This is a genomic window from Xanthomonas sp. SI, assembly GCF_014236855.1.
Taxonomy (GTDB): domain Bacteria; phylum Pseudomonadota; class Gammaproteobacteria; order Xanthomonadales; family Xanthomonadaceae; genus Xanthomonas_A.
The window spans coordinates 396,152-857,524 of the sequence record NZ_CP051261.1 but is presented as its reverse complement, the minus strand read 5'-3'; the positions used below and the strand labels follow the sequence as shown (position 1 = coordinate 857,524).

Genomic DNA, 461,373 nt, shown 5'->3' with positions numbered 1-461,373 from the left:
CGCCCGCCAAGGACACGCCGATGAAACGCCCGCTGCTGGCCGCCCTGCTCTGCACGATCGCCGTCGCCGCGAGCGCGGCGCAGCGCCACGACGCCCTGCAACCCAGCGGCCGTTTCAGCGTGTACGGGCACGGCGCGGCCGCTACTCCGCCGATGGGCTGGAATCCGTGGAACGCCTTCCGCACCGACGTCGACCAGGCGCGGATCTTGTCGGTGGTCGATGCCATCCAGCGCCGCGGCCTGCAGCAGGCTGGCTACCGCTATATCAACATCGACGACGGCTGGTGGTTGCAGCGCCGCGCCAGCGGCGAGATCGCCATCCGCACCTCCATGTTTCCCATCGCCAGCACCGGCGACGGCGGCACCAGCTTCCGTGCCTGGACCGATGGATTGCATGCCCGCGGCTTCAAGGCCGGCCTGTACACCGACGCCGGACGCAACGCCTGCTCGCAGGCGTTCGACCGCACCAGCCCCAACCTGCCGGTGGGCAGCGTGGCCGAGCGCGAGATCGGCTTGCAGGGCTTCGAAGCCTCGGACCTGAAGACCATGTTCCAGAACTGGGGCTTCGACTACCTGAAGGTGGACGCCTGCGGCCTGGCCGACTTCGCCGCCGACAGCGTGCCGGTGCGCGAATCCGGCCAGCGCGCGTTGCGCCCGCTGATCGTGCGCGGCGACGCCGTGCGCAGCGACCGCGATGCGGTGGAAACGCACTACGCGCGCATCGGCCGGCTGCTGGCCGCGTTGAATCCCGACAACGACTACGTGCTGTCGATCTGCCCCTGGGGCGAGGCCGGCGTGCGCGACTGGGGCGGCAGCTACGGCCACCTGTGGCGCACCAGCCCGGACATCGAGCCGACCTGGGACAGCATGCTGCACAACTTCGATTCGGCCTCGCGGCGCGAACTGTACGCCGGCCCGGGCCGCTGGAACGATCCGGACATGCTGGCGGTCGGCCTGGGCGCGTTCGACGCCGCGCACCTGACCGAAGCGCGCACCCATTTCTCGCTGTGGGCGATGCTGTCCGCACCGCTGCTGCTGGGGTTCGACCTGACCCGCGCACCGGATCCGCTGATCGAACTGCTGCGCAACCCCGAGGTGATCGCGATCAACCAGGATGCGGCCGGCAACCAGGCCACGCTGGTAGTCGACGCTGCGCCGGTGCAGGTGCTGGTCAAGCCGCTGTCGGCGCGCGGCGAACGCGCCGTGCTGCTGTTCAATCGCGGCGACACCGCGGCCGTGGCGCAGGTCGATGCGCGACAGATGAAGCTGGCCGCCGGCACGCCATTGGCGGTCCGCGATCTATGGCGCCGCCGCGACCTGCCGTCGCGCCAGGGCCCGCTGCGCTATGCCCTGGCGCCGCATGCCGCGATGCTGCTCAAGGTCAAGGGCGCGCCGGTGGAAGCGGACGCGACGCTGCTGAGCGAAATGACCGGGCGCATCCATGTCGCCGCCGACGGCCTGCCGACCTACGCCACCGCGCTGGACGCCGCCTCCGGCACGCCGCGCGCCGATGTCACGCCGTACGGCCAGCCGCTGAGGATCGCCGGCAACGCATACGCATACGGCATCGGCGCCCATGCCGATTCGCGGCTGGAGATCCTCACGCGCGGCGAGTTCTCCAAGTTCAGCACGTCGCTCGGGCTGCAGGAGAGCGACGCGCGCGGCACCGGCATCACCGTGTTCCGCGTCTACGGCGACGCCAGGCTCCTGTACGAAAGCGCGCCGATGCGCAGCGGCGATGCGGCAGTCGCCGTCGAACTGCCGATCGGCAAGGTCGGCGTGCTCGAGTTGGTCGCCACTACCGACGCAGTGCCGGCCGGCGCGTTGCCGCCGCTGGTGGTCTGGGCGAATCCCTTGCTGCACTGAATCCGCAGCCGGCGAACTCGCCTCTGTCGACGGCGGGTCGCTGACAATCGTGCACCGCCCGCTACTGCAATGCGGGCGCGGCTACGGCCGCCAGTTCGCGTTGCGCTCCCAGAACGCCACGCTGCGCCGGTACGCCTCGCGGTCCAGCGCCACGCCCGAGCCGCCCTCCCCCACTCCCAGCGCATTGCGCAGCATGGTGATCGGCGCCATCGGGATCTCCTGCGGCTCGGCGGTATAGAGGCAACCGACCACGCCCCACTCGGCCTCGATCGGTGCGCCCTCGCGCGCCAATTGCTCGCGGCTGTAGAGGATCGGCAGCAGGTACGCGGCGACCGCCGGCTCGACGCCTTCGAACCAGCGCACCAGCACCGGCAGTTCCTCCCTGCTGCGCGCTTCGTAGCCGGAACGCAGCAGGTGGCGATTGGCCTCGGTGATCGGCACCGTCAGGCAGCGGGTGGACGTCCAGTTGGGATGCACGTGCAACTTGCAGAACGGCGCGTAGCCGTCCAGCACCCGCAGTGGCGTGGCGTCGTTGAGCTGGCGCTCGAACTGTTCCGGCGTGCAGTCCTGGATCGCGTTGCGGCGCGCGTCGCGCGGGAACAGGCGGGTGCGGGCGAAGGGGGTGAGGACGATGGACATGGCGGCTGCGGGTTCAAGGAGCGAGCTAGCGTAGCGTGCTCGGTAGGCGATGGACACCGTGGGCAACTGCATGGCCATGCGGCGGTCGGTATGGCATCGATTCCGATCGCCACCGCCTTTTGCCCGTGCTTCTGCAGGAGGAGTTTCAACTGCGACGCTTTATCGGCAAGACGTCGGGGTCGAAACCCCTGCTACGAAGAACAGAAGACCGTCATGGCGCGGTGTCGGACTTGGCATCGACGCGGGTCAGTACTGCACTGCGCGGCGCGCATCCCGCACGAACAAACACCGCGCATTCCATCACGCAGGCGGCACCGGCTACGGATGCGCCAACGCGTAGTCGATCGCCGCACGAACCGCCGCCACCTGTGCGGCATTGCACTGCTCGGGCGTGGCGCTGGGACTGTCGGGGTAGACCTCGGTGGTCGTGGTGTAGCGCGCGTCGCTGATGCCCGCGCACAACCCCAGCTTCTTCATCGGATAGCGGATGACGCCATGCGCCACCACCGGCGAGCCGATGATCTTGCCCTCGGCATCGGCCGGCGCGATATGCGTCACCTGCTCCACTGCCGCGATCACCGCCTGCTGGAACGCCGGCTGCGGGTTCTCGCTGTCGTCGACCAGGTAGAAACCGTCCGGAATGCCATCGGGCTCGTAGGCGACACCGTCGCGCGCGGCCAGCGCCGGCCGGAATTCGGACTCGTCGCTGTCGGTGGTCTCGTGCAGGTCGATGTGCATCGCAATCCGCCCACGCAGCGGCGCGACCAGCCGCAGCAGCGCCGCCGATTCCTGCGCCGGGCTGCCGTCGCGGAACGACCGGTTCGGATCGATCGCGTCCGCGTTCCAGCGATGGATCCGTTCGTAGGCCCATGCACTCACGCACGGCGCCACCAGCAGGTTGGCACGCCCGGCGTACTCGTCCGCGTGGCCTTCGGCGAACTGCAGCGCGCCATGCACGCCGCTGGTTTCGTAGCCATGCACGCCACCAGTCACCAGCATGCACGGCAGCGTGTCGTCCCATCCGCGGCTACGCAGCGCCAGCAGCGGATAACGGTCTTCGGCATACGCCAGCACGCCGTATTCGACGACATCCCAACGCTCACTCAGGCGCTCGATCGCCGCCACGACGTCCGCCTGGTAGCTGCGCTGCCGGCGCTGCCGCGAGAGCCAGGCCGCTTTTTCCGCCGGCCCCCATGGCGTGCCGGGCGTACCGATGGGATAGAAGGCATCGAGTGTCATGGTGCAGTCCACGTGTAAAGGTGATGCGAGTGACTTTAGCATCGGAAAAACCTGGTTGCCTTGCGCAGCGCAGCGTGGATCGGCGCGGGAGACAACGCACGTCTGCGTTGACGTGCGTGGCCGCCGGCGCCGCATCGATCGCAACATGCCGCGCGACCGCCAAGGACCACGCGTGCGACCGAATGCATGCAGCCAATTGCATCTCCAAGCTTGCCGCGATGTGCAGCGCGCCGCATCGGGAACAGCGCACTGCACTCGCCGGACAGCACGCAAACCTATCCGCCTGCCTACGCGGCCGCGCAGGGACGCAGCGCCATCACGCGCAGCCTGGACTACAGAACCGGATACCGATCCCGCTTTCGACCGGCACTGCAATGAATACGTATGTAGCGCACCCATGTTGCGCCGCGATGCGCGCTTAGCATCGCTCACCGCTGCCTTCCCTGCGCCACTGCCGCCGCGGGATGCAGCCCACACGCGCAGACGCTTCGCCTGCGCACTTCCACCAAGGAGACCCGTGTGATGCGCGACCTGCCCGCCGCTCCGATCGTCCCACCGCGCCCGCACCGCTGGCGCCTGTTCCTCGTCGGCCTGCTGCTGGCCCTGGTCACCGCCAGCGCTCAGGCCGATGTCATCCTGCACGCGTTCAACTGGCCCTACGCCACCGTGGAAGCGCGCGCGGCGCAGATCGCCGCCGCCGGCTATCGCAAGGTGATGGTGGCGCCGGCGTATCGCTCGCAGGGCAGCGCCTGGTGGGCGCGCTACCAGCCGCAGGACATGCGCGTGATCGACAATCCGCTCGGCGACACCGAGGACTTCGCCAGCATGGTGCAGGCGCTGGCCGATGTCGGCGTGGAAACCTATGCCGACGTGGTGCTCAACCACATGGCCAACGAAGCGGCGACGCGTTCTGACCTGAACTATCCGGGCAGCGCAGTGCTATCGCAGTACGCCGCCGATCCGTCGCGTTACGCAGCGCTGCGGCTGTTCGGCGACCTGTCGGTGAATGTCCTCAGTGGCGGCGATTTCAGCCCGGCGCAATGCATCACCGACTACAGCGACGCCTACCAGGTCCGCACCTATCGCATCTGCGGCGGCGGCAGCGATCCGGGCCTGCCCGACCTGGTCGGCAACGACTGGGTGGTGCAGCAGGAACGCAACTATCTGCAGGCATTGAAGGCGCTGGGCGTCACCGGCTTCCGCATCGACGCGGCCAAGCACATGACCTTCGACCACCTCAACCGCGTGCTGGATTCGGGCATCCGTTCCGGCGTGCACGTGTTCGGCGAGGTCATCACCGGCGGCGGCGCCGGCAATGCCGACTACGACCAGTTCCTGGCGCCCTACCTGCAGGCGACGCCGCATGCGGCCTACGACTTCCCGCTGTTCAACTCGATCCGCAACGCCTTCGCCTACGGCGGCAGCATGGACCTGCTGGTCGATCCGGGCGCCTACGGCCAGGCCTTGCCGGGCGAGCGCGCGGTGACCTTCGCGATTACCCACGACATCCCGAACAACGCCGGCTTCCGCTACGCGATCCTCGACCCGGTCGACGAGACCCTGGCCTACGCCTATCTGCTCGGCCGCAACGGCGGCGTGCCGATGGTGTATTCGGACAACAACGAGAGCGGCGACAACCGCTGGGTGGACGCCTATCAGCGCGACGACCTCAAGCGCATGATCGGTTTCCACAACGCCGCGCAGGGCAGCGACATGCAGGTGCTGTCGCACGACGCTTGCCACCTGCTGTTCCGCCGCGGCGACCTGGGCATCGTCGGCATCAACAAGTGCGGCACCGCGGTCAGCGCCACGGTGGCGATGAGCGGCAGCGTGCTGCGCTGGAACGTGGACTACAGCGACGCGCTCGGCTCGGGCAGCGTGGTGCGCATTTCCAGCAGCAGCTACACCTTCAGCCTGCCGCCGCGGCAGGCGCGGATGTGGAAGCGCTGATCCTGGCGCGCCTTGCGCATCCGTGCGGTGGCGACCGCTGCCGCACGGTTGTGCCGCAGCCGGTGCCATCCGCGCGATCCCGGTTGGCGTTTGCAGGCCGGCACTCACGAACAGCGGCGATTCGCGCGTACGCCATGCACGTCGGTCGCAGCCGACCGCGTTCCGCGCTGCCACGGCGCTCGTTGGCCGCGCGATGACGCAGATGCGCGGCATTTCGACCATCCTCCATGCAGCAAGGCCGGCTGGTGCGCCGGCCGGCCAGCGGACAGCCGGAATCGGGCTTGACCGCACATCCATCCGGATGAAGAGATATACTCCGCCAATCACCTGACGCGCCGCGCCCATGACCGCCATCAGTTTCGAGTTCTACCCGCCCAAGACCGACGAACAGCGTGCGCAGCTGGACCGCACCGCCGCGCGCCTGAAGACCTACGCACCGGAGTACGTGTCGTGCACCTTCGGCGCTGGCGGCTCGACGCTGAGCTACACCTCCGAGACGGTGCGCCACCTGAAGCAGCACCACGGCTTCGAGGCGGCGCCGCACCTGTCCTGCGTCGGCGGCAGCCGCGAAGAGATCCGCGAGCTACTCAAGCTGTACCGTGCGATCGGCTGCCGGCGCCTGGTCGCGCTGCGCGGCGATCTGCCATCGGGCATGGGCCATCCCGGCGACCTGCGCTACGCCGCGGACCTGATCGCCTTCATCCGCGCCGAGCATGGCGACGCCTTCCATCTGGAGGTCGGCGCGTATCCGGAGACGCATCCGCAGGCCAGCGACGCGCTGAGCGACCTGCGCCATTTCAAGACCAAGGTCGACGCCGGCGCCGATGGCGCGATCACCCAGTACTTCTACAACGCCGACGCGTATTTCCATTTCGTCGATGCGGTGCGCAAGCTCGGCGTGCAGATCCCGATCGTGCCGGGGATCATGCCGATCTCCAATTTCAGCCAGCTACGGCGTTTCTCCGAGCAATGCGGCGCGGAGATCCCGCGCTGGATCGGCAAGCGCATGCAGGCCCTGGGCGACGATGCCGACGCGATCCGCGAGTTCGGCGCCGACCTGGTCGCAGCACTGTGCGAACGCCTGCTCGCCGGCGGCGCGCCGTCGCTGCACTTCTACACGCTCAATCTGGCCAAGCCCACCGTCGGCGTGCTGTCGCGCCTGGCGTGATCGGCGCCGGCGTGCGTGCCCGCGGCTTCGGCGGTAATCGGCGAAGCCACAGGCATCGCGATAGTGGATAGCGTCGGGACTGAAGTCGCTCCCACAACTTTACCGACCGCAAGCAAATATTTGCGCGCACTGCGGCGCAGGCTCGCCTGCGCCCAGTCGGCACGCGGGAGTTACAAGATGTAACGACTCAAATCCGGATCCTGCACCAGTTCGCCCAGGTGCGTGTTGACGTAGGCGGCGTCGACGACGACGCTCTGCCCGTCGCGATCCGGCGCCTCGAAACTCAACGTATCGAGCAGGCGCTCGAGCACCGTGTGCAGGCGTCGCGCGCCGATGTTTTCCTGGCGCTCGTTGACCAGGAACGCGATCTCGGCGAGGCGGTCGATCGCATCCTCGGTGAAGCTCAGGGTCACGCCTTCGGTCAGCAGCAGCGCTTCGTACTGTTTGCTCAGCGCCGCCTTCGGCTCGGTGAGGATGCGGATGAAATCGTCTTTGGACAGCGCCGATAGTTCTACACGGATCGGGAAGCGGCCCTGCAGCTCCGGGATCAGGTCGCTGGGTTTGGCCAGGTGGAACGCGCCGGAGGCGATGAACAGAATATGGTCGGTCTTGACCGTGCCGTATTTGGTGCTGACGTTGGAGCCTTCGACCAGCGGCAGCAGGTCGCGCTGCACGCCTTCGCGCGACACGTCGCCGCCGGACGATCCCGCCTCGCCGCGCTTGGCGACCTTGTCGATCTCGTCGATGAACACGATGCCGTGCTGCTCGCAGGCCTCGATCGCCGCGGCGCGCACGTCTTCCTCGTTGACCAGCTTGCCGGCCTCTTCCTCGATCAGCAGCGGCCGCGCCGCCTTGATCGTCAGCTTGCGCGACTGCGACTTGCTGCCGCCCAGGTTGGAGAACATCTGCCGCAGCTGCTGGCCCATTTCCTCCATGCCCGGCGGGGTCATGATGTCCATGCTGACGTTGACCGCCACGTCCAGCTCGATCTCGCGCTCGTCCAGCTCGCCGGCGCGCAGCATGCGCCGGAACTTGCTGCGGGTGTCGTTGTCCTGCGCCGAGGGTTCGTTGCGCGCAGCTTCCGGATCGAAGCCGATGCCGGCGCTGCGCCGCGGCAGCAGCGCGTCGAGGATGCGGTCTTCGGCGCGTTCCTCGGCCTGGGTGCGCACGCGCACCTTGGCCTGCTCGCGATACAGCTTGACCGCGGTGTCGGCCAGGTCGCGCACGATCTGCTCCACATCCTTGCCGACGTAGCCGACCTCGGTGAAGCGCGTGGCCTCGACCTTGACGAACGGCGCGTTGGCCAGCGTCGCCAGGCGCCGTGCGATCTCGGTCTTGCCGACACCGGTGGGGCCGATCATCAGGATGTTCTTGGGCATCACTTCGTTGCGCAGCGCATCGGGCAGCTGCATGCGCCGCCAGCGGTTGCGCAGCGCGATCGCCACCGCGCGCTTGGCGCCGTGCTGGCCGACGATGTGGCGGTCCAGCTCCTGCACGATTTCGCGCGGGGTCATGGTTGAGGTGTCGGGATTGGGCATTGGGGATTCGGGATTGGTAGAAGCGGAATGGGAACGATCGATGCGTGTCCGGGCACAGGGAAAGGAGCGCTTTTGCGAATCCCCAATCCCGAATGCCGAATCACAGCTCTTCGACCACCACGTTGCGATTGGTATAGATGCAGATGTCGCCGGCGATGTGCAGCGCTTCGACCGCGATGGTCTTGGCGTCCAGTTCGGTGTGGCCGAGCAGCGCGCGCGCCGCCGACAGCGCGTAGGAACCGCCGGAGCCGATGGCGATGATGCCGTCCTCCGGTTCGATCACGTCGCCGGTGCCGCTGATGATCAGCGAGGTTTCCTTGTCGGCCACCGCCAGCAATGCCTCGAGCTTGCCCAGGCGGCGTTCGGTGCGCCAGTCCTTGGCCAGTTCCACCGCCGCGCGGGTCAGCTGGCCGTGCTTCTCGAGCTTGGCCTCGAACAGTTCGAACAGGGTGAACGCATCGGCAGCGGCGCCGGCGAAACCGGCCAGCACCTGGCCGTCGCGGCCGAGCCGGCGCACCTTGCGCGCATTGCCCTTCATCACGGTATGGCCCAGCGTCACCTGACCATCGCCGGCCACGGCGACATGGCCGTTGCGGCGCACCGACAGGATCGTGGTGGCGTGGAAAACATTGGGATTCTGACTGGGGTCCATGCGGCCTCCTGAGCGGTTCTTCAGGTGTGGGGGCATGCCGCCGCCCGTTCAAGCGTCGGCCGGTCGGCCGTTGTCCATTCTGGCGTGGCTCGGGCGCTGCGGCTCCGGTTCGATGCCCCACAGCAGGGACCAGTCCTCGCCCTGCATCTCGATCGGATGCATGACCCGTCCCGAGCCGTTGCCGCAGGCCAGATCGTCCGCCGCGCAGTAGCGGTCGCAGCCCCAGCAGATCCGCTCGGGATGCGCGGGTTTCAACGGAAAGGGTTTCGCCATCGGCCTGCCTCGCTGCACGTTCGGCGGACAGTGTCCGCGCCCGCAGCGACGCGCGCCTTGATCCAGAACAAGCGCGCGCGAACCTACCGCCGCACCGTCTGCGTTCGGCCGGTCAGGACTTGCGCTTGGCGCGCGGATGCGCGGCGTCGTAGACCTTGGCCAGATGCTGGAAATCCAGGTGGGTGTAGATCTGCGTGGTGGCGATGTCGGCGTGGCCGAGCAACTCCTGCACACCGCGCAGATCGCCGGAGGATTCGAGGATGTGGCTGGCGAAGCTGTGCCGCAGCATGTGCGGGTGCACGTGTTTGAACAGGCCCTGGCGCCCGGCCAGCTGCTTGATCCGGATCTGCACCGCGCGCGCGCCGATCGGCGCGCCGCCGCGGCCCGGGAACACCGGCGCCTCGGCCGCCGCCTTGGTCTCCGCCTGCCATTCCAGCAGCGCCTTGCGCGCATGCGAGCCGACCGGCACCAGCCGCTGCTTGTTGCCCTTGCCGAGCACGCGGACCAGGCCGCTGGCGAAATCCAGATCGCGCCAGCGCAGCGCGCACAGCTCGCTCAGGCGCAGCCCGGAGGAATAGAACAGTTCCAGCAGGGCGCGGTCGCGCAGGCCCAGCGGCACGTCGGTCGGCACTTCGACCAGGCGCACCGCCTCGTCCGCGTCCAGCACCTGCGGCAGCTTGCGCGGCGCCTTCGGCGCACGCAGCGCAGCCGCCGGGCTGGCGGCGATCTGGCCGTGCTTGAGCAACCACGCATAGAAACTGCGGCACGCCGACAGGCGCCGCTGCAGGCTCTTAGGCGACAGCCCGCGGCGGTGCTCGGCGGCGATGAAATGGCGCAGCTGCTCGGCGCCGAGCGCGGCGATGTCGGCGCCGGCATTGTCCGCCGTCCACGCCGCCAGCGCGGCGAGGTCGCGGCGGTAGGCGTCCAGCGTGTGCGCGGACATGCGCCGTTCGACTTGCAGGTGGGCGAGGAACCGGGATTGGGGATTCGGGATTGGGGATTCGGCATCGACCGCCGACGCCTCGGCGCGCTTTTTCCGAGTCCCGAGTCCCGAGTCCCGAGTCCCGACGCTCATGCGAAGCGCTGCAACGCCACCGTCAGCGACTCGCCCATCATGCGCAGGAACAAGGTGCCCATGCCGGGATAGAAGCGGTTCGGATCGCGGCTGCCGACCGCGAGCAGGCCCACGCCCGGCAGCGGCAGCAGCGCGGTGGACTGCACTTCCTCGATGCGCTCGGCGTACAGCAGCGCCTGCTTTTCCGGCTGCAGGCGGCCGCAGATCGGCTCGCCGTCCTTCAGACAGTCGCGGAACGGCGCCAGCCGCGGATCGTCCTGCGCCAGGATCTGCAGCCACGGCGCCTGTTCCAGCCCGGGCAGCGGCCGCAGCAGCACGATGCTGACCAGGTCGCCCTGGAAATCCTCCTGCAGCGAAGCGGCCATCGCGCGCACGCTGTCGGCAGCGCTGGTCTGGCGCATCAGCGCCAGGGTCAGTTGGTGGGTCCGCACCGCCAGGCGCTCGTTGACCTGGGCATTGCCGGCCAGCTCGGACAGGCGCCGCGACAGCTCGCGGTTCTTGTCGCGCAGCACTTCCAGCTGGTAGCTCGCCAGCGACGCGGTCGGGCCGTCGTCGCGCGGCACCACCAGGGTCAGCGCCAGGTCGGGGAACTGTTTCAGGAACGCCGGATGACGGCGCAGCCATGCGGCGATTTCGTGCGCGCCGATCTTGTCCTGGGTCTCGCTCATCGGATCCACTCCCCATCGAAAACGAATGCGGCCGGCCCGGACATCACCACCGGCGCGTCGTCGTGCGGCCAGCGGATGCGCAGCTCGCCGCCGGGCAGCACCACGCGCACGTCGCGGTCCACGCGGCCGCGCTGGATCAGCACCGCAGCGGCCGCGCAGGCGCCGCTGCCGCAGGCCAGGGTCTCGCCGACGCCGCGCTCGTACACGCGCAGGCGCACATGGCCGCGGTCGATCACCTGGGCGAAGCCGACATTGACCGAATCGGGAAACGACGCGTGCTGCTGCAGCAACGGCCCCAGCCGCTCAAGCGGCGCCGCATCGACCAGGCCCACTTCCAGCACCGCATGCGGATTGCCCATCGACACCGCGCCGAAGCGCACGCTACCGCCTTGCAGCGGCAGCACATATTCCTCGCGCATGCGCGGGAAGCCGATCAGCGGCACGTCCTCCGGGGCGAAGCGCGGCACGCCCATCGCCACCGCGAATTGGCCGTCGGCGCCGCGTTCGATGCGATGCGAGGCGGACGGACTGTCGATGACGAAGGGATCGCTGCCGGCGGCGCCGTCGCGCACCAGCCAGGCGGCGACGCAGCGCGCGCCGTTGCCGCACTGTCCGGCCAGGCTGCCGTCGGTATTCCAGATGCGGTAGCTGGCCACCGCGTCCGCGCTGCGCGGCGCCTCGATGGTCAGCAGCTGGTCGCAGCCGACGCCGAAATGGCGGTCGGCCAGGCGCACCGCCAGCGCGGCGTCCGGCGGCGGGGTGCCGTCGCGCAGGTCGAGCACCACGAAATCGTTGCCCGCGCCCTGCATCTTGGAAAAGCGCAGGCGCGCCGCGACGCTGGCCTCACTCATTCCCATCGGTGGGCGTGGTGCTGGTGGCGTCGATCGGCTTCTGCTGGCCATCGACCGGCTGCGCCTGGCCGGCCGGATCGGTGGTCGCGGGCGGCGTCGCGTCGGGCGCGGCGGCCGGTGCGGCTTCCACCGGAACCGGCTTCTGCGGCATCACCAGCGGGCCCTTGTTGCCGCACCCGGACAGCGCCAGCAGGGCGGCGCCGAACAGGGCGATACGGATCGGATGACGGAACGATGTGCTCATGCGCCGAGTATAGCCAGAAGGGCATGAACCGGCTGTGCCGCCTGCCACGCTGCGGCCAGCGCAGCGATGCCTGGGCCGATGCAGACGCGCGATCCCGCTTCACTCGCGCGGCGGCGGCTCCGGGCGCAGCCACAGCCACAGCGCCACGCAGCTCATGCAGCCGATCGCCACCACCTGCACCCACGGCTTGTGCACGAACAACAGCAGCACCAGCGCGCACACCGCCATGGTCAGCGTGGCCATCCACTTGCCGCGGCGGCTGACCGCGCCGTGCGCTTCCCAGTCGCGGATGCTGGCGCCGAAGCGCGGATCCTCCAGCAACCGCCGGCGCAGGCGCTCGGAGCCGCGCGAGGCGGCATAGGCCGAGATCAGCACGAACACGGTGGTCGGCAAGCCCGGCACGAAGATGCCGACGATGCCCGTGGCCAGGCTGACATAGGCCAGCAGCCACCAGGCCCAGCGGAAACGGGAAGGGGGTTCCATCGGCGCATGATAAAGCCGCGACCGGACGGCGACGCGGGATATGCATCCTCGGCGCCCGCCGCTTGTGCGGGCGAGTTCATTCGTGAGCAGCGGAGCGACGTGCTTGCCGGGCTTCATGCAGTCGGGACTGAAGCCGCTCCTACAGTGCACCCGGCCTGCTTCCTGTAGGAGCGGCTTCAGCCGCGACAGAACACCACGCCAATCCGCTTACTTCGCCGCCTGCTCCACGCCCAGTTGGTCGAGCATGAACGCGTACGACTCGGCCTGCTCGCGGTAGCGGCGAAAACGCCCGGACTTGCCGCCGTGGCCGGCTTCCATGTTGACCCGGAACACGATCGGGCGGGTGCCGGTGTTGTCCTCGCGCAGCTTGGCCACCCACTTGGCCGGCTCCCAGTACTGCACCTGCGAATCCCACAGGCCGGTGCCGACGAACAGCGCCGGATACGCCTGGCGCGTGACGTTGTCGTACGGCGAATAGCCGAGCATGTAGTCGTAGTACTGCTTCTGCTCCGGATTGCCCCACTCGTCGTATTCGTTGGTGGTCAGCGGAATGCTCGGGTCGAGCATGGTGGTGACCACGTCGACGAACGGCACCTGCGCCACCAGTACCCGGTAATCCTGCGGCGCCATGTTCGCCACCGCGCCCATCAGCAGGCCGCCGGCACTGCCGCCGGCCGCAGCGACCCGGTCCGGCGCCGCATAGCCCAGCTTGACCAGGCCGCGGGTGACGTCGATGAAGTCGGTGAAGGTGTTCTTCTTGTGGAGCAGCTTGCCCTGGTCGTACCAGTCGCGGCCCATTTCCTGGCCGCCGCGGATATGCGCGATGGCGTAGACCACGCCGCGGTCGAGCAGGCTGACAACCGGCAGGTTGAAGTTGGGATCGGTGGACATGCCGTAGCTGCCGTAGGCGTACTGGTACAGCGCGGCCGTGCCGTCCTTCTTGAAGCCCTTCTTGTACACCAGCGACACCGGCACCTTGACCCCGTCGCGCGCAGTCACCCACACGCGCTCGGTCTGGTACTTGTCCGCGTCGTAGCCGATCACCGGCTGCTGCTTGAGCAGCTTGCGCTCGCCGGTGCGGGTGTTGAGTTCGTAGGTGGTTGCCGGCGTGGTCAGCGAGGTGTAGCTGTAGCGCAGCCACGGCGTGTCCGGCTCGGGATTGACCGACAGGCCCATCGAATACGCCGGCTCGTCGGCCTTGACGTAGTCCTCCTTGCCGTCGGCGAAGTGCAGGCGGATCCGCTCCAGGCCATCGGAACGCTCGGCGATGGCGGTGTAGCCGTCGAACAGTTCGAAGCCGTCGATGAACACCTTCTCGTCGTACGGCAGCCAGGCCTGCCACTGCGAACGCTTGGTGGCGCCGTCGGGCGCGGTCATCAGCGCGTAGTTCTTGGCCTTCCAGTTGGTGCGGATCACCCAGCGCCCGTCGAAATGGTCGGCGCTGTACTCGACGTCGCGCTCGCGCGGCGCCAGCACGGCGAAGTGCTGCGGATCGGCGGCCGGCGCGTAGCGCTGCTCGGAGGACACCGTGCTCTCCACGCCGATGAGGATGTACTTGTCGTCGCGGGTGCGGCCCAGGCCCATGTAGAAGCTGTCGTCCTTCTCCTCGTAGACCAGCGCGTCCTGCGCCGCCGGCGTGCCCAGCACATGCTTCTTGACGCGCACGGTGAGCAGGGTTTCCGGGTCGTTCTCGACGTAGAACAGGGTCTTGTTGTCGTCGGCCCAGACCACGTCCGGCGACACGCCCGGCACGCGGTCGGCGTAGAGTTCGCCGGTGTCGAGGTTCTTGAAGCGCACCACGTACTGGCGGCGGCCGACGTCATCCTCGGTCCAGGCCAGGATGCGGTTGTCCTGGCTGACCACCGCATCGCCCAGGCTGAAATAGCCCTTGTCGGCGGCCATCGCGTTGACGTCGAGCAGAATTTCCTCCACCGCCTGCATGCTGCCCTTGCGCCGCGCATGCACCGGGTAGTCCTTGCCCCTCTCGAAGCGGGTGTAGTACCAGTAGCCGCGCTCGCGGTACGGCACGCTGCTGTCGTCCTGCTTGATGCGGCCGACGATCTCCTTGTACAGCGTGTCTTCCAGCGGCTTGAGCGGCTTCAGCACCTGGTCGGCGTAGGCGTTCTCGGCGTTGAGATACGCCAGCATCTGCGGGTTTTCGCGCTTGTCGTCGCGCAACCAGTAATAGTCGTCCTGGCGGGTGGCGCCGAACGGCGCTTTGACCGTGTGCGGCTGCTTGGCCGGATGCGGCGGGGTGGCGTCGGTGGCGAGGGCGGAAGCGAAGGGCGCGGTCATGAGCAGCAGAAAGCTCGCTAGCAGGGAACGGTGATGCATCTAATGGGGCTCCGGCGACGGTAACGCAACTGAGGACGCGCCGCCCGGGCCGGGAGACGGCAGGCATGCGGCATGGCCCCGCACGATGCCGGCCGAGTCTCCGCGCAACGCCGCATCCTGGCAAGCGCGCACAACGATTTCGTGCGCCGCGCTCCTCTATCATCGGGCCATGAACCCGTTTCCGACCGACCCCCGTCCCACGCCGCAGGCGCTGCCCGCCTACAGCCAGCGCAGCCGCGACATCGAACCGTTCCACGTGATGGCGCTGCTGGCCCGCGCCAACGAACTGGAACACGCCGGCCACGACGTGATCCACCTGGAGATCGGCGAACCGGATTTCACCACCGCCGCGCCGATCGTCGCCGCCGGCCAGGCCGCGCTCGCGGCCGGCCACACCCGCTACACCGCCGCACGCGGGCTGCCGGCGCTGCGCGAGGCGCTGGCCGGGTTCTACCGGCAACGCCACGACGTGGACCTGGACCCGGCGCGGATCATGATCACCCCCGGCGGTTCCGGCGCGTTGCTGCTGGCCAGCGCGCTGCTGGTCGACCCGGGCAAGCGCTGGCTGATGGCCGACCCCGGCTATCCGTGCAACCGGCATTTCCTGCGCCTGGTCGAAGGCGCGGCGCAACTGGTGCCGGTCGGCCCGGACAGCCGCTACCAATTGACCCCCGCCTTGCTGGACGCGCACTGGAACGCCGACAGCGTCGGCGCACTGGTCGCCTCGCCGGCCAACCCGACCGGCACCCTGCTGGACCGCGCCGAACTGGCGGCGCTGGCGCAGGCGCTGCAGACGCGCGGCGGCCACCTGGTGGTCGACGAGATCTACCACGGCCTCAGCTACGGCATCGACGCGCCCAGCGTGCTCGAGGTCGACGACGGCGCCTATGTGCTCAACAGCTTCTCCAAGTACTTCGGCATGACCGGCTGGCGCCTGGGCTGGCTGGTGGCGCCGCGCGCGGCGGTACCGTCGCTGGAGAAGCTGGCGCAGAACCTGTACATCAGCGCCTCAAGCATCGCCCAGCATGCGGCGCTGGCCTGTTTCCTGCCGGAAACCCTGCAGATCCTGGAAGCGCGACGCGCCGAATTCGGCCAGCGCCGCGACTACCTGCTGCCAGCGCTGCGCGCGCTAGGCTTCCGCATCGAAGTGGAACCGCAGGGCGCGTTCTACCTCTACGCCGACGTCAGCGCCTTCACCGACGACGCGCAGGCGTTCTGCGCACATTTCCTGGAGACCGAGCACGTGGCATTCACCCCCGGCGTGGACTTCGGCCATCACCGCGCGCGCCAGCACGTCCGCATCGCCTACACGCAGAGCCTGCCGCGACTGCAGGAAGCGGTGGCACGCATCGCCCGCGGGCTTGCGCGTTGGGATCGCCACGCCGAGCCGTAAGCGCCCTCAGGTGCTGCCGATCGCAATGACCTTGCAGACCGAAACCAGGCGAAAGATCACCAGCTGCCACATCGCGTAGCCAACGCCGTCATGGCTTTGGCTTTGGCTTTGGTTTTTGCTGTGGCTGTGGCTGTGGCCTTGGCTGTAGCTCTGGCTTTTGATTGTCTTCGCCTTAAAGCGAGCCGAGCACCGCAGGCGCAAGCGGCCGAAGAGGCGCCCTTGTTTGAGCGAAGCGAGTTTGGGCGCCGTGCCGCTTGTGCCGAGGAGCGCAGGGAACCGATGTGGCTTTATCGCATCGGCTCGTGTCGGCGACAGCGGTTTTGGTTACTTTTGCCAAGACAAAAGTGACTCGCGCCGAGGGCGCGAAAGCCTTTGCTGTTGCTCAAGCCTTTGCCGTTGCTCAGGCCCTGGAGTTACCCCCACCTTGCCAGAACTGCAAACGCTCGCAGCGGGGCGGCCGCATCGCTGCGGCCGTCCGCTACCGAACCTTCAATCCTTCAGCCGCTCCCACAGGAACCCATACGCCAGCGCCTGCATATGCGCAGCCTGCGCATTGTTGGCCGCGCCACCGTGGCCGCCCTCGGTGTTCTCGTAATAGCTCACGTCCTTGCCGGCGTCGATCATCTTCGCCGCCATCTTGCGCGCATGGCCCGGATGCACCCGGTCGTCGCGGGTGGAAGTCAGGAAGATCACCGGCGGATAGGTCTTCTTCGGATCGAACAGGTGGTACGGCGAGAAGGTCTGGATGTACTTCCAGTCATCGGTGTCCGGATTGCCGTACTCGGCCATCCACGAAGCGCCAGCCAGTAGATGGCTGTAGCGCTTCATGTCCAGCAGCGGCACCTGCACCACCACCGCACCGAACAACTGCGGGTACTGCACCAGCATGTTGCCGGCCATCAGCCCGCCGTTGCTGCCGCCCTGCACGCCCAGATGCTTGGCCGAGGTGATCTTGCGCGCGGCCAGGTCCTGCGCCACCGCCGCCATGTCCTCGTAGGCCTTGTGCCGGTTCTGCTTCAGCGCCGCCTGGTGCCAGCGCGGGCCATACTCGCCACCGCCGCGGATGTTGGCCAGCGCGTACACGCCACCCTGGTCGAGCCAGGCACGGCCGAGGCCGCCTGAGTAGAACGGAGTCATCGAGACCTCGAAGCCGCCGTAGGCGTACAACAGGGTCGGATGGCTGCCGTCCAGCTTCAGTTGCTTGGGCCGGACCAGGAAGTACGGGACCTTGGTGCCGTCCTTGGACACCGCGAAGTGCTGCTCGATCGCGTCCTTGGACGCATCGAAGAAGCTCGGCATCGCCTTCAGCGTCTCGATGCTCTGCGGGCCGCGCTGCACGTCGGCCAGCATCAGCGTGGTCGGGGTCAGGAAATCGGTGGAGGTCAGCCACACCTGATCGTTCTCGTCGGCATCGACCGCATCGACGCTGATGCTGCCGAAGGCCAGGTCGCCGACCGGGAACGGCGCGCGCGCCCACTCGCCGTCGCCCGGAGTCAGCACCCATAGCCGGCTCTTGACGTCGTCCAGCACGTTCAGCACCAGCGTCGACTTGGTCCACGCGAATCCCTCCAGCGAGGTGCTGTCGGTCGGCGTGAACAACACCCGGAACGCACGCTTGCCGGCCATGAAGTCGTCGAACTTGGCGGCCAGCAGCGCACCGGCGGGATAGGTGGTGCCGTCCACGGTCCACGGATCGCGCAACTGCAGGGTCAGCCATTCGCGGTGCACGCGCTTGCTGGCCGAGTTGGGCACGTCGATCTTGCGCAGGCGACCGTCGGCGCCGCGCAGGTACATCTCGTCGTTATAGAAGGCCAGCGTGCGGCTGACGAAATCGCGCTCGTAGCCGGGCGTGTCGTCGTGCATCGCGGCGATGTACATGTCTTCCGGCTTGCCTTCGTAGACCAGGCTCGCGCTCTGCAGCGGGGTGCCGCGCTTCCACTGCTTGACCACCCGCGGATAGCCGGAGCTGGTCAGCGAACCGGCGCCGAAATCGGTGTAGAGGTAGACGGTATCGGCATCGATCCAACCCAGGCCGCCCTTGGCCTCGGGACGGAAGAAGCCGTCCTTTACCCACTGCTTGGAACCCAGGTCGAACTCGCGGGTGACGTCGGCATCGGCGCCGCCGCGCGACAGCGCGATCAGGCAGCGGCGGTAGTCCGGGCGCAGGCAGTCGGCGCCATGCCACACCCAGTTCTCGCCCTCGGCCTTGTTCAGCGCATCCAGGTCCAGCACCGTCTCCCACTTCGGCTCGGGCTTGCGGTATTCGTCCAGGGTGGTGCGCCGCCACAGGCCGCGCTCGTGCTCGCGGTCCTTCCACAGGTTGTAGTAGTACGGGCCGATCTTCTGCACCGCCGGGATCTTCGCGTCGGAATCCAGCACTTCGCGGATGCCGGCCTCGCGCGCCTGGAAACCCGGTTGCGCGGTCAGCCGCGCCTCGGTCTTGGCGTTCTGCGCCTTGACCCAGTCCAGCGGCTTGGCGCCGGTGACGTCTTCTAGCCAGGCATAGGAATCTTGGGGCATCGCGGTTTCCTTCGCCGCGGCGGTGCCGGAGACGATCAGTCCGGCGAGCAGGCAGGCATGGGCAAGAGAGGGCATGGGTCACGTCCAGGAGAACAGCCCGGAACCGTAGCATGCAGGGCCGCAGCCCTCCCCTGCCGAAGGTCAGGCTGCGCGGCTGACCCGCCAGGCCGGCACACGCCGGCGCCGCGCCTGCACCCGTGGCCGCACCCGCGCCAGGACCCGCCGCAACGGCCGCAGCGGCAGCGGGAAGCGGTGCAGCGCCCACCACGCGCTCAGCGGCATGCCCAGCAGCCACAGCGGCCGCCAGCCCAGCCATTCGCTGCAGCCGCGCGCCGCCGGCCACACCAGCACCAGGGCCAGGCCGGCGAGCAGCGCCTGCCGCACCAGGCGACGCAGGGCGGGGTGCGGGGCGTGAGCGGGGCGGGACGAACGGGCGATCGGCATGGCGGCGACTCCGGAGCAGGGCTGAGACGTGCAGCCTGCCGCGCGGCCATCTCAACGGCTGCGACCCACTATTGACATCACTTTCGCCCGATACTGGGTAGCGTGTCTCTTCAAGCCCCGGATCCTTGCCCTATGCGCCTGCTTTCCCTGTTCGCCTCCGTGCTGCTGCTCGGCATGGCCGTTCCCCTGCCGGCGGCGCGGGCGAAATCCCCGGAGCAAGAACCCTCGCAGCCGCCGATCGACCTGCAGCGCTTCATGGGCCGCTGGTACGTGATCGCGCACGTGCCCTATTTCGCCGAGCGCGGCCATGTCGCCAGCAGCGACGAGTACACGCTCAAAGAAGACGGCAAGATCGGCGTGCGCTACCAGTACCGCGAAGGCTTCGACGAGCCGGTCAAGGAAGTCACCTCGCGCGCCACGGTCAAGGAAGGCAGCGGCGACCGCCGCTGGACCACCTGGTTCTTCGCGGTTGTCCCGACCAAATACCGCATTCTCGAAGTGGCGCCGGACTATTCCTGGGCGCTGATCGACTATCCCGGCCGCGACCTGGCCTGGGTGTTCTCGCGCACGCCGGACATGGACTACAAGCAGTATCGCGAACTGGTCGGCAAGCTGGACCACGATTACGGGATCAAGGTGGACAAGCTCAAGCGCGTGGCGCAGCGCCGCGACCAGGTCGGCAAGCTCGGCTTCGAAGTGCCGAGCAAGCCCTGAGCCGTACCGCCGATTCCCGAATAGGTTGCACCGCCATCGCCTGCCGCTCAGCGGGGCGCCAGCCGGCCCCCGTATGATCGGGCCGGTCCGTCCCCCAGACAGGTGCACCGATTGGCCAGCGTTCCTTCCGACATCCCCTGCACTGCGCCGCGTGTCCCCGCCACGGATCCCAACCGCGGCCAGGTGTTCGCGCAACACTGTCCCTCGCGCGCCGTCCTCAGCCATGTGACCAGCCGCTGGGGCGTGCTGGTGCTGGTGGCGCTGCGCAAGGGCACGCATCGTTTCGGCGACCTGCGCCGCAAGCTCGAAGGGGTCAGCGAGAAGATGCTGTCGCAGACCCTGCAGGCGCTGGAAGCCGATGGCCTGGTGCAACGCACCGCCTATCCGGTGGTCCCGCCGCATGTGGAATATGCGCTGACCCCGCTGGGCGAAGACGCGGCGACGCATGTGCAGGCGCTGGTGGACTGGATCGAGAGCAACATCGGCGCCATCCTGAGCGGCGGCAACCCGCCGGACACACTGTAGGAGCGGCTTCAGCCGCGACAGGCGGTATCAGCTATCGATAATGCCTGTCGCGGCTGAAGCCGCTCCTACAAAAAAACGACGGCAGCGGCGGCGCGAACGCCTCAGTCGTCGCTGTAGTTGCTCAGCGCCAGCGACAGCAGCGACTTGGCCTGTTCGCGCAGCGAGCGCGGCTCGACGATTTCCGCGTCCGAGCCGTAGTGCAGCACGTCCATCAGCAACTCGCGCGAGACGCTGTACGGCACCTTCAGTTCGTAGCGGCCGTCGGCCAGGAAGCGCCCCTGCTGCTTGGAATGCCAGTGCTCGTCGGCGACCCAGCGCGCCGCCTTGGGACTGAACACGATCGTCGCCCAGCCCTTGGGCGCGCCGGAGAAGATCCCGTAGCTGGCCGCCAGCTGCGAGTCCAGCTCCTCGTCGGCCACGTCCTGCGCCACCTGGTCGAGCAGCCGCGCATGGTTGATACGGTCCACCGCGAAGCTGCGCACCGCGTCGCGGCCGTGGTCCCAGGCGTCCAGGTACCAGTTGTCGCGGTAGTGGGTGATGCGCTGCGGCGACACCGTGCGCTTGGTCGATTCGTCGGTGGAACGCGCGCGATAGTCGAACGACAGCCGCTTGCGCTCCAGCACCGCCGAGGCGACGGTGCGGAAACTGGCCTCGTCGAGTTTGCGCCCGCGGTGCGGGATCACCCGCACCCGCTCCACCGGCCAGTGGGTGGCCCCGGCCTGCGCCGCCAGCAGGCTCTCGATGCGCTGCTGCAGCGGCGCCAGCACCGAGGAAAGCACCCCGCCGCCGGTCCGCGCCAGCAACTGCTGCGAGGCCAGCAGCGCGTGCAGTTCCTCGGAACTGAGCCACAGCCCGGGCAGTTCGAAGCGGTCGCTCTCGCCGGACTCGTAGCGGAACCCGGCCTCGCCGTCGCCCTCGACCGGGGCCATCAGCGCATCGCGCAGGAACGCCAGGTCGCGGTAGACGGTGGCGCGGGAGCAGCTCAATTCGTCCTGCAGCCGCGCCACCGTCACCGGATAGCGGGCGGACTTGAGCAGCCGGTGCAGAGCATTGATGCGTTCGTAGCGGTCCATGGCCCCGATTATGTCCGAAGTCCGTGGCGGAAAAACGCGCCGCGGCCGCTCGCGCGCCCGAACTGCGGCGGCGCGGCCGAACCGGCGATGAAGCCGGGGCCGGGCCGCGGCCGGGGCGTCATGTAGATCCGGTATGATGAAATCGTTTCCATTTCGTTAGCCGAAGGCTGCGTCCTCAACCGGAGAGTAAAGCCATGCCCCGCTGCGCCACCGTAGTATCCGCCATCACCTTGTTGCTGCTGTGCACCTCCACGGCCCTGGCCGCCGATGTGCCCGCCCCGCCGGCGGAACCGGGCAGTTCACCGTGGAGCGGCTCCGGCGAGCTGGGACTCTCCTCCTCGCGCGGCAACAGTTCCAACGAAAGCTTCAACGGCAGGCTCAAGGGCCAGTACCTGGACGGCGACTGGATCCACAGCATCGACCTGTTCGCCTTGCGCGCCAGCGCCGAGTACACCAATACCAACGACGACGGCAGCACCGAACGCGTGCGCCAGACTACCTCCAACCGCTACACCGGCAGCGCCGGCAGCGCGCTGCAGTTGGGCGAGCACCGCCAGCTGACCGCCTCGCTGCGCTACGAGCGCGACGATTTCGCCACCTACGACCGCCTGGCCACGATCGGCATCGGCTACGGCACGCGGATCATGGACGGCGACCACCGCAGCCTGGACGTGCAGATCGGCCCCGGCGTGCGCCGCGCCCACGACGTGGAAGAGGACCGCACCGAAACCGGGCTGATCGGCCGCGGCCTGGTCGACTTCAAGTACGGCCTGACCGAGAACACCGAGCTGGCCAATACCCTGCTGGTCGAGTCGGGTTCCTACAACACCTTCGCGCAGAACGACCTGGGCATCTCGGTCAGCATGAACTCGCGGCTGGCGCTGAAGGCCGGCTGGCAGGCGCGTCACAACAGCGATGTCAGCGACGACAAGAAGAAGACCGATACGCTGGCTACGATGAATGTGGTCTACAAGTTCAAGTGAGTGAGGCCGGGATTCGGGATTGGGGAGTCGGGATTCGTAACGGCAGGCGCCGCTTGGGCCTCGGCGTTCAGCTGACGGCGGTTCTGTAGGAGCGGCTTCAGCCGCGACAGGCACCATCGGCAAAACCTGTCGCGGCTGAAGCCGGTCCTACAGGTTGGCTGCCGGATGTGTGCCGGCCTGCGCTCAAGCCGGCAGTGCGGCGTCCAGCAGTTCGCGGGCGCCGGCGCCGAGCAGCGCTTCGGCCACCGCCTCGCCCAGCGCCTGCGGGTCCTGCGCGCTGCGCTGCAGGTCGGCGCGCACCAGGCGCCCGTCGGCGACGCCGCCGACCATGCCCTGCAGCAGCAGGTCTTCGCCCTGCCACTGCGCGAACGCGGCCACCGGCACGTGGCAACTGCCGTGCAGCGCCCGGTTCATCGCCCGCTCGGCCTCCACGCAGCTGCGGGTGGCGGCGTCGTCGAGCGCGGCGAACAGGCCCAGCGCGGCCGCGTCGTCGCCGCGGCATTCCACCGCGATGGCGCCCTGCGCCGGCGCCGGCAACCAGTCCGGCGCCTGCAGGCGCTGGGTGATGCGCGCCTCCAGGCCCAGCCGCTGCAAGCCGGCGCAGGCCAGCACGATGCCGTCGTAGCCGCCGTTGTCGAGCTTGGCCAGGCGCGTGTTGACGTTGCCGCGCAGGTCCAGCAACTGCAGGTCCGGGCGCCGCGCGCGCAGTTGCGCCTGCCGGCGCAGCGACGAGGTGCCCACCCGCGCGCCCAGCGGCAGCGCCTCCAGCGACGCATAGAGATTGGAGATCAGCGCGTCGGCCGGATCGGCGCGGGCCAGGATCGCCGGCAGCACGAACGGCGGGTCCAGCTCCATCGGCACGTCCTTCAGCGAATGCACCGCGCAGTCGGCTTCGCCGCGCAGCATCGCCAGCTCCAGCTCCTTCAGGAACAGGCCCTTGCCGCCGATCGCCGCCAGCGAACGGTCCAGCACCTCGTCGCCGCGGGTGCTCATCGGCACCAGCACCACGTCCAGCTGCGGGTGCGCCTGGCGCAGGCGGTCGGCGACATGTTCGCTCTGCCACAGGGCGAGCGGACTCTTGCGGGTAGCGATGCGCAGGATCTTCATGCACCCATTATCGCGGAAAGCGCCGCCACCGGCCGCTGCCGCGAAGGCCCACGGGCGCGGCCGATCGCCGCGCTTGCACAGGTGCACGCGCGTTCATCCCACATCCCAAAGCCGACCGGCCACTCATCCCGAATCCCCAATCCCCAATCCCGGCCTTCAGAGATGCCGGATCTCCTGCCGCAGCTGCGCCACGCAGCGCCGGCTCACCTCCAGCGGCTGCTTGCCATGGCGCAGCACCGCATGCACCTGGCCCTCGCCGAGACGCCGCAGCTCGACCAGTTCGTGGCGCGCGACCAGGCAGTTGCGATGGATGCGCACGAAGCGCTCGGCGAATTCCTCTTCCAGCGACTTCAGCGACTCCTCGATCAGGTCCTCGCCGCGCGCGTGATGCACCACCACGTACTTTTCCTCGGCCTGCAGGTAATGGATGTCGTCGACCGCGATCAGCCGCAGGCTGCCGCGCAGGCGCGCGCACAGGTGGCTGCGGCGCTGCGCCGACGACACCGCCGCAGCGCTGCCGCGGCCGGCCATGAAGGTGCGCGCGCGCTCCAGCGCCGCCGCCAGCCGCTCGGCGCGCACCGGCTTCATCAGGTAGTCGATCGCCGCGGCCTCGAATGCGGACAGCGCGTGCGCGTCGTAGGCGGTGCAGAACACCACCGCCGGGCGCGGCTCGAAGCTGGCCAGGTGGCGCGCGGTCTCCAGACCGTCGACGCCGGGCATGGCGATGTCCAGCAGTACCAGATCCGGACGCAATTCGGCGCAGGCGTGCAGCGTTTCCAGGCCATTGCCGGCCTCGGCCACCACCTCGACGCCGGCATGCTCGGCCAGCAGCGCGCGCAAGCGCTCGCGTGCCAGGGGTTCGTCGTCGGCGATCACCACCTTCACGTACGTCACCTCAATGGGCTGGAGCGCGGTCTCGCCGCATAGTAGCCCCGCCGCTGGCGGGCCGTCATCCGCGCCGCAGCGCCCGTGGCCGCGGGGCCGGCGCACGGCCCGGCGCCGCGGTCGCGCCTCAGCCAGCGGCGAAGCGCGCGCTCATCCAGTCTTGCAGATCGGCGATCTCTTCGGCGCAGACCTGGTGCGCCATCGGATAGCGCTGCCACTGCACCGGCATGCCCAGCGCCTGCAGCGCCTGTGCGGTCTGTTCGGCATAGGGTTGCGGGATCACCGGATCGCCCTGGCCGTGGGCCATGAACAGCGGCTGCGACAGCGCCGCCGGCGCATGCCAGCGGGCCACGTCGGCCACCTCCGGCAGGTAGGTGGACAGGGCGATCAACCCGGCCAGCGGCCGTTCGCGGCGCAGCCCCGTCGCCAGCGTGATCGCCCCGCCCTGCGAGAAACCGGCCAGCAGCAGGCGCTCGGCGGGCACGCCGCGCACATGTTCGCGCGCGATCAATTCCTCGACCTGGGCGACCGATGCGGCGACGCCGGCGCTGTCGGCGCGGTTGGAGAAATCCGGGCTGACGATGTCGTACCAGGCGCGCATGCGCACGCCGTTGTTGATCGTCACCGCGCGCACCGGCGCATGCGGGAACACGAAGCGCAACGCCGGCCAGCCCGGCCGCAGCAGTTCCGGCACCAGCGGCGCGAAGTCGTGGCCGTCGGCGCCGAGTCCGTGCAACCACAGCACGGTCCATGCCGGCGAAGCGGCGGTTTCGTGTTCCACTGTTTCCAGCATGCGCGCAGTCCCCATCGAGATGGGGCGCATTATGCCTGCCGCGTCAGCTGCCAGCGCGGCGGGCGGCGGCGGCGCGGCGCAATTCGCCCGCGCGCAGCAGCACCGCTGGCGGCTTCTGCTCTTCGGGAATGGCCAGGATGCGCAGCTGGCGCAGCCACAGCCCGGCCGCGCGCGAGGAACTCACCGCGACCACTGGAATCGCCAGCGCCATGCCGATCACCACCGGCGCCATCCACGCCGCCAGCGACGGCGACACCACGTAGGCCATCCCGCCCATCAGCAGCCCGAACGCGCTGAGCCCGCCGTAGCTGCGCGCCAACGCCAGCCACGACAGGCGGCCGTCGTCGCGCTGCTGCGCGTCCCAGCCCGAGTCCTTGCCAGCCAGCACCTCGGCCACGCCGCGCGACTGCACGTACATCACCACCGGCGCCATCAGCGCCGCCAGTACGGTTTCCAGCAGCATGCTCAGCAGCGCGCGCAGCGCCCCGCCGCAGCCGCGCCGCTCCTCGGGTTTGAGCAGCATGGCGAAGTAGCCCAGCACCTTCGGTGCCAGCAGCACGAACATGGTCACCGCGAACACCCAGAACACCCTGGTCGAGTCCTGCTGGTGCCAGTAGCGCGCCGGCGAGAACGGCGACACCACCGTGGCGACCAGGTCGAAGCCGCCGCTCTGCAGCGGGATCGCGATGCCGATCAGCATCAGCAAACCCCACATCGGCGCGGTGAAGTAATGGCCGATGCCGATCATCATGTGCATGCGGCTGATCCAGTGCAGGCCGCGCGCGAACACCACCTTGGAGTGCTGCAGGTTGCCCTGGCACCAGCGGCGGTCGCGCACCAGCAGGTCGGTCAGCGTCGGCGGGCCCTCTTCGTAGCTGCCCTGCAGGTACGGCACCATGTGCGTGGCCCAGCCGCCGCGGCGCATCAGTGCCGCCTCGACGAAATCGTGGCTGAGCACGTGGCCGCCGAACGGCTTGCGCCCGGGCAATGCCGGCAGGCCGGCCTGTTCGGCGAAGGCCTGGGTGCGCATCACCGCGTTGTGGCCCCAGTAGTTGCTCTCCGAACCGTGCCACCAGGCTACGCCGTAGGCGATCACCGGGCCGTAGACGCGGCCGCCGAACTGCTGCATGCGCGCGAACAGGCTGTTGCCGTTGACCACTTCCGGCAGGGTCTGGATCAGGCCGACGTCGGGATGGTCTTCCATGCCCGCGACCAGGCGCACGATGGTCTCGCCGGTCATCAGGCTGTCGGCGTCCAGGATCAGCATCTGCGGGTAGGCGCCGCCGAAGCGGCGCACCCAGTCGGCGATGTTGCCGGCCTTGCGCTCGGCGTTGTCGGCGCGGCGCCGGTAGTAGATGCGGCCCTGGCCACCGGTGCGTTCGACCAGTTCGGCGTAGACCTGCTCTTCCTCGGCGCCGACCGCGGCGCGCGTGGTGTCGCTGAGGATGAAGAAATCGAAGTGCGCGATCTGGCCGGTGGCCTCGACCGATTCGTAGATCGCCTGCAGCCCGGCCATCAACCGGTGCGGATCTTCGTTGTAGGTAGGCATCAGCAAGGCGGTGCGGCTGCGCACCAGCGGCAGCGGCGCGTCCGGATCGATGCCGAGCTTGCGCCCGCCGCCGAACACCAGGGTCACGAATCCGGCCAGCGCACTGACGAACGAAAACGCGATCCACGCGAACAGCGGAATGAACAGCGCCATCAGGCACGCTTCGAGCACGCTGACCCCGCCGATCAGCAGCACCTTGCCGATCAGCACGCTGGCGTAGGCGGTCATCAGCGCGGTGCTGCCGAACACGTACAGCCGCCGCCAGAACATACCGGGCGGGGTGCTGGGCAGGCGCTTGTTGCGCAATTTGCCCTGGCGCAGCGATTGCACCGGCATCGGCAACGGCGCCTCGGGCGGCAGCACCGCATGGCCGGCATCGAGCACAACGGAATCGGGCAGGGTCGGTGTGGGGGCGACCATGCTCATGCGTTCCGCCAGCCTCGTCGGGCAGCGCCACGACGCGGCGATGCGTCCGCGCAAGCGCGCGACGCGGCGGATCCTGGCGCCACTAGCGGCGCCGTCTTGCTGTGATTGCCACTCGTACCCACGTTCTCTCCTGTCGGCGGGCAAAATACGGCCGCCACTGTAAACCTTAAATAGTAAGCTTTCGCGAAGATGGCCAAGCGCGCGGCGACGCTGCCGCCGGCAGGTTCGTTCAGCCATTCCGGCGCCGATCCGCGTTTCACCGCATGCACAAATACCGCTCACCGGCGTTTCACCGCGCCCGGAGAACATGGGAAGCGGTCCGCAGGAGGCAGTGCAGATGCGTCCCTCATTTCAGACAGCGGTACCGGCCATCGGCCGGGCCGCCTGGCCGCGCAGCGGTCGCGGCGCTATGCCGGTGCAGTCGCGATCGCTGCGGCGGGGCGCAGCGACACGCCCGCGCAGGAGGCCTGCATGAACCCGATGGACCTGATCGGCTGGGCAGCGACACTGCTGCTGGTGGCGACCCTGCTGCGGCAGATCCACACGCAGTGGCGTGCGCCCGACCTGCAGGCGGTGTCGGCCTGGCTGTTCGCCGGCCAGATCGGCGCTTCGTTGCTGTTCGTCGTCTACAGCCTGGCGCTGCGCAATTACGTGTTCGTGACCACCAATACGCTGGTGCTGCTGACCGCCGTGGCCGGACAGCTGCTGCAGACGCTGAAGCGGCGGCGCCTGCAGCGCGGGCGGGCGCCATGAACCGGCCGGCGCTGCTGATCGTGGACATGATCAGCCGCTTCGATTTCCCCGACGGCGCGCGCCTGGCCAGGGCGGCGCTGCCGGTGGCCGGGCGCATTGCGGCGCTGCGCGCGCGGTTCCACCGCCGCGGCTGGCCGGTGCTGTTCGCCAACGACAACTTCGCCGACTGGCAGACCGATTTCGAAGGCCTGTGGCGGCTGTGCGCCGATCCGGCGCAGCGCGGCGCGAAGATCGCCGAACTGCTGGCGCCGCAACCGCAGGACTATTACGTGCTCAAGCCCAAGCACTCGGCGTTCCTGGACTCGGCGCTGCAGATCCTGTTGGCGCAGTTGCGCGTGACCCGCATTGTGGTCACCGGCGTGGCCACCGACGCCTGCCTGCTGGCGACGGCGGTCGATGCGCGGATGCGCGAGTTCCAGGTGCAGATGCCGCCGTCGTGTTGCGCCACGTTCGGCGCGGCGCGGCAGCAGCGCGCATTGCGGCTGCTGCACGAGGCATTCGCGGTCAGCCTGAGCGAGCGCCTGCCGGCGCGCTGAGGCGGCGGCTCAGGCCGGTGCCGGCAGCGCGGCGCTGTCGCCGCCCTCGCCCGGCGGCGCTTCGGCGACGTACGGGAACGCCAGGGTGATGGTGGTGCCACGTCCCAGTTCGGAGTCCACGTCGACGAAGCCGCCGGCCTGGCGCACCAGGCCGTAGACCTGGGCCAGGCCCAGGCCGGTGCCCTTGCCCTCGGGCTTGGTGGTGAAATAGGCCTCGAACAGCCGCGACTTGGTGTCCTCGGACATGCCCTCGCCCTGATCGCTGACCGACAGGGTCACGTAGCGGCCCGGCTGGCGCATCGCCGCCGCCTGCCCAGGCGGTACCTGCAGGCTGCCGCAGCGGATCGACACCACGTCGCCGGATTGGCAGGCGTCGCGTGCGTTCAAGGCCAGGTTCAGCACCGCCTGCTCGACCGAGCTGCGGTCGGCATAGGTGGTGGCGCCGCCGGCCAGGCTGGTCAGTTGCAGCTTCATTTCGCCGCCCAAGGCCTGCGCCAGCAGCGGCTGCATGTGCGCGACCACCTCGCACAGATCCAGCCACTGCGGCTTGACCGGGTGCGCACGCGCGAAGCCGAGCAGGCGCCGGGTCATCCGCGCGCCGTGTTGCAGCGCCTCGCCGGCGATGCCGAGCAGCTTGCGCTGGTCCGGCTGCAGGCGCTGCGGATGCTCGGCGACCATGCTCACCGAGGTCATCGCGGTCTGCAGCATGTTGTTGAAGTCGTGGACGATGCCGGCCAGCATCTGCCCGATCGCCTCGCCCTTCTGCGCCTGGGTCATGGCCCGCTCGGCGACGCGCTGCGCGGCCAGGGCGATGTCCAGCTGCCCGCGCAGCTCGATGTGCTCGGCCTGCAACTGCTGTCCCAGCATCTCGCCGACGACCTGCGCCGGTGCGCCGGCGCCGGCCTGCGGCAGATCGCCCAGGGTGCGCAGGGCCTCCTCGATCTGGCGATGCTGGGTGACGTCGCGGCTGATCACCAGCACGCTTTCCACTTCGGCATCGACGTTGGTCAGCGGGCTGGCCTGCACGTGCCACCAGCGTGGCCGGCCGTCGAAGGTTTCGCGCTGCGCCCAGAATTCGTACTGCTCGTTGCGCAAGGCCGCGGCGAACGCCGCTTCCGCGAGCGGCCGCATCTCCTCCGGCCACAGATCCTGCCAGACGCGGCCGACGACATGCTTGGGCTCGGCCGCACCGAGCAGGCGCAGGCCGCGCGTGTTGATCGAACGCACGACACCGTCGCGGCCGATCTCCTTGATGCAGTCGTGCGAGAGTTCGACGATCTGTCGATAGCGGGCGTGAGTGGACAAGCGGGGTCTCGCGATGAGTGGGTCGAGCATATCGGCATCACCGCAGCGTCACCAGCGCTTCACTGCTGAATCGTGAAGCTGCCGGTATTGAAAACGCGGCGGTATCAGCATTATGCGTGGCACTTGCGCCCTCACCACCATTCTTTTGGTTGAGGATGACCAGACGATTCGCGAACTGGCTCGGATGATGCTCGACGCCGACGGCTATCGGGTCTTGTCCGCCGGCACCGCCCGCGAGGCGCTCGCCTTGCTCGAACAGGATCCCGATGTCGACCTGATCTTCAGCGACGTGCAGATGCCCGGCTGCGACGGCGTGACCATGGTGCGCGAGCTGCGCCGGCGCGCGGTCACGATCCCGGCCCTGCTCACCTCCGGCATGAAACATCCCGATACCGCCGCGCTGCCGACGCATACCGGCTTCTTGCCCAAACCCTACAGCCATGCCGGCTTGCTGGCGGCACTGCAGCGCCTACAGCCAGCGCACTGACGGAAGGCCGATGCACCGCCTGAGCCGGTGCTGCGGACAGCACGCCGCAGCTCAGCCGAACACCAATTTCCCATACTGCGCCGAACGGATCGCCGCCAGACGTTCGGCGACGAAGTGCTCCCCTGCGCGAACATCGCCGAAGTACACGCCATCGAACGCATGCCGGCTCAACACCGCGCCCTGCGCGTCCGAGATGCGGATCTGTGGCAGCAGCACGCCGTCCGGCGCCGCGGCGAGGACGGCATCCAGTACGAAGCCGTCCAGCTCGCGTCGCATCCTTGGGTCCGGTTGGTTCATGCCGGCATTGCAGCACAGGCCCGATGAAGACAGCGCAACCTGCGCATTCATGCCGGGCGGCGTGGCGGACGGCGGCACCGAAAAGGAAACTAAACGGTTCATCGGCTGTGCGGGTCTAACCCACTGTATTGCGGCGAAATCACTATGCGGTAACGCGGCGGGCGCAGCGTAGACAAGCCACGCGCTTCACGCCCCTTTTATCGCTGCGTTCGTACATTACTGAAGAGGAGCTGACCCGCTGGGTTGTGCCGCCCCTCTTTTTTCCGGTTTCACGTCGCGCGCCCGCTGCGGACACGCGACGGCAGTCGTTTTCCGTGTGCCCGTCCCCCCCTCCCCGACGGAATCGCCAATGTCGCCTCCCCCGCCCGCCGATCTGCCCGATAGACAACGCGACACCCACCCGGTCCTGCGCGCGCCCCGGCGCCGCCACCGCGATGCGCGCGGACGCTTCATCCGCACCGCCGAAGTCACCGTCAAGCTGCAGCCGGCGCCGCGCCGCGCCAGCCTGTTCGTGACCTCGGAAATGGCCGACTTCATCAAGGCCGGCGGCCTGGGCGACGTCGCCGCGGCGCTGCCGCGCGCGCTGCGCGGCAGCTGCGACATCCGCGTGCTGATCCCCGGCTACCCGGCGGTGCTGCGCAAGACCGGTCCGCTGGAGATCGTCGGCCACATCGCCGCGCACGCCGGGCTGCCGGCCTGCGCGCTGGGCCGCGCGGACCGCCCCGACGGACTGTGCGTGTACGTGCTGCTGTGCCCGCAGCTGTTCGAGCGCCAGGGTTCGCCCTACGTGTCCAGCGAAGGCCGCGACTGGGAAGACAACGCGCTGCGCTTCGCCACGCTGTCGCACGCCGCCGCGCAGATCGCCGGCGGCCGCGCCGGGCTGGACTGGAATCCGGACCTGCTGCACCTCAACGACTGGCCGTGCGCGCTGGCCGCCGCCTACGTGCGCTGGTCCGGCGGGCGCACGCCGTGCCTGCTGACCATCCACAACCTGGCCTACCAGGGCCTGTTCCCGTACGCGATGGCCAGCACGCTGGGCATCCCCGACAACGGCCTGCAGGATCTGGAGTTCTACGGGCAGATGTCGTTCCTGCGCGCCGGCATCGTCCACGCCGACCACGTCAACACGGTCAGCGTCAGCTACGCCGCGCAGATCACCGGCCCGGCGCAGGGCTGCGGCCTGGACACGCTGCTGGCCCGGCATGCCGCCAGCGGCCGCCTCAGCGGCATCGTCAACGGCATCGACGCCAGCTGGGACCCGCGGACCGACGATCACCTGCATACCCATTTCGGCATCGACCAGGTCCAGGGCAAGCGCGAGAACGCGGCCCAGGTGCGTCGCGCGTTCGGCCTGATCGACAGCGACGGCCCGTTGTTCGCGGTGGTGTCGCGGCTGGTGCACCAGAAAGGCCTGGACATGATCTGCGAGGTGGCGCCGCAGATCGTCGCCGCCGGCGGCCAGATCGTGGTGATCGGTGGCGGCGAGCCGCAGATCGAGCAGGCGGTGGCGGCGCTGGCGCGGCGCTTCCCCGGCCATGTCGGCGCCCATATCGGCTTCGAAGAGCGCCTGGCACGGCGCATGTTCGCCGGTTCGGACTTCCTGCTGATGCCGTCGCGCTTCGAACCGTGCGGGCTGAGCCAGATGTATGCGCAGCGTTTCGGAAGCCTGCCGATCGCGCACGCCACCGGCGGCCTGATCGATACCGTGGACGATGGCGTGACCGGCTTCCTGTTCGAGGAGCCGTCCGCCGATGGCCTGCGCCGCTGCCTGCAGCGGGTGTTCCGCACCTTCCGCCTGCCCGGTCTGCTGCAGGCGATGCGCCGCGCGGCGATGCTGCGGCCCAGCGGTTGGGATCTGGCCGGGCGCAAGTACATGGCCCTGTACGACCGCACTGCTCCGCTGTCGCCGGCGGTGGCATGAGCGAACGGGAACAGGCGCCGGACGCGATCCCGGTGTGGGACGCGCCGCTGGAAGCGGCGAACGACGAGCGCGAACGCCTCGCCCTGCAGGCGCTGGCGCGCGGCGACGCGGTGGACGCGTTCGCCTGGCTGGGCCCGCACGCCGGCGACGACGGCGTGCTCCGGGTGCGCGCGCTGGTGCCAGGCGCCGACGCGCTGGGCCTGCTCGACGGCAACGGCAAACTGGTGGCACGGATGCGCGCGCACCCGGAGGCCGAGAGCGTATTCGAAGGCGAACTGAAGACCACGACAGCCTATCGGCTGCGCATCGTGTGGCCGGACGCGGTGCAGGAAATCGACGATCCGTACGCGTTCGGCCCGGTGCTGGACGAGGCCTGGCTGCAAGGCATGGCCGAGGGCGATGGCGCCGCGCTGCGCACCGCGCTGGGCGCGCACCACACCCGTATCGGCACGGTCGACGGGGTGCGCTTCGCGGTGTGGGCGCCGCATGCGCGGCGGGTCGCGCTGGTCGGCGACTTCAACGGCTGGGACGGCCGCCGCCATCCGCTGCGTCTGCATCGCCAGGCCGGCGTCTGGGAACTGTTCGTGCCGGGGCTGCGCGGCGGCGAGCACTACCAATACGAGATCCTGGACGCCGACGGCACGCCGCTGCCGCGCAAGGCCGACCCGGTCGCCCGCCACAGCACGCGCGCACCGGATACCGCCTCGGTGGTGCCCAGCGCCGCCGACTTCGCCTGGCACGATTCGGCCTGGCTGGCGCAGCGCGAAACGCGCGCCGGCGCCGCGCAGCCGATGAGCATCTACGAGCTGCACGCCGGCTCCTGGCGCCACGACGCGCACGGCCAGCCGCTGCAGTGGGACGCGCTGGCCGCGCAGCTGATCCCGTACGTGCAGGAACTGGGCTTCACCCATATCGAACTGCTGCCGATCACCGAATATCCGTTCGGCGGCTCCTGGGGCTACCAGCCGCTGGGCCTGTTCGCGCCGACCGCGCGGCATGGCGACGCGGACGGTTTCGCGCGCTTCGTCGATGCCTGCCACCAGGCCGGGATCGGGGTGATCCTGGACTGGGTCGGCGCGCACTTTCCCGACGACGCGCATGGCCTGCAGCGCTTCGACGGCACCGCACTGTACGAACACGCCGATCCGCGCGAAGGCGTGCATCGCGAGTGGAACACGCTGATCTACAACTACGGCCGCGCCGAAGTGGTCGCCTACCTGATCGGCAGCGCGCTGGAATGGATCGAGCGCTTCCACGTCGACGGCCTGCGCGTGGATGCGGTGGCGGCGATGCTGTACCGCGACTACGGCCGCAACGAGGGCGAATGGGTACCCAACGCCCAGGGCGGGCGCGAGAACCTGGAGGCGATCGCGTTCCTGCGCCGGCTCAACGCCGAGATCGCGCAACGCTTCCCCGGGGTGCGGGTGATCGCCGAGGAATCCACCGCCTGGCCGGGCGTGACCGCGCCGCCGGAACAGGGCGGGCTGGGTTTCAGCCACAAGTGGAACATGGGCTGGATGCACGACACGCTGAGCTACATGCGGCGCGACCCGATCCACCGCCAGCACCACCACAGCGAGATGAGCTTCGGCCTGGTGTACGCGTTCTCCGAGCACTTCGTGCTGCCGCTGTCGCACGACGAAGTGGTGCACGGCAAGGGCTCGCTGCTGGCGAAGATGCCCGGCGACACCTGGCAACGCTTCGCCAACCTGCGCGCCTATCTGGCCTTCATGTGGGCGCATCCGGGACGCAAGCTGCTGTTCATGGGCGGCGAGTTCGGGCAGTGGCAGGAATGGGACCACGACCGCGCGCTGGACTGGGCGCAGGCGCAGCGCCCGGAGCATCGCGGCGTGGCGCGGCTGGTCGGCGACCTCAACCGGCAGCTGCGCGCATTGCCGGCGCTGTACCGCAGCGATCGCGCGGCGGAAGGCTTCGAATGGAGCGTGGCCGACGATCATCGCAACAGCGTGTTCGCCTTCGTGCGCCACGATCGCGCCGGCGGCGCGCCGCCGCTGCTGGCGGTGAGCAACTTCACCCCGAACGTGCACCACGACTACCGCCTCGGCGTGCCGCGCGGCGGGTTGTGGCGCGAAATCCTCAACACCGACAGCGGCCATTACGGCGGCTCCAACCAGGGCAACGGCGGCGCCTTGCGCAGCGTCGCGCAGCCGATGCACGGGCATGCGCAATCGCTGGCGCTGACCTTGCCGCCGCTGTCCACCCTCTGGTTGCAAGCGGAGCATTGACGTGAATATCGCAACGAGCGCAACGCCGACCGGCGACGCCGCCACCGCTTCGCCCACGGCGCTGCGCCAGGGCGCCTGGCCCACCGCCGACGGCAAGGTCGGCTTCGTGTTGTGGGCACCGGACGCGAGCAGCGTCGACATCGTGTTCGACGACGGCAGCCGGCAGCCGCTGGCCGCGGCCGCGGACGGCTATTTCACCGCGACAGTGGCCTGCGCCGCCGGCACCCGCTACCGCTACGCGATCGACGGCGGCGAACCGGTGCCGGACCCGGCCTCGCGCTGGCAGCCCGACGGCGTGCACGGCGCCAGCGCGGTGCTGGCCAGCGACGGCTATCGCTGGCAGCACGACGCCTGGCGCGGCCGGCCGTGGGCGGAAACGGTGTTCTACGAACTGCACGTCGGCGCCTGCGGCGGCTACGTCGGGCTGCGCGCGCAGTTGCGCACGCTGGCGGCGCTGGGCGTCACTGCGATCGAACTGATGCCGCTGGCCGCCTTCCCCGGCCGCCACAACTGGGGCTACGACGGCGTGCTGCCGTACGCGCCGGCCGCGGCCTACGGTCATCCGGACGAACTGAAGGCGCTGATCGACGAGGCCCACGGCCTGGGCCTGAGCGTGTTCCTGGACGTGGTCTACAACCACTTCGGCCCGGACGGCAACTACCTCGGCCAGTACGCCTCGGCGTTCTTCCGCGAAGACGCGCCGACCCCGTGGGGCGCGGCGATCGACTTCCGGCTCGCGCCGGTGCAGCGCTACTTCATCGACAACGCGCTGATGTGGCTGCACGAATACCGCTTCGACGGCCTGCGCCTGGACGCGGTGCACGCGATCGTGCCGAACGCATTCCTGGACACGCTGCGCGAGGCGATCGCGGCCAGCGTGCCGGCCGGGCGCCACGTGCACCTGGTGCTGGAAAACGAGGCCAACCAGGCCGGCGTGCTGGAGCGCGGCTACAGCGCGCAGTGGGACGACGATTTCCACAACAGCCTGCACGTGCTGCTGACCGGCGAAGACGAGGGCTACTACGCCGGCTTCGCCGATGCGCCGGCGCAGCACCTGGCGCGGGTGCTGGGCGAAGGCTTCGCCTACCAGGGCCAGGCCGACCACCGCGGGCATGCGCGCGGCGAGCCGAGCGCGCAGCTGCCGCCGCACAAGTTCGTGATCTTCGCGCAGAACCACGACCAGATCGGCAACCGCGCGCGCGGCGACCGGCTGATCACCCAGGTGTCCGAGCCGGCGCTGCGCGCGGCGCTGGCGCTGACCGCGCTGACCCCGATGATCCCGCTGTTCTTCATGGGCGAGCCGTGGGGCAGCCGTACCCCGTTCCTGTTCTTCACCGACTTCGCGCCGCCGCTGGACGAGGCGGTGCGCGAAGGCCGGCGCCGCGAATTCGCGCATTTCGCCGCGTTCGCCGATCCCGCGCAGCGCGCGACCATTCCCGACCCGAACGCGCCGAGCACGTTCGAAGCCTCCATCGCCGACATCAGCGATGCCACCCATGGCGACGGCGCGCGCTGGCGCGACTGGTTCGTGGCGCTGATGGCGTTGCGCCGCCAGCACCTGGTGCCGGCGTTGCCCCAGGCACGCGCCGTGGGAGCACGCACGCTGGGGCCGAAGGCGGTGGCCGCGGGCTGGAACCTGGGCAACGGCGAGTGGCACGTGGCCGCGAACTTCGGCGACACGCCGGTGGCGCTGGACCTGCCCGGCGTGACGGTGCATGCCGAGAACGCCGGCGACGATCCGGCGCAGCTGCCGCCGAACGCCTTCGTCGCCCGCTACCGAGCCGGTTCCGCAACGTGAGCGCGGGCTGTCGCGACGCCATCGCGACAGCGCTTCCGGCAAGCTGCCCATTCCGTTCGTCGCCCGCGAGCGTGCGCCTGCCTGACAGGTGCGCCGCGCGCGCGACGACGGCTGTGCGTCCTTCTTTCCCCATTGCCGCGGCCCCGACTCGCCCATGACCGATAGCCCCCTGCACACCCTGGCGTCCGCCGCCGGCCTGCTGGTCGATTGGATCGACGCATCCGACACGCCGCGGACGGTCGGCCCTGACACGCTGCGCAGCGTGCTCGGCGCGCTCGGCCTGGACGCGCACGACGACGCCGCCTGCCGCGACAGCCTGCGCCGGCTGCAAGCCGGCGGCGGCAGCGCCGCACCGTTGCTGACCGCCGACGTCGGCACGCCGATCGACGCCGGCGGCACGCCGGGCGCGGCATACCGGCTCGAGCACGAGGACGGCAGCAGTCGCGACGGCCGCTTCGATGCGCAGGGCCGCGTCGCCGCATTGGATGCCCACGGCTACTGGACCCTGCAGCACGGCGACCGCCACACCACGCTGGCGGTGGCGCCGGCGCGTTGCTACGGCGTGGCCGACGCGGTCGGCGAGGATGCGCCGCGGCGCTGGGGCCTGTCGCTGCAGGTGTATTCGGCGCAAGCCCCAGGCGACGCCGGCATCGGCGATGCGGACGGCGTCGCCGCCTGGGCCGAGCGCATCGCGCGTGCCGGCGGCGATGCGATCGCGCTGAGTCCGGTGCATGCGGCGCGGCCGATCGGCACGCACTACAGCCCGTATTCGCCAGGCGACCGCCGTTTCCTGGATCCGCTGCAGGCCGCCCCGGCACGCGTGCTTGGCGCCGCGGCAGCGCAGCGCGCCATGCAGGCGGCCGGGCTGGAACAGGCCTTCGCCGACGCGCAGACGCGCGCGCTGATCGACTGGCCGGCCTCGGCCGCGGCGAAGTGGCAGTGGCTGCGCCAGCTGCATGCCGATTTCGCCCAGGCCGACGCCGCGCTGCACGCGGATTTCGCGGCGTTTCAGCACGAGCGCGGCGCCGCGCTACGCGACTACGCCGCGTTCGCCGCGCGCGATTTCGGCGATGCCGATCCAGCCTTGCACAGCTTCGCGCAGTGGCTGGCCGCGCGCAGCTGGGCCGGCGTGCAGCGGCAGGCGCGCGCTGCCGGCATGGGCATCGGCCTGATCGCCGACCTGGCGGTGGGCTTCGATCCCGGCGGCGCCGAGGCCGCGGCCTGGCCGCAGGCGGTGCTGGCCGGGCTGGAACTGGGCGCACCACCGGATGCGTTCAACGGCGACGGCCAGGCCTGGGGCATCGGCGGTTATTCGCCGACCGGGCTGCGCGCCAGCGGCTTCGCGCCCTTCATCGAACTGCTGCGTGCGGTGATGCGCGACCGCGGCGGCGTGCGCATCGACCACATCCTCGGCCTGCTGCGGCTGTGGACGATCCCGCGCGGCGCCAGCTCGGCCGACGGCGTGTACCTGCGCTATCCGCTGCACGACCTGCTGCGCCTGCTGGCGCTGGAATCGTGGCGGCACCGCGCGATCGTGATCGGCGAAGACCTGGGCGTGGTGCCGGACGGCATCCGCGCCGAGCTGTCGCAGCGCGGAGTGATGGGCATCGATGTGCTGCTGTTCACCCGCGACGCCAAGGGCGCGTTCCTGGCGCCGGCGCAATGGCGCGGCGATGCCATCGCCACCACCACCACCCACGACCTGCCGACGCTGCGCGGCTGGCGCCGCGGCGAGGACATCGACTGGCGCCGCCGCCTGCAGCTGTCCGACGCCGCGCAGCAACGCGCCGACCACCTGACCCGCAGCGCCGACGTGGCGCGCATGGACGCCGCGGTCGCCGCGGCGCTGCCGCAGGCGCAGAACCCGGAACTGGACGCGCTGCGCTTCGTCGCCGCCACGCCCTCGCCGCTGGCGCTGCTGCCGGCCGAGGACGCGCTGGGCCTGGACCAGCAACCCAATCTGCCCGGCACTGTCGATGGCCACCCGAACTGGCGCCGGCGCTTGCCGGCGGCGGACACCGCGGCCGCCGGCGCACCGCTCGACACCCGCCTGGAGGCGTTCGCGCACGCGCGCCGCAACGCCTCCCCCGCGCAAGGAACCGACGCATGAGCTTCACCCCGCTGCGCGCCACCGCGCGCCTGCAATTGCACGCCGGCTTCACCCTGCTCGACGCCGCCGCGCAGGTGCCCTACTACGCCGGCCTGAGCATCAGCCATCTGTACCTGTCGCCGATCGGCTGCGCGGTGCCCGGCTCCACCCACGGCTACGACGTCACCGATCCGCGCCAGGTCAATCCCGAACTCGGCGGCGAACCGGCGCTGCTGCACCTGTCCGAGCGCGTGCGCGCGCACGGCATGGGTCTGATCCTGGACATCGTGCCCAACCACATGGCCGCGCACGCGGCCAATCCGTGGTGGTGGGACGTGCTCAAGCATGGCCGGCGCAGCCGCCACGCCGGCTGGTTCGACATCGACTGGCGCGCGCCCGGACGCGACGGCAAGCTGTGGCTGCCGGTGCTGGACCGCAGCTATGCGCAGGCGCTGAGCGAAGGCGCGCTGCAACTGCGCGTGGCCGAGGACGGCGAGGTGCAGCTGGAGCACCACGAGCAGCGCTTCCCGATCCGCCTGGAAGGCGCCGTCGCCCACGATTCGCCGGCCGTGCGCCAGGCCTGGGCGGCACGGCTCAACGACGCGGCGCGGCTGGGCGACGACGCGCTGCATCGGCTGATCGAACGCCAGTGCTACCGGCTGGCCTGGTGGCGGGTCGGCAACGACATGCTCAACTACCGCCGCTTCTTCGACATCACCTCGCTGGCGGCGCTGCGCGTGGAGCAGAACGAGGTGTTCGCCGCGGTGCACGAACTGCCGCTGCGGCTGGTCGCCGAAGGCCACCTGGACGGCGTGCGCGTGGACCACGTCGATGGCCTGGCCGATCCCACCGGCTACGTGCAGCGGTTGCGCGCGCAGCTGGACCGTGCCGGGCGCCGCCGCGGCATCGCCGCTGGCGGCATCGCGCTGTACATCGAGAAGATCCTGGCGCCGCAGGAAACCCTGCGCAGCGACTGGCCGTGCGACGGCAGCACCGGCTACGACTTCATGGACCAGGTCGCCGGCGTGCTGCACGACCCGGCCGGCGCCGCGCCGCTGACCGCGCTGTGGCGCCGCGAGACCGGCCGCAGCGGCGACTTCGGCCAGGAGCAGCGCGCCGCGCGCGACGAGATCCTGCAAGGTTCGCTGCAGACCGAGTTCGTGCGCACCGTGCAGGCGCTGGCCGCCGCCGCGCACCTGGACCCGGCCACCCGCGAGTTCAGCCCGCAGATGCTGGCGCGCGGGCTGATGGCGCTATTGCGGCACTTCGAGGTGTACCGCACCTACGCCGGCCCCGATGGCCTGGACGAAGCCGATGCGGCGCGCCTGGCCCAGGCCGCGCAGCGTGCGCGCAATGGAGCCGAGCCGCGGGTGTGCGCGGCGATCGACGCGATCGAGCGCTGGAGCCGCGACGGCCGCGGCACCGGCAAGGCGCAGATCGCGCTGCGGCGCATCGTGCGCCGGCGCATCGAGCAGCTGTCGGCGCCGCTCAACGCCAAGTCGGTCGAGGACACCGCGTTCTACCGCCATGGCGTGCTGCTGTCGCGCAACGAGGTCGGCAGCGACCCGGACGTGTTCGCGTGGGCGCCGGAAGATTTCCACGCCGCCAACGCCGCACGCGCGCAACACCATCCGCGCGCGCTGCTGGCCACCGCCACCCACGACCACAAGCGCGGCGAAGATGTGCGCATGCGCCTGGCCGTGCTCAGTGCGCAGGCGCCGTGGTGGGCCGAACAGGTGGCGCGCTTGCAGGCCTTGTCCGCCGACCTGTTGCCCGCCGGTAGCGCCGCGCCGCTGCCCGGCGACGTGCTGATGCTGTGGCAGATGCTGGTCGCCGCCTGGCCGCTGGAACTGGCCAGCGACGATGCCGCCGGCCTGGCCGACTACGCCGAGCGCATCGGCGCCTGGCAGCTGAAGGCCGCACGCGAAGCCAAGCTGCGCACTTACTGGACTTGGCCGGACGAAGCCTACGAACGCGGCGCGCGCGCGCTGCTGGACGCGGCGCTGCTGGCGCCGGCCGGCGCGCCGCTGCGCGAGGCGCTGGCGCAGGCCGCGGCCGCGCTGGCCCCGGCCGGCGCGCTCAACAGCCTGGTGCAGACCACGCTGCGGCTGAGCGTGCCCGGCGTGCCCGACCTGTACCAGGGCAGCGAAGGTTGGGACCTGTCGCTGGTCGATCCGGACAACCGCCGCCCGGTGGATTACGCGCTGCGCCAGGCCTGGCTGCACGACGACACCGAAGCGTCGGCGCTGCTGCGCGACTGGCACAGCGGCCACATCAAGGCATGGTTGACCGCGCAGCTGCTGCACCTGCGCGGCGCGCATCCGGCGCTGTTCGCGCATGGCGGCTATCGCCCGCTGCAGGCGCAGGGCCCGCACGCGCAACACGTGCTCGGCTTCGCGCGCGAACACGCCGGCAAGACCCTGCTGGTGGTGGTGCCGCGCCTCACCGCAGCTACGCAAGCGCTGGATGCGGCGGCGCCGTTACGCGCGCAGTTGGATTGGCATAACACCTTTCTGACGTTGCCCGCGGCACAGTACAAGAACGTGCTGAGCGGGCGCGACCTCACGGCATCGGCCTCGATGCCGGTGGCGGACCTGTTCGCCGAGTTCCCGGTGGCCGTGCTGGTCGCCGTTCCCTGACATGCGGGTGGCCGTGCTGGCCACCTTCCCCTGACAAGACCGCCATGGACGCAGACACACGCCAGCGCCGCATCGAACAACTCGCACACGAAATCTGGGAAGCCGAAGGCCGGCCCGACGGCCGCGCCGCCCGCCACTGGGCCATGGCCGAACGCCTGGTCGACGCCGAAGCCCGCGCCGATCCGCAAGACCACTCGCTTTCCCCGGCCGGCAACGGCCCCGCCACGTCGTAAGGATTTCGCATGCCGCTTCGCAAGCTCGCCCGCCGCTCCCGCATTCGCGAAGGCCGCTCCTATCCGCTCGGCGCCACCTGGGACGGCCTGGGCGTCAATTTCGCGCTGTACTCGAGCAACGCCACCAAGGTCGAGCTGTGCCTGTTCGACGAACGCGGCCGCGAGGTCGAGCGCATCGTGCTGCCCGAGTACACCGACGAGATCTGGCACGGCTACCTGCCCGACGCGCGCCCCGGCCAGTTGTATGGCTATCGCGTGTATGGTCCTTACGCGCCCGACGCCGGGCACCGCTTCAATCCCAACAAGCTGCTGCTCGATCCCTACGCCAAGCAACTGGTCGGCGAGCTGAAATGGGCGCCCGCGCTATTCGGCTACACCATCGGCCACAAGGACGCGGACCTGAGCTTCGACCGCCGCGACAGCGCCGCCTACGTGCCCAAGTGCGCGGTGATCGATCCGGCCTTCACCTGGGGCAAGGACCAGCGTCTGCAGACGCCGTGGGACCGCACGGTGATCTACGAGACCCACGTGCGCGGCACCACCATGCGCCACCCGTCGGTGCCCGAGGCCTGGCGCGGCACCTTCTCCGGGCTCAAGGTGGACGAGGTGGTGGAGCACATCAAGCGGCTCGGCATGACCGCGGTGGAGCTGCTGCCGGTGCACGCCTTCGTCGACGACGAATACCTGCTCAAGCAGGGCCTGCGCAACTACTGGGGCTACAACACCATCGGCTTCTTCGCGCCGCAGCCGCGCTACATGGCCACGCGCACCGTGGCCGAGTTCAAGCAGATGGTGGCGCGGCTGCACCACGCCGGGCTGGAAGTGATCCTGGACGTGGTCTACAACCACACCGCCGAAGGCAACGAACTGGGGCCGACGCTGTCGTTCAAGGGCATCGACAACGCCAGCTACTACCGTCTGGCCGAGAACCGCCGCTTCTATATCAACGACACCGGCACCGGCAACACCTTCGACCTGACCAATGCCGGCGCGCTGCGCATGGTCAACGACTCGCTGCGCTACTGGGTGTCGGAGATGCACGTGGACGGATTCCGCTTCGACCTGGCCACCATCCTCGGCCGCGAGCATCACGGCTTCGACCCGAAGGGCGGCTTCCTCGACGCCTGCCGCCAGGATCCGCTGCTGAGCCAGGTCAAGCTGATCGCCGAACCGTGGGACGTGGGTCCCGGCGGTTACCAGGTCGGCGGCTTCCCACCCGGCTGGTCGGAATGGAACGACAAGTTCCGCGACAACGTGCGCGCGTTCTGGCGCGGCGACGAAGGCCAGCTGGCGGAACTGGCCACGCGCCTGACCGGCTCGGCCGACCTGTTCAACCACCGCGGCCGCCGCCCCACCGCCTCGGTCAACTTCGTCACCGCCCACGACGGCTTCACCCTGCACGACCTGGTCAGCTACGAGCACAAGCACAACGAAGCCAACGGCGAAGACAACCGCGACGGTTCGGACAACAACATCTCGGCCAACTACGGCGTGGAAGGCGAGAGCGACGACGAGCAGGTCAACGCGCTGCGCCTGCGGCAGATGCGCAACATGCTGGCCACGCTGCTGCTGTCGCAGGGCACGCCGATGCTGCTGGCCGGCGACGAGTTCGGGCGCAGCAAGGGCGGCAACAACAACACCTACTGCCAGGACAACGAACTGACCTGGCTGAACTGGGAAAGCGGCGAGCGCGCGCAACGGCTGACCGCGTTCGTGACGCGCCTGACCCATCTGCGCGCGCACTACCCGCTGCTGCACCGCGCGCGCTTCTTCGACGGCGTCTACGACGAAGAGCTGGGCATCAAGGACGTGAGCTGGCTGGCGCCGGACGGCGAGGAAATGAACGAGGCATCCTGGCACGACCCGCACGCCCGCGCGCTGATGATGCGCCTGGACGGCAGGGCGCCATCCAGCGGCCTGCGCCAGGCGGCGTCGAACGTGACCTTGCTGATGATCGTCAACGGCGCCACCGAGGACGTGACCTTCACCTTGCCGATGGTCGAAGGCGAGCACTGGCGCGTGTTGATCGACACCGCCGAACGCGATCACGAACACGGCCTGCCCGGAGGCTCGCAATGGCATGGCATCTGCCGCTCGCTGACCCTGCTGGCCGCGGAACGCGACGGCAAGGTCGCCGCGTCCCAACACCAGAATGCGGCGCCGCCGCCGGCACCAGCGGCGTAACCCGAAGCGGTAGCACACAGCGGCCCAGATCGATTGCTGGGCCGCTCTCCGCACAGACAAACCCGCCTATGTAGGAGCGGCTTCAGCCGCGACCGTATCCGCAGCCGGCAGCCCATCCGGGTTCAAGATGTCGCGATGGCTCAAGGTCATCGACTTCGGAGCGTTCTGCGATGCCGAGACATTTCGACTCCGCTCGTCGCGGCTGAAGCCGCTCCTACAGGACCGCGGCACATTGCATGCGGTGCACTGTAGGAGCGGCTTCAGCCGCGACTGTATCCGTAGCCGGCAGCCCATTCGTGTTCAAGATGCCGCGATGGCTCGAGGTCGTCGGCTTCGGGGCGTTGTGCGATGTGGACGCACTGCGACTGCGTTCGTCGCGGCTGAAGCCGCTCCTACAGGGAGCGCTGGCGAATTTTCGATGCCGATGCTGTCATTTGTGGGAGCGACTCTGGGTGGCCTCGAGCCATGAGTCGCGACGGGCTTTACCGGTGAAGCCGGTCGCGACTGAAGTCGCTCCCACAAGGAATCATGCTATCGCCTGCAGTGCGTGCAACTGCGCGAACTGCACCTGCGCTTCGCCCACCGCGCCGCCGATCAGGATCACGCCGGGTGCGCCGACGCGCAGGCCTTCCACATCGGCCGCCAGGCGCTCGAGCGTCGTCAGCAACTGCGTCTGCTGCGGCAGGCTCGCCGACTGCACCACCGCCGCCGGCGTAGCGCCGGGCAGGTGGCGCAGCAAGGCCGCCGTCAGCGCCGCGATGCGGCCCATGCCCATGTAGATCGCCAGCGTGGTGCGGGTGGCGCACAGCGCCGCCCAATCCGGCTCGCCATGGTCCTGGGTGTGCGCGGTGACGAAGGTGATGCCGTGGCAGTGATCGCGATGGGTCAGCGACATGCCCAGCCCGGCCGCCGCCGCGAACCCGGCACTGACGCCATTGACGATACGCACCTCCACGCCCGACGCGCGCAGGAACGCGATCTCCTCGCCGGCGCGGCCGAACAGCAGCGCTTCACCGCCCTTGGCGCGCACCACGTTGGAGCCCTGCAGCGCATAGCGCCGCATCAGCCGGCAGATGAAATTCTGCGGTGTGGACCGGCAGCCGCCGCGCTTGCCGACGCGGATCACCCGCGCCTGCGGCGCGAACTGCACGATGTCGGGATTGACAAGATCGTCGAGCAACAGCACCTGCGCCGCGGCCAGCGCCTTGACCGCCTTCAGCGTCAGCAGTTCCAGGTCGCCAGGACCCGCCGACAGCAGCACCACGCCACCGCCACCACGCACACCCGACACGCTTGCATCGTTCATTGCAGACTCCACCCAGAAAGAAGGAACAACACTCGAGACCTCGCAACCGCCGGTGCACAGTTGCGCGCATCCGCAACGGCACCTACCCGCGGCCGCCACGCGCGCTTTCGCCGCATTTCGTCATTCGCGTGGCAAGGAGGACGGGCACCCACAGCACTTTCTGCGCACTCGACAGCCGGCACACAGGCGATCTGGAAGTTGCGACCGTTCATGCGCGCACCGCCGTGGCGCAAAGCCGCAGCACCTGCGGCATGCACGAACCACATACGCTGCCGCAGCCCAGCCGCGTGCGGATCTCGGCGGGTGCCGCGCCACGCGCGGCTTCGACGCGGATCGCCGATTCGCGCACCTGGGTGCACTGGCACACCACCGGATCGCGCGCCGCGCCGCCGGCCTGGGCGAATGCCGCCAGCCGCGCGCCGTGCCAGGCTTCGCCGCTCAATGCGCGCTCGAGCAACGCTTCACCGCCGGTATCGCGCTGCGCGCCGGCCAACAGCAGGCCATCGAGATGACTGACCGGCGCGGCGCCGCGCCAGGCCACGCGCTTGAGCAGGCCGCGGCGTGCGTCGCGGTATTCGAGGGTGTCGGCATCGCCACCGGCCAGCACCAGCGCTGCGGCCAGTTCCTCCAACTGCGCGGGGACCGGTGCCTGCTCGGCGGCGGCACGCAGCACCAGCCACGCCTGCTCCTGTTCGCCGGCCTCGGCCTGCAGGCTCAACGCGGCATAGCCGAAGTCGCGCAACCACGGTTGCGCCGCGGCCTGCAGCGCGAGCGCATCGCCGCGCCGCGCCAGCAGCAGGTGCCAGCCGAATTCGGCCTTCTCCACGCGCACCGCGGCGTGCTTGAGCTCTGGCTGCTGCGAACGCGCGTCCACCGTGCCCAGGCTGAGTTCGTTGATGCCGCCGCTGTCCAGGAACTGCGCGTTCCAGTGCATCGCCGCGAACACGTCGCCCGAGCGCATTTCCTCGCACGCTTGCAGCGGCAACACCAGGCTGCCGCGCTTGCTGACGATGCGCACCAAGTCGCCGTCGCGCAGCCCGCGCCGTGCGGCGTCCTGCGGATGCATGCGCAGGCCCGGCTGCGGACTGTGCGCGAACAGCGACGGCACCCGCCCGCTGCGCGACATGCCGTGCCACTGGTCGCGCAGGCGCCCGGTCAAAAGTCTCAACGGGAAACGCGCCGAGGTCGGCTCGGCCACCGGCTTGTACGGCGTGGGATGGAAGCGCGCACGGCCGTCGGCGGTGGCGAACACGCCATCGGCGTAACGCCGCGCCTGGCCGTGCGCGGCGCCGGCCGGCAGCGGCCATTGCTGCGGGCCTTGCGCGTCCAGCCGCGCGTAGTCGAGTCCGCCGATGTCCAGGTCGCGGCCAACCGTCAATGCACGGTGCTCGTCGAACACCGCCGCGGTATCGGCGAAGCCGAAGCGCGAGCCGGCTGCCGGCGCATCCAGCCGCGCTTCCAGCCGCCGCGCCACCTCGCTGGCGATCCACCAGTCGGGCCTGGCCGCGCCCGCTGCCGGCAGCGCCTTGCGCACGCGCGAGACGCGGCGCTCGGAGTTGGTCACCGTGCCATCCTTCTCGCCCCAGCTCGCCGCCGGCAGCAGCACGTCGGCGTAGGGCACGGTGTCGGTGTGCACGAAGGCTTCCTGCACGATCACCAGCTCGGCCTGGCGCAGCGCATCGCGCACCTGTGCGATGTCCGGCATCGAGTGCACGGGATTGGTGCAGGCGATCCACACCGCCTTGACCTCGCCGCGGCGCAGCGCATCGAACAGCGCCACCGCCGGCAGGCCCGGGCGCGCCGATAGGCGCTCGGCCGGCAGTTGCCACAGCGCTTCCAGCTCGGCGCGATCGCTGGCGCTGGCGATCTCGCGGTGCGCGGCCAGCATCGTCGCCATGCCGCCGACCTCGCGCCCGCCCATCGCGTTCGGCTGCCCGGTCAGCGAGAACGGGCCGGCGCCGGGCTTGCCGATCTGCGCGGTGGCCAGGTGCAGGTGGATCAGCGCCAGGTTCTTGTCGGTGCCGTGCGCGGACTGGTTCAGGCCCATGCAGTACAGCGACAGTGCAGGCGCATCGCGGCCGAACCATTCCGCCGCCTGCACCAGGTCGGCGACCGGCACGCCGCAGATATCGGCGGCCATTGCCGGGGTGTATTCGCGCAGCGTCTGCCGCAGCTCGGCGAAGCCCTGCGTATGCGCGGCGATGAACGCGCGGTCGATGCGGTCTTCCCAGATCAGGTGGTGCAGCATGCCGTTGAACAGCGCCACGTCGGTGCCGGGCTGGATCGGCAGGTGCAGGTCGGCCATCGCCGCGGTGTCGGTGCGGCGCGGATCGACCACGATCCAGCGCACGTCCGGATCGCGCGCGCGCGCGTCCTCGAGCCGGCGGAACAGCACAGGATGCGCATAGGCCATGTTGCTGCCGGCCAGCAGCACGGTCCTGGCCAGCTCCAGGTCTTCGTAGCAGGTCGGCGGGCCGTCCGCGCCCAGTGCCAGCTTGTAGCCGCTGACCGCGCTGGACATGCACAGCCGCGAATTGGTGTCGATGTTGTTGGTGCCGATTAGGCCCTTGGCCAGCTTGTTGAAGACGTAGTAGTCCTCGGTCAGCAGCTGCCCCGACAGGTAGAACGCCACCGCGTCCGGCCCGTGCCGCTCGACGATGCCGGCCAGGCGCTCGGCCACGCTGTCCAGCGCCACCGCCCAATCCACCGCACGCCGCGGCGCGTCGCGGTGCGTGCGCAGTTCCGGCTGCAGCGCGCGGCCATGCAGGCTGCGCACGCTCTCCGGCAAGGTGCGGCCCTTGCTGCACAGCCGGCCGTAGTTGGCCGGGTGTTCCGGGTCGCCTTCGATGCCGACGATGCGCGCCGCGCCATCGGCGCCATGCTCGGTCTCGATCAGCACGCCACAGCCGACGCCGCAGTAGCAGCAGGTGGAACGGGTCAGCGTGCGCCGCGCCGCGTTGTCCGCGGCCGCGCTCGCTGCGGGCACGTGCGCGCCGTCCATCAACCGGCGCCCTGCAACGACAGCCACACGTCGCCGTCGTCCACCCGCACCGGATAGCGGCGCGCGCAGCCCACGTCCGGCGCGCAGGCCTGGCCGCTGTCCAGGGCGATGTTCCAGTTGTGCAGCGGGCAGGTGACGCTGTCGCCGGCGACGATGCCCTGCGACAGCGGCCCGCCCTTGTGCGGGCAACGATCGACCAGTGCGAACACGCGGTCGCCGGCGGTGCGGAACAGCGCGATCGGATCGACGCCGGCGATCTCCAGCACCCGCGCGCCGAGCGCAGGGATGTCGTCGAGCCGGCAGATGCGGATCCAGTGGCGGGTGCCGGCGTCGACGGCGCTGCTGCTGTCGGACGCGACGAGGTCGGAAGCGGCTGCATTCATCGCTCAGTCCTCCACCAGCGCCAACGGCGCGGCCACGCGCAGCGGCTGGAATTCGCGCTGCCTGGCCCCGGCGATGCGCTCCGCCCACGGATCGGGCAGGCCTTCCAGCGCGTACAGCAGCCGCTCGTACAGCGCGCGCCGGTTGGCCGCGTCCTCGATTACGCGCTGGCGGACGTAGTCCATGCCCACGCGCTCGATGTAGTGCACGGTGCGGTCCAGGTAGTAGGCCTCCTCGCGGTACAGCTGCAGGAATGCGCCGGTGTATTCCTTCACCTCCTCGGCGGTCCTGACCTTGACCAGGAACTTGGCGACCTCGGTCTTCATGCCGCCGTTGCCGCCGATGTGCAGCTCCCAGCCCGACTCCACCGCGATGATGCCCACGTCCTTGATCCCGGATTCGGCGCAGTTGCGCGGGCAGCCGGACACCGCCAGCTTCACCTTGTGCGGGCTCCACATGTTGGCCAGCATCGTTTCCAGGTCGATGCCCATCTGCGTGCTGTTCTGCGTGCCGAAGCGGCAGAACTCGCTGCCCACGCAGGTCTTCACCGTGCGGATCGACTTGCCGTAGGCGTGCCCGGAATTCATCCCCAGGTCCTTCCACACGCCCACCAGGTCTTCCTTGCGGATGCCGAGCAGGTCGATGCGCTGGCCGCCGGTGACCTTGACCATCGGCACCGCGTACTTGTCGGCCACGTCGGCGATGCGGCGCAGTTCCGAGGCGTTGGTCACCCCGCCCTTCATCTGCGGGATCACCGAGAAGGTGCCGTCCTTTTGGATGTTGGCGTGGGCGCGCTCGTTGATGAAGCGCGACTGCGGATCGTCCACCGCCTCGCGCGGCCAGGTCGACAGCAGGTAGTAGTTGATCGCCGGGCGGCAGGTGGCGCAGCCGTTGGGACTGCGCCACTGCAACTGCGCGTACACCGCGCCATGGGTGAGCAGCCTGCCCTCGCGGATCGCCTGGCGCACCTCGCCGTGGCTGAGGTCGGTGCAGCCGCACACCGCCTTGGTCTTTGGCGTCTGCTGGAAATTGGAGCCCAGGCAGTTCATCAGGATCTGCTCGACCAGGCCGGTGCACGAGCCGCAGGAACTGGCCGCCTTGGTCTGCTTCTTGACCTCGTCGACGGTGAACAGGCCTTGCGCGTTGATCGCCTTGACGATGGTGCCCTTGCACACGCCGTTGCAGCCGCAGACCTCGTCGCTGTCGCGCATCGCGCTGGCACGGTCCTGGCCGGCGGTGCCGGCGTCGCCGAGCGCGCTTTCGCCGAACATCAGCCGCTCGCGGCGCTCGCCGATCGGGCTGGCGTCCTTGAGCAACTGGAAATACCAGGCGCCGTCGTTGGTATCGCCGTACAGACAGGCGCCGACCAGCTTGTCGTCCTTCAGCACCAGCTTCTTGTAGACGCCGCCGGCCGGATCGGACAGCACGATCTCCTCGCTGCCCTCCCCGCCCATGAAATCGCCGGCGGAGAACAGGTCGATGCTGGTGACCTTGAGCTTGGTCGAGGCCACCGAGCCGCGGTAGATGCCGATGCCGAACCCGGCCAGGTGGTTGGCGCAGATCTTGGCCTGCTCGAACAGCGGCGCGACCAGGCCGTAGGCGATGCCGCGGTGGCTGGCGCATTCGCCGACCGCGTACACCCGCGGGTCGAAGGTCTGCAGCGTGTCGTTGACCACGATGCCACGCGTGCAGTGGATCCCGGCGGCCTGCGCCAGCGCGATGTTGGGGCGGATGCCGGCGGCCATCACCACCAGGTCGGCCGGCACCTCGCTGCCGTCGGAGAACTTCACCGCCACCACTTCGCCGTCTGCATTGCCGACCAGTTCGGTGGTGGAGGTGCCGAGGCGAAACTCCAGGCCGCGTTCGCTGAGCGAGCGCTGCAGCAACTGCCCGGCGACCGGGTCGAGCTGGCGCTCCAGCAGCCAGTCGGCCAGGTGCACCACGGTCACCTGCATGCCGCGCTGCTTGAGTCCATTCGCCGCCTCCAGGCCGAGCAGCCCGCCGCCAATCACCACCGCGTGGCGCTTGCGCGTGGCGGTGTCGATCATGGTCTGCGTGTCGTGCATGTCGCGGTAGCCGATCACGCCCTTCAGCTCCTTGCCCGGCACCGGCAGCACGATCGGCAGCGAGCCGGTGGCCAGCAGCAGGCGGTCGTACGGCGCCTCGGTGCCGTCGGCGGCGATCACCTTGCGCTTGATCCGGTCGATGCGGGTGACTTCCTTGCCCACGTGCAGGCGGATGCCGTGCTCCGCGTACCAGGCCAGCGGATTGAGCACGATCTCCTCGAACCGCTGTTCGCCGGCCAGCACCGGCGACAGCAGGATGCGGTTGTAGTTGGGATGCGGCTCGGCGCCGAACACGGTGATGTCGTACATCCCCGGCATCAGCTTGAGCAGTTCTTCCACGGTGCGGATGCCGGCCATGCCGTTGCCCACCACCACCAGTCTTGGCTTGTTCATGCGAGTCTCGCTTCGGTGGAGAGGATCAGACGCGCGCCGCGCCGGCCGCGGCCCATTGGCTGCGCCAGTGCTGCTTGACGTTGGACAGCAGGCCCCAGGCCAGCAGCGCGCAGCCGGCGAACAGCCACAGCCCCAGCGCATAGCTGCCGGTGTGCTGCTTGACGATGCCCAGCCCCGCGGCGAGCAGGAAGCCGCCGATGCCGCCGGCCATGCCGATCAACCCGGTCATCAGCCCGATGTCGCGGCCGAAACGCTGCGGCACCAGTTGGAACACCGCGCCGTTGCCGGTGCCCATGCACAGCAGGGTCAGCACGAACAGCGCCACCGTCGCCGCAGGACCGCCGACCCCGACCGCCGCGGCGGCCACCAGCAACGCCACCAGCAGATAGATCGACAGCAGCGTGCGCGTGCCGCCGATGCGATCGGCCAGCGCACCGCCGAGCGGACGCATCACCGAGCCGGCCAGCACGCACGCCGCGGTGGCCCAGCCGGCGAGCTTCGGCGAGAAGTCGAACTGATCGTGGAAGTAGCCGGGCAAGGCGCTGGCGAACCCGGCGAAACCGCCGAAGGTGATCGCGTAGAACAGCATGAACCACCACGAATCGCGGTTGCCGACCAGCACCCGCGCGTAGTCGCCCAGATGCTTGCGCGGCACCTCCACCGGCGCGTCCTTGGCGAACGCCGCGAACACCAGCAAGGTCAACAGCAGCGGGATGCAGGCCAGCCCGAACACCGCCTGGTAGCCGAACGCCGTGGCCAGCACCGGCGCGAACAGCGCCGCGAACACTGTGCCGGAATTGCCGGCGCCGGCGATGCCCATCGCCGTGCCCTGGTGCTGCGGCGGATACCAGCGCGAGGCCAGCGGCAGCGCCACCGCGAACGAGGCCCCGGCCACGCCCAGCATCAGCCCCAGCAGCAGCACCTGCGCGAAACTGTGCACGCCCAATTGCCACGCCACCGCCAGCGCCACGATCACCAGCACCTGCGCCAGCATCCCCGCGCGCTTGGCGCCGATCACATCGGCGAGCATGCCCAGGAACAGCCGCAGCACCGCCCCGCACAGGATCGGCACCGCCACCATCAGCGCGCGCTGCTGCGTATCCAGTTGCAGCGCCGCGGCGATCTGCACCTGCAGCGGACCGAGCAGGTACCAGACCATGAAGCTCAGGTCGAAGTACAGGAACGCCGACAACAACGTGGGCGTATGCCCGGCTTGCCAGAAGGATCGATTCATCCGCGCCATCTCCGAGAAACGTTGGGCCGCAGCGCTGCACACCACCCGCAGCGCGCGGTAGTCGAGGGGAGGGAAAACGAAAACGGCGCCGTCCGGTTCGCACCGGAAGACGCCGTTGTCTGGGCAGGCGGGCCGCCGTTGGCCCACCTGCCGAATCGAGTTGGTGCGGACACCCCGTTGCATCCGCGCTGGGACTATCGCAATTGGTGTGCCAAGTGTTTGGGGGGTCGGTGCAGCCGAAGAATTGCCATAAAATTCAAGGCGCTGGGGGATTTTTCCAGCAACCTGTCACCTGATCGTGCGGCCACCGCTACGAGCCTCAACGAACACAAGTGGTGCGCGGCGCACCTTTATTGTGCGTCGCGGCAACCATCGCGTACTGACGCCTTACGTCACTTCGACGCAAGCGCTGTTTGAGTAGGCAGCGTACGGTGACTCCCGCTTGCCGGAACGCACAGGAAGCCGCACGCTGGCTCTTCCCATCGCAATCCCTTCGCCCATCAGATGAAACGCGCCGTGCTCGCCCTATGCCTGCTCAGTAACGCCGCATTGGCGTGCGACAACCACCTGCCGCTCTCGGGCTCGGTCAGCGTGAAAACCTGTTCGCCTAGCAAGGGAGCCGCCGGCTGCGTCTATTCCGGGAAAGCGCTTTACGACTACATGGAAGCCGTGCCGGACAGCGCTGCGGTTTTCATCATTGGCCTGCAGGCCAGTCCGTGGCGCATGTACGACGGAGAGTGGCGCATTCTTACCCCGGAAGACGTCGCCGCGGCCGTCCGTGCGCAACGCGACGAAAAAGTGCAGCGCGTCGAACTGCTGGCCTCGTGGACCGGCGTGTCGCCGGGGCCGGGCGTGCTTTCGCTGGCCGATCGCGTATCCAAGGCATTGGATGACTTTCCAGTGGTGGGCGAAGACGGTTTCCTGTGGCTTTCCAAGGACGGCTCACGCCGCACCACGCACCAGGCCTATACCGTGCGCGAAGGCGCCGGCTCGTATTTCCTGCCTACTGGCGCAGACCTGTTCGTTCCCTTGGTAGCCGGCTGGCCCGCGTTCGTGGAGGGCGATATTGCCGACACCGATCCGGCACTGTTGACGCAGGCTGCGGCCGGTTGGGACGTTCTGTTCCTATGCCCGGACAAGGCCCTCGCTGGCTTCGAACACGCGGCCGCCAAGGGCAGCGCCATTGCCGCCTACAACGCCGCGCTCATGCGCTTGGAACGCGGCGGCGATGCCGACCGCACCACCGCGCTGGCGCTGCTGGAACGCGCGGCGGCGCTGGGGGACGACAAGTCGCAGGCACGGCTGAAGATAGAACGCGCGCAGCGGTAAAGCGTGCTGTATAGCTAAGTAAGCGCGCGCGCATCGTGCCAATCCGGCAACCCATCCTCGCGCTCGTCGCCCGCCGGCACCTCAATCCCCAACTGCGCAGCGGCCGCACGATACGTCTCCAACCGATGCACCCGCGCCACGATCTGCGCATCGTACGCCGCATCCTGCCCGGTCCCCGCCTCGCTCGCCGGCAACCACCCCCAACGCCGAAACTGCTGCAGGAACCAGCGTCCATCCGACAGCCACGGCATGTTCGCCAAACCGCCCGCATGGAAGCGCAGCCCTTGCGGATCGGCACCGTCATCGGCGTCGCCGCCCGGCAGCAGACACGCTGCGATGCGCTCGGCCGGCAAACCGATCACGTCCGGATCGGCCAGCCACGCTACTGCCTCGCGGCGGTGCGCGGCATCGTCGAGCCAGCGGCAGGCGTCGAGCAGCGTGGCGGTTAGCGCGGTTGCCAGTTCCGGCTGCAGCGCGGCGAAGGCGCGGCGGCAGGCCAGCACTTTCTCCGGATGGCCGGGCCATAGTTCGCCGCTGCGGATCGCGCGCCGGCCCACGCCCATCGCTTCGGCCTGCGCCGCCCACGGTTCGCCGGCGCAGTAGCCGTCCAGTTCGCCGCGCGCCAGCGCGTCGGGCATCTGCGGCGGCGGCAGGGTCACCGCCTGGATGTCGCCGATCGGATCCACGCCCTGCGCCGCTAGCCAGTAGTACAGCCACATCGCGTGGGTGCCGGTGGGGAAAGTCTGCGCGAACACCGGCGGGCGACCTAGCGCAGCCAGTGCGCTGCGCAGCGGCGTGCCTTGCGTCAGCGCGTCGGCCAACGCCGGCGCCAGGGTGATCGCCTGGCCGTTCTGGTTGAGCGTGAGCAGGATCGCCATGTCCGCCTGCGGTCCACCGATGCCGCATTCCACGCCGTAGACCAGGCCGGCCAACGCATGCGCCGCGTCCAGTTCGCCGGACAGCAGCTTGTCGCGCACCGCCGCCCACGAGGCCTGCCGCTGCAGGTCCAGGCGCAGGCCGTGGTGGCGGTCCAGGCCCAGCCGCACCGCGGCGACCAGCGGCGCGCAATCGATCAGCGGCAGGTAGCCCAGGCGCAGGGTGCGCGGTTCGGGGTGCAGTGGTGCGCTCATCGCTTCCTCATCCCAGCAAGTCGGCCATCGCGAGGATGCGCTGGGCGACCTCGGCCAGCTTCAGTCCCTGCTTCATCGCCTGCTGCCGCAACGCGGCATAGGCCTCGTTCTCGCTCATGCCGCGCTTGTCCATCAGCAGGCGCTTGGCGCGGTCGATCTGTTCGCGGTCGCGCAGCTTGCCCTGCACTTCGTCCAGTTGCCGGCGCATGTCCGCTTCCTGCTCGAAGCGCGCCAGCGCCACCTGCACGATCGGCGCCAGCCGCGCCGGCGCAAGGCCGTCGACCACGTAGGTGGTGACGCCGGCGCTCACCGCGGCGCGGATCAGTTGGTCGTCGCCGTCGGCGGAGAACATCACCACCGGACGCGGCGCCTGGCGGTGGATCAGCGCCAGTTGCTCGAGGGTATCGCGCGAGGGCGAATCGACGTCGATGATGACCACGTCCGGCTGCTGGGTGGACACCGCCTTGAGCAGCGCCGGCGCCGCCGCCACTTCGTCCAACACCTCGTAGCCGGCGTCGAGCAGCGCCTGGCGCAGCTGCCCGATCGGCTTTTCGGTATCGTTGACCAGCAGGACGCGCAGCATTCGGGCCTGGCTAACGGAAGTTGGCTGAGCCGCATGGTGCCATGCAACACGCGTCCGCCGCGAGCCGTCCCCACCCCGCAGGAGTCCGCATGCCGTTGTATCCCTTGTTCGCCGATCTGGGCGGGCGCCGCGTGCTGGTGGTGGGCGGCGGCGAGGTGGCGATGCGCAAGATCGAGGCGCTGCTGCACGCCGGCGCGCAGGTGCTGGTGTACGCGCACGCGCTCAACGCCACGGTGGCGCAGTGGCTGGCGCAGGGCCGGCTGCAGCGGGTCGATGGTCAGTTCGATGCGCAATGGCTGGACGACGCCTGGCTGGTGGTCGCGGCCACCGACGACAACGCCTTCAATCGCGAACTCGCGGCGCAGGCCGGGCAGCGCCGCAAGCTGGTCAACGTGGTCGACGACGCCGAGCTGTCCACGTTCCAGGTGCCGGCGATCATCGACCGCGATCCATTGCTGGTTGCGATCTCCTCCAGCGGCGCGGCGCCGATGCTGGCGCGGCGCCTGCGCGAGCGCTGGGAAACCGAACTGGACCATTCCTACGCGCAGCTGGCGCAGTTGTTCGCGCGCCACCGCGAGGCGATCCGCGCGCGCCTGCCGCAGCTGGCGCAGCGCCGGCGCTGGTTCGAGCAGGTGCTGGAAGGCCCGGTGCAGGTGCTGCTGCAGAGCGGGCAGACACAGGCCGCCGAGCAGGCGTTCCATGACGCCCTGCAGCGCAGCGAGCAGGACGTGCCGCGCCGCGGCAGCGTGTGGCTGGTCGGCACCGGCAACGGCGATCCCGGCGCGCTGACGCTCAAGGCGCTGCGCGCGTTGAACCAGGCCGATCTGTTGCTGTGCGATCCGGCAGTGGACGCAGCGGTGCTGGGCCTGGCGCGCCGCGACGCGACGCGGCAGCCACTGCCGTCCGATCCCGACGCGCATCTGGCGCTGCTGATCGAGCAGGTGCAGGCCGGGCAGCGCGTGGTCAGCCTGAAACCCGGCGACGCATTCCGGCAGCCGCCCCATGCGCAGCTGGCCGCGCAACTGGCCGCTGCCGGCATCGCCTGCGATGTGGTCGCGGGCGTGGCATTGGACTGATCAGCGCAGCGCGGTCGCGACAGCGAATCAAGCCGGCGCTGGCGCCACCGCGACTTCCGCCGTCGGCACCCCGGCCACCTGCAGCAACTGCTTGCGAAAACCCACCCACAGCGCCAGCGACAGCAGCGAAATGCCGCCGAGCAGCAGGAACGCGGTGCGGTAGCCGAAGTCCTGCGCGATCCAGCCGCCCAGCGCGGGGCTCAGCGCCGCACCGATGCCCTGCACCGTCATCACCGCGCCCTGGCCGACGTTGACCCGGCCGGTGCCCTGCAGCAGCCGCGCCACCAGCGCCGGCACCACCACGCTCTGCAGGCCGGCGCCGACGCCGTCGAGAATCTGCACCGGGAACACGCCCCAGGCATGGATCAGGCTGGCCGCGATCAGGCCGCGCAACGGCAGCGCCAGGAAGGTCAGCAGCATCACCCACCAATGCCCGCGCACGCGGATCAGGCGCATCGCCAGCAGCGAGGCCACCACCATCGTCGCCTGCGCGACGATGATCGTGGTCGCGGTCAGCGCACTGGGATCGCCCTGGTGCGCGGCGACCACGGCCATGCCGTACAGCGGCAGCATCGCCGCATTGCCCAGGTGGAACAGCGCGAGCGCCAACGCCAAGACCAGCAGCGGCTTGCAGGTCAGCAACACCAACCAGCCGCTGGCATGCGCGGCACCCTGCGCGTCGGCGTCGGCCAGGCCGCGCGCGGCGCGATGGTCGATCGCATCGCGCGGGATCAGCAGCACCGAGGCGATCGCCAGCACGCCGAAGCAGCCGGTCAGCGCGAACACCGCGCCAAAGCCGAACTTCCAGCCGAGCAGGCCGGCCAGCGCCGCCGCGACCACGTTGCCGGCATGGCTGCCGACCTGGTTGCGCGCGATCTGGTGATCGAAACCGGCCTGCCGCACCAGCCCCAGGGTGATGCCTGACAGCGCCGGACCCAGCGCCGCGGCAGCGAGCGCGGTCATCACCTGCGCGGTCACCACGCCGGCGAAGCTCGGCGACCACCACAGCAGCGCCGACGCCAGCAGGATCAACGTGCAGCCGACCACCACGATGCTGCGCTTGCGCCGGGTCGCATCGACCAGCGCGCCGCCCGGCGTGGTCGCGAGCATGCCGGCGATGCCGCCGATGCTCATCACCGAGCCGATCGCCGCCAGCGACCAGCCCTTGGATTGCAGGAATACACTCAGGAACGGACCGAGCCCGTCCTGCACGTCGGCCAGGGTGAAGTTCAGCGCTTCCAGCGCGCGCGTGCCGCGCGGGCGGGCGCCAGACGCGGCGGCCGGCCGCGCGCTCATCGCCGCACCGCCATGCGGGTGGAAGCAAGCGGGAAGCCGTAGCGAGGCGCACAGCGAATAAGCGACATGGCGAAATCCTGAAAGCGCCGCCGCGGACACCGCGACAGACGCGAAACGATACGCAACGCAGGGGCCGCCGCGTCACCGCGACCGCCCCGCCCTACCCGGTTCAGTGCTTGGGCTTGGGCTTGTCGGCGTCGTGCGGTTTGGGCGGATGCGGCTTGGGCGCGATCGGCTGCAACGCCGACGCTTTCGCGCCCAAGGCCTGCGCGTGGATCACCGTGCCGTGCGGCGAGGCCAGCGCGTGGCCTTCCACCGCCAGCGGCTTGCCCACCGCCAACCACTTGGCCATGGGCGCGGCAGCGTGCGGCGGGAAGCGCACGGTGCTGTCGTCTTCGAGCAGCGCGCCGTGCACCTGCCCGTGCGGGCCGTGCAACAGTCGCGCGACCACACCGCTGTGCTGGGTCTTGGCGGGCTTTTCGTGCTTCTCGGGTTTTGCGGCTTTCTCCGGCTTCTTGCCCGGCTTGTGCTCGGCGTGCGGCCCATGTGGCCCGCGATCGGCGATGCGCTTGCCACCGTCGGGATCGATCGCCAGCGCCACCAGCATGTCCACACCGTAGGGCTTGAGCCCGCGCACGCCGAGCGCGATGCCCGGCTTGAGCGTTTTCAGCAACTGCGCCGACAGGTGTGGCGCGGTATGCACCTCGGTGCCGTCGTCGAGCAGCAGGCCATCGACCTCGGCCTTGGGATTGAGCAGGAAGCGGGCGAGCGTGCCGCGGGTTTCCGGCAGGTAATCGGGATCGACCCAATGCATAGCGTTACTCCAATGAAAGTGGGGAGCCGGCGTCGCGCCGGTAGCGGCGCCCGCCGCGGCAAGCGGCGGGCGCCGGGTCACACGGGCAGGCGGATCAGCGCGGCGCGGGCGGCGGCACCGGCGGTGCAGCCGGCGCAGCGGGACCGCCCGGCGGCGGCGGTGCAGCCCGCGGGACCGGCGGTGCGGGCGGCGCGAACAGGGTGCGCTGCGAGGCGCGGTCGCGGCCGAGCTGGGTCGCCTCCAGCGAGCGGCCGGCCGCGGTGGCCACGCCGAACCCGCTGACGCTCAGCGGCGCGCCGACGCGCAACAGCGTGCCGTACTGCACGGCCACGTGCGGCGGCATCCGCACCACGGTGCCGTCGCTGAGCAGCACGCCGGCGGTGTCGCCACCCGGGCCGTAGACCAGGCGTTCGATGCGGCCTTCGGCCTGCATCGGATTCAACGCCGGCGGGGTCGGCGGCACGGGCAGACCGGCCAGCGGGTTCGGCGGGCGGTCCACCACCTGCTTGCCGCTGCGGCGCGCGCTGATCGCGCTGGCCTGCAGCAGCGGCAGCGTGCCCAGGCGATAGCCCTGCACGGTCACCGCATCGCCGCGGCGCACCGCGGCCTGCAGTTCGGCCGACAGGTGCGGCGGGAAACCCACCTGGGTGCCGTCGCGCAGCCACAGCCCATCGACGTCGCCGTTGGGATTGAGCATGAAGCGGTCGACCGTGCCTTCGACGCTGACCGGCGCGGCGGCGATCGGCGCGGGAGGTACAGGAGGTGCCGGCGGCGCGGGCGGCGGCGCGATGCCGGCCGCGGCGGCGGCAGGCGGTGCGGGGGGAGCCGGCACCTGCGCGACGGCAGTGGCGGTGGCGATGGCCAGCGAAAAAGCGAGTGCGCTACGACGGATCATCGGAAGTTCTCCAGGGCAGCGAGGGAGCCGCCTGTAGGAATGTCATCGCAGTATCCGTGCCAGGTTCCAAATCGTTGATTTTGAAAGGAACGGCACTTGTGAGTGGCCATGGTGGGTGTCTGCGCTTCATCCACTGTCGTCCGCTTTGCGGACAGCTGCGGTGTCTGAAATGAGACACCTGGCGTTTGCTGTTTCGTTCGCTTGCTGGTCGCGGATTCGGTGGAGACGCGCTTGTGTGCTCGGCCGTTTGGCTTGGTAGGCGTACGGGTAGTGCCTGTCGCGGCTGAAGCCGCTCCTACAGGGAGGTGTGGCGAGGCAACCGGGTGCACTGTGGGAGGGACTTCAGTCCCGACGCGTTGCGCCACCAGAAAGCACGCCGCTTCGCTCGTCGCGGCTGAAGCCGCTCCTACAAAAAGCGCTGCTGGGGGCGAGTCGTTCGTGTGGGCGGGCCGCGCTGTGCCTGGCGGCGCGCGGGTGCGCAGGCGCGTCTTCGCTGCGATTGGTAGCTCAGCGCTTGCACCAGCGCGGCGCAATCTGGCCGGTGGCGGCACGCCCTAGCCCAGCCCGTAATCGTCGAGCTTGCGATACAGCAGCTGGCGGTGGATACCGAGCCGGCGCGCGGCCTCTGCGCGATTGCCCTGCGCTTGCGTCAGTGCCGCCTGGATCATCTGTTTCTCCAGTTGCGCGATCGCGTCGGGCAGGGTCAGCGCCGGCGTATCGGCGGACGTCGCCGCGGCATCGCCGGCCAACACCTCGTCCAGGTCGTGCGCCTCGATCGTCGGCGTGCGCACCAGCACCTGGCAGCGCTGCATCGCATTGCGCAGCTCGCGCACGTTGCCCGGCCACGGATAGGCGCGCAGCCGCGCCTGCGCCGCCGCCGACAGCGTGCGTGCCGCATTGGCGCCATCCTCGAGGAAATGCTGGGCCAGCAGCACGATGTCGTCGCCGCGCTCGCGCAGCGGCGGCAATTCGATCGGCACCACGTTGAGCCGATAGCGCAGGTCGCTGCGGAAACGGCCGTCGGCGACCAGTTGCGCCAGTTCGCGATGGGTGGCGGCGACCACGCGCACGTCCACCTTCTGCGCGCCGCGCCCGCCCAGCGGCGAGACCTCGCCTTCCTGCAGGAAGCGCAGCAGCTTGGCCTGCATCGGCAGCGGCATGTCGCCGATCTCGTCCAGGAACAGGGTGCCACCGTCGGCTTCGCGGATCAGCCCGGGACGATCGGCAGTGGCGCCGGAGAAGGCGCCCTTGCGGTAGCCGAACAATTCGCTTTCGATCAGCTCGGCCGGGATCGCCGCGCAGTTGACCGCCACGAACGCCGCGTCCGCGCGGGCGCTGGCGCGATGCAGCGCGCGCGCCACCAGTTCCTTGCCGGTGCCGGTTTCGCCGCTGACCAGCACCGGCAGGTCAGAGGCCGCGGCCAGGCCGATGCGCTTGTGCACGGTGCGCATCGCCGCGCTGTGGCCGAGCAGCGCGCCGGCTTCCTCGGCCGGCGCCGGTGGCGGCGCCACGCTGTCGTCGCCGGCATGCGCCTGCAGCGCACGCTCCACCACCGCGACGATGTCGGCGCGGCCGACCGGCTTGACCAGGTGATCGAACGCACCGAGCTTCATCGCCTCGATGGTGTTGCTGCTGGACGCGTAGGCGGTGAGCATCACCAGCGGCACCGCGGCGGCCTGCGCATCGTCCTGGCGCGCGCGCATCAGCGCGATGCCGTCCATGCCGGGCATGCGGAAATCGACGAAGGCCAGGTCGATGCCGCCTGCGCGCAACCGTGCCAGTCCCGCCTGCCCATCGGCGGCGGCGATCACCTCGTGGCCGAACGAGCGCAGCGTGGCCTGCAGCGTGCTCAGGAAGGCGGTGTCGTCGTCGACGATCAGGATGCGCGCCATGGCAATTCCAGAATGAAGGAGGTGAGGCCGTCGTGGTGGACGTAGCGCACCTCGCCGCCGTGCGCGCGCGCGATCTCGCGCACCAGAGCCAGACCCAGGCCGTTGCCGTCGCTGCGGCCGCTGGCAAAGGGCTCGAACAGGTGCGCGGCCACCGGCGCGGGCACCGGAGGGCCTTGATTGGCCACGGTCAGCCGCAGCAGGTCGGCGTCGGCTGCGACCGTCAGCGTCACCGCGGTGCCGGGCGTGGCGTGCTGCAGCGCGTTGCGCAGCAGGTTGTGCAAGGCCCGCGCCGCCTGCTGCGAATCCAGCATCCACGCGCTCGGCGCCTCCATCAGTTGCAGTGCGATCGGCGGCGCCAACGGATTCCAGTCGGCCGGATCGAGCAGCGCCTGCAGCCACGGCTGCAACGCCACCGTGTCGCGCTGCAGGCGGATCGGCTGGACCATGCCCAGCAGGCTTTCGACCACGCCATCCAGGCGCTGGATCTGTGCCAGCATCAGCTGCGCCTGCGCCTCGTCGAAGCCGCCTTCGCCGGCGGCGATCTGGTTTTCCAGGGCCAGGCGCAAGGTCGCGATCGGGTTGCGGATCTCGTGGGCCACGGTCGCGGTCATGCGCCCGAGCGCGGCCAAACGCTCGTGCCGCGACAGTTCCTCGCCGAGCCGGCGCGCCTCGGCCAGGGCGTGCACGCTGCGTTGCGCATAGTCGGTGACCGCCGCGCCGAGGCGGTCCAGTTCCGGCGCGCCGGTCGTCGGGATCGTCGGCACCTCCGCCGGCGTCGCCAAGGCCTGCTGGATGCCGTGCAAGCGCTGGCTCCAGCGCCGCACCACCCAGCCCAGCGCCACCGCCGACACTACCACCAGCGCCAGGATCAGCGCCACGCCCACCGCCAGCGGGCGACTGGCCGAGGCCTCGCCGGTGGCGGCGACCCGGGCCATCGTCCACGCCGCGGTGCTGCGATCCAGCGGGCAGGCCGCGATCAACAGCGTCTCGCGCTGACCATCGCGGCGGTAATGCACCGCCTGCTGGTTGGCGACGCCGCGTTGCGCAGTGGCGACGATGGCACTGCGTTCGGCGGTCGGCACATCGGTCTTGTGGTCGCTGCCGTCGTAGGTGGGATAGGCATAGGCGACGAAGCCGCGCTGCCGCTCCCACACCCCGCCCTCCACGCCCGCGGCGTCGGCCAGCACCAGTTGCAGCACCACCGCGGCCAGGCCGGCGCCGTCGCTGCCGCGCGCGGCGGCGCTGGCGCCGTTGTAGCGCTGCACGATGCGCGTGCATTCGCCCTGCAGCCGCGCCTGCGCCTCGCCGACGCGCACGCCCTCGCTATGCCGGTACAGGCCGAACAGCACCACCGCCATGCCCACGCACGCGGCGAGGATGACGATCCAGATCAGCAGCAGTTGCCGCAACAGCGAACGGGGCATGGTCCACCGGAGACGCGAAAGATGAAAATGTAGCAGCGCGCCGCGCCGCAACGGCGATGCGCGCTGTTGCCGTTCATCGCTCAGCGCAGGTTGGTCTTGACCAGTTCGATCACCTCGTCGCCGCGCCCGCTCATCACCGCGCGCAGCAGGTACAGGCCCATGCCCTTGGCCTGCTCCAGCTTGATCGCCGGCGGAATCACCAGTTCCTGGGTGGCCACGCGCACATCGACCAGCACCGGCCCCGGATGCGCGAAGGCCTGGCGCAACGCCGGCTCCAGTTGCTCCGATTCGTCCACGCGCAGGCCGAGGATGCCCATCGCATTGCTCATCGCCGCGAAGTCCGGGTTGCTCAGGTCGGTGCCGGTGTCCAGATAGCCGGCCGACTTCATTTCCATCGCCACGAAGCCCAGCGAGGCGTTGTTGTAGACCACCACCTTCACCGGCAGGCCCAACTGCGCCAGGGAAATGAAGTCGCCCATCAGCATGGTGAAGCCGCCGTCGCCGGACAGCGAGATCACCTGCCGCCGCGGGAACTGCGCCTGCGCACCCAGCGCTTGCGGCATCGCGTTGGCCATCGAGCCGTGGTTGAACGAGCCGAGCAAGCGGCGCTTGCCGTTCATGGTGAGGTAGCGCGCCGCCCACACCGTAGGCGTGCCGACATCGCAGCTGAAGATCGCATCCTCGTCGGCCAGCGCATCGATCATCCGGGTCACGAACTGCGGGTGCAGCGGCTCGCCGGGCGCGGCCGCCACCGCCAGTTCGTCGAGGCCTTCGCGCGCCTTGCGGTAGTGCGCCAGCGACTTGTCCAGGAAGCCGCGCTGCTCGCGCCGCTGCAGCTTCGGTAGCAATGCGGCGATGGTCTCGCGCACGTCGGCGGCGATGCCCAGTTGCAGCGGCGTGCGCCGGCCCAGCGCGGCTGGGTCGCGATCGACCTGCACGATCGCCGCGTCCTTCGGATAGAACTGGCGGTACGGGAAATCGGTACCGAGCATCAGCAGCGTGTCGCAGTTGAGCATGGCCTGGTAGCCGGAACTGAAACCGATCAGGCCGGTCATGCCGACGTCGAACGGGTTTTCCCATTCCACGTGTTCCTTGCCGCGCAGCGCGTGCACGATCGGCGCGCCGAGCAGGTCGGCCAGCGCCACCAGTTCGTCGTGCGCGCCGGCGCAGCCGCTGCCGCACAGCAGCGTGGTGGCCTCGCTCGCCTGCAGCAGCTCAGCCAGGCGCTCCACGTCGGCGTCGGCCGGCAGGATCCGCGGCGGCGTCAGCGCCGGCCAGGCGGTCGGCGTGCCCTTGGGTAGTTCCTGCAACGCCACGTCGCCGGGAATCACCACCACCGCCACGCCCTGTTTCAGGATCGCGGTGCGCATCGCCCGGTGCAGTACTTCCGGCATCTGCGCCGGATTGGTGACCAGCTCGACGTAGTGGCTGCACTCGCGGAACAGTTCCTGCGGATGGGTTTCCTGGAAGTAGCCCAGGCCGATCTCGGAAGAAGGGATATGCGCAGCGATCGCCAGCACCGGCTGGTGGCTGCGGTGGCAGTCGAACAGGCCGTTGATCAGGTGCAGGTTGCCCGGCCCGCAGCTGCCGGCACAGACCGCGAGCTTGCCGGTCAGCGCGGCCTCGGCGCCGGCGGCGAACGCGGCCACTTCCTCGTGGCGCACGTGCATCCACTCGATGCTGTCCATCTGCCGCAGCGCATCGGTCAGCCCGTTGAGGCTGTCGCCGGTGACGCCCCAGATACGTTCGACCCCCGCGCTGTGCAAGGTCTCGGCGAGCAGGCGGGCAATGGTCGGCTTGGACATGAGCGGCTCCGCAAAAGGAAGCGCTGATGCTGGCACGCGATCCGTTACACGGGCGTGCTGCCGCCATGTCCGGTTGCCGCTGCAGACCGGCTCCGGACCGGCCGCGGTGGCACTCAGTCCGTGCCGCGATCTGCGGCGCGCTCGTCGCGGCCGCCGTCCTCGCCGCTGGCATCCTCGTGGTAGCCGCCGGTCGCGGCCTTGCCGTGCGCGCCGCCGGCGTGTTCGCCGGTAGCGGCATAGGTGCCTGCCTGGCCGAAGTTGGGCTGGGTCCGGCCGCTGCGGTCGGCGCCCGGATCGTCGGCAACGTTGTCCGGCAAACCCGGCGCATCCTGCCGCGGCGTGGTCCGCGACGGCACGTCGCGTCCGCGGCCGCGAGGCACGCCCGTGTCCTGCGCAACATCCGCGGTATCGCCGCGGTAACCCGCCTGGCGAACGTCGTGATCGCCCAGCGGAACGGAAGGTCGGTGGGAATCGTGATTGCGCATGAAAGTCTCTTCGATGATCGCTCGATGATCGGATGCCGTGCCGTGCCGCGACACGGCGTGCGATGCAGCCTAGGCAGGCGTGCGTTAGCGCGGTTACAAGGGGCGATGAAGGCGACGCGAGCGGCGCGTCGTCGGTGTCTGCGGGGCCAAGCGCATGCGGGATCGGTGCCTCTTGCATACAGACCAGCTAGCGCATCGCCTGCTTCGACAGCGTAGATCGGGTGCACGCTGCGCTCGCCTGGCATCCACGCAACGCTAACCGGCGGTTGCCGACGATCCACGTTCCTATCGCACGGGAGCCGAACATGAGCGGATTACTCTGGAAGTTGGCGGTCGCCGGAACCGCGGTCGCGGTCGTCAGGGCCTATCGTCGCCGCACACCGCAGCAGCAGCGCACTGCGGTGTTTTCGCAGGATCGCGCCTTCCGCGCCGAACCGGACGATGGCGCGTTCACGCCACCGCACGGCGACGTGGTGTCGGCCACCGACGCGCCGCGCGGCGAGAACGTTGCCGGGTTGCGCACCGGGCCGGCAATCACCTGAGGCGTGGGGCTGCCTCGTCTTTAGCGGAGCCCCGTCTGTTCCGCGCTGGCCCGCGCACTGCGGGCCGCGCCTAATGCGCGTGCCTCACCTGCCAGTGGCCGCGGCCACTGCGTCGCCGGTCATGCGCCGAAGGCGACCGGCGGTTGCGTCAGTGGCGCTCGTCGTCGCCACCGCCGATCTCGGGCGCGTCGTCCTGGGCATCCTGGCCGTCGCGCTGCGCACTGCGCGCGCGCAGCGTTTCGCCAGCCTTGCTCGCCAGTGCTTCGTACTGCTTGCGGATCTGCTCCAGCCGCTTCTCGTCCATTTCCTCGAGATCGAGCAGCTCGTCGTTGGCCTTGGCGGTCACCCGGATCAGCTCGTCAAGCTTGATCTGCATCGCCGCGGTGTCCGCGTTCTGGGTGTGCTGGATCAGGAACACCATCAGGAAGGTGATGATGGTGGTGCCGGTGTTGATCACCAGCTGCCAGGTGTCGTTGAAACCGAACACCGGGCCGCTGGCGCCCCACAGCACCACGATGCCGAGCGCAATGCAGAACGTCCACGGCGTGCCGGCCGCGTACGACGCCTTCTTGGCGACGGCATTGAACAGGTTTGCAGCTTTCATCGCACACCTCGCGCAGTCGAATGGACCGGCGCACCAGGCGTGATGCGCGGGCAGCGCGGATGATCGGCTGCGCCGCGTGAGCGATGCGTGGAAAGTCAGGCACAAAAACCAGCAGGTTCTCGCGCCAGTCCGTGTGCATGTCCGCCGCCGCGCCTGGCCGTGCGCCAACGCTTAGCCACCTGCACCGCCTGCTGCAGCACTACGCCGGAAACGCATGGCACGCGTTACAGGATCGCCTGAAGCCCCTTGTCGGCGATCACGTTGAGCAGCTTGAGCGCTGGCCCGGCAGGACGGGTTTCGCCCTGCTCCCACTTGCGCACCGTCGATGCCGTGGTATGCAGGTGATGCGCGAATACTGGCTGGCTGAACTTCAGGGCTTCGCGTAGACGCTTGATGTCGGCCGCGCCGAACTCTCGCACCGGCGGCGGACAGATCGCGTCGAATTCGCGCATCGTCACCTTGCCGATCGCTCCCACTTCGTGAAGCGCGCCCAGATCACCACGCAGCGATTCAATGATTTTGCTCACACCGCACCTCCACTAATACGCCCGACTGCAAGGCTTTCAGCAAGGCTTCCCCGGACAGTTCCAGAAACACCTTGCCGGCGAATTGCAGCGCTTTCTTCTCTTCCTGCGCGATGTTCGCCTTGCCGCTCTTGGGGAACCCATGCAGGAACACGTAGCGGCTGCCGATGCGAGCGGCCAACAACGTGCGGTAGCCACCGCTCTTGCCGCCGCCAGAACGGGCCACCCGCTTCTTGTAGAGCTGGCCGCCCAAATCCACGTCGATCAGTCCGGCTTCCATTTCCTGGACCGCTTTGCACAGAACGGTGTCGGACAGCTTTTCGCCGGCCTGCCACCGCGCAAAATCCTTTCGCTTGAACGTGCGGGTCATCCTTACCTCCAAAACATACCCGAAACGGGTACATATTTCCATATCCTGATAGCGCCTGCACTCCGCCATTTCCTCCCGTCTGCGCAAGACTACGGCCGCGAGGCCAAAGGAGTCGGCATAAAAAAAGCAGGCCAGACTGGCCTGCTCTCGTTGGCATCGCGCGTTGTCCGGCACGATCAACCCGTCTGCTGCATCGCCTCGTGCTGGCGTACCTGGCGCACCGGCCGCGGCCGGCTCGGGAAGGCGTGGCGCACGATCCGCCACATCACCTGGCCGAACTGGCGCGGCAGCGAACCGGTGTTGTAGTGCTGGCCGTAGCGCGCGCAGATCGCCTTCACGTCCACCGCCAGCGCCGCGTAGCGGTTGGCCGGGATGTCCGGGTAGAAGTGGTGCTCGATCTGGTGGCTCAGGTTGCCCGACAGCACGTTCAGCAGCTTGCCGCCAGCCAGGTTGGAAGAACCGCGCAGCTGGCGCAGGTACCAGTGGCCGCGCGACTCGCCCTTGATCGACTCCTTCGGGAACGTCTCCGCATCGGCGGTGAAGTGGCCGCAGAAGATGATCACGAAGGTCCAGATGCTGCGCAGCACGTTGGCGGCGAGGTTGCCCAGCAGCACGGTCAGGAAGAACGGGCCGGCCAGCGCCGGGAAGATCACGTAGTCCTTGAGGATCTGCCGGCCCATCTTGCGCCCGACCGGCAGGAAGGTGCGGCGCAGCTCGCCACGCTTCATCTTGCCGGCGAACCAGCGGCCCAGGCGCAGGTCCTGGATCGCCACACCCCATTCGAACAGCAGCGCGAACACCACCGCGATGAACGGCTGTGCGAGATAGAACGGACGCCAGCGCTGCTCGGGGAAGATGCGCAGCAGGCCGTAGCCGATGTCGTCGTCCATGCCGCGCACGTTGGTGTAGGTGTGGTGCTTGAAGTTGTGCGTCTTGCGCCAGTTGTCGCCGGTGGCGACGATGTCCCACTCGTAGGTGTTGCCGTTGAGCTGCGCATCGCCCATCCAGTCGTACTGGCCGTGCATGACGTTGTGGCCCAGCTCCATGTTCTCCAGGATCTTGGACAGGGTCAGCAGCGCCACGCCGGCGATCCACGCCGGCCACAGCACGCTGTGCACGAACGCGCCCAGGAACAGCAGCGCGCGCCCGGCCAGGCCGGTGTAGCGCACTGCGGCGACGATGCGGCGGATGTAGCGCGCGTCGGCCTCGCCCAGGGTGGCGACGGTGCGCACGCGCAGCGCGTCGAGTTCGTCGCCGAAGGCCTGCAGTTCGGCCGGGGTCAGTGCGCGGTTGCGGGGAGCAGCCATGGGGAAGTCCTTCAAAGGTCCAGGATCAGGTCGCTGCTGGCGCTGTTGATGCACAGCTTCAGCATCGAACCCGGTTCGGTGGCGTGCGCGCCGGTGAGCAGGTCGCGGGTCGCGCCGGATTGCTTGCCGCAGGCGCAGCTGTTGCAGATGCCCATGCGGCAGCCGTGCTTCGGGCGCAGGCCTTCGGCTTCCAGCGCGCTGAGCAGCGATTGCCCGCGCGGCAGCTGCAGAACGCGGCCGCTGCGCGCCAGCGTCACCGCGACCGTGCCGTGTTCGGCATCGGCCAGCAGCGGCGTGCTGAACGCCTCGGCCTGGAAGCGGGCGACGCTACCTTCCAGCCGCGTACGCGCGGCCTGCACGAAACCGCCGGGGCCGCAGGCCAGCACCTGCGCCTGTTCCAGCCCGGCCAGGTGCGCCAGCGGCAGCGTGTCCACACGCGGCGCCGGCATCGCGCCTTCGCCGGTGACCGCCAGCTGCAGGCGGAAACGCGGATGCGCGGCGGCCAGCGCCTGCAGTTCCTCGACGAAGCACAACTGGTCGCTGCGCCGCGCCCAGTAGATCAGGTCCACATCGGCCGGCATGCCGGCGTCGGCGAGCTGGCGCAGCAGCGCGCGCATCGGGGTGATGCCGCTGCCGGCGGCCAACAGCAGCCAGCGTCCCTGCGGCGCGGCGGGCAGCACCATGTCGCCGAACGCCTGGCCCAGTTCGAAGGTCTCGCCGATGCGTGCGGCGTCGGCCAGGTACTGGCTGACGCGGCCGCCGTCGATCGTCTTGACCGTGATCGCCAGGCGCCCGCCCGGCAGCGGCGTGGGGCTGTAGCTGCGGGTCAGGCGGCGCCCGTCGATCTCCACGCCCAGCTGCACGTGCTGGCCGGCGCGCAGGCCGCGCCAGTGGCGGTTGGCCTTGAGGATCAGGGTCACCGCGTCGCTGCTGGCGCGTTCGCGCTGCAGCAGCCGCGCGCGCGGACGCTGCCAGGTCCACAGCGGATGGATCCGCGTGGACCAGAAATCGAACACCTCCGGCTGCACCCAGGCGCGCAGGGCGCGGGTGGCGGAGCGGGTGGAGGCAGGACGGCGGGCAGCGTTCATGGCGACCACTATACAGGCGCAGATACAGATGTCTATACAGTTGTATATTCACGAAGAAGGGTATGATCGCGGCCTTGTCTCGCCCAGTCCGCCCATGACGTCCATCGTTCCCCTGCCGCTGCCCGAGGACGCGCTGCCCGCGCGCAAGAGCGCGATCTCGCGCGAAGACCTGCTGGCGGCGGCGCTGAAGCTGATCGGGCCGCACCGCAGCGTGTCCACGCTGAGCCTGCGCGAAGTGACCCGCGAAGCCGGCATCGCCCCGAACAGCTTCTATCGCCAGTTCCGCGACATGGACGAACTGGCGGTGGCGCTGATCGACCTGGCCGGCAGTTCGCTGCGCACCATCATCGGCCAGGCGCGGCAGCGCGCGGCCGGCAGCAACCGCAGCGTGATCCTCAGTTCGGTGGAAACCTTCATGGAGCAGCTGCGCGCCGACGACAAACTGCTGCACGTGCTGCTGCGCGAGGGCACGGTCGGCTCGGACGCGTTCAAGCACGCGGTGGACCGCGAGCTGAACTACTTCGAGGAAGAACTGCGCGTGGATCTGATCCGCCTGGCCGCGATCGACAACGCGCCGCTGCACGAGCCGGCGCTGGTGTCCAAGGCGATCACCCGGCTGGTGTTTGCGATGGGCGCCACCGCGATGGACCTGCCGCCGGAAAAAGACCCGGAACTGATCCGCCAGATCAGCGCGATGCTGCGCATGATCATCCTCGGCTCGCGCACGATCGCCGCCAGCTGAGCGGCACGGCCCGGTTGCCGGCGCGCCTGCAGGCCGCCGCACGGGTAGATCCAGGACCGAATCTGCGTAATCCGTGAACAGCGCATTTGTGCGTCGCCGCGCGCGCATGCACCCATGGATCCGGATCGCGCCTGCATCTCACATGCCGCCGACAGGATCTTGGCCGCACCTTTACCCATGTTTGCGCACCCTCGCAGGGACACCCCACGACGAGGCATGCCCATGGCCGTTCCGAACTATCCCTCTCCTCCCTTCAAGCCGCAGCAGCAGTCGTTTCCCGGGCTGACCGACAAGATGGATCCGAAGCCGGACCATGGCGAGGACAGCTACGTCGGCCACGGCCTGTTGCAGGGCAAACGCACGCTGATCACCGGCGGCGACAGCGGCATCGGCGCCGCGGTGGCGATCGCCTATGCGCGCGAAGGCGCCGACGTGGCCATCGCCTACCTGCCCAGCGAACAGCACGACGCCGAACGCATCGGCCAGCTGCTCGAGACGGCCGGGGTACGCGTGCTGCTGCAGCCCTGCGACATCAGCGATCGCGCGCAGGCGCAGGCCTTGATCGAGACCGTGACCGGCGCCTTCGGCGGACTCGACGTGCTGGTCAACAACGCCGCCTACCAGCGCTATTTCCACAGCTTCGACGAGATCACCCTGGACGAGTGGGAAAAGACCTTCGCCACCAACGTGCACGCGGCCTTCAACCTGGTGCGCCTGGCCGTGCCGCACATGCCCGAGGGCGGTTCGATCATCAACACCGCCTCGGTCAATTCGAAGAAGCCGACGCCCAACATCCTGCCCTACTCCACCACCAAGGGCGCGGTGGCGAACATGACCATCGGCCTGGCCGGGCTGCTCGCGGACAAGAAGATCCGGGTCAACGCGGTGCTGCCCGGCCCGATCTGGACGCCGTTCATCCCCGCCGGCATGGATGCGGAGGAGGTTAAGGAATTCGGGTCGCAGACCGCGTTCGGCCGCCCCGGGCAGCCGGTGGAGCTGGCATCGACCTATGTGCTGCTCGCCAGCGATACGTCCAGCTATACGTCTGGTGCGTTGATCACGATCGCGGGCGGGGCGGCGACGCTTTAGGCTGGGATTCGGGATTCGGGATTGGAGAGTCGTAGAAGCCGGCGCCCACTGCGGCGCCGGCTTCAACCTGCAGCGAGCAGCCCCGGGATCTGCGCCGCGATCTCGCGCGCCAGCGGCCCCAGCGGGCCGATCTGCCGCGCCAGCAGCGCGCCGGCGCGCGCGTGCAGGTGCACGCCCCACACCGCCGCCTGCGTGCTGCTGGCGCCGCGCGCCTGCAAGCCGCAGATGATGCCGGCCAGCACGTCGCCGGAACCGGAGGTGCCCAGGCACGGGCTGCCGCCGCGATGCACCCAGTGCGCGCCGTCGGGCGCGGCGATCACCGTGGTCGCCGACTTCAGCACCACCACCGCGCCGCTGTGCCGCGCGTGACGCAGCGCGATCGCCGCCGGATCCGCCGCGATGCGTTCGATCGGCACGCCGTTCAATGCCGCCATCTCGCCATGGTGCGGGGTCAGCACGACGCGCTCCGGATCGGCCATGCCGTGGGTATCGACCAGCGCACCGGCATCGAGCACCACGCCACAGCGCGTGTCCTGCAGCAGCCGCGCGATCTGCTTGCGCAGCGCTGGGCGGGCGCGCATGCCGGGGCCGATCAGCACCGCGTCGGCGCGCGCCGCATCGCGCTGCAGCGGTTGTCCGCCGATGCGCAGTTCACCGTCGGCGCTAACCGGCAACGCCACCACGCGCGCCTCGGGCAAGGCGATCGCCATCGCCGTGGCCACCGGGCGCGCGGTGGCCACCTGCAGCTTGCCGGCGCCTGCGCGCAATGCCGCCTCCGCCGCCAGCAACGCCGCGCCGGGAATTTCGCAGCTGCCGCCGATCACCAGCACGCGCCCGCGCTGCTCCTTGTCGGCGACGCCCGCCGCGCTGGGCAACGGCCAGCGCCGCAGCAGCGTCGCGTTCACCGGGATCGCTCTCACCGGGGTAGCGCGCGCCTGGGTCACCGCGGCCCACCCGGCTGGTCGGCCGCGGTGGTCACCGGCACCTCGAACGGCACCGCGTTGGCCTGGACCAGGCCGAAGCGCGGCCCGCCCTCGGCATCGCCGAAACCGTATTCGGTGACGCTGCAGTTGGGCACGTCGCCGCGCCGGTCGATCTCCAGGATCGCCGCCTCGTCGAAGCGCTCGAGCAGGTAGCGCATGCAGTTGACGATGACCTGGTGGGCGACGATCAACACGCGCTCGCCGGCGTGGTCGCGACGCAGTTCCTCGACCACGCTGCGCAGGCGCAGGATCACGTCGCACCAGCTTTCGCCGCCGGGCGGGCGGAAATAGAACTTGCCGACCGAAGCGCGCTGCTCGGCCAGTTCCGGGAAACGGCTGGCGATGCCGTGCCGGGTATAGCGGTCCAGAATGCCGAACTCCTTCTCGCGCAGGCGCTCGTCCAGCACCAGCGCGTGCGACTGCACGCCCAGTTCCTCGCCGATCGCCGCGCAGGTCTGTTGCGCACGCAGGAACGGCGACGTCAGCAGCACCTTCGGCCGCGCCGCCGCCGGCAACGCCGCAAACCAGCGGCCGAGTCGCTGCGACTGCTCAAGGCCCAGCTCCGACAGCGGCGTGTCGGCATCGCGGGTGGCGACGTCGATCAGTTCCTGCCCCGAGGCTTCGGCGATATCGCGGGCGACATTGCCCGCGCTCTGTCCATGTCGCACCAGCCACAAGCGCTGCGGCCAGTCGGCGTGATCGAGTTTCGGCACAAGGATCTCCTGCGATTGGGTACGCACCGAGCCTCGCGTGGCGGCCGTGAACGCACGGTCGCCGTGCCTGCAGGCAGTGCGGCGAAGGCAGCGCATTCAGTGTGTTCACTGCGGCGTGGATGCTTCTCTCGCGCTGCGTTCACCCTGCATTGAATCGTCACTAACGCGCGGCGGTCTAGCTTGGTTCGTACGGGGGAAGGCGCCGCACCGCGGCACGACGAAGACTTCCCGCACACGCAATCGACCGATACCTTGGAGCGACGTTCATGACCCGAAGCAATACCGAGCGCCTGTTGAAGTGGCTGCAGGACGCCTACGCGATGGAGCAGGAAGCGAACACCATGCTGACCGCCACCGCCGGACGCCTGGAGCACTATCCACAGCTGAAGGCACGCATCGAGCAGCACATCACCGAAACCAAGGGCCAGTCCGAGCAGGTCAAGCGCTGCATCGAACTGCTCGGCGGCTCCACGCCCGCCATCAAGGGTGCGGTGGCCAGCGTGATGGCGACGGTGCATGCGGCCGGCAATTCGATGATGAGCGACGAAGTGGCCAAGAGCCTCGGCATCAGCTACGCATTCGAACACCTGGAGGTCGCCAGCTACCGCGCGCTGGTAATCGCTGCAAAGCAAGCCGACCAGCCGCAGATCGCCGACATCTGCGCCGCCATCCTCGACCAGGAAATCGCCATGGCCGAGTGGCTGATCGAACACCAGGAGGCGACGGTTCTCGCCTTCCTGGAACGCGAACGCACCGAAGGCCAGACGGCCAAGCGTTGAGTCCGCGCACCTCCCGCACCATCCATCCCAACCACGGAGATCCATCGACATGGCTATCAAGACCATCGACGACCTGTTCCTGCACGAACTTTCCGACATCTACAGCGCGGAGAAGCAGTTGACCAAGGCGCTGCCGAAACTGGCCCGCGCCTCCACCAATCCGGCGCTGCGTGCGGCCTTCGAAGCGCACCTGGAAGAAACCCAGGGCCAGATCGAGCGTATCGACCAGATCGTGGAAAAACTCGAGCTGCGCCTGAAGCGCATCAAGTGCGCGGCCATGGAAGGGCTGGTCGAAGAAGGCAAGGAAGTGATCGAATCGATCGAGGCCGGCCCGGTGCGCGATGCGGCGCTGATCGGCGGCGCGCAGAAAGTGGAGCACTACGAGATCGCGTCCTACGGCACGCTCGCCGCGATGGCCAAGCAGTTGGGCAAGACCGACGCGCTCAAGCTGCTGCTGGAAACGCTGGAAGAGGAAAAGTCCACCGACGAGAAGCTGACCATGCTCGCCGAACAGGGCGGCAACCAGGACGCGGCGCAGAAGCGCAAGGCGGCCTGACCGCACGACCGCGGCGCCGCTTCCCGGTGCCGCGGCTTTTTATACCCAGACGCCCCCACTGGCCACGACGCCCGATCGTCGGTCGTCGTGGCTTTGCCGTGGGCGGCACTCCAGGAGATATTCGATGTTCATGCACAACAAACGGCTGATGTACACGGTGCGCGTGGCGCAACCGGACCCGGCGCTGGCCTCGCTGATGCTCGAGCAGTTCGGCGGCCCGCAAGGCGAACTGGCTGCGGCCATGCGCTATTTCACCCAGGCCATCGGCGAAGTCGATCCCGGCCGCAAAGACCTGCTGTACGACATCGCCACCGAAGAGTTGAGCCATCTGGAAATCATCGGGTCGATCATCGCCATGCTCAATCAGGGCCCCAAGGCGGTGCTGTCCGAAGGCATGGTCGAGGCCGAGGAGATGCGCAACCTGACCAGGAACAACAACACCAGCCAGACCCAGCAGATCCTGTACGGCGGCGGGCCGGCCCTGGTGAATTCCAGCGGCGTGCCGTGGAGCGGGGCCTATGTGGATTCCATCGGCGAACCCACCGCCGACCTGCGCTCCAATATCGCCGCTGAGGCGCGCGCCAAGATCGTCTACGAGCGCCTGATCAACGTCACCGACGATCCGGGCATCGTCGATGCTTTGAAGTTTCTGATGACCCGCGAGGTGGCGCACCAGAAGTCGTTCGAGAAGGCGCTGTACGCGATCGAGCCGAACTTCCCGCCGGGCAAGCTGCCGGGCGAGCCGATGTTCACCGACACGTTCTACGACATGTCGCAGGGCGACGGCGACATCAACGGTCCGTGGAACAGCGGCAGCCAGTGGCAGAAGGTGTCCGATCGCAACCGCCAGGCGGCCGTGGACGGCGGCAGCGGCGTGCCGAGCGTCGGCCTGAGTCCGGCAGAGGAAAGCGCGCTGCAGGCGCTGGCGGCACGCACCATGTCGCAGCAGGACAGCGATCCGACCACCGGCGCCGACCTGGGCGCCGGCCCGGGCGCGGGTTCGACCAAGGGCGATATCAAGCTGTGATCGCGCGGTCCGCGGCAATGTGTTCTTCGCGGCGGTAGATTCGCCAGGACGCGCCAGGCCACGCCTGCGGTGTGCGCATTTGTAGGAGCGACTTCAGTCGCGACAGGCACTGTCGATAGCATCCTGTCGCGACTGAAGTCGCTCCTACAATATTCAACATCATCGGAGTCGAAGCTGTTTCCGAGTCGATACGCCAGCTCGCTCGAGTCGGCCATGCGCGCGTGGCGCACTCCAGCAGCACAAAAATACGCCGTCGCCTCGGAACGCAGCAGGCCCGGCAGCGACGTCCGATCAATCGCCGGTCTGCGCGTGCGGCGCAGGCACCGGCTTGGATTGCGGCGAATCCTTCTGCCGCAGCCAGATGGTCAGCACCACCAGGGAAAACACCGCGAGGAATTCGCTCTGCCAGTTCTGCATCGATTCGAACCAGAACTGCGCGCCGGTCACGTGCTCGAACAGCGAAATCGCCGGCAACCGCTGCATCGCCCGCTCGGCCAGTTCGTGCCGCCAGCTGCCGAGCGCATGCAGCACGAAACTGGTCAGGAACAGCAGGCCGAATGCCAGCGCCAGCGAGCGCTCGTAGAGCTTCAGCCAGAGCCCGCCGGCACGCACCGGCCACGGCGTGGTACCCGGCGCGATGGTCTCGTGCTCCTCGTCCGGCGGCAGCGGCCGCGATTCGGCAGAACCCCACTGGCGCAGCTTCACCGTGAGCAGCACATACATGCCCATCTGCAGGAATTCGCTTTCCCAGTTCTCGAACAAGGCACCGATGAAATGACCGCTGTGCAGGTACTCCCAGAACATCAGCGGCGCCAGGCCCTGCTGGCGCAGTTCGTCGTTGTAGGCGAGATGGCCGCTGAGCGCCTGGCCGCCGATGAACAGCAGGGTCAGGCCCAACAACACCAGCGACAAGCCGTTGCGTTTAAAGAACATGCGTGGACGTCTCCTCCTGCACCGCCCCAGTGGCGGTCGCCTTGGTCGGCGGCGACTATGCCCAGGGCCAACGAAAGGCCGGATGAAGAAGAAGCTGTTGCGTCGCGCGCACCGGATGCGCCGGATGCCGCAGCGTCGCGGCGACACTACCGGCCGTGCACTGTGCCGGCGCGCCGCGGGTCTTCACTTCGGCTTGTCCACCCCACGCACTAAGGTGCGGGCGTGCGCACTGCGAGAAACCGATGAGACGCTTCGTGCAGGCTTTCAGCATCGAGGACGACCTGCCCGCGCGGCTGGAGCCGCCGCTGCGCCAGGCCCTTGCGGCTTACCCGGACCACTACAACCTGGGCAAGGGCGACGTCGCGTCCGCGATCCTGTGCCACGACGGCACGGCGCAAGTGCAGCGCCTGCAATGGGGCATCGTGCCGCGCTGGTCGAAGACACCGGATACGCCGTACACCACCGTCACCGCGCGGCTGGAACGCGCCGCGCGCAGCCGTATCTTCGCCGCGCCGTGGAAGAGCCAGCACTGCGTGATTCCGCTGTCCGGGTACTACAAGTGGGACCGCAGCCGCAAGCCGGCGCAGCCCTATTACATTCACCATGCGCAAGGCGAGGTGCTGCTGGCGGCGGGGCTGTGGGAACGCTGGGACCGCGGCGAACCGGCGCTGCTCAGCTTCAGCGTGCTGACCCATGCCAACGCCGCGATTCCGGCGCCGCTGACCGCGGACGGACCGATCTTCCTGAGCGGCGAGCGCTGGCGCAGCTGGCTGCGCGGGCCACGACTGTTTCCCACCGCGTTCCTGGTACGCGCGCCGCAACCGCCGCTGCTGGCCTATCCGGTGTCGTCGGCCTACCAGCGCCGCGAGCGCAACGACTACACCTTGCTGGAGCCGGTGGATGCCGATGCACCAGGGTTTGGCGATGATGCCGAAGTGGACGAGGAAGCAAACGACGAAGGCGAGTGACACCTGCACCGGCGCGGTCGCGCCACGCGCGCGACCGTCACCAGTCGAAACCGGCGACGAACATCTTCTGGTCGGTCGGGCCGCGATCGCAGCCGGCCGAGGCGATCACATGGCCGGCTTCCAGCTTGCCGCCGATCGCGCGCACGGCCTGCGCCTCGCGGACGCAATCCGGCCCCACGCTGCCACACCGCGATGCCGCGGCCGCCAACCGCGGCCGGCACAAAAACAAAGACGCCGATGCACTGAGGCATCGGCGTCGTCATCGGCAATGGCGTCCGGCACGGATGCCGTGGCGCTGGCTCAGAACTCTTCCCACTCCGAGCTTTCCACCAATGCGCCGCCGAGCTTGCTCCGCACCAGCGGACGTGCGGCCGCTGCCGGCGCTTTCTTGACCGGCGCGCGTGCGGCGGCGACCGGACGGACCGCGGCCTGGACCGGCACCGGCCTGGGCGCGACCGCCGCCACCGGCCTGGCGGCGCCGGCAAGGCGGAACACCGCCACCGCGCGGGTCAGGTCCGAGGCCTGGTCTTCCATGCTCTTCGCCGCCGCGGTGGCTTCCTCCACCAGCGCCGCGTTCTGCTGCGTGGTCTCGTCCAGCTGCATCACCGTCTTGCTGACCTGCTCGATGCCCGAACTCTGCTCGGCGCTGGCCGCGGAGATCTCGGCCATGATGTCGGTGACCCGCTTCACCGAGGTCACCACCTCGGCCATGGTGGTGCCGGCGCGCGCGACCAGGGTCGAGCCCTGCTCCACTTCCTGCACCGAGTCGGAGATCAGGGTCTTGATCTCCTTGGCCGCCGCCGCCGAACGCTGCGCCAGCGAGCGCACTTCCGAGGCGACCACGGCGAAGCCGCGGCCCTGCTCGCCGGCACGCGCGGCTTCCACCGCGGCGTTCAACGCCAGGATGTTGGTCTGGAAGGCGATGCCGTCGATGACGCCGATGATGTCGGCGATGCGCGCGGAAGCCGCACTGATCGAAGCCATCGTGGTGACCACATCCTCGACCACGCGACCGCCGCTCTCGGCCACTTCGCCGGCGCCCAGCACCAGCTGGTTGGCCTGGCGCGCGCTGTCGGCGTTCTGCTTGACCGTGGAGGTCAGCTCTTCCATCGACGCGGCGGTTTCTTCCAGGCTCGCCGCCTGCTGCTCGGTGCGCACCGACAGGTCGCTGTTGCCGCTGGCGATCTCGCCGGCCGCGGTGTTGATCGACTCGGCCGAACGCTGGATGCCCTGCACGATCGTGGTCAGCTGCTCGGCGGTGCGGTTGGCGGCATCGGCCAGCTGCCCGAACGCGCCCTCGTAGCGCACGTCCACGCGCTGCGACAGATCGCCGTCGGCGATCGCGCCCATGATCCGGCCCACGTCGGCCAAGCCGCTTTCGGCCTGCCGCATCAGCCGGTTCAGCGCTTCCACCATTTCCTTGAACGCGAACTGGTAGCGCGCTTCGTCGCCGCGTGCGGAGAAGTCGCCGCGCGCCGCCGCATCGGCCATGCGCGCGATGTCGCCGTTGATCGCCGACAGGTTGCTCTTCACCGCATCCAGCGCTTCGTGCAGCGCGGCGCGCTGGCCCGGCAGACGGCGCATGTCGCGGCGCAGGTCGCCGCGGCCGTACTCGCCCATGATCGCCATCGCCTCGATGATCGCGTCCAGGTGTTCGAACAGCGCGGTGTTCATGCCGCGCGCCAGGGTGCCGTAATCGCCGGGGAAATCCTCCGGCATGCGGTGGCTGATGTCGTCGCCCTGCTGCAACTGCACCAGGGTCTGCATCTCGCCGTTGAAGCGCTGCAGCTGGGTCTGCATCTGCTGCATGCTGGTCATCAGCTGCCCGGTCTCGTCGCGCGACTCCACCTTGATGGTGTTGTCGAAACGGCCAGAGGCGATGGCCTCGGCGGTGCGCGTGGCCGCGCGCAGCGGGGTGACGATGGCGCTGGCGATCAGCCAGCACAGCCCGACCACCAGGCCGACCAGGGCGGCGCCGATGATGGTCAGGATCTTGGTGAAGCCCAGCGCCTCGACCTGGATGTCCTCGGCGTACACGCCCATCACCAGCACCCAGTTCCACTGCGGGTACAGCTTGGCGTAACTGATCTTCGGCAGCTGCTCTTTCTTGCCCGGCTTGGGCGCGCTGTAGTAGCTGAAGCCGTCGCCGCTGGTCACCGCGGTGCGGATGTCGCGGTATACGTATTCGCCGGCATCGCTCTTGTAGTCGCTCATGTCGGTGCCGACCTTGCGCTTGGGATGCATCAGGATGCGCATCTGCGGGTCGAGCATGAAGAAATAGTCCACGCCGCCGTTGGTCTTCATGTCGGCCAGCGCCGACTTGGCTGCGTCCTGGGCCTGCGCCTCGGTGAGTTCGCCGCGCTTGGCCTTTTCGGCATAGTGCTCGATGACGCTCATGCCCATGTCGATCTGGGTCTTCACGGTCTGCTTGCGCGCATCCACCAGGTCCAGGTATTGCAGCCGCGCGGCGGCGACCGCGAGCAGGATCACGCCGATGGCGAGCAGGGTGCACAGCACGACGAACTTGCGCGTCATCGGCAGATTGGCGATGCGACGACGCAGGAAATGGACGGGATTCATGGCGATCCTGAGCGATATCGATGATGTATGTCTGCTGATATCGGCCGCAGTCGTTTCAAACTTGACGCTTGCCCGCACCGCAAGCTGAAGGTGTTGTGATCGGATACGCGGTTTGCGTTGCGGCAACGGTGAAGATCTGCCTTTCGGGCCGAGGCGACGCCGGGCTGCAATCCCGTTTTCAGGCAACCGACGCGACGCGCTGACGCTGCGCCACGTCTTCGCCGGCATCGCCCTGCCAGATCAGGCGATGGAAATCGAAACCGGACTGCAGGCGCGGCTTCACCACGTTGAAGTAGGGCGAGACGTCGAAGTCGCGCGGCAGATACAGACTGTGATGACGGTTGTGCAGGATCTCCGCATCCTGCGCATCGGGCACCGGCACGCTGCCGATCTCCGGCAGGATCGGATAGCGGATCGCGCCGAAGGCCTGCGCCAGCAGCGTCGAGCAGATCGCCTTGGTCGGCTCGCCGCTGCCCAGTTCCAGGAAGCGGCGCTTCACCGACGACGGCAGTGGCGGGGTGCGGATCAGATAGCGCGCCAGATCGAGGATGTTCTTCAGGTCGTAGCTGTTGCCGACGCGGCTGACCATGTAGTCGACCACCGCGTCGATCTCCTCGGCGCCCAGCCCCACCGGACGGCAGATGCGTGTGTGCAGCCCGGCGAATTCGCTCAGCCCGATCAGGCGCACGCCGACGTTGATGTCCACGTCGCAGAACGTCGGCGCGTCCGCGTCGGACGCCGTTCCCAGGTGATCGCCGATGTACAGCGCGGCGTGCGACCAGGTGGACTGGCTCAGGTACTTGATCGCGGTGGAGAAGCGGCTGTTGCCCTCGACCAGCAGCACGTCGCCCTTGCGCAAGGTCGCCTGCAGCAGCTGCGGCGGACTGGTCGGCAGTTCCGAGCGGTGCCGGCGCGGCTTGGACAGGAACTTGGCCAGGTGACGACCCAGCAGGCGTGGCAAGGACAGCATGCGCGTTCCCTCATGGACAGCCCGATCCGGGCGGCGAAAGCGACTTCGCTTCTCCATGATGGCGGCGCTGCTGGGGAATTCTTGAGTGCTGGGCGGCCGACAGCGCGTCCTTCCTGCGGATAAGGGTACGGCTGCCGCCTCGTGCACCAACTCCGCGAGTCGCTTTCGCGCCGTACCCTCACCCCAACCCCTCTCCCGGTGGGAGAGGGGCTACGGCTGTTCCCTTCTCCCACCGGGAGAAGGTGCCCCGCAGGGGCGGATGAGGGTACGGGCGAAGCATCGCGCCCCCCAAACTCCGCGAGACGCTTCGCGTCGCACCCTCACCCCAACCCCTCTCCCAATGGGAGAGGGGCTACGGCTGTTCCCTTCTCCCACCGGGAGAAGGTGCCCCGCAGGGGCGGATGAGGGTACGGGCGAAGCATCGCGCCCCCCCAAACTCCGCGAGACGCTTCGCGCCGTACCCTCTCCCCAACCCCTCTCCTTGAGGTAGAGGGGCTACGGCTGCTCCCCTTCTCCCACCGGGAGAAGGTGCCCCGCAGGGGCGGATGAGGGTACGGGCGAAGCATCGCGCCCCCCAAACTCCGCGAGACGCTTCGCGCCGTACCCTCTCCCCAACCCCTCTCCCGGGGGGAGAGGGACTTGAACGCGGCGTCAGTCGCCGCGGCCGACCACCAGTCGCACTTCGACGCGGCGGTTCGGCAGCAGGCACTCCAGCAAGGCCGCACGCGGGGTCACGCCGGCGCACTGCTGCACCTGCTGGCTGTCGCCACGGTATTCATAGCGGATGCGGTCGGCGGCGACGCCGCGGCCGATCAGCAGTTCGCGCACGGTGCGCGCGCGGCGCTCGGACAGGCCCTGGTTGTAGTCGTGGCCGCGGCCGTCCATGCGGTCGGCATGGCCCACCAGCTCCACCTTCTGCAAGGTCAGCTTCTCTTCGGCGATGCGCGCCAGCGCGCGATCCAGGCTTTCCAGCGAATGGGTGCGGATGTCCTTGTAGCCGTCGCGGTCGAACTCGAACAGCACGTTGGCCACCAGCGGGATCGGCGCCGCCGCTGGCGTGTCCGGCCGCTCCGGCCCGCCGCACTGCCGTGCCAGCGCCTCGGCATCGTTGACCAGGTCTTCGGCGATCTGGATGTACGGCTTGGAATGGCGCCATTGCTGCTGGTTGAACTCGTTGCCGGCGTGCACCAGCTCGACCTCGCCGCAGGCCGCGGCCTGCTGCGCGCAGCTGAAACCGGCAGTGCCGTGCAGCGCGCGCAGGCGCTGCCACAAATCGTCGCGCAAGTACTTGGCGTCGTTGACCAGAGGCGTCTCGGTCGGGATCGTCGTGGCGCCCTGCTCCATCAGCTGCACCAGTTTCTCCGACTCGCTCAGCGCGCCTTGCGGGAACGCGCTGCGGTCGTTGCGGGTGTATTCGTGGAAGGACACGTCGAGCCAGCATTGCGCCTTGGACAAGGCGTAGTCGCGCACCGGGCGGCCGCCGTCGTTGAGCGCCTGGATGCGGTCCTGCACGGATTGGTAGCCGTGCAGGTCGGCGGCGATGGCCTCGTCGCTGATGCGTTGCTGCTGCGGCAGCAACTGGGTCTGCGCGTTGCCGGCGGCACAGGCGCCGAGCAGCAGCGCGGCGGCGACGGTGCGGGACAGGACGAAGCGGGAGTGGGTCGTGGTCATCATAGATTCCTCAGCGCGCCGGGTCGCGGTAACGGACCGGATCCCGGCGGAACAGGTCTTCGTCGAATTTGAAGCGCAGGCGCAGGAACACGCCCTGCTGGGTGTACTCGTAACCGGACAGGTCGCGGTCGGCGGTGTAGCCGGACCAGTTGTAGCCGGCCGACAGCCACAGGTTCTGGCGCAGCAGCCGGCCCACTTCCATGCCGTAGGCGTATTGGTTGGAACCGCTCTGGCCACGGAAGGTGGAGCCGAGCACGCCGATGTCCCAGTTTTCGGTGATGTCGTAGACCACCCGCCCGGACACCAGCACCGCATGGAAGCGGCTGTCCACGCGGCCGCCGTCGGCATAGGCGAAACGGTCCTGCTGCCACTTGCCGGCCACATGCGCGGTCAGCCACCACGGCCGCGACGGATGCCAGTCGGCATGGGTCGAGACGATGTGCGCACGGCTGCTGATGTCCTGGCTGCTGCCGTCCACCACCTGCCCGTCGAGCAGGGTCAAGCCGCTCTCGTCGCGCTCCAGCTTGTACTCGTAGCGGGCCAGCGCGTTGATCCGGTTGGTGTCGGTATCGCGGTAGGCCACGCCCAGCTGAAAGCGGTTCTGCAGCACGTCGCCGCGCGCGGCGTAGTCGGTCTGCAGCAGGTAGTTGCGGCCAAGCAGGGTCCAGTCGCGGCTGAGCTTGCGCGCCAGCATGAACTGCACCAGCGTGGTGTCGAACGCCTCGTCGGTCGCGGTCTGGGCGACGTCGCCGCTGATGCGGTATTCCACCCGCACCGAGCCGCGCCACAGCGGATTGACGCCGTAGTCCAGCGCCAGCGCCAGGCCGGTGGCATCGCCGGTGTTGCCGTCGTACACCTTGACGTGTTCGGCCGAGCTGCTCAGGCGCACGCCCTCGCGCACGTCCCAGGTGTTGCGGATGCCGGAGGCGGCCTGCACGTCGCGGCCGCTGATCGCATCGCGCATGCGGTACTCGGAGAACGCCTGGGTGTCGCGCACATAGCTGCTGTCGATACCGAACACCAGCGCATCGGCCTCGCGGTCGGTGGTGGTGATGCCGTAGGCGCTGGTCAGGCCGGTCTGCTTTTCGTAGCGGCCGTACAGGCGGCTGCGTTCCAGCACCTGGTAATCGACGCCGGCGGCGATGCGGTTGCGGCCTTCGCCGGACACGCTCTGCTCGTACTCCGCGCCCAGCGACAGTTTCGCGCCGACGCGGTAGCCGGCGCCGATGCGGGCGCTGTCCGATTCCAGGCGGGTGCCGATCGGCAGGTCGCTGGCGGTGCCGGTGACGGCGCTGCTGGAACCGATCACCGGCAGGCCGGTCAGCGGATCCAGCGGCTGCTGGCCGTAGCCGAGCGCGCCGCCGCCGGAGCCGGTGGCGAAGCCGCCGGTCAGGCCGCCGGTGTTGCCGTAGCCCAGGCCCGAGGACCACGGCGAGTACGCGCCGACGGTCTCGCGGATCGAACGCACACCGAAGTCCAGGGTGAGCTTTTCGGTGGCGCCGACGCGCACGCCGGCACCGCCGGCATCGCGCTTGCCGCCGTCCGGGTTGCGGTCCTCGCTGCGCAGGCCTTCGGCGTACAGGTCCACGCGCTCGGTCAGGTGATAGTCGATCTTGGCGTTGTACTCGCCGCGCCCGCCGAACAGCGGCGAGGCCGGGTTGTTGAACGCCGGATCGGTGCGCGCGGCGAACAGGTTAGCGTCGAGCTTTTCGCCGTCGTGGCCGAACTCCACGCGCCACGCATCGCCTTCGACGCGGCCGCTGAGATCCTGCAGGCCCGGGGTGGCGACCTGGTTGATCGAGTTGGTGTTGATCTCGCTCTGGGTGCGCGCGAACTCCACCGCCATCGCGGTATTCGGGCCGAAACGGTAGCCGGCGTTGACGCTGCCCATGCGGAATTCGGCGAACGGATTGCGGTCGTCCACCACCGCGCCGCCGACTTCCAGCGCATCGGTCAGCCGCAGCTGGCCGTCGGCGCCATAGACCCAGAAGCGCTCGGTGCCCTGGTCGAGTTCGTAGGTGATGCGCAGCGACACCGGATTGAGGTCGCTGTCGAACGTGGCCAGGAACTGGTTGAGCAGGATGCGCCCCGAGAACGGCTCGAAGCTATAATCCACCAACCGCGCCAGCGGCTGCACCGAGACGATCCGCGAGGGCTGGTTGCGGTCGCGCACGACCACTTCCACCCGCTCGCTGCCTTCCAGCACCGCGTTGTTGCGCAGTGCGTACGGGCCGCTGCCCTGGCTGGCGAATTCTTCGATCACCTGGCGCAGCGAGTCCTGGATGGCGAACACGTTGGAGCGCACGCGTGCGTTCTCGTAGTGCCAGCCCAGGCCGGTCGCGGTGCGGTTGTAGGTGCCGAGGCTGCGCTGCGGCATGCTGCTGCGCGCGCCCACGCCGGTCGCGGTGGCCAGCGTGTCGCCGGTCTGGAAATCGCCGTACAGCAGATAGCTGCGGCGGTTGTCCACGCGCACGTACAGGCGCTCGGCCGAACGCGCGTCGAAGCCGCGCAGCGAGGAGTCGCCGTACACCGGATAGAACTCTTCCGGCTGGATGTCGCGCAGCAGGCGGCCGCGCACGTCCTTGTCCGAATCGTAGGCGGCGGTGAGCAGGTATTCGCCCTTGATCCGGCCCTTGACGAAGAACGCGGTGCGCGCGGCGGCGTTGGCCTTGCCGTTGTTGAACTGTTTTTCCCAGCGGCGGATGTCGCGTTCGAACACGTCGTCGTGGTCGACCGGGGCGATCAGCCCGCTGTTGTCGCGGCGGCCGAAGTTGACCACGCCCTCGATCAGGCCGGTGGCGATCATCTCGCGCATTTCCGGCACGAACCCGATCGTGCCTTCGGCGCTGTGGCCGCCGGCGGTGACCCGCAGCACCACGTCCTGCGGCTGGTCCGGCGCGAGCAGGTCGAACTCGGCCACGCCGTCGCGCACCGGCAGCTGCACGCCCGGGGTGACCTTGTCGGCATCGGCCGCGCCCGGCCCCAGTTCGTCGGTGCGCGAGCCCGGCAGCAGGATGCGGCCGCCGGTGTGTTCGACGGTGGCGAAGGTTTCGCCCTGCAACGGCTGGCCGGCGTCGTCGAGCAGGCGCACGGTCACGTGCACCGGGGTCTGGCCGTCGGCCGGCGCGCCATCGCGGTCGACCTCCACCTGCACCTGGTCCATGCCCTGCGCGGCATGCGCGTCGAGCGTGCCGCGCGGCGCCAGCGTCTGCGCGGCGGCATCGGCGCTGCTCGGCGTGCGCGGGTACAGCGTGCCGGCCTCGCCCAGCACCGGCGTGAAGCGGCTGCTGCCGACGGTCTGCTGGGCCAGCGCCGGCAGCGCGGCCAGGGCGCAGGCGAGCAGGGTCAGCCGCGGCAGGCGGCGCGTCGTGACGGGCCGGCTCATGGTTGCACCTCCGCAGGAACGGTGACATCGGGCGGTGGGGTGCCGCGTGGCTTGACGATCGGCGCTTGCGCCGGGCTGTCGGTGCCCTGCTGCGGCGCGCGCAGCGGCTTGCTGCTGAAGCGCAGCGGCGCGTGGCCGGTTTCGGTTTCCGGCGCGCGCACTTCGCCTTGCGTGCGGCGCGCCTTGACCTGCTCGATCACCGGGTTGGAACAGCTGCCCTCGACGAAGTCGGCGCGGTGCAGCTCGCCGTTCTTGAGATCGATGAACAGGCTGTCGGCATCGCCGAGGTTGCGGTTGCTGCTGGTGGTCAGGCGCGAGCCGACCGGCAGCGTGCTGGCATCGACCTTCAGCGTGTGGCTCTGCGGCGGCAGGCCGCAGTAGCTGTACTTGCCTTCCGAATCGCTGATCACCCAGGTGCCGTCCTCGAAGTACAAACGCACGCCGGGAATGCCGAGCTCTTCGCGGTCCTGCACGTGGTTGACGTTGCAGTCCACGAACACCTTGCCGAGCACGCAGCCCTCCTCGGTGAACACGCCGCCGCTGACGCGCACGCGGTACTGCGCCTGGTTGGACGGCAGCGAACCGGAACGCGGTTGCAGCGAGACCGGATCGATACAGCCACCGGCGATCGAGCAGCCGTGCGCCTGTGCGCGGTTGATGCCGTCGCCCTGCTGCGCGCCGACGCCGATACGCACCCGGTAGGTCAGCGCGATCTGCTGGCCGACCTGGATCGGACCGGTGGCGAAGCCCAGGGTCGGGCCCGGCTTGCCCAGCGGCGCGGCCACGGCCACGCCGTTGGCGCGCGCGGTGCCGTCGATGTAGGTGAAGCCGCGCGGCAGGCGATCGACCACGTTCACCGTCTGCAGCGGGCTGCCGGCGGTCTGGCGGATGGTGATGGTGTATTGCACGGTATCGCCCACTTCGGCGGTCTGGCGGTCGCCGGTCTTGGTGATGGCCAAACCGGTGGCCACCGCGGTGTCCAGCGGGATGTGGTTGTGCACAATGCCGGCGGTGGCCGACCCGGCGAACAGCTGCAGGTAGTACTGGGTCGCGGTGCCGACCGGACCGGTCGGCGCCAGCGCGTTGGGCTGCACCTGGTAGTTGCTGCCCACCGCGCCGGGCGGCGACAGCGAACTGCCTTCGGCCGGGATCAGCGTGGAAACGAAGACGTAGCCGCCCGGTGGGGTCACTGTCAGCGCGAACTCGCAGCGCGCCGGCGCCGCCGGGCCGAACAGGAACTGGTAGTAGCCGTCGTTGCCAACGGTCATCGACACCGCGTTGCCGTCGATGCGGTAGCCGCCGGCCGCGGTGTTGAGCAGGCTGGTGGCCGGGTCGTAGCCGGCGCAGACGCCGACCGGGGCCAGGGTGACGATCGCACCGGGCACCGGGTCGCGGGTGACCGCGTCGTAGACCACGCCCGACGGATCCACCGGCAGGCTCTGCTGCGGCAGGTTCTCGCCGGCCTTGAGCACCACTTCCAGCTGGCTGATGCCGCCGTCGCTGACCCGGCACGAGCTGTTGCTGCCGTTGCTGATCGCCGCGTCGGCCGCGCACGGGGCGGCGGCGCCGGAAGCGGTCTCGCCGCTGACCGGGAACGCCCAGATGATCCCGGAGCTCGGATCGCGGAAGCGGATGTGCCACTTCTGCCCGGGGATCACGTCGCCGAAGCGGTAGCTGCCGTCGGCGGCGCTGAGCGTGGTCTTGACCACCTGGCCGCTGGTCGGATCGACCAGTTCGACGATCCAGTTCTGCAGGCGGCGATCGCCGCCGTCGAGCAGGGTGTCGTCGCTGCCCACGTCGAACCACACCGTGCCGGACACCGAGGCCGCCAACTGCACCTGGGTCGGCACGCGGCAGGCGTTCTGGGTGATCGCCGGATCGCACACCGGCAGCTGGGTCACGTCGCCCTCGAACGCGCCGCGTTCGGCCGGCGTCGGGCTGTGCGTGGCGTCTTCGCCACCGCCCTGCACCAGCACCGCGTTGTTGACCGGAGTGCCGGTCGCCGCGGCCGCGCCGACCGCGACCTGCACCTTGATGCGGTCGCTGGCGGTCTGTGCAGGCGCGATCAGCGTACTGGCATCGCAGCTGAAGCGGTCGCCGCCGACCGCGCCGGTGCAGGTCCAGCCGTTGCCGGTGGGCAGCGCCGCCAGGGTCACGCCCGGCGGCAGGCGGTCCTGCACCTGGTACACGCCGGCGGTCGGACGCGGGCCGATGTTGCGCACGCTGATCGTGTAGCTGGCGGTGTTGTTGACGGTGAACTTGACCGGGTCGGCGAGCTTGCTGACGACCAGGTCCGGGGTGTTGGCGATCTCGCCGAAGTTGTTGTCGATCGACTGCGCGCCCGGAGCCAGGATCACCGCGGAAATCGCCGACGGCACGGTCTCGCGCGGGGTCGCCACGCCGCGCGTGGCGCCGCCGACGGTACCGGCCGTGGTGATGCCGTTGCGGGTATCGGCCGGCTGATCGGGTTCGGTCACCGTGTAGGTGCCCGGACGCAGGTTCTCGAAGCGGTAGTGGCCCTGCGCGTCGGTCTGCACGCTCAGCTGCACCGCGGCGCCGAGATCGTCGGTGCCGGTCAGTACCACGCGCACGTTGGCGATGCCCGACTCGTCGCTGCCGACCACGCCGTTGTCGTCGTTGTCGTAGTACACGCGGCCGGACAGCGAGGCCGCCGCCACTTCGCCGAAGTCGTAGTGCTGGCCTTGCTGGTTTGCGCCGAGCACGATGGTGGCGATCGCCGACGGCGTGGTGGTCACGCCGGTGGCGGTGCCGCCCTTGTCGCCGGGCACGGTCTTGCCGTTGAGGGTGCCGGTCGGCTGGGTCGGCTCGGTCACCGTGTAGGTGCCCGGCAGCAGGCCGATGAAGCTGTAGTTGCCGGTCGCATCGGTCTTGGTGGTCAGGTTGACCGCCTGGCCGTTCTGATCGGTGCCGGTCAGCACCAGCTCCACGTCGGCCAGGCCGGTCTCGGCCGGGTCGATCACGCCGTCGTTGTCGTCGTCGCGCCACACCCGTCCCTGGATCGCGCTGCCGCTGGGGTTCTCGCCGAAGTTGAACTCGGTGCCGTCCAGGCCTGCGCCCAGCTGGATCTGCGAGATGCGGTCGGTGCTGGCCGCATCCGGGCCGCCGGGGGCGGCTACCGCGGTGCCGGGCACGCAGGTGGCCGCCGCGCACGCCGCGCCGCCGATCTGGCCGGGATTGATCGCGCTGGGACGGTTGCTGTACTGGCCGCTCGGCAGCGGCTCGCGCACGCTGTAGGTGAGCGTCGGATCCAGGTCGTCGAAGCGATAGGCGCCGTTGCCGTCGGTGCTGGTGGTGGCCAGCACCGCGCCGGTGGTGGCGTCGAGCAGTTCCACGGTGGCACCGGCGATCGCCGGATCGCCGCCGTCGCGCACGTTGTTGAAGTTCAGGTCCACGTAGACCCGGCCGGACAGGCTGGGACGACGCACTTCCGGGAAGTCGTAGCGCACCGCCGCGTCGGTCGCGCCGACCGGAATCGTGGTGTAGCTGGAGTTGGGACTGCCGGCGGCATAGGTGCCGCCCAGCGACGGCGCGCTGGCACCGGCGGCCGGCGGATCCACCGGGCCATTGCGATAGCCGGTGGGCTGGGTCTGGGTCAGCGTGTAGCCGCTGGCGCCGGCCGCCGACAGGTTGTCGAAGCTGTAGCTGCCGTCGGACGCGGTGGTGGTGCTGCGGTTGACCGCATTGCCGTAGGCGTCGGTGCCGCTCAGCACGATGGTCACGCCGGCGATGCCGGGTTCGCCGTTCTGGCGCACGCCGCCGTTGCCGCCCGCGCGGTCGCGGTCCTCGAACACGGTACCGGCCAGCGACGCCCGGGTGACCAGGATCGGCACGGTGGACGTGTTGTTCGGCGGGACGCGATCGACCTGCTCGGTGGTGATGGTGGCGGTGTTGTTGATCGCCGACGCGCCCGGATAGGTATCCCAGCGCACCGGCACCACGATGCGCAGCTTGCCGCTGACGGTGACGTCGCCGAGGTTGCAGGTCAGCGTGGCCGAGGCCTGGGTGCAGCTGCCGGTGCCGTTGGGCACTTCGCCGCCACCGCCGCCCGGGATCGGGCCCTTCTTCTGCCAGGTCACCTGGCCGACGACCACCAGCCCGGCGGGCAGCGTGTCGCTGACCACGGTGCCGGTGCCGTTGAGCGGGCTGCTGCCGCTGCGGTCGCGCGACAGGCTCGCGCCGGGACCGTTGTTGACGCCGTCGATCACGTAGAAGAACGGCTGGCGCAGGCCCACCGAGGTGGCGTTGGCCGGCAGCGCCGCATCCGGATCGGCGTCGGGCGCGGTGGTGACCACGTGCTTGCTCACGCCCACGTCGGCGGACGCGCGGATCGTGGTTTCCTGGCTGGCGCCGTTGTTGGCGGTGTTGCTGTCGGTTTCGGCGGACGTGGCCTGGGCCAGGTTGCTGACCGTGTCGCCGGCCGCGCCGGGCGGGGTGTCGTAGCGGTAGCGCAGGTACAGCGTGCTGGTCTGGCCGGACGCGACCACGCCGGCGACGTTGGTGCTGAAGCCGATGCCGGGCATCAGGCAGTTCAGCACCTGCACCGCGCCCACGGTCGGGTTGCTGCCGGAGGTCACCGAACAGGCGGCCGGATCGAAGGTGCCGGTGGGCGTGGCCGAGGCGCCGATGAAGGTGACGGTGCGGCCGGATGGCGGAGTGAAAGTGTCGGCCAGGCGCACGTCGGTGGCGACCGACGGGCCGTTGTTGCGGATGGTGATGCGGTAGGTGATCAGGTTCGCCGCGGCATTGGTCGCGTCGAAGCCGAGCGGGTCCACGCCGCCGGTGAAGCCGGTGTCCACCTTGTTGGTGATCAGGTCGACCTGGCCGGCCTCGAACGGCAGCTGCGCGCTCTTGCTGTCGTCGCTGGTGTCGGTATTGAAGTCGTAGGTGTTGCCGTCGCCGTCGGTACCGGCAGTGGCATCGCCGTTGCCGTCGCCATCGATGTCCACCACGAAGTCGGCGATGTTGTCGAACTGGCGGCCGGTGTTGCCGCTGTTGACGTTGGGCCGGATCACCACCTGCAGGGTTTCGGTCTGCTCGTTGGTGAGCGAAGGCAGCGCCGGGCACTGCACGGTGACCTGCGCCGGCGAACCGGTCGGGTTGGCATAGGAGGTGCCGCCGGCATCGACGGTGACCGTCACCCCGGCGCCAGCGGTGGCAGTACAGGCCTTGGTGCCGGCGCCGGTGCGCTGCGCGGACACCAGCACGAAGCCCGAATCGTTGGCCGGCAGGGTGAACACGTCGCGGAAGATCACCCCGGGCACCGTCGACGGGCCGCGGTTGATGTAGGACATCACATAGGTGGTGTTGACGCCGGCGCGGCCGGGCGTGCCCGAGGAAATGGTCTTGGCGGTGGTGGCGACGTTGGCCACGCGCGCGATGCGGATCCAGTCCGAGGCCTGGTTGTTGTTGCCGTTGAGCTCGCCCACCGAACCGGCCACGGCCGCATCGATGCCGACCCCGGCGGTGTTGCAGAACGCGCCGCTGATGGCGGTGCCGCCGCAGGTGCCGGCGGGCTGGTTGAAGCTGTCGAACAGCGCGCGCTTGACCTGGATGACGATCTGCGCGCTGGCGCCGTTGGCCAGTGCGTTGGTGCCGGAGCGGCAGACCACCGAGGCGCCGTTGATGGCGCAGTTCCAGCCGACCGGGGCGGCGGTCACGCTGATCTGGGTGCGGCCGTTGACGAAGCCGGGCACGGTGTCGTTGACCACCACGCCGGTGGTGCTGTCCGGGCCGTTGTTGGTCACGGTCAGGGTGTAGCTGAGCGTGTCCTGGTTGGCCGCCAGCACGTTGTCGGCAGCGCCGGCACCATTGGTCTGCTTGGCGATGGACAGGTCGGCGCGCTCGTCGGTGGTGCGGGTGCCCGCGCCCGAGCAGTCGTTGCCGGTTTCCGGGTCGCGGTCGATGCCGTTGCCGGTCAGCGGCTCGATCGAGCCGCCGGAGCCGCCGGTACAGGCGTTGTTGAGCAGGTTGGCCGAGGAACTGCGCGCACGCGTCAGCAACTGCAGCGTCGGCGCCTGCGCGCCCACTGCCAGCGGCAGCGAACCGGCGCCGAGGTCGCAGGTCACGTGCTGCACGCTGGAGCCGCTGTAGGCCTGGTCCACGCTGCAGGTCCACGCGCCGCTGGCGAACGCCACGCCCGGCTGCGCCACGCTGCCGTCCGGCTGCAACAGCTCTTCGCCGGTCGCCAGCGTATCCACCGTCTGCACCTGGCCGGTGGCCGGGCGCGGACCCATGTTGCGCACGACGATGCTGCTGGTCATGCGGCTGTCCAGATCGCTGCCGACGCCGCTCCACACCGGCACCAGCGCCGGGGTCTTGGTCTTCTGCAACGACAGGTCGGCACCGTCGGCGAGCACGGTGAAGGTGGTGCTGCCGGTGTTGTCGGTGCTGTTCGCGTCCGGCGTGTCGGAGCTGGCGGTGGCGCTGTTGGTGACGTCGCCGCTGCTGTTGGTGCCGGACGCCGGCACCGTGCTCTCGATGGTGAAATCGGCCACGGCGCCGACCGCCAGGCTGCCGTTCAATGCGCAGGTGCGGGTGGCGTTGCCGTTGCTGTTGGTGCAGGTCCAGCCGGCCGGCACGGTGCCGCCGCTGGCCAGGAAGCCGGTGGGCAGGTTGTCCACGAAGCGCGGATTGAGCGCGGCGCTCGGGCCCTGGTTGCGCACCTGGATGTTGAAGGTGACCGGCTGGCCGGAGATCGCCGGCGAGGGGTTGACGCTCTTGCTCAGCGCCAGGTCGGCGCCGGCGGTGACCGTGGTGGTCACGCTGCCGGTGTTGTTGTCGGGCAACGGATCCGGCGTGGAGCCGGCCTGCACGCGTGCGGTGTTGACGATGTTGCCGCTGGCCGCGGTGACCCGGGCGCGGAAGGTGAAGCTGCTGCTGCCGCCGTTGGCCAGCGCGCCGGCGTGGGTGGCGGTCATGCTGCCGCTGTTGAAGGTCCAGCCGCTGCCATTGAAGCTGTTGGCCACGTACTGCACCGCGGCCGGCAACGTGTCGACCACGGTGAAGCCGGCCGAAGCGCTGGGGCCGGCGTTGCGCACGGTGACGGTATAGGTGACCTCGGCGCCGGCGACGACCGGGTTCGGCGTGGCGGTCTTCTCCACGCTCAGGTCGCCCGCCGATTCCAGCGTGGTCGCTTCCAGGCGGCGATTGTTGGCCGCGTTGCTGTCGCCGGCGAAGAACGGATCGGCATCGGCCAGCGACGCGATCGGCGTGCTCGCCGCGGGCAGGCCGGTTTCCACGCCGATCGCGCCGCGGATCTCGATCGTGCCCGGGACCAGGCCGACCGTGCTCACCGGCAACTGGAAGGTCACCGGCGCGCCGTTGGAAGAAAAGGTACCGACCAGCGTGCCGACCCGGCATTCGATGCGCTGCGCGTTGCCGGCGGCCACGCTGCAGGACGACGGCAACGGCGAGCCCGCCTGGGCACCGGCGGGCAGGTCGAAGATCACCACCGCGTTGTTGACCGTATCGGCGGCACTGTTCTCGACGGTAACGCTGTAGACCACGTTGCCCCCGGCCGGCGTCGGATCGTAGCCGGTGTCGGACAGGTTGGTGATCTGCAGGTCCGCGGCCGCGGCCAGCGCAGGCGCGGCCGACAGCAGGACGGCCATCAGCAACCGCAAGCGTCGCCCCGACGACGCCGTGGTCCGGTGGTATTCGCAGGCGGCACGCGCCCACGCCCGCAGTGCAGCCGCACGGCTGCCGCGCATCAGATGATCCATGTGCCTCTCTCTCCCCAAGCATCCAAGCCGGACCCACGAACCGGCGCCCCAGGCCTAGGCCGTGCGGAGCGCGCTGACGATCGGGATCGGTACCCACCCCGAAAGCGCAGGCGAGGCCTGCCGGTGTGGTGGCGCGGATTCTGCGCAGGAGGACGCAGGCAGTCAGTAGCAGCAGTTCGCGCTCGCTCTCACTTCCTCACACCCGCAGCGAGACGCAGGGCGCAATGGCAATGAGATGCGGCCCGTCGCGGCGCTGTGACGGAAGGATCGAAGCCGGCATGGCAGGCGAAATGCCGCGATCTGTCTACCGATCGGTGGCATCGGCTCCGCGCGGGATGCGGATGCGGATGCGGATGCGGATGCGGCGAAGACTAGGCGTTGTCGCCCAGCAGGTAGCCCTGCCCGCGCACCGCACGCAACGGCAGCGTCGCCGCGGTGGCCGCGGTCACCCGTGCGCGCAGGCGATGCACCAGCACCTCCAGGCGGTGCGGATCGAAATCCCACGGCGCGTCGGTGACCGCCGCGATCAGCGTGTCGCGATCGACCGGCGCGCCGCGTTGCGCGAACAGCGCCTTCAGCAGGCCGCGCTCGGCCTCGGTCAGCGCCAGCGTGCGCTGCGCTGGCGAGGACAGCGTCCAGCCGTCGTCGCTCAGGCGCCATTCCTGCGCCGGCAGCGCCTCTGGCGGCGTGGCGGGCTGCAGGCGCCGGCGCAGATTGGCCAATGCGGCGATCAGCAGTTCCACATCCAGCGGCTTGACCAGGTAGATGTCCGCGCCTTGCAGCAAGCCGCGGGTCATGTCGGTGTTGGCGCCGCGGCCGGTGAGCATCACGATGCCCGCCTGCGGCGCGATCTGCCGCAGGTAGCGCGCCACCGAATAGCCGTCTTCGCCCGGCAGCCCGACATCCAGCACCACCAGATCGCAGACATGGCCGAGCAGATGCCGGTACAGCAGTTCGGCGCTGCCGAAGCCGAGCACCTGCGCGCCCTCGTGGCCCAACTCATCGACGATGATCGCGCACAGTTCGGCGTCGTCCTCGACCACCGCGATCCGCACGCCGTCCAGCACCAGACCCTGCGACGCAGTCATCGCCGATCGCTCGCAGAAGGCGACGGCAAGCGCACGGCGTAAGCCAGGGAGCGAGCGCAGGCCACGCGGCTAGCCCTCCCCGCCATTCGCGCCAGCCAGCGCGGGCGGCTGCGCATGCTCGTGCGGAAAGCTAAGCACGAACGCGGCGCCGGTGCCGGTTTCGGCATCGATCCAGATCCGCGCGCCATGCCGCTGCATCAGCCCGTTCGCCATCGCCAGGCCCAGCCCGGTGCCTTGGCCGACCGGCTTGGTGGTGAAGAACGGTTCGAAGATCCTGTCGTGCAGATCGGCGGGAATGCCCGGACCGGTATCGCGGCACTGCAGCCAGGCTTCGCCGCCCACGCGCCGGCCCTGCAAGGTCACCGTGCCGCCGTGCTCCATCGCATCGTCGGCATTGGCGACCAGGTTGAGCAGGATCAGCTCCAGCTGATGCCGGTCGAAATGCACCTGCAACCCGGGCGGCACCTGGACATCGAGCGCGATGCCGGGCTTGAGCGCCTGCTTCAACAGCGGCTGCAGCGTCGCCACCAGTTCGCCGAGATCGAGCGCCTCGGCCTGGGTCTCGTCCTGGCGGCTGAAGCTGAGCAATTTCGCGCTGACCGCGGTGGCGCGCCTGGCCGCCGACTCGACGCCATCGAACGCCGCACCGATCGCCTGCGCATCGCTGGCGCGGCGTCCCTGGCGCACGTAGCCCAGCACCAGGCTCAGCAGGTGGTTGAAATCGTGGTTGAGGCCGGAGGCCAGTCGCGCTACCGCTTCCACCTTCTTCGCGTTCACCAGTTGCTCTTCGACCCGTTGCCGTTCGGCCACTTCGCGCTGCAGCGTATCGTGCGCGATGCCGAGTTGCTCTGCGCGCGCCTGCGCATCGCGCAGGCTCTGCCGCAACGCGGCCGACGTGCGGTCCAGTACCACCGCGATCAGCAGGAAGATGACGCCACTGATGAGCGCATCGCCGATGACGTCCTGCGGCTCGCCATTGCTCAGGTCCAGGTTCGTTCCGAGCGCGAACGACAGCGCGACGACGGCGAACATCATCCACAATGCCGGCCGCCCCACCGCCAGCGCGGCGATCGCCATCGGTACCACCAGCACCGGTTGCTCGAAGCGTTGTCCACCGAAGCCGCTGGCGGCGTAGCTCGCCACGACCGAGATCGCGAACACGCACAGCGTCTGGTAGGCGGCCCAGCGGAACCGGCCGAAACGGATCAGCACCACGCCCAGCAGCGCGACCGCGCTGAACAGCGCGCTCAACCCCAGGCTGGTCAGTTCGCCGGGGCGCCACGCAACCGGCACCGCGATCGCACGATACAACCACGCGGCGACGGGCAAGGTCCCGAAAAGCAGCAACACCACCTGGAACATCGGCGCATTGCGCAGATCCACCGGATCGGCGACCGGCACGGCACGCAACCATCTAGCCGGGCCATGCAACAACCGGTTGAATATCCCATCTCCCCGCATCAGCACCGCCAACCGCTCCTCCCCGCGCACCCCTGCGCGACCAGTATGCGACGATTGCGTCCCATACGCATCCTTCACGCGCTTGCGAACGCGTGAGGCGCGCGCCGGCCTTGCCGCCCCATTCGTGCCCATGACGTACTGCACGCGCCACCGGCGCGGAAGTGCGCTGCAATCGCGGTCCTGCTGCAGGAGCCCGCCATGCGCTTTCGCCACCTTGTCCTGTGCGTACTGCTGAGCCTGAGCGGCGCCGCGGCCGCGGCCGACGACGACGCAGCCGCGGTGCGCACCGCCGATGCGCGCTACTGGCAGGGCTACAACGCCTGCGACATGCACGCGATGGGCGAGTTGCTCACCGACGACGTGGAGTTCTACCAGGACAAGACCGGCCTCACCGCCACTAAGCCGGCGGTCCTGCAATCCTTGCGCAACGGCCCCTGCGCCGACCCGGCGATGCACCTGCGCCGCGAAGCCGTGGCCGACAGCCTGCAGTTCCATCCGCTGGCCGGCGGCTTCGCGCTGCTGTCGGGCACGCACCGCTTCTACGTGCAGCGCGACGGCACGCCCGAGCACCTGGACGGCCAGGCCGAGTTCACCAATCTCTGGCAAGCGGTCGATGGCCACTGGCGCATGCGCCGCATCTACAGCTATGCGCACGGTGCGGCGCCCTACGTGGCGCCTGCCACGCACCTGACATTGGCGCCCGACATCCTGGCCGGCTACGCCGGCACCTATCTCGGCAAGAAGGTCGGCGACATCCGCGTTGCGGTGGAAGGCGACCACCTGAAGCTCACTGCCGGCGCGTTGGTCGTCACCCTGCGCGCCGAATCGCCGACGCGCTTCTTCGCCGAGGAACGCGACCTGCACTTCGTATTCGCGCCGGCAACCGACGCAGGCGTGCGCCAGCTGAGCGTGTACGAAAGCGGCGCCATCGTCGAGACCGCAACCGCGCAGTGAAGCAGCAACGGCGACGTCGCGTGCTGTGCTTCAACGCCGATGCAGCACGGACACCTCGATGAAATCGGCCGTGCTGCGTTTCAGATAGACCCGATAGCTGCCCTGTCCGGCAATCGGCACATCGAAGCCATCGCCCGGCGACAGCCCTGCGCGCTCGACTGATGCACCCTGGCGCGGCGTCGCCCGCAACCGCGTCTTCGCGCCATCCTCGCCGCGCGTCGCATTGGTCACCGTCAGCGCGCCGTCCCAAAGGACGCGGCTGTCGCCCGGCAACAGGCTGAACTCGATCGAGGGCGAACTGGGCGCCGGCTTGCACGCGGCGGCCTGCGCTTCGGCCAACCGCCGCTCCAGCGGCTTGACCTCCACGTACTGCACGCATCCGTAAGTGCCGCCGACCAGCACCAGCACCGCCGACACCTCGGCGGCGGCGCGTTTGAACGACAGCGTCTGCCACCATTTCTGCGCAGGTGGTTGCGGCGGCTGACGGTTCGCTCGGGCCATGCACGCCACGCTATCGGCGTCGCGCAGGCTTGTCTGTTAGCACGGCTTGCGCTGTGGATCGCGGAAGCTTCCGTCTACACAGCGCTCCGCAGTCCGTCCACGCATCGATCGAAGGATGGAGCGATCGGTTGAGGATCGGCGCCAACACGACATGGCGAAGCCGATCGGTCGGGCATGCCGCCGATCGTCATCGAGATGGCGGCCCTGGCCACCATCGCCGCGCGCCGCGCGATCGCACCGGCGCCACCACCCGCACCCGCGGCAATGCCGCGCTTCCACGCATGCTGCGCCGCAACTTGACGCAGCGACTGCGCCTGGCGGAACCTTGCCATGTACTTTCGAAATAATTTTCGCAATCCGAAACCTACTTGTCAAGCGACATCAGCCCGCCGGTTCGGCAAGCTGGCCACGCACGACAGCCACCAGGAAAGCCGATGACCAAGACCATCTCCCCAGGCGCGTTGGACGCCGCCGCCGAGGACAGCGGCGACGCGGCGGACAAGAAGCTGCGCAGCACCGTGCAATCGCTGGCGAAGGGGTTCCGGGTGCTCGAAGCGTTTTCCTCCGAGCACGAGGAACTGTCGCTGAGCCAGATCGCGGCACTGGCCAAGCTGGATCCGGGAACCACCTTCCGCATGCTCAACACGCTGGTCGAGCTGGGCTACGTAAACCGTCTTCCGGAAAGCCGCCGCTTTCGCCTGACCCTGAAAGTGCTCGACCTGGGCTTCCACGCCATCGCCCGCCGCGACCTGCGCAGCGTGGTGCGGCCGTTGCTGCGCGCACTGGTCAGCGACGTCAACGAAGCGGCCAGCTTCGCGGTGCTGCAGGGTCCCGACGTGCTCTACATCGAACGGGTGCGTGCCGGCATTACCCGCCTGGGCGTGGACATCCGCATCGGCACCACCGTGCCCAGCACCCGCACCGCGATCGGCCTGGCCATGCTCGCGCATCTGTCGCCGGCGGAAGTGACGCGGGTGACCGGGGTGAACGTGCACGCGCCGCACGCACCGGAGATCGCCGCCATGCTCGGCACCTTCGAGCGCATCCGCCGCGACAACTACGTGATCCTCGATTCGATGCTGACCGAGGGATTGCGCGTGCTGGCGGTGCCGGTGCTGGATGCCGACGACTATCCGCTCGGCGCGATCAGCGTCGCCGCGCCGTCGGTGCGCACCAGCCACGACGAACTGCTCGACACCGCCCTGCAACCCACCCTGCTCGCGGCCAAGGACATCGCCTTCGCGATCCAGGCCAGCGGGAGCGTCGCCGTGACCGCACCCAGCACCTGACCGTCCGGGCGCCCGCCCGGCCCCCTGCAATCCGACCGCTTCGTGGACGCTCCGGCGCCCGCGCCGGGTTCTTCTTGTCCTGCGAGAGGCAGCAACGATGCTCATGCCCACCACCACCGCCAACGCCGCCACCGCCCGTTCGCTGCCGCCCGCCGAGGCGCAGGCCGAAATCGGCGCCCGGCTCGAACGCCTGCCCATCACCCGCCAGGTCTGGTGGGCGCGCAACATCGTCGGCGCCGCTACCTTCTTCGACGGCTACACGGTGATCGCCATCGCCTACGCGATGCCGGTGCTGGCCAAGGAGTGGAACCTGTCGCCGGCGCAGATCGGCATGATCCTGTCGGCCGGCTACCTGGGCCAGTTGCTCGGCTCGGTGTTCTTCGGCTGGCTGGCCGAGCGCGTCGGCCGCCTGCACGTGCTGCTGTTCACCATCCTGCTGTTCGTGTCGATGGACGTCGCCTGCCTGTTCGCCGGCGGCGCCGCGGCGATGATGGCGTTCCGCTTCATCCAGGGCATCGGCACCGGCGGCGAAGTGCCGGTGGCCAGCGCCTACATCAACGAACTGGTCGGCTCGAAGAAGCGTGGCCGCTTCTTCCTGCTGTACGAAGTGATGTTCCTGCTGGGCCTGGTCGCCGCCGGCGGCATCGGCTACTTCCTGGTGCCGGCCTACGGCTGGAAAGCGATGTTCATGGTCGGGCTGGTGCCCGCGGCGATCATGATCCCGCTGCGCTTCTTCATGTTCGAATCGCCGCGCTGGCTGGCATCCAAGGGGCGCTACGACAAGGCCGACGCGATCGTGTCCGCACTGGAGCGCAGCGCCGAGCGCCGCCACGGCCCGTTGCCGGCGCCGGTGTTCGACCGCAACGCGCTGCCCAAGGCGCAGCGCTCGGACTGGCGCGAACTGTTCGGCAGCATCTATCTCAAGCGCACGCTGGTGATCTGGTGCCTGTGGTTCTGCTCCTACCTGGTGGCCAACGGCCTCATCACCTGGTTGCCGACGCTGTACCGCCAGCATTTCGGGCTGTCGCTGCAGCAGAGCATCGCCTACGGCTTCCTCACCTCGCTGGCCGGCGTCGCCGCCGCGGTGGTGTGTGCGCTGTCGATCGACAGGGTCGGGCGCAAGCGCTGGTACGTCATCGCCTTCGCTGTCGGCAGCATCCCGTTGCTGGCGCTGGCGATGCTGGGCGGCACCTCGGCGCTGCAGGTGCTGGTGTTCGCCGCGCTGGGCTATGCCGCGGTGCAGACCATCACCTTCTCGCTGTACCTGTATTCGGCCGAGCTCTATCCCACTCGCATCCGCGCCATCGGCACCGGCCTCGGCAGCGCCTGGCTGCGCCTGGGCTCGGCCAGCGGCCCGCTGGTGGTAGGCGCGGTCATCGCCGGCATCGGCCTGCGCTACGTGTTCGTCGCCTTCGCCGCGGTGCTGCTGGCCGGCGCGGCGGTGACGCTGCTGTGCGCGCTGGAAACCAAGGGCAAATCGCTGGAAGAACTCTCGCCCTGAGTCCGGCTCCGGCCGCGGCTGCGCAGTCCGCCGCACGCCTTCGATTCGCACCACCCCACGTCGAGCCTCGCGTTCGACTCCATCCCCCGTTGACCCGAAGAAAAGGAAAACAGCATGAGCAACATCGACCTGAAAGGCCTGGTTCCCGCGCCCGTCACCCCGTTCACCCGCGACGGCGCCGTCGACTATCCCGCGATCAAGCGCATCGGCAAGTGGCTGGGCGGCATCGACGGCGTCAAGGGCCTGACCGTGCTCGGCCACGCCGGCGAAGGCACCTTCCTGGAGCGCGACGAGCAAGCCAAGGTGATCGAGGCGTTTCGCGACTCCGTCGACGCGCGCATTCCGATCATCGCCGGCATCACCCTGGAAGGCACCCGGGTGGCGGCCGACGAAGCCAAGCGCGCGGTCGCCGCCGGCGCCTCGGCGGGCCTGATCTATCCCTCGCACGGCTGGCTGCGTTTCGGCTACCAGAAGGGCGCGCCGCAGGATCGCTACAAGGCCATCCACGAGGCCAGCGGCCTGCCGATGATCCTGTTCCAGTACCCGGACGTGACCAAGGCCACCTACAACCTGGACACGCTGCTGGAGATCGCCGCGCTGCCGGGCGTGATCGCGATGAAGAACGGCGTGCGCAACATGAAGCGCTGGGACACCGAGATCCCGGTGTTCCGCAAGGAACGCCCGAACGTGCCGGTGCTGACCTGCCACGACGAATACCTGCTGCACACCATGTTCGACGTGGACGGTGCGCTGGTGGGCTACGGCTGCATCGCGCCGGAGCCGCTGATCGAGATGATCGCCGCCGGCAAGGCCAAGGACTACGCCAAGGCACGCGCGCTGCACGACCGCCTGCTGCCGGTGACCAAGAGCGTCTATCACCGCGGCTCGCACATGGAAGGCTCGGTCGCGCTGAAGTGGGCGCTGGCCGCACGCGGCCTGCTCGATCACGCCACCGTGCGTTCGCCGCTGCTGCCGCTGGCCGAAGGCGCCGACAAGGAAATCGCCGACGCGATGGCCGCCGCCGGCCTCGGCAAGGTGGCCTGAGCCGACCGGCCCGATCCAGCTCGATGGGCCGCGCAGTTGCGCGGCCCATCCGCTCCGCCGATGGCGCGCGCATCGGCGCAGCGCAATGTGTTCATCACCGCGTGTTTTGCCGGTCCCCCCACAGCTCTGCGCACATGCCGTGTCCGTCGCCGACGGACGCGACGCTGTCCTGCGGCTCCACGACCGGAAGGTGTCTCCCCTTCGCGCACTGCCGCGACGCCGCGCACCTACTGCGCGAGTCCAGCGAGTGCCTCGCCTCGTCCGTGGAGCGTCCCATGTCCCGAACTCTTTCTTTTGTCTCGTTGCTGGCCGCCGCGCTGCCCGCCACCGCCATGGCCGCCGACACCGACCAATGGCTGGACGAACACGGCATCGCGCCGCGCTTCGTCTGGTCCAACGACTACGCGCGCAATGCCGATGGCGGCCTGTCGCGCGGCGATCGCAATGCCGGCGGCGTGGTCGCCGGCGCCGACCTGGATCTGCAGCGCTTGTTCGGCATTCCCGGCGCCACGCTGCACGCCACCGGCGCCTGGTACTACGGCGACAGCCTGTCGCAGCGCCAGATCGGCAATGGCGTCAAAGTGCAGGGCTACTGGTATCCGCAACAACAGGCGCAACTGGCGCAGCTGACCTGGGAACAGGCGTTCGCCGATGGCCGCTGGCAACTCGTCGCCGGACGCATGAACACCACCTGGCAATTCGCGCGCAGCCGCTACGGTTGCCGCTTCGTCGGCGCATCGGATTGCCCGTTCCAGCTGAGCCAGGCCGATGGCGGCTTCGTCGGCTTTCCGTACGTCAACTGGGGCGCGAAGCTGCGCTACAAACCCGGCGCGACCTACGTCTCGGTGGGCGCGTTCGAACTCAATCCGCAACGCAAGAACAACGATGGCCTGGACTGGAGCACCGCCGACAGCAGCGGCGTGCTCGGCACCCTGGAGGTCGGCTACGAGCCCGACCCCGCGCTCGGCCGAGGCGCGCCGCGCTACGTGGCCGGCGTCTGGTACAACTCGGCCGACTACAGCGACCTGCGCTACAACCGCAGCGGCGGATTGCGCGGTCTGGTCGGCGGGCAGGCGCGCATGTACGACGGCGGCCGCTGGGGCACCTATGTGATGGGCGAACGCGCGCTCTACCGGCCGCAGGGCATGGCCGGCAAACGCATGCTGGTCGCGTTCGGCAACATCGCCGCGCCGCTGGATGCGCACCAGGTGTACGACCTGCAGGTCACCGCCGGCCTGTACTACGCCGGCCCGTTCGCATCGCGGCCGGGCGACGGATTCGGCGCCATCGCCAACTACTACCGCTTCAGCGCCGACCAGCAGGGCTACATGAACGACCTGCTGCGCAAGCGCGGCGCCGCGCCGGACATCTCGCGCAACGAAACCATCTTCGAACTCAACTACAGCTACCGTGTCGCGCAGTTGCCACTATCCCTGGTACCGAACGTCCAGTACATCGTCAATCCGGACATCCTCGGCAATACCGCCGCACGCCGCGCACCGGACAACGCGCTGGTGATCGGCTTGCGGGTGATGGTCAATATCGGCGGGCTGGGTACGCCGAAGTGAAGCGCATGCAGGGCGCACCGCGATAGCGGCAAGCGCTGCGGCTTGCAGCGCTTGCGCGGCCGCGCGCCCGCCTGAGCCGCATGCCGATCGGGCAAGCCTGCGGCGCGGACGGACAAGGTATCCCGCCGCACGTCGCGGCACGGCGCAGCGTCCGTTTCTCGGGCAGGAACACACAGCGATGCCGTGCCTGCGCCAGCCGCCGCGCAAACGCTCTGGCTGCTGAACGGCCGAGTTGCAAAGGTCGCCAACTGCCATTAAATGTACAACTGAACATTTATGCAGGAACACCGACCATGGCGGCAAAGCCACCCGCGCGCCCCCGCGGCCGCCCGAGCAAGGATCAGGCCGACGGCCGCCAGGCGCTGCTGGCGGCGGCCACCGGCAGCTTCGCCCGGTACGGCTTCGAGCGGGCCGATATCCGCACCATCGCTGCCGCCGCAGGGGTGAGCCCGAGCCTGGTGCGCGTGCATTTCGGCAGCAAGGCCGAACTGTGGAACGCCTGCGTGAACCAGCTCGCGCAGGACGTCGTCCCGCGCCTTGCGGCCATGGCGCAGCTGACCCGCCACGACCAGCGCCCGCTGCACGAACGGCTGACGGACGCCATCCTGATCATGGCCGCCTTCTACGAGGCCAACCCCGCGGTCCGCGACTTCGTCGCGCGCGTGGTGTCGGAAAGCCCAGAGCGCGCCACCGTCGTCGCCGAACGCTTGCTGCGTCCCTCCTACGAGGCCGGCCACGCGTTGATCCTTGCAGGCATCGAGGCCGGCATCGTGAAGGCCACGCACCCGGCGCTGTTCTTCGTGCTGTTGAACAGCATGCTGAGCCAGCCACCGGAATTCCCGCAATTGCTGGCGCGGCTGGCCCCGGAGATCGGTGCCGGCGAGGCGCGGACGCGACTGGTCGCCACCGTCCTCGCCACCTTGCTGCATCCCCCGCATCGCGACACCGGTGGCGCGCCGATCGCCGCGCTGCGCACTCCCCAGGAAGGCACCCCATGACAGACGCAATCCCGCAACCGCGTTCGCTGCCGCTGCTCGGCAATTTCCACCACCTCGATGGCGATGCGCCGGTGCAGAGCCTGATGCGGCTGGCCAAGGTGCACGGCCCGATCTTTCGCTTGAACAGCGGCCCGCTGTCGCTGACCGTGCTGAGCGGGCAGGACCTGGTGGACGAGGTCTGCGACGAAACCCGCTTCGAGAAGAAGCTGCACCGTCCCCTGCATTTGCTGCGCGACCTCGGCGGCGACGGCCTGTTCACCGCCTACAACGACGAACCCAACTGGGCCAAGGCGCACCGGCTGCTGATGCCCGCGTTCGGTCCGATCGGCGTGCGCTCGATGTTCGGGCGCATGGAGGACATCGCCGAACAGATGCTGCAGCGCTGGGAGCGATTCGGCCCGGACGCGGTGATCGACGTGGCCGACAACATGACCCGGCTGACGCTCGACACCATCGCGTTGTGCGCCTTCGACTACCGCTTCAACAGCTTCTACCAGAACGAGATGCACCCCTTCGTCGCGGCGATGGTGGGCGCCTTGGCCGAAGCCGGGTCGCGCGCACGCCGGCCGGACCTCGCCAATCGCCTGCTGGCGCCCGGCCGGCGCCGCTACGAAGCCGACCTGGCGATGATCCGCAGCGTCGCCGATACCTTGATCGCCGAGCGCAGGGCCGACCCCGACGCGGCCTCGCGCGACGACCTGCTCAACCTGATGCTGTACGGACGCGACCAGGCGACTGGCGAAGCGCTGTCGGACGAGAACATCCGCTACCAGATGGTGACCTTCCTGATCGCCGGCCACGAGACGACCAGCGGCCTGCTGTCCTTCGCGCTGTATCTGCTGCTGCGCCATCCGGCGGCGCTGGCGCGTGCGCGCCAGGCCGTGGACGCCGCGCTGGGCACGCAGCCGCCGCAGGTCGAAGACCTGGCCAAACTGCGCTACATCGAGCAGATCCTGCAGGAAACCCTGCGGCTGTGGCCGACCGCACCGGCGTTCGCGGTCGCGGCGCGCGAAGCGACCACGCTGGCCGGCCGCTATGCGGTGACGCCGCAGGACACCTTGCTCGTGCTGATTCCCACCCTGCATCGGGATCCGAAGGTGTGGGAAGACCCGGAGGCCTTCCGCCCGGAGCGCTTCGCGCCCGACGCGGCCGAACGGCTGCCGCCCAATGCCTGGAAACCGTTCGGCAACGGTGCGCGCGCCTGCATCGGGCGCGGCTTTGCGATGCAGGAGGCGCAACTGGTGCTGACGATGATCCTGCAACGTTTCGATCTGGACCAGGTCGATCCGAACTACCAGCTCGAGGTCGCGGAAACCCTGACGCTGAAGCCGGACGGCTTCCGCATCCGCGCGCGCCGGCGCGACGACGTCGCCCTGCGCCGCCGTAGCGCGGTGCCGTCCGCGCCGCAGAAAACCCTGGCGCCGGCCACCGTGCCCGCACCCGCACCCGCCAGCATGGCCGCGGGGACGCCGCTGCTGGTGCTGTACGGCGGCAATTCCGGCTCGTGCGAGGCGTTCGCGCAACGCATCGGCGGCGACGCGGCCGCGCAGGGCTATGCGCCGGTGGTCGCGCCGCTGGACGACCATGTCGGCCGCCTGCCGCGCGACGGCGCGGTGGTGGTGGTCACCTCCTCCTACGAGGGCCAGCCGCCGGACAACGCGCGCCGCTTCGTGGACTGGATCGAAACCCTGGCTGCCGGCGATCTGGCCGGCGTGCGCTACGCCGTGTTCGGATCCGGCAACCGGCAATGGGCACGCACCTACCAGGCGATTCCCAAACGCGTCGATGCCGCGCTGGAGGCGGCGGGCGCCACACGCTTCAAAGCCCGCGGCGAAACCGATGCCGGCGGCGATTTCTTCGGCGGCTTCGATGCCTGGTACGCCGGCCTGTGGCCGGATCTCGGCCAGGCGCTGGGAAAGGCGGCGATGGAGCAGACCGCGCACGCGCTGGAGGTGGACATCGTGCCCTCCGCACGGCTTGGCGCATTGCGGCTGACCGAACTCGACCAGGGGCGCATCGTCGACAATCGCGAACTGGTCGACATGTCCGCAGCGTTCGCGCGCTCCAAGCGCCACATCGAGATCGCGCTGCCCGACGGCATGCGCTACCGCACCGGCGACTATCTCGCGGTGCTGCCGCGCAACCCCGCCGCGCAGGTCGAGCGCGCGCTGCGGCGCTTCGGCCTGGCCAGCGATACCCAGGTCGTCATCGGCCAGCGGCCCGGTGCCGCATCCGGCCTGCCCAGCGGCTATCCGGTCGCGCTGGCGCAGGTGCTCACCGACTACGTGGAGCTGGCGCAACCGGCCACGCGCGCGCAGGTCGCGCAACTGGCCGCCGCCACCCGCTGCCCGCCCGATCGCGCCGCGCTGGAAACGCTGGCCGCCGAGCCGGCGTATACCGACGAGGTGCTCGCCAGGAAAACCAGCCTGCTCGATCTGCTGGAGCGCTTCCCCGCCTGCGAACTGGGGCTGGGCGCGTTCCTCGGCGCGCTTCCGTCCATGCGCGCGCGGCAATATTCCATTTCCTCCTCGCCGCTGCGCGACCCGGCGCAGTGTTCGCTGACCGTGGCCGTGCTCGACGCACCGGCGCTATCGGGAATGGGGCGCCGCCGAGGTGTGGCCTCCACCTATCTGGCCGGCCTGGACGCAGGCGCGCTGGTGTCGGTCGCGGTGCGGCCTTCGCAGGCGAGCTTCCACCCGCCGGAAGATCCGGCCACGCCGATCATCCTGGTCTGCGCCGGCAGCGGCATCGCGCCGTTCCATGGCTTCCTGCAGGAGCGCGCGATCCAGAAGGCGGGCGGCCGCGACGTCGGCGAAGCCTTGTTGTTCTTCGGCATCGACCATCCCGACGTCGACTGCCTGTACAAGGAGGAATTGCAGCGCTGGCAGGACATGGGCGTGGTCGATGTGCGCCTGGCCTGCTCGCAGGCGCCGCAGGACGGCGTCGCCTATGTCCAGCACCGCATGTGGCAGGACCGCGAGCGCGTGTCGGCGCTGTTCCAGCAAGGCGCCACCGTGTTCGTCTGCGGCGACGGCGAGCACATGGCGCCCGCGGTACGCGACACCTTCGTGCGCATCTATCGCGACAGCATGGGCGTCAGCGACGAAGCGGCCAACGCCTGGGCCGACCGTATCGAACGCGAACACGGCCGCTACGTGGCGGACATTTTTTCGTGACAGCGAGGAGATCAGGGCTGACTGGCGAACGGCAGCGGAGGCGGCCGCCTGCGAATGTGCTCGTCGCAGGCGGCCTGGCTTGTGGCCATGCGCCAACGCGTTCGTTCGGGACAGCGCGCGTAGCTGACGCCTTCGCCTCGGCATCGCCTTGTGCGATGGCCAACGCGGCGCCAAGCCAGAACCCTCCCTAAGCAGCGGCGGCACGAACGGTCAGCGTGGGGTGCTCTCATCCGATTGCAGCGGAAAAACCGCAAGAGCAGCGACATCGGAGTGCCACGTCGCGACAGAACCTTCGTGGCAGCGCGCCGTGCGCACGCTGCCCATGCAACGCTACTTCTTCAGCGACGCATCGTCGCCGCTCTTCGTCGCGGCTGCATCCTTGGCCGGGCGGTTGCGATTCTTCTTGGCCCGGGTAACCAGATAGAAAGCCGATCCGACGAACAGGATGAACAGTCCGGCGACCCATGGCATCAGCGTGGTGTCCATGCAAAGCTCCGTGTGGTTGTGCGGCCCCTAAAACACCACACCGCAGGTGAAGGGCTTGCTAGCCTGGACCCGCCTTCGACGGCGCGCGCGCCGGACCGAACGCATCATGCTGCCGTGCGACATGCCTTCCGGCGCCATCCGTAGCCTAATCGCGCCGTAGCATCCGGCATGCGCCACGTGCCGGCCGCGTGGCGCGTCGCATCGCATGCGCGCCACGGCTGTCCCCATCTCGCGCGGCAGCGATGCTGTCCGATGCGGTATCCCTGCCCACTCAGGAGCGTCCAGATGATCAGCAAGAACACCATTTGCCTGTGGTTCGACGGCACCGCGCTGGAGGCCGCCACGTTTTACGCCGATACCTTTCCCGACAGCGCGGTCAAGGCCGTGCACCGCGCGCCCGGCGACTATCCCGCCGGCAAACAGGGCGATGTGCTGACGGTCGAATTCAGCGTGCTCGGCATTCCGTGCCTCGGCCTCAACGCCGGCCCCGCGTTCCCGCACAGCCAGGCGTTCTCGTTCCAGGTGGCGACCGACGACCAGGCGGAGACCGACCGCCTGTGGAACGCCATCGTCGGCAACGGCGGCCAGGAAAACGCCTGCGGCTGGTGCAAGGACAAGTGGGGCGTGTCGTGGCAGATCACCCCGCGCGTGTTGACCGCCGCGATCACCGATCCCGATCCGGCGGTGGCCAAGCGCGCGTTCGAGGCGATGATGGGCATGATCAAGATCGACATCGCCGCCATCGAGGCCGCACGGCGCGGTTGAGCTTGCCCATGCCTCGCGCTCCGGCCGGCCGCACGGACGGCACTGCGCAGATTCGCAAGCTCAATCGCCTCCCATCACGATGTCGTAGCTGGTGCCATTTCCCGCAGGCACAAATCACCGCATTTTTTGCGGCGATTAGGAACCGTAGTCGCCGCATAGGCAAAACAGCCCTTTTTGCGTCGCTTTTGGAAGGAACCCAGTGCTCGCCAGGTAATTATTGCTTGACTGCCAGACCTCGGACTGCAATAAATGACCCACTGGTCATTTATTGAGGACACATGCCATGGCCGAAGTACTGATCGTGGGCGCCGGTCCCACCGGGCTCACTCTGGCGTTGTGGCTGACCCGGCAGGGCGTGCGCGTGCGCCTCATCGACAAGAGCGCCGGCCCGGGCGAGACCTCGCGCGCCATGGCGGTGCAGGCGCGCACCCTCGAGCTGTACCGGCAGGTGGGCATTGCGGACGCGGTCGTCGCCGCCGGCCATCGCACTCCGGCGATGAACCTGTGGGCACGCGGCAAGCGCCGCGCGCGGATCGCGCTGCAGGATTCCGCGGCGGGCATCTCGCCCTACCCGTTCGTGCTGGTGTACCCGCAGGACCAGCATGAGCGCCTGCTGATCGCACAGCTCCAGACGCTGGGCGTCGCCGTCGAGCGCACGACCGAACTGCTCTCCTTCGAGGACCACGGCGATCGCGTCGCCGCGCGCCTGCGCCTGCCCGACGGCAGCGAGCAGGCCGCGGAGGTCCGCTATCTGGCGGCATGCGACGGCGCGCGCTCGCCGGCGCGCCACCAGCTCGGCATCGGCTTCGAAGGCGGCACCTACAAACAGGCGTTCTACGTCGCCGATGTCGAACTCGGCGGCCTGCAGTCGATGGACGAAGCGCACATCGCGCTGGGCGACGGCGACTTCATCCTCGTGCTGGCCTACAGCAAGCGCGGGCACTACCGGCTGATCGGCACCGTGCGCGACGCGCGCGCCGGCCGGGCCGAAAGCCTGACCTTCGCCGACGTCAGCCAGGATGCCATTCGCAACCTCGGCGTGCGCATCGACCGGGTCAACTGGTTCTCGACCTATCGCGTGCACCATCGCGTCGCCGATGCCTTCCGCCGCGGCCGCGCGTTCCTGCTCGGCGACGCCGCCCACGTCCACAGCCCGGTCGGCGGCCAGGGCATGAACACCGGGATCCTCGACGCCATCAACCTGTCCTGGAAACTCGCCGACGTGCTCCAGGGCCGCGCGTCCGACGCCGTGCTCGACAGCTACGCCACCGAGCGGCAGGCCTTCGCCCGCACCCTGGTCAACACCACCGACCGCGCCTTCACCCTGGTCACTGCCGAAGGCAGCGTCGCCAGTTTCGTCAGGACCTACGTCGCCCCGACCCTGGCCAGCCTGGCCTACCGGCTGCGCAACGTCAGCGAGCTGATGTTCCGCACCGTGTCGCAGACCATGCTGAACTATAGCGACAGTCCGTTGAGCGCCGGCAAGGCCGGCGACGTTGAAGGCGGCGATCGCCTGCCGTGGGTGCAGACCGCGGACGCCGACAACTACGCCCCATTGCCACAGATCGGCTGGCAGCTGCACGTCTACGGCAGCGCGCAGCCCGCACTGCAGGCCTGGTGCGACGCCCGCGACATCGCCCTGCGCGTCTTTGCATGGCGGCCCGACCATCACGCTGCCGGCTTCGCGCAGGACGCGGCCTACCTCGTGCGTCCCGACGGCTATGTCGCCTTCGCCACGGCCGATGCATCGCCCGCGGCGCTGGATGCGTATCGTGTGTCCCACGGGTATAGCCAGCACTGAGCCTCGAGACCGCATGACGCAACCGACCACCCCTAAATGGAAACGCCGCAAGGACGATCGCCCTGCGGAGATCCTGAGCGCCGCGCTCGACGCATTCGCCGAGAACGGCTTTGCCGAGACCAAGCTGGCGGACGTGGCCAAACGCGCAGGCGTGGCGAAAGGCACGCTTTACCTGTATTTCGACACCAAGCAGGATCTGTTCGCCGCGGTCGTGCGCCACGGGCTGCTGACCAGCCTCGCCCCGATCGAGGAAGCCGCCGCCAGCTTCGAAGGCGGGCTCGCCGAACTCACCACCCTGCTGCTGGCGCGTGCCGCCGAGCGCATGGGCGACCAGCGCCTGCCTGCGATCATGCGCATGGTGATCGGCGAGAGCCGCGCGTTTCCGGAACTGGCCCGCATCTGGCACGCCGAAGCCATCGACCGGGTGATGTCCACTGTCGCCGGCCTCATCGAAAAAGCCCAGGCGCGCGGCGCGGCCCCCGCCGGCGATCCCAAGCTCTACGTGTTGTCGATCATGGGGCCGATGCTGATGGCGATGCTGTTCCACCAGGTCTTCGGCAGCGACAGCGCGCACGCGCCGGACCTCGGCGCACTGGCCGAGCAGCACGGACGGTTGCTGTTGCACGGGATCGAGCCGAGAGCCGGTACCGGATAAACCGGGATCGGACTTCGCACATCCCTTCCGCGCCGCTCGACCTGCCCCATCGCCCCCCATCGTATCGATCCCACTTCCGATGAAAAACCTCTACTACAACGGCCCCATCAGCGATCACTTCGATGGCGTGCGCTTCTTCAATCCCGGCCAACCGACCATCGACAATTCACTGGGAAAGGTATTGCGCTGGAAAGCCGCGATGGCCACCGTGCGCTGGCCGACGCAGGTGCCGGTGAGTCCCGCCATTCCTGCGCCGCGGCACGACGGCCTGCGCGTCACCATGGTCGGCCATGCCACATTGCTGATACAGGTGGCCGGCATCAACCTGCTCACCGATCCGGTCTGGTCGCAACGCGCAAGCCCCTCGCAGATCGCCGGTCCGAAGCGGGTCACGGTGCCAGGCGTGACCTTCGCGGACCTGCCGCCGATCGATGCGGTCCTGCTCAGCCACAACCACTACGACCACTTCGACATCGCAACCCTGCGCAAGCTGCATCACGCGCATCGCCCGCTGTTCGTGATGCCGCTGGGCAACGACCTGCTGCTGCGCAACAGCGTGCCCGAGGCGCGGATCGAAACCGGCGACTGGCACGACCGGCTCCCGATCGGCGACACCGCGACGGTGACCCTCACCCGCGCCAACCACTGGTCCAGCCGCGGCGTGCGCGACCGCAGGATGGCGCTGTGGTGCGGCTTCTTCATCGAAACCGCGCGGGGTTCCGTCTGGTTCGCGGGCGATACCGGCTACGGCGATGGCGCCATCTTTCGCGAGATCGGCGCCAGATGCGGCGCGCCCGATGTCGCGTTGATCCCCATCGGCGCCTACGCACCGCGCTGGTTCATGGCGCCTCAGCACATCGATCCCACCGAAGCCGTGCGCATCTACCAGGACACCGGCGCCCGGCATGCCCTGGGCATCCACTGGGGTACCTTCCAACTCACCGACGAAGGCCGCGAAGAGCCGCGCGAAGCACTGTCGGACGCGCTACGCCAGGCAGGTATCGCGGCGGCCAGCTTCATCGCCGCCGAACCCGGGCAGGTCTTCGACTTCGACGATCCGGTGGCGTAGCGCTCAGCTCCTGCCGTTGCCCGTCAATCGATCCGACAAAGCGGCTTCTCTGCAGGCCGCAACGTCAGCACCCGCACGCCCGTGCGCGTCACCGCCATGGTGTGCTCGAACTGGCCGACAGCTTGCCGTCGCGGGTATGCACCGGCCCACTGCTCCGATAGCACGCGGATCGCCACGCGGCCGCCAGCTCCGCGTCAACCATCCGCACCTTGGTCCCTCCCCAGTCAGGAGGAGCCAGACCTCGAGCCGGACGAATGGCCGGCTCGGCTAATCGCACCTTACCTGCGGAATGGCTAGGCGAAATTGAGAAAGTATTTCATGATATTTTCCGATCAGGCCAAAGCCTCATCTTCCATCCCAGGCTCTACAAGACAACATGTCCAGCATTGAAATCACCGATCTCACCGCGGCCAGGGACATCGACAGCGTCTCGCGACCCGTTGTGGCCTTGAGTGCCACATCGGTAACCAAGGACTGGGAAAATGCGAAGCATCAGCACCGCAAGGCGCAGCTGATCTACTCGTTACGCGGCATCCTCAACTGCGAAATCGAAGACGGCGTCTGGATCGTGCCGCCGCAGTGCGCCATATGGATACCGGGAGACTTGCCGCACGCGGCGCGGGGGACGGGTGAAACGGAATGCTATTGCCTGTTCGTCGAGCCGGACGCCGCACCGGATCTTCCGAAAACCTGTTGCACGATTTCGGTATCGCCATTGCTACGCGAGTTGCTGCTGAAGGTGGCCGGTTTTCCCGAGTTGTACGCGCTGGGGGGACGGGAAGACCGCTTGATTGCCGCCTTGCTCGATGAGTTGGTGGCGGCACCGGTGGAAGACCTGCATCTGCCCATGCCGCGCGACCTCCGATTGCGCCGCCTCGCGGAAATGATGCTGGCCGATCCCACGGACAAAACCTCGAAGGCCGATTGGGCCATTCGCATTGGCATGAGCGAGCGAAGCATGAGCCGTCTTCTGCTGCACGAAATTGGAATGAGCTTCGGGCGCTGGCGCCGGCAGCTGCATGTGATCCTAGCGCTGCAACGTTTGACAAAGGGTGAAAGCGTGCAAACGGTGGCATTGGAGTTGGGCTACGAAAACGCCAGCGGGTTCGTCACCATGTTCCGAAAGGCAGTAGGCAAGCCCCCGGCACGCTACCTCTCGGAGCGCATGAGCGGCGCGGAGCTTGCTCCCGTGCCCGGCATCATGCTCCCCGATGAAATCTCGGCCTGATTGGATCAGGCTGTCCTGGCCCGGGACCACCGACCGCCCTCCATCGTCTACTGTCCTTCCTTGCGCAGTTGCCGGCATTTCGCACATGTCGTGGTGATGGTGAAGACCGACTCATCGTCGAGAGCGAAGCCCTCCTCGGATGCCAGCGACTGCAGGTGTTCACGCAATGCCAGGTCTTCAATGAAAACCAGCCGCGCGCCACAATGGCATCGCAGTGTGTCGTGCTGGTCGTTCAGCGCCTCCGGTTTGATTGCATAGAACGCGCGCCCACGTGCGCCTTCCGTGCGAACCAACAACCCGGCAGTCCATAGATCATTCAGCGTTCGGTAGATCGATCCCGGGGCGAAGCTGTCGGATTGCGTGCTGAGGAGACGATACATCTGGTTTGCATCCAGACAGTTCGGTGTCGCCTGCTCCAGCGCGTTCAAGACTCTGGTACGAGCGAGCGTCGGTCGCAGTCGGCTCGCCAGCAATCGTTGTTCCTGAGACGACATCGGCGCTCCGGCCTCGGGATTGGTTGCTGCGGTGTGCTTCATCGTGTGCTTGCCTGACGGCAGGTTCTTGCTACCGAATGAGGTAATCAGGTCAATGATCCGAGGTGGGTCATCGTGCGGTTCCATCAGGGATTGCCTGCACTCTTTCAGCGCATTCGGCACTGCACCATCGAAGGTGGCCAACGACCCAGCGGTTCGCGCCTTGGCCTGGGCAATACGGCTACGCGCGACCATCGTGTTGGGGCTTCACGAGATCAGCGACCCAAAGAGAACGACCAGGTGCGATTGCCCTTGAGATAGTCGTTGCGCAGGGAGTTCCGCGAAGCGCCCAGCCTGATGCGCGGATGGAGGCAAAGTTGGGGGCATAACGGATTTCCTCGGTAAGAACAAAGCACTTGTCCGCCAGCCAGGCACGCTGGGCTGAGGCATGGCGAAACCTCAATCAGGCGCAGCGTACCTAGGCCGACTGGATACTGCATTGCGAAACCAGGCCAGCATATTTTTCATTACGGCCAACTTGTGGCGCCATCGCGCTTGGCCTAACTGAATAACAATCTGGCCTGGTTTCGCCATGACTCCCCTTGGTCACCATTGTTAAATACGGCATCCAAACGCAAATGAGTATTGTTAATGCCCGCCCCCACAATTGCCGGGAAGTCCCGCTGGCCAATCGCTACGCGCACAGCGCGCGCCGCTCATCCTCATTTGGATGGGCAGTACAAGGGCGCCATCAGGAGCGCGTCCCGCACCGTGCTTGGCTCGGCAGTTGCGGCGGCGGTTTTCATTAGCGCGCAGGGCGCATTCGCCGCCGAGCCAGCGCAGCTGCAAAACGAGGTCGAGGGGAAAACGTCTCAGGAGGGGACGACCTTGCCGGCCATCACCGTAACGCGCCGCGTGGATCCGGCGGCGACCGAGGGTACGGACTCCTACACCACGGGCGCGACGGCGGCGGCGACGCACCTGCCGCTGTCGCTACGGGAAACCCCACAGGCGGTAACGGTGATCACCCGCCAGCGCATGGACGACCAGCAATTGAATTCGGTGCAGGGCGTACTGGAGAACACCACGGGCGTCTCGCCGTACCAGTCCGACAGCGAACGAACGAGTTTCTATTCGCGTGGTTTCCTGATCAACAACGTTCAGTACGACGGCATCCCCACCGTCGTCGGCGACATCGTCAATGGGAGCGGCATCGGCTCCCTCGATACCGCGTTCTACGATCGTGTCGAGGTCGTGCACGGCGCCTCCGGCTTGCTGACGGGCACCGGCAATCCCTCGGCCGCCATCAACCTGGTGCGCAAACGACCGACCCGTGACTTCTCGGCAGCCGCCTCGCTTGGTGCCGGGAGTTGGGACACCTACCGGGGCATGGGCGACATCTCGACGCCGTTGACCGAAGACGGCCGCATCCGCGCGCGCGTGGTGGGGACGTACCAGGACGGACACTCGTACATCGACGGCTACAAGCCGAAGAGGAAGTCGTTCTACGGCATCATCGAGGCAGATCTGACACCAGACACGACGGTGAGCCTGGGCTATGACGACCAGGACATCACGCCGAAGGGCTCCACCTGGGGAGGCTTGCCGCTATGGTTCAGCGACGGCACGCAGGCGGAGTATTCGCGCTCCAGGAACTACGCGCAGGACTGGAGCCATTGGGACAACACCCTGAAGACGGCGTTTGCCGAAATCGAGCACCGCTTCGAAAACGGCTGGAACTTCCGGGCCGTCGCTAACCAATACCGCACGGAATACGATGCCGAACTGCTCGGCCTGATCGGCCGCCCCGATCGCGCCACGGGACTGGGCTTCTATCCCTACGGGGCTTATCCGGTAGCACTGGCGTCCGAAGGTAGCAGCCGTCAAAACACCTTCGACGTGATGGCGAGCGGCCCCTTCACACTGTTGGGTCGCCAGCATGACCTGGTGGTGGGAGCGACTAGTTCGCGCCGCACAGCTGGTCAGGAGGATATCGCGCCGTTCTATGCAGGCTTTGCGCCGGTCAACGTCTATACGCTGAGCCCTGCCTTTCCCCGCCCTGACTTCGATGCCATGGCGCGGATACCGACCCGCACCCGAATCAAGCAGAGCGGTGTCTATGGCGCAGCCCGGTTCTCGCTGGCCGAGCCTCTGAAACTCGTTGTCGGCGGCCGCTTCAGCAACTACGAAATCGACGACGTCACCGGTAGCGCGTCGTTGCACTACAAGAAGAACAGCGAATTCACCCCGTATGCCGGCTTGATCTACGACATCGATAAGACCTATTCGGCCTACGTGAGCTACACCGGCATCTTCAATCCGCAAACCGACTATCGCGACAGCAGCGGCAACGTGCTCACGCCGTCGAAGGGAAAAACCAAGGAAATCGGCCTCAAAGGCGCTTACATGGACGGGCGTCTGAATGCGTCGGTAGCCTTGTTCGACACCGAACTGGACAACGCTGCACAGATAGTCGCAGGAACCTATACGCCAAGTGGTGCCCAAGCCTATACAGGCTCGGATGGGACGAAGTCGCGCGGGATCGAGCTGGACCTGCAGGGCGAACTGGCGCGCGGCTGGAACATCTACGCGGGGATCGCCCATTTCACCGCGCAGGATGGCGATGGCGTCCGCTTGAATTCGCAACTGCCGCGCACCACGACCCAGCTTTTCAGCACCTACCAGTTGCCCGGAGAGTGGAACAAGTTGACGCTGGGCGGAGGCGTCAAATGGCAAAGCCGCTTCTACCAGGCGCCCAACACTGGCACCAGTTCGTTGGGCGGGGAACAGGGGTCTTATGCCCTGGCATCACTGATGGGGCGTTACTCCATCACGAAGCAGACCGACGTTGCCGTCAACGTCAACAACGTTTTCGACAAGAAGTACGCGCTACAGAAAGGCGATTTCGACACCGTAGGTTATGGCGCACCACGCAACGTGATGGTGACGCTGAACTACAGGTATTGATTTGCGCTCAGGCGAACGCTTCAGCCGTTGGAAATTCTCAGACATATCGCCACTGACTACCGAGACAGCTCCCATGCCCCTTCAGTTTCCCCCACGCCCCGCACAAGACCTGGCCGTGAACAACGCAAACAAGGTTGCCTTGTTCTGGTTGACGACAGCCGCTGGCGCCGTGCTTTTTGTCACCTTCCAGCTGTTCTTTTACGTCAACGACTTTGTGAGAGCGCACGGAGCGACACCGGCGATTACGTTTGAGCCCAACGTACTGTGGATGTTTTCCGCATTCTATGGTTGCTGGATCGTCACGGTGCTTCTCGCACTGATCGGAACCCGCAAGGCCCAGTGGGTTGCGCTGGTCCTCGGCAGCTTGCTTGTCGTCCTGGATACCATCGGGGGAATCTCCGACGGGTTGCGCGACGGTTGGCACATTGCCTTTTCGGCAGTGTTCTTCATTACGTTGCCCGGCGTGTTCGCCATTGCGGCGACTTGGCGGCACATCAAAAACAAAGGAAACGGCCATGTTGATGAACAGTTCTGACTTCCCTTTGGTCTGGATGAATTTTGCGCAAGAATCCGGACATGATCACGAGAAGGACTTCGACGAACTCGAGGAAAATCTGCGGCGCGGGGAGCCCTTCGTGCTCTTGACCGATACCGCGCCTGCTGAAGACCATGAGCACTCGCCGGAAGAAAAGAAACGCACCGCGCTGTGGATGAAGAAGCACAAGCTTGAATTGCGAAGGCTGGTTCTGGCAATGATCCTGGTCGAACCCAACTCGGCAAAACGTCTTGGTTTCAAGGCATTTGCGGTCCTTTTTGCCAAGTTCTGGGGCTACCCTCTACTGCTTGCCGCTTCGCGTGAGCAGGCAATCGAGATGGCTGGAGAACTGCTCCCAAAGGGCGGAGAGCCATCCAGCTGATGGCCCACGCTGGCGTCCGATCTCCCATGAAACCCTGTCGCAGCGCACTGTCGCAGCGAGCTGCCGCCCTGACCGTTGTTCGCCGGCGATACCAGCTACGGCGATGACGCCATCTTTAGCGAGATCCGCGACAGGTACGGCGCGCCCGATGTGGCGTTGATCCCCATCGGCGCCTACGCGCCGCGCTGGTTCATGGCGCCCCAGCACATCGACCCCGCCGAAGCCATGCGCATCTTCCAGGACACCGGCGCCCGGCATCCACTGGGAACCTTCCAACTCACCGACGAAGGCCGCGAAGCGCCGCGCGAGGTGCTCCAGCCATGCTGTCTCCGCATCGCGCGCGCACGTAGACCCTCTGGTCAGGCAGCGACGACGGCTACGCCTCGACCAGGCGCGCCTGCCGGTACGGCAGGCACACACCCGGCCCAATCGTGGCACTGGCGATATGCTGTACGCCGTTCCCGGCAACCTGCGGCATGTCCCCGATCAAGTTCGGCATGTGGAGCACCATCCTGTTGCTCGGCAGCCTGCACGGCGTGCTGGGCGCGGTCTTGCTGTCGCTCGCCCCGGCCAACCGCAGCGCCAACCGCTGCCTGGCGGCCTTGCTGTTGGTGGTGGTGGCGCTGGTCACCCCGTACACGCTCGGCTACGCCGGCGTCTACGATGCCTACCCGCAGCTGACCTACGCGCCCTTCTTCTGGGAGCTGGCGATCGGCCCCTTGGTGTGGATGTACGTGCGCCAGCTGGCGCATGCGCGCCTGCCGCGCTACTGGTATTGCCATCTGCTGCCCGGGGCGCTGCAAGGCCTTTACTACAGCGTGCTGTTCACCTGGCCGCTGTCGCGCAAGTGGGCCTGGGACGCGCAGGTCCAGCAGCCCTGGGTGCAGCCGGCGCAGGACGCGCTGGTGCTGCTGTCCCTCGCCATCTATCTGGGCCTGGCCTGGCGCCAGTACCTGGACTATCAACGCTGGCTGGAACAGCACAGTGGCGCACGCGAGGAACTGCGGCTGTCCTGGCTGCGCGGTTTCCTGGTCGCCGCCTCGCTGCTGGTGCTGCTGCGGCTGGGGTTCACCGTCACCGATCGGCTGCTGCGGCCGTTGTCCTATTTCGACGAATTCCCGCGCTACCTGGGCCTGGTGCTGCTGATGTACTACCTGGGCCTGGAAGGTTGGCGGCATGCGCGCGTCGCCTATCCGCGGCGCGCATCGGCACAGAGCGCGGCCGACGCCACGGCGGCTGTGCCAGAGATGGCGCAGCCCGTGGAGCCAGTGGAGTTCGTCGAGCCGGTCGAGTCGGACGCAACCGCAACCGCCGGTGCAGGCACGGAAAAGGACTGGGCCGCGCTGGGCCAGCGCTTCGCCGCGCAGGTCGCCGCGCAAGGTTGGTGGCGCGAGCCGGAGCTGAGCCTGGGCGAACTGGCGCGGCGCCTGGGCACCAACAGCAACTACCTGTCGCGGGCGTTGAACGAAGGTCTGGGCCAGAGCTTCAGCGAGTTCCTCAACCGCCAGCGCATCGCCGAGGCGCAGGCGCTGCTGGCCGGCGACGACGATGTGCTCGCCATCGCCCTGCGCGTGGGCTTCGGCTCCAAGGCCAGCTTCAACCGCGTGTTCCGCGCTTACGTCGGCCGCACGCCCAGCGACTACCGCCGCACGCAACGTCCCATCGCGTGAAAAACATCGCGCGCAGGCGCTTTTGAGTCGCGGCGGCGGTGAGCGCCGCGCAGTCTGGGCGCTCTTCCAAGGATCGCCCATGCCCCTACTCCTGCTCCGCCTGTGCGCCTGGCCGCTGTGCCTGGCACTGCTGCTGTCTGCCTCGCTAGCGCATGGCGCCATCCCAGCGCCTGCCGATTTGCCCGCCGATCCGCACGCGGACAGCCCACTGCCCGGCGCCGGCCTGGCCGCCGATGTCGAGCTGCTGCGCCAGGCCTACACCGCCCTGCACCCGGGCCTCTACCGCTACGTCGGCGAAGCGGAGATGGCCCACCGCTTCGATGCGCTGCGCGAGCAAGTGCGCAATGGCGCCACTCTGGGCCAGGCCTACCTGGCATTTTCCCGGTTTACCGCAGGCATCCGCTGCGGCCATACCTATCCCAACTTCGCCAACCAGCCCGAGCCGATCCGGCGCGCCCTGTTCGAGCACGCGGGCCTGTTGCCGTTCCAGTTCGTGTGGCTGGACGGGCGCATGGTGGTCACCCGCGACGGCAGCGTCCCGGCACGCCTGCCGCGCGGCACCCAGGTGCTGGCGATAGACGGTATCCCGACAAGCCGCATCCTGTCGGCACTGATGCAGGTGGCGCGCGCCGACGGAGGCAACGACGCCAAGCGTGTCGCGCAGATGCAGATACAGGGCCGCGAACGGACCGAGGCGTTCGACGTCTATCTGCCGCTGCTGTTCCCGCAGATCGGACGCAACCCGCTGCTGCGCGTGCAGCTTCCCGGCGAGCGCGCCGCGCGCACTCTGCGCGTGCAGGGCTTCACTCCCGCACAGCGCAGCGCGATGGCCAGCGTGCGCGAACGCAGCAGCGATGCGCCGGCATGGACCGTGCGCATGCAGACCCCGCAGCTGGCGGTGCTGAGCATGCCCGATTGGGCGCTCTACGACAGCGCCTGGGATTGGCGCGAGTTCCTGGACACCACCTTCGCCGATCTCGATGCGCGCCAGGTGCCGGCCCTGGTGATCGACCTGCGCGGCAACGAAGGCGGACTGGACGAGGTCGGCAACGCGCTGCTGGCGCGCCTGACCGAACAACCGCTGGCGTTGCCGCAGATCCGCCAGTTGGTGCGCTACCGGCGCGTGCCCGACGCGCTCGCGCCGTACCTGACCACCTGGGACGCCTCCTTCCGCGACTGGGGCGACGCCGCGCGGCCCTACGACGACCACTACTATTCACTGACCCGCTGGCAGCCGGCGACCGCGAACGTGGTCGTGCAGCCGCAGGCACCGCATTACCGCGGCAAGGTGTTCGTGCTGATCGGCCCGGACAACAGCTCGGCCACCTTCAAATTCGCCGACCAACTCAAGGCCAGCGGCCTGGCGACGCTGGTCGGCCAGACCAGCGGCGGCAACCGCCGCGGCATCAACGGCAGCGCCTTCTTCTTCCTGCACCTGCCGCATTCGGGCATCGAACTGGATCTGCCGCTGGTCGGCCAGTACCCGGCCGACGCGCAACCCGACGCCGGCATCGCCCCGGATGTGGCGGTCGCACCCGGCATCGCCGATATCGCCGCGGGTCGCGATGCGGAAATGGCCGCGGTCCTGAAGGCATTGACTGCGCCGCCTTCGTTGCCGCCAGCGAACGCGCTGTAGCAGCGTTGCGGATCGGCGCGTTGCATCGGCCGACGTTGCTGCCGCCGCTTCGCGCCGCCAGCGGCAGCGCCAAACGCGCAGCCCCGTGTTGCCGGCGCCTGCTTGCGCACATTGGCAGCACGCACACGCTGCGTACGCATCACTCAATCGGGCACAGCGGCTTCTCCCCAGGCCGCAACGTCAGCACCCGCACGCCCGTGCGCGTCACCGCCACGGTGTGCTCGAACTGCGCCGACAGCTTGCCGTCGCGCGTATGCACCGGCCATTGATCCGGCAGCGCACGGATCGCCGCGCGGCCCTGGTTGAGCATCGGCTCGATGGTGAACACCATGCCTTCCTGCAGCTCCAACCCGGCGCCGGCGTGGCCGTAGTGCAGGATCTGCGGATCTTCGTGCATTTCGCGGCCGATGCCGTGTCCGCAATATTCCTTCACCACGCTGTAGCCGTGCTCGCGCGCGTGGCGGGCGATGGCATGGCCGATGTCGCCCAGGCGCGCGCCGGGGCGCACCGCAGCGATGCCCTTCCACATCGCCTGGTAGGTCGTCTGCACCAGCCGCCGCGCCGGATAGGCGACCTCGCCGACCAGGTAGGTGGTGCTGGAGTCGGCGATGTAGCCGTTCTTCTCCAGCGTGATGTCCAGGTTGACGATCTGGCAGCTGCGCAGCACGTCGTCGGCCGACGGCACACCGTGGCAGACCACGTCGTCGATCGACGCGTTGAGCACGAACGGGAACCCGTACTGGCCCTTGCTGGCCGGCCGCGCGCCCAGCTCCTCGACGATCATCCGTTCGACGAAATCGTTGAGTTCCAGCGTGCTGCGGCCTTCCAGCGGCAACTGGTCCAGCGCATGGAACACCTGCGCCAGCAGCCGACCAGACTCGGCCATCAGCGCAAGCTCGTCCGGCTGCTTGATCACGCCCGCCCCGATTTCAGCGCCTGCGGTTGCACCCCGGCCGCGCGCAACTCGCGCGCCACCAGGTCCTGGAACGACAGCTCCGGATGCATCTCGCACAGCATGCCGATCCTGATCCAGAAGGTGGCCTGCGCATTGATCGAACGGCTGGTGACCGTGCAGGCGCGGCGCAGTTGGTCGTGCAACTCGTCATCGATGTTGACGATGCCCATGGGTGCACCTGGTAGCGAGAGGATGTATGGATCGTATACGTTTCGTATATGACCGCGCAACCACCATCACTACCGCGCCTGTGCAATTCAACCAGGCGTGCGTGATCGCGCGGCAGCCCGCCGAACCGGTAACGCCACACGAGGTCGCGGCCCCGCAGCGCATGACAACGGGCAAAAAAAACCCCGCCGAAGCGGGGTCATGCCGTGCGGCTGGGCCGCATCAGACGCTGGACATCAGGCCGATGCTGAAGCCGGACACCTGGCTGATCCGCCCACGCCACAGACAGCCGTTGACCGGGAATTCGCCGCCCGTGGCCACGACCCGCGCATCGGCAAGGTGAACGAAGGTGGCCGGCTTCAGCTCGCTCTGCTCGTAGATGTCGCGGTAGGGCTGGAAGCGCTCCTGCAGCGGCGCGACCAACTCGTCGGGCGCCACCTCGGTAATCGACTCGGTCAGCCGCTGCATGAACTCCTTGCCGCCGATCAACATGCCGGAGATGGTGCTGCCGCCCACCGTCAGCGTCAGCCCGATCTGCACGCCCAGGTTCGCGATCGCCACCAGATCCTGCAGCAGGTAGTCGGGATGATGGGCAGCGGCGAGCAGCGCATCGGTATCCAGCGCCGCGGTCGATTGTTCTTCGTGTTGTGACATATGTCCTCTCCCTTCGAGTCGCCACGGCGATCCCATGGTGGCATGAGGGTATACAGATCCGCGGGCGCCTGCATGACGATGCTTTCTCATCGCGAGGGCGGTCGTGTTCAGGGGTCTCCCAATCGCGGCAATGTGGCTGTGCGTACCTGTGAAAGCCGACGCACCGGATGGGAAGTGCCACGGAATTCCGTCTGTGGCACCACGCCACGGGCATGCATTCCCCGCTAGCCGAATCTGATCGCGCTTAGGCCGACGCCACCAAACACCAAGCGGCCGCATACCTCTGCGGCCGCGGGCGGCACGCCTAAGGCGACGACTTGCGCGAACGCTTCTTCTGGATCGTGGGCCGCACGTCAGAATCTTGCGCGCAGAGGCTGTATCCGGGTTGCAACCGCGCGCTGGCGATTTCTTGCCCAGCTAAGCGGACATCCCTTCGAGCGCAGCGGCAGCCTGTTCGAGCCCGCCCAGGATGGCGTCGGCAACGCGCGGCGAGAAGTCCTGCGGCAGATCCGCGCGCGCCTCGGCGATGGCGGCCGGTGTACGTGCCAGGATCTCTTCGATGAGCGGCTCGGCGGTCGACGCATAGCCAACCCGCTGCGCCGTGCTGCTGAAGTGCCTGCGCTGGATGCTGTTCATCGCGTAATGCCTGTTCTTGCCGAGCAACGCCATGGCCAGCTTGATGTCATAAGGCGACCACTGATGGGGGCCGTCGCCCAATACTGGATAGGCAGACATCACGTCATACAGCCGAGTCAACTGGAAGCGGCCACGCGGCAGAAGCTGGAGACTGAAATTCTTGGCATGACCATCGGGCGCGCGCAGCAACCAGAACAACACCTGCGCAGCCAGCACCGTCTTCATGTCGGCCTCGGCATCGACCGACTGGCGCAGCGTACCGAACAAGGCCTTGAGCCCTGGACCGCCCTCGTTCTCGTACTTGCGCAGCGGCGAGCAGCCTTCGACCTGGCAGAAGTCTTCCTGCGGCAGGCGCATGAGCCACTGTCCATTGGCCGCCAGGCGCCGGTCGAAGCGCTCCACCACCAGCACGCGCTGCTGGCCGAAGCGGGCGATGCGCGCATCGGCAACGTTCAAGCCATAGGCCTTCAACAACCGCAGGCACAGCCATTCGTTGTCGACCGAGGTGCTGAAATCCGCCCGCCGCCCGCCTACCAGGCCCATCGGCAGCTTGAAGATGTGGCTGGTCGGCGTGGCGCCGCGCGGTGCATGCCATTGACCGCCCCACCACAGGAAGGCTGTCTTCTCTTGCGCACCGGCAAGGGAGATGCGGAAGTCCGCATCCGGGTCGCGGTGCGCGGCGAAGGCGTGCGGCGAGACCGTTTCGATCAGGTGCCGTTCGATGTCCTCTTCGGATAGGGGCACGCCGTCGATGCATTCGACATCCTGCGGCACCTCGTCCTCACCCAGGATCTGCACGGCCCCCACGCAATCGCGCCCGACTGCGCTCAGCAGATCGAAGGGATCGGTGGATGGCGCCCTGAAGCGCTGCGCCACGCGCCGGCGGATCGCATCGCTGTCGGGCAGCAAGTTGTCGAAGTAGTTGAAGACCTTCTCGCCCTTGAGCGGCTGGTTCTGCAGATTGAACGGCAGCGATAGCGACAGCGGCCGGCCAACGTCGGCACCCACCCAGTCCGTGTCGTAGTGCAGCTCCATGTCCCCGCGTGTGGGCATCGTCCAGCGCGCGACGCGCACGCCGTTGGTCCAGATGGACAGGCTGCGGCTGTGGGATCGGCGCCCCATGTCACCACTCCACAGGCGCGCTGGAGCGCGCGCCAGCGTCGCAGCGGGTGCCAATGGTCAACTCCAACCCCAGCGCCGCGCACCAGGCCAGGAGTTGCTCGACGCTCAACGCGTGGGCGTTCAGTTCCAGATGGGAGACGCGCGATTGGCTCAAGCCAAGCCGGCTAGCCAGCGCCGACTGGGTCAGGCCTTTGGCCTTGCGCGCGGCCTGCAGCGTCGCGCCTAGCTGCGTCGCGGTGACCAGAACATGGCGTATCGACATTGGGGCTGCACCCGTAATTCAACTAAACGCAAAATACCTGCAAAACAAATAAGCGTCAAATAGCTGATATGCAAGTTAAGCAAACATACTGCGCATGGCCGCGTCCCATCGCCGTGCGCCGGAGCTGAGACGGGGCGTCGGCTGGGCGACACGAAGCGCAGCTACTCCATACCCTCGACTCGATCGGAGACCGCTGCTTGGCTGCGCGCACTGCCGCGACCGCTTGCGCGCGCGTAGTGCGTCGGCGGCTGTCCGACGTGGCGCGCGAACGCGACGCTGAAGGTGCTGGCGGAGCTGTAGCCAACGCGCTCGGCGATGTCGGCGATGCCGAGCTCGGTGCGGCGCAGCAGGTCCTTGGCCAATGCCATGCGCCAGGCGAGCAGGTATTCCATCGGCGTCATGCCCACGGTGCGGCCGAAGCGCTCGAAGAACGCCGAGCGCGACAAGGCGGCTTCCTTCGCCAGCGCCACCACCGTCCATGCGCGCGTGGGCTGTTCGTGCATCGCGCGGATTGCCGCGGCAAGGCGCGCATCGGCCAGCCCGCGCGCCAGGCCCGGCGATGCCGCCGTGCCGGCGGCCGAGCGCAGGGCTTCGATGAGCAGCACTTCCAGCAGGCGCGCGAGCACGACCTCGCGTGCGGGCCGCGCCTCGCGCGACTCCTCGCTCACCAGTTGCACCAGCGTGGCGAGTCGTTGCTCGCCGCGCACGCAGACCAGTTGCGGCAGCAGCGAGACCAGCAGCGCCGCATCCGGCGAGCCGAAGCTGCAGTGGCCGGCCAGGATGCGCAGGTCGGTCGGACCCTCTTGCGCGCCGATCCGGAACAACCCCGGCCCCAGCGCGGTCGGCACGGTTTCGGCCGCGCCCTCGTGCGGCACAAGGCTGGACATCGTGACCTCGTAAGCCGCAGGGACAAGGACGAAATCGCCCGCCTGCAGCACGATCGGCTCGCCGCCATCGAGCGCCAGGCGGCAGCCGCCTTCCAGCACGGCGCAGTAGAAGGGCTGGCCGGCGTCCGAGCGCCGGATGCGCCACGGACCTGCGCCGACCACATGCTTGGAGAACCGGGCGGTCGGCTGCAGCAGCGTGACCACCTCGGCAAGAGGATCCACCATCGCTGGACGCTCGCAAACGAATCAAGGACTCTGAATCGTAGCGAGTACGGCGGCGGCGATCTATCGTCGCTGCATCGTCCACCCATCGAAGGAATCCCCTTGAAGACCGTCCTGATCACCGGCTGCTCCTCCGGCTTCGGCCTGGAAACCGCACGCCACTTCCTCGCCCGCGATTGGCGTGTGCTCGCCACGATGCGCACGCCCCAAGACGACCTGCTGCCGCCTTCGGAGCAGTTGCGCGTGCTGCCGTTGGACGTCACCGACGCGCAGAGCATCCGCGCCGCCGTCGCGGCCGCCGGCCCGATCGACGTGCTGGTCAACAACGCCGGCTTCGGCGCGCCCGCGCCGTTCGAGTTGACGGACATGGAGACCGTGCGCGCCCTGTTCGACACCAACACCTTCGGCACGATGGCGGTCACGCAAGCGGTATTGCCGCAGATGCGCGCGCGCGGTGCCGGCGTCATCGTGAACGTCACCTCCAGCGTCACCTACAAGCCGCTGCCGCTGGTCGGCATCTACCGGGCGGCCAAGGCAGCGGTGAATGCGTTCTCCGAATCGCTGGCGAGCGAACTCGAGCCGTTCGGCGTGCGCGTGCGCATCGTGCTGCCCGGCTCTTCGGGCGAGACGCGTTTTCGCGACACCGCCCGCACCCGCCTGCGCGGCATGGACGACGAGATCTATGGCGACTTCATGCGCCGCACCATCGCGCGGATGGCCGAATCCACCGGCCCGGGGACGCGCATGCAGGACGTCGCCGACGCCGTATGGCGCGCGGCGACCGACGCGTCGACACCGCTGTACCTGCCGGCCGGAGCGGACGCCCTGCAGTGGGCGGCAGAGGCACGCTGAGCCGGCGGCCGTGCCGGGCGCGCACACGACGCGCCTGGCGATCCCGTATTTGCTGGAGACCTCCAGCGGTGTCGTCGACCTGCTGCAGGTAGTCAACGACATCGCTGGAGGCAAAGGATCTGCTGGGTCGGCAGGGAGCGGGAAACGCCTGCTGCGCCTCACATTGCCCCGGCACCTGCCACACCAGGGCCAGGCGGCTACAGCGCCGAAGTGGTTCATGGTTCTTCCCTGGAAGATGGATGGGCCAATCTCGGCGGGGCTTCATCCGCTGTCAGGGACAATCGCGCGTGAAAATGCGATCTCGCAGCGCCGAAACGGCAAACAGCCAAGCCTCTGCGTCTTCGCTTTCCTCCCACAGTTCACGCAGTTCGGAGGGCACCGAGACAATGCGGTCGAGGGCAGCTCGGGCTTTGCTGGCCAACGCAGCGCTGGGGACCAGGCGCGTCTTCTTCACCCAGTCGTCCACGGTGCGGGAATACGCATCGCAAACGCCGAAGTGGCCTTGTAACCGCGCCACCACCTCCGCCGCCGCGATCGCTTCGCAAGACGCTGCCATGTCGAGGTCTTCGTCGTCGCCCGCGTCGAGCACCCGTTGCAGCGTCTCGTCGACGTAGGCCAGGTCGACGGCGTCGGCCAGCGGGCCGGACCAGTCGCAGGCCGTGTCGTTGCCAAAGGATTCATGCGACCAGGCACCCATGCTTTTCTCCTTGCGTCAGCAGCTTCATAACCGGGATCGAGCCTGCACCGCTCAGGCCGAGGCCTGCAGGCGCAGCACCTCCTGCTTGAGGAGTTCCAGAAAAGCCGCCTTGAGCTCGGCGCCCGCGTACGCCGGCAACTCCAAGGGAATGCCCAGGTCGTTCAGCACCGCGTCGCCCTTCTCCGACAGCCGCAGCGAGCGCGCATCGAGCCTCTCGATCGCGACGCGAACCGGCGCTTCCATCAGGTCCTTGCCGTAGAGCGCTTTGGCCGTCAGTGCGAACCCGTACGGGCCACCGAACAACGGAAAGTCGACCAGTGCGAAGTGCAGTGGCTCGTCGGCCGGGATCTGGAATTTGCCGACCACCTTGCCGAGCTTCTTGGCAAGTTTGGGGTTTGCCGGATCGAGCAAGGTGTCGCCCGCGGCATGGTCGGCGATCAGCCCGGTCAGGGTCCACGTGCGTTGCGGCGCCTGGCGTTGGCTGGCGTGCTGCGCGTGGTAATCCAGCACGGTCGTCACCATGGTATCGAACAGCACGTTGAGGCGAGGCGACAGGGTTGACTCCGGAAGGCCTGCCAAAGCCGTCCAATCCTTCCAGGCCTTGTAGCGGCCCAGCAGCATCGACACGAAGGGGTCGGCGTCGTCCGTACGCAGGGGCAGGGCGTGGCCCTGGGCCAGCGGCGGCGAGGCGGACAAGACGGTGAAGTTGTCCTGCACGTAGAGGGCCTGATCGGTCAGCAGCAGGCCCTGCGACGTGCGTCGGCCACTCAGAACGTTCATGGCGTGGTAGCCGACGAACAGCAACGGGATCTCGTCACCGACCCAGGGTTTGGGGCCGTAGATCTGATCGACCGCCTGCGCGAACACCTGGGCCGCGTCCTCGTGGTCGGGGTGGTCCGCCTGGTCGGGCAGAAAGAGAAAGGCCGAGAGGTCGGCGTTGGACGGCCTGCGCACCTGCGATTCGACGGCGGCGCGCAACGCGTCGCCATGGCGCGCGTGGGCGGCCGGCAGCGCCGCCAAGTGGTCGGTGAACGATGAGTAGGCGAATGGCACGGTGTGTTTTCTCCTGAAGCAACCGTTGAAAATCCGAACTGGAAAATAGCCGCGCGTCCCGGCCGAGGCGCGCTGAAACCGCCTAAGGGCGTGCCGCCTTGGGCGGAAGGCAGTGCAGCAAATTCTCGGGCCGGCCTGCGCCCAAGGCCGCGGCCCGCTCGGCGCGCAGGCACGTCATCAACGTGTCGTCCTTGCGCGACCAGATGCCTTTGTCCTGGCAGCGCATGGCGCGGGTGGCAAGCAGCGCCATCGCATCGCTGTCGTCGACCTCCAGCCAGTTGGACTGGTGCACGAACTCTTCGGCGCTCTCGCAGCTGTCGCGCGTCAGGGCACCGGTGAACTCGTACGCCAGCACCGGATCGGATGTGGCGGCAGGCGCATCGCCCGCCTTGTCGGTGTCTGTGGACGCAGCCGCGGGCGGTGCGGAATCGGAGACGATGCGGTGGATCACCCCCGAGAGCACGGCAGTGAACACCAGCAGCACGAAGACGCCGCCGAGCAGGGTGACCAGGGTCTTGTTGCGCGTGCCGAAGTAGCGTTCCTTTCGATCGGACTGGCGCGCGTTCCGGGACGCGACCTCGGTCTGCAGCGCCTGCCAAGCCGGCAGATGGGCGTGGCCCTGCGTGCTCAGGTGCAGCGCGAACCAGTCGGGGAAGTCGCGGGCCATGTCAGCGAGCGCCTCCGCAAAGCGGCTGGTCTGTGCGGGGTCGGGCGAGCCCACGTGCGCGACCGTCTCGAGCGCCTTGCGCTGCAGGTCGATGACCGACGCCTTCTGTGCCTGCCACTGCAGCCCCTGGTTGATGACGCGCGAAATCCAGTACGCGGCGGCAGCGTTCGCGAAGGGCCGTGCATTGCGGTCGGTCCAGTGGAAACGGACGGCGGCAGCGTCGAACAGCGGCGCCCGGCCGGCCGGGTCGTCGTGCAGCAGATCCGCGATGCGGGCCTCGAGCTGCGCGTGGCTGTCCAGGTGCAGCAGCCGCGGGTCGGCCAGGGCCGCTTCGAGCACTGTCGCTGCGTTCGCAGCCTGGGCGTCGCGCAACTGCTCGGTCCAATGGCGCAGGGCCTCCCTCGCCTCGTCCTGGCTGGGCATGGCGGCCGTGGGGACGGTAGCGGGCGGACCGGGCGGCGGTGCCAACGGCGGTGCGGCATCCAGGCGGTGGACATCGAGCGGCGGGGCGTGCGGCAGTCCAACGTCGGGCATCCGTGGCTCGTCGTCGACGTCCATGTCGCCCGCATCGCCCTCCTCCTGCTCGTCCCCGCTCTCCAGGTCCGCGTCGGCCTCGTCTTCCTCCTCTTCCCGCGCGGCCCAGGCCAGCGCCTGCTCGTAGGCCTGGCGCAGCCGCTCGAAGGCCTCGCGCTCGCTGGCCTGGTCGATGGCTTTCAGCGCCACGGCGTACGCGCGCTTGATGGCCTTGACGTCGCGGGTCGGCGCGATCCCGAGCCGGGCGAAGGCGGCGCTCATAGCGCTCAAAACACGAAGTCCGGATCGAAGTGGCTGTCGCGCTCGAAGAAGCCCACGGCCTTGCGCAGCCGCTCGCGCGCCGGGCGGATCTGCCGCTCGTCCTGCGCTTCGAGCGCGAGCTCGAAGCGGGAGATTTCGTCGCCCAGCCGTTCGCGTGCATCGCTGCGCAATTGCTGGAACACCCGTTCGGCCTGCGCCACCAGCGCGCGGTTCTCGGCCTTGTCGCGCGGATGGATCTTGAGCTCAGCCAGTTGCTGCAGGCGCGCCGCGATCTCCAGGTCGCTCAGCACGCCGCTGTTGCCCTGGATCACGAGCCGGTGCACGTCGTGCGTGGCCACCACCGTCGCCTCCACCTCCAGCAGGCCGTTCACGTCGTAGGTGAAGCGCACGTCGACGCTGGCGTCGTCGCGCGCGCCGCCGGGCAGCGGCACCTCGAGCGTGCCGAGCTTGATGTTGTCGCGCACCAGCCGCGCCTCGCCCTGGAAGATCTGCAGATTAAGCACGCGCTGGCCGTTGTGCACCGGCACATAGCTGTTGACACGGCTGGCCGGCACGACGGTGTTGCGCTCGATGATGGGCGAGAAATACCCGTCCACCTCGCCGCCCCCGGGCATGCGGTGCACCGTCTCCACGCCCAGCGTGTACGGGCACACGTCGGTCATGACCACTTCCTTGAGCGCCTGGTCGCGCGCCTTCAGGCCGGCCATCACGGCGGCACCGAGCGCGACCACCTCGTCGGGGTTGATGTCCATCGCGGGGAAGCGGCCGAACATGCGCGTGACCATCTGCCGCACGATGGGCGAGCGCGTGGCGCCGCCGGCCAGCACCACGTTGTCGATCTCGCCTGCGCGGATGCTCGCATCGCGCAGCGCGCGCTCCACCGGCGCACGCAGCCGTGCCAGCAGCGGTTCGCTGATGGCGCGAAAGCGCTCCTGCGTGAGCGCCAGCGTGTGCTCGCGGTCTTGCCAATCCAGCGTGAGGGTGGCGCTCTCGCTGTCCGACAGCGCGCGCTTGGCCAGCTCGGCGCGTGCCACCAGTTGCTGCATGAAGCCGCCGTCTTCGCGGGCGGACTCGGGCAGGCCGGTCTCGGCAAAGAACAACTGCACGATCTCGTTGACGAAGTCCTCGCCGCCCAGGAAGTTGTCGCCCGCCGTGGCGCGCACCTCCATCACGCCCTCGAACATCTCGAGGATCGAGACGTCGAACGTGCCGCCACCCAGGTCGAACACCAGGAACTGCGTGGCGTCTTCGTCCTGGTGCAGCCCGTAGGCCAGCGCGGCGGCGGTGGGCTCGTTGACCAGCCGCTCCACCTGCAAGCCGGCGAGCTGGCCTGCGATGCGCGTGGCCTTGCGCTGGCTGTCGGAGAAGTAGGCGGGCACGGTGATCACGGCCTCGGTCACCGGCTCGCCCAGCATGGCCTCGGCATCGGCCTTGAGCGAGCGCAGCACCAGCGACGACAGTTCCTCGGCGCGAAAGCTGCGCGCCCCCAGCGGGAAGGTCTTATCGCTGCCCATGTAGCGCTTGAACAGCGAGGCCGTGAGCGCCGGGTGCGTCTGCAGGCGGTCGCGCGCGGCCTGGCCGACCAGCACGGTGCCGTCGGCGTCGAGGCTGACGCACGACGGCGTGAGGTAGGCGCCCAGCGCGTTCACCACCAGGTGGGGGCGACCGTCCTTCCAGACCGCCGCCAGGCTGTGAGTGGTGCCAAGGTCGATGCCGATGATCGTCAAGGGTTGTCCTCTCGGGCGCTTCGGGTGGGGAGAGGCTCCATGATGCCTCACCCGTGCGACAGTGCTTCGCAGCCCCCTTGCTCGCCCAAGCGTCGAAGGTGTTGATTTCCATCCAGAAGTGACCCACTGGGGGTGTGGATAAAAACGTGGACGGGTTTATGCCGCAAATCCAAGGAGCACGCGGCCTTCGGTGAGGCCAGCATTCGAGCCAAGGTCGAGCATCCGTTCCGGGTACATGCGCCACCCCATCGCGCGGATGGCCGAATCCACCGGTCCGGGGACACGCATGCAGGATGTCGCCGACGCCGTCTGGCGCGCGGCGACCGATGCGTCAACACCGATATACCTGCCGGCCGGAGCGGATGCCCTGCAGTGGGCGGCAGAGGCACGCTAAGCCGGCGGCCGCGCCGGGCGCGCGCGCACGACGCGCCTGGCGATTCCGGCATTTGCTGGAAACCTGCAACGGTGTCGTCGACCTGCGGAAGATGGTCAACGACATCGCTGGAGGCCAAAGGGTTTGCAGGGCCGGCAGGTAACGGTGATCGCGTGCTGGGCCTCACATTGCTCCCCCGGCAACTGCCACACCAGGGCCAGGCGGCTACAGCGCCGAAGTGGCACCGCGCCGCGTCTTCGCCGCCGGTAGCGCCGCCGGCTCGGCCGTGATCAACAGGGCGCCATTGGCCATCGTGATGCGCACCTTGCCGCCCACCGCGAAGCCGAGGCCTTCCAGCCACAGGCCATGCAAGCGCAAGCTAGGCACCTGCCGCCCGACCCGCATGCCAGTGCGGTCCACAGCGTAGTAGCGATAGCCGATGGTGCATTGCGTGGGCCGGCGCGGGACCGAGCGCCTGGGCGCGGCGGCCTTGTCGGCATCGGCGCACATAGGCGGCGCCGACGCTGCACCGGGCAGCGGTTCGGCGGCAATCGCATCCAAGGGGTCGGGCGATTCGAGCTTGAGCCAGCAGGGCTGCGCCTTGGCGGCGCGGCGGCTGGGTGCGGTCTTCGAACGAACGGAAGCGTTACGGGGCATGACGTTCTCCTTTTGAGTAGGAGTCCGCCATCGCGAGACCAATCGGGGTGGCGGACGGTGCGGGTTGGTCTACCGGTCAAAAGGCAACCCGGCGGGCCCGAAGGCCCCCACGCACCGCCCGCCATTGAAGAGCGAGCAGGCCCGACGCAATGTCGAGGCAACAAAAAAGCGCCTGACATAGACGAAGGGCGCTGGTGCGCCATTTGATTTCGGGAGACCAATCCCGGCTGCGGAATTTGCCGCAGCAAGTAGATAATTGCTCGATCAAGAGAGGTTGTCAACGCTAAAAACAGGGCGGCTGTAGACATCTGCCGAAGACGCTTTTTATCTAGGTCAAGGCAACTCACTCAATTTTTGAATTATGCTCTCGGGACCTACCGCTTTCATCTTCTTTTTTAGGCAAGCCCAACATCATCACATTACTCTTGGCTTTTCTTTCAACGACGTAAAGCGAAACCAGTAGCGACTGACAGCCATGCCTAAAAGCCGTAAGAACTCAACCTCACGGACCAATACAACGTGAAGATAAATCGAGACCTGATTGGTGCCCTCAAAGATCCCCTTGGGGACCTGACAAAGGACATAGCTGAAGCTGTCTGGGACACAGCATTGGAAGACAGTCTATTGAAGAACATACCCTTTGTCGCCGCAATGTTGGCCATCAAAGACGGGGCAATCGCTGTAAGAGACCGCTTGTTTGCGGCAAAGGTTGCTAGGTTTATCAGTGGCGTTAATGGCTTGAGCGCTAGCGAGCGCGCCAGGGCCATTGACGACCTTGCTGGGACAACTGCCAAGCGCGAACAGCTGGGAGAATTGCTATTGAGCAAACTCGACCGAATGGATCCACTACAAAAACCAGAAATGCTGGCCAAGTTGTTCATTGCGCTAGGCAGAGGTCGCATAGCCGCTAAGGATTTTGATCGTCTTTCAGATATGGTGGTTAACGTATTCCTCGGAGATCTGCGACTTCTTTCAGTAAGGCGTCAAGTAACAGACGTCGAAGAGAGCCGCCGCTTTGCGCTTCAAGCCAGCGGCTATCTGGCTTGGCAAGTAGATGAGGTCTACGCTGGGGGTGGAGCGAAACTCAAGTGGTCAATCACGAAGGATGGAATCGCAATTCTCGACCACTGCCCTCCCAACGCAAGACAAGAATGACCTCGTAATTCAACTCAAGAGCGCATGCGATCTTCAAGCTGAAAAATGCGCTGCAACAATGACTCAGCGCATATCGGTGAAGATGGTGAAAAACTAAGAGTAGCTAGCAAAACTAGTTGAACACTGCATCTGTGATGGCAAAATTGCACGCATGGCTCATCGCAAAGAGATTCCTGCTGCGCGGTGGAAGCGCGTCGAACCAATGATTCCGCAAATGAAGCTTTCGGAGCTTACGACAAGTTGTTTGATACCAGCATCGGCCTGATGAGCGATATGACATCGATCTCTGCAACTGCGGCGCTCATCGTAACTCCTTCAACATCCTGCGGAATAACGTGACTGACCTCCCCGAGGGGATCTGATAGCACGCGCCGATGCAAGTGAACAGCACATTTCCAAGCTTCATCCCTAACCCAAAGTTCCGTTAGTACGACTTCCCAATGATATCCGACATGTCTTCGCAGAACCTTTGAAATCCGGAAGAGCCATCATTACCATCTGCAGTCCAGTAAATGGCGGAGGTTGCGGTGTAAGCCAGTATTCGCCCCCCATCCTTTGCATCGAAGTTCAACCAGGGCGCATCAGGATAAAGCTGCTTCAAATGATTGAAAACGAGCTCGTTGATAGGATTGAGGCGCCGAAGCTCGCCAAAATGACAGTATTGGTTTCGGGCGCCTTGGACTATCACACCAAGAGGCAGTCCCCCCACCTCTCTTCCGACACAGTACTTCAGTTCAAGTGAGAACTTTCCCTTAACCCGTGCGCCTGGATGCTCACGAATTACGCGATTGATCTCAGCCTCAAAATGGAGCGCCCCCCCTCCTTTAACAGGAGCCGCACCATGCAGATCAATGATCTTGTGGGCTAGCACAATCAACGAGCCAGCAAGCACTTCATAAGCTACCTGCTCGGCCCCTGCCGAGTTGAAATCGCCTACCTGAGAAAGCGCCGTAAGTGTCTTAGTAGACGCCGTCTGGCGCTGCTGTTTGATCGCATCAAACAGTATCTTTGCAGCAACCTTGCTACCGGCCAAGAACTCGTCTTTCGCCACTGGGTGGATCCACATCGCTCAGCGTTCCTAATGCCTTTCAACTCCGATGCTAACGCACCCGCTGGCCAGGCGTTGCTACCATCCGCATGCCCGTCCCTGTCACACCGTAAGAATACACTGGGTCAGGTTGACTTCTAACCTCGCTTTTTCCATAACGGACAACTTCCAATTGCCTTTGCGCATAAGCTCGTAGGCGATCATGGCAACGGCTCCCAAGCATTGACGACGGGAACTCCCGTGGGCTCGAAGTCAGAGACGTTGCGCGTGACCACCGCCATGCCATGCACCAGCGCCGTCGCCGCGATAAGCGCGTCGCGCTCGCCGCGCTTGTCGGGTACATGCAACCGGGCGCAACGTTGCGCCACAGCGGTATCGATCGGCAATGTACGCCCGGAGAACTCAGGCAATACGTGCTGTTCCAGCCACGAACGCAGCATGGCGCCCTGGGTAGCATCCTTGCGTTCAATCGACAGAACGCCAAGCTCCAGTTCCATGACGGTGATGGCCGAGATGAAGAGGTCGGCGGCATCGACGCTTTCCGCCCATGCCGCCACATTCGCATCCGCTTTGCCGAGCCGCACCTTGCGCAACTCGGACAGCACGTTGGTGTCGAGCACGTACATCACGAGAGATCAGCCGGCCGGACTCTAATCGTCACGCGCGGCGGCTCGAACTCGATGTCTGCAACGCCCGGCATCGCTAGCGCATCGGCAATGTTGCGCCGCTGCCTGGTCAGCCGTTGATAGTCCTCGAAGCTCAACAACACATGCGCAGGCTTGCCGCGATCCGTGATGAATACCGGACCGCTCTTGGTGGCCTTCTTTGCCCGCGTCACATCTTGGTTCAGTTCCCGACTGGATAGGGTTGTGATGGTCATAGGACACCTCCTACATCAGCTACATGTAGTTACGTTACTACAATGACGATTGAGGGGCAAATGACTGACCAACGCGGTCGGCTACGGCGTCATCAGCCAGGCAACCCTTCCTGTCGAGAACGGGTCACTTTCACTTCTAACATCCGCTTACTTTCAAGAGCGGGCAACATGCAATTGCCTTTGCATGCTCCTGGCGGCTCACCAGCAATAGCAACCACCCGCATCACATCGCCAATGCACCTATTGCTGCCAGGACTAGCCCCAACACTTCACGCCAGTTAACCTGATGACAGGCGAGGGGAACTGTATGGCACGGGGCACAGACTGGTCGCATGAAGAAGTGGAGGCCTGCGTCGCCGACTACTTGCACATGCTCACGCTCGAACTGAACGGCCAGCGGTATAGCAAGACCGTACATGCACGTGCGCTGGCCGAGCGGCTTGACGGGCGCAATCGGGCCGCCATCGAGTTCAAGCACTGCAACATTAGCGCAGTCCTTCTCGCACTCGGCTACCCGTACATCGATGGCTACAAGCCGCGTGGCAACTATCAGACCCTGTTGTTCGATGTGGTGGGAGGTCAGGCGCAGTCGAACGATGCACTACAGGCGGCCGCTCAATCCGCCGTGCTACGACCAGCCGTCATGATCGCCCCAGAGGATACGGATGCCGTATGGGTTCCGGCACCGACAGCGGCGCGGGTGCGAGAGACACCACCTATCTACCTGCCCCGATTCTCGCTTGTCCAACGCGACTACCTGGCACAAGAAGCGCGGAATCAATCGTTGGGCCGGGCCGGCGAGTTGTTCGTAATAGAGTTGGAAACCCGCCGCCTTCATGCAGCTGGCCAGAAACGCCTGGCCAATCGGGTCGAACACATAGCCGCTTCTCAAGGCGATGGCCTAGGCTACGACGTACTCTCCTACGAGATCAATGGCCGAGAACGACTCATCGAGGTAAAGACCACCGCATTCGGCATCCTGACTCCATTCCATGTCAGCCGCAACGAACTGGCGCGCTCGGAAGCCGATGCTGACAAATACCGCCTCTATCGTCTCTTCGACTTCCGTGCAAAGCCACGCCTATTCGATCTGCCCGGCGCCATCGCTTCGCATTGCCTTCTCGAGTCAACGATGTACATCGCGCGCTTCTAAGACGACGGCCTCACCAACACTACAAGAATGGGATCAGGCTCACTTCCAACGTCCACTCATCTTGAAGAGCAGACAGCATGCGATTGCCTTTGCATGCTGATGGTGGGCCCACCAGGATTCGAACCTGGAACCAAAGGATTATGAGTCCTCTGCTCTAACCGTTGAGCTATAGGCCCTGAAAGGGTTTCAAGCGGATTTGCGCGATCGCCGTTGCAATTTCGGTGTAACCCTGCGGCTTGTCAGCCGACTCTGGAGGGCATCCATCGCGTCCCGCATCGAAGCGGCGTGAGTGTACCGTTCCGCCATGGCGCGTGTCTTCCATCCGCCCATCATCTGGATCGTCGCCGCGTCGAGGCCGGCATGCGCCGCGTTGGTCGCCGCGGTGTGGCGCATCGTGTGCGGGGTGACGTGCTTGCTGATGCCGGCGCGCTCGACGCATCGACTGAAGATGGCGTTCATCTGGTAGACCCTGCCCGACTTCGCGCGCGGCGAGGCGAAGAGGAAGGCCTCGGGCTCCATGTCGGCGATCACCTCGCCCAGGTAGTCGGCCAGCACCTGCGGCATGGCCTGCTCGCGCCGGCCGGCCTTGTCGTGACGGATCCACAGGATGCGCCGCTCCACGTCGACATCGGCCGCGCGCAGGTTCAGCGCGGCGCTGTGCCGCAGGCCGGTGTAGAGCGTCACCATGACGAAGCGGTGCGCCAAGTCCGATTGATCGTTCGCTGCAGCCTTCAGGAGGCGCTGCGACTCGGCCGGCGTCAGATACACCAGCTTGCCCTCAGGCTCGGCCTGGCGCGCCAGCAGCGGCACCGCGGCCAAGAGCTTGCGCCGGCGCATCGTGTTGAGCATGTGCAGCAGCGCCGACCGCTCCCGGTTGATCGTCGCCGGGCTCGCACCCTCGGCCTTGCGCTTGGCGACGTAGGCCATCCAGTCGTCATCGGTCATGCGCGCGGCCTGCTTCTGGCCCAGGTGCGGCACCAGGTGCTGCTGGAATCGCATCCTCTTCGCCACCAGGTCCCGCCCATCGTGCTTGGCCAGGTATGCCAGGTAGTCGTCCGCAGCCTGGGAAATGCTCAGAGCGCGCGCCTGACGGCTACCTGCTACCCCATGTGCGGCTGAGCGCTTGGCGGCCTTCAGCGCGCTCACAACGTCTTCGGCCTGCGTGCGGGTGTAGCCCTCCGACTCCAAGCCGACCACCTGGTGGTGCCGCTGGCGATTGACCATCACGTTGACCGACCACCGGCCGTCCCCGCTGCTGGTGCGCGTGTAGGTGATGCCGTGCTCGCTCAGCGACTGGCCAGGCTGCAGGCCGCGCATGCCGGCGCGAGTGAGCTTGCTGAACGCTGTCATCGCTATTCCTGGGGAATTTCGGCGGACACCTTCTGCTTGAGGTCTTCGAGCAGCGCATCGAACTCGGCACCGACACGCAAGTGCTGATCCTTGGCAATCGCCAGATCCCGCTCTTTGGCTCGGATCTGCGACTCCAGCGCTGCGAAGTCGGAAACGGATAAACCACCCGCTCCGCGTTTTTTCCGTAGATCTCGCAGCTCCTCTGCCAAGACAAACCAGGCTTCTCGCGTTGAATTCAACTCTTCCGTTCGGCGGTCAAGAAGAAGGTACGTGAGGTTGGAATCGAACGATTTCTCTAGTCGCCAGATCATCTCTGCTGAAGTCGATCGCCCGGCGGCATCCGCTTGGGCCTCGATACGGCGCATCAAGTCTACGGGGATGCGGAGCTTGAACTGGTGGTATTCGGAGGTCATGGGACAAGTATGGACAACAAATGTCCTTGACAGCAAGGGACAACAATGGTTCGATTAGGTGCACGGACAACAAAGGTCCACCAATGAACCAAGCCACAGGAGGAAATATGAATAGCGTCCCCGCTAACCGGCTCAAGGTGCCAGCAGCCGCCAAGCACTTGGGAATCAGCGTCAGCACGCTGGACAAGATGCGCATGGAGGGGCGCGGCCCCCGCTATCTGAAAATCGGCGGCCGGGTGTTCTACCGCCGCGCGGACCTGGACGCCTACATCGAGGGATCCGTTGTCGAGACGAGCGACAGCCGCGGTGCCGCGGCATGAATTGCGCGGCGCTGAGCTATTCGCCCAGTCTGGAAGTTCAGGCAATCGGCGATGCCGAGCACCGGGTGAAGGAGTTGGAACAGCGGGCCGCCGAGTACGCCGACGAGCCGGACACGCTGGCAGCGATCAACGAAGCCCTGGCGCATGCGCGCTCGCGCCTGGAGCGTCTGGCGGCACCTTGGAAGAAACCATGATTCCGAACGTAGAAACGGCCCGGGTGGTCAGACCCGAGCCGTCAAAAGCAGACCGAACCCTCACGAGGAACGACCATGACCGCAACGATACACCAACTTTCGCCGAACGTGGATCGCCGGCGACTGCTGCAGAACGCGGCCGACACCAATGCCGCCGGCTTTTTCTTGATGCGGCTGTACTTCGAGCGCCTGGATTGCTTCGGCGAGCACGATAGCTACACGAAAGCGTTCGAGATGGTCACCCGCGCGATACGAGAAAGCGTCCGAAGAGACAGGGAACTCTATGACGGAAGCGACACAGAAGCGCAGATGGAAAGGCTCAAGTACCTGAGCAGGATCGACGCGCATAGCGCGCACTCCAGAGGCACGCTTTCGCACGCGATCGTGGTGCAGTTCCCCGCAGAGCGCATCGTGCGTCGTCCCAAAGCCAAACGTCAGCCGTTGAAGCCTACTGATCAACCTTTCCGCTATTCCGACCGGTCTCCCAAGGCGCGGCCCGCAACCATCCAGAACCGGGAGAAAGCCAGATGAGCTACCGCCCCATGCGCTGCCTCACGGCTCGCCAGCTGCGCGACGTGCCGCGCGCCCAGGTCGAGCGCTGGCTCGCCAGCACGAAGGCCGCGGAGAGCGCCTTGGACACGCTCATCGGCATGGGGTGCAACGCACCCACGTACCTCAACGATCGCGCGGTCTGCGAGCACAACCGGCGGCTGCTGACCAAGCAGTTGTCGGGCGTGGCGGCCTGAGCGAGCGCACATGGGCAGGAAGAAGCAAGACAATCGGTGGGACGACATCGACGGAGGCTCAGCCTTCGTTGTGCCCTACACACTCCTGCGCCACCCGAACTTCGTACGCCTGAGCGCCTGGGCGCACAAGCTGCTCCATGACCTCGGCGCGCAGTACACGGGATTCAACAACGGCTACCTGTGCGCGTCCTGGTCCCTGATGCAGCACGTGGGGTGGAATTCGTCGGCGACCTTGTTCCTCGCAGTGCGCGAGCTTGAGCACTACGGGATCATCGAGCGAACCCAGCAAGGCGGCAGGAACAAAGAGAACCTGCACGCCTTCAGCTGGCGTCGAGTCGACCACAAAAAGGAGAAGCCACTGGACGCTGGCTGGGGTCTTTCGCCCAAGCCAACCAATGCCTGGAAAGAGAAGAAGCCGGACTTCCGCAGGACCACGGGGACGCGCAAATCGATGCCCGAAACGAAGCTCAGGAGCGCCGCGTGAAAACGCAAAGAGTTGTTCGCCCCGTGAACAACTCTTGTTCGCCCCGTGAACTAGTCGCGCCTCGCCTTGTTCGCCCCGTGAACAAGAAATCGCTGACTTATTCGCCCCGTGAACTAGTCAGGGCTGTTTTCGACCCCAACGTTGTTCGCCCCGTGAACACCTTAAAAGTATTACCAGGGCTAGTGCGCATTTCTGGTGCTGCTCCAGGCTCTGGATTACCGCTCCAGCACCACGGCGGCCAAATCGGCGAGCGATCGACGAGCGTTCGGCGAACGGCGATGCGCTCGCACTGCGTTCGCATGCTAAATCGATGCGTTCGCATGCTACGAGCAGGCGCGCGGCTCACTGAGCACTCAATGAGCGCTCACCGCCTGGGCGATTCGGCGGCAGCGGCAGCGGAAGGCTTACCGGAAGGCTTCGGGAAAGGCTTTCGAAGGGTTGCCCGAACCGTTTGCCAAACCGTTTCGGGGTCTCCATGACCGCCCGCGCCTTCTGTCCATGCTGCGGCCAGCGGTGGCCAGGCGAAGAGACCGCCATCAACGTCGATGACTTGGAGCGCGACTGCCGAGCGCGTGGCTACATGGTCACTGCTGATGGGCGAGTGCACGAAGACGTAGCTGCTGAACTCCTGGGCCGCTCTGTTCGAACCCTCGAGGACTGGGCAAGGTCGGAAAAGATCCCGACCATCCGGGTGAACCGCCGGCGCACCTATCGTCTGTCTGACATTGCCGCTTTGATGGTCGAGCGCTGAAGAAAACTCCGTAAAACCCCGTGATTCCACGTGAACCCACGTGGCCCGCGTCTACGCGTCGGCCCATCCTTTCTGGCATCCGAACCTCACTGGAGCCAGCAATGAACTCAGGCGTATCCCTTGCCGCCCGCGGCCGCAATTTCACTCGCAGTGTGCTGCTGCGCGCGGGAGGCTGTGGACTGGATGTTGACTCGATCCGCCAGACCGCCCTCACCCGCTGGGGTCCGGTGGGCGCTGAGGACATCGCGAAAGCGGCCGTCTCAGCATTGGGCACCAGCGATACCGGCAATCAGTCGCCCGCTGCCGTAGAGTTTTTTGACCTGATCCGCGCCCAGTCCATCTATGGCCGCTTGACCGGCCTGCGCAAGATCCCATTCCGCGTGCGCATGATTCGGATGACCGGCGGCAGCCGCGGCTACTGGGTGGGCCAGGCCAAGCCCATTCCGGTCAGCAAAGCGGCTCTCCTGAATACCGCCGGCATCGAACCTGCCCAAGTCGCGGCGATCACCGTTGTGACGGATGAGGCAGTGCGCTTCGGCGGCGTCGCTGAATCCACCTTTGAAGGAGACTTGCGCCGTGCCGTGGCAGCGTCATGGGACGAAGCATTCCTGGACCGTAGCAACGCTGGCGAGTCCACTTCCATCGAGGTCGTGCGCCCTGCTGCAGTGACCTACGGTGCACCGAGTGTTGCCGGCACTGGCGATCCCGTGGCCGACATCGCAGCACTGATTGAGGGGTTCTCTGGCGATCTCGGCGCAGCGTTCTTCGTCACCGATCCGAAGACGGCGGCGCAACTCGGGTTGTATCGAAACGGCAGTGGCCTGGTGTTTCCCGACGTTGGTCCTCGGGGCGGGACCATCGTTGGCATCCAGGTTCTCACCAGCTCGAGCTCGCCCCGGGATTCCGATGGCGGCCAGATCGCCCTGATTGATCCCACGGGCATTGCTGGCGGTGATGGTGGCATCGATGTGAACCGCTCAGACGTGGCCGCCCTGCAGATGAGCGACACACCCGAAGAGGGTCCCACCGAACTGGTGAGCCTGTTCCAGTGCAACCTCGTCGCGCTCAAGAGTGTGGTGTTCGTGAACTGGCGTGTCGAGCGGCCGGGCAGCGTCTCGGTGTTGACCAATGCTGACTATCCGCCGGCGAGCTGAGAGGTAATCGAATGCAAATCGATGCAGCGAAGTTCGGTACCGAGATCGGCAAGCTGGTGAACGATGCCATTGACCGGCGGCTCGGCACCCAGAGGCCAGGACGCTTGGCGCATATGGCAGTGAAGATGCACCGCTTGGAGAAGTTCGTCGGCAACGGCAAGCGGACCATACGCGGATTGGCGTCGACGCCGAACGTGGACCGCCATGGCGACATCGTGGTGCCGGGCGGTGGGAACTGGAATCTCCCCCTGCCCCTGCTCTGGCAGCATCGCCATGACGAACCCATTGGATGGGTGAAGGAAGCGCGCGTAACGCCGCAGGGCCTGCACATTGTTGCCGAGTTGGCCGAGGGCCTGGGCCGCGCAGATGAGGCCTGGGCAATGATTGAGGCCAAGCTGGTCGACTCCTTCAGCATCGGCTTCATCGGCCTCAAGGGATCTCCTATCCCCACCGGTACCAAGTGGGAGAAGTGGGAGCTGATCGAGACGTCGATTGTCACCGTGCCTAGCAATCGGGAATCGAAGATCGGGAAGTCTGTGCATGCCGGTGTCAGGTTGATCGACAACCGCGGATCCGTCCCTTTGATCAAGGCGGCACGATGAGCGCTCAGCCCAGCGTCGACTCGTTCCGATGGCACGCAGCGGAAGAGGTGGCGGTCACATGCAGTGGTCTAGGCATCGAAGCTGAGGACGTGGACGTTGTGGTCTCTGTCGCTCATGGCTGTGCACAGATCATCGTCCGTGATCGCGAGTTCGGTCCTCTGTTCAAAGGTGGCTTGCGGGTAGGGAGAGTCAATGACGACGTGCCGCTGCTGACTGCAGGACAGATCCAATCTGCGATCGCTACCGAGCTGGCCAGGATCAGGTCGCCGAAACCGTGAAACATGAACCAGGGGGGGTAGGAAAATTCCCGACCCTCGACCGACGGACACCCGCCGCCCACTCATCCGCAGGTTTTTTTTCAGCTGGAATTTCTGCGATCGTGGCCATGACCGCTTCTCCCGACGCCAAATCTCAGGGAATTCGCGCCGTTCGCGCGTACCCAGCCGGGCGATCTGGAGGTAAACAATGCTGACAGCGCGTCGTCTGCGATTCATCGCCGCCCTCAGAGCCGGTGCGCGCGGGAAAGCCGCGGCAGTTGAGGCCGGCTACAGCCAGCGGACAGCTGCGCAGGCCGCTTGGCGCTTGGCCCGGGACGAAGAGATCCAGGCGATGCTGGCCGAGCCCCAAGGCGCCATGGAACGCGCCGCTGAGGCGCAGGGCCAACAGCAGCGGCTCGCGCAGACGCGAATGGAGACATTGAGCAGACTTTGCGATCTGGCGATAGCGGGAAACGCTCAAGCACAGATCGCATTCACCCGCGCCTGGCGGCGCACAACCATGAAACGCAGGAGAATCGCTCATGGCTAGACAGGTACTTCCCATTGCTGGCGCCATCATCGGCGCCATCGCCGTGCCTGGCGTGGGCGCATCCTATGGCTACATCATCGGCGCCAGCGTGGGCGAGCCATACGATGGGCCGTTCGTTTCCCAGGCAGAGCAACCGGAGGATGCCGATGAGTCTGCTTAACGCGTTCGTTCGCCCAGACCGCGCCTTGGTGGCCGTAGACACCGACACGGTCCTCGGGGGCGCCTCACATGGAGAGAGGTCGAAGTTGCTCGTGCTGCCTCATGCGCAGGTGGTTTTCGCAGCGCGAGGGGACCTGGCTCACTTCCAACTGACCTTCGGGAACATGCTCCAAAACGAGGTCGGCAGCTACGACGAAGCGATCACCTTCCTGCCTCATGTGCTCGCATGGGCCAACTCCCACTATCGACAGCAAGGGCGGCGCGAGAACTACCAGCTAGCGATCGTCGGCTTCTCGGATTCATCGCAAGAAATCGAAGGAGCATGGGTCACCGGCGACACGGCTGAGGATGATTTCGACCTTTCACCTCTCGCCCAACGCTGCGCACCGTGGGAGGTAGAGATGGGTGTGCCGGAACTGCCATCAACGATCGACGCGACGATGCGCGTGGCGTCCATCCAAGCGCAGTGGCTGCGCTCGCAGGGCGTGGCGGGTGGAGGTCGGATCGTGCTGGCCGAAGTTACTCGATCTTCCATCACGACCAGCGTATTGCGATTGGCGGAATAGCTCCCGACGATGCTAAGTCTCCTGCGATGCGGCTAGACGGCTGCCATGCTTGAAGAACGATTCGATCTGGTTCAACGCACTGGTTATTCCGGAGAGTGCATCCCACAACAAGTCGTAGAACTCTTTCTTGTCGAAGACCAGCGTTCGGTACTCGACGGTATCGCCGAAGAGGGCATTCTCGTGCAGCACAAATTCTTTCTGAGTCAGGAGTTCGCGCGCGCTCTCAATGTTGTAGATGGCGCGCTGGATGCCTTCGGCGGCACCTGCAAGCTCATGCAGGCGGCCGACCTCCCTGATGATCCCTTCGGGAATTGCGAGCGCTGATCGAGTTCGCTCACCAAGAAAGCAAGCGTTGTCACCATGGTTGGTCACATCGTGATCTGGATGCTCGTGTTCCCAGACTTCGTTGTTACTTTCGGCGAACGCCTTTATGTGCGGAAGAAGCAGGAGGCCAAGACTGCGCGCACGGTCTGCAGCCTCACGGCGCCTCGTCTGGGCAGATAACCAATGCTGAGCGGCCGGCACCGCTACTGCGATGAGAATTGCCGCAATGCTGCCGACAGCCTGCATCCAGGCTGGACCGGCGGGATCTTTTAACCAACCCGGGAGGACGCCCCACATCGGCCAGGTGAGGCCCAATACCAGCCCTCCCCCCAAGAGGAAACCAATCGCCCAAGGCACGAGCGTGAATGGTCTGGTACTGCTGTCCTTCATGGCGCTGCTCCGTCCTGGGGTTTGGCCGGATTCTAGCGAACGTCGGCCGCGCCGCGGAGGGCGCGCGTCTAGGGAAGAGCCTTGTTCGGCTTCCAGGCCGGCTCAGGCGTCGGAGTGATCGGATCAGCACCGATCGCAGCACGAAGCACTACCGGTCGACCGTTGTTGTCCAGGTAATGCCGGATGCCATTCCGCCGTAGGAACTCCAGTTGCTTTGCCCTGATCGGGGTACGCGTGAACTCTTGGATCTCGTCGCGTGACAGGCACAAGCCCAGCTCCATTCCACACCTCAGCAGGATCGAGAACGAGCATGCATCGTGAGCGATCTATGCGACGGCAGCAATGCACCGGCCGGCCGCCATGGTGATCACCCGCGCATTGCCCTCGCCAACCGCTTCTCATCCCTGGTAGCCGGCGGCCCGGCCTTCGGCGCGGCACCCGTCGCAATCTCGCAACGCAACCTCGATGCGTGAGCGCTTGCCCATCGCTCGACCGACCGCATCGCGGCGCGGCGGCTGCGGAAGTAGGCGTGAGGGTGAGAGGTCACGTTCTCGTCATGCCTGTTCACGTTCGCGATCCAGACGCCGCGAATCGCGGTCTGGCTCACACCGGCGACGATCCGACCCGCGCACTTCAGCCAGTCCTGACCCCACTGGTTCGTCGTATCCCATGCGAATTCGTCAGGCAGCTCCATGTCGGCATGCTACTGGGCGGCGTCGCACCGGCCGAGACGGGTGGCTGAAGCGGTCATGGTGCCGGCCTGGGCTTGCTCAAGGCCCGCGGGTTGAGCGGCCGTACTGGCCCCGCGTCCGGTGATGCCAGGATGCCCAACCAGGCTCCACGGCGAAATCAGGGCTTCAACCCGGGGGCGGTAAGGGTTTCCCTAACCCCGATGTAGGTTATTCAGGAAGACCGTTCAGCCTTCTTTACCCTCCCGTCGGCCGCCGGCACTTTCGGCCATGGCGCAAGCCATTGATGTATCAAGAAATGGGGAACTCGGCCGATGAAGTAGATGTCGAAGTGCAGGCGGAACTCGGGCGGATAGACCTTCCGTCTACGGCATACACCACTCCGCTTAAATGTCAACTATCAACCGAACGTTGATGTAGACTCGCCCCCACTGTACTTAAGGAAACAAGCAATGAAGTGCGCTGCCAGCCAAGCCTTCAGCAGTAGTGCCGAAGAGCAACTCGCTTTCAGCCAGTTTGCTGCTGCTCAGGTCCGCGACCTAGGCCTCCTTCGCGACATCAATCAGACCTGTTCAGCGCTTGAGCAAAAGCGCAAGGTCTTCGTGTTCGTCAATGACATGGTGTGCGGAATGTTGAAGTCGCTCGCCAGCGTGGACAGCGTGGTCCCGGAAGATGAGATCCTGGAATCGATCAACCGCATGAGCGATGGACTCATTGGCTACTCCGGAAATCTGAAGGCCGGCCTGAAGTCTGCCAATCGTGATCGGCAGTTGCGAGCGGATGATGGTGTACATGATGCGTATCGCGCAGCCATTTCCGCACTGTGCGATCTTCATGAAGTGGTTGAAGACTACAGAATGGCGTTGCTCCATCACAACGCGTTGCGCGATGCTGGCGATGCTGGGCCTGTGCTTTCCAATGCCGACGAAATAAAGGCCTATCTCGAACGCATGTGATGCTGAAGATCACAGGGGTTCAACTGGGGAAGGATTCCTTTCAGAGAGACTTCGTTTCTCTCCCTGAAGAGGTGAAGGCTGCTTTTCGCGAGAGGATTCCGACGCTCCTCACGCACCCCGCGGCGAGCCGACTGCGGCTGCACGATCTCTCCGGCTTCAAGCCGAAGATCTACAAGATCGATGTGACTTCCAGTGGCAAGATGTACCAGGCTACGTTTCACCTTGATGGATCGATCGCGGTTTTCCTGCGCGTGGCAATTCATAAGGAAATCGATCGTCGGCCAATCTGACCCCGCTCCGGCGGGGTTTTCTTTGCCTGGTGCTGCGTTGGACTGCGTCAACTCGGTCCGCGCAACTTGCATGAGATGCACTGGCGTCCCTGTCGCGCAAATGCTCGAGAAAGCCGCGTGTAGTTCCGGTGTAATGATGCCGGAAATTCCCAGAGTTTCACCGTGGAAATCGGAAATCGAAGGCGCGCTGATATTCGCGAAAACAGCCTATTTCAAGGAATTTTGGAGCGTATCGACGGCTCCCGGAAACTCAGCCGAACCGGATTATGAGTCCTCTGCTCTAACCGTTGAGCTATAGGCCCGGACGCGTCTGGGGCAAGCGGGCGAGGCGATGGCCGCCAACTTGGGGCCTCTGGCCCGCGTGCGCCGAGTCGTGCGTTAGTTTAACGTCTGCGGCGGTGCCGTGTCTTGCCTGCACGATCGACAAAAAAGGACGTCGACAGGCTGCAGCGTAACGATAGCAACTGACTACGAGATAGCCCGCCGGACATCACTCGTCCGATCTCCCCCCCAACCCCTGTTCCTCATGGGAGATCCTCGCGAAGACAGACATGCTAGCGGTCCTACCTCAAAAACTGCAGGAACCTTCGGCGAGGATGTGTGCGCCTTGCGCTCTTGCTCTCAGGAAGCTGCAGTGCTGCATCCAGAACAACGAGTATGGCCACCAGCGACGAGAGATCCTCTCGAAACTCAATGCGGACACTAGCCGCGTCCCTGTCCTTATTGTACTGCTGCCGTAGCACACCAAGGATATCGCACTGCTGAAGCCGGCGGGCAAGTCCGACAGCCCGCGCCAACTTGATGCCGAGGCCGCCCATGTCGTGCAGCGACGGACGCAAAGTCACTACGGCTTCAGGTACATGCAATGGATATCGGAGATCATTCTCCTTTGTCAGAAGCTGCTGGAGGTTGTGGTCTTGGCCCAATTTCACTAAGCCAAGAGCACCAGCAGCCGCGACATGCCATCGGTGCACCGGTTGCCTCAGCTCCTCCCGGAGCCACATGGCTCGCTCTTTTCGCTCACGCCGCAGTCGCCTCCATTCCGCCCCGGAGGCCATCAATGCCACCCATACAGCCGCAACGGTTCCAATCGCCGCCCAGGCGTCCCAGTTCACCACGCAGGTCGTGCTCAGCCACCAGCACTCGCTCACACCATCGAGCATGCCCATCCCCCCCCCCCCAATCCCGGTAAGCGATTCTGCCACGGCAAGCATCTATGCCAACAGCAAGCTCGCCACTACTTGGACTGTCGATCTCACGCACCAGACAACGTACGACGACGAGGGAGCGAACTGCAAGGCGAAGCGATAACGTCGCAGTAGAGCTAATAAAGGCACTAGACTAAGCGTGGGGGGCCTGAGTGGCCTAGGCAAGGAAGGAGGGGGCAATGGCAAGCGCAAACGAGAGTGCCGCAAAAACGCTGGCTTCTGGAGCTGCAATTAATCTTACCGTATTAGAACAATGGCGGAGATTTCGCAACTTGATCGTCGAGCCATGGACGCTAATGTTGCTAGTGGCTTCGATCGTACTCTTTGTGATCGGACAGCAACAACTAAAAAGCGGCGTAAATGCGCTCATCCAAATATTGCTAGCAGTATCATCAGGCGTGCTTGGCGCGCGCGTTACAGAACTGATTGCTGAGGCGCGAGGGCAGAATGTATTGACGGCTCGGGGCACGGTAGCAGTGAGAGGCCTTAAGCTCATGCTAGTGCAGACCGCAGCCTTCGAGCGGCGGCTGCACAAATTTCGAAACCATCGCAAACACATAGAATCAAATCCAGATGTAACCGAACGAAATTACGAAGAGGCTATTGAGTTCTGCAAGCGCATCCAGGAAGAAGCTGCGAGCGCAATGGAAACTTGGGCGGACATCGTACCGACCGCGGATCTTAGCTCCCTCATAGGACGAATCACGGAAGCAGAAGAGCAGCGTGACGTAGTAAGAACGCAGCTTGAGTCTGCACAGAAGGAGCTTGCCAGGGCTGCGGATGATGCTCAGGATGCGGCTGCTCTCAGGGAGCGCGTTGGCCTTCTCGAGCAGCAGGAGAAGACCTATGAAGAGCGCCTACGTTCGCTGAATCGAAGGCTCGCCAGTAGAACCGCACCTCCTAGCCAGTCTTCTAGATACTTGGAAACTGCATTGGAGAGAGCCAAGGAAATGCGCAAGAAACAAATGGAAAAAGAAAATCACGAAGCCGCTAAGCGCGCTTTTGAAATGGCGCGTGAGCAACAGAGACGATCTGACGAACTTTGACGATCGCGCAAGCAAATGATTTTACTTTAACTTCCGCGGCGGCGGCAGCTCGTTCGTGACCGATACTGCGCTGGATTCCCGCCGTCAATGCTCAGTTAGGGTGGCAACGACCGCATCGACAAGCAATGCGGTCATTGACGCTCCATCAGCCGGGCACGCACAACCGCCCTCCCCTCAATCCTCCAACCCCAACACCAGCACCCCCAACGGCGGGATGGTCAGCGACAGCGAGGCCGGGTGCCCATGGGCGCCGATGGCCTCGGTGCGTACGCTGCCGCCGTTGCCGGTGTTGCTGCCGCCGTAGATTTCCGCATCGGAGTTCAGCAGTTCGCGCCAGCGGCCGCCGCGAGGCACGCCGATGCGGTAGCCGTGGTGCACCAGCGGGGTGAGGTTGGCCACCACCAGCAGCGGGGCGTCGCTGCCCTGGGCGGTGCGCAGGTAGGCGAACAGGCTGTTGCCGGCGTCGTCGCCGATGACCCAGGCGAAGCCGTCGGGGTCGTCGTCGCGGGCGTGCAACGCGGGGTGTTCGGCGTACAGGCGGTTGAGGTCGCGGACCAGACGCTGGATGCCGCGGTGGCGCGGGTCGTCGAGCAGGTGCCAGGGCAGCGCGGCGTCGTGGTTCCACTCGGTGGGCTGGGCGATTTCGCAGCCCATGAACAGCAACTTGCGCCCGGGGTGGGTGTACATGTAGCCGAGGTAGGCGCGCAGGTTGGCGAAGCGCTGCCAGTCGTCGCCGGGCATGCGCCCGAGCAGAGAGCGTTTGCCGTGCACCACTTCGTCGTGGGAGATGGGCAGCATGAAGCGCTCGGAATACGCGTAGACCATGCTGAAGGTCAGTTCGCCGTGGTGGTAGCGGCGGTAGATCGGGTCCAGTTCGATGTAGTGCAGGCTGTCGTGCATCCAGCCCATGTTCCACTTGTAGTTGAAGCCCAGGCCGCCGTGCGCCAGATCCGCTGTAACGCCCGGCCAGGCGGTGGATTCTTCGGCGATGGTGATGGCGCCCGGGGCGTGTTCGGCCACGACCTGATTGAGCCGGCGCAGGAAGGCGATGGTTTCGTAGTTCTCGCGGCCGCCGTGGATGTTGGGCACCCACTCGCCGGCGTTGCGGCTGTAGTCGCGATACAGCATGGACGCGACGGCGTCCACGCGCAGGCCGTCCACGTGGTAGCGCTGCAGGAATTCCAGGGCGCTGGCGATCAGGAAGCCGGAGACTTCGCGCCGGCCGTGGTTGTAGATGAGCGTGTTCCAGTCGCGGTGGAAGCCTTCGCGCGGGTCGGCGTGTTCGTACAGCGAGGTGCCGTCGAAATGGGCCAGGCCGTGCGCGTCGGTGGGGAAATGCGCCGGCACCCAATCGACGATGACGCCGATGTCTTCGCGGTGGCAGCGGTCGACGAAGCGGGCGAAGCCATCGGGCGAGCCGAAGCGCGCGGTGGGCGCGAACAGGCCCAGCGGCTGGTAGCCCCAGGAGCCGCCGAACGGGTGTTCGGTGACCGGCATCAGTTCGATATGGGTGAAGCCCATGTCGGCGACGTAGGGGATCAGGCGGTCGGCCAGGGCGTCCCAGTCGAGCATGCTGCCGTCGTCGGCGTGCATCCACGAACCGGCGTGGATCTCGTACACGCTCAGCGGTGCGTTGGGGCTGTGGCGGCGCGCACGCGCGGCCATCCAGGCGTCGTCGCGCCACTGGAACGGGGTGGGATCGGGCACGATCGAAGCGGTGCCGGGCGCCAGTTCGGCGCGGCGCGCGACCGGGTCGGCCTTCGCCGGCAGGTCTTCGCCACGCGGGCCGCGCAGGGCGTACTTGTAGTGCGCGCCGGCCTCGACGCCGGGCACGAACAGTTCCCACACGCCGGCCTGGTGGCGCAGGCGCATCGGGTGGCGGCGCGGGTCCCAGGTGTTGAAGTCGCCGATCACCGCCACGCGGGTGGCGTTGGGCGCCCACACCGCGAAACGGGTGCCGCGCACGCCGTCCACTTCGACCACGTTGGCGCCGAGTGCGTCGGCCAGCTGCAGGTGGTGGCCTTCGGCAATCAGGTGCAGGTCGAAGTCGCTGAGCTGCGGGCCGAACGCATAGGCGTCCTCGGTTTCCTGCTCGCCGCCGGGCCAGCGGATGCGCAGCCGGTAGCGGCTATCGTCGGGCAGCGTGGCGGCGAAGAAGCCGGGGCTGGGGCCTTCCTGCAGCGGCACTTCGCGGCCGTCGTCGAGCACCGCGGTGACCGCTTCGGCCCCGGGCAGGTGGCTGCGCAGCACGCGCGCGTCGCCGATGCGGTGCGCACCGAGCACGGCGAACGGATCGCCGTGGCGGGCGTTGGCGAACGCGCGCAGCGTTGCCTCGTCCCAGGTGTGGCCGACATCACTCATCGAATCGCCTCCTGTGGCGCGGGAAAGCGTTCGAGTATGCGCAGCAATCCCTGTATCGGCACCATGATCCAGGCCGGGCGGTTGGCGGCCTCGTAGCGAATTTCATAGCTGGCCTTTTCGATCAGGAACAACAGGGTGGTGGTTTCGAAGGCGGCCGGCGCGACCCACGGATGCGGGCTGGCGTCGAGCACCTGGCGGTAGGCCGACAGGAAGGTGGCGCTGGCGCGGCTACGGAATGCGGACAGGAAGGCGTCCAGCGCGGTGTCCAGGCCGACCCCGGCGCGTGCGGCGGTGCCCTCTTCGCCGCGTGCGGAGACTTCGCTGGCGTAATCGAGCGAGCGCAGGAAGCCGGCCACGTCGTGCAGCGGGCTGGCCTTGGCGCGGCGTTCGTCCAGCGACTTGGCCGGCTCGCCTTCGAAGTCGATCAGCACCACGTCGTCGAACGCGACCAGGATCTGGCCGAGGTGGAAATCGCCGTGCACGCGGGTCAGCAGTGCGCCATCGAGCAGGGCCGGCGCCTGTTGCAACCAGGCGTCCAGGCGCGGGCGTTCGGCCAGCAATGCGTCCACCACGGCGCGCTCGGCGCCGTCCTCGCTGCTGTCGCGATGCGCAGCCAAGGTGTCCCACATCGCCTGCACCTCGTGCTCCACGCCGGCGACCACCTGCCGTGCGGCCGCCGCATCCACCGGTTGCGGCGCGAACGCGGCGGCATTGGTGGGTTGCGCCAGCACGTCGTGCAGTTCGGCCAGGCGCCGCCCGACCACGGCGGCGAAGGCATCGTAGCCGGCCACGCTCTCCTCGCGCGCGGCATCGTCCTGCGCGGCGGCGTATTCCTCGGCGCCGCGCGCCAGGTGATCCAGGGTCCAGCGCCAGGCGTCGCCCTGGTTGCGCACGAAGCCTTGCAGCAGGGCCAGGGTGGTTTCCACGCCCTGCGCGTCGACGCGGGTGACGTGGCCGAACAGTGGCGCCGCGTTCGCGTAACCGATCGCGGTCAGCCGCTCGCCGAGTTCGATCTCGGGGTTGGCGCCGGCGGAGACACGGCGCAGCAGTTTGAACACCGCCTTGTCGCCGACGATCAGCGAGCTGTTGCTCTGCTCGGCCGACAGCCAGCGGATCTCGGCGTCGTCGGCGATCTCGACCGCGGCCAGCGCCGGCGTGGGGCAGAAGCGGATCTGTTCGGGCGCGGCATCGGCACCGGCGTGGGTCTCGCCATCGACCGACAGCACCGCGCCTTCGCGCAATGCGGCAAGCGTGGTGCGGGTCAGCGATTTCAGCGCGAAGCCATCGGTGAGATAGCCGACTTCACGGCCGTGCCGCACCCGCGCCAGCGCCAGCTGTTCGGCGAGCACGCTGGGTTGTTCGCGGTCCCAGACGATGCCCAGCGGCAGCATGTAGCGTTCGTATTCGCCGTGCTCCAGCTCCGCTTCGATCTCCAGCATGGTCAAGGCGTCGGTGCCGGGCAGCGGGGTGCGGCGGGCGATGCGTACGCTACGCAAGGCGCGGTCCTTGGCCGCGAACCAGCGCCGCGTGGACAGCCAGGTCGGCAGGATGTCGCGCTCCAGCGTGCCCAGGTGCGGCAGCAACGCATCGGCATCGACTGCGCCGCGCAGCACCAGGGTCTGATAATCGGGCAGCGGCATCGGCGCGGGCACGTGCCAATCCGGCAGGGTAGCGTTGCCGACCAGTTGGAACGCGTAGAAACCGAACGCCGGCACGGTGAGCAGGTAGGTCAGACGCCCGATCGGCGGGAAGCTGCCGCCGCCGATGATGTCCACCGGCACGCGGCCTTCGAATTCGGACAGGTCCAGCTCCACCGCCTGCAGCGTGTGCGACAGGTTGGCCACGCACAGCACGGTCTCGTCCTCGTGGCAGCGCAGGTAGGCGAGCAGGCGGCGGTTGCCGGGATACAGAAAGCGCAGCGTGCCGCGGCCGAAGGCGCGGTAGCGCTTGCGCACCGACAGGATGCGCCGGGTCCAGGTCAGCAGCGAATGCTGGTCGCGCTGCTGCGCTTCGACGTTGACCGCCTGGAAGCCGTACAGCGGGTCCATGATCGGCGGCAGCACCAGCGCGGCTGGATCGGCGCGCGAGAACCCGCCGTTGCGGTCGATCGACCACTGCATCGGCGTGCGCACGCCATCGCGATCGCCAAGGTGGATGTTGTCGCCCATGCCGATCTCGTCGCCGTAGTACAGCACCGGGGTGCCGGGCATGGTCAGCAGCAGCGAGGTCATCAGTTCGATGCGGCGGCGGTCGCGTTCGAGCAGCGGCGCCAGGCGCCGGCGAATGCCTAAGTTGATGCGCGCACGGCGGTCGGCGGCGTAGGTCTGCCACAGGTAGTCGCGCTCCGAGTCGGTGACCATTTCCAGGGTCAGCTCGTCGTGATTGCGCAGGAAGATCGCCCACTGGCAGCTCTCCGGGATTTCCGGGGTCTGGCGCATGATGTCGGTGATCGGGAAGCGGTCTTCGCGCGCGATGGCCATGTACATGCGCGGCATCAGCGGGAAGTGGAACGCCATGTGGCATTCGTCGGCGTTCTCGCCGAAGTACTGCTGGGTGTCTTCCGGCCACATGTTGGCCTCGGCCAGCAGCATGCGGTCGGGATATTCGGCGTCAAGCGTGGCGCGGATGCGGCGCAGGATGGCGTGGGTTTCAGGCAGGTTCTCGTTGGAGGTGCCGTCGCGCTCGATCAGGTACGGCACCGCGTCCAGGCGCAGGCCGTCCACGCCCAGGTCGAGCCAGAAGCGCATCACTTCCAGCACCGCTTCCAGCACGGCCGGGTTGTCGAAGTTGAGGTCGGGCTGGTGCGAATAGAAGCGGTGCCAGAAGTATTGGCCGGCGACCGGGTCCCAGGTCCAGTTGGAGTTCTCGGTGTCGCAGAAGATGATGCGGGTGCCGGCGTAGTCCTGGTCGCTGTCGGACCACACGTAGAAGTCGCGTTCCGGCGAGCCGGCCGGCGCGTTGCGCGCACGCTGGAACCAGGAATGCTGGTCGGAGGTGTGGTTGATCACCAGTTCGGTGACGATGCGGATGCCGCGCGCGTGCGCCTGCGCCACCAGCCGTTCGAAGTCGGCGATGCTGCCGTAGTCCGGATGCACGGCCATGTATTCGGCGATGTCGTAGCCGTCGTCGCGGCGCGGGCTGGGATAGAACGGCAGCAGCCAGATGGTGTCCACGCCGAGGTCGGCGATGTAGTCGAGCTTGGAGATCAGGCCGGGGAAATCGCCGATGCCATCGTCGTTGGAGTCGAAGAACGACTTGACGTGCACCTGGTAGATGATCGCGTCCTTGTACCAGAGTGCATCGTGCGCGAGCGGGCTTGCCTCGCTATCGGCGGACAAGGGAACTGCAGCATTCATGAAGTGGCTCCGGCGCGGATACGCCATAGGGAAAACGGCCGCGACGGATCGAGGCGAATGGTTTGCTGTTTGCCGTGCCAGGCGAAGGCGTGGCCGTCCCACAGGTCCTGCACGGCGACGCTGGCATGGTCGGGCAGGCCCAGTTCCCACAGCGGCACTTCGATCTGTGCGTCTTGCGCGCTATGCGGGTCCAGGCTGATCGCCACCAGCACCAGGCTGCGGCTGCGCGCCAGGTGCGCTTCGTCGAGGAACTTGCCGAAGTACAGCACCTGGTCGTTGTGCGCGAGATAGAAGCGCGTGCCCAGGTGCGACTGCAGTTCCGGGTGCTGGCGGCGTAGCAGGTTGAGGCGGGTGATCTCATCGACGATGTCGCCGGGCGTGCGCTCGGGCCACACGCGCAACTGATATTTCTCCGAATCCAGGTATTCCTCCTTGCCCGGCGCCAGCGGCGTGGCCTCGCACAGTTCGAAGCCCTGGTACATGCCCCACAGGCCCGACAGCGTGGTCGCCAGCGCGGCGCGGATCAGGTGGCCGCCGCGGCCGCTCTGTTGCAGGAACACCGGGTTGATGTCCGGTGTGTTGACGAAGAAATGCGGACGGAAGCACTCACGCGGCGTGCCGGCGTTGAGTTCTTCGATGTAGGCCTGCAGTTCGGTCTTGTGCTGGCGCCAGGTGAAGTAGGTGTAGGACTGCGAGAAGCCGACCTTGGCCAGCCGGTACATCGGCTTGGGCCGGGTGAAGGCTTCGGACAGGAACACGACTTGGGGATGGCGGCCGCGCACTTCCGCGATCAGCCATTCCCAGAACGGGAACGGCTTGGTGTGCGGATTGTCGACGCGGAACAGGTGGACGCCTTCGTTGACCCAGAACAGCACCGCGTCGCGCAGCGCGTTCCATAGCTCCGGCACGGCACCGCTGGCGTAGAAATCGACGTTGACGATGTCCTGGTATTTCTTCGGCGGATTCTCCGCGTACGGGATCGAGCCGTCGGCACGCCAGGTGAACCAGTCCGGATGTTCGCGCAGCCACGGATGGTCCGGCGCGCATTGGATCGCGAAATCCAGCGCCAGTTCCAGGCCCTGCGCGGCGGCGGCGGCGCGCAGCCGGCGGAAGCCTTCCAGACCGCCGAGTTCTGCATGCACCTCGGTATGCCCACCGTCGGCCGAACCGATCGCGTATGGGCTGCCGGGCTCGCCAGGTTGCGCGTTGACCGCGTTGTTGCAGCCCTTGCGGTTCTTCTCGCCGATCGGATGGATCGGCGGCATGTACAGCACGTCGAAGCCCATCGCGCGGATATGCGGCAGGCGCGCGATCACATCGTCGAAGGTGCCGTGGCGCGCGAGGTCGCCGCTCTGCGAACGCGGGAACAGTTCGTACCAACTGGAGAAATGCGCACCGCGGCGCTCGGCCTCGACGCGGAAGGTCATCGGGTATTCGGTGCGGAACGGCTTGTCGTCGGCGCGCGCCATGGCCTCGGCGGTGCCGGGTTCGAGCAGGATTTCCGCAGTTGCCGAGAGGCCCTCGCTGCGCATGATGCGAGCGACGATCGCCTTCAATCGCGCGGCCAGCGCGCCGCGGCTGCGCGCGCGCGCCGCCTCGACCTGGGCCAGCGCTTCCTGCACGTCCACCGGCAGCAAGGTCCCGGCGGCGCGCTTCTTTTCCAGGTCGGCGTGGGTGGTGGCGAACACGTCGCGCCAGGCCTCGATCCGGAACTCGTAGCGGCCCAGCCGTTCCAGCGGGAATTCGCCGCGCCAGCGGTCGTTACCCAACGCGCGCATCGGCGCGGTGGACCAGGTGCGTGCATCGGCGGCGCGCCACAGCAAGGCCACCGCAATGCGGTCGTGGCCATCGCAGAACGCATCGGCTTCCACGCAGATGCGGTCGCCGACGGTGCGCTTGACCGGGAAGCGGCCATCGTCCACCGAGGGCGTCACCGTCTCAATGCAGATCCGCGCCGCCGCGGCGGCGACATCGGCCGGCGTGCGCGCGCGCGCGGCGGCCAGCACCGGACGCGCCGGCACGCTACGGTAGACGCGGACTTCGCCCGCTTCCAGGGTGCCGCCCTGGTCGCCCTGGATCGGTTCGCCCTGGTCGCTGAGCAGGGATTCGCTGTCGCCGAGCAGGCGTAGCAAGGCAGATCCCGGTACCGGTAGCAGATGATCGTGGTCGCTGTTGAGCAGCACCAGCCACGGCGCGGCGCCGAGCGGTTCCACCGCGACCGCGGTCAGCGCGCCGTCGCGCAGCAGCGGACGCAGGCGCAGGTCGTGCGTGGCCTCAGCCGGGAGCGCCTGCGCTTCGTCGGCGTCGGTGTCCATCGGTGCCGGCAGGACGGTGGGTTCGGCGATCGCCCAGGCATCGCCGAACGCGGACGCCAACCGGGCGCGTTGCGCGCGCCGCAACGGCGGCTGCGCTTCGCTCGGCGCATCGGGATCGATGGTGGCGACGACGCGACGCGCCAGGCTGCGCAGCGCCACGTCTTCGTCGAAGAACCAGCTGCCGCGTCCGTCCCACCAGGCCAGCGACGAGAACGCCGCATCGAAGCCGGCGCCGTGCAGTCCGCGCAAGGCCTCCAGGCCCAGGCCGGGGGTCCAGGCCAGGAAGGTCGCCTCGGGCACCTGCGCCTGCACGTCGGCGATCAGGCTGCGCCACAACGTGGCCGGCACGCGCTGCGGCTGCAGCACGCGGAAGCCGGCCAGGCCGCTGCGCAGCCAGTCGCGCAGGCGCACGCTCCACCATTGCGCCAGGCCCGCGCCCTCTTCCGCATAGGCGAAGCGGCCCTGGGCGATCTCGGGTGTGCCGCGCTGCGTGCGCGGATCCGGCAGCGCCGAGGTGCGCGCGCGGAACCAGTGCGGATGTTCCTGCAGCAGGCGGCTGCCGCCGCCGATCTCGTCGATGCGCAGATCGACCAACAGCTTCAGGCCGTGTTTCTGCGCCAGCGCCAGCCACTGCTGCAATTGCGCGTCGCCGTCGGCATCGTCGGCGGCCGGGTCCGCCAGCCGCCCTTGCGGGTCCTGCGCGAACGGGTTGGGCAAGATCACGTGGTCGCAACCGTTGGCCTGTGCGGCCGCCATGGCCGCCTCCAGCGCGGCCGTATCGAGGTTGCTCAAGGGGGACAGCAGGCAGACATGCATTCGGATATCCCGTTCGGCGTCAATGAGGAGTGCACGATCCAGACCGCAGCGATCGCCATCGGCGGTAGGAATCAGACGTCGCACAAGACGGAGACGGAATGCGCCTGCACGATGTGCCGCATCCGCAATCGGATTCGGCGCCGTGGCGCCAATGCCGCTCGATGCGATGCGACAGGCGCCACAAGACCACAGCCGATGCCAATGAAATGTGTTCATGGCATTAAGCAGGCGCATACATCGGCACACGAGGCATGCGCGACGGCGAAGTGCGGCATCGGCGCCAAAACGCCGCCGCCCGGGCATTTGCGAAGAAACCGTGGCGCACCTGCGGCGACGCGAACGTCTTAACGTCATCAAGCGTTCACGCGCTCGCCACTGGCTGCTCACCGTGACGTTACTGCCGTCGCACCATAGGTGTGCGCATGATGGCGCCGGCGTGCTGGCCGTTGCGGGCGGCGTGGCCGATATAAGGATGTCGTCCGACCGACCCGACTACGCCACCTCAAGCGTAGAGCGGCAGTGCCGATCACGCTCGCCTACCGAGCGCGAGGCAAGCCAGCCAAGGCCGATCGAAACCGGGAACGGGCGCAACGCAGCGAGTAGCGATGCCACAGGCGGGGTCGATGACGACCGTGGCACTCATGGCCGGTTCGAGAACCAGGCGATCCGACGCTACCGCCCTCCGCTGTCGATCATGTTCCGAGCTGGCCCAGGTCCCGATCGAGCAGGCAGTCGATGAACGCACGCAATGCCGGAAGCATGTAGCGGCGGCTTGAGTAGTAGAGATACAGGCCGGGCGCCGTCGGCGACCAGTCGGCCAGCACGCGCTTGAGGCGGCCGTCCCGCAGGGCATCGGCGATGCCGTCGTCGTTGTAGGCGTAGGTGATGCCCAACCCCTGCAGTGCGGCGGGCACGACGATGTCCTGGTGATTGGCGATCACCTGGCCTTCGCCGAACACCTCGGTGCTCCTGCCCTTCTTCCGGAACTCCCAGCCCGCGATCCGGCCGCTGCCGGGAAAGCGCCAGTTGATGCAGGCATGACGCGCCAGGTCGGCCGGGGTCTTCGGCTCGCCGTGCCGCGCCAAGTAGTCGGGCGAGGCCACGGCGAGCAGTTCGATGTCCGGGGTGAGACGCACCGCCACCATGTCCTTCTGCAGGCGTCCGCCGACGCGAATGCCGGCGTCGAAGCCCTCGCCGGCGATGTCGCTCAGGCCGTCGTCGATGACGATGTCGAGCACCACCTGCGGATGCGCGCGCGCGAAGCGGCCCAGGCGCGGCGCGATCACGTTCTTCGCCGCCATGCTGAGCGTGTTGATCCGCAATGTGCCGGCGGCGCGCGCGTTGCTGCCGACCGCCTGCGCGACGGCGTCGTCCATCTCGCGCAGCATCGGTGCGATCCGTTCGTGCAGGCGTTGTCCCGGTTCGGTCGGCGAGACGCTGCGCGTGGTCCGGTTCAACAGGCGCACGCCCAAGCGCGATTCCAGTTGTCGGACCACCTGCGAGAGCGCGGACCGCGACAGGCCTAGATGATCGGCCGCGCGGGCGAAGCTGCCGCGTTCCACCACTGCTACGAACGCCTTCAGTTCCGCAAACTCCGCGCCGCGCATTGTGCATCCATTTCTACATAGCTTGATCGGATAGTAGGCGATTTTCTTATCGGTGCGGTCGCGCCACTCTGCGTCCATGGACCCAGAAGGAACAAAGCCGATGAACGCACTGAACCTGCCCGAGCCGATCGCCGCCTACTTCCAGGCGGACACCCAGGACGGCCGGGCCGTCGCCCACTGCTTCACCCCGAACGGCAGCGTCCGCGACGAGGGCAAGACCCATCAAGGGCAAGCGGCGATCGAAGCCTGGAAAGCGGACACCTCCACCCGCTACACCTACACCACCGAGCCGCGCACGCTGCAGCAGGACGGCCAGCGCTACATCGTGACCGGACACGTCGCTGGCGATTTCCCCGGCAGTCCGGTGGACCTGCGCTACGTCTTCACGCTCGAGCGCGGCCGGATCGCCACGCTGGAGATCGCGCCATGAGCTTCGATCTGCGCCTCGCCGGCCAACGCGCGCTGGTCACCGGCGGCACGCGCGGGACAGGCGCCGCGGTGGTCCGCGCACTGACCCAGGCCGATGCCCGCGTGGTCGCGACGGCGCTCTCGCCGCCCGCGCAAGCGGTCGCCGGCGTCCACTATCTCGCCGCCGATCTCGCCACGGCCGACGGCGCCCGCCGCGCCGCCGATGCGGCGATTCAGCATCTCGGGGGGATCGACATCCTGGTCAACGTGGTGGGCGGTTCGTCGGCGCCGGCGGGCGGTTTCGCCGCGCTGGACGACACGCAATGGACGCGGGCGCTCGACCTGAATCTGATGTCGGCCGTGCGGCTGGACCGCGCATTGCTGCCGGCGATGCTGGCGCAGGGCGCCGGCGTGATCCTCCACGTCACCTCGATCCAGCGCCTGTTGCCGCTACCCGAGGCGACCATGGCGTACGCGGCGGCGAAGGCGGCGCTGTCGACCTACAGCAAGGCGCTGTCCAAGGAGGTCACCCCCAAGGGCGTGCGCGTCGTGCGCGTGTCGCCGGGCTGGATCGACACGGAAGCCTCCGCGGCGCTGGTCGAACGCGTCGCGGCCCAGGCAGGCACGGATCGCGACGGCGGCAGACAGCTGGTGATGGACTCACTGGGCGGCATTCCGCTGGGGCGCCCCGCCATGCCGGACGAAGTCGCCGACCTGATCGCCTTCCTGGTCTCGCCGCGTGCGGCCTCCATCTCCGGTGCCGAATACACCATCGATGGCGGCACGGTGCCGACCGTCTGACGCACACGGGCGCCGGATGACGCCCGCACCCACTCGAGAGGAAACCCCATGTTCAAGTAGGCCCCCTGCGGTCGCACAGCGCTGCACGACCTCGGCACGACCCACTGGCGGGCCGCGCTTACTGCCCCCGCTGCGCGCCTTCCCCGCCTTCGCTCATCGAATACGCCCGCTCCGCGCCCTCGCCCGCGGCCCAGGTCTTGTTCGGCTCGGCCTGCAGGGTGAAGCGCAGTTCGCCGCCGGCCATGATTTCCTCGTGGCGCAGGAAGGCGCGGTCCAGCGGGCGGCCGTTGAGGGTGACGCTGCCGATGTAGGGATGCGCGTCGTCCAGGCCGTCGGCGACGATGCTGAAGCGCTTGCCGTTGGGCAGCGCCAGGATCGCGTGCGGCAGAAACGGGCGGCCGATGATGTACTGGTTGCTGGCCGGCGCCACCGGATAGAAACCCAGCGCGGTAAACACGTACCAGGCCGACATCTGCCCCAGGTCGTCGTTGCCGGCCAGCCCGTCGGGACGCGCCGCGTACTGGCTGCGCATGATCTGCTGCAGCCGCGCCTGGGTACGCCAGGGCTGGCCTGCGTAGGCGTACAGGTAGGCGACGTGGTGGCTGGGTTCGTTGCCGTGCGCGTACCAGCCGATCAAGCCGGTGATGTCTTCCATGTGCTCGAACACCTTGGGATCGACCTTGGCCTCGAACACCTGGTCCAGCCGCGCCAGCAGCTTGTCCTCGCCGCCGTGCGCGCGGGCCAGGCCGGCCACGTCCTGCGGCACGTACCACGAGTACTGCCAGGCGTTGCCTTCGGTGTAGTCGCTGCCGTAGCCGCTGGCACTGGGATCGAACGGTTCGCGGAAGCTGCCGTCGCGCTTGCGCGCGCGCATGAAGCCGGTGTCGGCGTCGAAGGCATGCTGCCAGTTGCCGGCGCGCTTGCCGAATTCGCTGGCCACCTCGGTGCGGCCCATCGCCTGCGCCATGCGCGCGATGGTCCAGTCGTCGAACGCGTATTCCAGGGTCTTGGACGCGGCCTCGCCTTCCTCATCGATCGGCACGTAGCCCAGCTCGCGATATTGCGCGATGCCGTCGTAGGGGCCGTAGTCGGCGCTGGCGACCATCGCCTCCAGCGCGGCGTTGGTGTCGTAGCCGCGGATGCCTTTCATGTAGGCGTCGGCGATCACCGGCACGGCGTGGTAGCCGATCATGCACCAGGTCTCCAGGCCCTGGAACGACCACACCGGCAGCACCCCATTCGGACTGTTTTTGCGGTGCGCGAGCAGCGAGTTGACGATGTCGTTGGTACGTTGCGGCGGCTGCACCAAGGTCAGCAGCGGATGCAGCGCGCGGTAGGTATCCCACAGCGAGAATGTCGAGTAGTTGGTGTAGCCCTGCGCCTGGTGCACGGCGTTGTCCGGCCCGCGATAGCGACCGTCGCTGTCCATGAACAGCGTGGGGCCGAGCAGGCTGTGGTACAGCGCGGTGTAGAACTGGGTGCGCTGCGTTGCCGGCGCGTCCACTTCGACCGCACCCAGCGCCTGCGCCCATTGCGTGCGTGCCGCGCGGCGCACGCCGTCGAAGTCCCAGCCCGGCACCTCGGCATCGAGGTTGGCGATGGCGCTGTCCTCGCTGACCGGAGAGATCGACACCTTCACCAGCAGCGGCTCGCGCGTGGCCTGGCCGAAGTCGAAGCTGGCCACCAGCTGGCGGCCTTCGATCTGCGCGCGCTGCGCGGGGTCGTTATCGCCCGGTGGCGGGAAGCCCTTGTACGGGATGTCCTGCTCGGTGTTTTGCAAGGCATGGCCGCGCAGCGGCTGCGAGAAGCGCAGCGCGAAGTACAGCTGCCGCCCTGGCGCCCAGCCGCGGGTTTCGCGGAAGCCGGTGACGGTGCCGTCGGCGCGCACGCGCAGCCGCGACCAGCTGATCTTGCCGGTGTAGTCGTACATGCTGGTGCGCAAGTCCAGCAGCACGTGCGCCGGCTGGCCCTTGGGGAAGGTGTAGCGGTGCACGCCGGCGCGCGCGCTGGCGGTGAGTTCGGCGCGCACCTTGTAGTCGTCCAGGGTCACCGCGTAGTAGCCGGGCTCGGCACGTTCGTCGTCGTGGCGGAAGCGCGAGCTGTAGCCGCTGCCGGGCTTGTCCGGATCGCCGCGCTCCAGCCGCACCGCGCCGCTGATCGGCATCAGCAACACGTCGCCCAGGTCGGAATGGCCGGTGCCGGAGAAGTGGGTGTGCGAGAAGCCGACCAGGCTGCGGTCGTCGTAGCGGTAACCGGCGGCCCATCCGTAGGCATCCTTGCGCGGCTGGATGCGCGTGTCCGGGCTCAGCTGGACCATGCCGAACGGCACCGTGGCGCCGGGATAGGTGTGGCCTTCGCCGCCGGTGCCGATGAACGGATCCACCGCGGCGACGGCACGCTCGCCGGGGCTGGCGGCGGCGGAACTGGTGGCGGCGTGCGCCGCCGGCCAGGCGGCGGCGAGCAGCAGCGCGACGGCCGCGCGCTTGGTCCAAGTGTTGGGCATTGCCTCTTTCCCCGGTCGAATCGGTCCAAGAAACGGATACCACAAAAGCTGCCGTGCATTTTGCTGCACTGCAAAATGCGCAGCCGATCACGACGGCGCAGGATGGGCGGCCTTTTGAACCGGTCTAATCGCCGTGCCGTCGTCCCCCGCCGACAAACGCGTCACCGTGTCCGACATCGCCGCCGCCTGCGGCGTGTCGCGGGCGACCGTGTCGCTGGTGCTGCGCAACAGCCCGCTGGTGCATGCGGACACGCGCGCGCGGGTGGCGGCGGAGATCGCGCGGCAGGGCTACGTCTATCACCGCGGCGCGGCCAGCCTGCGCGGGCGCGCCTCCAACGCGGTGGCGCTAGTGGTCAACGACCTGGCCAACCCGTTCTTCGCCGAATTCGCCGGCGGCGTGGACGCGGCGCTGGCCGAGGCCGGCTACGTGATGCTGATGGGCAGCACCGGCGAATCGCCGGAGCGCCAGCACAGCGTGCTGGCCTCGCTGATCGAGCACCAGCCGGCGGCGCTGATTCTGTCGCCGACCGAGAACACCGACGCGGCGCGGCTGCGCCAGTTGCTCGGCACGCGGCTGCCGGTACTGCTGTTCAACCGCGCGCTGGACGGCGACTGGCCGCTGCTGGCGCTGGACAACCGCCGCGGCGCGCGCCTGGCCACCGAACACCTGCTGGCGCTGGGCCATCGTGCGATCGCGTTCTTCGGCGGCCACCGCCAGTCCAGTTCCTGCGCCGAACGCCGCTCCGGCTACCGCGACGCGCTGGCCGCCGCCGGCATCGCCGCCGACCCGGCGTGGCTGATCGAATGCGCGCCGACCCGGCTGGAAGCCGCGCGCCAGGCCGGCGCGCTGTGCGCGCGCGACCCGCTGCCGACCGCGCTGGTCTGCTACAACGACGTGGTCGCGCTGGGCCTGGCCAGCGGCCTGGCCGAACGCGGCCGCCACGCCGGCCGCGACTACGCCTTGATCGGCTTCGACGACATCGCCGAAGCCGCCGTCGCCACGCCGCCGCTGTCCACCGTCGCGGTCGCCCCGCGCGAACGCGGCATGCAGGCCGCGCAGCTGGTGCTGGACGCGCTGCGCCAGCAACAGTCACTGCCTGCGCTTACCATCGCCCCGTCCCGGCTGTGCCTGCGTGCCAGCAGCCGGGTCGCCTTATCGTCCGTTCCCGGAGTCGCTGCATGAGCCGTCGCCCGCTGTCCAACACTGCCGCCATCGCGGTGGTCAGCATGATCTTCTTCACCTGGGGCGGCCTGACCAGCCTCAACGATGTGCTGATCCCGCATCTGAAAGCCGTGTTCCAGATGAACTACGCGCAGTCGATGCTGATCCAGTTCACCTTCTTCGGCGCGTACTTCCTGATGTCGCTGCCGGCCGGCGCGGTGGTGGCGCGCGTGGGCTACAAGGCCAGCATCGTCATCGGCCTGGTGGTCGCGGCGATCGGCGCGGCGATGTTCTATCCGGCGGCGCGGCTGCCGTCGTATCCGCTGTTCCTGACCGCGCTGTTCGTGCTGGCCAGCGGCATCACCCTGCTGCAGGTGGCGGCCAATCCGTACATCAGCCTGATCGGCGAACCGAGCAAGGCGCCGAGCCGGCTGAACTTCGCGCAGGCGCTGAATTCGTTGGGCACCACCATCTTCCCGCTGCTGATCGGCCCGCTGATCCTGGCCGGCGCGGTGCTGTCGGCCGACAAGATCGCGGCGATGAGCGCGCTCGAGCAGGCTGCCTATCGCGGCGCGCAGGCGCAATCGGTACAGGAGCCGTATCTGCTGCTGGCCGGCGGCCTGTTGCTGCTGGCGGTGTTCGTGCTGGTGATGCGTATCCCCTCGCTGCGCGAGGACGACGCCGGCAGCGTCGAGTCGCATCACAGCTTCGGCGATGCGCTGCGACAGTCGCACCTGCTGTGGGGCGTGGTGGCGATCTTCATGTACGTCGGCGCGGAAGTGTCGATCGGCAGCTTCCTGATCAACTACATCTCCGGCCCGACCACCGGCGGCCTGACCGAAGCCACCGCCAGCCGTTACCTGGCGTTCTACTGGGGCGGCGCGATGGTCGGCCGCTTCGCCGGCGCCGCGCTGCTGCAGGTGATTCCGGCGCGCAAGCTGCTGGCCGCCTTCGCCGGCGTCGCCTCGCTGCTGCTGATCGTGACCATGATCAGCACCGGCCACGTGGCAATGTGGAGCGTGATCGCGATCGGCCTGTTCAACTCGATCATGTTCCCGACCATCTTCACCGTGGCCATCGAACGCCTCGGCCCGCTGACCAGCAAGGCCTCAAGCCTGCTGATCATGGGCATCGTCGGCGGCGCGCTGGTGCCGCTGGCGCAGGGCGCGCTGGCCGACGTGGTCGGCATCCAGCACGCCTTCGTGATCCCGCTGCTGTGCTACGCCTACATCCTCTGGTACGGCCTGCGCGGCTCGCGATTGTCGGCGAACCTGCCGGCCGAGGCGCCGGGCGCCAAGCCGGTAGCGCGCGCGATGCATTGATGCGCGAGACGGGCGCGGCGGCACGCTGCCGCCGTGCCTGCGCTCGGTTGTTCCTCCCCCTTCCCCCACTCACATGACTCCTAGCGACCGCATGAACCTGCCTGCCACGCCCCTGCCCGACTTCGCCGATGCCGCCGTGCTGCGCGCGCATATCGCCGACACCATGGCCTTCTACCATCCGCGCGCGATCGATCCGGCCGGCGGCTTCTTCCACTATTTCCGCGACGACGGCAGCGTGTACGACGCCGGCCATCGCCACCTGGTCAGCAGCACCCGCTTCGTCTTCAACTACGCGATGGCGGCGAACGAGTTCGCCGATTCGTCGCTGGCCGCCGAGTACCTGGACGCCGCGCGCCACGGCCTACGCTACCTGCGCGAGACGCATCGCGACGCCGCCAGCGGCGGCTACGTGTGGACCCTGCGCGACGGCGTCGCCGAGGACCGCACCCAGCACGCCTATGGCGCCGCCTTCGTGCTGCTGGCCTACGCCACCGCGAAGAAGGCCGGCCTCGACACCGACGCATGGATGGACGAGACCTGGCAGCTGCTGGAAACCCGCTACTGGGACGCCGCCGCCGGTCTGTATCGCGACGAAGCCACGCCCGAGTGGCAGTTCTCCAGCTACCGCGGACAGAACGCCAACATGCACCTGTGCGAGGCGCTGATCGCCGCCTACGAGGCCAGCGCCGAACCGCGCTACCTGCAGCGCGCGCTGCTGCTCGCCGACCACATCACCCGCCGCCAAGCCGCGCTGGCCGGTGGCCTGGTGTGGGAACACTACGACGCGAACTGGCAGGTGGACTGGGACTACAACCGCGACAATCCCAAGCACCTGTTCCGGCCGTGGGGTTTCCAGCCCGGCCACCAGGTCGAATGGTCGAAGCTGTTGGTGCTGCTGCACGGGCACCTGCAGGCGGCCGAGGGCAGCGCGCCGGACTGGTTGCTGCCGACCGCCCGCCACCTGTTCGACACCGCGCTGGCGCACGGCTGGGACGCGCAGCACGGCGGCATCGTCTACGGCTTCGCCTCCGGCACCGAAGCCGAGCCGGTGGTCGGCGTGCCCGACGTGGCGCAGCACCCGACCTATTTCTGCGACGACGACAAGTATTTCTGGGTGCAGGCCGAAGCGATCGCCGCCGCCGCGCGGCTGCTGGCCGCGAGCGGCGATGCCGGCTACCGCACCGCCTACGACAAGCTGTGGGCGTATTCGTGGGAACACCTGGTCGACCATCGCTACGGCGCCTGGTTCCGCATCCTCAGCCGCGACAACCGCAGCTACAGCGACGAGAAGAGCCCGGCCGGCAAGACCGACTACCACACCATGGGCGCCTGCCACGATGTGCTGGCGGTGATGCGCGGTAGCAAGGCGTTCGCGTAGGCATACGCGGGGCGCCGGCGATCCGGCGCCTGTGTTCCTGTAGGAGCGGCTTCAGCCGCGACAGCGTGTCACCGGTGAGACCCTGTCGCGGCTGAAGCCGCTCCTACAGGGGTCGGTCGCCCGCCGGGAGGGGGCGACAGCGGGCGTCGGTCGTGCGCAGGTGGTGCGATAGCGCAAGCAAGTGGCACCAATCCTTCGCCCACAAAAAAAGCCCCGCACATGGCGGGGCTTTTTCGTTGCCGCGAACCGCGCTCGATCAGTCGATATCGAGGAAGCTGCGTAGCTGCTCGGAGCGGCTCGGATGACGCAGCTTGCGCAACGCCTTGGCCTCTATCTGGCGGATGCGCTCGCGGGTGACATCGAACTGCTTGCCGACTTCCTCGAGGGTGTGGTCGGTGTTCATGTCGATGCCGAAGCGCATGCGCAGCACCTTGGCCTCGCGCGGGGTCAGCCCGGCGAGCACGTCGCGCACGGTCTCGGACAGGTTGATGTTGGTGGTGTTCTCGATCGGGGACTCCACGTTGGTGTCCTCGATGAAGTCGCCCAGATGCGAATCCTCGTCGTCGCCGATCGGGGTTTCCATCGAGATCGGCTCCTTGGCGATCTTCATCACCTTGCGGATCTTGTCCTCCGGCATGTCCATTTCCTTGGCCAGCTCCTCCGGCGTGGCCTCGCGGCCGTACTGCTGGAGCATCTGCCGGGAAATGCGGTTCAACTTGTTGATCGTCTCGATCATGTGCACCGGGATACGGATGGTGCGCGCCTGATCGGCGATCGAACGGGTGATGGCCTGGCGGATCCACCAGGTCGCATACGTGGAGAACTTGTAGCCGCGACGGTATTCGAACTTGTCCACCGCCTTCATCAGGCCGATGTTGCCTTCCTGGATCAGGTCGAGGAACTGCAGGCCGCGGTTGGTGTACTTCTTGGCGATCGAGATCACCAGACGCAGGTTGGCCTCGACCATTTCCTTCTTGGCCTTGCGCGCCTTGGCTTCGCCATAGGCCATCGCGCGGCTGATTTCCTTCAGCTCGGTCAGGCTCAGGTACGTCGCCTGCTCCACCGCCACGGTGGCTTCCTGCTCGGCGACGATCTGATCCTTGACGTCGCGCAGCGCCGAGGACCACTTCTGCTTGCGCTTCAGTGCGTCGTCGACCCAGGCCACGTTGGTCTGGTTGCCTTCCCAGGAACGGATGAAATCCTTGCGCGGCATCCGCGCCACGTGCGTGGCCAGGTGCAGCACGCGACGCTCGTGGTCCTTGACCTGGGCCATGGTGTCGCGCAGCTTGCGCACCAGCACGTCGGTCAGCGGCAGCGGCAGCTTCAAGGTGACGAACACCTCGGCGATGTCGGTGCGCAGCTTGGTGACCAGCTTGTGCTCGGCGCCGTTCTTGGCGTGCGCCTTCTTGAACTTGGCGTATTCGGTGGCCAGCACTTCCATGCGCCGCGCGACCTCGGCCGGATCCGGACCGGTCGGGCCGGCCTCTTCCTCGGCGGCTTCGACTTCCTCGTCGTCGTCGTCGGCATCGGCATCGGCGGCATCGTCGTCGCTGGCGACCACCGCCGGCGGCGCCGGCTCTTCTTCGATCAGGTCGTTGAAGCCGACCACGATCTCGGCCAGGCGCTTCTTGCCTTCCTTGTGCTGTTCGTAGTCTTCGAGCAGCGTCTCCACCGCCAGCGGGAACGCGCCCAGCGCGGCCTGGACCTGGCTGAGGCCTTCCTCGATGCGCTTGGCGATGGCGATTTCGCCTTCGCGGGTCAGCAGCTCGACCGTGCCCATCTCGCGCATGTACATGCGCACCGGGTCGGTGGTGCGACCACCTTCGGTGTCGAGTGCGGTCAGCGCCGCGGCGGCTTCTTCGGCCGCGGTGTCGTCGACTTCGCGGTTACCGGTGTTGCCGTCGTTGAGCAGCAGGGTCTCGGCGTCGGGGGCGACTTCATGGACGTCGATGCCCATGCCGTTGATCATGCTGATGATGTCTTCGATCTGCTCCGGATCGACCAGGTCGTCGGGCAGATGGTCATTGACTTCGGCGTAGGTCAGATAGCCCTGTTCCAGGCCCTTGCTGATCAGTAGCTTGATGTCGGATTGCTGGGCAGGACGTTCGTTGGCCATGAGTGCTCGCGCCACCGGCAGGTAGATGAATGAGTGAACCTAGCATTATAACAGCCCGGACCGCCGCTTGCCGGACAAGGAGCTGAATCGCTCCGCCAGGAGCGCCCCGACCTAGGGCCGAAGCAGGAAAGTGACCGGGCCGTCGTTGACCAGGCTGACGATCATATGGGCACCGAAGCGCCCGCTTTCCACCCCCGGCGGATGCCGCTCCCGGCAAATTTCCAGCAATCGGTTGAAGCCGCGTTCAGCCTCGATCGGCGGCGCCGCGGTGGTGAAGCTGGGCCGCATTCCCGAATCGGTATCGGCGGCCAGGGTGAACTGGCTGACCAGCAGCAAGCCGCCCTCGGTGTCGCGCAGCGAGCGGTTCATGCGCCCGCTGGCGTCGGCGAACACGCGGTAGCCCAACAGGCGCTCGGCCATGCGCTGGAACGTGGCCTCGGTATCGCCCGGCTCCACCGCCACCAGCGCCAGCAGGCCGGGGCCGATGCGACCGACCACCGCATCGTCGACGCGGACTTCGGCTTGGCTGACGCGCTGGATCAGGGAGAGCATGGGCGGGGACTCGGGACTCGGGACTCGGAAGCATCCGGGTTCGGCGGGGCGCTGTCATCCCGTCGGCATCATGGCCGAGTCGCGGCGCTCAGCGGAAGTCGCGATGGCCCACAAGCGGACCGATTCGTGATGCCGATCGGGTCATAGGGATGCATTCGACCTGGCACGGCCGGCGCAGCGGATAAACTGGCGCGATGAAACCCGCAACGCTCGCAACCGTTCTATATCGCTGCGCCGCCGCCATGGCGCGCCTGCCCTGGCCGTGGCTGCGGCGCCTGGCCGACGGCCTGGCCTGGCTGTGGCTGCGCAAGGACGCGCGCGAAAGCCGCGTCACCCGCCGCAACCTGGAGCTGGCCTACCCGGAGCTGCTGCCGAGCGAGCGCATCGCGCTGCACCGCGACGTGCTGCGCTCCACCGCGCGGCAGGCCTTCGAGACCCTGGTGCTGTGGACCCGGCCGCCGGCGCAGAACCTGGCCCGGCTGCGCCAGCGCAATGGACAAGACCTGTACGACGCGGCGCTGGCCTCGGGCCGCGGGGTGATCGTGGCGGCGCCGCACTTCGGCAACTGGGAACTGCTGAACCAGTGGCTGGCCTCGCGCGGCGACATCGCCATCGTCTATCGCGCGCCGGCCTCCGACGTCGGCGACGCCTTCCTGCAACTGGTGCGCAGCGGCGACAACGTGCGCCAGGTGCGCGCCGAAGGCCCGGCGGTGCGGCAGCTGTTCAAGGTGCTCAAGGACGGCGGCGCGGTCGGCATTCTTCCCGACCAGCAACCCAAGGCCGGCGACGGCGTGTTCGCGCCGTTCTTCGGCGTGCCGGCGCTGACCATGACCCTGGTCAACCGGCTGGCCGAACGCACCGGCGCGATCGTGCTGTTCGCGTGGTGCGAGCGGGTCGGCAACGACCTGGAATTCGCGCTGCAGGTGCAGCCGGCGCCGGAGGCGATCGCCGACCCGGACCCGCTGCGCGCCGCGACCGCGCTGAACGAAGGCGTGGAGCGCGTGGCGCGTCGCGACCCGGCGCAGTACCAGTGGACCTACAAGCGCTACACGCTGCGTCCGAATCCGACCGAAGCCAACCCCTACGCCACGGCCAGGCACCCGCACTAGCGGCGCGCATCCCGCGCAGCCGCTAGTCGTCGTGCGGGTCCGTCGGCGTGGCGAGGATGCGCTGGTAGAAGGCCAGGTCCAGCCAGCGCCCGAACTTGAAACCGGCCTCGCGCACGGTACCGGCATGCACGAAGCCCAGTTGCTCGTGCAGCGCGATGCTGCCGCTGTTGCTGGCGTCGATGCCGCCCACCAGCACGTGCACGCCGCGCGCCTGCGCCGCCTCGACCAGCGCCAGCAGCAGGCGCCGCCCCAGGCCCTTGCCGCGATGGTCGCGGTGCACGTAGACCGAATGCTCGACGCTGTACTTGAACGCCGGCCAGGCGCGGAACGTGCCATAACTGGCGAAACCGAGCAGGGTGCCGTCCACGTCCTCGACCCCGATCACCGGGAAACCGCCGGCGCGCTTGGCCGCGAACCAGCCGGCCATGCTCTCCGGCGGGCGCGGCCGGTAGTCGTACAGGGCGGTGGAACGGACGATGGCCTCGTTGAAGATCTCCAGGATCGCGCCGGCATGGCGCTGTTCGGTGCATTCGACGAGGTGCATGCGCAGGTCCTGGGGAACGGGTCCGGCGTAGTAGAAATCAATCGACCGCGCTTGAACATGCCCGTCCCGCCTGCCGGGCGGCCGCGACCACGATTTCGTGAGTGACCGCGCGCCGGCCGACGGTTGCGTGCGAGGCATGCCGGCGCGGCGCACAGTGCGTTCCATCCCGCGCATGCTGGCGGCACGGCCAAACCACGCGACAATGGCGCACCGAAACCGCCGCCGCACCCGCCCACACGCGGCGCTTGCCGGGCGCAGCGCCGCCGGCACGCCTTGAAGCGGCGCCGGAGATCCCCATTTGGAGTCGTGCATGACCAGCCCCGCCCCCACCTCCGTGCACGCCTTCGGCGATCCCGCCGCGATCCGCAGCGAGCGCGCGGCCTCGGAGCTGCGTGCCGGCCGGCCGGTGATCATCGAAGGCCGCCAGGGCCAGGCGCGCGCGGTGCTGGCGCTGGACAGCAGCACCACGCAGTCCTACCTCAGCTTCGCCCAGGCGGCGGGGCAGCGGCATTACCTGTTCCTGACCCCGACCCGCGCGCAGGTGCTGGGCCTGGCCGCGCCGCAGGGCGCGCGCATCGCCCTGGCCGGTCAGTCCTACGACGCGCTGGCGGCACTGGCCTACCTGCGCGACGGCACGCTGCCGGCGCACTGGCTGCCGGGCGATGCGCTGGATGCCGGCGCGGTAGAGATCGCGCGCCTGGGCCTGCTGCTGCCGGCGATGATCGCGGTGGACCTGGGCGCGGACAGCAGCGCCTTCCAGGGCTGCCAGTCGCTGCAGCTGGACGATCTGGAACACGGCTGCGCGACCACCACCGCCGGCAGCTACGAACTGGTGACCCGCACCCAGGTGCCGCTGCGCGATCTCGGCAGCAGCGAATTCGTGGTGTTCCGCGGCGGCGTGGCGCAGCGCGACCAGGTCGCGATCGTGATCGGCCAGCCCGACCTGTCGGCACCGGTACCGGTGCGGGTGCACTCCTCCTGCCTCACCGGCGACCTGTTCGGCTCGCTGAAGTGCGACTGCGGCGACCAGCTGCGGCATGGCCTGGCCAAGCTCAAGGAGCTCGGCGGCGGCGTGCTGCTGTACCTGGACCAGGAAGGCCGCGGCACCGGCATCGCCACCAAGATGCGCGCCTACGGCTACCAGCACGACGGGCTGGACACCATCGACGCCGATGCGCAGCTGGGGTTCGGCGCCGACGAGCGCCGCTACGGCGGCGCGGTGGCGATGCTGCGCGGGCTCGGCATCCAGCGCGTGCGCCTGCTGACCAACAATCCCTCCAAGGCCGAGCGCCTGCGCGCGGCCGGCATCGAGGTGGTCGAACGCATCCCGATCACCGGCGCGATCACCGCCGAGAACGAGGGCTATCTGCGCACCAAGGCCGCCCGTGCCGGCCATGCGCTGGATGTGGACGCGCTGCTGCACGCCGCGCGCTGACAGCACCGGCAACGACGACAGCGGCGCAGGCCGAACGGCGAGGCGCGCTGCGGAGAGGGGCTCCAGACACCTCGCGCCCGCGCGCGAAACACGCCGGGTGCCGCCCGCGTTACGATCGGGGACCTACGCGGCGCGCGTGCGCAGTGCCCGCCCATCGCTTCGAGAGCCCACCGTGACCGCACCACCGTCCCTGGACCCCTCTGCTGCCGCGCTTGGCGCCGACCCTCAGGCCGCCACGGCGTTCGCGCCTGCGGACGACTGGTTGCCGCTGCCGCTGCGCGGCGCCTGGCTGGCCGCGCTAGGCGGCGGCTGCATGCTGGGCCTCAGCGTGCTGATCGGCGCGGCGATCTTCGGTTTCTCGCTGCACAGCCGCCAGGCCTTGCTCATCGGTGCCGGCGCCGCGGCGCTCGGCACGCTGTTCGGCGCCTGCATCGGCTTCGTGCGCCATCGCCGGATCCGTTGGCGGCTGAACGCGCAGGGCCTGGACCTGCGCCGCGGGCGGCTGTGGCAGAGCGAGGTGCACGTTCCGATGTCGCGCGTGCAGCATCTGGACCTGCGTCGCGGCCCGCTGGAGCGCGCCGCGCGCCTGGCCACCCTGGTGGTGCACACCGCAGGCACCCGGCACAACGCGGTGGCCGTGCCCGGCCTGGACCAGGCCGACGCCGAGCGCCTGCGCGAACGCCTGGCGCACCAGCTCGACCACGACGACGACGCGCTGTGAGCGCCGCCCTGGACGCCGAGGACACCGCGGTCCGGCGCCTGCACCCGTGGTCGTGGCTGTTCGTGCTGCTGCAGCACCTGCGGCATTTCCTGTTGCCGCTGCTGGCGCTGCTGGTGTTCGGCGGGCGCGACGGCCGCAACGACCATGTCGACCAGCTGATGATGCTGCTGGTGGGCAGCGCGCTGATCGCGGTGTCGCTGCTGCGCTACCTCACCTACCAGTACCGCATCGGCCGCGACAGCCTGAGCATCCGCAGCGGCTGGCTGGAACGCAGCCTGCGCGAGATCCCGTTCGCGCGCATCCACAACGTGGTGGTGCACCAGTCGCTGCTGCATCGGCTGTTCGGCGTGGCCGAAGTGCGGCTGGAATCGGCCGGCGGGACCAAGCCGGAAGCGCAGATGCGGGTGCTGCGGCTGGACCAGGCGCTGGCGCTGGAGCGGCAGATCCGCCACCGCGCGCATGCCGCCGAGACCGCGCCCGCCTCGGCGGACGCAGCGCCGGCCAGCGACGTGCTGTTGGCGCTGCCCACCTCGGAAGTGCTGCGCCAGGGACTGATCTCCAACCGCGGCATGGTGGTGGTGATCACCGCGTTCGGCGCCACCTATCACCTGTTCCCCGAGCGCATGGTCTCCAATGCGATCGAGCATTACGGGCGGCAGTTGTTCGGCTACGCCAGCCACCTGCAACTGGGCTGGATGGCCGGCGCGGTCAGCGTGGCGCTGATGCTGGCGACGCTGCTGTTGGTCATGCGCGTACTGTCGATGGCGCTGGCGCTGCTGCAGTACTACGGCTTCCGGCTCAGCGAGAGCGAGCGCCGGCTGACCGTGGAGCGCGGCCTGCTGACCCGGCTGCGCAACAGCGTGGCGCGGCGCCGGATCCAGGCCTGGACCCTGCACGAGAGCGTGCTGCAACGCCTGCTGCGGCGGCGCAGCCTGCACATCGACACTGCGGTGATGGAATCGCACCACGAGCACGGGCAGGCGTTGAAGGAGCTGGCGCCGCTGGCAACCCCGGCCGCCTGCGACGCCTTGCTGCACCGGCTGCTGCCGCAGATCGCCTGGCCGCCGCCGCAATGGCACGGGATCGCCACGCGCTGCTGGTGGCGGCTATGCCTGCCGGCGCTGTGCGTGGTGCCGCTGCTGTGCGCCGGCCTGTGGCAAGCCTTTGGCGCCTGGGCAGCGCTGTCGCTGCTGTGGCTGCCGTGGTCGGCGTTCAAGGCCTGGCGCCACACGCAGCGCATGAGCTATGCGCTGGACGCGCGCTACGTGGCGGTGCGCGGCGGCTGGTGGACACGCTGGTGGCGGCTGGCCGAGATCGACAAGCTGCAGACGCTGCAGCTGACCCGCTCGCCGCTGGACCGCTATTGCGGCACCGCCACCCTGTGGCTGGATACCGCCGGCGCCCGCCATGGCGAACCGCCGTTGCGGGTGCACCTGGTGCCCGAGGCCGAAGCGCAGGCGCTGTACCTGCAACTGAGCCGCGCGCTGGCGCGGCGTCGGCTGCGCTGGTAGCGGCAAGCGCCGCACCCGGCCATGCGCCGGCTCAACGCGCGCCGCGGCCCCAGTAGCCGATGCGTCGGCGGATCTTCAGCTTGCGCCAGAAATTCCACGGCTTGCGTTTGGGATTGCGCGCGCCCTCGGCGACGAAATCGTCGATCGCGCGCAGCACGCGCTCGCTGGACTGCCCATCGCGGTAGGGATGCAGGCCGTCGGCGAAGTCGCGGATCGCCGCCATCAGTTCTGGCGGCCGCGCCAGCGCGCGGCGGATCGCCGGCTCGAACTGCGCCGGGTCGTCGATGTCGATCAGCTGCGGCCCTGGGCGCCGGTTCTTGAACGTCACCACCGGCTTGTAGGTGAGCAGGAACTCGTTGAGCGCCGAGGAGGTGTCCGAGCACATCAGGTCCACCTGCGGGAACAGCTCCAGGATGTTGTCGTTGTCGGCGAAGCGCAGGTACGCGTTCTCGAGCGCGCGGTAGCGCGCCACCATCTCCAGGTCCATCTTCGGATGGAAGGTCACGATCCAGCGCCACTCGCCACTGCGCGACAGCCGCTTGACCTCGTCGTAGAGGATGCCGGCCGCGCTCCACGACGGCGAGAACGTGGAGTGGTACAGGATCACCGGCGGTTGCCGCACCGGCGCCAGCTCGGCGCCGATCTCGCGCATGAACGGGTCGATCTTGGGGAAGCCGGTTTCCTTCACCGCGAAGTGGCCGAGCCTGCGCGCCAGCGCGCCGAACGCAGCGGTGTCGCGCGGGCCGGTGGTGCAGTACAGGTCGAAGAAGCCGCGCACATAGATGTGCCGCGGCTTGCCGGCGTCGAAGCCGTGGAAGGTCTCGACCTTCACTCCGGGGAAGAAGTGCGGCACCGCGTTGCTGGAGGTGATCACCGCGTACGGATTCCACGCCAGCACCTCTTCGACCGTGGCCAGGTGGCGCTCGTCGGCGCTCAGATCGGCGGCGCCGGGGCCGTCGAAGAACCACGCCGCCTCGTCGCCGCGCGCGCGGATCGCGGCCTGCAGCGGACGCAATATCGCCAGCGCATAGCGTTCGGATCCGTACAGCAGATAGTGCTTGCTCATCAATGCTCCAGATCGTGCCGTTGCAGCTGCGCCCGCGCCTGTTCCACCGAGGCCGGGTTGACCTGCATCTCGTAGTAGCGCATGCGCTTGTACAGCGCGTAGCTGGCCGCGGTCTGCGCTACCACGAAGCCGCGCCAGCCATCGAGCACCGCCAGGCGCAGCAGGTAATCCTTGAGGAAGGCGCCGGCGAACACGAACGGGCTCTGCCACATTCTCACCGGCTTGTGCTTGTCGCGCCAGCCGAGCGCCTTAAGTTCGGCGTAGCGCAGCACCTTGAGTTGCTTGTGCACCAGGGTCGGGTTGTGCAGGTGGTTGAACGGCGGCGCGAACTCGGCGCTGGCGCCGTCGAAACGCAGCGATTCGTGCACCCGCGCATCGCTCCAGCGCGCGCGGCCGCGGTGGTACAGCCGCGCCAGGCGCTCGCCGACCATCGGCCGGTACCAGCGCATCGGCGCGCCCATGTACCAGGTGCTGCGGCGCAGCCACACCGCGTCCAGCCGATCCTCGGCCAGGAGTTGCGGCAGCCGCGCCAGACATTCGGCGCGCAGCGCGTCGGACAGGAATTCGTCCGCGTCCAGCACCAGGATCCAGTCGTGCGCGGCCTGGGTGGAAGCGAAGTTGCGCTGCGCGCCGAAGCCCAGCCAGGCCTGCTCGACCACCCGCGCGCCGTGCGCGCGGGCGATCTCTGCGGTGGCGTCGGTGCTGCCGCAGTCCACCACCAGCTTGTCGGCGGCGAACGGCACGCTGTCCAGGCAGCGCCCGATGTTGGCGGCTTCGTTGTAGGTCATCACCACCAGGCTGAGCGGCAAGGTGGTCGCGGCGGCGTCGGCCATGGCGCTCGGTATCCGGGGCAGCGGTGCAACCTGCGGACGTGGCGCGGTCGGCGCCGCGCCGCTCGGCGGTGCGGGATCGGCAGTCTACCGGCTTCCGGCAGCGCCTTCAGCGGCGTCGGCGCGCACCCGCGGCGCCTGCGCATCGCAGGCCGCCAGCCCGATCAGCACGCCGACCAGGGATACGTAGAAGCCGGTGGTGACCTGATGCGCGAACATCGACTGGGTCATGCCGCACAGGATGTAGCCGGCCACCACCATGATTCCGGCCGCGGCCGGGCCATGAAACTCGCGATTCGGCCGCCGCCGGTACAGACGCAGCAGCAGCCACAGCGGCACGCCGTAGACCAGCAGGATCAGCACAGTGCCGGGCAGGCCCTGGGTCGCGCTCCATTCGGCCAGGTCGTTGTGCGCATGGCCCAGATGGCAGCGCTCCACCCAGGTCTTGCTGCGGCAATCGGGCAGGCGCAGCATCGCATTGTCGAAGCGGCCCACGCCGACCCCGACCAGCGGATGCTCGACGAAGGTCGCCGCCGCCACCTGCAGCCGTTCGATGCGCGCCCCGGCCGAGGAATCGCTGTCGCCGCGCTCGTAGCGCTGCACGTCGTGATGCAGTTCGGCCAGGCGGGTCTGCCGGGTCAGCGCAGGCACGCTCAGCACCAGGGTCGCCGCCAGCACGGTGAGCACGCCCAGGATCACCAGCCGCGCGCGGCCGCTGCGCCAGTGCGAGCACAGGGCGATGACCACCAGCAGCAACAACACGCCCAACCAGACGCCGCGGCTGCCGCTGAGCAGGATGGTCGCGCAGCCGGCGACGATCGCGACGATCGTCCACGGCCAGCGCCCATGCGGCCGGCAGAACACCGCCACCATCATCAGCACCAGCACCACGTCGGCGAGCACGATCGCGTTGGTCCAGCCCTCGGCACGCGGCTGGCCCTGCAGCACCTGCACGACCGCCAGCACCAGGGTGGCGAAGATGCCCAGCAGCGCGCCCCACCACAGCAACTGCCGCGGCGGACGCAGCGCGTAGACCCACAGCGCGGTCCACGGCAGCACCAGAAAGCGGGTGCGGTTGTCGATGTCCTTCAGCGCCTGGCCGAAGTACAGGAGAGAGAACACCGACAGCACGATCACCAGCAGCGCCAGCACGGTCAACCAACGCAGCGAGGGCTGCAGCCCGGACGCCGCACGGCGCAGGCGGTCCAGCGCCAGCAGGCTGCTCGCCAACAGCAGCAGACCGAACGGCAGCAACCCGCCGGGGATGCTGACCACCAGCGCCGGCAGGCACAGCAGGCCCAACGCGGCGCCCCACTCGGCCACAGTGTGGCGATGGGACGGGAACGCGGCCAGCGGCGATGCGGCGCGGTGCGATGTGGCTTCTTCGGTCATCTAGGAAAGAACGGACGGAAAGACAATTGGGGGGCGATGATCCAAGCGCGACCCCTAACCCGACCTGACCTGCACGCGGCCGGTCCCGGCCGGCGCCAACGTGGCCGGCGGCGGCGCATCGCCGAGCAGATCGGCCACCACCGCCTGCAGGCGCTCGCCGAACTCGTGCTGGCGCGACTCGAAGAAGGTGCGCGCGGCAGTGCCCAGCGCATCGCATTGCATCGGCGCCAGGGCCAGCGCCTGCGCCATGGCCCGCTCGATGCCGGCCACATCGATCCGGTAGCGCACGCCGAAATTGTCCTCGCGCTCGCCGACCGGCTCGATCAGCACACCGCGCTCGGCAGTCACCAGTTCGTTCATCGGCGCGCCGTTGGTGGTGATCACCACCGCACCAACGCTCAACGCTTCCATGATGTAGTGGCCGAAGCCCTCGACCTCGGACGGGCACAGGTGGAAGCGATGCGCGTTCTGCAAGCGGCGCAGCTCGTGCTGGTCCAGGTAGCCGGTCAGGTAATCGATGTTCTCGGCCTCGATCGGGCGCGATTTCTTCGCGCTCTGCACCACCGTCAGCCGCGGCCATTCCGGGTGCTGTGCCCAGGTCTGCAGCAACACGGCGGTGCCCTTGGCCGAGCTGCGCCCGGCCACGTGCAGGCAGGCGCGCTCGCGCGGCACCTCCGGGCGGTAGCAGTCGTCGCTGCAGAAACCGATGAAGGTGGTCGCCGGACCCTGCGCGGAAAAAAGCTGCTCCGCCTGCCAGGTCTTGCACAAGACCCGCTGGAAACGCGGCAACCAGCGCAGCCACTTGCGGCGAAACCACTCCGGATTGGGCACCAGCACATTGCGCCGGCCGGCGCCCAGGCAGCGCGGATAGACCCGTTCCAGGAAAATCTGCAGGTCGGCGCGGCCGCGCAGCAGGCTGCGCAGGGCCAGGCGCAGTTCGCGCAGGTGGTTGGCGAAACGCACGGTGCCGAAGCCGAGCACCTCCACCCGATAGCGGCCGCTGCTGCGCAATGCCTCGGCGACCACCTGCAGGTCGCGGCTCAGGCCACCGCCGTTGTCGCGGCTGATGACCCGGATCAAGCGCATCGGCATGCCACACCTCCCGTCCGCACGGCGCCGAGATCGAGACCGGAGCGGGCGCGGCCGCGATTCACTCGAAGCGGTCCTTGTCCTGCTCGCGCAAGCGGTCGCGGTCGCCGGTGGTGACCGTGCATCGGCCGTGCACGGCGGCGGCCGGCACCAGCCACCAGTCGCGGCGGTTGGACACCCCGGCCAGGGTGCTGGCGCGGCGATCGATGCAGCCGAGCATCGCCGCCTCCTGCACCAGCAGCCAACGCCGCTGCGGCGCCTGCGCCTGCCAGGCCACGCCGCGGCGCAACTGCTCGTCCCACGGCACCACGAAACCGAAGGTGGTCGCGGCGCGGTCGGCCATCAGCAGGTTCTGCTCCTTCCAGGCCACCAGGCCCAGTTCCGCGTCCGGCCCGATGCGGCGGCCGGCCGCCTCCATCACTCCGCGTGCGGAGCTGGACGTGTTGATCAGCGGATACACCAGCAGCCCCACCAGCACCCACAGCATGCTCAGCGTGGACACCATCGCCAGCTCCGGACGCCGCCGTGCGAACACCGCCAGGCTGGCCACGCCCCACAGGCCAAGCGCCAATAGGATCCAGGCCAGCGCCTGCACGGTCTGCAGATCGACGCCGCGCTGCTCCATCATCTGCGCGCGGAACCCGTGCCCGGCCAGGATCGCCGCGCCGACGCCGCCCAGCGCCACGGTCAGCACCACGGTGAACGCCAACAGCAGCCGCTTGACCCCGGTCTTGCGCAACAGCCCAGGGATCAGCGGCGCCATCGCCAGGCACAGCATCGGCAGCGCCGGCAGGATGTAGACGTCGCGCTTGCCGGTGGGAATGGAGAAGAACAGCACGATCAGCGCCCACCACGCCAGCGGCAGCAGGTAGCGCGGATCGCGCCGGCGCAGGCGCCGCGCCCAGGCCGGGATCGCCCACGGCAAGGCCAGCAGCAGCGGCAGCCACATGCTCGGCATCACCCCGAAGAAGTAGAACGGCCCGTGCGGGTGGTCCCAGGACCTGGCGTAGCGCCCGGCGGTCTGCCGGAACAGGATGTCGTCGAGGTAGGCGCGGTATTCGGGCTGGTGCGCCGACAGCGCCGTGGTCACCATCGGCACCAGCCAGATCGACACCGCGCCCAGGAACGCCAGCGGCCCCAGCCAGAAGCGCGGATTGCGCGCACCGATCCTGACCCCGCGCCACTGCGCCAGCGATGCCGCCGCGGCCGGCAGCAGCATCAGCAGCGCCAGCGCGCCCACGCCCTTGGTGATCGTGCCCAGGCCGGCGGCGAACCAGCCCAGCGCCCACATTCGCCAATCGGGTCCGCGCAGCACGTGGCGCAACAGGCCGTAGTTGGCCAGGGTGATGTAGAACACCACCAGCGGATCGATCTGCGCCTTCTTCGCCTGGTAGGTGAAGTGGAACGCGAACAGCAGCGCATACGCCGCATACATGCCGACCCGGCGCGTCCACAGGCGCCGGCCCAGATCGTAGACGCAGGCCAGCGTGCCCAGCCCGGCCAGCAGCGACGGCAGCAGGAACGCCACCCGCCAGTTGCCAAACACGGTGTAGAACGACGCCTGCAGCCACATCAGCATCGGCGGCTTGTCCGAGTACAGCTCGGTGCCGCGGTGCGGGAACAGCCAGTTGCCGCTGTCCACCATCTGCTTGGCGACCAGCGCGAAGCGCGGTTCGTCGGCCGGGTGCGGATCGCGCAGGCCCAGGCCGGCGCCGAGCACCAGCAGCGCGAGCAGGGCCAGCAACCAGAATTCTCGGGACGCGCGGGTCTTCAGCATGGGGCAGGATGATACCGGGGTGGGTTCACGCCGTCTTGCGCAGCCGCGCATAGAAGAACCCGTCGCGCTCCTGCTCGCCGGGCAGGCGCTGGCGGCCGCCGCCGGACGCATGGCCGCAGGCCGCGCCGGGATCCTCGGCCGCGGCATCGGCGGTCCGCGCCATGAACGCCTGCAGCTGGCGTTCGTTCTCGTCCTTGAGCAGCGAACAGGTCGCGTAGACCAGCACCCCGCCCGGACGCAGCACCTGCCAGCCGGCGTCCAGCAGCCGCGCCTGCAGCGCCTGCAGCGCGACCACGTCCTCGCGCCGCCGGTGCAGCAGCACGTCGGGCTGGCGGCGCACGATGCCGGTGGCCGAGCACGGCGCGTCGAGCAGCACCGCATCGAACGCCTCGCCGTCCCACCAGCTGTCCGGCTGCGCCGCATCGGCCGCCTGCAGCAGCGCCTGCGCGCCGGCACCGGTGCGCTCGAAGGTCTCGCGCACCCGCGCCAGGCGCCGCGCGTCCACGTCCAGCGCGGTCAGGCGCAGCGTCGGATCGCGTTCGAGCAGGTGCGCGGACTTGCCGCCAGGCGCGGCGCAGGCATCGAGCACGCGCGCGCCCGGCGCCGGCGCCAGCACGTCGGCGACCTGCTGCGCCGAGCCGTCCTGCACCGAGACCCAGCCCTCGGCAAAGCCGGGCAAGGCGTTCATCGCCACCGACTCGGCCAGGCGGATCGCATCGACCAGGTCCGGCACCGCCTGCGCGCCGATGCCGACGTCGGCCAGCCGCTGCAGATAGGCGTCGCGCGTGCTGCGCTGGCGGTTCACCCGCAGCCACAGCGGTGCCGCCTGCTGGCTGGCGGCGAAGATCGCCTCGGCCTGTTGCGGCCAGTCGGCGTGCAGCGCATCGCGCAGCCACAGCGGCCAGCCGGCATCGGCGGCCACCGCCGGCAACCCGTCGCGCAGCGCGCGGCGCAGCAGGGCGTTGACCATGCCGGCCTGGCGCGGCCGGTCCAGCGCCCGCGCCGCCTCCACCGTCGCCGACAGCGCCGCGTGCGGCGCCAGGCCGAGTACGTCGAGTTGGGCGAAGCCGGCCATCAGCAGCGTGCGCAGTTCGGCGTCGCGTTGCGGCAACTGCTTCTGCATCCACAGCCGCAGCGCCGCCTCGTAGGCCGGGCGCCGGCGCAGCACGGCGAAGCAGATCGCCTCGACCAGGGCGCGATCGCGCGGGTCGGGCAGCGCCGGCAGCGCGGTGGCCAGTTCGGCCTTCAGCGAACGGCCGCGGTCGATCACCGCGCTCAGTACGCGGGCGGCGACGACGCGCGGCGCGACGCCCGGCGACGGCGCGGCGGCAGGCGGCGCGGCAGGCGTCTGCGTCACGGGCGGTCGCGCCGGTTCAGGCCAGCACCGGCAGGTCGCGCCGGGCGTTGAGGTAGTCGGCGGCGGTGATCGCCTTGCCGCCTTCGCGCTGCAGCACGCGCAGGCGCAACGCGCCCTGGCCGCAGGCGATGTCGATGCCTTGCTTGGAGGCGGCCAGCACCGTGCCCGGCGGCTGCGCATGCGCCAGCTCCAGCGCCACCGCGCCATGGATGCGCACGCGCTCGCCGGCCAGCACCGCTTCGGTGATCGGCCACGGATTGAACGCGCGCACCCGCAGCGCCAGCTGCGCCGCCGGCTGCTGCCAGTCCAGCCGCGCCTGCGCCTTGTCCAGCTTGTGCGCGTAGGTGACGCCGGCGTCCGGCTGCGGCTGCGACACCGGGCGGATGCCGGCGCGCAGCAGGCCCAGGCCGTCGGCCAGCACCTGCGCGCCGAGCGCGGCCAGCCGGTCGTGCAGTTGCCCGCCGGTCTCGCTGTCGCCGATCGGGGTGCGCTGGGACATCAGCACCGGGCCGGTGTCCAGGCCCGCTTCCATCTGCATCAGGCACACCCCGGTCTCGCTGTCGCCGGCCTCGATCACGCGCTGGATCGGCGCGGCGCCGCGCCAGCGCGGCAGCAGCGAGGCGTGCACGTTCCAGCAGCCATGGGTCGGGATCGCCAGCACCGCCTTGGGCAGGATCAGGCCGTAGGCCACCACCACCATCAGGTCCGGCTGCAGCGCGCGCAGGGTCTGCAGCGCCTCCGGAGAACGCAGGGTGTCCGGCTGCAGCACCGGAATGCCGCGTGCGACCGCCTCCAGCTTCACCGGCGACGGGGTCAGCCCGCGGCCGCGCCCGGCGGGCCGGTCCGGCTGGGTGTAGACCGCGACCACTTCATGGCGCTGCGCGGCCGCGCGCAACGACGGCACGGCGAAGTCCGGCGTACCGGCGAAGACGATTTTCATTGGGCGGGGATTCGGGAGTGGGGATTAGGGATTCGCAACGGCAGGACTCGGCGACCGGAAGGGACCCGATTCGCTCTGACGAATCCCCACTCCCGAATCCCGAATCCCGGCCTTCAAGCCACGTGCTTGCGCGCCTTGGCCAGCTTCTTGCGCACCATCTCGCGCTTGAGCGGGGAGAGGTAGTCGACGAACAGCTTGCCGTCCAGGTGGTCCATCTCGTGCTGCACGCAGACCGCCAGCACGCCGTCGGCGGACAGTTCCTGCGGCTGGCCGTGGCGGTCCAGGTAGCGCACGACGATGGCGTCGGCGCGGGTCACGTCGGCATAGATGCCGGGCACCGACAGGCAGCCTTCCTGGTACACCTGCTCGCCGTCGCGCTGCACGATCTGCGGGTTGATGAACACCTGCGGGGCGTTCTTCTCCTCGCTGACGTCGATGACCATGAAGCGCTTGTGCATGTCCACCTGGCTCGCGGCCAGGCCGATGCCGGGGGCTTCGTACATGGTTTCGAACATGTCGTCGAGCAGGCGCTGGAACGCCGGCGCGGTCACTTCGGCAGGGTCGACCGGCACCGCCTTGGTGCGCAGGCGGGGATCGGGGAATTCGAGGATGGGAAGCAGGGCCATAGCGGTACCCAGTTGGGGGCGCCGGATAATTCGGCAAGACATGACAATTCTACCCCGTTCTGGCGGCAACGCTTGCGCCGCGCCCAGGGTTCTGGACTATAGTGCGCGGACCTGTTGGGGAATCAGGCTCCGCACTCATGTTCAATCGACTCCGTACGGTCGTCGCCGTGGCGATGCTTACCGTGGCGACCTATGCCGCTTCCGCGAGCATGGCTGCCGAACACCCTGACACCTACGTGGTGCGCAAGGGCGACACGCTGTGGGACATCGCCGGGCGTTTCCTCGGCAAGCCGTGGCTGTGGCCGGAAATCTGGCAGGCCAACCCGCAGGTGCAGAACCCGCATCTGATCTACCCCGGCGACGTGCTCAGCCTGGCCTACCTGGACCGCGTGGCGCACGCCACGGTCAAGCAGGGCCCGCGCCAGGACGCGCCGATCGACGCGATCCCGCTGTCCGACGTCGAGCCGTTCCTGAAGAACCTGCGCGTGGCCGACAGCATCGACGAGCTGCCCTACGTGGTGGGCTTCGAGGACAATCGGCTGCGCGCCACCATCGGCCAGGTGGTCTACGCGACCGGTCTCAGTGAGGCGCAGGTCGGGCAGCGCTACGCGGTGGTGCGGCCAACCGTGCGCTACGAACTGCCCAGGCTCAGCGACGACCTGAACAACGAGGGCCGCAGCACCCCGGGCACCGGCAACCTGTGGCAGACCTTCGTGGCGCCAGACAACAAGCGCCGCGAAACGCTGGGCTACGAACTGGCCCAGGTCAATATCGGTACCGTCACCCGCGTTTCCGCCGACGACAGCCAGGCCACCACCCTGCTGCTGCAGGACAGCGCCCGCGAAGTACGCGCCGGCGACCGCCTGATCGCGGTCCAGGCGCAGCCCTACGACCTGCAGTTCGTGCCGCATCCGCCCTCGGCGCAGGCGCTCGAGGCCGGGCTGCGGGTGCTGGCGGTGGCCGACGCGTTCAGCGCCGCCGGTCCGCGCGACGTGATCGCGATCTCCGGCGGCAGCCGCGAGGGCATCGACAACGGCACCGTGGTGTCGCTGTGGCGTCACGGCACCCGGGTCAACGACCGCGTGCATCGCCCGAACACCTCGCGCGCCGACGACGGCTTCACCGGCGGCCGCGGCTCGGTGGCCTTGCCCGACGAATACGCCGCGCACGCGATGGTGTTCCGCACCTTCGACAAGGTCAGCTACGCGCTGGTGATGGACGGCGTCAAGCCGACCCGGATCGGCTACGACGTGAAGCACCCGGACGCGCGCTGACCCGCGCACGCGGGCAAGTCCTACATCCGCACCAGACGGCGCCCGAGGGCGCCGTCTGCGTTTGCGGCCTAGCCTGGGGTCCATGTCCGCCCTACCCGACCACACACTTTCCACCCCCGACCCCGCATTGCTGGCGCTGTCGCTGGCCGGCGGCGCCAGCGCCCCACGCAGGCGCCTGCTCGAGCGACACGGCAGTCCTGCCGCCGCGCTGGCCGCCGGCGCGGCCGCGTGGCAGGCGGCGGGACTGGATCCGGCGCAGATCACGGCACTGCGCCAGCCCGACCGCGCCGCAATGGACGCCGCGCTGGCCTGGCTGGCGCAGCCGCGCCGGCACCTGCTCGGTTGCCACGACCCCGACTACCCGGCGCTGCTGCTGCGCAGCCCCAACCCGCCGCTGGCGCTGTACCTGGAAGGCGATCCGGCGGCGCTGTGGCATCCGGCGGTGGCGGTGGTCGGCAGCCGCGCGCCCAGCGCCGGCGGCCGCGACAATGCGTATCGCTTCGCCCTGGCGCTGGCCACGTCCGGGCTGGCGGTGACCAGCGGCATGGCGGCCGGGGTCGATGCCGCCGCGCACGCGGCGGCGCTGGCGCGCGAGGACGGGCTGACCGTGGCGGTGGTCGGCACCGGCGCGGACCTGGCCTACCCGCGCCAGCATGCCGCCCTGCGCGAGCGCATCGCCGCGCGCGGCGCGGTGGTCAGCGAGCACCCGCCCGGCACCCCGGCGCGGCCCAGCCACTTCCCCGCCCGCAACCGGATCATCGCCGGGCTGACCCTGGCCACCCTGGTGATCGAGGCCGCCACCCGCTCCGGCGCGCTGATCACCGCACGCCTGGCCGCCGAGGCCGGGCGCGAGGTGTTCGCGCTGCCCGGCTCGATCCACAACCCGCTGGCGCGCGGCTGCCACCGCCTGATCCGCGACGGCGCCGGACTGGTCGAGAGCGCCGAGGAAGTGCTGGCCGGGGTCGCGCCGCTGGCCGCGGAACTGGCCGATGCCTTGCGTGGGCGCCTGTGCGCCCCCACTGAGAAGATCGCCGACGATCCCGGCGCCATGCCGTCCTTCCCCGATCCCGACTACCAGCGCTTGTGGCAGGCGCTGGGCCACGACCCTACCTGTATGGATTCAGTGATCGCCCGCACCGGATTGACGGCCGCAGCGGCCTCCTCCATGCTGCTGGCCATGGAACTGGATGGCTACGTGGCGGTCGAACGAGGTCGTTACACCCGCAAACCCTAGTTTCTTCACCTCCACAGCGTCTAGCGACGCAGGCCGAGGGGCAATGAAAGAGAGCATTCTGGATGTCCTGCTGTACCTGTTCGAACACTATTTCAGCGAGGATGCGGACCCGGTCCGCGATCGCGACTCCCTCCAGAATGGCCTGATCCAGGCTGGCTTCAGCCCCACCGAAATCAGCAAAGCGTTCGACTGGCTCGATGCCCTGGCCGACCAGCGGCCGGCCGTGCCGCAGCCGCGCATCGACGGTCCGATCCGCATCTACCACGGCCCGGAGCTGGACAAGCTCGACGTGGAATGCCGCGGCTTCCTGCTGTTCCTGGAACAGCACGGCATCCTCGACAGCGACCAGCGCGAGCTGGTGCTGGACCGGGCGATGGCGCTGGACCAGGACGAACTGGACCTGGACGACCTGAAATGGGTGGTGCTGATGGTGCTGTTCAACCAGCCCGGCGCCGAGGCGGCCTACGCGTGGATGGAAACGCAGATGTTCGTCGACGAGCCGGAGCCGGTGCACTGAGGCACTGACGGGCCATGCACGGATGCACGAGGAACCGGCCCTGAGCGCCTGGTACTACGCCGACGCGGCACGCCAGCGGCATGGCCCGCTGAGCACCGCCACGTTGCTGGAACGCCTGCGCGACGGATTGCTGGAGCGCAACACCCTGGTCTGGCGCGAAGGCATGCCGGAGTGGCGGCCGCTGCACGCGCTCGCCGACGAACTCGGCCTGTCAGCGACAGCCCCGCCGCCCCCGCCCCCGCTGCCAGCAGTGGCGAGCGCCACCCCGACCATGCCCGCCGCGGCTCCGCGCAACGGCCTGTCCGGTTGCGGCATCGGCGCGATCGTCGCGGTCGTGGTCGGCGCGGTGCTGCTGGCGATGATCGGGATTCTCGCCGCCATCGCCTTGCCCGCGTATCAGGACTACACGCTGCGCACCAAGGCGACACTGGCGATCGGCAGCGTCACCCCGCTGAAGTCCAAGATCTCCGGCTTCGCCATGCAGCAGGGCCGCTGCCCGGTCAACGGCGACCCCGGCTTCGGCACCACCGAGAGCTACGCCAGTGAATTCGTCGCGCAGGTGCGGATCGGCCGTTTCGACAACGGCCATTGCGGCCTGGAAGCCACCCTGCTCGCGCCCGGCAACGCCAAGCTGGATGGCAAGGCGCTGTGGCTGGACTACGATGAGCGGGCTTCGGCCTGGAAATGCAGTTCCGAGCTGGACGACCGCTACCTGCCCGCGCATTGCCGCGGCGGTTGAGCGGAAACGGATTTTTCGATCGCAACCCTGGGGAACAGGAATGAGTGAGTGGTACTACGCCGACGCCGCGCAGCAGCGTCACGGACCGATGCCCGCCGACGACCTGCAGCAGCGCTTCCAGCGCGGCGACGTCGGCCTGACCACGCTGGTGTGGCGCGACGGCCTCAGCGAATGGCATCCGCTGGCCGACTTCGTCGACGAACTGGGCCTGACCCAGGCGCCGGCGGCGATCGCGCCGAACGACGCCGTCGAGGCGGCGCCGGCGCCGCCCGCGCAGGCATTGCCCGCGGCCTGGGCCGCGCCGGAATCCGACGCCGCAACGCATTCGCCCTATGCCGCGCCCGCCGCCACGCTCGGCGAGGAACCGCGTTTCGTCGCCGGCGGCGAGGTGGTGCAGGCCGGCTTCTGGAAGCGCACCGCCGCCTATCTGATCGACGGCATGCTGGTCGGCATCGTCTCGCAGCTGATCCAGTTGGTGCTGATGCTGGGCTTCTTCGGCTTCAGCAGCCTGGGCGGCAGCCCCGACTTCAGCACGCCCGGCGGCATCATCATGCTGGTGCTGGTGTACCTGGTGCCGCTAGGCATGTCGGCGCTGTACTTCGGCCTGTTCCATGCCTCGACCAAGCAGGCAACGCTGGGCAAGATGGCGGTCGGCATCAAGGTGGTGCGCACCGACGGCAGCCGGATCAGCGTCGGTCGCGGCATCGGCCGCTATTTCGGCTTCCTGCTGAGCAGCCTGACCATCTTCATCGGCTTCCTGATGGCCGCCTTCACCGAGCGCAAGCAGGCCCTGCACGACATGATCTGCGACACCCTGGTGGTGGACAAATGGGCCTACACCGACCACCCGGAGTGGCAGCAGCACAAACTGGGCACGGTCACCGTGGTGATCCTGTCGCTGTTCGGCGTGCTGATGGTCGGGATCGTGCTGCTGGTGATCCTGGCGATCGGCCTGGCCGCCAGCAGCGGCTGGCACTGACCGCCGGGACTCGGGGCCTGGAACCAGGGCCCGACGACGGAAGCCGGCGCAGCCCCATGCCGGAGACCTGGCCGGACGGCCGCGCTTGACAGCCGCCGCCGGACATGTCCACTAATGAAAAGAGACGCAGCTGAACGCCCGGGGTACCTGCCCCGGGCGTCGGCCGCTCTGAACCACCGCAACGCTTCACTAACCGGAGCAATTGCGCCACCCTACCGCCCCCAGGGCGCCCGCCCCGCCCATTCGAAGCCCACCTCATCATGTCCAAGCACCTGCTCATCGTCGAATCGCCCGCCAAGGCCAAGACGATCAACAAATACCTCGGCAAGGACTTCCACGTCCTGGCCTCGTATGGGCACGTGCGCGACCTGATCCCGAAAGAGGGCGCGGTGGATCCGGACGACGGCTTCGCGATGCGCTACGCGCTGATCGAGAAGAACGAGAAGCACGTCGAGGCCATCGCCAAGGCCGCCAAGGTCGCCGAAGACATCTATCTGGCGACCGACCCGGATCGCGAGGGCGAGGCGATCAGCTGGCACATCGCGGAGATCCTCAAAGAGCGCGGGCTGCTCAAGGACAAGCCGCTGCACCGGGTGGTGTTCACCGAAATCACTCCGCGCGCGATCAAAGAGGCGATGGCCAACCCGCGGCAGATCGCCGTGGACCTGGTCGATGCGCAGCAGGCGCGGCGCGCGCTGGACTATCTGGTCGGTTTCAACCTGTCGCCGGTGCTGTGGCGCAAGGTGCAGCGCGGCCTGTCCGCCGGCCGCGTGCAGTCGCCGGCGCTGCGCATGATCGTCGAGCGCGAGGAAGAGATCGAAGCCTTCGTCGCCCGCGAATACTGGAGCATCGGCGCCGACTGCCTGCACCCCGCGCAGCCGTTCGCGGCCAAGCTGGTCAAGCTCGACGGGCAGAAGTTCGAGCAGTTCACCATCACCGACGGCGACACCGCCGAAGCGGCGCGGATGCGCCTGCAGAAGGCCGCGCAGGGCGCGCTGCACGTCACCGACGTGGCCAGCAAGGAGCGCAAGCGCCGCCCGGCGCCGCCGTTCACCACGTCCACGCTGCAGCAGGAAGCCTCGCGCAAGCTCGGCTTCACCACCAGTCGCACCATGCGCGTGGCGCAGAAGCTGTACGAAGGCGTGACCCTGGGCGACGAGGGCACGGTCGGCCTGATCAGCTACATGCGTACCGACTCGGTGAACCTGTCGCAGGACGCGCTGGCCGAGATCCGCGACGTGATCGCGCGCGACTTCGGCACCGGCGCGCTGCCGGACAAGCCGAACATGTACCAGACCAAGTCCAAGAATGCGCAGGAAGCGCACGAAGCGATCCGTCCGACCGCTGCACTGCGCACGCCAGCGCAAATGGCCAAGTACCTGGACGACGACGGCCGCCGCCTGTACGAACTGATCTGGAAGCGCGCGGTGGCCTGCCAGATGGTGCCGGCGACGATGAACACCGTCACCGTGGAACTGGCTGCGGGCAACGAGCACAGCTTCCGCGCCAGCGGCACCACGGTGATCGACCCGGGCTTTTTGGCCGTGTACGAAGAAGGCAAGGACCAGAAGGCCGCCGAGGACGAGGACGAGGGCCGCAAGCTGCCGGCGATGAAACCCGGCGACCGCATCCCGCTCGACCGCATCCATGCCGACCAGCATTTCACCGAGCCGCCGCCGCGCTACTCGGAAGCCTCGCTGGTCAAGACCCTCGAGGAATACGGTATCGGCCGTCCGTCGACCTATGCCTCGATCATCCAGACCCTGCTGTTCCGCAAGTACGTGGAGCTGGACGCGCGCCGTTTCCGCCCCTCCGACGTGGGCCGCGCGGTCAGCAAGTTCCTGTCAGGCCACTTCACCCGCTACGTCGACTACGACTTCACCGCCAAGCTTGAGGACGAGCTGGACGCGGTGTCGCGCGGCGAAGAGGAATGGCGGCCGCTGATGGAGAAGTTCTGGGGTCCGTTCAAGGAACTGGTCGAGGAGAAGAAGGAATCGGTGGACCGCTCCGAGGCCACCGGCGCGCGCGAACTCGGCACCGACCCCAAGACCGGCAAGCCGGTCAGCGTGCGCCTGGGCCGGTTCGGGCCGTACGCGGCGATCGGCAGCACCGCCGAGGACGCCGAGGACAAGCCCAAGTTCGCCTCGCTGCGGCCGGGCCAGAGCATGCACACCATCACCCTGGAAGACGCGCTGGAGCTGTTCCTGATGCCGCGCGCGCTGGGCGAGGACAAGGGCGAGGACGTCAGCGTCGGCATCGGCCGCTTCGGCCCGTTCGCCAAGCGCGGCAGCGTCTATGCCTCGCTGAAGAAGGAAGACGATCCGTACACCATCGATCTGGCGCGCGCGGTGTTCCTGATCGAAGAGAAGGAAGAGATCGCGCGCAACCGCATCATCAAGGAATACGACGGCAGCGACATCCAGGTGCTCAACGGCCGCTTCGGCCCGTACATCAGCGACGGCAAGCTCAACGGCAAGATCCCCAAGGACCGCGAGCCGGCCACGCTGACCCTGGAAGAAGTGCAGAAGCTGCTGGAAGAGACCGGCAAGCCGGCACGGCGCGGCTTCGGCGCGAAGAAGGCCGCGGCGAAGAAGGAAGCCGCGCCGAAGAAGAGCGCAGCCAAGAAGGCCGCGGCCGACGCCCCGGCCAAGCCCGCGGCGAAGAAGGCGGTCAAGAAGGCCGCGAAGAAGACCGCAAAGAAAGCGGCCAAGAAAGTGGTCAAGAAGGCCGGGGCCAAGCCCGCCTGATCCACCCCCGCTCCTGCGGATGCAACATCCGCAGGAGCGGGGTGGATGGCCGCAATGGCCATCCATCGCGCCAGCGATCCGATCGCGCTTGCCGCAATCGAGTCCACCAGTCCATTCGGTAGCGGCGCGACGCAGACCGGAACAACCGCAGCCGCCGCAGCCTGCGCACAAGCCACACCCCTCGCACCGCCCACGCCGCCCACGCCGCCCGACAGCAATCGAGCGTGGAACCGGCAGCAAAGCGCACGTCGCTTTTGCCAATCCAAATCCCGAATCCCTGCTTTCCACAGCCGAATAGCTGGTCATCCCGGCCCCCAACCGTTGCCCAACAAAACAGCCTGCCGCATCATCCACGCATGACCGATCTGTCGCTCAGCCAAGCCGTCGCCGTCCTGCACCAGGGCGGTGTCATCGCCTACCCGACCGAGGCGGTCTGGGGCCTGGGCTGCGATCCGTACGCCCAGGCGGCGGTGACGCGCCTGCTGCAGATCAAGCAGCGCCCGGTCGAGAAAGGCCTGATCGTGGTCGCCGCCGAACTGGAGCCACTGCGCCCGCTGCTGGACCTGGCGGCGCTGCCACCGGAGCGCCTGGCCGCGGTGCTGGCCAGCTGGCCCGGGGCGCATACCTGGGTACTGCCGGCCGCGGCGCAGGCGCCGCCCTGGGTCACCGGTGCGCACCGCAGCATCGCGGTGCGGATCAGCGCGCATCCGCAGGTGGCCGCGCTGTGCCGCGCCTGGGGCGGCGCGCTGGTCTCGACCAGCGCCAACCGCGGCGGCGAGCCGCCAGCGCGGCAGCACGCCGAACTCGATCCGCAACTGCTGGCTGCGCTCGACGGCGTGGTCGGCGGCGAAACCGGCGGCCTGGCCCAGCCCACCCCGATCCGCGACGCCGTCAGCGGCGAGATCCTGCGCGCCTGAGCGCGTTGCCGATCCCCGCCCGCCTTTCACTTTCCCTGGCCGGCGAAGGCGCGCAAGATGCGCGCATGCCCAGCCTCGCCCGCCCCGCCCTGCTCCTGACCGCGCTGTTGCCGTTGGCCGGCGCCGCCTGGGCGCAAAGCACGCGGACCACCAGCAGCGATGGCGGGCAGGGGTCGGTGCGCATCTACCGCTGCATCGGCAGCACCGGCGCGGTCAGCCTGCAGAACGCGCCCTGCGAGAACGCGCGCCAGCAGCAGGTGCTGGACATGCAGCGCCCGCGCGATCCGCCGCCGCGCCCGACCACCACGCTCAGCACCGACCCGGCGCGCGCTGCGGCAGCGCCGGCGCCGCTGCCGCAGCGCGAGATCCGCATCGTCACCGTGCAACCGCCGCAGCCGATGTACGAATGCGTCACCAGCGAAGGCCAGCGCTATACCAGCGACGACAACGAAGGCAATCCGCGCTGGGTGCCGCTGTGGACCATCGGCTATGCCGGCGGCTACGGCGACGGCTATCGCCACGGTCATGGCGGCGGCAATGGCGGCCGCCCGCGCCCGCCGCCGGTATATCCCGGCGCCGGCGTGGTGGTGCCGGCCGGCAGCACCATGATCCGCGACACCTGCAACGCGCTGCCGCCGCAGGAAGTGTGCGCACGCCTGACCGACCGCCGCTGGGAACTGATCCGGCGCTACAACAGCGCGCTGCAGAGCGAGCGCCGCGCGCTGGAAACCGAGCAGCGCGGCATCGACGCGCGGCTCGACCGCGACTGCGGCAGCAGCTGAGATGCGGGGTGGCGCCTGCCTCGCCGCGCTTCTGGCCTGCGCCGGCGCCGCGCAGGCCGAACAAGTGGTGTTCTATCGCTGCACCGATGCGCACGACAACCTGACCGTGCAGAACCAGCCGTGTCCCAAGGGCATGCGCCAGGAAAAGAAGCTCATGCAGGGCGTCGGCCGCGCGCAGATGCCGGCTGCCACGCCAGTTGCACCAGCCGCGCCGATACCGCCGGCCCCCACAGCGGCCGCTGTCGCCGCCACGCCCGATCCAGCGCCGCCAGCGCCGGCAGAACCCGCGCCGCGCCTGCCACCGCCCATGCTGTATGCCTGCACCACCTACGAGCAGCAACGCTACGTCGGCGAAACTGCCGAGCCGACACCGCGCTGCGTGCCGTTGCGCACCATGGGTCTGGACGGCAGCCCCGACAGGACCGGCGGCAGCGCCTGCGAAGTGCTGCGCGACCGCTGCGAGGCGCTGTCCGAAGCCGGCGCCTGCGAGGCCTGGCAAAGCTACGTGGCCGAAGCCGAGACGCACTGGCGTTTCGCCACATCCGAACACGCCGAGCAGCTGCGCCAGGAATTCCTGCGTCGCCAGCAACTGCTGCAGGCGAGCAGCTGCGGCGCGCCGGATTAGGGTATGCCCCGCGGATGTTCGATCCGACGCTGCCCCTGTAGGAGCGGCTTCAGCCGCGACGCCTTGCTGACAATGTCTGTCGCGGCTGAAGCCGCTCCTACAGGTTTGGCCGGCGCTCGCAGTCTACCGGCGCCCTAGAACCCGTAACGCAGAAACCCGCCGTCCACCGCGATGCATTCGCCGGTGATGTAGCTGGCCGCCGGCAGGCACAGGAAGCCGACCGCGGCCGCCACTTCCTCCGGTTCGCCGATCCGGCGCATCGGCGTGCGCTCGATCACCTGCTCGTAGTAATCCGGATCCGACAACGGCCCGGAGGTGCGGCGGGTGCGGATGTACCACGGCGCCACCGCATTGACCCGGATCCCGTCCTCGGCCCATTCGGCGGCCAGGTTGCGGGTCAGCTGGTGCAGCGCGGCCTTGGTCATGCCGTAGGGCGCGCCGCTGCGCACGTGGGTCAGCCCGGACACGCTGCCGACGTTGACGATCGCCGCGGACGCGTGCTGCGCCAGCAACGGATGCGCATAGCGCGACAGCTCGAATGCCGAGAACAGGTTGGTCTCGAAGATGCCGCGCCACTCGTCCTCGGTGTAGTCCACCGCGGCCTTGCTGACGTTGCCGCCGGCGTTGTTGATCAGCAGGTGCAGGCCATCGTCGGCATGGTCCTCGACCCAGTCCAGGATCTCGCGCCGGTCCTCGTCGTCGGCCACGTCCGCGGCCAGCGCCAGGATGCGGCGCTCGGGAAAAGCATCGGCCAGTTCGTCGCGCGCCGCTTCCAGCGCATCGATGTCGCGCGCCACCAGCATCAGCTCGGCGCCGAAGCCGAGCAGTTCGCGCGCGATCGCCAGGCCGATGCCGGCGCTGGCGCCGGTGATCAATGCGGTCTGTCCGTCCAGCCGCCAACGTTGCTGCATCGCCTTGCCTGTCTGCACCGGGGTGGGCGTAGGATAACGCCCACGCTCAACGAGGTCGCCGCCATGACGGGTTCACTGCGCTTGATGACGTTGGCACTCTCGCTGCTGGCCGCGCTCGCCGCCTGCAAGCCGGCACCACCGAAACCGCCGGACAAACCGCCCGAACCGCAGGCCGGCGCGCTGCGCACGGCGATCGCGCAGCCGCTGGACCGCGCCAAGCAGGCGGCGGCCGGCACCGAACAGGCCGCGGCCGCGCAGAACGCCGCGATCGACGCCGCCACCGGGCAATGAAAAACGCCGGCGTCGGCCGGCGTTCGTCGTTGCTTGCAGCGCGCCCGCCAGTGGCGGACGCGCCTGCATCAGGCCTGCATCAGAAACCGCAGAAGCAGTAGGCCAGCGCCTTGACCGGCGTGCCGTCGCGCTTGTCGGTCGCGTCCTGCACGAAGCGCAGTTGGGTATCCAGCTCCGGCATGCTGCGCGCCAGCACGGCGTGCGCCAGCGCCGAATCGCCCAGCATCCACGCGCCCATGCGGCTGCCGGCGAAACCGTTGACGAACTGCGCGAACGGCGTGGCCGGCTTCTCGATGTAGCGCACGCGGTACTTGTCGCGATCGCCCAGCTTGGCCCGCGCGGCGGCATCGGCCACCGCGTCCTTGAAGCCGCCGAACGCGTCCACCAGGCCGCGTTCCTTGGCCTGCGCACCGCTCCACACGCGGCCGCGCGCGACCTGGTCGATCGCCTCGACCGGCTTGTTGCGCGCCTGCGCGACCTTGCCGGTGAAGTCGGCATAGCCCTTGTTGATGACCGACTGGATCACCTGCCCCACCACCGGATCCATCGGCCGGGTGACGTCGAACGCACCGGCGAAACGGGTGGTGCCGACGCCGTCGGTATGCACGCCGATCTTGTCCAGGCTGCGGGTCAGGTTCGGGATCATGCCGAAGATGCCGATCGAGCCGGTGATCGTCGACGGGTCGGCGTAGATGCGATCGGCGTTCATGCTGATCCAGTAACCGCCGGACGCGGCCAGGTCGCCCATCGACACCACCACCGGCTTGCCGGCCGCCTTTAGCGCCACCACCTCGCGGCGGATCTGCTCGGAGGCGAACACTTCGCCGCCCGGCGAATCCACGCGCAGCACCACCGCCTTGACCGCGTCGTCGTCGCGCGCGTCGCGCAACAACGCCGCGGTCGACTCGCCGCCGATGCGCCCGGCCGGCTGCTCGCCGCCGCTGATCTCGCCCGCGGCGACCACCACCGCCACCTGCGGCCGCGAATCCACCGGCGAACGGCGCAGATCCAGCTGCTGCAGGTAGGCATCCAGATTGACGTTGCGGAAGCCGGTGTCGGCATCGTCGTCGGCGACGCCGCGCTTGGTCAGCAGTTCCTCGACCTCCTCGCGGGTCTTCAGGCCATCGACCAGCTTCTGCTGCAGCGCGAACTTGGCCATGTCGCCGCCGGCCGCGGCGATGCCCTCGGGCATCGTGTCGATGCCGGCGGAGATCTGCTCGGGCGCCAGCTTGCGCGCCTTGGCGATGTCGGCCACGTAGCGCTGCCACACGTCGTTCATCCAGAACAGATCGGCTTCCTTCGAGGCCGGCGAGGCCGCGTCGAGCACGTACGGCTCGGCCGCGGACTTGAACTCGCCGACCTTGAACAGGTGCACGTCCACGCCGAGCTTGTCCTGCAGGCCTTCGCGGAAGTACTGGCGGTAGCGGCCCAGGCCTTCCAGCACCACCGAACCCATCGGGTCCAGATAGACCTCGTTGGCCTGCGCGGCCAGCAGGTATTGCGCCTGGCTCAGGCTGTCGCTGTAGGCCACGACCTGCTTGCCGGAGGCGCGCAGGTCCTGCAGCGCCGCGGACACCTCGCGCATCGAGGCGAAGCCGCTTGGCTGCAGCTTGTCCAGGCGCAGCGCCACGCGCTCGATCTTCGGATCGGTCTTGGCCGCTTCCAGCGCGCGGATCAGGTCGCGCAGCTGGATCTCCTCGGCGCCCTTGTCGCCCATTGCCTTGGTCAGCGCACGGCTGACCGGATCGGCGCTGAACTGCTCGACCAGGGTGCCTTCCGGCGCGATCAGCAGCGTGGTGCGGTCGCGCAGCGTCTTGGCGCCGTCGCCGCGCGCCATCGCGAACACGATCGCCAGCAGGAGCAGCAGCAGGAAGCCGAAGAACACCAGGTTCAGGATCAGCCGGCGGGTAAAGTTCATCACATCCCATAGGCCGACGAAGAAGCTGGCGATGGGGCTGCGACGCACGGGTTGGTTCATGGAAAACTCCGGAAGGAAAGCGTCTTGCGCGCGTGCAGCATACCGGCTGTGCCGGCGCCGCACATGCGCCTGAAGTCAGGGGTCAGGCAGATGCGGCGGCGAGCAGGCGCCCGCTGCTGAGCCGGAAGCGCGCGGCCATCATCACCGCGGCCGCGGTCAGGCCCAGGATCAGCCCGATCCACATGCCCTGCGGTCCCCAGCCCAGCCACAGGCCGAGCCCGGCACCGAGCGGCATGCCCAGGCCCCAGTAGGAGCACAGCGCGAGCAGCATCGGCACGCGGGTGTCCTTGAGCCCGCGCAGCGCGCCGGCCGACAGCACCTGCACCCCGTCGGGGAACTGGAACGCGGCGGCGTACAGCAGCAGCGTGGAGGCCAGCCCGGCCACCGCGATGTCGCGGGTGTAGACGCCGACGATGGCGTCGTGGCCGAACAGCAGCACCAGCGCCGACAGCGCCTGGGTGCCGAGTACGATCGTATAGCCGGCCCAGGCCGCGCCGCGCACGCCCACCGCATCGCCGCCACCGGCGGCGCGCCCGACCCGCACCGTGGTCGCCTCGGCCACGCCCATCGGCACCATGAAGCACAGCTGCGCCACATTGATCGCGATCTGGTGCGCGGCCGCCGGCACTTCGCCCAGCCGCGCGATCAGCAGCGCGGTGACGATGAACAGCCCGCCCTCCATCAGGATGGTGATGCCGATCGGCAGCCCGGTCTGCAGCAACCCGCCGATCGCGCGCAGGTCCGGCGCCTCGAAGGTCGCGAACAGGCGCAGCGGCGCGAAGCGCCTGGAGCGCGCCAGGTAGATGGCGAAACACAGCGCCTGCAGCCACATCATGATCGCCGAGGCGATGCCCAGCCCGCCGGCGCCGCGCTCGCGCAGCCCGAACAGGCCGAAGGTCAGCACGTAGCCCAGCGGCGCCAGCACCAGCAGCCCGCCGAAGCCGAGCAGCATCGTCGGCAGCGTCCAGTGCATGCCCTCGCTGAGATAGCGCATGCAGAAGTACAGCACCATCGCCGGCACGCCCCAGCGGATCGCGTGCAAAAAATCGCGCGCGCCGGGCACGATTTCCGCGGCGATGCCCAGCTGCGGCAGCGCCATCGGCATCACGCTCAGGAACGCGAACATCAGCACGCCCAGGCCCAGCGACAACCACAGCGCCTGGCGGAACATCGGCCCGATCTGCGCGTGGCGCTTGCCGCCGTCGAGCTGCGACACCGACGCAGTCAACGCGATCAGGGTGCCGATCGGAATCATCATCGGCAGCCACAGCAGCGCGGTGCCGACCGTCACCGAGGCCAGCGTGCGGGTGCCGTGGTGGCCGGCGATCACGTTGTCGACGAAGCTGATCAAACCGGCGGAGATATGCCCCAGGACCAGCGGCAAGGCGAGCTGCGCGGTGGTGCGCAGTTCGCGGCCCCGGACCGACGCCGGGGTGGAGGACGAAGACATTGCAAGACTCTGGCGATCCCGCCGACTGCGGCCGCGCAGGAAAGCGCCGGCGCCGGGTGGCGGAGGGGCGGCAGTTTAACCTGCGCGGGTGTTCGGCGCAGGCTTCGGGACTCGGGACTCGGGACTCGGGACTCGGGACTCGGAGAGCGAAGAGCGAAGAGCGAAGAGCGGCAGATGCTGCACTCAGCGCGCGGCGCGTTGGCGCAGCCAGGTCGCGCGCGTGTCCGCGCCCTGCGCCAGCAACTCGCGGCGCAGCGTCGCGCGCTCCTGCGGCGGGGTGCGCTGCGACAACAGCGCCAGGTGCTCGCGCTGCTCGGCCGGCAACGTGCGCAGCAGGCCCAGCAGCGCCGCACGCTGCGCGTCGGGCACATAGCCGAACAGCGGCTGCAACGCCCAGTACTCGCTGCCCAGTTCCGGACCCAGCAACCAGCCATGGCGCTCCAACGCATCCAGTGCGGCGAATTGCGCGCGCAGCGTGTACTGCTGCTCCACCGGCAGGCCGGCGAAGGCGCTGGCCACCTGGCGCAGGCGCGCCTGCACCGTGGCGTCCAGCGCCTCCCAGGCGGCCTGGCGCTCGCGCAACTGCGCCGGGGTCAGCGCCGGCGGCGGGTCGGCGGTCGCGGCTGGCGCGGCCGGAGCGGCGCTGCCGGTGGCGGACTGGGCGGCGGCGGAGGCGGCGAGGTCCTCCGCGCTCGGTGCGCTGCGCTCGATCCGTGCCGGCGGCGCGCCGGCGGCATACCACGCGAAGAAGTCCAGGTCGTAGACCGCCGGTTCCGGCAGCGGCGCCGGCGCAGCGGCCGGTAACGGCGGCGCGGCGGGCGCATCCGACTCGGCCGGCAGTTCCTCCACCTGCACCGGCCCGGTATCGCCCAGCGCCAGGCTCGAGCCGGCGTCTGGCGCCGCAGGCCGCGGCGGCGTCCGTCCCCACCACAGCGTCCCCAGCAGGGCCAGGACCACCAGCACGATCACTGCGGCCGCCAGCCGTGGCCGGGTCAGCCCGCGCCCGCCGCCGCGACGGCGCGGACGGACCGCCGCAGGCGCCGCCGGCGTCGCCGCGGGCGTGGGCACCGCGCCAGCGATGGCCGCATCGCGCAGTTGCGCCAGCGCCTGCAACCGCTGCGGCGGCAGTTCGCGCAGATGCTGCTGGGCGGCGTCGGCCAGCGCGCGCCAGCCGGCGGCGTCCGGCCGCCCGCCGGCATCGCGTGGGCAGGCCCGCGCCAGCGCCTGCTGGTAGTCCTCGGTGGATTGGTTCAGGACCTGCGCCGCGGTCGGCTCGTCCAGCCCGGCCACGATCCGCAGCAGCAGCGCCAGGCGATCGGCCGCGCCCAACTCGCCCAGGTGCGCCAGCGGCGCGGGCCAGCCGCTGCCGGCCGCGGTGGCGACCTGGCGCAGCGACGGCACCGCGGCGAGCAGCTTCCAGAAGCGCAGCGGCCAGTCGGCCATCGGCAGGGTCGCGGCATGGCTGCGGAACGCGCGCATCGCCGCGGCCAGCGCCGGCGCGCCGCGCTCGACGCTGCCGCTCTGCAACTCGGCCAGCACCGCGGCACGGCGTTCGATGCCGCGCAGGAAGGCGGCCAGGGCGGGCGGTGCGACCGCGCCGTCGGAAGGGGGCGCGGCGGTCATCGGAACTCCATCATCGGCGCGATGATAACGAGGCCGCCGCCACGACGCGCGCTTGACAATGGCGCGCCGATCGGCTGCTTCAGGCACCAGCCGGGCGGATCGCGGCGGCGGGTTGTGCACAGCACCCTAAAGGTGCGGGTGGCGCCTCCTGTCAAGCCCCCGCAAAATCATGTTGCAGCCATGTTTCACGGCCAAGTTGTTGTTATTTATTGGATTTATCCGAGTGGCGCTTTTTTGTCCAACTTGTGGCAGAGGCTTGTGAATCCGTCTTCACGGCGTGGAGCATCCCTTTCATGCACAGCTTTATCCACAGCGGGTGTGGATAAAATCGATTCTCCAAGCGGGGCAGCTATTTACGACTTGTTTATCACTTTGCGAGCAGCTATCGCATGCAACTGGCGCCCCTCGCCGACCACCGCCGAGGGGGCGCTGGCCGCCGTCCCGCGGCCGCTAAACTAGGACCGATGCCCTCCCCTGCCGCCACCCTTCGCGTCGCCCTGCCGCTGCCGCTGCCGCAGCTGTTCGACTACCTGCCGCCGCCTGGCGAGCCCGCCGGCGCCGGCGACATCGGGCGCCGGCTGCGGGTGCCGTTCGGCAATCGCGAGCTGAGCGGGGTGGTCGCCGCGCTCGGCCAGGTCGAGGACAGCGAGGGCCTGCGCGCGGCGCTGGACTGGCTGGACCCGGTGCCGCTGCTGCACGGCGAACTGGCCGACTCGCTGCACTGGCTGGCCCGCTACAGCCATGCGCCGCTGGGCGAGGTGCTGGCGACCGCGCTGCCGGTGACCCTGCGCCGCGGCGAGGCGCTGCCCGACACCCACGCCTGGGCCTGGCGCCTGACCGAGGCCGGCGCCAGCCACCGCGCCCGCCCCGGCACCCGTCCGCACCGCTTCGCCGAATTGCTGCGGGCCGGGCCGCTGGACGAGGACCGCCTGGACCAGGCCATGGACGACTGGCGCAGCGCCGCGCGCAGCCTGGCCAAGCGCGACTTCGCCGAACGCATCGCGGTCCCCGCCAGCACCGCGGCACCACAACCGCAGCCCGGTCCCACCCCGAACGACGAACAGCAGGCCGCGATCGACGCCGTCGTCGCCGCCCCGGGTTTCGCCCCGTTCCTGCTCGACGGGGTCACCGGCAGCGGCAAGACCGAGGTCTACCTGCAGGCCATCGCCGCCTGCCTGGCGCGCGGCCGCCAGGCGCTGGTGCTGGTGCCGGAGATCGGCCTGACCCCGCAGACCCTGGCGCGGTTCCGCGCGCGCCTGGGCGTGCCGGTGCACGCGCTGCATTCCGGACTCACCGACAACGAGCGCGCGCGGGTCTGGGCCGCGGCCTGGCGCGGCGAGGCGCGGGTGGTGGTCGGCACCCGCTCGGCGGTGTTCGTGCCGCTGCCGCAGGCCGGGCTGATCGTGATCGACGAGGAACACGACGGCAGCTACAAGCAGCAGGACGGCATCCGCTACCACGCCCGCGATTTCGCCCTGGTGCGTGGCAAGGCGCTGGACGTGCCGGTGCTGCTGGGCAGCGCCACGCCGTCGCTGGAAAGCCTGCACAACGCCGCCAGCGGCCGCTACGCGCACCTGCGCCTGACCCGCCGCGCCGGCGAAGCGCGGCCGCCGACGGTGCGCGTGCTCGACGTGCGCAAGCGGCCGCTGCAGGACGGCCTGTCGCCGGAGGTGCTGGCCGGCATCGGCAGCGCGCTGGCCGACGGCGGCCAGGTGCTGGTGTTCAAGAACCGCCGCGGCTACGCGCCGGTGCTGCTGTGCCACGACTGCGGCTGGACTGCGCCGTGCCAGCGCTGCAGCACCCCGCTGCACGCCACGCCGATGACCGTGCATGCCGGCGGCCGGCGCCTGCAATGCCACCACTGCGGCGCGCGCCAGCCGGCGCCGCTGGCCTGCCCGGATTGCGGCAGCCTGGCGCTGCAGCCGCAGGGCATCGGCACCGAACGCCTGGAAGAACGCCTGCTGCAGGCCTTCCCCGACGTCCCCGTGCTGCGCATCGATCGCGGCACCACCCAGCGCCGCGACGCGCTGGAGACCCAACTGGCCACGCTCGGCACGCAGCCCGGCATCCTGGTCGGCACGCAGATCCTGGCCAAGGGCCACGACCTGCCGCAGCTGACCCGGGTGGTTGTGGTGGGCATCGACGAAGGCCTGTTCTCGGCCGACTTCCGCGCCAGCGAAAAACTGGCGCAGCAGCTGATCCAGGTCGCCGGGCGCGCCGGCCGCGCCGCGCGCCCGGGCGAGGTGTGGCTGCAGACCCACCATCCCGGCCATGCGCTGCTGGAGACCCTGGTGCACGGCGGCTACCACGCCTTCGCCGAGGCCGAGCTGGCGCAGCGCGAAGCGGCCGGCTTCCCGCCGTTCGCGTACCTGGCGCTGCTGCGCGCCGAGGCCAAGCAGGTCGAACACGCCAACGCCTTCCTCAGCGCGGTGCGCGCGCTGCTGCCGGCGCAGGCCGACGTGCAACGCTTCGGACCGATGCCTGCACCGATGCCGCGCCGCGCCGGTTTCCAGCGCACCCAGTTGCTGCTGTCGGCGCCGACCCGGCGCGCGCTGCATGCGGTGCTGGACGCGGCGGTGCCGGCGATCTACGCGCTGCCGCAGGCGCGGCGGGTGCGCTGGTCGCTGGATGTGGATCCGCAGGATCTGTACTGAGCCGAGCGCGTCGTTCGCGACGCGCTTTCTCAGCCCGGCAAGCCCAGCGCGTCGACCAGTTGCGCGCGCAGCGCGGCGCTGTCGCCAGCTTCCACGCAACGCCACGCGCCATCGTCTGCGCCCAGACCACAGGCCGCGGTAGCGATCACCGGCCTGCCCAGCGCCAAGGCCAGCAGCACGCCACGCGGCTGTTGCTCGATCCAGGCCGGCAGCACCACCACCGCGGCCGCCTGTACGCCGTCGGCCATCGACGCGACCCGGCGCACATCGAAACCGCTCCAGAACTGCGGCGTCTCCTGCGCGCCCGGCGGCAACAGCAACTGCACCGGCAGACCGCGCAACGCCTCGCGCAATTCGAACGCGCCCTTGCGCGCCAGCGCCGACGCCGCCAGCAGCACCTGCGCGGCAGCGCCATTGCTGCTGGGTTGTGCAGCATCAGGCAGCAACGGCCGCTGCCACTGCAGGGTGATGCCGCGGCTGCCGGCCAAGGCCAATAGCTCGCGATGCGGAGTGATCCAGTGCCGCGCCTGCGCCAGCGCCGCGCGCTCGGCCTCGACCAGCAGCGGATCGGCGCGGAAATCGCGCAGCGTGGCGCTGTCGGGATGGCGCTGCGCGGCCACGTCCAGGCGCGCCTGCAGCACCTGCATCGGCAGCGCGGTCATGCACACGTCCCAGCGCCGGCCCTGCAGTTCGCCGGACAGCCACAGGCCCGGCAACAGGCTCTGCGGCACCACCAGTTCGACATCCTGCGCGCCGAGTCGCCGTTGCAGCGCGCGCAGGCGGATGCGCTGCGCGCGCTGCCGCACCTGCGGCAACGGCAGCCCGCAGCGCAGCCACCAGCGTTGCAGCAATGCCGCCCGCACCGCGGCGACGCTGCTCCGGCGCAGCGCCAGCAGCCGATCGCCCGGCTGCATGCGACGCCGACGGTCGTCGGCGAATTCCGGCCAGTCCTCGTCCACCAGCCAGGTGCGGCGGATGCCCTGCGCGCTCGCCGGCACATGCCGATGGCATTCCTCGCGGCCGCAGCGCGTGCAGTCGTTCGCCGCGGTCGCGGCCGGCGTGCGCCGCAGCGGCAGCAACGGCAGCGCGGCGACGACCGGCGCACCGCCGAGGATGCGCACGTGCAGGTCATCGCCATCCAGCCACACTTCCAGGCGCCATGCCGAATCCGCGCGCAGGCGCAGATCCACGTAGTTCCAGAACACCACCGCGTCGCGATCGCGCTCGGCCAGCGAACCGGCGATCACCTGCGTATGCCGATGCCGCTCGACGATTTGCAGGCCCTGGCGCAACGCCGCGTCGTAGATCGCATTGGACAGCTGGCACAGGCCGCCGCCGATCGAGGGCACCAGACAGCCTTCGCGCAATTCGCGCCCGGCAGCGAAACCGCGCCGGCGCGTGGCCCGGCCCAGCTGCCGCCAGAAACTGAAAACCGCCCCGGCCGGCACTTCGATCCCGTGCAGCGCACGCGCGGCCACGCGCAGGTTGTGGATCTTGCCGGCGACCAGCAGCGGCGAGGTCTCTTCCGACTCGGGCCATAGCGCGGTGACCGATTCGGACACCGCCGCGGCGGCGATCGGCAGTCCCGCATCGCGGCGATGCCGGCGCGGTCCGCCGCGCAGATCGCGCAGCGCGCGGCGCAGTTGCAGCACGCGGGTCTTCAGCGCGAACAGCAGGCCGCCCAGCCGCGACGGCGTTGCCGCGGCGGGCGAAACAAGAGGCCGATCCGTTGTTGTCGCTCGCATTCCCACGCGCCCTCCGCATCCCTGCCTGCGCCCGCCATCGCGCTACTATAGGGCCATGCCGTTCCAGCCCCCAGTTCCTGCACGGCGCCTCGGCCGCTATGTGCATCACGGCGCTGCGCCGCACCGCGCGGATGCAGCGTCCGCGGCCGTCGCCAGCGTCCCGACAGCCGCTCGCGCCTCGTCTTCGCATCCCTCTGGAGTCCTGCATGGCTAACCCGCCCGTACCGCACCTGATCGTGGTCGGCGGCGGTTTCGCCGGGCTGTGGGCCACGCGCGCGCTGGCCAAGGCGCCGCTGCGCATCACCCTGATCGACCGCCGCAACCACCACCTGTTCCAGCCGCTGCTGTACCAGGTCGCCACCGCCGGCCTGTCGTCGCCGGACATCGCCGCGCCGCTGCGGCAGATCCTGCGCAAGCAGGACAACGTGGCCGTGCGCCTGGGCGAAGTGGTGCGCCTGGACAAGCAGGCGCGGCAGGTGCAGTTGGCCGGCGGCGAGACGCTGGATTACGACTACCTGCTGGTCGCCACCGGCGCCACCCATGCCTACTTCGGCCACGACGAATGGGCCAGGCACGCGCCCGGCCTGAAGACCCTGGACGACGCGCTGCACCTGCGCCGCCACCTGCTGCTGGCGTTCGAGCGCGCCGAAGCCGAGAGCGACCCCGCCGCGCGCGCGGCCTGGCTCAGCTTCGCCATCGTCGGCGGCGGCCCGACCGGGGTGGAACTGGCCGGCACCCTGGCCGAGATCGCGCGGCATACGCTCAAGCACGAATTTCGCCGCATCGATCCCGCCGAGGCCAGGGTGCGGCTGATCGAAGCCGGCCCGCGCGTGCTGGCCTCGTTCCCGGAGCGGCTGTCGGCCAAGGCGCAACGGCAACTGGAAAAACTCGGCGTGGAAGTGCAGACCGGCGTGCCGGTGGCCGACATCGACGCCAGCGGCTATCGGCTGGGCAGCACCTTCGTGCCCGCGCGCACCGTGGTCTGGGCCGCCGGCGTGGCGGCCTCGCCGCTGGCGCGGACCCTGGACGTGCCGCTGGACCGCAGCGGCCGCGTGCAGGTGCAGCCGGACCTGAGCATCCCCGGACATCCGGAGGTCTTCGTCGCCGGCGACCTGGCCGCGCTGCAGCAGGCCGACGGCAAGCCGGTGCCAGGGGTGGCGCCGGCGGCCAAGCAGATGGGCCGGCACGTCGCCGAGACTCTGGCGAAACGGCTGCGCGGCGAAGCCGGCGACGCGCCGTTCCGCTATGCCGACTACGGCAACCTGGCCACCATCGGGCGCATGGCCGCGATCGTGCATCTGGGCCGCCTGCAGCTGTCCGGCCTGCTGGCCTGGTGGTTCTGGCTGGCGGCGCACGTGTTCTTCCTGATCGGCTTCCGCAACCGCCTGGTGGTGCTGCTCAACTGGGCCTGGGCGTACTGGAGCTACCAGCGCGCGGCGCGCATCATCCTCGGCGACGACACGCGCACTACCGCGCCCGAGCCGGCCGAGCCCAAGCCGCCGCCGGCCGCGTGACACCCCGCGGCGGGACTGCGATCCTAGCCGCCCTTTGCCGCTGCGCAGTGCCGCCTTGGCGACCTTCCTGTTCCTGCTCGACCTGCTCGGCACCTTCGTGTTCGCGATCAGCGGCGCCACCGTCGGCGTGCGCCACCGCCTGGACCTGTTCGGCGTGCTGGTGCTGTCGTGCGCGGCCGCGGTGTCGGGCGGCATCGTCCGCGACGTGCTGATCGGCGCCACCCCGCCGGCCGCGCTCGGCGATGCGCGCTATCTCGGCGTCGCCTGCCTGGCCGGGCTGCTGACCTTCTACAGCCACAACACGGTCGAGCGCCTGCGCAACCCGGTGCAACTCTTCGACGCGCTCGGCCTGGCGCTGTTCGCGGTGTACGGCACCAGCAAGGCGCTGGCGTTCGGCCTGGGTCCGCTCAGCGCGACCCTGCTCGGCATGCTCAGCGGCATCGGCGGCGGCATCGTCCGCGACCTGCTGGTGGCGCGCACGCCGGTGGTGCTGCAGGCCGAGCTGTACGCGGTGGCGGCCTTGCTCGGCGGCGGCGTGGTCGCCGCGGCGCACGTCATGCATCTGCCGCAGCCCTGGGGATTGGCGATCGGCGCCACGCTATGCTTCGGCCTGCGCTTCATGGCGATCCGTTACGGCTGGCACCTGCCGGTGGCGCGGCCGCCGCCGGAGCCGTGACCCGCAACGCGGGTCGGCATGCTGGTTTCCACGCGCCTTGGCGCAACGAAAAAGGCCCGGAAACCGGGCCTTTTTGCTTGGCGGATCGATCATCCGCAACTGGGCGACACTTACGCCACGAACAACGCCTTCATCTTCTTCAGCGCGTTGGCTTCGATCTGGCGGATGCGCTCGGCGGACACGCCGTACTCGTCGGCCAACTCCTGCAGCGTGATCTTGCTGTCGGCATCCAGCCAGCGCCGCTTGATGATGTCGCGCGAACGCGCATCCAGTTCCGCCAGGCCTTCGCGCAGCAGCTGCAGTTGGTTGTCCTCGCTGTCGGCACGCTCGTAGGCCTGCGAGGGATCTTCCTCGGCGGCCATCAGATAAGCGGCCGGCGACGGCGGCGCGTGGTCGTCATCGTCGTCGGACGGCGCGTCGAAGCCGATGTCGCGGCCGGACAGGCGCGACTCCATCTCCAGCACCTCGCGCTCGGACACGTTGAGGTCCTTGGCGACCGCGGTCACTTCCGCCGCGTTCATCCAGCCCAGGCGGGTCTTGGACTTGCGCAGGTTGAAGAACAGCTTGCGCTGCGCCTTGGTCGTGGCGACCTTGACGATGCGCCAGTTCTTCAGGATGTACTCGTGCATCTCGGCACGGATCCAGTGCACCGCGAAGCTGACCAGGCGCACGCCCATTTCCGGGTCGAAGCGCTTGACCGCCTTCATCAGGCCGATGTTGCCTTCCTGGATCAGGTCGCCCAGCGGCAGGCCGTAGCCGTTGTAGCCGCGGGCCACGTGGACCACGAAGCGCAGATGGGAATGGACCAGTTCGCGTGCCGCATCCAGGTCTTCCTGGTCGCGGTAGCGCACCGCCAGCGCGCGTTCCTCTTCGGACGTCAGCACCGGGATCTGGTGCACGGCGCCGATGTAGGCATCCAGCGAACCGAGCGGACTGGGGATCGGGAGGTTGTTGGCCACCAGCGCGGTGGCAGGTATGGTCTGGCTCATGGGGCTCATCTTAGCAGTCAACTAACTAGACTGCTGGGTACAGTAAAAAGTTCCTGCGTTCTGTTTATGGAACATTCGAATCAGGAAACGGACTGTGACGGAAGCCGCTGGAACGATAGGAAATGCAGTCGCAACCGGTTACGAGCGCCAAAACTAGCACCGGTCCTGCGAAATTTGCGTAGACGCGGCGAGCCCTGGGCGACGCCGTCGAACCGCGGTTCAGCCGCCGGCCAAGGCTGCGTCCAGCGCCGCGCGTGACGGCAGGCTCCAGTCGATCGGCGTGGCGCCGCGGCGGTGCAGGTACTCGTTGGCCGCGGAGAAGTGCTTGCAGCCGAGGAAGCCGCGGTGCGCCGACAGCGGCGAGGGATGCGGCGCCTTCAGCACGCGGTGGCGGCGGGTGTCGATGACCTTGCCCTTGGCCTGGGCATAGCTGCCCCACAGCAGGAACACCAGGCCTTCGCGCTCGCGGTTCAAGGTCTCCACCACATGGTCGGTGAAGCCCTCCCAGCCCTTGCCCTGGTGCGCGCCGGCGCGGCCTTCCTCCACCGTCAGCACCGCGTTGAGCAGCAGCACGCCGCGCTGCGCCCACGGCAGCAGGCAGCCGTGATCGGGACGGCGGATGCCCAGGTCGTCCTCGATCTCCTTGTAGATGTTCAGCAGCGACGGCGGTACCGGCACCCCGGGCAGCACCGAGAAGCACAGCCCATGCGCCTGGCCGTAGCCGTGGTACGGATCCTGGCCGAGGATCACCACCTCGACCTGGTCGAACGGGGTCGCGTCGAACGCGGCGAAGATCTGCCGCCCCGGCGGGAACACGTGTGCGCCGGCGGCCTTGCGCTGGCGCAGGAACGCGGCCAGTTCGCGCATCTCCGGGCGCAGCAGCCAGTCGCCGACCTTCGCCTTCCATGAGGGTTCGAGCTGGATCCGGGTGTCGTCTTCGCTACTCATGCAGGTTCGGCAGATCGGTCAAAAGGTCACGGCATTGTCGCTGAGCTTGGCCAGGCGCAGCTGGAACAGCACCTTGGTGACCAGCAGGCGCTCCTCGATCGGCTTCTGCACCAGGTCGTTGGCGCCGGCGCGCAATAGCTCGGACTGGTTGTGCGGATTGCTGTCGCCGGTCATCACCAGCACCGGCATGCGCCGCTTGCCGTAGGCGAAGTCGATACGGATGCGCTGCACCACGTCGCGGCCGTTGAGTTCGCCCTTCAGGGTGACGTCGGTCAGCACCAGGTCGATGCGGCGGGTGGTGCGGCCCAGCGATTCGGCGGTGAGCAGCGCGAACGCGTCTTCGGCGGTCAGCACGTGCACCACGTGCAGTTCCTGGCGCTCGAGCATGCGCTTGGTCGCCTCGGCCACCACCCGGCTGTCCTCGACGTAGAGGATGGTGGCGCCGACCACCGGCTGCGGTTGCACGTAGCCGCGGATGAAGGTCGCCAGCGCCTCGTGGCCCAGCGCCTTGTCGAAATAGTCGGTGACGTATTCGGTGAAGCGGCGCTCGACCAGATGCTGCTGCGCATCGCCTGAGACCACGATCACCGGCACGTAGGCCTGGCCGGCGGCCTCGCGCACGCTGCGCGCCAGTGCCAGGCCGTCGCCGTCGGGCAGCGCCAGCGAGGTGGTGACCAGATTCACCGGGCCGGCCTCCAGCGCGGCGCGCGCCTCGGCGATGCTGGCGCAGCCGACCACTTCCACGTCCGGCAGTTCGCGGTGCAGCACATCGGCGATCAGCTTGCGCACCAGCTTGGAGCCGTCCACGACCATCACCCGCGGGGCGTCGCTGATCAGGTGCTTGAGCTCGTGCCGGGACATGCGCGCCTCAGGTGTCGGTGGGACGCGTCTGGCGCAGGAAGTGGCCGGTCACCAGCCAGGCGCCGAGCCAGCCCAGCAACAGGGTGCCGAGCAACACGAATGCCGAATGCAAGGCGTCCAGCCCGTGCAGCGCGAAATGGCTGCCGTAGCTGTCGGCCAGTTCCGCCAGCGGCGGCCCTAGCGCCAGCCCGGAGGTGGCGATCAGGCCCAGCGCCAGTACTCCGGCGCCGAAGCCGTACCAGGCGCCCAGGTACAGGAACGGACGGCGGATGAAGCCGTCGCTGGCGCCGAGCAACTGCAGCACGCCGATTTCCTCGCGCCGCGACTGGATGTCCAGGCGCACGGTGTTGCCGACCACCAGCGCCGCGCCGGCGCCGAGCAGTACCGACAGCACCTGCACCAGGCGCTCGCCGAAGCGCAGCCAGCCGTCCAGGCGCTTGCGCCACAGCGCGTCGTGCTGCACCAGATCGGCCTGCGGCAGCGCGCTCAGCGAGGCCGCCAGCTGCGCGTCGTCGGCCGCGGCCGGGGTGACGATCAGCAGCGTCGGCAGCGGGTTGTCGTCGAGCGCGTCCAGCGCCTCGCCGAGCCCGGCGCTGTCGCGCAGCTCGGCCATGCCCTGCTCCGGAGTGCGCAGCGCCACCGCGGCGACGTCGGCGCGGCCGCGCAGGCTCGTCGCCAGCGCATTGGCGGCGGCGGCATCGATGTCGGTCTTCAGGAACACATTGATGTCGCGCGACTGTTGCACGCTGCCGGCGAACTGCTTGAGGTTGTCCAGCGCGATCGACAGCCCCAGCGGCAACGCCAGGGCCAGGGCCATCACCGCCATCGTCAGCAACGTCGCCCACGGCTTGCGCATGGCCCGGCCGAGGCTGTAGACGATGCTGTGCAGGTGGTGGTCCCACCACACGCCCAGGCGCGAGGGCGCGGCGGTGCCGGCGGCATTGCGTGCGCTCATTCGGCCAGGTCCTGCGGGGAGATGTCGTCGGCCAGGCGGCCGTGGTCCAGGATCAGCACGCGCTTGCGCATCTGCTTGAGCAGCGCCAGGTCGTGGCTGACCACCAGCACGCTGGTGCCGCGCGCCGGCAATTCGGCGAACAGCTGCATGATCTCGGCGGCCAGGGTCGGGTCGAGGTTGCCGGTCGGCTCGTCGGCGACCAGCAGCCGCGGCTCGGCGACCATCGCCCGGGCGATGCCCACGCGTTGCTGCTCGCCGGCCGACAGCTGCGACGGCAGCGCCTTCTCGCGATGGCCCAGGCCCATCCGTTCCAGTACCGAGCGCACGCGCTTGCCGATCTCGGCGCGGCGGGTGCCGCGCAGGATCAGCGGCAGCGCCACGTTCTCGGCGATGCTGCGGTCCATCAGCAGGCGGTGGTCCTGGTACACGACGCCGACCTCGCGCCGGTGCAGCGGCACGCGCCGCCCGCGCACCTTCAGCAGGTTGCGCTCGCCGAACAGTACCGCACCGCGCGACGGACGCTCGCTGAGATGGATCAACTTGAGCAAGGTGCTCTTGCCCGCCCCGGAATGGCCGGTGACGAACAGCATCTCGCCCTCCTCCACCTGGAAGCTGACGTCCACCAGCGCCTCGTGGCCACCGGCGTACTGTTTGCTGACATTGTCGAACCGCAGAACGCTCATCCGGCGATTATGCCGGAGCGGCCCGGGTTTTCGTCCACCGTGCGCGCGCCGCGAACGGTGGAGGACCGGTTCATCAGGAGCTGGAGACCAGCGAACGCAGCTTGCGGCCGAGGCGGGTCAGGAACGAATCGTTGGCCGCGGCGGCCGGCGCCGCGGCGCGCTCGCCCTGGCGCGCGGCCCTGACCTGCACCGGCTTGGCCGGCGCGTCGGTCGACACCGACGCTGCCGCGCCTTCGGCACCTTCGAGCGGACGGCCGCCACGGCGGCGCCGGCGCTTGCGCGGCGGACGCTCGCCATCGACGGCGGCTGCGCCCTCGGCAGCCGCGCGCACCGGCTTCGGCGCTGGTGCGGCGACCGGAGCCGCGACGGTTTCGGCAGCGGCAGCGACGGGTGCCGCCGCCGTGACCGCCGTCGCCGCGGCATCGCCCTCGGCCGGGCGCGGAGTACGCGGACGTCGCGGCTTGCCATCGGCACCGCGCGCTTCGCCACTGCGGCCAGCGCCGCCGCCAGGACCGCTGCGGCCGCCGCCGGGCTTGCCGCGGCTGCTGCCGCCGCGCCGCTGCTCGTCGGCCTCGCGCTGCGCACGCGCCTCGCGGAAGATGTCGCCGATGCTCTCGTCGGCATCCGCGTCGACCTCGACCGCTTCGCCCTCGACCACCGCGCGCGGGGTGCGCGGCATCGCCACCAGCAGTTCGGCGGTGACCGGCTCGACCGGGATCTTCTGCTCGATGTAGGCCTCGATGTCCGGCAGGCTCATCGCATAGCGCTCGCAGGCGAAGCTGATCGCGTCGCCTTCCTCGCCCAGCCGCGCGGTGCGGCCGATGCGGTGCACGTAGTCCTCGGCGTCGAACGGCAGGTCGTAGTTGTAGACGTACTTGACGCCATCGATGTGCAGGCCGCGCGCGGCCACGTCGGTGGCGACCAGGATCTCCAACTGGCCCTTCTGGAAGCGGTTGAGCAGGGTCTCGCGCTTCTTCTGCGGCACGTCGCCGGACAGCACGCCGACCCGGTAGCCGTTGCGCTCCAGCGAACGCGCCACGCGCTCGACGAAGGCCTTGGTGTTGACGAACACCATGGTGCGCGCGCCCTCGCTGCGCGACAGCAGGCCCAGCAGCAGGGTCAGCTTCTCCTCGTCGGAGGGGAAGTAGATGCGCTGGCGCACGCGCGCGGCGGTGATGCTCTCGGTCTCGACCACGAGCTTTTCCGGCTCGTTCATGTGCTCGTAGGCCAGCTCCAGCACGCGGTGGCTGAGCGTGGCCGAGAACAGCAGCGTCTGCCGAGTGCCGCGCTCGGGCATGCGCCGCAGCAGGAAGCGGATGTCCTTGATGAAGCCCAGGTCGAACATGCGGTCGGCTTCGTCGAGCACGCAGATCTCGCAGGCGTGCAGCGACACCACTTTATGCTGCTTGACGTAGTCGATCAGCCGCCCCGGGGTGGCGATGATCACGTCCACGCCCTGCTGCAGCAGCTCGCGCTGCTTGTCGTAGTCCACCCCGCCGTAGACCAGCGCGAAGCGCAGGCCCAGGTCGGCGCCGAACTTCACTGCATCCTTGTGGATCTGGATCGCCAGTTCGCGGGTCGGGGCCAGGATCAGCGCGCGCGGATCCTCGGGTTTGCGGTCGGCCAGCGCCGGGCGGCTGAGCAGGCGGTTCATCACCGTCACCAGGAACGCCAGGGTCTTGCCGGTACCGGTCTGGGCCTGGCCGGCCACGTCGCGGCCCGGCAGGGCCACCGGCAGGGTCAGCGCCTGGATCGGCGTGCAACGGGTGAAGCCGGCGCCTTCGAGGCCGGCCAGCAGCGCCGGTTGCAGCTCGAACGCGGAAAAAGTCACATCGGTCAGCGGTTTGTCGCTCATCATTCCATCTTCGTCAGGCCACCCCGCCCGAAGCGTAAGGTCGCGGCTTGCATCGGCCCCGGCAGCGTCGCACACTGGCTACTTCCATGCCGGGTCGCGCGACAGGGGGAATCCCTTGATTTCGCCGCGCAATGCCCCAGTTTACCGCAATGCGGCGGCCACCCGGTCCGGCCAGTCGCATTGGCCCAGGAGATACCCCTAGTGAGCGATAAGGTCCTACACGTCGGCGACGCCGATTTCGATACCGCCGTGCTGCAATCCGGCGAGCCGGTCCTGGTGGACTTCTGGGCGGAGTGGTGCGGTCCGTGCAAGATGATCGCCCCGGTGCTGGACGACCTGGCCGACACCTACGACGGCAAGCTCAAGGTGGCCAAGGTCAACGTGGACGAGAACCGCGCCACCGCGATCAAGTACCACGTGCGCTCGATCCCGATGCTGCTGCTGTTCAAGGATGGCAAGGTCCAGGCCACCCAGATCGGCGCGGTCGGCAAGGGCCAGCTGACCCAGATGATCGACAAGACCCTGGGCGGCGCCGCGGCCTGAGTCTGTCGCCGGCCGTTCCGGAGCGGAGCGGCCGCCGTTGTACCGGCCTGCAGCGTCGCTGCCGGCCGGCTGAATCGCCCGGTAACGCCTGCTTGCCGTGGTTGCGCGGCGATGATAGTGTCGGCGCATCCGGTGGCATTCGCGCACCGCACCCCCTCTGGAAGATTCTCTTCTAGACCCCTTCCCAACCCGTTTGCCCCCACGCTGGGCGCTCGCACTCATAGCGAGGAATCACCACTTGTCCGATAACACCACCACCGAACCCGGGAGCGTCGACGCCCCCGCCGAAAAGCGCGCGCGCAAGCCCCGTGTCAGCAAGGCCGTCGCCGGCGCTGACGGCGGAGCCGAGCACGGCGCACCGGCGCAGCCGAACCTGCCGCTGAACCAGGCGCCGGCCCAGTCCGACGCGCCGCGTCCGGCGCCGCAAGAACGCCAGGAACGCCAGGAGCGCGCCGCGCCGCAGGAACACGCGCAGGCGCCGTCGCAGCAGCCCCAGTCCCAGCCCGCTCCCGCCTCCGGCGGCGATGCCCAGGGCCAGGGCGGCGGCAACCAGAACGACGGCGGCGAGCCGCGCGAAGGCGGCAACCCGCGCTTCAACAACCAGAATCCGCAGAACCAGAACAACCAGAACAACCAGCAGGGCAATCGTCGCGACCGCTTCCGCAATCGCCGCGATCGCGATCGTGGCGGCGGTGGAGGCGGTGGTGGTGGCGGCGGCGGCGGTCGCTTCCCGGACAACGGCCTGCCCAACGACACCGGCGCCAACGAAGTGTTCGTGCCGCGCCCGCACGCCAACGTGCCGGAAGGTTTCCCGATCTACTCGCTGAGCGACCTGAAGCGGATGCCGGCGCAGAAGCTGCTGGACATCGCCGAGCAGCTCAACATCCAGGACGGCGTGGCCCGCGCGCGCAAGCAGGACGTGATCTTCGCGCTGCTGAAGGTGCTGACCCGCCACGGCGAAGGCGTCGCCGCCGACGGCGTGCTGGAAATCCTGCCGGACGGCTTCGGCTTCCTGCGCGCGGCCGAGGCCAGCTACCTGGCCGGCCCGGACGACACCTACATCTCGCCCAGCCAGATCCGCCGCTTCAACCTGCGCACCGGCGACCACCTGTCCGGCCGCATCCGCTTCCCGAAGGACGGCGAACGCTACTTCGCGCTGTCGATCGTCGACACGATCAACGGCGAGCCGCTGGAAGCGAGCAAGAACAAGGTGCTGTTCGAGAACCTGACCGCGCTGTTCCCGCGCAAGCGCTTCACCCTGGAGCGCGGCAACGGTTCCTCGGAAGACATCTCCGGGCGCATCCTCGATCTGATGGCGCCGCAGGGCAAGGGCCAGCGCGCGCTGATCGTGTCCCCGCCCAAGGCCGGCAAGACCATGCTGATGCAGCAGGTGGCCACGGCGATCACCACCAACCATCCCGACGTGCACATGATCGTGCTGCTGATCGACGAGCGGCCGGAAGAAGTGACCGAAATGCAGCGCACCGTGCGCGGCGAGGTCATCTCCTCCACCTTCGACGAGCCGGCCGCGCGCCACGTGCAGGTCGCCGAGATGGTGATCGAGCGCGCCAAGCGCCTGGTCGAGCACAAGAAGGACGTGGTGATCCTGCTCGACTCGATCACCCGCCTGGCCCGCGCCTACAACAACGTGGTGCCGTCCTCCGGCAAGGTGCTCAGCGGCGGCGTCGACGCCAATGCACTGCACCGCCCGAAGCGTTTCTTCGGCGCGGCGCGTAACGTCGAGGAAGGCGGCTCGCTGACCATCATCGCCACGGCGCTGGTGGAAACCGGCAGCAAGATGGACGAGGTGATCTACGAAGAGTTCAAGGGCACCGGCAACAGCGAAGTGCACCTGAACCGCCGTATCGCCGAGAAGCGCGTGTACCCGGCGATCGACATCAACCGTTCCGGTACCCGTCGCGAAGACCTGCTGATCGAGCCGGAGCTGCTGCAGAAGATCTGGATCCTGCGCAAGCTGCTGCATCCGATGGACGAGATCGCGGCGATGGAGTTCCTGCTGGACAAGATGAAGAACACCAAGTCCAACGACGAGTTCTTCGGTTCGATGAAGCGCTGAGTCGACGCAGCGGCAAGCCGAACAAGAAAACGCCCCGTTTCACGGGGCGTTTTTTTTTGCAACGCAAACCGAGACGGGCTGGCCGCGCTCAACCGCCATGCTGCAGCGGCGTCAGCAGGTGCGGGCCGTTGCTGTCGACCATGTACACGCCGCCGGCCGGCAGCGTGTCGGGCGAGAAGCCCGATGCGTCCTTGCCGGTGTCCCAGGGCGCCCGCGCGCGCGGACCGGGGACATAGCTGATCCAGTGCCCGTAGCTGCTGTCCGAGCCTTCGTTGGGCTGGTCGCGCAGCGAATAGTCGACCGGAACGCGCACCTGCCAGTACGGCGCCGACACGTCTTCGCCTTCGGTCGGCGGGCGGAACGTCCACTTGCGCGCCGCCGCCAGTGCGCTCTTGGCGAAAATCTCGCGCAGCTTCTTCATCTCGCTCTCCGAGCCGACGATGCGCAGGTTGACCTGCTCGACCGCGGCATCGGCGACGCTGCCGTCGCGCGCCACCTTGAGCACCAGGTACGCCGAGCCCGACGCGCCGACCCGGTACGCCGCTTCCGGATAGGACGGCGGCGCCATCTTCAGCGACGTCACCGCGCGCGGATCCTTGGGATCGTAGGTGGCGAAGCTGGCATGGCGGATCTCCACCTGATAGCTGTCGCCCTCCTGGCGCTTGGCCACGATGCGCAGCGTCATCGGCGCGCGCGCCGCCACCGGCCTGCCGTTGCGCAGCGCCGGTTCGAATTTCCACTGCTTCACCGAATCGCGCACGAAGCGGATCACGCCCTCGGGCAGCTTGTCTTCCCGATCGATCGCCAGCGCCGAGACCGCGCCGTCGGGCTCGATGTCGATCTTGCCGGTCACCAGCAGGCTGTTTTCGACCTGCTTGCGCACCGCGCCCGGCCCGGCGCCGGTGGCGAACGCGGTGGCGGCGAGCAACGCCAACAGCAGACCGCCCCAACGCCACATCGAGATATTTGAATTGCGGTGCATCGCGCCGTCCTTGCATGGATGAGACGCCGATTACAACGCAGCCGGCTTACGCAGACAAGTCAGGCCGGCAGGTTAGGCCAGGCGCAGCGACTCCGGGTACGGCGGCGCGTCCGGGTAGTCGTCCTCGCGCAGCCGCGCCTGCAACTCGCGCCACCATTGCGGGTCGAACAGTTCGCCATGCGCGCGCTTGACCGCCTCCAGCGAGGCGGCCGGCAAGCCCATGAACAGCGCGAAGCGCTCCGGGAACACGTCGCGCGCGGCGACGTGGAACCAGGGTTCGGCGGACATGGCTTCCTCGTCGTTGCGCGGCTGCGGCCAGTCGCGGAAGGTGCAGTCGGTGACCAGGCACAGCTCGTCGTAGTCGTAGAACACCGCGCGCCCCTGCCGCGACACGCCGAAGTTCTTCAGCAGCATGTCGCCGGGGAAGATGTTGTTGCGCGCCATGTCCTTGATCGCCTGCGCGTAGTCCAGCGCCGCCTCGCGCGCCGCCTCGGCGCTCTGCTCGCGCAGGTACAGGTTCAGCGGGCGCAGCCGCCGCTGCACGTAGCACAGCTCGAAGATCAGGTCGTCGCCGTCCTCGCGCAGGCTGCGCGCGCAGCCCTGCAGCAGTTCGGCGAGCAGCGCTGGCGCGAAGCGCGCGCGCGGGAAACGCAGTGAGCGGTAGGGCTGCGCGTCGAGCAGGCGACCGACCCGGTCCAGGTTGAACACCAGCGCGTACTTGTCCTCGACCTGTTCGCGGCTCATCGTCTTCGGATAGGCGAAGCGGTCGCGGATCAGCTTGAACACCAGCGGGTAGCTGGGCAGGGTGAACACCGCCATGACCATGCCCGGGGTGCCGTCGGCGTGCACCAGCTGCTCGTTGGGCTGGGCCTGGAAATGGCGGAAGAAGGTGCGGAAGCGCTCGGTCTTGCCCTGCTTGGCGCGGCCGAGCATGGTGTACAGCTCGTCGATCGGCTTGTGCGGCAGCAGGCTGCGCAGGAATACCACCGCGTCGCCGACGGTGGCCAGGTCGGCCTGGAAGTAGCTGCGCGAGATGCCGAACAGCTGCGCCACGTCGTTGCGCTTGGTCAGCACCGCTTCGGCGCGCAGGCCGTCGGCATCGTTGACCAGCGCGATCACGCAGGGCGAGAAACGGTGCTCGCCGAACACGCGGCCGACTAGGTAGGCGCGGCGCTCTCGGTAGAACACCGTCTCCAGCAATTCGATGCCGCGTACCGGATGTTCGCCCCAGTGCGTCAGGTCGTCCTGCAGGCGCACCGCGATGGCCGCGGCGCAGCGCGTGCGATGCGCGTACGGCACGTCGAACGGGTAGTCGCCGAGCACGCGCACGAACGCATCCACCGGCCGCGTCTCGGAGACCACGTAGTTGTGCCGTGCCACCGGATGGGTGATCGCGTCGGTCGGCTCGATGTCCAATGCCACGAACTCGATCCGCGTATCCACGCCCTGGGTACGGAAGAAGCGCCGGGTCAGCGTGTTGTAGAAGGTCTTGTACAGCTCCTGGTCGATCAGCCCGTGCAGTTGCGCAGCAAAGCTGTCGCGGACCTGCGCCCACAGCGTGCGGTCGTGGGCCTGGCCGAGCAGCAGCGCGCGCAGGCGCAGCATGCACTCGCCGATGCACTGGTCGTACAGCGCGATGCGCTCGACCGCGTCGTTGCGCGCGGCGTTCCAGTCGCGGGTCTCGAAGCGGCGGCGGGCGCGGCGGCTGATCTGCGCGAAGCGCGCGTGGTAGTCCTCGAACGCGTCGCGGATGCTGCGCGCCACGGCGTCGGCGCGGGGTTCGGCGGGCACGGGCGGAGCGGGCGTGTCGGTCATGGCCGCAGTCTACCTGCGGGCGCGGCGGCGTTAACGCAAAAAAAGCCCGGCCGACGCGCGTGCGTCGGCCGGGCTCATACAACAGCGAACGACAGCGGCGCTTATTGCGCCGTCAGCGTCGCCAGCGCGGCGTTGAACGTCGCGCTCGGCCGCATCGCCTGGCTGACCCGCTCCAGGTTCGGGCGGTAGTAGCCCTGGATGTCGACCGGCTTGCCCTGCACGCCATTGAGCTCGGCGACGATGGCCGCCTCGTGCTCGGCCAGCTGCTTGGCCAGCGGCGCGAAGCGCGCCTTCAGCGCCGCGTCCTCGTCCTGCGCGGCCAGCGCCTGCGCCCAGTACAGGGCCAGGTAGAAATGGCTGCCGCGGTTGTCGAGCTCGCCGACCTTGCGCGAGGGCGACTTGTCGTTATCCAGGAACTGGCCGTTGGCCTGGTCCAGGGTCTTGGCCAGCACGCCGATCGTCGCGTTCTGGTGGCGCTGGCCCAGATGCTCCAGCGACGCGGCCAGGGCCAGGAACTCGCCCAGCGAATCCCAGCGCAGGTAGTTCTCTTCGACGAACTGCTGCACGTGCTTGGGCGCCGAACCGCCGGCGCCGGTCTCGAACAGGCCGCCGCCGGCCATCAGCGGCACGACCGACAGCATCTTGGCGCTGGTGCCCAGCTCCATGATCGGGAACAGGTCGGTGAGGTAGTCGCGCAGCACGTTGCCGGTGACCGAGATGGTGTCCTCGCCCTTGCGGATACGCTGCAGCGAGAACGCGGTCGCTTCCACCGGCGGCAGGATGCGGATGTCCAGACCCTTGGTGTCGTGGTCCTGCAGGTAGCGCTCCACCTTCTGGATCATCAGCGCATCGTGCGCACGCTGCGGGTCCAGCCAGAACACCGCCGGGGTGCCGCTCAGGCGCGCGCGGCTGACCGCCAGCTTGACCCAGTCCTGGATCGGCGCGTCCTTGACCTGGCACATGCGCCAGATGTCGCCGGCTTCGACCGCATGCTCCAGCAGCACGTTGCCGTCGCTGTCGCTGACCCGCACCGTGCCGTCAGCGGCGATCTGGAAGGTCTTGTCGTGCGAACCGTATTCCTCGGCCTTCTGCGCCATCAGGCCGACGTTGGGCACGCTGCCCATCGTCGCCGGGTCGAACGCGCCATTTCGCTTGCAGTCCTCGATCACCGCCTGGTACACGCCGGCGTAGCAGCGGTCCGGGATCAGCGCCTTGGTGTCCTGCAGCTTGCCCTCGGCGTTCCACATCTTGCCCGAGTCGCGGATCATCGCCGGCATCGACGCATCGACGATCACGTCGCTGGGCACGTGCAGGTTGGTGATGCCCTTGTCGGAATTGACCATCGCCAGCGCCGGGCGCTGCGCGTACCCCGCCTGCAGATCGGCTTCGATCTGCGTGCGCTGCGCGTCCGGCAGGGTGGCGATGCGCGCGTACAGGTCGCCGATGCCGTTGTTCGGATCGAAGCCGACCTGCTTCAGCGCCTCGGCGTGCTTGTCCAGCACGTCCTGGTAGAACGCGCCGACCACCACGCCGAACATGATCGGGTCGGAGACCTTCATCATCGTCGCCTTCAGGTGCAGCGAGAACAGCACGCCCTGCTGCTTGGCGTCGGCGATCTGCGCCTGCACGAAGCTGGCCAGCGCGCGCTTGCTCATCACCGCCGCATCGATGATCTCGCTGGCCTGCACCGCAGTCTTTTCCTTCAGCACGCTGACCGTGCCGTCCTTGCCGACCAGTTCGATCCTGACGCTGCCGGCCTGCGCGATCAGCGCCGAGCGCTCGCTGCCGTAGAAATCGCCGGCGTCCATATGCGCCACATGCGATTTGGAATCGGCGCTCCACGCGCCCATGCGGTGCGGATGCTTGCGCGCGTAGTTCTTCACCGACAGCGGCGCGCGGCGATCGGAATTGCCCTCGCGCAGCACCGGATTGACCGCACTGCCCTTGACCCGGTCGTAGCGCGCCTTGGCCTCTTTCTGCTTGTCGTCCTGCGGCTCGTCCAGGTAGTCCGGCAGCGCGTAGCCCTGCTGCTGCAGTTCCTTGATCGCGGCCTTGAGCTGCGGCACCGAGGCGCTGATGTTGGGCAGCTTGATGATGTTGGCTTCCGGCGTGGTCGCCAGCTGGCCCAACTCGGCCAGGTCGTCGGCGATGCGCTGATCCTCGCGCAGGTATTCGGGGAACTGCGAGATCAAGCGGCCGGCCAGCGAGATGTCGCGGGTTTCCACGGCGATGCCGGCGGTGCCGGCGAAGGCGGCGACGATCGGCAACAGCGACTGCGTCGCCAGGTACGGGGCTTCGTCGGTGAGCGTGTACAGGATCTTGGGCGTATTCGACATGAGTGACGTAGGCTCTCTTGCGATTCGGGAAGGACACGTTGCCGCGAACAAGACTGCCGGTGGCACGGCGCGGACGGCGTGCGGAGTGCAGCGCTTGCGACGCAGGGAAATCCTGCGACGGCGATGGCAGACGGCCGCCAATTGTCGCGTTTTCTGCGGGCCGGAGAAAGCGTTTGCATGGAACGGTGGAGATCGCCGCCGCCGCACCAACGCATGCGCTGGCACTGTGCGCGGCATGGCGCAGCGGCAATGGCTTGTGTTGGCTCGCAGGACAAATTTCGCCATCGCTTGCGGCACAAGGCGGCGCGCTTTCCCTGCGCATGCGTATGGAACACGCTGCAGCATGCGTCGCTGCGGCGTATGCCGCTGCCATCGGTAGAGCGACGCGGAGATGCCATGCGCAAGCGCATGGTGGACGCCGACGCATTCGGCGCGGCTTGCGCGGCACTGCGCGATGCACCCATTCGCGATATGTGCTTCGCGTGCATCGGCGTGCAAGTTCGCCAATAAAAAAAAAAGGGCGCAGTCTCACGACTGCGCCCAGCGTGCCGCGTCGGCCGGGAGAGAGTCGGCTGGCGCGATCCGTGACTGCGGTGTTCTTAGCGGGACGCGATGCGCATCACTTGACTTCGAATTCCTGCGCCGTCCCGGCCGGCTGGCCGTTCACGGTGACCTCGGCCTTGTACTTGCCGGCCGGCCAGCCCTTGGCGTTGGTGAAGGAGACATTGGTGGTTTCCGCACCGGCCGTGGTCAGCGTCGCGCTCTGTTCGCCGGCGGTCTGGCCGTCCTGGAACAGCAGCTTGGCGCCGATATTGGTGTTGGTGGAGGAACCCTCGGTCTTCACCGAGACGATGATGGTGTCCTTGCTGCTCAGCGTGGTCAGCGGCGCCACCGTCTTGTCGGCGCCAGCGGTGTTGCCCACGGTCACCGAGGCGACCGTCACCGTGCCGGCATTAGCCGCGGCCGGCGCCGTCTCTGCCGGACCCGGCATCGCCTCGGTCGGGGCGGAGGAGGTCGGATCGGGCGTGGCGGTCTGGCTCTGTTCCTGCTTCTTGCAACCGGCCAGGGCCAGCGTGCCGACCAGCGCCAGCAGCAGCGGAGAGGTCAATGTCTTCGAATGGATCTTCATGAGGTGGTGCTCCTTGGATGGAATGATGGATCGCGCACGATTTGCGGTGCGCTGCGGGTCAGGCGCGAGCGGGCAGCTTCAGCGTCTGCCCCGGATAGATCTTGTCCGGGTCGTCGAGCACGTCGCGGTTGGCTTCGAAGATGCGGGTCCAGGCGTTGCCGTCGCCGTAGTGCAGCTTGGCGATCTTGGATAGCGAATCGCCCGACTTGACCACGTAGACCTGCTGCACCTGTTCGGCGGTGGTGTCCACGTGCGCCTGCACTGCGGAGAAATCCGCCTTCGGCGTGATGTCCGCAGTGGTATCCACTTTGGCGGTGACTGCCGAAAAATCGGCGCGCTTGTCGCTGTTCATCGCGTGTGGCTCCGTGCGTGGATAGGATGCGTCCACGGTTGCACAGGATTTGTTAAAAGCGGATCGCGCAGCCGTGAATGGCGTTGGTCCGATTCAGCCGCGCGCTACTGGCGCGGATCGCGGTGGAAGGCGATCGGCTCGGCCACGTCGGGCGTGGCCCGCCAGGGATTGATGTCCAGGCCGCCACGGCGGGTGTAGCGCGCCTCGACCTGCAGCGACTGCGGGCGGCAACGCGTCATCAGATCGTGGAAGATCTGTTCCACGCACTGCTCGTGGAAGCCGGCATGCTCGCGGAAGCTGATCAGGTAGCGCAGCAGGCCTTCGCGGTCGATGCGGCCGCCGCGATAGCGCACGCACAGCGTCGCCCAGTCCGGCTGGCCGGTGACCGGGCAATTGGACTTGAGCAGTTCGCTGCTCAACGTTTCCTCGACGATGTCGTCGGCCGCGGCGAGCAGGAACTGCGGGCGTGGCGGTCCGTAGCAGTCGATGGCGATGTCCAGCGCGTCCAGCGACTCGCCCTCGCCCAGCGGGTCCACCGGCGGCAGGCCGAACTCCATGGTCACGTCGGCGCCGGCGCGCGCCGACAGGTCGGTGACGATGCAGGCGCGCACCGCTTCGGCGCTGTTGAAGCGCATCGCGTTGAGCGAGTTGAGATAGAGCTTGAGCGACTTGGATTCGATCAGCTGCGGCGAGGTGCATGGCACCTGCAAGGTGGCGGTGGCCACGCAGGGCTTGCCCTGCGCGTCCAGCCAGCCCAGTTCGTAGGCATGCCAGCGGTCGAGGCCGAAGAACGGCAGCGGCGCGGTGTCCAGGCCGATCTCGGCGCGGCCGCCGGCACGGGGAATCGGGAACAGCAGCGCGGGATCGTACTGCGAGGGATACGCGACCTCGCGGCCGAGACTGGAATCCTGGGGGGTGTTCATGCCGGCCAGTCTAGCGGGGGCGGTCTGGCTGGCAGGTATACAGATGTCGGGATTGGGGAGTCGGGATTCGGGATTGGTAAAAGCGCACTGCGCGAGCTGCGGCTTTGCCAATCGGATCCAGTGCCAAAGCGTGCGGCGCTATCGCCGCCGCGGGCAACTGCTTTGACGAATCCCCAATCCCCAATCCCGAATCACCGCTTCACACCCAGATAGTCCAAGGACACCTGCAGCAGCGCGCGCAGGCCCACATCCAGCGCCGATTCGTCGAGCAGGAACTGCGGCGAGTGGTTGCTCGGTGCGGTCGCCGGATCGATGCCGGGGCCGGTGGCGCCGACGAAGAAGAACATCGACGGCACCTGCTGCGCGTAGAACGAGAAATCTTCCGCGCCCATCTGCAGCGGCGGCTCGTAGACGTTGTCGGCACCGACCACCGCCTGCAGGCTGGGCAGCATCTTCGCGGTCAGCGCCGGGTCGTTGACCGTGGCCGGGTTGCCGTCCTGGTCGGGCACGTGCGCCTCGGCCCTGGCGCCGTGCGCGGCGGCGGTGTGCTCGGCGACGGTCTTCAGGTCGGCGAAGATCTGCTGGCGCATGCCTTCGTCGAAGGTGCGGATGGTGCCGACCATCTCCACGTCGTCGGGAATGATGTTGTAGCGGATGCCGCCCTTGATCGCGCCGAAGCTGAGCACCGCCGGCTGCCTGGAAATGTTGGCGCGGCGGCTGACCACGGTCTGCGCCGCGCCGATCAGGTCGGCGCTGGCCACGATCGGGTCGATCCCGTTCCACGGCGCCGAGCCGTGGGTCTGGCGGCCGATCACCTTGATGCTGAAGCGGTCCGAGGCGGCCATCAGCGGGCCGCCGCGCACCGCGATCTTGCCCGCCTGCACGCTGGAGAACACGTGCAGGCCGAACATCGCGTCGGGCTTGAAGTCGCGGAACAGGCCTTCCTTCAGCATCAGCGAGGCGCCGCCCTCCTCATTGCCCGGCGCGCCCTCCTCGGAGGGCTGGAACACCAGCATCACCTCGCCCGGCAGCTGCGCGCGCATCGCCACCAGCGCTTCGGCCACGCCCAGCAGGATGCTGGTGTGGGCGTCGTGGCCGCAGGCGTGCATGACCCCGACGGTCTCGCCGCGGTACTCGCCGGTGGCCTTGGAGGCGAACGCCAGGCCGGTCTGCTCGGTCACCGGCAGCGCGTCCATGTCCGCGCGCAGGGCGATCTTGGGCCCCGGCAGGGCGCCCTTGATGATCGCCACCACGCCGTGGTGAGCGATCCCGGTCTGCGGCTTCAGGCCCAGCGCGCGCAGCCGCTCGGCGACCTTGGCAGAAGTGCGCTCTTCGCGGTTGGACAGTTCGGGGTGCTGGTGGAAGTCGCGCCGCCACTCGACCACCTTGGCCTGCAGCTTGGCTGCCGCGGCCGCCACTTCCGGGCGTTCGGCGGACTGGGCGCAGGCCAGCGCGGGGACGGCGAGCAGCAGGGCGGACAGCAGGCGGGACAGGCGCGGCATGGGAAATCTCCGATCGGTTTTTGCAAGGCGTTCAGTCAATGTATTGCATTCGCGGCAGGCCGGCACCGGCCAACGCGCCGCCGCGGCGAAAAAACCCTTAGGAATCCGTGTCAACCGATCCGCTGCCGGTGCGTTGCCGCTACCAGCGCCGGTGGCTGCAGGCGCGCGTCCCCCTCCCTTAAGTCATGGTCCAATCGCAACGCGCTGGCGATATGCTTCACCGCTTGTCGCACCAGCCACTGCGGGAGGGTCCCCTACCCCGCCTCGCCACAGGAGTTCCCCCCGGATGTCGCGTTTCTGGAAGATTGCGCTGCTGATCGTCGCAGCGGTGGCCGTGGTGCTGGTGGGCGCGCACTTCCTGCGCAGCGGACACGGCCATGGCCGCGGCGGCGCGGGCGCGGGCGGCGATGGCGACGACAGCACGAGCACGCCGATTCCGGTGACGGTGGTCGCCGCCAGCAGCCAGGCGGTGCCGATCTACGCCACCTCCACCGGCACGGTGACTGCGTTGGCCACGGTCACGGTCAATCCGCAGGTGAGCGGCCAGCTGATGAGCCTGAACTTCCGCGAAGGCCAGGAAGTGAAGAAGGGCGACGTGCTGGCGCAGATCGACCCGCGCTCGCTGCAGGCCAGCTACGACGAGGCGGCGGCAAGCAAGCGCCAGAATCAGGCACTCCTGGCCACCGCCCGCTCCACTTTCCAGCGCTCTGATTCGCCGGCCTACCGCCAGTACGTGGCCAAGACCGACCTGGACACGCAGCGCAACCAGGTGGCGCAGTACGAGGCTGCGGTCGCCGCCAACGACGCGTCGATGCGCGCGGCGCAGGTGCAGCTGCAGTACACCCGCATCCTCGCCCCGATCGACGGCATCACCGGCCTGCGCGGCGTGGACGTGGGCAACATCGTCAGCACCAGCAGCAGCATCGTCACCATCACCCAGATCCATCCGATCTACGTGGTCTTCAACCTGGCCGAGCGCGAGCTGCAGGGCCTGCGCGAGGCGCAGGCGGCCGGACCGCTGACGGTGGCGGCGCTGGACCGCAGCGACGCGCACGTGATCGCCGGCGACGGCCAGGTCGACGTGGTCGACAACCAGATCAGCAGCGACACCGGCACCTTCAAGGTCCGCGCGGTGTTCCCCAACCCCGGCAATGCGCTGTGGCCGGGCCAGTTCGTCAACGTGCGGCTGACCCTGCGCACGCTGGACAACGGCGTGGTGGTGCCGACCCAGGCGGTGCAGCGCGGCCCCGACGGCGACTACGTGTACGTGGTGCAGGGCGACAACACGGTCAAGATGCAGACGGTCAAGCAGGGTGCGGAAGTGGGCGACAGCCAGGTGCAGTTGGCGCAGGGCCTGAAGGCCGGCGAGCGGGTGGTCACCGAGGGCCAGTTCCGGCTCAAGCCGGGCAGCAAGGTCGCCCCGCTGAAGCCGGGCGAGGCGCCACCGCAGCCGAGCGAGGCCGAGCTGAAGGCGGCCGAGAGCAAGCAGCAGCGCAAGGACGGCGGCGGCGGCCGGCGCGGCGGCGGACCGCGCTGAGCAGGCCGGCATCGGCACGCGCGGCACGCGGCTCGCACCGCGGTTGCGGCGCGTCTGGATGACGGGCGGAGCACGCGCTCCCCGCCCGTCACCCTCAAGAGGAATCCCATCATGACCAATGTCGTCATCGCCTCCCAAGACCCGCTTGCGCAGCGTCTGCAGACGTTGCTGATCGACCAGCAAGGCTTCGCCGCCGGCCCGCCACTCGACGCGCTGCAGAGCCGCACCGTCATCGCCTCGGCCACCGACGTCTACGGGCAATGGGGACGGCGTGGATACGCGTTCCAGGGCAACGTCGTCACGGTTGCGCCGAACTGCGATCTGACCAACCTGTTCGACCAGATGTCACTCGACGACTGACGCAACGGCTTTCCCCGGCCCCGGTCCGTCCGGGTCCGGGACCTCTCCAGCAAGGATATTCCTGTGGGCTTTTCGACGATCTTCATCCGCCGCCCGATCGCCACCACCTTGCTGATGGCAGGCGTGCTGTTGCTCGGCATCCTCGGCTACCGGCAGCTGCCGGTGTCGGCGCTGCCGGAGATCGACTCGCCCAGCCTGGTGGTGACCACCCAGTACCCCGGCGCCAACGCCAGCACCATGGCTTCGCTGGTGACCACGCCGCTGGAGCGGCAGCTGGGACAGATTTCCGGGTTGCAGATGATGACCTCCGATTCGTCGGCGGGCCTGTCCACGATCATCCTGCAGTTCGCGATGGACCGCGACATCGACATCGCCGCGCAGGACGTGCAGGCGGCGATCCGCCAGTCCACCCTGCCCTCGTCGCTGCCCTACCAGCCGGTCTACAACCGGGTGAACCCGGCCGATGCGGCGATCATCACCCTCAAGCTCAGCTCCGAGACGCTGCCGCTGCGCGACGTCAACAACTACGCCGACTCGATCCTGGCGCAGCGCCTGTCGCAGGTGCCGGGCGTGGGCCTGGTGTCGATCGCCGGCAACGTGCGCCCGGCCGTGCGCATCCAGGTCAACCCGGCGCAGCTGTCGAACATGGGCCTGACCATGGAGGCGCTGCGCAGCGCGCTGACCGAGACCAACGTCAACGCGCCGAAGGGCTCGCTCAACGGCAAGACCCAGTCCTACAGCATCGGCACCAACGACCAGCTGTCCAGCGCCGCCGACTACCGCGACACCGTCATCAGCTACAAGAACGGCGCGCCGGTGCGGCTGTCGGACGTGGCACAGGTGGTGGACGGAGTGGAGAACGACCAGCTCGCGGCCTGGGCTGACGGCAAGCCGGCGGTGCTGCTGGAGATCCGCCGCCAGCCCGGCGCCAACATCGTGCAGACGGTGGAACAGATCCGCACGATCCTGCCGCAACTGCAGGCGGTGTTGCCCAGCGGCGTGCACCTGGACGTGTTCTCCGACCGCACCGAGACCATCCGCGCCTCGGTGCACGAGGTCAAGTTCACCCTGATCCTGACCATCGGCCTGGTGGTCGCGGTGATCTTCGTGTTCCTGCGCCGCCTGTGGGCCACGATCATCCCGTCGGTGGCGGTGCCGCTGTCGCTGGCCGGCACCTTCGCGGTGATGGCCTTCGCCGACATGTCGCTGGACAACCTGTCGCTGATGGCGCTGGTGGTGGCCACCGGCTTCGTGGTCGACGATGCGATCGTGATGATCGAGAACATCGTGCGCTACATCGAACAGGGCAAGAGCGGACCGGAGGCGGCGGAGATCGGCGCCAAGCAGATCGGCTTCACCGTGCTGTCGCTGACCGTGTCGCTGGTGGCGGTATTCCTGCCGCTGCTGCTGATGCCGGGCGTCACCGGACGCCTGTTCCACGAGTTCGCCTGGGTGCTGTCGATCGCGGTGACGATCTCGATGCTGGTGTCGCTGACGCTGACGCCGATGATGTGCGCCTACCTGCTCAAGCCCGACGCGCTGCCCGAAGGCGAGGACGCGCACGAGCGCGCGGCCGCGGCCGGCAAGACCACCGTGTGGACGCGCACCGTGGCGCTGTACGAGCGCTCGCTGGACTGGGTGCTCGCCCACCAGCCGCTGACCCTGGCGATCGCGCTGGCGACGATGGTGCTGACCGTGGTGCTGTACGTGGTGATCCCCAAGGGCCTGCTGCCCGAGCAGGACACCGGGCTGATCACCGGCGTGGTCCAGGCCGACCAGAACGTGGCGTTCCCGCAGATGCAGCAGCGCACCCAGGCGGTGGCCGAGGCGCTGCGCCGGGATCCGGCGGTGACCGGCGTGGCCGCCTTCATCGGCGCCGGCTCGATGAATCCCACCCTCAACCAGGGCCAGCTGAGCATCGTGCTGAAGACCCGCGGCGACCGCGACAGCCTGGAGGAGGTGCTGCCGCGGCTGCAGAAGGCGGTGGCCGGGTTGCCCGGCGTGGCGCTGTACCTGAAGCCGGTGCAGGACGTGACCCTGGACACGCGCGTGGCCGCGACCGAATACCAGTACTCGCTGTCGGACGTGGACAGCGCCGAACTGGCGACCCAGGCCGCGCGCCTGACCGAGGCGCTGCGCAAGCGTCCGGAACTGGCCGACGTGGACAACAACCTGGCCAACCAAGGCCGTGCGCTGGAGCTGACTGTCGACCGCGACAAGGCCAGCGCGCTGGGCGTGCCGATGCAGACCATCGACGACACCCTGTACGACGCCTTCGGCCAGCGCCAGATCTCCACCATCTTCACCCAGCTCAACCAGTACCGCGTGGTGCTGGAAGTAGCGCCGCAGTTCCGCAACAGCACCGCGCTGCTGCACCAGCTGGCGGTGACCAGCAACGGCAGCGGCGCGCTGACCGCCAGCAACGCCACCAGCTTCGGCCAGACCACTTCCAGCAACTCGTCCACCGCCACCGGCATCGGCAACCAGAACACCGGCATCGCCGTCGGCAGCGGCGGCACCGTGCCGCTGGCCGCAGTGGCCGAGGCCAGGATCGCGACCACGCCGCTGGTGGTCAGCCACCAGCAGCAGCTGCCGGCGATCACCGTCTCGTTCAACCTGGCGCCGGGCTACTCGCTGTCGCAGGCGGTGGCGGCGATCGAGGAGACCAACGAGCAACTGCAGCTGCCGCCGCAGCTGCATGCCGAATTCATCGGCAAGGCCGCCGAATACACCGGCAGCCAGACCGACATCGTGTGGCTGCTGCTGGCCTCGGTGGTGTTGATCTACATCGTGCTCGGCGTGCTCTACGAGAGCTACATCCATCCGCTGACGATCATCTCCACGCTGCCGCCGGCCGGCGTCGGCGCGCTGCTGGCGTTGATGCTGTGCGGGCTGAGCCTGTCGGTGGACGGCATCGTCGGCATCGTGCTGCTGATCGGCATCGTCAAGAAGAACGCGATCATGATGATCGACTTCGCGATCGACGCGCGCCGCGAGGGCGCCAACGCGCACGATGCGATCCGCCGCGCCTGTTTGCTGCGCTTCCGCCCGATCATGATGACCACCGCCGCGGCGATGCTCGGCGCGCTGCCGCTGGCGCTGGGCGACGGCATCGGCTCGGAACTGCGGCGCCCGCTGGGCATCGCCATCGTCGGCGGCCTGCTGCTGTCGCAGCTGGTCACCCTGTACACCACCCCGGTGATCTACCTGTACATGGAGCGCGCCTCCGAGCGGATGCGTGCCTACCGCGAACGCCGCGCGGCGCGGCGCGAGGCGGCAGTGGCGGCGGCGGAGCGGCCAGCGTGAGGGGCTGGGAATCGGAAATGGGGAATCGGGAATCGCAGTGCGTCTACGGCCTGCGGTCCCCCCGAACGCCTGACGACTTGCGCGAGCAAGGAGCGTGCAAGCGCGCTGCTTTCCGAATCCCCAATCCCCAATCCCCAATCCCGGCCCCATGAACATCTCCGGCCCCTTCATCCGCCGCCCGATCGGCACCACGCTGCTGGCCATCGGCCTGTTCGTGATCGGCATGATGTGCTACCTGCGCCTGGGCGTGGCGGCGCTGCCGAACATCTCGATCCCGGTGATCTTCGTGCAGGCCAGCCAGGCCGGCGCCGATGCCTCGACGATGGCGTCCACGGTCACCGCGCCGCTGGAACGGCACCTGGGCCAGATCCCCGGCATCGACACCATGCGTTCCTCCAGCTCGGAGGGGAACAGCCAGGTGTTCATGATGTTCCAGAGCGACCGCAACATCGATTCGGCGGCGCAGGACGTGCAGACCGCGATCAATTCCGCGCAGGCGGACCTGCCCTCGGGCCTGTCCACGCCGCGCTACCAGAAAGCCAATCCCAACGACGATCCGGTCATCGCCATCGCGCTGACCTCCGAGACCCAGTCGGCCGACGAGCTGTACAACGTCGCCGACTCGCTGCTGGCGCAACGCATCCGCCAGATCAGCGGCGTGGCCTCGGTCGACATCGGCGGCGCCTCCACCCCGGCGGTGCGGGTGGACGTGAACCTGCGCGCGCTCAACGCGATGGGGCTGACCCCGGACGACCTGCGCAATGCGGTGCGCGCGGCCAACGTGACCTCGCCCACCGGCTTCCTCAGCGACGGCAGCTCCACCACCGCGATCGTGGCCAACGATTCGGTGGCCAAGGCCGCCGACTTCGGCCAGGTGGTGATCTCGCAGCAGGACGGCCGCACCGTGCGCCTGCGCGACATCGCCAACGTCTACGACGGCCAGCAGGACGCCTACCAGGCGGCCTGGTTCGGCGGCAAACCGGCGGTGGTGATGTATGTGTTCACCCGCGCCGGGGCCAACATCGTGGAGACGGTGGACCGGGTCAAGGCGCAGATCCCGATGCTGCGCGGCTACCTGCAGCCGGGCACCAAGATGTCCGCCTACTTCGACCGCACCCCGACCATCCGCGCCTCGTTGAACGAGGTCCAGGCCACGCTGCTGATCAGCCTGGCGATGGTGGTGCTGACCATGGCGCTGTTCCTGCGCAGGCTGGCGCCGACGCTGATCGCCGCGGCCACCGTGCCGCTGTCGCTGGCCGGCGCGGCGCTGGCGATGTACGTCATGGGCTTTACCCTGAACAACCTGAGCCTGCTGGCGCTGGTGATCGCGATCGGCTTCGTCGTGGACGATGCGATCGTGGTGATCGAGAACATCATGCGCCACCTCGACGAAGGCATGTCGCGGCTGGACGCGGCGCTGGCCGGCGCGCGCGAGATCGGCTTCACCATCGTCTCGATCACCGCCTCGCTGGTGGCGGTGTTCATCCCGATCCTGTTCGCCAGCGGCATGATCGGCGCGTTCTTCCGCGAGTTCACCGTGACCCTGGTCGCGGCGATCTGCGTCTCGGCGGTGGTCTCGCTGACCCTGACCCCGGCGCTGTGCAGCCGCTTCCTGTCCGCACATGCCGAACCGGAGCGGCCGAGCCGCTTCGGCGCCTGGCTGGAGCGCGTGCACGCCGGCATGCTGCGCGTGTACACCGTGGCGCTGGACTTCTCGCTGCGCCACGCGCTGCTGCTGGCGCTGACCCCGCTGCTGCTGATCGCCGCCACCGTGTTCCTGGCCGGCGCGGTGAAGAAGGGCTCGTTCCCGGCGCAGGACACCGGCCTGATCTGGGGCCGCGCCAGTTCCAGCGCCACCGTGTCCTTCGCCGACATGGTCAAGCGCCAGCGCCGCATCACCGACATGCTGATGTCCGATCCGGCGGTGAAGATCGTCGGCGCACGCCTGGGCAGCAGTCGCCAGGGCTCCAGCGCCAGCTTCAACATCGAGCTCAAGCGCCGCGACGAGGGCCGCACCGAGACCACCGCGCAAGTGCTGACGCGGCTCAGCGCCAAGGCCGACCGCTACCCGGACCTGCAACTGCGCCTGCGCGCGATCCAGGACCTGCCCAGCGACGGCGGCGGCGGCACCAGCCAGGGCGCGCAATACCGCGTCTCGCTGCAGGGCAACGACAACACCCAGTTGCAGGAATGGCTGCCCAAGCTGCAGGCGGCGCTGAAACAGAATCCGAAACTGCGCGACGTCGGCACCGACGTGGACACCGCCGGCCTGCGTCAGAACATCGTCATCGACCGCGCGCAAGCCGCGCGCCTGGGCGTGTCGATCGGCGCGATCGACGGCGCGCTGTACGGCGCGTTCGGCCAGCGCCAGATCTCCACGATCTATTCGGACCTCAACCAGTACAGCGTGGTGGTCAACGCGCTGCCCGAACAGACCGCCACGCCGGCGGCGCTGGACCGGATCTACGTGCCCACGCGCAGCGGCGCGATGGTGCCGCTCACCGCGGTCGCGCGCCAGGTGCCGGGCCTGGCGCCACCGCAGATCACCCATCAGAACCAGTACACGACGATGGACCTGAGCTACAACCTGGCGCCCGGGGTCAGCACCGGCGAGGGCGATGCGATCATCGCCGCCACCGTCGCCGGCCTGCGCATGCCCGGCGACATCCGCATCGCCGACGGCGGCGGCTTCGGCGTGGCGCTGCAGCCGAACTCGATGCTGATCCTGGTGCTGGCGGCGATCGTGGTGGTCTACATCGTGCTGGGCATGCTGTACGAGAGCCTGGTGCACCCGGTGACGATCCTGTCCACGCTGCCGGCCGCGGGCATGGGCGCGTTGCTGGCGCTGTGGCTCACCGGCACCGAACTGTCGGTGATCTCGATGATCGCGCTGGTGCTGCTGATCGGCATCGTCAAGAAGAACGCGATCATGATGATCGACTTCGCGCTGGTCGCCGAGCGCCAGCACGGCAAGTCGCCGCTGGAGGCGGTGCGCGAGGCGTGCGTGGTGCGCTTCCGCCCGATCATGATGACCACGATGGTGGCGATCCTGGCGGCGGTGCCGCTGGCGGTCGGCCTGGGCGAAGGCTCGGAGCTGCGCCGCCCGCTGGGCATCGCGATGATCGGCGGCCTGCTGATCTCGCAGAGCCTGACCCTGCTCAGCACCCCGGCGCTGTACGTGATCTTCTCGTGCCTGCGCGAGCGCTGGCGCGCGCGGCGGGCACGCAAGCGCGAGCGGCGCCAGACGCGTACCGCACCGCAGGCGGCTACATCGCACTAGCCAAGTCGGCCGCGGCGCTTGGTGCCTTCTCCCCTCGGGAGAAGGTGCCCCGCAGGGGTGGATGAGGGTACGGGCGCAGCCTCGTGCGCCCAAACTCCGCGAGACGCTTCGCGCCGGACCCTCACCCAACCCCTCTCCCGGTGGGAGAGGGGCTATGCGCGCTCGGCCGTTTCCTTCTCCCCTCGGGAGAAGGTGCCCCGCAGGGGTGGATGAGGGTACGGGCGCAGCCTCGTGCGCCCAAACTCCGCGAGACGCTTCGCGCCGGACCCTCACCCCAACCCCTCTCCCGGTGGGAGAGGGGCTATGCGCGCTCGGCCGTTTCCTTCTCCCCTCGGGAGAAGGTGGCCCGCAGGGCCGGATGAGGGTACGGGCGTAGCCTCGTGCACCCAACTCCGCGAGTCGCTTCTCACCGTACCCTCACCCCAACCCTCTCCCGACGGGAGAGGGGCTTTCGGCGGCTCAGCCCTGCAGCGCTTCCAGCGAGGCGCGCTCGATGCCTGCGTAGATCGCGAATTCGTCGTGCACCGTCGCACCCAGCGCCTGCTCGAACGCGGCGCGGTTGGCATGCGCGGCATAGGCGCGCTGTTCGCCGCCACCGAGGTTGGACTGGAAGATGCCCGCGGCGCTGACCGGCAGGAAGTCCTCGTAGACGATCGGGTCGGCACTGGCCAGGCCGTCGGCGATCAGCGACTCGGCCGGCTTGCCAGCCAGGGCCGCGGCACCGGCGGCGCGGCCGGCCTCGGTCAGCGCATAGCGGAAATAGCCCAGGCCTTCGCGGCGCAGCGTGGCGTAGTCGTCGGGAAACTGGGCGAACGCGGCCTGCAGGCGCGTGGCGTAGTCGCCGCCGGCGCTGCCGTCGGCGGCGCGCGCGCGCTCCAGCAAGGCGTCGTACAGCGCGCGGCCCTTCGGGGTCAGGGCCAGACCGCGCTGCTCGATCTCGCCGAAGCGCGCGGTGTGGGTGCCGGCTTCGGCAGCGCCGTCGCCGGCCGGGAAGCGCACCGTCTCCTCCAGCGCCTTGAAGCTGGTCTGGCGCAGCAGGATCGGGCAGCGCCGGCGCGGCGGACCCTCGATCACCGCCTTGGCGTCGACGCCCCGGCGCAGCATTTCCGCCTGCGCGGCATCGATGTCCAGCGTGCGCGGGGTCAGGTGGTTGATATGCGGGCCGTGGAAACTGACCACGTCGGCGATCAGCTTGTGCGCATCGCTCAGCGCGCGATAGGTCGGCAGCGTCACGGTGGCGTCGCCGTGCCAGCGGAAGGTCTCCAGCGCCTCGGCGACGAAGCGTTGCGCGTCGGCCTCGCCCAGGCCGCCGTCGCGCTCGCAGCGTTCGATCAGCTGCAGCGCGCCCTCGGTGAAGATGCGCCGCTGCGCGAGGATCTGCGCGGCCTGCGCGCGCAGCGCCGGGTCTTCGATCAGTTCCAGCCGCAGCAGTGAGGTGAACACGCGGAACGGATTGCGCGCCAGCGCCGCCGCGTCGAGCGGACGGAACGCGGTGGAATGCACCGGCACCCCGGCCACCGACAGGTCGTAGTAACCGACCGGATGCATGCCCATCACCGCGAACAACCGGCGCAGCGTGGCCAGTTCCTCGGCGCTGCCGACACGGATCGCGCCATGCCGTTCCTGGTCCAGCCGCGCGCGTTCGTCGTTGCGCTGCAGCTGCGCGTCCAGCGCCGGATCGGCGGCCAGGGTCGCCGCGTTGACCTGCGCCACCAGCTCCATCAGCGTGCCGTACAGCGGCACCTCGGTGCGGTACATATCGGACATGGCCTGCGCGAACAGACTGCGGATGGCATCGGGCGAAACGAAAGCAGTGGTCATCGGACGATCCGGAGCGGCGGTAGCGCCGGGCACCAGGTCCGGCAGAACGCCTATTCTCGCGCTGCGGCGACGGCGCGGCCAGTCGTACGCGTGGATCGCCGCCATGAGGGGGAACGCGAGCGCAGCCGGCGTGGAAGGTCCTGGCTGGGTGGCTGAGCCGGCGGCGGTCAGCAGCAGGAAAGCGCTTGCTGCTAGACGCTTGCCGCCAGGCGCCCGGCTGTAGCGGCTTGCAAGCGGACCGCAGGCCCCCATGGAAGCGACTTCAGGGCACCTCCAAGCCACAAAAAGCTCGGCCCAAGCATTCGCAAGCCATTGATGTGCCTGGCGTGCAATTCTCGGAATCGAGGTTAGAAGTGCCGTTCGGTCGCGACAAGCGCAGCGGCGGCGATTACCGGTTTCCGCGGCTGTCGGCTTAGGCTTGGTAAGCGCACAGCGAGATCGACGCGTCGCGACTGAAGTCGCTCCCACAAGGGCTTCGCCGGATTGGCTCGGTTCTGCGGGCATTCGAGCGGAGCCTTCCCATCGGCCGCGCGCCGCCGACGCTTCCTCTAAGGCGTCGGCCGCGTCTACTGCGCCGCCGCTTGGTCGCGCTGCGCGCGGTCGCCGAGTTGGCGGCGCAACAGCGCGTCCAGCGCGATCGGCCGGTCCCAGTGGTCGTAGCTGGCGACGATGGCGTGGCGCAGCGCGCGGTAGGTCAGCGAGCCCGGCTCGACCTGCAACGCGTTCGCCACGTCCGCCCAGCTGGCGTCCGGGCCGGCGCTGGCCCGCGCACGCACCACCTCGCGGTACGGCAGTCCCGCCGCCTTCGCTAGAAAGCAGGCGAAGTAGATGTCGCGCGGCGGCCAGCGGCGCTCGCGCAACAGCGCCTCGGCATAGCCGCGCGGCAACTGCGCGTAGCGCGCCACCTCATCCAGGAAACTGTCCGGATAGCGCGCGGCATAGCGGTCGATGTCCAGCAGTTGGCGGTCGATCCAGGCATCGCCGCTGCCGGGCACGGCGGCATCCGCCGCAGCAGCGCTCGGCGCCGCTGTGTCCTGGGCCATTGCGGCGCTCGCCATGCATAGCGCCAGCGGCAGGATCAGGCAGAGGGAGCGCAGGCGGCACGGCATGCGTCGATTCTGCCGGATGCCGGCATCGCTGTCAGGGTGGCGTGATCGGCACTGTCGCCAAGAAAGACCCCAAGGCCCACAACACGCCGCATCCACCCGACATGGCAGACACGCTCGGCTTACGCTCAGCGCAAGTGCGCGCCGGATGGAGAATCGGCACCGATGGCACGCGGTCACTCCGCTCGGGCCGCTCCCGCGGCGTACCGGCGAACGCGAAGCGCGCGCTCACGTACTGCCGCTACCAGCGTCTGCTTTCGTACTCGCTGCACGCACTGGCGGCGCGGCGATCGATGCCTAGGGAACCGGCACCGCAAGCGCCCTCACCCCAGCGGCAAAACACCCTGCGCCGCCGCATGCCGGTTCAGGTCGGCTACCGCCTGCGGCCACTCGACCGCCGTGGCCACCTCGCGCAGACGCGGTTCGTCGGCAGACACGCCATGCTCGGCCTCGTGCGCCCAGGTGGTGGCATAGGGCGTATGGATGCCCCAACCGCCGAGCGCGATCACCGGCTCCACGTCCGAGCGCAGCGAGTTGCCGATCATCACGAAGCGCTCGGCACCGATGCCGAATTCAGCCAGCACCTTGGCGTAGGTCTTGGGATCCTTTTCCGACACGATCTCGATGCGCGGGAACAGCGCACCGAGTCCGGATTGCGCGATCTTCGCCTCCTGGTGAAACAGATCGCCCTTGGTGATCAGCACCACCTCGAAATCGGCGGCGATCGCCGCCACCGCCTCGCGCACGCCGGCGATCACCTCCACCGGATGCTGCAGCGTGGCGCGACCGATCTCGACGATGCGCTGCAGATCGCGCGCGGAAATACGGGCATCGGTCAGTTCGATCGCCACCTCGATCATCGACAGGGTCATGCCCTTGGCGCCGTAGCCGAACACTTTCAGATTGCGCCGCTCCACCGTCAGCAGATGCTGCTGGGTGCCGACGTCGCGCAGGTCCAGATAGTGGCCGAGGATGGCTTCGAATGCGGTTTCGGCGTCGCGGTAGTAGTCCTCGCTTTTCCACAGCGTGTCGTCGCCGTCGAAGCCGACCAGAGCGATGGCGGAGGAGCGCAGAGCGGTAGGAGTAGGCATCAGGCAAGCATAGCAGCGCCGCTTATTGCGCCGCAGGATCGCCGGGGCCGGGCTGATAGTGCGCGTACTCCTCGCGCGACAACGCGCCGTCGGCATCGGCGTCGAACGTGTCGAAGGTTTCGCGCAGGACCGGGTCGGCGGCGGCTTCGGTACGGTCGATGCGGCCGTCGCGGTCCAGGTCCAGTGCGGCGAAACTGCGCGCGCCTGCCACGGCGCCGGTGTCGCTGGCAGGCGCTGCCGGCACCGGCAAGGTCGAGGCCGGCGGCGCGGGCAACGGCGGCAGCGGGGCCGGCGCCGGGGTGGGCGCGGGTGTCGGCACAGGGAGGGGCAATACGGGTGCGGCAGGATCCTGCTGCGGCGCGGCCATGCCGGTTGCGGCGAGAGCCGCCAACGACGACGCCAGGCACAGGCGCAGCGAATAGCGTGAAGAACTCATGGGCGGCCCCATCCAACGGCGAATGGACACCCTACTCCTTGCGGCGCCGCTTATGGCCGCAGCGATGCCCGGCCAAGCCGATTCTTCGGTTGCAGTACAAAAAAGCGGAAGGGCGGCACCAGGCCGCCCCTCCTCATACGTCTCTGTCACGTTCGATCAGGCCAGTTACGTCGTCTCGGCGCCACGATCGGCACGAGTCCTCGTCTATGCGCGTACCGACCGCGGCGCCTTGCCGTCGTCGACGTTACTGGCCGTTGCTGCCGGCGGCGCCGCCCTGCTGCTGTTTGGCGACATACGCCTTGTATTCGTCCGGGGTCAACTTGCCGTTGTGATCGGCATCGGCCTGCGCAAAGATCTGGCTGAGGCCTGCATTGACCTGCGCTTCCTGCTTGCTGATGGCGCCGTCGCTATCGGTATCGACGTCGGCCCAGGTCTGGCCGCCGCCCGAAGCGCCGGATTGCGCGGACTGCCCGGTCGCGCTGGTGGGCGACTGCGCCTGGGTGGCGGCATCGCTCTGCGCATCCTGGGCGAAGGCCGGCATGGCCAGTGCGGCGGCGAGAATGGCGGCGGCCCCGATCAGCGGCGTGCGGTTGCGAATGTTCATGGGTGGTCTCCTGTGCTCTCTCGGTTGTGGCATGCCCGGTTGAATCCGGTGCATGGCTACACCGTGCCCGTGCCAGGCTGAATCCATTCCCTTGCAAAAAACCGCAGGCAACGCTTCGTTAACCACCTCGGGCAAAACACGCGCTACCCGCTTGGTTAGCGACTGGTGAGCCGGTGGTAAGGCCTTCGTTCGAGACGTTCGGAACTTGGAAAAAAAGCGTGTGTTTCACCCAATTTGGCGCTCGTCGTCGCCGGATTTTTCGCTTGAACGCGAACTGAACGCAACCCAGGCCGCGGCGACACCGGCAAGCGCACCGGACACTTCCAGCACCACCCGCGAGCCCAACTCGTTCGGATCGTGGATGCTGGCCAGCGCCAGCCGCGCGTACAACGGCGACTCCAGGCGCACGATGCCGGTGTAGAACAGGTTCCAGCAATCGATCCCCGCCGACACAGCGACCGCGATCAGGCACGACCAGCCCAGCGCATGACCCTCGGACCATTGCAGCCAGCGGCACAGGCGGTGCCACAGCGCGTACACGAGGAACCCGACCGCGAACGCGATCAGCCCGGCTTCGAGCGAGCCCAGCAGGCCGAAGTGCAGCGGCAGGTTCATTGCGGTGCTTCCTGGTGGCGAGGAGAGCGCCAGTCTAGGCGGTGTGGCTGCCTGCGTGCGGTCCTAACTAAGCGTCGCCATCCCCACAACGCATTCGGGCATCCTCGCAAAGCGCAATGTCAAAGGCTTCTGCCGTGACCATTCCCCGAGGCCACCAGGAGTCCGCGCTTACCCCCGGCGATCGACCGAGAGGAAACGCATCAGCCATCGTTCTCGGCACTGGCACTCACCACCGGCGCACCGTCTTCGTCCCAGCGCACCGTCACCAGCATCGGCCGGCAACAGACCTGGCAATCCTCCACGTATTGCTGCGTCTCGACCGACGGGTCCAGCGCCAGGTCGATCCATTCGCCGCAATACGGGCACTGCAGGTCGATGAAGCTTTGCATGCCGGACATGAGCTTGGCCTATGAAGCGATATGGGAAGCCCTAGCGTACCGGCACGTCGTAGGCGGTGCCGGGGCTGGGTTCGGGCTGGAAGGTGTAGTGCCACCACTCCAGCGGGTAGTTGGCGAAGCCATGCGCCGCCATCGCGCGCAGCAGGCGTTGGCGGTTCGCACGCTGGGCCGCATCGATTCCTGCCGCGTCGGTGTGCGCCAACGGGTCGAAGAAGTCGAAGCCGGTGCCCATGTCCAGCGGCGCGCAGTGGCCACTGCGGCAGTCGAGCAGGCCAAGGTCCAGCGTCGCGCCGCGGCTGTGGCCGGAGGTCTCGGCGATGTAGTCGCCGAGCAGCACGCGCTTGTCCAGGTGCGGGTAGTAGCGCGCCTTGGCGACCTGGTCGCCGAGGTCGCCCGCCCAGGCCACGAAGGCGCGCACCGAGCGCTGCGGCCGGTAGCAGTCGAACACCTGCAGGCTGTAGCCCTCGGCGCGCAACGCGTGCTGCACGCGCGCCAGCGCTTGCGCAGCCGGGGCAAGCAGATAGCACTTCGGCGCGCCGTAACCGGGCACCGGGCGGCCGGTGAAGTTGTCGTGGCCGGCGTAGCGGATGTCCATCGCGATGTCCGGCGCGACCTCGTGCACGTCCACCAACCCGGCTTGCGCGGGCGTGGTCGCCGGCGACACGGCCGGCGTGACCGCCGCGCTCAGCGCGCTGCCCGGCCCGGCGACGGCACATGCGGCGAGCAGCACGAGCGCGACACGGCGTGCGCGCAATGCCTGCCGCTGCTGACGCGGCACGGGATGCGGCACAACGGAGGAGAAAGACGTCATGGACCCAGCATAGGCCATCACGCCGCGTGACGGCCCATCCCCCGCCATTGCTTCGATCGCGAGGCACCTACGGAGGCGATCGCCTGCGTACCACTCAGACGCCGTTCTTCATGGTGCCCGCCGTCGTGCGCCCGCGACGCGTCGCCCCTGCCTATGGCTTGCGCGCGGTCTACGGCGCAGGCCCGCTGTTCTGCTTCGCGTCAAGCCACGGCTGCTGCGCACGCTCCGACGCTGCTTCCTGGACCGGGCGATGCGTCAGCAAACCGAAGACCATGCCGCTCGATAGCACCGTGATTGCGCTGAGGATGTAGAGCAGGATGCGAAAGGCGTCGCCGTAGCCGTGCACCAGCAAGACCTGATCGATACCGGGCAACACGGTCGCGGCATGCGCCAGGTCGCCCATCGCCAGGCGCTGCGCGGCCTCGGGCAAGACCTGCGCGCCATCCACCAGGTCCGCGCCGCGCAGGCGGGACTGCACCAGGCCAGCGAGCATGGCGGCTACCACGGCCAGCGCCACGCCTTCGCCGGCCACGCGCGTGGTGCTGAAGATGCCCATGGCCATGCCGGCGCGCTCCTTGGGCACCACGCTTACGGCCAAGCCATCCATCAGCCCCCAGGGCAGGCTGGTACCCAGACCGATCACCAGCAGCGGTCCCAACCACTGCGCGGCAGGCTGTCCCGGCACGCACTGCGCCAGCCACGCCAGGCCGCCGGCGGCGGTCAACAATCCGATGCCGGAGATCAGGCCGGCCGACAGCCAGCGCGTCAGCATGCCCGCCAGGATCGGCACGACCAGCATCGGTGCGGACAGCGCGATCATCATGCGTCCGGCCGCCATCGCGCTGTAGCCCTCGATGCCGATGAAGCGCGCCGGCAACAGCACCTGCAGCACGACATAGCAATACGCAGGCGCCGCCGCCAGGAACTGCACGCCGACGAAGCGTGGGTAGCGGAACAAGGACAGGTCCAGCATGGGCCGCTTCACCCTGGTCTCGATCAGCACGAAGGCCGCCAGCAGCACGGCCGCAGCGGCCAGCGGGCCGGCCACCGTGAGGTCGCTCCAACCGTGCTCCGGCGCTTGCAGCAACGCATAGGTGAACAGCGTCAACGCCGCCGTGAAACTGAGAGCTCCGAGCCAGTCCAACCCTTGCGCATCCGGGTCGCGCGATTCGGGCATGCAGCGCCAGCCGCAGAGCAGCGCCAACGCACCGAGCGCGGTGACGCTCAAAAAGACCGAACGCCATCCCAGGCGCTCGATCAGGAAACCGGAGAGCACCGGCCCGAACGCCAGGCCGACGCCGAAGGTGGTGCCGAGCAGGCTGAAGGCCCGGGTGCGCGCATGCCCGTCGAATTCCTGGGCCAGGGCGGCCGCGCCGCCGGCAAAGGCCGCCGCACCGGCCACGCCCTGCACGGCACGTAGCGCATCGAGCCAGACGATGTCCGGCACGAAGACCAGGGCCAACGAGGCGGCGGCGAAACCGCCCACGCCGAGAACGAACAGGCGGCGGCGGCCGAACTGGTCGGCGAGCGCGCCGGCCGCCATCAGACAACCACCGAAGCCCAGCATGAAGGCGTTGGTCACCCAGTTCAGGGCGACGGGACTACCCCCCAGGCTTTGCCCGATGGCGGGCAGCGCCACCGCCGGACCGGTGAAGCTCAGCGGCATGGACAAGGCAGCGAGCAGTACCGCGCCGAGAAGCAGCCATTTCTTCGCTTTGGCAGCGTGCGTGGGATTAGGGAAATGCATGTCGGATCCTTTGTCGGGCGCATCCACAAAATGGATCGACAAAAGATAGGATGGCTCCAATCGGCTTGGAACAAGCCGCGATTCCCGACAGAAACGACAAATTGTCGTCAATTTCATCTTCGCAAAGGCCGAGACAATGGACCATGTGAGCGGGCTGACCGCGTTCGTCCGTGCAGCCGAGACGCGCAGCTACGTCGCCGCGTCCAGAGTGTTGGGGCTGTCGCCCTCGGCCATCGGCAAGAGCATCGCGCGGCTCGAGGCCAAGCTCGGCGTGCGCCTGTTCCATCGCAGCACGCGCAGCATCGCCCTCACCGAGGAAGGCATGCAGTTCTTCGAGCGCTGCCGCCGGATCCTGGAAGATCTGGAAGATGCGCAGGCCGCGCTCGGCAAGAACGCGACCGTGCCGCGCGGACGCCTGCGCATCAGCGTGCCCGCCGCGGGGCACCGGCTGCTGATGCCGGTGTTGCCGGCCTTCGTCCAGGCGTATCCGGAGGTGGAGCTGGACATCGATTTCAGCGACCGGTTGGTCGATGTCGTCGACGAAGGCTTCGACATGGCGATCCGCAGCGGCACGCTGGCGGACTCGCGGCTGTCGGCGCGCGGCCTGTGTCCCTTCCGCTTCAAGCTGTGCGGCTCGCCGCGGTACTTCGCCCACCACGGCATGCCCGCGCACCCGCAGGACCTGGCGGCTCATCGCTGCCTGCGCTTCAAGTATCCGTCGAGCGGCAAGCTGCAGGAGTGGCGCCTGAGCGAAGCGGGTGCCGACCCGGCCGAACTGCGCGTGCCGACCACCATGACCCTGGGCAGCATCGAAGCCACGCTGAGCGCGGCCATCGGCGGCATAGGCATCGCCTACCTGCCCGATTTCGCAGTGGAAGACGCCCTGCAGCAGGGCCTGCTGCAGACGGCGCTGGAGCACTACAACGTCGTCGAAGGCACGTTCTGGATGCTGTGGCCTTCGCACCGCCACGTGTTGCCCAAACTACGCGTGTGGATCGACCATCTCTCGGCCAGCCTGGGCACGCGCGGCGAACAGCCGGGGCGATGAGCTGGAGCATCCCTGGCGCTTGCGTCAGCGTCAGCGTTGGCGTTGGCGTTGGCGTTGGCGTTGGCGTCCGAACGTTATGTTTTTTTCGGGCATCAGGCAGACGACGACACGGCTTCCGCATCGCAAACGCCTCGAATATGCAGCCCTGCCGATACGCGGCGCTGCATGGCGGGACAAGCGAAATCGAATGCCGGCGCGAACACGAGCGACTGCGTCGCGTCCGTTCCCTCTGCACTCGAAACGTTAGCCGCCAGCCCAGTTAAACCGGGCCGTGGCCTGTTGCGGTGCAGTTGACGCCGGCGACAACCGCCGGCGCCATTAGGGATCAACGCCCTTGTGACGGCGCCGATTGCGACTGGGTACGCTGCTGGTCCTGGGTCTGCTCCTGCGCCTGCGTCTGGCGCTGGGTTTCGGCCGCCAGCTGTTGCTGGCTCTGCTCCAGCGGCACCGCCGCGGCCTGCTGCCGGTCCACGTAGGCGCGGTTCACGTCGTGCGGGTTGTTCGGGTTGCGCTCCACCGCGATCATGCCCTTGCCGTCGGTGCTGTGCACCAGATCGTCGATGCGCGACATGCCGTTGACCTTGGCCTCGAACGCGACCTGGCCGGCCGCGCGCTGCATTTCTTCGCGGCTGCCGAAGCCGCCGTTCGGCCCCTGCTTCTCCAGTTGCTTGACCGCCTGGTCGAACATCGGATTGTCGCGGCGCAACTGCTCCACGCCCTGCTCCCGCTGCAGGTTCTTGTCGATGGAGGCGAGCGTCTCCGGGCCGGCCTTGCCGTCCACGCCCTTGAGCCGGTTGTCCTGCTGGAATTTCTCCACCGCCGCTTCGGTCTTCGGACCGTAGGTGCCGATGGCGTCCTTCGCGTCCAGGTAACCGAGCTTGGACAGCTTCTCCTGCATGTCCTTCACCGCGGCGCCCTGCTCGTTGCGCTTGAGCACGCCGTCGCCGTTGTCGGCGTGCGGGCCGTTGCCGCCGTGGGACTTGTCCGGCTGCGGCGTCCGCTCATGCTTGGCCGGCTGCTCGCCGGTCCGGGTGACCGTCTTGTCCTGGTCGGCCAGCTTGAGCAGGTCGGCCTTCTCGTTCTCGGCGCGGTTCTGCAGCGAATCCAGGGTCCTCTGCTTCTCCACCCGCGGGAACAGTCCCTTGACGTGGTCGGCCTTGTAATCCTGCACCGCGCCGACGATGTCCTTGTCGGAGAGCTTGGACAGGTCGTAGTCCTTGCCGAACTTCTCTTCCAGTCCATTCAGGAACACGCCCGAGCCGCCCGGCTTCTTGTCGCTGCCGGGGCCGTACTGCACCGCCGTGCTCCACAGCGCATCCTGCACCGCCGGACCGCGGTCGGACAGGTCCACGCCCTTGTCCTGCAACCGGTCGACCAGCTTGTCGTAGTGCGTGCGCTTGATGTAGTCGTGCTGCTCCTGCGCGAAGCTGTCGTCGGTCCTGGCCAGCTCCTTCCACTTCGCACTGAAGTCGGCCGAGCCGGGCTTCAGGCCGGCGAAGTCGTCGGCGTACTTGCTGTCCTTCACGAAAGCCGCGACCGTCCCGCCCACGATGACCGTGCCTTCCTTGGTCTTGACCTGCGAGGTCATCTGGTAGGAACCGTATGACACGCCACCCGGATCGTCGATGCCGGAGGACACCGTGCTCGCGCCGCGTCCGCCGGTTTCGTAATGCTTCGAGGTCTGACCCAGTTCCCAATCCTTGTCGCTCATCGTCCATCTCCTTGTCTAAAAAAGTTCATCGCAAAAACCACAGCAGGAATCAGCGCGCTTCCAGTTCGTCCGCACGCTTGGCGGTCATGTCGAGACGGCATTCGGCGGCATCCACACGCCCCGCCTGCCCGCTGTCGGGATCGTAGAAACACTGCTCGTCGCGATCGGCGATCCACTTGCGTTGCTGCTCGCGCAGCGCGTTCTTTTCCGCGTCGCCCAGCTTGGCCATCAGCGCCTTGTAGACCGTGTTCAGGCGGCCATCCTGGTATTCGTATTCGGTGCCGATGCAGTCCTGCATCGTCGGGGTCACGCCGGCGGCGGCGCTGATGCAGGCGTCATAGGAAGGTCGCAGCACGACGTTTTCTCCTGAAGGTTTCGATGGCGCGGCGGCGGCATCCGCCTCGGTGGACGGCGCGCTCGGCGTTTGCGGATTCGACGCAGGCGCGTCGCTCGCGGGCGATGCCGGCGCGGTCGCTGGCGCAGCGGTGGCGGATTGCGCAGCCGGCGCCGGCGCGGAAGACCCGCCGTTGCACGCCGCGGTCAGACCGCAGAGCACGAGCAGGCAGGAAACAGGAAGAACCTTGACGGTGGCCACTTTGGAATTCGCCTTGTGGTGATGCGTGTAAGGGAGGGCAGTTCTAAACGATCGTCGAAACCATGTCCATCGGATCGTCGGATTGCGACGCCACCGCTACACGGCCGTTCAAACAACGCAGACAGGCTGCCGACAACGTCTCGACGAGCCGCAAAGCGCCTTGCATGCGCAACGTCCACTTCACGGGCACGATCGATCGCTTCGCACGCGGCATCCACTCGATGCCGCGTGCGTCGCCAAGCAGGAACGTCATGCAGCCGCGAGCGCGCGTGGACGCCAGCCCGATCGATGATCGAACCGGCATCGGCTGCCATCCGCGTGACGGCGGCAGCCGATGCTGGCAGCACGCATCAGCGCGTCGGTGTCTGCGACTGCGTCTGGGTGCGCTGATCCTGGGTCTGCTCCTGCGCCTGCCGCTGGGTTTCCGCTACCAGCTGCTGCTGGCTCTGTTCCAGCGGCACCGTCGCGGCATGCTGCTTGTCCACGTAGGCGCGGTTCACGTCGTGCGGGTTGTTCGGGTTGCGCTCCACCGCGATCAGGCCCTTGCCGTCGGTGCTGTGGACCACATCGTCGATACGCGACATGCCGCCGACCTTGGCCTCGAACGCCACCTGCCCGGCCGCACGCTGCATTTCCTCGCGGCTGTTGAAACCGCCGTTCGGCCCCTGCTTCTGCAGCTTCTCCAGCGCCTGGGTGAACAGCGGATTGTCGGCACGCTGCGCTTCGGCGGCGGCCGGGTTGGCCTTGGCCTCGGCCTTGCTCTGCGTCTGCAGCTTGCTCAGCGCATCGAGGGTGACCTTGTCGGCGATGCCGGTCGGCTCGATGCCTTTCTCGCGCTGCAGGTTGGCCACCACTTCCTTGGTCTTGTCGCCGTAGTAGCCTGTGCCGGTCAGCAACTTGCCGCTGTTGTCCTTGATGCCGTGCTCGATCAGGCTCTGCTGCATCGCCTTCACGTCGGGGCCCTGCTCGCCCGGCTTCAGCGAGGTGCGCGCGTCATGGCCTTGGCTGTGATTCTGCGACTGCGTCTGCTGCCGGTCCTGCAGCAGGTCGCGCGCCTTGGCCAGCGGGTCGGACGCGAACAGCTTGGCGTTCTTGTGGCCGGCCAGGTAATCGTCCAGCGGCATGGTGTTCACGCCCTTGCTGCCGGTGGATTGGCTGACAAGCAGCTCGCCGTTCTTCGGGTCGCGCACCACCATCATGATGTGGTCGATGCCGTTCCAGTAGTCATGCCCCGATTTGTGGCTGGCATCGACGCCGATGACCATGCCTTCCTTCAGCGCGCCGGGCTTGAACACGTCCTGGCCCTGCAGCAGCACGCCGGAACTGAGCGAAGCCTTTTTGACGATGTCGCCGGAGCCGACCATGCCTTGCGTCAACAGATCCTTTTGGCCGAACACCTCGTGGCCAGCTTTCTTGTTGATCTCCAGCATCGTCTTGTTCTGCAGTTCGGTCACCCAGCCGGAGCAATCGATGTAGCCCTGCTCGAGATGCTTGCCGTCCACGCCGGGGTGGGAAAGCCTGTGGCCCTTGATGTTGATCGCGTACTTCACGTCGTCGTACTTGATGCCCATCTCATACGCGGCGGTGAGCTTGATCCCGTCGTGGCCGTCCTGCTTGGCAGTCGCGGCAGTCGTGGCCGGATGTGCGGCTGGATGCACGGGCGGATGCGGCTGCATGCGACCCGGCGGGACCGGCTGCGGGGCATGGCCCTCGGTAACCGGCTTGATGCCCTTTTCCGGAATCGCGATGTGGTCGAACTTGGTGTCCCAGTACTTCAGGAAGGTCTTGGCCATGTCCTGGTCGGACATCTTCTTGAACTCGGCCAGCGAAGACCCGGTGTAAGCCTCGAACTGCTTGGCGCCGCCCGCATCCTTTTCGCGCGGCACGTTGTTGAGGATGTTCGGCCGCGTGTCTTCGCGCGCGAAGCTGCCGGTGGCGACCGCGGCCTGGATCGAGCGGTAGCCGCCGGCACCCTGCTGGTGCGCCATGTACATGTCCAGGCCATCTGGCTGCGGCTTGCCGGACAGGTACGGACGGTGGTCCTTGTCGTGCTGCCGGGTCAGCGCATGCTGGTTGTCCTGGTACAGGCGCGCCGCGGCGTCGGTATTGGCGACCGCATCCAGTTCGCGGCCGCTGATGCCGTAGGCCGCTGCAGTACCGGGGGTGAACTGGAACAGGCCCTTGGCGCCGTTCTGGCCGCGGCTGGCCTGCTCGTTGAACTTGCCGCCGGTTTCGATATAGGCGAAACGCATGAAATCGTCGACCGGAATGTGGCGTTCCTTGGCCTCACGCTCGATGATGTCGAGGTTCTCGGCCTTCGTGTAATCGCGTGCCATCTCGTGTTACTCCTTGAGGTTGATATACGGCGGCGTGCGCCGACAAGGTCAACCGAGCTCGTCCGTGAGCTTGTTAGTGCGCGGTCAACAAAACTGTTCGGGTACTACGTGTGCTGCTGTGTTGCTGCTGCCAGCGCGCCCATCCACAGATCGGCGCGCTGGCGGGTTCATGCGTTATTCGTGGGCAGGTACTGTGCGCTCGCCTGGTCGTACGCATAGAGCACCGCATCGGAAGCATCGAGCATGCGCGCCCGGCCGGGGCCGGCGATCGCGGTACCGCTCAGCACCACCTGCACGTCTGGCATCGGTTCGCCCGGCACCGGTTTGAAGCTCAGTGTGCCGACGCTGGAAACGTGGGGGACGACGCCCTCTTCGTCGCTGCTGGCCTCGTTGTCCTCGCCGGCCGCGACCGTTCCCCGATACACCCAGCCCTGGTAATCGCCCAGCTCATTCTTGTTCGGGTCGAAGGTGAATAGCGCGAAGCCGGCACTGGTGACGCCATTGTCGAAGCTCGACGTCGGCACCGCCAGCAGCAGGTGGCCGTTGTCCAGCACATGCTGCTGCGGCTTGCGCGTCTCGTCGACCGCATCGGTGCGCTCGTAACTGCCGAAGGCACCGACATAGCGCTGTGCGTGGAAGACCATCCATGGCCGCTCGCTGCCGGGGTTGGTCAGGACGAAGGTGGCCTGGCTGAGCGAAACGCTTTCGTCCGGACCGGGAAAGGTTTCCTCGTCATCGTTGCCGTACCTGCCGCGCGTTGCATAGGCGAAACCGGTGTAGTAGTGCTTGCCGCCCAGATCGAAATGCTGGCCGCACCAGAAGCTGGCCACGGCGCCGTTGTCGATTTCGTACGAGAGGGCGCCATCGCCGTCGATCCCGTAGATCAGATACAGCACGCTGCCCGGATAGGGCGGCGCTTCGGTGGCGACGGCAAGCTTGTTGTCATTGGACATGTGCAGAACATCCTGTATTCGTTGAAGAAGCCGAAAAACACTCCTGAAAATCCCGACACGCCACGCCGCCGTATCCGGATGCCGCCCGCTTGCGCATCGCAGACACAGCGCGACCTACGTGGATGAAGAACTCCTCGCAGGCGCGGCTTCGGACAGAGAACGGTGGATTGCAATCCGGCCCCAAAGCAGGGGCGGTGATGGCGATTCGCGCATGGCGAACCGCAAGCCGGCGTTCCACTCCGGCATTTCGGGCGAGTGCAGCATCCATTGCCGCTCGCGAATGACTCGCCTGATCATCAGGCCCCGTGCCGGCATCTTACCCAGTTCCATTGCCGGCGACCAGCGGGCAACGCCCCTCCGCGCCCACCTCCGGCCGGCCCTGGCGCGGGCCGGTCGGCGGCTGTTCAGCGATCCAGCGACGGCGTGTACTGGCCCTTGCCCTGGTCGTACGTATAGGTCGCCACGTCGGCGGGGCCGAGCGTGCGGACCTTGCCGGGGCCGGCGATGGCGGTGCCGCTCATGGCCACATGCAGGCCCGGCAGCGGCCCGGTGCCGGGTTCGAAGCTCAGCGTGCCGGTGCTGGCCGCGCACTTCATGGTGCCCTGGTCGTCGCAGGCCGCGCCGTTGTCCTCGCCAGTAGCCACGGTGCCCAGGTAGACCCAGCCCTTGTAGTCGCCAAGGTCGTTCTTGTTCGGGTCGAAGGTGAACACGGCGAAGCCGGAGCTGGTGATGCCGTCGGCGAAGTGCGTGGTCGGCAGCGCCAGCAGCAGGTGGCCGTCCTTGGTCTCGGTGCTCTGCGGCTTGCGCTTCTGGTCCAGCGTATCGGCCTTCTCAGAAGCGCCGAAATCGCCGGCCCAGCGCTGTGCATGGAACAACGTCCAGGTCGGCTTGCCGTCCACGCTGTCGAGCACATAGGTGGCCTGGCTGATGCTCACGCCGACGGCGGGATCCGGCGTGTTCTCTTCCTCGGACTTGCCGTATTTCTCCGGACCCACATTGGCGAAGCCGGTGTAGTAGTGCTTGCCGCCGAGGTCGAAGCGATAGCCGTACCAGAAGCTGGCCAGGGCGTTGTTGTCGATCGTGTAGGACGCCGAGCCGTCGCCCTTCTCTCCATAGATGTCGTCGAGCACGCGACCAGGTGCCGGCACCTCGACCGCGACCGGATCGGATTGCGCGGCGGCGGGTGCGGCCGGCGCGCTCGCTGCAGTGCCCGCCTGCGCGGCGGACGGGGCGGCGGCGGGTTGCTTGTCCGTGCAACCGCCGATCAACAGGAGCGTTGCCGCCCACAGGGCTGTCTTTGCTAGCCTCATCGCTGCGTCCTTTGGAGTTCTTGGCGCGCTCATGCTACCAAGAACGCGTTGCATCCAATGGACGCCCCGCGCCAGCTCGACGCGGCGGCACAGGCGTGGTCGCCCGCATGCGGTGGCGGACGACCCGGCAGCGCTACGGCACGTCCTGTTCCAGCGCCGGGGTCGGCTGTGGCTGCGGTCGCGCCTGCGCCGGCTGGGTCAAGGCATGGAGGATGCGCAAGTCCTCGGCATCGAACGCGGTGGCGTCGTTGCCGCGGTAGTGGTGGTGGAAGGCGCGCAGCGTGGCCGCGCGGTCGTCGAGCGGATAGCCGATCAGCGCCAGCGCCTGCCACGGGTCGAAGCCGGGCGGCGCCGGCGGCGTGTCCGCGGCGGGCCAGCGGCCGAAACCAGCTTCGGCCAGACGCTTCCATGGAAACAGCGGGCCCGGATCGACCTTGCGCGTGGGCGCGAAGTCCTCGTGCCCGACCACCTGCGTGCGCGGGATGCGCAGCCGCGTGCACAGATCCTCCAGCAACAGCAGCAGGCTGTCGATCTGTGCGGGCGCGAACGGGGTCTTGCCGTCGTTGTCCAGTTCGATGCCGATCGAGGCGGAATTGATGTCGGTGATCGTGCCCCAGCGCCCCGCGCCGCCATGCCAGGCGCGGCGTTCGTCGCTGACCAGCTGGTAGCGCTTGCCGTCGCGACCGATCAGGTAATGCGCGCTGACCTTGCCCTTGCTGTTGTGCGAACGCAACGTGTTCAGGCTGCGCTGCACCGAGTCCTGGTCGGTGTAATGGATCACGATCAGGATCGGCCGGCGCAGATCCTGGTTCGGCGACGGCACCCACTCGGCCAGCGGATTGCGCTGCGGCGCGTGCGCGCAGGCACCGAGCAGGGCGACCAGCGCCAGCGGTGCCAGCCAGCGGATGCGGGGCGATGCGGGTGTGGAGAAGGGTCGGGTCATGGGGACCATCTTGGATACCTGGGAAGTTGGCTGCAATCGCGCGAAAAACGGCATCTGGAAATCGAAGGACTTGTCACTCCTGTAGGAGGGGCTTCAGCCCCGACGCCTTATCGCCAAAGCGTCGGGGCTGAAGCCCCTCCTACAGGGACACCACTGTTTGCAGGACAGGCCCCCACCCGCACGAACTCCAGGTCGGCATAGTCGTAGCTGAAATCCGCATCCGGATCGACATGCGCCAGTTTCATCCGTTGCGCGCCGTCGGCACCGGTAGCGAACTCCAGCCAAGCCTCGGCATCGACGCTGGCGTCGTCCCAGTCCACCAGCCAGCGCGCGCCGGCCTGCATGACCCGGCCGCGAAGCAGTGGCGACTTGCGCGCCTGGAAGCGCAACACGTCCTGCTGCGGGCATAGCACGACTTCGCCGAACCATGGATCGCGCCACACGCCTTGCCGATCGCGCGACGCGGCGCTGGCGACCGGCACGCGCGCAGACGTATCCACCGCGGCAGGCGCCGCCTTGCCGGCCTGCGCACGCGCGCGCTCGAGCAGCGTGGCGTAGTGCTCCACATCCAGCGTACGTTCGCCGGGACGGGTGAAATGCTTGAGCAGCGCCTCGCTCAACACGGTACGCATATCGCCGCCCTCGCCGTTACTGAGAATGACGAAGCCGCTGCGCCGATCCGGCAGCAGCACCAGCGCCGAATACATGCCCATCAGGGTGCCGGTATGCGCGACCTGCCACTGCCCGTCCACATCGGAGAGGCGCCAGCCGTAGCCATAGCCGTACAGGCGCGTGCCGTCCCAGTCGCGCATCTGCGCGGAGATCGGCATCGGCGTGTGCAGCGTCCACAGCGCCTGGCGCTGCGCCGGCGACAGCCAGGGCGCAGCATCGGTGTCGGGCGACAGCCAGGCACGCATCCAGGCCAGCATGTCGTCGAGACTGCAGCGCACGCCGCCGGCCGCCATCGACGGCGTATCCGCGATTCGCGCCGGGTCCGCGCGCACCACCACGTTGGCCTCGCCCTGGCGCATATGCGGCTGAGCGACGTTGCCGACCGCATCGCGGTCCCAGGCGCCGACCTGGCAGCGGCCCATGCCCAGCGGTGCGAACACCTGCTCGCGCAGCAGCTGCTCGTAGGACTTGCCGCCGGCGCGCGCGGCCACTTCGCCGGCGACCACATACAGCAGGTTGTCGTAGGCGTAGTGCGCGCGGAAGCTGTGGGTCGGCTTAAGGTAGGCCAGCCCGGCGATGATATCGGCGCGACTGAACGCGTTGGGTTCCGGCCACAGCATCAGATCGCCGGCGCCCAGGCCCAGGCCGCTGTTGTGGATCAGCAGGTCGCGTACCTGGATGTTGTGCGTGACCCACGGATCGTACATGCGAAACTCCGGCAGGTACCTGGTCACCGGATCGTCCCAGCGCAGCTTGCCGGCATCGACCAGCCGCGCCAGCAAGGCAGTGGTCATCGCCTTGCTGTTGGAGGCGATCTTGAACAGCGTCTGCCCATCGATGCGCTCGCCGCTGCCGGCGCGCAGTTCGCCGGCACTGCGCGCGTAGACCACCTCGCCGTTGTCGATCACGCCGACCGCCAGCCCCGACAACCGGTAGCGCGTCATGGCCTGCTCGAACAGGCGGTCGAGCTCGGCACGCGGCGGCGGTGCGTCCGCAGCGCCGGGCGCGGCCGCCGCGACTGCCGGCCATACGAAGCAGACGGCAAGCAAGTACCTGCGCATTCGCCCCGCGATTGCTGCGTTGCGCGATGGCGTCCCCGGTCTCGTCGTCTCCAGCGTGGCTGTGTCGCCTCGCACGCGCATCCTCAAAAGGTGTAGGTGAAGTTGGCGTACAGCTGCCGCCCGATCGCACTGTACACGCGCGGGAAGTACGGCCAGGCGGTGTAGGTGTCGTCGCGCGGATGGATCTTGTCGAACACGTTGAGCACGCTGATGCCGAGCGTGGCCTTGTCGGTGATCCGCTTGGCGATGTCCGCGTTCCAGATCACGTACGGCGCCACGCGTCCGCTCTCGGCGTAGTTGGGACGCGAGCCGTAGCGGTAGCCGTACAGGCTGGTCGACCAGTCGCCGATGCTCCAGTTCGCACGCCAGTTGGTGCGGGTGCGAAATGCCAGGTAATCGACGTCGTTCATCACGTCCACCGGCTTGGCCCCGGCGAACTGCGCCACTTCCATCTTCAGCACACGGGTATAGCCGGCCTGCAGCCCGAACGCGCCCCAGTCGCCAAGGTCGAAGCTGTAGCGCAGGTTGGCGTCCACGCCGTCGGTGCGCATCAACGACTGGTTGATCGGGAAGGTCTCGAACGCGGTGATCTGGCCTTCGGCGGTGAGGTCGGTCCCGGGGCTGCGGGTCACCGACTGGATGTAGAACTGGCAGGCCGCCGATGCGGTATCGACCGCATTGCCGGCGCGGTCGCTGCCGAGCAGGCAATTGGCGTTGTTCTCCAGCAAGGTCTCGCTGGAGATCGACTCGACCCGGCCTTCCAGTTCGATGCGGTAGTAGTCCGCGCTCAGCGAAAGGGTCGGCAGCACGTCCCACACGAAACCCAGCGTGGTCGACTTGCCCTTTTCCTCTTCCAGCAGCGGATTGGACGACTGGGTGGAGAAGGTCTGGTACTCGTGCGCGGCCGAGCAGGCATCGGACAACGGATCCAGGCCGTCGCGGCGGCACAGGTATTCGTCGGTGACGGTGGGATTGTTGGCGCTGGTGCCGGCGTAGATCCACAGCAGGTCCGGCGCGCGGAAACTGGTGGCGTGGCTGCCACGCAACAGCAGGCTGTCGAACGGCCGCCATTCCAATCCCGCCTGCCAGGTGGCGGCATCGTCGACCGCGGTGATGTCGTCGTACTTGTCGTAGCGCGCGGCCAGCGTCGCGCTGAGCCGGTTGAAGATCGGCACGCGCAGTTCCAGGCCCGCGGCGTAGCGGTCGCGCGGGCCGCCGCCCGGGGTCTGGGTCAGGTTGTAGATGCGCTCGCTGCCGGTGTAGTCCACGGTGGTGCGCGGATCCGGCGCGAGGTCGTACTTCTGTCGCGCCGCCTCCAGCACGGTGGCAATCTGCACCATGCCGGCCGGCAGCGCGAACAGGTCGCCGCTGAACACGAACTGGGCCTGGTCTGTGCTGGATTCGCCGCGGCTCACCACCTCGGTGGTGAGCTGGTCGTACAGCGCCGCGCTGCCCGGCGCGAACAGCTTGTCGGCGTAGAACTCGCGGATCTCGGTGCCGTCGGGCCGATAGCCGAGCACCGGCCCCATGTAGTAGTCGCGCACCGCGTTGGTGAGGAAGCGCGGGCGCCGTGTGGTGATGTCGTAGCGCGACATCGACACGCTCGCATCCCAGTCGAAGCGGCCGTCGAACAGCTTGCCGCGCACGCCAGCGTTGAGGTTCCAGGATTTCTCGTCGTACTCGATGTTCTTGATCCCGCCGACTTCCGACGGCAGGAAGATGCGCTGCGCGGTGACCAGGCCCAGGTCCGGATCGTAGACGGTGAACGCGCCCTCGCCGATGTAGTAGTGGGTCTGGCTGGAGCTTTCGTCCTTGGAGCGGTTGGCCAGCACCTGCGCATAGCCGGTGACGGTGTCGTTGAAATCGAAGCTGCCGGACAGATACGCGGAGGTCTTGCCGTAGCCGTTCTGCACCGAGCGGCCTTCGTAGTAGCCGAACGCGCCGCAACGGTTGGCCGCGGCCAGGCTGTCGGCGGTCTTGTACGGCCTGAATGCCGGATTGGTCGCCGCACACGCCGCGTCCAGCGCGCCGGTCGAGGTGGACAGCGCGCCGCCGCTGGGCCACAGATAGGTGTTGCCGCGGCGCAGGTAGACGCCGGAAATCGAGGCATTGGGGCTGGCCGGATCGGCCTTGTTGCCGGGATGGTCGTCGTACGAATCCAGGAAGTCGCGCTGGCTGGCGACGATGGCTTCGCGGTCCAGCCGTTCGAACGCGTAGGTCAGGCTCCAACGATCGCCGGTACGCCCGCCGCTCCATTGCAGCTGGCCGCTGTCGCCGCCGCCGCGCGTGGTGGTGCCGCCGCGCAGGCGCAGCGTGTCGCCGCTGAAATTGCGCTTGGTGATGATGTTGACCACGCCGGCCACCGCGTCGGAACCATAGATCGCCGAAGCGCCGCCGCTCATCACCTCGATGCGCTCCACCGCCGCCGCGGGAATGCTGCCCAGGCTGACCGCGGTGCCGTTGGCGTTGTAGGACTGCGGGTAGTCGGCCATGCGCTTGCCGTTGAGCAGGATCAACTGGTAGCCGGGCCCCAGGCCGCGCAGGTTGAGGTATTGGCCGTTGGGCGAACTGCCGGTCTGGTCGCTTTCGTTGAAGGCGCTGCCGCTGAACTGGGTCAGCGTGCCGAGCGATTCCCACACCGTGCTGAAGCCCTGCTTCTGGATGTCCTGCGCGGTGATGACGGTCACCGGCGCCGGCCCTTCCACCTGCGAACGCGCGATGCGCGAACCGGTGACGGTGACCTTGTCCAGGTCGCGCGTGGCGATGGCGGTGTCCTGCGCCGCGGCGAGCGGCGGCAGTGCGCATCCGGCCAGCAGCGCGAGCGCGAGGCGGGACGGTCGGAAATGGCAATGGGAATGCTGGGCTTGGGTGGGCATGCGGCTCTCTCCTGCGATCGACGACGGACGCTGACGACGGCGCCCCAAGTCGACGCAGGCCGGCAACCGGCCGCCTTCCCTGGGCACCCACGCGGACAACATGGCGCATGGCCGAGGCACGGCGCCGTTCTCTGTAATCGCTACTTTCCCCAGGTGCGGATGCCCAACAGCGCCCCCTGCGACGTGGCCCGTGATCCCCAGGCTAGCGCCTCGCTGCTGACGGGAACGGCGCCTGTCGCCACCGCTTCCTCGCCCCTGCGTTTTTGGTGTAGCACGGTGCGAAATCGCATGTCAATCGCGCATTCTTGACAAGCATCATCGAGAAAAAGACTATTCGGAAGCCGGCGCGCAGCGGTCCGGCACTCCTTCCACCGCCCGGGGTCCGATGAATACGATGCGTGGCCTGTGTCTGTTACTGGCCGCCGCATTCAGCGCGCCCATCGCCGCGGCCAGCGTCGCCGGCGAGGCGCCGTTCCAGTTCCAGGCCAGCCAACTGCAGGCGGAGTACTGGATCACGCGCCTGCCCGAGGCGCCGCGCCCGCTGCTCGACACGGCGCAAGTGCAGGCGTTCAACGCGCACCTGCTGCAGCACGATGCCTCGATGCACGACCTGCAGGCGCTGCCCGAGCGCTACAGCGCAGCGCAGGTACGCGCGCAAGTGCTGGCACTGTCGGCGCCGCCGACGCGCACGCTCTATGACGCGAGTGGCACCAAGCTCGCTGCCGCGCAGCTGACCGCCCTGCAGTCCACGCTCGCCCTGGACACGATTCCCGCGCAGATCGCGCCGCGTTACGCGCTGGTGGTGCGCCGCGCCGATCTGCGCACCTTCCCGACCCGGCAGCGCGTTTTCAGCACCCGCGACGACCACGACATCGATCGTTTCCAGGAATCGGCGCTGTATCCCGGCACCGCGGTGGCGATCCTGCATGCCAGCCGCGACGGCCAGTGGCTGTTCGTGCTGGCGCCGAACTACGCAGCGTGGATCGAACGCGAACGTGTGGCCGAAGGCGAACGCGCCACGGTGCTGGACTACGCGCAGCGCACGCCGCGGCTGGTGGTGACCGGCGCGCGCGCGCTGACCGCGTTCACCCCGGAACTGCCCGCGGCATCGCACCTGTCGCTGGACATGGGCAGCAGCCTGCCGCTGCTGCAGGACTGGCCTGCGCAACAGGCGGTCAACGGCCAGTCGCCGCTGGCGGCCTACGTGGTGCAACTGCCCTTGCGCGACGACGATGGCCGCCTGCGGCTGGCGCCCGCGCTGATGCCGCGCGGTGCCGACGTCGCCGCCACGCCGCTGGCGGCGACGCAACGCAACCTGCTGCGGCAGGCCTTCAAGTTTCTCGGGGAACGCTACGGCTGGGGCAACGACTACGACGCGCGCGATTGCAGCGGCTTCGTCTCCGACGTCTACCGCAGCCTGGGCATCGCCTTGCCGCGCAATACCGGCGACCAGGCGCGCAGCCCCACTCTCGCCAGCGTGTCCTACGTCGCTGCCGCGCCGCTGGCGCAACGGCAGCGCACACTGGCGCGGCTGCAGGTCGGCGATCTGGTGTACATCCCCGGCCACGTGATGATGGTGATCGGCCACGACAGCGGCCACACCTGGGTGATCCACGACGTGGCCGGTGCCGGCTACCGCGACGCGTCCGGACAGTTGCAGCGCGCGCGCCTCAACGGCGTCTCGGTGACGCCGCTGGAGCCGATGCTGCTGGGCGACGGCACGCCCTTCATCGACCGCATCACCCGCATCCAACGCGTTCGCCCGATCGCCCCCGAATGAAGATCACCGACATCCAACTGGGCATGCTGTGCGTGCCGCTGAAGACCCCGTTCAAAACCGCGTTGCGGACCGTGGAGACGGTCGAAGACGTGGTGGTGCTGGTGCACACCGACAGCGGCCACATCGGCTATGGCGAAGCGCCGGCCACGGCGCCGATCACCGGCGACACCCATGGTTCGATCATCGCGGCGATCGACCGCTTCATCGCACCGCGCCTGATCGGCGAGGACGTGGCCGACCTCAACCGGATCACCGGGCGGATCCAGGGCGCGCTGGAGCGCAACAGCAGCGCCAAGGCCGCGGTGGAGATCGCGGTCTACGACCTGTGGGCGCAGCTGTACGGCGCGCCGCTGTACAAGATGCTCGGCGGCGGTACGCCGGCCATCACCACCGACATCACCATCAGCGTGGACGCCATCGACAAGATGGTGGCCGATGCGCTGTCGGCGCTCGCGCGCGGCTTCGCGGCGCTGAAGATCAAGGTCGGCAAGGACATCGACGTGGACATCGCGCGGGTCAAGGCGATCCACGCCGCGGTCGAAGGCCGCGCCTCGCTGCGGCTGGACGCCAACCAGGGTTGGACGCCGAAGCAGGCGGTGTACGCGATGCGCACGCTGGAAGACGCCGGGGTGGCGCTGGAGCTGCTGGAGCAGCCGGTCAAGGCCTGGGACATCGACGGGCTGAAGTACGTGACCGAGCGCGTGAACACGCCGGTGATGGCGGACGAGAGCGTGTTCGGGCCGGCGCAGGTGCTCGACCTGATCCAGCGCCGCGCCGCGGACATCGTCAACATCAAGCTGATGAAGACCGGTGGGCTGTCCAACGCGATCCGCATCGCCGACATCGCGGCGTTGTATGGGGTGGAGTGCATGATCGGCTGCATGCTGGAGTCGAGCATCAGCGTGGCGGCGGCGGTGCACCTGGCGGTAGCCAAGGCCGACATCATCACCAAGGTGGACCTGGACGGCCCATCGCTGGGCCTGTTCGACCCGGTGCAGGGCGGGGTGCTGTTCAACGAGTCGCAGATCACGATCAGCGACGCGCCGGGCCTGGGCATCCGCGAGATCCGCGGCCTGGAACTGCTGCCGCCGCGCGGGTGATCTGGGCGCGTTGGCGCATTCGCTGCGGTGCGCACGGCTGTCGCATGCCACAGCTTCCACCGCGATCGCGCTTGCCATCACTACGTATGGCGGTCGACTCCGGTGTGCATGGGTGCTGACGACCACCGTGACGTCTGCACGCGTCACCTGGAACGCCAAGCCGACCCCAGTTGCCACCTTGTTCTGCTTCGCCCTTGTTCTGCTTTGCCATGCTCCTCTTGGCTTGAGCTTGAGCTTGGGGTTGGGCTTGGCTCTGCTGTGCTTCTGCTGTGCTTCTGCTGTGCTTCTGCTGTGCTTCTGCTGTGCTTCTGCTCTGCTGTTGCTTCTGCTGTTGCTTTTACCGGGTTCCCTTCCGCAGCGGCGGATGGACCGGGGAAAAACCCGAAGGGCGGCGCACAGGGATGTGCGCCGTTCGCGGCAGGGGCAGGATGCCCCTTCCGCGAATCCCCGGTGCATCCGCGGACCCGTAGCGCGCAGCGCGGAGGGCGCAAGGCAGGGCGTGCTTTCTTTTGGTTACTTTTCTTTGCACGAGCAAAGAAAAGTGACCCGCCAAGGGCGGAAGCCTTTGCTTTGGTGTTTGCTTGGGCATTTGCTTTTGTAGGAGCGGCTTCAGCCGCGACACCTTCCTGACAGACTCAGTCGCGGCTGAAGCCGCTCCTACAATGATTCCCCCATCCCCATCGCCATCGCCATCGCAAAGGCAAAGGCAAGGGAAAGGGCAAGGGCAAGGGCAAGGGCAAAAAGCTTTCGCCTGCGGCGAGTTACTTTTCTTTGCTTGTGCAAAGAAAAGTAACCAAAAGAAAGCACACCCTCCTCCGCGCCCTCCGCGCTGCGCGCTCCGGGTCCGCGAATAGGACGGGATTCGCGGAAGGGGCATCCTGCCCCTGCCGCGAACGGCGCACATCCCTGTGCGCCGCCCCTTCGGGGTTTTTCCCGCCCTATTCGCCGCTGCGTAAGGGACCCGGTAAATCAAGATCAAAAGCAAAAAAGCAACAGCGACGGCAACAGCAACGGCAGCCGCACCACGCCACGCCACTCCACGACACACGATCAAGCTATGCAGCAAGCCGGCCAAGCCTGCTGCGTGATGCACTTCCAACGCACCACACCATCGGCGCACCGATCCACCGCGTCTACCGACACCGCACGGACGGTCTAAGTGCATGATCCCGCGCCGCACATCGAACAACTGTTGTACCTTGCAGCATTGCGGCATCTGCCCGACTTCACGGTCGGGCCGACGCACCAAACCCACCCCGACCGCAGGCGGCAGCTGGCGGTGAACCTGCAGCGGGTCCAGCACCCGCCCGATGCCCGATCGCGACCGGAGATGCGCATGCCGAAATTCCCATGGTTGTCCGCCCTGACGCAGACCGGCAGCGTCCGACGCAGCTGTCTGGCCGCCATGGCACTACTGTGCATCGCCGTGACCGGCACCTGCCTGGCCGCCACCGGCGACACTATGCCGCCGGCACTGCGGCAGGCACGCCAGTTGGTGCTGGTCGTGGCGCCGGACTGGGACAGCCCGCGCGGGCAACTGCAGGCGTTCGAACGCACCGCGCAGGGTTGGCGCGCGCATGGCCAGCGCTTCGATGTCGCGCTCGGCCGCAACGGCAGCGCCTGGGGGCTGGGCCTGCATCCGGCGCAGGCCGACGGTCCGCAGAAGCGCGAAGGCGACGGCCGCAGCCCAGCCGGCATCTTCACCATCGGCGAGGCGTTCGGGTATGCGCAACGTATCGACAGCGCGCTGCCGTACCAGCCGATGCAGCAGAGCAGCTATTGCATCGACGTGCCCGATTCGCCGCTGTACAACCGCATCGTCGACGCTGACCGGGTCGGCGCCGACGCCGTGGCCGGCTCGACCGAGCCGATGCGCCTGGACCTGCACCATGACGGCGATCGCCGCTACGAAGAAGGCTTCGTGATCGGCCACAATCCGCAGGCGCGGCCCGGCGCCGGCAGCTGCATCTTCGCCCACCTGTGGCGTGCCGCAGGCGAGGCCACCGCCGGCTGCACCGCGATGGAGCCGGCCGACATGCAGCGTCTGCTGGCCTGGCTGCGGCCGGATGCCGCGCCGCTGTTCGTGCTGCTGCCGCGCAACGACTACGAACGCCTGCGCGGCGCCTGGGCACTGCCGGCCGTGGAGCCGGCACCATGAGCAACGCACCCGAACCGAGCCTGGTCCGCGCGGTCAGCCGCTGGCAGATCGTCGGCCTGTCGATCAACGACGTCATCGGCAGCGGCATCTACCTGCTGCCCGCCGCCACCGCCTCGCTGCTCGGGCCGATGAGCCTGTGGGCGGTGCTGCTGGCCGGGCTGGCGGTGGGATTGCTGGTGCTGTGCTACGCGCAGGCGGCCAGCTATTTCGACGAACCCGGCGGCAGCTACCTGTATGCGCGCGAGGCATTCGGCCGCTTCGCCGGCTTCGAGATCGGCTGGATGATCTGGCTGACCCGGATCAGTTCTGCGGCGGCGCTCGGCAACGGCCTGGCCGATGCGGTGGTGCGCTTCTGGCCGGCCGCGGCCGGCGGCGGCGCGCGCCTGGCGATCGTGGTCGGCTCGCTCGGCCTGCTCACCGCGATCAACGTGATCGGAGTGAAATCGGCCGCGCGCACCGGCGTGGCGCTGGTGATCGGCAAGCTGGTGCCGCTGCTGCTGTTCGTGGCCATCGGCCTGTTCTACGTGGACTGGTCGTGGGCGTTCTCCGGCAAGGCGCCGGACCCGCGCGACTTCGGCAACATGGGCGAAGCGGCGCTGCTGTTGCTGTTCGCCTACGCTGGTTTCGAGAACATCCCCGCCGCCGCCGGCGAATACCGCAATCCGCGCCGCGACGTGCCGTTCGCGCTGATCACGATGATCGTCACCGTCACCCTGATCTACGCCGCGGTGCAGGTCGTCGCGCAGGGCACGCTGGCGAACGTGGCGCAGTCGGCGACGCCGTTGGCCGATGCCGCCAGCGGCTTCGGCGGCGAGATGCTGGCGCTGATCCTCACCGTCGGCGCCACCATCTCCATCCTCGGCACCACCAGCAACACGGTGATGCTGGGGCCGCGCTTCCTGTTCGCGCTTGCGCAGGACGGCTACGGCCCGGCGTTCCTGGCGCGGGTGCATCCGCGATTCCGCACGCCGGCCGCGGCGATCCTGCTGCAGGGCGTGCTGTCGCTGGCGCTGGCGTTGTCCGGCTCGTTCGTGCAGTTGGCGCTGCTGTCGATGGTCACCCGCCTGTTCGCCTACATCGGCACCGCCGCGGCGGTGCTGGTACTGGCACGGCGCTACCGCGACCGGCCGGGTGCGCTGCACCTGCCGGGCGGCCCGCTGATCCCGCTGGCCGCGTTGCTGCTGGCGCTGGCCCTGCTGCTCAGCGCCAGCTGGCAGAACCTGGCCGCGGCCGGCATGGCGCTGCTGGTCGGCGCGCTGTTCTACCGCTTCCCGCGCAAGGTGGCGGCGTAGGGCCTTCACGCGGCCTTGCGCTGCTGTCACGTGCGGGTAACCGCATCGCTTCGACTCTGGGCGCCAGCCTCAGCGATGGAGTCCGCGATGAAACTACGCCACGTCTACAGCGCCCCCGATCTGGCCACCGCCACCCGTGCCCTGCAGGCGGCGCGCGGCGCCGGCATCGACAACGACGACCTGTCGTTGATCGCGCGTAGCGACATCGAACTGGACGCGATCCCCGACGAACGCAAGGACGTCAAGACCGACACCTTGCCCGCGGCCGCACGCGGCGCGCTGGGCGGCGGCGCGGCCGGGCTGCTCGCCGGACTGGTGGCGATCGCGGTGCCGCCGCTGGGCATCACCCTGGCCGGCGCCGGGGTGATGGCCATCGCCGGCGCACTGGTCGGCAGCTGGTCCTCGGCACTGGTCGGCGCCACCGTGCCGGATCCGGTGCGGCGCAACTTCGAGGAGGAAATCGAGGCCGGCCGCATCCTGGTGGTGGTCGAGGGCGAAGCATCGCAACTCGATGCCGCCGATGCCGCACTGCGTGGCGCCGGCACGATCGCGCTGCCCTACGAGTCCGCCGCTGCTGCGCAATGACGCCATCCTGCGCGTTGCAGGCGGCGCCACATTCGCGCCGCTAGGACGCTTGCGTCGGCGCCAGCGCGCGCATGCGCAGCAGCAAACCGCCGGTGTGCACCAACGAATAGGCGATCAGCATCGAGGCGATCGCCAGGGTCAGCGGGCTGGCGTTCTGCAGCGACTGCGCGCTGCCGCCGGAAAACGCACCGCTGGCCCAACGCCATGCCAGGCGTCCGATCAGCAGCACGCTGAGTCCGGCACCGATCCAGGGATTGGGCGTGTAATAGCGCCGGCCTTCGATCACGTCGATGCGGGTGTGATGCAGGGCGAAGGCCCCCAACGCTGCGCCGGCCAGGACCCCCAGCGCCATGCCGAGACGGACCGGCGGCACTACCGTCGCCAGGTAGGTCAGTCCTGCCGCCGCCAGCGACAGCAGCAGCATCCGTGCCACGGTCCGCCGCGGCTGCCATGGCTGGCGGCCGAAATAGCGGCGGATGCGCCGGTAGTACATCCAGCCGATGCCGGCACTGGCCAGGTACGGGGTGAGCAAGGCGATACCGGTGGCGGCCATGGAATCCTGCGGCAGGCAAAGCGAAGTTGCCGGATCGTAATCCATCCGCGGCCCGCCGCGTAGCCGGCGCCAGTGCGGCGAGTGGAATCGACCGCGCCCGCACGCTTCATGCCTCGATCACGCGATGCTGGAATCGCATTAACGGCGCCGTCGCTAACGTCGGAAGCCACACTGCACAGGAGACGACGATGAGCGTTCCGTATCAGATTCCCGGCCGCGCGCCCAACGACGACGATCGCAGCCTGGTGTCGCAATACTGGCGCGAGCGTTTCGCCGAGGAGCCGTACTACAGCGACGGCGAACGCTTCGAGGACTACGAGCCGGCCTACCACGCCGGACACGAGGCACGCATACGCAATTTCAACCTGGCCTACGAACAGGTCGAGGCCGAACTGCACCGCAACTGGGACAGCACCAAGGGCTCGCAGACCCTGAGCTGGAGCAAGGCCCGCCATGCAGTGCGCCGTGCCTGGGAGCGGGCGGGTCAGGATTGATTGGGTGATCGCGGCTGGAAGGGCTGCCGTTGGGGGTGTGTCGGTGGCTTTTCCGAATCGTGTCGCAGTTATCGACGTGGCGCGGGTTCGGTTTGCGTGCGATTTACGATGAGCCTGTGCGTTTCGGTAAGCGTCTCATGCGGACAGTTTTGGTCGCGGCTGAAGCCGCTCCTACACGAGCCGCGCAGCCCACCTTGTAGGAGCGGCTTCAGCCGCGACCGAACGCCCGATTACTGCCGCAATGCAAACCATTTCCCAAGCATATCGGCCACTGCCACAGACCTCGCCACGCCGCTCTGAGCGGCGCAGCAACAGATTATCTATTGGCTCTGCTTCTATTGGCGCTGCTATGGGGTGGCTCAGCTCTCCACCGGCTGCAGCTTCAACAAACGTCCGCCGCTGCCGTCTTCCAGCAGCCACAGCGCGCCGTCCGGGCCCTGCTCCACTTCGCGGATGCGCTTGCCCATGTCGTAGCGCGCCGCTTCGCGCGCGTTTTCGCCGTTGAACTCGATCCGTACCAGCGACTGCGAGGACAGCCCGCCGATGAAGCCGTTGCCGCGCCACTGCGGGAAGGTGCTGCCGCTGTAGATGACGAAACCGGCCGGCGAGATCACCGGCGTCCAGCTGACCTTGGGCGCGGCGAATTCCGGGCGCGTGGAATGGTCGGGGATCGGCCGGCCGTCGTAATGGTCGCCATTGGAGACGATCGGATAGCCGTAGTTGGCGCCGCGCTGGATCAGGTTCAGTTCGTCGCCGCCGGCCGGGCCCATCTCGTGTTCCCACAGCTGGCCGTTGCCGTCGAAGGCCAGGCCGAGCACGTTGCGGTGGCCGAGCGACCACACCTGCGCGGCGACCCCGCCGCGGCGCGCGAACGGGTTGTCGGCCGGCACGCTGCCGTCGTCGTTGAGGCGCACGATCTTGCCCAGGTTGCCGCTCATGTCCTGCGCCGGATCGAACTTCTGCCGCTCGCTGGAACTGATCCACAGCTTGCCGTCCGGCCCGAACGCCAGGCGGTGGCCGTAATGGCCCTCGCCGGACACCTTGGGCTGCTGCCGCCAGATCACCTTCAGCTGCGACAGCGCGCCGCCGCCAGTGTCGTCCAGGGTCAGCTTGGCACGCGCCACCGCGGCGCCGCGGGTATCGCCGCTGCCCGCCTCGGCATAGCTCAGATACACCCAGCCGTTCTGCGCGAAGCCCGGATGCGGCAGCACGTCGCCGAACCCGCCCTGGCCGCCATAGGCGACCGCGGGCACGCCGCTGACCGTGCCGGTGCGGCCGCTGGCCGGGTCGAAGCGCTTGAGCGTGCCGCGCTTCTCGCTGATCAGCGCAGTGCCGTCGGGCAGGAAGCTCATCGCCCACGGTTCGTTGAAGGTGGCCAACGGCGTCGCCGAGAACGGCCAGTCGCCGCGCCGTTCGGCACTGTTGGAGGCCGGCGCCGCATGCGCGGCGGACACGACCAGGCTCATCACCAACGCACAGGCCAAACCCAGAGAAGAACGTTGCATGCCGCGCACCTATCGAATGGGGTCGAAGGCCGAACCTAGCAAAGCAAATGTGGACGGCAAGCATGCAATGGCCAAGCCGTGGCCGCGGTCACGCGCAGCGTTCGCGCGCGTAGACAGCGGCCTGCGCGCGACGCGGCGGTGGGCAAGGTAAACGCGCGCGCAGACGACCATGACGCGGCCGCCTGCGCGCGGCGGTCAGGCCTGCGGCAGCAGCTCGAAGCCGACCGGCTCGCCGCTGGCCGACGACGCGCAGACCCACAGGTCGAACAGCCCCGGCTCGGCCTCGAACCGGCCGTCGCGGCCACTGAAAGCCAGGCAGCGGCGGTCCAGGGTGAACACCACGTCCATGCCCTGCCCCGGCGCCAGCCGCACCTTGCGGAAGCCCTTCAGTTCGCGCACCGGGCGCACCCGGCTGGCGACGCGGTCGTGCACGTACAGCTGCACCACTTCCTCGCCGTCGCGCTCGCCGACGTTGTCGATGCGGGTGGTCACGGTCAGGGTGTCGTCCCAGCCCAGCTGCACGCGATCCAGCTGCGGCGCGCCGTAGGCGAAGCGGGTGTAGCCGATGCCGTGGCCGAACGGATACAGCGGCGCGTTCGGGATCTCGCGCCAGCGCGCCTTGAACTCGCTCATCGTCGGCAGTTCCGGCCGGCCGGTGCGCGCGTGGTTGTAGAAGTACGGCTGCTGGCCCGGGTCGAGCGGGAAGCTGACCGGCAATCGCGCGGAGGGGTTGTAGTCGCCGAACAGCACGTCGGCCACCGCCGGGCCGGTCTGCGTGCCCAGGTACCAGGTCACCGCGATCGCCGCCGCGTCGCGCACCGCGCCCTGCAGCGCCAGCGCGCGGCCGTTGCGCAGCAGCACCACCAGCGGCGTGCCGGTGGCGGCGACCGCTTCGGCCAGCGCCTGCTGCGCCGGCGGCAACACGATCTGCGTGCGCGACTGCGCCTCGCCGCTGTAGCGCTGCGGCTCGCCCAGCGCCAGCACCACCACGTCGGCGGCACGCGCCGCGGCCACCGCCGCGTCGATGCCACCGTCCAGCGGCGCTTCCAGTTCGCAGCCCGGCACCACGTTCAGCGCATCGCCATCGTCCAGCGCGGCGCGCACGCCGGCTTCCAGGGTCACATAGCGGGTCTTGTCGCCGAACAGCGTCCAGCAGCCCTCGATGTTCTCGCGGTCCTGCACGAACGGCCCGATCAGCGCGATGGTCTGTCCGCGCTTGCGCAGCGGCAGCACGTCGCCATCGTTCTTCAACAGCACGATGGAGCGCCGCGCCGCCTCGCGCGACAGCGCGTCGTGCGCGGCGATGTGCGACTGGTCGGCCTCGCGCTGCGGGTCCAGCGAGCGGTACGGATCGTCGAACAGGCCGATGCTTTCCTTCAGCGCCAGCACCCGCCGCACCGCTTCGTCCAGCGCGGCCATCGGCACTTCGCCGTCGGCCACCAGCGACGGCAGATGCGCGGCGTAGAAGCCGCTCTGCATGCTCATGTCCATGCCGGCCAGGAACGCCTTCTTGGTCGCGTCGCGCTCGTCGGCCGCATAGCCGTGCGCGATCAGTTCCATGTCGGCGGTGTAGTCGGAGATCACCACGCCGGGGAACTTCCATTCGCCGCGCAGGATCTCTGTCAGCAGTTCGTGGTTGGCGCTGGCCGGCACGCCGTTGATGTCGTTGAACGAGGTCATCACGCTCAGCGCGCCGGCGCCGAACGCGGCCTGGAACGGCGGCAGGTGCACATCGCGCAGGGTCTGCGGAGCGATGTCCACGCTGTTGTATTCCATGCCTGCGGCGACCGCGCCGTAGGCGGCGAAATGCTTGGGCGTGGCCAGCAGCGCGTCGTGCGCGCGCAGGTCCGGGCCCTGGAAGCCGCGCACGCGCGCGGCGGCGAACGCGCAGCCCAGCACCACGTCCTCGCCGGCGCCCTCGGCGCCGCGGCCCCAGCGCTGGTCGCGGGCGATGTCCACCGCCGGCGCATAGGTCCAGTGGATGCCGGCGGCGGTGGCCTCGATCGCGGTGGCGCGCGCGGTGCGCTCGGCCAGCTCCGGCTCGAAGCTGGCGGCCTCGCCCAGCGGGATCGGGAACACGGTACGCATGCCATGGATCACGTCCGCGGCCAGGATCACCGGAATGCCCAGGCGGCTCTCTTCCAGCGCGGTCTGCTGGATCCGCCGCCCCAGTTCGGCGCCCACGCCGTTGAACAGCGAGCCGACCAGGCCCGCGCGCACCTGCTGCAGCACCTCGTCGGCATTGCTGACGTTCGCTTCCGGATTCACGTCCGGCGCGAACGGGCGCACCATGTCGGCGAAGACGCCGAGCTGGCCGACCTTCTCTTCGACGGTCATGCGGGCGATGAGCGATTCGATACGATCCGAAGCCATGGGGTCCTTTGAGAAAACGTTTACATAGCCGTCAATTCTAGCTCTCCGGCCAGACGAAAGAGCAAATCCCGGCGCCGGATCCGCCTATTCAGGGAACTGTCTACGGTTGCCCCGCCGCCGGCAGCCAACGCCGCCATACGCCCCCGCATCCCGCTGCTGAACCGTTTTGCGGCGCGCGCGTCGCATCCGCACTGGCTTGCGCAGGCGCCTCGCGCCCGGCGGGCGCGGCTGCGATCGTAGCGGCTCAGCCCCCTCGGCCCATGCCGGATTGCGTCTCAACCGCCTTGCGACGCGCTGGCCGCGCAGCCCGGGCGGCAATGAGAGGCGACCGGCACCGCGCCGGCCACTGCTCACGAGCTGAAGTAGGCCTCAGCGATAGCGCTGTGCAGGTAGCCCAGGTGGGTCTGGATCTCGTCCATGAACTCGGCCGGATTGTGCCGCGCCAGGTAAGACGGGTCGGCATTGCGCACCAGCCCGTTGATCCGCATCAGCGCCCGCTCCACGTTCGGTCGCGGCGGCATGGTCGGCAGGATGTGCTGGGCGCGAGTCAGGCAGAAATGCACGCTGCGCGGGAAATCGTTGTTCTGCAGCAGGAAGCGCAGCGCATGCTCGCCGGTGACGCGCTGGCGCACGTGGCGCCGGTACATCTGGTAGGCGGCCAGCGAGCGCAGCACGCTCATCCACTGCATGTTCTGGTAGGCCTCCAGATCGTCGGCCTTGCGCGGGGTGATCAGGCCCGAGGCGCCGGCATCGATGATGCGCGTGGTCATGTCGGCCTGTTCGATCGCCGTGCCCAGGCGCAGGAACTGGAAGCCGATGTCGCGGCTGACGTTGGCGGTGAGCAGGCCGGACACTTTCAGGCAGGCGTCGGTGACGTGGCCGAGGAATTCCATCCGGTAGCGGCGACCGACGCTGCGCTCGCCGTTGGCGTCGATGTACAGGTGCAGGTCGTTGACCGCCTCCCATACTTCCTGCGGCAGCGTGTCGCGGATGCCGCGCAGCAGTTCGCGCGCCTGCCGCGCCGAACTGCGCAGCGAGGACGGATTGCGCTCGTCCAGCAGCAGGAAGCGCACCACGTCGGCATCGCCGACATCGTCGCCGGCGTTCGGGAACCAGACGTTGAAGATCTCGCCGGCGCCGACCGTGTCGATCATCGGCCGCCAGGCGAAACGCACCGAGCGCGGCAGGTCCAGCTGCAGCAGGCTGCCCACGCCGACCAGCCGCGCGGTGGTCTCGGCGCGGCGCACGTAGCGGCTGAACCAGTAGAGGTTGTCGGCGACCCGCGACAGCATCAGTCCGTCTCCTCGTCCAGGTCCACCACCCAGGTGTCCTTGGCGCCGCCGCCCTGCGAGGAATTGACCACCAGCGAGCCCTCTTCCATCGCCACCCGGGTCAGCCCGCCGGTGGTGACGTAGACGTCCTCGCGCGACAGGATGAACGGGCGCAGGTCCAGATGCCGCGCCGACGGGCCGACCTCGGTCACGATCGGCGCGGTGGACAGGCCCAGCGTCGGCTGCGCCATGTAGTTGCGCGGATCGGCCTGGATCAGCTTGCGGAACTCGTCGCGCTGGCGCTTGGTCGAGCGTGGCCCGATCAGCATGCCGTAGCCGCCGGATTCGTTGGCCGGCTTCACCACCAGTTCGTCGAGGTGCTCGAGCACGTACTTGCGGTCCTTGTCGTCGTGGCACAGGTAACTGGGCACGTTGGGCAGGATCGGCTCTTCGTCCAGGTAGTAGCGGATCATCTTCGGCACGTAGGCGAACACCACCTTGTCGTCGGCCACGCCGGCGCCGGGCGCGTTGGCCAGCGCCACCTTGCCGGCGCGCCAGCTGCGGATCAGCCCGGGCACGCCGAGTACCGAATCGGGGTGGAACACTTCCGGATCGATGAACAGGTCGTCGACCCGGCGATAGATCACATCGACCCGGCGCGGCCCGTAGATGGTGCGCATATAGGTGCAGTCGTCGTCGGCGACGAACAGGTCGTCGCCCTCGACCAGCTCGATGCCCATCGCCTGCGCCAGGTAGGCGTGCTCGAAATACGCGCTGTTGAAGATGCCCGGGGTCAGCAGCGCGATCACCGGTTGGTCGCCTGGGCGTGGCGACAGCGCGGCCAGGGTGTCGTACAGCTGCGCCGGATATTCGTCCACCGGCAGGATCGCGCTGGTCTCGAACAGTTCGGGAAACACGCGCTTGGCGACCATGCGGTTTTCCAGCATGTACGACACGCCGCTGGGAATGCGCAGGTTGTCTTCCAGCGCGTACAGCGTGCCGTCGGCGTCGCGCACCAGGTCCGAACCGCAGATATGCGCCCACACGCCCAGCGCCGGGGTGATGCCCACGCACTGCGGACGGAAGTTCACCGAATGCTCCAGCAGCATCGCCGGGAACACCTTGTCCTTGACGATGCGCTGCGCGCCGTAGACATCGCCGATGAACAGGTTGAGCGCACGCATGCGCTGCTTCAGCCCGGCCTCGGTGCGTTGCCACTCGCGCAGCGGGATCACCCGCGGGATCAGGTCGAACGGCAGCGTGCGATCGACGTTGCGGCCATCGGAATAGACGGTGAAGGTGATGCCCATGACCCGTGCGGCGACATCGGCGGCGAGCTGGCGCTCGGACAATTCGCGGCCGGACAGGCTGGACAGGTATTCGATGACCCGGCGGGCGGCGGGACGCGGCTGACCATCTGCCTGGATCAGCTCGTCGTAGGTGGCCGTGCGGTACTTGCTCCAGTCCATCGTGCCCCGTCGGTGTACGCCACCGGGCGCGAGCGGCCGAGTGTTGCGTTGCACAGCAACATGCCCGGAACCGGAATGAGCGTCAAGCGCCCGCGGCGATGCCGCGCCGGCGCGCGCTCAGCCGGCGTCGCGGCTGCGTTCGATGATCACGCCCACCGCCTGCGCGCCGCGCACCGCCCCCGGCTTGCTCAACTTCAGCCGCAGCCAGCGCACCTCGAACTCTTCCAGCACTGCGGCCGCGCAGCGCTCGGCCAGCGTCTCCACCAGGCCGTAGTCGGACTGCTCGACCAGCTCCACCAGGCGCTTGCTGACCGCCTTGTAGTTGAGCGTATCGGCGATGTCGTCGCTGGCCGCCGGCACCCGGTTGTCGAAGCCCATCTCCAGATCGAAGCGCAAGGTCTGCCGGATCCGCCGCTCCCAATCGTAGATGCCGATCAGCGCGTCGATTTCTAGACCTTCGATGAAAACTTTATCCATGGGGGGCTGGGAATGGGGAGTCGAGAATGGGGAATGGTAAGAGCAAACGCAAAAGCAGAGGCAAAGGCAAAAACCGCACGGAGCCCGCTTTTACGATTCCCGATTCCCCATTCCCGATTCCCCCGCTGCCGCCGCCAACGGCGGCAGCGCCGCCATGTCCCAGCGCGGCGTCACCCGCACCGCCGCGTCGCTGGATTGGCCGGCCTGCAGGCGCAGCGCGCCGGCGAAGGCGATCATCGCGCCGTTGTCGGTGCATAGCGCCGGGCGCGGGAAACAGGCGCGGCCGCCGCGCGCCTGCGCCATCGCCTGCAGTTTGGCGCGCAGGCGCAGATTGGCGCCGACGCCGCCGGCGACCACGATGGTGTCGCTGCCCGCCGCCTGCAGCGCGCGCTCGCACTTGATCGCCAGGGTGTCCACCACCGCATCCTCGAAGCCGCGGGCGATGTCGGCGCGGGTGCTCTCGCTCTGGTCGCTGCCGCGCCAGGCCAGCAGCACCTGGGTCTTGAGTCCGGAGAAACTGAAATCCAGCCCGGGCCGGTCGGTCATCGGCCGCGCGAAGCGGTACCGGCCCGGCGTGCCCTGCGCGGCCAGCGCGGCCAGCTGCGGGCCGCCCGGATACGGCAGGCCCATCATCTTGGCGGTCTTGTCGAAGGCCTCGCCGGCGGCGTCGTCCAGGGTCTCGCCGAGCAGCCGGTACTGGCCGATCGCCTCCACCGCGATCAGCTGGGTATGTCCGCCGGACACCAGCAGCGCCACGAACGGCGGCGCCGGCACGCCGTGCACCGGGTCGGGGTCCTCCATCAGCGGCGCCAGCAGGTGGCCTTCCATATGGTGGACGCCGATCGCCGGCACCTCCAGCGCCCAGGCCAGCGCGCGGGCGACGCCGGCGCCGACCAGCAGGGCGCCGACCAGGCCCGGGCCGGCGGTATAGGCGACCCCGTCGATGTCGCGCACCTGCAGCCCGGCCTCGGCCAGGGTCTGGCGGATCAGCGGCAGCAGCTTGCGCACGTGGTCGCGGCTGGCCAGTTCCGGCACCACGCCGCCGTATTCGGCGTGCAGCGCGATCTGGCTGTACAGCCCGTGCGCACGCAGCGCGGCCGCGCCGGACAGGGCGGTGTCGTAGACGGCGACGCCGGTTTCGTCGCAGCTGGATTCGATGCCGAGGACTCTCATGGCTGCCATTGTGGGGCCGAATCGGCGGCAGGCAAACGTCCCGCTTGCAGCCAGGAAATCAGTCGCTATAATGTGCGGCTCGCCGGGCGTGACCCGGTCACCATTGTGTCCCCGGAGATTCCATGCCCAGCGTCAAAGTCCGCGAGAACGAGCCCTTCGAGTTTGCGCTCCGTCGCTTCAAGCGCACCTGCGAAAAGGCCGGCGTGCTGGCCGAAACCCGCAAGCGCGAGTTCTACGAAAAGCCGACCCAGGAACGCAAGCGCAAGGCCGCAGCCGCGGTGAAGCGCCAGCTGCGCCGTACGTCTCGCGACGTCACCAAGCGCCAGCGTCTGTACTGAGGATCGCGGTTTGCGGTAGCGGGTTGTGCCGGTTTCGGCATCCGCTACGGTAAGCCCACGAAGCCGGCACGCGCAAGCGTCGCCGGCTTTTTGTGTGGCCTTGGATTAAGGTCCAGATCTGCGGCCACTGCCCCGTGGCGCCCCGCCGAGGCCCAACCCGCCGGTCTGCCCCGCACCGGGACCGATTCCCGCGCCCCCCTTGCGCTTGCCCCGCACCCGCCCTGGCCCAGCCGGGACTGGCACGGCACAGCGCCTAGAATGCCCATCCCCTTCTTCCCTTTCCCCTGGAGCCCCTCATGACCCTCAAGCAGCAGCTCATCGACGACATGAAGGCCGCGATGAAGGCCCGCGACACGCACAGCCTGGGCGTGATCCGGCTGATCAACGCCGCGATCAAGCAGAAGGAAGTGGACGAGCGCAAGGACGTGGACGACGCCGCGGTGCTGGCGCTGATGGACAAGATGGTCAAGCAGCGCAAGGACTCGGTGAGCCAGTACGCCGCGGCCGGGCGCGAGGACCTGGCGTCGATCGAGCGCGAGGAGATCGTGGTGATCGAGCGCTACCTGCCGGCCAAGCTCGGCGAGGCGGAGATCGTCGCCGCGATCCAGGCCGCGATCGCGCAGACCGGCGCCAGCAGCGCGGCCGACATGGGCAAGCTGATGGCCGTGCTGAAGCCGGCGCTGGCCGGCAAGGCCGACATGGGCCTGGTCTCGGTGCTGGTCAAGCAGCAGCTGGCCGGCTGATCCGGCGGCGGGTTTCACCCGCCTTTCGGCCGCAGGCTGCTACAACGCCGGCGAGCCTGCGACACCTTCAGCGCACACGCGGGCCCGGCATCGCACGATGCCGCGCCCGTCGCAAGGCTGCTCCCCGCTCCCATGTCCCTGTCGCTGTCGCCCGCCCGCCTGCAAAAACACCTGGAACGCCTGCAGCAGAGCCTGCCGGCGGCATTGCTGCGGCGTTTCGTCGAGATCGACGTGATGACCCAGGCCGCCTCGCTGTCGTTCTACGCGCTGCTGTCGCTGGCGCCGCTGCTGGTGCTGCTGCTGTGGCTGACCGCCTCGCTGTACCCGCAGGCGCAGCAGGCCTTCATCGAGCAGATCGGGCAACTGGCCGGGCACGGCGCGCGCGAAGTGGCGCAGACCATCATCGACAACGCCAAGAACCAGCCCAGCATCGGTTCGCTGGCCGGGCTGTGGAGCACGCTGCTGCTGTTCGTCGGCGCCACCGCGGTGTTCGCGCAACTGCAGAACGCGCTGAACCTGATCTTCCGCACCGACAAGCAGCGCCTGGAAGGACTGTTGGCGTGGCTGAAGAAGCGCGTGTTCTCCTTTGGCGTGGTGCTGGGGCTGGGCTTTCTGCTGCTGATCTCGATGATCCTGACCACCGTGGTGCAGGTGCTGTTCGCGCGCATGCCCTCGCTGCTGCCGGCGGTGGGCTATGCCTCCACGCTGGCGATCTACATCCTGGCCTTCGCCGTGCTCTACCACTACCTGCCGGACCGGCGCGTGGAATGGCGCCAGGCGTTCATCGGCGGCGCCATCACCGCCTGCCTGTTCGTGGCCGGCCGCTATGCGATCGGCGTGTACATCGCCACCGCCGCGCCGGGCAGCGCCTACGGCTCGATGGGCGCGCTGGTGATCCTGCTGGTGTGGATCTACTACGCCACCGTGGTGTTCTTCGTCGGCGCGCTGATCACCGCGGTGATCGACGAGCGCCTGCGCTCGCGGCGCAAGCTCGCCGCGGCCGGGATCGACGCCAGCGCGATCACCGCGATTCCGCCGCAGCTGTAGCACCGCAACGCCGGGGTTTGCGGCCCGATCCGTGGCCGCGGCGCGGACGCATGGCATCCTATCGCCCATGGCCCGCATCCCCGACGCGTTCATCGACGACCTGCTCGCCCGCACCGACATCGTCGAGGTGGTCGGCACGCGCGTGCCGCTTAAGCGCCAGGGCAAGGAGTACGCGGCGCGCTGCCCGTTCCACGACGAGCGCTCGGCCTCGTTCACGGTGTCGCCGACCAAGCAGTTCTACCACTGCTTCGGCTGCGGCGCGCACGGTACCGCGATCAGCTTCCTGATGAACTACGACCGCCTCGAGTTCCTCGACGCGGTCGACGAACTGGCCAAGCGCGCCGGCATGGAAGTGCCGCGCGATGCGCAACAACGCGGCGCCGCGCAGGCCGCCGGCGACGACCATCGCGACCTGTACTCGGCGCTGGACGCGGCGACCAAGTTCTTCCAGCGCCAGCTCGACACCAGCGACAAGGCGCGCAGCTACCTCGACGGCCGCGGCGTGGACGCCGACAACCGCGCGCGCTTCCAAATCGGCTACGCGCCGGACGGCTTCAGCGCGCTGAAGGACGCACTGGGTACCGACGAGCGCCGCCACAAGCTGCTCGAGCGCGCCGGGCTGTTCTCCAAGAACGAGCGCGGCCACGTCTACGACAAGTTCCGCGACCGGGTCATGTTCCCGATCTTCGACCGCCGCGGCCGGGTCATCGCCTTCGGCGGCCGGGTCATGGACAAGGACGACGGCCCCAAGTACCTGAACTCGCCGGAGACCGCGCTGTTCCACAAGGGCCGCGAGCTGTACGGCCTGTGGCAGGTGCGCCAGGCCAACCAGAAGATCGAACGGCTGATCGTGGTCGAGGGCTACATGGACGTGGTCTCGCTGTTCCAGTTCGGCGTCACCCAGGCGGTGGCGACGCTGGGCACCGCGACCACCTCCGACCACGCCGAGCTGCTGTTCCGCAACGCGCCGGACGTGTTCTTCTGCTTCGACGGCGACGCCGCCGGCCGCCGCGCCGGCTGGAAGGCGCTGGAATCGGTGCTGCCGCGGATGAAGGACGGGCGCCAGGCGTTCTTCCTGTTCCTGCCCGACGGCGAGGACCCGGACAGCATCGTGCGCAAGGAAGGCGCCGACGGCTTCGCCGCGCGCCTGCAGCAGGCCACGCCGCTGTCGCAGTTCTTCTTCGACGAACTCTCGCGCGAGGTCAACCTGGCCACGCTCGACGGCAAGGCGCGGCTGGCCGAGCGCGCGCGGCCGATGCTGGCGCAGATTCCCGATGGCGCCTTCGGCGACCTGATGCGCCAGCGCCTGGCCGAGATCACCGGCATCGGCGGCCCGGCGCCCGCCGCCGCGCAGCTGGCCAAGCCGCCGCCGCGCGCGGCGCTACGGCCGACGCAAAAGCGCAGCCTGGTGCGCGAGGCGATCGTACGCCTGCTGCACACGCCGGCGCTGGCGCTGGACCTGCCCCCGCCCTACCCGTTCGCCGGCCTGCGCCTGCCCGGCATCGAACTGATGATCGAACTGCTGGAGATCGTGCACACGCGCCCGGACATCTCCACCGGCGCCCTGCTCGAGCATTTCCACGAACGCGAGGAACTGCCCGCGCTGCAGAAACTGGCGGTGCAGGAGATTCCCGGCGAAACCGCCAGCTGGCGCCAGGAACTGCACGACGTGGTGGTGCAGCTGGAACGGCAGACCCTGCAGCAACGGCTGGAGGAACTGCAGGCCAAGCAGCGCGCGCAAGGCCTGGACGAGACCGACAAGTACGAACTGCGCGAACTGCTGCGGCTGCGGCCCGGTGCGCGCTGACCTGATGCGTCTGCCTGCGGCTACGATGCGCGGAGTGCGGATGCAGTTTGCGCGCGTGGTCGACCGGCACCGGGCGCGGCGCATGCGATCCGCAGCGCGCTCGCGCTCGCACGTGGCCCTCGCCGCCGACCGTGGTCTACGATGGTCCACAGACGGCGCAACCGCGTCCTGCGTTGTCGCCGAGATCCCGCGCCATCCGCACCACGGCGCAGTTGCGCACGCAGCATCGCGATCGCGCTTCCCGTGCCGCCCCTGCCGACGGCCCCCTTCGCCGAGATTCCACCGCCGATGAGCCTGCTGAAAAAACTCCGCATCGAACCCTTCACACTGGCCCTGCTCGGCACCGTGCTGCTGGCCTCGCTGCTGCCGGTGCGCGGACAGGCCGCGGCGATCATGGACGACGTCACCGACATCGCCATCGCCGCGTTGTTCTTCCTGCACGGCGCACGCCTGTCGCGCGAGGCGATCGTCGCCGGTGCGCTGCACTGGCGCCTGCACCTGACCATCCTCGCCGCCACCTTCGTGCTGTTCCCGCTGCTGGGGCTGCTGCTCAAGCCGCTGTCGCACTGGCTGCTGACCCCGGAGCTGTACATCGGCGTGCTGTTCCTGTGCGCGCTGCCGTCCACCGTGCAGTCGTCGATCGCGTTCACCTCGATGGCCGGCGGCAACGTGCCGGCGGCGGTGTGCAGCGCGTCGCTGTCGAGCCTGCTCGGGGTGTTCCTGACCCCGCTGCTGATGGGCCTGCTGGCCGGCGCGCAGAGCGCGATGGCCAACCCGCTGGAGGCGATGGGCAAGATCATGCTGCAGTTGCTGGTGCCGTTCGTGGCCGGCCACCTGCTGCGGCCCTGGATCGGCGCCTGGGTCGAACGGCGCCGCGCGGTGCTGCGCTACACCGACCAGGGCGTGATCCTGCTGGTGGTCTACACCGCCTTCAGCGCCGCGGTGATCGAGGGCCTGTGGCGCAAGACGCCGTTACCGGCGCTGCTCGGCGTGGCGCTGGTCGCCGCGCTGCTGCTGGCGCTGGCGATGGGGCTGATCACCTTCGCCACGCGACGGGTGGGCTTCGGCCGCCACGACGAGATCCCGATCGTGTTCTGTGGTTCGAAGAAGAGCCTGGCCACCGGCGTGCCGATGGCCAAGGTGCTGTTCGCCAGCGGCAGCCTGGGCGCGATCGTGCTGCCGGTGATGATCTATCACCAGATCCAGCTGATCGTCTGCGCCTTCGTCGCGCAGCGTTATGCCCGCGAGACGAAGACGGCGGCACAGGACTAGCGACCGCGCGGCAGCGATGGATCGCCGCCGTCTTCCCGAGAAGGCGCGGCCGCCGCCTGCGTGCGCAACACGCCGATCTACGCGATCCACTGTGGCGAAAGCGGAACGCTGCGCGGTAGCTGCCCCCCCGCCACACGCGCCATCGTCCGTGCCGTGCCGCAAACGCGCACCGGCCGCCACCGCTGAATCGCGGCATATGCAAATGCGCAACCGACATGTCCGCCCGGTACCCCCGGCACGATCGGCTAGGTAGAGTGCACGGTTGGCGCCATGGCCTGCACGGCATCCGCCGTTGCCGCCCTCCCCTCTTCGCCCGGTGACCGACGTATGCGCCGTACGCTCCGCCTTTCCGTGATGACGTCCGCCAGCCTTGCCGCAGTGCTGGCGCTGGGCGGCTGCGACAAGCCGCCCGCTCCCGCCAAGCCGCAGGTCGCCGCGCCGGCCAAGGCGCCCGACAGCGCCGGCATCGCCTGGCGCGAGGGCGATGTCGACGACGCCTTCGCCGAAGCGCGCGAACAGAACAAGCCGGTGCTGCTGTACTGGGGCGCGGCCTGGTGCCCGCCGTGCAACCGGCTCAAGGCCACGCTGTTCAAGGACCCGGCCTTCATCGCCCGCACCCGCGCCTTCGTCGCGGTGCATCTGGACGGCGATTCGGAAGGCGCGCAGGCCTGGGGCGAACGCTTCGGCATCAAGGGCTATCCGACCATCATCGTGCTGCGCCCGGATCGCAGCGAGGTCACCCGCCTGGCCGGCGACAGCGACACCGGGCGTCTGGCCGAGGCCTTGCGCGTGGCCGCGACCCGCACCACCACGTCGGCACAGCTGCTGCAGAAGGCGTTGCAGGCGCCGACCACGCTCAGCGCCGACGATTGGACCCTGCTCGGCGAATACGGCTGGGCGGTGGATGCCAGCCAACTGGTCAAGCCGGAGCAGGCCGCCGGCGTGCTCGCGCAACTGGCCGCCGCCGCGCCGCAGCCGGCGCTGCAGCGCCGCTTCGCGCTGCTGGCGCTGGCCGCGCGGGATCCGGACAAGGCCGGCACCACCGACGCCAAGCGCCGTGCCGCCGATCGCAGCCTGCTGCAGGCGGTGCTGGCCGATCCGGCCGAGGTGCGCGCCAACCGCAGCACCCTGACCTATTCGGCGCGCGAGCTGGTGCAGGCCGCGGCCGCCGATGCCGGCGAACGGGCCACGCTGTCCAACGCGCTGACCGGCGCGCTGGACAAGGTCTATGCCGACAGCAGCCTGCCGATCAGCGACCGCCTGGATACCGCGTACGCCGACATCCAGCTGGCGCGGCTGGCGCAGGGCCAGCCGGCCGACGCCGGCGACGCGCCGCATCCGCCGCTGCCGGCCGCGGTGGTCGCCAAGGTGCAACAGCGCGTGCAGTGGGCCGAACAGGCGGCCAAGACCGACTACGAACGCCAGTCCACGATCAGCAATGCCGCCGGCCTGCTCGACGACGCCGGCGACAGCGCCGGCGCCGAACAGCTGCTGCTGGCAGAGCTGGGGCGCAGCAAGACGCCGTACTACTACATGCCGGAACTGGCCGGCCTGGCCGAGGCGCGCGGCGACAAGCAGACCGCGCTGTACTGGCTGAAGAAGGCCTACGAGAGCGCCGAAGGCCCCGCCACCCGGGTGCAGTGGGGCGTGCTCTATGTCGATGGCCTGATCCGGCTGCAGCCGGACAACGCGGCTGCGATCGAGGCCGCCGCCGGCCAGGTCATCGGCGAACTGGCCGGGCAGCCCGGCGGCTACCACCAGCGCACCAGGCAGCGCTTCGACACCCTGGCCAAGACCTTGCAGGGCTGGAGCAAGGGCCATGGCGGCAGCGCCGTGCTCGCACGCCTGCAGCACAAGATGCAGCAAAGCTGCGGCAGCCAGGACCGCGACAGCTGCCAGCACTGGCTGAGCTGAGCGCCCTGGTCATCGCGGCACGCGTCCGTGCTGGCGCACGCGCCTGCCAGGGAGCGCGCGCCGCGCCGGAAGCCATCGAACGAAGGATCGTAGCCGCTCCGGCCCCACCGGCTGCGGCGCCAGCGCCAGCGCGCCGTGGTGGATCGGCGCGGCTCAGTCGGCGGCAGCGTCCGGCCACAGCGTCGCCACCACCTTCAGCCTGACCCGCGGCGGGCCGAGCGTGGAGGCCACGCGCCAGCCGTCCGGCGCGGGCTGCCGCTGCAGCGCATAGCGCACCCGCTCGCTGCCGCCATGCGGGTGCGGCATCAGTTGCCATGCCGCCGGCAGGGCCAGCGTGTCGGCGTATTCGAACAGCACCACGACCTCGCAACGCGCGGGGTCGTCGCAGCGCACCGCGCCGCGCTGCCAGCCGCGCACCGCATGCAGCACGTCCCAGCCCGGTTCGTCGTAGCCGCGCGGCGCCACGATGTAGCGCGCGAACGGCCATGCCTGCAGCCGCCCGCCGTCCAGCTCGAAGGCCAGGTAGGCGTCGATCGCCTGTTCCGGCGTGTCCCACGCCAACGCCGGAAACGGCAGCGCCGCCAGCGTCAGCGCCAGCAGTCCGGCGTGGCGCAGCCGGCTCACGCGCCGGTCGGCATCGGCGTCGGCATCGCCATCGGCAGTGCCGGCAGCAGCCAGTGATCGACCAGCAGGAACGCGAACAGCGCCATCAGGTACACGATCGAATAGCCGAACATGCGCATCGAGAACATCTCGTCCGGCGGGTCGAGCATGCGCCAGGCGTACCAGACGAACACCGCGTTCAGCACCAGCGCGCCGCCGAGATAGAACACGCCGCTCATGCCCACCGCCGCCGGCAGCAGCGTCGCCACCACCAGCAGCAGCGTGTACACCAGGATCTGCTTGCGCGTATGCGCCACGCCGTGGGTGACCGGCAGCATCGGCACCGATGCCTTGGCGTAGTCGGCGCGGCGGAAGATCGCCAGCGCCCAGAAGTGCGGCGGCGTCCACACGAAGATGATCAGCACCAGCAGCGAGGCGTAGGCCCAGTCCCACTGCCCCTGCATGCCGGTGATCGCGGCCCAGCCCAGCAGCGGCGGCGCCGCGCCGGCCAGGCCGCCGATGACGATGTTCTGCGGCGTGGTGCGCTTGAGGAACACGGTGTAGATCACCGCATAGCCGATCAGCGAGGCGAAGGTCAGCACCGCGGTGATGGTGTTGACCCAGATCACCAGGATCGCCATCGACAACGCGGTCAGCGCCGTGGCGAACAGCAGCACCTGCCACGGCAGCACCTTGCCCACCACCAGCGGCCGCCACGAGGTGCGCGCCATCTGCGCGTCGATGCGCGCATCCAGCAACTGATTGATCGCCGCCGCGGCCGATGCCGCCAGCCAGATGCCGAAGAAGCCGATCACGCCGGTGCGCACCTGCGCCCAGGTCGGCACACCGGGAACCGCCAGGCACATGCCGACCAGTGCGGTGAACACGATCAGCGCCACCACCTTGGGCTTGGTCAGGTCCCAGTAGTCGCGCCAGTGGATGCCCTTGGCGCTCATTGCGGCGCCCGCAGCCGCGCCAGCAGCGACACCAGCACGAACAGCAGCGCCACCGCGCCGGCGTTGTGCAGCACCGCCACCGGCAGCGGCAGCGCCAGCTTGACGTTGAGGATGCCCAGGCTGACCTGCGCCACCAGCAGCAGCGCCAGCGCCGCCGCCCAGCCGCGCATGCCCGGCGAGCGGCTCAGCCGCCAGCCCAGCCACAGCAGGTAGGCCGCCACCAGCAGCGCCATCATCCGGTGCGCCATCTGGATCGCGATGCGCGCCGCGCCGTCGAGCACGCCGCCTTCGTAGTCCACGCCGATGCCGCGCCACAGGGTGAAGCCTTCGCGGAAATCGTGCGGCGGCCACCACTGGCTGACGCAGCGCGGGAAGTTGTCGGCCGACCAACTGCCGCCGCCGCAGGCCAGCGCCGCGTAGTTGGCGCTGACCCAGCCGCCGAGCGCGATCTGCAGTGCCAGCAGCGCCACGCCCAGGCGCAGCAGCCACTTCAGCCGCGACGCGTCGGCCAAGGTGATCGGCAGATGGGTGGCGCGCCAGGCCATCCACACCAGCAGCGAGAACATCAGCAGGCCGCCGAGCAGATGCCCCATCACCACGATCGGCTTGAGCAGCAGGGTCACCGTCCACATGCCGAGCAGCGCCTGGAAGATCACCACCGCCAGGGTCAGCACCGCCGCGCGCGCCAGGTCGCTGTTGGACCAGCGCAGCGCCGCCAGCAGCAGGATCGCTTCGCCGGCAGCGGCCAGCGCCATCGCCAGCGACGGCCAGCCGGACATGTACAGCGGGATCGACAGCGCCACCAGCACAGCGGCGCCGACGATCTGCGCGATGCCCAGGCGCCGCCGGCGCGCGGCCAGCAGCGACAGCACCAGCACTTCCACGCCCAGCGCCCCGGCCAGGAAGCGGTGCACCTGCTCGCGCCAGGCCTTGTGCGTCTCCAGCGGACGGATCTTGCTGGCCGCGTGCGCGTTGGCCTCGTCGCTGCTCTGCGGCCAGGTCACCCGGCCATAGCAGGTCGGCCAGTCCGGGCAACTCATGCCCGCATCGGACAGGCGCACGAACGAACCGAACATGATCGTGCTGGCGGTGAATAGCGCCGCCAGCCAGGCCATGCGGTGGAAGTGCCGAAACAGCGCCGGTGGCGCGAACAGGTTCATAGGGGACGGCTCACAGGAGTTTCAGCAGCTTCGCCAGGTCCGCGCGCAGCCCGGCCGGGTCGAAGCCCGGCGCGTAGCGCAGCACCACGAAGCCGTTCGGATCGATCACGTAGACCGGCACCCCGGCCGCGTCGTGCACGCGCGGCAGGCCATCCAGCAACGCCGCGTCGGCACGCAGCACGCGCACCTGCGGCAGCGCGCGCACCGCCGGCGGCGGCGTGCCGATCCACAGAATCTGCACATGGTCGGCGTCGTGGCCGAACAGCTGCCAGACCTTGTCCAGATCGCGCGCCAGCGCCTCGCAGGCGGTAGTGCAGTCGCGCGGCGGGGCCAGCGCGATGCGCCACAGCCGCTGCTGCGGCTGCCAGGCGTAGACGCTGCCGTCGTCGAGCCGCGGTTGCAGCGCGCGCAGGTCGGCCGGCGGCTTCAGCAACTCGCCGTGGTTGCGGCTGCCGGGCGGTTGCCAGCCGGAAAAACGCAGCGCGCCGGCGACCAGCATCGAGCCGAAGAACAGGGCGAACAGCGCGATCAACGTCCAGCGGCCGCGCGCGGTCGCCTGGCGTGGAGCCGAGGGGGAGGCATTCATGCCGGGGATTTTCTCATGCGCGCGCGCTCAGCGCCCGCCCCGCCCCTTGCGCGCGGGCAAGCTGAGCAGGCCCGCGGTGATCAGCACGGCCAGCGCCAGGCCGAACCATTGCACCGCGTAACCCAAGTGGCGCTCGGGTGGCAGCGTGTTCGGCAGCATGTCCAGGTCGCGCGGATAGCCCAGCGGCAGGGCCGGATCCAGGCGCAGCACCTGCGACAAAATGTCGCGGCGGCCGAGCGCCTGGCCGATCGCCGCCGGCTCGATGCGCATCGCCAGCCACAGCTGCGGCGCCGGCGCGGCGACCAGCGCCGGCCCCAGGGTCAGCCCGTGCGAAGGCGCCGGCCCGAGCAGGCCGACCAGCGTGTAGCGCCCTTGCAACGGTATCGGCCTGGGCAATGCGCGGTCGGCCGGCAGCGGCAGCCAACCCAGTTCGACCAGCAGCGGCGCCGATGCGTCATCGGCCAGGAACGGCTGATAGACCTTGACCCCGCTGCGGCCTTCGCGCAGCTGGTTGTCGAGCAGGATCTGCCCGGGCAGGAAACGGCCGGCGCCGTGCACCCAGGCCAGTTGCGTCGGCGACGCCGTGCGCAGCGCAGCGGCCAAGGCCTGCGGACGGTCGCGGATGTGCGCGGCCTGCGCGAGCAACGCCTGTTTCTCGTGCATGCGCAGCAATTGCCAGCGGCCCAGCGCGCAGAATCCCAGCGCCACCGCCAGCGCGATGCTCCAGCCCAGCCACAGCGGCATGCGCGCGCGCGTGGCGACGCGCGAAGACGCGGCGAGGGTCATAATGCGGCGATACCGTGCACCGAGACGCCCATGAACGACTCGCTGAAAACCCTGCTGATCGTCGCGTTCCTGCTGGTCATTCTGTGGAACCTCGGCGCCGGCCTGTACTACCTGTTGGTGGACCGCGGCCAGAGCAAGCGCACGGTGAACGCACTGACCTGGCGCATCGGCCTATCGGTGTGCCTGATCCTGCTGGTGATCCTGGGCATCTACACCGGCGTGATCAAGCCGCACGGGCTAGGTCGCTGAGAAGCCGGGAATGGAGAATCGGGAATAGGGAATTGCTAGAGCAGCGCCCCTGCTCTGCCGAATCCCCAATCTCGAATCCCTAATCCCAGCCGTCAAAGTACATAGACGAACAAGAACAACGCCAGCCACACCACGTCGACGAAGTGCCAGTACCACGCCGCCGCTTCGAAGGCGAAGTGGTTGTCGCGGCTGAAATGGCCGCGCGCCGAGCGCAGCCACATCACCAGCAGCATGACCGTGCCCAGCAGCACGTGCACGCCGTGGAAGCCGGTGAGCATGAAGAAGGTCGAGCCGTAGATGCCCGAGCCCAAGGTCAGGTTGAGCTCCTTGTAGGCGTGGATGTATTCCTCGGCCTGGAAGTACAGGAAGGCGCAGCCCAGCAGCACGGTCAGCCCCTGGAACACCAGCAGGCGCGTGCGATGGCCGGCTTTCAGCGCGTGATGGGCGATGGTCAGGGTCACGCCGGAGCTGAGCAGGATCAGCGTGTTGATCAGCGGCAGGCCCCACGCCGGGATGGTCTGGAACTGGCCGCCGATCGCGCCCGGGCCGTTGGTCGGCCAGGCCGCCGAATAGCCGTCCCACAGCAGCGCGTTGGTCATCACCCCGTCGCCGGCGCCACCCAGCCACGGCAGGATGAAGGTGCGGGTGTAGAACAGCGCGCCGAAGAACGCGCCGAAGAACATCACTTCGGAAAAGATGAACCAGACCATGCCCATGCGGAACGACACGTCGACCTGGCGGTTGTAATGGCCGGCGATCGATTCGCGGATCACGTCGCCGAACCACATGAACAAGGTCGCCACCAGCATCGCGATGCCGGTGAAGAAGGTCCACTTGCCCCAGTCCGCGTCGTTGAGCCAACTGGCCACGCCGATCATGGTCACGAACATCGCGATCGAGCCGATGAACGGCCAGCGGCTCTGGCTGGGCACGTAATAGGCAGTGGCGTCGGTGCTGGGCTGGGCCATGGCGGGCATTCCGGGTGAGGTCAAGGGGCCGCGCGCACGGAACCGGCCAGTTTCGGCGATCCCAGTTCCGCGCTCAGCGCATCGTTCTTGTAGAAGGTGTACGACAGGGTGATGGTGGTGACGTCGCCGGGCAGGTTCGGGTCGACGATGAAGCGCACCGGCATGTCGCGCTTCTCGCCGGCCTGCAGGGTCTGCGCGGTGAAGCAGAAGCACTCGGTCTTGGTGAAGTAGCCGGAGGCGCGCGCCGGCGCCACCGACGGTACCGCGCTGCCGACGATGGCGCGTTCGCCGTCGTTGCGCGCGTAGTACAGCGCCTCGTTGAGTTCGCCGGGCACCACCTGCATGGTCAGCTGCTCGGGATGGAACGACCACGGCAGCTTGGAATTCACCCCGCCGTCGAACTCGACCTTGACCGTGCGCTTGCCGAGCAGCGGCTTGCCCGCCTGCGGGCCTTCGCCCGGGCCGCGCTCCAGGCGCACGCCGAACACTTTTTCGCAGGCGATGCGGTACAGCGGCACCAGCGAGAAGGTCAGCACGAACACCGCCAGCGCCACGCCGACCAGCTTGAACAGCCCGGCGCTGCTGTGCACGCGCGGCGCCGGCGCGCTCATCGGCCGATCACCCCGGACAGGATGAAGCCGGCATAGATCAGCACCGCGACCGCGCCCACCACCAGCGCGGTACGCACGGCGCGCTTGCGGCGCAGGGCCAGATCGTCGAGCGGCGTCTGCGTGGTCATCAGTGGCTGATGTCGTCGTGGGCCAGGTCGCCGGGCTTGAGCACCGGCGGGAAGGTGAAGGTGTGCGCCGGCGCCGGCGACGGCACGGTCCATTCCAGGCCGCGCGCGCCTTCCCAGGCCCGCGCCTCGGCGCGCGCGCCGTTGCGCAGCGACGCCAGCAGGATGCCGGCCATCAGGAACGGGGTGACGAACATGCCGAACGCGCCGATCGAGCTGACCAGGTTCCAGTCGGCAAACACCACGTTGTAGTCGGGAATGCGCCGCGGCATGCCGGCCAGGCCGAGGAAGTGCTGCGGGAAGAACAGCAGGTTGACGAACAGCATCGTCCACCAGAAGTGGAACTTGCCCCAGGCCTCGCTGTACATGCGCCCGGTCCACTTCGGCCACCAGTAGTAGACCGCGGCGATCAGCCCGAACACCGCGCCGGTGACCAGCACGTAATGGAAGTGCGCGACCACGAAATAGGTGTCGTGGTACTGGAAGTCGGCCGGCACGATCGCCAGCATCAGCCCGGAGAAGCCGCCGATGGTGAACAGGATGACGAACGACACCGCCCACAGCATCGGCGCCTCGAAGGTCAGCGAGCCCTGCCACATGGTGCTGACCCAGTTGAACACCTTCACCCCGGTGGGGATGGAGATCAGCATGGTGGCGAACATGAAGTAGATCTCGCCGCCCAGCGGCATGCCCACGGTGAACATGTGGTGCGCCCAGACGATGAAGCTCAGGAACGCGATCGCGGCGATCGCGTACACCATCGCCTGATAGCCGAACAGCGGCTTGCGGCTGAAGGTCGGGATGATCTCGCTGACCACGCCGAACGCCGGCAGGATCATGATGTAGACCTCCGGATGCCCGAAGAACCAGAAGATGTGCTGGTACATCACCGGGTCGCCGCCGCCGGCCGCATTGAAGAAGCTGGTGCCGAAGAACTTGTCGGTCAGCAGCATGGTCACCGCGCCGGCCAGCACCGGCATCACCGCGATCAGCAGGAACGCGGTGATCAGCCAGGCCCAGCAGAAGATCGGCATCTTCAGCAGGTCGATGCCGGGCGCGCGCATGTTCAGCACGGTGGCGATGATGTTGATCGCGCCCATGATCGAACTGATGCCGGCGACGTGGATCGCGAACACGCTGAAGGCGACGTTGTAGCCGCCCTGCAGCGACAGCGGCGGGTACAGGGTCCAGCCGCCGGCCGGCGCGCCGCCGGGCAGGAAGAAGGTCAGCAGCAGCAGGGTGAAGGCCACCGGCAGCAGCCAGAACGACCAGTTGTTCATGCGCGGCAGGGCCATGTCCGGCGCGCCGATCTGCAGCGGTATCATCCAGTTGGCCAGGCCGACGAAGGCCGGCATCACACCGCCGAAGATCATCACCAGCGCGTGCACGGTGGTCATCTGGTTGAACTGCTCGGGCTTGATGTACTGCAACCCCGGCTGCGCGAGTTCAAGACGGATCATCACGCTCATCGCCGCCCCGACGATGAACATCGTGAAGCTGAAAAGCAGGTACAGCGTGCCGATGTCCTTGTGGTTGGTGGAGAACAACCACCGTTCCACGAAGCTCTGCTGATGCCCGTGCTCGTCGTGGTGATCGACTGCGGAATGGGCCATGGCGGCTACCTCAAAAAAGAATGCAGGAGATCAGGCGGCTTGCACGGTCAGGTGCGAGCCGGAACGAAGACGGAGCAGCAGGGCCTGCGGCGGCGCGGCCGGCGCGGTGGCCTCGGGTGCGGGCGCATCCGGAGCCGCCGGCGCGGCGGGCGCCTCGGCAGGTGCGGCGGCCGGCGCGGCCGGGGCCGCCGCCGGTGCCGGCTTGCGCGCCGCCAGCCACTTCTGGAAGTCCTGCTTGGACACCGCCTCGACCACGATCGGCATGAAGCCGTGGTCCTTGCCGCACAGTTCGGCACACTGGCCGCGGTACACGCCGGGGGTGTCGATGTCGGTCCAGGCTTCGTTGATGATCCCGGGGATGGCGTCCTGCTTCCAGCCCAGCGCCGGCACCCACCAGGCGTGGATCACGTCGTCGGAGGTGATGACGAAGCGCACCTTGGTGTTCACCGGCAGTACCAGCCGGTTGTCCACGTCGAGCAGGTAGTGCGGATTGCTCTCCAGGGTCGGCACCTTACCGCTCTGGCGCATGCGATCGGAGTCGCGCGCCAGGCGGCTGGTGAAGGAGACGTTCTCGCCCAGGTATTCGTAGCGCCACATCCACTGGTAGCCGGTGACCTTGACGGTCAGCTCGGCGTCGCGGGTGTCGTACATGGCGATCAGCTTGGCCGTGGCCGGCCACGCCATCGCAATCAGGATCAGCACCGGGATCACCGTCCAGATCACCTCGGCCTTGGTGTTGTGGCTGAACTGCGCCGCGACCGCGCCCTTGGACTTGCGGAACTTGAACATCGCATAGCCCATCGCGCCGAACACCAGCACGCCGATGGCCGCGCAGATCCACAGCGACAGCATGTTCGAATCGTAGGCGTTGCGCGCGCTCTGGGTGACGCCGCGGCCCATGTTCAACTGCCAGGGTTTCGGATCGGCCGATTGGGCCCACGCCATGGGTGCGGCCAGCGCCGCCGCCAATGCCATCCCGCCCCTGACCGCCTGTTGCTTCCACATGCCGCATTGCTTCATTGCCTAGACCCCTTGGAGCGTCATCGGTTGCGGCCGGTCGCGGCCGCCAGCAAGCCTTCCAGGGTCTGCGCCAGCTCGCGGCGCTCGCCCGGGCCGAGAAACTCGCCGACCCGGACCTGCTTGCCGCTGCACGCCAGCACCACCCTGTCGTCGCCTTCGATCCGCAACCGCACCCAATGCGGGTGGGCGCGGAACGCCGGCGTTCCTGCATTCGTGCGGGTCACTTCCACGCAGCCCGGACCCACCCGGATGTCCTCTTCGCGATCGCCGCTGCGCCATGACCAGCGCAGCGCGAGCGCCACCACGATGCTGTGCAGCAAGGCGAACGCCGGCGCGAACACGTTGCCGGCCAACCACCCCAGCACCGCCACCGCCCACATCGCCCCGGCCAGCGCCGCGAACAACATCACGAATTGCCGGGCACTGAGCGCCCGCGGCGGCCGCAGCCGCAGCTGCGTACCCGCTCCCTCCGCAGAAAACGGACACATTTCGATCATGTCGAACCGCGCTTCCGAGCCGCCGCGCTGTCCCAGCCGCGAGCAACGATTCGATGGTAGCCCCGGGCCTGCGCGCCGGCAAGCGCGCGTTCATCATAAAAAATGCTGCATTGCAACCAAATTCTCTCCGCAGACGTTCAGCCATCGGTGCCCGGCGCCGGCAACTGGGCACCGCGCCGACGCGCTGCGCGAGCGGGCGCTGGCATAAAATGCGCGCATCTTCCCTGGTCCTCCCTGCATGAACGCTCTGTCTGGCGCCGGTTCCGCACCGGCGATGCCGTCCGCGTCTCCCTCGCCGTTGCTTACCCCCGAACTGCCCCCCGCCTCCCACGCACTGCGCGCCGCGATCACCGCCGCGTGGCTGAAGGACGAGGCCGACCACGTGCGCGAACTGCTCGAGCAGGCGCGCCTGCCCGCCGCCGACCAGGCCAAGGTGCAGGCGCTGGCCGCCGACCTGGTCACCCGGGTGCGCGCCCGCGCCCAGAACCAGGGCGCGATCGAGGCCTTCATGCGCCAGTACGACCTGGGCAGCGAGGAAGGCGTGCTGCTGATGTGCGTGGCCGAGGCGCTGCTGCGCATCCCCGACCAGGAAACCGCCGACAAGCTGATCCGCGACAAGCTCGGCGACGCGGACTGGAAGAAGCACATGGGCGAAAGCGACTCGGTGCTGGTCAACGCCTCCACCTGGGGGCTGATGCTCACCGGCAAGCTGGTGCAGATCAACGACCTGACCCGCGCCGACGTGGCCGGCGCGTTCAAGCGCCTGATCGGCCGCGTCGGCGAGCCGGTGATCCGCCTGGCGGTGCGCCAGGCGATGAAGATCATGGGCCACCAGTTCGTGATGGGCCGTACCATCGGCGAGGCGCTGTCGCGCTCCAAGAAGGGCGACAACGCGCACTACCGCTATTCGTTCGACATGCTCGGCGAAGGCGCGCTGACGATGAAGGACGCGCACCGCTACCTCGACGCCTACCGCCAGGCGATCCACGCGATCGGCCGCAGCGGTCCCAACGGCTCGTACCAGGGCAGCGACGTGTTCGCCGCGCCCAGCATCTCGATCAAGCTGTCGGCGCTGTACCCGCGCTACGAGCACGCCAAGCGCGCGCGGGTGATGGCCGAGCTGGTGCCTGGCGTGCTGGAGCTGGCGCAGCTGGCCCGGTCCTACGGCATCGGCTACACCGTGGACGCCGAAGAGGCCGACCGCCTGGAGCTGTCGCTGGATATCATCGAAGCCACCTTCTCCGATCCGTCGCTGGACGGCTGGGAAGGCTACGGCCTGGCGGTGCAGGCGTACCAGAAGCGCACTCCGTACACGATCGACTTCCTCGCCGACCTGGCGCGCCGCGTCGGCCGCCGCATTCCGGTGCGCCTGGTCAAGGGCGCGTACTGGGACGCGGAGATCAAGCGCGCGCAGGTCGAGGGCCATCCGGGCTATCCGGTGTTCACCCGCAAGCAGAACACCGACGTGTCCTACCTGGCCTGCGCCAAGCGCATGTTCGCGCACAGCGACGCGCTGTACCCGATGTTCGCCACCCACAACGCGCAGACCATCGCCGCGGTGCGCGCCATCGCCGGCAGCAAGGACTACGAACACCAGAAGCTGCACGGCATGGGCGACGACCTGTACGCCGAGGTGATCCCCGCCGACCGCCTGGGCGTGCCATGCCGCGTGTACGCGCCGGTCGGCTCGCACGAGGACCTGCTGCCGTACCTGGTGCGGCGCCTGCTCGAAAACGGCGCCAACTCCAGCTTCGTCAACCGCATCACCGACGAGGACGTGGCCATCGAGGACCTGATCCGCGATCCGGTCGAGGCCGTGTCCGCGTTCGCTTCCATCCCGCATCCGAAGATTCCGCTGCCGGCCGACCTGCTGCGCAGCCAGAACCACAACAGGAAGAATTCCATGGGCGCCAACCTCGCCAACGACAACGACCTGCGCGCGCTGGCCGACCAGCTCAACGCCGCGATCAAGCCCTGGCAGGCCGCGCCGCTGGTGCCGGGCGCGCTGAACGCCAGCGCGCCGCTGGACGTGACCAACCCCGCCGACCGCCGCCAGGTGGTGGGCCGCTGGCAACCGGCCGACGCCGCCACCGTGGAGAAGGCGCTGGCCAACGCGGTCGCCGCGCAGCCGGGCTGGAACCGCACCCCGGCCGCCAGCCGCGCCACCATCCTCGAGCACGCCGCCGACCTGCTGGAAGCGAGCATGCCCGAGTTCATCGCGCTGTGCGTCAAGGAAGCCGGCAAGACCCTGCCCGACGGCGTCGCCGAAGTGCGCGAAGCGGTGGATTTCCTGCGCTACTACGCCGGCCAGGCGCGCGCCCAGTTCGGCGCGCCCGAGCGCCTGCCCGGGCCGACCGGCGAGTCCAACGAACTGCAGCTGCACGGCCGTGGCGTGTTCGTGTGCATCAGCCCGTGGAATTTCCCGCTGGCGATCTTCCTCGGCCAGGTCGCCGCGGCGCTGGCCGCCGGCAACGCCGTCATCGCCAAGCCGGCCGAGCAGACCAACCTGGTCGGCCATGCCGCGGTGAAGCTGCTGCACGACGCCGGCGTGCCGGAGGCGGCGGTGCAGTTCCTGCCCGGCGACGGCGCCACCGTCGGCGCTGCGCTGACCCGCGATCCGCGCGTGGCCGGCGTCGCCTTCACCGGCTCCACCGAGACCGCGCGCGCGATCAACCGCGCGCTGGCCGCGCGCGACGCCGCGATCGGCGTGCTGATCGCCGAGACCGGCGGCCAGAACGCGTTCATCGCCGACTCCTCGTCGCTGCCCGAAGCAGTGGTCAAGGACGCGATCTCCAGTGCCTTCATCTCCGCCGGCCAGCGCTGCTCGGCCGCGCGCGTGCTGTTCGTGCAGGACGACATCGCCGACAAGGTGATGACCATGCTCGCCGGCGCGATGGCCGAACTGAAGATCGGCGACCCGGGCCTGCTGTCCACCGACGTCGGCCCGGTGATCGACGCCGACGCGCTGCAGATCCTTACCGACCACGCCGCGCGCATGGACCGCGAAGCGCGCCTGATCGCGGTGGCCACCAGCGACGACGGCACCGCCCACGGCAGCTTCTTCGCCCCGCGCGCCTACGAACTGCAGTCGCTGGCGCAACTGCAGCGCGAGATCTTCGGCCCGGTGCTGCACGTGATCCGCTGGAAGGCCGACCAGCTCGACGCGGTGATCGAGCAGATCAACGCCACCGGCTTCGGCCTGACCCTGGGCGTGCATTCGCGCATCGACGAGACCATCGAGCGCATCGCCGCACGCGTGCAGGTCGGCAACGTCTACGTCAACCGCAACCAGATCGGCGCGGTGGTCGGCGTGCAGCCGTTCGGCGGCCAGGGCCTGTCCGGCACCGGCCCCAAGGCCGGCGGCCCGCACTACCTGCTGCGCTTCGCCACCGAGAAGGTGGTGACGGTCAACACCACCGCGGCCGGCGGCAATGCGTCGTTGCTGACGCTGGGCGACTGATCGGCGAAATAGTTCGCCGGCACCTCTATAGGAGCGGCTTCAGCCGCGACAGGCACTCTCCGGTGAGGCCATGTCGCGGCTGAAGCCGCTCCTACAGAAAACACACACAGAAACTCGGCACACGCGGCGGCGGATCCATCTCCGTCGCCGCGCATGCGTGTCGATCAACCATGCCAATGCATCGGCCCCTGGCACAGGCACTGGCCGTCGTCGCTGAGATGGCCGAACAGGCTTTCCAACAGATCGTGCGACGGCGTCCATTCGCCGATCGCCGGATGGATCAGCATCGCCTTGCGCGCGGTCAGGCGGCTGCCCGACAGCACCGCCTCGATCGCCGCGCGCTCATAGGCCTTCACTGCACGGATCAGGCCATGCACCGCATCCGGCAGCGGCGCGGTCGGGCACGGCACGATGCGATCGCGGTCGATGTGCGAGGAAATCTCCACGATGTCGTCGTCGGGCAGATCGGCGATCGCGCCCTGGTTGCGCACGTTGACCACGATTTTGGCCGGCACCGCGCCGGTCAGCGCGCTCATCACGTCGATGGCGATGCGGTGATAGCCGGTGCTGACCCGGAACGGATCGGCCTGCAGGCTGACCCCGGCATCGAACGCCGAACCGCCTTCGGCCTCCAGCTTCATGTACGAACCCGAACGCTGGTTCAGATACGCCGCATACGTCTGCACCGCACCGTGGCCGTCGCCGGCCTGCAGGCGGCTTCCGAGCGTGGCGATCAAGGCGTGGTTCAAGGTCTCGATCTCGGCACCGCGGCTACCGCCCTGGGTGCGCTGGTTGGCCAGCGCGCGGCGCCGCTCGTAGTAGAAGAACAGGTACTCGGTCGGGATCAGCCGCAACTCGCGGATCATGTCGAAGTCGAACAGCGGCGCCAGGTACAACTGGCGCAGCAGTGCGTCGTCCTGCAGCAGCCGGTCGATGACTTCCTCGCCGTGCAGGCGCACGCCGCGTACCCAACCCAGATGGTTGAGGCCGACGTAATCGCATTCCACCGCGGCGTGGTGCGCGCCCAGCGCATGCGCGATGTTGTGGAACAGTTCGGTCGGGGTATCGCAGATGCCGACGATCTTGGCGCGGGTATGCGTGGTCACCGCCTGGGTGATCAGCCCCGCCGGATTGGTGAAGTTGACCAGCCACGCATCCGGGCTCAGCTGTTCCACCAACCGCGCCTGCGCGATCGACACCGGCACCGTGCGCAAGGCCATGGCCACGCCGGCCGGGCCGGTGGTCTCCTGCCCCGGATAGCCCTGATCGATGCTCACCCGCTCGTCGGCGGCGCGCTGCGCGATGCCGCCGATGCGGATGCTGTTGAGCACGAAGTCCGCGCCTTCGATCGCATCCTCCAGCGAATCGGCGGCGCGCAGGCGCAAGTCGCCGCCGAACTCGGTCACCACCGCGCGGCCCATCGCCACCATCAGCTGCACGCGCTCCGGATCCGGGTCGTACAGCACCATCTCCTCCACGCCCAGTGCCGCGGCCGCCTCGTTGACCCCATACACGACCAGTGGCGAGCGCACCCCGCCGCCGCCGATCAAGGCGATCTTACGATTCGTTGCTGTCATTGAAGTTCCTCAGTTGGTCGAAATCGGGGAGGCCGTCCAGCGCGCCGAGCGCGGCGCAGCAGGACGCGCCGCAGAAGCAGGCGCGGCGCAGGCAGTCGTCGAGTCCTGCGCCGTCGAGCAGCGCATCGATGAAGCCCGCATCGAAAGCGTCGCCGGCGCCGGTTGTGTCGCGCACCTGCACCGCGGGCGCGGCCACGCGGCGCGCGCCGGCCCCATCGACCGCCATCGCGCCAGCGCCGCCGAGCTTGATCGCCGCATGGCGCAAGCCCAGCGTCTGCGCCCACTGGCGGCACGCCTCGGCGCCGTCGCCGCAGCCGAGCAGCGCGGCCTCTTTCTGGTTGGGCAGGAAATAGTCCACCTCGCGGCAGGTGGCGAGGTTGTGCGGCGCGGCCAGCCAGTCCGGGCTGAAGCCCACGTCCAGCGAGGTCGTGCAGCCGGCCGCGGCCAGCGCCGGCAGCAGCGTCTGCGCCAGCGCGCGCGACAGCGGCATCGCGAAATGCACGTGGCGCGCCGCGCACAGTTCGTCCAGCACCTCGGCGCGTGCGAGCAGCGCATCGAGCTGCGCGTTGGCGCCCAGGTAGGTGAAGAACGCACGGTCGTCGGGCATCGACACGCTGACCGTGATCCCGGTGCCGGCCGGGTCGCTGCGCAAGCCGTCGCTGCGCACCTGGAACTGGCCCAGGCGCTGCGCGAACCAGGGCCGGTCGCTCTCGCCGATCAGGCCGATCAGCCGCGTGCTGCGCCCCAACCGCGCCAGCCCGCAGGCGGTGTTGACGGTACCGCCGCCGAGCTCGCGCAGATAGGCGCTGGCCAGGGCTTCCTCGCCCGGCTGCGGCCAGCGCTGGAAACCGCTGAGGATGTGATCGGCATAGATCTCGCCGACCACCGCGACGTCGCACGCGCTCATCGCGCTGTCCAAGGCCATGTGCCCTGCCTCCTGGCTTGCATCAAGAACAACGCCGTGCCCACCCCAAGCGCCACCACCGCCGCGAGCAGGTGGCGGCCCTGGCTGGTGGCCAGGATGTACAGCCAGCCGGCCACGCTCACCCATAGCGGCCACGGATACAACGGCATCGAGAACGCATCGCGCGGACGCTGCGCTTGCCGCCGCAGCAACACCACCGCCAGGCACTGCGCCATGAACTGGAACATGATCTGGATGACCATCAGCGTGGCGATCAAATCGTCCAGCGACAGCAGGCAGGCCAGCGCCGAGGTCGCGCCGACGAACAGCAGCGACACGGTCGGGAAACGGCCGCGCGGATGCAGCCGCGCGAACACCCGGAAGAACTGCCCCTCGGCCGCCGCCGCGTATGGCACCCGCGAGTAGCCCAGCAATACCACCAGCGCTGAGCCCCAGCTGGCCAGCATGATCAGCGCGACCGCGATGGTGCTGCCGACATGCCCGTAGATCGCCTGCATGAAGTCGGCCACCACCGCCTTGGACTGCGCCGCCTGCTGCCACGGCAGCACGCCGAGGATCGCCACGTTCAAGCCCAGGTACAGCGCCGCCACGATCGGGATCGAACACAGCACCGCCAGCGGGATGTTGCGGCGCGGCTGGCGGATCTCGCCGCCGAGCATGCACACGTTGTTGTAGCCGCCATAGTCGTACACCGCGATCAGCGCCACCGCGCCGAAGCCGAGCCAGAAACCGTGCGGCGAGACCGCACCGGCGTGCAGGAAACGCTGCGCGATCGCCATGTCGAAATGCAGCAGGCCGCTGGCCACGATCCACACCACCGCCGCCACCACCGCGGCGGTGACCAGCAGCGACAGCACCTGCACCGAGCGCACTTCGCGATACAGCAGGGCGGTGTTGAACAGGCACAGCGCCGCGGCGATCGCGGTCAGCTGCCATGGCGCCAGGCCCGGCGCCAGAAACGCCAGGTATTGGGTGAAGCCGACCGCCGCCGCGCCGATCGACAACGGCGCAGTCAGCAGCGTCTGCCACAGGTACAGAAAACCGAACAGGCTGCCCAAGCCGTCGCGGCCATAGGCCTCGCGCAGGTAGTGGTACGGCCCGCCGGATTTGGGAATCGCCGAGCCCAGTTCGGCCCAGACCAGGCCGTCGCACAGACACAGCAGCGCGCCGGCCACCCAGCCCAGCAGCACCATCGGTCCGGCCAACGCCGACAACGCCAGCGGGATGGTGATGAACGGGCCGATGCCGACCATGTTCAGCAGGTTCGCGGACAGCCCACCCCAGAATCCGATCGCGCGCGGCGGCGCGTGCTCGGCATCGTGGCGCGCAGAGGCATCGGGCGTGGTCAGCAGCATGCGGACTCCCTTGTCGCCGGCGCGACGCAATGGGTGGGATGGAGACTGTCGGTGTATGCGCGGCGCAGGCTCATGCACGCGCTCCTTGCAACGCGTTCGCGCAATGGATCGCGGCGGCGCGGGTGCGGTGCAGATCGAGCACCAGCACCTCGTTATGGCCTGGCCGCAGCCACGGTCCCGGGCAGTACAGGCCTTGCTGCGGCCCGATGCGCCAGTAGCGGCCGAGCAACTGGCCGTTGACCCACAGATAACCCTTGTCCCACTCGCGCATGTCCAGGTAAACATCGCCGGGCGACTCGACCGCGATCTCCGCACGGAAGAACAGCCCCGGCCGCGACGACGCCGCGCGCAGCGGCTGCAGCGTCCGGATCCAGGCGTCGTCCAGCGCGATCGGATACGCCTGCCAGTCCTGCAGCGGCGCGCCTTGCAACTGCACCTCGCCGACCAGCCCCTTGGCATCGCCCAGCGCCGGACCGAAGTTCACGTGGCCGAAGCTGTCGACCAGGATCTCCAGCGTGCGCTGCGCCTGCTGCGCCCGTGGCAGCGCCAGCTGCGGCGAAGAGTGCAATGCGTGGTGGCGCACCCGCGACACGTGCCCCACTTCCTCGCCATCCACCTGCACCACCGCGTAGTCGTGCACGCCGTCCACGCGCAACTGCGCGCCGGCGCCGATGCGGCGGCGATACAGCACCAGTCCCTGGTCCTGGCCAAACAGGATCTCGTTGCCGGCCGGCGCCACGGTCGCGACCGGCGCCGCGGGCAGGTTGTCCCACAGGGACGCGTAGGGAAGCGCCAGGGTCGACGCGAAGGTCGTGCGTGGCGGCGGCGCCGGCGGCTGCGGCAAGCGCTGCGGCACAGACGCGGCGATCGCGGCGCGCATCGCGAAATACGCCGGCGTCGCCGCGCCGCGCTCGTCGATCGGCGCGCCGTAGTCGTAACTGGTCAACGCCGGCTGGAAGTTGGAGCCGTCGTCGTCGGCATTGGCGCCGGCGCTCAGGCCGAAGTTGCTGCCGCCATGCACCACGTACAGGTTGAACGAATGGCCGTGCGCCAGCAGCCGGCGCAGCGTCGGCAGGTAGTCGCGGCGCGCGAAGTCGGCCTCGCCCCAGTGCGTCAGCCAGCCCGGATAGCCCTCGGCCACCCACACCGGCGCATCGCCGGCGAAGGCGCGACCGTGCTGCAGGTCGGCCAGGTCGGCACCGTCCAGGCCCAGCGCCGCGCCGGGCAGGTACGCCTTGCGCCGGCGCAAGTCCTTCATGCCGTCGGCGACCGCGAACGGCCCGTCGATGCCGTGTTCCTGCCACAGCGCACGCAGCGCCTGCAGGTAACCGACGTCGTCGCCGAACATCGAATACTCGTTCTCGATCTGCAGCATCAGCACCGGCCCGCCGGCCGCCGCCATCAGCGGCGCGATCCGCGGCGCCACCGCGGCGATGTAGCGCCGCACCGCCGCCATGTAGCGCGCATCGCCGGCATCGCGCAGGCGCATGCCCGGCTCGCGCAACAGATAGGCGGGCAGGCCGCCGAGCGTCCACTCGGCGCAGACGTAGGGGCCGGGCCGCAGATAGACCCACATGCCTTCCTGCGCACACAGGCGGATGAAGGCGGCGAAATCGCGGCGATCGCTGTCCAGGTCGAACACGCCGGGTTCGGCTTCCAATGCATTCCACATCAGGTACAGGGCAATGGTGTTCAGTCCCATCGCCTTGGCCATGCGGATCCTGTGCAGCCAGTACTCGCGCGGAATGCGCAGCGGATGCATCTCGCCGCTGCGGATCTGCCACGGCTGGCCGTCGAGCACGAACTGCCCTTGCGCAAAACCGAACGTGTGCGGACGCCCATCCGGCTCGGGCGCGGCAGTCGTGGCGATCGCACGTGCTGGCGCGGCCGCCATTCCGAGCGGCGCGAGCACGCTGAGCAGGCAAAAATTGCGACGTTTCATCGAGGTCTCCGAAGGCGGCGCGCGCAAGGGGGCGGTGCAAACGCGCACCGCCCCGATCCTGCGGAGAGCGGGCTAGAACGCGTACTTGGCGGTCAGCAACGTGGTCATGCCGGCATCGACGATGTCCGAGACCGCCAGATCGCTGCGGCCTACGTGCGCCCAGTAGCTGTACTCCTTGGTCAGGTTGGAGATCGACAGATCCAGGCTCAGGCCGTTGTCGAAGTGGTAGCCGGCATGCAGGTCCACGCGCCGGGTCGGGCGCGCCCACAGGTCGTCCCAGGTCGCGCCCTGGTGCAGATAGTCGTAACCGAGCAGGTACGAGCTGCTGAAGTGGTAGCTCAGGTTCACCGAGAAACGCTCGCGTTCGTAGAACAGCTCGACGTTGGCCATGGCATTGGGCGCCGACTGCATGTGCTCGTTCTCGAAGCCGTCCATGCCCAGGTCGGCGCGCGCATGCTGGCGGGTCGCGTTGAAGCTCACGCCCAAGCCGTTCAGCGGTTCGGGCAGGTCCTGGAAGCGTTGGCGCGCGCTGACCTCCAGGCCGTAGACGCGGCCGTCGCCGCCGTTGGTCGGCATCGAATAGAACACCGTGCCGCTGCCGCTGGAACCAGGATTGGCCTGGCCGGAGCCGGCGTCGTAGATGTAGTTGCGCAGGCGCTTGTAGAAGCCGGCCACCGAGAAGAATCCGCCATGTTCGGTCGACCATTCGCCGGACAGATCCAGGTTGGTGGATTCGATCGGCTTCAGGTCCGGGTTGCCCTGGGTGATGGTGGTGACGGCGGGGACACTGTTGGAGATGCTGATGTTGGATCCGCCGCCCAACTGCACGAACGCGGGCCGGGTATAGCTGGTCCACAGCGAGGCGCGGTAGGCGGTGCGGGCATCGGGGCGATAGGTCAGGAACACGCTCGGCAACGGTTCGTCGTAGGACGTGTGGTTGCTGTCGAAATAACCGACTGTTTCGTTGCCGTCGGCGTCGGACGGCGTCACCCAGAACGTGTTGTGGATGCTGCTGTGCTCGAAGCGCACGCCCGGCACGATTTCCAGGTTGCCGAGCGAGAAGGTCGCCATCGCATAGGCCGCGGCGACCGCCTCGGTGCCGCGCATCGTGTTGCAGTTCCAGTTGTTGACGTAATACGCCTTGCCGCAGCTGTCCAGGTCGTCGTCGCGCAGATGGCTGTAGATGACGTTGCTGACCGCGGTCTCGCTGACCTTGGGCGTGACCCAGGGATACTTGCCGGGGAAGATCGCGCTGTAGTTGCCGTTGAAGATGCCCAGATCGCCGAGCGTGCTGGTGTCGTCGACGCCGCCGGTCCACCAGTCGCGGTTGCTGAAATTGCGCGAGCTCTTGCTGTACTTCACTCCGAACTGCAGCGCCGACAGCGCGCCGTCCTCGAAATCGTAGCGCACGTCGAACTTGGCGCCGCCCTTCTTCTGCCCGGAATAGATCTTGGTCAGTTCGCCGTAGCTGCTGGCGTACAGCGACGGGATATTGTTGACCTGCGCCAGCAACGCCGGGGTCAGTTGCGGATACGGGAAGGCGCCGCTGCCGTAGCTGACCAGGCTGCTGCCGGAGTAGGCGTAGTTGGCCTGCGAGAACTTGTCCTCGCGGCCGTCGATCTCGACGTGGTTGGGACGGTCGTTGTCGCCGAAGCTGTAGAACAGGTTCGGCATGAAGGTCCAGCCGCCGGAGGTCTTGCGCGCGCCGATCTGGAACGTCGCCAGGTCGGCGATCTCCGGGTTGGTCTCGTACCAGAAGCGCGAGGCGATGCGGCCGATGTTGGGCGCATACACGCCTGCGGTCGCGGTCGGCACATAGGTCACGTCCTGCGGCAGCAACTGCACGAAGGTGGTGCCCTGGTCGGTCTTGGCGTAGGCATAGGTAGCGCGCGCATACAGCGACAGGCTGTCGTCGACCTGCCAGTCGAACGAGGCGTTGCCGCCATAGCGGCGTTCCCAGCCGGCGACCACGCCGACATTCATGCCGGTGCTGGTCAGGTTGTGCTGCGGATCGTAGCCGGCGGCGTTGCCGCCGTCGGCATCGGCATGCAGGAACGCCCACGAATGGTCGTTGAGCGCGCTAGTCGCCGCTGCCACCTCGCTGTTGGTCGAGGTGCGGTAGTCGTAGTAGGCGCTGGCGTAGAAACCGAACTGCTGTTCGTCGCCGAACTTGTGCTGGAACTCGCCGGCCAGGCCGCCGCCCAGGCCGTCGCCGCCGTAGTCGCGCGCGCGGCTCTCCAGGCGACCGCTGCCGGTCACGCTGCCGCTGGTGGCCTGCTTGTAGTCGAACGCGGTCGGCGTGCGGAAGTCGATGGTGCCGCCGATCGCGTCGCCGTCCATGTCGGCGGTGGAGGTCTTGTTGACCACGATGGTCTGCAGCCCCGACGGCGGCAGCAGGCTGAGCTGCACGCTGCGGCTGTACGGCATGCCTTGCGCGACGGTGACGCCGTCGATCAGGTTGACGTTGTACTCCGACGGCAGGCCGCGCACCGAGGCGAACATGCCCTCGCCGCGCGCCGCGCCATCCACGCCGCCGAAATAGCCCGAACCGGTGGTGGTGATATTGATGCCCGAGATCAGCCCCAACGCCTCGGCGACGTTGTGCACCGCGGTGTGCTGCAGGTCGTTGGCGGACAGCACGTCCACCGTGTTCACGGCATTCATCTTCAGGTTGCTGGCGTCGTAGCGATTGGCGACGACGGTGATGTTCTTCAGCTGCTTGACCTCGTCCAGCGCGACGCTGAGCGCGGTGGTCCCGGTGTCGCTCACTTCGAAACTGGTCTGCGCCGCGCTGAAACCTGGGTAGCTCGACTCCAGCGCGTACTGCCCTGCTGGCACGTCGGCGATGACGAAATGTCCATTGGCATCGGTCACCGCGCCATACGCGGTCCCGGCGATGCCGACCCGCGCGTTCGCGGCAGGTTTGCCGCTGCCTTGCACGCTGACCTGGCCGGTCACCGTTCCCGCCACCGCCGTCAATGCGGCGCTCGCTCCCAGCACCGCCAGAATCGCCTCAACCAGGATCTTGCCGTTCGAACGCTTGCCACTGCACATGATGCTTCCCCTCGCCAAAAGTGCCATGCACCGGGCGCGACGCATGTCGGCGACCCGGATGTCGTTGGTACCGACCGGACGCACGGCGAATGCATGGCGCGCACGCTGCAACGCTGCGCGCAGAAACGGGCGCGCACGGGCAACGGGACACGGGAAACAAACGCGAGTGCGTCGGTCAGATCAGACCGCGATGCACGATTAGCGTCGAGGCGGCGAGTAGCCGGCGACGCACTTGTCGCGTGAGCGCAGGGCACTCAGCTTGTGGCGAACGGTCATGCCGGCACGCCTTGGGAAACGCGCACGGCAGCCAGTGCCGAAGGCGCAGTACAGGAAAAGCGCGGCGTTGCAGCGCAGGACGAAGGGGTCGATTCGCGGTGGTGCATTGCCAACCTCTCCCATTCGTCGACCGCAGGCCGGATGGCGACGGCATGACTGCCGTGGCCGCGTGCCGATGTCACATCCCCATCGGCTTCACAAACCTTCTACGCCCGGGTGGGATGGCTGTCAAGCATTCGCGGCGGTATGCGCGAAGCCGCATTCGCAGCAGGGAAACGCGCATAAAAAAGCCCCGCCGAAGCGGGGCTCTCCTTGCGCGCGGCTTGCGCCGCGACACTGTCGCGCAAGCGATCGATCAGAACTTGTAGTTGACCGACGCCGCCAGCACGTTGCCGCTCACGTCGTAGCTGCCGATGAGCGTGTTGCCGGTCGCGGTGGTCGAGTTGATGCTCGGATCGCTGGTGAACAGGTGGGTATAGCCGAAGCTGTACTCGGCCTGCTCGGACGGACGCCAGCTCAGACCCAGCGAGACCCACTTGCGGCTCGCGTCGGGCACGCGCACGTCGCGGTGCTCGTTGCTGGTCGGGGTTTCGTCGTAGGCCAGGCCGCCACGCAGGGTCAGCGTGTCGCTCATGCGGTAGTCGGCACCGATCGAGACGAAGGTGGTGTCGTTGTAGGCGAAGTTCAGCACGCTGTTCGGCTGGTTGTTCGCGAAGTCCACCGTCACCTGGTCGAACTTGCTCCAGGCGGTGCGGCTGACGTCGGCCATCACCGTCCACTGCTCGTTGATGTTGTGGGTGAAGCTGGCGGTCGCGCTGGCCGGCAGCGTGACCGTGGCGCGGCCCTTGGTGTCGACGAAGGTGCCCGGCGCGGCGACGGCCAGCACGGTGGCGGCGTTGGCCGGGGTGGTGAAGTCGGCGGTGCCGTCGGTGATCTTGTGCTCGACCTTCGACCGGTAGCTGAAACCGATGTGGGTGTTCTCGTCGATGCTGAACAGGCCGCCCAGGGTGTAGCCGAAATCGGTGCTGTCGCCCTTGATGCGCGAGTAGCCATCGGCGCTGCCCGGCGCGAAGCCCGGCACGCGGCGCGCGGCCAGCACGCTGCCCAGATCGATCGCGTTGGACAGGTCGATGTCCAGGCGCTCGGCGAACACCGACGCGCCGAACGACACGTACGGGTTCACGTCGTAGGAGAAGGCGAGGTTGAGGTCGATCGCCTGCAGCTCGGTCTTGACGCCGTTGTAGCGGCCGACCCAGTCGCGGTCGTATTCGGTCTTGAAGCCGTACGGCACGGTCAGCGAGGTGCCGAAGTGCATGTTGTTGTTTTCGCCGAACGGCAGGTGGAAGTACACCGCCGGGACCGGCGCGATCGTGCCGGCATCGCCGCCGTTGCCGCCGGAGATCGCCGAGCCGGTGGCGTAGGTGCCGGTGCCGTCGTACTTGGCCGCGAACTGGATCGCGCTGACGTCGGCCTGGAACACCTTGCCGTCGAGCTGGCGCATGCCGGCCGGGTTGTTGGCGATGATCGAGGCGTCGCCGGGGGCGCTGCCGGAGCCGGCGAAGGCGCGGCCCAGGCCCTTGGCGCTGTTTTCCTTGAGCTGGAATGCGGCGCCGTGCGCCTGACCGATGGTCAGGGCGCCGACGATGCCGACGGCCAGGGCGGTGAAGCGGACGAACTGGGTTGCGTTTTGCATGGCTTGTTACTCTCCGGAAGACGAAAATGTCTGTGTTCGCGTCTGCGCATCCCAGCTGAGCAAGCCGGAAATGCGCGCCGGAGTCCCCTCCCGACATACGACGCCGTATGCAGTATACCCCGCTGCGTTAACCGAACAATAACAATACCGCCCGTTCAGTTTTGCCCAGAGTAGGCGTGCGTTCAGCCGGAGGGAGCCGGTATCGTTACGGGCCACGTTCCCCGGTACTGGCATGTTCGTCTCCATTCCCTCCCGCGACCGGACCACGCTGCGCTGGGCCACGCCGCTGCTGTTCGCGGCGATGTGGCTGGCGTTCCTGTGGTCGATCAGCCGCCCCAACCAGGCCCGCGCCACGCTGTGGCTGGACTGGGGCGCGCTGTCGGCCGGCGTCGCCAGCCCGCGCGACTGGCTGGCGACGGTGCAGGACGGCAGCGTGCTGCGGCTGTTCACCGCCCTGTTCCTGCATGCGGACTGGTCGCACCTGCTCGGCAACCTGGTGTTCCTGCTGATCTTCGGCCTGCCCGCCGAGCGCGTGCTCGGGCCGTGGCGCTTCCTGCTGCTGTTCCTGGGCGGCGGCGCCCTCTCCAACCTGGCCGCGGTGTTCGCGATCGGTACCCCGGACCGGGTCATCATCGGCGCCAGCGGCGCGGTTTCGGCGCTGATCGGCACCTACCTGGCGCTGTTCCCGCGCGCCAAGCTCGGCGTGGTGCTGCCGCTGGGGCTGTTCCTGGAATTCGTGCGCGCGCCGGCCTCGCTGCTGATCGGCACCTGGGCGGCGCTGCAGGTGGTGTTCGCCTATATCGGCCCGGCCTTCGGCATGGTCGCCTGGTCCGCGCACCTGACCGGCTTCACCCTGGGCATGGGGTACGGGCTGTACGTGCGCGCGGCGATCGCGCGGCGCCTGCGCAAGCGCAAGGGCTTTTGACCCGCCACGCCGCGGCGCGGGCGCGCTCTATACTTCGCGCATGGCCAAGTCCCTGTACAAAGTGACGTTCCTCAACCACGGCAAGGTGTACGAGCTGTACGCGCAGCACGTGGGCAGCAGTCACCTGTGGGGCTTCAGCGAGATCGGCGGGCTGGTGTTCGACCTGCACGACGGCCTGGTGGTCGATCCCACCGAAGAACGCCTGCGCGAGGAGTTCGGCGACACCAAGATGCTGCACCTGCCGATGCAGAGCATCGTGCGTATCGAGGAAGTAGAAAAGAAGGGCCAGTCCGCGATCCGCGACGCGGCCACCGGCGAAAAGGTGATCACCCCGTTCCCGATGCCGGGCAAACCGCGCTGAGCGCATACGGGTGAGAGTGCCGGTCAGCGCCGCGCCGCTATCGGCGCCCAGTGATTTTGTAGGAGCGGCTTCAGCCGCGACCGGACGTTACCGGTAACGCCCGGTCGCGGCTGAAGCCGCTCCTACAGTGGATAGCGTCCGGATCGAACTGCGCGGCGTGGTGCGACCGCCGCCGCCGCGTCAGTCGCCCGAAGGCGGCGTCGGCGTGTCGGTCTTGGGCGGATCGGCCTTCGGCGTCTCTGCGGCCGGCATGTCGGCCTTCGGCGCTTCGGTCTTCGGTGCCACGCTCTTGGGCGCGAGCGTCGCCGGCTTCGCCGCAGTCGGCGCAGCCGCCTTCGGCTTCGCCTTGGCCTGCTTGGCCGCAGCGGCCCTGGCCACCGCGCCGGGCTGCTTCAGTTCGGCCAGCGCCTGTGCGATCGGCGCGTCGCCGGGCAGCACGTCGCCGGCGCTATAGCCCTCGGCGCCTTCGTCGTCGCCGTGCAGGTGGCCGGGCAGCGTCGCTTCGCTGTAGTCGGCCAGCACCGCCGGCTTGTCCGCGTCCTGCTTGCTCTCTTCCGGACGCAGCACCACCTCCGGCACGATGCCGCTGGCCTGGATCGACTTGCCGCTGGGCGTGTAGTAGCGCGCTGTGGTCAGCTTGACCGAATCGCCGTTGTCCAGCGGCAGCACGGTCTGCACCGAGCCCTTGCCGAAGGTGCGGCTGCCGACGATGCGCGCGCGCTTGTTGTCGCGCAGCGCACCGGCCAGCACTTCCGAGGCGCTGGCCGATCCGGCATCGACCAGCGCGACCATCGGCGCGCCGTTGAGCAGGTCGCCGGGCGTGGCGTCGAACTTGGAATCGCTGACCGAGATGCGCCCGCGCGTGGTCACGATGGTGCCCTTGTCGAGCAGGTCGTCGGCCACCTGCACCGCCGAGGTCAACAGGCCGCCGGGATTGCTGCGCAGGTCCAGCACCAGGCCGCGCAGCTTGCCGCCGGACTGCGCCTGCAACTGCTGCAGCTGCTTGTGGAAGTCCGCGCCGGTATCGGCCTGGAAGGTGCTGATGCGGATGTAGCCGTAACCCGGCTCGAGCATGCGGCTGCGCACGCTGGCCACGCGGATGGTCTGCCGGGTCAAGGTCACGTCGAACGGCTTGTCCAGCTTCTCGCGGACGATGGTCAGCACCACCTTGCTGCCCGATTCGCCGCGCAACGGCTCCATCGCCTTGACCGCGCTGATCGGCTTGCCGTCGATGGCGACGATGATGTCGCCCGAGCGCACACCGGCGCGCGCGGCCGGCGTGTCGTCGATCGGCGACACCACCTTCAGCGTGTTGTCCGGCAGCTGCAGCAGTTCCACGCCGATGCCGTCGTAGGCGCCGGTGGCCTGTTCGTCGAAGGCCTCGGCGTCTTCCTTGCTGAAATAGGTGCTGTGCGGATCCAGGTCGAGCAGCAGGCCGCGGATCGCCGACTGCATGAGTTTCTTGTCGTCGACCGGATCGACGTAGGCTTCCTTCACCGCGTTGTACACCGCCACGTAGCGGCGGATCTCGTCCAACGGCACGCGCGAGGTGGCCGATTCGGTGGCATCCGGATCGTCGGCGCTGGCGGTGGGGGCCGAGGGCGTCTGTTCGCCGGCGCTCTGCGCCATCGACGGCAGCGGCGCCAGAGCAAGCAACAGGGCAGCGGACAGAACTACGCGCATGAAGCACTCCGATTAGGGGATGGCCTGCGCCGTGCACGGCGCAGCTGTCCGGATTATGCGCGAAGCCAGGCTAAATTCGCGTTGAATGCCCCGCCGCGGCGGCCTTCAGCGCCGTTGCAGCCACGACGACGGATCCACCGGCTGGCCGTTGCGGCGCAATTCGAAATACAGCGCCGGGCGCCCCTGGCCGCCGGAATTGCCGACCTTGGCCACCGCATCGCCGCGCTTGACCCGCGCGCCGGGATCGCGCAACAGCGTGTCGTTGTGCGCGTACAGGCTCATGTAGCCGTTGCCGTGGTCCACGATCAGGATCATGCCGTAACCGGTCATCCAGTCGGAGAACACCACCGTGCCGTCGGCCACGGCGGTGATCGTGCTGCCGGCCGGCGCGGCGATCAGCACGCCGTTGCTGGTGCGTCCGTCGGGCAGCTTGCCGCCGTAGCGCGCGATCAGATCGCCGGACAACGGCCAGCCCAGGCCGCCGACCTTCAGCGCGGGCGCCGAGGCCACCACCTTGGGCGGCACCTTGCTGCCGCCGCGCGACGGATTCTTCGCCGCGGCCTTGGCCTGCGCGGCCTGCTCGGCCGCCGCGCGCTTGGCGGCGGCACGCCGCTCGGCCTCGGCCCGCGCCGCCGCCGCACGCAGATTGGCCAGCAACGTTTCCAGCGCCTTGGCGTCCTGGCCCAGCGCCTTCTCGCGCTCGCTGCGGTCCTGGTAGCGCTCGTCCAGTTCGGACACCAGGCTGGCGCGCTGCTTGCGGTCGCGCTGCAGCGCTGCCGCCTGTTCCTGCTGCTGGCGCTGCGCCGCGCTGAGCTGTTGCCGCTTTGCCGCGACCTCGCGCTGCACCTGTTCCAGCGCCTGCAGCTCATGGGTCAGCGACGCGATGCGCTGCGCGCGTTCGCGCTGCAGATAGCGGTGATAGGCCAGCAAGCGGTTGGCGTCGGCCACCCGGTCCTGCGCCAACAGCAGCTTCAATGGCGCATTGCCGCCGATCGCATAAGCCGCGCGCAGCAGTTGCGCCAGTTCGGCACGCTGCCGCACCAGGCCGTTGCGCAGCGTGTCGCGCTTGCGCTCCAGTTCGGCCAGGGTCTGCTGGTGCTGCTGCAGCGCCTGCTGGGTCTGCGCCAGGCTGCGCCCGGTGGTGGCCACCTTCTCGTCGGCATCGCGCAGCTGGCGCGCGGCATCGCCGCGCTTGCCTTCCAGTTCGCGCCGCTCCTCGGCCACGCTCTTCAGCTCGCCGCGCACCTTCTCCAGACGGCGCTCGGCCTCGCGCGGGTTCTGCGCCAGCGCCAGAGTCGCGATCAGCAGCAATACCGACCCCGCCAGCCACCTCGTTGCCGCGTGCCGGGGCGCGCGCAGGCGCCGCCCCGACGCGGTAGGCGAGGCGGGGCGCAACGAAGCGGAGGCGGTTGCGGGCAAGGGCTGGTCCAATGACTTCAGGCAGGTGCGGATTGTAGCGAAGCGTGTTGTGATCGCCGCACAAGTAGGTGCCGCGACTGGCTGGCGTCCGGAGGTGGGTGATGAAGCGTACGCATGTATCGGTCCTGTTGGCGCTGGCCCTGGCCGCCGGCCCGGCCCTGGCCGCAGAAGGCATCAGCAAGGTCAACGGCAGCATCACCGCCGAATCCGGCAAGCAGTACGGCGACCTGGAAACCGTGAACGGCGGCATCACCGTCGAATCCGGCGCCAGCGTCGGCGACGTGGAAACCGTCAACGGCGGCCTCAAGATCGCGGACAACGCGCAGACCGGCGGCCTGTCCACAGTCAACGGCGGCATCCGCGTGGGCTCGCAGGTGCAGATTTCCAAGTCCATCGAGACGGTCAACGGCGGCATCTTCGTCGACCGCGGCGGCCGCATCGGCGGCAGCGTGGAGAGCGTCAACGGCAGCATCGGCCTGGTCGCCACGCAACTGGAAGGCGGCATCGAGACGGTCAACGGCGACATCACCGTCGGACACGACTCGCACCTCGGCGGCGGCATCGAGATCAAGAAGCCGAGCTTCAGCATCTCGTTCAAGCCGACGCGCAAGCCGCGCATCATCATCGGCCCGCGCGCGGTGATCGACGGACCGCTGCATTTCGAGCGCGACGTGACCCTGTACGTGCACCGCAGCGCGAAGACCGGCCCGATCAGCGGCGCCACCGCGCAGCCGTTCGACGGCGACACCGCGCCGGAGAATTGATCCGGCCGCGCCGCCCGCACTGCCGGCGGCGCGCGCGCGGGACTTGCCTATAGAATCGGGATTCCTCACACCCCAGGAGCCCCCATGTCCCGCAAGCTTGTGCTGTGCCTGGCCGCCGCGGCCGCGCTGACCGCGTGCAAGCGCGAGACGCCGGCCCCGGCCGCCGATGCCGCGCCGCCCGCGCCCGCTCCGGTGGCCGCCGCGGGCCACGCCTTTTCTCCCGACATCACGCCGGCCGACTTCGGCGAACTGGTCAAGACCCTGTCCTCGGACACGTTCGAAGGCCGCGGCCCCGGCACGGCGGGCGAAGAGAAGACGGTTTCGTATATCCGCGACCAGATGCAGCGCATCGGCCTGCAGCCGGGCAACGGCGACAGTTGGTTCCAGGACGTGGCGATGACCGAGACCACGGCCGACCCGAACACCACGCTGAAGCTCGAGCAGAACGGCAAGCCGCGCGAACTGAAGTTCGGCACCGACATGGTGATCGGCACCCGCACCGGCCAGACCGAGGTCAAGATCGACGCCAGCGATATGGTGTTCGTCGGCTACGGCGTGGACGCGCCCGAGCAGAAGTGGAACGACTACGCCGACCAGGATTGGAAGGGCAAGACGGTGGTGATGTTCGTCAACGACCCCGGCTTCCACACCGAGGACGGCGCGCTGTTCGAAGGCAAGCGCATGACCTACTACGGGCGCTGGACCTACAAGTTCGAGGAAGCCGCGCGCAAGGGCGCGGCCGCCGCGCTGATCGTGCACGACACTCCCGGCGCCAGCTACGGCTGGGACGTGGTGAAGAACTCCTGGTCCGGCGCGCAGTACGACCTGCCGGCCAAGGACGACCCGGAACCGCGCATCCCGGCACAGGGCTGGATCACCGCGCAGGCCGCCAAGCAGTTGTTCGCCGACGCCGGACTGGATCTGGACCAGGCCTACAAGGACGCGAGCAAGCGCGGCTTCAAGCCGGTGCCGCTGAAGGCCAAGCTGTCGGTGGACCTGAAGAGCACGATTTCCGAAAAGAAATCGCGCAACGTGGTCGGCGTGCTGCCCGGCGGCAGCCGCGCCGATGAAGCGGTGCTGTACATGGCGCACTGGGACCACCTGGGCAAGCACGAGGGCGAGAGCGGCGACAACATCTACAACGGTGCGGTCGACAACGCGACCGGCGTCGCTGGCATCCTCGAAATCGCCGACGCGTTCGTGCACCAGCAACCGAAGCCGGAACGCTCGGTGGTGTTCCTCGCAGTGACGCTGGAGGAGTCGGGCCTGCTCGGTTCCAAGTACTACGTCGCCCACCCGACCTTCCCGTTGAACAAGATCGCCGGCGTCATCAACCTCGATGCGATGCCGGTCGCCGGCCGCGCCAAGGATCTGGTGGTCAACGGTTTCGGCAGCTCCGAACTGGAGGACCTGCTCAAGCCGATCGCCGCCGCGCAGGGCCGCGTGCTGCATGCCGAGTCCTCGCCGCAGAGCGGCTTCTACTTCCGCTCCGATCACTTCAACTTCGCCAAGGCCGGCGTGCCGGCGCTGTACATCGATGGCGGCGAAGATCTGGTCGACGGTGGCATCGATGCCGGCAAGCGCGCTGCCGAGGACTACGGCAAGCACCGCTACCACACGCCCGCCGACCAGTACGATCCGGCGACCTGGAAGCTCGACGGGGTGATGGACGACCTGCAGGCCGTCTACGGCGTCGGCAAGGGATTGGCCGCGGGCGACGCGTGGCCCAACTGGTATCAGGACAATCCGTTCAAGGCCGCCCGCGACAGCATGATGGGCAATGCCAAGCAGGCGCCGGCCACGCCTGGCAAATGATCGGCTGACGCGTTCTTGCGATGTCACGACAACGGCGCTGCGGCGCCGTTGTCGTTTCATCCCATTCCGCATGGCTTCGACCATCGCCGCTGATGCCCGACGCTCCGCTTCCCTGTAGGAGCGGCTTCAGCCGCGACAGGCATTTACCGGTGTGGCCTGTCGCAACGGATGGGGCCTTGGTCTCTCCCAGCGTTGCCCTACACGTTTCGTTGCCTTGTAACCATGGAAAAGCAAGGCGCTCCAACGCAAGGTCATCACACACGACGCGCATAAAAAAACGCCTGGGCACTCGCGTGCCCAGGCGTATCGTCGAACATTGCCCATCGATCGCGCATGGCCGACCGCATCCTCGCGCGGCCGGCCACGCCGCATCAAGCGGCCTGCTTGGCGTTCTCCAGGCTGGCCATGTCGATGACGAAACGATACTTCACGTCGCCCTTGAGCATGCGCTCGTAGGCCTCGTTGATCTGCGCCATCTCGATCGTCTCGATGTCCGACACGATGCCGTGCTTCGCGCAGAAATCGAGCATTTCCTGGGTCTCGCGGATGCCGCCGATCAGCGAGCCGGCCAACTGCCGGCGCTTCATGATCAGGTTGAACACCGTCGGCGACGGATGCGGCTCGGCGGGCGCGCCGACCAGCGTCATCGTGCCGTCGCGCTTGAGCAAGGTCAGGAAGGCATCCAGGTCATGCGAGGCAGCGACGGTATTGAGGATGAAGTCGAAGCTGTTGGTGTGCGCCGCCATCTCCTCCGGCAGCTTGGACACCACCACTTCGTCGGCGCCCAGACGCAGCGCATCCTCCTTCTTGTTCGCCGAGGTCGTGAACAGCACCACATGCGCTCCCATCGCGTGCGCGATCTTCACGCCCATATGGCCGAGACCGCCCAGGCCGACGATGCCGACCTTCTTGCCCGGCCCCACCTTCCAGTGGTTCAGCGGCGAATAGGTGGTGATACCGGCGCACAGCAGCGGCGCCACCGCGGCCAGGTCCTTTTCGGCATGGCGGATCTGCAGCACGTACTTCTGGTCGACCACGATATGGTCGGAGTAACCGCCATAGGTGTTCTCGCCACCGAACATCGGACCGTTGTAGGTGCCGACGAAGCCGTTTTCGCAATACTGCTCTTCGCCGTCCGCGCAGGACGCGCAATGCCGGCAGCTATCGACCATGCAACCGACGCCGGCCAGGTCGCCGACCTTGAAGGCCTCGACCTGGTCGCCGACCGCGGTCACGCGGCCGACGATTTCGTGTCCTGGCACGGACGGGTATTGGGTGTTCTGCCATTCGTTGCGTGCCGTATGCAGGTCGGAATGGCAAACGCCGCAGTAGAGGATCTCGATGCTGACGTCCTGCGGCCCGGTCGCACGGCGCTCGAACGCGTAAGGGGTCAGCGGCTGATCGGACGCCAGTGCGGCGTATCCATTGGCTTGGCTCATGGGAGAGTTCTCTCGTGACGGGGGAAGGGATAGCGGCGCTCCGATGTCGTCGGAGCCGACAGCGCAGGTCAAAGCCGGCTGGCGCAGCAGTCGAAAAGTCTAAGCCGCGGTGCATTAAAAGCGCGCATCGCTGATGGAACGGAGCGAACCATCGTGGCGGGCAGGCTAGCGAACCGGGGGCGCCGTCGCCGGATCGCTCGGATCGGTCTCAAGGGCAAGCTTCGAGCGCGAGGACCATATCGATCTGGCGCACACAACGGCAATGGAAGACCGAAGCCCCAAGCCGAGGATGGAAGCGTAATGCGTACTTATCCATGCCGTTGGAGCTGGAAGCGTACGCAACGCAGAAACGAGAGCACCGCTGAAACCGGCCTGCCACGATTAAGAAGCACGAAACAATGGAAACGGAGATTCGGCGTAGCGCCGAGTTGGCGTCCGGCCCCTGCAAGCACAGGTCTCCGGCATCCGATTCCGAACATGGCGCTGCAGATGCCTCAGGTCGGCCAGCGCGATCGGCGCACGCGGGGGTCGTATTTACGCGGAAGGAGTGCCGTCGAAGCTGAGCGAAGCAGAGGTGCGTGCGGCATTGACGACGGCGGGGTACACGCAGGTACACGACGTGAAGTACGACGACGGTTTGTGGCAAGCGCAGGCGCACAGCGCGACGGGCCAGCGGGTGGAGGTATACGCGGACCCTGTGGACGGGAGCGTGGTGAGCGCGGAGCGGGACTGAGGTATTGGTTTACTGAGGTATTGCGGCTTTTTTTGCGCCCAATAAAAAATCCCCGTCCTTGTGGGACGGGGATTTGGGGTAAAGCCCCTGGCGATGACCTACTCTCGCATGGCTTGAGCCACACTACCATCGGCGCAGCTGCGTTTCACTTCCGAGTTCGGGATGGGATCGGGTGGTTCCACAGCGCTAATTTCACCAGGGAGACGGTTGGAGTGTCGCCGCGATGCGTCATTCGAACAAGGCACGGATGTGTGCGGAGTCGAAGGACGGCATTGGGCGCCAGCCTCTCATAGGGTGTGACGTAGCGAGCATTTGGATAGCTATCGACGTGTTGTCGCGCTAAGGGTTGCTTTTTGAGGAAGCAACTTGAGGTTATATGGTCAAGCCGCACGGATCATTAGTATCAGTTAGCTCAATGCATTGCTGCACTTACACACCTGACCTATCAACCACGTAGTCTACATGGTTCCTTAAGGGGGCTTGTGCCCCGGGAAGTCTCATCTTGAGGCGCGCTTCCCGCTTAGATGCTTTCAGCGGTTATCGCTTCCGAACATAGCTACCCGGCAATGCCACTGGCGTGACAACCGGAACACCAGAGGTTCGTCCACTCCGGTCCTCTCGTACTAGGAGCAGCCCCTCTCAAACTTCCAACGCCCATGGCAGATAGGGACCGAACTGTCTCACGACGTTCTGAACCCAGCTCGCGTACCACTTTAAATGGCGAACAGCCATACCCTTGGGACCGACTACAGCCCCAGGATGTGATGAGCCGACATCGAGGTGCCAAACACCGCCGTCGATATGAACTCTTGGGCGGTATCAGCCTGTTATCCCCGGAGTACCTTTTATCCGTTGAGCGATGGCCCTTCCATACAGAACCACCGGATCACTAAGACCTACTTTCGTACCTGCTTGATCCGTCGATCTTGCAGTCAAGCACGCTTATGCCTTTGCACACAGTGCGCGATGTCCGACCGCGCTGAGCGTACCTTCGTGCTCCTCCGTTACTCTTTAGGAGGAGACCGCCCCAGTCAAACTACCCACCATACACGGTCCCCGATCCGGATTACGGACCTAGGTTAGAACGTCAAGCACGACAGGGTGGTATTTCAAGGATGGCTCCACTGCAGCTAGCGCCACAGTTTCATAGCCTCCCACCTATCCTACACAGACGAACTCAACGTTCAGTGTAAAGCTATAGTAAAGGTTCACGGGGTCTTTCCGTCTTGCCACGGGAACGCTGCATCTTCACAGCGATTTCAATTTCACTGAGTCTCGGGTGGAGACAGCGCCGCTGTCGTTACGCCATTCGTGCAGGTCGGAACTTACCCGACAAGGAATTTCGCTACCTTAGGACCGTTATAGTTACGGCCGCCGTTTACTGGGGCTTCGATCAAGAGCTTCGCCTTGCGGCTGACCCCATCAATTAACCTTCCAGCACCGGGCAGGCGTCACACCCTATACGTCCACTTTCGTGTTTGCAGAGTGCTGTGTTTTTGATAAACAGTCGCAGCGGCCTGGTTTCTGCGACCCTCTTCAGCTATAGCTCGCATGAGCCACCAAAAAGGGTGCACCTTCTCCCGAAGTTACGGTGCCATGTTGCCTAGTTCCTTCACCCGAGTTCTCTCAAGCGCCTGAGAATTCTCATCCTACCCACCTGTGTCGGTTTACGGTACGGTCTGCGTAAGCTGAAGCTTAGGAGCTTTTCCTGGAAGCGTGGTATCAGTGACTTCGTCTAAAAGACTCGTCTCGGTGCTCGGTCTTAAAGGATCCCGGATTTGCCAAAGATCCAAACCTACCGCCTTTCCCCGGGACAACCAACGCCCGGTACACCTAACCTTCTCCGTCCCTCCATCGCACTTACGCGAGGTGCAGGAATATTAACCTGCTTCCCATCGACTACGGCTTTCGCCCTCGCCTTAGGGGCCGACTCACCCTGCGCCGATTAACGTTGCGCAAGGAAACCTTGGGCTTTCGGCGTGCGGGTTTTTCACCCGCATTATCGTTACTCATGTCAGCATTCGCACTTCCGATACCTCCAGCAGACTTCTCAATCCACCTTCAACGGCTTACGGAACGCTCCTCTACCGCGCATCGCTTATCGCGATGCACCCCAAGCTTCGGTTCACTGCTTAGCCCCGTTAAATCTTCCGCGCAGACCGACTCGACCAGTGAGCTATTACGCTTTCTTTAAAGGGTGGCTGCTTCTAAGCCAACCTCCTGGCTGTCTGTGCCTTTCCACATCGTTTTCCACTTAGCAGTGAATTTGGGACCTTAGCTGTGGGTCTGGGTTGTTTCCCTTTTCACGACGGACGTTAGCACCCGCCGTGTGTCTCCCGGATAGTACGTACTGGTATTCGGAGTTTGCAATGGTTTGGTAAGTCGCGATGACCCCCTAGCCATAACAGTGCTCTACCCCCAGCAGTATTCGTCCGAGGCGCTACCTAAATAGCTTTCGAGGAGAACCAGCTATCTCCGGGTTCGATTAGCTTTTCACTCCTAATCACACCTCATCCCCTACCTTTGCAACGGGAGTGGGTTCGGGCCTCCAGTCAGTGTTACCTGACCTTCACCCTGGGCATGACTAGATCACCCGGTTTCGGGTCTACTGCCCGCGACTATGCGCCCTTATCAGACTCGGTTTCCCTTCGCCTCCCCTATACGGTTAAGCTTGCCACGAACAGTAAGTCGCTGACCCATTATACAAAAGGTACGCAGTCACTCTTGCGAGCTCCTACTGCTTGTACGCACACGGTTTCAGGATCTATTTCACTCCCCTCTCCGGGGTTCTTTTCGCCTTTCCCTCACGGTACTGGTTCACTATCGGTCGGTCAGGAGTATTTAGCCTTGGAGGATGGTCCCCCCATATTCAGACAGGGTTTCACGTGCCCCGCCCTACTCGTCTTCACTGGAATGGCCCTTTTAAATACAGGGCTATCACCTTCTATGGCCAACCTTTCCAGGTTGTTTTTCTAGAACCATACCAGCTTAAGGGCTAGTCCCCGTTCGCTCGTCACTACTTAGGGAATCTCGGTTGATTTCTTTTCCTCCGGTTACTTAGATATTTCAGTTCACCGGGTTCGCTTCCAGCAGCTATGTATTCACTGCAGGATACTGCCGAAGCAGTGGGTTTCCCCATTCGGACATTGCCGGATCAAAGCTTGTTGCCAGCTCCCCGACACTTTTCGCAGGCTGCCACGTCCTTCATCGCCTCTGACCGCCAAGGCATCCACCGTGTGCGCTTATTCGCTTGACCATATAACCTGAAGTTGCCTCCAAGCTATGCTGAGTCCGGGGGTACAAAGCCCGGACGCGAACTATAACGACTCAATTTCTAGGGACTCGAGGTCCCCGCCTTAGCCACAACGACACGTCAAGATAGTTTGATCTCAAACGCTCGCTACGTCACAAATTTTAAAAGAACATACCCCAGCCTCAATGCTGGCGCATCTTAAATTCTTAGTGTGCTTATACATTCAGAGTGGTGGGTCTGGGAGGACTCGAACCACCGACCTCACCCTTATCAGGGGTGCGCTCTAACCACCTGAGCTACAGACCCAAAGTCTTGCGCTCTTGCAGTTCCCTTAGACAGTCCGCACATGGATGTGCGGGCGTTTGCAGAGGGATCTGCAAATCTGGTGGAGCCAGTCGGGATCGAACCGACGACCCCCTGCTTGCAAAGCAGGTGCTCTCCCAGCTGAGCTATGGCCCCGAAATCGGGGTGCCCCGCCCTGTGGCGGAACTCTCTGAATGCAGGTTACTTGTGAGGACGCCTGTAGGCGTAGTTGTCTTGCTCAAAAGGAGGTGATCCAGCCGCACCTTCCGATACGGCTACCTTGTTACGACTTCACCCCAGTCATCGGCCACACCGTGGCAAGCGCCCTCCCGAAGGTTAAGCTACCTGCTTCTGGTGCAACAAACTCCCATGGTGTGACGGGCGGTGTGTACAAGGCCCGGGAACGTATTCACCGCAGCAATGCTGATCTGCGATTACTAGCGATTCCGACTTCATGGAGTCGAGTTGCAGACTCCAATCCGGACTGAGATTAGGTTTCTGGGATTGGCTTACTCTCGCGAGTTTGCAGCCCTCTGTCCTAACCATTGTAGTACGTGTGTAGCCCTGGTCGTAAGGGCCATGATGACTTGACGTCATCCCCACCTTCCTCCGGTTTGTCACCGGCGGTCTCCTTAGAGTTCCCACCATTACGTGCTGGCAACTAAGGACAAGGGTTGCGCTCGTTGCGGGACTTAACCCAACATCTCACGACACGAGCTGACGACAGCCATGCAGCACCTGTCTCACGGTTCCCGAAGGCACCAATCCATCTCTGGAAAGTTCCGTGGATGTCAAGACCAGGTAAGGTTCTTCGCGTTGCATCGAATTAAACCACATACTCCACCGCTTGTGCGGGCCCCCGTCAATTCCTTTGAGTTTCAGTCTTGCGACCGTACTCCCCAGGCGGCGAACTTAACGCGTTAGCTTCGATACTGCGTGCCAAGTTGCACCCAACATCCAGTTCGCATCGTTTAGGGCGTGGACTACCAGGGTATCTAATCCTGTTTGCTCCCCACGCTTTCGTGCCTCAGTGTCAGTGTTGGTCCAGATGGCCGCCTTCGCCACAGATGTTCCTCCCGATCTCTACGCATTTCACTGCTACACCGGGAATTCCGCCATCCTCTACCACACTCTAGTTGCCCAGTATCCACTGCAATTCCCAGGTTGAGCCCAGGGCTTTCACAACGGACTTAAACAACCACCTACGCACGCTTTACGCCCAGTAATTCCGAGTAACGCTTGCACCCTTCGTATTACCGCGGCTGCTGGCACGAAGTTAGCCGGTGCTTATTCTTTGGGTACCGTCAGAACAATCGGGTATTAACCGACTGCTTTTCTTTCCCAACAAAAGGGCTTTACAACCCGAAGGCCTTCTTCACCCACGCGGCATGGCTGGATCAGGCTTGCGCCCATTGTCCAATATTCCCCACTGCTGCCTCCCGTAGGAGTCTGGACCGTGTCTCAGTTCCAGTGTGGCTGATCATCCTCTCAGACCAGCTACGGATCGTCGCCTTGGTGGGCCTTTACCCCGCCAACTAGCTAATCCGACATCGGCTCATCTATCCGCGCGAAGCCCGAAGGTCCTCCGCTTTCACCCTAAGGTCGTATGCGGTATTAGCGTAAGTTTCCCTACGTTATCCCCCACGAAAAGGTAGATTCCGATGTATTCCTCACCCGTCCGCCACTCGCCACCCATGGTATTGCTACCACTGTGCTGCCGTTCGACTTGCATGTGTTAGGCCTGCCGCCAGCGTTCACTCTGAGCCAGGATCAAACTCTTCACTTAAAATTACAGACCCGAAGGTCAATACTTTGAATATGCAGAGTTCAAACCAAGCTTACGTATCGCTTGCTTAGCAATTGATTTGTTGCTCTTGATTCGAACGTCTGCAAGATGGACATACTTCCACCTGCAGGCGCCCTCACAAGTTACCTGCGCACACTGTCAAAGAACTTTGGGGCCGGCCTCAGCGCCTTTCCCGTTTCGCTTGCGACGTTTCCGTCGTAGCGAGCCGCCCATTATAGCGGACTTTTTCTTTCCGTCAACACCTCGTTTCGGAGGTTTTGACGTTAGCCCCGCTTCAAACCCGAAGGCTTTCCGCTGAACCTAGCCGCCCATCATAGCGGCTTTTTTGTTGCCGTCAATACCTTTTTGAGGAGGTTTTTGACGACCCCGCCGCGTTGCTGTTGCGTTGCCGCAAGGCGTTGCGTCGGGGGAGGGAAAGTATGGCTGCAAACCCGCCGCTTGGGAAGGGGGTGTGAAAGATTTTTTCACTGCACCGTCGCAGTACGCGCCCATGCGATGCACATCACTAATAAGGACGCAGCTCGCAGCCCAGGCTCTACTACTACTTAAGGCTGTCACCGCAGGCGATGGCGGCGCTCGGCCGCCATCGCGCTCAGGCCAAGACCAGGCGCACCCGCGCAAAGGTGCGCTTGCCGACCTGCAACACGCCTTCGAATCCGGGCACGAAGCTGTGCTGCGGGTCTTCCACCACCTCGCCTTCCACGCGTACCGCGCGCTCCTTGAGCTTGCGGCTGGCCTCGGAGTTGCTGGCGGTCAGCCCGGCGGCGGTCAGCAGCGCGGCGATGCGCAGGCCTTCCGCCGGCACCGCCACGTCCTGCAGCGGCAATGCGCTGGTGTCGCCCTGCCCGGTCACCACCGCATGCCAGCCGACGATGGCCTGCTCGGCCGCCGCGGCGTCGTGAAAGCGCGTGGTCAGCTCGCGGGCCAGGCGCAGCTTCACTTCGCGCGGGTGCAATGCGCCGGCCTGCACCTGCCGCTTCAGTTCCTGCGCTTCGCTCAGGCTTATATCGAAGGACAGCAGCTCGATCCAGCGCCACATCAGCTCGTCGCCGATCTTCATGGTCTTGGTGACGATGTCGATCGCCGGCTCGCTGATGCCGATGTAGTTGCCCAGCGACTTGGACATCTTGTTGACCCCGTCCAGGCCCTCCAGCAGCGGCATGGTCAGCACGATCTGCGCCGGCTGCCCGTAATGCTCCTGCAGGCCACGCCCCATCAGCAGGTTGAACTTCTGATCGGTGCCGCCCAGTTCGACGTCGGCCTTCAAGGCCACCGAATCGTAGCCCTGCACCAGCGGATACAGGAATTCGTGGATGGCGATGGACTGCTGCGCGGCATAGCGCTTGGCGAAGTCGTCGCGCTCAAGCATGCGCGCCACCGTATGCTGGCCGGCCAGGCGGATCATGTCGGCCGCGCTCATCTGCCCGAACCACTCCGAGTTGAAGCGCACTTCGGTGCGCTCGCGGTCCAGCACCTTGAACACCTGCTCCTCGTAGGTGCGCGCGTTGGCGAGCACGTCCTCGCGGGTCAGCGGCTTGCGGGTGACGTTCTTGCCGGTGGGGTCGCCGATCATGCCGGTGAAGTCGCCGATCAGGAAAATCACCTGGTGGCCCAGTTGCTGGAACTGACGCATCTTGTTCAGCAACACGGTATGGCCGATGTGCAGGTCGGGCGCGGTCGGGTCGAAACCGGCTTTCACGCGCAACGGGCGGCCGGTACGCAGCCGCGCTTCCAGTTCTTCGCGTTTGAGGATTTCGTCGGCACCGCGGCCGATCAGGGCAAGAGACTCTTCAATCGTGGACAAAACGGAACTCCGACGGGTTGCCGCCAGGCAACATGAATGACGTTAAGTGCGAGTTAACTGCGCATCCGGCGAAAACCTGAGCCGGTTCAATGGTTTGACGCGCTGTTGATCGGTGTTTATGGTAGCCGAGTTTTGAGCTCGCGCTTCGGGCTCATGAGGAAGCCTTGATGCAGAACAGCGAAACCGAACAGGAACGCGCGCGCAAGCAGCGCTTCCAGCAACGTCTCCATGTGCTTCACGACACCGCACTGCATCGGCAGCTGACGCAGCACTTCCCCGCCGGCCGCTGGACCCGCCGCCACTGGATCCACGCCAGCCTGTTCGCCACCATCGGCGCGCTGGTGGCCACGATCGTGCCCGGCTTCTCCAATGCGATCGACGTGCCGCTGCAGACCACGCACGCGACGCTGGCGCTGCCGTTGCCGCCGATCTCGCTGGCCCAGCAGCAGGGCGTGGCCGGCGACAGCTGGCAGGTGGTGCGGATCCAGCCCGGGCAGACCCTGGGCGCGGTGTTCGAACAGCTCGACATCCCGGCCACGGTGATGCACCAGGTGCTGGACCACCCCGGCACGCGCGAGGCGCTGACCAAGCTGCGCCCCGGCGCCGAGATCGGCTTCGACCTGCCGGTGGCCGGCAGCCTGCGCGGGATCCGCTTCGACCGCGACGCCACCCACCGCGTGGAACTGTCGCTGCTCGGCGACGACATCCGCGAGAAGGTGACCGAGCGCGAGACCAGCACCCGCACCGCGGTCATCAGCGGCGAAATCACCAGCTCGCTGTACGTGGCCGCGCGCAAGGCCGGGCTGTCGCCGTCGGCGATCGCGACGATGACCGACGAGATCTTCAAGTACGACATCGACTTCGACAAGGACCTGCAGCCGGGCGACCGCTTCAGCGTGGTGATGGACGAAACCTGGCGCGAAGGCGAGCGGATCGACACCAGCAAGATCCTGGCGGCGACCTTCACCACCCGCGGCAAGACCTACAGCGGTTTCCGCTTCGAGCGCGACGGCAAGCCGGCCGAGTACTTCGACGTCAGCGGGCGGCCGCTGAAGAAGAGCTTCATCCGCATGCCGGTGTCCTACAGCCGGATCAGCTCGACCTTCGGCGCGCGCAAGCATCCGGTGCTGGGCACCATGCGCATGCACAAGGGCATCGACTACGCGGCGCCGTCGGGCACGCCGATCATGGCCGCCGGCGATGCGCGGGTGCAGTTCGTCGGCACCCAGCGCGGCTACGGCAACGTGGTGATCCTGGATCACGGCAAGGGCTACAGCACGCTGTACGGGCACATGTCGCGCTTCGGCGGGATCAAGGCCGGCCAGCGCATCAACCAGGGCACGGTGATCGGCTTCGTCGGCATGACCGGCATGGCCACCGGCCCGCACCTGCACTACGAATTCCGCGTGGACGGGGTGCAACGCAATCCGGCGTCGGTGACGATGCCGCCGCCGACGCCGCTGGCCGGCACCGAGCTGGCCGCGTTCCGTGCGCAGACCTCGCCCGCGCTGGCGCGCATCCAGCGCGTGGAGAAGCTGATCTACGCCGACGCCGCACCGGCGAAGGGCGATGCCCCGGCGAAGAAGAAGAAGACTGTCGCCTCGGCCAAGTCGGCGCAGTCCAGCGACGCCGGCTGAGCCGCGTACCTGCCTCGCCACGGCGGCGCGGATTGACGCGCCGCCGCCGCTCGCCCACGCTGCGGCGCTGACGCTGCCTGGTGCCTTGCAATGCCTGATCCGATCGCACTCGATGACGAGGCCCTGTTCCTCGGCCTGATGTCCGGCACCAGCGCCGATGGCATCGACGCCGCGCTGGTGCGCTTCGGCGCCGATGGCCAGGCGCAGCTGCGCCTGGGCCGCACCTCTGCCTGGGCGCCGCGCCAGCGCGAGGCGTTGATCGCACTGGGCGAAGGCGGCGACATCGATTCGCTGGATACGCTGGGCCGGCTCGATGCGGAAGTGGCGATCGCCTTCGCCGAGGCCGCGATGCGCCTGCTGGAGGAAGCCGGCGTCGCGCCTGCCGAAGTCCGCGCGATCGGTTCGCACGGACAGACCGTGCGCCACCGGCCGCTGGCCAATCCCGCCTTCACCTGGCAACTGGGCGACGGCAACCGCATCGCCGAGCTGACCGGCATCGCCACGGTGTGCGACTTCCGTCGCCGCGATGTCGCCGCCGGCGGCCATGGCGCGCCGCTGATGCCGGCCTTCCACGCGGCGATGCTGGGCGCGGCGCACGAGGACCGCGCGGTGCTGAACCTGGGCGGGATCGGCAACCTGACCCTGCTGCCGGCGCACGGCAGCGTACGCGGGTTCGACACCGGCCCGGCCAACGCGCTGCTCGATGCCTGGTGCCAGCGCCATCTGGGCCAGCCCTACGATGCCGGCGGCGCCTTCGCCGCCAGCGGCCAGGTCGACGACGGCCTGCTGCAGCGCTTGCTGGCCGATCCCTGGTTCGCACTGGCCCCGCCCAAGAGCACCGGGCGCGAGCAGTTCCACCTGCGCTGGGTGGACGCGCTGCTGGAGCCGGCCGCGCATCCGGCCGCGGCGGTGCAGGCGACCCTGCTGGAACTGACCGCGGCCACCGTGGCCAACGCGCTGCTGGCGCAGCAGCCGGCGACCCGGCAATTGCTGGTCTGCGGCGGCGGCGTGCACAACCCGCTGTTGCTGGCGCGGCTGCAGGCGCGGCTGCCGGGCGTGCAGGTGCTGTCCACGCAGGCGCTGGGCCTGGATCCGGACTACGTGGAAGCGATGGGCTTCGCCTGGCTGGCGCGGCAGACCCTGGCCGGCTTGCCCGGTAACCTGCCTTCGGTCAGCGGCGCACGCGGGCCGCGCATCCTCGGCGCGATCCACCTGGCCTGACGAAGACGGCACCGCTCGGCGCCATGCGCGCCGACACGCGACTCAGAAGCCGGCACCGGCCGGCAGTTCGCGCAACGCGGCGATCGCGTCGGACAAGGCATCCACCTCCGGATTCTCGAAGCCGCTGCGCACCTCGTGCTCGCTGGCGAACAAACCCTGTTCGATCAGGTTCAGCACGGTCTGGTGCTGGGTCCAGCCGCGGGCCACGGCGATGCGGCGGATCCGATCGACCAGGATGGGGTCGATGTCGCGCAACAGCAGATCGGTCATGCGGACTCCCGAGCGGACGGCGGCGCGCCCCAGGCGCCGCCATGCATCATCCGCAAGTCCGGGCGGGCTTTCAATCCGCCTGCGGCGCGGCGGGCGCCGATTGTTCGCGGATCCGCGGCCACAGCCAGGCCAGCAGCAGCAGAGTCGGGATCACCGTGAACGCGCTGAGCACGAAGAAGGTGCTGTAGGAGGTGGCCTCAACGATATAACCGGAGGCGCCGCCGACGAACTTGCCGGGCAGGTTGGCCAGCGACACCAGCAGCGCGTACTGGGTGGCGGTGAAATTGCGGTCGGTCAGCGACGACATGAAGGCGACCAGCACGGTGCCGGCGAAGCCCTGGAACAGGTTGTCGGCACTGAGCGCGGCGTAGAACGACCACAGCTGCCCGGGATGCTGGGCCATCAGCAGGAACGCCAGATTCGACAGCGCCACGCCCAGCGCGGCCACGAACAGCATGCGCCGGAAGCCGAACGCCGCCACCGCCAGGCCGCCGGCGAAGGCGCCGGCGATGCCCATCCACACCCCGAACAGCTTGGAGACGGTGGCGATGTCGGCCTTGCTGAAGCCCGAGTCCAGGTAGAACGGCCCGGACATCACCCCGATCACCTGGTCGGGGAACTTGAACAGGCCCACGAACAGCAGCAGCCCCAGGCCCAGCGCCAGGCCGTTGCTGGTGAAGAAGCTGGAGATCGGCTGCCAGAACGCGCCGACCACGTCGATCTTGCGCACCACCGTGGCCACCGGCACCTCCGGTTCGCGGCACAGCAAGGTGGTGGCGATCGGCAGCAGCATCAGCCCGGCCATCACCAGATAGGCCAGGGTCCAGTCGCCGAACTGGGCCAGGTACAGCGCGCCGGCGCCGGACAGGATCAGGCCGATGCGGTAGCCGAAGGTATAGGTCGCGGCGAGCGCGGCCTGCGCCGAGGCCGGGGCGATCTCGATCCGGTACGCATCGACCACCGAATCCTGGGTGGCGCCGGCGAAGGAGGCGATCAGCACCCACAGCACCAGCCCGCCGACGCTCAACTCCGGGCGCATCAGCGCCAGCGCCGCCAGGCCGATCGTGACCCCCAGCTGCGACACCAGCAGCCACGAGCGGCGCCGGCCCAGGAACGCGACCAGCGGGAACGGATAGCGGTCCAGCAGCGGCGCCCACAGGAACTTGAGCAGGTAGAAGAAGCTGGCCAGGCTGATCAGGCCGATGCTGCCCAGGTCCAGGCCGACGTCGCGCAGGCGCGTGGACAGGGTCTGCGAAGCGATCAACAGGAACGGCAGGCCGCTGCCGAAGCCGAGCAGGGCCATCGTCGCCGCCGACGGCGTGGCGAAGGCGCGCTTGATCCCGGCCCAGCCCTTGTAGGACCCCGGCGCGGATGCGGTGCCGCTCATTCGCGGTAATCCACCACGAACGGCGCATGGTCGGAGAAGCGCTGCGCGGTGTAGATCGCGCAGCCCTGCAGGCGCTCGCGCAGCGAGGGAGTGACGAACTGGTAGTCGATGCGCCAACCCACGTCGTTGGCGCGCGCGGCGCCGCGATTGCTCCACCAGGTGTAGTCCTGGCCTTCCGGGTGCAGCGCGCGGTAGGCGTCGACCCAGCCGCGGCCGCTGGCCGCGTCGGCGTCTTCGGCGCGATCGGCGCACAGGCCGTTGAGCCAGTCGCGCTCGGCCGGCAGGCAGCCGGAATTCTTCTGGTTGGACTTCCAGTTCTTGATGTCCAGCGCCGAGCGCACGATGTTCCAGTCGCCGCACAGCACGTAGTCGCGGCCGCTGGCCAGCCATTCGTCCAGGATCGGCCGCAGCCAGTCCATGACCTGGAACTTGTAGCCCTGGCGCAGCTCGCCCGACGAGCCGGAGGGGATGTAGAACGAGACCACGCTCAGGTTGCCGAAGCGCGCTTCCAGGTAGCGGCCCTCTTCGTCGAACTCGGGCCAGCCCAGCGCGGTGCGCACTTCGTCGGGCTCACGCTTGCTGTAGATGGCCACGCCGCTGTAGCCCTTCTTGGTGCTGGCATCGCGGAACCAGACGCGGTAGCCGTCCGGCAGGAACGCCGGCCCGGCCAGTTGATGCTCCTGCGCCTTGGTCTCCTGCACGCACAGCACATCGGCGTGCTGGCTGGAAAACCACTCGAAGAAGCCCTTGGTGGCGGCCGAACGCAGGCCGTTGGCGTTGAAGCTGATGATGCGCATGAATGAAGAGCCGGGATTCGGGATGGGGGGATTGGGGATTCGTGAAAGCGTACCCCATGCGTGGACGCTGTATGGCCGCGACCAGCTATGCTTTCACCAATCCCGTCATCCCCAATCCCGAATCCCGGCCTCCCAATGACCGACTACCGGCAACGTTTCCTGCAATTGGCCCTGGATGCGCAGGCGCTGCGCTTCGGCGAGTTCACGCTGAAGTCCGGGCGCATCAGTCCCTATTTCTTCAATGCCGGGCGCTTCGATTCCGGGAGCACGGTGGCGCGCCTGGCGGCGTGCTACGCCGATGCGGCCGATGCCGCCGGGCTCGACTTCGACCTGCTGTTCGGCCCGGCCTACAAGGGCATCCCGCTGGCGACCGCGCTGGCCTGCGAGTACGCGCAGCGCGACCGCAACCTGCCGCTGGCGTTCAACCGCAAGGAAGCCAAGACCCATGGCGAAGGCGGCAGCCTGATCGGCGCGCCGCTGGCCGGGCGCCGGGTGCTGATCGTGGACGACGTGATCACCGCCGGCACCGCGATCCGCGAGGCGCTGGCGATCATCCGCGAGGCCGGCGGCCTCCCGGCGGCGATCCTGGTCGCGCTGGACCGCCAGGAGATCGCCGGCGAGCACGACCGGCGCTCGGCGGCGCAGGCGGTGGCGGCGGAGGCCGGCGTTCCTGTGGTGTCGGTCGCGCACCTGGGCGATCTGCTTGCATTCATCGATGGAAACGCGGACCTTGTCGGCTTCCGCGAACCGCTGCTGGCCTACCGGGCACGCTACGGCTGCGATCCGTCAGGCTGACAGCAGGGGGCTGCCATGATGCCGATCCAACGACCATGGGGCCGGGCCGCGTTGCCGGTCCTGCTCGCGCTGATTGCATTGCCGGCCGCAGCGCAGCCGGCGCCATCCAAGAAGCTGTACTGCTGGAACCAGGGCGGGCAGCGCGTGTGCAGCGATGCGCTGCCGCCGGAAGCGGTGAACCAGGCGCGCGACGAATTCAACGCCAAGAGCGGGATGCGCAGCGGCGCGGTCGGCCGCGCGCTGAATGCCGAGGAGCGCGCAGCGGCCGCCGCCGATGCCGCACAGCAGCGCGCCGACCAGGCGGCGCTGGAGACGCGCAAGCGCACCGACCAGGCGATGCTGCTGTCGTTCCAGACCGAAGAGGAGTTGCGCCGGGTGTTCTCCGAGCGCATCGGCATCGTCGACAACAACATCAACACTGCGCGCTACAACGTCAACAGCCTGCGCGAAGGCCTGGTCGGCCTGCTGGCCAATGCAGGCGCGCGCGAATTGGCCGGGCAGAAAGTGACCGGCAAGATCGTCGAGGACGTGCAGCAGCGGCATCGCGCGCTGCTGTGGCAGCTGCGCATGCAGAAGAACTTCGAACAGCAGCGGCTCGGCCTGAACCAGGAAATCGACGACGCGCTGCAACGCTACCGTGCGGCGAAGCGGCCCGGGACCGGCACGGCGCCGGCTGCGACGGCGAACAGCGGTTGAGCGCGGCGCGCGGCCAGCGTCAGTAGCCAGGTCGCCGCGACAGGGATGTCGGGGACTGAAGTCCCTCCTACAGTGCACCCAGCGAGTAGGCCGCGAGTCCCTTGTAGGAGCGACTTCAGTCGCGACGAGAGAAGTCCGGATGCTCGGCGGTTTCGGATGCTGTCGGGGCTGAAGCCCCTCCTACAGTGCGCCGGTGAGTTGGCCGAGCTTCCTGTAGGAGCGGTTTCAACCGCGACGAGCGCAGCCCGGAATCGCTGCGCTCTCGGCCATCCTGTCGCGGGACGAAGCCGCTCCCCCAGCACTCCGCATGCCGGCGGCGCTACGTCGCCTCGCCCGGCACTGCGCCGGGCGCACACACCATGCGCCTCAGAATCCCGCCGCCAGCGACGGCAACAGCGCTTGCAGCTGGCTGCGGAACAGGTCCTTGATCCGCTCCAGCGCGGCGCTGGTGTCGGCCTCGAAGCGCAGCACCAGCACCGGCGTGGTGTTGGACGCGCGCACCAGGCCCCAGCCGTCGGCGAAGTCCGCGCGCAGGCCATCGATGGTGAGCAGCCGCGCACCGGCGAACGCCGAACCTTCCTGCTGCGCGACAGCGACCAGCTGCGCGACCAGCGCATGCGCGTCCTGTCCGTCGGCCAGCGGCAGCTTGATCTCCGGCGTGGACACGCTGTCGGGCAGCTCGGCCAGCACCTCGGACGGGCTCTCCTCGCGCTGCGCCAGGATCTCCAGCAACCGCGCCGCCGCGTACAGGCCGTCGTCGAAGCCGTACCAGCGCTCCTTGAAGAAGAAGTGGCCGCTCATCTCGCCCGCCAGTTCGGCGTCGGTCTCGCGCATCTTCGCCTTGATCAGCGAATGCCCGGTCTTCCACACCATCGGGCTGCCGCCGTTGCGCAGCACGTAGTCCGACAGCTTGCCGGTGCACTTGACGTCGTAGATCACCAGCGCGCCGGGGTTGCGTTGCAGCACGTCGGCGGCGAACAGCATCAGCAAGCGATCGGCATAGATCACCGTGCCTTCCTTGGTGACCACGCCGAGCCGGTCGGCATCGCCGTCGAAGGCGATGCCCAGGTCGGCGTCGAAGCGCTTCACGGTCTGGATCAGGTCCTCCAGGTTGTGCGGCTCGCTGGGATCGGGGTGATGGTTGGGGAAGGTGCCGTCGACGTCGCAATACAGCGGGATGACCTCCGCGCCGATCGCCTCCAGCAGCCGCGGCGCCAGTTCGCCGCCCACGCCGTTGCCGGCATCGGCCACCACCTTGAGCGGGCGATCCAGCTGCACGTCGTCGGCGATGCGCTTGATGTAGTCGTCGCCGACGTCGCGCTGCTCCAGCCGCCCGGGTTCGGCGGCGGTCGGCAGGCGGCCTTCACTGATCCGCGCATACAGGTCGGTAATCGCCGCGCCGGACAGCGTTTCGCCGCCAACCACGATCTTGAAACCGTTGTAGTCCGGCGGGTTGTGGCTGCCGGTCACCGCCACGCAGCTGCCCGCGCGCAGGTGGAAGCTGGCGAAATACACCACCGGGGTCGGCGCCAGGCCGATATCGGTGACGTGGCAGCCGGCGCGGCGCAGGCCTTCGATCAGCGCCGCCGACAGTTCCGGGCCGGACAGGCGGCCGTCGCGGCCGACCACCACCTCGCTCAAGCCCTGCTCCTGCATCACCGCGCCGATCGCCTGGCCGATCAAGGCGGCGACCTGCGGGCTGAGATCGCGGCCGACCACGCCGCGGATGTCGTAGGCGCGGAAGATGGCGGCCGGCACGGTCAGTGCCGGAACCGTCCTGGCCGGCGCGGTCTCGCCCTCCGGCACCGGTGGCGCCGGTGGCGGCTCGCGGTGCTGCAGGCTCTGCCGCAGGGTGGGTTCCTGCTCGGCCGCCGCGGCGGCGGCCTTGGCGCGGCGCGGCTGCGGCAGGCGGCCGCGCGCGGCCAGCAGCACCGCCAGAGCCAAAAAGCCGAGCAGGCCGGCGACGATCAGGCAGGGCAGCGCGTCCAGGCCGAGCGGTCCGACCTCGGCGTCGGGCAATGCCGCGACCACCCGCAGCCCGGTCTTGCCGATCGGCCGCGACAAGGCGTCGCCATGGTCGGCCAGGCCGGCATCGCCGGCGCCGATCACGTCGTAGCTGCCCTGGCGCAGCGCCAGATAGCCGCTGGCCGGGACCGCAGCCTGCGCCAGCGGTGCGGTCAGCACGCGCAGCGGCAGGCGCAGGTAGGCGACGCCGGCGCCCGTGTCCAGGGTCACCGGCGCGGCCAGCCCCAGTCGCGCGCCGCCGCCGTCGCGCACCACCGCGCTGGCGACCGCGTCGGTCAGCAACGCCTTTTCCAGCAGCGCCAGGCGGCCATAGCCGAAGCTGCCCGCGTCGGCGTAGCCGGCGCTCAGGTCACCGGGCAGCACTTGTGCGTCTTCCGCGCCCTTCCAGCCCTCGCGCAAGGCTTGCGCCGCCGCCGTCGCGTCGCCGCGCGCCAGGGCGGCCTGCACCGCGGGCTGCTGCAATTGCGCGGCGAAGCGCTTGGCGACCGCCGCCAGCGCCTGCGAGGTCTGCGCCACCGCCGTGTCGCGCGCCTGCTGCAGGTCCGTGGCGCTGTGTTCGTAGCGCCATTGCTGCGCGCCGCTCCAGCCGAACCAGCCGGCCAGTACGGCCAGCAGCAGCGCCAGCAGCGGCGCCGCCTTGCGCAAACCCTCATGCGCCGGCGGCCGTTGTGTTGCCTCGCTCATGCAGACGATCCCCTGTCAGCGCACTCCGGTATGGCCGAATCCACCCGTTCCCCTGGCGCTGTCGGCGAAAGTATCCACCACCTGCAGGGCAACGCGCACGACCGGCATCACCACCAGTTGCGCGATGCGGTCGCCGGGGGCGATGGTGAACGGCTCGCGGCCGCGGTTCCAGACGCTGATCAGCAGCGGTCCCTGGTAGTCGGCATCGATCAGGCCGGTGCCGTTGCCGAGCACGATGCCGTGGCGATGGCCCAGCCCGGAGCGCGGCAAGACCACCGCGCACAGCTGCGGATCGGCGATGTAGATGGACAGCCCGCTGGGGATCAGCGCGGTATCGCCCGGCGCCAGGGTCAGCGGCGCCTCTGTGGCCGCGCGCAGATCCAGCCCGGCGCTGGCCTCGGTAGCGTAGTCCGGCAGCGGCCAGCTGTCGCCGAAGCGCGGGTCGAGCAGTTTGACCTGCAGCGGGTATGGCGTGGGGATGGTCATGCGTGCAGTCGCTCCGCGATCAGGGCCAGCAATTGTTCGGCCAGTTGCGCCTTGGACACGGCCGGGAAGCTGCGCGCGCCCTGTTGCCAGTAGGCGGTGGCGGCATTCTGGTCGCTCTCGAAGCCGTTGCCGGCCACCCCCACCTGGTTGGCGATGATCAGGTCCAGGTGCTTGTCGTTGAGTTTGCCACGCGCGTAGCGTTCGATGTCGTGGGTCTCGGCGGCGAAGCCGACCACCAGTTTCAGCGCCTGGGTCTGTGCGGCGACCTCGGCCAGGATGTCCGGGGTGCGCACCAGTTCCAGGGTCAGCACCTCGCCGCTCTTCTTGATCTTCTGCGCGGCGACCTGCTTGGGCGTGTAGTCGGCGACCGCGGCGGTGCCGATGTAGATGTCGGCCGGCAACGCGCCGAGCACCGCGGCGCGCATCTGCGCCGCCGAGCGCACGTCGATGCGCTGCACGCCGTCGGGCGTGGGCAGGTGCACCGGGCCGCTGACCAGCACCACCGACGCGCCCTGCCGCGCCGCCGCGGCGGCCAGGGCATAGCCCATCTTGCCGCTGCTGCGGTTGCCGAGATAGCGCACCGGGTCCAGGTCTTCGTAGGTCGGCCCGGCGCTGATCAGCAGGCGCAGGCCGTGCAGCGCGCCGCCACCGCTACTGGCCGCGACCGGCGCGGGCGCCGCCAGGGTCGCCGCGGTCGCGGCGTGGCCACTGGCCAGCGCGGCGACGATCTCTTCCGGCTCGGCCAGGCGTCCGGGACCGGACTCGCCCTCGGCCAATGGGCCGTCGTTCGGCCCGACCACGCTGGCACCGCGTTGGCGCAGCGTGGCGACATTGGCCTGGGTGGCGGGGTGCAGCCACATGCGGTGGTTCATCGCCGGGCACACGGTCAGCGGCGCGGTGGTGGCAAGGCACAGCGTGGTCACCAGATCGTCGGCCAGACCGTGGGCGAGCCGCGCCAGCAGGTCGGCGGTGGCCGGCGCCACCACCACGCGATCGGCCCAGCGGGCCAGTTCCAGATGGCCCATCGCCTGCTCGGCGGCGCTGTCCCACAGGCTGGTGCGGGTCGGGTGCGCGGACAGCGCCTGGAAGCTCAGCGGCGTGACGAACTGCTGCGCGCCGGCGGTCATCGCCACCTGCACCTCGGCACCCGCCTCGCGCAGCCGCCGCACCAGCTCAAGCGCCTTGTAGGCAGCGATGCCGCCGCCCACGCACAACAGCACACGCCGCCCCTGCAGGGGCCCCTCGAAAGTACCGGTCACGTCGGGAATGTCCTACCCATGCAAGAACGATTAGCTTACCCGATGGCCCTTTGCGGCCCTGATACCGTTGCGCCATATCGCCCGCCAATCTGGCGATATGCACATCAACGACTGGCCCGACGCCGAACGTCCCCGGGAAAAGCTGCTGGAACGCGGCCCCGGCGCCCTCTCCGACGCCGAACTGCTGGCGATCTTCCTCGGCTCCGGCCTGCCCGGCAGTGACGCAGTGCGAACCTCGCGCGACCTGCTGCATCTGCACGGGCCGCTGCGCATGCTGCTGGACCGCCCGCCACGCGAGCTGGTGCGCCTGCCGGGACTGGGCCCGGCACGGGCCTGCAAGCTGTCGGCGGCGCTGGAGCTGGCCAAGCGCCACCTGGCCGCCGAACTCGAACGCGGCACCACCCTGACCGATCCGGGGGCGGCCGGCCGCTACTTCGCGCAACGGCTGCGGGCATGGCCGCACGAGGTGTTCGCGGTGCTGTTCCTGGACACCAAGCACCGCTCGCTGGCATTCGAAGAACTGTCCCATGGCACCCTGGACGGCGCCGAGGTGCATCCGCGCGAAGTGGTGCGGCGCGCGCTGGCGCACAACGCGGCTGCGGTGATCATCGGCCACAACCATCCATCGGGAAACTCGGAGCCCTCGCCCGCCGACCGCGCCGTTACCCACCGCCTGAAGCAGGCGCTGGGCTTGGTGGACATCCGTTTGCTGGACCATTTCATCGTCGGCGACGGGGCACCGGTATCGATGGCGGCGCGCGGCTGGGCCTGAGCCGGAATTGGGAACCGGGCAGCACGGCGGCGGCGCGACACATCCCGAATGCGCACTCCCCGACCCGCCATCGTCGGACGGCCTGAGGTCGGGCTGAACCCGGCACGGGCCGGGAGGCGGCGGGTCGGGTAAAATCGCCGGTTCCGCGCTTCAAGCAGAGATCACGTGAAATCCCAACTCCGCGCCCTGATCGGTCAAGGCATCGAAGCCTTGCGCGCCAACGGCACCCTGCCGGCCGACACCCTGCCGCCGGACTTCGTGGTCGAACGGCCCAAGACCCGCGAGCACGGCGACTTCGCCACCAATGCCGCGATGCTGCTGGCCAAGGCCGCGCGCGGCAATCCGCGCGCGCTGGCGCAGCAGCTGGTCGCCGCGCTGCCGGCCAGCGACGAAGTGACCCGGGTCGAGATCGCTGGCCCCGGCTTCATCAACTTCCACCTCAGCCCCAGCGCCTACCAGCGCGAGGTGCTGGCGGTGCTCAAGCAGGGCGAGGACTACGGCCGCAGCCTGGTCGGCAATGGCCGCACCGTGGGCGTGGAATACGTCTCGGCCAATCCGACCGGCCCGCTGCACGTAGGCCACGGCCGCGCCGCGGCGATCGGCGACTGCCTGGCGCGGCTGCTCGAGGCCAACGGCTGGAACGCCAAGCGCGAGTTCTACTACAACGACGGCGGCGGCCAGATCGAGAACCTGGCGCGCTCGGTGCAGGCGCGCGCGCAGGGCAAGACCCCCGACAGCCCCGACTGGCCGGAAGAAGGCTACCGCGGCGACTATATCCAGGACGTGGCCAATGCCTACCTGGCCGGCGACTCGGTGGACCTGGAGGGCAACCTGGTCACCGGTTCCAAGGATCCGAACGACCTGGAAGCGATCCGCCGCTTCGCCGTGGCCTACCTGCGCAACGAGCAGAACCACGACCTGGCCGCGTTCGGCGTGGACTTCGACATCTACTTCCTGGAAAGCTCGCTGTACCGCGACGGCAAGGTCGAAGAAGCGGTGCAGAAGCTGGTCGCCTCCGGCCACACCTACGAGGAAGGCGGCGCGCTGTGGCTGAAATCGACCGATTTCGGCGACGACAAGGACCGCGTGATGCGCAAGTCCGACGGCAGCTACACCTATTTCGTGCCGGACGTGGCCTATCACCTGAGCAAGTGGCAGCGCGGCTACGTGCGCGCGATCACCGAACTGGGGGCCGACCACCACGGTTCGCTGGCGCGGGTCCGTGCTGGCCTGCAGGCGATGGACCTGGGCATTCCCAAGGGCTGGCCCGAGTACGTGCTGCACCAGATGGTCACGGTGATGCGTGGCGGCGAGGAAGTGAAGCTGTCCAAGCGCGCCGGCAGCTACCTGACCCTGCGCGACCTGATCGAGGAAGCCGGCCGCGATGCCACGCGCTGGTTCCTGATCGCGCGCAAGCCCGATTCGCAGCTGACCTTCGACATCGACCTGGCGCGCCAGCAGAGCAACGACAATCCGGTGTTCTACGTGCAGTACGCGCATGCCCGGGTGTGCAGCCTGCTGCGCCAGGCGCAGGAGAAGAAGCTGGACTACGACCAGGCCGACGGCCTGGGCCAGCTGAACCGGCTGAACGATGCGACCTCGCTGGAACTGATGCTGGAACTCTCGCGCTACCCGGAAGTGGTGGAGAATGCGGGGCATGTGCTGGAGCCGCACCTGATCGCGCAGTACCTGCGCGAACTGGCGACCGCGTTCCACACCTGGTACCACGGCACCCCGGTGCTGGTGGACGATGCGAGCGAGCGCAACGCCAAGTTGACCCTGGCCGTGGCGGCGCAGCGAGTGCTGGCGAACGGCCTGAACCTCCTGGGCGTTTCCGCCCCGGAAAAAATGTGAGTGGAGAAGCGGTAGATGGCAGCACGACGCGGTAAGACGCAGGCGCGGCGCAACAGCGGCAACGGCACGCCCGGATGGGTGTGGCTGATCGCCGGCGTGGCGATCGCGGCAGTGGTGTTCCTGGCGGCGCCAGGCCTGTTCAAGAAGGACGGCGACGGCTTCCTGCGCGTGGGCGGCCCGCGCGCCAATCCGGATGCGCAACCGGCGCCGGTGGCCGATGCCGATGTGGACGCGGCGCCGGAACTGCCCAAACCGGCGGCAGCGGCGGCCGGCAGCACCAAGCCCGACGCCAAGAAGGACCCGCAGACCCAGTACGACTTCTACACCTTGCTGCCCGGCAAGGAAGTGCAGATGTCCGATGCCGAACTGGCCGCCAGCGCACGCGCCGAGGCCGCGCGCCAGGCGCGCGCGCCGCAGCCGGCCGCCGCCACGCCGGCGACGGCCACGGCGACCACGGCCACTACCGCTCCGGCAACGACGGCGGCAGTGTCCAACCCGACCCCGCTGCCGGAAACGGCAACAGCGAGCGCACCCGCCAACACGGCGGCCAAGCCGACCGCGGCGGCGGCCACGCCTGCCGCTGCCACGGCCGCTGCGGCAGCAGCGGACAACGCCCGCTACATCCTGCAGGCAGGCTCGTTCGGCGCCTCCGGCGATGCCGAATCGACCAAGGCCAAGCTGGCGATGCTGGGCCTGTCGGCGCGCGTGGAATCGGCGCAGATCAGCGGCAAGACCGTGTACCGCGTGCGCATGGGGCCATACGGCACCGCCAGCGAACTGGCCGCGGCCAAGCAGAAGCTGACCGGCAGCGGGCTGCCGGCGATCGCGATCAAGGCGCAGTGAGGCTGGGATTGGGCATTCGGGATTGGGGATTCGGGAGAAGCTAACGGCTCCCGCATCCCCTGCGACCCGTGGGCTACCACATGCGTTGAATTGCCTCGCCGGTCGCGAGCGCGACTGACGGTCCGCCTGGCTGCGACGGCCGTCGGCAGGCGCAACGCATCGGCGCCGCTTTCGCTTTTTCTAATCCCTAATCCCTAATCCCTAATCTCTAATCTCTAATCCCGGCTCCTAGCCACCTGGAAGCCGGCGAAGGACTGCGTCACCGGCATGATTTCCAGCCGATTGATGTTCAGATGCGGCGGCAGCGTGGCGACCCAGAAGATCTGCTCGGCGATATCCTCGGCGGTCATCGGCTGCGCGCCGTGGTAGAGCTTGTCCGACGCGCCCTGGTCGCCGTGGGTACGCACCAGGGTGAACTCGGTCTCGGCCATGCCCGGCTCGATCGCGGTCACGCGCACGCCGGTGCCGTGCAGGTCCGAGCGCAGGCCCAGCGAGAACTGGCTGACGAAGGCCTTGGTGCCGCCGTAGGCATTGCCGCCCGGATACGGATACAGCGCGGCCACCGAACTGATGTTGACGATCGCGCCACGACGCTGGATCAGCGTGGGCAGCAGGCGATGGGTCAGGGTCACCAGCGCGGTGATGTTGGTGTCGATCATCGTGCGCCAGTCGTCCAGCGACGCGGCCTGCGCCGGTGCGGTGCCCTGCGCCAGGCCGGCGTTGTTGACCAACAGGTCGATGCCGCGGAACGCGTCCGGCAGCTCCGCCAGCATCGCATCGAGCGCGGCTTCGTCGCGGATGTCGAACGCGGCCACGTGCACGCGCTCGGCACCGAACTCGGCCAGCAGCGGCTGCAGCCGCTCGGCACGGCGGCCGGTGGCGATCACGCGCCAGCCGGCGTTGACGAAGCGGCGCACGGCGGCGGCGCCGAAACCGGAGGTGGCGCCGGTGATCAGGGCGGTCTGGGTCATTGAGAGGCCGGGAATGGGGAGTGGGGGAATCGGGAATGGTAAAAGCAAACAGGCAACGCCGGGGTGCTGTTGCCTCAAGCGCCGCTTGCCGGCATGGACACGTGGCCCACGGCATAGGCCTGGCCGACGTCCGGCGACGGCGGTGGCGGTGGCGGTGGCGGTGGCGGATCGCGCCAAAGTCGCAGACGCAGCAGGTTCCAGCCGTGCGGCTCGTAGGCGCTCACCGTGGCCAGCACGCCTGCGGCAAGATCGTCCCTCGCCCGCTCGGCCTCGCGTGCGCCCAGCGTTTCGGGCGCGTCGGCCTCGGGGATCGCGGCGATCTCGCGCCGGGCGTAGCGGGCGCCGCGCAAGTCCGCGCTCAGGTGCGCCGCGCACACCGTCCACAGTTGCACCGCCGGCCGTCCGAACGACGCGGTCAGCGCGCGGAAGGCGGCACCGGCGAGGAAATCGCGCATCGCGTCGGCATCGCGCCACAGATAGAACGGCGCATACAGATTGGTCCGGCTGGACAGTGCGGGATCGCCGCGATCGGCGCTCAGATAGGCCTTGAACACCAGTCCCGGCAGATCGTCCAGCAACGGCCCCTTGTCGGCGATGCGGCGCTGGATGATGGCCATGTCGTAGTCGGCCGGCAGCACGATGCTGTACTGCATGGCGATCATGCGTCGGTCTCCGCTGCCACGATCCCGGCGCGGCCGCCGCCGAAGGACCAGTCCTGCGCCTGCGTGGTGACGATGTTCACCATCACGTCTTCCGGCGCGATGCCCGGCGCGATCGCCAGCAGCTCCACCAGGCGCCGGTAGAACGCGCGCTTGCAGGCCTCGCTGCGCGGCCGCCCGGCGGTGATCGCGATCAGCACGAAGGCGTCCGAGCGCGGTCCGCCGAGATAGTGGCGGTCGAACACCAGTTCTCCCGGATCGTGCTGGTGGATGACCTGGAAGCAATCGCCGGCCGGCACCTCGAAGGCCTCATGCATGGCCTGGTAGACGCTGGCGGACAAGGCGCGCAGATAGTCGGGGGTGGCGCCGCGATGCAGCGAGATACGGGCGTAGGGCATGGGATGTCTCCTTGGGAAATCAGGCGGCCGACGCGGTGGCGTCGCGCAGCAGCGGCAGCGCCGAGGCGGCACATGGCCAGCCGGCGTAGAACGCCAGATGGGTGATCGCTTCGGCCAGTTCGTCGCGGCCCAGGCCGTTGTCCAGCGCGCGGCTCAGGTGGAACGGCAGTTGCTGCGGCCGGTACAGCGCGACCAGCGCCGCCACCGTGACCAGGCTGCGCTCGCGCGGCGACAGCGCCGGGCGCTGCCACAGGTCGGCAAACAGCACTTCTTCGGTCAGTTGCGCGAATTTCGGAGCGATATCGCCGAACAAGGATGCAGCAGGCTGGGACAGGTCGGACATTGGCGGCTCGCGCTGGAGATTGACTGCGCACAGCCTAGCCACCGAATATGTTCCTGAAAATCGGGAAATTCAGTATCAAATCTTCGATAAAACAGGATCGATAGCATGCGTCGTGTCACCTTCGATCTGGATGCGCTGCGCAGCTTCGTCGCCGGCGTCGAACTGGGCAGCTTCGCCAAGGCGGCGGACCGGCACGGGCGTTCCACGTCGGCGATCAGCGCGCAGCTGAAGAAGCTGGAAGCGCAGGCCGGCCACGCGCTGCTGCGCCGCAGTGGCCGCGGACTGGCGCTGACCGACGCGGGCGAGGTGTTGCTGGCTTACGCAAGGCGCCTGCTGGACCTCAACGACGAGGCCGCCGGTGCGCTGCACGGGCCCACCCTGCAGGGCTGGGTACGGCTTGGACTGCAGGAGGATTTCGGCGAGCACATGCTGCCCGACGTGCTGGGCCGCTTCGCCCGCGCCCATCCCAAGGTGCGCATCGAAGCGCGCATCGCGCGCCATCAGGAACTGCTGGCGCGGGTCGAAGCGGGCCAGTTGGACCTGGCGCTGGTCTGGGACGCCGGGACCGCGACGGCGCATCGCGCACCGCAGGCGGCCTGGCCGATGCGCTGGATCGCCGCAGCCCAGGGGCCGCTTCCGGACCCGAGCGGCTGGAGCAGCGATACGCCATTGCCACTGGTGATGCTGGAAGCGCCCTGCCTGCTGCGCACTGCGGCGACCACAGCGCTGGACCGTGCCGGCATCCCATGGCGCATCGCCTTCACCAGCGCCAGCCTGGGCGGCGTCTGGGCCGCGGTCCGCGCCGGCCTGGGCCTGACCCTGCGCACGCCGGCCGGCCTGCCCGACGCGCTGGCGCTGCTGCCGCCAGGGGTCGGCGGCCTGCCGACGCTGCCGGCGCTGGGCTTGAACCTGCATCGTGCCGACGCGGAACCGGCGCCGGCAGTGGCGCGCCTGGCGGAGATCCTGCAGCAGCGCCTGCACGAGGCACGCTTGGCATACGCCGATCCGGAGTGAGGCGGCCACGTGCAGCACCGCGCACGACCGGCTCGCCGCGCCAATGCGCTCCGGCAATGCCGGCCTAGGCGGCCATCGGCACTTCGGCGGGCGGGCGCCGCAGGCGTTCGCGCAGGCGCAGGAACGGCCGTTCCACCGCGTAGTGCAGCAGCGCGGCGACCAGCAACGCCATCGCCGCATAGATCGCGAACGCGAGCGGACCGCGTCCGTCGAGCGCGGCGCCGAACCAGCTCTGGGTGAGATGGAACACGGCCTTGTGCGACAGATACAGGCTGTAGGAGACCGCCGCCAACCACCCCGCCCCAGGCAACGCGCGCCGGCCGATCCAACTGCGCGTGGAGGCGCCGGCGATCGCCAGCAGCGCCAGTCCCAGCGACAACACCGGCCAGCCGATCGCGTTGCCGAGCAGGCCAGTCCGTTCGCGGAACAGCCACATCGCCAGCGCGCACACCGCCAACCCGGCCAGCAGCAGTGCGTTGGCGCGCGCCTGCAGCCACTGCCAGCGCTGCGGCCGGAACACCTTGATCGCGGCCAGCACCACGCCGGCCAGCAAGCCGTCGAGCCGGTTCCAGGTCGGGTAGTAGATGTCCTCGATGAACCAGTTGCGTTGCAGCCCGTCGCCGATGCGCTCGAGCGCGCTGTCGTGCAGCCAGGTCGCCGTGCGCAACGCGATGCCGGCCAGTACCACCGCAGCGCACACCGCAACGAAACGCGGCGCCGACGGCCGCCGCAGCGACAGCGCCGCCAGCAGCGGGAACACCAGATAGAAATGCTCCTCCACGCACAGCGACCAGGCATGCGAGAACGCCTGCTGGCTGGCGTAGTCGATGCCCAGGTTCAAGGTGAAGCTGGCGAACATCCACCACGGCGCGATGCCTGGCGCTTCGCGGAAACCGGGCCAGGCCAGGTACAGCGCCAGCACCACGATGAAGGCCGGCAGGATGCGGAACGCGCGGCGCAGGTAGAAATCGCCATAACGCAGCGGTTCGCCGCGCGCCAACGGCGCCAGCACCTGGCCGCCGATCAGCAAGCCGCTGAGCACGAAGAACAGGTCCACGCCCATCCAGCCATAGCGCGACAGCCAGGCCCAGTCCGGCCCGAGGCCGCCGACCACGAACGAGTGGAACAGCATCACCCACACGATCGCCAGCGCGCGCAGCAAATCCAGTCCGGGGTAGCGCATCGCGTCGGGAGAGTGGTGGCAGGGGCGCTCAGCTTATGGGCCGGTGCCAGCGCGCGTCCATCTGCCGTGGCGAACGCGAGAGGTGCCGCGATGAAAAAAGGCGCGTGGCGTCTGCACGGGATGCGCTGGAGCACAGGTCGCGTTCGATCCCTTCCTGCATGCGTTCGACAACGCCGCGCGACACCAACCGGGGCGCGCGCTCCTCGCCCACTGGCGAGGGAGCGCATGCTAGCACTCAGCCCAGCGGTTCGTCCGACAGGTAGGTGTAACCGGTCAGTCCCGCTTCCAGCGCCGCCGACAAGGCCTGCGCCTGCTCGGCCGGCAGCTGCGCGGCAGCCACGCGCTCGGCGTAGGCCGCGCGCAGGTCGGCCAGTGCATAGCCCACGTAATCCAGCATCACGTCGGTGGTGTCGCCGCGGCGCTGCTGGGCGATGCGGTAGCCGTCGCCATCGGCGCTGACCTCGATCGCATCGGTGTCGCCGAACAGGTTGTGGATGTCGCCGAGGATCTCCTGGTAGGCGCCGACCAGGAAGAAGCCGAGCCGGTAGCTCTCGCCCGGGCGCAGTTCGTGCAGGGGCAGCGAGCTGTCCAGGCTCTCGTTCTCGACGTAGGTCTTGACCATGCCGTCGGAGTCGCAGGTCATGTCGCAGATCACCCCGCGCCGCGCCGGCGCTTCGTTCAGGCGTTCGATCGGCACGATCGGGAACACCTGGTCGATCGCCCACACGTCGGGGATCGACTCGAACACGCTGAAGTTGACGAAATACTTGTCCACCAGCCGCTCGTTGAGCTCGTCCAGCACCGGGCGGTGGCTCTTTTCCTCATGGCTCAGGCGCGCGCGCACGCCGTGCGCGATGGCGTAGAACAGGTCGTCGATGCGCGCGCGCTGCGGCAGGTCGATCTGGCCCAGCGCGTAGCTGGACAGGCCTTCGGCATGGAAATGCTGCGCTTCCTGGAACAGCTCCACCGCCGGGCGCACGTCCAGTTCGTCGTGGATCTCGCGCAGGTGGCGGATCGCCGCCGGCTCGTCGGCGTGCGCGTCGGGCACGCGCCCTTCCGGTGCCTGCTCCACTTCCGAAACGTTGGCGATCAGCACCGCGTGGTGCGCGGTCATCGCGCGGCCGCACTCGGTGACGATGCGCGGCGGCGGCAGGCCGTGTTCTTCGCAGGCATTGGCCAGCGGCTGCACGATGTTGCTGGCGTAGGAATGCAGGCCGTAGTTGATCGAGCAGTAGCTGCGCGAACGGGTGCCTTCGTAATCGATGCCCAGGCCGCCGCCGACGTCGACGTGGCTGATCTTGGCGCCCAGCTTGGACAGCTCGACGAAATAGCGGGTGGCCTCGCGCATGCCGTTGGCGATGTCGCGCACGTTGGAGATCTGCGAGCCCATGTGGAAGTGCAGCAGGTTCAGCGAGTCGGCGTACTCGGTGTCGCGCAGCGCCTTCCACAGGTCCAGCACCTGCCGCGGCGACAGCCCGAACTTGGCCTTGTCGCCGCCGCTGTTCTGCCACTTCCCCGCGCCCAGCGAGGCCAGGCGCATGCGCACGCCCAGGCCCGGCTTGACGTCCAGCGCACGCGCTTCCTCCAGCACCAGCTTCAGCTCCGACGGCTTCTCGATGACGATGAAGGTCTGCAAGCCGAGCTTGCGCCCGATCAGCGCCAGGCGGATGTATTCGCGGTCCTTGTAGCCGTTGCAGACGATCAGCCCGCCCGGCCGCGACAGCGCCAGCACCGCCATCAGTTCCGGCTTGCTGCCCGCTTCCAGGCCGAAGCCCTCGCCGTGGTGGCTGGCCAGGGTGCCGGCCACGCCGCGATGCTGGTTGACCTTGATCGGGTACACCGCGGTGTAGCCGCCGGCGTAGTCCCAGTCGGCCTGGGCCTGGGCGAAGGCCGACTGCAGCTTGCCCAGGCGCTCGCCCAGGATGTCCGGGAAGCGCACCAGCATCGGCAGCTTGGCGCCGGCCGCGCGCGCCGCGTCCACCACCTCGGGCAGCGCGATCGCCACGCCGCCGGCGCCTTGCGGGCGCACCACCACCCGCCCGGCCGCGTCCACGTCGAAATACCCATCGGCCCAATGTGGGATCGAATAGGTCTTGCGGGCTTGGTCGAGGGACCAATCGCTCATCGTGGCGGCTCGGCGGGGAAAAGGGGCGTGGATTGTAACGCCTGCTACGCGTGGGCTCCGTTACAATCCGCGCCGACCTGACGCTCCTCTCCCGGTGGAGCGGGGTGGGTTCGGGCGCTGCGTGGCGTGGTTCGGGGACGCGAGGCTGCGCCGGACCCGCATCCGGCGAAGGATTTGGGTCTGGCAGCGTGTGGTCTGACTGCACGTGGCTACGCCCCACCCTCATCCGGCGCTTCGCGCCGCCTTCTCCCGGTGGGAGAAGGATGAGTCCATCTTCTTTCTTGCTTTCCTAGGAATCCCCTGCATGAGCGCAAACGACAACTGGTACATCGAACACTTCCAGCCCACCGGCTCGGCCATCGGCTATCGCATCACCGGCAAGCTGGACGAGGTGCAGTCGCCGTTCCAGAAGATCGAGATCTACGACACCACCGATTGGGGCAAGCTGATGGTGATCGACGGCGCGGTGATGCTGACCACGCGCGACAACTTCTTCTACCACGAGATGATCAGCCACCCGGCGCTGTTCACCCACGCCGCGCCCAAGCGCGTGGTGATCATCGGCGGCGGCGACTGCGGCACCCTGCGCGAAGTGCTCAAGCACCAGGGCGTGGAGAGCGCCACCCAGTGCGACATCGACGAGCAGGTCACGCGCATGGCCGAGAAGTACTTCCCGGAACTGTGCGAGTCCAACGCCGACCCGCGCGCCGAGTTGCTGTTCGACGACGGCATCGCCTACATGGCCAACTGCCCGGCCGGCAGCGTGGACATCGTCATCGTCGATTCCACCGACCCGGTCGGCCCGGCCGAAGGCCTGTTCAACAAGGCGTTCTACGCCAGCTGCTTCAAGGCGCTGAAGGACGACGGCATTCTGGTGCAGCAGTCCGAATCGCCGCTGGCGCTGCTGGACCTGATCAAGGAAATGCGCGCGGAGATGGGCAAGGCCGGCTTCGCCAGCTTCCACACCGTGCCGTTCCCGCAGCCGTGCTACCCGACCGGCTGGTGGAGCGTGACCTTGGCGCGCAAGTCCGGCGGCTTCGACTTCCGCGAAGCCGATGCGGCGGCCAAGCCGTTCGCCACCCGCTACTACAGCGCGCACCTGCACACCGGCACCCAGGTGCTGCCGCCGTTCGTGGCCGAGGCGCTGGGCGGCTAATCACCGGGCCGGCGCCGACGAAGTTGGCGCCGGCCACGTCGCGCGGACCGGGGGCGTTGTGGCCGCTCGGCAACGGCGGCGCACGCCGCCGGCCGCGGCATTGCCGTGCGGACGGCCGGCAAGCCGCGACGCCGGCATACTGTCGGCCCGCTCCCTTGCAGCGTCGCGCATGCCTGCCGAGCTCTCCCGCCTCTGGACCCTGTGCGCGTTGGCGGCGATGGCCTTCGTCGCCGCGTGCATCGCGCACGAGGCGATCGGCCACGGCCTGACCTGCCTGGGCACGGGCGGCACCGTCAGCGTGCTCAGCTCCGTGTACTTCCACTGCCAGCCGGGCCATCCGCTGGTCGATGCCGCCGGGCCGCTGAGCAATCTCTGCGTCGCCGCGCTATTCGCCCTCGCCGCACACCGCAGCCGGCACGCCACCGCGCGCACCGCGTTCGGGCTGGTCGCCGCGTTCAACGGCCTGTGGGGCGCGGGCTACCTGATCTTCTCCGCGGTCACCGACACCGGCGACCTCGCCTTCGTCGTGCGCGATCTCGTCCTGCGGCCAGCATGGGCATGGCGCCTGGGCATGGGACTGGCCGGCCTGTGGCTCTACCGCCTCGTCGTGCGCAGCGTCGCCCCCTGCCTGCCGAACGGCATGCCACTGCTCGCCGCATATTGCGTGGCCGGCGGCGTGGCTTGCATCAGCGTGTTGTTCTATCCAGGCGCGGTGTTGCCCGCTCTCAAGGAAGCGGCGCAAGAAAGCCTGCTCGCACCGCTGGGCCTGCTCTTCGTTGCGTTCTCCCGGCGCCCGTCCCGTGTCTTGCCTCCGCCATCCAGCCGGACCGTCATGTTCATCGGCGCGCCAGCCGTGCTCGCCTTCTGGCTGACCCTTGGACGCGGCTATACCGCGGCTTGAAAACGTCTGGTCGAGGTCGCGCATGCCGACGACAACGCGTGGCCTGACTGGCATGGTCGGCCTACTTGCGTCGGCGCTTGCTGGGCGCCGATCCTGCAGCCGAAGGCCTGTTCAACAAGACGTTTACGCAACGCTGAAAACGGCCGCATCGCCCACGCAGGGCTGCGCGCGCCATGCAGGCGCGCGCCGAACCGTCAGCGCGCGGCCGTCGAAGCGGAGTCCGCGGGTACTTCCAGCGCGATCAGCGTCGGGGCGTCGGCCACGAAGCGATCGAGCACGCCATCGGCAATCTTGACCGGCCCGCCGAAGCGCGTCGCGCCGGGGATCGACTGGACCGCCGCGGCCTCGGCGGCGATCCGGTTCGCATCGGCGAACAAGCCCGACGCCGCGGCGTCGCCTCGGTCGGCGGCCTGCAGCCCGGCTGCCGTCGCCTGCAGCGCACGCCCCCAACCCTGCATCGCATCCAGCCAGGGGCGCGACTGTTCGGCGAAGCCGGGGTCGGCCACCCCTGCGCGGATGACGGCGGGCGCGGCCGCGATCTCGTCCGCGCTGCGCGCAAGTTCGGCGAGCGCCTGGCCGCGCGCGTCGGCGTCGCCACCGGCAAGCGCTTCGCGAACCCGGTCGAGCACGGCCTTCAGCCGCGGCGCCTGCTCCTGCCACGGCTGGCTGCCGAAGGTCGGCGCCAGGTGCTGGGTATCGAAGAAGGTGAGCAGCGCCGCGGTCACCCGCGCATCGCCCGCCGCCAGCTCGCGCGCCGCCGCATGCCAGGTGCGCTCGGCGTCGTAGTCCTTGTCGTTCCATGCGAACGCGGTCAGCCCCATCACCGCGACCCGGCTCGGCGCTTCCTGGTTCATCGGGTTCGCGACGATGCCGGCCAACTCGGCGGACAGGCCGGCTTCGCGCCGCGTGTACGGCGCCAGCAACAAGCGGCCTGCCGAGGTTTCGTAGTCGTTGACCGGGTAGTTGTCCCACAGCAGCGTCCTGCGCCCGAACGCCTTGGTCGCCGCGCGCGCATCGGGGATGGAAATGGCCGGCGGCACGACGTCGGTGCCGGTCCATTGCACGACGATCTTCGGATCCAGATGCTGGCGCAACGCGGCCTTGTACGGGCTTTCCTTGGCGTCGTAATACTCGGTCGGCACCATGATCAGTTCCGACGCCGCAGCGTGCCGGGCGACCAGGTCCGCCTGCACCAGGTTGAGCAGGTGCGACTGCGCGATGCCCGCCGCTTCCGCGCCCGACGGGCCGAAGGCGGTCTTGTCGCGCTCGCAATTCCACTTGGTGTATTCGATATCGTCGAGCGCGACGTAGAAGCTGCGCACGCCCAGCGCGCGAAACGCGTCGAACTTGCGGAGCAGCGCCTTGGCATCGGCAGGATCGGAGAAGCAGACCGACGGCCCCGGCGAGATCGCGTAGACGAAATCGACATGGTTGCGCCTGGCCGTCGCCGCCAAGCGGCCCAGCGCCTTCAGCGTGGCCGCCGGATAGGCCTCGCGCCAGCGGTCGCGCGCATAGGGGTCGTCCTTCGGGCTGTAGATGTAGGTGTTGGCCTTGGTGCGGGCGAGGAAATCGATGTGCTTGGCGCGATCGGCCATCGACCATGGCGCCCCGTAGAATCCCTCGATCGTGCCGCGGATGGCCATCGCCGGATAATCCTGGATGACCAGCGTCGGGATGGCCGGGCGTTCGGCAAGCTGACGCAAGGTCTGCGCGGCATGGAACAGGCCGTCGGCGTCGTGGCCCGCAAGCGTGATCAGGCTGCCCTTGCCGGTAGCGACGCTGGCGAGGGTGTAGCCCTCCTTGCGCGTCTCCTGCACGGCCTTGCTGCGCGTCAGCGCCTCGCGGACGACCGCCGCCTCGCCGGTGCCGACGACGATGTACGTTTGTTCGAACGTGGCCGGCAGGCGCGATGCGGTGGCGATGTGCTCGACGCCCGCCGACACCAGAATGCGGCGGACTAACGCGACCGAAGCCTGGTCAGCGCCCGGCGCGGCGACCAGCACGACCTTCCGGCCGAGCGCGACGGTGCCGGCCTCGAGCCGGATCGACACCGGACTCGGAAACAGCGCCGGCCGCGTGACCGGTTGCGCCGTGGCCGGGGCTGCCAGCGCGAGGCCCAGCGCCACCGTCATCGAGAGCAGACTCAGGCCCGCCCGTGTAGCGCGTCGCGTCATTCCGGATCTCCGGTATTGGAATGGTATTACGGCACAGAGTAGGCAAGTCGCTGGGCCGCGACAAGCTGCGCGGCCGTGGCTGGAATTTTCTGCTGCATTGCCGAATTCGGCTTGGCTCGCGTAAGACCAAAAGGCGGAGCAGGCCAGCACGCCCAATTCGGTATTTAAATGGTATGAGCGTAGGTGAGCAAATCGCCCTGACCAATCACTGCCCGGCTATAGACCGAGAAGGGCTTCAGCCCGGATATTCGCCGAAGCGGGCGCAGTTCCGGCTCGTTTGTCGCGGCTGAAGCCGCTCCTACAGGAACCTTGCGGCAAGCGGCTGGGTGCACTGTGGGAGGGACTTCAGTCCCGACTGCATCCGCAGCCGAAAAATCACCGCTTCGCGCGTCGCGACTGAAGTCCCACAGGGAGCCTCGATGCTCGTCTGGTGCACCTGTAGGAGGGGCTTCAGCCCCGACACTCACCGAAGCCGGCGCAGTACCGGACTCCGTTCGTTCAACGGCGCGGAGCGCGATAACGTGGAGGAGTATGCGGTCAGCGAAGCCAATGCAGCCATCTGCGTTGCGCGCAGGCGCAGTGGCCCTACGGCGGACGAATGTTGCGGAGTGAAAGCAGTTCTATCGCGGCGCAGAGAACAGCATGGGCCGAGTTCTACCGAGAGCTTTGTCTATGTAGAGCGGCGACGTGCCGGGCGATGCAGTGCGACGTCGAAACACCGACTACACGCACCTCGATCCGCGATGCGATCGCACTGCCACTCACATCACCATTGGAATTCTCGCGATGCAGCCCTGTCGCCGGGCGCCCAGCGCGCGCGCCGAGACCTTACAGCGCGTCCGCATCCAGTTCGCCGGTGCGGATCCGCACCACCGTGCCCAGGTCGTACACGAACACCTTGCCGTCGCCGATCTTGCCGGTGCCGGCCGCCTTGACGATCGCCTCGAGCACGCGTTCGACCTGGTCCTCGGTGACCGCCACTTCCAGCTTCACCTTGGGCAGGAAATCGACCACGTACTCGGCGCCGCGGTACAGCTCGGTGTGGCCCTTCTGCCGGCCGAAGCCCTTGACCTCGGTGACGGTGATGCCGGCCACGCCCTGCGCGGCGAGCGCTTCGCGCACGTCGTCGAGCTTGAACGGCTTGATGACGGCCATGATCATCTTCATGCGGCTTTCTCCAATCACAATGGCGTCAGGATAGCGCGGTTGCGCGATGCCCGGCCGCCGGGTTCAAATGATCGCGCGCCCCATCGCCGGAATTTTCCGACAGCGCGCCGCGCCCGATACCGATGGCCCCGAACCGCAGGGTGCCGCAGTCTGGCGCTCCCTGCCGGAGCATCGCCATGATCGACCTCAATCACCTCGACGACCTCGCCCGCCGCCTCAGCGACTTGGTACCGCCAGGCCTGCGCGAATCCCGCGACGAACTGCAGAGCACCTTCAAGAGCGCGCTGCAGGCCAGCCTGGGCAAGCTCGACCTGGTCACCCGCGAGGAATTCGACGTGCAGCGCGCGGTGCTGCTGCGCACCCGCGAGAAGCTGGAAGCGCTGGAACGCAGCGTCGCCGCGCTGGAAGCCGCGCGCAGCGGCGACGCGCCTTCCACGCAAGCCTGATCCACCCGCCGCCATGAGCCTGGCGCTGGTGCACAGCCGTGCCCGCGCGGGGGTGCTTGCGCCTCCGGTTCGGGTCGAGGTCCATCTGTCCGGCGGCCTGCCGGCGACGCAGATCGTCGGCCTGCCCGAGGCCGCGGTACGCGAATCGCGCGATCGCGTGCGTGCCGCCATCCTATGCGCGCAATACGAATTTCCGGCGCGGCGCATCACCGTCAACCTGGCCCCGGCCGACCTGCCCAAGGAAGGCGGCCGCTTCGACCTGCCGATCGCGCTGGGCATCCTCGCCGCCGCCGGGCAACTCGACCCACAGGCGCTGGGCAACTACGAATTCCTCGGCGAATTGGCCTTGACCGGCGAGCTGCGTGCCGTGGACGGCGTGCTGCCGGCGGCGCTGGCCGCCGCCCAGGCCGGGCGCACGCTGATCGTGCCGGCCGGCAACGGTCCCGAAGCAGCGCTGGCGCAGCACGTGCAGGCGTTCACCGCGCGTACCCTGCTCGAAGTCTGCGCGCTGTTGAACGGTACCAAGACCTTGCCCGCCGCCGAAGCCCTGCCGGCCGCAGCCACGCCGTTTCCCGACCTGAGCGACGTGCGCGGGCAAGCCCAGGCGCGGCGGGCGCTGGAGATCGCGGCGGCCGGTCATCACCATCTGTTGTTGATCGGCAGCCCGGGCTGCGGCAAGACCTTGCTGGCCTCGCGTTTGCCCGGCATCCTGCCCGAGACCAGCGAGGCCGAGGCGCTGGAAGCGGCGGCGATCGCCTCGGTCAGCGGCCGCGGCCTGGATCCATCGCGCTGGCGGCAACGCCCCTACCGATCCCCGCACCACACCGCCAGCGCGGTGTCGCTGGTCGGCGGCGGCACCCATCCACGCCCTGGCGAGATCTCGCTGGCGCATCGCGGCGTTTTGTTCCTCGACGAATTGCCCGAATGGAACCGGCATGCGCTGGAAGTGCTGCGCGAGCCGCTGGAATCGGGCACGGTCACCGTCTCGCGGGCCGCGCGCAGCGCCGAGTTCCCGGCCCGGTTCCAGCTGGTCGCAGCGATGAACCCCTGCCCTTGCGGCTGGGCCGGCGATACCAGCGGCCGTTGCCGCTGCAGCGACGACAGCATCCGCCGCTACCGCGCGCGCATCTCCGGTCCGTTGCTGGACCGCATCGACCTGCACGTGGACGTACCGCGCCTGCCGCCACAGGCGCTGCGCGCCGATGCCGCCCCCGGCGAAAGCAGCGCCGCCGTGCGCGCCCGGGTGGAGCAGGCGCGGCAACGCCAGCTGGCGCGCGCCAGCTGCCCCAACGGCCAGCTCGGCCACAGCGAGACCTTGCGCGACTGCCGCCTGCAACCGCGCGACGAAGCGCTGCTGGAACACGCCATCGACCGCCTGCGCCTGTCGGCGCGCTCCTTGCACCGCATCCTGCGCGTGGCGCGCACCATTGCCGACTTGGCCGAAAGCGATGCGATCGCCACCGCGCACCTGACCGAGGCGATCGGCTATCGGCAACTGGATCGCGGCGAGTCCGCAGCGTCGCAAGCAGACGTCTTCGCGCGCGCAGGCGCAGCCCGGCACGCGGCAAGATAGCGCGCTGACCACGCCGGCGCGGCAGCAGCCTAACGCCAAGCTGTTCGCCCTCCCCGGCGGCGACGCGGGCCTGGCCGTGGTCGGCGAATACGGCAAGCAGAAGTGGGACTACTGGTGTGCATGCACGCATCGCACGGAACCGCGCGGCGGCCTCGCCTAGCGCACTCGGATACGGCGACGACGGCACGCTTGGCGCAATGTGATCGCGCCATCGCCGCCATCCGCCACGGACACCGGTTGCCGGCCGCACATCGCGGCCACGCCGGCCAGCGCCCCTACCGGATCATCCCTGCGCGACGGATGGCAATCCCACCACCCCAAATGCACGCGTGGCTTCAACCCACTGCTACCGACGTCACGAACTCGGCCAGCAAGGCATTGCAGCGCCGCGCATGGGTGAAGGTCATCCCGTGCGAGGCGCCGGCGAGGACGTGGTGGCGCGCATCGGGCAACCACTCGGCCAGCGCGGAAGCGTTGTCGCGGTACTGCGCCGGGCTCAGTTCGCCGCTGACCAGCAGTACCGGCACCGCCAGCGCCACGGCCTGCTCATTGTCGTAAGACGGCAGCGCATCGCCGATCTGCGGCACCAGGGTCTGCGCGTTATTGCGCACCATCTGCCGGAACGTCGCGCTGCTGCGCGCCCAGGCGCCGGGCTGGCTGACCGAATCGACGAAGCACTCCAGGCCGGCCTCGACCTGTCCATCGCGCAGCAATTCGATCGCCCGTGCGCGGATCGCCACCACGTCTTCGGGCAGGCCCTGCGGCTGCGGCCCGCCCGGATCGAACAGGCTCAGGCTGGCGATCGCGCCAGGCTGCTGCAGCGCGACCTGCCAGGCCACCGCGGCGCCGCGCGAGTGGCCGACCAGATGCACCGGTTGTCCGTAGCTAGCGAGGAACCCGGCCACCTGCTGCGCATGCCAACGCCAGCCGAAGCGATGCCGCAGCGACGATGGCAGCTGCGGGAAATACTGGCCCAGGCTCAGCGCAGCGACCTCGAAACGCTCGGACAGGCCGCGCAGTTGCGGCGCCCAATAGCGGTAGTCGCACAGCGCGCCGTGCACCAGCACCACCGGGGCGCCGGCGCCGAGCCGCAGGTAGGCCAGCGCATCGTCGTCGCCCAGCAAGTGGACCGCGGGCTTGCCGAGCGGGGTGCGCGGACCGATCACCGGTGGCCTCTGGCAAGGCGCTGCAAAGGAGCCCGCACCGCGCTACTCATGGCGCCCGCGCTGACACGACAACGGAGAGGATGCGAAAGGAGTTGCCAGGCACTGGACCACCGAGAGCGCAGATACGACGGCCGCAAGCGTCCTGGCGGCGGCGCGGGCATGGCGGAGGTCGCCTTGCCATGCGCGCCGTACGCGCTGGCGATGCAGCCCAGCGAAATCCAGCGCGGCATCCCAGGGAGCGACGGCGGCGCCACGCGCCCCAGACCGCCGGTCGCCGCCGCAACGCCAAAGGCGACGCAGGCCAGCTGCGGAAGGAATTCCAAGCACGATCGACGATGATGCGGCGCGCTCGGGGAGACACGCGGTACGCGCCAGCCTTTCAACGCAGAGGGCGCCAGCTCGGCATCCCGAGCAGCATGATTACGGGCAACGGTGTCATGCGCCACAGGCCGTCGATCGCCGCAGCGCCGAAGGCGGTGTCCACCACCGGCAGGATTCGCGGTCGAAGAGGCCATGCAGGCTGGGAATGATGTGGTGCGCCCGGAGGGATTCGAACCCCCGACCAATGGCTTCGGAAGCCACTACTCTATCCGGCTGAGCTACGGGCGCAACGGACGCGCATTCTAACGGCAAACCGCGCGCCGCGTCTCCCCCATGTCCGATTGCCGCCAGGGCCGACCCGGCGGTAGCCGTACCCGGCGCCGGAGCGGCGCGGTTTCCGCAAGCGGCCGGAGCCCGGTGACGGCGCATCGCCTGCGTACAACCGGCTCCTACGCCTGGGTCTGTAACTGGATACGGATGCACAGACCGTCGCCGTCGCAGCGGCCACCGCCCGTGCCGTGCTGCCGCCGAGCGAGCCCGGCTGCTACCCTTGCACGATGGGTTACGAACGCTACGAAACGTCCGACGCGTTGCCGCCGCGCGCGCGCCTGGGCCAGTACTGGAAACTGCTGCGCGGCGACCGTCCGATCGGCGCGCTGCTGCTGCTGTGGCCGACTTGGTGGGCGCTGTGGCTGGCCGCCGACGGGCTACCGCCGCTGTGGACGCTGTTCGTGTTCACCGCCGGGGTCTGGCTGACCCGCTCGGCTGGCTGCGTGATCAACGACTACGCCGACCGCTGGCTGGACCCGCAGGTCGAGCGCACCCGCGGCCGGCCGCTGGCCACCGGCGCGGTCAGCGGCCGCGAGGCGCTGGCGGTGTTCGCGCTGCTGATGCTCGCCGCCTTCGCGCTGGTGCTGACGATGAACGCGCTGACCATCGGCCTGAGCGTGGTCGGGCTGTTCCTGGCCGCCAGCTACCCCTACCTGAAGCGCTACACCTACCTGCCGCAGGTCTACCTCGGCATGGCCTTCGGCTGGGGCATCCCGATGGCGTTCGCGGCGATCCGCGGTGAGGTGCCGGCGCTGGGCTGGCTGCTGTACGCGGCCAACATCCTGTGGGCCACCGCCTACGACACCTGGTACGCGATGGTGGACCGCGAGGACGATCTGCGCGCCGGCTCCAAGTCCACCGCGATCCTGTTCGGCGACCTGGACCTGGTTGCGCAGGGCATCCTGTATGCGCTGATGTTCGTCGCGCTGGGCTTCGTCGGCACCCGCGGCGCGCTGGGGATCTGGTACTGGGCGGGTTTGGGCGTGGCCGCGTTGCTGGTCGCCTACGAATTCCGCATCGCGCGAACCCGCGAACGCGCGCCCTGCTTCCGTGCCTTCATGCACAACAACTGGGTCGGCCTGGCGATCTTCGCCGGCATCGTCGCGGCGTTGGCGCTGCGCGCGGGGTAGACCGAAGCGGAGAAGCCGCGCAGTGGCGGCTGCGCACAAGGATATCGTCGGTACAGTCGGCTCGCTTGGCCGCCGACGGCAATGCCGCCGGGGCACACTTCGTCCGATCGTTGCCGGTAAAACGTCGGGACTGAAGTCCCTCCCACAAAAACCGTCGATCGACTCCTGTAGGAGCGGCTTCAGCCGCGACGCCTTTTCCATCGCCGGTGGCGGGAGCGACTTCGATCACGACAAGCATGACCGGCAAAATCCGCATCCCACATGCTGAATCGGCATGTCTCCGTCCCCGACCTGGCCCGACGGTGCAATCGAAGAGAGCGTCAGCGCACTCCGCTTCGAAGCAGCGGCATCGCGCTACGCTGCCGGCACAAGACAGCAGCCCGCGGCTCGAACAGGCGCGCGCTGCGGCGCAGGACCGCCATCACGAACACGGTGCCCCATCCGGATCGCATCAGCCAGCACTAAGGCTTCGCGTGCGCCGTCGACGCATGCGTCAGCAGCGCGAACACCCGCTGTTGTTCCTGCGCATCCTGCAGACCGCTGATACGCAGTCGGTCGCCGGGGAGCGGCGCCATGACCGTCGCCACGGTGAGCACCTGACCATCGGCCAGCAGCGCGATCGGCTTGCCGATGTTCTGCTCCGTCGCCCGGGTCAGGCGATCGTCGTTCCCCGAGAAACTCAGATCGAGTGCCGGCTTGCCATCGTCGCCGTCCACGCGCGCCACCGTCGCGGCGCCATCGACGGCCAATAACTGCTGCGGCGCCAGATACACCGGCCGTCCCTGGTACACGGCCTCGGTATAGCCGGCGCTCGGCGCATAGCTGGCCAGGCGCCATTCGATCTTCGCCTTCACCGCACTCGCGCTCGCGCTGGTGTCGGCGCCATCGGGCGACGGGGCGTAGCTGCACCCGCTGACCCCGAACACGCACAACGCCAACGACAGTCCCAGAGTTCTCAAGCGCATCGCCATCTCCCGCAGTTCGTTTGGCGACATCATAGAAGAACCGGCTGTTGTGGCCTGTCGCAGACAGGTGCCCACCCATGTCACGCAGAAGAACGTGCCATGCACCGTGCTGCGGAACCCGTCCGACAGCGGCCGATTGCGTCGGGTCGTGGCGCCTGCGTGGCACGACGAAGCGTAAAGCTCGCCCCCCAATCAGAAAACGCCCTCGCTGCCGTTGCGTGGTCCAGGCAACCAAACAGCGATCGCTCCCCGCATGCATGACGGATCACGCGACCACGGCCAGCGCCAGACACGCAGGTCCACATGACCCGCCACCCTTGCCATCGCAGGGCCAATCGCCGCCGCGGCATGCAAGCCACCAGCGCACTCACGGCCTCACGGCACCCGCGCCACCACCCACGCATCGACCCGCGCCACGCCGGCGCGGCGCAGCGCCTGTGCCGCGGCATGCAGGGTCGCGCCGGTGGTCATCACGTCGTCGATCAGCGCCACGTGCGGCGGCAGCGGCGCCTGCACCACGAACGCATGGCGCAGGTTGCGACGCCGCGCCTGCGCATCGAGTTCGGACTGCGGCGCCGTGGCGCGCACGCGCTGCAGGCCGGCGCACAGCGGCAGGCGCAGCGCGCGCGCCAGCGGCCGCGCCAGTTCCAGCGCCTGGTCGTAGCCGCGCTGGCGCAGCCGTGCGCAATGCAGCGGCACCGGCAGCAGTGCCTGCGGCCGCGGCAAACCGGCGCAGCGCGCCTGCAGCAATGCCGCCAGCAGGCGCCCGGCGGCCAGGTCCTGATGGAACTTGAAGCGGCGCAGCAATCCATCCACCGGCGCAGCGTAGACGCAGGCGCTGGCGACCAGGGCCAGCGGCGGCGGTTTGCGTTGGCAGCTGCCGCACAACTGGTCCGCGTCCAGCGCGGGCAGCGGCAGCGCGCACCCCTGGCAGGCGCTGGCATTCCAGGGCAGCGCGTCGCGGCAGGCCGGGCACAGGTCCAGGCCGGCGGCGCCGGGCTCGGTACAGACCAGGCAGCGCTCCGGCAGTACCCAACGCTGCAGCCGCCGCCAGTAGCCGTCAACCCGACCCACCCCGCTGAAGTTGACAGGGATATCCATGCTCACCAGACTGCCCGCTTTCCCAGCCGCTTACCGTCAGGAAACCACCATGTCCGCTGTCGTCCGACACGACTGGCAACGCCAGGAATTGCTCGCCCTGTTCGATCTGCCGTTCCCGGAGCTGCTGCACCGCGCCGCCGCGGTGCATCGCGAACACTTCGATCCGGCGCAGGTGCAGGTCTCCACGCTGCTGTCGGTGAAGACCGGCGGTTGCCCGGAAGACTGCGCGTACTGCCCGCAGGCGCAGCGCTACGACACCGGGGTGGACGCGCAGAAGCTGATGAGCACCGAGGCGGTGCTGGAGAAAGCGCGCCAGGCCAAGGCCGCCGGCGCGTCGCGGTTCTGCATGGGCGCGGCGTGGCGCTCGCCGAAGGACCGCGACATCCCCAAGGTCGCGGCGATGATCCGCGAGGTGAAGGCGCTGGGCCTGGAGACCTGCGCCACCCTGGGCATGCTCGACGGGCGCCAGGCGCAGGCGCTGAAGTCGGCCGGGCTGGACTACTACAACCACAATCTGGACACCGCGCCGGACTTCTACGACACGATCATCCACACCCGCCAGTACCAGGATCGCCTGGACACGCTGGCCCACGTGCGCGATGCCGGCATGAAGACCTGCTGCGGCGGCATCGTCGGCATGGGCGAATCGCGCGAGCAGCGCGCCGGCCTGCTGCAGGCGCTGGCCAACCTGCCGGTGCATCCGGACTCGGTGCCGATCAACCGCCTGGTGCAGGTCGCCGGCACCCCGCTGCACGGCACGGTCGAGCTGGACCCGTTCGAGTTCGTGCGCACCATCGCCGTGGCCCGCATCGCGATGCCGCAGGCGATGGTGCGGCTGTCGGCCGGCCGCGAGAGCATGAGCGACGAACTGCAGGCGCTGTGCTTCTGCGCCGGCGCCAACTCGATCTTCTACGGCGAAAAACTGCTGACCACCGGCAACCCGGACACCGCACGCGACCAGGCGCTGTTCGCGCGCCTGGGGCTGAAGCCGATGCAGGTGCAGGTGGACGCCGATGCGCACGACCATCCCGGCACCGTGCATGCGGACATCACCGCGCCGGCACCGGCAGCGGACAGGCCGGCGATCGCCGCGGCACTGGTCTGACCCCAGCGCGCCGCGCCGGCGCGCGCACGTCCATCCGCCGATCCGGCCGTCCATCGCCGGCGGCGCCCGGCGCGGCCGGGGACGCGCTACGCTAGCCAGCCGCCCCATGCCCCGCCGCCCATGGCCCGTCCCGACCTGCACGACCGCATCCAGTCCTTGCGCAAGCTGCGCGAGGCGCAGGGCCGCATCCGCGTGCGCCGCAGCGTGGGCCGCCGCGACGGCGTGCGCCTGGAGCTGGACGGGCGCTGGCTGACCGGCTTCTGCAGCAACGACTACCTGGGCCTGGCGCAGCAGTTCGAAGTGCTCGCCGCACTGCAGGACGCGGCCGCGCGCGAGGGCGTCGGCGCCACCGCCTCGCACCTGGTCTGCGGCCATCACGCGCTGCACGAAAGCCTGGAACGCGAGGTCGCCGACTGGCTCGGCTATCCGCGCGCACTGCTGTTCGGCAGCGGCTTCCTCGCCAACCTGGCGGTGCAGCAGGCGCTGCTGAGCGAAGAAGAAGACGTGTGCGTGCAGGACCGGCTCAACCACGCCAGCCTGCTCGACGCCACCCGCCTGGCCGGTTGCCGCCTGCGCCGCTATCCGCACCTGGATACCGAAGGCGCGATGCGCCAGCTCAAGCACGCCGCCGACGGCGCGGCGATGCTGGCCACCGATGGCGTGTTCAGCATGGATGGCGACATCGCCCCGCTGCGCTCGCTGACCCTGGTGGCGCGCATGCAGCAGGCGCTGATGTACGTGGACGACGCGCACGGCGTCGGCGTGGTCGGCCCGCATGGCCGCGGCTGCGTGGCCGAGGCCGGGCTTGGCGTGGACGATGTGCCGCTGCAACTGGTGACCCTGGGCAAGGCGCTGGGCGGCTACGGCGCGCTGGTGGTCGGCGACGAGGCGCTGATCCGGCATCTGGCCGAAACCGCGCGCCCCTACCTGTACACCACCGCGCTGCCGCCGGCGCAGGCCGCCGCCTCGCTGGCCGCGGTGAAACTGGCGCGGCGCGACCAGTGGCGGCGCGAGCGCCTGGCCGAGACCATCGCCGCGTTCCGCGGCGGCGCGCGCCGCCATGGCCTGGAACTGATGGCCTCGGACACGCCGATCCAGCCGCTGCTGTGCGGCGACGAGGCCAGCGCGCTGGCGCTGTCGGCGGCGCTCGAGCAGGCCGGCTTCCTGGTCTCCGCAATCCGCCCGCCGACCGTGCCCGAAGGCAAGTCGCGGCTGCGGGTCACGCTGTCGGCATTGCACACGCCGGCGCAGGTGCAGGCGCTGCTGGACGCGCTGGCGCTGGCGCGCGACCGCCTGGCCGCGCATCCGGTCGGCCTGCCGGCATGAGCGCGCCGATGTGAGCGGCTCGCCGTGAACGACGGCGACCTCGCGGCGCGCCGCGAGGTATGGGCCGCGCTGTCCGAGCTGTACCTGGACGACGACGTCGCCGCGCGGCATGCGCATATCGCCGCCGTGCTCGCGGCCTCGCCGTACGCAGCGGAGACGCTGCGGCGCATGCTGCTGCACGACGTGCATCCGCGCCTGGCGCCGAACCTGCTGAGCGTGGCCGGGGTCTGGCAAGGCTTCGACCACGCCTGGCTGAGTGCGGCGATCCAGCGCGGCGAAGGCGTGCAGCGCTGGCCGGCCTGGCGCACCCGCGCCTACCCGCGCGAACAATGGCGCTTGCTGCTGCCGCAACTGCTGGCCTTGCGCGCGCAAGACTGAGCGCGGCGCTACACGGTTCTTCCTTTCCATTCGGCACACGATCGACGATGCACATCGAAACCCTGGGGCACGGCCCCGATCTGGTCCTGATCCACGGCTGGGCGCTGCACGGCGGCATCTTCGCGCCCTTGGTCGAGCGCCTGTCGGCGCAGTTCCGCATGCACCTGGTGGACCTGCCCGGGCATGGCCACAGCCGCGGCGACGACACCCCGCTGGCGCTGCCGCACGTGGTCAGCGCGATCGCCGCGGCGACGCCGCCGGCGGCGTGGCTGGGTTGGTCGCTGGGCGGGCTGTTCGCACTGCATGCCGCGGCGACCCAGCCACAGGTGCGCGGCCTGGCGATGCTCGCGGCGACGCCGCGGTTCGTGCGCGGCAGCGACTGGCCGCATGCGGTGGAACCGCAGGTGTTCGCGCAGTTCGGCCGCGACCTGGCCGACGACTACCGCGGCACCCTGGACCGTTTCCTGGCGCTGGACACGCTGGGCTCGGCGCATGCCCGCACCGAATTGCGCACGCTGCGCGAGACCCTGAGTGCACGCGGCGAACCCGATGCGCAGGCACTGCAGGATGGGCTGACCCTGCTGGAGCGCAGCGACCTGCGCCGCGCATTGCCCGGCCTGCGCGTACCCAGCCTGTGGATCAGCGGCCAGCGCGACCGGCTCGTATCGCCCGCCGGAATGGACGACGCCGCAGCGCTGGCGCCGCATGCGCAGACGCTGAGCATCGCCGGCGGCGGCCATGCGCCGTTTCTCGGCCATGCCGATGCGGTGGCGGAGGCGTTGCGGGGATTTCTCTGCGGCCTGCAGTGATGCTCTTTGCAGAAGGGGCTTAGCCCCGACGCCTAAGCGGTAAAAGCGTCGGGACTGAAGTCCCTCCCACAAGAGAAACCGTCCGCGCAGCCGGCAGCGGCCACATGCCATTCCTCGGCCATGCCGATGAGCTGGAGGGACGCACTGCGCAAATTCCTCTCCGACTTGCAGTGATGCCCTTGTGGGAGGGGCTTCAGCCCCGACGCCTTACCGGCAAAAGCGTCGGGGTTGAAGCCCCTCCTACAGAAAAGCAGGACGCGGCCAGGCGCACCACCGCGCTGGCCGCCGCCACGCCGATGCCCGATCATCGTGGTTCCTTCGATCGGAGCATCTGCATGGACCTGGGCATCGCCGGCAAATGGGCGCTGGTCTGCGCCGCGAGCAAGGGCCTGGGCCTGGGCTGCGCGCGGGCGCTGGCCGGCGAAGGCGTCAACGTGGTGATCGTGGCGCGCGGCCAGGCCGCGCTGGACGCGGCGGCGGATGGCCTGCGCGCGCTGCCCGGCGCCGGCGTGGTGATCGCGGTCGCCGCCGACATCACGACCGAGGCCGGACGCGCCGCCGCACTGGCGGCCTGCCCGCAGGTCGACATCCTGGTCAACAACGCCGGCGGCCCGCCGCCGGGCGACTTCCGCGACTGGGATCGCGAGGACTGGCTGCGCGCGCTGGACGCCAACATGCTGACGCCGATCGCGTTGATCCGCGCCACCGTCGACGCGATGCAGGCGCGCGGCTTCGGCCGCATCGTCAACATCACCTCGGCGGCGGTGAAGGCGCCGATCGACAGCCTGGGCCTGTCCAACGGCGCGCGTGCCGGCCTGACCGGTTTCGTCGCCGGGCTGGCGCGGCGCACCGTCGCACACAACGTCACCATCAACAACCTGCTGCCCGGCCAGTTCGACACCGACCGGCTGCGCAGCAACTTCACCCATGCCGCGCAGCGCAGCGGCACCGACGTGGACACCGTGGCGGCGCAGAAGCGCGAGCAGATTCCGGCCGGGCGTTTCGGCACGGCGGAGGAATTCGGCGCGGCCTGCGCGTTCCTGTGCAGCGCGCAGGCCGGCTACCTCAGCGGCCAGAACCTGCTGCTCGACGGCGGTGCTTATCCGGGGACGTTCTGAAGGCCGGGATTGGGGATTCGGGATTGGGGATGGGGGGACTGCGCGCGGTCGCTTCCGATGTTTGACATTTGTATTGCGGATGAGCTCGGTGCGGCCTGCGCGCCTGCGTGCAATGCACAGGCCATTGCGTCAGTGGGCAGATCCTGTTGCTCGGTGCGCGGCCCATCCTGGAAAGGGACAGGGTTCGAGACGGAGTGAATGGCTGCGTGCGGTCCGCGCGGTGTCCGCTGATGCGCTCGGACTGATGCGCGATGGCGATGGGAATTGAGAGGCGGGAATGGGCAAGCCAGGCGACCGCCTCGCCGCCGCAGCCGTTTCGATTCCCCACTCCCGATTCCCCATTCCCGGCTTTTCGCTGGCCGCTGCGCGCCGCGGCCGGCGATAATGCGCCGATGGATTCCTCTTCGTTCGACGCCCACCACATCCGCCGCGCGTTCTCGCGCGCCGCCGCCAGCTACGATGCCGCCGCCGCCCTGCAACACGAGGTCGAGAAGCGCCTGCTGGAATCGCTGGACTACCTCGGCGACCGCGTGCCGCAGGTGGTGCTGGACGTGGGCAGCGGCCCGGCGCACGCCGCCGCGACGATGAAGAAGCGCTGGCCGCGCGCGCAGGTGATCGCGCTCGACCAGGCGCTGCCGATGCTGCAGCAGGCCAAGCGCCAGGCCGGCTGGTGGAAGCCGTTCGGCCGCGTCTGCGCCGATGCGCGCGCGCTGCCGCTGGCCGAGCACAGCGTCGATGTGATCTTCAGCAACCTGTGCCTGCAGTGGGTCGAAGACCTGCCGGCGGTGTTCGCCGGCTTCCGCCGCGTGCTCAAGCCCGGCGGCCTGCTGCTGTGCTCCAGCTTCGGCCCGGACACGCTGGTCGAACTGCGCGAGGCGTTCGCCCAGGCCGACCGCGAAGCGCCGCACGTGAGCCGCTTCGCGCCGATCGCGCAGTTCGGCGATGCCTTGATGCTGTCCGGTTTCCGCGACCCGGTGCTGGACCGCGACCTGTTCACCCTCACCTATCCCGACCTGGCCGCGCTGATGCGCGAACTGCGCGCGATCGGCGCGACCAACGCGCTGCACGCGCGCCGCCACACGCTGACCGGGCGCGGCCGTTTCGCCGCCGCCAGCGCCGCCTACGAGCCGCTGCGCAACGCCGACGGCAAGCTGCCGAGCAGTTGGGAAGTGATCTATGCGCACGCTTGGGCGCCGCCGCCGGGCGCGCCGATCCGCGAGGGCGGCAACGAGATCGCCGCGGTGCCGGTGTCGGCGATCCCGATCCGCCGCCGCGGCGATTGAGGCGACGCGTTTCGTTACGGGACTCGGGACTCGGGACAGCCCAGAACCGGATGCACCACCTGTAGGAGCGGCTTCAGCCGCGACCGAGTCTACGGGTAGAACCTGTCGCGGCTGAAGCCGCTCCTACACGACAGCCAGGCGGCCGTACACGCGTTCCTGCTTGCGCTCGCTCAGGCCGACACCTGGTCGATCCAGTCCTGCAGGTTGTAGTAGTTGCTGACCCGGGCGATCTTGCCGTCGCGGATGTCGAAGAACGCCCCGCCCGGCAGCACGTAGGTCTGTCCGCGCGCCGGCGGCAGGCCTTCGTCGGTGTGGTGGTATTCGCCGTGCACCACGTATTCGGCGGCGGCGCGGCGGCCGTCCTGCCCGCCCAGCACCACGATATCGCGCAGCTGCTCGCGGTAGCTGGCGTTCATCCGCTGCAGGAACGCGGCGAAGGTGTCCTTGCCGGTCTCGCGCGCGCCCTGGTTGAGATCGTGCGCGACGTCGTCGGTCAGCTTGTCGAGCATCGCCGTCCAGTCGCCGCGGTTGAACGCGTCGTAATAGGACAGCACCAGCTCGATGGCGCGGTCTTGCTCGCGGGTTCCGTCGATCTTCATCGCCACCACCTCATGCCATGCGGGCGCCCATGATACGGCGCTCGGGCCCGCTCAGGCGCCCGGCACCAGCAGGTCGCGGTGGAAGAAGTAGACCTCCTGCAGCAGGAAGCGCCAGCGGGTCTGGAAGCTGCGGAAGCGGGTGCTCGGGGTCGAGGACGCCAGCGCGTCGATCTGCAGCTCGCGGCACAGGCGCAGCGCCCGCGCCATGTGCAGCGGATCGCTGACCACGATCGCCCGGTGCAGGCCGTGGCTGCGCATCAGCCCGCGCGCCTCCAGCAGGTTCTGGCGGGTGGTGCGCGAGACGGTCTCGATCAGGATCGCGTCGGCCGGCACGTCGTGGCGCAGCGCGTAGCGGCGCGCCACCTGTGACTCGGCAAAGCGCGCGCCATTGCCGCCGAAGCCGCCGGTGAAGATCAGGGTCGGCGCATAGCCGCGCTGGTAGAGGTCCAGGCCGTGGCGGATGCGCTCTTCGAACACCGGCGAGGGCTTGGCGTCGTAGGCGGCCGCCCCGAGCACGATGATCGCGTCGGCCGGCGCCGCCTGGTCGCGGTCGCCGACCCAGACGATGTAGATCGCCACGCCCAGCAGCCACAGCCCCAGCACCGCGGTCAGCCGACCGAGCCAGCCCAGCCAGCCGCGTCGTCGCCGCGGCTTCACGCCGTGCCCCACGGCAGGGCGTCGAGATCGACGTTGCCGCCGGACAGGATCAGCCCGACCCGGCGCCCGGCGAAGCGCTCGGGCTGCGCCAGCACCGCCGCCAGCGCGATCGCCGACGAGGGTTCCACCACCTGCTTGAGCACCTGCCACAGCAGCCGCATCGCCGCCACGGTGGCGGCGTCCTCGACCACGATCGTCTCGGCCTGGCCGTGCAGCAGCGCGAAGTTGGACGCACCGAGGGTGCCGCGCAAGCCGTCGCAGATCGTGTCCGGAACGAAGTCCACGCGCAGCGCGCCGGCCGCCAGCGAGCGCGCGGTGTCGGCGGCGCCGGCCGGCTCGGCCAGCAGCAGGCGCGCCTGCGGCGCCAGCGCCGACAGCGCCAGGCGGCTGCCGGCGGCCAGGCCGCCGCCGCCGACCGGCACCACCAGCAGGTCGAGCGGGCCGCTGGCGCCGAGCAGTTCCAGGGCCGCGGTGCCCTGGCCGGCGATCACCGCCGGATCGGTGTACGGATGCACCAGGGTTGCGCCGGTCTGCTGCTGCACCTGCGCGCACATCGCCTCGCGCGCGGCGATGCCGGCCTCGCAGCGCCACAGGGTGGCGCCGTCGCGGGCGATATTGGCCAGCTTGGCCGCCACCGCGCCCTCCGGCACCACCACGTGGCAACCGATGCCGCGGCTACGCGCGGCCTGCGCCAGGGCCGCACCGTGATTGCCCGAGGAATGGGTGACCACGCCGTGCGCGGCCTGCGCCTCGCTCAGCGCCCACACCGCATTGCAGGCGCCGCGGAACTTGAACGCGCCGCCGCGCTGCAGGTGCTCGGCCTTGAACAGCAGGGTCGCGCCAGTCGCCGCGTCCAGCGCCCGCGAGCGCAGGACCGGGGTGACCTGGGCATGCGGCGCGATCCGCGCCGCGGCGGCGGTCACATCGGCGAAAACGGGCAGTGAAGATGAGAACATGCGTGAAAGGTTAGCGTATCGTCCCAAGTTCGCGGTGTCGCGGGCTGCCGGGGCAACACGGCGGTTGCACGCGACTTAAGCGTTCAATCAACGACGAAGCGAGTTAAGGGGGCATTCAATGCAACACGCCGAACCTGTCGGTCAGCCTCAGGGAGAGGATTCGCCATGAACATGCGCCTGATCTGGGCCGCTGGATTGCTGGCCACGCTGAGCGGCTGCGCCACCTACGACTACGCCGACAACGGCGGCGGCGGTTATTACCGCGGTGCCCCATCGGTCGAATACCGCTATCCGGACGGCTACTCCGACGGCTATTACGCGCCGTACGGCGCGGTGCCCTACGGTTATGGCGCCGGCTATTACGGCTATGGCTACTACGGCTATGGCGGCCCGTACTACTACCGCGACTACTACGGTCCGCCGCGGCACCGTCCGCCGCCGCGTCCGCGGCCCGACGACAACGGCCGCCCGCCGGACCGGCCGCCGCCGGTCATCGGTGGCGGCGGCGGCCGGGGCAAGGCGCCGTGGCGCGACCTGGACCGGCTGCGCCGTCCCGATGCCGCCAACGCCGGCCCACGCCCCCAGTCGATGCAGCCGCGGCCGCAGTCGATGCAGCCACGTCCGGCCAGCGCGCCGCGGCCGGCCGCCCAGCCGCGTCCGGCCGCACCCCGGCCTGGCAATCTGGGTCGTAGCAATGGGACGAAGCGCACACTAGAGCCCTAAGAAAAGGCTTGATTTCACGCAGGCACAAGACGCACTCTACGTCGTACGGGGTGACCGCCTGCGTCGCTTTATGACCCGAAGGGATCGCCCCACTGTCTATGTCGATGTCCGACAGGGAAATCTGGATCCCCCCTGTTCCGGCCCTGTCGGGCGTCGGCGCCTAAAACGAAAAGCCCCGGTTCGCCGGGGCTTTTCGCGTTCGGGCCTTGCTGTTGTTGGCATCGGACCCGAATCGCAGGCATAAAAAAGGGCCGGCAGTCCCCCGACTACCGGCCCCCAGCTCCCCCAACGTGCGCGTGACTGGCCCCTGTTCCAATTCCAGTCGTACGCCCCTGACGCAATGCCACGTTGGGTGCAGTAGGGATATCTGCAGATGGCGTGCCAACTTTAGGGGCGAATCCGTAAACTGTGATGAGAACTCCAAAATTTCCGTTTTCCGGCGTGCGCCACCCCGCGAACGCCCCCATCCCGGTCCCCGCGACCGGGCGGACGAGTACCCGATGAGCCATTCCTTCTACCGCTACGACGTCATCGTGATCGGCGGCGGCCACGCGGGCACCGAGGCCGCGCTGGCCGCCGCGCGCGCCGGCGCACGCACCCTGCTGCTGACCCACAACGTGGAGACGGTGGGCGCGATGAGCTGCAACCCGGCCATCGGCGGCATCGGCAAGGGCCATCTGGTCAAGGAAATCGATGCGCTGGGCGGGGCGATGGCGCATGCCGCCGACCTGGCCGGCATCCAGTGGCGCACGCTCAACGCGTCCAAGGGCCCGGCGGTGCGCGCCACCCGCTGCCAGGCCGACCGCAACCTGTACCGCGGCGCGATCCGGCGCCTGGTCGAGACTCAGCCGAACCTGACCCTGTTCCAGGCCGCGGTCGACGCGCTGATCGTGGAAGGCGAGCGCGTGCGCGGCGCCATCACCCAGACCGGCCTGCGCTTCGAGGCGGCGGCGGTGGTGCTGACCGCCGGCACCTTCCTGGCCGGCAAGATCCACATCGGCCAGACCCAGTATGCCGGCGGCCGCGCCGGCGACCCGCCGGCCACCGCGCTGGCGCAGACGCTGCGCGACGGCCGCTTCGGCGTGGACCGGCTCAAGACCGGCACCCCGCCGCGCATCGACGGGCGCAGCCTCGACTACGCGGCGATGGAAGAGCAGCCCGGCGACGATCCGCTGCCGGTGATGTCGTTCATGGGCGAACTCGCCCAGCATCCGCGCCAGGTCTCGTGCTGGATCACCCATACCACCGAGCGCACCCACGACATCATCCGCGGCGCGCTGGACCGCTCGCCGCTGTACACCGGCCAGATCGAGGGCATCGGCCCGCGCTACTGCCCGTCGATCGAGGACAAGGTGGTGCGCTTCGCCGACAAGGCCAGCCATCAGATCTTCGTCGAGCCCGAAGGCCTGGACGTGGCCGAGATCTATCCCAACGGCATCTCCACCTCGCTGCCGTTCGACGTGCAGCTGGAGCTGGTGCGTTCGATCCGCGGCTTCGAGCGCGCCCACATCACCCGCCCCGGCTACGCGATCGAATACGACTTCTTCGACCCGCGCGGGCTCAAGGCCTCGCTGGAGACCAAGGCCATGCCGGGGCTGTTCTTCGCCGGCCAGATCAACGGCACCACCGGCTACGAGGAAGCGGCCGCGCAGGGACTGATCGCCGGACTCAATGCGGCGCGCCAGGTGCGTGGGCTGGAGCCGTGGTCGCCGCGCCGCGACCAGGCCTACATCGGCGTACTGATCGACGACCTGATCACCCACGGCACCACCGAGCCGTACCGCATGTTCACCAGCCGCGCCGAATACCGGCTGCAGCTGCGCGAGGACAACGCCGACGCGCGCCTGACCAGCATCGGCCACGAACTGGGCCTGGTCGGCGAGGCGCGCTGGGCGCGCTTCCAGGCCAAGCAGGAGGCGGTGGCGCGGGAGAACGAACGGCTGAGCGCGCTGTGGGCCACGCCGGGCAATGCGCTGGGCCGCGAGGTCGCCGCGACGCTGGGCGTGGCGGTGAGCCGCGAGACCACCGTGCTCGACCTGATCAAACGCCCGGAGCTGAACTACGCCGCGTTGATGCGGGTGCCGTCGCTGGGCCCGGGCGTGGACGACGCGCAGGTCGCCGAGCAGGTCGAGATCGGCATCAAGTACGCCGGCTATCTTGATCGCCAGCGCGACGAGATCGCGCGCCAGCAGCGCCACGAGGACACGCCGATTCCCGAGGCGTTCGACTACGCGCAGGTGCGCGGGCTGTCGGCCGAAGTGCAGCAGAAACTGCAGCGCGTGCGCCCACAGAGCGTGGGCCAGGCGCAGCGCATTCCCGGCATGACCCCGGCGGCGATCTCGCTGCTGCTGGTGCACCTGGAGCGCGCGCGGCGCAGCCGGGTGGCGTAAGCGGCGGCTGCGCGGCATCCTGTCCCGCCGCTACAAGGACGACAGGCCATGGAGATCCACCCGCTCGCGCCGGACAAGCGCGTCGCCGTGCTGGACGCGCTCGGCGACATCGAACGCAGCCACGATGTGCGCATCCTGCTGGCCTGCGAGTCCGGCAGCCGCGGCTGGGGATTTTCCTCGCCCGACAGCGACTACGACGCGCGCTTCGTCTATATGCATCGGCCGGAGTGGTATCTGACCGTCAACGAACGCACCGGGCCGGGCGAGCCGCAGCGCGACGTGATCGAACTGCCGATCGCCGACGACCTGGACGTCAGCGGCTGGGACCTGCGCAAGGCGCTGCGTCTGGTATCCAAGTCCAATCCAACGCTGCTGGAATGGCTGCAGTCGCCGCTGGTCTACCGCCAGGATCCCACCGCCGTCTCCGGACTGCTGCAGATGGCGCACGCGTTCTACTCGCCGCTGGGCACCTGGTGGCATTACTTCAACATGGCCAAGAGCAACTACCGCGGTTATCTGCGCGGCGAACGCATCCGCACCAAGAAATACCTGTACGTGCTGCGCCCGGTGCTGGCCTGCCAGTGGATCGAACGCGAGCAGGGGATGCCGCCGATGGCGTTCGAGCTGCTGCTGGAGGCGCTGCTGCCGTCGGGACCGCTGCGTGAGGCGATCGATGCCTTGCTGGAGAAGAAACGCGCCGCCGCGGAAATCGAGGACGGTCCGCGGGTCCCGGCGATCAGCGACTTCCTGGACGCCGAACTGGCGCGCATGGGCGCCGCCGCGCCGCGCCTAGCCGCCGGCAGCGGCGATCCGCGGGCGCTGGATGCGCTGTTCCGCCAACTGATCCGTACCGATGCCTCCGCTTAGCATCATGTGCATCGCGCATGCCCCTGTAGGAGCGGCTTCAGCCGCGACAGGCGTTACCGGTAATGCCTGTCGCGGCTGAAGCCGCTCCTACAGGAGGCAACAGCCCGAGCGATGCGTTCACCGCCCCGCCGCCGTGGCATCCGCGCCGCCGCCCAGCACCGTGTACAGCGCGACCCGGTTGCTGTCGTCCTGCAGGCGCAGGGCGATCAGATCCTGCTGCGCGGCGTACAGCGAGCGTTGCGCGTCCAGCACCTGCAGGTAGTCGTCCACGCCGGCGCGGTAACGCGCTTCGGCCAGCGTGTGGCTGCGCCGCACCGCGTCCACCAGCGCCTGTTGCGCGCTCAGCTGCGCGTCGAGGTGATCGCGTTGCGCCAACGCATAGGCGACATCGCCGAAGGCGCTCTGGATGGCTTTTTCGTATTGCGCCACGGCGATGTTCTTGCCGATCTTGGAGACGTCCAGAGAGGCCTTCAGCGCGCCGGCTTGGAAGATCGGCAACGCGATGCTGGGCACGAACGACCAGGTCCGCGAACCCGCCGCGAACAGCGTGGACAGGGCATCGCTGCTGCGCCCGGTGGAGGCGGTCAGCGAGACGGTCGGAAAGAATGCCGCGCGCGCGGCGCCGATGTCGGCATTGGCCGCCTTCAGCGCATGCTCGGCGGCGAGCACGTCGGGACGTTGCAGCAGCACCGTGGCATTCAGTCCCGCCGGCAGCGGCGCCAGGGCCACGCTGCCGTCGAACGCATCGGTGCCGGCGAGCAGCGCTGGGTCCACCGGCGCGCCGACCACCAGTTGCAGCGCGTCGCGGGCCTGGGCGAGCTGGGTGGCATCGCGCGCCACATCGACGCGGGCCGCTTCCACGCTGCTCTGGATCTGCGCCAGGTCCAGCCCGGAGCCGATGCCGTTGTCGTGCTGGGCGCGGCTGCGCTTGAGCGTCTGCTCCTGGCTATCCAGGGTCTGCTGCGCCAGCGCCAGCAGTTGCTGGTCGGCGCCGACCGCGAGCCAGTCGTCGGCGATCTGGCCAATCAGGCTCAGGCGCACGCTGCGTTGCGTTTCGGCGCTGGCCAGCCAGGTTTCCATGGCTTCGTCCTTCAGGCTGCGCACGCGACCGAACAGGTCCAGTTCCCAGCTGCTGATGCCGACCTGCAGCGCGTCGCTGCTGTCGATCTGCGCGTGCCCGGTGTCGCTGGCGCTGGCGCTGGTCCGCTGACGGCTGCTGCTGGCATTGGCATCCAGCGACGGCGCCAGCGCGGCGCGCTGGATCCGGTACTGCGCGCGCGCCTTGTCGATGTTGAGCATGGCCACGCGCAGGTCGCGGTTGTTGTCCAGGCCCAGCGCGATGACCTGGCGCAGCCGCGGATCGAGGAACACGTCGCGCCAGTCCGGCATCGCCAGCGCGGCGCCGGCCGCGGGCGGGGCAGTGCCCGCGGTGTCGAACTGCAGCGGCACCGGCGCGGCCGGGCGCGCGTAGTGCGGGGCCATGCTGCACGCGGCCAGCGCCGCGCAGCAGGCCACGGCCAGCAAGCGTAACGACCGGGCGTTCATGGCGTAGCCTCCAGCGGTGGATGCTTGCTGCCGGGAACCACGCTGCGCACGATGACGTAGAACAAGGGCACGAAGAACAGGCCCAGGGTGATCGAGGCCAGGGTGCCGCCGGTGACGCCGGTGCCGAGCGAGTGGCGCGCCGCCGAGCCGGCGCCGTGACTGAACACTAGCGGCAGCACGCCAAGCAGGAACGCTAACGAGGTCATCAGGATCGGCCGCAGACGCATCTGCACCGCGTGCAAGGTGGCGGCCAGCAGGGGTTCGCCGCGGCGCTCCAGCTCGCGCGCGAACTCCACGATCAGGATGCCGTTCTTGGCCGCCAGGCCGACCGTGGTCAGCAGGCCGACCTGGAAATACACGTCGTTCTGCAGGCCGCGCACGGTCATCAGCAGCGCCGCGCCGAACACGCCCACCGGCACCGCCAGCATCACCGCGAACGGGATCGTCCAGCTTTCGTACAGCGCCACCAGGCACAGGAACACGAACAGCAGCGAGATCGCGTACAGCGCCGGCGCCTGGTTGGCCGACAGCTTCTCCTGGTAGGCCATGTCCGACCACGCATAGCCGAAGCCATGCGGCAGCTGCTTGCTCAGTTCGGCCATGGCGTCCATCGCCGCGCCGGAGCTGACCCCGGCCACCGCCTGGCCGGTGAGTTCCATCGCCGACACGCCGTTGTAGCGCTCCAGCGCGGCCGGCGCGCTGGTCCAGTGCGAGGTGGTGAAGGCGGACATCGGCACCATGTCGCCGCTGGCGTTGCGCACCGTCCAGCGCTGCAGATCCTGCGGCGCCATGCGCGCCTCGGCGTCGCCCTGCACGAACACCTTCTTGATCCGGCCCTTGTAGATGAAGTTGTTGACGAAGTCGCCGCCGAGCGCGCTGTTGAGCGTGGCGTTGATGTCGCCCGGGTCCACGCCCTGCGCCTGGGCCTTGTCGTCGTCGATCTTGACCGCGTAGACCGGCGCGTCCTCCAGGCTGGCGTAGCGCACGTCGCGCAGCTTGGGATCGTGCCTGGCCAGGCGCAGCAGCTTGTCGCGCGCGTTCACCAGGGCGGCATGGCCGGCGCCTTCGTAGTCCATCAGTTCGAAGGTGAAGCCGGAGGCGTCGCCGAGGCCACTGATGGCCGGCGGCGAGGTCACGAACAGCTCCGCATCGGGCACGTCGGCCAGGGCCTGGTTGAGATGCGCGGCGATGGTGTCGGCATCGTCTTCGCGGTCGTCCCAGTCCTTGAGGCGGACGAAGGCCATGCCGACGTTCTGGCCGGCGCCGGTGACGCTGAAGCCGGCCGAGGACAGCACCGAGCGCACGCCCGGCTCGTGCAGCGCGGCCTTGGTCAAGCGGTCGGTCACCGCCAAGGTCTGCTCCAGGGTGGAGTCAGCCGGCAGCTTGACCAGCACGTTGAGCATGCCCTCGTCCTCGTCGGGCAGGAACGCGCCGGGCAGGCGCCACAGCAGCACGCCGGTGACGACCAGCAGCAGCGCGTAGGCGAGCAGGCTCAGCGCGCGCCGGCCCAGCACGCGCTCGACCAGCGCGCGGTAGCGCTCGGACAGCTGGCCGAAGCGCGTGTTGAACCAGACGAAGAACCGGCCGAGGCGGCCGTGCGAGCCGATCGGCGCCTCGCCCTGGTGCAGCGGCTTGAGGATGGTCACGCACAGCGCCGGGGTCAGAGTCATCGCCACCAGCACCGACAGGATCATCGAGGCGGCGATGGTGATCGAGAACTGCCGGTAGATGACCCCGGTGACGCCGTTGAAGAAGGCCATCGGCACGAACACCGCGGTCAGCACCAGCACGATGCCGACCAGCGCGCCGCCGATCTGCTGCATCGAGCGCAGCGTCGCCTCCTTCGGCGGCAGCCCTTCCTGGCTCATGACCCGCTCCACGTTCTCCACCACCACGATGGCGTCGTCCACCAGCAGGCCGATCGCCAGCACCATCGCGAACATGCTCAAGGTGTTGATCGAGTAACCGAATGCGGCCAGCACGCCGAAGGTGCCCATCAGCACCACCGGCACCGCGATGGTCGGGACCAACGTGGCGCGCCAGTTCTGCAGGAACAGATACATCACCGCCACCACCAGCAACACCGCTTCGATCAGGGTGATGACCACTTCCTTGATCGAGGTGGTCACGAACGGCGTGGTGCTGAAGGCGATGTGGTAGCTGTAGCCGTGCGGCCAGTACTGTTTGAGCTCCTGCAGGCGCGCGTCGATCGCCTTGGACGTTTCCACCGCATTGGCGTCGGCGTTCAACTCGATGCCGAGCGAGGCCGACGGCTTGCCGTTGAAGCGGGTGATGCTGTCGTAGGTTTCCGGGCCCAGGCCGATCCTGGCCACGTCGGACAGATGCACCGCCGCGCCGCCGGGACCGCTCTTGAGCACGATCGCGCCGAACTGCGCAGGCGTGTGCAGGCGGCTGCGCGTGGTCACGGTGGCATCCAGGCGTTGCCCGCGCGGCGCCGGCTGGCCGCCGATCTCGCCGGCCGACACGTCGGTGTTCTGCGCCTGCAGCGCGTTCTCCACGTCCGAGGGCATCAGCGCGTACTTGCGCAGCTTCTCCGGATCCAGCCAGATGCGCATGGCGTATTCCGAGCCCATCGGCTGGATGTTGCCCACGCCGCTGACCCGGCTGATCTGGTCGTCGATGTTCGATTCCATGTAGTTGGCGACATCGAAGTTGTCCATGCTGCCGTCGTCGGAAGTGAACGCCACCACCTCGAACAGCGAGCCGCTGGACTTGGTGATGACCAGGCCGTTCTGCTGCACCGCCTGCGGCAGCACCGACATCACCGACTGCAGCTGGTTCTGCACCTGCACCTGCGCGGTGTCGGCATTGGTGCCGGTCTCGAACACCAGATTCACCTGCGCGGTGCCGTCCGAGGCGCTGGTCGAGGTCATGTACAGCAGGTGGTCCAGGCTCTGCTGCGACTGCTCGATCAGCTGGGTGACGGTGTTCTCCACGGTCTGCGCCGAGGCGCCGGTATAGGCGGCGCGCACGGTGATGGTCGGCGGCGCCATCTGCGGATAGCGCTCGATCGGCAGCGCGTGGATGGCCAGCATGCCGACCAGGACGACGACGATGGCCATGACCCAGGCCACCACCGGGTGGTTGACGAAGAAACGCGACATGGCAGCTCCTCAGTCGGCCTGGGCGTCGCCCGGCACCGCGGGCGCGGCCTCGAGCTGCGCGGCGCTGACCGTATACGGCACGACGGGTTTGCCGATCTCGGCGCGGCTGCCGTTGACCACGATCAGCCGTTCGCCCGGCTTGAGCCCGGCTTCCACCACCCAATCGTGGCCGACCGTGTCGCCGGTGCGGATCCGCCGCTCCTCGACCCGGTTGTGCGCGCCGAGCAGCTTCACCAGCGGCTCGCCTTTGGCATCGCGGGTCACCGCCTGTTGCGGCACCAGGATCGCGCTCGGATCGCTGGCCAGCGGCAGCAGCGCGCGCAGGTACATGCCGGGCAGCAGCAGATGCTGCGGATTGGGCACGACCACACGCAGGGTGACCCCGCCGGTGCCGGGATCGACCGAGCTGCCGACGAACTCCAGCGTGCCCGGATGCGGATAGAAGCGGCCGTCCTCCAGGCGTACCCGCACCGCGATCTTGCCGTCGGCGGCCTTGATCTGGCCGGCATCGAGCCGCTCACGCAAGGCCAGCATCTGCGTGCTGGACTGGCTCACGTCCAGGTAGATCGGGTCCAGCCGCTGGATCCTGGCCAGCGCCGCATCCTGCTGCGCGGTCACCAGCGCGCCGGCGGTATAGGCCGAGCTGCCGATGGTGCCGGAGATCGGCGCCGTCACCCGGGTGTAGCCGAGATTGATGCGCGCCGCCTGCAACGACGCCTGCGCCGCCACCACGTTGGCTTCGGCTTCCTGCAAGGCGGCCTGCGCGTCGTCGGCATCCTGCTTGCTGGCCGCGTCCTGCTCGACCAGGGTGCGGTAGCGCGCGGCCTTGGGACGCGCCGCGAGCACGGCAGCCTGGGCCTGCGCGAGCTGCCCGCGCGCGGTGTCGTAGGCGGCCTGGTACGGCGCAGGATCGATCTGGTACAGCACCTGCCCGGCCTGGACGTCCTGGCCCTCGGCGAACAGCCGTTGCCGCAGCAGGCCGTTGACCTGCGGTCGCACGTCGGAGACTTCGTAGGCCACGGTGCGCCCGGGCAGCGACTGCTCCACCGGCAGGCTGTGCGGGGTCAGCGCGAGCGTGCCGACCTTGATCGGCGGCGGCGGTTGCGCAGTGGACGAACACCCCGTCGCCATCGCCAGAAACAAAATGGATCCACAGAAAATCAAACAACGAGGCGCGGCGAAGGCGTCGAACATGAGCGTCGAAATCGAGGGGGTGGGAGATCGAAGCGCGCAACGCTACACGAAATGTATTCCCGCTTTATACCCGCACGAAAACGGCAGTCAGCTGCCACTTCAATTTTTCTGCGCGCGCAGAAAGCCTGGAGAAAGATTGATCTTTTCGGCGATACGTTGGTATCGCATCGCATACGAAAATTGCGCTGTGCGCTGCGCTCGCGAACGGCTGCCGAGCGCGTGCCGGCGTCGTCTCATGTTGCGGTCACTGGGGTCCGCTGTCAGCCACGATCATGCTGCGCCGGGACTGAGACCCTTCTCACAGGGCACCCGATAAGTTGGCCGCAAGCCCCTGTAGGAGCGGCTTCAGCCGCGACAAATAAAGTGGCGCACTTGCGGCAACCGGAGCGCGTCGGGGCTGAAGCCCCTCACGCAGCGCACCCAACGCGTTGCCGCAAGCCTTGTGGAAGCGACTTCAGCTACGACGAACGCAGCGGCGGAGTCGCAGCACTTGGTCGGCCGCTGCGCCGCGCAGCGCGCAATGGCGAGCGGCACACTTCGGCAAGAACACGTTTTCTGCAGCGCGCCCTGTCACGGCGCACCGCCGCGTGCGCTCAGTCCTCGTCCGCCGCGGCCTCGCGGCCCTGCTGGCGGATGATCGCTTCCTGCCGCGCGTCTTCGATCGAGTCGCGTACCGCGCGCACGTCGGCGCGACGGGTGTCGAATACGAAGCGGCCGCTGAGCGTGCTGTCCGGGCGCAGTTCGCCCTTCTCGTACAGCGCCCACATTTCTTCGCCGTAATGGGTTTCGTTGAGCTCGGGGGCGAAGCGGCCGAGGCAATCGCGCAGGTTGTGCACGTCGCGCAGCAGCATGTCGCGCGCGGCATTGTTGCCGGCGGCGCTGACCACCTGCGGGAAGTCGATCACCACCGGGCCCTCGGCGGCGACCAGCACGTTGTATTCGGACAGGTCGCCGTGCACCAGGCCCAGGCACAGCATCTTCACCACGTCGCCGATCAATTGCATGTGGAACGCGCGCGCCTGCTCCGGCTCCAGTTCCACCTCGCCCAGCCGCGGCGCGCTCTGCCCGTCGGCATCGGTGACCAGGTCCATCAGCAGCACGCCGTGGAAGTAGCCGCGCGGCTGCGGCACGTGCACGCCGGCGTCCACCAGCTGGTACAGGGTGTTGGCCTCGGTGTCCTTCCACGCGGCTTCCTGCTCGCGGCGGCCGAACTTGGTCGCCTTGCCCATCGCCCGCGCCTGGCGGCTGCCGCGCACCTTGCGGCCCTCCTGGTACTGCACCCGCGCCTGGAAGCTGCGCTGCGCCATGTCCTTGTAGACCTTGGCGCACAGCACCTCGGCACCGGCCTGGACCACGTACACGGCGGCCTCCTTGCCACTCTTGAGCGGGCGCAGCACGCTGTCGATGACGCCGTCCTCGATCAGCGGCTGCAGGCCCTGGGGGGTTTTCATCGGACGCGGGGGACCTTGAAGGGGAAAACCGGATTATGACCCAACCTTGCGTGCATGCCGGGCGACAACTGCGGCATGGGCGGCCGCCAGCGGAGTAAAGTGGCAGCCGCGATCGCCGCCACGGCGGCCGCAGCCGGCAATCCACAGTGCAATCGTCCAGAGGGTGTCATGAGCAAGGGCATGGATCAGAAGAAGAGCGACAAGAAGCAGCCGACCAAGACGCTGAAGGAAAAGCGCGCGGCCAAGAAAGAAAAGAAGAAGTAGCAAGCCCCTCCGGCGAGCTCGCGCGACGGGCTCGCCGGACTGCGACCGCAGAGGCGGCGCGCGGCATCCTGGCCCGGCCCGACGGCACAGCATCAGCCTGGCATCCGCTGCGCTCCCGGCACGTGGGCAACCGTGCCGCGCCTACGCCCACGACGATTCGCCCCTCCTTCACCAGCCCGCCCGCGCGCAGATGCCGCGGTTCGCGCATGCCTGGCTAAGCGCAACCTCCCTCGTGCTGTCCATGTCCGGCGATGCCGTCGTTCGCCGGTCGCTGCGCCGTGCCTGGCGCATCCCGGTCGGTAGCCTCTGCGACTACAGATGTCTCGGCCCAGGGCCGCAGGCTGCGCCTGGGTGCACCTGCTGCGGACGCTGGCCAGCTGCACGCTGCTGGCCATGGGCCTGACCTGGCGGTCGCAATTGCCCAGGGCCGCACGGACCTTCACGATCGATCGCGCCAGCGACCGCGCCGTTGCCGGCATCTCCCCGCCCCCCAGCCATGTGCCAGAAGCGCTTTGCGGCCAGGCGCTATCATCGACAGGCGCGCCGCAACCCGGCGCATGTCCCCGCCCCTTCCGCCGGAGAATGCCGTGAACCCGATCCGCCCGTTCCTGGACAAGACGCCGCAGCTCGGCGCACGCGTCTACGTGGACCCGGCCTGCACCCTCATCGGCGACGTGGTGCTGGACGAGGACGTGTCGGTCTGGCCGGGCACGGTGATCCGCGGCGACGTCAACCACGTGCGCATCGGCGCGCGCAGCAACATCCAGGACGGCAGCATCATCCACGTCAGCCACCACAGCCCGTTCAACAAGGCCGGCTATTCGACCCTGATCGGCGCCGACGTGACCGTGGGCCACGGCTGCATCATCCACGCTTGCACCATCGAGGACCTGTGCCTGATCGGCATGGGCGCGTGCATCCTCGACGGCGCCACGGTGAAGAAATACGGCTTCGTCGGCGCCGGCGCGGTGGTCGGGCCAGGCAAGACCGTCGGCGAGCGCGAACTGTGGCTGGGCAATCCGGCGCGGCTGGCGCGCACGCTCAGCGACAAGGAGGTCGAAAGCCTGCACTACTCCGCGCAGCACTACGTGCGGCTGAAGGATCGCTACCTGGACATGGCGTCGCCGGCGCCGCAGTAAGCCGCAGCGACTGGCGCGGCGTGGCGCTTTGCGCGACACTGCGCGCCTCTGGCGTGGGGACGCCACCGAATGGATTCGCGATGACCAAGACACTTCCGTTGCGCGGCCTGCTGGCCGCTTTCCTGCTTGCGCTGGGCGCCACTGCCGGATCGGCCGTGGCCGAAGAAGAGCATGCTCAGGAAGAGCACGCCCAAGAAGAGCATGGCCAGGACGGCATGAGCGCCGAGCAGTTCGTCGCCTCGCTGCATTTCCAGGATGGGCACATCGAAGTGCCGCAGGCCAAGGTGCATTTCGAGCTGAACCACGACTTCCGCTATCTCGGCAAGGACGATGCGCGGCAGGTGCTGGAAACGTACTGGGGCAATCCGCCGGACGACACCGTGCTGGGCCTGATCGTGCCGCGCCAGCCCGCGCTGAACGAGCAGGGCAGCTGGGCGGTGGTGGTCACCTACGCCGACGACGGCTACGTGTCCGACGAGGACGCCAGCAAGATCGACTACCAGGACATGCTCGCGGACATGCAGAAGGAAACCCGCGAGGAGAACACGCAGCGCAAGGAAGCCGGCTACGAGAGCGTGGACCTGGTCGGCTGGGCGGTGCCGCCGCGCTACGACGCCGCGAGCAAGAAGCTGTACTGGGCGCGCGAACTGGCGTTCCAGGGCAACGACGGCCATACCCTCAACTACGACATCCGCGTGCTCGGCCGCCACGGCTACCTGAGCCTCAACGCGATCGCCGGCATGGACGAGCTGCCGCAGGTGCGCGCCGGCATGCAGCAGCTGCTGCCGATGGCCGAATTCGACAGCGGCGCGCGCTACGCCGACCACAACCCGTCCACCGACAAGATCGCCAGCTACGGCCTGGCCACGCTGATCGGCGGCGGCCTGGCGGCCAAGGCCGGCCTGTTCGCCAAGCTCGGCCTGATCCTGGCCAAGGCCTGGAAGCTGGTGGCGCTGGGGCTGATGGCGCTGGCCGGCGGGATCGGCAAGCTGTTCTCCGGGCGCAAGCGCGACGGCGGCACGGTGCGTTGAGCGGCCTGCGCGGCACGCTTGCCGCGCCGTCGTCGTCATCGCGTGAGGACCTTCCGGCGCCGGCAACGGCGTGCGGCTGGGCAATTGGCGCCGCGCCGGCTAAAGTCGCGGTTCGGAGCAGGACGCAGTCGAGATCACGCATGCCGCCACAGGCAGCCGGCCGGACGGAAGGACGGCCTCCCTACATCGCAGGCACGCATGCGCGCCACGCCGCACTCCGGCGGTGAGCGGCATGCTCGATACCTACCGTGAAGTGATCACGCCCGAAGGCGTGCCGTTGCATCTGCCGGCCGCCGGCGCGGTGCCGCGCGCGCTGGCCTGGCTGATCGACCTGGCGGTGCGCTTCGGCGTGCTGACCCTGATGGGCCTGCTGCTCGGCGCGCTCGGCGGCTTCGGCCAGGGCCTGTACCTGGTGGCGATGTTCCTGGTGTTCTGGGCCTATCCGATCGTGCTCGAAGGCTGGTTCGGGCAGACCCTGGGCAAGAAGGCGCTGGGCCTGCGCGTGGTCTCGCGCGACGGAGCGCCGGCCGGCTGGACGGCGGCGATCACCCGCAACCTGTTGCGCACCGTGGACATGCTGCCGTTCGGCTATGCCGTCGGCCTGATCGCCTGCCTGTTCGACGTGCATGCGCGGCGCCTGGGCGACATGGTCGCCGGCACCCTGGTGATCCACCAGCCGCCGCGCCACGAGACCGGACTGCCGCCGATCGCCAGCGCGGCGCCGCCGCCGCTGGCGTTGCTGCCGGCCGAGCAGGCGGCGTTGATCGCCTTCGCCGAGCGCGCGCCGCGGCTGGCACCGGCGCGGCAGCTGGAACTGGCCACGCTGGCGCTGCCGTTGACGCAGACGCCGGGCCAGGCCGGCGTGCTGCGCCTGTATGCGATGGCCAACTGGCTGTTGGGGCGGCGATGAGGCAGGAGCAGTTCATCGCCCGCCATCAGCGCGAGTGGGAGGCCTTCGAGACCTGGCTGCACACGCGCGGACGCAAGCGCCCCGCCAGCGCGGACGCGAGCGCGCCCGACAGCGCCGCGGACGCATGGCGCCTGGCCGACGAAGACATGCCGGCCCGCTACCGGCGGCTCTGCCAGCAGCTGGCGCTGGCGCGCAATCGCGGCTACAGCCCGCTGGTCACCGCGCGCCTGCAGCAGTTGATGCAGCAGGGCCACACCGAGCTGTACCGGCCGCCGCGGCCGCGCTGGCGGCGCGCGGCCGAGTTCCTGTTCGCCGATTTCCCGCAGCTGGTGCGCAGCCAGGCCGGCTGCATGGCCGCGGCCACCGCGCTGTTCGTGGTGCCGCTGGTCACCATCTTCGTGCTGCTGCAGTACCGGCCGGAACTGATCCACGGGCTGATGGATCCGATGCAGGTCGCGCAGATGGAACGGATGTACGACCCGGCCAGCGCCGCGCACAAGCTCGGCCGCGACAGCGGCGACGACTGGCAGATGTTCGGCCACTACATCATGAACAACATCAGCATCGGCCTGCGCACCTTCGCCAGCGGCCTGCTGGCCGGACTCGGCACGGTGCTGGTGCTGCTGTTCAACGGCGTCACCATCGGTGCGGTGGCCGGGCACCTGCACCAGATCGGTTACGGCGTGACGTTCTGGCGCTTCGTCGCCGGGCATGCGCCGTTCGAACTGACCGCGATCGTGATCGCCGGCGGCGCCGGCCTGCAACTGGGGCTGAAGCTGCTGGCGCCGGGGCGGCGCCGGCGCATCGACGCACTGGTCGAAGGCGGCACGATCGGCGCCAAGCTGTGCCTGGGCGTGGCATTCATGCTGCTGGTCGCCGCCTTCATCGAGGCGTTCTGGTCCTCGATCGGCTCGCTGCCGGCGGCGGTGAAGTACGGCGTGTCCGGCCTGCTGTGGACGCTGGTGCTGGTGTGGCTGTGGCGCGGCGGACGCGGCATGGCGGAGGCCGGCGATGCGGATTGAACGCCTGGACGTGGTGCTGCGCGCGCGCTCGGCCTGGGAGGCGATGGAGCTGGGCAGCGCGCTGGTGCGCCGCCATGCCGGCGCGATCTGGAAACCGTGGCTGCTGGTCACCCTGCCGCTGTTCGCGTTGCTCAATCTCGGCGCCTGGGCGATCGACCAACTCTGGCTGGCCAGCCTGGCGCTGTGGTGGCTGAAACCGGTGCTGGACCGGATCCCGCTGTTCGTGATCTCGCGCGGCGTGTTCGGCGACGTGCCCAGCGTGCGCGACACGCTGCGCGCGCAGCTGCGCTGGGGCTGGCGCCCGATGTTCGGCTACCTGACCTGGCGCCGGCTGAGCCCGGCGCGCACGGTGTTCCTGCCGCTGGAGTTGCTGGAAGGGGCCAGCGCCGAACAGCAGCGGCAGCGCCGCCGCACCCTGGGTGGCGCGGTGTACGGGCATGCGCTGCTGCTGGCCAGCGTGTGCTGGCATTTCGAGGCGATGCTGCTGCTGGCCTGCATCGCCGCGATCGCGATGTTCGTACCGGTGGACCTGCTGCCGGAAACCGCGCGCGCGGCGTGGGCGCTGATCGGCGATGAGAACCCGGTGTGGGCCGACGTCGGCCTGAACGCCTTCGGCTGGTTGGCGACGACGCTGATCGAACCGTTCTTCGTCGGCGCCGGCTTCGGCCTGTACCTCAACCGCCGCACCGAGATCGAAGCCTGGGACGTGGAAATGGCGCTGCGCCGGCTGCGCGATCGGCTGGGTGGGGCCGCGCCGCTGCTGCTGGCGCTGGTCCTGCTCGGCGTCCCGGGCGCTGCGCTGCGCGCGCAAAGCGCTGCGCCGGGCAGCGAAGTCCCGGTCGCGACCGACCCGCATGCGCTGTCCCCCGCTCCGGCGACGGAAGCGCCGCACGACGCCGCCAACGCCGCGGACGACGGCACCGCGATGGGCGATCCGCACAAGGCTCAGGACGATGGAGATGACGAAGACGAAGACGCTGCCGAGCCGGCCGCGCTCGACGACATCTTCAATACCGTCCCCGCCGCCGACGCGCGCTTCGACCGCGCCGCCGACCGGGCCTATGAAGATCCGCTGCTGTCGGGCAAGCGCAGCATCGGCTACTGGAAGAAGCGCGACCGCAACGACGACGACGAGAAGAAGCCCGATCCGGACAAGCTCGATCCGCGCTTCGGCAAGGGCTTGCTGGCGAGCGTGGCGGCCGCGTTCGCGTTCGTCGGCGAATGGGGCATGTGGTTGCTGGCCGGCATGCTGGTGCTGGTCCTGCTGCTGACCGCCAAGCACTGGCTACCGTGGATGCGCGGCAGCGTGCGCAAGCGTGCCCCGGTCGAAACGCCGGTGGTGCATGCGCCGGTGCTGAGCGCCGAGCCGCTGCCGGACGACGTCGCCACCATCGCGCGCCGGCTATGGCGCGAGGGCAGGCAGCGCGACGCGCTGGCGCTGCTATATCGCGCCAGCGTGGCGACCGTGTGCGAACGGGCAAACCTGGTGCTGCCGCCGGGCGCCACCGAAGCGCAATGCCTGCGCGCTTCCAGGCGCCTGCCGGACGACGCCGACCGCAGCCTGTTCGCGCGCATGGTGCGCACCTGGCAATACGCCGCCTACGCCGCGCGCCTGCCCGACGACGACACCTTTGCCGGTTTGCTCGACGAACTGCAGCAGCAATACCGGTGGCGCGCATGAACAGCGGCACCCGCAATGCGCTGATCTTCGTGCTCGGGCTGCTGGTGACCAGCGTGCTGGCGGCCTGGTTCCTGGGCCGCTACGAACGCGCCGAACGCGAACTGGCGCTGCCGCCGCGCGGCGAGGCCGCGTACAACCCGCTGTATGCGTTGCGCCAGACCCTGCGCGCCGACGGCGTGCACGCCGAATCGCGGCAACGCCTGGACCTGGCGGCGATGCGGCTGCAGCCGCACGACAGCGTGCTGCTGTTCGGCGACCCGCGCGCGCTGAGCAAGCCCGACAGCGATGCACTGCTGGCCTGGGTCGAGCGCGGCGGCCACCTGATCCTGCGCACACCGGCGGCCAACGAGGACGACGACACGGCCAAGCTGCCGATCTTCGATGCGCTCGATGTCGAGCTTGAGGACGGCAAGCCGGACCACTGCCTGAAACTGGCCATTCCCGGACAGCCCGAGCACAGCGAGTTCTGCAATGGCCGGCGTTTCCAGATCGACGAGGATGCGGCGAGCAACTTTTGGGGCAGCGACGCGGACTACGCCTACGCGCGCCTGCCGTACGGCGATGGCACCGTGGACCTGCTGGCGGAAATGGATTTCCTGCAGAACGGCAGCAACGGCGGCAACCGCTTGCGCGACGACGCGCTGGATGCGCCGCCCGCCCCGCCGAGCGGCGGCCTGCGCGACGTGCCGCACCGCCTGCTGGCGCGGCAGATCCTGGCGCCCAACTACGGCGACGGCACCATCTACCTGATCTACTCCGCCGAACTGCCGTCGCTGTGGCGCACGCTGTTCACCCGCGGCTGGCCGGCCTGGCTGCCGGCGCTGCTGATGCTGCTGGCCTGGCTGTGGTCGCGCACGCAGCGCTTCGGTCCGCTGCGCGCCTCGCCGGCCGGCGACCGCCGCTCGCTGCTGGAACACGTGCGCGCCAGCGGCGAGCACCTGTTTCGCTACGGCAAGTCCGCGCTGCTGTACGCGGCGATGCGCCAGGCGTTCCTGACCCGGCTGCGGCGCCGCGCGCCGCTCGCCGCCGCGCTGCAGGGTCCCGCGCAGGCCGCGGCCATCGCCGAACGCCTGAACCTGTCGCCGGCGCAGGTCGAACAGGCGCTGCAGGCGCCAGCGCCCAAACAACACGCCGCCTTCCGCGATCGCATTCGCCTCCTCGTCCAGATGAGAAACCAGTTATGACCACCGCCCCCGCCGAATCCGTCGCCCCCCTCACCGGCCCCGCCCTGATCGAACGCGTCGAGGCCATCCGCGAGGCGGTCGGCCAGGCCTTCATCGGCCAGCCGGAGGTGCTCGAGCAGATCCTGATCGCGCTGCTGGCCGGCGGCCACGTGCTGATCGAAGGCGTGCCCGGGCTGGGCAAGACCCTGCTGGTGCGCGCGCTGGCGCAGGCGCTGGAACTGAACTACGCGCGCGTGCAGTTCACCCCCGACCTGATGCCCAGCGACGTCAGCGGCCACGCCGTGTACGACCCCAAGACCGAGAGCTTCAAGATCCGCCGCGGCCCGGTGTTCACCCACCTGCTGCTGGCCGACGAGATCAACCGCGCCCCGGCCAAGACCCAGTCGGCGCTGCTGGAAGTGATGCAGGAAGGCCAGGTCACCATCGAGGGCAAAGCGTTTCCGCTGGCGCCGCCGTTCCTGGCCCTGGCCACGCAGAACCCGGTCGAGCAGGAAGGCACCTATCCGCTGCCCGAAGCGCAGCTGGACCGCTTCCTGCTGAAGATCCTGATCGACTATCCGCAGCTCGAAGACGAAAAGCGCATGGTGGAAGCGGTCACCACCGGGCGCAGCGCCGGCGACTTCGACCTGTCGCAGGTGCCGCGCGTGCTCAGCGCCGACGACGTGGTGGCGATGCAGTTGGGCACCGCCGCGATCGTGGTGGACCCGCAGGTGATCGACTACGCGGTGCGCATCGTCGCCGCCACCCGCAGCTGGCCGGGCATCGCGCTCGGCGCCGGCCCGCGCGGCAGCATCGCGCTGATCCGCGCCGCGCGCGCGCAGGCTGTGCTGTCCGGCCGCGACTTCGTCACCCCCGACGACATCCGCGACATCGCCAAGCCGGCGCTGCGCCACCGCATCGCGCTGGCCCCGGAACTGCAGATCGAAGGCCAGAGCGCCGACGACGCGCTGGGCGCGCTGCTGGCGAAGGTGGAGGCGCCGCGGAAATGAGCCGGGAGTCGGGATTGGGGATTGGGGATTCGGCAGAGCCCGCACCGGCGGCGATGCCGGCATTCCCTGATCGAGTCCGAACTGCTGCCAGTGCGGCCTTGGGTGCACGCGCCGCGCTGTTGCGATTCCCCATTCCCGAATCCCCAATCCCGGCCACTCATCCATGAGACCTGCTCCGCCACTGCTCGCCCTGCTCGGCCTATGGGCGCTGTGCGGCCTGGCCACGGCGCTGGAGTTCCTGTCGCTGTGGCCGTGGCAAGCGCTGGGTGCGGCGATCGGCGTGGTCGCCGCGGTCGATGCGTGGCGGCTGTGGCGCAGCCCCACCCCGCAGTTGCGCCGCGAACTGCCCGAGGCCTTGCCGCTGGGCGTGGAGCGCGAGGCCGGGCTGCGCATCGACAGCGCGCAGCGGCAGACGTTGGACGTGTTCGATCTGGTGCCTAGCGGCTGGTGGATGCAGGGCCTGCCGCGGCGCGTGACCCTGCGCGCGGCCAGCGAAACCCACCTCACCTACCGGCTGCGCCCGACCGCGCGCGGCCGTTTCGAGTTTCCCGGCACCCATCTGCGCCTGCATTCGGCCTGGCGCCTGTGGCGGCAGCGGCGCGTGGCCGGCGCGGCGCAGACCGTGCGCGTGTATCCGAACTTCGCGCCGCTGACCCGCTTCGCCCTGTTCAGTGCCGAACAGGCCTCGCGGCTGGTCGGCGCGCACCTGAAGCGGCGCCGCGGCGAAGGCACCGACTTCCACCAGATGCGCGAATACCGCGTCGGCGACAGCCTGCGCCAGATCGACTGGAAGGCCACCTCGCGCGCGCGCAAGCTGATCTCGCGCGAGTACCAGGACGAGAAGAACCAGCAGCTGCTGATGCTGATCGACACCGGGCGGCGGATGATGGCCAGCGAGAGCGGCCTGTCGCATTTCGACAACGTGCTCAATGCCGCGCTGGTGGTGTCGTACCTGGCGCTGCGCCAGGGCGATGCGGTCGGCCTGATGGCCAGCGGCGGCGACGCGCGCTGGGTCGCGCCGCAGCGCGGCATGGGCACGGTCGATGCGCTGCTGCGCGCCAGCTACGACCTGCAGCCGCAGGCGGTGGCCACCGATTACCTGGCGGCGGCGACCGAACTGTCGCTGCGCCAGCGCCGCCGTTCGCTGGTGATGCTGATCAGCAACGTGCGCGACGAAGACATCGAAGACCTGCTCGCCGCGGTGCGGCTGCTGCAACGCCGGCACCTGGTGTGCGTGGCCAGCCTGCGCGAGCACGCGCTGGACCAGGCGCTGAGCCAGGACGTGCACGACCTGCAGCAGGCGGTGCAGGCCGGCGCGGTGGCGCGCTATCTGCAGCAACGCGGCGACGCACACGACGCACTGCGCAGCCACGGCGTGATGGTGCTCGACGTCACCGGCGAGGAACTGCCGGGCGCGCTGGTGGAACGCTATCTCGCGGTCAAACGCGACGGGTTGTTGTAGCGGCAGCGCGCAGCTCGCGGAACAGCGTTGCCGGCGAAACGGCGCGCGCATCGCTGCAGCGTCCGCGCACGCAAGTGACTCCCAGATGCCAGGACGGCGTTCATTCGCAGCGTTGCAGCAACCTGTCCAGTTCGGATGCCGAAACGCCGGACGGCGCCTTCTCCTTTATCAAGTTGTAGCAGGCCACGGCCGATAAGCTGGCGGCCAAGCGCTGCGCCGCGACTCCCGGCCACCGGCGAGAAGCAGCCGGGCTGCGCTGGTGAACGTTACCTCGCATTTAGCGCGAGCGATCCCTGTCGTCGCGCGGCCGCGGTGCGGACGATCTCGTAGACAAGTCGCGACGGTGTCGCTGCGCTGCTGCGTGCGCGTCTGGGCGCGTCATCGCGCGGTAATCCCGCGCTTCGCTATACGCCGCCTGGCGCTAGCCGCGGATGATGTTGCTGCACTGCGAATTCATATTTCAGTGCTCGGCACGTTTTTGCCGTCTATGGCAAAAACCTTACACGCGCCGTCATAAAAGCGTTCGCGGATGGTCATTTAGCGCTCCTATGGTCCTCGCCGCATTGCAGCGGTCTTCATAGCGGCATCGCGCCGCGCGCCGAAGTTCAGGGGATATTTTCAGATGGAGTTGCGAATCTTCGCAGCGCTCGGCATGGCCGTGTGCGGCGTGCCGTGCGCCTTCGCCGCAGACGCGCCGACCGCGCGTTTCGACGTGATGGCCTACCAGGTGGTCGGCAACAGCGAATTGAGCGCAACGGAGATCGAGCGCGCGGTGTATCCGTTTCTCGGCCCACAGCGCAGCGAGGCCGATGTGGAAGCGGCGCGCGCCGCGTTGCAGACGCTGTACGCGGGCAAGGGCCTGGCCACGGTGGCGGTGAGCATTCCCGAGCAGGATGCGGGCAATGGTCTCGTCACCTTGCAGGTCAGCGAGCAGCGCATCGGCCGCTTGCGGGTCAATGGCGCGGATTATTTTTCTCCCGACGCCATCGCCGACGGCGCGCCGTCGCTGCAGGAAGGCACCGTACCCGACTTCAACGCCGTGCAGCGCGACATCGTCGCGCTGAACCAGTGGCCGGACCGCCGCGTCACCCCCGACGTCAAGCCGGGCGCGCAGCCGAACACGGTGGACGTGGACTTGAACGTGGAGGACACGCTGCCGCTGCACGGCAGCCTGGAGCTCAACAACCGCAACAGCGCCAATACCTCGGAACTGCGGCTGAGCGGGTCGGTGCGCTACGACAATCTGTGGCAACGCGGCCACAGCCTGACCTTCTCGGCGCAGACCGCGCCGCAACAGCCGTCCGATGCGCGGGTGTTTTCCGCTTCGTACCTGGCGCGTTTCGGCGCATCGCCGTGGTCGCTGCTCGGCTACACGGTGCGCAGCGACAGCGAGGTCGCCGCGATCGGCGGCTTCAACGTGATCGGCAACGGCAGCTTGTCCGGCCTGCGCCTGATCCGCGCGCTGCCGGCCGAGGCGGGCTTCTTCCACAGCCTGAGCGTCGGCGCCGACTACAAGGACTTCAAGGAAGACACACTGTTCGGCGGCGACCGCAGCTCCGCGCCGATCCGTTACCTGCCGCTCAGCGCCGCCTACAACGCCACATGGAGCCAGCTGCGCGGCACCGACACGCTGGAGCTGACCGCGACGATGAACGTGCGCGGCGTCGGCGACGACAGCGCGCGCTTCGACATCAAGCGCTACAAGGCGCGCTCCAACTTCTTCCACCTGCGCACGGACGCCTCGCGCACGCGCAGCTTCGGCAGCGACTACCAGTGGTATGCGCGGCTGCAGACCCAGCTGGCGTCCGAGCCGCTGATCAGCAACGAGCAATTCAGCATCGGCGGCATGGACAGCGTGCGCGGCTATGCCGAAAGCCAGGCGCTGGGCGATTACGGCGCCGCCGGCCAGTTCGAACTGCGCAGTCCCTCGTTCGCCTCCGCGGCCGGGCGCATGGTGCAGGACGCGCGTGTGCATGCGTTCGTGGACGCCGGCTATGCGCGCATCCACGACCCGCTGCCCGAGCAGTCGGTCAGCGAAACCCTGGTGTCGACCGGACTGGGCGCGGCCTTCAAGGCGTTCGCGCATCTCAACGGTGCGCTGGAAGTGGCGGCGCCGCTGTCCAGCCCCGGCGGGCACAAGCAGAAAGACATCAACGTGCTGTTCCGGCTGTGGAGCGAGTTCTGACGCCGGCGTCGTTCAAACATCAATTGGGGTAGATCGTGATCAGACTGCGTATGTTCGTGCTGCTGGGGTTGTTGCTGCTCGCGTTGCCGGCGATGGCCGCGACATGGTGGGACGGCAAGTGGAACTATCGGGCTAAGCTCACCCTGGACACCACGTCCACCGGTGCGGCGCTGAGCCAGCCGTCCGGGCGCACCCAGGTGCTGGTTCGCCTGCATGCGGGCAACTTCAATTTCGCCGATGCCAAGGCCGATGGCAGCGACGTGCGTTTCGTCGCCGGCGACGACCGCACGCCGCTGAAGTACCACTTCGAGAAATACGACGGCCTGGTCGACCAGGTGGCGCTGGCATGGGTCGATCTGCCCGACCTGCCGGCCAACGCGAGCACGCCGTTGTACGTCTACTTCGGCAATCCCGAGGCCAGCGGCGGCAGCGACGCCAAGGGCAGCTACGACGCCGACACCGTGGCGGTCTATCACTTCGCCAGCGCGCAAGCCGCCGGCGCCGACAGCACCGCCTACGCCAACAACGCCGCCACCGCGCCGGCCCTGGCCGACACCGCGCTGATCGGCGCCGGACTGCGCCTGGACGGGCGCGCGCCGGTGACGGTGCCGGCCTCGGCCTCGTTGAACTGGCCGGCGGCGCAGCCGGCGACCATGTCGCTGTGGGCCAAGCCGGCCAGCGCAAATGCCTCGGGCGTGCTGCTGGCGCTGCCCGGCGTACTCACCCTCCGTCTGGACGAAGGCCGCGTGCTGGCCGAGTTCGGCGCGACCGCGCAGATCGCCGCCACCACCGCGCTGCCGGCCGATGCCTGGGCGCATGTGGCGCTGCGCAGCGACGGCAAGACCGCGACCCTGTTCGTCAACGGCCAGCCCGCCGGCGAGACCGCGGTGGCCTTGCCGGCCAGCAGTGGCGGCCTGTTGCTCGGCGGCGAACCCGGCGCGGCACGGCCGAACTTCATCGGCTTGCTCGACGAGATCGAAGTGTCCAAGAACGCGCGCGCGATCGGCGCGATCGAAGCGGCGGCGCGCAGCCAGGGCGTGGACGCGCGGCTGCTGCGTTTCGATCCGGTCGAACAGCATTCCGGCGATGGCGGCCACAACTACTTCGGCATCCTGATCGCCGCGCTGACCCCGGATGCGTGGGCGGTGATCGGGATCCTGGGGGTGATGGCGCTGATCAGCTGGTGGGTGATGGTGCGCAAGGGCCTGTACCTCAACGCCACCGCCGGCGCCAACGCGCGCTTCCTCACCGCCTACCGCCAGCAGGTGACTGCGCATCCGCTGCACGCGCCGCACTGGCAGCAACTCGGCACGGCCGCCGGCGTGCGCTCCAACCTGGCGCGGCTGCTGCAGGTCGGCCAGCAGGAGCTGCGCGAACGCCTGCAGGCCAGCGGGACCAACGTGGTGCGTCCGCAGTCGATTGCCGCGATCCGCTCGGCGCTGGACGCGGCCGCGGTGCGCGAAGGCCAGCGCATCCACAAGAGCATGGTGTTGCTGACCATCGCCATTTCCGGCGGCCCGTTCCTGGGCCTGCTCGGCACCGTGGTCGGGGTCATGATCACCTTCGCCGCGGTGGCCGCGGCCGGCGACGTCAACATCAACGCGATCGCCCCCGGCATCGCCGCCGCGCTGCTGGCCACGGTGGCCGGCCTGGCCGTCGCGATCCCCGCGCTGTTCGGCTACAACTACCTGCTCAGCCAGGCCGAAGCGGTCTCGGCGGACATGCAGGTGTTCGTCGACGAACTGGAAAAACGCATCGCCGAAGACTATGCCGGCGACGCGCCGGTCCGCGCGGGCGGAGGCTGAGCCGATGAAGGTCCAAGGCAAGAAGCCCTACGACGACATCAACATCACGCCGATGCTGGACCTGGCGTACGTGCTGCTGGTGATCTTCATCATCATGACCACCGCCGCGGTGCAGGGCATCAAGGTGGAATTGCCCAAGGCCAGCGCGGCCAAGCCGCTGTCCGAACCCAAGACCAAGGTCATCGCGATCGACAACAACGGCCAGGTCAGCCTGGACGCGGTGCCGGTGAGCATGAGCGAACTGGAACAGCAGCTGCGCAACGCGCTGGCCAGCGATGCCGAGTTGCCGGTGATGCTGCGCGGCGATCGCACCGTGCAATACGAGAAGGTGATGGCGGTGCTGGACCTATGCAGCCGGCTCGGCATCGCCTCGATCGGCCTGGCCACGCAACGCCCGGCGGCCGGCTGAGTGAACACGATCGATCCGCTGCAGTACACCGAGCCGCCGCGGCGCTGGCTGAAAGTCGGCGCGGCGTTGCTGGCGCTGCTGCTGCTCGGCTGGCTGGTCTCCACGCTGCTGCGCCCGCAGCAGGCGACGCCGGCGCGCGCGCAACCGCCGCGCATCACCCAGGTGATGCTGCCGCCCCCGCCGCCTCCGCCGCCGCCCAAACCCGATCCGCAGCCGCCCAAGCCGCAGGAACGCCCGCAGCCCTTGCAGGCGGCCGAGCCGACGCCGCAACCCAAGCCGGACGCCGAGCCGACCCCGCCGGGCGATCCGCTGACCGCGCCGGCCGGTCCGGGCGACAACGCCTTCGGCCTGCAGGCCGGCGACGGCGGCGGCACCCGCATCGGCGGCAAGGGCGGCGGCGGCAGTCCGTTCGGCAGCTATGCGGCCAGCGTGCAGCGCGCGGTGCAGCAGCTGCTGCAGCGCGACGAACGCACCCGCAAGGGCCGCTACAGCGCCACCGTGGCGCTGTGGCTGAACCCGGACGGCAGCATCGGCCGCCTGCAGATCCTCACCTCGGCGGGCAAGCCGGAACTGGACGCGGCGATCGTGCGCGCGCTGCAGGACCAGCCGCTGCCGCAACCGCCGCCCGCCTCCCTTCCCCAACCCATCCAGTTGCGCATCGGCGCCCTGGCGCCGGGCTGACGCCGCGTTTCGCATCAAGGACTCCCGCATGACCACTTCGTCTCCTCTCCACCGTCCGTCCCGGCTGCGCCTGGCGCTGCTGGCATTGCTGCTGGCGCCGGTCGCGGCCATGGCCCAGTCCGCGGCGCCCGCGATCGATCCGGCGCAGATCAACCCGCAGGTCACGCTGCGCTTGATCGACCTGCTGGTCGCCAAGGGCGTGATGACCCGCGCCCAGGCCGACGACCTGATCCGCGAAGCCTCCGCCACCGCGGCGCCAGCGCCCGCACCGGCGCTGGCCGGCGCCGCGGCGTACAAGACCCAGCCCGGCGCGGTGGTGGTGCCGTACGTGCCCGAGCCGGTGCGCCAGCAGATCAAGGACGAACTGCGCGCCGAAGTCACCGCGCAGGCCAAGTCCGAAGGCTGGGCCGCGCCCGGCGCGCTGCCGGAATGGACCCAGCGCGTGCGCGTGTACGGCGACCTGCGCGTGCGCGGCGAAGGCGTGTTCAACGCCGACGACAACTACGCGGCCTTCCCCAACTTCGGCGCCATCAACGCCGGCTCCGGCTTCGATACGGTGGGCAGCACCAACGCCCCGTTCCTCAACACCACCCAGAACCGCAGCCGCATGCGCGTGCGGGCGCGGCTCGGGGTGAGCGCGCAGATCGCCGACTGGGTGCAGGCCGACCTGCGCCTGGCCACCGGCAGCGACCGCAGCCCGGTGTCCACCAACCAGACCCTGGGCGGCAACGGCAACCTGTCCAAGTATTCGCTGTGGCTGGACCGCGCCGCGCTGCAGCTCACGCCCATCGACGGGTTGGCCCTGTCGTTCGGCCGCTTCGCCAATCCGTTCTGGAGCAGCGAACTGGTGTTCGACAACGACCTCAACTTCGACGGCGTGGCCGCACGCTACGACCTGGCCGACGCCGACGCGGAGTTCGCGCCGTGGATCAGCGCCGGCCTGTTCCCGGTCTACAACACCGAGTTCGATTTCGGCTCCACCAGCACCAGCAAGACCCGCAGCCGCGACAAGTGGATGTACGGCGCGCAGCTGGGCATGCAGTGGCGCTTCGCCGACGCCATGGCGCTGCGCGTGGGCCTGGGCTACTTCCAGTACGACCAGTTCGAGGGCAAGCGTTCGTCGCCGTGCCTGGCGCCGACCTCGGCCGACAGCTGCGACACCGACGGTTCGCGGCCGCAGTTCCAGCAGTTCGGCAACACCTTGGTCGCGCTGCGCGACATCGTCGCCGATCCCGCCAACCCCAACGGACCGCAACTGCAGTACTACGGCTATGCCAGCAAGTTCGGCGTGGCCGACCTGCACGCGCAGCTGCAACTGGACCAGTTCGCCCCGGTCGCGGTGCTGGTCGAGGCCGACGTGGTCAAGAACACCCGCTACAACGCCGCACGCGTGCGCTCGCTCGGCCCGGTCAACAACCTCGGCGACCAGGGCGTGTTCGATGGCGGCGACATGGGCTACTACCTCAACTTCACCGTCGGCCAGCCCAAGCCGGTCAAGCCGGGCGACTGGAACTTCAGCATCGGCTACAAGTATCTGGAATCGGACGCGGTGCCGGACGGCTTCACCGATTCGGACTTCCACCTGGGCGGCACCAATGCGCGCGGGCTGATCGTCGGCGGCAACTATGCGCTGGCGCGCAATACCTGGGTCGGCCTGCGCTGGCTCAGCGCCAACGAGATCTCCGGCCCCCCGTTCGCGGTGGACCTGCTGCAGCTCGACCTCGGCACGGAGTTCTGAGCATGCTCCGCCTTCCCTCCTACCTGGCCTGCGGCATGCTGGCGGCGACGCTGCTCGCCGCCGCCCCGCTGCACGCCCAGGACAGCAACGAGACGCGATTGCGCGAAGCGCTGCGCGAGACCAGCACGCGATTGCGCAAGGCCGAAGCGGACCTGGTGCAGCAGCAACTGGCCACCGCCGCCGCCGAACGCGAGCGCGATGCGCTGCGCGCCGCGCCAACGCCGGCGCCGGCGCCACGCGCCGATCCGGGCCGCGAGGCCGCGCTGCAGCGGCAACTGCAACAGGCGCAGCGCGAACGCGACGCGGCGCTGGCGCAACAGCGCGAACAGCAGCAAGTGCACGCCAAGAGCGCGCAGGCCGCCGCGCAACAGGCGCAGACGCAGGCGACGCTGGATGCGGAACTGCAGCGCCAGCGCGCGCGGATGGCGCAGTGCGCGAGCGGCAGCGAGGCCTTGTACGCCACCGCGCGCGAACTGGCCGCGCTGTATCGCGACCCGGCCTTCGTGCGCTTCGTGCGTAGCCACGGCCGCGAGATGTTCGGCATGGCCAGGGTGACCCGCGAGAACCGCGTGCGCGCGCTGGAAGACCGCCTGGCCGAGCAGCACGCGCAGACCCAGGCCTGCGCCGGCGCCATCGCGGCCACGGCGACGGCCACGGCGATGCAGGACAGCGTGCAATGAAGCGCCGCGGCGCCGCGCTGGCATCGCTCGCGCTGGCCGCGCTGGCACTGCACGCGCACGCCGCACCGGCCACACCCGCGGCGACTGCGCCTTGCGTGCAGGTGCGGATCGGCGAGGACGTCGCCGGCCACCTGGACTGCCTCAACCAGACGCTGCGCGCCGCGGCCGCCAGCGCCCGCCCCGGCGCCTCGCCGCTGGCCGCCGCCGCGACCACGCTCGATCCGCTGCAGCGCGGGCAACCCACGCCGGCGGCGCTGCGCCAGCGCTACGGCGATGCCTACGGCCGCTCGCTGGTTCCGCAGCGGCCGCAGCCGCATTACCTCCCTACTCCGTTCGCTCCGGCGCGCTGACGCGCCGCCACCGAGATCGCCGCCATGCCCCGCAACCGTCGCCGCCGCCGCAACCGCCTCCGCCGTCCCCTTCGCCTGCTGGTGCTGAGCCTGGCGATCTCGGCCGCCCTGGTCGGCCGCAGCCAGGCGCAGAGCAGCCCGTTCGTGCGCCGTGGCGCCGACCCGGGCGCGCAGGCCGCGGCCGCGGCGCAGCAGCAGGGCCTGCAATCGGCGGCGGCCAGCAAGTTGGCGCAGACCTCGCTGCAGGCGTTCCAGCGCGCCGCGCAGGCGCGCCAGGCGCTGGACGCGACGCAGGCCGCCGCGCGCGCCGCGGCGCAGGCAGCGCAAGCCGGCATGGTCCCCGATGGCCTGGGCAAGGGCGGCCTGCAACTGCCCGACGGCGCGATCATCGATCCGGGCGCGGTGCGCAGCGACGATCCGCGCCTGGGCCAGCGCAACGTCTGGCTGGGCGCGCGTGCGCCGACCCAGCAGACGGTCGGCGGCGACACCCAGGTCACCATCCAGCAGACCCAGAAGAAGGCGATCCTCAACTGGGAGACGTTCAACGTCGGCAGCCGCACCGTGCTGCAGTTCGACCAGTCCGCCGGCGGCAGCGACGCGGCGCAGTGGATCGCGCTGAACCGGGTCAACGACCCGAGCGCGGCGCCGAGCAGAATCCTGGGCCGCATCCAGGCGCCGGGCCAGGTCTACCTGCTCAACCGTAACGGCGTGCTGTTCGGCGGCGCCAGCCAGGTCAACGTGCATTCGCTGTTGGTGTCGTCGCTGGATCTGTTCGACGCCAACCGCGCCACCAGCGACCAGACCTTCCTCGCCCGCGGCCTGTTCGGCAGCACCGGGCAAAGCGGCACGGTGCTGACCGGACTGGACAGCATGGCCGCCGGGCAGACCCCGGGCGACATCCAGATCGACAGCGGCGCGCGCATCGCCAGCGGCAGCCAGGGCTACACCCTGATCGCCGCGCCGAACGTCAGCAACGCCGGTACCGTGACCGCGCAGGACGGGCAGGCGATGCTGGCGGCGGTGTTGGGCCTGCGGCAGTCGCAGGAGTTGCAGACGCTGCTCGGCGCCAGCAGTGGCACCACCATGCCGCTGGGCTTCAGCGGCTTTTTCTCGCCGGCCGGCAGCGACAGCTCCGCAATCGGTTCGCTGGTCAACAGCGGCACGATCGCGGCGACCCGCGGCAACGCGACGCTGGTCGGCTACAGCGTGCAGCAGCGCGGCCTGGTCCAGGCCAGCACCAGCATCAGCCGCCCGGGCAGCGTGATGCTGCTGGCGATCAACCAGGACAGCACCTCCGGCGGCGATGCGCTGGCCAACTACAGGGGCGGTGCGCTGGAACTGGCGCCCGGTTCGGTCACCGCCACCTTGCCCGAGCACGATGGCGAAACCACCACCTCCAGCAGCGCCGCCGATCTGGCCTTCCTCGGTCCGCAGATGATCCTGGCGGGCGCCCAGGTACAGTTGCGCGAGCAGTCGCTCACCTTCGCCCCGGGCGGCACCGTGAACCTGATCGGCCTGGGCAGCGAGACCGTCCGGCTGCAGGGTCGCACCCCGCTCAACAATCGGCTGATGATCGATAGCGGCGCGCAGCTCAATGTGTCCGGCATCGCCGACGTGCAGCAGGCGATGCGCAGCAACCTGATCCAGATCCCGCGCGTGGGCCAGAACGAACTGGCCGACGCGCCGCTGCAACGCGACGGCGCGCTGTTCCGCCAGTCGCTGCAATTCGATCGCCGCGCCAGCGGCGTGCGCGCCGATGGCCAGGCCTGGGTCGGCAGCCCGCTGCTCAACGCGCAGGGCTATGTCGACCAGGTGCCGCGCACCATCGACGAAATGCTGCTCGACGGCGGCACCATCAACATCGGCGCGCGCGACCTGGTGATCGCGCCCGGCGCGCAGGTGAACATGGACGGCGGCTACGTGCACATGCTCGGCGGCATGGTCGAAACGCCGCGCCTGCTCGGTGCCGACGGCCGCCTGTACGACCTGGCCAGCGCCGACCCGTCCATGCGCTACCTGGGCGTGGCCGGCACGCAGACCGTCGCGCACACGCGCTGGGGCGTGAGCGAACAGTTCAGCAATCCATTGCTGGGCAGCCGCCGCTACTACGAGAGCGACTATCTGCAGGGCGGCGACGCCGGTGCGCTGAACATCGAACTCGGCCGCCACAACAGCGGCAGCGGAGCGCAACCGGGTGTGGCGCTGCTCGCCGGCGATCTTTCCGCGCAGGCGCTCGCCGGGCGTTACCAAGTTGCCAGCGGCACCTTGCCGCAAGGCGGCGTGCTGCGCATCGACAGCGATGTGGGCCTGTACAACGCAACGATCGGCCTGTCGGTCAACGGCGACATCAGCCGCGAGCAACGCAGCTGGCGCATCGTCGACGACGCCACGGCGATGCCGCAGGGGCTGATGCTCGGGACGCGCGCCGATGCGTTGCCGGGCAGCGCAGCCTCGGCGCAGGACCGCGACAATCCGCTGTTCTGGTCGCAGCTGTCCACGCGCATGGTCAACGGCAGCGGATTGCAGACGCTGACCATCGGCAACGCGCCGGTGATCGAGGTCGCCGCCGACGCGGCGCTGCAGGTCGCCGATGGCGGCGCGATTTCGCTGCAGGCGCAGCGCCTGCAGATCGACGGCACGCTGACCGCACACGCCGGCAAGATCGCGCTGCAGAGCAGCGGCGGCTTCGCCTACGTGCAGGATCCACGGCAAATCGGCAACACGCAGCAGTCGCTCGGCCACGGCGACCTGCTGCTGGGCGCCGGTGCGCGACTGGACGTGAGCGGGCGCTGGATCAACGACGACCGCCGCTTCGGCAACGCTCCGCAGGGCAGTGCCTTCGTCGATGGCGGCAGCATCGCCCTCGATGCGCTGCAGGCCTCCGTCACCGACACGGCCACGGGCAACAACATCGACCAGAGCGCATCGCTGCTGATCGCGCCCGGCGCGCTGCTCGACGCCTCCAGCGGCGGCTATGTCGACGGCAACGGCGCGCTGGCGATGCGCGACGGGCGGCTGCTCGGCCATGGCGGCGACATCGCGCTACACACCTACGTGCGCCCGTCCAACGAGAGTGCCGGCTCGCCCACCTACACCGCTAACGCCCCGGTCGCCGACGGCGCCGGGCTGCTTCAATTCGACCCGGCCAATCTGCGCGCCGACAACTTCGCCGGCGGCGGCACGCTGAGCCTGCGCGCCTTCGGCGTGCAGATCGGCGGCAGCGCACCGAGCGATGCGCGCGTACTGCACCTGGATGCCGGTTTCTTCGCCGACAACAGCTTCGGCAGCTACGACCTGGCCGCCGAGCAGGACGCTACCGTCGTCGCCGGCACCCAGTTGCGGGTGAGCCAGCGCAATCTGCTCCCGAACCTGCAGGCGCTGCGCGGCGCCGCCAGCGGCAGCGACGTGGTCGCCGGTGCGGCGCAGGCCGGCGGCAATGGCTACGCCACGCTCGGCCAGCTGGATCCGTTCTATCGTCCCGCCACCGATTTCGCGCTGCGCGGTGGCGATTTCCTCGGCCGCGTCGCCGGCAATCCCAGCCTGAGCGGCGCCAGCGGCCGCGTGCTGCTCGACGAAGGCGCGCAGCTGCTGCTGGATCCGGGCGCCAACGTACGCATCGGCGGGCGTGGCCAGGTCGAGGTGCTGGGCAGCATCCAGGCGCACGGCGGCAGCATCGCCATCTCCGGCGACACCTCGCGCGACTCGGGCCTGTCCGCGGCGCCCGACGTGGACCGCGGCCCGGCCTATGCGGCACCGGGCAAGGCGCTGTGGCTGGGCGCCAACAGCCGCCTGGACGTCTCCGGCATCGCCCTGCTCGATCCGCAGGCCGCGCTGCAGCCCGGCGCCAGCGGCCTGGTGCGGCCGCGCAGCGGGCGCGTGCTCGACGGCGGCCACATCACCCTCAGCAACGACAGCGGCGCGATCGTGGTCGCCGCCGGCGCGCAGCTGGACCTGTCCGGCACCACCGCGGTGCTGGACCTGCCCACCGGCAACCCCATCATCGGCGGCGGCGACACGCTGCAGGCGCAGAGCGTGGGCAGCGCCGGCGGGCGCCTGGACCTGGCCGCCAGCACCGGCCTGTACTTCGACGGCAGCATCCACGCCGGCGGCGGCAGCACGCAGGACCGCGGCGGCACCCTGGCCTTGCTGCCGCTGAAACTGGTCGACGGCAGCAATCAGGTGCTGCCCGGCCCCAGCGGCGTGATCTTCACCCAGCACGACAGCCGCCTGCCGCAGGGCGCGCAGCCCGGCGCCCCGTTGCCGAACGCCAGCGCCACGCCCGGTCCGCTGTACTTCGCCGCCGATCGCCTGGACGGCAGCGGCATCGACACCCTGCTGGTCGGCGACCAGTCGCCGACCAACACGTTGCGCCCGCAGGTAGCGGTCGGCTTCGCTGGCGACGTCGACCTGTCGCTGGCGCGCGCGCTGGTGTTCAATGCGCCGCGCTATGCACTGCTGGCGGACGACGCGACCGGTTTTGGCAGGCTAGCCGACAGCGGCCAGGTCAGCCTGAGCGCCGCCTACGTCGGCCTCAACGGTTGGCAGTCGCCGAACAGCCCGGCCGCCGTGTTGGCCGAACCGCAGGCGCCCGGCGCGACCACGCTGACGGTGAACGCCGCGCAGATCGATCTCGGCGGCCAGTTCGCGCTGGACGGGGTCGGCGAGGCACTCCTGTCCAGCAGCGGCGCAGTGCGTTTCCACACGCCCGCCGCCTATGCCTACCTGCTCGACGCCAACGGCATCGCCACGCCGCGAGCCGGCGAACTGCTGACCGCCGGCAATCTGAGCTTCAGCGCCGCGCAGTTGTATCCGGCCAGCGGCGAAACCTTCCTGGTGCGCGCGCTCGGCGCGCTCGGCAGCGACGGCAGCCGCGCCGAGACCAGCATCCGCATCCAGGCACAGGGCGACACGCCGGCGCTGCCGCTGTCGGCCGGTGGCACCCTGGCGCTGGATGCCACGCGCATCGCCCAGGACGGACGCCTGCGCGCGCCGAGCGGGCGGCTGCTGCTCGGGGTCGGCGCGCTCGACGACGACGCCACCCGCGCGGTGTTCGGCACTCGCACGTTGACGCCGACGCTGGAGGTCAGCCTCGGTGCCGGCAGCCTCACCTCGGTGTCGCTGGAAGGCGCGACCTTGCCGTACGGCAGCACCGTGGACGGTTCGCAGTGGCGTTACGACGGCAGCGCACAAGGCAGCAACACCGCGCTGACCGCGCCGCCGCAGAAGCAGATCCGGCTGGACGCCGACAGCGTCGCGCTGGCGCCCGGCGCGCGCGTGGACCTGTCCGGCGGCGGCGACCTGCAGGCCAGCGAGTGGGTGCCCGGCACCGGCGGCAGCCGCGACTTGCTGTCTTCGACCAACACCAGCTATGCCAGCGGCAACGCCACCCAGGTGCCGCTGTACGCGGACGGCCGTACGGTCTACGCGATCGTGCCCGGCGTGCAGACCCCGATCGCCGCCAGCGACGCGGCGTTCGAACAGAAGGGCGGCACGCCCGCGCTCGGAAGCGCCGTGCATCTGAGCGGCGTGCCCGGCCTGGCGGACGGCGACTACACGCTGCTGCCGGCCAAGTACGCCACCCTGCCCGGCGCCTACCGGGTGGTCGCGCGCAGCGCCAGCACCGACGCCACCGCCGCGCAGAACCTGGTCGCGGCCGACGGCACCGCGGTGGTCGCCGGCTATCTGGTCGATACCCTGAGCGGCACCCGCAGCGCGCGCAGCCAGCTGTTCGAAGTGCAGTCGGCGGCGACCTGGGGCCAGTACTCGGAATACACCCGCACCGGCGCCAACGCGTTCTTCGCCGCGCAGGCGGCCAGCGCCGGCACCGCGACGCCGCAGCTGCCGCGCGATGGCGGCCAGCTGATCCTGGCCGCGGGCGAGGCATTGCGCCTGGGCGCCAGCCTGTCCACCGCCGCGGCCAGCGGCGGCAACGCCGCGCAGATCGATATCGCCGCGCGCGCGCTGCAGGTGCTCGGCGCCGGCCAGAGCGCCGCATCCGGCTACGTCGGCGTGGAGGCGAGCGCGCTCAACGCGATGAACGCCGGCAGCCTGCTGCTCGGCGGCACCCGCGAGCAGAGCGCCGACGGCACGCGCCTGCATGTCACCTCGCAACAGTTGCGGATCAGCAACGACGCCGGCAGCGCGCTGCAAGCGCCGGAACTGCTGTTGGCGACCGCCGCCAGCGACGCTGCCGACGGCGGCCTGCGCGTGGATGCCGGCAGCGTGTTGCGCGCGCAGGGCGGCAGCGGCGATCGCGCGGCCACGACGCTACTGATCGGCGAGGACGGCGGCAGCAGCGGCGACGGCGCGCTGTTGCGCCTGTCCAGCCTCGGCGCGGCCACCATCGAACGGGCGAACGTGCCCGAGGCGGCGCAGGCGCGCGCACGGCTGCAGATCGGCGCCGGCGCGCTGCTCGACGGCGCCGCGGCACTGAGCCTGGATTCCACCGGCGACAGCGCGATCGATGCCGGCGCGCTGCTACGCAGCCAGCGCATCTACGCCAGCGCCGGCCACGTGCGGCTGGACGCGCAGGCGGCCAGCGGCGATGCCGACGGCCTGGTGCTGGGCGCCGGCAGCCTGGCCCAGTTCGCGCAGGCGAAACAGGTCAACCTGCACAGCTACGGCGACATGGACTTCGCCGGCGGCCTTGACCTGCGCGTGAGCAATGCGCTCACGCTCAGTGCCGGCCGCTTCGTCGGCGACGGCCGCGACGTCAGCCTGAGCGCCGATCAGCTGACCCTGTCCAACCAGGGCGCCAGCGCGGCACCGGCCGACACCGTGGCCGGCGGCGGCCTGCTGCACCTGCAGGGACGCGAAGTCGCCTTCGCCGGCGGCGACAAGCAACTGACCGGGTTCGGCGCGGTCGCGGTGGATGCGGCGCAGACGTTGTACGTGCGCGACCGCGGCCAGTTCGATTTCGGCACGCGCGACGTGGACCTGCGCACCCCGCTGCTGCTGGCCGACGCCGGCGCCGACCAGACTCTGCGCACCGGCGGCGCACTGCGCCTGCAAGGCAGCGGCGCCAGCGTCAACACGGCGCAACCGCTGGGCGGGCGGGTGACGCTGGTCGGCGCCAGCATCGACAGCAACGGGCTGATCCGCGCCAATTCCGGCGGCATCGTCCTGCGCAGCAGCGACGGCGCGCTGCGCCTGCACGATGGCGCCACGCTGGATGCGTCCGGCGTGGCCAGCACGTTCTTCGACACCACCAAGCCGACCCAAGGCGGCACGGTCACGCTGCAGGCCACGGCCGGCGATGTGCTGGCCGATGCCACCACCCGCATCGACGTGTCGGCTGTGGGCAATGCCGACGCCGGCAGCGTCAACCTGTCGGCGGCGCAAGGCCGGGTGAGCTTGCCCGGCACCCTCGACGGCCACGCCGCGCAGGGCCGCGGCGGCCGCTTCCTGCTCGATTCGGGCAGCGCGATCGCGCTGGATCCGCTGGCCGCGCAGCTGGCCGGCGGCGGCTTCGACGGTGCCATCGACCTGCACGCGCGCAGCGGCAACCTGCTGCTGTCGGCCGGCAACACGCTGCGCGCCGACGCGGTGACCCTGACCGCCGACGGCGGCGCCGATGCCATCGGCCGCGATGCGGCGAACGGAAACATCGGCATCGCCGGCAGCATCGATGCGTCCGGCACCCAGGGCGGCAGCATCGCGCTGTGGGGCCGTCACGGCGTGGCGATCGACGGCCAGCTGCTGGCCCGCGGCAGCGCCGCCGACAAGCGCGGCGGCACCATCACGCTGGGCAGCAGCGGCCGCGACGACGGCACCCTCAACACCGACTACGGCTACCAGAACGTGCAGGCCGGCGCGGCCGGCAGCATCGCGCTCGGTGCCGGCGCGGTGCTGGATGTGTCCGGCGGCAGCGCCGGCGGCCTGTCCGGCGGCAACGTCGAGATCCGCACGCCGCTGCTCGCCGACGGCGAGGTCAACGTGACCGTGGCCAACGGCGCCAGCGTGCGCGGCGCGCGCGAAGTGGGCCTGGAAGCCTACGCGGTGTGGAGCACCACCGACGCCAGCACCGATCCGGTCAAACACTTCGACGGCATCGTCGATCCGGCCGGCTGGTACGACGCGCAGGGCGCGCTGCTGGCCGGCAGTTGGACGGACCTGGCCGGCAACGCGGTGGCGGCGCCCACCACGCCGGCGCAGATCGCCGATTACCTCAGCCGCTACGCATTCACCCCGGACAGCGCCAACGCCGCGCATCGCCAGTTCTACGGCTATGCCGACGACAGCGCCGGCACGCCCGGCACGCTGATGGGCTTCGTGCAACGCCCCGGCTTCGCGTTCGAACCGCGGCTAAGCAACCTGCCCAACCTGCGCGCGCGCCCCGGCATCGAGCTGCGCAATCCGGATCCGGCCATCAACGGCGGCGAGATCCGGGTGATGAGCAACTGGAACCTCGGCGCCGGCGCCAACCGCGACCAGTTGGACTTCCGCTACAACGGCAACGCGCCAGTGCTGACCCTGCGCGCCGAGGGCGGCGTGACCATCAAGGCCAGCCTCAGCGACGGCTTCTACCAGCTGCGCAATCCGTTCGGCGGCGGCGGCCCGCAGGGCACCTACAGCGGCGCGGCCAACGCCTACCAGGCGCTGCTCGACAACGCCTTCAACAATGCCTTCATCAGCATCGACGGCCTGCTCCCGGCGCCGCCGTCCGACCTCGGCGATCCCGACCAGGCCGCGCAGTACTACGGGCAATACCTGCAATTGCTGGACATGCTGCAGCAACCGCACGACCTGGGCGGGCTGCCGATGAGCCTGCTGGAAGGGGTGATCTACAGCTACTCGCCGGACAACGGCTACCCGGTCCAGGACTACCCCGACCAGCCGCAGGCGCCGCGCGCGCCGACTTCGCCCGCCGACTATTCCACCTACCTGGCCGGCTACCAGAGCTATCTGCTCGACCTGTTCGCCTACAACACCGAGCTGTCCAACTCGGGCGTGTTCGGCTTGGCCACCCTGGCCCTGCCCGCCGCACCGGTGCTCGGCCCGCTGCTGCCGGCCGCCACCCACAACACCCCGTCGCTGCAGGCCAACGCCAGCAATCCACTGCCGCTCGCCACCACCAGCCTGATCGGCGGCGACAGCAGCCGCTACCGCATCGTCGCCGGCGCCGATTTCGCCAGCATCCGCCCCGACGCGCTGCGCGCCGGCAGCGACGCCGACGTGGTGCTCGACGGCCACCAGCGTTACCAGGAAAGCGGCAAGAAGGACGTGCTGCTGCCGACCGTGGTGCGCACCGGCACCGGCAGCATCCAGATCGCCGCCGCGCGCGACCTGCAGTTCGCCGACGCCGACGCGCCGGCCAGCATCTACAGCGCCGGCCAGCCCGCCGCCGGCAGCGAGGCCGACAACGACATCCGCATCGTGCGCGGCGACGCCGCCAGCCACAGCGCAGACCAGGTGGTCAGCGCGCAGGCCAATGCCGAAGCCGCCGGCGACCTGCTGCTGCAGGCCGGGCGCGACATCCTCGGCAACCGCCAGGTGTTCGATCGCGACGGCAGCCGCACCGGCGTGGTCGGCAACTACGTCGGTCAGTACTGGTGGCCGTGGCTGCAGGTCGGCAATCCGGTTGGCGCCGATGGCGTGACCCCCAGCGCCGGGCTGATCAACTACGGCGGCTTCGCCCAGGGCGTGCTCAGCAGCGGCGGCGACGTCGCGGTACAGGCCGGACGCGACATCCGCGAACTGTCAGTGTCGCTGCCGACCAGCTACCGGTTGACCGCGCAGGGCCGCCAGACCTATGGCGGCGGCGACCTGCAGGTGCAGGCCGGACGCGATGTGCTCGGCGGCGACTACTTCGTCGCGCGCGGACAAGGCCGCCTGGACGCCGGCGGCAACCTGGGCAGCGCATTCACGCTGAGCGGCCAGGGCTACGACGCCTCGGGGACGCTGCTGCAGGTGAGCAGCGCGGTCGATCCGGTGTTCGCGCTGCAGGACGGACAATGGACGATCCACGCCGGCGGCGACGCCGCGCTCGGCGCCATCGTCAATCCCAGCTACGTGCTGTCCTCCGGCGGCGTCGCCGCCTTGATGAGCGACAGCACCCGCGCCGGCACCGACTACGGCAGCGCCTCGGCGATCGCCATCGACACCTTGAACGGCGATATCCGCCTCGGCACGCTCAAGCTGCCGGCGACGCTGTTCGGCAACGGCGCGCGCGATGCGAGCCGCGGCACCGACAGTCTCATTTTGAACGACGGCGTGTTCGACAACGTGCTGCCGGCCCGGGTGGAAGCGGTTGCCCACGCCGGCAACCTGCAGTTCGAGACCAGCGGCCGCCTGTATCCGTCGGCGCAAGGGCAGCTCGAGGCGATGGCGCAGGGCGATATCCGCCTGTTCAACGACACCCTGGTCGCCGGCAAGAGCAGGTTGCAACTGGCGATGCTCGACGAAACCGGCAACTACGACGGCAACGACAATGCCGCCGGCAGCGGCGCGCAACTCGGCCTGCATCGGGACGACGCGCAACCGGTGCGCCTCTACAGCCGCGACGGCGACGTGGCGAGCGGCTATGCGGCCGACGGCTTCATGCTCAATCCGCTGACCCTGCAATTGCCGAAACCGGCCGACATCCGTGCCGGCCGCGACATCGTCAACCTGGATCTGCGAGCGCAGAACTACCGGGCCTCGGACGTGACTCGGGTGCAGGCCGGGCGCGACATCCGCTACACCTCGATCCTCGGCGGCCCGCTTGGCGACCAGGCCGTGCGCTGGGGCTGGATGTCGCTCGCCGGCCCAGGGACGTTCGAGGTGGAGGCCGGACGCAATCTCGGTCCGCTGACCTCAGCCGAAGAGGCGATGAAGGGCCTGCGCATCGGCCTTGTCGACCGCAATGCGGGCGGCATCCGCACCGCCTCCGGCGCCGACCTGGTGGTGCGCTACGGTGTGGCCAACGGCGAGGATGCCGACGCGCTGGCCGCGCTGTATCTGGATCCGGGCAGCCAGCAGAACACCGACACCTACCGGCAATGGCTACTCGACTTCGTGCGCCAACATGCGCAGGACGCGTCCGCACCGGCCTCGACGCCGCTCGCGCAGCAAGCCGCGACCGCGCAGGACACGCCGACGCCCGTCGAGGCCTGGCGCCAGTTCGCCCAGCTGCCGAGCGCGACCCGGCGCCTGCTGAGCGAACGCGTGTTCCTGGACGTGCTCAAACAGGTCGGCGAAGGCTACGCGGATCGGGCCAGCCCGGACTTCCAGAAATACACGCGCGGCTATGCCGCGATCGAAGCGCTGTTCCCGGCACGGCTGGGCTACACCCGCAACAATCTGGAAGGCGGCGCCAACGGCGCGGCGACCCGCAGCGTCACCGGCACCCTGGACATGCGCGGCTCCACCCTGCAGACCCAGGCCGGCGGCGACATCCGCATCCTCGGCCCCGGCGGCGGGCTGCAGGTCGGCAGCGTGCTGGCGCCGCCGGTGGTCACCGATGCGCAGGGCAACGTGCTGATCGGTCCGGCGCAGCAAGGCATCCTGGCCGTGGGGCAAGGCGACATCGGCGTGTTCACCGACGCCAGCGTGCTGCTCGCGCAGAGCCGCATCTTCACCCAACGCGGCGGCGACCTGATGTTGTGGAGTTCCAACGGCGACATCAACGCCGGCAAGGGCAGCAAGACCAGCGCCGAGCGCGCACGTGCGCGCTACCTGTGCGACCAGGATCAGTACTGCATCCTCGATGCCAGCGGCCAGGTCAGCGGCGCCGGCATCGCCACGCTGCGCCTGAACACGGACGATCCGCGCGGCAACGCGGTGCTGGTCGCCCCGCGCGGCACCGTCGATGCCGGCGATGCCGGCATTCGCGCCAGCGGCAACCTGATCGTGGCCGCGCAGTTCGTCGCCAATGCCGACAACATCCAGGTGCAGGGCGATGCGGTCGGCGTCGGCACCGCACGCAACGTCGACGGCGGCGCATTGAGCGCCGCCTCCAACGCCGCCGCGGCGGTGACCGATGCGGTCGGCGATCTGGCGGCGCGCGGCACCTCCACGCCACGCGAAGCGCCCTCGGTGATCACCGTGCAGGTGGTCGGCTTCGGCGACTGCAAGGTGGACGATCCGCGCTGCCAGCCCGGTCCATGACAGTGCCGCGACACGGGCCGCGGCGGCGTTCTGGCGTCGCCGCGGCAAGCAGAAAATGGGGCATTTTGTAGACGCCAATTCGCGCCTCTTAAAATAATCGAGTTAATCGTTAGTTTCCGATCAATTCATTATTTCATCTCCATGAAAATCAGGCCATTTCAGACTGCGCATCACAGGTAAAGAAACATTCCGACGAATGTCGCCGCATTATCATCTGCCGAGCGCAACCTTTCTTGGCGCCAGTCCATGGCGCCAGCACGCTACAGGTAAAGAATTCCCCCGGATCCATTCCGTCGTTTTCTCACCAAGGAGAGAGGCAAGTGCTTAATCTTAATTTCCCCCGTCTCAGCGCGATCGCCATTGCGATCGCGACCCTGTCCACCGGTTCGGCCATGGCGGCCGAGAACCTCTACGGCGGCGGCGCCACCTTCCCGGCGCAGCCGTATGTCGGCAACACCTATACCGGCGTGACCCCGAACGCGCGCCTGTCGACCAATGCCGGCAACACCGCCGGTAGCGGCTTCACCACCGCGACCCTGGGCACCGGTTCGGTGTTCCTGACCTACAGCACCAACAGCACCAACAAGGTGTCGTATTGCCAGACCGGCAGCGGCTTCGGCAAGAACACGGTGACCGGCAGCACCGCCGCCAACCAGGCCTGCCAGGACTTCAGCGTTTCGCCGCTGGGCCTCAGCGGCGCCGCTGCCGCACCGGACTTCATCGGCACCGACGCGCCGTACAGCACCGCCGACTACAACGCGTTCCTGGGTGGCGGCAATGCCGCCAGCAAAGTGGGTATCGTCCAGGTCCCGACCCTGGCCGGCGCCATCGCGTTGCCGCAGAGCACCCCGACCGCCAGCTTCAACCTGAGCGCCGCCCAGGTCTGCCAGGTCTACTCGGGCCTGGTCAGCGACTGGAGCAGCGTGTCCGGCAGCGGCACCACCGGTCCGATCAAGATCGTCTACCGCACCGACGGCAGCGGCACCACCTTCGCCTTCACCAGCTACCTGGCGCGCACCTGCAACGGCACCGCCAACGTGCCGTCGGGCTTCGTGTTCAGCCCGAACCAGACCTTCAACTCGGCCCTGCCGGGCGGCACCAGCGGCGTGTACGGCTCGCGCGCGATCGGCGCCAGCGGCAACAACGGCGTGGTGACCTCGGTACGCGTCACCAACAGCAACGCGCTGGGCTATGCCGACATCGGCGAAGTGCTGCTGCAGTCGGCCAAGTACGTCACCGTGGCCGGCTTCGACCCGCAGAACTTCGGCAGGGATTCCAGCGGCAATCAGGTTCCGGTCACCCTGGCCGCCGCTGCGCTGCTGACGGGTCGCGTGCTCGACGGCTCCACCGTCAACGCCGTGCCGGGCAGCGGCACCACCGCGGTGAAGAACTGCGTGCGCCTGGTCAATCCGACCGCCGCCATCACCAACACCTACCCGATCGCGGCGATCACCTACCTGGCCGGCTTCACCAGCGGCAACGGCAGCGCCGCGCACGTGCAGGCGGTCAAGGACCTGTTCAACATCTTCTACAACACCAGCACCCGCCCGGCCTTGCCGCAGGGCTTCGCCTACCTGGGCGGCGTCACCGCCTCGGCGCAGAACACCGTCAACACCTGCGTGCAGTAAACGCTAGCGCTTAGCGTCAGTCATGCGACCGGCGGGCAGCGATGCCCGCCGGTTTCTGTTGTCTGGACGCTGCATTCAGCGCAGCGATGGACACGGTGCGATGCGATCCGCGCATCGCGACCGCGTTCACCCCGAAACCCGCTGCCGTCGCACGCATGCAAACAGCGCCGCAGGCTTCGCCGGGCGAGATCGGCACCACTCACGGCGCGACCGCGCCGAAGACCTCTACGCCGAAGCCGGCGGCTCCTGCTGATCGCCCAGAAGCTCCTCCAGCACCTGAATCGCGCCATCGATCCGCGTCAGCGTCTGCTGCAGATCATTCCTGCGCGTATCCAGCTGTTGCAGCTGCGCATCGCCCGCGCGGCGCTCGTCCTTCAAATGCTGCAATCGTTGCGCGATCGAATTGCGATCCATGGCGTGACACCTGCGTGGATGGGACCGCTACAGTAAACCAGCGTGACCGGCTCCTGCACGGCGGCGGCAACGGCACACAATCGCCATCGCCACGCCTGGATCATTCGGCACTAGCCGACAAGCGGCCTCACGCCGGCTCAGGCATACAGCACGCCCGGCTGCCCCGCTTCGACGATCGCATGCGGCACGAAGCGCGCACTGTCGCGGGTGATCGGGCCGTCGTCCTCGCGGATGCCGATGCCGCACGCGGTATCGCCGACGATCCAGCTGCCGACCATCGGATAGCGGCCATCGAATGCCGGTAACGGATGCGCCTGCTGCACGATGCACGGCCCCTGGTACGGGCCGTCGCTCTCCAGCATGCGCCCGTCGGCCAGGTGCAAGGCGATATTGGCGCCTTCGCGCGAATGCAGCGGCTTGCGCACCCAACCCGGCGGCAGCGCGGCGCCGTCGTCGAACGCGGCCGGCAGCAGGTTGGGATGGCCGCGATGGCGCGACCACAGCAGCGGCAGGATGCCCTTGTTGCTCAGCACCGCCTTCCACGGCGGCTCCAGCAGGCGCAGGCCCGATCCCGGCAGGGCCTGGCCGAAGCGCTCGGCGAACAGGTCTTCCAACGGATACAGCTTGAACATGGCGCCGATCACCACGTCGTTCAGATCGGTATAGCGCCCGTCCTCGGACAAGCCGATGTCCTCGATCGCGATCGCCTCGCCGAACAGCCCGGCCTGCGCCGCGCAATCGCGCAGATAGGCGACCGTGCCCTGGTCCTCTTCCGACTCGCGCACCGCGGCGAAGTACAGCGGCGGCGGCAACTGCGCCGCCAGTTCGGCGAAGCGCTCCACCAGCGTCTCGTGGATCGAGTTGAACTGGTCGGCGTCTTGCGCCAGACGGCCCTGCGCACGCTGGTCTTCCAGCCACTGCCACTGGAAGAACGACGACTCGAACAGCGAGGTCGGCGTGTCGTAGTTCAGTTCGTACAGCTTGGCCGGGCCGGTGCCGTCGTAGGCCAGGTCCAGGCGCCCGTACAAGTGCGGATCGCGGCGCCGCCAGCTCTCGGCGATCCAGTCGCGGAACGCCGGCGGAATCGCCAGGCGCTGCATCAACTCCTCGCTGGCGACGATCTCGTCCACCAGCCCCATCGCCATCTGGTGCAGCTCGGCGCTGGGATCCTCAAGATCGCGTTCGATCTGGCGCAAGGTGAACGCGTAGTACGCGCGTTCGTCCCAGTAGCGTTCACCGCCGATGGTATGGAAACGGAAGCCGCACTCGGCGGCCTGCGCGCGCCAGTCGCCGCGTTCGACGATCGCGATGCGTTGCATGTACTTGCCTTGGTTGGATGCGGCGTAAAGAGGTGCGGCAATCAGCCGCCGAAGCTGCCGCGCGCGCCGCTGGAGCTGCCGAAGCCGCCACGGCTCACCGTGACCGCACGGTTCGGCGTGGCGCCGATATGGGTCATGGTCTGGTTGCCGCGCAGGCTGGTGGTGGTGGCGGTGGTGGCGCCGGCCCCGGCGGCAGCGGGCCGCTGCCACTGGCTCCGCCGGTCCTGGAACGCCGGCGCGGCATTGAAGCCGGCCATGCGATTGCCGTTGAGCATCTGCGACAGGAAGAAACCGGTCATCAGCGGGCCGATGAACGAATGCCCGTGGCTGTCGCGCTGCTCCACGCAGCGCTCGGCCGAATACTCCTGCGCGCACTGCTCGCGGTTGGCGTACTTGGGCCCCTGCTCGGCCGACTGCTGCTGCGCCTGCTTGAACGCCTCGCGGCAGGTGGTGATGTCGTGGGTCTGCGCCGCGCAGGCTTCCACCGAGGTGTACAGCCCCTCCTGGTGCTTGGCTTCGGGCGCGCAGGCCGTGAACAGCAGCGGCGCACTGCCCATCAGCAACAGTGCGGCCTTCTTGGATCGCTTCATCGGTTCCCTCCCGGACCACAGACCCAGATGATGCCTGGTTCCGGCCAGGGACGGAAATCGCCGGCACCGTGGCGCCTGCCAGGCGCCATGCGCATCGCACCGGTTCATCGCCGGCAAGGGCAGCGGCGCAGGTCGCGTGATAACGTGGCCAATGGCCCTGTACGGCGCGCGAAAAGGTTGCGAATGCAACCCTTTGCGGGCCTCGCCGGGGCCGCCCGCTTCGCCAGCACTCCGCCCGCCTTCCGACCGCACGACCCCCCCCATGCCCGACTATCGCTCCAAGACCTCCACCCACGGCCGCAACATGGCCGGCGCGCGCGCGCTGTGGCGCGCCACCGGCATGCAGGATGCCGACTTCCACAAACCGATCATCGCCATCGCCAACTCCTTCACCCAGTTCGTGCCCGGCCACGTGCACCTGAAGGATCTCGGCCAGCTGGTCGCCCGCGAGATCGAGCGCGTCGGCGGCGTGGCCAAGGAATTCGACACCATCGCCGTGGACGACGGCATCGCCATGGGCCACGACGGCATGCTGTATTCGCTGCCCAGCCGCGAGATCATCGCCGACTCGGTGGAGTACATGGTCAACGCGCACTGCGCCGACGCGCTGGTGTGCATCTCCAACTGCGACAAGATCACCCCCGGCATGCTGATGGCCGCGCTGCGCCTCAACATCCCCACCGTGTTCGTGTCCGGCGGGCCGATGGAAGCGGGCAAGACCAAGCTCGCCGACCACAACCTGGACCTGATCGATGCGATGGTGATCGCCGCCGATCCCAATGCCTCCGACGAAAAGGTTGCCGCCTTCGAGCGCAGCGCCTGCCCCACCTGCGGCTCGTGCTCGGGCATGTTCACCGCCAACTCGATGAACTGCCTGACCGAAGCGCTGGGCCTGGCCCTGCCCGGCAACGGCACCGTGGTCGCCACCCATGCCGACCGCGAGCAACTGTTCCTGAAGGCCGGGCGCACCGCGGTCGAACTGTGCCACCGCTGGTACGGCGCCGAGGATCCGACCGCCCTGCCGCGCGGCATCGCCACGTTCGAAGCGTTCGAGAACGCGATGACCCTGGACATCGCGATGGGCGGCTCCACCAACACCATCCTGCACCTGCTCGCCGCCGCGCAGGAAGGCGAAGTGCCGTTCACCCTGCGCGACATCGACCGCCTGTCGCGGCACGTGCCGCAGCTGTGCAAGGTCGCGCCGAACATCCAGAAGTACCACATCGAGGACGTGCACCGCGCCGGCGGCATCGTCGCCATACTCGGCGAACTGGCGCGCGGCGGCCTGCTGCATACCGACCAGCCCACCGTGCACAGCCGCACCCTCGCCGACGCCATCGCGCAATGGGACATCACCCAGACCGACGCCGACGCCGTGCACACCTTCTACAAGGCCGGCCCGGCCGGCATCCCGACCCAGATCGCCTTCAGCCAGGCCACGCGCTGGCCGACGCTGGACGCCGACCGCGAAGCCGGCTGCATCCGCGACGTCGCCCATGCCTACTCGCAGGAAGGCGGACTGGCGGTGCTGTACGGCAACATCGCGCTCGACGGCTGCGTGGTCAAGACCGCCGGCGTGGACGAATCGATCCACGTGTTCGAAGGCAACGCCAAGGTGTTCGAGAGCCAGGATTCGGCGGTCAAGGGCATCCTCGCCGACGAAGTGAAGGCCGGCGACGTGGTGGTGATCCGCTACGAAGGCCCCAAGGGCGGCCCCGGCATGCAGGAGATGCTGTACCCCACCTCGTACCTGAAATCCAAGGGCCTGGGCAAGCAATGCGCCCTGCTCACCGACGGCCGCTTCTCCGGCGGCACCTCCGGCCTGTCAATCGGCCACGCCTCGCCGGAAGCGGCGGCCGGCGGCGCCATCGGCCTGGTCCGCGACGGCGACAAGATCCTGATCGACATCCCCAACCGCAGCATCAACCTGCTGGTCGACGACGCCGAACTGGCCGCCCGCCGCGCCGCACAGGACGCGCAAGGCTGGAAGCCGGTCGAAGTACGCCCACGCAAGGTCACCACCGCGCTGAAGGCGTACGCGCTGCTGGCGACCAGCGCCGACAAGGGCGCGGTGCGCGACAAGGCGATGCTGGACGGTTGAGGCGTTGCCATGAAGACCGCGGACTTCCGCAGTCTTCATGGTGTCCAGGCGTTGCACTGTGGGAGGGACTCTGGGTGGCCTCGGGCCATCAGTCCCGACGCGTGACTGCAATCGCCTACAGTTCGGCTGCCTCTTGCGGCACGTCACTCGCCGCCGACGCCCAGCCCATCCAGCGGGCTGCGCACCGCCGAGGCCCCGCGCCCAAGCACATGCGTGTAGATCTGCGTGGTGGCCACATCCTTGTGGCCTAGCAGCTCCTGCACGGTGCGGATATCGTGGCCGGCTTCCAGCAGGTGCGTGGCAAACGAATGCCGCAGGGTGTGGCAGGTCGCCGGCTGGCGATGCCTGCACGGCGCCGTGCCGCCTGCACTACACGCTGCAGCGTTTCCTCCGACACGTGATGCCGGCCCACTCGGCCACTGCGCGGATCCACCGATCGACGCGCGGCGGGGAACAGATACTGCCAGCCGGCCTCGACATCGGCATTGGGATACTTGCGCGCCAGCGCATGTGGCAGGAACACCCTTCCTGCCCCCTCGGCGAGATCCGCGGCGTGCAGCAGCAGCGCCCGCTCGCGTTGCTGCATCAATTCCCCGCGCAGGCTCCGCGGTAGCGGCACCCGCCGATCCTTGCCGCCTTTGCCGTCGCGCACCACGATCTCGCCGCGAACCATGTCCACATCCTTGATCCGCAACCGCAGGCATTCCAGCAACCGCATCCCGCTGCCGTACAGCAGCCCGCCATCAGCCGACAGGACCCCTCCAGCATCGTCAGCAAGCGCGCGACCTCCTCAGTCGAGAGCACCACCGGAATCCGCCGCGGCCGCTTGCGCGCACCAGATTCTCCATCCAGGGCAACTCCACGCCCAGAACGTCGCGATAGAGCAACAGCAGCGCCGCCAGCGCCTGATTCTGCGTTCCGGCCAACACCTGGCCCCGCGTCGCCAGTTCGGTCAGAAACGCCTCGACCTCTGCCCGCCCCATCTGCACCGGATGCCGCTTGCCGTTGGCCAGAATGAAGCGCCGTATCCAGCCCACATACGCCTGCTCGGTGCGCAGGCTGTAGTGGCGAAGCCGCAGCCGACCACGGACCTGATCCAGCAGCTTGGGGGCAAGGCGCTCCGTTACGCCTGCATCGTCACGGGTGTAACTCATACGCCTGCTCAAACGTCGGATAACGCAACCAGCATCGACGCCAAGACCGTCGATTGCCATCCGGCAAGTCATTGTTACGAAGTAGGAATTCCCCCCTTCCCAGACTTCTGGCGTTCGTCGATACTTGGTACAACACCGCTTTTAGGCGGTCCAATAGTAGTTAGGTCTTCGGTGAGCGCATGATGGACGTAAAATCTCTTATCGCATCACACCGTTCTCACTCGATGGCCTTTCGTTCGCTTTTCGATGCAGGGAAGGTTAATTCAAACCTTGAGCTGATTGCCCTTCTTTTAAAAGAGTGCGAAGACTTCCCTGATTCCGCTGCAATCACGATTGTTAATTGGAATCGTGGGACTCGACCCGACAGAAGTGAAATCGGCCTCAATGACCAAAGGCTAGACGAGATCCTATCCGCCAAGTGGCCGGCTAAGGCCTAACAATTCATCCAAGCCGACGCCACTTCGTGGCGCGGCTTAACTCAGGTGTTAGGCAGCAAGGAGAGATCATCGTGACTCAGACAGTGACCCCCGTCCTTCGGATAACCAGTGCTTCCGCCAGTTTCCCGTTCTACGTTCAGGGGCTTGGATTCACCGTCGATTGGGAGTATCGGCACGAGCCAGATCTTCCGGTCTTTGCGCAGCTCACTCGCGGGGACCAATCCATTTTCCTAACAGAGCACGCAGACGACTGTCAGGTCGGTGGCGCCATCTACTTTGCTGTTCCAGATGTAGACGAGTGCCATCAGGCGTTCCAAGCAGCAGGACTTGTTCAATCTGGCGCGCCGAACAACACCGCATGGAAAACTCGCGAAATCTTAGTAACTGATCCAGACGGCAACAGGCTCACCTTCTTCACTGAGCTCGCTGCCTAACAATTCATTCAAGCCGAAACCGCTTCGCGGCTCGGCTTAATTCAGGCGTTAGGCCCCATGGACTCATTAAACATTTTGCCATCCGCTCAATCGCAAATCTCCGCAGCCGACGCTTATCGCGCAATGCTGCGTGTCCTTCAATACTATTTCCGCGTTGATCCAGAGCGTGCGGTCGCTAGCATCTTAGGAGATTTGGCCACGGGCACTTGGGACAACGGTATGCCCGGTGATCCGGCCGCTTGGTCGCTTTGGCGCAAGGCGATCAACGACGACGTTCCCTAACATTTCGTTCAAGGCGGACGGCTTCGCCGCCGCTTAACTCAAGCGTTAGGCGCTAAGGGCTTTCGATATGGAAGGCATCATCTACATCGCAGGCGCAATAGTCTTTGGTGTCGCCTATGCCTTTCTTAAGCACGCGCTTAGCGGGCCATGGCTGGTCGCTATAGCAGTTGCATACTTCGGACTTCTACGCTTCGCCGGCCATCACGCGGCAACGCGCGCACTCCGTAGATCCATCGCAAGCGCTGGGAGCAAACACAAATGAGCGGGCTTCGGAGAGACTCCGCGCCTAACATTTCATTCAAGCCGACGCCGCTTCGCGGCTCGGCTTAATTCTGGCGTTAGGCAGCATATGAAAGTTCGCTTGCTCTCAATCGTGTTTGCTTTAGCTTGGCTGCCTGCTCAGACCGCCATCGCCAAGACAGACCCGCTATGCGCACCGCTCCGCGCCTTTGTGCAGTCTGTCAAACCTGATGAGAGCAAGAGCTTCGAGTTTCACACCTCATGGGGTGGTAACTTCAAGGACTCTGCGGAGCCTGCGATCTTTGCCAAGCGCTGCAACCACTTTGGTTACGATCCGGCTCAACCGCTGTGTGCATACTTGATGGAGCACGGGTCAATTGAGTTCTCAGACAATAACTTCAAGCGTGCGGTAATGTGCCTTTCCTCTAAGACACGGCTTGATTCGGGCCTGTCTGTATCTGAGGCCACCATCTCCGTTAGCTACGGCAACGATGAACGCGGTGCTCACGTTAGTCTTGAGTTTGCAGAGGATACTCAGGTGGGCGGTATGGTTCTCAAAGTCACGGCGGACGGTTACTGAGTATTCTGCCTAACAATTCATTCAAGCCGAGCCCGCATCAGGTTGGCTAGGTTTGTTTGTTTGTAGTTATCATCGGCTTCGGAACCGCCCCGTGGCGGGCCGGCTTAATTCGGACGTTAGGCCGTGGTGGAGCAACAGCATCGGTGCTCGCATCTTCGACCAGTTCACTGGCGCGCATGCGGTCGGCTCCGGACAGTGGTTCTCACCGGAACTGGCATCGGACAGTCCGCCGCTTCGTCATTTCGTGTCACTGCCGCGCGGCACTCATTGCGCCTGGCTTCGGAGCCAACAAGCCCGGTGGCATTGTGGCGCGAGCTTCATCCCGCAAGCTGTGGCACACTCGGTCCAGGCGGCAGTGCTGGGGAACATGGTTGCACCATCCAACCTTTGCGGCCACTCACTGCCTAACAACTCATTCAAGCCGACGCTGCTTCGCAACGCGGCTTAATTCAAGCGTTAGGGGGCTGTGTGAGTTGGTGGCGTGATCAAAACCTTGAAGGTCCACTACAAGGCCATGATGGACGATCATGGCACTTCCTTGTGTGGCACGGTTCGCTCAACAACCTTTATTTACAGCGCATCTTCTTCTGGGATGGGGCTAGATCGGAGACGGGCTTCATAGAGTTTAAAGACGGTGATACTTTGCACATCACCAAGATTCGCGACCGTCAACGCAAAGTCGTGCGAGACGCGGTATATCGCGCAAGGTGGCTTCAGCCATTAGACTTTCCAATTGAGCGGCATTGGCCAGCCCCCTAACAATTCATTCAAGCCGAGCCCGCATCGTTACGGCAATGAGCGGACAGTTGGTCGGGCGGGCCTGCTTAATTCAGGCGTTAGGCGCTAAGGGCTTTCGATATGGAAGGCGTCATCTACATCGCAGGCGCAATAGTCTTTGGTGTCGCCTATGCCTTTCTTAAGCCCGCGCTTAGCGGGCCATGGCTGGTCGCTATAGCAGTTGCATACTTCGGACTTCTACGCTTCGCCGGCCATCACGCGGCAAAGCGCGCACTCCGTAGATCCATCGCAAGCGCTGGGAGCAAACACAAATGAGCGGGCTTCGGAGAGACTCCGCCCCTAACATTTCATTCAAGCCGACGCCGCTTCGTGGCTCGGCTTAATTCTGGCGTTAGGCCGTGGTGGAGCAACAGCATCGGTGCTCGCATCCTCGACCAGTTCACTGGCGCGCACGCGGTCGGCTCCGGACAGTGGTTCTCACCGGAACTGGCATCGGACAGTCCGCCGCTTCGTCATTTCGTGTCACTGCCGCGCGGCACTCATTGCGCCTGGCTTCGGAGCCAACAGGCCCGTGGCATTGGCGGTGCAAGCTTCATCCCGCAAGCTGTGGCACACTCGGCTCAGGCGGGCAGTGCTGGGGAGCACGGTTGCGGTCTCAGCCGTTTCGGCCACTCACTGCCTAACAACTCATTCAAGCCGACGTTGCTTCGCAACGCGGCTTAATTCAAGCGTTAGGCGGCGGATGAAGCTCATGGATGGTCAGGGCACAACACCAGAATGTCCGCGGCGACCGTTCGTCGTTGCTATTTTTTGGGGACTAGCTACAACTGCGATCACTTACGGCGCCGCACTGGCTTGTGCGGCCGCGCAACTTCATTCCGCGGTCGTTGCACTCGCATGGCCAACCTTCGCGCTTACCCGCTTACTTCCGCCCGGCGCTCCGGTCACATCGGGCTCGCCGGAGAACCCTTGGCCGGTTCTGGCTTCCATAGCTCTTGCTTGGCTAATATATGCGTTCTTGTGGTATTTGTGGCTCGGGCGTCGGCACTCCTTGTCCGCTGCCTAAGAATTCATTCAAGCCGAACTGGCTTCGCCAGTCGGCTTAATTCAGGCGTTAGGCCCCATGAAGACTGTTCCGATACTTGCAGGTCTCATCGCGTTTCTGGTTCTGGGCGGATGCGGGCTCGAATCAACAAAGGTGACTGTGCGCGTTGTTGAGCATAAGTTGTTGCAGGGTGGGTACTATGCAATTCTCTATCAAGTTCTTCAGCCTAAAGATCTTGAGGGGCGCTACGGAATGGAGAGCACGCTAAGGCGAGATCTCATCTCTGAGGTTGATGGTCGAGAATATGAGCTTTATCTTCATCTTTCGGAGGTCGGTGCATTGCTGCAATCCCGACCTCTCGATTACAGCACTTCCCCACCAGGGAAGTATGATTTTCTTGACTCCGCAAAGCGTGTCGTACCGCAGCGAGCAGAGCGATAGACGAGGGGTAGACGATCAGTAAGCCTAATAGGTGGCTCCCGGCATTAACGCTGGGGGCCTAACAATTCATTCAAGCCGAACCCTCTTCGCGGGTCGGCTTAATTCAGGCGTTAGGCGTGCTCCATTTTTTTGGTTGGTTTTGCTGGCTTGCTTCAGGCATGGCACCTGCCTGACACTCGGTTGGTCGCTTGATCGGAGATGTCACTTGGCAAGCTCGGCATCGGACGCATTGCGTGACAATTGGTTGGCTGGCTTGTCGGCAACGCCGGCGAGTTGCGTTGGGCGATCCTTGCCTAACAACTCAATCAAGCCGAACTGGCTTCGCCAGTCGGCTTATCTCGGACGTTAGAGGGCTGATGACAGAATTTGCACCAGTCGAGCCAAGAGCGACTCGAATCGATACCGGGCAAGATCCGGATCTGACCGTCGCGGTCGATTCCATTCAGTGGAACTCCGACGGTCTCTGCATCACGATGAGATCCGAGCCATGGCGTGCTCAGGTTGTCTTCGACTCGGCTTGGGGCTTCCGTGTCCTGACGGAGTTGGATCTCACGGAGTTCTGGTCCAAGGTAACGCTTAAGGACGGTTGGCTGTTCGAGGTTCAGGCCGGCGGGTGGTTAGACTTGGAGCTAAGCCGTCCTCACTTCACGTCAGGTCGCCTTTACCAGCTACACGAGTACCTTGTCGTTGGCACAAATGACTGCGTATCGGTCCTATCCGAGCATCATCCCAGGGTCATCGGTGCGCCCTCTAAGAATTCATTCAAGCCGAACCCGCTTCGCGGGTCGGCTTAATTCAGGCGTTAGGCCGTGGTGGAGCAACAGCATCGGTGCTCGCATCTTCGACCAGTTCACTGGCGCGCACGCGGTCGGCTCCGGACAGTGGTTCTCACCGTAGCTGGCATCGGACAGTCCGCCGCTTCGTCATTTCGTGTCACTGCCGTGCGGCACGCATTGCGCCTAACTTCGGAGCCAACAGGCCCCGTGGCATTGTGGTGCAAGCTTCATCCCGCAAGCTGTGGCACACTCAGTCCAGGCGGCAGTGCTGGGGAGCATGGTTGCGGTCTCAACCATTTCGGCCACTCACTGCCTAACAACTCATTCAAGCCGACGTTGCTTCGCAACGCGGCTTAATTCAGGCGTTAGGGGGCAATAGTGAGATTCGCGTACGGCGTAATAGCTCTCCTTCTGGCTAGCTGTGCCAATACAGGCGGTGACTCGCTCCTAGTCGAGCCGCGCTCCGAGGCAATCTCTCCGGACGGAACGTTGCGCGACCCGGTTGGGATCGAAACGCTAGGCGGAGTATTCACTCCCCTGCTGGTAAAGGGCTGCAAGTTGCCTTGCGCGGTCTCACAGACCTTTAGCACCGCCGAGGATGGCCAAGGCCATATCCTCATCCACCTCTTCCGTGGGGAGGCGGCACTAGCAAAGTCCACCCACTCTCTCGGCACCTTTCAAATCTCTGGCATAGCACCCATGCCTCGGAGTGAGCCCAGCATTCTTGTAGAATTCAGGGCAGACCAGGGGGGCATCATGCTCAAGGCGACTGACAGGCATGGAAAATCCCGACTGTCCCTTACTCGTGTTGCCCCCTAACAATTCATTCAAGCCGAACCCGCTTCGCGGGTCGGCTTAATTCCGGCGTTAGGCTCACATGGCAAACGACGAACTGCTCAATGCTTTTTCGACTGTGGACGACGAAACGTCGTTCATTCAATTTGTCGAGTTGCTCGCGGCTGACCGGAAGTTATCTGAGTCCTTGTCAGTCACTCACGACGGATTTCAAGGCGCTTGGGCCAACCAATCCATCGCCGACTTTTTGCGGGCGGCGTCGGCATGGGCCACGGACTCCGAGTTTGGTGTTCGTCCTGGCCCCAAACCCACCAATCCCTGGAAACTCTTTGCTACCTTCTTGTGGGCCGGGCGTGGCTACGAGTAGCGCGCCTAACATCTCGTTCAAGGCGGACGCCTCCGGCGCCGCTTAACTCCAGCGTTAGGCCTCACTGGCACCATTCACGCAACATGGAGGTATGCAATGAGAACTTTCATCGCTGCAACAGTACTGCTGAGTTCTTCTCTCGCGGCGTTTGCCGCGATGCCGGAGCAGGTCCAGTTCGTTGGCTCCATTCAGCAAGACGACCTGACGCCGGTCACCTTCGACCTCCACCTGCCATCCAAACAAAGCGCTACCCTGAAGCTAGCGGATGGCTCAGCGCTGGAGCTGACCACCCCAGGCGGCCAAGCCAGCCCGGACGGGGCACGCATTCGTCTGTTCTCGGCCGCCGGCCAAATCATGCACGCGGCCACCGTGCCTGATCGGAGTCTGGCAAGTACGTCGTTTGCATACAGGATCTGCAACGGGCAAGTGACCTACATGAGTCCCGCGCCTGCTGTGGTCCCGGCTTGCGGAGCGTGAGTCCTAACCATTCGTTCAAGCCGACGCCACTTCGTGGCGCGGCTTAACTCAATCGTTAGCGCCCATGCTCAATTTCTACGTTTACGTTGATGGGACTGACCTCGACCAGTGCGAGGCAGCACTGACACGGGCCTTCTCAGAGTTCGCGACCAAATCCGGCCTCGACTCAAAGGTCATTAATGACAAGTATCCACGCACTCCTGATCTAGGCCCAGAAGACTTGCCAGACTGGAATCTTGGATTCAATTTCTCTACTTCCAATCTCAGCGAGACCGTCGCTAATGAGCTGGCGTCATTTCTTACTGAGCTCTCACAGCAGACTGATCGTGAGTTTGTTGTCGGTCTATGGCACCCCGACAATCAGATCTCGGATGACCTCATGTCCATCGGAGCCGATTCGCCAAGGAGCAAAGGCGCGGAACTATGCCTTATGGTCAATGGGCGCTAACAATTCATTCAAGCCGAACCCGCTTCGCGGCTCGGCTTAATTCACGCGTTAGGCAGCAAGGAGAGATCATCGTGACTCAGACAGTGACCCCCGTCCTTCGGGTAACCAGCGCTTCCGCCAGTTTCCCGTTCTACGTTCAGGGCCTTGGATTCACCGTCGATTGGGAGTATCGGCACGAGCCAGATTTTCCGGTCTTTGCACAGCTTACTCGCGGGGACCAATCGATTTTCCTAACAGAGCACGCAGACGACTGTCAGGTCGGTGGCGCCGTCTACTTTGCTGTTCCAGATGTAGACGAGTGCCATCAGGCGTTCCAAGCAGCGGGGCTTCTTCAATCTGGCTCGCCGCGCAACACCGCATGGAAAACTCGCGAAATCTTAGTAGCTGATCCAGACGGCAACAGGCTCACCTTCTTCACTGAGCTCACCGCCTAACAATTCATTCAAGCCGAACCCGCTTCGCGGGTCGGCTTAACGTTAGGCCGTGGTGGAGCAACAGCATCGGTGCTCGCATCTTCGACCAGTTCACTGGCGCGCACGCGGTCGGCTCCGGACAGTGGTTCTCACCGTAACTGGCATCGGACAGTCCGCCGCTTCGTCATTTCGTGTCACTGCCGCGCGGCACTCATTGCGCCTGGCTTCGGAGCCAACAGGCCCGTGGCATTGGCAGCGCAAGCTTCATCCCGCAAGCTGTGGCACACTCGGCTCAGGCGGGCAGTGCTGGGGAGCACGATTGCGATCTCAACCGTTTCGGCTACTCACTGCCTAACAACTCATTCAAGCCGACGCTGCTTCGCAACGCGGCTTAACTCAAGCGTTAGGCGTCATGAAATTCTTCGCCGTCTTAATTCTTCCGAGAGATATCGACCCGGCCGATGCGAAATCTGTAGAGCACTGCGCCTCGGTCCTGATGCGGAAGTTCAAGATGTGGGAGGATTACACTCCGGTAGAAGACGGTCACTGGGACTACTACTGGTGCTGCACGAAGGAATGGATGAATGAGAGTCGCCTTGACTATTCAGCCTATCCAAGCGCATCAAGCGAGCAGGCGCCAATCGTCTTCGCTGTTGATCAACTTCAGCCAGAAAGCGTGACGGAATCGATCATCACTCCAAGTGGCGATTGGCACCGAAGCAAGGCAACCTACACCGAAGAAGACCCACGATGGGGGCCTAAAGCTCTAAGCATCTTCAGATCGTTTCCAGGCCACTTCGGTGTTTTGCTCTACTGCCACGGCTGATGACGCCTAACCCTTCGATCAACCGGACGTCACCCGGCAAGCAGGGAGACGCCGGTTATCTAAAACGTTAGGCACCAATGACACTTTCAATGAATGCCTCAGAAGAGATCATCGCGCTGCTAGCTCCCCCAGTTGACGAGCTTGTCTATCATCTCGACGACATTGCAGGACAGATCGCCGAAGCTCCGCTTGAGACCTGGGAGGCGACGGCGGCCCTATGGTCGATGCAAGGAGCCGATTGGAAATCTTGCGCGTCTATGATCATCGACCGGCTGGATAGCGCCCGGAAAGCGATCTTGCTGCGCGAGATTATCGTATCGCAGGCGATGGAGGATGCAGCTTTGGCAGCCAACCTGATTTCGCATATCGGCCTGGGTCAGATTGGAGATTGGCAGCCCCTTGTCGTCACCTATCTTGAGCGGAGCTGGCAGGAGTTTCCAACACTTCGTGACTATATCGTTGTATGCAGCAAAGCGGGCGGCCTCAACCTGCAGGTTGGCGCCTAACAATTCATTCAAGCCGAACCCGCTTCGCGGGTCGGCTTAATTCAGGCGTTAGGCGCGGTCGTTTAGTGCGGAAATTCAGTCAATCATTAACTTTCGTAATTTCAAGGTGAGTAATGACATCGTCACGAAATTTTGAGGTCTACCGTTCTGATCACGTAGGCATTTCAGTGCCATCTCTCGACGATGCCATACTGTTTTGGACCGAAGCCTTGGGCGCTGAACTTATCCGCACCGGGGAAATGGCTGGCGACTTCCTTGCGCAGGTGACCGGCGCCAAGAATGCAACCGTAAAAATGGCAATAGTTGAGCTCGCTGGCCAAAAAATCGAATTGCTAGAGTACGACGATGTTACAAAGCGCACGGAGGCTCCCTCCAGGCCTTACAGTGCCGGGATATTTCACTTGGCCATTCAAGTAAGCGACATTGAGGCAGTGATCGAGAAGGTCGGTTATTATGGCTGGAAAGCTCAAGGTAAACCCCAGAAGATCGAAGAAGGCTCGCGTACTGGCACTCATGTGATGTATATCGTAGGTCCGTCAGGAACAGCACTTGAACTCATGCAACCGCCGTCCTTGGATAAATGATTCTATTTTTTGGCATGTTTCACAACTTCATGGCGACTTGAACAGTTTGCGGAGGTTGCCTTGGGTGCCCGACAAATCGCTGCAGTTGACTGCCCAAAGCGCTCCGCGCTTCGGCTGCCTTCGGCTGCTCCGGCGGCAACTGAGCCAAGGCGTTAGGCCGCAAGGGAAAAGTTCATGACGCTTGAAGAGGAAGCCAAACGGGCCACTGAGCTGCTAAGTGGAAAAATGGTCGAGACTGTCTGGCGCCACCAACCAAGCGAGGTAGGGATCAGATTCAAGGATGGCAGCCGGCTCTTCGTAGACATCAACGACAATGCCCTTGGGCTTTCGATTACCAGCTCCACCGATGAATAAAGAATCGCAGCTAATGGGATTTCCTTGCTCGCGGCCTAACAATTCGTTCAAGGCGAAGCCGCTTCGCGGCTCGCCTTAACTCAGGCGTTAGGCCGTGGTGGAGCAACAGCATCGGTGCTCGTACCTTCGGCCAGTTCCCTAGCGCTCACGCGGTCGGCTCCGGATAGTCGTTTCCCCCGCGTCGCACGATCCGCAACTTCGCCGCCTCATGTCATTGCCGCACTGCGCTCATTGGGCCGGGCTTCGGTTATCACGTCCGCTGGCATGGCGGAGCAATCTTCGTCCCGCAAGCTGTGGCACACTCGGCGCAGACGGCAGTGCTGAGGGCACGGTTTTTGTCCCAACCAGTTCGGCCACTCACTTCCCAACAATTCAAGCCGACGCCGCTTCGCGGCGCGGCTTAACTCAGGCGTTATACGTCCATGAAGCTATTCGGCACGATCTGGTTCTACTTTCTCGCTCTCGGCGTCGCCGCCTACGCTGTCTTCGCTCATGGCTTTATGCCATTGGGGTCTCTGGTTCACCCGGACATGAAGCTCAACTTCCTTGCTCATAAGGCAGGCATCTATACGCATGTGTTTGCGTCTCTTGTTGCTCTGTCGCTTAGCCCGTTTCAGTTCTCAAACTGGCTTCGAAGCACTCGCCCACGGCTGCACCGTATCATTGGCCGCACTTACCTCGGTGTTGGTGTTGCTCTAGGCGGTCTGTCCGGCTTGTACATGTCGGTACTTGCGTTCGGCGGCCTGGTCGCAAAGCTAGGCTTTGCCTGCCTTGCTGTTTGCTGGCTATTTACCGGCCTGCGTGCTTTCCAAGCAATCCGGAGAGGCGCTGTACAGGAGCACCGCAAGTGGGTCGTCCGCAATGTCTCGCTCACACTTGCTGCCGTTACCTTGCGTATCTACTTGCCCTCCTCAATGGTCGCTGGCATTCCATTTGAGCTTGCCTATCCCGTCATTGCCTGGCTTTGCTGGGTTCCAAATCTGTTCGTCGCGGAGTTGGTGTTCGCAAGGACGTATAACAAATCATTCAAGCCGAAGCCGCTTCGCGGCGCGGCTTAATTCAGGCGTTAGCCCTTTCGGAGATTTTCTGGCATGAAGCTTTTCGGTTACTTGGCATCAGACTCAGAGCAACACGCTCCTTTTGAGCTTTCAGAGGCGACGCTGCAGGCAAGTCCGGAAGAGCTGAGGGAAATCGCAAGCTTTTTGCTTCATGCCGCGGAGACCATGGATCGCATGAGGGAGAGCTTTGATCATATGCATCTATCGGACACACTGCGTCAGTACGACAACTCGCCAGCGTTCATTGTCGCAATAAGTGAGTCTGCGCAAGCGGGCTAACAATTCGTTCAAAGCGGACGGCTTTGCCGCCGCTTAACTCCAGCGTCAGACCCCGCACGTGGCATCTCAGATGGAAAAATCTTCCAAAATTTCAGACAGTCGCTTGGCCCCGGTAGTCGCAGCGGCATCTCTGCTTTTGTTGATTCTTGCTTACGTAGTTTTTTGCCTGGTCGTATTACAACGACCTGATTGGCTGCCTAGCAGGGCCATCCTTCAAGCTTCACTCGTTGGCCCGCCTCATTGGCTTGTCTGGGGTCCTAGTGCACGCTCCATGTTCTGGGGCTCGACTTTGGCCATTGCGGCTCTTGCAATTGTTGGCACTTGCTTCCGCCCACTTTTACTGCCTTGTGCCGGCCTTTGCTTTCTCATCTGGCTTGGCTCAGGATTTCTTTCGGTGGCCATGGGTGTCTAGGCGGGTGGGACCTAACAATTCTTCAAGCCGATGCCGCGTCGCGTCACGGCTTAATTCAAGCGTTACGCCCCCATGATCATCTCCTTCAAAGGTCCAACATTCTTTGCTGCTGAAGACGAGAATCAGTTCTTTGGGTGGCTATACTCGCTACCTGAGTACAAGGACATTCGTGGCAGAGGCCCCACCTTAGACTTGGAGCTGGCGCATCCGATCAGTACGGACTCCGTACGGCAGCTACTAATCGTATTTCGCCGCTGGCACGTTGACCCAACGCCGCTGGTCCACTTGCGTTCCCCTGAGACAGATAGCTTCGTCCTCTGGGATACTTCCCTTTGGGAGGCCTCTTAGGGGCCTAACAATTCATTCAAGCCGAAGCCGCTTCGCCGCTCGGCTTAGTTCAGGCGTTAGGTGCCAATGGAAGATTTCAGGAAAAGCACGGGAAACATACATGCGCCGCCCGGCGCCGTTGTCAGAGGTCGCTCTCCGCGGTCTCCACGGCGCGCGTTGGTTCTTGGCTGCGCTTCCTACTTTGTGCTCCTGCCCGCGCTTGCATACGGATACGTTCTCCTTAATCCACCCCCTGCTGTTTTGCCACCAGTCTTGCTTGCGACCTGGATCTTGCCGGTGTCGTTCGTCAATATTTCGCAACGCGGACTCATAGGACGTGTCCGCATCGGCCGTCGATTCCTAAATCTATTGGTTCTCTCGTGTGCGTTAGTTGCCGCTCTACTATTTTGGTTTTGGCTGCTCCCCCGCTTCCTGTCGTCCTTCCCAATTGGTGTCAATCTTCCCGGCGGAGTCCGGCTTGGCATCTAACAATTCATTCAAGACGAATCGGCTTCGAAACCGATCCATGATGGGCCGGCTTAATTCAGGTTTTAGGTAGCATGTCCAGACCTCTGGTAACTGTTCGATCAATCTCCGATTCAGAGGTGGCGGTCATTGAGCATGCGCTTGCCGTTGCGGCAACCGATGAGTCCACTCAGGATCTGATTGGACTTGTTCGCTCCCTGCAGGTGGTTGGCCGTTGCGGGTGAGGCTGCGCGTCGGTGGACTTTCGTGTTCCGGCTCAGGGCCAAGTCGCACGTATCGTCGCTGACGCCGTGGCTAATGCTCCGGGCGGTGAGCACCTAGGCTTGATCGTTTGGGCGCTGGACAACCATCTTTCGGGCTTGGAGATCTATAGCTACTCGGATCGCCCAGCGTCCTTGCCAGTGGTGGCAACAATATCAAGCTATGGCTCGGGCGGCGGCGCGGATGCGGCCTAACAATCCATTCAGGCCGAAGCCGCTTAGCGGGCAAGCTTAATTCAGCGTTAGACCTAGGGACATTTCGCGGCACTCCCAACAATTCTTTTTCAACTGGAAATTCGAAATCAGGACTTTCATTCCGACTTCACGCCAGGATTGAACAAACCGTCACACCCAAACGGCATTCCAGACATTAGGATCTCCCAGGTCACTTGGCCGCAAGGAAACACGCACATGATGAAGCTGGCAAGCGGGTTCCTGGTTGGCGCTCTGCTCACAAACGCCGCCCACGCACAGACCAACGCAGGCAATCAGAAACCCGATCCCGACCTCCCCTTCAAGGTCACCAAGGTCGCCAGCTTCGACCTGCCCTGGCGCATTGCCTTCCTGCCCGATGGCCGAATGCTCGTGACCGAGAAAGTCGGCCGCCTCCAGCTTGTCACGCCGGGTGGCGCCAAGACCGAGATCAAGGGCGTGCCGGCCAGCTATGTCGAAGGCCAGAACGGCATGCTGGGCGTGTTCCTTTCGCCCCACTACGCCATTGACCACAGTGTGTACCTTACCTATGTCGCGCCCGGCGACTATGGCGGTGGCCTGGCGATGGGCCGAGGCCAGCTCGTTCTGGAGGGCAATCAGGCCCGGCTGCACAACTTCCAGGTCCTGTGGCGCCAGATGCCCACGGGCAAGGGTGGCCAAGCCGGCGCACAGATCGCCTTCTCACCGGACGGCAAATACCTCTTCCTCACCGTGGGCGACCGCCAGCGCTTCACGCCGGCCCAGGATCCCGATCAACCGGCTGGCAAGATCCTGCGGCTGACGCTGGACGGCAAACCCGCGCCCGGCAATCCGTGGGCAGGCAAGGTCGGTGCCGCCACCATTCCGCTGATCGATCCGGCGGCCGATACCGAAGCCGCCAAGACGGCTCCGGTTGTCAGCACCTATACTTTCCCCAGCCGCAACCTCACGCCGGCCGAAACCTGGTCCACCGGCCACCGCACGCCTTATGGCCTTGCCTTCGCGCCTGACGGTCGACTATGGGAGCTTGAGCACGGCCCTCAAGGCGGCGACGAACTGAACCTGATCCAGCGCGGCAAGAACTACGGCTGGCCGCTGGTTTCGTATGGCATGAACTATAACGGCGTGCCCATCCCCAGCCCGGACACGCGGCCCGATCTCGTCAAGCCCGTGATCTATTGGGTACCGGTGATCGCACCAGGCAACATCATGTTCTACAAGGGCAGCATGTTCCCGCAGTGGAGGGGCAGCGCCTTGATCAGTGGCCTTGTCAGCGGGGGAATCATTCGCGTCACCGTTGACCGCAAGGGCGGCGCCACCGCGGTCCAGCGCTGGAGCCTGGACAAACGCATCCGCGATATCGAAGAGGCGCCGGATGGCGCGTTGTGGGTATTGGAAGATGCGCAACCCGGTGGCCTGTACCGGCTCACGCCGAAGTAGTGCCCCTGGAGGGCGGCGGATGAGGGTAGAACTCAAGCGCCGACAAGAGTGTGGTGCACTCCAGGCTGAGCACTTGGCCTAGTCGCTTGGGTGCTGGGCAAGCATCTTTCGGGCTTGGAGGTCTATAGCCACTCGGAGCGTCAACGCCCTTGACCTCAGTAACATCAAGCCATGGCTCGGGCGGCGGCGTGAATGCTGCCCGACCATTGCGGCCGAACTCACCTCGCAGATCGGCTTGACTCAGGCGTTAGCCCGCTGGGAGAGTTCGTCGCCCTATTTGGCGTTTTATCGGGTGCTTTGGCTCGTTCGTCGCACGCCAGTCGCCACGTTGCCATGCAGCTGCAATCCTTCCGGTTCTCCCCACCGGCCAAAGGAGCCGCATCGTGAAAGCGCTAATTGCGACAGTTGCGTGGTGCCTTCTCCTCGTTCTGTGCTGGCCACTGGCCCTGCTGGCCTTGGTCCTGTGGCCAATCGTTTGGCTACTGACCCTGCCCTTCCGGCTTGTGGGGATCACGTTCTCTGCCGTGTTCGCGCTCCTGCACGCCATCCTGCTCCTGCCTGCCCGCTTCCTTGGCTGGCGGCCGGGGCACGCAGCGGCGGCTTAGTATTTTGCTCAAGCAGAAGCCGTCTCGTGGCTTGGCTCAATTTTAGCGTTAGCCACTCTAAGAGAATTCCAAAGGAATCGCATATGGCCCGGCTCTTGCTGCTCGCACTGCTTGTTGTGCCCTTCAGTGCGGGCGCAATCGTCATTCGGGATGACGTTGACGACTCGAAGTATCGAGTTCCGGCATCTGAGTTTCCTGCCTTGGTTGACATGCCTGGCGAGGGACACGGCGTGCTGATTGCGCCACAATGGATTGTTACCGCTGCTCATGCGGTCACCTGGCAATCCGAAATCAAGCAAGTCACTATCAATGGGATATCCAGGGACGTTGAACGTCTCGTGATACATCCCGGGTACAAAAAGCCTCCGCAAGCGCTACTTGATCAAGCGCTGGCCACCTGGGATTGGACACTGTTCAGGGTTGTGCTCTCCTCCTCCGATGACATCGCACTTCTCAAATTGGCACAGCCCGTTACCGATATCACTCCAGCCGCAATCAACAAGAGTAGCGATGAGTTCGGCCATATCGTCAGGATCATAGGGAAAGGCGCTACGGGCAACGGGGTCACTGGATACGAATTCAGCAGCGCCCACCGCACGCAGCTTCGTCGTGCGTACAACAAGGTCACCAGCGCCGATGGCCGCTGGCTCTGCTATATGTTCGATAAGCCGTCGGACGCCCTTCCCCTTGAAGGCGGGTCGGGAAGTGGTGACAGTGGTGGACCAGTCCTTCTCCAGGCAGACAAGAATTGGCTAGTAGCCGGACTGACTTCCTGGTCAGATCCTCAAAGCGCTGTCAGAACGCCCGGGAGATATGGTCAAATCACCTGCAATGTTCGCCTGAGTCATTACAGCGAGTGGATTGAAAGCATCGTCTCTATGCAACCGTAGGCGGACGCCAACAATTCCTTCAAGCCTAAGTCGCTCGCGGCTCGGCTCAACCCATACGTTAGGTCGATGTCCAGATATTGCAGCCACTGCGGGTTGGAGCTTCGTGAGGTCGGGGACTTCCGATCCTACTGGATCACCGTTTACGAGTGCCCAAGCGAGCTGCCTCTTCACGACTTCCTGGAGGTGGGCGATCCCCGTTGGACCTTTCCGCTCTTGGACCTCAATCTCGGCGTCAAGGACCGTCTGGCCAATGCGGACCCATCGCTTGTCGAGCTTGCCGTCTCCCGCATCCGAATGATCGACTACAAGACTGTGAGCATAGTCGGCTTCGAGCAAACTCTACTCGGTACCTTCTCAGAGCCCGGCAATGCTGCCGTACAGTCCTAATGGTTCATTCAAGCAGAACCCGCTTCGCGGCGCGACTTAGCCCAGGCACTAGATTGCATAATGCATGACTCTCAACCTCTGGAAGTCCTTCGCTCCCGTTTCGACGCTGGCGAGCAGCTGAAGTACCTCTTCTTCTGGGGGCATCGGACCAGCAAAGGCAAAGTGACCGCATCCTGCTTCAGCCAGTGGTACGAAGCTCCGTTCGTCGTTGAAGGGCAGCACTATCCAACAGCCGAGCACTTCATGATGGCGGAGAAGGCCGCGCTATTCGGAGATCATGCAACAAGGGCATTGGTGCTTCAGGCGCCCACTCCTGGAGCAGCAAAAGCGTTAGGCCGGCAGGTATATGGCTTCGACGAGGCAGCGTGGCTGGAGAACCGGTTCTCCGTCGTCATCCGTGCCAACGAGGCCAAGTTTGCTCAGAACACGGAGTTGGGCCTATTCCTCAAGCAAACGGGCTCTCGTATTCTCGTCGAGGCGAGTCCCGTCGACTCCATCTGGGGCATCGGTCTGGCCCATGATGACGGGAGGGCAAGCAACCCGAACCTCTGGCCTGGCCTCAACCTCCTCGGCTTCGCCCTCATGCAGGTGCGCGACGGCCGCTAGGAAAGCTGCAGACCACGTTGCGCCGCCGACAATTGATGCGACCTGATGACGCCTGCCGCACTCGAAGTACTGAACCTGCTGCGTACCAAGCTACGCCGTGCTTCCGTCGCCACGGCAGGAGGCTTCCGCCCACCCGAAGACCCAATGACGTCATGGTTCTGCCGCGCAGTCGGCCTGCCGAACGAAGGGTTTCCCTCGTGGAATGGCGAGCCAATGTTTCCGCTGTTGCAGGTCCGCATCGACGCGCTGCCCGTCGTTCCCCGCAGTTGGAAGGCATCGCGTTTTTGGTACTGTTCCAGAACCTGCAGCGCCACCCATTCGATCGCCCACACGGCGATGGCTGGCTGGTCCGCGTGTACAGGTCGCTGGACGGCCTGGAGCCGCTTCCCCAGGTTGCGCACCCGTTTCGGCCTTTCCCGATCCGATGGAGCGAAGTGGACGACGACGCTCCAGGCTGGGAAGACGCCTGGGATTGCGTCGATCTGACTGCGGTGAACGACGACGCCACGACATCCAAGGCCTTCTTCGATGACTTCGCCCGCCACGCCTGTACCAAGTTCGGCGGTTACCCCACCGAGATCCAGCATGGGGTCGGCTTGAAGGACTTCGTCTTCCAAGTCGCGTCGGAGGAAAAAGTGGGCTGGATGTGGTCGGACAATGGATTCGGCTACTTCTTTCGCTCGCCCGAAGGGCAATGGTCATGGTCTTGCCAGTTCTACTGACGGTAGCCAGCGGTGCATTCGGGTCGAACCTCAGATCGGTCGAACCTATGAGCCGCTTCGCACGATGCTCGAACAGCAGTCGCGAACCCGCTATCGTGCATCCACTCGACTGCTGTCCACCCTACATGTATCTACCATTTGAAGCCTGGCGTATCCCGTTCTTTGCGGCGACCTGCGCCAGCGAACACACATGAAGACTGAGTGGCGGCATTCGGCGGGCAGCACGCTCTTTGCGCTGCTGGCGTTCTCCTTCCCCGCATACGCAACGAGCCAATGCCCGCCCGAGTTCGGCCCGAAGAATCCGATCGTCAATCTGCTGGGCTGGCTCGTCGTCGCCATGGGCATCGTCGTCGGCAGTCTGCTGTTCGCTTACCTTGTCCGACGTTCGCGCGGCATGCGCTGGTTCTCTCGCTCTGCCGTCATCGTCCTCGGGTTTTGCGGGATGATCGCCGTGTGGGTGGGCGGCCTGGGATTGGCGTTCGTGTACTTCTTCTTTACGTGCTAGGAATGCGCCCGGGCGGGTCATTCGCGCCGAGCCCGCGTCATGCGCCGGGACGGTTCAGGCAACGGCAGCGCCTTGCGCTCTTCGCTCGCCTTGCACTGCGCTGACCGTATCGTCCGCACACTGCCGTTTGCCGGGATGTGCCACATGCTTTCCTCCGCCCCAAGTTCTCCGTCCCCGCTGCGGCCTTTCGCGGCGCGCGTGCTGGTCGTCATGGCGCTGGTCGGCCTGGCGCTGCTGGCCTGGCAGCTCTCCGAACTGCTGCTGGTCGTGTTCGGCGCGGTGGTGGTGGGCGTGCTGCTGCACGGGCTGGCGTCGGCGTTGCGCAAGTGGTTGCCGGTCCCGGAATGGGCGGCACTGGGCCTGGTGATCCTGCTGCTGGTGCTGATCCTGTCGTCGATCGTGTTGCTGTTCGGCGCGGAAGTCGCCGCCCAGATCGACGCCTTCCGGACCACGCTGCCGGCGGCCTGGAACAAGTTCCATGCGTGGTTGCAGTCCGGCCCGCTCGGGCCGCAGATCGAAAGCATTCCCGACCAGTTGCGCGACGGCGCTTCGACGCTGGCCACGCATGCCGGCGCGATCGTGCTGTCGGCCGGTGGCGGCATCACCGACGCGGTGCTGATGATCGTCGGCGGCGTCTACCTGGCCGCGCAGCCCAAGCTGTATCGGCGCGGGCTGCTGCGGCTGCTGCCGCGCGACCGTCGCGATGTCGCCGACGAGGCCTTGGCCGCCAGCGGCCAGGTGTTGCGCGCGTGGCTGGGCGGTCAGTTCCTGGCGATGCTGGTGATCGGCAGCCTGACCGGTCTGGGGCTGTGGCTGCTGGGCGTTCCGGTGGCGCTCGGCATTGGCCTGTTGACCGCGCTGCTGGACTTCATCCCGATCGTCGGCCCGATTGTGGCGGCGGTTCCGGCGGTGCTGCTCGGCTTCACCGTCAGTCCGCAGGTGGCGCTGGGCGCGCTGCTGGTGTTCGTGGTTCTGCAGCAGATCGAGGGCCATGTGCTGCAACCGCTGATCCAGGCGCGTGCGGTGGACCTGCCGCCGGCCTTGCTGCTGTTCTCGCTGTTCGGCATCGGCGTGCTGTTCGGACCGATGGGCGTGGTGCTGGCGGCGCCGCTGACCGTGGTGATCTACGTGCTGGTCAAGCACCTGTACGTCCACCATGCCCTGGACGACGCAGACGATGCCGTACCGGCGGATTGATCCAGCCGCGTAACGCGTAGACTCCGGATCTTCATGACCGACGCCGCCATACAGCGGCACCCAATTCGGACGTTATCCGATGCATCGCGCCACTCTGAGCTACGACAGAACGCTGATCCGGCAAGCCGTGGCGAGCTTCTGCTGGCGCGTTGTTGGGCTGCGGTATCTCGTAGCCCTGGTCTTGGTGGCGGGACCCCTTGCCTTCCTCGTTCGCGGTGGCAACGCCTCCTGGTGGGTCGGCGTACTGGCTGGCGTACTGGCGCTCGGCGTTGTCTTTCCCGTAGCGCTCTACGCCATCCACTATCGCCACTCGCTGGTCAGGCTCGATGCGATGGGCGCTCCCCTCGGCACGCTCGAAGCATCCGAAGCCTCGCTGTCGCTTTCCTCGGGTGCCGGCATCACGACACTGCCCTGGTCGGCCGTTTCCGAAGTGTGGCGATTCGAATCCTATTGGTTGCTGCTGCTTTCGAAGTCTCAATTTGTCACCTTGCCTCTCGCCGACCTTTCTCCGGAAGCCGCCGAGTTCATCCGCGCCCGGGTCCTGGCTGCAGGCGGCAAGGTTTCCTGACGATGCATTCGACCGAGGCCACGACGGTAAGCGAATGAAGAAGTACGGCTGGCGTTGGTAAGCTGCCACTCGCGTCGAACCAAGCGTCAAATCGTCCGATCCGGATCGGTCCCACACACATGGCACTTCGCTCCCGCAAGGGCGGAGCCGGTCCACTCGATCAGGAACTCCACAGCATGCTCCATCACGTCTCTCTCGGCGTCGCAGACATCGAACGCGCCGCGCGCTTCTACGATGCCGTGCTGGGTGCGCTCGGCTATGTCCGGGTGTGGGAAGACCTGAGTCCCGGGGACGACGACCAGGCCGTTGGCTATGGACTGCCCGGCGGCGGCGACAAGCTGGCGATCAAGCTGCGCGGCGCCGGCGCCCGCGCGCCCGGTCCCGGCTTCCACCTCGCCTTCGCCGCACCCAGCCGGGATGCGGTCGCCGCGTTCCACGAAGTGGCGTTGCAGCATGGCGGCCGCAGCAACGGCGCCGCCGGCCTGCGCCCGGACTACGGCCCCGATTACTACGCGGCGTTCGTCGTGGATACGGATGGCCACCACATCGAAGCCGTCATCAATCGGGCGCCGTAGGCGCGGCGACACCGCGGCGGTTGGCGGGCGTTTGCCCTGCGCTCCGATTGCCAATGGCGTAAGCGCCGGCCATGCCGTCGACCGATCGCGTGAGGCGCTGCCCGCAACGCAAGGCCTTGTGGAAAATCTCCGCCGTCAAACACCGCTGGATCGGCTGGTCGGCGCACCATTCCTGTCCAATCGCAGCAGGGCAAGGCAGCGGTCTGCGATACGGCCGCTGAACGCCGTGCCGGCCAGCCGTCGCGTCCGCTTTGACTTGTCATTTGCGCGGCTCACACTGGCCGATGCCTTTCTATCAACGCCCATGACACCGTGAAGAAGCCGCCCCAGGACCCCGTGTCCACCGACACCGATGCCACCCCCGAAAACCCACAGCGTCGTCGCCTGCTCGGCGGCCTGGCGCTGGCCGGCGGCGCGCTGGCCATCGGCCCCACCGAGGCGCTCGCCGAGGCCGCCAAGCGCGCGCCGCAAGGCCCGCTGTCGGCCGGCGACCTGGACAAGCAACTGCGCGAGAAGATCCTGCACGTGGTGGTGATCTACGCCGAGAATCGCAGTTTCAACAATCTGTTCCCGGAGTTTCCCGGGCTGCAGCGGCCGCTGTCGGCGGTGACGCCGGCGCAGGCGCGGCAGGTCGATCGCGACGGCAGCGTGCTCGACATCCTGCCGCCGATCTGGGGTGGGCTGGCGCCGGACGAGCAGGTGGTGGACCACCGCCGCTACAAGATCGGCGAGGATGCGATCGGCCCGCTGCCCAATGCGCCGTTCGCGCTGCGCACGGCCGACGGCAAACCGCTGCCGCACGGCGTGGTCACCCGCGATCTGGTGCACCGCTTCTACGAGAACCAGATGCAGATCAATGGCGGCCGCAACGACGGCTTTGCCGCCTGGAGCGATGCCGGCGGGCTGGTGATGGGCCATTACGCCGATGCCCCGGCCACGCTGCGGCTGTGGAGCCTGGCGCGCGAGTACACGCTGTGCGACAACTTCTTCATGGGCGCATTCGGCGGCTCGTTCCTCAACCACCAATACCTGGTCGCCGCGCAGGCGCCGTACTACCCGCATGCGGACACCGGCCCGGCGCGGCTGCAGATCAGCGCCATGGCCAGCGATCGGCCCGACGAGATCCGCCTGGCGGTGCAGGAGGATTCGCCGGACACCGCGCTCAACGGCAAGCCGCGCTTCGTGCGCGGCGGCGCGCTGACCCCGGATTTCTGGGCGGTCAACACCCTGAGCCCGCCGTTCCAGCCCAGCACCAGCCAGGACCCGGCGCGCCCCGACTACGCCGCCCCCGACAGCCCCGACGTCTTGCCGGCGCAGAGCCACCGCCACATCGGCGACGCGCTCGATGCCAAGGGCGTGGACTGGGCGTGGTATGCCGGCGGCTGGGGCCTGGCGGTGCAGGGCAAGGGCGACACCGGCGACACCCCCGAGTTCCCGACCAGCCCCAATTTCCAGATCCACCACCAGCCGTTCAACTATTTCGCCAATCTCGCTCCCGGCACGGCCGCGCGCGCGCGACGCCTGCGCGACGGCGGGCTGGGCGACAGCGCCCCGGACAACCGCTTCATCGCCGACGTGCAGGCCGGCACGCTGCCGCCGGTGGCGTTCTACAAGCCGCAGGGCAACCTCAACATGCACGCCGGCTATTCCGACGTGGCCGCCGGCGACCGCCATATCGCCATGGTGGTGGACGCGCTGCGCAACGGTCCGCTGTGGGACAAGACGGTGGTGTTCATCACCTTCGACGAGAACGGCGGCTGGTGGGACCACGTGGCCCCACCCAAGGCCGATCGCTGGGGGCCCGGCTCGCGTATCCCGGCGCTGGTGGTATCGCCGCACGCCAGGCGCGGCCATGTCGATCACAACGTCTACGACACCGGCTCGATCCTGCGCTTCATCACCCGCCGCTTCGGGCTGGAGACGCTGCCGGGCCTGGCCGAACGGGAGCGCGCCATGCAGGCCGCCAGTGGGGTGCGCCCGGGCGACCTGACCGCCGCGCTGCACTTCGCCTGAGCCTGGGCGAACGTGGACGCCTGAGCGGTAGGCTATCGGCCTCCCGTCAGGCCGCCGCAGATGCCTTCGGTCGCGCCACTGCGAATCGGCTCCGATCTCCGACATCCGCGACCTGCTGCGGCCGCAGGCGGCAATGCGCGATCGCGTCACCATGACGTAGCGACCACGCGCGCCAATGCGCGTGACGACTCGGCCAGGATGCGGCGGTCGCGAGCAGCCGGTCCGCGTGGCACGCGATCACGCCTCCTCCACTCGATAACGGCCCGGCTGGGTCCAGGCGATGCACAGGAACGGTCCGCTCAGCAGTCCCTTGTCGCGCAGATAGCAGAAGACCTCTGCCGGGCACCATTCCCTTCCGGCGGCAAAGGCCAGGCCGAGTTCGCGCAGCGCGTGGAAGGCCTCGGCCTTTTCCGCGTCGTCGTGCACCACCATGGCATGGACGCCGGCCTCGCCGGTGCATGCGAAACCGAGCGCACGCAGCGCCGCATCGTGTTCGCCACGCATCGCCCGGACCTGGATCGCGGCGGCGTCGGCCTTTTCCACGTAGGCCGCTGGTTCCCGATCGAGCGCTGCAGGCATGTGGTTCTCGCGACGTGGTGAAAGGAGTCTTTCGCTCAGACCGGCACGCGGCCTTGCGAACGTGGGGTTTAGGCTAGCACTCCGTCCCGTTGCCAAGCCCTGCCGATGCCTTCCGTCCCGCCGCTGCGAATCGGCCTGATCTCCGACACCCACGGCCTGTTGCGGCCACAGGCGTTGGCGGCGATGCGCGATTGCATGGCCATCGTGCATGCCGGCGACATCGGCAAGCCGGAGATCCTCGATGCGCTGCGTGCGCTGGCGCCGCTGCATGCGATCCGCGGCAACATCGATACCGCGCCATGGGCGCAGGCGCTGCCCGACACGCTGGACCTCGACATCGCCGGCATCCGCCTACACGTGCTGCACGATCTGAAGACGCTGGCGCGCGACCCCGCATCCGTGGACGTGGTGGTCAGCGGGCATTCGCACAAGCCGCTGCTGCAGACCCGTGACGGCGTGCTGTACGTCAATCCCGGCAGTGCCGGACCGCGCCGTTTCAGCCTGCCGATCGGAGTGGGCTATCTGCATCTGCAGGCAGGCGGCGTCCGCGGCGAGTTGCACGCGCTGACCTGAAGCGTCGCTGCAGGATTCCGGGAAACGACGCGCGACCTAGCGCGGCGCCGGCGGCCGGCTTGCGCGTTTGCCGACCTTGGCCGCCTTGGCCGGTTTGGGAGCGGGCAATGCCTGTGCGGTGGCGCGCAGCAGGCGCTGCAACAGGCTCCGATCCTCCAGCCCCTCGTCGATCAGGTAGTGCGGCTTGCCGCCAGGATACGGCGCCTGTTCGATCACGTCGTCGAGCAGCGCGCGCCCGGCGGCGGTCGGTTTGACGAAGACCTGGTTGTCGCAGACGAACGCCACCACCTTGCCGTCCAGATACAGCGCGTATTCGCCGAACATCTTCTTGCAGGTCAGCGCGGCGCCGAGCGCCGCCTGTTCCATGACGTAATCCACGTAGCTGGCATCGGAGGCCATGTCGTCGCTCTGCGCTTGGGTCGATGCCGGATTCTGCATCGCGGCCGGCAAAGCGCAAGCGCCGGAATGCGCCGCGCATCGGAAAGCGTCCTTGGCCAAGCGATACGCCCATGTCCGCACGCCGACTCCCCGGCTTTGCAGCCGTGGATGATCCGCATCGACGATGCGCATGGCGCCGTCGAGGCTGCCCCACCTTGGATAGAAGCGCTCTTCCCGCACCGCGAGTGCGGCGATCCCTGCAGCGGTCGTGCTGTGGCCATCGCCAATCTCCGCTAGAGTTGGCTGCTGGCCGCAGGGCCGACCGGCCGGGGCCGGGAACGGGGAACATGGTGGATGCCGCGCGGGGGCGCAGGCGTTGCCGAACGCTCGATGCAGCGGGAAATGGGCGATCTAGATCGCGTCGCAGACAAAGGGGATGTCTCATGTGGAAGAAGTTCGGCGGTGTCTTCGGCAAGACCGGCCTGGGGAAAATGTCCAGTGACGAATATCAGGCAAACCTCAACGGCATGAACATGTTCTTCGGCGCCGTGCTGGGGTTCGTCCTCACCGGTACCGAAACGCTCAACAACTGGCAGTTCGGCGTCGTGCTGACCCTGCTGTCCGGCATCGTCATTTCCATCCTCTTCATCTCCAACAGCCGGCACAGGGTCGCCTATGCGATCTATACGACCGTGCTGGTGCTGAGCTTCCCCAGGATGGCCGACCTGGTGCTCAGAGCGAATGACGTCATCCCCGGCAAGGTCCAGCCAACGCTGATCGTGTGGACCGCCATGACCATCCTGGTGGAGTTCTGGGGCCGCGAAAACGACCAGGCCGCCTCCACGGCCGGCTCCGATCAATCAGGTTGAGGAGCAGGTGGTCCTGCTCAAGCGCATCATCCAATCCTTGTGGTGGCTCGCGCTCGCCTACGTTCCGCTGGCGCTCTCCGACAGGATCGAACGCCTGTACGCGGAGCTGGGCTGCCCGCCTCGCGGAGATTGCTACGTGGCCGGCACGATGACGGCATTCGACCTCGAGCTGTTGACGCTCGGCATCGCCTTGCTGGTATGGCCTGCCTGTCTCTGGTTTCTCGGCCTGCGCTGGATGACCGGCCGGCTGGGTAACTGGCTGGGAACCCTGTTCAAGGCGCACCGGCTGCGCCAACCGGGCTGAATCGCGCAGCGGTTTCCGGGAGGCCGGCGACGCATGGCCTCCCCGCCCACTCACCAATCCGTCGGCGCGTAGTCCTTCAGGAACTGACCCCACACGTGCTCGCCGGTGTTGCAGCCGTGGATGATCGGATCGACGATGCGCGCGGCGCCGTCGACGATGTCCAGCGGCGGGTGGAAGCGTTCTTCCTGCACCTTGCGCGCGGCGATCTCGGCCGGATCTTCGTCGGTGACCCAGCCGGTATCCACGCTGTTCATGTGGATGCCGTCGTTCTGGTAATCGGCTGCCGAGGTCCGGGTCATCATGTTCAACGCGGCCTTGGCCATGTTGGTGTGCGGATGCCGGGTGGTCTTGAAGTTGCGGTAGAACTGCCCTTCCATCGCCGACACGTTGACGATGTGCTTGTCGCGCTCGGGCGTGCGCAGCATCAGCGGCTTGAGCCGCGCGTTGATGATGAACGGGGCGATGGCGTTGACCAGCTGCGTCTCCAGCAATTCCACCGACGGTACTTCGGCCATCAGCAGGCGCCACGAGTTGCGCCCGCGCAGGTCCACCTGCTGCAGGTCCTGGTCCAGACGCCCTTCGGGAAACAGGTGCTGCTGGCCGAGCAGTTCGTCGGCCAGCAACGGCACCTGCGACAGTTCGGCAGCACGGGTCAGCCCGTCGGCGCCGCTGATGCCGTGGCCCTGGCCCGCCGGCAGCGTGGTCGCCGACGCCGCCGGCAGCAGTTCCGGGCTGCGCAGGCCTTCGTAATGACCAACCAGGCGGCGCACGTGCTCGGGCAATTCGTGCAGCGCGGCGGTCTCGCCGGCCATCATGTGCGCGTAGAACTGCGGCGGCCGGCGCACGGTCTGGCAGGCGTTGTTGACGATGAAGTCCAGCCGCTCGCGCGTGGCCAGCAGCTGGCTGCAGAACGCTTCGACGCTGGGTGTGTGGCGCAGGTCCAGGCCGAACACCTGCAGGCGATGGCCCCACTCGGCGAAATCCGGTTCCTGCGCGTAGCGTGCGGCCGAATCGCGCGGGAAGCGCGTGGTCACGATCAGCTCGGCACCGGCGCGCAGCAACTTCAGCCCGGCCTGGTAACCGATCTTGACCCGACCGCCGGTCAGTAGCGCCACGCGCCCGCGCAGGTCCGCGCTCTCGGTGCGCTTGAAGTAGTTCAGTTCGGCGCAGGCCGGGCACATCTGGTCGTAGAAATGGTGCAGCTGGGTGAATTTCTGCTTGCACACGTAGCAGTGGCGCAGCTCGGGCGACTGCGCCGCCGCGGGTTCGGCGGCCGCGGCATTGCTGGCGTCGTGCAGGCCGGCGGCATGCGGCGGGAAGTAGTTCGGCGTGCTGAACACCGGCTTGCGCCGCAGCGCGCGGATGCCGGTCTGCTCGAGCAGCGCTTCGGCCTTGCGCACCTTCTCCTGGTGGCGTTCGCGCGCCTGCTGCTTGAGCAGTTGCCGGCGCGCCTTGGGCTCAGGGTGATAGACCTTGGCGACGACCTGGTGCAGGCGCACGCGGTCGGCCTCGGGCAGCGCGTCGAGCACGCTGCGGTCGGCATCGATGGCTTCGAGCAGGTCCAGGGCGACGCGCAGGCGCTCGGTCAGGGGCAGGTCGTCGGCGGCAGGGGGCGAGGCGGTGGTGTTCAAGACGGATCCAGGAAGAAGCGAAGGCACGACAGCGCGGCGGGCGCGCCGGCGATGCGGCGTAGCCAGTCCTTGCAGCGAACGGGCAGCGGCAGCGCGAAGCGTGTTTCAGGAAGCCGTAGTTGCCCGGCAGGGCGGGTATTTTCGCCGATCCCGGGGCTTCGGCGCCATGGTCGGCGGCTGAACCACCGTGCTCGCCTGCAGCGCGCCGGCCATGCCTAGGCGCACCGCGCTTCTCCTGCGTGGCTCAGCGCAGCGGTGCCTGCGCGAACTCGCCACGCTGCAGTTTGGCCACGTCGTTGCCCTGTGCGTCCTTTGCCTGCAGGTCGGCGCCCTTGGCGGCGAGATCTTTCAGCACTTCGGTGCGCTGGAACAGCGCCGCGTACATCGCTGCGGTCTGGCCGGCGTTGTTGCGCTGGTCGGGCGCGCAATCGGCCTGCATCAGCCGCTTGGCGATGGCCAGTTCGCCCTTGAAGATCGCGCCCATCAGTGCGGTGTTGCCGCGCTTGTCCTGCGCGCACGGATCGGCGCCGGCGCGCAGCAATTGCTCCACCGCCGGCTGCTGGCCGTGGTAGGCGGCCAGGATCAGCGCGGTATAGCCCTTGTCGTCGCGGGTATCGAGGTCGTAGTGCGCCTGGATGAACTCGGCCAGCATGTCCTGGCGGCCTTCGCGCGCGGCATCGAAGAAGTAGTCGCGCAGTTGCGCCTGGATCTTGGCCGGGTCGGCGGGTGCGGGCGCGGCGGTCGCCGAGACGGCGACCAGGCTCAGGGCGAGAAGAAGGAAGCGACGCATGCTCGGTCTCCGGCAAAGAAGGCGCAGCGCGGCGTGGGGGAGGCGCCGCCGCACTACGCAGTGAACGGTCAATCCTGCAGTTGCGCGGCCAGCTGCTTGACCCGCGCCAGATCGCCCTTGGCGACGCGGGCGACGCCGCTGCCGTAGGCCGGATCGGCCTTGTACAGGAACGACAGCATGATGTGCTTGCTTGCATCGTCGGTGCCGGCCAGCGATTCACCGAAGCTCTGGATCAGGTCCTGCTGTTCCTTCTTGCTATAGCTGCGGAACAGTTCGCCGGCCTGCTTGAAGTTCTGCTCGCGGGCGATCCTGGCCTGCTGGGTGCTGCCCGACAGCGGCAGCTGGCTGTAGCGCGCGTTCGGATCCTGGGGGCGCGGGGCGAGCCGGCTCGGCTCGTAGTTGACGCCGCTCGCGGTGGCGCCGTAGTTCATCGACCCGTCCTGATTGCCGTTGTTGACCGCCACCAGTGGCCGGTTCACCGGCAGACTCAGGCCATTGGTGCCGACGCGGTATAGCTGGGTATCGGCATAGGAGAAGATGCGCCCCTGCAGCAGGCGGTCTTCCGACGGCTCGATGCCCGGCACCAGGTTGGCCGGCGCCATCGCCACCTGCTCGGTCTCCTGGAAGAAGTTGTCCACGTTCTTGTTCAGCACCATCTGCCCGATCTTGCGCTCGGGCACGTCCGGCCAGATCTTGGTCGCATCCAGCGGATCGAAGTCGAACTTGGCCAGGTCTTCCGGCTTCAGCACCTGGATGTACAGATCCCACTTCGGATAGTCGCCCTGCTTGATCGCGCCGACCAGGTCGTTGGTCAGGTGGCTGTAGTCCTTGCCCTGCACCTGCGCCACCTGCTTCGGATCCAGGTTCTTCAGGCCTTGCAGCGACTTCCAATGGAACTTGACGTAGTGCACCTCGCCCTGCGCGTTGACCAGCTTGTAGGCGTGCACGCCGTTGCCGTCCATGAAGCGGTAGCCGGCCGGCGTGCCTTCGTTGGAGTACAACAGTGTCAGCGTGCGCGTGGCTTCGGGCACGTGCGAGAAGAAATCGAAGCGGCGTGAATCGTCGTCCAGGTTGCTGCGCGGATCCGGCTTGAATGCATGCACCATGTCCGGGAACTTGATCGCATCGCGGATGAAGAAGGTCGGGAAGTTGTTGCCGACCAGGTCCCAGTTGCCTTCGCTGGTATAGAACTTGGTGGCGAAGCCGTGCGGATCGCGCAGCGTCTCCGGCGAATGGTTGCCGTGCACCACCGAGGAAAAGCGCACGAACACCGGGGTCTTCGCGCCGGCAGCGAACACCTTGGCTTTGGTCAGGTCGGAGATGTCGGCGCTGGCGGTGAACTCGCCATGCACGCCGGTGCCGCGCGCATGCACCACGCGCTCGGGGATGCGCTCGCGGTCGAAGCGCTGCAGCTTCTGGATCAGCTGCACGTCCTGCAGCAGGGTCGGGCCGGTGGCGCCGGCGGTCTGCGAGTTCTGGTTGTCGCCGACCGGCGCACCGTTGTCGCGGGTGAGCGTGGACTGCGCGAACCCGGCGGGAACGATCAGGGTCTGCGACAGCAGGGCGAGCACCAACAGTGTTCCAGGGCGCATGGCGTCAGCTCGTGTTGAGGGAGCTGAAGCATGGCGGCGGCACTGCAGGCTGAGAATTCGTTAGTTGCTATGACTGCGATAGGCACGATGCATGCGTGCCTGCTGTTGTGACTGCGGTACTCGCCCATGTGCGTTGCGCTTTGCACTTCGTGGCATGTGCGCATCGCACAAGCGGCGCGATGCGAGGCAAGCGACAGCAAAATGTAGACAGCGCGCGACGCTAGCCGATCACCCGCTTGAACGGCGGCAGCGCATCGATGATGCGCTTGCCGTAGCGCTTGGTCAGCAAGCGCGAATCGAGAATGATGACGCGGCCGTGGTCGCTGGAACTGCGGATCAGGCGACCGGCGAACTGGGTCAGCGTGCGCAGCGCGTGCGGCACTGCGATCAGGTTGAAGGCGTTGAGGCCGCGGCTTTCGAACCACTCGCCGAGGGTGGCGGTCTGCGGGTCGGTCGGCACCGCGAACGGCACCTGGGTGATGACCACGGTGGTGCAGGCCTCGCCGGGCAGGTCCAGGCCTTCGCCGAAGGAATTCAAACCGAACAGCACCGAGCCTTCGCCGGCACCGATGCGGCGCATGTGTTCGCCGATCATCTGCGACTTGGAACCATCGCCCTGCACCAGCACGCGGTTGCGCTGCGCGATCGGCAACAGGTCGGCGACCTTGAGCATCTTCCAGCGCGAGGTGAACAGCACGATCGAGCCCTTGCCCCAGTCCAGTTCCTTGACCAGGTAGCGCGCGACCTCGCGCGGATGGCCTTCGCGGTCGTCCGGCGCCACCGGGAATTTCGGCACGATCAGCTCGGCCTGGTTGGGCAGGTCGAACGGCGAGGACAGCGACACCATCTCCGCATGCGCGGGCAGGCCGTTGTCGATCGCCAGCGCCTGGAAATCGCCGCCGCCGGTCAGCGTGGCCGAGGTCAGCACCGCCGAGTCCACTTCGCTCCACAACAGCGCGCGCAGCACCTGCGCAGCCGAGACCGGCGAGCAATGGCAGACGAGGTCGGCATCGCGCGACAGGGTGATCCAGCGCGCCATCGGCGCTTGTCCGTCCTGGTCCTCGCGGCGCCAGCCCAGCCACAGCGCGTATTGCTGCTCGACCATCTCCAGGGCCATGCCCAGGCTGCGCTGCAGGCGCTCCTTGGCCGCGTCTTCCTGCTTGGACTTGGCCACCAGTTGATGCGCGGCCTGCACCCAGTTGAGCAGCGCGGCGGTGTCCTGCGCCTGCGCATCGATGAAGGGTTTCCAGTCCTCGGGCAGGCGCCCGTTGGGCGCGCGCCACATCGGCTCTTCCTGGCCTGGCTCCGGCACCCAGGCGCGTTCGATCTCGGCGCGGAAGGTTTTCAGCCCCTTGCTGACCTGGGTCGCCAGTTCGATCGCTTCGTTCGGCAGCTGGTTGCCGATGGTGTCCTTGTCGGCCAGCCGATAGGCGGCGCCGACCAGCGCCTGCAGGCGGCCGGTGCGCCGCGCCATGTCGTCCAGCGCCAGGTTTGCGGCGCCCTGGTCGATGGCGACGCCGGCGATGTGGTGGCCCTCGTCGAGCACCAGCAGCATGTCCGCCGGCGGCGCGATCAGCGGCTGGCCGTTGTCGCTGTCGCCCAACGCCAGCGCCGACAGCAGCAGCGCATGGTTGGTGACCACGATCTGCGCATCGCGCACGTCGCTGCGCGCCTTCAGCACCGGGCATTGCACCGCGAACGAGCAGCGGCGCCCGGCGCAGCCGGCGGCGTTGGTGGTGATGCGCGCGCGCAACGACGCCGGGATCGGCTCCGGCGCGGTGTCCAGATCGCCGTTCCAGGTCTTGTCGGCGTAGGCCTTGGCCAGCGCGCGCGCCTGTTCGGCCTCGGCCGGGCTCAGCGGGCGGTCGTACAGCGGCGCCTCGTCCTCGAACATGCTGTTCTGCGCTGCTTCGCCATGCAGTTCGGCGACGTTGCGCGCGCACAGGTAGCGGGTGCGGCCCTTGGCCAGCGCCACCGTCGCCTCGATGCCGGTGGCCTTGAGGAAGGCGGGGATATCGCGTTCCACCAGCTGCGACTGCAATGCCACGGTGCCGGTGCTGATCACCAGCTTCTTCTTGCTGGCCAGCGCGATCGGCACCCCGGCGGTGAGGTAGCCCAGGCTCTTGCCGACGCCGGTCGGCGCCTCGGCCACACCGACGCCGCCGGAGGTGCCCAGCGCGCGCGACACCACCCCGATCATCTGGCTCTGCGCGCGGCGCACCATGAAGCCGGGCGTGTTGGCCTGCAGCTTGGTGTAGGCGTCGCGGATGCCGGCCTTCATCTCGTCGGTCAACTGCCGCGTGGGTGCTGCCTTTTCCATGCCGCCTGTCTGCTCGTGCCGGGGATCGGCCGGCTATTTTCCCAGGTCTGGCCGCCGCGTGCCGGGGAAAGGTGAACGGCTAGCCGCCGATGCCGCGCGCAGCCTGTCAGCGCGGCAACGCCAGGCGCAGCGCCAGCACCACCAGCAGCATCGCCACCGCATGCAGCAGGGTGAACACCGCCTGCAGGATGCCGAACCAGACCGCGTAGCTGGAGTAGGTCCCGCCCTGCGCGATGATCCACATCGGCAGCAGCGAGGTCACCGTGCCGCACAACCCACCGAGCAGCAGCAGGCTCAAGCCCCACAGGCCCAGCGTGCGGGCGCGGCCGGGGCGGCGCGTGGCCAGCAGCACCAGGCCGGTGCCGAGCACGATCAGGATCGGCAGCTGGAAGCCTACCGTGGTCAACAGCTGCATCACGAATCCATCGTCCATCGGAATCTCCGTTTAGCTACGAAACAAGCGCCGGGGCGCAAAAAAGGTCAGTCGGCGCTGACCAGCACCGCGTCGCGCGCGCGCAGCGCGGCGTAGACCGGGTCGGTGTCCGGGCGCACGCCATGCCAGCGCTCGAAGCTCTCGGCCGCCTGTTCGACCAGCATGCCCAGGCCGTCCACGGTATCGCGGCAGTTGGCCGCACGCGCCCAGGCCAGGAACGGGATCGCGACCTCGCCATAGTTCAGGTCCACCGCCAGGGTCATGCTGTTGACCAGCGACAGCGGCAGCGAGAACCCCGCGCTGTCGTCGCGGCCGGCGGCGGTGGCATTGACGATCAGTTCGAAGTCGCCCAGTTCGCGCAGGTCTTCCCAGTAGCGGGAAATGGCGCGCGCCGGTTCGCCCAGCGCATCGACCAGCGCATCAGCGCGCTCGGGCGAACGGTTGACGATCAGCAGCTGCTGCACGCCGGCCTCCAGCAGCGCCGGCGCCACGCCGCGCGCGGCGCCGCCGGCACCGATCAGCAGCGCGCGGCGGCCGCGCAGGTCCAGGCCGTTGCGCCCGGTCAGGTCGCGCACCAGGCCGGCGCCGTCGGTGTTGTCGCCGTGCCACTGCCCGTCGCGGAAGCTGAGCGTGTTGACCGCCCCGGCGCGCTGCGCGCGCTCGCTGTGGATCACGCTCAGCGCATACGCGGCTTCCTTCAACGGCAGGGTCACGTTGGCGCCCACGCCGCCTTCCGCGGCAAAGGCCGCCAGTGCCGCCGCGAAGCCGTCCGGCAAGGCGTCGATCGCGTCGTACTGCAGGGCGATGCCGGTCTGCTTGGCGAAGTCGGCATGGATGCGCGGCGACAGCGAATGGGTGACGGGATGGCCGAACACGGCATAGCGGGATGTGGGCATGGAACGCTCGTTGGTTGTTTTAGACTGGTCGCGACATCCGAAGGAATCCGACATGCGGACCCCCGCCCTGCCGCTCGCGCTGGCCGCGAGTTTACTCTGCGCGCCGTCGGCGTTCGCGCTTTCCGAGTTCGGCATCGAGGGCATGGGTGTGGTCTCGACCAAGGCCGACGAGACCCGTGCCAGCGTTTCGCCCGACGGACAACGCATCGTCTGGGCCAGCCCCGACCGCGCCGGCGCGCCCGGCGGCGGCGACCTGTGGCAGGCCACGCTGCGCGACGGGCGCTGGGTCGAGCCGCAGCCGTTGCCGGCGCCACTGAACTCGCCCGCTGCCGATGGCGACCCGTTCTTCAGCGCCGACGGGCATTGGCTGTACTTCGCCTCCGACCGCGCCGGCGGCCAGGGCGGCAGCGACCTGTACCGCGCGCCGCTGCTGGCCAACGGCCGCTACGGCCCGCCGCAGAACCTGGGCGCGGCAGTGAACTCGCGCGGCGACGAGCGCGCCCCGATCCTGTCGCTGGACGGCACCCGGCTGCTGTTCGCCAGCGACGGCCACGGCGGTGCCGGCGGCATGGACCTGTTCGTGGCGCGGCTGCAAGGCCAGGTCTTCGTCCAACTGCAGGCGCTGGACGGCATCAACAGTGCCGACGACGAAACCGACGCCGCCTGGCTGGGCGACGGCCGCGCGCTGGTGTTCGCGCGGGCGCGCAAGCCGCAAGGCGCGCAGCTGTTGCTCGCGCAGTGCGCCGGCGGGCACTACGTGCAGGCACAGCCGCTGGCGCTGTCGTTCAACGGCGCCGACGGCGACACCCGCGGCGCGGTGCTGGACGCCTCCAAGCCGAGCGAACTGCTTGTGGTCGGCAGCGCGCGGGCGCCGAAGGCCGGCAAGCGCGACGTGTACCGGATGAAGGCGCCGGCTGCGAGCGGCAGCAGCGATTGTGCGGGTGCGCGCTGACGGCGACGGCTTCGCTGGCGAAATGTGCGCTTGCCCGCAGGCTGGTTGCTGCATCTTCGCTTCCACGCGATCGCTGATGCAGTTGGTCGCGGCTGAAGCCGCTCCTACAAAGGCAGCAGGCGCGCCTCGCTTTTTGTAGGAGCGGCTTCAGCCGCGACAGACGCAGCAGTGAAGACAACGCCATCGAATTCGATCCGGAGCCGAGAACTCTCCCCGAATCGCTCCACCTGCCTCAGACCTCAATACACATCGCGCCGATAACGCCCGGCTGCGCTGAGTTCATCCAACGCGTCCTCGCCCAGAATCTCGCGCAAGGCCGCATCCACGCCGCGGGCCATGCTGTCCAGGCTGCCGCAGACGTGCAGCGTGGCGCCGCGGGCGAGCCAGGCGCGCACTTCGTCGGCCGCATCGCGCAGGCGATCCTGCACGTAGACCTTGTCCGGCTGGTCGCGCGAGAACGCCAGGTCCAGCCGCTGCAGGTGGCCGCTGTCCCGCCAGGCCTGCAATTCCGTGCCGAACAGCGCGTCGTGCGCGGCATTGCGCTCGCCGAACAGCAGCCAATGCCCATGCACACCGGCCTGCTCGGCTTCGCGCAGCAGGCTGCGCAGGCCGGCAATGCCGGTGCCGTTGCCGATCAGCAGCAAGGGCGCATCACCGTGTCGGCGGAAACCGGGGTTGGCGCGCACCCGCGCCTGCACCGCGGCACCGAGCGGCGCATGCAGGCACAACCAACCCGAGCCCAGGCCGGCGCTGCCGTCGTCGCGCCGGGTCAGGCGCACCACCAGTTGCAGCAGGCCGTCGGCCGGCACCGAGGCGATCGAGTATTCGCGCAGCGGCAACTGCGGCAACGCATCGAACCAGGCCTGCAGATCGTGCGCGTCTCCGGGCGGCGCCAGTGCGCGATCGGCCAGCGCCGCCTGCAACGGCAGCGACACGCCACCGGCGCGCAGCGGCGTGTCCGCTGCCAGGCCATGCGTGGACAGCCAGGCGCGCACGGCATCCTCCGCATGACACGGCTGCACTTCCAGGATGTCGCCCGCCTGCCACTGCGCCTGTGCCGGTAACGCCAGATCGATGCGCCACACCGGCGCACCGGCACTGCCGGGGTTGAGCAGGGTGCGTCCGGCCAGGCGCCACTCCAGCGCCGGCGGCGCCTGCAGAGCCGGCGCCGCTTCCGCCACGCCGGTGACCGCGGACAGCTGCCGCTGCCATTGCGCCAGCGCCTGCGGATCGGCGTTGTCCACCTCCACCGCCGGGAACAGCGCCTGCGCGCCCTGCGCGGCCAGCCACTGCTCCAGCCGCCGCGAAAACCCGCAGAAACGCGCGTACTGGCGATCGCCCAGCGCCAGCAGCGCATAGCCGAGCTCGGGCAGGGCCTGCGCCTGGCGCAGCACCTTCTTCTCGAAAGCGCGCGCCGGATCCGGCGCCTCGCCGTCGCCGAAGGTGCTGACCACGAACAGCGCGCGCCGCGCGCTGCGCAACTGCACCGCATCCAGTTGCGCCAGCGACTGCACCTGCACCGGCATGCCGGCCGCCTGCAGCTGGCCGGCGGCCTGCCAGGCCAGGCGTTCGGCGAATCCGCTCTGGCTGGCGAAGCCCACCAGCCACGGCTCGGCGGCGTCCTGCGCGGGCGAGGCCAGATCGCGCCGCGCGGTGTGCAACGCGCGCTTCTTGCGCCGCCGGTCCAGGTACAACAACCAGCCGGTGACGAAGAACAAGGACATGCACAGGCTGGCCAGCATCACCACCACGCGCCCGGCCAGGCCGAAGAAGCTGCCGGTGTGCAGGGCGAACACGCTGCTCAACAGCTGCCGCCCCAGCGGCTGCTGCCGATAGTCCAGGCGGCGCAGGATGCGGCCGCTGCGCGGATCGATCTCCAGGCCGTCGAAGGCCCGGCTGTGCACCGGATCGGCGGCCAGATAGCGCGCGATCAGCGGCTGCCCGGGGCGGCCGGGCAGGCGCAGGTCCAGATAGGCGCGGCGCACGTCCGGCAGCGCATCGAGCGTGGCCTGCAGCCGCGCATAGTCCACCGCCGGCGGTTTGCCGCCGCGGCCGCCGCCCTCGTTTTCCGCGCGCTCGCCGCCGAGCACCGCCACCAGTCCCTGCCGGTACCAGTCGTAGGACCAGTACAGCCCGGTCAGCGCGATCGACAGATAGATCGCCAGGCACCAGGTGCCGATCACCGAATGCAGGCTCCACAGGAAACTGCGGCCCTGCCGCTTCCATTCCACCACCCACCATGCGCGCCAGCTCCACCACTGCCGCGGCCAGCGCAGGTACAGCCCGGACAGGCAGAAGAACAGCAGCGCGATCGCACAGGCGCCGGTGACCGCCTTGCCGCGTTCGCCGGCGGCCAGGCGCCGATGCAGGTCCTCGACGAATTCGAAGAAGCCGCTCAGCCGCGGCTGCGGCAGCGTGTGGCCGGTATAGGGATCGAAATACAGGCGTCCGCCGTCGCGGCCGGTCAGGCGCACATTGGACGGACGCGTGCCGGTGGGGTCGATCAGCATGCGCGTGGTGCGGTGCGTGCCGCCCAGGTCCAGACGCCGCGCCAGCTCGGCCAGCGGCAACGGCGACTCACCGGCCGCATGGCGCGCGGCCACCTCGGCCAGCGGCGGGTTGGCCCAACGCACGATCTCGTCCTCGAACGCCAGCGTGGCCCCGCTCAGGCCCATCACCGACAGCACCAGCCCGGCACTGATGCCGAACAGCCAGTGCAGCTGGAACAACAGCTTCTTGGTCACGGCGCAGGACGGGTTCGGAAGGCGGCCGCGCATTGTAAATGAGAACGCTTATCGGATCTGCGTCGGGCCGAGCCGCCTCGTCTACCCGCAAACGTGACTGGCAACACCTTTGCCATGCGCGGCACATCCAGCGGTCACCGTAGCGACATCGCCCCTCGCCAGTTTCTTCACTCCCCCTTGGCTAGCGAGGTACGCGATGTCCTTCTCCCTGCGCGGTTGTCTGGTTCTGCTTGCGTTGTTCACGGCCCAAACGGCGATGGCCGCCACCAGTTGCGCCACGCTGTACGCAGGCGGCAAACCGCCGAGCGTGGACGCCTCGCTGACCGCGCGCACCACCGAGGTCTGCCACACCGAATACGCGATCCTGGCCTCGGGCGTGACCAAGGGCCCGCTGTACTCCGCCGAGCACCTGACCGACCAGCAGGTCGCCGGTGCCGAGGCGATCGGCCGGGTCGGTTCGTTCCACGAGGAAACCGCCATTCCCGCCGCCGACCGCTCCAAGAGCTCGGACTACACCAACACCGGGTTCGACCGCGGCCACATGACTCCGGCCGGCGACGCCTCGACCGAGAGCACGGAGAAGGAGACCTTCTCGATGGCCAACGTGGTCCCGCAGGACCACAAGCTCAACACCGGCGAATGGGCGCGCATCGAAGAGCAGGTGCGGCAGCTGGCCAAGCAGCGCGGCGAGATCTACGTGGTGACCGGCCCGGCCTTCGACGACAAGGTGACGACCATCGGCACCGACAAGGTGGAAGTGGCGGACTACGTCTGGAAGGCAGTGTACGAGCCGGGCGTCGGCGCGGCCGCCTACCTGTGCGTGAACGACGACAGCATCACCTGCGACGTGGTGTCGATCGACGACGTGATCACCATGGCCAGCGTCGATCCGTTCCCGTCGATCTCCGCGGCGATGAAATCGACGCCGATCGCGTTGACGATGCCTTGAAGGCCGGGATTGGGGATTCGGGATTGGGGATTCGTAGGCGCGTCGCCTGCTGAGGCTGTGTCGATACCGTAAGCATATGGAGCTAAGAAAGCGGTCTGCAGATGCATTTGCACCAGCAGACCGCATTTCCGCAGACAGGCGGCTCGCCCCATCGCATCACCAGGCAATCGCCGTGCACGTGGCTCAGGCCACGTGCGCGGTCATTGCTTCCGCCAGCGCCGCGAACACGGCGCTGCAGGCCGCGCTGCCGCGCAGGTCCTGGTGCATGGTGATCCAGGTCTCCAGGCCCAGGTGCACCTGCTGCGGCAGTACCGGCAGCAGGCTCGGCGTGCGCCGGGCCAGGGCCGCCTGGAAGAAGCCGATACCGCAGCCAGCGCGGATCAAGGCCAGCTGCGCCAGGTCGCTGTCGGCACGTAGTGCGAACGCCTCGCGCCGCCACTGCGGCAGCGCCGCGCGCGCGGCACGCAGGAACGGCGTCTCCGCATCGAAACCCACCAGCGCGTGCTGTGCGAGTTCCTCCAGGTCTTGCGGCGTGCCGTGCTGTGCCAGGTAGTCGCGATCGGCATACAGGCCCAGCGCGATCTCGCCGATGCGGCGGGCGATGAGCAGATCCTGTTGCGGCCGGGTCATGCGCACCGCCACATCGGCCTCGCGGTGCAGCAGGTCCTGCACGCGGTTGCTCAGCACCAGTTCCAGTCGCAACTGCGGATGCGTGCGGCGCAAGCCGGCCAATACCGGCGGCAACACTTCCGCGCCGATCACCTCGCTGGCGGAGATCCGCACCGTGCCCTGCACCGCCTCGCCGTGGCGGCCGGCCGCGCGCTGCAGCGACGCGGCGATGCTGCCCATGGCCTGCGCATGGCCGCGCAGCGCCAGGGCCGCGTCGGTCGGCAGCAACCCACTCTGCGAGCGCACGAACAACGGCACCGCCAGCGCCTTCTCCAGCGCCGCCACATGCCGGCCGACCGTGGGCTGGGTCAGATCCAGCGCACGCGCCGCCGCCGACAGCGAGCCCTCCTCCAGCACCGCGAGGAATGACCGATAGAGCTCCCAACCGATTGCGTTGTCCATACATAAATGTATAGCCGATGGCCTATGTTCGCCAATTCCTTTGAACTGCGGCGGCGACCACACTGATCGCCTTCCCCGCAAACGGAGCATCCGCATGGCAACGACATCCACCGCCCTGGTCCTGGGGGCCACCGGCGGCATCGGCGGCGAACTGGCGCGCCAACTGCGCGACGCCGGCTGGCAGGTACGCGCCCTGCAGCGCGGACTCGCGGCCGCCAGCGAAACCCGCGACGGCATCCACTGGCTGCGCGGCGACGCGATGTGCCGCGAGGACGTGCTGCAGGCCGCGCGCGGCTGCGCGGCGATCGTGCATGCGGTCAATCCGCCGGGCTACCGGCGCTGGGCCGAGCTGGTGCTTCCGATGATCGACAACACGATCGCCGCGGCCTGCGCCGAAGGCGCGACCATCGTGCTGCCGGGCACGGTCTACAACTACGGCCTGGATGCCTACCCGGCGCCGGACGAAGACGCGGCGCAGGCCCCGGCCACACGCAAGGGCGCGATCCGGGTCGAGCTGGAGCGGCGCCTGCAGGCCGCGACCGCGCACGGTGCGCGGGTCATCGTGGTGCGCGCCGGCGACTTCTTCGGCCCGCGCGTGGGCAACAGCTGGTTCGCGCAGGGCCTGGTGAAACCAGGGCAGCCGATCGCCAGCGTGACGCTGCCGGGCGATCCTGGCGTCGGCCATCAATGGGCGTACGTACCGGACGTGGCGCGGACCATGCTGCGCCTGCTGCAGCAGCGCGATGCGCTGCCGGCGTTCGCGCGGCTGCACATGGACGGCCACTGGGACGCCGACGGCACGCAGATGGCGGCGGCGATCGCACGCGCACTGCAACGCCACGGCATGGCGCCGCCGCAGACCCGCCGCTTCCCGTGGTGGCTGCTGACCCTGGCCATGCCGTTCTGGCCGCTGGCGCGCGAACTGCGCGAGATGCGCCCGCTGTGGCGCCATCCGCTGCGCATGCGCAACGCGCGCCTGCTGCAAACGCTGGGCGAAGAACCGCACACGCCACTGGACGAGGCGGTGGAGGCGACGCTGATAGGGTTGGGTTGCCTGCCGGCGGCGACATCCATGCCGCTGGCGCAGCCAGCGTCCACGTCATAAATGCAGCGCCTATGCCTGCAGGTCTTTCCCTGCGCATCCTGCCGTTGTAGGAGCGGCTTCAGCCGCGACAGGATGCTACCGGTAGCGTCCTGTCGCGGCTGAAGCCGCTCCTACAACAAGCGGCATCATCTGCATTGCAAGTACCCCGTCGCCTCAACGCGCCTCGCGCAGCCAGCGCGCCACCTGCGGCGCGAAATAGGTCAGCACGCCATCGGCACCGGCGCGCTTGAACGCCATCAGCGATTCCAGCACGCACTTGCGTTCGTCCAGCCAGCCGTTGGCGGCGGCGGCCTTGAGCATCGCGTACTCGCCGCTGACCTGGTAGGCGAAGGTCGGCACACGGAACTCGTCCTTCACTCGCCGCACCACGTCCAGGTACGGCATGCCGGGCTTGACCATGACCATGTCGGCGCCTTCCTCCAGGTCCAGCGCGATCTCGCGCATGGCCTCGTCGCCGTTGGCCGGGTCCATCTGGTAGGTGCTTTTGTCGGCCTTGCCGAGGTTGCCGGCGCTGCCGACCGCGTCGCGGAACGGGCCATAGAACGCCGAGGCGTACTTGGCCGAATAGGCCATGATGCGCACGTGCAGGTGCGCCTCGGCATCCAGCGCGCGGCGGATCGCGCCGATGCGCCCGTCCATCATGTCCGAGGGCGAGACGATGTCCACGCCGGCCTGCGCGTGCGACAGCGACTGCTTGACCAGCGCATCGACGGTGATGTCGTTGAGCACATAGCCGCGCGCGTCGATGATGCCGTCCTGGCCATGGGTGGTGTAAGGGTCCAGCGCCACATCGGTCATCACCCCCAGTTCGGGGAAGCGCGCCTTCAACGCGCGCACCGCGCGCTGCGCCAGGCCGTTCTCGTTCCAGGCCTCGGCCGCGTCCAGGCTCTTGCCGGACGGGTCGATGACCGGAAACAGGTCGATCACCGGGATGCCCAGTTCCAGCGCGGTCTCGGCTTCCTTCAGCAGGTCGTCGATCGACAGCCGCTCCACGCCCGGCATCGAGGCGATCGGCGCGCGGCCAGACAGTTCATGCACGAACACCGGCCAGATCAGGTCGTCGGCGGTCAGGGTGTTCTCGCGCATCAACCGGCGCGAAAAGTCGTCGCGGCGCATGCGCCGGGGGCGGTAATGGGGATGGGCCATGAAACGGTTCCTGTGCAGAGAGACGGGCGCGGCGCGTCCGGCCAGCGACCGCCGCACGCGCTCCAAGGCCGAGATGGAAGCGGACGGCCGCGCCGCCTTTCAGCGATGCCGGGCGCCGCAACGGCAAGGCCTCATTCTACGCCCGGCACCCGCACCCGCCAGGTGCCGACACGGGACGCAGCGTCCGCAAGGCCATACGCGCCACAGCGCTGCTGCCGCTCTCGACACGCATCGCCGGCCATGGCACGACGTCGCTGGCAACGCTGAGTGCGTGGATAACGCGGCGGCCTGTCGCAAGGATGGCCAGGTCGGCGCAGCCACGCGAGCGGCACGCGATGGTCAGACGCAAGGTAGCGGCGCAGTGGGTTGGCGCGATCTGCACGCCGGTGCCGGAACCGCAGCGCGTGGTCCGCCGAACTCAGTCCTGCAGCATGGTCCGCGCCGGCTCGCGCGCCAGCGCTTCGCGCAGTTCCTGCGCGCCCGGCGTGCCGCGCTGCAAGGCCTGCTCCAAGTGCCTGGCGTACTGCTCCACGCGCTTGGGCGGCAGCAACGGTTCGTTCGGATCCACGCTCGCTTCGATCAACGCCGCGCCGGGCGCGGCCAGCGCCGCCTGCACCACCTCGGCGCACTGCGCCGGATCTTGCACGCGCCAGCTGGCGACGCCGCAGGCTTGCGCCACCTGCGCGAAGTCGATGGGAGTGAGGTCGCATTCCGTCTCCGGATTGCCCAGGAACATCATCTGCTCCCACTTGATCTGGCCCAGCGTGTTGTTCTTGATCACCACCAGCTTGATCGGCAGGCGGTAGCGGGCGATGGTGACCAATTCGCCCAGCAGCATGCTCAAGCCGCCGTCGCCGGTGAAGACGACCACCTGCCGGCCCGGATGCGCCAGCGCCGCGGCGATCGCGTAGGGCACCGCGCAGGCCATCGACGCCAGCAGGCCGGAACCGATGTAGGTCTGCCGCGCCTTCGCCTGCACGTAGCGCGCCATCAGCCCGGTATTGTGGCCGCAGTCCCACACCACGATGGCGTCCTCGTCCAGTCGGTCGCCCATCTCGCGCACGATCCGCCCCGGCGGCATCGGGATCGCCTGCCGCTCGACGCTGCTGCGCAACAGGGCCCGCCATTGCCGGTAGCCTTCCTGCGCCTGCTGCAGGAAGCCGCGCTCCTGCTTGCGCCGCAACTGCGCGTTGAGCGCCTGCAGCGTGCTGCGCGCATCGCCGACCAGGCCCACCTCGACCGGGAAGCGCAGGCCGACGCGGGTGGCATCGCAATCCAGTTGCACGCCGCGCGCCTGCCCGGGCTTGGGGTAGTACTCGATGTAGGGAAAGGTCGAGCCGACGATCAGCAGGGCATCGCAGCCCTCCATCGCCTCCTGGCTGGGGCGGGTGCCGAGCAGGCCGATGCCGCCGGTGGTGAGCGGATGGTCGTCGGCCAGCAGGCCCTTGCCGAGCAGCGCCTTGACGATCGGCGCGCCGAGCAGCTCGGCGGTCTCGGTCAGCGCTTCGATGGCGCCAAGCGCACCCTGCCCGGCCAGGATCGTCACCCGCTCGGCATCGTTCAGCAGTTCTGCGGCGCGTTCGATGGCCTCCGCATCGGCGCGGCCGTGGCCGGCCGCGGGCAGCAGCGATGCATGGTGCGGCAGGTTGCGGCTGGAGGCGACATCGGCCGCTTCCGGCTCGTCCTGCACGTCGATCGGCATCGCCAGATGAGCCACGCCGCGCAGCGCCAGCGCATGCCGGCAGGCCAGGCTGGCGACGTTCTCGACCTGCCCGGCGCCCATGACCCGGGCCGAATACGCCGCCACGTCCATGAACAGCTTGCTGTGGTCCACGTCCTGCTGGGTGAAGGTGTCGGCCAGGTCGTGGTACGGCGACCCGGTGATCGCGATCACCGGCGCGCGGTCGAGCTTGGCGTCGTAGAGCCCGTTCAGCAGATGCACCCCGCCCGGGCCGGTGGTGGCCAGGCAGCAACCGAGCCTGCCGCTGACCTTGGCGTGGGCCGTGGCCGCGAAGGCTGCCGATTCCTCGTGGCGCATCTGCACGAAACGCACCCGCGGTGCGCGCACCCGGATCGATTCCATCAGTGCATTGATGCCGTCGCCCGGCATGCCGAAGATCGTGTCCACGCCGAACGCCATCAGCGTGTCGATCAGGATGTCCGCCCCGTTGCGCGCCATGCTTCGCTCCTGTCCGCGACTGCGTCGAGGCGAGCAGAGCACAGCGCCGGTGCGGCATCCGTCAGGGCAAGGTCAACGGCATGCGAAAACGCACGGCGGGCCCAACGCACGCCGCCCCATGCAGACCGGCGGCGCGGCGCACTACGGGTGCGTCAGATGACCCCGCCGCCCAGGCTCAGCCGGATCACCCCGACCACGATCACCAGGCCGTTGAGGATCAGCCCGGTCTTGGCGCGGCCGCGGTTCGGGGCCGAGGTGAACAGCAGGCCGATCGCGGCGATGATCGCGCCGACCGCCGCGAACGGGATCACGAACCAGTTGCCCCAGCCTAGCAGCGGGATGAAGGCCAGGATCATCCACAGCAACGCCACGATGCCCCACAACAGACTGATCAAGCCCATGCCGCCGCCCTTCGCTGAATGCCAGTGCGCACCATAGCGCGCGGCCATGGCGGCGCAAGCCAACTCTTGGCACGGGACTCACGGCGGGCGTGCCACGGTGGCGCGGCAATGGCGGGTGCGGCGCGGTTCACCGGTCGCGCCTATCATCGCCTCGTATCCGATCCACGGGGGTAATGCCATGAACGTCCGACCGCTGTTGCCGCTGGCGCTGCTGTTCGCGCTGGCCGGCTGCGCCAGCTCCTCCAAGGTGATGGTCGGCGCGCCGCGTGCGCCGATCGACCCGGCCCTGGTCCAGATCTATTCGACCCCGCCGCTCGGCGCGGTCGACATCGCCCAGCTCGAATCGTCCAGCGCGGCCGGCTTCGGCACCCAGGGCCAGACCGACGCGGCGATGGCACGGCTCAAGCGCGAGGCGGCCAAGCTCGGCGCCAACGGCGTGGTGCTGATGGGCGTGGCCTCGCAGCGCTCGGGCGGCGGCATGTCGGTCGGCGCCGGCAGCTACGGCGGCCACGTCGGCGGCGGTCTGGGCATCGGCATCCCGACCACGCAGAAGCGTGCCGCCGGCATGGCCATTTGGGTGCCGCCGGGGGCGCAGGTGCCGGCAGCGCCACAGGCGCAGCCCCAACAGCCATTGCCGCCGCAGGAACGCTGAGCGCCACCGGGAAGAGTGCACCCGGCCGTTTTCACTGGGAGCGCTGTTCACCCCCGGCTATCGGACCGACCCGAGGCCGGGTGCGGCCAGGCGCCAAGGCCGGCCCAGTGCTGTCCCCCGACGTGGCCGTCCCAGGGCTGGCGCCAGCGAGCCAAGACACGCGGCCATCACCCGGGAACCCTTGGTAAGCTATTGGCCGGGTTATAGTATTCCCTGACCCTCGGGCACTGCAGGGGATGGATCCGGACCCGCGAGGGCAGTGACCCGTCATTGGTCTTAGCGCCCGGGATGGACCGTCATTGACAGAAGGACTCGTTATGAAGCGCTGGATATGGATATTGGTCGCGTTCTTCGGGCTACAAGTTACCGCCGAAGCTGCAGGCTTTTATGTGCCCCTGGCATGTCGCGACGACGATCCCTTCGTGTTCTGCACCCAGGGGTGCAAGGGCAAAGACAAAAACTGGATTCCGATAAGCGCGACCAGCGGAACCTGGATCGCCGCCCCCGGCTACTGCCCTTACCCGACCACCGGCACATGCTGCTTCGGCTATGTCTGCTTTCTCCCATGGACACAAACCGCGGTGACCGCCGTCGGGCAATACATGAGCGTGTGCCCTGTGGCCCGGAAAGAAGGCAACTGGAAGGGAACGGACGGGCGGCAGCCCGAAAACGTTCCGTTCGAGCACTGAGTTACGTGGCCGTGCCGCTGCGCCTGGACGCAGCGGCACGGCATGTCACTTCCGCTGCGTCGGCACGAATACCTCGTCCACCGCGGTCGCCAGCTGATCCGGCGGCAGCAGGCCCTGGTCGAGCAGGAAATTGTTGAACTTGAGCCGGTCGAACTTCGCGCCCAGCGCCAGTTCGGTGCGCATGCGCAGTTCCATGATGCGGCTGTAGCCGTAGAAGTAGCTGCCGGCCTGGCCGGGCGCGCGCATCATGTAGCGGTCCAGTTCCTGCCGCGCCATCGCCGGCGACAGGCCGACGTCATTCTCCAGCACCAGGCGCGCGCGTTCGCGGTCGGTCAGGCCCAGGTTGAGCATCGGGTCGAGCATGGCGCGCGCGGCGCGCAGCAGGCGGAACTGCAGCGCGATGAGCTGCCCGTCCAGCGGTTCGTACGGCACCATTTCGGCCTCGGCATACAGCGCCCAGCCCTCGACGTTGACCGAATTGAACGCGAACATGCTGCGCGCCAGCGACACGCCGCGCTCGACCATCGCGGTGAACTGCAGTTCGTGGCCGGGCCGGCCCTCGTGTGCGCTCAGCGTCCACGCCGCCGAGCCGAAGTTGAAGTCGTCGTAGTGCTCGCCCTTGCCGGCGGTATCCGGATTGCCCAGCGGCAGCACGAAGGTGCCCTGCTCGCCGGTATTGCCGACCAGCGGCGCCGGACGGAAATGCGGCGCCGGTTGCGCCGCGCTCTCGGCCGCCGACCCCAGCCGCATCTGCATCGGCCGCTGCGGCACATCGACGATGCGCTGCTGGCGGATGATCGGATCGATCTGCGCGATGACGTCGCGGTAATGGGTTTCCAGCTGGTCGTTGGCGATGGTGTCGCGCTTGAGCGCGCGGATCACCGCGCGGTAGTCACTGGGATTGTCGACCTTCAGGCCCTTGGCCTTGGCCACCAGCGGCGCCAGCTGCTGCATCGCCGCGCGGGTCTCCATGAATTCAAGTTGCGCGCGCTGCATCAACAATTGCGGCGCGATGTCGATGCCGACCTGCTTGAGCTGGAAGGCATACAGCTCCGGCGGCAGGCGCGCGTCCTCGCGCGCCTTCGGCAACACCACCTTGCGCGTCCAGGCGGCGTAGTCCTTGAACTGTTTGTCCATCGCCGCCAGCGCCGGTTCGGCGCCGTCGATCTTGTAGGTCGCGAACAGTTCGCGAATGCCCTTGGCGTAGGTGTCCACGTTGCTCAAGGCCTGCTCGACCTCGCGCCGGGTCGGCGGCAGCAGCGCGCCGTCGGCCAGCTTTTCCTCGTAGCGCTGGCGCGCCAACACGAGCGAGGAGCTGCTACCGGGCGCCAGGCCGACGTAGCGCTGCAGCCGGTCCAGCGCCTTGGCCCGGCGCGCCGCCGGCACCTGTTCGGACAGCAGATTGTTGAGGCCGCCGAACACCATCTGCGGCGCATCCTGCCACGGCAGCATCAGGCGCTCGTTCAACGCGCTGCCTTCGGCGGCCTGGTCGGCGGCGTGGATCATGATCGCCAGGTCCTGGCGGACGTTGGGGTCGCGCTCGACTTCCAGCTTTTCCTGCAGCGCGCGCCGGGCCTTGCCGATCGCGTCGCGATAGCGGCGGGCATTGTCCGGCCCCAGGTCGGTGACCTTGTCGTCATACCCTGGAACGCCGAAGAAGCTCACCTCCTCGGGTTGGAACGGCGCCTGCGCCTGCAGCAGGATCTGCGCGAAGTCGTTGCTGCGCTTCACCCATGCCGGGCCGGCGGTCTCGGCCGAAGCGGCAGCCGGCGCGGCCTGCGCGAGGACAGGCAAGGGCGCGGCCAGGGCCAGCGCGATGGCGAGGACGAGTGGCTTCATCGGTGGATCTCCAGCGGGACGATGCGGCGACCGTACGCGGCGCGCGCGCGGCCGGCAAGCTGCCGTAGGTCATGGCCGCGCCGGGTGGCCGGCGATCGCTCGCGAAACGGAAGCGTTGCGGCAGCGACCCGAATTGCGTGACGGCCGCTGCAGGCACGCGACGCGTACACACGGCCGCGCCGTCTGCGGTCGCAGCACGGCGATAGCGAGATGCATGGCATCCACCCTGGCCGCGCAACGCAGCGGCTTCACGGAGTCGTCCGGGCGGTTGTTTGTATCCCGCCCGCAACCGCGGCGCGTGCAGCAGCCGCGTATGGGCTTACTGCGTGCTATCCGCCCCGACCGGCGCAGACGGATCCGCTTCGGCCTGCACCTCGCTAGCGGCATCCGCGTCGGAATCGGACTCGGCATCGGTTTCGCCGGCGTCCTCTTCGTCCGGTGCGACATCGTCGAGCAACGGGATCGCCTCACCGGCGTCGGGCAGCACCTGCAGCGTCGTGTAATGCCATTCGCCGGCATGGCGCTCGGCCTCGATGTACAAGGTGCCGTTGCCGCGCGCGCCGTGCAGCGAGACGCTGAAATTGGCGTTACCGGTGCCGTTGCTGGTGGAAATGCTGCCGCTGGGCATGATCCCGTCCTTGACCGGCGCGCCCAGAGCATCGATGACCCGCTGGTCGAACTGCGCGGCCATCAGGCCGACGCGGTACGGCTCGGACGACTTGGTGACGCGTGCGATGCCGAGCACGAACACGGCGATCGAGGCCAGCAGCATTGCGCCCAGCACCATCACCAGCAACGGCACCGCCCATTTCCAGTGACGCGACCACCAGCCCCTGCGGACCGCCAACGGCGGCGTGGCGGCGGCAGCGGTATCGAGCGAGGGCGGGGGCGAGGGCGAATTGGGAAGCGGCGGTGGCGGCGTGGACATGCAGAACTCCTTTTCGGCGAAAGACGGTGCGGGTGACGATCAGGGCTTCAGGCAACGCGCCAGAAACGTTTCGGTGGTGCGGTAGCGGTGCAGCGCATTGCTGCCGGACAGGCCGTGCTTGGCGCCGGGATAGGTCATCAGCTCGAACAGCTTGCCGCGTTTCTGCAGCTCGCTCATCAGCGAGGTGGAATTGGTGAATAGCACGTTGTCGTCGGCCATGCCGTGGATCAGCAGCAACGGCGAATTCAGGCCGTCCAGATGCGCGGCCACGCGGCCGTCGCGGTAGCCGTCCGGATTGGCCGCGGGCAGGTTCATGTAGCGCTCGGTGTAGTGGCTGTCGTACAGCCCCCAATCGGTCACCGGCGCGCCGGCCACGCCGCAGGCATAGGCCTCGCTGTGCTTGGCCAGCAGCATCAGGGTCATGTAGCCGCCGTTGGACCAGCCGTACACGCCGATGCGCGCGGCATCCACCCACGGCTGCGCCTTCAGCCAGGCCACGCCGCGCAGTTGGTCGTCCACTTCCACCGTGCCCTGGCGCTGGTACAGCGCGCCGCCGAAGTCGCGGCCGCGGCGCGGCGTGCCGCGGTTGTCGACCGAGAACACGACGTAGCCATGCTGGGCAAGATACTGGTCGAACAGCGCGTCGCCGCGCGCCGGCCAGCCATCGAGCACGGTCTGCGCGGCGGGGCCGCCGTAGACGTAGACCACCACCGGATAGCGCTTGGCCGGATCGAAGTCGGCCGGCTTGGTCAGCCGGTAGTGCAGCGGCGTCTTGCCGTCGGCGGCGGTCAGACTACCGAACTCGAGCGGCCGCTGCGCGTCGCGATACTTGGCGTAGGGATGCTGCGGATCGGCCAGGTCGTTGACCAGCAGCGTGGCGATCTTTTCGCCATTGGCGCGGAACAACTCGATCTGCGGCGGCGTGGTGGTATTGGACCAGCTGTCGACATAGACACTGGCGTTCTTGGCGAAGCTGGCCGCATGCGTGCCGTTGGGCTTGGACAGCTTCTCGATGGCGCCGCCGGCCAGCGGCACCGTGTAGAGCTGGGTCTGGGTCGGCGACTCCTTGGTCGCGGAGAAGTAGACCTTGCCGGCGCCCTCGTCCACCGCCAGCAACTCGTCCACGATCCAGTCGCCATGGGTCAGCGGCACCAGTTTGCGGCCGTCTTCCGAGGCCAGGTACAGGTGCTCGTAGCCGCTGCGCTCCGAGCCCCAGACGAAGCGCCCGTCCTTGAGGAAATGCAGGTCGTGGTTGAGCGGCACCCAGGTCTTGCTGGTCTCGGTGACCAGCACGCGCTGCTTGCCGCCGGCTAGGGTCGCCTCGATCAGTTCGAGCTTTTTCTGGTCGCGCGACTGGCGCTGGAAGGTCAGGCGCTGCGCATCGCGCCAGTCCACCCGCGCCAGGTAGATGTCCGCATTCTTGCCCAGGTCGATCCACTGCGGCTGCGCGTCGGCGCGCGGCGCGATCGTGCCCAGCTGGATCCTGACGTTGGGCTGCCCTGCCTGCGGATAGCGCTGCTCGATCACCTCGGTATGGTCGGCATACACCTCCGGGCGCTTCTGCACCGGCACGCCGGATTCGTCGATGCGCGCGAAGGCGATCGCCGAGTCGTCCGGTGCCCACCAGTAGCCGGTGTGGCGGTCCATCTCCTCGTCGGCGACGAACTCGGCCACGCCGTTGCCGATGGTGTCGCTGCCGTCGCGAGTCAGCTGATGCTGCTGGCCGCTGGCTAGGTCGATCACCCACAGGTTGCGCGCACGCACGAAGCTGACGTAGCCGCCCTTCGGCGAGATCTTCGGATCGGTGGCGAAGCCCCCGCCATTGGTGAGCTTGCGCACCGCGGCGCTGCCGGTCTTGCGCAGGTCGTACAGATACAGCTCGCCGCCGAGCGGGAACAGCAGCGCGTGCGCATCCGGCGCCCACTGGTAATCGACGATGCCGGCATAGGCGGAAATGCGCTGGCGCTCGCGCCGCGCCTTTTCCTCGTCGCTCAGCGTTTCGGTGCCGGGCAGCACCACCTTCGAGTCCACCAGCAAGCGGGTCTGGCCGCTGGCGATGTCGTATTCCCACAGGTCCAGCTGGTTGCGGTCGCTGTCCTTGCCACGCAGGAAGGTCACCCGCGAACCGTCGGGTGCGACCTGCGGTTTCATCAAGGTCGGCCCCGACAACGGCTTGCTGCCGGTGATGGCCTCCAGGGTCAGTTTTTCGGCGTGCGCGGGAACGAGGGAAGTGGCGAGCATAAGGGCGAGAGCGGCGAACACAGAGCGCATGAAGATTCCTGGCGTAGCACTAAGCGCGCAAGGATGCGCGCGTGCCGGCGGTTTGAGAAGCGTGACGCGGACCGGCTCAGCGCTTGCCGAACAGGTGCTTGCGTTCGGCGTCGCTGAGCGGCTTGCCGGCATCCGGATTGACCTGCTGCTTCAGCGCGTAGGCGCGCTGCGTGGCCGGGCGTGCGCCGATCGCATCGTGCCAGCGCTTGAGATGCGGGAACGCGGCATAGTCGGGAGTGAGCCCGTTGTACACCTCGATCCACGGATAGCTGGCCATGTCGGCGATGCCGTACTCGGCGCCGGCCAGGTACTCGCTGTGCGCCAGGCGCTTGTCGAGCACGCCGTGCAGGCGCCGCACCTCGGCGTTGTAGCGGTCGATCGCGTAGCCGATCTTCTCCGGCGCGTAGACATTGAAATGGCCCATCTGGCCGGTCATCGGGCCGAGCCCGGCCATCTGCCAGAACAGCCACTCCAGCGCGACGGTGCGCCCGCGCGGATCGGCCGGCAGGAAGCGCCCGGTCTTCTCGGCCAGGTACAGCAGGATCGCGCCGGATTCGAACACGCTCTGCGGCGCGCCGCCGTCGGCCGGCGCATGGTCCACGATCGCCGGCATCTTGTTGTTCGGCGAGATCGCCAGGAACTCCGGCGCGAACTGCTCGCCGGCGCCGATGTTGACCGGCTTGATGGTGTAGTCCAGGCCGGCTTCCTCGAGCAACAACGTGACCTTGTGGCCGTTGGGCGTGGGCCAGTAGTACAGATCGATCATGGCGGCGGTCCGGAAACGGGGCGTCCAGTGTAGCCGCGCCGCGCGCTTGGCAGCATCACGGTGGGCCAGTACCCTGCGCCTTCCTGCAACGCAGCATTCGATACCACGCCATGAGCCCTCCGCGCCCGACGCCCCGCCTGAATCCGCTGTCCAGCCTGATCTTCGCCTCGCGCTGGTTGCAGCTGCCGCTGTACCTGGGACTGATCGTGGCCCAGGGCGTGTACGTGTTCCTGTTCGGCAAGGAGCTGTGGCACCTGATCCACGAAGCGCCGAGCCTGGGCGAGCAGCAGATCATGCTGATCGTGCTCGGCCTGATCGACGTGGTGATGATCTCCAACCTGCTGGTGATGGTGATCGTCGGCGGCTACGAGACCTTCGTCTCGCGGCTGGGCCTGGAGGGCCATCCGGACCAGCCGGAGTGGCTGAGCCACGTCAATGCCAGCGTGCTGAAGGTGAAGCTGGCGCTGTCGATCATCGGCATCTCCTCGATCCACCTGCTCAAGACCTTCATCGCGGTCGGCGCGCTCGGCGGCATGCCGCTGTGCTCGCCGGACCAATTGGCCAGCGCCGCGGCCACGGTAGACCTGAAGAGCTGTGCGACGCTGACCCAGACCGGCGTGCTGTGGCAGACCATCATCCACGGCATCTTCATCCTGTCGGCGATCGGCATCGCCTGGACCGATCGGCTGATGTCGGCGCCGCCGAAACCGGCGCACTGACCTCGCGTGCGCGGGCTCACGCTTTTGCGGCCGCCGCCACGCGGCGGTCAAGCACGCCGCGGGAGCGGATGCTAGATTGGCAGGTGGGGTGCGCTGGCAGGGACGGGGGAGCCGGACCGGCTGCGCGGGAGAACCACCGCTGCGTATTCATTGCCATCACCGGGGATTAGGGGGAAGCATGTTGCAGGTAACGACATTAGCAAAGGCGCGCCGCATGGCGCCGGTACTGCTGCTGGCCGCGCTGGCCGCCTGTTCCAAGCAGGAAGACGCCGCCCCGGCCGCTGCGCCGGCGGCCAAGCCCGCGGCAACCGCGCCAGCCGCGCCGCCGGTCTCGGCCAAGGTGCAGTCGATGGGCACCGAACAACTGCACGAATCGGCCAGCCAGGCGCTGCGCGAGAACCGCATGTACGCGCCGGCCGGCAACAACGCGGTCGAGTACTACCTGGCGCTGCGCGACAAACAGCCGGACGACGCCGGGGTGAAGAGCGCGCTGACCGACCTGATGCCGTACACGTTGATCGCCGCCGAGCAGAGCATCAACCGCGAGGACTTCCCGGAGGCGCAGCGGCTGGTCGCGCTGATCGAAAAGATCGACAGCCAGGCGCCGGCATTGCCGCGGCTGAAGCTGGGCGTGAGCAACGGCATGCAGTCCGCGGCGCAGCGCAGCCAGGAAGAGACCGACAAGGTCAAGAAGGAGGCCGAACAGAAGACCAAGCTGTTGGCCGAGCAGCAGAAGCAGGCGCAACAGCAGGCCAGCGAGGCGCAGGCTGCGCAGCAGATCGCCGCGCAACAGGAAGCCGCGCGCCGCGAGACTGCGCGCCAGGACGCCGAGCGCCAGGCCGCAGCGGCACGCAGCGCGCCGGCAGCGGCTCCGGCAGCGCAGCCCACCGCCGCGCCGCCAGCCGCCGCGCCCGCGGCAACGGCCACTGCCAGCACCCAATCGCTGCGCGCGATCAGCACCCCGGCGCCGCGCTACCCGCCCGAAGCGCTACGCTCGGGCACCGCCGGCGAAGTGCTGGTGGAGATCACCGTCGGCACCGACGGCTCGGTCACCAGCGCCCGCGTGCTGCGCGCCACCCCGGCACGGGTGTTCGACCGCGAGGCGTTGAACGCGACCAAGCGCTGGCGCTTCGAGCCGGTCAGCGCGCCGGTGACCACACGGCGCACGCTGGCGTTCAATCCCGGCGGCTGAGAAAAAAAAGCCCGGCTCTGCCGGGCTTTTTTTTGGGATTGGGGATTCGGGATTGGGGATTCGTAAGAGCGAAGGGCGTTCCTGCAGCATGCATTTGCGCTGCTTTTACGAATCCCCAATCCCGACTCCCCAATCCCGGCTTCACCCCGATATCGCCAACCGCTCCTGCCGGTAGCGGCGCACCGCGGCCAGCCACAGTACCGCGGCCAGGCCGAAACCGGCGGCCAGGTACACCGCCCAGATCTGCAGGTCGATCGGTTCGCGGCGGATGATCTTCAGCAGCATCTGGTT

At 68.1% G+C, this 461,373-nt stretch carries 380 protein-coding genes, 4 tRNA genes, 3 rRNA genes and 3 pseudogenes (1 of these 390 running past the window's edge); 183 read left to right on the top strand and 207 right to left on the bottom strand.

The window, feature by feature from the left end:
* Positions 1–20: 20 nt before the first annotated feature.
* Complete coding sequence (locus tag HEP75_RS03765; protein ID WP_185825504.1) at positions 21–1,865, top strand: NPCBM/NEW2 domain-containing protein; 1,845 nt, start codon at positions 21–23, stop codon at positions 1,863–1,865.
* Positions 1,866–1,946: 81 nt separating this feature from the next.
* Here the strand turns inward: HEP75_RS03765 and HEP75_RS03760 are convergent, their stop codons facing one another.
* A complete protein-coding gene (locus HEP75_RS03760; RefSeq protein WP_185825503.1) occupies positions 1,947–2,504 on the bottom strand; it encodes a DUF3228 family protein in 558 nt (185 codons plus the stop codon).
* 318 nt (positions 2,505–2,822) lie between these two features.
* Positions 2,823–3,743, bottom strand: coding sequence for a M14 family metallocarboxypeptidase (locus tag HEP75_RS03755; protein ID WP_185825502.1), 921 nt, complete (start codon positions 3,741–3,743; stop codon positions 2,823–2,825).
* Positions 3,744–4,265: 522 nt separating this feature from the next.
* On the opposite strand from HEP75_RS03755, the gene HEP75_RS03750 reads away from it, so the two are divergent.
* Together HEP75_RS03750 and metF are read left to right on the top strand one after the other, a co-directional pair.
* The gene (locus HEP75_RS03750; RefSeq protein WP_185825501.1) at positions 4,266–5,693 is read left to right on the top strand and encodes an alpha-amylase family protein; all 1,428 of its coding nucleotides are present in this window, start codon (positions 4,266–4,268) and stop codon (positions 5,691–5,693) included.
* 343 nt (positions 5,694–6,036) lie between these two features.
* Entirely contained in the window at positions 6,037–6,861 is an 825-nt protein-coding gene (gene metF, locus HEP75_RS03745; RefSeq protein WP_185825500.1) for a methylenetetrahydrofolate reductase [NAD(P)H], read from the top strand.
* 170 nt (positions 6,862–7,031) lie between these two features.
* Here the strand turns inward: metF and hslU are convergent, their stop codons facing one another.
* The 9 genes from hslU to HEP75_RS03700 all read right to left on the bottom strand — a co-directional run bounded on the left by hslU (position 7,032) and on the right by HEP75_RS03700 (position 14,940).
* Positions 7,032–8,399, bottom strand: coding sequence for an ATP-dependent protease ATPase subunit HslU (gene hslU, locus HEP75_RS03740; protein ID WP_185825499.1), 1,368 nt, complete (start codon positions 8,397–8,399; stop codon positions 7,032–7,034).
* A 100-nt stretch (positions 8,400–8,499) separates the two neighbouring features.
* Entirely contained in the window at positions 8,500–9,051 is a 552-nt protein-coding gene (hslV, locus tag HEP75_RS03735) for an ATP-dependent protease subunit HslV (RefSeq protein WP_185825498.1), read from the bottom strand.
* Positions 9,052–9,099: 48 nt separating this feature from the next.
* Positions 9,100–9,324: a DUF3079 domain-containing protein gene (locus HEP75_RS03730; RefSeq protein WP_185825497.1), complete on the bottom strand. Its 225-nt coding sequence runs from the start codon at positions 9,322–9,324 to the stop codon at positions 9,100–9,102.
* 112 nt (positions 9,325–9,436) lie between these two features.
* Entirely contained in the window at positions 9,437–10,267 is an 831-nt protein-coding gene (xerC, locus tag HEP75_RS03725; RefSeq protein WP_255423990.1) for a tyrosine recombinase XerC, read from the bottom strand.
* 128 nt (positions 10,268–10,395) lie between these two features.
* The gene (locus tag HEP75_RS03720; protein ID WP_185825496.1) at positions 10,396–11,067 is read right to left on the bottom strand and encodes a DUF484 family protein; all 672 of its coding nucleotides are present in this window, start codon (positions 11,065–11,067) and stop codon (positions 10,396–10,398) included.
* Positions 11,064–11,918, bottom strand: coding sequence for a diaminopimelate epimerase (dapF, locus tag HEP75_RS03715; RefSeq protein WP_185825495.1), 855 nt, complete (start codon positions 11,916–11,918; stop codon positions 11,064–11,066). The genes HEP75_RS03720 and dapF overlap by 4 nt, the downstream gene beginning before the upstream one ends.
* The gene (locus HEP75_RS03710) at positions 11,911–12,162 is read right to left on the bottom strand and encodes a lipoprotein (protein ID WP_185825494.1); all 252 of its coding nucleotides are present in this window, start codon (positions 12,160–12,162) and stop codon (positions 11,911–11,913) included. Before HEP75_RS03710 ends, dapF begins: the two co-directional genes overlap by 8 nt.
* A 99-nt stretch (positions 12,163–12,261) precedes the next feature.
* The gene (locus HEP75_RS03705) at positions 12,262–12,645 is read right to left on the bottom strand and encodes a YbaN family protein (protein WP_185815220.1); all 384 of its coding nucleotides are present in this window, start codon (positions 12,643–12,645) and stop codon (positions 12,262–12,264) included.
* A gap of 207 nt (positions 12,646–12,852) precedes the next feature.
* Positions 12,853–14,940 (bottom strand): S9 family peptidase, encoded by a 2,088-nt coding sequence (locus tag HEP75_RS03700; RefSeq protein WP_185825493.1) that lies wholly within the window; start codon positions 14,938–14,940, stop codon positions 12,853–12,855.
* A gap of 208 nt (positions 14,941–15,148) precedes the next feature.
* On the opposite strand from HEP75_RS03700, the gene HEP75_RS03695 reads away from it, so the two are divergent.
* Positions 15,149–16,372 carry a pyridoxal phosphate-dependent aminotransferase gene (locus HEP75_RS03695; RefSeq protein ID WP_185825492.1) on the top strand — a complete coding sequence of 408 codons (1,224 nt, stop codon included), beginning with the start codon at positions 15,149–15,151 and terminating at the stop codon, positions 16,370–16,372.
* Positions 16,373–16,861: 489 nt separating this feature from the next.
* Here the strand turns inward: HEP75_RS03695 and HEP75_RS03690 are convergent, their stop codons facing one another.
* Together HEP75_RS03690 and HEP75_RS03685 are read right to left on the bottom strand one after the other, a co-directional pair.
* A complete protein-coding gene (locus HEP75_RS03690; protein ID WP_185825491.1) occupies positions 16,862–18,967 on the bottom strand; it encodes a prolyl oligopeptidase family serine peptidase in 2,106 nt (701 codons plus the stop codon).
* Between the two features lie 66 nt (positions 18,968–19,033).
* Positions 19,034–19,336 (bottom strand): hypothetical protein, encoded by a 303-nt coding sequence (locus HEP75_RS03685; RefSeq protein ID WP_185825490.1) that lies wholly within the window; start codon positions 19,334–19,336, stop codon positions 19,034–19,036.
* A gap of 174 nt (positions 19,337–19,510) precedes the next feature.
* Here HEP75_RS03685 and HEP75_RS03680 point away from each other — a divergent pair, with 174 nt between their 5' ends.
* Positions 19,511–20,050 carry a lipocalin family protein gene (locus HEP75_RS03680; RefSeq protein ID WP_255424070.1) on the top strand — a complete coding sequence of 180 codons (540 nt, stop codon included), beginning with the start codon at positions 19,511–19,513 and terminating at the stop codon, positions 20,048–20,050.
* A 132-nt stretch (positions 20,051–20,182) separates the two neighbouring features.
* Positions 20,183–20,575 carry a helix-turn-helix domain-containing protein gene (locus tag HEP75_RS03675; RefSeq protein WP_185826484.1) on the top strand — a complete coding sequence of 131 codons (393 nt, stop codon included), beginning with the start codon at positions 20,183–20,185 and terminating at the stop codon, positions 20,573–20,575.
* Between the two features lie 101 nt (positions 20,576–20,676).
* Here the strand turns inward: HEP75_RS03675 and HEP75_RS03670 are convergent, their stop codons facing one another.
* Positions 20,677–21,648, bottom strand: a complete 972-nt coding sequence (locus HEP75_RS03670; RefSeq protein ID WP_179567441.1) for a YafY family protein — start codon at positions 21,646–21,648, stop codon at positions 20,677–20,679.
* Between the two features lie 194 nt (positions 21,649–21,842).
* Between HEP75_RS03670 and HEP75_RS03665 the strand changes: the two genes are divergently transcribed.
* Entirely contained in the window at positions 21,843–22,631 is a 789-nt protein-coding gene (locus HEP75_RS03665) for a DUF481 domain-containing protein (protein ID WP_185815212.1), read from the top strand.
* A 183-nt stretch (positions 22,632–22,814) separates the two neighbouring features.
* On the opposite strand, the gene hemC is transcribed toward HEP75_RS03665, so the two are convergent.
* The 4 genes from hemC to mdoH form a co-directional block, all read right to left on the bottom strand.
* Positions 22,815–23,738, bottom strand: a complete 924-nt coding sequence (gene hemC, locus HEP75_RS03660) for a hydroxymethylbilane synthase (protein WP_185825488.1) — start codon at positions 23,736–23,738, stop codon at positions 22,815–22,817.
* Between the two features lie 156 nt (positions 23,739–23,894).
* Positions 23,895–24,638 carry a LytTR family DNA-binding domain-containing protein gene (locus HEP75_RS03655; protein ID WP_185826483.1) on the bottom strand — a complete coding sequence of 248 codons (744 nt, stop codon included), beginning with the start codon at positions 24,636–24,638 and terminating at the stop codon, positions 23,895–23,897.
* A gap of 112 nt (positions 24,639–24,750) precedes the next feature.
* Positions 24,751–25,416, bottom strand: a complete 666-nt coding sequence (locus HEP75_RS03650) for an alpha/beta hydrolase (protein WP_185816487.1) — start codon at positions 25,414–25,416, stop codon at positions 24,751–24,753.
* Between the two features lie 43 nt (positions 25,417–25,459).
* Positions 25,460–27,391, bottom strand: coding sequence for a glucans biosynthesis glucosyltransferase MdoH (mdoH, locus tag HEP75_RS03645; RefSeq protein WP_185825487.1), 1,932 nt, complete (start codon positions 27,389–27,391; stop codon positions 25,460–25,462).
* A gap of 471 nt (positions 27,392–27,862) precedes the next feature.
* On the opposite strand from mdoH, the gene HEP75_RS22250 reads away from it, so the two are divergent.
* Both HEP75_RS22250 and HEP75_RS22245 read left to right on the top strand, forming a co-directional pair.
* Positions 27,863–28,144 carry a hypothetical protein gene (locus HEP75_RS22250; RefSeq protein ID WP_185815209.1) on the top strand — a complete coding sequence of 94 codons (282 nt, stop codon included), beginning with the start codon at positions 27,863–27,865 and terminating at the stop codon, positions 28,142–28,144.
* A complete protein-coding gene (locus HEP75_RS22245; RefSeq protein ID WP_255423988.1) occupies positions 28,141–28,680 on the top strand; it encodes an isochorismatase family cysteine hydrolase in 540 nt (179 codons plus the stop codon). Before HEP75_RS22250 ends, HEP75_RS22245 begins: the two co-directional genes overlap by 4 nt.
* A gap of 9 nt (positions 28,681–28,689) precedes the next feature.
* Here the strand turns inward: HEP75_RS22245 and HEP75_RS03635 are convergent, their stop codons facing one another.
* Positions 28,690–29,985 (bottom strand): ATP-binding protein, encoded by a 1,296-nt coding sequence (locus tag HEP75_RS03635; RefSeq protein WP_185825485.1) that lies wholly within the window; start codon positions 29,983–29,985, stop codon positions 28,690–28,692.
* 112 nt (positions 29,986–30,097) lie between these two features.
* Here HEP75_RS03635 and HEP75_RS03630 point away from each other — a divergent pair, with 112 nt between their 5' ends.
* Positions 30,098–30,472: a response regulator gene (locus HEP75_RS03630; protein ID WP_185815206.1), complete on the top strand. Its 375-nt coding sequence runs from the start codon at positions 30,098–30,100 to the stop codon at positions 30,470–30,472.
* 51 nt (positions 30,473–30,523) lie between these two features.
* On the opposite strand, the gene HEP75_RS22240 is transcribed toward HEP75_RS03630, so the two are convergent.
* Positions 30,524–30,871, bottom strand: coding sequence for a hypothetical protein (locus HEP75_RS22240; protein WP_255423987.1), 348 nt, complete (start codon positions 30,869–30,871; stop codon positions 30,524–30,526).
* A gap of 247 nt (positions 30,872–31,118) precedes the next feature.
* Here HEP75_RS22240 and glgA point away from each other — a divergent pair, with 247 nt between their 5' ends.
* The 7 genes from glgA to glgX all read left to right on the top strand — a co-directional run bounded on the left by glgA (position 31,119) and on the right by glgX (position 43,879).
* Positions 31,119–32,690, top strand: a complete 1,572-nt coding sequence (gene glgA, locus HEP75_RS03620) for a glycogen synthase GlgA (protein ID WP_185825484.1) — start codon at positions 31,119–31,121, stop codon at positions 32,688–32,690.
* 26 nt (positions 32,691–32,716) lie between these two features.
* The gene (locus HEP75_RS03615) at positions 32,717–34,936 is read left to right on the top strand and encodes a 1,4-alpha-glucan branching enzyme (RefSeq protein ID WP_345776777.1); all 2,220 of its coding nucleotides are present in this window, start codon (positions 32,717–32,719) and stop codon (positions 34,934–34,936) included.
* A 61-nt stretch (positions 34,937–34,997) separates the two neighbouring features.
* On the top strand, positions 34,998–36,734 hold the full coding sequence (gene treZ, locus HEP75_RS03610; RefSeq protein ID WP_185826481.1) for a malto-oligosyltrehalose trehalohydrolase: 1,737 nt from the start codon (positions 34,998–35,000) through the stop codon (positions 36,732–36,734).
* Between the two features lie 154 nt (positions 36,735–36,888).
* Positions 36,889–38,844, top strand: a complete 1,956-nt coding sequence (gene malQ, locus HEP75_RS03605; RefSeq protein WP_185825483.1) for a 4-alpha-glucanotransferase — start codon at positions 36,889–36,891, stop codon at positions 38,842–38,844.
* On the top strand, positions 38,841–41,462 hold the full coding sequence (gene treY / locus HEP75_RS03600; protein WP_185825482.1) for a malto-oligosyltrehalose synthase: 2,622 nt from the start codon (positions 38,841–38,843) through the stop codon (positions 41,460–41,462). Before malQ ends, treY begins: the two co-directional genes overlap by 4 nt.
* Positions 41,463–41,506: 44 nt before the next feature.
* Entirely contained in the window at positions 41,507–41,695 is a 189-nt protein-coding gene (locus HEP75_RS03595; protein ID WP_038238289.1) for a DUF2934 domain-containing protein, read from the top strand.
* A gap of 9 nt (positions 41,696–41,704) precedes the next feature.
* On the top strand, positions 41,705–43,879 hold the full coding sequence (gene glgX / locus HEP75_RS03590) for a glycogen debranching protein GlgX (protein ID WP_185822152.1): 2,175 nt from the start codon (positions 41,705–41,707) through the stop codon (positions 43,877–43,879).
* A 526-nt stretch (positions 43,880–44,405) separates the two neighbouring features.
* On the opposite strand, the gene cobA is transcribed toward glgX, so the two are convergent.
* From cobA to HEP75_RS03565, 5 genes are all read right to left on the bottom strand, one after another.
* Positions 44,406–45,143 carry a uroporphyrinogen-III C-methyltransferase gene (cobA, locus tag HEP75_RS03585; protein WP_221899324.1) on the bottom strand — a complete coding sequence of 246 codons (738 nt, stop codon included), beginning with the start codon at positions 45,141–45,143 and terminating at the stop codon, positions 44,406–44,408.
* Between the two features lie 250 nt (positions 45,144–45,393).
* Positions 45,394–48,186, bottom strand: a complete 2,793-nt coding sequence (locus HEP75_RS03580; RefSeq protein WP_185825480.1) for a nitrate reductase — start codon at positions 48,184–48,186, stop codon at positions 45,394–45,396.
* Positions 48,186–48,569 carry a nitrite reductase small subunit NirD gene (gene nirD, locus HEP75_RS03575; protein WP_185825479.1) on the bottom strand — a complete coding sequence of 128 codons (384 nt, stop codon included), beginning with the start codon at positions 48,567–48,569 and terminating at the stop codon, positions 48,186–48,188. Before nirD ends, HEP75_RS03580 begins: the two co-directional genes overlap by 1 nt.
* Positions 48,570–48,572: 3 nt before the next feature.
* Entirely contained in the window at positions 48,573–50,990 is a 2,418-nt protein-coding gene (gene nirB, locus HEP75_RS03570) for a nitrite reductase large subunit NirB (RefSeq protein WP_255424069.1), read from the bottom strand.
* Positions 50,991–51,051: 61 nt separating this feature from the next.
* Entirely contained in the window at positions 51,052–52,221 is a 1,170-nt protein-coding gene (locus HEP75_RS03565) for a nitrate/nitrite transporter (protein WP_185826480.1), read from the bottom strand.
* A 543-nt stretch (positions 52,222–52,764) separates the two neighbouring features.
* Here HEP75_RS03565 and HEP75_RS03560 point away from each other — a divergent pair.
* Entirely contained in the window at positions 52,765–53,589 is an 825-nt protein-coding gene (locus tag HEP75_RS03560; protein ID WP_185825477.1) for a hypothetical protein, read from the top strand.
* A gap of 14 nt (positions 53,590–53,603) precedes the next feature.
* Here the strand turns inward: HEP75_RS03560 and HEP75_RS03555 are convergent, their stop codons facing one another.
* Positions 53,604–54,719, bottom strand: a complete 1,116-nt coding sequence (locus tag HEP75_RS03555) for a CmpA/NrtA family ABC transporter substrate-binding protein (RefSeq protein ID WP_185825476.1) — start codon at positions 54,717–54,719, stop codon at positions 53,604–53,606.
* A gap of 7 nt (positions 54,720–54,726) precedes the next feature.
* Positions 54,727–55,299 (bottom strand): ANTAR domain-containing protein, encoded by a 573-nt coding sequence (locus tag HEP75_RS03550; RefSeq protein ID WP_185816480.1) that lies wholly within the window; start codon positions 55,297–55,299, stop codon positions 54,727–54,729.
* A gap of 92 nt (positions 55,300–55,391) precedes the next feature.
* Here HEP75_RS03550 and HEP75_RS03545 point away from each other — a divergent pair, with 92 nt between their 5' ends.
* Positions 55,392–56,378 (top strand): NAD(P)-dependent oxidoreductase, encoded by a 987-nt coding sequence (locus tag HEP75_RS03545; protein ID WP_185825475.1) that lies wholly within the window; start codon positions 55,392–55,394, stop codon positions 56,376–56,378.
* Between the two features lie 27 nt (positions 56,379–56,405).
* Here the strand turns inward: HEP75_RS03545 and HEP75_RS03540 are convergent, their stop codons facing one another.
* The 7 genes from HEP75_RS03540 to HEP75_RS03510 form a co-directional block, all read right to left on the bottom strand.
* Positions 56,406–57,674 (bottom strand): MFS transporter, encoded by a 1,269-nt coding sequence (locus tag HEP75_RS03540; protein WP_185825474.1) that lies wholly within the window; start codon positions 57,672–57,674, stop codon positions 56,406–56,408.
* Between the two features lie 169 nt (positions 57,675–57,843).
* Complete coding sequence (locus tag HEP75_RS03535) at positions 57,844–58,488, bottom strand: hypothetical protein (protein WP_185825473.1); 645 nt, start codon at positions 58,486–58,488, stop codon at positions 57,844–57,846.
* A gap of 94 nt (positions 58,489–58,582) precedes the next feature.
* Positions 58,583–59,383: a hypothetical protein gene (locus tag HEP75_RS03530; protein ID WP_185825472.1), complete on the bottom strand. Its 801-nt coding sequence runs from the start codon at positions 59,381–59,383 to the stop codon at positions 58,583–58,585.
* 554 nt (positions 59,384–59,937) lie between these two features.
* Positions 59,938–61,275, bottom strand: a complete 1,338-nt coding sequence (locus tag HEP75_RS03525) for a sigma-54 dependent transcriptional regulator (protein ID WP_185825471.1) — start codon at positions 61,273–61,275, stop codon at positions 59,938–59,940.
* A complete protein-coding gene (locus tag HEP75_RS03520; RefSeq protein WP_185825470.1) occupies positions 61,260–62,699 on the bottom strand; it encodes a HAMP domain-containing sensor histidine kinase in 1,440 nt (479 codons plus the stop codon). Before HEP75_RS03520 ends, HEP75_RS03525 begins: the two co-directional genes overlap by 16 nt.
* 80 nt (positions 62,700–62,779) lie before the next feature.
* Complete coding sequence (gene poxB / locus HEP75_RS03515; protein ID WP_185826479.1) at positions 62,780–64,489, bottom strand: ubiquinone-dependent pyruvate dehydrogenase; 1,710 nt, start codon at positions 64,487–64,489, stop codon at positions 62,780–62,782.
* A 128-nt stretch (positions 64,490–64,617) separates the two neighbouring features.
* Complete coding sequence (locus tag HEP75_RS03510; RefSeq protein WP_255423985.1) at positions 64,618–65,043, bottom strand: hypothetical protein; 426 nt, start codon at positions 65,041–65,043, stop codon at positions 64,618–64,620.
* Positions 65,044–65,294: 251 nt separating this feature from the next.
* Between HEP75_RS03510 and HEP75_RS03505 the strand changes: the two genes are divergently transcribed.
* The gene (locus HEP75_RS03505; protein WP_185825469.1) at positions 65,295–65,531 is read left to right on the top strand and encodes a hypothetical protein; all 237 of its coding nucleotides are present in this window, start codon (positions 65,295–65,297) and stop codon (positions 65,529–65,531) included.
* Positions 65,532–65,679: 148 nt separating this feature from the next.
* Here the strand turns inward: HEP75_RS03505 and HEP75_RS03500 are convergent, their stop codons facing one another.
* From HEP75_RS03500 to HEP75_RS03480, 5 genes are all read right to left on the bottom strand, one after another.
* On the bottom strand, positions 65,680–66,135 hold the full coding sequence (locus HEP75_RS03500) for a low affinity iron permease family protein (protein WP_185815187.1): 456 nt from the start codon (positions 66,133–66,135) through the stop codon (positions 65,680–65,682).
* Between the two features lie 224 nt (positions 66,136–66,359).
* Entirely contained in the window at positions 66,360–66,662 is a 303-nt protein-coding gene (locus HEP75_RS03495; RefSeq protein ID WP_185825468.1) for a DNA-binding transcriptional regulator, read from the bottom strand.
* Positions 66,646–67,029, bottom strand: coding sequence for a type II toxin-antitoxin system RelE/ParE family toxin (locus HEP75_RS03490; protein ID WP_185825467.1), 384 nt, complete (start codon positions 67,027–67,029; stop codon positions 66,646–66,648). The genes HEP75_RS03495 and HEP75_RS03490 overlap by 17 nt, the downstream gene beginning before the upstream one ends.
* A 176-nt stretch (positions 67,030–67,205) precedes the next feature.
* Positions 67,206–68,336: an acyl-CoA desaturase gene (locus tag HEP75_RS03485; protein WP_185815185.1), complete on the bottom strand. Its 1,131-nt coding sequence runs from the start codon at positions 68,334–68,336 to the stop codon at positions 67,206–67,208.
* An 11-nt stretch (positions 68,337–68,347) separates the two neighbouring features.
* Positions 68,348–69,424 (bottom strand): ferredoxin reductase, encoded by a 1,077-nt coding sequence (locus HEP75_RS03480; protein ID WP_185825466.1) that lies wholly within the window; start codon positions 69,422–69,424, stop codon positions 68,348–68,350.
* Positions 69,425–69,518: 94 nt separating this feature from the next.
* Between HEP75_RS03480 and fabR the strand changes: the two genes are divergently transcribed.
* On the top strand, positions 69,519–70,166 hold the full coding sequence (gene fabR, locus HEP75_RS03475; protein ID WP_185815183.1) for an HTH-type transcriptional repressor FabR: 648 nt from the start codon (positions 69,519–69,521) through the stop codon (positions 70,164–70,166).
* A 222-nt stretch (positions 70,167–70,388) separates the two neighbouring features.
* Entirely contained in the window at positions 70,389–71,255 is an 867-nt protein-coding gene (locus HEP75_RS03470; RefSeq protein WP_185825465.1) for an SDR family oxidoreductase, read from the top strand.
* Between the two features lie 62 nt (positions 71,256–71,317).
* On the opposite strand, the gene HEP75_RS03465 is transcribed toward HEP75_RS03470, so the two are convergent.
* Entirely contained in the window at positions 71,318–72,160 is an 843-nt protein-coding gene (locus HEP75_RS03465; RefSeq protein WP_255423984.1) for an NAD(P)H-hydrate dehydratase, read from the bottom strand.
* A gap of 35 nt (positions 72,161–72,195) precedes the next feature.
* Complete coding sequence (locus tag HEP75_RS03460) at positions 72,196–72,951, bottom strand: histidine phosphatase family protein (RefSeq protein WP_255423983.1); 756 nt, start codon at positions 72,949–72,951, stop codon at positions 72,196–72,198.
* Between the two features lie 266 nt (positions 72,952–73,217).
* Here HEP75_RS03460 and HEP75_RS03455 point away from each other — a divergent pair, with 266 nt between their 5' ends.
* The 3 genes from HEP75_RS03455 (at position 73,218) to HEP75_RS03445 (ending at position 75,313) form a co-directional block, all read left to right on the top strand.
* Entirely contained in the window at positions 73,218–73,730 is a 513-nt protein-coding gene (locus HEP75_RS03455; RefSeq protein ID WP_185815179.1) for a ferritin-like domain-containing protein, read from the top strand.
* 49 nt (positions 73,731–73,779) lie between these two features.
* Positions 73,780–74,286 carry a DUF892 family protein gene (locus HEP75_RS03450; protein WP_185825463.1) on the top strand — a complete coding sequence of 169 codons (507 nt, stop codon included), beginning with the start codon at positions 73,780–73,782 and terminating at the stop codon, positions 74,284–74,286.
* Positions 74,287–74,410: 124 nt separating this feature from the next.
* A complete protein-coding gene (locus HEP75_RS03445) occupies positions 74,411–75,313 on the top strand; it encodes a manganese catalase family protein (RefSeq protein WP_185825462.1) in 903 nt (300 codons plus the stop codon).
* Positions 75,314–75,604: 291 nt separating this feature from the next.
* On the opposite strand, the gene HEP75_RS03440 is transcribed toward HEP75_RS03445, so the two are convergent.
* On the bottom strand, positions 75,605–76,246 hold the full coding sequence (locus HEP75_RS03440) for a DUF6766 family protein (protein WP_185815176.1): 642 nt from the start codon (positions 76,244–76,246) through the stop codon (positions 75,605–75,607).
* A 242-nt stretch (positions 76,247–76,488) separates the two neighbouring features.
* Between HEP75_RS03440 and HEP75_RS03435 the strand changes: the two genes are divergently transcribed.
* On the top strand, positions 76,489–77,214 hold the full coding sequence (locus HEP75_RS03435) for an SOS response-associated peptidase family protein (RefSeq protein ID WP_185825461.1): 726 nt from the start codon (positions 76,489–76,491) through the stop codon (positions 77,212–77,214).
* 37 nt (positions 77,215–77,251) lie between these two features.
* On the opposite strand, the gene HEP75_RS03430 is transcribed toward HEP75_RS03435, so the two are convergent.
* From HEP75_RS03430 to HEP75_RS03395, 8 genes are all read right to left on the bottom strand, one after another.
* Entirely contained in the window at positions 77,252–77,392 is a 141-nt protein-coding gene (locus HEP75_RS03430; protein WP_185825460.1) for a hypothetical protein, read from the bottom strand.
* A 122-nt stretch (positions 77,393–77,514) separates the two neighbouring features.
* Positions 77,515–79,776: a methyl-accepting chemotaxis protein gene (locus HEP75_RS03425; protein WP_185826476.1), complete on the bottom strand. Its 2,262-nt coding sequence runs from the start codon at positions 79,774–79,776 to the stop codon at positions 77,515–77,517.
* A 196-nt stretch (positions 79,777–79,972) separates the two neighbouring features.
* Positions 79,973–80,764, bottom strand: a complete 792-nt coding sequence (locus HEP75_RS03420; RefSeq protein WP_185825459.1) for a lipo-like protein — start codon at positions 80,762–80,764, stop codon at positions 79,973–79,975.
* Between the two features lie 651 nt (positions 80,765–81,415).
* Positions 81,416–82,435, bottom strand: coding sequence for an OmpA family protein (locus tag HEP75_RS03415; RefSeq protein ID WP_185815172.1), 1,020 nt, complete (start codon positions 82,433–82,435; stop codon positions 81,416–81,418).
* A 10-nt stretch (positions 82,436–82,445) separates the two neighbouring features.
* Positions 82,446–85,820: a hypothetical protein gene (locus HEP75_RS03410; protein WP_185825458.1), complete on the bottom strand. Its 3,375-nt coding sequence runs from the start codon at positions 85,818–85,820 to the stop codon at positions 82,446–82,448.
* On the bottom strand, positions 85,817–93,451 hold the full coding sequence (locus HEP75_RS03405) for an SdrD B-like domain-containing protein (protein WP_185825457.1): 7,635 nt from the start codon (positions 93,449–93,451) through the stop codon (positions 85,817–85,819). The genes HEP75_RS03410 and HEP75_RS03405 overlap by 4 nt, the downstream gene beginning before the upstream one ends.
* A gap of 482 nt (positions 93,452–93,933) precedes the next feature.
* Entirely contained in the window at positions 93,934–94,650 is a 717-nt protein-coding gene (locus HEP75_RS03400; RefSeq protein WP_185825456.1) for a response regulator transcription factor, read from the bottom strand.
* A gap of 69 nt (positions 94,651–94,719) precedes the next feature.
* Positions 94,720–96,117 (bottom strand): ATP-binding protein, encoded by a 1,398-nt coding sequence (locus tag HEP75_RS03395; RefSeq protein WP_255424068.1) that lies wholly within the window; start codon positions 96,115–96,117, stop codon positions 94,720–94,722.
* A 192-nt stretch (positions 96,118–96,309) separates the two neighbouring features.
* Between HEP75_RS03395 and HEP75_RS03390 the strand changes: the two genes are divergently transcribed.
* Positions 96,310–97,065: a nuclear transport factor 2 family protein gene (locus HEP75_RS03390; RefSeq protein ID WP_185825454.1), complete on the top strand. Its 756-nt coding sequence runs from the start codon at positions 96,310–96,312 to the stop codon at positions 97,063–97,065.
* A 30-nt stretch (positions 97,066–97,095) separates the two neighbouring features.
* On the opposite strand, the gene HEP75_RS03385 is transcribed toward HEP75_RS03390, so the two are convergent.
* Positions 97,096–97,566 (bottom strand): hypothetical protein, encoded by a 471-nt coding sequence (locus tag HEP75_RS03385; RefSeq protein ID WP_185823274.1) that lies wholly within the window; start codon positions 97,564–97,566, stop codon positions 97,096–97,098.
* 434 nt (positions 97,567–98,000) lie between these two features.
* On the opposite strand from HEP75_RS03385, the gene HEP75_RS03380 reads away from it, so the two are divergent.
* The 6 genes from HEP75_RS03380 (at position 98,001) to HEP75_RS03355 (ending at position 107,142) form a co-directional block, all read left to right on the top strand.
* A complete protein-coding gene (locus tag HEP75_RS03380; protein ID WP_185815165.1) occupies positions 98,001–98,855 on the top strand; it encodes an IclR family transcriptional regulator in 855 nt (284 codons plus the stop codon).
* A gap of 103 nt (positions 98,856–98,958) precedes the next feature.
* The gene (locus tag HEP75_RS03375) at positions 98,959–100,356 is read left to right on the top strand and encodes an MFS transporter (protein ID WP_255423982.1); all 1,398 of its coding nucleotides are present in this window, start codon (positions 98,959–98,961) and stop codon (positions 100,354–100,356) included.
* Positions 100,357–100,470: 114 nt separating this feature from the next.
* Entirely contained in the window at positions 100,471–101,400 is a 930-nt protein-coding gene (locus HEP75_RS03370) for a dihydrodipicolinate synthase family protein (RefSeq protein ID WP_185825452.1), read from the top strand.
* A gap of 275 nt (positions 101,401–101,675) precedes the next feature.
* Complete coding sequence (locus HEP75_RS03365; RefSeq protein WP_185825451.1) at positions 101,676–102,968, top strand: carbohydrate porin; 1,293 nt, start codon at positions 101,676–101,678, stop codon at positions 102,966–102,968.
* A gap of 80 nt (positions 102,969–103,048) precedes the next feature.
* Positions 103,049–103,966, top strand: a complete 918-nt coding sequence (locus HEP75_RS03360; protein WP_221899299.1) for a TetR/AcrR family transcriptional regulator — start codon at positions 103,049–103,051, stop codon at positions 103,964–103,966.
* A complete protein-coding gene (locus HEP75_RS03355; RefSeq protein ID WP_185825450.1) occupies positions 103,963–107,142 on the top strand; it encodes a cytochrome P450 in 3,180 nt (1,059 codons plus the stop codon). Before HEP75_RS03360 ends, HEP75_RS03355 begins: the two co-directional genes overlap by 4 nt.
* Positions 107,143–107,472: 330 nt before the next feature.
* On the opposite strand, the gene HEP75_RS03350 is transcribed toward HEP75_RS03355, so the two are convergent.
* Positions 107,473–107,628 carry a hypothetical protein gene (locus HEP75_RS03350; protein WP_185815159.1) on the bottom strand — a complete coding sequence of 52 codons (156 nt, stop codon included), beginning with the start codon at positions 107,626–107,628 and terminating at the stop codon, positions 107,473–107,475.
* Between the two features lie 285 nt (positions 107,629–107,913).
* On the opposite strand from HEP75_RS03350, the gene HEP75_RS03345 reads away from it, so the two are divergent.
* The 4 genes from HEP75_RS03345 (at position 107,914) to HEP75_RS03330 (ending at position 111,918) form a co-directional block, all read left to right on the top strand.
* Positions 107,914–108,393 carry a VOC family protein gene (locus HEP75_RS03345; RefSeq protein WP_185825449.1) on the top strand — a complete coding sequence of 160 codons (480 nt, stop codon included), beginning with the start codon at positions 107,914–107,916 and terminating at the stop codon, positions 108,391–108,393.
* A gap of 283 nt (positions 108,394–108,676) precedes the next feature.
* Positions 108,677–110,194 (top strand): FAD-dependent oxidoreductase, encoded by a 1,518-nt coding sequence (locus tag HEP75_RS03340; protein WP_185825448.1) that lies wholly within the window; start codon positions 108,677–108,679, stop codon positions 110,192–110,194.
* Positions 110,157–110,849 (top strand): TetR/AcrR family transcriptional regulator, encoded by a 693-nt coding sequence (locus HEP75_RS03335; protein ID WP_255423981.1) that lies wholly within the window; start codon positions 110,157–110,159, stop codon positions 110,847–110,849. The genes HEP75_RS03340 and HEP75_RS03335 overlap by 38 nt, the downstream gene beginning before the upstream one ends.
* A gap of 79 nt (positions 110,850–110,928) precedes the next feature.
* Complete coding sequence (locus HEP75_RS03330) at positions 110,929–111,918, top strand: MBL fold metallo-hydrolase (protein ID WP_185825446.1); 990 nt, start codon at positions 110,929–110,931, stop codon at positions 111,916–111,918.
* Positions 111,919–111,941: 23 nt separating this feature from the next.
* Here the strand turns inward: HEP75_RS03330 and HEP75_RS03325 are convergent.
* Positions 111,942–112,063, bottom strand: a pseudogene (locus tag HEP75_RS03325) (type I methionyl aminopeptidase); the annotation flags it as partial.
* Between the two features lie 231 nt (positions 112,064–112,294).
* On the opposite strand from HEP75_RS03325, the gene HEP75_RS03320 reads away from it, so the two are divergent.
* Complete coding sequence (locus HEP75_RS03320) at positions 112,295–113,146, top strand: helix-turn-helix transcriptional regulator (protein ID WP_185825445.1); 852 nt, start codon at positions 112,295–112,297, stop codon at positions 113,144–113,146.
* Positions 113,147–113,193: 47 nt separating this feature from the next.
* Here the strand turns inward: HEP75_RS03320 and HEP75_RS03315 are convergent, their stop codons facing one another.
* The gene (locus tag HEP75_RS03315; RefSeq protein WP_255423980.1) at positions 113,194–113,874 is read right to left on the bottom strand and encodes a transcriptional repressor; all 681 of its coding nucleotides are present in this window, start codon (positions 113,872–113,874) and stop codon (positions 113,194–113,196) included.
* A gap of 396 nt (positions 113,875–114,270) precedes the next feature.
* Here HEP75_RS03315 and HEP75_RS03305 point away from each other — a divergent pair, with 396 nt between their 5' ends.
* The 6 genes and pseudogenes from HEP75_RS03305 (at position 114,271) to HEP75_RS03280 (ending at position 120,809) form a co-directional block, all read left to right on the top strand.
* Positions 114,271–116,586, top strand: coding sequence for a TonB-dependent siderophore receptor (locus HEP75_RS03305; RefSeq protein ID WP_185825444.1), 2,316 nt, complete (start codon positions 114,271–114,273; stop codon positions 116,584–116,586).
* A 115-nt stretch (positions 116,587–116,701) separates the two neighbouring features.
* Complete coding sequence (locus HEP75_RS03300; protein WP_221899298.1) at positions 116,702–117,121, top strand: hypothetical protein; 420 nt, start codon at positions 116,702–116,704, stop codon at positions 117,119–117,121.
* Positions 117,102–117,503 carry a hypothetical protein gene (locus HEP75_RS03295; RefSeq protein WP_185825442.1) on the top strand — a complete coding sequence of 134 codons (402 nt, stop codon included), beginning with the start codon at positions 117,102–117,104 and terminating at the stop codon, positions 117,501–117,503. Before HEP75_RS03300 ends, HEP75_RS03295 begins: the two co-directional genes overlap by 20 nt.
* Positions 117,504–117,578: 75 nt before the next feature.
* A pseudogene (locus HEP75_RS22235) lies at positions 117,579–117,701 on the top strand (hypothetical protein); the annotation flags it as partial.
* Between the two features lie 299 nt (positions 117,702–118,000).
* Complete coding sequence (locus tag HEP75_RS03285) at positions 118,001–119,173, top strand: AraC family transcriptional regulator (protein WP_185826473.1); 1,173 nt, start codon at positions 118,001–118,003, stop codon at positions 119,171–119,173.
* A 79-nt stretch (positions 119,174–119,252) separates the two neighbouring features.
* A complete protein-coding gene (locus HEP75_RS03280; RefSeq protein WP_185825441.1) occupies positions 119,253–120,809 on the top strand; it encodes a S41 family peptidase in 1,557 nt (518 codons plus the stop codon).
* 139 nt (positions 120,810–120,948) lie between these two features.
* Here the strand turns inward: HEP75_RS03280 and map are convergent, their stop codons facing one another.
* The 6 genes from map to HEP75_RS03250 form a co-directional block, all read right to left on the bottom strand.
* Positions 120,949–121,725: a type I methionyl aminopeptidase gene (gene map, locus HEP75_RS03275; protein WP_185825440.1), complete on the bottom strand. Its 777-nt coding sequence runs from the start codon at positions 121,723–121,725 to the stop codon at positions 120,949–120,951.
* Positions 121,722–121,934 carry a ParD-like family protein gene (locus HEP75_RS03270; RefSeq protein WP_179567582.1) on the bottom strand — a complete coding sequence of 71 codons (213 nt, stop codon included), beginning with the start codon at positions 121,932–121,934 and terminating at the stop codon, positions 121,722–121,724. Before HEP75_RS03270 ends, map begins: the two co-directional genes overlap by 4 nt.
* A gap of 220 nt (positions 121,935–122,154) precedes the next feature.
* Complete coding sequence (locus HEP75_RS03265; protein WP_185825439.1) at positions 122,155–122,586, bottom strand: gas vesicle protein; 432 nt, start codon at positions 122,584–122,586, stop codon at positions 122,155–122,157.
* 417 nt (positions 122,587–123,003) lie between these two features.
* A complete protein-coding gene (locus HEP75_RS03260) occupies positions 123,004–124,344 on the bottom strand; it encodes a type II toxin-antitoxin system HipA family toxin (RefSeq protein ID WP_185825438.1) in 1,341 nt (446 codons plus the stop codon).
* 1 nt (position 124,345) lies between these two features.
* On the bottom strand, positions 124,346–124,606 hold the full coding sequence (locus HEP75_RS03255; RefSeq protein ID WP_185825437.1) for a helix-turn-helix transcriptional regulator: 261 nt from the start codon (positions 124,604–124,606) through the stop codon (positions 124,346–124,348).
* A gap of 161 nt (positions 124,607–124,767) precedes the next feature.
* Positions 124,768–125,718: an AraC family transcriptional regulator gene (locus HEP75_RS03250; RefSeq protein WP_185825436.1), complete on the bottom strand. Its 951-nt coding sequence runs from the start codon at positions 125,716–125,718 to the stop codon at positions 124,768–124,770.
* Positions 125,719–125,817: 99 nt separating this feature from the next.
* Here HEP75_RS03250 and HEP75_RS03245 point away from each other — a divergent pair, with 99 nt between their 5' ends.
* Positions 125,818–126,567: an SDR family oxidoreductase gene (locus tag HEP75_RS03245; RefSeq protein ID WP_185825435.1), complete on the top strand. Its 750-nt coding sequence runs from the start codon at positions 125,818–125,820 to the stop codon at positions 126,565–126,567.
* 271 nt (positions 126,568–126,838) lie between these two features.
* Here HEP75_RS03245 and HEP75_RS03240 read toward each other — a convergent pair whose 3' ends face one another.
* From HEP75_RS03240 to HEP75_RS03220, 5 genes are all read right to left on the bottom strand, one after another.
* Positions 126,839–127,264 (bottom strand): DUF4259 domain-containing protein, encoded by a 426-nt coding sequence (locus HEP75_RS03240; protein ID WP_185825434.1) that lies wholly within the window; start codon positions 127,262–127,264, stop codon positions 126,839–126,841.
* Between the two features lie 51 nt (positions 127,265–127,315).
* A complete protein-coding gene (locus HEP75_RS03235) occupies positions 127,316–128,317 on the bottom strand; it encodes a hypothetical protein (protein ID WP_185825433.1) in 1,002 nt (333 codons plus the stop codon).
* A gap of 82 nt (positions 128,318–128,399) precedes the next feature.
* On the bottom strand, positions 128,400–129,779 hold the full coding sequence (locus HEP75_RS03230; protein ID WP_185825432.1) for a hypothetical protein: 1,380 nt from the start codon (positions 129,777–129,779) through the stop codon (positions 128,400–128,402).
* Positions 129,780–129,784: 5 nt separating this feature from the next.
* A complete protein-coding gene (locus HEP75_RS03225) occupies positions 129,785–131,506 on the bottom strand; it encodes a molecular chaperone HscC (RefSeq protein WP_185825431.1) in 1,722 nt (573 codons plus the stop codon).
* Between the two features lie 598 nt (positions 131,507–132,104).
* Positions 132,105–132,536 (bottom strand): SymE family type I addiction module toxin, encoded by a 432-nt coding sequence (locus HEP75_RS03220; protein ID WP_185825430.1) that lies wholly within the window; start codon positions 132,534–132,536, stop codon positions 132,105–132,107.
* Between the two features lie 519 nt (positions 132,537–133,055).
* On the opposite strand from HEP75_RS03220, the gene HEP75_RS03215 reads away from it, so the two are divergent.
* Positions 133,056–133,691: a hypothetical protein gene (locus HEP75_RS03215; RefSeq protein WP_185825429.1), complete on the top strand. Its 636-nt coding sequence runs from the start codon at positions 133,056–133,058 to the stop codon at positions 133,689–133,691.
* A 424-nt stretch (positions 133,692–134,115) separates the two neighbouring features.
* Here HEP75_RS03215 and HEP75_RS03210 read toward each other — a convergent pair whose 3' ends face one another.
* The 3 genes from HEP75_RS03210 to HEP75_RS03200 all read right to left on the bottom strand — a co-directional run bounded on the left by HEP75_RS03210 (position 134,116) and on the right by HEP75_RS03200 (position 135,619).
* A complete protein-coding gene (locus tag HEP75_RS03210; RefSeq protein WP_185825428.1) occupies positions 134,116–134,757 on the bottom strand; it encodes a hypothetical protein in 642 nt (213 codons plus the stop codon).
* A gap of 182 nt (positions 134,758–134,939) precedes the next feature.
* On the bottom strand, positions 134,940–135,365 hold the full coding sequence (locus tag HEP75_RS03205) for a type II toxin-antitoxin system VapC family toxin (RefSeq protein WP_185825427.1): 426 nt from the start codon (positions 135,363–135,365) through the stop codon (positions 134,940–134,942).
* Positions 135,365–135,619, bottom strand: a complete 255-nt coding sequence (locus HEP75_RS03200; RefSeq protein WP_185825426.1) for a type II toxin-antitoxin system Phd/YefM family antitoxin — start codon at positions 135,617–135,619, stop codon at positions 135,365–135,367. The genes HEP75_RS03205 and HEP75_RS03200 overlap by 1 nt, the downstream gene beginning before the upstream one ends.
* A gap of 370 nt (positions 135,620–135,989) precedes the next feature.
* On the opposite strand from HEP75_RS03200, the gene HEP75_RS03195 reads away from it, so the two are divergent.
* Positions 135,990–136,772 (top strand): DUF3883 domain-containing protein, encoded by a 783-nt coding sequence (locus HEP75_RS03195; protein ID WP_255423979.1) that lies wholly within the window; start codon positions 135,990–135,992, stop codon positions 136,770–136,772.
* Between the two features lie 100 nt (positions 136,773–136,872).
* Here HEP75_RS03195 and HEP75_RS03190 read toward each other — a convergent pair.
* The 3 genes from HEP75_RS03190 to HEP75_RS03180 all read right to left on the bottom strand — a co-directional run bounded on the left by HEP75_RS03190 (position 136,873) and on the right by HEP75_RS03180 (position 138,535).
* Positions 136,873–136,948, bottom strand: a tRNA-Ile gene (locus HEP75_RS03190).
* A gap of 10 nt (positions 136,949–136,958) precedes the next feature.
* Positions 136,959–138,122 (bottom strand): tyrosine-type recombinase/integrase, encoded by a 1,164-nt coding sequence (locus tag HEP75_RS03185; RefSeq protein WP_185825424.1) that lies wholly within the window; start codon positions 138,120–138,122, stop codon positions 136,959–136,961.
* Positions 138,123–138,124: 2 nt separating this feature from the next.
* A complete protein-coding gene (locus HEP75_RS03180; protein ID WP_185825423.1) occupies positions 138,125–138,535 on the bottom strand; it encodes an Arc family DNA-binding protein in 411 nt (136 codons plus the stop codon).
* A gap of 107 nt (positions 138,536–138,642) precedes the next feature.
* Between HEP75_RS03180 and HEP75_RS03175 the strand changes: the two genes are divergently transcribed.
* The 11 genes from HEP75_RS03175 (at position 138,643) to HEP75_RS03125 (ending at position 144,318) form a co-directional block, all read left to right on the top strand.
* The gene (locus HEP75_RS03175; RefSeq protein WP_185825422.1) at positions 138,643–138,855 is read left to right on the top strand and encodes a helix-turn-helix domain-containing protein; all 213 of its coding nucleotides are present in this window, start codon (positions 138,643–138,645) and stop codon (positions 138,853–138,855) included.
* A complete protein-coding gene (locus HEP75_RS03170) occupies positions 138,852–139,049 on the top strand; it encodes a hypothetical protein (protein ID WP_185825421.1) in 198 nt (65 codons plus the stop codon). The genes HEP75_RS03175 and HEP75_RS03170 overlap by 4 nt, the downstream gene beginning before the upstream one ends.
* Before the next feature lie 75 nt (positions 139,050–139,124).
* On the top strand, positions 139,125–139,580 hold the full coding sequence (locus HEP75_RS03165) for a hypothetical protein (protein WP_185825420.1): 456 nt from the start codon (positions 139,125–139,127) through the stop codon (positions 139,578–139,580).
* Positions 139,577–139,795: a hypothetical protein gene (locus HEP75_RS03160; RefSeq protein WP_185825419.1), complete on the top strand. Its 219-nt coding sequence runs from the start codon at positions 139,577–139,579 to the stop codon at positions 139,793–139,795. Before HEP75_RS03165 ends, HEP75_RS03160 begins: the two co-directional genes overlap by 4 nt.
* A 10-nt stretch (positions 139,796–139,805) precedes the next feature.
* Positions 139,806–140,279, top strand: coding sequence for a hypothetical protein (locus tag HEP75_RS03155; protein WP_185825418.1), 474 nt, complete (start codon positions 139,806–139,808; stop codon positions 140,277–140,279).
* A gap of 475 nt (positions 140,280–140,754) precedes the next feature.
* Positions 140,755–141,030, top strand: coding sequence for a helix-turn-helix domain-containing protein (locus tag HEP75_RS03150; RefSeq protein WP_185825417.1), 276 nt, complete (start codon positions 140,755–140,757; stop codon positions 141,028–141,030).
* A gap of 101 nt (positions 141,031–141,131) precedes the next feature.
* Complete coding sequence (locus HEP75_RS03145; protein ID WP_185825416.1) at positions 141,132–142,184, top strand: phage major capsid protein; 1,053 nt, start codon at positions 141,132–141,134, stop codon at positions 142,182–142,184.
* 11 nt (positions 142,185–142,195) lie between these two features.
* Complete coding sequence (locus HEP75_RS03140; RefSeq protein ID WP_185825415.1) at positions 142,196–142,786, top strand: HK97 family phage prohead protease; 591 nt, start codon at positions 142,196–142,198, stop codon at positions 142,784–142,786.
* 465 nt (positions 142,787–143,251) lie between these two features.
* Positions 143,252–143,593, top strand: a complete 342-nt coding sequence (locus HEP75_RS03135) for a terminase small subunit (protein ID WP_185825414.1) — start codon at positions 143,252–143,254, stop codon at positions 143,591–143,593.
* A complete protein-coding gene (locus tag HEP75_RS03130; RefSeq protein ID WP_185825413.1) occupies positions 143,586–143,753 on the top strand; it encodes a hypothetical protein in 168 nt (55 codons plus the stop codon). The genes HEP75_RS03135 and HEP75_RS03130 overlap by 8 nt, the downstream gene beginning before the upstream one ends.
* Positions 143,740–144,318: a hypothetical protein gene (locus tag HEP75_RS03125; RefSeq protein ID WP_185825412.1), complete on the top strand. Its 579-nt coding sequence runs from the start codon at positions 143,740–143,742 to the stop codon at positions 144,316–144,318. The genes HEP75_RS03130 and HEP75_RS03125 overlap by 14 nt, the downstream gene beginning before the upstream one ends.
* Positions 144,319–144,330: 12 nt before the next feature.
* Here the strand turns inward: HEP75_RS03125 and HEP75_RS03120 are convergent, their stop codons facing one another.
* From HEP75_RS03120 to HEP75_RS03110, 3 genes are all read right to left on the bottom strand, one after another.
* A complete protein-coding gene (locus HEP75_RS03120) occupies positions 144,331–145,032 on the bottom strand; it encodes a hypothetical protein (protein WP_185825411.1) in 702 nt (233 codons plus the stop codon).
* A 68-nt stretch (positions 145,033–145,100) separates the two neighbouring features.
* Positions 145,101–145,313: a DUF4224 domain-containing protein gene (locus HEP75_RS03115; protein WP_185825410.1), complete on the bottom strand. Its 213-nt coding sequence runs from the start codon at positions 145,311–145,313 to the stop codon at positions 145,101–145,103.
* A gap of 86 nt (positions 145,314–145,399) precedes the next feature.
* On the bottom strand, positions 145,400–145,726 hold the full coding sequence (locus HEP75_RS03110; RefSeq protein ID WP_185825409.1) for a hypothetical protein: 327 nt from the start codon (positions 145,724–145,726) through the stop codon (positions 145,400–145,402).
* Positions 145,727–146,173: 447 nt separating this feature from the next.
* Between HEP75_RS03110 and HEP75_RS03105 the strand changes: the two genes are divergently transcribed.
* From HEP75_RS03105 to HEP75_RS03095, 3 genes are all read left to right on the top strand, one after another.
* Positions 146,174–146,677 carry a hypothetical protein gene (locus tag HEP75_RS03105; protein WP_185825408.1) on the top strand — a complete coding sequence of 168 codons (504 nt, stop codon included), beginning with the start codon at positions 146,174–146,176 and terminating at the stop codon, positions 146,675–146,677.
* The gene (locus tag HEP75_RS03100; protein ID WP_185825407.1) at positions 146,677–146,967 is read left to right on the top strand and encodes a hypothetical protein; all 291 of its coding nucleotides are present in this window, start codon (positions 146,677–146,679) and stop codon (positions 146,965–146,967) included. The genes HEP75_RS03105 and HEP75_RS03100 overlap by 1 nt, the downstream gene beginning before the upstream one ends.
* Positions 146,968–148,354: 1,387 nt before the next feature.
* A complete protein-coding gene (locus HEP75_RS03095; RefSeq protein WP_185825406.1) occupies positions 148,355–149,221 on the top strand; it encodes a hypothetical protein in 867 nt (288 codons plus the stop codon).
* A gap of 174 nt (positions 149,222–149,395) precedes the next feature.
* Here the strand turns inward: HEP75_RS03095 and glgB are convergent, their stop codons facing one another.
* The 4 genes from glgB to HEP75_RS03075 all read right to left on the bottom strand — a co-directional run bounded on the left by glgB (position 149,396) and on the right by HEP75_RS03075 (position 159,754).
* Positions 149,396–151,582, bottom strand: a complete 2,187-nt coding sequence (gene glgB / locus HEP75_RS03090) for a 1,4-alpha-glucan branching protein GlgB (RefSeq protein ID WP_185825405.1) — start codon at positions 151,580–151,582, stop codon at positions 149,396–149,398.
* Positions 151,579–154,938: a maltose alpha-D-glucosyltransferase gene (treS, locus tag HEP75_RS03085; RefSeq protein ID WP_185825404.1), complete on the bottom strand. Its 3,360-nt coding sequence runs from the start codon at positions 154,936–154,938 to the stop codon at positions 151,579–151,581. The genes glgB and treS overlap by 4 nt, the downstream gene beginning before the upstream one ends.
* Positions 154,935–158,009 (bottom strand): maltotransferase domain-containing protein, encoded by a 3,075-nt coding sequence (locus HEP75_RS03080; protein ID WP_255424067.1) that lies wholly within the window; start codon positions 158,007–158,009, stop codon positions 154,935–154,937. Before HEP75_RS03080 ends, treS begins: the two co-directional genes overlap by 4 nt.
* A 752-nt stretch (positions 158,010–158,761) precedes the next feature.
* The gene (locus tag HEP75_RS03075) at positions 158,762–159,754 is read right to left on the bottom strand and encodes a LysR family transcriptional regulator (protein ID WP_255423978.1); all 993 of its coding nucleotides are present in this window, start codon (positions 159,752–159,754) and stop codon (positions 158,762–158,764) included.
* Between the two features lie 22 nt (positions 159,755–159,776).
* Between HEP75_RS03075 and HEP75_RS03070 the strand changes: the two genes are divergently transcribed.
* Both HEP75_RS03070 and HEP75_RS03065 read left to right on the top strand, forming a co-directional pair.
* Entirely contained in the window at positions 159,777–160,106 is a 330-nt protein-coding gene (locus HEP75_RS03070) for a nuclear transport factor 2 family protein (RefSeq protein ID WP_185825401.1), read from the top strand.
* Positions 160,103–160,885: an SDR family oxidoreductase gene (locus tag HEP75_RS03065; RefSeq protein ID WP_185825400.1), complete on the top strand. Its 783-nt coding sequence runs from the start codon at positions 160,103–160,105 to the stop codon at positions 160,883–160,885. The genes HEP75_RS03070 and HEP75_RS03065 overlap by 4 nt, the downstream gene beginning before the upstream one ends.
* 118 nt (positions 160,886–161,003) lie before the next feature.
* Here the strand turns inward: HEP75_RS03065 and HEP75_RS03060 are convergent, their stop codons facing one another.
* The gene (locus tag HEP75_RS03060; RefSeq protein ID WP_185825399.1) at positions 161,004–163,388 is read right to left on the bottom strand and encodes a GH92 family glycosyl hydrolase; all 2,385 of its coding nucleotides are present in this window, start codon (positions 163,386–163,388) and stop codon (positions 161,004–161,006) included.
* A gap of 133 nt (positions 163,389–163,521) precedes the next feature.
* Here HEP75_RS03060 and HEP75_RS03055 point away from each other — a divergent pair, with 133 nt between their 5' ends.
* The 3 genes from HEP75_RS03055 (at position 163,522) to HEP75_RS03045 (ending at position 167,250) form a co-directional block, all read left to right on the top strand.
* Complete coding sequence (locus HEP75_RS03055; RefSeq protein ID WP_185825398.1) at positions 163,522–164,571, top strand: LacI family DNA-binding transcriptional regulator; 1,050 nt, start codon at positions 163,522–163,524, stop codon at positions 164,569–164,571.
* A complete protein-coding gene (locus HEP75_RS03050) occupies positions 164,568–165,872 on the top strand; it encodes a sugar MFS transporter (protein ID WP_185825397.1) in 1,305 nt (434 codons plus the stop codon). The genes HEP75_RS03055 and HEP75_RS03050 overlap by 4 nt, the downstream gene beginning before the upstream one ends.
* Positions 165,873–165,963: 91 nt before the next feature.
* On the top strand, positions 165,964–167,250 hold the full coding sequence (locus HEP75_RS03045; RefSeq protein ID WP_185825396.1) for an AGE family epimerase/isomerase: 1,287 nt from the start codon (positions 165,964–165,966) through the stop codon (positions 167,248–167,250).
* Positions 167,251–167,506: 256 nt separating this feature from the next.
* Here the strand turns inward: HEP75_RS03045 and rpoD are convergent, their stop codons facing one another.
* Both rpoD and dtd read right to left on the bottom strand, forming a co-directional pair.
* Entirely contained in the window at positions 167,507–169,366 is a 1,860-nt protein-coding gene (gene rpoD / locus HEP75_RS03040) for an RNA polymerase sigma factor RpoD (protein ID WP_185815134.1), read from the bottom strand.
* 111 nt (positions 169,367–169,477) lie between these two features.
* Positions 169,478–169,918 carry a D-aminoacyl-tRNA deacylase gene (gene dtd / locus HEP75_RS03035; RefSeq protein ID WP_185825395.1) on the bottom strand — a complete coding sequence of 147 codons (441 nt, stop codon included), beginning with the start codon at positions 169,916–169,918 and terminating at the stop codon, positions 169,478–169,480.
* A gap of 194 nt (positions 169,919–170,112) precedes the next feature.
* Between dtd and HEP75_RS03030 the strand changes: the two genes are divergently transcribed.
* Complete coding sequence (locus tag HEP75_RS03030) at positions 170,113–171,027, top strand: lauroyl acyltransferase (RefSeq protein ID WP_185825394.1); 915 nt, start codon at positions 170,113–170,115, stop codon at positions 171,025–171,027.
* Between the two features lie 22 nt (positions 171,028–171,049).
* Here the strand turns inward: HEP75_RS03030 and HEP75_RS03025 are convergent, their stop codons facing one another.
* Complete coding sequence (locus HEP75_RS03025) at positions 171,050–171,571, bottom strand: GNAT family N-acetyltransferase (RefSeq protein WP_185825393.1); 522 nt, start codon at positions 171,569–171,571, stop codon at positions 171,050–171,052.
* 310 nt (positions 171,572–171,881) lie between these two features.
* Between HEP75_RS03025 and ribA the strand changes: the two genes are divergently transcribed.
* From ribA to HEP75_RS03010, 3 genes are all read left to right on the top strand, one after another.
* Positions 171,882–173,006, top strand: coding sequence for a GTP cyclohydrolase II RibA (gene ribA / locus HEP75_RS03020; protein ID WP_185825392.1), 1,125 nt, complete (start codon positions 171,882–171,884; stop codon positions 173,004–173,006).
* Between the two features lie 172 nt (positions 173,007–173,178).
* Positions 173,179–173,727, top strand: coding sequence for a PH domain-containing protein (locus tag HEP75_RS03015; RefSeq protein WP_185825391.1), 549 nt, complete (start codon positions 173,179–173,181; stop codon positions 173,725–173,727).
* Positions 173,724–175,238 carry a PH domain-containing protein gene (locus tag HEP75_RS03010; RefSeq protein WP_185825390.1) on the top strand — a complete coding sequence of 505 codons (1,515 nt, stop codon included), beginning with the start codon at positions 173,724–173,726 and terminating at the stop codon, positions 175,236–175,238. The genes HEP75_RS03015 and HEP75_RS03010 overlap by 4 nt, the downstream gene beginning before the upstream one ends.
* A 31-nt stretch (positions 175,239–175,269) precedes the next feature.
* Here the strand turns inward: HEP75_RS03010 and HEP75_RS03005 are convergent, their stop codons facing one another.
* From HEP75_RS03005 to def, 8 genes are all read right to left on the bottom strand, one after another.
* Complete coding sequence (locus HEP75_RS03005) at positions 175,270–176,304, bottom strand: CDP-glycerol glycerophosphotransferase family protein (protein ID WP_185825389.1); 1,035 nt, start codon at positions 176,302–176,304, stop codon at positions 175,270–175,272.
* A complete protein-coding gene (locus HEP75_RS03000) occupies positions 176,304–177,137 on the bottom strand; it encodes a glycosyltransferase family 2 protein (RefSeq protein WP_185825388.1) in 834 nt (277 codons plus the stop codon). The genes HEP75_RS03005 and HEP75_RS03000 overlap by 1 nt, the downstream gene beginning before the upstream one ends.
* Before the next feature lie 84 nt (positions 177,138–177,221).
* Positions 177,222–178,526, bottom strand: a complete 1,305-nt coding sequence (locus tag HEP75_RS02995; RefSeq protein WP_185825387.1) for an O-antigen ligase — start codon at positions 178,524–178,526, stop codon at positions 177,222–177,224.
* A 54-nt stretch (positions 178,527–178,580) separates the two neighbouring features.
* Positions 178,581–179,618 carry a glycosyltransferase gene (locus HEP75_RS02990; protein WP_185825386.1) on the bottom strand — a complete coding sequence of 346 codons (1,038 nt, stop codon included), beginning with the start codon at positions 179,616–179,618 and terminating at the stop codon, positions 178,581–178,583.
* Positions 179,619–179,676: 58 nt separating this feature from the next.
* Positions 179,677–181,392, bottom strand: coding sequence for a glycosyltransferase family 39 protein (locus HEP75_RS02985; RefSeq protein WP_185825385.1), 1,716 nt, complete (start codon positions 181,390–181,392; stop codon positions 179,677–179,679).
* A gap of 25 nt (positions 181,393–181,417) precedes the next feature.
* Positions 181,418–182,749, bottom strand: a complete 1,332-nt coding sequence (rsmB, locus tag HEP75_RS02980) for a 16S rRNA (cytosine(967)-C(5))-methyltransferase RsmB (RefSeq protein ID WP_185825384.1) — start codon at positions 182,747–182,749, stop codon at positions 181,418–181,420.
* A gap of 16 nt (positions 182,750–182,765) precedes the next feature.
* The gene (fmt, locus tag HEP75_RS02975) at positions 182,766–183,689 is read right to left on the bottom strand and encodes a methionyl-tRNA formyltransferase (protein WP_185825383.1); all 924 of its coding nucleotides are present in this window, start codon (positions 183,687–183,689) and stop codon (positions 182,766–182,768) included.
* 113 nt (positions 183,690–183,802) lie between these two features.
* The gene (gene def, locus HEP75_RS02970) at positions 183,803–184,315 is read right to left on the bottom strand and encodes a peptide deformylase (RefSeq protein WP_185825382.1); all 513 of its coding nucleotides are present in this window, start codon (positions 184,313–184,315) and stop codon (positions 183,803–183,805) included.
* 137 nt (positions 184,316–184,452) lie between these two features.
* Here def and HEP75_RS02965 point away from each other — a divergent pair, with 137 nt between their 5' ends.
* The 9 genes from HEP75_RS02965 (at position 184,453) to HEP75_RS02925 (ending at position 194,129) form a co-directional block, all read left to right on the top strand.
* Complete coding sequence (locus HEP75_RS02965; RefSeq protein WP_185825381.1) at positions 184,453–185,589, top strand: LysM peptidoglycan-binding domain-containing protein; 1,137 nt, start codon at positions 184,453–184,455, stop codon at positions 185,587–185,589.
* 82 nt (positions 185,590–185,671) lie between these two features.
* Positions 185,672–186,823 carry a DNA-processing protein DprA gene (gene dprA, locus HEP75_RS02960; protein ID WP_185825380.1) on the top strand — a complete coding sequence of 384 codons (1,152 nt, stop codon included), beginning with the start codon at positions 185,672–185,674 and terminating at the stop codon, positions 186,821–186,823.
* A 43-nt stretch (positions 186,824–186,866) separates the two neighbouring features.
* Entirely contained in the window at positions 186,867–187,340 is a 474-nt protein-coding gene (locus HEP75_RS02955; protein WP_003470396.1) for a DUF494 family protein, read from the top strand.
* Between the two features lie 22 nt (positions 187,341–187,362).
* A complete protein-coding gene (locus HEP75_RS02950; RefSeq protein WP_185825379.1) occupies positions 187,363–188,079 on the top strand; it encodes a pilin in 717 nt (238 codons plus the stop codon).
* Between the two features lie 40 nt (positions 188,080–188,119).
* The gene (locus tag HEP75_RS02945) at positions 188,120–189,058 is read left to right on the top strand and encodes an RDD family protein (RefSeq protein ID WP_185825378.1); all 939 of its coding nucleotides are present in this window, start codon (positions 188,120–188,122) and stop codon (positions 189,056–189,058) included.
* Positions 189,059–189,318: 260 nt separating this feature from the next.
* Complete coding sequence (locus HEP75_RS02940; protein ID WP_185825377.1) at positions 189,319–191,805, top strand: DNA topoisomerase I; 2,487 nt, start codon at positions 189,319–189,321, stop codon at positions 191,803–191,805.
* A gap of 356 nt (positions 191,806–192,161) precedes the next feature.
* Complete coding sequence (locus HEP75_RS02935) at positions 192,162–192,722, top strand: Sua5/YciO/YrdC/YwlC family protein (protein ID WP_185825376.1); 561 nt, start codon at positions 192,162–192,164, stop codon at positions 192,720–192,722.
* Between the two features lie 65 nt (positions 192,723–192,787).
* Positions 192,788–193,504 carry a DUF4124 domain-containing protein gene (locus HEP75_RS02930; protein WP_185825375.1) on the top strand — a complete coding sequence of 239 codons (717 nt, stop codon included), beginning with the start codon at positions 192,788–192,790 and terminating at the stop codon, positions 193,502–193,504.
* Position 193,505: 1 nt separating this feature from the next.
* Positions 193,506–194,129, top strand: a complete 624-nt coding sequence (locus HEP75_RS02925; protein WP_185825374.1) for a DUF4124 domain-containing protein — start codon at positions 193,506–193,508, stop codon at positions 194,127–194,129.
* Between the two features lie 134 nt (positions 194,130–194,263).
* On the opposite strand, the gene HEP75_RS02920 is transcribed toward HEP75_RS02925, so the two are convergent.
* On the bottom strand, positions 194,264–195,040 hold the full coding sequence (locus tag HEP75_RS02920) for an SDR family oxidoreductase (RefSeq protein WP_185825373.1): 777 nt from the start codon (positions 195,038–195,040) through the stop codon (positions 194,264–194,266).
* A 63-nt stretch (positions 195,041–195,103) separates the two neighbouring features.
* On the opposite strand from HEP75_RS02920, the gene HEP75_RS02915 reads away from it, so the two are divergent.
* Positions 195,104–195,331 (top strand): hypothetical protein, encoded by a 228-nt coding sequence (locus tag HEP75_RS02915; RefSeq protein WP_255423651.1) that lies wholly within the window; start codon positions 195,104–195,106, stop codon positions 195,329–195,331.
* 79 nt (positions 195,332–195,410) lie between these two features.
* Here HEP75_RS02915 and sppA read toward each other — a convergent pair whose 3' ends face one another.
* From sppA to HEP75_RS22230, 3 genes are all read right to left on the bottom strand, one after another.
* Complete coding sequence (sppA, locus tag HEP75_RS02910; RefSeq protein ID WP_185822054.1) at positions 195,411–197,309, bottom strand: signal peptide peptidase SppA; 1,899 nt, start codon at positions 197,307–197,309, stop codon at positions 195,411–195,413.
* Positions 197,310–197,391: 82 nt separating this feature from the next.
* Positions 197,392–198,759 (bottom strand): MATE family efflux transporter, encoded by a 1,368-nt coding sequence (locus tag HEP75_RS02905; protein ID WP_185825372.1) that lies wholly within the window; start codon positions 198,757–198,759, stop codon positions 197,392–197,394.
* Between the two features lie 183 nt (positions 198,760–198,942).
* Positions 198,943–200,382: a hypothetical protein gene (locus HEP75_RS22230; RefSeq protein WP_255423977.1), complete on the bottom strand. Its 1,440-nt coding sequence runs from the start codon at positions 200,380–200,382 to the stop codon at positions 198,943–198,945.
* A gap of 464 nt (positions 200,383–200,846) precedes the next feature.
* Between HEP75_RS22230 and HEP75_RS02895 the strand changes: the two genes are divergently transcribed.
* Complete coding sequence (locus HEP75_RS02895; protein WP_185825371.1) at positions 200,847–203,036, top strand: primosomal protein N'; 2,190 nt, start codon at positions 200,847–200,849, stop codon at positions 203,034–203,036.
* 29 nt (positions 203,037–203,065) lie between these two features.
* Here HEP75_RS02895 and HEP75_RS02890 read toward each other — a convergent pair whose 3' ends face one another.
* The gene (locus HEP75_RS02890; protein ID WP_185825370.1) at positions 203,066–204,781 is read right to left on the bottom strand and encodes a VanW family protein; all 1,716 of its coding nucleotides are present in this window, start codon (positions 204,779–204,781) and stop codon (positions 203,066–203,068) included.
* Positions 204,782–204,987: 206 nt separating this feature from the next.
* Here HEP75_RS02890 and HEP75_RS02885 point away from each other — a divergent pair, with 206 nt between their 5' ends.
* Together HEP75_RS02885 and HEP75_RS02880 are read left to right on the top strand one after the other, a co-directional pair.
* Complete coding sequence (locus HEP75_RS02885; protein WP_185825369.1) at positions 204,988–206,295, top strand: NAD(P)/FAD-dependent oxidoreductase; 1,308 nt, start codon at positions 204,988–204,990, stop codon at positions 206,293–206,295.
* A gap of 55 nt (positions 206,296–206,350) precedes the next feature.
* Positions 206,351–206,971, top strand: coding sequence for a trimeric intracellular cation channel family protein (locus HEP75_RS02880; protein WP_185825368.1), 621 nt, complete (start codon positions 206,351–206,353; stop codon positions 206,969–206,971).
* A 110-nt stretch (positions 206,972–207,081) separates the two neighbouring features.
* On the opposite strand, the gene rpoH is transcribed toward HEP75_RS02880, so the two are convergent.
* From rpoH to rhlB, 6 genes are all read right to left on the bottom strand, one after another.
* Entirely contained in the window at positions 207,082–207,960 is an 879-nt protein-coding gene (gene rpoH, locus HEP75_RS02875; protein WP_003469114.1) for an RNA polymerase sigma factor RpoH, read from the bottom strand.
* A gap of 219 nt (positions 207,961–208,179) precedes the next feature.
* On the bottom strand, positions 208,180–208,908 hold the full coding sequence (gene ung / locus HEP75_RS02870) for a uracil-DNA glycosylase (RefSeq protein ID WP_185825367.1): 729 nt from the start codon (positions 208,906–208,908) through the stop codon (positions 208,180–208,182).
* An 18-nt stretch (positions 208,909–208,926) separates the two neighbouring features.
* Positions 208,927–209,769: a response regulator gene (locus HEP75_RS02865; RefSeq protein ID WP_064542860.1), complete on the bottom strand. Its 843-nt coding sequence runs from the start codon at positions 209,767–209,769 to the stop codon at positions 208,927–208,929.
* Positions 209,770–209,776: 7 nt separating this feature from the next.
* The gene (ftsX, locus tag HEP75_RS02860) at positions 209,777–210,724 is read right to left on the bottom strand and encodes a permease-like cell division protein FtsX (RefSeq protein ID WP_185825366.1); all 948 of its coding nucleotides are present in this window, start codon (positions 210,722–210,724) and stop codon (positions 209,777–209,779) included.
* Positions 210,721–211,407 carry a cell division ATP-binding protein FtsE gene (ftsE, locus tag HEP75_RS02855; RefSeq protein ID WP_047324490.1) on the bottom strand — a complete coding sequence of 229 codons (687 nt, stop codon included), beginning with the start codon at positions 211,405–211,407 and terminating at the stop codon, positions 210,721–210,723. The genes ftsX and ftsE overlap by 4 nt, the downstream gene beginning before the upstream one ends.
* A gap of 73 nt (positions 211,408–211,480) precedes the next feature.
* Positions 211,481–213,262, bottom strand: a complete 1,782-nt coding sequence (gene rhlB / locus HEP75_RS02850) for an ATP-dependent RNA helicase RhlB (protein WP_185825365.1) — start codon at positions 213,260–213,262, stop codon at positions 211,481–211,483.
* 201 nt (positions 213,263–213,463) lie between these two features.
* Here rhlB and trxA point away from each other — a divergent pair, with 201 nt between their 5' ends.
* Both trxA and rho read left to right on the top strand, forming a co-directional pair.
* Positions 213,464–213,805 carry a thioredoxin TrxA gene (trxA, locus tag HEP75_RS02845; RefSeq protein ID WP_003465432.1) on the top strand — a complete coding sequence of 114 codons (342 nt, stop codon included), beginning with the start codon at positions 213,464–213,466 and terminating at the stop codon, positions 213,803–213,805.
* 238 nt (positions 213,806–214,043) lie between these two features.
* The gene (gene rho / locus HEP75_RS02840) at positions 214,044–215,882 is read left to right on the top strand and encodes a transcription termination factor Rho (protein WP_185822046.1); all 1,839 of its coding nucleotides are present in this window, start codon (positions 214,044–214,046) and stop codon (positions 215,880–215,882) included.
* Between the two features lie 88 nt (positions 215,883–215,970).
* Here the strand turns inward: rho and HEP75_RS02835 are convergent, their stop codons facing one another.
* The 7 genes from HEP75_RS02835 to HEP75_RS02805 form a co-directional block, all read right to left on the bottom strand.
* A complete protein-coding gene (locus tag HEP75_RS02835) occupies positions 215,971–216,864 on the bottom strand; it encodes an energy transducer TonB (protein ID WP_185825364.1) in 894 nt (297 codons plus the stop codon).
* Positions 216,865–216,936: 72 nt separating this feature from the next.
* Complete coding sequence (aceK, locus tag HEP75_RS02830; protein WP_185825363.1) at positions 216,937–218,679, bottom strand: bifunctional isocitrate dehydrogenase kinase/phosphatase; 1,743 nt, start codon at positions 218,677–218,679, stop codon at positions 216,937–216,939.
* A gap of 101 nt (positions 218,680–218,780) precedes the next feature.
* Positions 218,781–221,015, bottom strand: a complete 2,235-nt coding sequence (locus HEP75_RS02825; protein WP_185825362.1) for an NADP-dependent isocitrate dehydrogenase — start codon at positions 221,013–221,015, stop codon at positions 218,781–218,783.
* Positions 221,016–221,634: 619 nt separating this feature from the next.
* The gene (locus HEP75_RS02820) at positions 221,635–222,144 is read right to left on the bottom strand and encodes a hypothetical protein (protein WP_185825361.1); all 510 of its coding nucleotides are present in this window, start codon (positions 222,142–222,144) and stop codon (positions 221,635–221,637) included.
* A gap of 58 nt (positions 222,145–222,202) precedes the next feature.
* Positions 222,203–222,496, bottom strand: coding sequence for a LysM peptidoglycan-binding domain-containing protein (locus HEP75_RS02815; protein WP_047324480.1), 294 nt, complete (start codon positions 222,494–222,496; stop codon positions 222,203–222,205).
* A gap of 104 nt (positions 222,497–222,600) precedes the next feature.
* Positions 222,601–223,419 (bottom strand): NADPH-dependent 7-cyano-7-deazaguanine reductase QueF, encoded by an 819-nt coding sequence (queF, locus tag HEP75_RS02810; protein WP_185825360.1) that lies wholly within the window; start codon positions 223,417–223,419, stop codon positions 222,601–222,603.
* A gap of 191 nt (positions 223,420–223,610) precedes the next feature.
* Positions 223,611–224,921, bottom strand: coding sequence for a M20 family metallopeptidase (locus HEP75_RS02805; RefSeq protein ID WP_185825359.1), 1,311 nt, complete (start codon positions 224,919–224,921; stop codon positions 223,611–223,613).
* 286 nt (positions 224,922–225,207) lie between these two features.
* On the opposite strand from HEP75_RS02805, the gene HEP75_RS02800 reads away from it, so the two are divergent.
* The 4 genes from HEP75_RS02800 (at position 225,208) to HEP75_RS02785 (ending at position 233,404) form a co-directional block, all read left to right on the top strand.
* A complete protein-coding gene (locus HEP75_RS02800; RefSeq protein WP_185825358.1) occupies positions 225,208–226,458 on the top strand; it encodes an efflux RND transporter periplasmic adaptor subunit in 1,251 nt (416 codons plus the stop codon).
* A gap of 111 nt (positions 226,459–226,569) precedes the next feature.
* Complete coding sequence (locus tag HEP75_RS02795) at positions 226,570–226,818, top strand: hypothetical protein (RefSeq protein ID WP_185825357.1); 249 nt, start codon at positions 226,570–226,572, stop codon at positions 226,816–226,818.
* Positions 226,819–226,881: 63 nt separating this feature from the next.
* Entirely contained in the window at positions 226,882–230,124 is a 3,243-nt protein-coding gene (locus tag HEP75_RS02790; RefSeq protein WP_185825356.1) for an efflux RND transporter permease subunit, read from the top strand.
* Between the two features lie 148 nt (positions 230,125–230,272).
* Positions 230,273–233,404 carry an efflux RND transporter permease subunit gene (locus tag HEP75_RS02785; RefSeq protein ID WP_185825355.1) on the top strand — a complete coding sequence of 1,044 codons (3,132 nt, stop codon included), beginning with the start codon at positions 230,273–230,275 and terminating at the stop codon, positions 233,402–233,404.
* Positions 233,405–233,863: 459 nt separating this feature from the next.
* On the opposite strand, the gene HEP75_RS02780 is transcribed toward HEP75_RS02785, so the two are convergent.
* From HEP75_RS02780 to HEP75_RS02740, 9 genes are all read right to left on the bottom strand, one after another.
* Positions 233,864–235,225: a VOC family protein gene (locus tag HEP75_RS02780; RefSeq protein ID WP_185825354.1), complete on the bottom strand. Its 1,362-nt coding sequence runs from the start codon at positions 235,223–235,225 to the stop codon at positions 233,864–233,866.
* 566 nt (positions 235,226–235,791) lie between these two features.
* Complete coding sequence (locus tag HEP75_RS02775; RefSeq protein WP_255423976.1) at positions 235,792–236,268, bottom strand: hypothetical protein; 477 nt, start codon at positions 236,266–236,268, stop codon at positions 235,792–235,794.
* Positions 236,269–236,654: 386 nt separating this feature from the next.
* The gene (locus tag HEP75_RS02770) at positions 236,655–237,422 is read right to left on the bottom strand and encodes an HAD family hydrolase (RefSeq protein WP_185825352.1); all 768 of its coding nucleotides are present in this window, start codon (positions 237,420–237,422) and stop codon (positions 236,655–236,657) included.
* A 22-nt stretch (positions 237,423–237,444) separates the two neighbouring features.
* A complete protein-coding gene (locus HEP75_RS02765; protein WP_185825351.1) occupies positions 237,445–237,858 on the bottom strand; it encodes an EF-hand domain-containing protein in 414 nt (137 codons plus the stop codon).
* Between the two features lie 244 nt (positions 237,859–238,102).
* Positions 238,103–238,462: an EF-hand domain-containing protein gene (locus HEP75_RS02760; protein ID WP_185825350.1), complete on the bottom strand. Its 360-nt coding sequence runs from the start codon at positions 238,460–238,462 to the stop codon at positions 238,103–238,105.
* Between the two features lie 225 nt (positions 238,463–238,687).
* On the bottom strand, positions 238,688–239,077 hold the full coding sequence (locus HEP75_RS02755; protein ID WP_185822031.1) for a hypothetical protein: 390 nt from the start codon (positions 239,075–239,077) through the stop codon (positions 238,688–238,690).
* Positions 239,078–239,277: 200 nt separating this feature from the next.
* Positions 239,278–239,475 carry a CPXCG motif-containing cysteine-rich protein gene (locus tag HEP75_RS02750; protein ID WP_185815081.1) on the bottom strand — a complete coding sequence of 66 codons (198 nt, stop codon included), beginning with the start codon at positions 239,473–239,475 and terminating at the stop codon, positions 239,278–239,280.
* Positions 239,476–239,506: 31 nt separating this feature from the next.
* Positions 239,507–240,229 carry a M15 family metallopeptidase gene (locus tag HEP75_RS02745; protein WP_255423975.1) on the bottom strand — a complete coding sequence of 241 codons (723 nt, stop codon included), beginning with the start codon at positions 240,227–240,229 and terminating at the stop codon, positions 239,507–239,509.
* A 226-nt stretch (positions 240,230–240,455) separates the two neighbouring features.
* Positions 240,456–242,060, bottom strand: a complete 1,605-nt coding sequence (locus tag HEP75_RS02740) for an MFS transporter (RefSeq protein ID WP_255423974.1) — start codon at positions 242,058–242,060, stop codon at positions 240,456–240,458.
* 109 nt (positions 242,061–242,169) lie between these two features.
* Here HEP75_RS02740 and HEP75_RS02735 point away from each other — a divergent pair, with 109 nt between their 5' ends.
* Positions 242,170–243,081: a LysR substrate-binding domain-containing protein gene (locus tag HEP75_RS02735; RefSeq protein ID WP_185825348.1), complete on the top strand. Its 912-nt coding sequence runs from the start codon at positions 242,170–242,172 to the stop codon at positions 243,079–243,081.
* Between the two features lie 325 nt (positions 243,082–243,406).
* On the opposite strand, the gene HEP75_RS02730 is transcribed toward HEP75_RS02735, so the two are convergent.
* The 9 genes from HEP75_RS02730 to HEP75_RS02690 form a co-directional block, all read right to left on the bottom strand.
* Positions 243,407–244,792, bottom strand: coding sequence for a peptidoglycan-binding domain-containing protein (locus HEP75_RS02730; RefSeq protein ID WP_185825347.1), 1,386 nt, complete (start codon positions 244,790–244,792; stop codon positions 243,407–243,409).
* A 49-nt stretch (positions 244,793–244,841) separates the two neighbouring features.
* Positions 244,842–245,387 (bottom strand): lysozyme inhibitor LprI family protein, encoded by a 546-nt coding sequence (locus tag HEP75_RS22225; RefSeq protein WP_255423973.1) that lies wholly within the window; start codon positions 245,385–245,387, stop codon positions 244,842–244,844.
* A gap of 43 nt (positions 245,388–245,430) precedes the next feature.
* Positions 245,431–245,640: a hypothetical protein gene (locus HEP75_RS02720; RefSeq protein ID WP_185825346.1), complete on the bottom strand. Its 210-nt coding sequence runs from the start codon at positions 245,638–245,640 to the stop codon at positions 245,431–245,433.
* A gap of 97 nt (positions 245,641–245,737) precedes the next feature.
* The gene (locus tag HEP75_RS02715) at positions 245,738–247,723 is read right to left on the bottom strand and encodes a peptidoglycan-binding protein (protein ID WP_185825345.1); all 1,986 of its coding nucleotides are present in this window, start codon (positions 247,721–247,723) and stop codon (positions 245,738–245,740) included.
* Positions 247,724–247,890: 167 nt separating this feature from the next.
* Positions 247,891–248,676, bottom strand: a complete 786-nt coding sequence (locus tag HEP75_RS02710) for a hypothetical protein (protein WP_185825344.1) — start codon at positions 248,674–248,676, stop codon at positions 247,891–247,893.
* Positions 248,677–249,080: 404 nt separating this feature from the next.
* The gene (locus HEP75_RS02705; RefSeq protein ID WP_185825343.1) at positions 249,081–249,986 is read right to left on the bottom strand and encodes a hypothetical protein; all 906 of its coding nucleotides are present in this window, start codon (positions 249,984–249,986) and stop codon (positions 249,081–249,083) included.
* A gap of 133 nt (positions 249,987–250,119) precedes the next feature.
* Positions 250,120–250,929, bottom strand: coding sequence for an N-acetylmuramoyl-L-alanine amidase (locus HEP75_RS02700; protein ID WP_185825342.1), 810 nt, complete (start codon positions 250,927–250,929; stop codon positions 250,120–250,122).
* Between the two features lie 107 nt (positions 250,930–251,036).
* Positions 251,037–252,545, bottom strand: a complete 1,509-nt coding sequence (locus tag HEP75_RS02695) for a serine hydrolase (RefSeq protein WP_345776774.1) — start codon at positions 252,543–252,545, stop codon at positions 251,037–251,039.
* A 200-nt stretch (positions 252,546–252,745) separates the two neighbouring features.
* Complete coding sequence (locus tag HEP75_RS02690) at positions 252,746–255,538, bottom strand: TonB-dependent receptor (RefSeq protein ID WP_185825340.1); 2,793 nt, start codon at positions 255,536–255,538, stop codon at positions 252,746–252,748.
* Between the two features lie 385 nt (positions 255,539–255,923).
* Between HEP75_RS02690 and HEP75_RS02685 the strand changes: the two genes are divergently transcribed.
* The 5 genes from HEP75_RS02685 to HEP75_RS02665 all read left to right on the top strand — a co-directional run bounded on the left by HEP75_RS02685 (position 255,924) and on the right by HEP75_RS02665 (position 262,453).
* Positions 255,924–257,318, top strand: a complete 1,395-nt coding sequence (locus HEP75_RS02685) for an SH3 domain-containing protein (protein WP_185825339.1) — start codon at positions 255,924–255,926, stop codon at positions 257,316–257,318.
* Positions 257,315–258,418 (top strand): dipeptide epimerase, encoded by a 1,104-nt coding sequence (locus HEP75_RS02680; protein ID WP_185825338.1) that lies wholly within the window; start codon positions 257,315–257,317, stop codon positions 258,416–258,418. Before HEP75_RS02685 ends, HEP75_RS02680 begins: the two co-directional genes overlap by 4 nt.
* 1,462 nt (positions 258,419–259,880) lie before the next feature.
* Entirely contained in the window at positions 259,881–260,576 is a 696-nt protein-coding gene (locus HEP75_RS02675) for a L,D-transpeptidase family protein (RefSeq protein ID WP_255424066.1), read from the top strand.
* Positions 260,573–261,868, top strand: coding sequence for an APC family permease (locus HEP75_RS02670; RefSeq protein WP_185825337.1), 1,296 nt, complete (start codon positions 260,573–260,575; stop codon positions 261,866–261,868). Before HEP75_RS02675 ends, HEP75_RS02670 begins: the two co-directional genes overlap by 4 nt.
* A gap of 87 nt (positions 261,869–261,955) precedes the next feature.
* On the top strand, positions 261,956–262,453 hold the full coding sequence (locus HEP75_RS02665) for a hypothetical protein (RefSeq protein ID WP_185815068.1): 498 nt from the start codon (positions 261,956–261,958) through the stop codon (positions 262,451–262,453).
* 40 nt (positions 262,454–262,493) lie between these two features.
* Here HEP75_RS02665 and HEP75_RS02660 read toward each other — a convergent pair whose 3' ends face one another.
* Positions 262,494–263,006 (bottom strand): hypothetical protein, encoded by a 513-nt coding sequence (locus HEP75_RS02660; protein WP_185825336.1) that lies wholly within the window; start codon positions 263,004–263,006, stop codon positions 262,494–262,496.
* A 188-nt stretch (positions 263,007–263,194) separates the two neighbouring features.
* Here HEP75_RS02660 and HEP75_RS02655 point away from each other — a divergent pair, with 188 nt between their 5' ends.
* Positions 263,195–263,500 carry a hypothetical protein gene (locus tag HEP75_RS02655; RefSeq protein WP_185822016.1) on the top strand — a complete coding sequence of 102 codons (306 nt, stop codon included), beginning with the start codon at positions 263,195–263,197 and terminating at the stop codon, positions 263,498–263,500.
* Positions 263,501–263,859: 359 nt separating this feature from the next.
* Here HEP75_RS02655 and HEP75_RS02650 read toward each other — a convergent pair whose 3' ends face one another.
* The 6 genes from HEP75_RS02650 to tsaD form a co-directional block, all read right to left on the bottom strand.
* Entirely contained in the window at positions 263,860–265,005 is a 1,146-nt protein-coding gene (locus HEP75_RS02650; protein ID WP_185825335.1) for a PQQ-dependent sugar dehydrogenase, read from the bottom strand.
* 195 nt (positions 265,006–265,200) lie between these two features.
* A complete protein-coding gene (locus HEP75_RS02645) occupies positions 265,201–267,378 on the bottom strand; it encodes a glycoside hydrolase family 3 N-terminal domain-containing protein (protein WP_185825334.1) in 2,178 nt (725 codons plus the stop codon).
* A gap of 350 nt (positions 267,379–267,728) precedes the next feature.
* Complete coding sequence (locus HEP75_RS02640) at positions 267,729–268,670, bottom strand: alpha-E domain-containing protein (protein WP_185815063.1); 942 nt, start codon at positions 268,668–268,670, stop codon at positions 267,729–267,731.
* Positions 268,670–270,118, bottom strand: coding sequence for a circularly permuted type 2 ATP-grasp protein (locus HEP75_RS02635; RefSeq protein WP_185815062.1), 1,449 nt, complete (start codon positions 270,116–270,118; stop codon positions 268,670–268,672). The genes HEP75_RS02640 and HEP75_RS02635 overlap by 1 nt, the downstream gene beginning before the upstream one ends.
* A gap of 117 nt (positions 270,119–270,235) precedes the next feature.
* Positions 270,236–270,595 (bottom strand): dihydroneopterin aldolase, encoded by a 360-nt coding sequence (gene folB, locus HEP75_RS02630; RefSeq protein ID WP_185825333.1) that lies wholly within the window; start codon positions 270,593–270,595, stop codon positions 270,236–270,238.
* Between the two features lie 90 nt (positions 270,596–270,685).
* Positions 270,686–271,768: a tRNA (adenosine(37)-N6)-threonylcarbamoyltransferase complex transferase subunit TsaD gene (tsaD, locus tag HEP75_RS02625; protein ID WP_185825332.1), complete on the bottom strand. Its 1,083-nt coding sequence runs from the start codon at positions 271,766–271,768 to the stop codon at positions 270,686–270,688.
* Between the two features lie 122 nt (positions 271,769–271,890).
* Here tsaD and rpsU point away from each other — a divergent pair, with 122 nt between their 5' ends.
* The 6 genes from rpsU to HEP75_RS02595 all read left to right on the top strand — a co-directional run bounded on the left by rpsU (position 271,891) and on the right by HEP75_RS02595 (position 278,889).
* Positions 271,891–272,106, top strand: a complete 216-nt coding sequence (rpsU, locus tag HEP75_RS02620) for a 30S ribosomal protein S21 (protein WP_003465342.1) — start codon at positions 271,891–271,893, stop codon at positions 272,104–272,106.
* 296 nt (positions 272,107–272,402) lie between these two features.
* Positions 272,403–272,849 carry a GatB/YqeY domain-containing protein gene (locus tag HEP75_RS02615; protein WP_185825331.1) on the top strand — a complete coding sequence of 149 codons (447 nt, stop codon included), beginning with the start codon at positions 272,403–272,405 and terminating at the stop codon, positions 272,847–272,849.
* 132 nt (positions 272,850–272,981) lie between these two features.
* The gene (locus tag HEP75_RS02610; RefSeq protein WP_185822010.1) at positions 272,982–273,896 is read left to right on the top strand and encodes a YihY/virulence factor BrkB family protein; all 915 of its coding nucleotides are present in this window, start codon (positions 272,982–272,984) and stop codon (positions 273,894–273,896) included.
* 67 nt (positions 273,897–273,963) lie between these two features.
* On the top strand, positions 273,964–275,703 hold the full coding sequence (dnaG, locus tag HEP75_RS02605; RefSeq protein ID WP_185825330.1) for a DNA primase: 1,740 nt from the start codon (positions 273,964–273,966) through the stop codon (positions 275,701–275,703).
* Between the two features lie 288 nt (positions 275,704–275,991).
* Entirely contained in the window at positions 275,992–276,975 is a 984-nt protein-coding gene (locus HEP75_RS02600) for a bile acid:sodium symporter family protein (protein ID WP_185825329.1), read from the top strand.
* Positions 276,976–277,302: 327 nt separating this feature from the next.
* The gene (locus HEP75_RS02595) at positions 277,303–278,889 is read left to right on the top strand and encodes a thioredoxin family protein (RefSeq protein WP_185825328.1); all 1,587 of its coding nucleotides are present in this window, start codon (positions 277,303–277,305) and stop codon (positions 278,887–278,889) included.
* A gap of 153 nt (positions 278,890–279,042) precedes the next feature.
* Here HEP75_RS02595 and HEP75_RS02590 read toward each other — a convergent pair whose 3' ends face one another.
* The 5 genes from HEP75_RS02590 to HEP75_RS02570 are packed head-to-tail and all read right to left on the bottom strand — an operon-like array spanning position 279,043 to position 282,980.
* A complete protein-coding gene (locus HEP75_RS02590) occupies positions 279,043–279,513 on the bottom strand; it encodes a hypothetical protein (protein ID WP_185825327.1) in 471 nt (156 codons plus the stop codon).
* On the bottom strand, positions 279,510–280,448 hold the full coding sequence (gene cyoE / locus HEP75_RS02585) for a heme o synthase (RefSeq protein ID WP_185825326.1): 939 nt from the start codon (positions 280,446–280,448) through the stop codon (positions 279,510–279,512). The genes HEP75_RS02590 and cyoE overlap by 4 nt, the downstream gene beginning before the upstream one ends.
* Complete coding sequence (locus tag HEP75_RS02580) at positions 280,445–281,608, bottom strand: COX15/CtaA family protein (protein WP_185825325.1); 1,164 nt, start codon at positions 281,606–281,608, stop codon at positions 280,445–280,447. Before HEP75_RS02580 ends, cyoE begins: the two co-directional genes overlap by 4 nt.
* A gap of 10 nt (positions 281,609–281,618) precedes the next feature.
* On the bottom strand, positions 281,619–282,194 hold the full coding sequence (locus tag HEP75_RS02575) for a hypothetical protein (RefSeq protein WP_185825324.1): 576 nt from the start codon (positions 282,192–282,194) through the stop codon (positions 281,619–281,621).
* Positions 282,195–282,221: 27 nt separating this feature from the next.
* A complete protein-coding gene (locus HEP75_RS02570; RefSeq protein WP_185825323.1) occupies positions 282,222–282,980 on the bottom strand; it encodes an SURF1 family protein in 759 nt (252 codons plus the stop codon).
* 30 nt (positions 282,981–283,010) lie between these two features.
* Between HEP75_RS02570 and HEP75_RS02565 the strand changes: the two genes are divergently transcribed.
* On the top strand, positions 283,011–283,229 hold the full coding sequence (locus tag HEP75_RS02565) for a twin transmembrane helix small protein (RefSeq protein WP_003480622.1): 219 nt from the start codon (positions 283,011–283,013) through the stop codon (positions 283,227–283,229).
* Between the two features lie 92 nt (positions 283,230–283,321).
* On the opposite strand, the gene HEP75_RS02560 is transcribed toward HEP75_RS02565, so the two are convergent.
* From HEP75_RS02560 to HEP75_RS02540, 6 genes are read right to left on the bottom strand one after another with little or no spacing between them, the layout of a single operon-like run.
* Entirely contained in the window at positions 283,322–284,197 is an 876-nt protein-coding gene (locus HEP75_RS02560; RefSeq protein ID WP_185822002.1) for a cytochrome c oxidase subunit 3, read from the bottom strand.
* A 20-nt stretch (positions 284,198–284,217) separates the two neighbouring features.
* Positions 284,218–284,808, bottom strand: coding sequence for a cytochrome c oxidase assembly protein (locus tag HEP75_RS02555; RefSeq protein ID WP_185822001.1), 591 nt, complete (start codon positions 284,806–284,808; stop codon positions 284,218–284,220).
* Entirely contained in the window at positions 284,805–284,936 is a 132-nt protein-coding gene (locus HEP75_RS22220; protein ID WP_255423972.1) for a hypothetical protein, read from the bottom strand. Before HEP75_RS22220 ends, HEP75_RS02555 begins: the two co-directional genes overlap by 4 nt.
* Positions 284,936–286,546, bottom strand: a complete 1,611-nt coding sequence (gene ctaD, locus HEP75_RS02550) for a cytochrome c oxidase subunit I (RefSeq protein ID WP_185825322.1) — start codon at positions 286,544–286,546, stop codon at positions 284,936–284,938. Before ctaD ends, HEP75_RS22220 begins: the two co-directional genes overlap by 1 nt.
* 30 nt (positions 286,547–286,576) lie before the next feature.
* Complete coding sequence (gene coxB, locus HEP75_RS02545; RefSeq protein ID WP_185825321.1) at positions 286,577–287,566, bottom strand: cytochrome c oxidase subunit II; 990 nt, start codon at positions 287,564–287,566, stop codon at positions 286,577–286,579.
* A 20-nt stretch (positions 287,567–287,586) separates the two neighbouring features.
* Positions 287,587–288,063, bottom strand: a complete 477-nt coding sequence (locus HEP75_RS02540; protein WP_185815046.1) for a DUF2244 domain-containing protein — start codon at positions 288,061–288,063, stop codon at positions 287,587–287,589.
* A gap of 238 nt (positions 288,064–288,301) precedes the next feature.
* Here HEP75_RS02540 and putA point away from each other — a divergent pair, with 238 nt between their 5' ends.
* A complete protein-coding gene (gene putA / locus HEP75_RS02535; protein WP_185825320.1) occupies positions 288,302–291,523 on the top strand; it encodes a bifunctional proline dehydrogenase/L-glutamate gamma-semialdehyde dehydrogenase PutA in 3,222 nt (1,073 codons plus the stop codon).
* 164 nt (positions 291,524–291,687) lie between these two features.
* On the opposite strand, the gene HEP75_RS02530 is transcribed toward putA, so the two are convergent.
* The 6 genes from HEP75_RS02530 to HEP75_RS02505 form a co-directional block, all read right to left on the bottom strand.
* Complete coding sequence (locus HEP75_RS02530; protein WP_185825319.1) at positions 291,688–293,100, bottom strand: 6-phospho-beta-glucosidase; 1,413 nt, start codon at positions 293,098–293,100, stop codon at positions 291,688–291,690.
* Positions 293,081–294,007 carry a sugar kinase gene (locus HEP75_RS02525; protein ID WP_185826468.1) on the bottom strand — a complete coding sequence of 309 codons (927 nt, stop codon included), beginning with the start codon at positions 294,005–294,007 and terminating at the stop codon, positions 293,081–293,083. The genes HEP75_RS02530 and HEP75_RS02525 overlap by 20 nt, the downstream gene beginning before the upstream one ends.
* On the bottom strand, positions 294,004–295,380 hold the full coding sequence (locus HEP75_RS02520; protein ID WP_185825318.1) for an APC family permease: 1,377 nt from the start codon (positions 295,378–295,380) through the stop codon (positions 294,004–294,006). Before HEP75_RS02520 ends, HEP75_RS02525 begins: the two co-directional genes overlap by 4 nt.
* Positions 295,381–295,450: 70 nt before the next feature.
* Positions 295,451–297,322: a beta-galactosidase gene (locus HEP75_RS02515; RefSeq protein WP_185825317.1), complete on the bottom strand. Its 1,872-nt coding sequence runs from the start codon at positions 297,320–297,322 to the stop codon at positions 295,451–295,453.
* Positions 297,323–297,394: 72 nt separating this feature from the next.
* On the bottom strand, positions 297,395–300,376 hold the full coding sequence (locus HEP75_RS02510; protein ID WP_185825316.1) for a TonB-dependent receptor: 2,982 nt from the start codon (positions 300,374–300,376) through the stop codon (positions 297,395–297,397).
* Positions 300,377–301,007: 631 nt separating this feature from the next.
* Positions 301,008–302,345 carry an outer membrane protein transport protein gene (locus HEP75_RS02505; protein WP_185815040.1) on the bottom strand — a complete coding sequence of 446 codons (1,338 nt, stop codon included), beginning with the start codon at positions 302,343–302,345 and terminating at the stop codon, positions 301,008–301,010.
* Positions 302,346–302,577: 232 nt separating this feature from the next.
* On the opposite strand from HEP75_RS02505, the gene HEP75_RS02500 reads away from it, so the two are divergent.
* Positions 302,578–303,270 (top strand): rhomboid family intramembrane serine protease, encoded by a 693-nt coding sequence (locus HEP75_RS02500; RefSeq protein WP_009605019.1) that lies wholly within the window; start codon positions 302,578–302,580, stop codon positions 303,268–303,270.
* Positions 303,271–303,310: 40 nt separating this feature from the next.
* Positions 303,311–303,631 (top strand): DUF1820 family protein, encoded by a 321-nt coding sequence (locus tag HEP75_RS02495; protein ID WP_142742976.1) that lies wholly within the window; start codon positions 303,311–303,313, stop codon positions 303,629–303,631.
* Between the two features lie 180 nt (positions 303,632–303,811).
* Here HEP75_RS02495 and HEP75_RS02490 read toward each other — a convergent pair whose 3' ends face one another.
* Positions 303,812–305,314 (bottom strand): S41 family peptidase, encoded by a 1,503-nt coding sequence (locus HEP75_RS02490; protein ID WP_185825315.1) that lies wholly within the window; start codon positions 305,312–305,314, stop codon positions 303,812–303,814.
* Positions 305,315–305,419: 105 nt separating this feature from the next.
* Positions 305,420–306,625, bottom strand: coding sequence for a peptidoglycan DD-metalloendopeptidase family protein (locus HEP75_RS02485; RefSeq protein WP_255423644.1), 1,206 nt, complete (start codon positions 306,623–306,625; stop codon positions 305,420–305,422).
* A 209-nt stretch (positions 306,626–306,834) separates the two neighbouring features.
* On the opposite strand from HEP75_RS02485, the gene HEP75_RS02480 reads away from it, so the two are divergent.
* Together HEP75_RS02480 and HEP75_RS02475 are read left to right on the top strand one after the other, a co-directional pair.
* Positions 306,835–307,497 carry a hypothetical protein gene (locus HEP75_RS02480; RefSeq protein WP_185821992.1) on the top strand — a complete coding sequence of 221 codons (663 nt, stop codon included), beginning with the start codon at positions 306,835–306,837 and terminating at the stop codon, positions 307,495–307,497.
* 84 nt (positions 307,498–307,581) lie between these two features.
* Positions 307,582–309,312 (top strand): M28 family metallopeptidase, encoded by a 1,731-nt coding sequence (locus HEP75_RS02475; protein WP_185825314.1) that lies wholly within the window; start codon positions 307,582–307,584, stop codon positions 309,310–309,312.
* 371 nt (positions 309,313–309,683) lie between these two features.
* On the opposite strand, the gene HEP75_RS02470 is transcribed toward HEP75_RS02475, so the two are convergent.
* From HEP75_RS02470 to tyrS, 7 genes are all read right to left on the bottom strand, one after another.
* Complete coding sequence (locus HEP75_RS02470; RefSeq protein WP_185815036.1) at positions 309,684–310,751, bottom strand: NAD(P)-dependent alcohol dehydrogenase; 1,068 nt, start codon at positions 310,749–310,751, stop codon at positions 309,684–309,686.
* 818 nt (positions 310,752–311,569) lie between these two features.
* Positions 311,570–311,684, bottom strand: a 5S ribosomal RNA gene (gene rrf / locus HEP75_RS02460).
* 176 nt (positions 311,685–311,860) lie between these two features.
* A 23S ribosomal RNA gene (locus HEP75_RS02455) occupies positions 311,861–314,740 on the bottom strand.
* A 226-nt stretch (positions 314,741–314,966) separates the two neighbouring features.
* Positions 314,967–315,043: transfer RNA gene (locus HEP75_RS02450), tRNA-Ile, on the bottom strand.
* 77 nt (positions 315,044–315,120) lie between these two features.
* A tRNA-Ala gene (locus HEP75_RS02445) sits at positions 315,121–315,196 on the bottom strand.
* Positions 315,197–315,281: 85 nt separating this feature from the next.
* Positions 315,282–316,826, bottom strand: a 16S ribosomal RNA gene (locus HEP75_RS02440).
* Together the 16S, 23S and 5S rRNA genes with 2 tRNA genes alongside form the textbook arrangement of a ribosomal RNA operon.
* 613 nt (positions 316,827–317,439) lie before the next feature.
* The gene (gene tyrS / locus HEP75_RS02435; protein WP_185825312.1) at positions 317,440–318,651 is read right to left on the bottom strand and encodes a tyrosine--tRNA ligase; all 1,212 of its coding nucleotides are present in this window, start codon (positions 318,649–318,651) and stop codon (positions 317,440–317,442) included.
* Positions 318,652–318,818: 167 nt separating this feature from the next.
* On the opposite strand from tyrS, the gene HEP75_RS02430 reads away from it, so the two are divergent.
* Positions 318,819–320,288, top strand: coding sequence for a M23 family metallopeptidase (locus tag HEP75_RS02430; protein WP_185815033.1), 1,470 nt, complete (start codon positions 318,819–318,821; stop codon positions 320,286–320,288).
* Positions 320,289–320,378: 90 nt separating this feature from the next.
* Positions 320,379–321,509: an anhydro-N-acetylmuramic acid kinase gene (locus HEP75_RS02425; RefSeq protein WP_185825311.1), complete on the top strand. Its 1,131-nt coding sequence runs from the start codon at positions 320,379–320,381 to the stop codon at positions 321,507–321,509.
* Positions 321,510–321,551: 42 nt separating this feature from the next.
* Here HEP75_RS02425 and HEP75_RS02420 read toward each other — a convergent pair whose 3' ends face one another.
* The 3 genes from HEP75_RS02420 to HEP75_RS02410 form a co-directional block, all read right to left on the bottom strand.
* Positions 321,552–321,779 carry a hypothetical protein gene (locus HEP75_RS02420; protein ID WP_104558896.1) on the bottom strand — a complete coding sequence of 76 codons (228 nt, stop codon included), beginning with the start codon at positions 321,777–321,779 and terminating at the stop codon, positions 321,552–321,554.
* 70 nt (positions 321,780–321,849) lie between these two features.
* Positions 321,850–323,166 (bottom strand): MFS transporter, encoded by a 1,317-nt coding sequence (locus HEP75_RS02415; RefSeq protein WP_185825310.1) that lies wholly within the window; start codon positions 323,164–323,166, stop codon positions 321,850–321,852.
* Positions 323,163–323,963, bottom strand: a complete 801-nt coding sequence (locus tag HEP75_RS02410; RefSeq protein WP_185825309.1) for an exodeoxyribonuclease III — start codon at positions 323,961–323,963, stop codon at positions 323,163–323,165. Before HEP75_RS02410 ends, HEP75_RS02415 begins: the two co-directional genes overlap by 4 nt.
* A 135-nt stretch (positions 323,964–324,098) precedes the next feature.
* Between HEP75_RS02410 and pyrE the strand changes: the two genes are divergently transcribed.
* Both pyrE and HEP75_RS02400 read left to right on the top strand, forming a co-directional pair.
* Entirely contained in the window at positions 324,099–324,758 is a 660-nt protein-coding gene (gene pyrE, locus HEP75_RS02405; protein ID WP_185825308.1) for an orotate phosphoribosyltransferase, read from the top strand.
* A gap of 15 nt (positions 324,759–324,773) precedes the next feature.
* Positions 324,774–325,454 carry a hypothetical protein gene (locus HEP75_RS02400; protein ID WP_185825307.1) on the top strand — a complete coding sequence of 227 codons (681 nt, stop codon included), beginning with the start codon at positions 324,774–324,776 and terminating at the stop codon, positions 325,452–325,454.
* A gap of 366 nt (positions 325,455–325,820) precedes the next feature.
* On the opposite strand, the gene HEP75_RS02395 is transcribed toward HEP75_RS02400, so the two are convergent.
* The 3 genes from HEP75_RS02395 to coaBC are packed head-to-tail and all read right to left on the bottom strand — an operon-like array spanning position 325,821 to position 329,908.
* Positions 325,821–328,163: a phosphomannomutase/phosphoglucomutase gene (locus HEP75_RS02395; protein ID WP_185825306.1), complete on the bottom strand. Its 2,343-nt coding sequence runs from the start codon at positions 328,161–328,163 to the stop codon at positions 325,821–325,823.
* Between the two features lie 15 nt (positions 328,164–328,178).
* Positions 328,179–328,649, bottom strand: coding sequence for a dUTP diphosphatase (gene dut, locus HEP75_RS02390; RefSeq protein ID WP_009588584.1), 471 nt, complete (start codon positions 328,647–328,649; stop codon positions 328,179–328,181).
* A complete protein-coding gene (coaBC, locus tag HEP75_RS02385) occupies positions 328,646–329,908 on the bottom strand; it encodes a bifunctional phosphopantothenoylcysteine decarboxylase/phosphopantothenate--cysteine ligase CoaBC (RefSeq protein ID WP_255423971.1) in 1,263 nt (420 codons plus the stop codon). The genes dut and coaBC overlap by 4 nt, the downstream gene beginning before the upstream one ends.
* A 97-nt stretch (positions 329,909–330,005) precedes the next feature.
* Here coaBC and radC point away from each other — a divergent pair, with 97 nt between their 5' ends.
* The 3 genes from radC to HEP75_RS02370 all read left to right on the top strand — a co-directional run bounded on the left by radC (position 330,006) and on the right by HEP75_RS02370 (position 333,377).
* Positions 330,006–330,680 carry a DNA repair protein RadC gene (gene radC / locus HEP75_RS02380; RefSeq protein WP_185825305.1) on the top strand — a complete coding sequence of 225 codons (675 nt, stop codon included), beginning with the start codon at positions 330,006–330,008 and terminating at the stop codon, positions 330,678–330,680.
* 165 nt (positions 330,681–330,845) lie between these two features.
* The gene (argS, locus tag HEP75_RS02375) at positions 330,846–332,534 is read left to right on the top strand and encodes an arginine--tRNA ligase (protein WP_185825304.1); all 1,689 of its coding nucleotides are present in this window, start codon (positions 330,846–330,848) and stop codon (positions 332,532–332,534) included.
* Positions 332,535–332,549: 15 nt separating this feature from the next.
* Positions 332,550–333,377: an SPOR domain-containing protein gene (locus tag HEP75_RS02370; protein ID WP_185825303.1), complete on the top strand. Its 828-nt coding sequence runs from the start codon at positions 332,550–332,552 to the stop codon at positions 333,375–333,377.
* A 215-nt stretch (positions 333,378–333,592) separates the two neighbouring features.
* Here HEP75_RS02370 and HEP75_RS02365 read toward each other — a convergent pair whose 3' ends face one another.
* The 4 genes from HEP75_RS02365 to HEP75_RS02350 all read right to left on the bottom strand — a co-directional run bounded on the left by HEP75_RS02365 (position 333,593) and on the right by HEP75_RS02350 (position 335,748).
* The gene (locus tag HEP75_RS02365) at positions 333,593–334,348 is read right to left on the bottom strand and encodes an SDR family NAD(P)-dependent oxidoreductase (protein WP_185821978.1); all 756 of its coding nucleotides are present in this window, start codon (positions 334,346–334,348) and stop codon (positions 333,593–333,595) included.
* Between the two features lie 74 nt (positions 334,349–334,422).
* Positions 334,423–335,010, bottom strand: coding sequence for a DUF4865 family protein (locus HEP75_RS02360; RefSeq protein ID WP_185825302.1), 588 nt, complete (start codon positions 335,008–335,010; stop codon positions 334,423–334,425).
* The gene (locus HEP75_RS02355) at positions 335,007–335,405 is read right to left on the bottom strand and encodes a tautomerase family protein (RefSeq protein ID WP_185825301.1); all 399 of its coding nucleotides are present in this window, start codon (positions 335,403–335,405) and stop codon (positions 335,007–335,009) included. The genes HEP75_RS02360 and HEP75_RS02355 overlap by 4 nt, the downstream gene beginning before the upstream one ends.
* A 19-nt stretch (positions 335,406–335,424) precedes the next feature.
* Entirely contained in the window at positions 335,425–335,748 is a 324-nt protein-coding gene (locus tag HEP75_RS02350) for a carboxymuconolactone decarboxylase family protein (protein WP_185825300.1), read from the bottom strand.
* 105 nt (positions 335,749–335,853) lie between these two features.
* Between HEP75_RS02350 and HEP75_RS02345 the strand changes: the two genes are divergently transcribed.
* A complete protein-coding gene (locus HEP75_RS02345) occupies positions 335,854–336,762 on the top strand; it encodes a LysR substrate-binding domain-containing protein (RefSeq protein ID WP_185825299.1) in 909 nt (302 codons plus the stop codon).
* Between the two features lie 64 nt (positions 336,763–336,826).
* Here the strand turns inward: HEP75_RS02345 and HEP75_RS02340 are convergent, their stop codons facing one another.
* Both HEP75_RS02340 and speA read right to left on the bottom strand, forming a co-directional pair.
* Positions 336,827–337,945 carry an acyltransferase gene (locus tag HEP75_RS02340; RefSeq protein WP_185825298.1) on the bottom strand — a complete coding sequence of 373 codons (1,119 nt, stop codon included), beginning with the start codon at positions 337,943–337,945 and terminating at the stop codon, positions 336,827–336,829.
* Positions 337,946–338,180: 235 nt separating this feature from the next.
* Positions 338,181–340,070 (bottom strand): arginine decarboxylase, encoded by a 1,890-nt coding sequence (speA, locus tag HEP75_RS02335; protein ID WP_185825297.1) that lies wholly within the window; start codon positions 340,068–340,070, stop codon positions 338,181–338,183.
* Between the two features lie 304 nt (positions 340,071–340,374).
* Here speA and speE point away from each other — a divergent pair, with 304 nt between their 5' ends.
* Complete coding sequence (gene speE, locus HEP75_RS02330) at positions 340,375–341,226, top strand: polyamine aminopropyltransferase (RefSeq protein WP_185825296.1); 852 nt, start codon at positions 340,375–340,377, stop codon at positions 341,224–341,226.
* A gap of 169 nt (positions 341,227–341,395) precedes the next feature.
* Positions 341,396–342,127, top strand: coding sequence for a hypothetical protein (locus HEP75_RS02325; protein ID WP_185825295.1), 732 nt, complete (start codon positions 341,396–341,398; stop codon positions 342,125–342,127).
* Between the two features lie 194 nt (positions 342,128–342,321).
* On the opposite strand, the gene HEP75_RS02320 is transcribed toward HEP75_RS02325, so the two are convergent.
* The gene (locus HEP75_RS02320; protein WP_185825294.1) at positions 342,322–344,301 is read right to left on the bottom strand and encodes a beta-N-acetylglucosaminidase domain-containing protein; all 1,980 of its coding nucleotides are present in this window, start codon (positions 344,299–344,301) and stop codon (positions 342,322–342,324) included.
* An 828-nt stretch (positions 344,302–345,129) separates the two neighbouring features.
* Positions 345,130–345,468 (bottom strand): P-II family nitrogen regulator, encoded by a 339-nt coding sequence (locus HEP75_RS02315; RefSeq protein ID WP_003480503.1) that lies wholly within the window; start codon positions 345,466–345,468, stop codon positions 345,130–345,132.
* Between the two features lie 176 nt (positions 345,469–345,644).
* Here HEP75_RS02315 and HEP75_RS02310 point away from each other — a divergent pair, with 176 nt between their 5' ends.
* Together HEP75_RS02310 and HEP75_RS02305 are read left to right on the top strand one after the other, a co-directional pair.
* On the top strand, positions 345,645–345,914 hold the full coding sequence (locus HEP75_RS02310) for an accessory factor UbiK family protein (RefSeq protein ID WP_185825293.1): 270 nt from the start codon (positions 345,645–345,647) through the stop codon (positions 345,912–345,914).
* Between the two features lie 13 nt (positions 345,915–345,927).
* Entirely contained in the window at positions 345,928–347,487 is a 1,560-nt protein-coding gene (locus tag HEP75_RS02305) for a YifB family Mg chelatase-like AAA ATPase (protein WP_185825292.1), read from the top strand.
* 335 nt (positions 347,488–347,822) lie between these two features.
* Here HEP75_RS02305 and HEP75_RS02300 read toward each other — a convergent pair whose 3' ends face one another.
* Positions 347,823–348,653 carry an alpha/beta hydrolase gene (locus tag HEP75_RS02300; RefSeq protein ID WP_185825291.1) on the bottom strand — a complete coding sequence of 277 codons (831 nt, stop codon included), beginning with the start codon at positions 348,651–348,653 and terminating at the stop codon, positions 347,823–347,825.
* A 532-nt stretch (positions 348,654–349,185) separates the two neighbouring features.
* A tRNA-Arg gene (locus tag HEP75_RS02295) sits at positions 349,186–349,262 on the bottom strand.
* A gap of 269 nt (positions 349,263–349,531) precedes the next feature.
* Between HEP75_RS02295 and ubiA the strand changes: the two genes are divergently transcribed.
* The gene (ubiA, locus tag HEP75_RS02290) at positions 349,532–350,434 is read left to right on the top strand and encodes a 4-hydroxybenzoate octaprenyltransferase (RefSeq protein WP_185825290.1); all 903 of its coding nucleotides are present in this window, start codon (positions 349,532–349,534) and stop codon (positions 350,432–350,434) included.
* Positions 350,435–350,895: 461 nt separating this feature from the next.
* Here the strand turns inward: ubiA and HEP75_RS02285 are convergent, their stop codons facing one another.
* Both HEP75_RS02285 and HEP75_RS02280 read right to left on the bottom strand, forming a co-directional pair.
* The gene (locus HEP75_RS02285) at positions 350,896–351,405 is read right to left on the bottom strand and encodes a preprotein translocase subunit SecD (protein ID WP_255423970.1); all 510 of its coding nucleotides are present in this window, start codon (positions 351,403–351,405) and stop codon (positions 350,896–350,898) included.
* Between the two features lie 369 nt (positions 351,406–351,774).
* Positions 351,775–352,500 carry a ComF family protein gene (locus tag HEP75_RS02280; protein WP_185815008.1) on the bottom strand — a complete coding sequence of 242 codons (726 nt, stop codon included), beginning with the start codon at positions 352,498–352,500 and terminating at the stop codon, positions 351,775–351,777.
* 49 nt (positions 352,501–352,549) lie between these two features.
* Between HEP75_RS02280 and bioB the strand changes: the two genes are divergently transcribed.
* From bioB to bioC, 6 genes are all read left to right on the top strand, one after another.
* Positions 352,550–353,605 (top strand): biotin synthase BioB, encoded by a 1,056-nt coding sequence (gene bioB, locus HEP75_RS02275; RefSeq protein WP_185821964.1) that lies wholly within the window; start codon positions 352,550–352,552, stop codon positions 353,603–353,605.
* 120 nt (positions 353,606–353,725) lie between these two features.
* Complete coding sequence (gene bioF, locus HEP75_RS02270; RefSeq protein WP_185815006.1) at positions 353,726–354,931, top strand: 8-amino-7-oxononanoate synthase; 1,206 nt, start codon at positions 353,726–353,728, stop codon at positions 354,929–354,931.
* Positions 354,932–354,955: 24 nt separating this feature from the next.
* Positions 354,956–355,309: a hypothetical protein gene (locus tag HEP75_RS02265; protein ID WP_185825289.1), complete on the top strand. Its 354-nt coding sequence runs from the start codon at positions 354,956–354,958 to the stop codon at positions 355,307–355,309.
* Positions 355,310–355,356: 47 nt separating this feature from the next.
* Entirely contained in the window at positions 355,357–356,118 is a 762-nt protein-coding gene (bioH, locus tag HEP75_RS02260; RefSeq protein ID WP_185825288.1) for a pimeloyl-ACP methyl ester esterase BioH, read from the top strand.
* A 335-nt stretch (positions 356,119–356,453) separates the two neighbouring features.
* A complete protein-coding gene (locus HEP75_RS02255) occupies positions 356,454–357,236 on the top strand; it encodes an SDR family oxidoreductase (protein WP_185825287.1) in 783 nt (260 codons plus the stop codon).
* A 392-nt stretch (positions 357,237–357,628) separates the two neighbouring features.
* Complete coding sequence (gene bioC, locus HEP75_RS02250; protein WP_185825286.1) at positions 357,629–358,519, top strand: malonyl-ACP O-methyltransferase BioC; 891 nt, start codon at positions 357,629–357,631, stop codon at positions 358,517–358,519.
* Between the two features lie 170 nt (positions 358,520–358,689).
* Here the strand turns inward: bioC and HEP75_RS02245 are convergent, their stop codons facing one another.
* Genes HEP75_RS02245 through HEP75_RS02235 form a run of 3 tightly spaced genes read right to left on the bottom strand, consistent with a single transcriptional unit; the run spans position 358,690 to position 360,731 of the window.
* Positions 358,690–359,118 carry a ketosteroid isomerase-related protein gene (locus HEP75_RS02245; RefSeq protein WP_185825285.1) on the bottom strand — a complete coding sequence of 143 codons (429 nt, stop codon included), beginning with the start codon at positions 359,116–359,118 and terminating at the stop codon, positions 358,690–358,692.
* Between the two features lie 51 nt (positions 359,119–359,169).
* Positions 359,170–359,748, bottom strand: coding sequence for a YdcF family protein (locus HEP75_RS02240; protein WP_255424065.1), 579 nt, complete (start codon positions 359,746–359,748; stop codon positions 359,170–359,172).
* 23 nt (positions 359,749–359,771) lie between these two features.
* The gene (locus HEP75_RS02235) at positions 359,772–360,731 is read right to left on the bottom strand and encodes a pyridoxal-phosphate dependent enzyme (RefSeq protein ID WP_185825283.1); all 960 of its coding nucleotides are present in this window, start codon (positions 360,729–360,731) and stop codon (positions 359,772–359,774) included.
* A gap of 165 nt (positions 360,732–360,896) precedes the next feature.
* On the opposite strand from HEP75_RS02235, the gene HEP75_RS02230 reads away from it, so the two are divergent.
* From HEP75_RS02230 to HEP75_RS02220, 3 genes are all read left to right on the top strand, one after another.
* Positions 360,897–361,454, top strand: coding sequence for a hypothetical protein (locus HEP75_RS02230; RefSeq protein WP_185814999.1), 558 nt, complete (start codon positions 360,897–360,899; stop codon positions 361,452–361,454).
* A gap of 500 nt (positions 361,455–361,954) precedes the next feature.
* A complete protein-coding gene (gene mnmG / locus HEP75_RS02225) occupies positions 361,955–363,844 on the top strand; it encodes a tRNA uridine-5-carboxymethylaminomethyl(34) synthesis enzyme MnmG (protein ID WP_185825282.1) in 1,890 nt (629 codons plus the stop codon).
* A gap of 48 nt (positions 363,845–363,892) precedes the next feature.
* The gene (locus tag HEP75_RS02220) at positions 363,893–364,711 is read left to right on the top strand and encodes a nucleotidyltransferase domain-containing protein (RefSeq protein ID WP_185825281.1); all 819 of its coding nucleotides are present in this window, start codon (positions 363,893–363,895) and stop codon (positions 364,709–364,711) included.
* 117 nt (positions 364,712–364,828) lie between these two features.
* Here HEP75_RS02220 and HEP75_RS02215 read toward each other — a convergent pair whose 3' ends face one another.
* From HEP75_RS02215 to HEP75_RS02200, 4 genes are all read right to left on the bottom strand, one after another.
* A complete protein-coding gene (locus tag HEP75_RS02215) occupies positions 364,829–366,256 on the bottom strand; it encodes an efflux transporter outer membrane subunit (RefSeq protein WP_185825280.1) in 1,428 nt (475 codons plus the stop codon).
* A complete protein-coding gene (locus tag HEP75_RS02210) occupies positions 366,253–369,381 on the bottom strand; it encodes an efflux RND transporter permease subunit (RefSeq protein WP_185825279.1) in 3,129 nt (1,042 codons plus the stop codon). The genes HEP75_RS02215 and HEP75_RS02210 overlap by 4 nt, the downstream gene beginning before the upstream one ends.
* Positions 369,382–369,390: 9 nt before the next feature.
* Positions 369,391–370,512, bottom strand: a complete 1,122-nt coding sequence (locus HEP75_RS02205) for an efflux RND transporter periplasmic adaptor subunit (RefSeq protein WP_255424064.1) — start codon at positions 370,510–370,512, stop codon at positions 369,391–369,393.
* A gap of 656 nt (positions 370,513–371,168) precedes the next feature.
* The gene (locus HEP75_RS02200; protein WP_185825277.1) at positions 371,169–372,026 is read right to left on the bottom strand and encodes a PA4780 family RIO1-like protein kinase; all 858 of its coding nucleotides are present in this window, start codon (positions 372,024–372,026) and stop codon (positions 371,169–371,171) included.
* 54 nt (positions 372,027–372,080) lie between these two features.
* Between HEP75_RS02200 and HEP75_RS02195 the strand changes: the two genes are divergently transcribed.
* From HEP75_RS02195 to HEP75_RS02110, 18 genes are all read left to right on the top strand, one after another.
* Positions 372,081–372,290 (top strand): hypothetical protein, encoded by a 210-nt coding sequence (locus tag HEP75_RS02195; RefSeq protein ID WP_185823559.1) that lies wholly within the window; start codon positions 372,081–372,083, stop codon positions 372,288–372,290.
* A gap of 587 nt (positions 372,291–372,877) precedes the next feature.
* Positions 372,878–373,429: a gamma carbonic anhydrase family protein gene (locus tag HEP75_RS02190; protein ID WP_185825276.1), complete on the top strand. Its 552-nt coding sequence runs from the start codon at positions 372,878–372,880 to the stop codon at positions 373,427–373,429.
* Between the two features lie 80 nt (positions 373,430–373,509).
* Complete coding sequence (locus HEP75_RS02185) at positions 373,510–374,460, top strand: DUF2167 domain-containing protein (protein WP_185825275.1); 951 nt, start codon at positions 373,510–373,512, stop codon at positions 374,458–374,460.
* A 232-nt stretch (positions 374,461–374,692) separates the two neighbouring features.
* On the top strand, positions 374,693–375,370 hold the full coding sequence (locus HEP75_RS02180; protein WP_185825274.1) for an RDD family protein: 678 nt from the start codon (positions 374,693–374,695) through the stop codon (positions 375,368–375,370).
* The gene (locus tag HEP75_RS02175; RefSeq protein WP_185825273.1) at positions 375,367–376,392 is read left to right on the top strand and encodes a stage II sporulation protein M; all 1,026 of its coding nucleotides are present in this window, start codon (positions 375,367–375,369) and stop codon (positions 376,390–376,392) included. The genes HEP75_RS02180 and HEP75_RS02175 overlap by 4 nt, the downstream gene beginning before the upstream one ends.
* Positions 376,382–378,073 (top strand): DUF4129 domain-containing protein, encoded by a 1,692-nt coding sequence (locus tag HEP75_RS02170; protein ID WP_185825272.1) that lies wholly within the window; start codon positions 376,382–376,384, stop codon positions 378,071–378,073. Before HEP75_RS02175 ends, HEP75_RS02170 begins: the two co-directional genes overlap by 11 nt.
* Positions 378,070–379,257: a DUF4350 domain-containing protein gene (locus HEP75_RS02165; protein WP_185825271.1), complete on the top strand. Its 1,188-nt coding sequence runs from the start codon at positions 378,070–378,072 to the stop codon at positions 379,255–379,257. Before HEP75_RS02170 ends, HEP75_RS02165 begins: the two co-directional genes overlap by 4 nt.
* Positions 379,254–380,246, top strand: coding sequence for a MoxR family ATPase (locus tag HEP75_RS02160; RefSeq protein ID WP_185825270.1), 993 nt, complete (start codon positions 379,254–379,256; stop codon positions 380,244–380,246). Before HEP75_RS02165 ends, HEP75_RS02160 begins: the two co-directional genes overlap by 4 nt.
* Positions 380,247–380,409: 163 nt before the next feature.
* Positions 380,410–381,708 carry a DUF58 domain-containing protein gene (locus tag HEP75_RS02155; protein WP_185825269.1) on the top strand — a complete coding sequence of 433 codons (1,299 nt, stop codon included), beginning with the start codon at positions 380,410–380,412 and terminating at the stop codon, positions 381,706–381,708.
* A gap of 622 nt (positions 381,709–382,330) precedes the next feature.
* Positions 382,331–383,893, top strand: coding sequence for a ShlB/FhaC/HecB family hemolysin secretion/activation protein (locus tag HEP75_RS02150; protein ID WP_255423969.1), 1,563 nt, complete (start codon positions 382,331–382,333; stop codon positions 383,891–383,893).
* 35 nt (positions 383,894–383,928) lie between these two features.
* Entirely contained in the window at positions 383,929–385,698 is a 1,770-nt protein-coding gene (locus HEP75_RS02145; protein ID WP_185825268.1) for a DUF2341 domain-containing protein, read from the top strand.
* 4 nt (positions 385,699–385,702) lie between these two features.
* The gene (locus HEP75_RS02140) at positions 385,703–386,107 is read left to right on the top strand and encodes a biopolymer transporter ExbD (RefSeq protein WP_185814983.1); all 405 of its coding nucleotides are present in this window, start codon (positions 385,703–385,705) and stop codon (positions 386,105–386,107) included.
* Positions 386,108–386,788, top strand: coding sequence for a TonB family protein (locus HEP75_RS02135; protein ID WP_185825267.1), 681 nt, complete (start codon positions 386,108–386,110; stop codon positions 386,786–386,788).
* 28 nt (positions 386,789–386,816) lie between these two features.
* Positions 386,817–388,526, top strand: a complete 1,710-nt coding sequence (locus HEP75_RS02130; protein WP_185825266.1) for a putative porin — start codon at positions 386,817–386,819, stop codon at positions 388,524–388,526.
* 2 nt (positions 388,527–388,528) lie between these two features.
* On the top strand, positions 388,529–389,206 hold the full coding sequence (locus HEP75_RS02125; protein ID WP_185825265.1) for a hypothetical protein: 678 nt from the start codon (positions 388,529–388,531) through the stop codon (positions 389,204–389,206).
* Entirely contained in the window at positions 389,203–389,556 is a 354-nt protein-coding gene (locus HEP75_RS02120) for a hypothetical protein (RefSeq protein ID WP_185825264.1), read from the top strand. The genes HEP75_RS02125 and HEP75_RS02120 overlap by 4 nt, the downstream gene beginning before the upstream one ends.
* Positions 389,557–389,580: 24 nt before the next feature.
* Entirely contained in the window at positions 389,581–401,643 is a 12,063-nt protein-coding gene (locus HEP75_RS02115; RefSeq protein ID WP_185825263.1) for a filamentous haemagglutinin family protein, read from the top strand.
* A gap of 320 nt (positions 401,644–401,963) precedes the next feature.
* On the top strand, positions 401,964–403,271 hold the full coding sequence (locus HEP75_RS02110; RefSeq protein ID WP_185825262.1) for a substrate-binding domain-containing protein: 1,308 nt from the start codon (positions 401,964–401,966) through the stop codon (positions 403,269–403,271).
* Positions 403,272–403,496: 225 nt separating this feature from the next.
* Here HEP75_RS02110 and HEP75_RS02105 read toward each other — a convergent pair whose 3' ends face one another.
* The 3 genes from HEP75_RS02105 to HEP75_RS02095 form a co-directional block, all read right to left on the bottom strand.
* Complete coding sequence (locus HEP75_RS02105; RefSeq protein WP_185821932.1) at positions 403,497–403,685, bottom strand: hypothetical protein; 189 nt, start codon at positions 403,683–403,685, stop codon at positions 403,497–403,499.
* 137 nt (positions 403,686–403,822) lie between these two features.
* Positions 403,823–405,004, bottom strand: a complete 1,182-nt coding sequence (locus HEP75_RS02100) for a glutathionylspermidine synthase family protein (protein ID WP_185825261.1) — start codon at positions 405,002–405,004, stop codon at positions 403,823–403,825.
* A 41-nt stretch (positions 405,005–405,045) separates the two neighbouring features.
* A complete protein-coding gene (locus tag HEP75_RS02095; RefSeq protein WP_185825260.1) occupies positions 405,046–405,594 on the bottom strand; it encodes a DUF1190 domain-containing protein in 549 nt (182 codons plus the stop codon).
* 262 nt (positions 405,595–405,856) lie between these two features.
* Between HEP75_RS02095 and ilvD the strand changes: the two genes are divergently transcribed.
* Positions 405,857–407,695: a dihydroxy-acid dehydratase gene (gene ilvD, locus HEP75_RS02090; RefSeq protein WP_185821929.1), complete on the top strand. Its 1,839-nt coding sequence runs from the start codon at positions 405,857–405,859 to the stop codon at positions 407,693–407,695.
* 143 nt (positions 407,696–407,838) lie between these two features.
* Here ilvD and HEP75_RS22390 read toward each other — a convergent pair.
* Positions 407,839–408,413: pseudogene (locus HEP75_RS22390) on the bottom strand (integron integrase).
* A gap of 52 nt (positions 408,414–408,465) precedes the next feature.
* Positions 408,466–408,849: a phage integrase N-terminal SAM-like domain-containing protein gene (locus HEP75_RS22385; RefSeq protein WP_221899297.1), complete on the bottom strand. Its 384-nt coding sequence runs from the start codon at positions 408,847–408,849 to the stop codon at positions 408,466–408,468.
* Between the two features lie 508 nt (positions 408,850–409,357).
* On the opposite strand from HEP75_RS22385, the gene HEP75_RS02075 reads away from it, so the two are divergent.
* The 24 genes from HEP75_RS02075 (at position 409,358) to acpA (ending at position 431,114) form a co-directional block, all read left to right on the top strand.
* A complete protein-coding gene (locus HEP75_RS02075; RefSeq protein ID WP_185825259.1) occupies positions 409,358–409,720 on the top strand; it encodes a VOC family protein in 363 nt (120 codons plus the stop codon).
* A 631-nt stretch (positions 409,721–410,351) separates the two neighbouring features.
* The gene (locus tag HEP75_RS02070; RefSeq protein ID WP_185825258.1) at positions 410,352–410,822 is read left to right on the top strand and encodes a hypothetical protein; all 471 of its coding nucleotides are present in this window, start codon (positions 410,352–410,354) and stop codon (positions 410,820–410,822) included.
* A gap of 1,861 nt (positions 410,823–412,683) precedes the next feature.
* Positions 412,684–413,046: a hypothetical protein gene (locus HEP75_RS02065; RefSeq protein ID WP_185825257.1), complete on the top strand. Its 363-nt coding sequence runs from the start codon at positions 412,684–412,686 to the stop codon at positions 413,044–413,046.
* A gap of 1,653 nt (positions 413,047–414,699) precedes the next feature.
* On the top strand, positions 414,700–414,984 hold the full coding sequence (locus HEP75_RS02055) for a hypothetical protein (RefSeq protein ID WP_185825255.1): 285 nt from the start codon (positions 414,700–414,702) through the stop codon (positions 414,982–414,984).
* Positions 414,985–415,080: 96 nt separating this feature from the next.
* Complete coding sequence (locus HEP75_RS02050; protein WP_185825254.1) at positions 415,081–415,461, top strand: hypothetical protein; 381 nt, start codon at positions 415,081–415,083, stop codon at positions 415,459–415,461.
* Positions 415,462–415,525: 64 nt separating this feature from the next.
* Entirely contained in the window at positions 415,526–415,909 is a 384-nt protein-coding gene (locus HEP75_RS02045; protein ID WP_185825253.1) for a hypothetical protein, read from the top strand.
* A 71-nt stretch (positions 415,910–415,980) separates the two neighbouring features.
* Positions 415,981–416,343 carry a VOC family protein gene (locus HEP75_RS02040; RefSeq protein ID WP_185825252.1) on the top strand — a complete coding sequence of 121 codons (363 nt, stop codon included), beginning with the start codon at positions 415,981–415,983 and terminating at the stop codon, positions 416,341–416,343.
* A gap of 391 nt (positions 416,344–416,734) precedes the next feature.
* Positions 416,735–417,148 carry a hypothetical protein gene (locus HEP75_RS02035; RefSeq protein ID WP_185825251.1) on the top strand — a complete coding sequence of 138 codons (414 nt, stop codon included), beginning with the start codon at positions 416,735–416,737 and terminating at the stop codon, positions 417,146–417,148.
* An 89-nt stretch (positions 417,149–417,237) separates the two neighbouring features.
* Positions 417,238–417,654 carry a hypothetical protein gene (locus HEP75_RS02030; RefSeq protein WP_185825250.1) on the top strand — a complete coding sequence of 139 codons (417 nt, stop codon included), beginning with the start codon at positions 417,238–417,240 and terminating at the stop codon, positions 417,652–417,654.
* A gap of 113 nt (positions 417,655–417,767) precedes the next feature.
* The gene (locus tag HEP75_RS02025) at positions 417,768–418,238 is read left to right on the top strand and encodes a VOC family protein (protein WP_185825249.1); all 471 of its coding nucleotides are present in this window, start codon (positions 417,768–417,770) and stop codon (positions 418,236–418,238) included.
* Between the two features lie 174 nt (positions 418,239–418,412).
* On the top strand, positions 418,413–418,592 hold the full coding sequence (locus tag HEP75_RS02020; RefSeq protein WP_185825248.1) for a hypothetical protein: 180 nt from the start codon (positions 418,413–418,415) through the stop codon (positions 418,590–418,592).
* 422 nt (positions 418,593–419,014) lie between these two features.
* Positions 419,015–419,650, top strand: coding sequence for a DUF2306 domain-containing protein (locus tag HEP75_RS02015; RefSeq protein ID WP_185825247.1), 636 nt, complete (start codon positions 419,015–419,017; stop codon positions 419,648–419,650).
* 33 nt (positions 419,651–419,683) lie between these two features.
* The gene (locus tag HEP75_RS02010; RefSeq protein ID WP_185825246.1) at positions 419,684–419,929 is read left to right on the top strand and encodes a hypothetical protein; all 246 of its coding nucleotides are present in this window, start codon (positions 419,684–419,686) and stop codon (positions 419,927–419,929) included.
* 1,896 nt (positions 419,930–421,825) lie between these two features.
* A complete protein-coding gene (locus tag HEP75_RS02005; RefSeq protein WP_185825245.1) occupies positions 421,826–423,046 on the top strand; it encodes a PQQ-dependent sugar dehydrogenase in 1,221 nt (406 codons plus the stop codon).
* 383 nt (positions 423,047–423,429) lie between these two features.
* The gene (locus HEP75_RS22210; RefSeq protein ID WP_255423968.1) at positions 423,430–423,651 is read left to right on the top strand and encodes a hypothetical protein; all 222 of its coding nucleotides are present in this window, start codon (positions 423,430–423,432) and stop codon (positions 423,649–423,651) included.
* An 83-nt stretch (positions 423,652–423,734) separates the two neighbouring features.
* Complete coding sequence (locus HEP75_RS02000) at positions 423,735–424,541, top strand: trypsin-like serine protease (RefSeq protein WP_185825244.1); 807 nt, start codon at positions 423,735–423,737, stop codon at positions 424,539–424,541.
* Between the two features lie 66 nt (positions 424,542–424,607).
* Positions 424,608–424,928 carry a hypothetical protein gene (locus tag HEP75_RS22410; protein WP_345776773.1) on the top strand — a complete coding sequence of 107 codons (321 nt, stop codon included), beginning with the start codon at positions 424,608–424,610 and terminating at the stop codon, positions 424,926–424,928.
* A 60-nt stretch (positions 424,929–424,988) separates the two neighbouring features.
* Positions 424,989–425,534 (top strand): NADAR family protein, encoded by a 546-nt coding sequence (locus HEP75_RS01995; RefSeq protein ID WP_185825243.1) that lies wholly within the window; start codon positions 424,989–424,991, stop codon positions 425,532–425,534.
* A gap of 152 nt (positions 425,535–425,686) precedes the next feature.
* On the top strand, positions 425,687–426,256 hold the full coding sequence (locus tag HEP75_RS01990) for a DUF1963 domain-containing protein (RefSeq protein ID WP_221899295.1): 570 nt from the start codon (positions 425,687–425,689) through the stop codon (positions 426,254–426,256).
* 190 nt (positions 426,257–426,446) lie between these two features.
* The gene (locus tag HEP75_RS01985; protein ID WP_255423967.1) at positions 426,447–426,761 is read left to right on the top strand and encodes a hypothetical protein; all 315 of its coding nucleotides are present in this window, start codon (positions 426,447–426,449) and stop codon (positions 426,759–426,761) included.
* Between the two features lie 210 nt (positions 426,762–426,971).
* The gene (locus tag HEP75_RS01980) at positions 426,972–427,958 is read left to right on the top strand and encodes an AI-2E family transporter (RefSeq protein WP_185826463.1); all 987 of its coding nucleotides are present in this window, start codon (positions 426,972–426,974) and stop codon (positions 427,956–427,958) included.
* 79 nt (positions 427,959–428,037) lie between these two features.
* Positions 428,038–428,526, top strand: coding sequence for a YcxB family protein (locus HEP75_RS01975; RefSeq protein ID WP_185825242.1), 489 nt, complete (start codon positions 428,038–428,040; stop codon positions 428,524–428,526).
* A 176-nt stretch (positions 428,527–428,702) separates the two neighbouring features.
* Entirely contained in the window at positions 428,703–429,101 is a 399-nt protein-coding gene (locus HEP75_RS01970) for a VOC family protein (protein WP_185825241.1), read from the top strand.
* A gap of 312 nt (positions 429,102–429,413) precedes the next feature.
* Positions 429,414–431,114: an acid phosphatase gene (gene acpA / locus HEP75_RS01965; RefSeq protein WP_185825240.1), complete on the top strand. Its 1,701-nt coding sequence runs from the start codon at positions 429,414–429,416 to the stop codon at positions 431,112–431,114.
* Between the two features lie 237 nt (positions 431,115–431,351).
* Here acpA and HEP75_RS01960 read toward each other — a convergent pair whose 3' ends face one another.
* Positions 431,352–431,693 carry a hypothetical protein gene (locus HEP75_RS01960; protein WP_185821909.1) on the bottom strand — a complete coding sequence of 114 codons (342 nt, stop codon included), beginning with the start codon at positions 431,691–431,693 and terminating at the stop codon, positions 431,352–431,354.
* Positions 431,694–431,798: 105 nt separating this feature from the next.
* On the opposite strand from HEP75_RS01960, the gene HEP75_RS01955 reads away from it, so the two are divergent.
* Positions 431,799–432,266 carry a metallophosphoesterase family protein gene (locus HEP75_RS01955; protein ID WP_185821908.1) on the top strand — a complete coding sequence of 156 codons (468 nt, stop codon included), beginning with the start codon at positions 431,799–431,801 and terminating at the stop codon, positions 432,264–432,266.
* 36 nt (positions 432,267–432,302) lie between these two features.
* On the opposite strand, the gene HEP75_RS01950 is transcribed toward HEP75_RS01955, so the two are convergent.
* Positions 432,303–432,704, bottom strand: a complete 402-nt coding sequence (locus tag HEP75_RS01950) for a TfoX/Sxy family protein (protein ID WP_185821907.1) — start codon at positions 432,702–432,704, stop codon at positions 432,303–432,305.
* 383 nt (positions 432,705–433,087) lie between these two features.
* Here HEP75_RS01950 and HEP75_RS01945 point away from each other — a divergent pair, with 383 nt between their 5' ends.
* A complete protein-coding gene (locus HEP75_RS01945; protein ID WP_185821906.1) occupies positions 433,088–433,513 on the top strand; it encodes a hypothetical protein in 426 nt (141 codons plus the stop codon).
* A gap of 7 nt (positions 433,514–433,520) precedes the next feature.
* Positions 433,521–433,817: a hypothetical protein gene (locus HEP75_RS01940; RefSeq protein ID WP_185814953.1), complete on the top strand. Its 297-nt coding sequence runs from the start codon at positions 433,521–433,523 to the stop codon at positions 433,815–433,817.
* A 50-nt stretch (positions 433,818–433,867) separates the two neighbouring features.
* Here HEP75_RS01940 and HEP75_RS01935 read toward each other — a convergent pair whose 3' ends face one another.
* The 6 genes from HEP75_RS01935 to aroE form a co-directional block, all read right to left on the bottom strand.
* The gene (locus HEP75_RS01935; RefSeq protein ID WP_185825239.1) at positions 433,868–435,448 is read right to left on the bottom strand and encodes an SDR family oxidoreductase; all 1,581 of its coding nucleotides are present in this window, start codon (positions 435,446–435,448) and stop codon (positions 433,868–433,870) included.
* Positions 435,449–435,692: 244 nt separating this feature from the next.
* Entirely contained in the window at positions 435,693–436,238 is a 546-nt protein-coding gene (locus HEP75_RS01930) for an ankyrin repeat domain-containing protein (protein WP_185825238.1), read from the bottom strand.
* 68 nt (positions 436,239–436,306) lie between these two features.
* Positions 436,307–437,830: a catalase gene (katB, locus tag HEP75_RS01925; protein ID WP_221893151.1), complete on the bottom strand. Its 1,524-nt coding sequence runs from the start codon at positions 437,828–437,830 to the stop codon at positions 436,307–436,309.
* A 220-nt stretch (positions 437,831–438,050) separates the two neighbouring features.
* Positions 438,051–440,150: an ATP-dependent DNA helicase DinG gene (gene dinG / locus HEP75_RS01920; protein WP_185814950.1), complete on the bottom strand. Its 2,100-nt coding sequence runs from the start codon at positions 440,148–440,150 to the stop codon at positions 438,051–438,053.
* A gap of 106 nt (positions 440,151–440,256) precedes the next feature.
* The gene (locus HEP75_RS01915) at positions 440,257–440,583 is read right to left on the bottom strand and encodes a hypothetical protein (protein WP_185814949.1); all 327 of its coding nucleotides are present in this window, start codon (positions 440,581–440,583) and stop codon (positions 440,257–440,259) included.
* A 47-nt stretch (positions 440,584–440,630) separates the two neighbouring features.
* Complete coding sequence (gene aroE, locus HEP75_RS01910; protein ID WP_185814948.1) at positions 440,631–441,479, bottom strand: shikimate dehydrogenase; 849 nt, start codon at positions 441,477–441,479, stop codon at positions 440,631–440,633.
* A 52-nt stretch (positions 441,480–441,531) separates the two neighbouring features.
* Here aroE and HEP75_RS01905 point away from each other — a divergent pair, with 52 nt between their 5' ends.
* Positions 441,532–442,431 (top strand): PD40 domain-containing protein, encoded by a 900-nt coding sequence (locus HEP75_RS01905; RefSeq protein WP_185825237.1) that lies wholly within the window; start codon positions 441,532–441,534, stop codon positions 442,429–442,431.
* A gap of 239 nt (positions 442,432–442,670) precedes the next feature.
* Here HEP75_RS01905 and HEP75_RS01900 read toward each other — a convergent pair whose 3' ends face one another.
* On the bottom strand, positions 442,671–445,175 hold the full coding sequence (locus HEP75_RS01900; protein WP_185825236.1) for a sulfite reductase flavoprotein subunit alpha: 2,505 nt from the start codon (positions 445,173–445,175) through the stop codon (positions 442,671–442,673).
* 196 nt (positions 445,176–445,371) lie between these two features.
* Here HEP75_RS01900 and HEP75_RS01895 point away from each other — a divergent pair, with 196 nt between their 5' ends.
* Positions 445,372–446,124, top strand: a complete 753-nt coding sequence (locus HEP75_RS01895; RefSeq protein ID WP_185814945.1) for a DNA/RNA non-specific endonuclease — start codon at positions 445,372–445,374, stop codon at positions 446,122–446,124.
* 183 nt (positions 446,125–446,307) lie between these two features.
* Here HEP75_RS01895 and HEP75_RS01890 read toward each other — a convergent pair whose 3' ends face one another.
* The gene (locus HEP75_RS01890; RefSeq protein ID WP_185814944.1) at positions 446,308–447,195 is read right to left on the bottom strand and encodes a LysR family transcriptional regulator; all 888 of its coding nucleotides are present in this window, start codon (positions 447,193–447,195) and stop codon (positions 446,308–446,310) included.
* 94 nt (positions 447,196–447,289) lie between these two features.
* Between HEP75_RS01890 and HEP75_RS01885 the strand changes: the two genes are divergently transcribed.
* Complete coding sequence (locus HEP75_RS01885; RefSeq protein ID WP_185814943.1) at positions 447,290–448,300, top strand: NAD-dependent epimerase/dehydratase family protein; 1,011 nt, start codon at positions 447,290–447,292, stop codon at positions 448,298–448,300.
* 153 nt (positions 448,301–448,453) lie between these two features.
* Here HEP75_RS01885 and hemB read toward each other — a convergent pair whose 3' ends face one another.
* From hemB to HEP75_RS01870, 3 genes are all read right to left on the bottom strand, one after another.
* Positions 448,454–449,446 carry a porphobilinogen synthase gene (gene hemB, locus HEP75_RS01880; RefSeq protein ID WP_185814942.1) on the bottom strand — a complete coding sequence of 331 codons (993 nt, stop codon included), beginning with the start codon at positions 449,444–449,446 and terminating at the stop codon, positions 448,454–448,456.
* 418 nt (positions 449,447–449,864) lie between these two features.
* A complete protein-coding gene (locus tag HEP75_RS01875; protein WP_185814941.1) occupies positions 449,865–451,625 on the bottom strand; it encodes a thiamine pyrophosphate-dependent enzyme in 1,761 nt (586 codons plus the stop codon).
* Positions 451,626–451,777: 152 nt separating this feature from the next.
* Entirely contained in the window at positions 451,778–452,026 is a 249-nt protein-coding gene (locus HEP75_RS01870) for a hypothetical protein (RefSeq protein WP_053839316.1), read from the bottom strand.
* Positions 452,027–452,204: 178 nt separating this feature from the next.
* Here HEP75_RS01870 and HEP75_RS01865 point away from each other — a divergent pair, with 178 nt between their 5' ends.
* Positions 452,205–452,678 (top strand): hypothetical protein, encoded by a 474-nt coding sequence (locus HEP75_RS01865; protein ID WP_185814940.1) that lies wholly within the window; start codon positions 452,205–452,207, stop codon positions 452,676–452,678.
* 317 nt (positions 452,679–452,995) lie between these two features.
* Positions 452,996–453,367, top strand: a complete 372-nt coding sequence (locus HEP75_RS01860) for a hypothetical protein (protein WP_185814939.1) — start codon at positions 452,996–452,998, stop codon at positions 453,365–453,367.
* A 45-nt stretch (positions 453,368–453,412) separates the two neighbouring features.
* Here the strand turns inward: HEP75_RS01860 and HEP75_RS01855 are convergent, their stop codons facing one another.
* The 4 genes from HEP75_RS01855 to HEP75_RS01840 form a co-directional block, all read right to left on the bottom strand.
* A complete protein-coding gene (locus HEP75_RS01855; RefSeq protein WP_185814938.1) occupies positions 453,413–455,206 on the bottom strand; it encodes a DUF885 domain-containing protein in 1,794 nt (597 codons plus the stop codon).
* A 319-nt stretch (positions 455,207–455,525) separates the two neighbouring features.
* Entirely contained in the window at positions 455,526–456,134 is a 609-nt protein-coding gene (locus tag HEP75_RS01850; RefSeq protein WP_185814937.1) for a cytochrome c oxidase assembly factor 1 family protein, read from the bottom strand.
* 39 nt (positions 456,135–456,173) lie between these two features.
* A complete protein-coding gene (locus HEP75_RS01845) occupies positions 456,174–458,405 on the bottom strand; it encodes a S9 family peptidase (RefSeq protein WP_185825235.1) in 2,232 nt (743 codons plus the stop codon).
* Between the two features lie 76 nt (positions 458,406–458,481).
* A complete protein-coding gene (locus HEP75_RS01840) occupies positions 458,482–459,171 on the bottom strand; it encodes a glutathione binding-like protein (protein WP_185825234.1) in 690 nt (229 codons plus the stop codon).
* A gap of 110 nt (positions 459,172–459,281) precedes the next feature.
* On the opposite strand from HEP75_RS01840, the gene HEP75_RS01835 reads away from it, so the two are divergent.
* Both HEP75_RS01835 and HEP75_RS01830 read left to right on the top strand, forming a co-directional pair.
* Positions 459,282–459,890: a TIGR00645 family protein gene (locus tag HEP75_RS01835; RefSeq protein ID WP_179571039.1), complete on the top strand. Its 609-nt coding sequence runs from the start codon at positions 459,282–459,284 to the stop codon at positions 459,888–459,890.
* Positions 459,891–460,068: 178 nt separating this feature from the next.
* The gene (locus tag HEP75_RS01830; protein WP_185825233.1) at positions 460,069–461,082 is read left to right on the top strand and encodes an energy transducer TonB; all 1,014 of its coding nucleotides are present in this window, start codon (positions 460,069–460,071) and stop codon (positions 461,080–461,082) included.
* 141 nt (positions 461,083–461,223) lie between these two features.
* Here HEP75_RS01830 and HEP75_RS01825 read toward each other — a convergent pair whose 3' ends face one another.
* Positions 461,224–461,373 carry the 3' end of an ABC transporter permease gene (locus tag HEP75_RS01825; RefSeq protein WP_185814933.1) on the bottom strand. Its footprint extends 1,032 nt past the window's final position, so the window shows 150 of its 1,182 coding nt (coding positions 1,033–1,182); its start codon lies off the right edge, out of view — the gene reads right to left on this strand; the stop codon is at positions 461,224–461,226.

What these genes read in the sequence shown, in the direction of transcription:
- HEP75_RS03765 (WP_185825504.1), top strand. Translation starts at nt 21, where the DNA reads ATGAAACGCCCGCTGCTGGCCGCCCTGCTCTGCACGATCGCCGTCGCC.
- HEP75_RS03760 (WP_185825503.1), bottom strand. Translation starts at nt 2,504, where the DNA reads ATGTCCATCGTCCTCACCCCCTTCGCCCGCACCCGCCTGTTCCCGCGC.
- HEP75_RS03755 (WP_185825502.1), bottom strand. Translation starts at nt 3,743, where the DNA reads ATGACACTCGATGCCTTCTATCCCATCGGTACGCCCGGCACGCCATGG.
- HEP75_RS03750 (WP_185825501.1), top strand. Translation starts at nt 4,266, where the DNA reads ATGCGCGACCTGCCCGCCGCTCCGATCGTCCCACCGCGCCCGCACCGC.
- metF (WP_185825500.1), top strand. Translation starts at nt 6,037, where the DNA reads ATGACCGCCATCAGTTTCGAGTTCTACCCGCCCAAGACCGACGAACAG.
- hslU (WP_185825499.1), bottom strand. Translation starts at nt 8,399, where the DNA reads ATGCCCAATCCCGACACCTCAACCATGACCCCGCGCGAAATCGTGCAG.
- hslV (WP_185825498.1), bottom strand. Translation starts at nt 9,051, where the DNA reads ATGGACCCCAGTCAGAATCCCAATGTTTTCCACGCCACCACGATCCTG.
- HEP75_RS03730 (WP_185825497.1), bottom strand. Translation starts at nt 9,324, where the DNA reads ATGGCGAAACCCTTTCCGTTGAAACCCGCGCATCCCGAGCGGATCTGC.
- xerC (WP_255423990.1), bottom strand. Translation starts at nt 10,267, where the DNA reads ATGTCCGCGCACACGCTGGACGCCTACCGCCGCGACCTCGCCGCGCTG.
- HEP75_RS03720 (WP_185825496.1), bottom strand. Translation starts at nt 11,067, where the DNA reads ATGAGCGAGACCCAGGACAAGATCGGCGCGCACGAAATCGCCGCATGG.
- dapF (WP_185825495.1), bottom strand. Translation starts at nt 11,918, where the DNA reads ATGAGTGAGGCCAGCGTCGCGGCGCGCCTGCGCTTTTCCAAGATGCAG.
- HEP75_RS03710 (WP_185825494.1), bottom strand. Translation starts at nt 12,162, where the DNA reads ATGAGCACATCGTTCCGTCATCCGATCCGTATCGCCCTGTTCGGCGCC.
- HEP75_RS03705 (WP_185815220.1), bottom strand. Translation starts at nt 12,645, where the DNA reads ATGGAACCCCCTTCCCGTTTCCGCTGGGCCTGGTGGCTGCTGGCCTAT.
- HEP75_RS03700 (WP_185825493.1), bottom strand. Translation starts at nt 14,940, where the DNA reads ATGACCGCGCCCTTCGCTTCCGCCCTCGCCACCGACGCCACCCCGCCG.
- HEP75_RS03695 (WP_185825492.1), top strand. Translation starts at nt 15,149, where the DNA reads ATGAACCCGTTTCCGACCGACCCCCGTCCCACGCCGCAGGCGCTGCCC.
- HEP75_RS03690 (WP_185825491.1), bottom strand. Translation starts at nt 18,967, where the DNA reads ATGCCCTCTCTTGCCCATGCCTGCCTGCTCGCCGGACTGATCGTCTCC.
- HEP75_RS03685 (WP_185825490.1), bottom strand. Translation starts at nt 19,336, where the DNA reads ATGCCGATCGCCCGTTCGTCCCGCCCCGCTCACGCCCCGCACCCCGCC.
- HEP75_RS03680 (WP_255424070.1), top strand. Translation starts at nt 19,511, where the DNA reads ATGGCCGTTCCCCTGCCGGCGGCGCGGGCGAAATCCCCGGAGCAAGAA.
- HEP75_RS03670 (WP_179567441.1), bottom strand. Translation starts at nt 21,648, where the DNA reads ATGGACCGCTACGAACGCATCAATGCTCTGCACCGGCTGCTCAAGTCC.
- HEP75_RS03665 (WP_185815212.1), top strand. Translation starts at nt 21,843, where the DNA reads ATGCCCCGCTGCGCCACCGTAGTATCCGCCATCACCTTGTTGCTGCTG.
- hemC (WP_185825488.1), bottom strand. Translation starts at nt 23,738, where the DNA reads ATGAAGATCCTGCGCATCGCTACCCGCAAGAGTCCGCTCGCCCTGTGG.
- HEP75_RS03650 (WP_185816487.1), bottom strand. Translation starts at nt 25,416, where the DNA reads ATGCTGGAAACAGTGGAACACGAAACCGCCGCTTCGCCGGCATGGACC.
- mdoH (WP_185825487.1), bottom strand. Translation starts at nt 27,391, where the DNA reads ATGAGCATGGTCGCCCCCACACCGACCCTGCCCGATTCCGTTGTGCTC.
- HEP75_RS22250 (WP_185815209.1), top strand. Translation starts at nt 27,863, where the DNA reads ATGAACCCGATGGACCTGATCGGCTGGGCAGCGACACTGCTGCTGGTG.
- HEP75_RS22245 (WP_255423988.1), top strand. Translation starts at nt 28,141, where the DNA reads ATGAACCGGCCGGCGCTGCTGATCGTGGACATGATCAGCCGCTTCGAT.
- HEP75_RS03630 (WP_185815206.1), top strand. Translation starts at nt 30,098, where the DNA reads ATGCGTGGCACTTGCGCCCTCACCACCATTCTTTTGGTTGAGGATGAC.
- HEP75_RS22240 (WP_255423987.1), bottom strand. Translation starts at nt 30,871, where the DNA reads ATGAACCGTTTAGTTTCCTTTTCGGTGCCGCCGTCCGCCACGCCGCCC.
- glgA (WP_185825484.1), top strand. Translation starts at nt 31,119, where the DNA reads ATGTCGCCTCCCCCGCCCGCCGATCTGCCCGATAGACAACGCGACACC.
- malQ (WP_185825483.1), top strand. Translation starts at nt 36,889, where the DNA reads ATGACCGATAGCCCCCTGCACACCCTGGCGTCCGCCGCCGGCCTGCTG.
- treY (WP_185825482.1), top strand. Translation starts at nt 38,841, where the DNA reads ATGAGCTTCACCCCGCTGCGCGCCACCGCGCGCCTGCAATTGCACGCC.
- HEP75_RS03595 (WP_038238289.1), top strand. Translation starts at nt 41,507, where the DNA reads ATGGACGCAGACACACGCCAGCGCCGCATCGAACAACTCGCACACGAA.
- glgX (WP_185822152.1), top strand. Translation starts at nt 41,705, where the DNA reads ATGCCGCTTCGCAAGCTCGCCCGCCGCTCCCGCATTCGCGAAGGCCGC.
- HEP75_RS03580 (WP_185825480.1), bottom strand. Translation starts at nt 48,186, where the DNA reads ATGGACGGCGCGCACGTGCCCGCAGCGAGCGCGGCCGCGGACAACGCG.
- nirD (WP_185825479.1), bottom strand. Translation starts at nt 48,569, where the DNA reads ATGAATGCAGCCGCTTCCGACCTCGTCGCGTCCGACAGCAGCAGCGCC.
- nirB (WP_255424069.1), bottom strand. Translation starts at nt 50,990, where the DNA reads ATGGCCGGCATCCGCACCGTGGAAGAACTGCTCAAGCTGATGCCGGGG.
- HEP75_RS03560 (WP_185825477.1), top strand. Translation starts at nt 52,765, where the DNA reads ATGAAACGCGCCGTGCTCGCCCTATGCCTGCTCAGTAACGCCGCATTG.
- HEP75_RS03555 (WP_185825476.1), bottom strand. Translation starts at nt 54,719, where the DNA reads ATGAGCGCACCACTGCACCCCGAACCGCGCACCCTGCGCCTGGGCTAC.
- HEP75_RS03545 (WP_185825475.1), top strand. Translation starts at nt 55,392, where the DNA reads ATGCCGTTGTATCCCTTGTTCGCCGATCTGGGCGGGCGCCGCGTGCTG.
- HEP75_RS03540 (WP_185825474.1), bottom strand. Translation starts at nt 57,674, where the DNA reads ATGAGCGCGCGGCCGGCCGCCGCGTCTGGCGCCCGCCCGCGCGGCACG.
- HEP75_RS03535 (WP_185825473.1), bottom strand. Translation starts at nt 58,488, where the DNA reads ATGCATTGGGTCGATCCCGATTACCTGCCGGAAACCCGCGGCACGCTC.
- HEP75_RS03530 (WP_185825472.1), bottom strand. Translation starts at nt 59,383, where the DNA reads ATGATCCGTCGTAGCGCACTCGCTTTTTCGCTGGCCATCGCCACCGCC.
- HEP75_RS03525 (WP_185825471.1), bottom strand. Translation starts at nt 61,275, where the DNA reads ATGGCGCGCATCCTGATCGTCGACGACGACACCGCCTTCCTGAGCACG.
- HEP75_RS03520 (WP_185825470.1), bottom strand. Translation starts at nt 62,699, where the DNA reads ATGCCCCGTTCGCTGTTGCGGCAACTGCTGCTGATCTGGATCGTCATC.
- HEP75_RS03505 (WP_185825469.1), top strand. Translation starts at nt 65,295, where the DNA reads ATGAGCGGATTACTCTGGAAGTTGGCGGTCGCCGGAACCGCGGTCGCG.
- HEP75_RS03500 (WP_185815187.1), bottom strand. Translation starts at nt 66,135, where the DNA reads ATGAAAGCTGCAAACCTGTTCAATGCCGTCGCCAAGAAGGCGTCGTAC.
- HEP75_RS03490 (WP_185825467.1), bottom strand. Translation starts at nt 67,029, where the DNA reads ATGACCCGCACGTTCAAGCGAAAGGATTTTGCGCGGTGGCAGGCCGGC.
- HEP75_RS03485 (WP_185815185.1), bottom strand. Translation starts at nt 68,336, where the DNA reads ATGGCTGCTCCCCGCAACCGCGCACTGACCCCGGCCGAACTGCAGGCC.
- HEP75_RS03480 (WP_185825466.1), bottom strand. Translation starts at nt 69,424, where the DNA reads ATGAACGCTGCCCGCCGTCCTGCCTCCACCCGCTCCGCCACCCGCGCC.
- fabR (WP_185815183.1), top strand. Translation starts at nt 69,519, where the DNA reads ATGACGTCCATCGTTCCCCTGCCGCTGCCCGAGGACGCGCTGCCCGCG.
- HEP75_RS03470 (WP_185825465.1), top strand. Translation starts at nt 70,389, where the DNA reads ATGGCCGTTCCGAACTATCCCTCTCCTCCCTTCAAGCCGCAGCAGCAG.
- HEP75_RS03455 (WP_185815179.1), top strand. Translation starts at nt 73,218, where the DNA reads ATGACCCGAAGCAATACCGAGCGCCTGTTGAAGTGGCTGCAGGACGCC.
- HEP75_RS03450 (WP_185825463.1), top strand. Translation starts at nt 73,780, where the DNA reads ATGGCTATCAAGACCATCGACGACCTGTTCCTGCACGAACTTTCCGAC.
- HEP75_RS03445 (WP_185825462.1), top strand. Translation starts at nt 74,411, where the DNA reads ATGTTCATGCACAACAAACGGCTGATGTACACGGTGCGCGTGGCGCAA.
- HEP75_RS03440 (WP_185815176.1), bottom strand. Translation starts at nt 76,246, where the DNA reads ATGTTCTTTAAACGCAACGGCTTGTCGCTGGTGTTGTTGGGCCTGACC.
- HEP75_RS03435 (WP_185825461.1), top strand. Translation starts at nt 76,489, where the DNA reads ATGAGACGCTTCGTGCAGGCTTTCAGCATCGAGGACGACCTGCCCGCG.
- HEP75_RS03420 (WP_185825459.1), bottom strand. Translation starts at nt 80,764, where the DNA reads ATGCTGTCCTTGCCACGCCTGCTGGGTCGTCACCTGGCCAAGTTCCTG.
- HEP75_RS03415 (WP_185815172.1), bottom strand. Translation starts at nt 82,435, where the DNA reads ATGACCACGACCCACTCCCGCTTCGTCCTGTCCCGCACCGTCGCCGCC.
- HEP75_RS03410 (WP_185825458.1), bottom strand. Translation starts at nt 85,820, where the DNA reads ATGAGCCGGCCCGTCACGACGCGCCGCCTGCCGCGGCTGACCCTGCTC.
- HEP75_RS03405 (WP_185825457.1), bottom strand. Translation starts at nt 93,451, where the DNA reads ATGGCCGTCCTGCTGTCGGCCGCGCCTGCGCTGGCCGCGGCCGCGGAC.
- HEP75_RS03400 (WP_185825456.1), bottom strand. Translation starts at nt 94,650, where the DNA reads ATGACTGCGTCGCAGGGTCTGGTGCTGGACGGCGTGCGGATCGCGGTG.
- HEP75_RS03390 (WP_185825454.1), top strand. Translation starts at nt 96,310, where the DNA reads ATGCGCTTTCGCCACCTTGTCCTGTGCGTACTGCTGAGCCTGAGCGGC.
- HEP75_RS03385 (WP_185823274.1), bottom strand. Translation starts at nt 97,566, where the DNA reads ATGGCCCGAGCGAACCGTCAGCCGCCGCAACCACCTGCGCAGAAATGG.
- HEP75_RS03380 (WP_185815165.1), top strand. Translation starts at nt 98,001, where the DNA reads ATGACCAAGACCATCTCCCCAGGCGCGTTGGACGCCGCCGCCGAGGAC.
- HEP75_RS03375 (WP_255423982.1), top strand. Translation starts at nt 98,959, where the DNA reads ATGCCCACCACCACCGCCAACGCCGCCACCGCCCGTTCGCTGCCGCCC.
- HEP75_RS03370 (WP_185825452.1), top strand. Translation starts at nt 100,471, where the DNA reads ATGAGCAACATCGACCTGAAAGGCCTGGTTCCCGCGCCCGTCACCCCG.
- HEP75_RS03365 (WP_185825451.1), top strand. Translation starts at nt 101,676, where the DNA reads ATGTCCCGAACTCTTTCTTTTGTCTCGTTGCTGGCCGCCGCGCTGCCC.
- HEP75_RS03360 (WP_221899299.1), top strand. Translation starts at nt 103,049, where the DNA reads ATGCCGATCGGGCAAGCCTGCGGCGCGGACGGACAAGGTATCCCGCCG.
- HEP75_RS03355 (WP_185825450.1), top strand. Translation starts at nt 103,963, where the DNA reads ATGACAGACGCAATCCCGCAACCGCGTTCGCTGCCGCTGCTCGGCAAT.
- HEP75_RS03350 (WP_185815159.1), bottom strand. Translation starts at nt 107,628, where the DNA reads ATGGACACCACGCTGATGCCATGGGTCGCCGGACTGTTCATCCTGTTC.
- HEP75_RS03345 (WP_185825449.1), top strand. Translation starts at nt 107,914, where the DNA reads ATGATCAGCAAGAACACCATTTGCCTGTGGTTCGACGGCACCGCGCTG.
- HEP75_RS03340 (WP_185825448.1), top strand. Translation starts at nt 108,677, where the DNA reads ATGGCCGAAGTACTGATCGTGGGCGCCGGTCCCACCGGGCTCACTCTG.
- HEP75_RS03335 (WP_255423981.1), top strand. Translation starts at nt 110,157, where the DNA reads ATGCGTATCGTGTGTCCCACGGGTATAGCCAGCACTGAGCCTCGAGAC.
- HEP75_RS03330 (WP_185825446.1), top strand. Translation starts at nt 110,929, where the DNA reads ATGAAAAACCTCTACTACAACGGCCCCATCAGCGATCACTTCGATGGC.
- HEP75_RS03320 (WP_185825445.1), top strand. Translation starts at nt 112,295, where the DNA reads ATGTCCAGCATTGAAATCACCGATCTCACCGCGGCCAGGGACATCGAC.
- HEP75_RS03315 (WP_255423980.1), bottom strand. Translation starts at nt 113,874, where the DNA reads ATGGTCGCGCGTAGCCGTATTGCCCAGGCCAAGGCGCGAACCGCTGGG.
- HEP75_RS03305 (WP_185825444.1), top strand. Translation starts at nt 114,271, where the DNA reads ATGCCCGCCCCCACAATTGCCGGGAAGTCCCGCTGGCCAATCGCTACG.
- HEP75_RS03295 (WP_185825442.1), top strand. Translation starts at nt 117,102, where the DNA reads ATGTTGATGAACAGTTCTGACTTCCCTTTGGTCTGGATGAATTTTGCG.
- HEP75_RS03285 (WP_185826473.1), top strand. Translation starts at nt 118,001, where the DNA reads ATGTGGAGCACCATCCTGTTGCTCGGCAGCCTGCACGGCGTGCTGGGC.
- HEP75_RS03280 (WP_185825441.1), top strand. Translation starts at nt 119,253, where the DNA reads ATGCCCCTACTCCTGCTCCGCCTGTGCGCCTGGCCGCTGTGCCTGGCA.
- HEP75_RS03270 (WP_179567582.1), bottom strand. Translation starts at nt 121,934, where the DNA reads ATGGGCATCGTCAACATCGATGACGAGTTGCACGACCAACTGCGCCGC.
- HEP75_RS03265 (WP_185825439.1), bottom strand. Translation starts at nt 122,586, where the DNA reads ATGTCACAACACGAAGAACAATCGACCGCGGCGCTGGATACCGATGCG.
- HEP75_RS03260 (WP_185825438.1), bottom strand. Translation starts at nt 124,344, where the DNA reads ATGGGGCGCCGATCCCACAGCCGCAGCCTGTCCATCTGGACCAACGGC.
- HEP75_RS03255 (WP_185825437.1), bottom strand. Translation starts at nt 124,606, where the DNA reads ATGTCGATACGCCATGTTCTGGTCACCGCGACGCAGCTAGGCGCGACG.
- HEP75_RS03250 (WP_185825436.1), bottom strand. Translation starts at nt 125,718, where the DNA reads ATGGTGGATCCTCTTGCCGAGGTGGTCACGCTGCTGCAGCCGACCGCC.
- HEP75_RS03240 (WP_185825434.1), bottom strand. Translation starts at nt 127,264, where the DNA reads ATGGGTGCCTGGTCGCATGAATCCTTTGGCAACGACACGGCCTGCGAC.
- HEP75_RS03230 (WP_185825432.1), bottom strand. Translation starts at nt 129,779, where the DNA reads ATGAGCGCCGCCTTCGCCCGGCTCGGGATCGCGCCGACCCGCGACGTC.
- HEP75_RS03220 (WP_185825430.1), bottom strand. Translation starts at nt 132,536, where the DNA reads ATGCCCCGTAACGCTTCCGTTCGTTCGAAGACCGCACCCAGCCGCCGC.
- HEP75_RS03210 (WP_185825428.1), bottom strand. Translation starts at nt 134,757, where the DNA reads ATGTGGATCCACCCAGTGGCGAAAGACGAGTTCTTGGCCGGTAGCAAG.
- HEP75_RS03205 (WP_185825427.1), bottom strand. Translation starts at nt 135,365, where the DNA reads ATGTACGTGCTCGACACCAACGTGCTGTCCGAGTTGCGCAAGGTGCGG.
- HEP75_RS03200 (WP_185825426.1), bottom strand. Translation starts at nt 135,619, where the DNA reads ATGACCATCACAACCCTATCCAGTCGGGAACTGAACCAAGATGTGACG.
- HEP75_RS03195 (WP_255423979.1), top strand. Translation starts at nt 135,990, where the DNA reads ATGCTCACGCTCGAACTGAACGGCCAGCGGTATAGCAAGACCGTACAT.
- HEP75_RS03185 (WP_185825424.1), bottom strand. Translation starts at nt 138,122, where the DNA reads ATGACAGCGTTCAGCAAGCTCACTCGCGCCGGCATGCGCGGCCTGCAG.
- HEP75_RS03180 (WP_185825423.1), bottom strand. Translation starts at nt 138,535, where the DNA reads ATGACCTCCGAATACCACCAGTTCAAGCTCCGCATCCCCGTAGACTTG.
- HEP75_RS03175 (WP_185825422.1), top strand. Translation starts at nt 138,643, where the DNA reads ATGAATAGCGTCCCCGCTAACCGGCTCAAGGTGCCAGCAGCCGCCAAG.
- HEP75_RS03170 (WP_185825421.1), top strand. Translation starts at nt 138,852, where the DNA reads ATGAATTGCGCGGCGCTGAGCTATTCGCCCAGTCTGGAAGTTCAGGCA.
- HEP75_RS03165 (WP_185825420.1), top strand. Translation starts at nt 139,125, where the DNA reads ATGACCGCAACGATACACCAACTTTCGCCGAACGTGGATCGCCGGCGA.
- HEP75_RS03160 (WP_185825419.1), top strand. Translation starts at nt 139,577, where the DNA reads ATGAGCTACCGCCCCATGCGCTGCCTCACGGCTCGCCAGCTGCGCGAC.
- HEP75_RS03155 (WP_185825418.1), top strand. Translation starts at nt 139,806, where the DNA reads ATGGGCAGGAAGAAGCAAGACAATCGGTGGGACGACATCGACGGAGGC.
- HEP75_RS03150 (WP_185825417.1), top strand. Translation starts at nt 140,755, where the DNA reads ATGACCGCCCGCGCCTTCTGTCCATGCTGCGGCCAGCGGTGGCCAGGC.
- HEP75_RS03145 (WP_185825416.1), top strand. Translation starts at nt 141,132, where the DNA reads ATGAACTCAGGCGTATCCCTTGCCGCCCGCGGCCGCAATTTCACTCGC.
- HEP75_RS03140 (WP_185825415.1), top strand. Translation starts at nt 142,196, where the DNA reads ATGCAAATCGATGCAGCGAAGTTCGGTACCGAGATCGGCAAGCTGGTG.
- HEP75_RS03135 (WP_185825414.1), top strand. Translation starts at nt 143,252, where the DNA reads ATGCTGACAGCGCGTCGTCTGCGATTCATCGCCGCCCTCAGAGCCGGT.
- HEP75_RS03130 (WP_185825413.1), top strand. Translation starts at nt 143,586, where the DNA reads ATGGCTAGACAGGTACTTCCCATTGCTGGCGCCATCATCGGCGCCATC.
- HEP75_RS03125 (WP_185825412.1), top strand. Translation starts at nt 143,740, where the DNA reads ATGAGTCTGCTTAACGCGTTCGTTCGCCCAGACCGCGCCTTGGTGGCC.
- HEP75_RS03120 (WP_185825411.1), bottom strand. Translation starts at nt 145,032, where the DNA reads ATGAAGGACAGCAGTACCAGACCATTCACGCTCGTGCCTTGGGCGATT.
- HEP75_RS03115 (WP_185825410.1), bottom strand. Translation starts at nt 145,313, where the DNA reads ATGGAGCTGGGCTTGTGCCTGTCACGCGACGAGATCCAAGAGTTCACG.
- HEP75_RS03110 (WP_185825409.1), bottom strand. Translation starts at nt 145,726, where the DNA reads ATGGAGCTGCCTGACGAATTCGCATGGGATACGACGAACCAGTGGGGT.
- HEP75_RS03105 (WP_185825408.1), top strand. Translation starts at nt 146,174, where the DNA reads ATGAAGTGCGCTGCCAGCCAAGCCTTCAGCAGTAGTGCCGAAGAGCAA.
- HEP75_RS03100 (WP_185825407.1), top strand. Translation starts at nt 146,677, where the DNA reads ATGCTGAAGATCACAGGGGTTCAACTGGGGAAGGATTCCTTTCAGAGA.
- HEP75_RS03095 (WP_185825406.1), top strand. Translation starts at nt 148,355, where the DNA reads ATGGCAAGCGCAAACGAGAGTGCCGCAAAAACGCTGGCTTCTGGAGCT.
- glgB (WP_185825405.1), bottom strand. Translation starts at nt 151,582, where the DNA reads ATGAGTGATGTCGGCCACACCTGGGACGAGGCAACGCTGCGCGCGTTC.
- treS (WP_185825404.1), bottom strand. Translation starts at nt 154,938, where the DNA reads ATGAATGCTGCAGTTCCCTTGTCCGCCGATAGCGAGGCAAGCCCGCTC.
- HEP75_RS03080 (WP_255424067.1), bottom strand. Translation starts at nt 158,009, where the DNA reads ATGGCGGCCGCACAGGCCAACGGTTGCGACCACGTGATCTTGCCCAAC.
- HEP75_RS03075 (WP_255423978.1), bottom strand. Translation starts at nt 159,754, where the DNA reads ATGGACGCAGAGTGGCGCGACCGCACCGATAAGAAAATCGCCTACTAT.
- HEP75_RS03070 (WP_185825401.1), top strand. Translation starts at nt 159,777, where the DNA reads ATGAACGCACTGAACCTGCCCGAGCCGATCGCCGCCTACTTCCAGGCG.
- HEP75_RS03065 (WP_185825400.1), top strand. Translation starts at nt 160,103, where the DNA reads ATGAGCTTCGATCTGCGCCTCGCCGGCCAACGCGCGCTGGTCACCGGC.
- HEP75_RS03060 (WP_185825399.1), bottom strand. Translation starts at nt 163,388, where the DNA reads ATGCCCAACACTTGGACCAAGCGCGCGGCCGTCGCGCTGCTGCTCGCC.
- HEP75_RS03050 (WP_185825397.1), top strand. Translation starts at nt 164,568, where the DNA reads ATGAGCCGTCGCCCGCTGTCCAACACTGCCGCCATCGCGGTGGTCAGC.
- HEP75_RS03045 (WP_185825396.1), top strand. Translation starts at nt 165,964, where the DNA reads ATGAACCTGCCTGCCACGCCCCTGCCCGACTTCGCCGATGCCGCCGTG.
- rpoD (WP_185815134.1), bottom strand. Translation starts at nt 169,366, where the DNA reads ATGGCCAACGAACGTCCTGCCCAGCAATCCGACATCAAGCTACTGATC.
- dtd (WP_185825395.1), bottom strand. Translation starts at nt 169,918, where the DNA reads ATGCTCTCCCTGATCCAGCGCGTCAGCCAAGCCGAAGTCCGCGTCGAC.
- HEP75_RS03030 (WP_185825394.1), top strand. Translation starts at nt 170,113, where the DNA reads ATGAAACCCGCAACGCTCGCAACCGTTCTATATCGCTGCGCCGCCGCC.
- HEP75_RS03025 (WP_185825393.1), bottom strand. Translation starts at nt 171,571, where the DNA reads ATGCACCTCGTCGAATGCACCGAACAGCGCCATGCCGGCGCGATCCTG.
- ribA (WP_185825392.1), top strand. Translation starts at nt 171,882, where the DNA reads ATGACCAGCCCCGCCCCCACCTCCGTGCACGCCTTCGGCGATCCCGCC.
- HEP75_RS03005 (WP_185825389.1), bottom strand. Translation starts at nt 176,304, where the DNA reads ATGAGCAAGCACTATCTGCTGTACGGATCCGAACGCTATGCGCTGGCG.
- HEP75_RS03000 (WP_185825388.1), bottom strand. Translation starts at nt 177,137, where the DNA reads ATGGCCGACGCCGCCGCGACCACCTTGCCGCTCAGCCTGGTGGTGATG.
- HEP75_RS02995 (WP_185825387.1), bottom strand. Translation starts at nt 178,526, where the DNA reads ATGACCGAAGAAGCCACATCGCACCGCGCCGCATCGCCGCTGGCCGCG.
- HEP75_RS02990 (WP_185825386.1), bottom strand. Translation starts at nt 179,618, where the DNA reads ATGCCGATGCGCTTGATCCGGGTCATCAGCCGCGACAACGGCGGTGGC.
- HEP75_RS02985 (WP_185825385.1), bottom strand. Translation starts at nt 181,392, where the DNA reads ATGCTGAAGACCCGCGCGTCCCGAGAATTCTGGTTGCTGGCCCTGCTC.
- fmt (WP_185825383.1), bottom strand. Translation starts at nt 183,689, where the DNA reads ATGAAAATCGTCTTCGCCGGTACGCCGGACTTCGCCGTGCCGTCGTTG.
- def (WP_185825382.1), bottom strand. Translation starts at nt 184,315, where the DNA reads ATGGCCCTGCTTCCCATCCTCGAATTCCCCGATCCCCGCCTGCGCACC.
- HEP75_RS02965 (WP_185825381.1), top strand. Translation starts at nt 184,453, where the DNA reads ATGTTCAATCGACTCCGTACGGTCGTCGCCGTGGCGATGCTTACCGTG.
- dprA (WP_185825380.1), top strand. Translation starts at nt 185,672, where the DNA reads ATGTCCGCCCTACCCGACCACACACTTTCCACCCCCGACCCCGCATTG.
- HEP75_RS02955 (WP_003470396.1), top strand. Translation starts at nt 186,867, where the DNA reads ATGAAAGAGAGCATTCTGGATGTCCTGCTGTACCTGTTCGAACACTAT.
- HEP75_RS02950 (WP_185825379.1), top strand. Translation starts at nt 187,363, where the DNA reads ATGCACGAGGAACCGGCCCTGAGCGCCTGGTACTACGCCGACGCGGCA.
- HEP75_RS02945 (WP_185825378.1), top strand. Translation starts at nt 188,120, where the DNA reads ATGAGTGAGTGGTACTACGCCGACGCCGCGCAGCAGCGTCACGGACCG.
- HEP75_RS02940 (WP_185825377.1), top strand. Translation starts at nt 189,319, where the DNA reads ATGTCCAAGCACCTGCTCATCGTCGAATCGCCCGCCAAGGCCAAGACG.
- HEP75_RS02935 (WP_185825376.1), top strand. Translation starts at nt 192,162, where the DNA reads ATGACCGATCTGTCGCTCAGCCAAGCCGTCGCCGTCCTGCACCAGGGC.
- HEP75_RS02930 (WP_185825375.1), top strand. Translation starts at nt 192,788, where the DNA reads ATGCCCAGCCTCGCCCGCCCCGCCCTGCTCCTGACCGCGCTGTTGCCG.
- HEP75_RS02925 (WP_185825374.1), top strand. Translation starts at nt 193,506, where the DNA reads ATGCGGGGTGGCGCCTGCCTCGCCGCGCTTCTGGCCTGCGCCGGCGCC.
- HEP75_RS02920 (WP_185825373.1), bottom strand. Translation starts at nt 195,040, where the DNA reads ATGCAGCAACGTTGGCGGCTGGACGGACAGACCGCATTGATCACCGGC.
- HEP75_RS02915 (WP_255423651.1), top strand. Translation starts at nt 195,104, where the DNA reads ATGACGGGTTCACTGCGCTTGATGACGTTGGCACTCTCGCTGCTGGCC.
- sppA (WP_185822054.1), bottom strand. Translation starts at nt 197,309, where the DNA reads ATGAACCAACCCGTGCGTCGCAGCCCCATCGCCAGCTTCTTCGTCGGC.
- HEP75_RS02905 (WP_185825372.1), bottom strand. Translation starts at nt 198,759, where the DNA reads ATGTCTTCGTCCTCCACCCCGGCGTCGGTCCGGGGCCGCGAACTGCGC.
- HEP75_RS22230 (WP_255423977.1), bottom strand. Translation starts at nt 200,382, where the DNA reads ATGACCGCCGCGCCCCCTTCCGACGGCGCGGTCGCACCGCCCGCCCTG.
- HEP75_RS02895 (WP_185825371.1), top strand. Translation starts at nt 200,847, where the DNA reads ATGCCCTCCCCTGCCGCCACCCTTCGCGTCGCCCTGCCGCTGCCGCTG.
- HEP75_RS02890 (WP_185825370.1), bottom strand. Translation starts at nt 204,781, where the DNA reads ATGCGAGCGACAACAACGGATCGGCCTCTTGTTTCGCCCGCCGCGGCA.
- HEP75_RS02885 (WP_185825369.1), top strand. Translation starts at nt 204,988, where the DNA reads ATGGCTAACCCGCCCGTACCGCACCTGATCGTGGTCGGCGGCGGTTTC.
- rpoH (WP_003469114.1), bottom strand. Translation starts at nt 207,960, where the DNA reads ATGAGCCAGACCATACCTGCCACCGCGCTGGTGGCCAACAACCTCCCG.
- ung (WP_185825367.1), bottom strand. Translation starts at nt 208,908, where the DNA reads ATGAGTAGCGAAGACGACACCCGGATCCAGCTCGAACCCTCATGGAAG.
- HEP75_RS02865 (WP_064542860.1), bottom strand. Translation starts at nt 209,769, where the DNA reads ATGTCCCGGCACGAGCTCAAGCACCTGATCAGCGACGCCCCGCGGGTG.
- ftsX (WP_185825366.1), bottom strand. Translation starts at nt 210,724, where the DNA reads ATGAGCGCACGCAATGCCGCCGGCACCGCCGCGCCCTCGCGCCTGGGC.
- ftsE (WP_047324490.1), bottom strand. Translation starts at nt 211,407, where the DNA reads ATGAGCGTTCTGCGGTTCGACAATGTCAGCAAACAGTACGCCGGTGGC.
- rhlB (WP_185825365.1), bottom strand. Translation starts at nt 213,262, where the DNA reads ATGAGCGACAAACCGCTGACCGATGTGACTTTTTCCGCGTTCGAGCTG.
- HEP75_RS02835 (WP_185825364.1), bottom strand. Translation starts at nt 216,864, where the DNA reads ATGCACCGCAATTCAAATATCTCGATGTGGCGTTGGGGCGGTCTGCTG.
- aceK (WP_185825363.1), bottom strand. Translation starts at nt 218,679, where the DNA reads ATGACCGACACGCCCGCTCCGCCCGTGCCCGCCGAACCCCGCGCCGAC.
- HEP75_RS02825 (WP_185825362.1), bottom strand. Translation starts at nt 221,015, where the DNA reads ATGTCGAATACGCCCAAGATCCTGTACACGCTCACCGACGAAGCCCCG.
- HEP75_RS02820 (WP_185825361.1), bottom strand. Translation starts at nt 222,144, where the DNA reads ATGAAGATCCATTCGAAGACATTGACCTCTCCGCTGCTGCTGGCGCTG.
- HEP75_RS02815 (WP_047324480.1), bottom strand. Translation starts at nt 222,496, where the DNA reads ATGAACAGCGACAAGCGCGCCGATTTTTCGGCAGTCACCGCCAAAGTG.
- queF (WP_185825360.1), bottom strand. Translation starts at nt 223,419, where the DNA reads ATGAACACCCCCCAGGATTCCAGTCTCGGCCGCGAGGTCGCGTATCCC.
- HEP75_RS02805 (WP_185825359.1), bottom strand. Translation starts at nt 224,921, where the DNA reads ATGCCGCGCCTGTCCCGCCTGCTGTCCGCCCTGCTGCTCGCCGTCCCC.
- HEP75_RS02800 (WP_185825358.1), top strand. Translation starts at nt 225,208, where the DNA reads ATGTCGCGTTTCTGGAAGATTGCGCTGCTGATCGTCGCAGCGGTGGCC.
- HEP75_RS02795 (WP_185825357.1), top strand. Translation starts at nt 226,570, where the DNA reads ATGACCAATGTCGTCATCGCCTCCCAAGACCCGCTTGCGCAGCGTCTG.
- HEP75_RS02785 (WP_185825355.1), top strand. Translation starts at nt 230,273, where the DNA reads ATGAACATCTCCGGCCCCTTCATCCGCCGCCCGATCGGCACCACGCTG.
- HEP75_RS02780 (WP_185825354.1), bottom strand. Translation starts at nt 235,225, where the DNA reads ATGACCACTGCTTTCGTTTCGCCCGATGCCATCCGCAGTCTGTTCGCG.
- HEP75_RS02775 (WP_255423976.1), bottom strand. Translation starts at nt 236,268, where the DNA reads ATGGCCCAGGACACAGCGGCGCCGAGCGCTGCTGCGGCGGATGCCGCC.
- HEP75_RS02770 (WP_185825352.1), bottom strand. Translation starts at nt 237,422, where the DNA reads ATGCCTACTCCTACCGCTCTGCGCTCCTCCGCCATCGCTCTGGTCGGC.
- HEP75_RS02765 (WP_185825351.1), bottom strand. Translation starts at nt 237,858, where the DNA reads ATGAGTTCTTCACGCTATTCGCTGCGCCTGTGCCTGGCGTCGTCGTTG.
- HEP75_RS02760 (WP_185825350.1), bottom strand. Translation starts at nt 238,462, where the DNA reads ATGAACATTCGCAACCGCACGCCGCTGATCGGGGCCGCCGCCATTCTC.
- HEP75_RS02755 (WP_185822031.1), bottom strand. Translation starts at nt 239,077, where the DNA reads ATGAACCTGCCGCTGCACTTCGGCCTGCTGGGCTCGCTCGAAGCCGGG.
- HEP75_RS02750 (WP_185815081.1), bottom strand. Translation starts at nt 239,475, where the DNA reads ATGTCCGGCATGCAAAGCTTCATCGACCTGCAGTGCCCGTATTGCGGC.
- HEP75_RS02735 (WP_185825348.1), top strand. Translation starts at nt 242,170, where the DNA reads ATGGACCATGTGAGCGGGCTGACCGCGTTCGTCCGTGCAGCCGAGACG.
- HEP75_RS02730 (WP_185825347.1), bottom strand. Translation starts at nt 244,792, where the DNA reads ATGAGCGACAAGGATTGGGAACTGGGTCAGACCTCGAAGCATTACGAA.
- HEP75_RS02720 (WP_185825346.1), bottom strand. Translation starts at nt 245,640, where the DNA reads ATGACGTTCCTGCTTGGCGACGCACGCGGCATCGAGTGGATGCCGCGT.
- HEP75_RS02715 (WP_185825345.1), bottom strand. Translation starts at nt 247,723, where the DNA reads ATGGCACGCGATTACACGAAGGCCGAGAACCTCGACATCATCGAGCGT.
- HEP75_RS02710 (WP_185825344.1), bottom strand. Translation starts at nt 248,676, where the DNA reads ATGTCCAATGACAACAAGCTTGCCGTCGCCACCGAAGCGCCGCCCTAT.
- HEP75_RS02705 (WP_185825343.1), bottom strand. Translation starts at nt 249,986, where the DNA reads ATGAGGCTAGCAAAGACAGCCCTGTGGGCGGCAACGCTCCTGTTGATC.
- HEP75_RS02700 (WP_185825342.1), bottom strand. Translation starts at nt 250,929, where the DNA reads ATGACCCGACCCTTCTCCACACCCGCATCGCCCCGCATCCGCTGGCTG.
- HEP75_RS02695 (WP_345776774.1), bottom strand. Translation starts at nt 252,545, where the DNA reads ATGACGCGCTACCGGTTGTCGGGGCTGGCGGTCGGCGTGATCGACAAC.
- HEP75_RS02690 (WP_185825340.1), bottom strand. Translation starts at nt 255,538, where the DNA reads ATGCCCACCCAAGCCCAGCATTCCCATTGCCATTTCCGACCGTCCCGC.
- HEP75_RS02685 (WP_185825339.1), top strand. Translation starts at nt 255,924, where the DNA reads ATGAATACGATGCGTGGCCTGTGTCTGTTACTGGCCGCCGCATTCAGC.
- HEP75_RS02680 (WP_185825338.1), top strand. Translation starts at nt 257,315, where the DNA reads ATGAAGATCACCGACATCCAACTGGGCATGCTGTGCGTGCCGCTGAAG.
- HEP75_RS02675 (WP_255424066.1), top strand. Translation starts at nt 259,881, where the DNA reads ATGCCGCCGGCACTGCGGCAGGCACGCCAGTTGGTGCTGGTCGTGGCG.
- HEP75_RS02670 (WP_185825337.1), top strand. Translation starts at nt 260,573, where the DNA reads ATGAGCAACGCACCCGAACCGAGCCTGGTCCGCGCGGTCAGCCGCTGG.
- HEP75_RS02665 (WP_185815068.1), top strand. Translation starts at nt 261,956, where the DNA reads ATGAAACTACGCCACGTCTACAGCGCCCCCGATCTGGCCACCGCCACC.
- HEP75_RS02660 (WP_185825336.1), bottom strand. Translation starts at nt 263,006, where the DNA reads ATGGCCGCCACCGGTATCGCCTTGCTCACCCCGTACCTGGCCAGTGCC.
- HEP75_RS02655 (WP_185822016.1), top strand. Translation starts at nt 263,195, where the DNA reads ATGAGCGTTCCGTATCAGATTCCCGGCCGCGCGCCCAACGACGACGAT.
- HEP75_RS02650 (WP_185825335.1), bottom strand. Translation starts at nt 265,005, where the DNA reads ATGCAACGTTCTTCTCTGGGTTTGGCCTGTGCGTTGGTGATGAGCCTG.
- HEP75_RS02645 (WP_185825334.1), bottom strand. Translation starts at nt 267,378, where the DNA reads ATGGCTTCGGATCGTATCGAATCGCTCATCGCCCGCATGACCGTCGAA.
- HEP75_RS02640 (WP_185815063.1), bottom strand. Translation starts at nt 268,670, where the DNA reads ATGCTGTCGCGGGTCGCCGACAACCTCTACTGGTTCAGCCGCTACGTG.
- HEP75_RS02635 (WP_185815062.1), bottom strand. Translation starts at nt 270,118, where the DNA reads ATGGACTGGAGCAAGTACCGCACGGCCACCTACGACGAGCTGATCCAG.
- folB (WP_185825333.1), bottom strand. Translation starts at nt 270,595, where the DNA reads ATGGATAAAGTTTTCATCGAAGGTCTAGAAATCGACGCGCTGATCGGC.
- tsaD (WP_185825332.1), bottom strand. Translation starts at nt 271,768, where the DNA reads ATGAGAGTCCTCGGCATCGAATCCAGCTGCGACGAAACCGGCGTCGCC.
- rpsU (WP_003465342.1), top strand. Translation starts at nt 271,891, where the DNA reads ATGCCCAGCGTCAAAGTCCGCGAGAACGAGCCCTTCGAGTTTGCGCTC.
- HEP75_RS02615 (WP_185825331.1), top strand. Translation starts at nt 272,403, where the DNA reads ATGACCCTCAAGCAGCAGCTCATCGACGACATGAAGGCCGCGATGAAG.
- HEP75_RS02610 (WP_185822010.1), top strand. Translation starts at nt 272,982, where the DNA reads ATGTCCCTGTCGCTGTCGCCCGCCCGCCTGCAAAAACACCTGGAACGC.
- dnaG (WP_185825330.1), top strand. Translation starts at nt 273,964, where the DNA reads ATGGCCCGCATCCCCGACGCGTTCATCGACGACCTGCTCGCCCGCACC.
- HEP75_RS02600 (WP_185825329.1), top strand. Translation starts at nt 275,992, where the DNA reads ATGAGCCTGCTGAAAAAACTCCGCATCGAACCCTTCACACTGGCCCTG.
- HEP75_RS02595 (WP_185825328.1), top strand. Translation starts at nt 277,303, where the DNA reads ATGCGCCGTACGCTCCGCCTTTCCGTGATGACGTCCGCCAGCCTTGCC.
- cyoE (WP_185825326.1), bottom strand. Translation starts at nt 280,448, where the DNA reads ATGAGCGCCAAGGGCATCCACTGGCGCGACTACTGGGACCTGACCAAG.
- HEP75_RS02580 (WP_185825325.1), bottom strand. Translation starts at nt 281,608, where the DNA reads ATGAACCTGTTCGCGCCACCGGCGCTGTTTCGGCACTTCCACCGCATG.
- HEP75_RS02575 (WP_185825324.1), bottom strand. Translation starts at nt 282,194, where the DNA reads ATGAATGCCTCCCCCTCGGCTCCACGCCAGGCGACCGCGCGCGGCCGC.
- HEP75_RS02570 (WP_185825323.1), bottom strand. Translation starts at nt 282,980, where the DNA reads ATGACCCTCGCCGCGTCTTCGCGCGTCGCCACGCGCGCGCGCATGCCG.
- HEP75_RS02565 (WP_003480622.1), top strand. Translation starts at nt 283,011, where the DNA reads ATGAACGACTCGCTGAAAACCCTGCTGATCGTCGCGTTCCTGCTGGTC.
- HEP75_RS02560 (WP_185822002.1), bottom strand. Translation starts at nt 284,197, where the DNA reads ATGGCCCAGCCCAGCACCGACGCCACTGCCTATTACGTGCCCAGCCAG.
- HEP75_RS02555 (WP_185822001.1), bottom strand. Translation starts at nt 284,808, where the DNA reads ATGAGCGCGCCGGCGCCGCGCGTGCACAGCAGCGCCGGGCTGTTCAAG.
- HEP75_RS22220 (WP_255423972.1), bottom strand. Translation starts at nt 284,936, where the DNA reads ATGACCACGCAGACGCCGCTCGACGATCTGGCCCTGCGCCGCAAGCGC.
- ctaD (WP_185825322.1), bottom strand. Translation starts at nt 286,546, where the DNA reads ATGGCCCATTCCGCAGTCGATCACCACGACGAGCACGGGCATCAGCAG.
- coxB (WP_185825321.1), bottom strand. Translation starts at nt 287,566, where the DNA reads ATGAAGCAATGCGGCATGTGGAAGCAACAGGCGGTCAGGGGCGGGATG.
- HEP75_RS02540 (WP_185815046.1), bottom strand. Translation starts at nt 288,063, where the DNA reads ATGATCGAAATGTGTCCGTTTTCTGCGGAGGGAGCGGGTACGCAGCTG.
- putA (WP_185825320.1), top strand. Translation starts at nt 288,302, where the DNA reads ATGAACGCTCTGTCTGGCGCCGGTTCCGCACCGGCGATGCCGTCCGCG.
- HEP75_RS02530 (WP_185825319.1), bottom strand. Translation starts at nt 293,100, where the DNA reads ATGACAGCAACGAATCGTAAGATCGCCTTGATCGGCGGCGGCGGGGTG.
- HEP75_RS02525 (WP_185826468.1), bottom strand. Translation starts at nt 294,007, where the DNA reads ATGAGCGCGTGCGACGTCGCGGTGGTCGGCGAGATCTATGCCGATCAC.
- HEP75_RS02520 (WP_185825318.1), bottom strand. Translation starts at nt 295,380, where the DNA reads ATGCTGCTGACCACGCCCGATGCCTCTGCGCGCCACGATGCCGAGCAC.
- HEP75_RS02515 (WP_185825317.1), bottom strand. Translation starts at nt 297,322, where the DNA reads ATGAAACGTCGCAATTTTTGCCTGCTCAGCGTGCTCGCGCCGCTCGGA.
- HEP75_RS02510 (WP_185825316.1), bottom strand. Translation starts at nt 300,376, where the DNA reads ATGTGCAGTGGCAAGCGTTCGAACGGCAAGATCCTGGTTGAGGCGATT.
- HEP75_RS02505 (WP_185815040.1), bottom strand. Translation starts at nt 302,345, where the DNA reads ATGCAAAACGCAACCCAGTTCGTCCGCTTCACCGCCCTGGCCGTCGGC.
- HEP75_RS02500 (WP_009605019.1), top strand. Translation starts at nt 302,578, where the DNA reads ATGTTCGTCTCCATTCCCTCCCGCGACCGGACCACGCTGCGCTGGGCC.
- HEP75_RS02495 (WP_142742976.1), top strand. Translation starts at nt 303,311, where the DNA reads ATGGCCAAGTCCCTGTACAAAGTGACGTTCCTCAACCACGGCAAGGTG.
- HEP75_RS02490 (WP_185825315.1), bottom strand. Translation starts at nt 305,314, where the DNA reads ATGCGCGTAGTTCTGTCCGCTGCCCTGTTGCTTGCTCTGGCGCCGCTG.
- HEP75_RS02480 (WP_185821992.1), top strand. Translation starts at nt 306,835, where the DNA reads ATGAAGCGTACGCATGTATCGGTCCTGTTGGCGCTGGCCCTGGCCGCC.
- HEP75_RS02475 (WP_185825314.1), top strand. Translation starts at nt 307,582, where the DNA reads ATGTCCCGCAAGCTTGTGCTGTGCCTGGCCGCCGCGGCCGCGCTGACC.
- HEP75_RS02470 (WP_185815036.1), bottom strand. Translation starts at nt 310,751, where the DNA reads ATGAGCCAAGCCAATGGATACGCCGCACTGGCGTCCGATCAGCCGCTG.
- HEP75_RS02430 (WP_185815033.1), top strand. Translation starts at nt 318,819, where the DNA reads ATGCAGAACAGCGAAACCGAACAGGAACGCGCGCGCAAGCAGCGCTTC.
- HEP75_RS02425 (WP_185825311.1), top strand. Translation starts at nt 320,379, where the DNA reads ATGCCTGATCCGATCGCACTCGATGACGAGGCCCTGTTCCTCGGCCTG.
- HEP75_RS02420 (WP_104558896.1), bottom strand. Translation starts at nt 321,779, where the DNA reads ATGACCGATCTGCTGTTGCGCGACATCGACCCCATCCTGGTCGATCGG.
- HEP75_RS02415 (WP_185825310.1), bottom strand. Translation starts at nt 323,166, where the DNA reads ATGAGCGGCACCGCATCCGCGCCGGGGTCCTACAAGGGCTGGGCCGGG.
- HEP75_RS02410 (WP_185825309.1), bottom strand. Translation starts at nt 323,963, where the DNA reads ATGCGCATCATCAGCTTCAACGCCAACGGCCTGCGTTCGGCCGCCACC.
- pyrE (WP_185825308.1), top strand. Translation starts at nt 324,099, where the DNA reads ATGACCGACTACCGGCAACGTTTCCTGCAATTGGCCCTGGATGCGCAG.
- HEP75_RS02400 (WP_185825307.1), top strand. Translation starts at nt 324,774, where the DNA reads ATGATGCCGATCCAACGACCATGGGGCCGGGCCGCGTTGCCGGTCCTG.
- HEP75_RS02395 (WP_185825306.1), bottom strand. Translation starts at nt 328,163, where the DNA reads ATGAGCGAGGCAACACAACGGCCGCCGGCGCATGAGGGTTTGCGCAAG.
- dut (WP_009588584.1), bottom strand. Translation starts at nt 328,649, where the DNA reads ATGACCATCCCCACGCCATACCCGCTGCAGGTCAAACTGCTCGACCCG.
- radC (WP_185825305.1), top strand. Translation starts at nt 330,006, where the DNA reads ATGCACATCAACGACTGGCCCGACGCCGAACGTCCCCGGGAAAAGCTG.
- HEP75_RS02370 (WP_185825303.1), top strand. Translation starts at nt 332,550, where the DNA reads ATGGCAGCACGACGCGGTAAGACGCAGGCGCGGCGCAACAGCGGCAAC.
- HEP75_RS02365 (WP_185821978.1), bottom strand. Translation starts at nt 334,348, where the DNA reads ATGACCCAGACCGCCCTGATCACCGGCGCCACCTCCGGTTTCGGCGCC.
- HEP75_RS02360 (WP_185825302.1), bottom strand. Translation starts at nt 335,010, where the DNA reads ATGATCGCCATGCAGTACAGCATCGTGCTGCCGGCCGACTACGACATG.
- HEP75_RS02355 (WP_185825301.1), bottom strand. Translation starts at nt 335,405, where the DNA reads ATGCCCTACGCCCGTATCTCGCTGCATCGCGGCGCCACCCCCGACTAT.
- HEP75_RS02350 (WP_185825300.1), bottom strand. Translation starts at nt 335,748, where the DNA reads ATGTCCGACCTGTCCCAGCCTGCTGCATCCTTGTTCGGCGATATCGCT.
- HEP75_RS02345 (WP_185825299.1), top strand. Translation starts at nt 335,854, where the DNA reads ATGCGTCGTGTCACCTTCGATCTGGATGCGCTGCGCAGCTTCGTCGCC.
- HEP75_RS02340 (WP_185825298.1), bottom strand. Translation starts at nt 337,945, where the DNA reads ATGCGCTACCCCGGACTGGATTTGCTGCGCGCGCTGGCGATCGTGTGG.
- speA (WP_185825297.1), bottom strand. Translation starts at nt 340,070, where the DNA reads ATGAGCGATTGGTCCCTCGACCAAGCCCGCAAGACCTATTCGATCCCA.
- speE (WP_185825296.1), top strand. Translation starts at nt 340,375, where the DNA reads ATGAGCGCAAACGACAACTGGTACATCGAACACTTCCAGCCCACCGGC.
- HEP75_RS02325 (WP_185825295.1), top strand. Translation starts at nt 341,396, where the DNA reads ATGCCTGCCGAGCTCTCCCGCCTCTGGACCCTGTGCGCGTTGGCGGCG.
- HEP75_RS02320 (WP_185825294.1), bottom strand. Translation starts at nt 344,301, where the DNA reads ATGACGCGACGCGCTACACGGGCGGGCCTGAGTCTGCTCTCGATGACG.
- HEP75_RS02315 (WP_003480503.1), bottom strand. Translation starts at nt 345,468, where the DNA reads ATGAAGATGATCATGGCCGTCATCAAGCCGTTCAAGCTCGACGACGTG.
- HEP75_RS02310 (WP_185825293.1), top strand. Translation starts at nt 345,645, where the DNA reads ATGATCGACCTCAATCACCTCGACGACCTCGCCCGCCGCCTCAGCGAC.
- HEP75_RS02305 (WP_185825292.1), top strand. Translation starts at nt 345,928, where the DNA reads ATGAGCCTGGCGCTGGTGCACAGCCGTGCCCGCGCGGGGGTGCTTGCG.
- ubiA (WP_185825290.1), top strand. Translation starts at nt 349,532, where the DNA reads ATGGGTTACGAACGCTACGAAACGTCCGACGCGTTGCCGCCGCGCGCG.
- HEP75_RS02285 (WP_255423970.1), bottom strand. Translation starts at nt 351,405, where the DNA reads ATGGCGATGCGCTTGAGAACTCTGGGACTGTCGTTGGCGTTGTGCGTG.
- HEP75_RS02280 (WP_185815008.1), bottom strand. Translation starts at nt 352,500, where the DNA reads ATGGATATCCCTGTCAACTTCAGCGGGGTGGGTCGGGTTGACGGCTAC.
- bioB (WP_185821964.1), top strand. Translation starts at nt 352,550, where the DNA reads ATGTCCGCTGTCGTCCGACACGACTGGCAACGCCAGGAATTGCTCGCC.
- bioF (WP_185815006.1), top strand. Translation starts at nt 353,726, where the DNA reads ATGGCCCGTCCCGACCTGCACGACCGCATCCAGTCCTTGCGCAAGCTG.
- bioH (WP_185825288.1), top strand. Translation starts at nt 355,357, where the DNA reads ATGCACATCGAAACCCTGGGGCACGGCCCCGATCTGGTCCTGATCCAC.
- HEP75_RS02255 (WP_185825287.1), top strand. Translation starts at nt 356,454, where the DNA reads ATGGACCTGGGCATCGCCGGCAAATGGGCGCTGGTCTGCGCCGCGAGC.
- bioC (WP_185825286.1), top strand. Translation starts at nt 357,629, where the DNA reads ATGGATTCCTCTTCGTTCGACGCCCACCACATCCGCCGCGCGTTCTCG.
- HEP75_RS02245 (WP_185825285.1), bottom strand. Translation starts at nt 359,118, where the DNA reads ATGAAGATCGACGGAACCCGCGAGCAAGACCGCGCCATCGAGCTGGTG.
- HEP75_RS02235 (WP_185825283.1), bottom strand. Translation starts at nt 360,731, where the DNA reads ATGTTCTCATCTTCACTGCCCGTTTTCGCCGATGTGACCGCCGCCGCG.
- HEP75_RS02230 (WP_185814999.1), top strand. Translation starts at nt 360,897, where the DNA reads ATGAACATGCGCCTGATCTGGGCCGCTGGATTGCTGGCCACGCTGAGC.
- mnmG (WP_185825282.1), top strand. Translation starts at nt 361,955, where the DNA reads ATGAGCCATTCCTTCTACCGCTACGACGTCATCGTGATCGGCGGCGGC.
- HEP75_RS02220 (WP_185825281.1), top strand. Translation starts at nt 363,893, where the DNA reads ATGGAGATCCACCCGCTCGCGCCGGACAAGCGCGTCGCCGTGCTGGAC.
- HEP75_RS02215 (WP_185825280.1), bottom strand. Translation starts at nt 366,256, where the DNA reads ATGAACGCCCGGTCGTTACGCTTGCTGGCCGTGGCCTGCTGCGCGGCG.
- HEP75_RS02210 (WP_185825279.1), bottom strand. Translation starts at nt 369,381, where the DNA reads ATGTCGCGTTTCTTCGTCAACCACCCGGTGGTGGCCTGGGTCATGGCC.
- HEP75_RS02205 (WP_255424064.1), bottom strand. Translation starts at nt 370,512, where the DNA reads ATGGCGACGGGGTGTTCGTCCACTGCGCAACCGCCGCCGCCGATCAAG.
- HEP75_RS02200 (WP_185825277.1), bottom strand. Translation starts at nt 372,026, where the DNA reads ATGAAAACCCCCCAGGGCCTGCAGCCGCTGATCGAGGACGGCGTCATC.
- HEP75_RS02195 (WP_185823559.1), top strand. Translation starts at nt 372,081, where the DNA reads ATGCCGGGCGACAACTGCGGCATGGGCGGCCGCCAGCGGAGTAAAGTG.
- HEP75_RS02185 (WP_185825275.1), top strand. Translation starts at nt 373,510, where the DNA reads ATGACCAAGACACTTCCGTTGCGCGGCCTGCTGGCCGCTTTCCTGCTT.
- HEP75_RS02180 (WP_185825274.1), top strand. Translation starts at nt 374,693, where the DNA reads ATGCTCGATACCTACCGTGAAGTGATCACGCCCGAAGGCGTGCCGTTG.
- HEP75_RS02175 (WP_185825273.1), top strand. Translation starts at nt 375,367, where the DNA reads ATGAGGCAGGAGCAGTTCATCGCCCGCCATCAGCGCGAGTGGGAGGCC.
- HEP75_RS02170 (WP_185825272.1), top strand. Translation starts at nt 376,382, where the DNA reads ATGCGGATTGAACGCCTGGACGTGGTGCTGCGCGCGCGCTCGGCCTGG.
- HEP75_RS02165 (WP_185825271.1), top strand. Translation starts at nt 378,070, where the DNA reads ATGAACAGCGGCACCCGCAATGCGCTGATCTTCGTGCTCGGGCTGCTG.
- HEP75_RS02160 (WP_185825270.1), top strand. Translation starts at nt 379,254, where the DNA reads ATGACCACCGCCCCCGCCGAATCCGTCGCCCCCCTCACCGGCCCCGCC.
- HEP75_RS02155 (WP_185825269.1), top strand. Translation starts at nt 380,410, where the DNA reads ATGAGACCTGCTCCGCCACTGCTCGCCCTGCTCGGCCTATGGGCGCTG.
- HEP75_RS02150 (WP_255423969.1), top strand. Translation starts at nt 382,331, where the DNA reads ATGGAGTTGCGAATCTTCGCAGCGCTCGGCATGGCCGTGTGCGGCGTG.
- HEP75_RS02140 (WP_185814983.1), top strand. Translation starts at nt 385,703, where the DNA reads ATGAAGGTCCAAGGCAAGAAGCCCTACGACGACATCAACATCACGCCG.
- HEP75_RS02130 (WP_185825266.1), top strand. Translation starts at nt 386,817, where the DNA reads ATGACCACTTCGTCTCCTCTCCACCGTCCGTCCCGGCTGCGCCTGGCG.
- HEP75_RS02125 (WP_185825265.1), top strand. Translation starts at nt 388,529, where the DNA reads ATGCTCCGCCTTCCCTCCTACCTGGCCTGCGGCATGCTGGCGGCGACG.
- HEP75_RS02120 (WP_185825264.1), top strand. Translation starts at nt 389,203, where the DNA reads ATGAAGCGCCGCGGCGCCGCGCTGGCATCGCTCGCGCTGGCCGCGCTG.
- HEP75_RS02115 (WP_185825263.1), top strand. Translation starts at nt 389,581, where the DNA reads ATGCCCCGCAACCGTCGCCGCCGCCGCAACCGCCTCCGCCGTCCCCTT.
- HEP75_RS02105 (WP_185821932.1), bottom strand. Translation starts at nt 403,685, where the DNA reads ATGGATCGCAATTCGATCGCGCAACGATTGCAGCATTTGAAGGACGAG.
- HEP75_RS02100 (WP_185825261.1), bottom strand. Translation starts at nt 405,004, where the DNA reads ATGCAACGCATCGCGATCGTCGAACGCGGCGACTGGCGCGCGCAGGCC.
- HEP75_RS02095 (WP_185825260.1), bottom strand. Translation starts at nt 405,594, where the DNA reads ATGAAGCGATCCAAGAAGGCCGCACTGTTGCTGATGGGCAGTGCGCCG.
- ilvD (WP_185821929.1), top strand. Translation starts at nt 405,857, where the DNA reads ATGCCCGACTATCGCTCCAAGACCTCCACCCACGGCCGCAACATGGCC.
- HEP75_RS22385 (WP_221899297.1), bottom strand. Translation starts at nt 408,849, where the DNA reads ATGAGTTACACCCGTGACGATGCAGGCGTAACGGAGCGCCTTGCCCCC.
- HEP75_RS02070 (WP_185825258.1), top strand. Translation starts at nt 410,352, where the DNA reads ATGAAAGTTCGCTTGCTCTCAATCGTGTTTGCTTTAGCTTGGCTGCCT.
- HEP75_RS02065 (WP_185825257.1), top strand. Translation starts at nt 412,684, where the DNA reads ATGAAGACTGTTCCGATACTTGCAGGTCTCATCGCGTTTCTGGTTCTG.
- HEP75_RS02055 (WP_185825255.1), top strand. Translation starts at nt 414,700, where the DNA reads ATGGCAAACGACGAACTGCTCAATGCTTTTTCGACTGTGGACGACGAA.
- HEP75_RS02050 (WP_185825254.1), top strand. Translation starts at nt 415,081, where the DNA reads ATGAGAACTTTCATCGCTGCAACAGTACTGCTGAGTTCTTCTCTCGCG.
- HEP75_RS02045 (WP_185825253.1), top strand. Translation starts at nt 415,526, where the DNA reads ATGCTCAATTTCTACGTTTACGTTGATGGGACTGACCTCGACCAGTGC.
- HEP75_RS02035 (WP_185825251.1), top strand. Translation starts at nt 416,735, where the DNA reads ATGAAATTCTTCGCCGTCTTAATTCTTCCGAGAGATATCGACCCGGCC.
- HEP75_RS02030 (WP_185825250.1), top strand. Translation starts at nt 417,238, where the DNA reads ATGAATGCCTCAGAAGAGATCATCGCGCTGCTAGCTCCCCCAGTTGAC.
- HEP75_RS02025 (WP_185825249.1), top strand. Translation starts at nt 417,768, where the DNA reads ATGACATCGTCACGAAATTTTGAGGTCTACCGTTCTGATCACGTAGGC.
- HEP75_RS02020 (WP_185825248.1), top strand. Translation starts at nt 418,413, where the DNA reads ATGACGCTTGAAGAGGAAGCCAAACGGGCCACTGAGCTGCTAAGTGGA.
- HEP75_RS02015 (WP_185825247.1), top strand. Translation starts at nt 419,015, where the DNA reads ATGAAGCTATTCGGCACGATCTGGTTCTACTTTCTCGCTCTCGGCGTC.
- HEP75_RS02010 (WP_185825246.1), top strand. Translation starts at nt 419,684, where the DNA reads ATGAAGCTTTTCGGTTACTTGGCATCAGACTCAGAGCAACACGCTCCT.
- HEP75_RS02005 (WP_185825245.1), top strand. Translation starts at nt 421,826, where the DNA reads ATGATGAAGCTGGCAAGCGGGTTCCTGGTTGGCGCTCTGCTCACAAAC.
- HEP75_RS02000 (WP_185825244.1), top strand. Translation starts at nt 423,735, where the DNA reads ATGGCCCGGCTCTTGCTGCTCGCACTGCTTGTTGTGCCCTTCAGTGCG.
- HEP75_RS22410 (WP_345776773.1), top strand. Translation starts at nt 424,608, where the DNA reads ATGTCCAGATATTGCAGCCACTGCGGGTTGGAGCTTCGTGAGGTCGGG.
- HEP75_RS01995 (WP_185825243.1), top strand. Translation starts at nt 424,989, where the DNA reads ATGCATGACTCTCAACCTCTGGAAGTCCTTCGCTCCCGTTTCGACGCT.
- HEP75_RS01990 (WP_221899295.1), top strand. Translation starts at nt 425,687, where the DNA reads ATGGTTCTGCCGCGCAGTCGGCCTGCCGAACGAAGGGTTTCCCTCGTG.
- HEP75_RS01985 (WP_255423967.1), top strand. Translation starts at nt 426,447, where the DNA reads ATGAAGACTGAGTGGCGGCATTCGGCGGGCAGCACGCTCTTTGCGCTG.
- HEP75_RS01980 (WP_185826463.1), top strand. Translation starts at nt 426,972, where the DNA reads ATGGCGCTGGTCGGCCTGGCGCTGCTGGCCTGGCAGCTCTCCGAACTG.
- HEP75_RS01975 (WP_185825242.1), top strand. Translation starts at nt 428,038, where the DNA reads ATGCATCGCGCCACTCTGAGCTACGACAGAACGCTGATCCGGCAAGCC.
- HEP75_RS01970 (WP_185825241.1), top strand. Translation starts at nt 428,703, where the DNA reads ATGCTCCATCACGTCTCTCTCGGCGTCGCAGACATCGAACGCGCCGCG.
- HEP75_RS01960 (WP_185821909.1), bottom strand. Translation starts at nt 431,693, where the DNA reads ATGCCTGCAGCGCTCGATCGGGAACCAGCGGCCTACGTGGAAAAGGCC.
- HEP75_RS01955 (WP_185821908.1), top strand. Translation starts at nt 431,799, where the DNA reads ATGCCTTCCGTCCCGCCGCTGCGAATCGGCCTGATCTCCGACACCCAC.
- HEP75_RS01950 (WP_185821907.1), bottom strand. Translation starts at nt 432,704, where the DNA reads ATGCAGAATCCGGCATCGACCCAAGCGCAGAGCGACGACATGGCCTCC.
- HEP75_RS01945 (WP_185821906.1), top strand. Translation starts at nt 433,088, where the DNA reads ATGTGGAAGAAGTTCGGCGGTGTCTTCGGCAAGACCGGCCTGGGGAAA.
- HEP75_RS01930 (WP_185825238.1), bottom strand. Translation starts at nt 436,238, where the DNA reads ATGCGTCGCTTCCTTCTTCTCGCCCTGAGCCTGGTCGCCGTCTCGGCG.
- katB (WP_221893151.1), bottom strand. Translation starts at nt 437,830, where the DNA reads ATGCGCCCTGGAACACTGTTGGTGCTCGCCCTGCTGTCGCAGACCCTG.
- dinG (WP_185814950.1), bottom strand. Translation starts at nt 440,150, where the DNA reads ATGGAAAAGGCAGCACCCACGCGGCAGTTGACCGACGAGATGAAGGCC.
- HEP75_RS01915 (WP_185814949.1), bottom strand. Translation starts at nt 440,583, where the DNA reads ATGGACGATGGATTCGTGATGCAGCTGTTGACCACGGTAGGCTTCCAG.
- aroE (WP_185814948.1), bottom strand. Translation starts at nt 441,479, where the DNA reads ATGCCCACATCCCGCTATGCCGTGTTCGGCCATCCCGTCACCCATTCG.
- HEP75_RS01905 (WP_185825237.1), top strand. Translation starts at nt 441,532, where the DNA reads ATGCGGACCCCCGCCCTGCCGCTCGCGCTGGCCGCGAGTTTACTCTGC.
- HEP75_RS01895 (WP_185814945.1), top strand. Translation starts at nt 445,372, where the DNA reads ATGTCCTTCTCCCTGCGCGGTTGTCTGGTTCTGCTTGCGTTGTTCACG.
- HEP75_RS01890 (WP_185814944.1), bottom strand. Translation starts at nt 447,195, where the DNA reads ATGGACAACGCAATCGGTTGGGAGCTCTATCGGTCATTCCTCGCGGTG.
- HEP75_RS01885 (WP_185814943.1), top strand. Translation starts at nt 447,290, where the DNA reads ATGGCAACGACATCCACCGCCCTGGTCCTGGGGGCCACCGGCGGCATC.
- hemB (WP_185814942.1), bottom strand. Translation starts at nt 449,446, where the DNA reads ATGGCCCATCCCCATTACCGCCCCCGGCGCATGCGCCGCGACGACTTT.
- HEP75_RS01875 (WP_185814941.1), bottom strand. Translation starts at nt 451,625, where the DNA reads ATGGCGCGCAACGGGGCGGACATCCTGATCGACACGCTGATGGCGTTC.
- HEP75_RS01870 (WP_053839316.1), bottom strand. Translation starts at nt 452,026, where the DNA reads ATGGGCTTGATCAGTCTGTTGTGGGGCATCGTGGCGTTGCTGTGGATG.
- HEP75_RS01865 (WP_185814940.1), top strand. Translation starts at nt 452,205, where the DNA reads ATGAACGTCCGACCGCTGTTGCCGCTGGCGCTGCTGTTCGCGCTGGCC.
- HEP75_RS01860 (WP_185814939.1), top strand. Translation starts at nt 452,996, where the DNA reads ATGAAGCGCTGGATATGGATATTGGTCGCGTTCTTCGGGCTACAAGTT.
- HEP75_RS01855 (WP_185814938.1), bottom strand. Translation starts at nt 455,206, where the DNA reads ATGAAGCCACTCGTCCTCGCCATCGCGCTGGCCCTGGCCGCGCCCTTG.
- HEP75_RS01850 (WP_185814937.1), bottom strand. Translation starts at nt 456,134, where the DNA reads ATGTCCACGCCGCCACCGCCGCTTCCCAATTCGCCCTCGCCCCCGCCC.
- HEP75_RS01845 (WP_185825235.1), bottom strand. Translation starts at nt 458,405, where the DNA reads ATGCGCTCTGTGTTCGCCGCTCTCGCCCTTATGCTCGCCACTTCCCTC.
- HEP75_RS01840 (WP_185825234.1), bottom strand. Translation starts at nt 459,171, where the DNA reads ATGATCGATCTGTACTACTGGCCCACGCCCAACGGCCACAAGGTCACG.
- HEP75_RS01835 (WP_179571039.1), top strand. Translation starts at nt 459,282, where the DNA reads ATGAGCCCTCCGCGCCCGACGCCCCGCCTGAATCCGCTGTCCAGCCTG.
- HEP75_RS01830 (WP_185825233.1), top strand. Translation starts at nt 460,069, where the DNA reads ATGTTGCAGGTAACGACATTAGCAAAGGCGCGCCGCATGGCGCCGGTA.